Genomic DNA, 448,465 nt, shown 5'->3' on the forward strand with positions numbered 1-448,465 from the left:
TCCCCGGCACGCAACGCCACCTGACGTGACTCCGCCCAAGTCACCCCGCGCCACCCGCCCGCGGCCAGATCACTCGCCCGCGCCACCCGCCCGCGGCCGGACCACCCAGCGCGCCCACCGCGCCGCGGGGTTTCCGGGGGCTCGGCCCCCGGAGCAGAAATGCGAAGAGGGCTCTGTCCGCGCTTTCCGCGGACAGAGCCCTCTTCCCTCGTAGCGGGGACAGGATTTGAACCTGCGACCTCTGGGTTATGAGCCCAGCGAGCTACCGAGCTGCTCCACCCCGCGTCGGTAAGAACAGCCTAGCCTGCGGGCGGACTGACATGCAAAACGGCCCGCCGTAACCTGGCCCACACGCTTGCGGCCCGCCGGTAACCCGGCGGGCCGCGTCGCTTGCGTCAGGTCAGCCGCTTGCTGTCGGGGTGGGGGCCGACGAGCTCACGGACGGGTTTGTCGACGGCTGGGTTGAGGGGCCCGTCGTCGGGGTGGTCGCCGCGCCTGCTGCCTTCTGGGCGTTCTGGAAGTTGGTCATCGCCACGTCGAGGGCTTGCAGCGCCGCGCCGTACTTTGCGAAGTCGCCCGACTGCTGGGCCAGCTTCACGTCCGCGATGGCCTTGTCCAGGTCCGCCGCCGCCTGGGCCAGCTGGCCCGTCAGCACCGGCTGGCCGTTGCCCGGCGGTGGCTGGTTGGTGCCGGGTGGCGGGCTCGTCACGGGCTGGTTGGTCTTGCCCTGTGCGACGAGCTTGTCCAGGCCTTCCTTCAGGTTGTTCGCCAGCACGACGTAGGTGCCGCCGTCGCCGTACGACATCAGGACCTTCTGGAGCAGCGGTACGGCGTCCTGTTGCCCGCTCTTCACGTACACGGGCTCGACGTAGAGCATGCCGTCGCCGACCGGTAGCGAGATGAGGTTGCCGAACAGCACCTGCGACTGGTTGCTGTTGGACAGCAGGGTCAGCTCCGACCGTACGATGGCGTTGTTTGTCATCCGCTGATGGACCTGCACCGGGCCCTGGATGGCGGTCTGGTCCGGCAGTTCCAGGATCTCCAGGCGGGGCTTGTTGTCGACGTACGACCCGGAGATCAGCGCCGCCAGGTTGTCCCGGTTGTTCGGGGTGACCGCCGACGTGAGCTGGAACCGCGTGCTGTCCTGCCCGGGCAGCTGGACGTTCAGGTAGAACGGCGGCTGCTTGACCTCGCTGTCGGGGTCGTCGGGCACGTTCGGCACCTGCCAGAAGTCCTGGCCGCTGAAGTACTCGCTCGCCTCGGTGACGTGGAACCGGGCCAGCAGGTTGCGCTGCACCTTGAACATGTCGGCCGGGTACCGGAAGTGCGCGGCCAGGGCCGCCGGGGTCTGCGCCTTCGGCGTGATCAGCTTGCCGCCGAACGCCTGGTTCCAGGCCTTGAGCAGCGGGTCCTGGTCGTCGAACTCGTAGAGGGTCACCGTGCCGTCGTACGCGTCGACGGTCGCCTTCACCGAGTTGCGCATGTAGTTGATGTTGTCTCGGGCGAGCGCGACCGTGCCCCGGTTGGTGAGCTCGTCGGTCGTCTCCTCCTGCAGGTTGATCCGCTGCGCGTACGGGTACGTCGCCGCGGTCGTGTAGCCGTCGAGGATCCACTTGATCCGCCCGTCGACGACGGCCGGGTACGGGTCGCCGTCGATGGTGAGGAACGGCGCGACCTTCTCCACGCGGGAGCGGGGGTCACGCACGTACATCAGGCGGGAGTTGTCGTTGACCGCGTCGGAGAGCAGGAAGTTGCTCTCGGTGTTCTTGATCGCGAAGACCAGCCGGCGGAACGAGGAGCCGATCGGCACGCCGCCGGCGCCCTCGTAGGTGTAGCGCTCCTCGGCGTTGTTGTTGTTCGGCTGCGGCCGGTCGAACTCGGTCTTCTTGGTCTCGTCCTTCTGACCGACGATCGCGTACTCGGTCGACTGCTCGCCGAAGTAGATCCGGGGCTGGTCGACCTTGATCTCCTCGGTCGCCGAGGCGCAGCCGGGCTGCTGGTCGTCGCCGAGGAAGCCGGAGACGAAGTACGGCAGGCCGCCGCAGACGACCTGGTTGGCGGGGGCCGCCACCATGCCGAAGCCGTGCGTGAAGACCGTGTGCCGGTTCAGCCAGTTCTGCTGCTGGGTGGTGAGCGCGTTGTCGTTGATCTCACGGACGCCGACCACGTAGTCCTGCGGCTTGTTGTCCGCCAGCGTGTAGCGGTCCACGTCCAGCTTCGGGCCGAAGTCGTAGAAGCCGCGGACCTGCTGCTGCTGGGTGTAAGCCTCGGAGACCAGCTGCGGGTCGATCAGCCGGACGTTCTGCGCGCTGGTGTCGGAGGCGAGCGTCGCCGGCGGTCTCGTCGACGACGCGGCGTACGGCCGGACCTCGGTCTCGGCCAGCCCGAACGCGGCTCTCGTCGCGTCGATGGAGCGCTTGATGTACGGAGCTTCCTTGTCCGCGAGGCTCGGCTGCACCTGGAAGTTCTGCACCGCCAGCGGGTAGATGCCGCCGATCGCGACCGCGGAGATGGCCAGCAGGGCCAGGGCGACGCCGGGCCAGACCAGGTTCCGCATCACCGCGTTGGAGAACACGATGATCGCGATCGCCACCACGATCGAGATGTAGGCCAGGATCTCCTTGGCCGGCATCAGCGCGTTGACGTCGGTGTAGCCGGCGCCGTACAGGCCCGGCGAGACGTGCTGCTCGAGCAGCAGCGCGCGCCGGTCGAGGATGTAGGCGACGGCCTTGAGCAGCACGAACAGCGCCACCAACGTGGTCAGGTGCGCCCGGGCCGCAGAGGTCATCCGGTCGCCGACGCCCTGCAGGCGCACGCCGCCGAAGATGTAGTGCACGGCGAGCGCGCCGATCACCGAGAGCACGATCGCGGTGAAGCCGACGCCGAGGAGGTAGCGGTAGAGCGGGTACTCGAAGATGTAGAAGCCGATGTCGACCTTGAATTCGGGGTCCTGGACGCCGAACGACTGCGAGTTCTGGAAGAGCACCCAGTCCTTCCAGCGGCTCTGCGCGGACAGCCCGGCGAAGAAGCCGATGACCGCCGAGACGACCGTGATCCAGGTGCCGAGCCGCGGCTGGATGACCATCCGGTACCGCTCGAGCGTCGCCTGCTCGGCCGAGTGCGGCCGCAGCAGCGGGCGCAGCCGGTAGGCCAGGTAGAGGTTGGCTGCGATCACCAGCGCCATCGCGAGCCCGATGACGAGGAAGAGCAGCAGGCGGGTCACCAGTACGCCGGTGTAGACGCCTGTGAAGTTGACCTCGTCGAACCACAGGTAGTCGGTGTACGCGTCGATGCCCCAACCGAGCAACGTGAAAAGGAGGAAGACCCCCACCAGGACGCCGACGGTCACGCGACCGCGCCGGCTCATCCTCGGTAGAGGACTGTTACGCATGACCAACGTGAACCCCACAAAGTCGGACCGGGTATTTCAACACTACGGGTGTTGCACTGTTCCGTCTGGGGCGCCTGTGCTGATTGTTACGCAGCGGGGCAGGGTTTAGGGGTGCCGCCGCTGGTAAAGGTCTGCAGCGCGGTCAGGGCGTCATCCACGGTGGCCACCTCGGCCATGGGCAGGCCGGGTACGGCATTTCGCACAGCTTCGGCGCAATTATCGGCCGGTACCAGGAAGAGTTGAGCGCCCGCCTCCTTGGCGCCGACCAGCTTCTGCGGGATGCCGCCGATCGGGCCGACGGCGCCCTCGTCGTCGATGGTGCCCGTACCCGCGATGATCTTGCCGCCGGTGAGGTCCGCCGGCCGGAGCTTGTCGATGATGCCGAGGGTGAACATCAGGCCGGCGCTGGGCCCGCCGATCTCGTCCAGGTCGATGTTGACGTCGAACGGGTGCGGCTGCTTCTTGTCGATGCCGACGCCGATGCGCGGGGTGCCGCCGCTCTCGGCGGCCTTCGTGGTGACGGTCGCGGTGCCGGCCTTGCCGGCCCGGGTGTAACCGATCTTCAGCGGCGTCCCCGCCGGCTTGGCCTGCACCAGCTGGGTGAGCTTGTCGGGGCTGGTCACCTCGGTGCCGTCGACGGAGGTGATGACGTCGTCCTTCTGCAACACGCCGGCCGACGGGCCGTCCTTGGTCACCTCGGTCACGAACGTGTGCACCGGATGGCCCAGCTCGCGCAGCGCGACGGTCACGGCGCTGTGCTGCGAGGACTTGAACTCCTCGGCGTTCTGCTCCTCGACCTGCTGCTCACTCTGGTCGGGCGGGTAGATCAGCTCGCGCGGGACGACGGCCTGCTCGTCGCTGAACCAGCCCCGGATCGCCCAGACCAGCTCGACGCTCGGCTGCACCCCGACGGTGGTCAGCCGGAGCTGGCCCTTGGAGGTCGAGGTGTCCGTCTTCGTCACCTGGATGACCTCTTTGCCGTTGTCCGAGCCGAGCGTGTTGACGGTCGGACCGGGCTTCAGCACCACGTACGGCAAGGGGATGGCCATGACACCAACTGCCAGCAGTGCGGTGATCAGGGCGCCGAGAATGACCGTGACACCGCGACGTCTCATGCGCGAGACCGTACCAACCGAAACTGAGTTCTCTCTGAGCTGACACCGGCATCGGCCACGTTGGCCGTCAACGCGCGTACGGTTGGGTACGTGCCTGATATCCCGTTCGGCTTCAGCCTGCCGGGCGCCCAGCCGCCCGACCCCTCCGACCCGCAGCAGATGCAGCAGTTCATGAATCAGCTGCAGCAGATGTTCGCCGCGCCCGGCAGCGGCCCGGTCAACTGGGATCTGGCCCGCCAGGTGGCGGCCAGCCAGCTGAGCGCGTCCGGCGACCCCGCGGTCAACATGTACGAGCACAACGCGGTCTCCGAGGCCCTGCGCCTCGCCGATCTCTGGCTCGACCCGGCGTCCGCGCTGCCGTCCGGCATCCGCGACGCGACGGCCTGGAACCGGAACGAGTGGGTCTACAACACGCTCGACGTGTGGAAGAAGCTCTGCGACCCGATCGCGGGCCAGATGGTCGGCGCCATGGGCGACCTGGTGCCCGAGGAGGCCCGCGCCCAGCTCGGCCCGATGCAGTCGATGGTCGCGACGCTCGGCGGCGCGCTCTTCGGCGGCCAGCTCGGCCAGGCGCTGGGCCAGCTCGCGGCGGAGGTCCTCTCGGCCGGCGACATCGGCCTGCCGCTCGGCCCGGCCGGCACGGCCGCCCTGGTCCCGTCCAACATCAAGGCGTACGGCGACGGCCTGGAGCTTCCCGAGGATCAGGTACGCCTCTACGTGGCACTGCGCGAGGCGGCGCACCAGCGGCTGTTCCAGCACGTGCCGTGGCTGCGCGCGCACGTGCTGAGCGCGGTGGAGACCTACGCCAACGGCATCACGGTCAACCGCGAGGCGATCGAGGAGGCGATGAGCCGCGTCGACCCCTCCGATCCGGAGTCGATGCAGCAGATGGCGCTCGAGGGCATCTTCACGCCCGAGGACACGCCGCAGCAGAAGGCCTCGCTGGCCCGGCTCGAGACGGCACTCGCGCTGATCGAGGGCTGGGTCGGCCACGTGGTGGACACCGCCGCGGGCGAGCGGCTCCCGTCGGTGGCCGCGCTGGGCGAGGCGTTCCGGCGCCGGCGCGCGGCGGGCGGCCCGGCCGAGCAGACGTTCGCCGCCCTGGTCGGCCTCGAACTGCGGCCGCGCCGGCTGCGTGAGGCCGGCGCCCTGTGGGCGGCGGTGACCGAGCACCGCGGTGTCGCGGGCCGCGACGCGCTGTGGGACCACCCGGACCTGCTGCCGACCGACGAGGACTTCGCGGACCCGCAGAAGTTCGCCCAGTCGCGGCTGGACTGGGACATCTCAGAACTCGACAACCTCGGCAAAGACGACGAGTAGACCAAGATCAAGGTCAAGGTCAAGATCAGGACCATGTCGTGCCTGGTTGCATGGTTACCGTCGCTCCCGCCGAGACGAGGGCAAATGAAGGTCAACGGCAGGACCATGTCGTGCCTGGTTGCATGGTGCTGACCGTCGCTCCCGCCGAGACCGGGCGCGGGCGGCCAATCGCCTAGCGGCTCATGAGCGGCCACCCGCACCCTGCCAGGTCCGTGCTCCCCAAACCCGGCCGACCGCCGCGCGACGGTTCAGACTCAGCCGCCGAGGATGGTTCGGGTGTTTTCCCAGCCCTCCAGGGCTGGGTCGAGGGTTGCCAGGTCTGCCGGGCCGCGTAAGCGGCGCCAGTCGGCCGTCGATTGGATGTCGCCGGGGTTCGGGGCCGACCTTCTAAGGCTCATCGGGGTTGCCGTGTCCAGGTCGTGGTCGGGTAGCCAGTCCGGGGCGGGCAGGCGCGCCGCGATGCCGAGCAGGCCCTGGCCGCCGGCCGGTGCGACCGCCAGCGGCCTGGTGGTCAGCGGGCGCAGGAGCTTGCCGAGGATCATGCCGGGGACGTCGGCGGCGTCCGCTGCGATGACCGCCGCCTGGTCGAAGCCGTCGGCGGTGGCCGCCTTCAGCACGGGTAGCACGGTCGCCGTCGGCACGTCGTAGATGCGCATGCCGGGCCAGGCGATCTCCTCGGCCAGCGCCCGGTCCTCGGGCCGCGCGGCGATGGCGGGCTCGGCCTGCGCGAGCATGGCGAGCAGGTCGACCACGTCCTCGGCCAGCGCCGTTCGCCATTTCAGCAGGTCAACCCCGGGCGGGCTCCAGCCGACCGGGGTCAGCAGCGCCACTACGACACGTCTCGTCACCCCTGAAGGGTAGGTGTGTCGTCGGCCATGACCAGCCCGGTGGCCGCCGAGATGCCTTCCAGGAAGCCGCGGGCGCGTTCCGCGCGCGGGTAGCGGTTGACCAGCTCCCAGAACTCCGTGTTGTGGCTCGGCACGACCAGGTGCGCCAGCTCGTGCAGCAGCACGTAGTCGATCACCCACTCCGGCATCTCCTGGATGCGGTGCGAGATCCGGATCGTGCCGTCCTCCGGGGTGCAGGAGCCCCATCGGCCGTTCTGGTTGGTCACCCAGCGGACGCTGGCCGGCACTATGTCGCCGGTGTGGTCGGGTAAGTATCGGGAGATCAGGCGCCGGGCACGGATCAGCAGCTCGCTGTCCGTATGCCTGATGCGCTCCTCCCGGGCCGCGAGGCGGGCAAGCATCCGCTCCACCCACTCGGTCTCCTCGGCACGCGAGAACCGGTCGGGGATGAGGACGACGACCCGTTCGCCCTCTCGGTACGCGGACACCGTACGACGACGGCGCTGGCTGCGCCGCACTTCGACGACAGGCTTGCGCGTCCTGGCCATTACCGGCCCGCGCAGCCCACACTAGGGTTCACATTGCGACGTTAATCCGTCAGGGCCAGGTCACCGCAAGGGTACGAGAAACGACACGCACCCAAAGTGTGAGCTACGTCCCTAAAAATCCGAAAATATTTTGCGGCGTCGCAACATGCCTCGTGGCATAACCTGCGTAAGGTCGGGAACGAGGCGGCCCGAACGTCCCTTTTCTGGGGTTCTGCGGCACTTCGTCGGCGTGTCTATCCGTATCTGCCGAAAAAGGGGCATCTCGACCGGCACACTCAGGCCGTCGACGACACGCGCCGACGCCGCGCTGACATGGAATTGGCCGGACCTGGGTAGTGACCGCCCGAGCGGGGTGGCCACGTTCACTTGGTCGCGGAGCGGTCCAGCGCCGAACACAGATCGCGGCCTGTCGCCGCGAGCAAGGCACCGGGCCGACCCGGCCGACAACATGACGAGGAGGAATCGTGGCCGACAACACGTACAACGGCTACTGCGTTAAGTGCAAGGAGAAGCGCGACTTCCAGGGCACCGTCGAGGTCTCGAAGACCGGCATGAACATGGCCAAGGGCAAGTGCCCGGTCTGCGGCACGACGGTCAACCGCATTCTGGGCAAGGCCAAGGCCTGACCGCATCGAACGACCGCGACGGGGGCGGCCACCGGTCGCCCCCGTCGGCTCGAACCCGCGCGTTCACCCGGCCGAGCCATAACCCGTGTGCATCCAGGCACGTTGAGTGATTAGCCCGACCCTCAACCGCTGTGGATAACTCCGCCGTTCCTGTGGATAACCCTGTTGCCGGGCGAGCGGGCCTGTGGACAACAATCCCCAGCGCGTCCACGCCGTGACACCGTGTCACCCATGAGCGAGCTTGCGAGCGATTCGTCAACACAGTGCCGAGCTCTCGGCATCACCGGACTCCATGCACGACGTCGCGGACGGCGGCTACCTCTCGCTGCCAGCGGAGACGATGGCACGCGCGAACCTGCGCGCGAATCATCAGCTCAGCGCCGAACTCTCGGCATCGCCGGAGCGGAGGCGACGGGCACGAGCGAGCCCGCGAGCGAATCATCAGCTCAGCGCCGGGCCCTCGGCATCGCCGGAGCGCCAGCGGGGGCGATGGCATGAGCCGCACGCCGCTGCCCCGCCCTACCCTGCTGCCCGGCCTCCCGCGCATCTGGCACACCCCGCGCACGCTGCAACTCGGCCTCGACCCGCCCCGCGCGGTCCTGATCGACCTGCCCGAGCCGAGCGCCGCCGGCCTGCTCGACCTGCTGGACGGCTCCCGCTCGGAGCGGCTCGCCCTGGCCCGGGCCGGCTCCTTCGGCATGCGCCCCGACGAGGCGCGCACCCTGCTCGACACCCTGCACGCCGCCGGCCTGGTGGTCCCGGCGCAGCGCCTCTTCCCGCCGGCCATGCCGGAGCGCCTGACCGGCGAGGCGGGCGCCCTGGCACTCTCGGCCGGTTCCGCGTCCCCGGCCCGCACGCTGCGCCGCAGGGCGGCGGCCCGGGTCGTCGTGACCGGCCGGGCCCGCCTCGCGCCCGGCGTCGCCGTCGCGCTCGCCGCGGCGGGCGTCGGCCACGTCCATCCCGACCTGACCGGCCCGGTCGACCGCCACGAGACCGCCGGCGGCCCGCTGACCACCGCCGACATCGGCCGCCCCCGCTCCGAGGCCGCGGCGGAGGCCATCCAGCGCGCGGCGCCGGGCACCGAGACCCGGACGGTACGGCGGGGAGCCGCATCCCTGGTGATCCGGCTCGGCGGCGACCAGCCCGCGGCCCTGGCGACGATCGACCGCGACCAGCGCCGCCGGCCCTACCTCGCCGCCTCGATCCGCGAGGGCAAGGTGCTGGTCGGCCCGCTGGTGCCGCCCGCGACGTCGCCCTGCCTGGGCTGCGTCGCCCTGCATCGCAGCGAGCGGGGACCCACCTGGCCCGGCGGGGCGGTGCCGCCGGCGCACGTCGCGGGGCCGGCCGAGCCGTGCGCCGCGGCGACGCTGCTCGCCGCGACGGCCTACCTGGCCGCCGAGGCGCTGGCCTTCCTCGACGGCGACACCCCGGAGACCCTGGGCGCCGAGGTGGAGATCAGCAGACCGGGGCGCTTCCGCCGCCGCACCTGGGTGCCGCACCCGGCCTGCCCCTGCCGCCGCCGATCGGCGCGCGACCACGTTCCGTAATCGGACTTTCGGCGCATCAGGTGACGGACAGCCCCATCCAGGGCGGTCGAACTCCTTCACGTCGGTAACAATGATCTGGTGACCGACATCCCGCGGCGTGCGGCGTCCCGCACCGCTAAACTCGCCGCCCTGCCCCTCGGCTTCGCGGGACGTACGGCGCTCGGGCTCGGCAAGCGGGTGACCGGCATCGCCGCGGACGTCATCTCCGCGGAGATCCAGCAGCGCACCGCCGAGCAGCTCTTCAGCGTCCTGGGCCAGCTCAAGGGCGGCGCGATGAAGTTCGGGCAGGCCCTGTCGGTCTTCGAGGCCGCGATGCCCGAGACGATGGCGGCGCCGTACCGGCAGGCGCTGACGAAGCTCCAGGAGGCCGCGCCGCCGATGCCGGTGGCGAACGTGCACAAGGCGCTGGCCGAGCAGCTCGGTGCGGACTGGCGGGACCTGTTCGCCGAGTTCGACGACAGCCCGGCCGCCGCCGCGAGCATCGGCCAGGTGCACCGCGCGGTGTGGAAGCGGCCGCCGGGCCACGACGGCGACCTGCCGGCGACGGTCGACGTCGCCGTCAAGGTGCAGTACCCGGGCGCCGGCGAGGCCCTGCTCGCCGACCTCAAGCAGCTCGGCCGGCTGGCCGGCATGTTCAAGATCATTCAGCCCGGCATGGACATGAAGCCGCTCCTGGACGAGCTGCGCGCGCGGGTCACCGAGGAGCTCGACTACGCGATGGAGGCGGAGGCGCAGACCGTGTTCGCCGCCGCGTACGCGGATGATCCCGAGATCTACGTGCCCCGGGTGGTGGCCTCGGCGCCCCGGGTGCTGGTCACCGAGTGGGTCGAGGGCACCCCGCTCGCCAAGGTGATCAGCGACGGCACCCCGGCCGAACGCGACGAGGCCGGCCGGCTGATGGCCACCCTGCACTTCTCCGCGCCGGCCCGGGCCGGCCTGCTGCACGCCGACCCGCACCCCGGCAACTTCCGCATCCTCCCCGACGGCCGCCTCGGCGTGATCGACTTCGGCGCGGTGGCCCGGCTGCCCGGCGGCCACCCCGAGCCGATCGGCCGCCTGGTCCGCCTGGCGCTGGGCGGCGACGCGGAGGCGGTGGCGGACGGCCTGCGCGCGGAGGGCTTCATCAAGCAGACCGACGACCTCGACGCCGCGGCGGTGCTGAGCTTCCTGCGCCCGATGATCGAGCCGGTGGCAGTGGACGAGTTCCGCTTCACCCGGACCTGGATCCGCGGCGAGGCGACCCGCCTGTCGAGCCCGAAGTCCCCGGCCTTCCAGCTGAGCCGCAAGCTCAACCTCCCCCCGTCGTACCTGCTGATCCACCGGGTGACGCTGGGCTCGATCGGAGTGCTGTGCCAGCTGGAGGCCCAGGCCCCATACCGGTCCATCCTGCTGAAGTGGCTGCCAGGCTTCGCACCCGTCGCATGAGCGACCTTGCGAGCGCATCATCAGCTCAGTCTCAAACTCATGCCGTCGCCAGATCGCCGGCAGAGGCGATGGCATGAGCGAGCTGACGAGCGCACCGACTCCGCGCCCGACGGAGCTCACCGCCGGAAGGCCGGCGAAGGCCGGCGAAGGCCGGCGAAGGCCGGCGAAGGCCGGCGCAGGCCACAGCATGAGCAAGCCGACCAGCGCATCCCCGACTCTCCGCCCGACAGACGTCACCGCCGAAGAGCCGGCGCAGGCCACAGCATGAGCAAGCCGACCAGCGCATCCCCGACTCTCCGCCCGACAGACGTCACCGCCGGAAGGCCGGCGGAGGCGATGGCATGAGCCCGCCGGTGCTTGCCTATCGGCGCGTCGGCGGAGGTCGGCCGATCGTCTGGCTGCACGGCGGCAGCGGACCGGACTGGGACGAGATCGCCGCGTCACTCTCCGGCGAGTACCTCTCGTACATACCGGATCTGCGCGGCTACGGGGCATCGAGCCGCCTACCCCCGTTCGGGCCAGAGGCCGCGGTCGGCGACGTGATCGCCCTGCTGGATCACCTCGGTCTGGCCTCGGCGGTGCTGGCCGGACACTCGTCCGGCGGCATCGTGGCGTACCTGACCGCGCTGGCCCACCCGGACCGCGTGTCGGCGCTGGTCCTGGCGGAGGCGCCGCCGCCGAGGCCACACGACCTGCGGCCGGTCCGGCCGGACGGCGAATTGCCCTACGAGTGGGCGGCCCGCCGGACGACCCTCGACTGGCTGCGCGATCCCGACCCGGCAATCTGGGACCGGCTCGCCGAGATCGAGGCGCCGACCCTGGTGATCGCCGGAGGCCCGCGGAGCCCGCTGAGCCAGGATTCGATCGCCGAGATGGCGGCCCGCATCCCGTCCGCATGCCTGGTAACGATCGACGCCGGCCACCTGGTGCACAAGCACCGCCCCGCAGACTTCGCCTCGGCCGTGAGCGCCTTCCTCCGGCGGCTTCCTCACCCGCCGGAGTGAATCGGATCCGCCGATTCGCGGTCGATTCGCGGCCACGAGCCGTGACGCCTGCCCGGTAGCACCGCGTCCCGGTCGGCCAGGCCGGCCACCGCCGCGTCGAACGGCAGCGCACCGCAGCGTCGCGGTCGGCCTCGGCTAGCACCCGCAGTGCGGCGACCTCCGAACCGATCTGCGGCGACCTCCGAACCGATTTGCGGCAGCCTCCGAACCGATGTGCGGCAGCCTCCGAACCGATTTGCGGCAGCCTCCGAACCGATGTGCGGCGGGCTCCGGACCGATGTGACCGTGAGGCGAAAGGGAAAGGGCCCGCCCGCGATGACGCGGACGGGCCCTGCGGATTATCGGCTCAGAGGTATACCCGCTCTCGTGCAGCCCGCTGACGGGCCTCCATCGCGATCTGGCGGGCGGGTCGGTGTGCCTCAGGGTGGTGGTCGGCCTGAGGCCGACGCATTCGTGCTCGTGAGAGCGCTTCGTGGATTAGTTTCACCTTCGGAGTTCCGTTCGTGTTCACAGCGATGATTTCCGTCTCTTGATCAGGGGTTGTGTGTCTCAGGCCGCGAGGCGGACCGAGTTGCGGGACTCGAGGCCGTTCGCGGCGAGCCGCTCGTCGACCTCGATCTGGAGCTCGGCGTCGCGGGCGACGTCCACCTTGCGGGGACGGCCACGGGGCCGCTTGCGCGGCACGACGGCGCCACGCTCAAAGATCTCGCCGCCCCAGACACCCCAGGGCTCGTTCCGCTCGACCGCACCGGCGAGGCACTCGACGCGCAGCGGGCAGTCCCCGCAGAGCGACTTGGCCAGCTCCAGCTGGGCCGGGGAGTCCGAGAACCACAGGTCCGGGTCGAACTTCCGACAGGGCAGGTTTGCCTCAAGCTCGACGCTCAGGTCGAGTGGGGCCAGCGCCAGACTCATAAAGCCCGGTCACCTCTCTCTTCTTCTCGATCTTCTGGATCGCGATACAGGTCATGCACCGGCCGGTGAGCCGGCAAAAAATTAAGGCCGCGGATCCCGGTTACGGGTTCCGCGGCCTCGAGGTGAGCCGGTTGGTCTGTTAGACCGGCCTTCCTCGAGGCGGGACACCGCTGGCACCATCCGTCATGCGCTTGGAGATGCCGTTGCTGCCCACGAACCCAGTGGTCCCGTAGCTTCCATCGACGACTGCCAGAGTCCGGACCAGCTCGGCCTGGAACTGGATCTGGTGCGCCTGCGGAGCCGGGGCCCGCTCAACGGCCACGAGCGCCACGGGGGCGGACTCGGGCAGCCACGAAGCGGACGGAGCGCAGGCAGCAGCAAGCAGCGTCGACGGTCGCTCGATCGTGTAGTTGAGCTTCATCGGTGCCACCTCCTCCATCGCCTTGCGCTCGGATGTTTCTCGGCTCTGATGAACACGGTTTTAACCCGTGCTCATCAGGTGTGCACTGAGGCTAAGCCCGCCCGCCCGGGGAGGGCAAACGAATTAACGGACTAGTTTTCAAAGTTTTCTGAGTCGTTGCCTGGCGGGGTGTCGCCGCCCACCAGAGCGAAGACCGCGGCGCCGTACTGGCCGAGTTTGCGCGGGCCGATCCCGCCGATCGCCAGCAGCTCCGGCGGGGTCGCCGGCCGGCGCTCGGCGATCGCCACGATCGTGGCGTCGGTGAACACGACGTACGCAGGGACTTTCTGCTCTGCCGCGGTGGCGGCGCGCCACGTCAGCAGGCGCTCGTAGAGCTGCTCGTCGATATCGGACGGGCAGGTCGGGCAGCGACCCAGCTTGCGGTCCGCGCCCGCCAGCAGGGTCCCTCCGCAGATCCGGCAGGAGACCACCACGTTGCGTCGATTGACGGGTTTCCGACTCACGCCGCGCTCGCCCGCCTTCTCCAGCCCGTTGCCGCGCGAGCCGAGCTGTGGCAGGAACCGGCACGGCCGCCGGGCCCGGCCGCCGGGCGAGCGGGACTGGCCGTACGAGAGCCAGAGCCACTGCCGGGCCCGGGTCACCCCGACGTAGAGCAGGCGGCGCTCCTCCTCGATCTGCTCGGGGGTCTTCGCATAGGTCGTCGGCAGGGTGCCTTCGGCCAGCCCGACGAGGAAGACCGCGTCCCACTCGAGGCCCTTCGCGGAGTGCAGTGAGGCGAGCGTCACACCCTCGACGGTCGGGGCGTGCTGCTGTTCGGCGCGGCGGGAGAGCTCCTCGCAGAACCCCGACAGCGACAGGTCGACCTGGACCGCGCCGGCCTGGCCGAGCGGCAGCAGGTCGGGCGAGCGGGCGTAGTCCTCGGCGAGGGCGACCAGCGCGGCGAGGGCCTCCCACTGCTCGCGCTGCGCACCGCCCGGCGGCGGCCGGTCCCGGGCCCAGCCGGTCGCGGTGAGCGCCTCGACGACGGCCTGCACCAGCGGGGTCTCCCCCGGCGTCGAGCGCACGGCCGCGCGCAACGCGATCATCGCCTGCCGGACCTCGGCGCGTTCGAAGAAGCGCTCGGCGCCGCGGATCACATAGGGGACCTCGAGCTCGGCGAGCGCCTTCTCGTAGGCCTCGGACTGTGCGTTCGTCCGGAACAGCACCGCGATCTCGCTCGCCGGGGTGCCCGCGGAGATCAGGTCGCGGCAGCGGCGGGCGACGGCGACGGCCTCGGCGGGCTCGTCCGGGAAGATCTTGAGGTCGGGCTCGGCGCCGGGCGGTCGCTGCCCGATCAGCTCCAGCCGCAGCTTGGCCTCGGTGCCGCGGGCCTGCCTGATCACCGCGTTGGCCAGGCCGACGACCTGTGGGGTCGAGCGGTAGTCACGGACCAGCCGGACCACCACCGCCTCGCGGCGCTGCCGCGGGAAGTCGACCAGGTATGACGAGGTGGCGCCGGTGAAGGAGTAGATGGTCTGGCTGGCGTCGCCGACCACGGTGAGGTCGTCGCGGCCGCCGAGCCAGGCCTCCAGCAGCCGCTGCTGGAGCGGATTGACGTCCTGGTACTCGTCGACCACGAAGTGCCGGTACTGCGAGCGGACCTGTTCGGCCACGTCCGGGTGCTCCTCGATGCCCCAGACCGCGGCGCGGAGCATGTCCTCGAAGTCGATGACGCCCTGGCGGCGCTTCAGGGACTCGTATGCCCCGAATATCTCGGCGACCTTCGCGGCCTCATAGGGCGGCTCGCGCAGCGCCTTGGCCGCGGCGACGACGTACTCGCCGGGCTCGACCAGGGAGGATTTCGCCCACTCGATCTCGCTGGCCAGGTCGCGGGCGGCCGTGCGGTCGGCGCGGACGCCCACCCGGTTGGCCGCGAGGGTGACCAGGCGGGCCTTGCTCTCCATCAGCTCCGGCATCGCCCGGCCCTCGAGCAGCCGGGGCGCGAAGTAGCGGACCTGGCGCAGCGCCGCGGCGTGGAACGTGCGGGCCTGCACCCGGGCGGCGCCGAGCGCGGTGAGCCGGGCCCGCATCTCGGCGGCGGCGCGCGCGGTGAACGTGACGGCGAGCACGTGCCGGGTGCTGATCTCCCCCCGCAGGGTTCGATAGGCGATTCGGTGGGTGATAGCACGCGTCTTGCCCGTGCCGGCCCCGGCGAGGATGCAGACCGGCCCGGCGGGGGCGGTCACCGCCCTACGCTGATCGGGGTCGAGACCGGCGAGCACACGTTCGGCTGTCACAACCGGGAATCATGGCACCCCCGTCCGACGTTTCCAGGGATGGCGTACCGCCGTGTGATGTCTGCGAAGGGAATCCGACCGATGTTGACCATGTATTCGACGCCCTGGTGTGGTTACTGCCACCGGCTCAAGTCCCAGTTCGACCGGGAGGGGATCGGATACGAGGTCGTCGACATCGAGCAGGACCCGGCCGCGGCCGAGTTCGTGATGGGCGTCAACGGCGGCAACCAGACCGTGCCGACGATTCGCATCGTTCCCGCCGACGGCGGCGCCGAGATCGTCATGACGAACCCGTCGATCGTCCAGGTCAAGGAGGCGCTGGCCAGCTCGGGCGTGGCCGGCTGATCCAGCCGGCGACATTGCAGGCCCCGGCGATGCGCCGGGGCCTTCGTTCACCTGCCTGTCGGCATCCTCACTGCCGCGCGCCGAGGATGCAGAACTCGTTGCCTTCGGGGTCCGCCAGGACGACCCACGACTGATCGCCCTGGCCGATGTCGACCCGCTGGGCACCATGAGCCACCAGGCGGGCCACCTCGGCCTCCTGGTCCTCCGGCCGGAAGTCGAGGTGCAGGCGGCTCTTGGCCTTCTTCACCTCGTCGATCCGGACGAAGTCCAGCCCCGGCATGCGGTCCGGCGCCGGTCGGATCTCGAACTCGTCGTCGGAGGAGTAGACCACCACCCAGCCGAGCGCCGTCGCCCACCACTGCCCGAGGGCGACGGGGTCAGCCGAGTGGACGATTACCTGTTCCCATTCCAAGGTCATCCACAGAGGCTAGACACAGCGCCGTCAGGGAATGAGCGCGGGAATGCTCGAGTCGAGGAGCCCCTGGCGCTTGAGCTCGCCGTAGAGCGGGGTGGTCTCCGGGTAGTGGCCCCACGCGTGGTCGCCGCTGCCGTCGCCGGCCCCGCCGAGCAGCTGGCGCTGCACGGGGTTGAACGTCTCCCACTCGGGGGTGTTGGGCAGGTCGGCCACCTCGTCGCGGCCGGCCACCCAGCGGTAGGTGTAGCCGAAGAAGGCGCCCACCCGGGTGATCGACGAGTAGTTGTCCGACCGGGCGTGCCACAGGCGCCGGTCGAAGACGACCAGGTCGCCCGGGTTCGCCGTGATCTGGAGGGCGCCCTCGGGCTGCGGCCACGGCACGCCGCGCGACGGCGGGCCCGGCAGCCAGTTCGTCAGGTGGCTGCCCGGCAGCACGGTGAAGTTGCCCCGCCCGGTCTCGCTGACGTCCGACAGCCAGTACGCGAGCTTCACCGACGTCCGCGGGCGGGGATCGGTCTCCAGCTCGCGGTTCTGCCGGCCGCCGTCCTGGTGCCAGTGCCACCAGTCCTTCTGTCGCTCGTGGATCTGCGGGTGCACGTCGACATGCGAGTGGTAGACGTGCACATTCCAGCCGAGAATCGACCAGATGTATCTGAACGCCTTCGGGTGATCAAGGAGGAATGCCAGTTCCGGGTTGTTGGTAACCGCGGAAAGCTGGTGCAGGGCGCCGGTCGGCCCGAGGCCGCCCTCGCGCTCCGCCTTATCCCTCGACCGCAGGATGGCGGTGCGCGCCGTCGCCACCTCGTCCTGGTTAAGGACCGCAGGAATGACGAGGAAGCCGTCGCGGTCGAACTGCGCGCGCTCCTCGGCCGTCATCGGGGTCCACGTCTGCTCCGCAAGCAGGGACATCTAATACCTCATCTCCGTGTCTGCCCTTCCAGACGCTGGAGTGTCCTCCCATCGTTGCTAAGTAGGTGTGAAAAAATCTTTGATTAGAGAAACGTGAATCTCTTAACGGCGGAAATCGCCCAACCATCGCTCAACGAGATAAAACGCGATGGAGGATCGCATAGGGAGATTCATACGTACGCCGCTCACGGGCTCGACGTAGTCACCGGCGATCATTCGGGCGACATCGTCCCGGCTGAACCACCGGGCCTCGTCGATCTCCTCGGGGTCCACTGTGATCACCTGGTCCCGGTCCGCCACCGCGGTGAACCCGAGCATCAGCGACCCGGGGTAGGGCCAGGACTGACTGCCCTCGTACTGCAGGGAACTCAGCCGGACGCCGACCTCCTCGCGCACCTCGCGCACCACGGCGGCCTCGGCGGACTCGCCCGGCTCGACGTACCCGGCCAGGCAGGAGAACCGGCGCACCCCGCCGACCTCGGGCCAGGCGGCGTTGTGGCCCAGCAGGCAGGAGCCCTGCGCGCCCGGCCGGCCGTCGTGGACGAGCACGATCATCGCCGGATCCGTCCGGGGCCACATCTGCCCCCCGGCGGCATCCACCCGCGACCAGCCCGCCTCGATGACCGTGGTCGGCTCCCCGTTGCGCGGCGAGAACCGGTGGCTGGCGTGCCAGTTGCCCAGCGCCGCCGCGGTGGTGAGGATCCCGGCGTCGCGCGGGTCGAGCCGGTCGCCGATCTCCCGCAGGGTCAGCGCCTCGGCGCCGGCGGTGTCCGGCAGCGCGCCGTCGACCGCGAAGATCGGCACCCCGGCCGGGTCGACGCCGAGGAACAGCCGCTCGCCCTCGGGTGCCGCGTCGGCGCCGACCAGCACCAGCCGCGGCGAGCCCTGCGCCCGGCCGGCGACCAGCGCGCGGCCGCCCTTGGCGATGTCGATGATCACCACCAGGCCGGACTTCCACGCGCTCGCCAGCCAGTCCTCGTCGAGCCGGTGGTGAGCGGCCCGGTCCAGGCTCGTCCGGGCCAGGGGCGGCCCGTCCAGGCCGGGCTGCTCGCCGACGTCCGGCTGTTCCCCGGGTTGACTCACTCCGCCAGTTCCACCGCGGTCAGGGCCGACAGGGGTACCTCGATCTTCTCGGCGTCGCCGAGCACGACCGTGACCGCGGCCGACGGCGCCAGATAGCGGGCCGCCGCCTCGGCGACCTGCTCCCGGGTCGCCGACGCCAGCGCCGCCGAGTGCTCCACCAGGTGTTCCAGCCGCAGGCCGAAGCTCGCGAAGACGCTGGCCAGGCCGGCGAGACCGGCCTGGGTGGACATGCCGAGGCGCAGGGTGCCCAGCGAGTAGCGGCGGGCCTGCTCCAGCTCCTCCTCGCCGGGCGGGAGGCTGGCGATGCGGCCCAGCTCGTACAGGGTCTCCAGCATCGCGGGGCCGGTGACCTCGGTGGCCACCTCGGCGGCCACCACCAGGGCCGAGCCGGCGACGAAGTGCTCGATGGCCGAGTGCGGGCCGTAGGTGTAGCCCTTGTCCTCGCGGATGTTCTCCACCCAGCGCGAGGAGAAGTAGCCGCCGAAGACCATGTTGGCCAGCTGCAGCGCCGCGTAGTCCGGGTCGGTGCGGGTCACCGCCGGCAGCGCCATGCGCAGCGACGACTGCACCGCGCCGGGCCGGTCGACGAGCCGCAGCGGGCCGGGCTCCAGCCCGGGGGTCGGCGGAACGTTGCCGTCGCGGCTCGGGCCGATCCAGCCGCCGAGCGCCTTCTCGGCCGAGTCGATCGCCTTCTCCGGGTTGAGGTCGCCGACGAGCACCAGCACCGCGCCGTCGGGGCGGACCCGGTCGGCGTGCAGGGCGCGCAGCTGTCCCGGGCGTACGCCCCGGACCTGCTCCGCCTCGGGGGTCTGCACCGCGTACGGATGCCGGCCGTACATCCGGTGCAGCAGGGCCGTCCGGGCCAGGTGCGCGGGCTGGGTCTGCGCGACCTGGATGTGGTCGACGAGCCGGTCCCGCTCGGTGGCGACCTCCTCCGCCGGGTACGTCGGGTCGGAGAGCACGTCCGCGAGGATCTCCAGCATCCGGTCGAGACCGGCGGCGAGCGAGTTGCCGGTGACCAGCAGCCGGTCCGGGTCGAGCCCGGCCGAGAGCCCGCCGCCGACGGTCTGCAGCTCGGCGGCGATGTCGATGCTGGACATCCGCGCGGTGCCGGTGAACAGCGCCTGCGAGAGCAGGGTGGCGCGGGCCAGCGGCGCCCGGCCGAACGGCACCCGCAGCCGCAGCTCGACCAGGGGCACGGCGGGCCGCCGGATGGCGATGACGGTGAGCCCGCTGCTGAGCGTGCGCTCGGCCTGCTTGGGCAGCTTGAGCTTGCTGTCCGGAATCAGCTCCGGTAGGGGCCTCACGCTCACTGGTTCGCTCCCGGGACGACCTCGATGGTGGAACGGCGCTCCGGCCGCAGGGTGGCGGCGGCGGCCAGGATCTGCGCCTCGGTGACCTCTCCGACGAGCCGCGGCAGCTCGTTGAGCATCTCCGGACGGCCGCGCTGCGCCTCCAGGACGGCCATCGGCAGCGCCCGGCCCAGCACGGCGTCGGTGTCGCGGAGCAGGTGGGTGGCCATCCGGGCCTGGGTGCGGGCGAGCTCACCCGGCGTCAGCCCCTTGGTCGCGAGCCGGTCGAGCTCCTCGTCGACCGCGCGCAGCACCTTGTCCGCGTCGCCGCCGGGCGGCATGTGCGCCTGCAGCAGCATCGCGGTCGGGTTGCGGACCTGGTACTCGTCGCCCATGAATCCGATGTAGCCGCCGACGCTGGTGACCGTGCGGTCGCGCTGCACCAGCCGCTCGACGAGCCGGGACGCGTCGCCGTCGGTGAGCACCTCGGCCAGCACCACGTACGGGAGGTACTCCTCGAAGTCGCCGATCGGGTCCGGCACCCGCCATCCGCTGGCCACCGCCGGCAGCGGGGCGAGGCGGTCGACGTAGCTCTCCCGGCGCTCGCCCTTGATGTCGGGCTCCGCGAAATCGGGCAGCTTCGGCTTGGACCGGGCCTGCACGTCGCCGAAGTGGCGCTGGATGAGGGCCGTCGCCTCGGCGACGTCGAAGTCGCCGGCGACGGCGAGCACCGCGTTGCCGCTGGCGTAGTACTTGTCGAAGAACTCCTCGGCGTCCGCGACGGTCGCGTGGTCGAGGTCGCCGAACGAGCCGTACCCGTCGTGCGCGTTGGCGAACGTCTCGAACATCACCGGCGGCAGCCGGAGCCAGGGGAAGCCGCCGTACGGCCGGTTGAGGACGTTGACCCGGATCTCCTCCTTGACCACGTCCACCTGGTTGCGCAGGTTCTCCTCCGTCAGGCGCGGACCGCGCATGCGGTCGGCCTCGAGGAAGAGCGCCCGCTCGAGGGCGCCGGAGGGCAGCACCTCGAAGTAGTCGGTGTAGTCGAGGTGGGTCGAGCCGTTGAAGCTGCCGCCGGCGCCCTGCACGTGCCGGAAGTGCGCGAGCTTCTCCAGGTTCTCCGAGCCCTGGAACATCAGGTGCTCGAAGAGGTGTGCGAAGCCCGTGCGACCCTCTGGTTCGGAGCGGATGCCGACGTCGTACACGACCGCCACCCCGACGACCGGTGCGGTGCGGTCGGGCGTGAGAACCACCCGCAGACCGTTGTCGAGGGTGAATCGTTCGACCGGATACTTCGTCGCGGGAATCTTCATTTTGCGCGCCACACCGAAGAATCTAACCCGCCGAGGCGGCCGTTGACTTCTACGGCTGTACAACGTCCTCGAACGCGGATGACGGCTTGGCGTAGTGCGTCCGTGACGTCAGGTAAATGCTTCGATATCCTGTCGCGTCCGATCACATCGTCGTCGGCGGGGAGGCGAGACTGTGCCGGTACGGTTGCGCGTGGCATGCGAGTCGACCGAGGACGCCGAGTCGCTGTACCGCTGGCTGCGCCGGGAGCAGGCGGTACGCGTCGACGGCGAGCTGGCCCGCGCGCCGTCCGACGACCCAGAGGCGATGGGCACCGTGCTCGACGTCCTGACGCTGATCATCGGCAGCGGCCTCTCCGCCGGCCAGCTCGCGCTCGCCGTGGCCAGCTGGCGCGACTCCCGCCGGCCCGCGCCCACCGTGACGATCACGCACACCGCCGCGGACGGCGCCGTCACCCGGATCGAGGCGGCCGACCACGCCGCACTGGCCACCGCGCTGACCGAGCTTCAGCAGCGCGAACGGCAGTAGTCGCCGATGAGTGAAGTCGCGGACCCGACCGCCTCCCAGGTCGTCCTGATCGGTGTCTCGCAGTACCGCCGGCTGTTCACGCTGCCGGCCGCACGGCGCAATGTGACCGATCTGCGTGATCTGCTGCAACACGAAGATTTATGGGGTGTCCCGGCGGAGAACTGCCACGTGCTGCTCGACCCGGAGTCGCCGGCCGAGGTGAGCCGGGCGATCCGCCGGGCCGCCGCCGCGACCGGGAGCGCCGGGCTGCTGCTGGTCTACTTCGCCGGGCACGGCCTCGTCGACGCCGACGACGACAACCTGATCCTCGGCCTGCCCGGCTGCGATCCCGAGGTGCCCTACGAGCGCGGCGTGCCGTACGACTGGATCCGCCGCGCCGTCGCCGACACCCGGGCCCGCCGCCGGCTGGTGATCCTGGACTGCTGTTACTCGGGCCGGGCCGGCGCCGAGCTCGGCGGCGACGGAACGGGCACCGACTTCGTCGCCGACAAGGCCGAGGCCGACGGCACCTGCCTGCTGGTCTCCGCGCCCGCGAACCGGCCCGCGATGGCGCCCCGCGGCGAGGCCTACACCGCGTTCACCGGCGAGCTGATCCGGCTCCTGCGCGACGGCCTGCGCCCCGCTCCCCCGGAGGCGATCCCGGCGACGCTCACCGTGCACACGATCTGGCGCACGGCACGCCGGGCGATGCTACGCCGCGGCTTCGAGCGGCCGGAGCTGCGTGCCCGCGACGCCGGCGGCGAGATACCGCTGGTGCACAACCCGGCCGCGCCGCGGCACAACCTGGCCGGCAGCGTGCTCTACGCGGCGCCCTGGTTCGCCGACGAGGACCTGGGCCAGAGCGCCATCCTGGTGCTGCGGCACAACCAGACCGGCGCGGCCGGCGTCTGCGTCACCCGGCCGGACGGCGAGATCCCGGACGAGTTCCCCGGCGCCTGGCGGCCGCTGCTGCACCACCCGGCGGCGCTCTTCGACGGCGGGCCGGTGGCCCGCGACGGATACATCGTGGTGACGCTGCTGCGAGCCGGCGCGAGCCAGCCGCTGCGCTTCACCGCGGTACGCGACCGGCTCGGCACCATGGCGCTCTCGGCGGCGCCCGCGGACCTGACCGGCTCGGTCGACGCGATGCGGGTGTTCGTCGGCTACCTGGGCTGGCGGGCCGGCGAGCTGGAGGAGTTCCTGGACCACGGCGCCCTGATCGCCAGCCGCCACACACCGCGGCAGGTCTTCACCGAGCGGCCGGCCGAGCTGTGGCAGTCCCTGCAGGTGGTGCGGTGAGCGACTCGGGGTTCACCACGAGGGACGACCTGAGCGACCCGGCCGAAGGGCTGAGCGCCGGCGAGACGCTGCTGCTGGACCGGCTCACGGCGAGCCTGCGCGGCGTCGATCAGATCACCCTGCTGCTCGGCTCCGGCGTGACCGCGGGCGTCATCCCGCGGGTGCACGGCGTCCTGGAGATCGCGGACAGCTTCGCGGCGGGGCGCAACGACGACGGCGCCCTCGAACGAGCGCTGGAGCAGGCCCGCGCCGAGCTGGTCGGCGGGCAGCCGATCGACGTCTACCGCGCGTACCGGCGGGTCTTCACCGACTGGGTGTCGGCCGGGGCGTTCGACGTGATCGCGCAGCAGGCCGTGCTGAAGGCGTACGCGGCGCCGGACCCGATGGAGTCGCCGCTCGCGACGCACGGCCTCGGCCAGCGCGTGGAGCGCGGGGTCGGCGAGGGTGTCGAGAACGACCGCTTCTCCTGGCAGCTGCCGCGCGGGGTGCAGGCGCTGGGTCACCTGCTCGCCCAGGTTCCGGAGGCCTTCGACCACCGGGTGCTGACCACGAACTTCGACCCGCTGCTGGAGATCGCGATCCGGTCGGCCCGCGGCCGGGCGGTGAGCCTGCCGCTGGACTCGCGCGGCAACTTCGGCGGCACCGGCGGCGCCGACGGCGCGGTGCGGGTCTTCCACCTGCACGGCTTCTGGCGCCCGACGCTGCACGTGCGCGGCCCGCGGCTGCTGCACGACCCGGCGCACATCGCGGACAACGAGCCGCTGATCGCCGCGACCGCCGACCTGATCCGCGGCGACACGATCTGCGTCCTGGCCAGCAGCGACTGGTCGGGAATGGTGACGGCCGCCATCGCCGTGGTCGCCCGGTACCGTCCCGTGCGCGTGCTCTGGGCCCTGAACGAGCCCGACGCGGCCACCGCGCTGAGCACCGCCGAGCGGCTGCGCGAGGTGATCGGCGTACCCGTCGAATGCTTCCCGGGTGTCGACTCCGAGCGGCTCTTCCCCGCGCTGGCCGAGCGGGCCGAGGTGCCCGTGCCGCCGCGCGCGACCGGCCTGCGGCACCGGGTCCGGCACCACAGCTGGGAGCGGCAGCTGGTCTCGCAGGCCGGCACCCGGCCGCCGCGCGACGTGCCCGGCCTGCTGTTGCAGCTCGAGCGCCGGTTCGGCTGGATCAACCAGCAGCGGGTGCCGACCGGCCCGGTCCGGCTGCTCTGGCCGGTCCGGCTGCGCTCGCGGGCCTCGGTGATCCACATGGTGCAGGCGTTCGTGGCCGGCGCGCTGGCCCGGCTCGGCGTCGAGGTGCGGGTCTGCATCGACGACGTCGGCTCCCGCGACATCGACGCGGCGGCCGACTTCCGCGCCGACCTGGACCGCTGGATCACGCACACCGGCCACAACGCGGTCCGCGAGTTCGTCAGCCTCTCCGAGTTCCTCGACCAGGTGCAGCGCCAGCCGGCGGACACGTCGCCGGAGTCGCTGCTGCGCCCGACCGACCCGTGGTCGGTGGCGCGCACCTTCTACGGCGAGCACAACCCGTCGCTGTACAGCCTGCTGGCGGCGGTGAAGGCGGTGCCGAACCTGACGTCGTGGGACGAGCTGGAGAAGAACGCCTGGCAGATCGTCCAGTCGGTGCTGCGGACCGACGCGAACCGGCTGCTGACGCCGCTGACGCTGTGGCCGTACCTGAACAGCATGCTGCTGGAGAGCGCGACCGACGACGTCATGACGCTGGGCGGGCGCGACGAGGCGATCCTGTGGGCGCAGTGGCGGCAGACCTTCGGGTTCGGGCCGGGGCATCTCTACAACCCGTACATCAAGAGCCTGAAGCACGACGCGCACATGCTGCGCTGGTCGTCGGAGGAGGAGCTGCGCCGGCATCTGCACCGGACCCGCGACCTGCCGGGCTGGGACGTCGAGGGCAGCTACGTGCCCTGGCTGTTCCAGAACGCGCTGCTGTTGCCCGCGTACCTCAACGACGAGCCGGTGCCGGAGACCGCGGACTTCATGCTCGACTCCTGGGCGGCGTTCGTGGCGGCGATCGAGGACGGGCGCCCGGTGCTCGATCTGCTGGCCGCCCGCGTGTCGGCCCTGTTTTTGCGCCCCTAGCGCCGCCCGCCCGCGCGCGTCGCCGCGATCGCCAGGAGGCGGTAGCGTCTCTGGTATGACCGCCGCGATTCTGGATCGTCCCGTATTCACGAATCCCGTCAACGACGATGCCGATCTCTGCGTGACCACCCTGGGTCCGCAGCTCACGGCGTACATCGCGGGCGCCGGCTCGGTGCACGAGTTCGAGTCCTGGTTCGCGGCGGCGCAGCTGCCGGACCGGCTGGTCCAGCGCCGGCTCGCCGCCGCGGCGGCCCTGGTCAGCGTCTTCGAGGCGGCCAATCAGACGGCGATGGCGGCCGCCTGGCTCCGCGAGCTGGACCCCGCGGGTTACGTGCCGGCGCGGGTGCTGCGGATGTCCGAGGGTGACGAGACCCTCGCGAAGGCCCTCCTCGAGGCCGCGACGGCCTGGACGCGCCTCGCATAGATCCGCCTCTATCGCGACCACCCCCGGGGTTCCCCGGTGCGGGTGACGCGGCCTTCTCACCATGCGGTTGGGGGTTGACGCCGCCGACCCACCTCGTCCACTATTCCCATCTATCAGATAGAGATGGCAGGGAACACCGGACCGAGGGGACATACCCATGTACGTCTCGGCGCGCACGGACTACGCCGTCCGAGCCATGCTGGCGGTCGCTGCCGACCATCCCCGTCTGGTCAAGGCCGCAACCCTGGCTGCGGCACAGGACATCCCGCTCAGCTTTCTCCAGGGCATCCTGCTCGACCTGCGCCGCGCCGGCCTGCTGCACAGCCACCGGGGCGTCGACGGCGGGTACGCCCTGGCCCGCCCGGCCGAGGAGATCACCGTCGGCGACGTGGTCCGCGCCGTAGGCGGCGCACTCACCACGGTCCGGGGCCTGCCCACCACGACCACGACCTACCACGGTGTCGCCACCGGGCTCAAGGACGTCTGGCTCGCGGTGGAGGAGGCGATCAAGGGTGTCGTGAACCACCGCACGCTGGCCGAACTCACCGTTACCGCGATTCCCTCCACCACCTTGACGACGAAATAGGAGTGAGCATGAGCTCCCGCAGTCTTCGTGTGCTTGCCCTCGCCGCCACCCTGCTCTCCGCCACCGCCCTCGCCGCCTGCGGCAAGAGCGACGACGCCGCCTCCGCGTCGAGCGAGGCCTCGGCGATCCGGCTCGGCTACTTCCCGAACATCACCCACGCGCCGGCCCTGATCGGGGTCAAGAACGGCCTGTTCCAGCAGTCCCTGGGCAGCACCAAGCTGGAGCCGAAGACCTTCAACGCCGGCCCGGCCGCGATCGAGGCGCTCTTCTCCGGCGCGATCGACGCGACCTACATCGGCCCGAACCCGGCCATCAACGGCTGGGCCACCTCCAAGGGCACCGCGCTGAAGATCATCGCGGGCAGCACCTCCGGCGGCGCCGGGCTGGTCGTCAAGCAGGGCATCAACACCCCGGCCGACCTCAAGGGCAAGAAGATCGCCACCCCGCAGCTCGGCAACACCCAGGACGTCGCGCTGCGCGCCTGGCTGAAGTCGAACGGCCTGAACGCCGACCAGCAGGGCGGCGGCGACGTCTCCATCCTGCCGCAGGACAACGCGACGGCGCTGCAGGCGTTCGCGCAGGGCGCCATCGACGGCGCCTGGGTGCCCGAGCCCAACCTGAGCCGGATGATCATCGAGTCCAAGGGCAAGCTGCTGGTCGACGAGAAGACCCTCTGGCCGAACGGCCAGTTCGTCACCACGCACCTGATCGTCAAGCAGGAGTTCCTCAAGAAGTACCCGGAGACGGTGAAGAAGCTGCTGCGTGGCCACATCGCCGCCGTCAAGTACATCGAGACCGACAACGCCGGCGCCCAGAAGGCCGCCAACGAGCAGCTCGCCGCCCTGTCCGGCAAGCCGCTCAAGGACGAGATCCTGGCCGCCTCGTTCAAGAACCTGACGTTCACCATCGACCCGATCGCCTCGTCGCTGTACACCAGCGCACAGCACGCACAGGACGTCGGCCTGCTCAAGCCGGTCGACCTCAAGGGCATCTACGACCTCGGCCCGATCAACGACCTGCTCAAGGTCGACGGGCAGCCGGCGATCAGCGACGCCGCCGCCTCCTCCTGATCAACCCCGGCCGGGCCCGCCACGCGGGCCCGGCCGGCCCCACCTGGGAGTAGCCATGAGCATTCTCGAAGCCACTGGCACCCGGACCGACCGGGACGCGGTGGTCCGCATCGACGACGTCTCCAAGCGGTACGGCACCGGAAGCAACGCCCTGCTCGCCCTGGACCGGGTCTCCCTGACCGTGGCCAAGGGCGAGTTCGTGTGTCTGCTCGGCGCCTCCGGCTGCGGCAAGAGCACGCTGCTCTCGTTGGTCGCGGGGCTCGACAAGATCAGCGGCGGCACCCTCGACATCGGCGGCCGGCACGTCTCGCTGATGTTCCAGGAGGCGGCCCTCTTCCCCTGGCTGTCGGTCTCGGGCAACGTCGAGCTGCCGATGCGGCTGCGCGGCGTCGGCCGGGCCGAGCGGCGCAAGCGCGCCGAGGAGCTGCTCGAGGTCGTCCGCCTGAAGGGCTTCGGCCACAAGCGGCCGCACGAGCTCTCCGGCGGCATGCGCCAGCGGGTGGCGCTCGCCCGCGCGCTGGCCCAGAACGCCGACATCCTGCTGATGGACGAGCCGTTCGGCGCCCTGGACGCGATGACCCGCGACATCCTGCACGACGAGCTCGAGCGGATCTGGCGCGAGCAGCAGCTCACGGTCCTGTTCGTCACGCACAACGTGCGCGAGGCGGTCCGGCTCGGCGACCGGGTCATCCTGCTCAGCAGCCGGCCCGGCCGGGTCATCGAGGAGTTCCCCATCGAGCACGAGCGCCCCCGGCGCATCGACTCCCCCGAGGTCTCCGCCCAGGCCGGCGAGATCACCGACCGGCTCCGCGCGGAGGTCGCCCGCCATGCCAATTAAGTACCCGTCGGCCCGCGCCGGCCTCAAGGGCGTCACCCAGGACGCCCCGCCGCCGGCCGCGACCGTCAACGACGCCGCGGCGGACCGCATCACCGGCCTCGACGCCCTCGAGCTCGGCGGCCGTGAGGAGAAGGGCGCGCTCGGCCGCCGGATCTGGCGCAGCGCGTGGCCCAAGCTGCTGGCGATCGCGATCGTCGTGCTGGCCTGGCAGATCGTCGTCTGGGCGCAGTGGAAGCCCGAGTACGTGCTGCCCGGCCCGAGCGTGGTCTTCGACGAGTTGGGTTCGGTGATCACCACCGCCGAATTCTGGGAGGGCGTCCGCATCACCATGATCCGGGCCGTGACCGGCTTCGGGCTCGCCGTGCTGATCGGCACGGTCATCGGCGCCGCCGTCTCCCGCTTCGCGCCGCTGCGGGCCGCGATCGGCTCGCTGATCACCGGCCTGCAGACCATGCCGTCGATCATGTGGTTCCCGCTCGCGATCCTGCTCTTCCAGATCAGCGAGAGCGCCATCATGTTCGTGGTCGTCATCGGCGCCGCGCCCTCGGTGGCGAACGGCCTGATCAGCGGCATCGACTACGTGCCGCGGACCTGGCTGCGGGTCGGGCAGGTGCTGGGCATGAACGGCCTCTCGAGGTACCGCTACCTGATCCTGCCGGCGTCGCTGCCGTCGTTCATCTCCGGCCTCAAGCAGGGCTGGGCCTTCTCCTGGCGCAGCCTGATGGCGGGCGAGCTGCTGGTCATCGTGCCGGGCGCGCTCTCCATCGGCGTACGCATGCAGCAGGCCCGCGACCTCAACGAGGCCGCACTGGTCATCTCGTTCATCATCGTGGTGCTGGTGATCGGCATCTTCATCGACATGCTCTTCAACGCCGCCGACAACGCGCTGCGCAAGCGCTGGGGCCTGACCGGCAACTAAAGCGGCCGGACCGACTTCAGCACGTCGTCGATGACGTAGTCGAACTGCTTGTGGGTGCCGGGGATCGACACGTACAGCACCGCCGCGGTCGGCTTGCCGACGTCGATGACCGCCACCGCCGAACGCTCGTCGGTGGCGGTCAGGCCGGCGGCCTGGAAGTGCAGCCGGAACTCGCTCACCCAGGCGGGCCGCCCGCCGAGCCGGGTCATCTCGTCGCGCAGCGGCTCCATCGTGTTGGGCTGCGGGTAGTACTCCGCCCGCACGTCCGAAGCCACCTGCCGGCCGACGCACTCGAGGTCGAGCGTCACCGCGTCGTTGTCCGCGGCCGGCACCGCGGCCGACAGGATCGACGCGTGGTAGGAGCCGCCGCTGTACTGCTCGGTCACGAAGTGCTGGCCGACCCGGTACGGCACCTCGAGCGTGCCGGCCCGCCACGTCGTGTCCCAGTTGATCCAGGGGCTGGGATACCTCCGGTAGGAGATGCCCGACTCCTTGTCGGTCGTCCGCTCGCCGGTGGCCGGCGGCGCGGCGCTCGGCGGGACGACCGGCGCGGCGCTGGGCGGCACGGTCGGCGCCGGGCACAGCTGGGCCAGCGGCGGCCGCAGGTCGGCCACCGCGGAGGGCTTGCCGCCGAACGGGTCGCCGTCCGAGGTCAGCACGACGATGAGAATCACGGCCAGACCGATCGCGAGGATCCCGCCGGCGACGCCACCAAAGATCAACATCTGACGCCGACGCCGTCGCGGCCCATCTCCGCCGGGCGACTCCGGCGCGGCGGGCGGCGGCGGGAGCAGCGGGGGTACGCCCGGAGCGGTCACGGTGCCCGAACCCCAGGCGCCACCCGGCCGCGACCAGGCGACGGGTGTCTGGGTGCTCTCGGACATCACACCAGTGAACACTACCGATGCGCGTTACATCATCGCCCGAGCGCGGCCCCGGCCTGCGGCTCATAGGTCTGCACCACTGTCGCGCCGGCGTCACGGGCGCCGGCGGGCGAATACCAGGGTGCGAAGGCGACGATCAATACCAGGCCCAGCCCGAGCACGGCCAGCGCGACCACGATTGCCAGCTCCCGCCGGGCGGACACGGTCTGCATGCGTAGCCTCCCAGGGAGTGCCGATTTTCGGCGCAGTCATCTCTAAGACGCCGCGGACGGCAAATCGGTTGCACGCGCACAGCCACGGTTCACCCAACCCCGGTACCGTGACCCGATGGAAATCGTTTATCCCCCCGTCGTTGGGACTGCCAAGGCGATGTTCCGCGTACTCGATCTGAAGATTCAGGTCGAGGGAGCGGAGCACATCCCCGCCACCGGCGGGGCCGTGCTGGCGAGCAACCACGTCAGCTATCTCGATTTCATCTTCTGCGGCCTCGGCGCCCAGCCGGCCAAGCGACTGGTCCGCTTCATGGCGAAGAAGTCGGTTTTCACCCACAAGATCAGCGGGCCGCTGATGCGCGGCATGCACCACATCCCGGTGGACCGCAAGGCGGGCAACGCCGCGTTCCACGAGGCCGAGACCGCGCTGCGCAACGGTGAGGTGGTCGGCGTCTTCCCCGAGGCGACGATCAGCGAGTCGTTCACGGTCAAGGGCCTGAAGTCGGGCGCGGCGCGGCTGGCCGCGGCGGCCTCGGTGCCCCTGATCCCGATGGCGGTGTGGGGCCCGCACCGGCTCTGGACCAAGGGCCGCAAGAAGGAACTGACGAAGCGGCACGTACCGGTCATCATCTCGATCGGCGCGCCGATCGAGCCCGCGCCGGACGGCTCGGCCGAAACCACCACGGTCGTGCTGCGCAAACGGCTCAGCGAGCTGCTGGACTCGGCGCAGCGGGCCTACCCGGAGCAGCCGTCGGGGCCCGACGACACCTGGTGGCTGCCGGCCCACCTCGGCGGCACGGCCCCGCGCCCGGAAGAGGTCGGTGACGCCGCCCCTGCAGGCGCCTGAACTGGGCTTATGCCCTCAGAAACGTCATCGGCGCCGGTCCCCCTCGCGGGGGACCGGCGCCGATGGTCAGCGCTAGGCTGAGATCAGAGCGGCCGGATGTTGGCGGCCTGCGGGCCCTTCTGGCCCTGGGTCACCTCGAACTCGACACGCTGGTTCTCGTCCAGGCTGCGGTAGCCGGAAGTCTGGATGGCGGAGAAGTGGGCGAAGACGTCGGCACCGCCGTCGTCCGGGGTGATGAACCCGAAGCCCTTGTCCGCGTTAAACCACTTCACTACGCCGGTAACCATGCTCGTCTCCTCGACGGTCGATCGTTCCCGACCATTATGGACGGGAACGAGGTAGTAAGACCCGCACTTCGCGGGACTCGTGTCGCCGTACTGATCGCCCGTACCGGAGAAACCCGGGTTACGACAAAGAGCGCCTGGGGCAGAATCCCCACAGGCGCTCCTAGGTACTTGGGAACCAAACTGACAACGCGATGGAGCCTAGCACGACGCAGGGGGTCATCCGGTGATAGGCGTGCAAGTGGCACAGCAGCTCAGGGCCGCCGGGCTGATCTGGAAACCGGGTCCGGGCGACCGCTTCGCGATCCCGGACCGCGACCTGGACGACCAGGTCTTCGTGCTGAGCGACATGACGATCGAGGTCTACCACGGCCAGGAGGGCCACCTGATCGGCTTCAACGGCACCACGGAGTGGGCGCTCGACGACGTGGAGCTGGACGAGGCGCTCTGGCTGCCGCACGAGGGACAGCTGCGTGAGCTGCTGGGCGGCACGCTGCGGGCCCTGCGCCGCGAGGAGAAGGGCTGGGAAGTGGACATCACCCTGCTGGGTGAGGACCACACCTTCACGGCCCGAACCCCGGAGGAGGCCTACGCACGCGCCCTCCTACACCTCCTGACGGCCGCCGCAGCCTGACCGGCCACACTCGGATCGGCCCCGGGCCGCGGATCTATTCGGCCTCGGCCGGATCCGGCGCGGGGTCGGCGTTCGTGGCCTGCGGGACCTCCTCGATCAGCGAGGTCAGGCCTTCCGCGTCCGGTAGGTCGGACGGGCGGACGGTGACGCCGTCACGGACGTAGTGGAAGCCCGCACGGACCCGCGACACCGGGACGTCGGCGAGGGCCGCCCAGGCGATCCGGTAGGCCGCGAGCTGCACCGCCGCCGCCTCCGCGTCCGCGCCGGTCGGGCGGCGGCCCGTCTTCCAGTCGATGACGTCGAACCGGCCGCCCGGCTCGGCGAAGACCGCGTCGATACGCCCACGCACCACCACGCCCGCCACCGTGGTCGCGAACGGCACCTCGACCTCGATCGGGGTCCGGTCGGCCCACTCGCCGGCCAGGAACGCCTCCTGCAGCGCCGCCAGCTCCTCGTCCGCGGCCGCGTCGTCGTCGGCCGCGCCGGGCAGCTCATCGAGGTCCAGCAGCCGCACCGAGCCGTAGCGCTGCTCCAGCCAGGCGTGGAAGGCGGTGCCGCGGCGGGCGTGCGGCGCCGGGCGCTGCGGCAGCGGGCGGCGCAACGATCGCGCCAGGGCCTGCGGGTCGCGCCGCAGCACGACCAGCTGGGAGACCGAGAGGTGCGGCGGCAACGCCACCTCGAGCGGGCCGTCGCGCCGGGCCCGCTCGTCGCGCTCCGCGAGCAGGATCGTCGCCTCCCGGCGCCACCGCTCCAGGTCCGGGTCCTCGGAAACCGCCGTCCCGGGCTGCTCCGGTACCCGCGCCGGAGTGCCCGCGCCGGGGCGGTGCCGCCCGGGCACCGGCGGATCGCCCTCGGCCGGCAGCCCGACCAGGTCGGCGGCCAGCCCGGCGCGGCCGGCGACCTCGTCGTCCTGTGCCGCGAGCGCCACGAAGGCGGCGGCCGTCTCGGCCTCCGGACTGGCGATCATGCGCCGGATCAGGTCCGCCGCGGCCGCCATCGCCGGCCGCCGGGCGCCGAGCGGGTCCGACGGCCACTCCGCCGTCGCCACCAGCTCCGCACTCGGGTTGGCCGCGTCCCCGGCCGGCTCCGGCGCCCACTCCTCGACCACCCCGGCGCCCGCCAGGCAGGAGGCCCGGATCTCCTCGAGGAAGACCGACGGCCCTCGGGCCCGCTTCACCCCGTCGCCCCACCAGTAGCCCGAGCAGAGCAGCAGCCGCCGCGGCCGGGTCACCGCCACGTACGCCAGCCGGCGCTCCTCGCGCTCGTCGTGCTCGCGCCAGGCCCGACCGAAGGCGGTCAGCGCCGCCGCGACGTCCTTCTGGTCCACGGCCCGCGAGAGATCCAGCCCGGGAAGCCCGTCGGCGTCGCCCCGCAGCGGAAACGGCAGCACCCCGATGCCCATCAGGAAGTGGTCCGACCCCCGGGTCATGCCCGGCCAGACGCCCTTGGTCAGCCCCGCGACCGACACCACATCCCACTCCAGGCCCTTCGCGGCGTGCGCGGTCAGCACCTGCACCGCGCCCTCGACCACGTCGACCTGGCCCGGGGTCAGCCCGCGTTCCTCCTCCTCGGCCGCCGCCAGGAACGCGAGGAAGCCCGCGAGCGTGCCGCCGCCGGTGTCGCCCGCGTACCGGGCCGCGACGTCGCCCAGCATGTCCAGGTGGCCACGGGCCAGGCCCGCGTCGCCGGCGCCCCAGCCGCGCACCGCCACCTCGACGTCGAGGCCGACGGTGCGCTCGATGTCCGCGACCAGGTCCGGCAGCGGCTGGTCCAGGCGCCGCCGCAGCTCGGCCAGCTCCCGGCTGTACGCCCGCAGCCGGGCATAGCCCTCCTGCGAGTACTGCTGCGGCGCGCCCAGGTCGGCCATGGCCTCGACCAGGGTGGCGTCGTCGAGCCGGTCCGCGACGATGTCCTCGGGCTGATCGCCGGTGGTGCCGGCGACCCGGGCCGCGGCGATGGACCGGGCGCGCCGGTGCAGGGCGACCAGGTCGCGCGGCCCGATCCGCCAGCGGGCGCCGGTCAGCAGCCGCAGCAGCGCCGCACCGTCCGTCGGGTCGGCGAGGACCCGCAGCGTGCAGACGACGTCGCGTACCTCCGGGGTGTCCAGCAGGCCGCCGAGGCCGACCACCTCGACCGGCAGGCCGCGCGAGCGCAGCGCCTCCTCGATCGCCGGGATCTGGCTGCGGACGCGGACCAGGACCGCGCTGGTCGGCCGCTTCTCGAGCGGGATGTCGCCGGGCAGGGCGTCGGGCAGCCCGGCGGCCGCCCGCCAGGAGGCGAGCATGGCGTCGGCGATCCAGGCGGCCTCATCCGCGTACGTGTGCAGCAGCGCGCAGGCGACCGTCCGCCCGCCGACCCGGTCGGCCACCCGCCGCGCCGGGGTCAGCTCGGCCACCCGGGCGCCGGCGGCGCGCAGCGGCCGGGAGAGCGCGTTGGCGACCTGGAGGATCTCCGGCCGGTTGCGCCAGCTCCGGGTCAGGTTGAGCACCCAGGCCTCGCGGCCGCCGGGCCCGGTGAACTCCGCCGGGAACCGGTCGAGGGTGCCGGCCGACGCGCCCCGCCACCCGTAGATGGACTGGCACGGGTCGCCGACCGCGGTGACCGGGTGCCCGCCGCCGAAGAGCGCGTTGAGCAGCACCACCTGGGCGTGGCTGGTGTCCTGGTACTCGTCCAGCAGCACGATCTTGAAGCGGCCCCGCTCGATCGCGCCGACCTCCGGATGGTCGCGGGCGACCCGGGCCGCGCGGGCCATCTGGTCGCCGAAGTCCATCGCCTCGATCGCGAGCTTGCGCTCGTCGTAGAGGCGGACCAGGGGCAGCAGGGTCAGCCGGTGCCGCTGGCGCAGCAGCATGTCGCCGACGTCCTTGTAGACCCGGCCCGGCAGCGCCTGCACCTCGGCGTAGAAGCGGCCGGTCCAGGCGGCGAGGTCGTCGGGGGTGACCAGGTGCTCGGCGAGCTCGCCGGAGAGGGCGAGCACGTCGTCGGTCACCGTGCCGGGCGCGCGGTTCAACCCGGTCATCTCGCCCGTGTACGAGCGCACCAGCGAGTCGACGATCTGCCAGCGGGCGGCCTCGGTGAGCAGCCGGGCGGACGGCTCGTAGCCCGCGCGCAGCCCGTGCTCGGTGACCACCCGGGCCGCGTATGAGTGGTAGGTGGCGACCGTCGGCTCGCCCGCGAGGGCGTCCTGGCGGCCCAGGCGGCGCACGAGCTGGCCGAGCCGGGTGCGTACCCGGTGTGCCAGCTCTCCGGCGGCCTTGCGGGTGAAGGTGAGGCCGAGGATCTCGTCCGGGTGGGCGTACCCGTTGGCGACCAGCCAGACCACCCGCGACGCCATGGTCTCGGTCTTCCCGGAGCCGGCGCCGGCGACCACCAGGACCGGCTCGACCGGGGCCGCGATGATCGCGGCCTGCTCCGGGGTCGGCTGGTGCAGGCGCAGCAGCCGGGCCAGCTCGATCGGGGTGTAACGCGGGCCCGCGTCGGCGCGGCGGCGGGGCCGGGGTGCGCGGTCGGTGAAGAGGCTGGGCTGGGTCACGGCTCGACGACCTGCCGGCCCTGCCCGGAGATCGGGCAGCTGGTCCGGACCGGGCAGACCCGGCACTTGGCGTTGGCGACCGCCGAGAAGGTGGCCGCGGCCATCGTGTCGGCGGTGCGGCGGACCATCGCGTACGCCCAGTTCGGGTCGGTGGCCTCGGCGAGCGGGAGCTGCATCTGCTCGCGGGCCTCCTTGGTCGGGCCGAGCTGGACCAGGGCGGCGCCGCCGCTCTCGTCGCCGAACTCCCGGAACGCACCGGCGTCGACCGCGGCCTGGTAGCCGGCCAGCTGGGCGTGCTCCTCGACGTCGCCGGCGGAGACGGTGGTGGTCTTGCCGGTCTTGAGGTCGATGACGACGAGGCGCCCCTGCTCGTCGACCTCGAGCCGGTCCACACGGCCGGTGAGCTGGATCGGCCGGGCCGGATCGTCGAGCCGCACGGTGAACTCGTGCTCGATGGCGAGCAGCCGGCGCGGGTTTTTGGCGAGCCAGCGCAGCAGTTTGTCGACCATGCCCTGCGCCCGGTCCTGCTCGGGGCCGGCCAGCCAGCGGGCGGCGAGCTCGATGGCGTCGAAACGCGCGGCCACGTACTCGACCAGCCGCTCGCGGTCGGCGTTCGCGTCCTCGGCGAGCATCGCCGCGGCGTGCACCAGGTTGCCGACGCCCTGCGCGGGTCCGGCCGGAGCGGCTCCGCCGTGGCGTTCGAGCAGCCAGCGCAGGCTGCAGCGCAGGGCGCTCTCCATCGAGGAGGGGGTGACCTTGACGGGCTCGCCCTCCTCGGCCAGCGGCCGCTCGTCGGAGAGCCCCCGCAGGCCCCACCACTCATCGGGATGCGCGCCCGGTACGCCCGCGGCGGCGAGCCGGGCCAGCTCGGCCGCGGCGGCGTGCCGCCGCTCGGGCGTCGCATCCGGCGCCACAACGGCGGTACGAAGCTCGGCGACCAGCGCGGCGAGGGTGAGCGCCCGAGGCGGCCGCCCCACCGGCAGCTCAAGCTCGTCGACCACCGCCGCGTCCTCGTCAGGACCGGCGGCCGGGCCGATGTCGTCACCAGCGCCGGGTCCATCCGCAGCGGTGGGCTCGGCGCCGGAGCCGGGCCTATCCGCAAGGTCCGGCTCGTCGGCAGGGGTGGGGTGGTCCCACGGGTCGGGGTCGGGTTCGGTCGGGCCCGGGTCGTCCGGGTCGTCGGGGGCCGGGTCCGGCGGGTCTTCGCGGCCCGGGCCGCCGCGGCCGTCCGGCAGGCCGAGCTCGGCCAGGAAGCGGCTCGGCTGCTCCTCGCCGTCGGAGCCGCCGACGCTGGCCGACGCCACCGCCGTCACCACCAGGCGCCGCCGGGCCCGGGTCGCGGCGACGTAGAAGAGCCGCCGCTCCTCGTCCAGCAGCGCCGAGGTCTGGCCGACCACCGCCGCAGCGCCGGACGCGGCCCGACCGGCCAGGTAGTCGACCAGGCGCTCCGAGCCGAGCAGGCTTCCCCGCAGCCGCAGGTCGGGCCAGATGCCCTCCTGGACGCCAGCCAGCACGACCACGTCCCACTCGAGGCCCTTGGCGGCGTGCGCGGTCAGCAGGCGGACGGCCTCGCCGCGGTCGGCGCTCGGTGCGATCGAGTCGGCCGGCAGGTCCTGGCCGAGGACGTGGTCGAGGAAGACCTCGGTCCGGGCGCCGGGCAGCCGGTCGACGAAGCGGGCGGCCGCGTCGAAGAGCACCACGATCGCGTCCAGGTCGCGGTCGGCCGCCTCCGCACGCCACTGCCGGGCCCGGCCGCCCTCGCCGCCGGGCTCGACGGGTGCGCCGCGGGTACTCAGGCCGTACCAGCGCTCGGCGAGGCCGCTGGCCCGCCAGACCGACCAGAGCACCTGCTCGGCGGTCGCGCCGGGCGCGGCCGCCGCCTCCCGCGCGGTGGCGATGAGGCGGGCGATGGTCTGCGCGGGCACCGCCCAGCGGCGTTCCACGACGGCGAGCCCGGCCGGATCGCGCAGCGCGTCCAGGAGCAGCTCGCCGGACGGGCGGCGGTCGCCGGCGGCCAGGGCGAGCGCCCGCAGGCCCTGCCGCAGCCGCCGCTCGGCCAGCGGATCGGCCCCGCCCAGCGGCGAGTGCAGCAGCGCGACGGAGGCCTCCTCGTCGAGGACGCCGGGCTCGAGCGCGCAGCGCAGCAGGAGCAGCAGCGGCGCGACGGCGGGCTGCAGGTGCAGCGGAAGATCCTCCGAATGGGTGACGGTCGGCACGCCGGAGGCGGCGAGCGCCCGCTGTATGGAGGGCAGCTGCAGCGTCGTCGACCGCAGCACGACCGCCATCCGCGACCACGGCACGCCGTGCAGCAGATGCGCCTCCCGCAACGCGTGGGCGACGTAGGAGGTCTCGCTGGTCGGCGACCGGAATGTCCGCACGACGGCCCCGGCCACCACCTGCTCCGCACCCGCCCCGCCGGGTGCGGAGCGCTCAGCCTCCGCCCGGCCAGACGCCGCCTGCGGAGGGACCGGCGCGCCAGGCACCGCACGCTCAAAGTCCGCCGCGCCGGTCCCCACCTGCGAAGAGTCCGCCGCGGTGGACCCTGCCTGCGAAGGGCCCGGCGCGGTGGGCCCCGCCTCCGAAGAGACCGGCGCAGTAGGCCCCGCCTCCGAAGAGACCGGCGCGGCAGGCGCCGCCTGCGAAGAGACCGGCGCAGGGGGTCCCGCCTGCGGAGGGATCGGTGTGGCGGTGGGCTCGGTGGATGGTGGTGGGTGCAGGTGGCGGTGGCGGGTGGCGCCGCGCATCCGGCGGGAGAGCCGGCCGGTCGCGTCGAGCAGCGCCGGCTCGGCCCGGTAGCTCGTGTGCAGCGTGATGACCTCGGCCGTCGCTCCCGACGCGGTCCGGAAGCGGTGCGGGAAGCCGCTCACCGCCTGCGGGTCGGCGCCGCGGAAGCCGTAGACCGACGAGTCCGGGTCGGCGAACGCCACGAGCGGCGTGCCACCCCCCGCCACCAGCGACAACAGCTCGATCTGGGCCGGGTCGGTGTCGGCCAGCTCGTCGACGTAGACGTGCGCCAGGCGGCGGCGCTCGGCCGCGAGCAGCTCCGGGTCGTCGGCCAGCAGGCCGGACGCCGCCCGCACCAGCTCCGCCGGGTCGTACGCCGTCGAACCACGGGTGGTCGCGTCGCGCAGCGCGAGCACGGCGACGTACTGCCGCAGGAAGCGGGCCGCCGCGGGCCAGTCGTCGCGGCCCAGCCGCTCGCCGAGCCGGGCCAGCTCGACCGGCCCGATCCCGCGCTCCGCCGACCGCTGCATGAGATCGCGCAGCTGCTGGGCGAACGCCCGGGTGGGCAGCGCCGGCCGTAGCGCCTCGGGCCACCGCACCGCGTCCTCGACCTCGGGGTCGCCGACCGCTTCGAGCAGCTCGCGGATGATGAGGTCCTGCTCCGGGCCGGTCAGCAGGCGCGGCGAGGGCTCGCCGCGCTCGGCGGCGGCCCGCCGCAGCAGCCCGAAGGCGTACGCGTGGAACGTGCGTACCAGGGGCTCGTGAAAGCTCGACCCGGCGATCCGGGCCTCGATCCGGTCCCGCAGTGCCGTCGCGCCGCGGCGGCCGAACGTGAGCACCAGGATGCGTTCCGGGTCGACGCCGGAGGCGATCCGTTGCGCGACCGACTCGACCAGCACTGTCGTCTTGCCGGTGCCCGGCCCGCCCACGACGAGCAGCGGCCCGTCGGCGTGCTCGACCACGTAGCGCTGGAGCGGGTCGTCGCGCAGCGGCGCCGCGGGGGCGGCGGCGCGGCGGACGAGCCGGTACGCCGGCCGGCGAACCGCCCCGGGGGTCGAGGTCACGGCACCAATGAGACCACGCGGGTACGACGGATACCGATCAGGGCGTTCCGATGGACGCGCGGTCACGGACCGGCATCGGCACCCGCCAGATCTCCGGCCGCGCGTGGCCGGCCGGGTCGAGCAGCAGCTCGACCGCGCGCCAGCCGAGCTGGTAATGCGGCAGCGAGATGCTGGTCAGCTGCGGGCGCAGCCAGGCGGCCAGGTCCGAGTCGTCGAAGGACAGCACCGAGACGTCGCCCGGAATGTCCAGGCCGGCCTCGCGCAGCGCCTGGTAGGTGCCGAGGGCGACCCGGTCGTTGAGGCAGATCATCGCCTTCGGCGGCGGGCCGGCGGCCAGCGCCCCGGTGACCGCCTCGTACGCCGAGTCGGGCCACCAGTCGCATTCGATGGTCCCGGCAAGCCGGGTGCCGGCCGCCGCGAGGCCCTCGCGGATCCCGGCCAGGCGCTCACGGCCGGCGAAGACGTGCCGCGCCGGGGTGCCGACCAGGTGGATGCCGTCGCGGTGTCCGTGCCCGACGATCGTCTCGGCCGCGCTCCGGCCGGCCGCGGCCTCGTCGGGGATGACCGAGTGGTACGCCGGCCGCGCCGCCCGGGTCAGGCAGTTGAGCAGCACGACCGGATGGCCCTTGAGCAGCTTCGGCACGCGCACGTACCGGGTGAACATGCTGGCGTACACGAACGCGTCGACCTGCCGGTCCAGGAAATCCGAGATCAGCTTCTCCTCGACGACCGCGTCGCCCTCGGTCTCGCCGATGAAGAGCAGGTGGCCGTGCGCGACCGCCGCGGCGAGGCCACCGTGGATGGCGCGGCCGGCGTACGGGTCGGACGCGAGCGTGTCGGAGACCAGCGCGATGGTCCTGGTGACCTTCGTGCGCAGGCTCCGGGCCATGAGGTTAGGCCGGTAGTCCAGCTCCTGTGCCGCGCGGAGCACCCGTTGCCGGGCGTCCTCGGAGATCCGCATGTCCACGTGGCGTCCGGCGAGGACGAACGACGCCGTACTGCGGGACACGCCGGCGCGTTGTGCGACCTGGAGCAGGGTCGCCCGTTGCGGGGGCATGGAGGGAATTGTTCCATGCGGGGCGCGGACGCTCAGGTACCCGCGGGGATCGCGTCGAGGGCGGCCTCGACGGAGTCGACCACCACGAGCCGGTCCAGCGCCGGACGGCGGACGAATTCGGTGTCCGCGAGCCGGTCGAGCCAGCTCAGCATGCCGTCGTAGAAGCCGGCCGTGTTGACCAGGATGATCGGCTTGTGGTGCAGGTCGAGGGTGGCCGTGGTCCACACCTCGAAGAGTTCGTCCAGTGTGCCCAGGCCGCCGGGCAGCGTGATGAACGCGTCCGAGCGGTCGATCATGATGTTCTTACGCTCGCCCATGTCGGTGGTGACGATCAGCTCGTCCGCCGCCGTGTCCGCGACCTCGAGATCCACCAGGTACTGCGGTATCACGCCGAGCGTGTGCGCGCCGACGGCCCGCGCGGCGTCGGCGACCGCGCCCATCATGCCGACCCGGCCGCCACCGGACACCAGGGTGTGTCCGCGCGGCCCGAGCGCCTTGCCGAGCTGGGCGGCGAGCTCGAGCCAGCGCCGATCGAGATTGCTGGAGGACGCGCAGAAGACGCAGACGGCCGCCACGTCACCGGCTTCCGTCTTCGGCCTGCGGGCCGTCGGCGCCCACGATGATCTGCACGGCCTCCTCCACGTCGTCCGTCACCCGGATCAGGTCCATGTCGTTCGGGCCGACCTTGCCGTCGGCGAGCAGCCGGCCCTTGATCCAGTCGAGCAGCCCGCCCCAGTACTCGGTGCCCATCAGGATCACCGGGAAGCGGGTGACCTTGCGGGTCTGCACCAGGGTGACCGCCTCGAAGAGCTCGTCCAGGGTGCCGAAGCCGCCGGGCAGCACCACGAACGCCTGCGCGTACTTCACGAACATGGTCTTGCGGACGAAGAAGTAGCGGAAGTCGATGCCGATGTCGACCCAGCCGTTGAGGCCCTGCTCGAACGGCAGCTCGATGCCGAGCCCGACGGACATCCCGCCGGCCTCGGTCGCGCCGCGGTTCGCCGCCTCCATCACGCCGGGGCCGCCGCCGGTGATCACCGCATAGCCCGCCTCGGCGAGGGCGGCGCCCAGGTCGGCGGCGAGCCGGCACTCGGGGCTGTCCGGGTCGCTGCGCGCCGAGCCGAAGACGCTCACCGCGGGCGGCAGGTCCGCGAGGGTGTCGAAGCCCTCGACGAACTCCGACAGGATGCGCAGGGCACGCCAGGCGTCCTTGGTCTTCCACTCGCCGCGGTGGTGGGAGTCGAGCAGCTTCTCGTCGGCGGTGCTCAGCGGAATCGATTCGTGGCGGAGCGTGACGGCGCCGCGATGACGCTCCTGGGGTACGCGCCTGCGGCCGTTGGTGCTGTCCGTCATGGCACCCACCGTAGTGCGGACGGTCCGTAACCGGTGAATAACCGGTTGGGTTTTGGCAAGAGGATTGCGACGTCGCGACCTTTTTGCCAGATTGAAACAACGGACGGTAGCTCCGGAGCGTCTGTACAGTTACGAACCCGCACGGCGCAGACACGGCGCCCGGTCCCCGGCCGGGCATCTGGGCAGAGGAGCCACCGTGATGAACCGTTACGAGCGCATGAAGATGCAGCGTCGCATGCAGCGGCGCATCCGGCTGGTGGTCGAGGAACGGCGCATGGCGCTGGCCCTGCCGCCGCCCGTCGAGGCCGCCCTCGACCCGGAGACCACCGTGGAGATTCCGCGCCCGATGGCCGACCCGCTCTGATCTTCTGGCGCCGGCCCATCACTCGTACGCGGTCAGCCATCGGTACAGGGTTGCGGCCCCGTCCCGGATCTTGCCGATCTCCACGTGCTCGTCCTGAGTGTGCGCCAGCAGCGGATCGCCGGGCCCGTAGTTGAGCGCCGGTACGCCCATCGCCGCGAAGCGCGAGACATCCGTCCAGCCCAGCTTGGCCTCCGGCTCCGCGCCGACCGCCGCCAGGAACTCCCGGGCCGGCGCCGCGGCCAGCCCCGGCATCGCGCCGGGCGCCGAGTCGGTCACCTCGAGATCGAAGCCCGCGAAGACCTCGCGCACGTGCTCCTCCGCCTGCCGCAGGTCGCGGTCCGGTGCGAAGCGGAGATTGACCTCGATCGCGCACTCGTCCGGCACCACGTTGCCCGCCACGCCGCCGGTGATCCCGACCGCGTTGAGGCCCTCACGGTAGGTGCAGCCATCGAGGACGACCGTGCGCGGACGGTAGTCCGCGAGGAGTCGCAGCACCTCGCCGGCCGCGTGGATCGCGTTCACTCCCCGCCAGGCGCGGGCGGTGTGCGCCCGCCGGCCGGTGGTGCGCACCGTCGCCCGCAGGGTGCCCTGGCAGCCGGCCTCGACCACGCCGTAGGTGGGTTCGAGCAGCACCGCGAAGTCCGCCTCGAGCCACTGCGGGTGCGCCTGCGAGACCAGCCGCAGCCCGTTGAACTGCGACTCGATCTCCTCCGCCTCGTAGAAGAGGTAGGTGACGTCGTAGCCGGGCTCGGGCAGCGTCGCCGCGAGGTGCAGGGCCAGCGCGACGCCCGACTTCATGTCGGAGGTGCCGCAGCCGTAGATCAGATCGTCGACCACCGTCGACGGGAAGTTGTCGTTGAGCGGGACGGTGTCCAGGTGCCCGGCGAGCACCACCCGCCGCTCGCGGCCCAGGCCGGTCCGGGCCATCACGGTGTTGCCGTGGCGCTCGGTGCTCAGGTGTGGAAGCCGCCGCAGCACGTCCTCGACGTGGCCGGCGATGACCTTCTCGTCCCGGGAGACGGACTCGATGTCGACCAGCGCGCGGGTGAGCGCGACGGGGTCGGCGAGCACGTCCGGGGTCAGCGGGTTGGCCATGAGCGGCACATTACCGCGCGGACGAGAGCACCGGCCTCAATGCGCGGAGCGAGACGGAGCGGACACGGGCCGTGGTTTCCCATTAGGATCCTTCGGGCCGGTGATGGGAGGCGCACACCATGCAGGTCGATACGGCACCGCTCCGGACGGCCGCCAGCAGGCTCCGGGACGAGGTCGCCGAACAGCTCAGGAGGGCCGGCATCCAGGCCGGCGCCCCGGAACGCGACTACCGGGTCGCGGGCGCGTTCGACGCGTACACGACGCCGGGGCCGTACCGGGCCGCGGTCGCCGCGTGGGGCAGGGAGCTGGAGGTCCTCGCCGAGGCCGCGCGGCAGCTGGCCGACGCGCTCGAGGCGGCGGCCGCCGGCTACGACGCCGCCGACGCGCGCGGCGCCGGGCGACTGGCCGGCACCCGATGAGCGACGACCTGGACCGGCTGCAGGACGCCCAGGACGACATCCATGAGGCGTACGGCGCCTGGGGCGCGAACGACCTCGCCGACGCCTGCCGCGGCGCCGCCGCGGTGCCCGGCTTCGGCGGGGACGCCGGCGAGCTGCGCGCGATCGCGGCGCACTGCGACGCCGTCGCGCAGACCGTCGAGCGGGCGCTGCGCGCGGCCGATCCCCTGGTCCGGGAGGGCATCAGCCGGGTCTGGGCCGGCGAGACCCAGGTCAGCGCGGGCGAGGCGCTGCGGGCGCTGACCGACGACATGTTCCGGGCGTCGACGGCGTTCCACGCGATCGGCGACCAGCTCCGGCGGCACGCCGGGCCGGTGGCCGGCGAGGTCGCGGACCGCGCCGGCGCCGCCGCGCTGGCGGAGATCGCGACGACGGTCGGCGCGATGACCTGGGGTGCGCTGCCCGGGCCCGGGTACGAGGGCGAGGCGATGCGCGAACAGCACGCGCACGCGATCGGCGCGATCGACGAGCGGGTGGACCGGCACCTCGCCGTGCGCGCCGCGGCCGAGGACCTCGCCACCGCGCTGCACGAGATCGAGACGCAGGCCCGGGCCGGGCGGCTGAGCGGCTCTCCGCTGTCGGCGGTCGACGAGGTGGTGATCGCGGGCGCGGGCTGGGCGCGTACGGCCGGGTCGCACCCGCCGGTGCTGACCACGGCGATGGACGAGCGCGCGGCGGCGGCCCTGTCGGCGATGGGCGGCGCCGACCGGGACCGGATGACCGGCCTGCTGGCGGCGGCGCGCTCGCCGGAGCACCGGGCGTACCTGACGAAGACGCTGGCGGCGGGTTACCCGGTGGACCAGGTGGCGCGGTTCGACCAGTTGATCGCGGGCCACGGCGACGACCCGGCCTGGCTGGACGAGCACCTGAGCCCGCTGCCGATGGACGGCGAACCCGCGCCGGGCAAGGACTTCACGACGTTCGGTGCCGCCGAATGGGAGCAGGGCGACGCACCGACCTGCGTGGTGGCGTCGACGGTGACGGCGCGGGCCGAGATCGACCCGCCGTATGCGCTGCGGCTCACCACCGGCGGCCACCCCGGAGATCCGGCGTTCGACAACCCGGCGGCGTTCGCGGACCGGCTGCGCGACGAGCAGGCGCGGCTCTACGACGACGGCCGCACCTGGTTCCAGGAGCACTTCGGCGGCGACGGGATGACGTCCGGCCAGTCGGCGGCCGTCGCCGACGCCGAGATCGCCCCGCGCTCGGGCGCCGGCTACGACGATGTCGAGCTGGCCGACCGGGCGGCCCGGGCGGCGACGGTGCCCTCGATCGAGCGCGCGGTCGACGAGGGCTACCCGGTGCCGCTGTTCACCAGCGAGGACGGCGAGACGCACCAGCTGATGGTGATCGGACACTCGGGTGACCGGCTGCAGCTGTACAACCCGTGGGGCTACACGTACTGGATCACCGAGCACGAGTTCGTCGCCGGGCAGGTGAACGGCGTCGATCCCGACATACCCAGCACGCCCAGCTCGGTACGGCTGCCGGAGGGAGCGCGACGATGAACCGTGCAGGCCTGGTCAACGAGGAGCAGCTGGCCGGCGTGGACGTCGCCGCGCTGCTCGCGGACGGCCTGCGCGGCCCCGGCGCCGCCCGCCGGGTCGTCAGCGGGTGCGCGGCCGCGGCGGCGACGCAGGCCGGCCGGGCCGGGGTGCGGCCGCGGTCGCTCTCCTATCTCGCGGAGATCGTGCGCCGCGGCGGCGCCCGCTACGCCGCGCGGTTGCCGGAGCCGCTGCCGACCCCGGAGCAGTCGGCGCTGATCCGGCCCTGGCTCGAGGTCGCCGCCGGTGCGGACGGCGTCGACGAGCCGTTCGCGCGCTGGCTCGACGCCGTCGCGGCGATGGTCGACGCCCGGGGTGGCGGAAGATGAGAACCCAGGGTCTGTTTCGCACAGGGGGTCGAGGCGAGGCGAGGTCCAGGTGTCGTCTGGGTGTGCGCCGGGATTGCCCGGATACCGGTGTTGTATCCGGGTGATCTCGGCGTGCGGCCAGGCGGCAGCTGGGGCCGCCGCAGCCCGGCCCCCTGTGCGAAACAGACCCTAGTAGGGTTCGCGGTGTGAGTACCGCGATCTCGACCTCGCCCGCCTGGGGCATCGGCCTCGCCACCGTCACCGCCGATGGGCAGGTGCTCGACACCTGGTTCCCGGCCGGCTTCCTCGGCCTGGGCGCCGGGCCGGACCAAGCGCCGACGCTGCCCGCCGGCCTCGTCGGGCCGAAGTCGCTGACCGGCCTGTCGACCGTCGAGGTCCGGGTCGAGGTCGGCTCGCTCGCCGACCCGATCAAGGACGCCTCGGACGCGTACCTGCGGCTGCACCTGTTGTCGCACCGGCTGGTGCGGCCGAACGAGCAGAACCTCGACGGCATCTTCGGCATGCTGGCGAACGTCGCCTGGACCTCGGCCGGGCCGTGCCCGCCGGACCGGGTGGACGAGCTGCGCCTCATCGAGCGCGCCGCCGGCCGGCACCTCTCGGTCTTCGGCGTCGACAAGTTCCCGCGGATGACCGACTACGTCACCCCGTCGGGCGTGCGGATCGCCGACGCCGACCGGGTCCGCCTCGGCGCGCACCTGGCCGCCGGCACGACCGTCATGCACGAGGGCTTCTGCAACTTCAACGCCGGCACGCTGGGCACCTCGATGGTCGAGGGCCGCATCGTGCAGGGCGTCGTCGTCGGCGACAGCTCCGACGTCGGCGCGGGATCGTCGATCATGGGAACGCTCTCCGGCGGCGGCAAGGACAAGGTCTCGATCGGCGAGCGCAGCCTCCTCGGCGCGAACGCGGGCATCGGCATCTCGCTCGGCGACGACTGCGTGGTCGAGGCCGGCTGCTACATCACCGCGGGGTCCAAGCTGACGCTGCCGGACGGCCGGGTCGTCAAGGCCCGCGAGCTGTCCGGGGTCAACGGCCTGCTGTTCTGGCGCAACTCGGTGACCGGCGCGCTCGAGGCGCGGCCCCGCAAGGGCACCGGCGTCGAGCTCAACGCCGTCCTGCACCTTAACGACTGAGCCCTTCCGGGGCGGATCCTCCGATTTGGGCGGAGCCGGTAATCGGCGACTGCGATCCTTCGGTGGATGCGCATGGCGATCGTGGCGGCGGCGCTCGCCTCGGCGTTCGTGACCGGTGCGGGCGTACCGGTGTGTGCGCACCCGGCGGGCGGCTGGTCGCGTACCGGTGACGTATTGACCTGGCGGGCGGCCGCGCGCGTGCCGACCGGCGACGCCGCGGTGGAGTTCTTCGCGGGTGGCCGGTCGCTCGGCCGGGCGACCGCGGCGGGCGACCGCCGGACCTTCCGGCTGCGGATCGATGCCGCCCGGCGCCTGGACGACCTGCAGGTACGCGCCGGCGGCCGGCGCCTGGACGCGGCCGCCGCCGCGGCGGGCGGCCGGGCCGCCGCGATCGTCCTGCCCGCACCCCTCCCGCCGAACCCCGCCGACCCCGGTGTACGGGGGCCACACGCGACGGTCACCGGGGAGTACTCCCTGCCCGGCGTGCGGCTGCCGGGGCTGGCGCGGCCGGTCGAGATGCGGGCCGTCGTGGTCGCGCCGAGGGGCGCACCCGGCCGGCGGCCGCTCGCGCTGTTCCTGCACGGGCGGCACTCGACCTGCTACCGCGGCGGCGATCCCGACGCGGTCACGGACTCCTGGCCGTGCGAGCGCGGGCACCGGCCGATCCCGAGCTACCGCGGCTACCTGCAGGCGCAGCGGCTGCTCGCCTCGCAGGGCTACGTGACCGCCTCGGTCTCCGCGAACGGCGTCAACGCACAGGACGGCGACGTCGACGACGGCGGTGCGCAGGCCCGCTCGGCGCTCGTGCGGCTGCACCTGGCCCGCTGGGCCGACTGGGCCGGCGCCGGGCGCGCGGGCGCGCCGGCGATCGTCCGGGCCGCGCCCCGCGCCGCGATGTCCAAGGTCTTCCTGATGGGCCACTCCCGCGGCGGCGAGGGGGTGAGCCGCGCCGCGATGGACACGCTCAACCCGCCGCCCGCCGGGCGGGACGGCTACCACGGCCGGGTCCGCTGGAGGATCCGCGGCCTGCTGCTGATCGGCCCGACCGCGTTCGGGCACAACCCGGTGCCGGACGTGCCGTCCGCGACCATCCTCCCCGGCTGCGACCAGGACGTCGCCGACCTGCAGGGCCAGGCCTACGTCGACGGCACCCGCGGCGTCGGCGTCGGGCGGGCGCTGCACAGCTCGCTGTACGTGATCGGCGCGAACCACAACTTCTTCAACACCGAGTGGACGCCGGGGCAGTCGGCGGCGCCCGCCGAGGACGACGCCGGTGCCGGCGACGACCCGGTCTGCTCGGCCGGGCGGCCGGCCCGGCTCACGGCCCGGCAGGAGCAGAGCGCCGGCGCGACCTACATCGCCGCGGCGGCCCGGCTCGCCGTCGGCGGCGACGACCGGGTGCGGCCGCTGCTCGACGGCTCCGGCGTACGGGCGAGGTCGGCCGACCCGGCCCGGGTGCTCAGCCACGCCCTCGGCGCCGGGCGCACGCCCGCGGCCCTGCCGGCGCCCGGCGTGCACGTCACCGGCGGCCGGATCTGCGCGCAGGTCGGCCGGGACCCGGCCCGCTCCTGCCTGCACGGGTGGACGACCGGCTCGCCGCACTTCGCGACGTACCGCGACATCCGCCCGGAGGCCGGCCGGTACGCCCTCGAGCTGGCCTGGTCGGCGCCGGGCACCCCGGTCACGATGCGGCCGGTCTCCCCCGCCGCCCTGGCCGGCGCCCGGGCGCTCGCCCTGCGGCTGATCGTCCCGCCCAACACGACCGGTACCCGGCTCGGCGTCGCGCTGGTCGACCCGGGCGGCGCCCGCACCGGCCTCGGCGACGTCAGCCTCGACGGCCTGCCGGGCAGCGCGGCGACGGCGGCCGCCTGGGCGCAGGAGGTCCGGGTTCCGCTCGGCGGCTTCCGGGGCCGGGTCGCGGAGATCGAGCTCACCCCGCGTACGGCGGGTGGGCGGGCGGTGCTCCTCGACGCCTGGGGCTGGCGGCCCGGCACACCCGGGGCGAGGGCGGCGCCGCTGACCCGGGTCGACCTCGGCGAGGGCGTACGCGGATGGCGGATCCCGGCCCAGGTGACCGGCCGCGGCCACGGCCGGGTGCGGCTCTTCCTCACCGACGGTGCGGCCGCGGTGCGGTCGTGGATGGCGACCGTGCGCCCCGGCATGCGGGCCGTCGCGGTGCCCGTCGCCGTGCGGGCCGGCCTGCGCCTGAGCCGGGACCGGCGGTACGGCCTGAACGCGCGGGCGGTCCACGGCACGCTGGTCGGCGACGACCAGGGCGAGTTGCTCGTCAAGGGCGACGTCACCCACCATGGCTCCGGCGCTTGACCCTCGAGCAGGTCGAGGCGGCAGGGTTCGGGGTGTGGAGAGCAGGATGCACGGGATCGGGGAGATCGCACGGGCCAGCGGGCTGAGCGTCAGCGCGCTGCGCTTCTACGACGGCGCCGGGGTGCTGGTGCCGGCCGAGGTCGACCCGGTGAACGGCTACCGCCGCTACAGCGACGACCAGGTCCGGGCGGCCCGCCTGGTGGCGGGTCTGCGCCGGGTCGGCATGCCGGTGGCGGAGATCACCCGTGCGGTGTCGGAGCTGACCAACCCTCCCGCGGTGCGCAAGCTGCTCGACGAGCACCTGCACCGGCTGGAGGACGGCCTCGCCGACGCCCGCCGTGAGCTCTCCCGTGTCCATGCCCTGCTGGATTTTCAGGAGACCGCCTTGACCACTGTCACCCTGCCCGCCGCCGCGCTCGCCGCCGCCCTCGACGCGGTCCGCTTCGCCGCCTCCGTCGACCCGGACCTGCCGATCCTCGGCGGCGTGCTGCTCGAGACCGAACCCGCCGCGCTGTGCCTGGTGGCGACCGACCGCTACCGCCTGGCCGTCGCCGAGGCCGCCGCCGGGGTCTCCGGGCCGCCGGCCCGGGTGGTGGCCCCGCTGCCGTTCGTCGACGAGCTGCGCGCGCTGCTCGCCGAGGGCGGGCAGGTGGTGCTCGCGCTGAGCCCGGATCGGATCGGTGCCGACGTCGCCGGGCGCCGCCTGGAGGCACCGCCGCTGGAGGTCGGCTTCCCCGATCACCACCGTCTGGTGGAGCTCGGCGCGGACGGCGTCCGGCGGGTCACCGTCGACCTGCCGGCGCTGCGCGCGGCGGTGGACGCGGTCCCCGCGGTGGCCCGCGAGCACGAGGGCAAGCCTTTCGCCCTCACCATCCTGGCGGTGGATCCCGCCGGTGCGCTGCGGGTGGCGCGGGAGGACGAGTGGGCGGCCGACGAGCAGGCGCACGTCGCGGTCAACCGCGAGTTCCTGTTGCAGGCCTTGGAGGCGGGCGGGCCCGGGCAGCTGGTCCTCGAGCTGGACGGCCCGATCAAGCCGCTGGCGGTGCGCGGCGCCGGCTCCTTCTCGATCCTGATGCCGGTCAAGCGCTGATGGGCCTGACACCGGTGCCCGCAGCGGCGAGACTGGCACGGTGGATGACATCGCCGCCCGTCGGGCCGCCTGCACCGACTCGTTCCTCGGCAACGGGCTGATCCGGCCTCCGGAGCTGCTCGCGAGCATCGACCCGGGCGCCGCGGCGGACATCTACGGCGAGGGCGGCGTGGTCGCCGAGCTCGAACAGCATGTCGCCGCGGTGCTCGGGAAGCCGGCCGCCGTGTTCCTGCCGAGCGGCACGATGGCGCAGGGCGCCACCCTGCGGGTGCACGCGGACCGGCGGACCAGCCGGACGATCCTGTGGCATCCCTACTGCCACCTCGACCGGCACGAGGGGCAGGCGCACTCGCGGCTGCACCAGCTGATCGGACGGCCGCTCGGCGAGATCGAGCAGTTGATCACGCTCGACGATCTGTCCGAGGTTGCCGAGCCGGTCGCGGCGCTGCTGCTCGAGCTGCCGCAGCGCGACCTCGGCGGCGCGTTGCCGGCCTGGGAGGACCTCGTCGCGCAGACCTCCTGGGCCCGCGACCGGGGCGCGGCCGTACACCTCGACGGCGCCCGGCTGTGGGAGGCCAGCGCCGGATACGAGCGGTCGCCCGCCGAGGTCGCCGCGCTCTTCGACACCGTCTACGTCTCGTTCTACAAGGGCATCGGCGCGCTGCCCGGCTGCTGCGTCGCCGGCCCGGAGCAGGACGTCGCCCAGGTGCGGGAGTGGCGCGGCAGGCTCGGCGGCACGTTGTTCGCCATGTGGCCGGCGGCGTCGTCGGCGCTCGGGCTGCTCGACGGCGCGCTCGCCGAGATGCCGGCCCGGCTGCGGCACGCCCGGGCGATCGCGAGCGCCCTGGACGAGGTGGTGGAGGTCCGGGTCGTGCCCGATCCGCCGCAGACGCCGATGATGCACCTGCTGCTCTCGGTGCCGGCCGAGCGCTACCGGGCGAACGCGAGGCGGCTCTCCGAGGAGACCGGGCTGTGGGTGTGGCCGAGCGTTGCCGACACCGGCGACCCGGCGGTGGTGCGGTGCGAGCTGGCGGTCGGCCGCGCGACGCTGCGCCACAAGCCGGAGGCGATCGCCGAGATCCTGGCCGGTCTCTGCGCCTGAGCGGAGGTACTCACACAGAGGGTCGCTCGCGGGAGGGCAGGTATTTGCGGGCGGGGCTCGTAGAGTGAGGCTGTGACTGACGACACCTTTCCGCTCGGTGACCGCTCGGTTCGACGCATCGGCTTCGGCGCGATGCAGCTCGCCGGACCCGGCGCCTTCGGGCCGCCACGTGACCGCGACGCCGCCCTCGAAGTGCTCCGCAAGGCCGTGGAGCTGGGCGTCAACCACATCGACACGGCCCAGTACTACGGGCCGGACTACGTCAACGACCTGATCCGGGACGCGCTGTCGCCGTACCCGGAGGATCTGGTCCTGGTGAGCAAGGTCGGCGCCGCGCGGGACGACGCCGGGCGCTGGCTGCCGGCGATGCGGCCCGAGCAGCTGCGGGCCGGCGTGCACGACAACCTGCGCTCGCTGGGTGTCGACCGGCTCGACGCCGTCAACCTGCGGCTGATGGACGGCGGCGCGGACTTCGACGTCGAGCTGGAGACGATGATCTCCCTGCGCGACGAGGGCCTGATCGCCGGCATCGGTCTGAGCAACGTGACCCGCGAGCAGCTGGTGCACGCGGTGCAGCGCACGGAGATCGTCTGCGTGCAGAACGCGCTGAACCTGATCGAGCGCCAGTCCATGTCGCTGCTGCGCGAGTGCCAGGAGCTCGGCATCGCCTTCGTGCCGTTCTTCCCGCTCGGCTCGGCGTTCGGCGGCGTGAACCGGCTGCTCACCCACCCGGACCTGATGGACACCGCGGACCGCCTCGAGGCGCTGCCGTCACAGGTGGCGCTGGCCTGGCTGCTCGACCTGGCCCCGAACGTGCTGCTCATCCCCGGCACGTCGACGCTGGGCCACCTGGTCGACAACATGACCACCCGCCGGGTCCACCTGGACGACGACGCCCGCAAGGTCCTGGACGCGATCGCGCTCTGATCGGCTCAGGGCCCCGACGAGGCCGGCGTCACCGCCGGCACCGACGAGATCAGGTCCGCCATCACCTGTGCCGCCAGCGTGTGCGGGTCCGGCGGCGCCGGATAGCGGGCCGCGATCTCCTGGTTCAGCACGTCGAGCCGCTGCGGCAGCGCGACCAGGAAGTCGTCCAGGCCGCGCTGCACCGGCCGCTTCAGGAACGGCGCGACCAGCCCGACCAGCGGCCTGAGCCAGCCGACCCCGCGGGCGGCCGCGCTGGTGGTCACGCTCCAGCGGCCCGGCTCGGCGCGGGCCATCCCGAGCTCGGCGACGGCCCGGCCGCGCGGGTGGGTCACCGTCGCGACCAGCTGCGGATCCCCGTTCTCGTACGGCGGGAGCCGGCCGGCGTCGACCTGCACCCGCGCGCTGACCATGCCGCTGAGCAGGCCGTGCGAGCCGAGCCAGTCGGGCACCTGCAGCAGCACGTCGATCGGCCCGGAGGAGAACTCGACCCGGGCCCGGGTGCCGCTGCGGTCGTGGTGGACCGTGAAGCAGGTCCGTTCCCGGTCGTCGGCCTCGAGCGTGATCGCGTAGGTGTGCCAGGTCGTCGCCACCCGCCCGGTGGCGCGTGCCACGGCGACCCGGCCGCGTTCCCACTCGGCCGCGGCGAGGGTGTCGGCGTCCTCCAGCCGGGCGGCGACCAGCGCCTCCTCGGGCGTGGGCTCGGGCACGTCATCCTCGCGGAGCATCAGCCGGTAGGCGGCGCCCGGGTAGGGATGCAGGCCGCCGACCACCCGCAGACCGTCGTGCGGCTTCTCGGTGACGGGGTGCAGCACCACCCCGTCGGTGAATATGAGCGAGCGCCACTGTGCGATCAGCGGCGGTAGCGCGGCCACGAATGGTCTCGCATCGATCGCTGCGACATCCGTTCGACCGCCGAGACGCACCATGTCCGGATCGTAGACCGCGCAGTACCCGCTCGCGCCCAGCGGAACGGTCCGGTTACCGTCAGGCATGCGTTCTCCACCGCGGTACGACCAGCTCGTTGGCGAGGCCGTCGGCGTTCCGGTCATCGGCTGGGAATTCGCCTGGCTGGACGGCCGCGCGGTCGGATCGGACCCGTCCTGGTCCTATCCGGACCTGGCCCGGCCGCTACTGCGCCGCGCCGACGGCCTGCTGGACCTCGACACCGGCGGCGGTGAGCTGCTGGTGGAGCTCGCGCCCCTGCCCACGCACACCGTCGCGGTCGAGGGCTGGGCGCCGAACGTCGCGGTGGCACGCGACCGGCTCGCCCCGTACGGGGTGGCCGTGGTCACCGAGCTGCCCGGCGGCGAGGAGGAGTTCGACGTCGTGCTGAGCCGGCACGGGCGGCTGCCCGCCGACGACATCGCGCGCCTGCTCAAGCACGGTGGCACGCTGCTGAGCCAGCAGGTCGGCAGCGACGATCTCGCCGACCTGAACGCGGAGCTGGGCGCGCCGCCGCCGTACGCGACGCGCTGGACGGCGGACGAGGCGGTCGCGGCCCTGGAGGCCGCGGGGCTGCGGGTGACGGACGTGCGCGAGGAGCGGCCGCCGCTGACGTTCCACGACATCGGCGCCCTGGTTTATCAGCTGCGGGCGGTGCCGTGGCAGGTCCGGGATTTCACTCCGAAGCGGTACGACCGCGCGCTGCGCCGGATCGACGCGACCATCCGGACGCACGGCCACTACACGGTGACCGCGCACCGATTTCTCGTCCAGGCGACACGCGGCTGACCTGGAACGTCAACAAATGATCACAAGATGATTGCCTCGCATCGATGCGGAGGTGATGTTTTGTAGGTAATGTCCGGCGGGAACCGACTACTCGGGGGAGGGCCGTGGCTACCTTCAGTCGTGAAAGATCCCAGGACACCCTGCAACACGTCGCACAGGCCGCCGAACACATCTCCGGCATCTGCTTCAAGACCGGCCCGCCGAGCCGCATCGGCGTCGAACTGGAATGGACCGTCCATCGAGACGGGGCACCGGCGGCCTATGTCGAGGCCGCCGAGCTGCGAACAGCCCTCGGCATTCACGCACCACCCGCACTAGGCAGTACCCACCCCGGTGAACCGTTACCCGGCGGTGGCACGGTGACCGTCGAGCCCGGCGGCCAGGTCGAGATCTCCTCGGCACCGGCCGGCTCCCTCACCGAATTGCACGAAGCCCTCAGCACCGACCAGGCGCGGCTCGCCGCCCTGCTGGCCCGCTCCGGCCTGGTGCTCGGCGAGAGCGGGCTCGATCCGCACCGCCCGCCGCGGCGCATCCTGCACACCCCGCGGTACGCGGCGATGCAGCGGCGGTTCGACGCCACGGGCCGGCACGGCCACACCATGATGTGCAGCACCGCCGGCCTCCAGGTCTGCCTCGACGCCGGCACCGAGGACCGATTACGCGTGCGCTGGGACGCCCTGCACGAGGTGGGGCCGGCCCTGCTGGCCGCGTTCGCCACCTCCGGGCGCCACGCCGGGCGCGACACCGGCTGGGCGTCCGCCCGGATGGCCACCTGGTACGGCATCGACCCGCGCCGCACCCGGCCGGTCGACGATCCGGGCGACCCGGCCACCGGCTGGGTCCGTTACGCGCTCGACGCCCCGCTGCTCTGCGTGCGCCGCGACGCGGGCCGGTGGGACGTGCCGCCCGAGGTCACCTTCGCCGACTGGATCGGCGGGGCGCTGCCCGGCCCGCCGGTGGTCGGCGACCTCGACTACCACCTCAGCACGCTGTTCCCGCCGGTACGCCCGCGCGGCTACCTCGAGGTCCGCTACCTGGACGCGCAGCCGGGCGGTGAGTGGATCGCCCCGGTCGCCGTCCTGGCGGCCCTGGTCGCGGACGACGCGATCACCGACGCGGCCCGCGCGGCCGCCGCGCCGACGGCCGGGCGCTGGGTGCCCGCCGCCCGGCACGGCCTGGCCGACCCGGCCGTCCGGGCCTGCGCGACCGAGCTACTGGATCTCGCCTGCCGCCACCTGGACCGCACTGGCCTGCCGCCGGCCGTCCGTGACGTGGTGACCGGCATCGTCGAACGGCGCCTGCGCGGCGCCGGCACCAGGAAGGACCCGCACCGATGACCCAGGATCTGCGTCTCGCCGTCGCCGCCGAACTGGAGCGTGCCCGCGAGCGAACGGCCCTGCTGACCGATGCCGTCGACGACTCCGACCTCGTCCGGCAGCACTCGCCGCTGATGTCACCCCTGGTCTGGGACCTCGCGCACGTCGCCAACCAGGAGGAGCTCTGGCTGGTCCGGGACGTCGGCGGCCGGGAGCCGGTGCGCCGCGACATCGACGAGCTGTACGACGCCTTCAAGCACCCGCGCGGCGACCGCCCGGCGCTGCCGCTGCTGAGCCCGGCCGAGGCCCGCGCCTATGTGGACCAGGTCCGGGACAAGGCCCTCGACGTGCTCGACCGGGTCCGCCTCGACGGGCGGCCGCTGGTCGCGGACGGCTTCGCGTTCGGCATGATCGTCCAGCACGAGCAGCAGCACGACGAGACCATGCTCGCCACGCATCAGCTGCGCGGCGGCGCGCCCGTGCTCGACGCCGAACCGCCGCCGGCCGCCCGGGTTCCGGTCTCCGGCGAGGTGCTGATACCCGGCGGCCCGTTCACCATGGGCACCGACACCGAGGCGTGGGCGCTGGACAACGAGCGGCCGGCGCACGCCGTCGACGTGCCCGCGTTCCACCTCGACGCGGCGCCGGTGACCAACGCCCGCTACGCCGAGTTCATCGCCGCCGGCGGGTACGACGACGAACGCTGGTGGAGCGAGCGCGGCTGGGCGCACCGGCAGGCCGCCGGGCTGACCGCGCCGATGCACTGGCGGCGCGACGGCGACGGCTGGGCGTACACGAGGTTCGGGCGCACGGAGCGGATCGTCGCCGACGAGCCGGTGGTGCACGTCTGTTACTTCGAGGCGGAGGCGTTCGCGGCGTGGGCCGGTCGCCGGCTGCCCACCGAGGCCGAGTGGGAGAAGGCCGCCCGCTTCGACCCGGCGACCGGCCGGTCCCGGCGCTATCCGTGGGGCGACGACCCACCGGAGCCGCGGCACGCCAACCTCGGGCAGCGCCACCTGAACCCGGCGCCGGTCGGTGCCTACCCGGACGGCGCCTCGCCGCTGGGCGTGCACCAGCTCCTCGGCGACGTCTGGGAGTGGACCAGCTCGGGCTTCGGCGGCTACCCGGGCTTCGCCGTGTTCCCGTACGCGGAGTACTCGCAGGTGTTCTTCGGCGGCGACTACAAGGTGCTGCGCGGCGGGTCGTTCGGCACCGACCCGGCGGCCTGCCGCGGCACGTTCCGCAACTGGGACCACCCGGTCCGGCGGCAGATCTTCAGCGGGTTCCGTTGCGCCCGGGACGCCGGTCCCGACGCCGCCTGATGTGCCGCCACCTGGCCTATCTCGGGATACCCGTACCGCTGTCGGAGCCGCTGTTCGAGGCGCCGCACGCCCTCGTCCGGCAGTCCTGGGCGCCGCGTGACATGCGCGGCGGCGGCACCATCAACGCCGACGGCTTCGGCGTGGGCTGGTACCCGGCGGGCGGCGGCGCGCCGGTGCGCTACCGCAGCGCGGCGCCGATGTGGTCCGACGCCGCGCTGCCGGCGCTGGCCGCGCACACCAGCGCGGGCTGCCTGCTCGCCGCGGTGCGCTCGGCGACGGTCGGCATGCCGGTGGTGGAGACCGCGGCGGCGCCGTTCGCCGAGGGCGCCTGGCTGTTCAGCCACAACGGCGTCGTCGCCGGGTGGCCCGACTCGCTCGCCGCGCTGGCCGGGCGGCTGCCGGTGCGCGACCTGATCACCCTCGACGCGCCGACCGACGCCGCGCTGCTCTGGGCGCTGACCCGGCACCGGCTCCGGGCCGGGGCGACACCCGCCGAGGCCGTCGCCGCGACCGTGGCGGAGGTCTCGGCCGCCGCGCCCGGCTCGCGGCTCAACCTGCTGCTCACCGACGGCCGGCAGATCGCCGCCAGCGCCGCCGGGCACGCCCTGTCCGTACGGGCGGACGCCGCGTCCGTGCTGGTCAGCTCCGAACCCATCGATCCCGGACCGGCCTGGCGAGCCGTGCCGGACGGCCATCTGCTCGTTGCCACGCCATCCACGCTGGACATCACCGCACTAGGGAGATCATGACCGAGCTGGAGATCCATCTCGACGACCGATACCTCGACCGGATGCTGCGCACCGACGTGGCCACCGGCCTGACCGCGACGCCCAAGTGGCTGCCGCCGAAGTGGTTCTACGACGCCCGGGGCAGCGAACTGTTCGAGGACATCACCCGGCTGCCCGAGTACTACCCGACCCGGACCGAGCGGGCGATCCTCGCCGCCCGGGCCGCCGAGATCGCCCGAATAACCGACGCGAAGGCGCTGGTCGAGCTCGGCTCCGGCTCGTCGGAGAAGACCTGCCTGCTGCTCGACGCGCTGCTCGAGCACGGCACGCTCGGCGCCTTCACCCCGCTCGACGTCTCGTCCGCCGCGCTCGGCGACGCCGTCGACCGGCTCACCGCGCGCTACCCCGGCCTGTCCGTACGCGGGGTCGTCGGCGACCTGACCCGCCACCTGGCGCACATCCCGGACGGCGACAGCCGGATGGTCGCGTTCCTCGGCGGGACCATCGGCAACCTCGCGCCGGCCGAGCGCGCCGAGTTCCTGGGCGGGCTGCGTGCCGTCCTCGGCGCCGGCGAGTGGCTGCTGCTCGGCACCGACCTGGTCAAGGACCCGGCGGTCGTGGTGCCGGCGTACGACGACGCGGCCGGGGTCACCGCCGAGTTCAACAAGAACGTGCTGCGGGTGGTGAACCGCCGGCTGGGTGCGGACTTCGAACCGGACGCGTTCGCGCACGTCGCGCTCTGGGACGCCGAGCAGGAGTGGATCGAGATGCGACTGAGGGCCACCTCGGCGCAGCGGGTCCGGATCCGCGACCTGGACCTGACCGTGGACTTCGCCGCCGGGGAGGAGCTGCGCACCGAGATCTCGGCGAAGTTCCGCCGCGCCGGGCTGGAGGCGGAGCTGGCCGCGGCGGGCTTCGCGCTGCGGCACTTCTGGACCGATCCCGCCGGGCTGTTCGCGGTGTCCCTGGTCCAGGCGGACTGACCCGCCGGTCGCCGGGCCGGATTCGGGAGATCGGATCCGGCCCGGCCGCCGCGCGGCCGCGAACGAGCGGGCGGGCGGCAAGATGTGCCGAAAGAGGCTACAAGTTTTTGCTTCTTTCGCCGATGACGGCCGGCGCGGCGGTCACGAAACTGGACAGATGCGCCGTGAACGACCGGACCCATGGTACGACCCGCCGCGCCGGCACCGGATCCGCGGACGGGACAAGGCGGAGTTCATCATCGCCGCGCTGCTGCTCGTCGGCCTGCTCGGCCTCCTGGCGATCGGCGTGGCACGGGACACCCCGCGCGCTCCCGGCTCGACGCCCAGCCTCTCGCCGCCCTGACCAGCCCGGCGGGATCGACGTGGTGCCGCATGGCGGCAGCGTAGCTAGGGTGCAGAGATGACGCGAGTGTTCGGCGAGGTCGCCGCGGTCTACGACGAGGCGCGCCAGGGCTACCCGGACGAGGCGCTCGCCGCCGTCACGGCCTTCCACGGCGGCCGCCCCGCCTCGGTCGCCGACGTCGGCGCCGGCACGGGCAAGGCGACCGAGCTGCTGCTCAGGCTCGGCGTTCCGGTGACGGCCGTCGAGCCGGACGCGCGGATGGCCGCGGTGCTGACGAAGAAGTTCCCGCAGGTCGAGGTCGCGAACGCGGCCTTCGAGGAGTGGACGCCACCGCCGGGCGGCGTCGGCCTGCTCGCCTGCGCGACGGCCTGGCACTGGATGGACGAGCAGACCCGCGAGCGGCGCGCCCGGGCGGCCCTGCTGCCGCGCGGCACGCTGGCGATCTTCCACAACAGCCACGGGTACGCCGTAGCGCGCCAGCAGGGCACCGTCGACGCCATCCTGCAGGCGATCGACCCGACCCCCTCGATCGACGACCGTCCGGTGGACTGGGCCCGCGTGGGCATCGAGAACAGCGGCCTGTTCGGGGACGTCGAGGTGCACCAGTGGCATCGCTTCCCGGTGCTGTCGAAGGAGCGGTACCTGCGGCTGCTCTCGACGTTCTCGAACTTCCGCAACCACTCGGCGCGGGACCAGCGGACGGCGGTGACCAACCTGAGCGCGGCGATCGACGGCTGGGGCGGCGTCGTGGAGATGGACATCCTCACCGTCCTGGTGCTGGCCCGCGCGGCCTGAGCCGCGCGCCGGCCGTCGGTTATCGTTGACCGCGGCCCCGCCCGTCCGGTGCACACCCCCGGACCGCGCGCCTCCCAGGCTTGACAGAACCGTCGGCCGATTGCCTCTTTCAGGTGACGACATCGTCGTTCAGCCGACCCCGTTAGGGACATGGCAAAGAAAAACGCGTGTCGCGGGGAAATAAAATGGGTCCTAGAAACCCCACGAAAGCCTTATGAGAACTGCCGTCGGCCAGGTCTGATCCGTTTACCCGACTTGAGATCGTGGGGCGACGCCGCTAGGGCGGCATTTCGCCAGGCAGACGCCATCGGGCAGGCATACCTGCAGGCTGACGGGCCATATTGGACGCTCGATCCCGTAAGCCGAACGGATTAGCCCGGTCGGCGCGAACGCACTGTATTGCGGTATCGGAGAGGCAAACGGAAGCACTATCGCGGGGTCGCGGCGAATCAGCCATCTTTGTCCCAGCGCCGGATCCGCCGCACCGGCTCGGCGCCACATCGAAATCTACGTACGCCAGGCGTCGGCTTTCTCGCGATATTGCGGAGGTCGCACGCTGGGCCGTTTCAGGAGGACCACCATGGGCAAGACCACCAAGCGCACCGCCACCGTCGCGACCGCCGTCGTCCTCACGGTGGGTGCCGGAACCGCGGCCTTCGCATATGCCAGTGGATGGTTCCAGGGTGGCGGCACGGCGAGCGCCGCGTCGTCCACCATCCAGAACGTGACCACGACGGTCACGGTTCCGAACGACGCCGCACACCGCCTGTTCCCCGGCAAGACGGTCTCCGTGACCGGCAACATCACGAACCCCAACGACTACAAGGTTCGGATCAACAGCGTCGCCGTCACGGGCGTCACCTCGGTCAAGAACAACGTCAACAACCCGGACTGCGTCACCTCAACGGCGGACCTCTCCGCAGTCCTTACTCCCGCACCGCTGGACATCGCCGCCGCGACCACGCTGCCGAACAACACGTTCGGCACGCTCTCCATGGGCAACAACGCGGTGCCCCAGTGCGCGGGCAGCCAGATCACGGTGACCCTGACCTTCGACGGCGAACTCGTTCCCTGATGCAACGCGGCGGGGTGGGCCGGTCGGCTCCACCCCGCCGCCACCTCGCGGGCCGGATGGAATGAGGAGACCTTGAAGAGATGGCAGCAGGCGCTCGCCGCGGTGGCGGCCCTCGCGGGGCTGCTCGCCGCGACCTCGCCGCCCGGCGGCTCGGATGAGCAGCCGATGGTCATCGCCTCGGCCCACGCCGGCCACCGCCCCGAGCCGGTCTACCTCATCCTTCGTGGACAGCTGAGCGGGCTCTACCCGGGAGCGGTGAAGCAGATCAAGGTGACCCTGGTCAACGACAGCGGCCACACGATCCGGCTGCACCGGCTCGCCGGGCAACCCGTGACGTCGTCGCGCCGGGAGTGCCGGCCCTCGCCGGCCAACCTCCGGGTCCTCGACTACCGGGGCCGCCTCCCGGTGACCGTCCCGCCGCACACCCGCCGCACGCTCGCCGGTTCGATTCCCATCGCGATGCCGACCGGAGCAACGCCCAAGTGCTCGAACACCCGCTTCTCGATCTTCGTCTCCGGCGCCGGCACCAGGCGGCACCGATGAGGCGGCCGAAGCGGACCGTCCTGATCGCCGGGGTCGTCCTCACCCTGGCGGCCGGCGGCACCCTGGCCGCCAACGCGACCTGGTCGATCCCGGGCCGGTCCGCACCCATGAATCTCAAGACGGCGGAGATGCCGCGCGGCCCCAAGCCGAACGTCACCAAGCAGGGCGGGGCGGCGGTCGTCACCTGGTCGGCCCAGGAGATCGTGCCCGGCGTGGCGATGCGCGGCTACGTCATCACCCGCTACGACGCCGACGACGACTCACCGGCCGAGGCGTTCCCGGCCGTCACCGGCACGACCCTCACCGACGCCGACGTGCCGGCCGGGAAGTTCTACTGGACGGTCACGCCGAAGTTCGCGGCCTGGTCCGGCGAGGAGAGCAAGAAGAGCGAGAACGTGAAGTTCTCCGCTCCGGCCGCCGCCGCGCGGAACGCGGTGGTCCCCACCCCGTCCCCCACCGGACCGGCCGCGCCGACCACCGCCGCCACTCAGACGGCCGGTGGCGGGATTGAGACGGCAGACCCGCCACCGGCCCCGCCCACCACCACCGCCCCGGCGCCGGCTACGACCACCACCCCGCCGCCGGTCGAGACCTCCGCGGACACGGATCCCCCGCCGACGGAGCCCGAGAAGCAGTAGCCACCCCGAGTTCCCGTGGCCCTCGGCGTCAAACAAGGCGTCGGGGGCCACGTGCGTCCGCCTCACTCTCCGTGTGGGATCACACAAACGGATTAGGCCGTACTGACCCTCGGATTTCGCTGTATTCCTGAACACAGCGGACGGTCGCCCGATGCCGGCCGGACCCGCCGTGGGTCATGGTTTTCGAGCAGTCAACGAACCAACAGAAGGTCCGCCCGACGGCGGACCGGACATATGAGTGGCGCTCGGCGATGAGCGGACGGCGGAGACAGTGACCGTCGCGAGTTTGGTTCGCCGGGCCCGCGGTGCTAGCGGCGACGTCTTTCCCGATGAGTTCGGTTTAGCGCGTTGCCGCAGGTCGGGCGCGTGCCGGCGGTTCACATTCCGGCGTACCTCGTGCGGGTTAAGCCGGACAGACCCTCCTGTCCGATTTATGCGCGGGCAACGGCGGACGGATTCCCGATCACGGAGCCAGGCATTTTCCGGGAATGTAGTAGATGCTCCGGTTTTCGCCACCGCACCACCGCAGGAGGAAGCTCCGAATGCGCAAGCTCAGCAGACGGCCAGCCGTCGCGTCACGCACCACCGGCGCCGCCGAGGCGACGCCGTGATCCGCGACCTGCCGGCCGCGCGTGAGGTGCTCACCCGGCGTGACAGCGTGGCCCGGCGCGGCGGCGGCGAGGAGGCGTCCGAGGGCGTGCAGGCCACGCCGGAGAGGACGATCGAGGTGGATCTCGACGACGAGCCCACCGCCGACCTGCGCGGCTCCCGCCGCCGCGGCTGGCTGCGCCGGCTCGACGCGCGGACCCGATCGATCCTGACCGGCGCCGCGGCCGCGGCCGTCGTCGTCAACGCCGGCGCGGTGTGGGCCTACTGGCGCATCACGGACTCGGAGACGGGCCACAACGCCACCGGAACCGTCGTCGAGCTGAACCTGCGCGCCCGCTCGGACCTGAACAAGGCGCTCGAGCCCGGCGGCACCGGAAACCTGACCGTGACGGTCACGAACGACAACGACTTCCCGATCCGGATCACCTCGGTGTCTCCGGGCCAGGGCAACATCATCGCGGACGACGAGCATCGCGAGGCCGGCTGCGCGAACACCGGCGTGGTCGTCGCGCAGAACGCGGTCAAGGTGGCGTGGGAGGTCCCGCGCAACACCGTCGGCGCGTTCACCGTTCCGGACGGCCTCGCGATGAACCCCGACTCCGACAAGGCCTGCGCCGGGGCAGTCTTCGTGGTCCCGGTGCTGGTCTCCGGCACGGCCGCCCGCTGAGGCCGAGCCCGTGCCGGGTCGGGAACGCTGGGCGGGCGGTCATCACGGCGGCGGCGGCGTTTGCGCGCCGCCTCCGCCGCACCTGATGACCACCGGGCGCCCGTCGGTGCCCGGGTGGCGCCACCGCCGGTAACAGAGCGTGGGCCTGGCGGTGCGCAGGAGTGAAATCGTAACGCCGAAATGCAACTTGCACTACGCCCGCAGGCTATCCACATTGCGCAGTGTGCGCGTACCGGTCGGGTGGTGTTCGATCAGCGGGACGTCGGGCAGCGGCGGCAGCGGGCTGCCGGCCACCGAGTCGTAGAGGTGCGCGCGGGCGCGTTCGATCGCGACGTCCGCGATCTCCTCGTCCCGCGAGGCCTTGCCGATGCCCTCGGCCATCACCCGCGAGGTCGCCTCCGCGTACCGCCGGGAGTCCTTGAGGACCTGCTCGTAGCCGATCGCCGCCTCGTGCTCGCGGCCGCGGGCCGCCCGCGCCTCCGACCGCTCGTACGCGTTGCCGTGCGACACGAACTTCAGCCCGACCGCCGCGCAGTCCAGGGCGATCAACAGCAGCGCGATGCCGATGTAGAAGGCGCCGATCCCCCAGAAGTCGGTGCTGACCAGGTACCACATCGCCTGGGTGCGGGCGCCGAAGCCGGCGTCGGCCCGGATCACCGTCGCGTTGACCGTACGCTGATCGGCGATCTTCGCGGTGAGGTCCGCCTGCTCGGCGGCGCGCGCGGTCCGGGCGGCCTTCTGGGTGTCCTGCAGGCGGACGGCCTGCGCGTCCAGCTTCGCGGCCTGGTCGTCGAGGTTGCGGGAGCGCTGGATCAGGGTGTCGCAGAAGCCGCCGGGCGGGCAGCCGGTCCGGCGGGACGCGCCGTTGCCCTCCGAGTCGGCGACGGCCTGCGCGTAGAGCCTGCGGGCGTCCCTGCGCTTCTCCGCCGCCCGCGCGGTCAGCGCCCGCACCAGGCCGTCGTCGGCCGCCGCCTGCCTCTTCAGCTCGCCCATCCGGGCGCCGTACGCGGCGATCGCCCCGCTGCCCTCGCCCGCACTGATCTGCTCGTTGTGCACCTCGTTGAGCCGCGCGTCGATCTCCGCCTGGTAGCGGGCCAGCATCAGGGGCTCGGTGATGATCACCGCGAAGAGCAGGGCCATGGCGAGGCGGCCGGCGTACAGGCCGATGGTGGGGCGGCGCAGCAGGTCCTTGGGATCGGACGAGTCCAGGCGCTCGTAGTTGATCGCCACCCGCCCGACCACGGCCCGGTCGTACGCGACCACCCCGATCGCCACCAGCGGTCCGACCAGCCACCGCCACCACGGGTGCGAGTAGTTCGAGCTGGCGTCGACGAAGGCGGCGCCGCCGACGGTCGCGTACAGGAAGTAGAGCACGATGAAGACGCCGATCGAGTTGTAGAGCACTCGGTCGGAATGGGTCGTCACGCTGTCCGGGTTCACGTTGGCGATCCGGTGCAGCACGCGACGGGCCATGGTGCCGAGTCTCGCCCATCGCGGCGGCGTCTGCGGCCGAAACGGGTGGATCACGCGGGACCGCGAGGCATCCCCCGGGCTGGGCATACCCGATGGGCGCGAGGTGCGCCCGGTGTTCCGCGTTATCGGGCCCGGGAGCTACAGCGTCGGCTCGGTGATGGTCACCCGGACGATCACCGAGGCGTGCACCGTCTGCCGCTGCGGGTCGACGTCGAGCTCGAGATCGGCGTCCGGCGCCCCGCCGAACGCGGCCATCCGCATCATCGGCTGTGCCCCGCCGCCGGTGCCGTCGTCGAGGATCTCCACGAGCCGGTCCACCTCGGCGCCGACGGCCTCGGCGTACTCGCGGGCGCGGCTGAGCGCGTCGGCGATCGCCTCGCGCCGCACCTCGGCGCCCGCCCGGCTGCCGGGCCGCAGCTGCCACCAGGGCCCGGAGACCGAGACCTGGTCCTGGTCGGCCAGGCGCAGCAGCAGCTCGCCGAGGACGCCGAAGTCGGTGACGGTGACCGTGGTGGTGACGCTCCCCGAGTACGCGGCGACGCGCTCGCCGCCGCCGCGCTTGAGCTCGGGACGCACCTGCACGCCGCTGGTCTCGCGGCGCTCGATGGCGTCCGGGAATCCGTCGAGGAGGCCGCGCAGCGCGGCGGCCCGCTCGGTGAGCCGGGTCAGCGCGGTCTGCCGGTCCCGGTCGCGGGCGGACGCGGTCACGGAGAAGACCGCCAGCTCGGGCGGCACCTCGCGGGTCGCCTCGCCGCGGACGACGATCATCGGTTGCTCAGCCATGCGGGAACGCTACCCGCCGGCACGGCGCGACCGGCGGATCAGGTGAGGCGGGCGACGGCCTCGGCGACGCGTTCGTCGGTCGCGGTCAGCGCGATGCGGACGTGCCGGGCCGCGGCCGGGCCGTAGAACGCGCCGGGCGCGGCCAGGATGCCGCGCTGGGCGAGCCAGTCCACGGTGGCCCAACAGTCCTCGCCGCGGGTCGACCACAGGTAGAGGCCCGCGGTGGAGTGCTCGATGGAGAACCCGGCCTTGACGAGCGCGTCCCGGAGCACCTCGCGGCGGGCCGAGTAAAGCTCCCGCTGCGCGGTCACGTGCGTCTCGTCGCCCAGCGCGGCGACCATCGCGGCCTGCACGGGCGCGGGCACGATCATGCCGGCGTGCTTGCGGACCGCGAGCAGCTCCGCGATCAGCGCCGGGTCGCCGCCGAGGAAGCCGGCCCGGTAGCCGGCCAGGTTGGAGCGCTTGGAGAGCGAGTGCACGGAGACGACGCCGGTGTAGTCGCCGCCGCAGACCTCGTCGGCCAGCACCGAGACCGGGGTCTCGTCCCAGCCCAGCGCCAGGTAGCACTCGTCGCTGACCACGACCGCGCCGCGCTCGCGGGCCCAGTCGACCACCTTGCGCAGGTGCGCGGCGGGCAGCACCCGGCCGGTCGGGTTGGACGGCGAGTTGATCCAGACCAGCTTGACCCGCGGGTCCGGGCCGAGCGCGGTCAGCGAGTCGGAGCGCACCACCTCGGCGCCGGCGAGGCGGACGCCGACCTCGTAGGTGGGGTAGCAGACCTGCGGGATGACGACGACGTCACCGGGGCGGACGCCGAGCAGCGTCGGCAGCCACGCCACCAGTTCCTTGGAGCCGATGGTCGGCAGCACGCCGAGCCGGCCGGAGGCACCGCAGGCGCGGGCCAGCCAGCCGGCGATGGCCGCGCGCAGCTCCGGCGTGCCGGCCGTCAGCGGGTAGCCGGGCGCGTCGGACGCGCCGTCCAGCGCCGCCCGGATCAGCGTCGGGACCGGGTCGACCGGGGTGCCGATCGACAGGTCCACGATGCCGGCCGGGTGCGCCGCGGCGACCGCCTTGGCCGGCTCCAGCAGGTCCCAGGGGAAATCGGGCAGCTTGGCCGACAGCACGGTCAGTGTGCGTCGCCGCGCGGCGGCTGCGAAGTCACGAACGGGGTGTCCTTGTCGATCTTGCCGACCTTGGAGGCGCCACCGGGCGAACCGAGGTCCTCGAAGAACTCGTAGTTCGCGGTCGTGTAGTCCTTCCACTGCTCCGGCACGTCATCCTCGTAGAAGATGGCCTCCACCGGGCAGACCGGCTCGCAGGCACCGCAGTCGACACACTCATCGGGGTGGATGTAGAGCATCCGATTGCCCTCGTAGATGCAGTCGACGGGGCATTCCTCGATGCATGCCTTGTCGAGCACATCGACGCAGGGCTCAGCGATGATGTAGGTCACGGTCTTTCCCTTCCAGAGCCACGCCGCGGGACACCGCGGCGGTACGAGCAGAGCCTAGTATCTCGCCGGAAGGAGGTGGCACGTGCTCCGACGGCAGGATGTGGGACACCGGGTGGTGGTTCGCCGAATTGTAGGCGTTTCCCAAAATCGTCCACTTTTCGCCGACGCTCTCGGCGAGCTGGTCGAGCTGACCGAGACGGAACTCACGCTGGCCACCGCCAAGGGGACGCTGCGCGTACCGCTGGGGGAGGTGCACCGCGCCAAGCGGGTGCCGCCCGCCCGCCGGCCGCCCGCCGCGGAGGTGGTCGCCCTCGAACTCGCCGCGAACGAGGCCTGGCCGGCCCCGATCCAGGCCCGGCTGGGCGGCTGGATCCTGCGCGCGGCGGAGAACTGGACGGGACGGGCCAACGCCGCGCTCGCGGTCGGCGACCCGGACCGCACGCTCGAGGCCGCCATCGACGCCGTCGAGCAGTGGTACGCGGCCCGCGGCCAGCGCCCGATGATCAACACTCCGATGCCGCTGGCCGCCCCGGTCAACGCCGCGCTCGACGGCCGCGGCTGGACGGCCCGCCCGCTGACGCTCGTGCAGACCGCCCCGGTGCACGCCCTGGTCGGCGACGTCGCGCCGCGGCGGGACCTGCCGCCGGTCGAGCTCGCCGACAGCCCCGCCGACGCCTGGTACGAGATGGTCGCCGAGCACAAGGGCGCGCTGCCCGCGGTCGCGAGGCAGCTGCTCACCGGCGTACCGGAGGTGGTCTTCGCGTCCGTGCGGGACGAGGCCGGCGACCTGCTCGCGGTCGGCCGCGGCGCGGTCACCGGCCCGGATCGCTGGCTCGGGGTCTCCCTGGTGCAGACCGCGCCCGCCGCCCGCCGGATGGGCCTGGGCCGGCACCTGATGCGCGCGGTGGCCGGCTGGGCGACGCAGCGCGGCGCCGCGCGGGCCTACCTGCAGGTCGAGGAGCGGAACACCCCCGCGACCGCGCTCTACCAGGGGCTCGGTTTCCGCACCCACCACACCTACCTGACCCGCGAGGCGCCGGACTGACCGGCGCGGCGGCTCAGCGGCGGACGACCCGGCGCGGCTTGGTGGTCTTCGCCTTGGCGAAGGCCGCCAGCGAGCGGGAGCGGTAGTCGCGCCCGAGCATGGTGGCGATCCAGTAGCCGAGCAGCGTGCCGACGATCGCGAAGCCGCCGTAGAGCCAGACCTGCGAGAAGAAGTTGCCCGCGCCCGCGGCGAACGGGGTGTCGCCGCTGATGAACGGGCCGACCAGGATGGTCAGCAGCATGCCGCCGAGCGCCGCGGCACCGACCTCGGGCAGCCAGGTGCCCGCCGGGACGCGCTGCGCCCGGACGAAGGTCACGATCGCCAGCACGATGCCGATGGTGGCGAACATGATCAGCGAGACCCGGCTCTCGGCCGTCTCGTTGTCGGTGAAGCCGATGCGGATGACGAGCCGCGCTATCGCATTGATCGCGAACAGAACGACCGCCAGCACCGCGACCGGCACCCAACGCTGCTTCATGGCGTACTCCCCTGACGAGCTACGGCTTCTCGCCGCAAATGAATCGTGGCTCGGGATCGTAACGCCAGGTGAACTTCTCGCGCTCGATCTCTTTGCCGTCCTTGCGGATGACGCGCCACGCGTCCTGGGTGAAGCCCGGTAGCCCGCTGCTGGTGATGCACTTCGGCCCCGCCTCGCGGTGCACGGTCTGCGGCGAGGTGAGGTCGCGACGCGGGCCGAGCACGGTCTTGACGCTGTCGTAGACCTTGGTGCTCCACATCGTGACCGTCACGGACCTGTTGGTGTACGACGTGTCGATGAAGATCCCGTACGGCGTGGTGTTCCTGAACTTCAGATCGAGCGTCGGGTAGAAGATCGTCGACTCGATGACCGGCGGATAGCGGGAGAAGTAGAACGAGTGCGGCTTGTGCTCGACGTCCTCGAGCCCCGCGTAGTAGGCGGCGTTGAAGAGCGTCGTGGTGAACTGCGAGGCACCGCCGCCGACGCCCGGCTCGAGCTTGCCGCCGACGATGACCGGCGCGTCCTGGTAGCCGGCGTCGTAGTCGCGCTCGCCGGTGTGCCCGTTCAGCGAGAACGTCGCGCCGGGCAGCACGAGCGCGCCGTCGACCGCCCGGGCGATGGTCATGATGTTCTGGCTGCGCGGGGAACCGCCGCCGCCGGTGAAGTGCGTGGTGAAGGTGGAGACCTTCTCCTTGATGCCGAGCCGGGTCAGGTCGGCGTCGGTCAGGGCGGCGGCCTGCGAGGTGAGGCTCGCGGTGACGGCCCGGGGCGCCGGGTTGGGCAGCATGCCGAGCAGCGCCGGGCCGAGCAGGTTCAGGTCGACCAGGTCGCCTGGGCGGCCCGCCACGATCTTCGGCTTCCCGCCCTTCAGCACGATCTTCGCCGCCTCGGGCGGGGTCTCGACCTTGGCGAACTCCTTCGCCGCGGCGGCGTGCAGCCGCGCGCCGTCGATCGCCGGGGTCAGCAGGCCGTTGTCGTCGGCGCGGAAGACCAGGCCCTTGGCGATCGCCTTGCGCGTCAACGTGAACGAACGGTCACCAACGGTGACCTTGACCGGCGCCGCGACGGCCGGGACGGCCAGCTGGGCCACCAGCGCGTCGACCTGCTCCGCCGTGGTCGCCGGCGGCTTGGTGACCAGCTCGATCTCGGCCGCGCCGCCGGTCAGCCAGGACCGCCGGATCGCGGCGGCGGCGGCCGGCACGTCGAGGTTCCGGCCCGGCGCCGGGTGGGTGGCCTCCGGCGTCAGCCCCGCGTACGCGATGCCGGGCTTCTTCAGCGTGATCTGCTTCGGGTCGACCTCCGCGCGCAGCACCGCCTCGAGCTTCGCCTCGTCCAGCTCGATCACCGGCGGCACCGTCCGGCCACCGAACAGCGCCGGGCTGCCGCTGCGGATGGCCCGGCCGACGGACAGGTCGACGTTGAGCGTCATGGCGATGGCGGCGGGCTCGATCGAGAAGCTCCTGCCCGCCAGCCTCACCGTGACCGGGTGGCTGGTGCGCGGCCCGACGCCGTTGGTCAGCGTGCGCTCGGCGTCGGTGCGCGACATCCCGCCCAGGTCGACGCCGAGGACGCTGGTGCCGCGCGGCACGTCGCCGACGTACGCCCAGGCGGCCGCGGCCGCTCCCGCGATGAGCACGGCCGCGACGGTGCCGACCACGACGATCCGCCGGCGGCCGGCCGGGCCCTCGGCGGGGCTCGCATCCTGCGGTGGCACCGGCTGCGGCACGGTCGTTGGGGCCTGATCGACGGAGGGCTCAGAGGCGAACACGGCGCAAGTGTGCAGGTCGGGCGGCGATCGCGACAAACGCCACGAGGGGTCGTCACATCTTTGTGACAGGCGGCGGCTTCAGGATCTGGCGGTACGTGTACACCGCGAATGTGAGGCTTCCCACCAGGATCATCACCAGCGCGACCCAGTTGTCGCCGCTGATCAGATAGTCGCCCTCCGGGGTGCGGAACCCGGCCGCCGCGAACATGATCAATGTCCAGACCGCCCACGGCGGCCCGAGCGCCCAGCGCCGCCCCACGGTCGTCACGGCGAACCAGCAGATCGCCAGATTGCCGACCACGGCCGCCGGCACCGCGACCCCGATCGGTATCCCGTCGATCCGCAGCGGGGTCAGCACCAGCTCCAGGACGGCGGTGAAGACCGCGGCGAGCATCGCCACGACCAGCCCGGCGGTCCGGATCGTCGTCTCGAGCCTCCGGCTCGGCTCGGCCGGTGGCGCCGGATCGGCCGACGGGGAGGCGGGAGCCTCGAGGGTCATCGCCCGACCACGTTGCTGAACAGGTCGGCCTCCCACTTGTGCGGGCCGCTCACCTCGCCGCGCTCGCCCTTGACCAGGGTGAAGTACTCGACGCCCATGAACTCGCCGCCGAAGTCGCCGGCGATGCCGTACAGCCAGGAGTTGGCCGGGATCTGGGTCGCGTGCGCGCGCATCGCGGCGACCTTGCGCTCGTAGAAGTCCGTGCCGTCGATCCGGGCCGCGATCTCGTCGTCCGGGTGGCCGAACGGCAGGTCCTCGACGTTCTCCACGTCGGCGAACGGGTTGTCGTCCATGCCCCGGAACGCCTCCATGCCGCCCTCGAGCACGCTCAGCGGCATGGCGGTCCAGTAGATCTTCTCCGGCCCGAAGCCCTCGGCCTCGGCCAGCTCCGCCGCGCGCATCGCGACCCGGTGCGCCTGGATGTGGTCGGGGTGGCCGTAGAAGCCGTTCTCGTCGTAGGTGATGAGGACCTGCGGGCGTACCTCCCGCATGATCTCCAGGCACAGCCGGGCCGCCTCCTCGAGGTCGGCCCGCCAGAACGCCCGGGGGTGGTCGTTGGTCTGCTCGCCCATCATCCCCGAGTCGCGGTAGCGTCCCGCGCCGCCGAGGAAGCGGTAGTCGGTGACGCCGAGCGCCGCGCAGGCCCGCTCCAGCTCGCCGATCCGCCACCCGCCGAGCTGGTCCGCCTGCCGGGCCTCGAGCTGCGCCAGCTCGGGGACGTGGATCTCGCCCTCCTCGCCGAGCGTGCACGTCACCAGCGTCACGCCGGCGCCCTCGGAGACGTACCGGGCCATGGTGGCGCCGGTGCCGGTGACCTCGTCGTCGGGGTGGGCGTGCACGAGCATCAGGCGGCGTGCGGGCAGCGCATTCGTCACGCGCGCCACTCTACGCGCGAGCGTGGGCCGCCCCCACCTGCGCGGTTTGCCGGGCGGGAGGGGCCGGTGATCGGCGATGCTGGTCGGCGTGGAGTATCCCGAACTCGCGGACCGCACCGGCGGGTTCCGCTTCGGCACCCCGCACGCCCTGACGGTCGGCGACGACGGCGCGCGGGTCGCGTTCCTGCGCTCCGCCGGCCCGCGGGACCCGGAGCCCGGGCTGTGGTCCCTCGACGTCGCCACCGCGGCGCTCACCCTGGTCGCGGCGGGACCCGTCCACGCGTACGCGGGCTCGGCGAAGCTCGACGTGCTGACCTGGGCGTACGAGGGCGGGCTGTTCTCCTCCACCGCCGGGCGGATCGGCACCGCCGAGGCGGCCCTGGACCCGCGCCCCGACCCCACCGGGCGGCACATCGGCTACCTCACCCCGGACGGCTGCCTGCGGGTGGTCACCGGCTCCGACGATCAGTTGCTCGCGGGCGAGACCGGCGGCGGCGCGACCTGGGGTGCCGCGGAGCCGGTCGCGGCACAGTTCGGCCGCGACCGCGGCTGGTGGTGGTCGCCCGACGGGACTTTGATCCTGGCCGTACGTAGCACCCCTGCGCCGAGCCTGCACCTGCTGGACCTGTACGGCGGCTGGGTCGACGTGCACTGGGACCGCGAGACCTACCCGTACCTGGTCGACGTGCGCTGGGGCGGCGCCGGCAACGCCCTGATCACGGTGCTGCGGCGCACCCAGCAGCACGGCCTGGTGCTCTCGGTCGACCCGCGCACCGGCGAGACCCAGGTGCACGCCGAGCTCGCCGACGCGCGCTGGGTCGAGCCCGTGCCGGGCACGCCCCGGCTGCTGCCCGACGGCCGGGTCATGGTCGGCGGCGAGCTGGCACACGACGGCTTCGACGCCCGCTGCCTCTTCGCCGACGGCAGCCTGATCACCCCGCCCGGCCTCTACGTGCGCCGGGTCGCCGGCGTCCTGCCGCGGCCGGCCGGCGGCCCCGAGATCATCGTCGAGGGCACCGAGGGCGAGCCAGCCGAGCAGCACGTCTTCGCGGTCCGCACGGCACAGGCCGGCGGCGTCAGCGCCCGCCGGCTCACCGAGGAGCCCGGCTGGCACACCGCGGCGGTCGGCGGCGACGTGCTCATCACCGACCTGACGGTGGTCCGCGGCTCAGCCGTCATGACGCTGCCGTCGCTGGCCGAGCCGCTCCCGTACGCGCCGGCGCCGGTCCTCGAGCGGGTGACCGACCGGCGGCTGCCGAGCGGGGTCCTCTACCCCACCGGCCACGTGACCGGCACCCGGCTGCCGGTCCTGCTCGAGCTGGGCGCGGGGCCGGGACATCAGGAGGTCGTTTCCGACCCGGCCCGGTGGCAGGAGCGGCAGTGGTGGGCCGACGCCGGCTTCGTCGTGGTCAGCGTCGACTCCCGGGGTACGCCGGGAGTGGCGCCGAGCTTCGAGAAGGTGATCTACCGACGGCTGGCCGACGTGGCGCTGACCGACCAGATCGACGCGCTGCACTCCCTCACCGGCAAGCACCCCGACCTGGACCTGAACCGGGTCGCGGTGCGCGGCACCGGCCTCGGCGGCTGGCTGGCGGCGGTCGCCGTGCAGCGCCGGCGCGACGTCTTCCGCTGCGGCGTCGCCCGCGACCCGATCATCGACTGGGCCGGGCTGCCCGCCGCGTACGCGGAGCGCTACCTCGGCAGCCTCGCCGACAACGCCGACGTCTACGAGCACCACCGCGTGGAACCGGCGGCGGCCGGCCTACTGATCTCCCCCGCCGGGGGCCTGTCCGAAGAACTCGCATTCGTGACCCGGGAGTGTGCATGACGTCAACGCTGATCGGCCGCAGCCTGCCTCTCGAAGCCCTCGCCACGACGGAGGCCGACTATGTGCAGCTCGGCGAGACGTCGGCCCGCACGGAGCTGTGGGACGGCGGGGTACTGGCTTGCCCGAGGGACACGCCGAGACATCAGATGATCCTCAGCGCGCTGGGCAACGCGCTCCGGGCGAACCGCGCGGACCTGAACGTGATCGCGGGCGTGCCGGTGCACCTGGGACCCGGCCGGATCGCGGTGCCGGACCTGATCATCGCGGGCACCATCGACCCGGACCAGCCGCTGGTCGACGCCAGGTCGGTGCGCCTGGTCTGCGAGATCACGTCCCCGACCAGCGCGACGGTGGACTGGTCGCTGAAGATGCACGCGTACGCGCAGGCGGGCATCCCGTGCTACCTCGTCGCGGAGCCGGAACGGGGTCTGCTGCACAGCTACATGCTGTCGGCGCAGGGCTACGTCGAGCAGTCGGTGATGCAGCTCGTCCGAGTCACCGGCCTGAATCTGTGAACGGCACGATCATGCTCACCTGTGGGAAGCTCGGGTCATGACGTCCGCCATCTTCGGCCGGGGAGTGCCGATGACAGAGCAGGAGTTCCTCGCGCTGGGCGAGACCTCCGAGCGCGTCGAACTCTTCGACGGGAGCTTGTACGTGACCCCGGCACCGACTCCCCGGCATCAGCACATCTCCAGTGAGCTGAAGTTCGCACTCCGGACCGCCGCCCGTGCCGCCGGCCTCTACATCCACGAGGCCGTGAACGTGCGGTTGCGACCCAACCGGATCCCGATTCCGGACCTCGTCATCAGCTACAAGATCGACTTTGACGAGCTGGTCATCGACGCCGAGTCGATCGTGGTGGTGTGCGAGATCGTCTCGCCCTCGAATGCCGCCACCGACCGGGTGCTGAAGATGCACTACTACGCGGACGCCGGCATCCGGTGGTACCTGCTGATCGAGCAGGAGACCGGCACGCTGCAGCTCTACGAGCTCGCGGGTCGCCACTACACGGAGCGGTCGGTCACGAAGGCCGACGACGTGCTGCACCTGACCGAGCCGCTGGACGCGGAGATCTCCCCCGGTGACCTGCTCCCGCCCGACTGACACCAGGCCCGCCCGACCCCTACCGCAGCCCTCACCCCGGCACTAACCTGAGCCGCGTTCACCTTTGAGGGGATGTGGGTCATGGGCGCGCTGCCGAGCTTTCCGCCGGGCTTCCTGTGGGGCGTGTCGACCGCGTCCTACCAGATCGAGGGCGCCGTGCACGAGGACGGCCGGGGCACGTCGATCTGGGACACCTTCGCACACACGCCCGGCCGCGTCCGCGACGGCGACACCGGCGACGTCGCCTGCGACCACTACCACCGCTGGCCGCAGGACGTGGAGCTGCTCGCCAACCTGGGTGTGCGCGCCTACCGGTTCTCCATCGCCTGGCCCCGGATCCAGCCCGGCGGCTCCGGGCCCGCCAACCCCCGCGGCCTGGACTTCTACGACGGCCTGGTCGACGCCCTGCTGGCGCGCGGGATCGCGCCGGTCCCCACGCTGTACCACTGGGACCTGCCGCAGGAGCTGGAGGACGCCGGCGGCTGGCTGAACCGCGACACCGCGTACCGGTTCGCCGAGTACGCGGCCGTCGTCGCGGACCGGCTCGGCGACCGGGTCACCCGCTGGATCACCCTGAACGAGCCGATCGTGCACCTGGCCGAGGGCTACGCCTTCGGCACCGGCGCGCCCGGGCGGGCGCTGATGTTCGAGGCGCTCCCGGCCGCGCACCACCAGCTGCTCGGCCACGGCCTGGCGGTGCGGGCGCTGCGCGATCGCGGCGCCACCGAGGTGATGATCACCAACAACTGCACGCCGGTGCAGCCGGCCGGGCCCGGGGCCGAGGACGCCGTCGCGGCCGCGGTCTACGACGCGTTCCACAACGGACTCTTCCTCGACCCGATGCTGACCGGCCGGTATCCGGAGCTGCCGGGGCTCGGCGACGACTCGCCGTTCATCCGCGACGGCGACCTCGACATCATCAGCACGCCCGTAGACGCGCTCGGCGTCAACTACTACCAGCCGACCCGGGTCGGCGCGGCGGGCGCCGACAGCCCGCTGCCGTTCGAGATGCTGCCGATCGAGGGCGTGCCGCAGACCGCGTTCGGCTGGCCCGTCGTGCCCGGCGGGCTGCGCGACCTGATGGTCGGGCTGCGTGAGCGCTACGGCGCCGCGCTGCCGCCGATCTACATCACCGAGAACGGCTGCTCCACCGAGGATGTGCCCGACGCGGACGGCCTGGTGCACGACACCGCGCGGATCGAGTACCTCGACGGTCACCTGCGCGCGCTGCGCGAGGCCATCGACGCCGGCGTCGACGTCCGCGGGTACTTCGTCTGGTCGCTGATGGACAACTTCGAGTGGGCCGAGGGCTACCACCAGCGCTTCGGGCTGGTCCGCGTCGACTACGACACCCAGGTCCGCACCCCGAAGGACTCGTACGCCTGGCTCCGCTCGGCGCTGGCGAACCAGCCGTGACCGTCCCGGAGACCGCGACCGCGGAGCCGACCGCCCGGGTCGGCGCCCGCTGGATCGGCCTGCTGTCGCTGGCCAACCTCGGCCTGTGGATGGCCTACTTCGGCCCGCTCCAGGTGCTGCTGCCCAACCAGGTGCAGGCGGTGGCGGGCGACGACAAGACCACCGTGCTCGGCATCGTCACCGGCGCCGGCGCGCTGGTCGCCGTCCTGGTCGGCCCGATCGCGGGCGCCCTGTCGGACGCCACGACCGCGCGCACCGGGCGCCGGCACACCTGGATCGCCGTCGGCGCGCTGCTCGGCTGCGCCGGCCTGACCCTGCTGGCCGCGCAGCACACCGTGCTCGGGCTGACGCTCGGCTGGTGCGCGGCGCAGGTCGGGCTCAACACCCTGCAGGCCGGGCTCACCGCGATCGTCCCGGACCGCGCGCCGGTACGGCAGCGCGGGCTGGTCTCCGGCTGGGTCGGCCTGACCCAGTCGATCGGCGTGGTCATCGGCGTCCTGCTGGTCACCCTCGTGGTGACCGGCACCGGCGGCTACCTGCTGATCGGCGTGCTGGTCGTGCTGAGCGCGGCGCCGTTCGTGCTGGCCACGCCCGATCCCCCGGCGGCGCCCGGCACCGTGCCGCGGCTCAGCGGCCGGGCGCTGCTCGGCTCGTTCCGGTTCAACGTGCGCGACAACCCCGACTTCGGCTGGGCCTGGATCACCCGTTTCCTGGTGCAGCTCGGCAACGCCATGGCCACGCTCTACCTGCTGTACTTCCTGCGCGACCGGGTGGGCCACCCGGACCCCGACACCGGGCTGCTGCTGCTCATCGTCGTGTACACCGCCGCGACCCTGCTGACCGTGGTCGTCGGCGGGGTGCTGTCGGACCGCACCGGCCGGCGCAAGCCCTCGGTGATCGTGTCCGGGTACGTCATGGCCGCCGCGGCCCTGCTCCTCGCGTTCTGGCCGACCTGGGCCGGCGCCCTGACCGCCGCGGCCGTTCTCGGGCTGGGCTTCGGCGTCTACCTCTCCGTCGACCAGGCACTGATCACCCAGGTGCTCCCGGCCGCGCAGGACCGGGCCCGGGACCTCGGCATCATCAACATCGCCAACTCGGCGCCCCAGGTGCTCGGTCCCGCGCTGGCCTTCCCGATCGTGGCCTACCTCGGTGGCTATCCGACGCTCTACCTGACGGTGGCCGCGGTGACGGTGCTCGGCTCCGTCCTGGTCACCCGGATCCGCTCGGTCGCCTGACGCCGGGCCTCCGTCCCGCGGCCCCATCGACCGTGCCGACGACGGCACCGTCAAGGACCGAACGTGGCGACCAGGCCGGACAGCACCGCGGCCAGGCCGAGGACCGCGAACGGACCGGCGGCCCACGCCGCGGCACGCGCCACCCGGCGGTCGGCTCCGGCCTCGCCGAGGTCGCCGCGGACGTGTCGATAGCCGCCGGGTCCACCGGGCAGGGCGAGGACCAGCAGCGGCGTGTAGAGCAGGCATCCCGGCACGACGGCGTAGGCCGCGTACCGAGCCGCATCGAAGTGCCGTGCGAGTGCGATCCCCGCGATGCAGAACAGGCCGAACGCCAGCAGCCCGCCCAGCTGCAGCCCGGCCGCGACCGCCGCCGCTCGTGCCGGTCGGCCCCGGGCGGCGTCGACCACCACCGAGTACACCCGCCTGGAGAACAGGTGTGCGACCACGAGTGCCCAGCACAACAACCCGATGAACCCGAAGATCAAGAACACACCCCGCTTGTCCGCACCCGCCCGGCCGGCGGCGCGTCCCATGATCCTCAACGGCCGCGCCGACCCTATGGCCGGGTCGGGGCCGGGGGTTGAGCGTGGCCGTCCCGGTGAGGAACCGTCTTGCACGCGGGCGACGGCCACCTCACCGGAACGGTCCACCCTCTAACGCGAGTAGAGCTCCACCTCGTACGCCGAGAAGCCGTACGTGGTGGCCCGGGTCTGCCCGTACAGGCGGACGTAGCGGGCGGCGGTCGCGGTGAAGGCGACGTTGTCCAGGCCGCCGTTGCCGCCGGTCACGGCCGCCACCGGGGTCCAGGTGCCGCCGTCGGCGGACACCTCGATCCGGTACGCGGTCGCGTACGCCGCCTCCCACCTGATCACCATCCGGGCCACCGACCGGCTCGCGCCCAGGTCGATGCGCAGCCACTGGTTGTCGGCGGACGAGCTGGCCCACCGGGTGGTCGGGCTGCCGTCGACCGCGTTGGCCGCCGGATAGAACAGCTGGCTGCTCGACGCGGTGACCGGCCGCCCGGCCGCCAGGTTGGACAGGTCGTCGCCGCGCTTGGCCGGGAACGAGACCACCTGCTGGTACGTCGGGCGGTTCTGCCAGGCGATCGGGTCGTGCGTGATGCCGCCCAGCGGCGACTGCACGATCGCGTCGGCGCACCACTGGTCGCCGGCGGCGCAGTGCGTGTCGCCGGGATAGGTGGTGGCGGCCGGCTCGGCCAGCGCGGCCGAGAGGCTGGTCAGCAGCGCGCCGCGGCAGGCGCCGAGCGCGCCCGCGCCGCAGTACGTCCGCGGCCAGCCCGCGACCTGGTCGCCCAGCGCCGCGCGCAGATCCTTCTCGACATAGCCCCACCAGCCGTACTGGAAGGACGAGCCCTTGTGCGACTGCGCCTCGTTGGCCGCGGTCGGCAGGCTGGAGTGCCGCCCGGTCTGGCCGCCCGAGGGCGACTCGTTGATCTGCAGCGTGTCGACCAGCGCCTGGTACAGCCCGTCGCCCAGCCCGGACTCGAACTGCGCCGACACCAGCCGCGGCCACCACGCGTCGAAGATCCGGATGGCCTCGGCGTCCTGGTAGGCGTGGCTGCCCGCGGCGGTCTCGATCCGGTGCGAACCGCGCTGCTGCCAGGCGCGCAGCTTGGCCACCGCGGCCGCCTGCGCGGTGTCGGTGACCGTGCCGGTGTCGATCACCCGGAGCAGGTCGTCGAGGACCTCCGAGCCGCGCAGGTCGGTGGTGCCCGCCGACTCGACGACGCTGAGCAGCGAGGCCCGGTCGAACCTGGTCCCGGCCTGCAGCGCCGCCTTGATCGGCCGGTCCAGCAGGTCGCCGCGGTGCACCGCGCCGAAGCTGAAGTTGCCGTCGGCCGCGGAGTAGTTCGCCGCCTGCTTGTTGTTCCAGCTGATGAAGTAGTCCTGGTTGACCGCCTGCGGATGGCTCGCCTGCGGCTGGTAGGTGGCCGTGTTGGTGTCCGGGTTCCAGCCGGCCCACTCGTAGGCGGCCTGCGCCCGGGTGGGCAGGTTCGGGTCGGCGCCGGCCGCGCGCACCGGCGCGGCGCCCGACATGAAGTACGCCGCGTCGGCGGAGTTGACGTAGAACCAGTTGAACGCGAACGAGATCGTCGACGCCGAGGCGGCGAACGCCGCCGGCGTACCCATCTGGTCGGGCTCGTTGAACATCTGGAACCCGATGGCCGAGTCGGCCTCGTGCCGGTAGGTCGAGCGCAGGCTGGTGAACGCGACCGGCTTACCGCCGACCAGGCCGCGCCAGCTCACCAGGCCGTACCTGGTGCGCAGCATGGTCAGCCGGTAGGAGCCCGCGGGCGTCGAGTCGGCCGTCGTCGGCGCCCAGGAGTTGGTCCGCGACAGCGGCTCCATGGCCAGGCACTGACCGTGGTAGAGGTAGTGGGTCGAGGCGGCGGTCGGCGCGCTGCCGTCGGTCTCACAGAGCTCGGCGGCGAAGGTGTCGGTGATGTCCTGCACCGACGACGTGGCGCTCCACGCGTAGTCCGGTCCGCGGCCGATCAGGGTGTACAGGTTCAGCCCGGAGAAGGCGACGCCCCGGCTGCTGATCCCCGGGCCCTGCAGCTCCTGCAGCATCAGCAGCTGCGGCGCGAAGTAGCCGGTCTGCGGGCCGAAGACGGCGATCGGGTGCCCGGTCGCCGAGTGGGCCGCCGAGATCACCGCCGCGTTGGACATGCCGCGGTGCCGGCCGTCGACCCGCAGCCCGCCGAGCGACTCGGCGATGGCGCTGGTGCCGGTCGCCGCGGCTGAGACGGCCGAGCCGGTCTTGTCGTAGACCAGCGGCTCGGGCGTCGCGGTGCCGGCGTCCGGCATCGCCACGCCGGCCGCGTTCGGGTCGCCGGCGCCGTACGGGAAGGACTGCCCGTTGTGCAGGGTGAGCACGGCCTCGGGGTCGTTCTGCGACCGGAACGCGGTCCAGACCTGATCGCCGATCGCGTTGCCGTACTTCGCCCGGGCCGCGATCCGGACCAGGGCCGACTGCATCTCGGTTCCGCCACCGCCGCCGAACAGGCCACCGATCACGCCGGCGACCGCGATCAGGTCGGTCAGCTGGAAGTTCACCGGTCCGCCGGCGTTGGTGGCCGCGTCCAGGTGCCCGGTCAGCACGTACTCGCCGGGGCAGTCCCGGGCGGACATGCAGTCGGCGATGTACTTGTTGATCCCGGCGATGTACGACTGCACGTCGGCGTAGAGCTGGGCGCCGCGGGTCCCGGAGACGCGCAGCGCGTCGATCTGCGCCTGCAGGTCCGCCTCGGTGTACGGCGAGTTGCGCCAGACGCTCTGCTCCAGCTCCCGGTTGCCCGCCGCGCCGCCGGCGAACGAGGTCAGCTGGCCGCGGGCGACGTGGCGCATCAGGTCCATCAGGAACAGCCGGTCCTCGGCGCCGGCGTAGCCCGCGCCGAACATCGTGCCGGCCCGGGTGGTTCCGGTGATGTGCGGGATGCCGAGGGCCTTGTCGCGCACCACGGTCACGTCGGAACGCGGTGAGTAGCTGCGCTCCACCTGGTTGGCGGGCACGCCGTAGCTGCTGTCGTTGAAGAACGTGTTGATCTGCTGGCCGGTCAGGCCGGTGTAGTTGTAGGTCAGGTTCGCGTACCGGGCCAGTTGGTCGCCGGAGTGCGCGGGCATCGTGCCGAGGGCCTGGTGGCTCAGGATCTCGAGCAGGTCGGCGTTGCCGTTCTGCCCCGGCGGCAGGATGTCCGAGCATTCGCCGAGGCAGTAGTCGTTGGTGGAGTAGGCGGCCGCCGCCGGCGTGGCGAGCAGCGGATTGAGCACGGTGGCCGCGACGAGGGTGACGGTGAGCAGGGGGGCAAGGCGTCGGCGCATGGGGGTTCCCTTCCGGGACGCACGAACGCGAGAAGGATTCATAATGTTACGCACGTGTGAACGCTCCACACCAGAGCATCATGGCCATCGATTCAACCGGGGAGTGTCGGAGGCGCCCGCTAGGGTTCGGGCATGAGTGTTGATCACTTCGACGAGGCCGGCGCGGCCGTGCAGGCCGCGCTCGACGCCGGGGCGCGCTACGCGGACGCGCGGGTGATGCTGCGCCGCACCGAGACGATGAGCGCCCGCGACGGCGACATCGAGGACCTGAGCTCGGACGAGAGCGCGGGCATCGGCGTGCGCGCGCTGGTCGGCTCGAGCTGGGGCTTCTACGCCGTGCCCGACCTGTCCGGCGCCGCCGCCCGCGCGGCCGGCCGCCGGGCCGCGGAGATCGCCGCCGCGAGCGCGCTCGTGCCGGGCCCGGCCATCGACCTGACCCCGACCGCCGCCGTCACGGCGAGCTGGGCCAGCGGGTGCGAGGTCGATCCGCTGTCGGTGCCCCTGTCGGTAAAGGGCGACCTGCTCGTGGCGGCCACCGCCGCCGCACGCGACGCCGGCGCCGACCTGGCCGAGGGCATCTACCAGATCTGGGACACCCGCAAGTGGTTCGCCTCCAGCGACGGCCACCGCATCGATCAGCACATCCGCGAGTGCGGCGCGGGCGTCACCGCCAGCGCGTACGGCGACGGCGAGATCCAGCGCCGCTCCTGGCCCTCGCACCGCGGTCAGTACGGCACCCGCGGCTGGGAGCTCGTCGACGAGCTGGCCCTGACCGACCACGCCGCCCGGATGGCCGACGAGGCCCGCGCCCTGCTCACCGCGCCGCTCTGCCCGTCCGGCGAGACCACCCTCATCCTCGGCGGCGAGCAGCTTGCCCTGCAGATCCACGAGTCCGTCGGCCACGCGATCGAGCTCGACCGCATCCTCGGCTGGGAGGCCGCCTTCGCCGGGACCTCGTGGCTGGACCTCGACCAGCTCGGCACGCTGCGCTACGGCTCCGACCTGATGAACATCACCATCGACCCGACGATCCCGGGCGCGCTCGGCAGCTTCGGCTACGACGACGAGGGCTCCCCGGCGGTCAAGCGCGACGCGGTGCGGGGCGGCCGCTGGGTCGGCGTGCTGGCCGGCCGCGACTCGGCGGCGATGGCCGGGCTCGACTACGCGGGCAGCGTGCGCTCCGACGGCTGGGCGCGGCTGCCGATGGTCCGGATGACCAACGTCGGCCTGGAGCCCGGGCCGCACACGCTTGACGAGATCATCGCGGCGACCGACGACGGCGTCCTGATGGACATCAACCGCTCCTGGTCGATCGACGACCGGCGGCTCAACTTCCAGTTCGGCTGCGAGATCGGCTACGAGATCAAGAACGGCAGGCGGGGCCGGATGCTGCGCAATCCCACCTACACCGGGATCGGCCCGAAGTTCTGGCAGTCGATGGACATGCTCTCCTCGGAGTCGATCGCGTGGGGCACGCCCAACTGCGGCAAGGGCCAGCCCGGCCAGGTCGGGCACACCGGGCACCCGGCCGCACCGGCCCGCTTCACCAACGTCCGGGTGGGGGTGCGGGCATGAGCGCCGAGCTCGACATCGCCGGGCGGGTTGTCGAGCTGGTGCGGCGGCTGGCCGGGGCCGGCGCCGAGGCCGAGGTCCTCGCCGACCACTCCGCCGAGGCGCTGACCCGCTTCGCGAACTCCGCGATCCACCAGAACGTGGCCGACGCGACCACCACCGTGCGGCTGCGGCTGCACCTCGACGGGCGGACGGCGTCCGGCTCGACGACGGTCACCGGCGCCGACGGCCTGACCTCCCTGGTCGAGCGCACGATCGCCGCGGCACGCCACTCGCCGCCGGACGCCGCCTGGCCCGGACTCGCGCCGCCCGCGCCGCTGCGCCCGGCGGCCGGCTTCGACGAGGCGACCGCGGCGGCCGGCCCGCAGGATCGGGCCGAGCGCGTCCGTGACTTCGTCCGGGCGGCCGGCGGCCTCGAGACCGCGGGCTTCTGCCGCACCAGCTACTCCTCCGGCGGCTTCGCCAGCACGGCCGGGCACGCGGCGCAGGGGCGCGCGGCCGAGGCGGCGATGGACGGCATCGCCCGCCTCGACGGCGCGGACGGCGTGGCCCGCCGGGCCAGCGGAAACCTCACCGACCTCGACGGCGCCGCGCTGGGAGCCAGGGCATCCGCGAAGGCCCGAGCGGGTGGCCGCCCGATCGAGCTGCCGCCGGGCCGCTACGAGGTCGTCCTCGAGCCGACGGCGGTCGCCGACATCCTCGGCAACCTGGCCACCTTCGGCTTCAACGGCAAGGCGTTCGCCCAGCACCAGTCGTTCGCGGAGCTGGGCGCCCGGCAGTTCGACGACGCGATCACCATCGTCGACGAGCCGCTCGGTGCGACGCTGCCCTTCGACCTCGAGGGCACCCCGCGCGACGCGTTGGTGCTGGTCCGCGACGGCACGACGAGCGCGGTGAGCCACGACCGCACCTCGGCCGCCGAGGCGGGCGCGGCGTCGACCGGCCACGCCTCCGAGACCTCCCGCTCCTGGGGCCCGATCGCCGCCAATCCGCGCCTGGCGCCGGGTCCGGACGCCGGCACGGCCGCCGAGCCCGGCGACGGCCCGACGACGACGTCCGCCCGGGCGCTGGTCGCCCGGATGCGGCGCGGCCTGCTCATCACGGACTTCTGGTACACCCGGGTGCTCGACCAGAAGAGCCTGGTCATCACCGGCCTGACCCGCAACGGCGTCTGGCTGGTCGAGGACGGCGAGGTGACGTCGGCGGTGGGCAACATGCGCTTCACCCAGTCCTATCCGCAGGCGCTGGGGCCGGGGGCCGTGCTGGGCCTCGGCGCCGACGCGGTGTCCATGCCGGACCGCTGGTCCGGGGTCCGCTACACGGCACCGGCCCTGCACCTGAGGTCCTGGAACCTCACCGGCAACGCCTCCGGCTGAGCCACCGCCGTAGGCAGGCCGGACAAACGGCCTGCCTACGGCCGACCTGCCCGCCGCTGGCCTGCCTTTGGCCGATCGCCGTGACCGGTCGCGATGGTCGGTGGTGGGCGGAGCATTGACCGGCGTGTTTCACTGGGCCGGTGAGCGCTGGATCAATGAATGACGGGCCGGATGACCAGCGGCCCGACGAGTATCGGGCCGCGTTCCGCCCGGCCGACGAGCCGACCACCGGCCCGCCCGCCGGCGCGAGCAGCCTGCCTGACCCCAGCACGCCCACCTCAGGCGCGCCGGCGTCAACCGCCCCGACCTCGGGTGCGCCGGTGTCCGGTGCACCCGTCTCAGGTGCGCCCGTCTCCGGCGCGCCGACGTCTGGCGCTCCGGCGGCCGGTCAGGGGCCGGATGCCGCACCCGCTCGCCGCCGCCGCGGTTTCAGGCTCGCGGCCGCGGACGCCGGGCCCGAGGAGAACACCACGAAGCGCCGCCGGCGGCGGCTCTTCATCGCCGGAATCTCGATCGGCGCCGCGCTGATCGTCATCGCGACCTGCGTCGGCGGCCTCACCGTGATCGACACCGTCGCCGACCTGCGCGAGGACGCCGCCGGGGTCCGGGAGCGCCAGCGGCTCCGGGACGCCGCCTGCGTCGGGCTCGAGACCCGCCTCAACCGCCTCGTCCCGCCCGGCGCCACCACCACGCCGCAGGCCCGGGCGGTGGCCGTCCAGGACGAGAACGCCGCCACGCGGATCTACGTTGTACAGCTCCGGGACCAGCGGGCCGGCGACGGCTGGCGGCAGCTGCTCGACGCCCGGACAAGCTACGCCGAGGCGCTCGAGGCCCAGGCCAAATCGCGTACCCCGGCGTTCTACGTCGCGCCCGAGACTCGCGATCAGATTTCCGTGGCCGACGAGCTTATCCGCTGGTCACCGGCGCCCTGCGCGGGCGCGATCCGGCGACTCGCGACGCCTGACCTGTAGTAAGCCTTCCCTTACACGCCACGAAGCTGACCTTCGCTGTAACGTGTGCCACACATTGCGGATGCACCCCGTCTGACAGGTAGAAACAGGGCAGACAGGATCAGGGCGCGCCCGCCGGCAGACGCAGGTCACTGTCAGGGAGACGTCAATGACGACGACGGCAACGAGGCCGGATCCGGGGCGCGCACGCGCCGCGATCGCGGCGAAGACGTTGCGTACGGACCGGTGGTGGTTTCCGCCGCTGGTCACCTTTGTAGGACTTACCGCGTGGGTCACCTACGCCACCGTCCGGGTGTTCATGCACCGGGACTTCTTCGTTCCGGCTTACCACTATCTGACCCCGTTCTACTCACCGTGCATCACGGACCGGTGCGGTGAGGCGGCCGAGTTCGGCACCCCGCTACCGAGCGCCTGGTTCATTCCGGACGCGGCATTCACCCTGCCGTTCCTGCTGCTCTTCCGCCTCACCTGCTACTACTACCGCAAGGCGTACTACCGGTCCTTCTGGCTCTCGCCGCCGGCCTGTGCCGTGCCCGACGCGCACGAGAAGTACTCCGGCGAGACGCGCTTCCCGCTGATCTTCCAGAACATCCACCGGTACGCGTTCTACGCCGCCGGCGTCATCTCGGTCATCAACACCTGGGACGCCGTCATCGCGTTCCAGTCCGGTGACAAGTTCGGCTTCGGGCTGGGCAACATCATCCTGGTCGTCAACGTGGTGATGCTCTGGGCGTACACGTTGTCCTGTCACTCCTGCCGGCACATCGCCGGCGGGCGGCTGAAGCACTTCTCGAAGCACCCGGTGCGGTACCGCTTCTGGACGTTCGTGTCGAAGCTCAACACCCGGCACATGGCACTCGCCTGGATCACGCTCGGCACCCTCGCGCTGACCGACTTCTACATCATGGCGCTGGCGGCGGGCTGGTGGCCCGACCTGCGCTTCATCAACTAGAGGGCCCCCAATGACAACCCGAATCGAACGACACCACTACGACGTCGTCGTCATCGGCGCCGGTGGCGCCGGGCTGCGGGCGGCCATCGAGGCCCGACTCGCCGGCAAGCGCACCGCGATCATCTCGAAGTCGCTCTTCGGCAAGGCGCACACGGTCATGGCCGAGGGCGGCGCGGCCGCCGCCATGGGCAACGTGAACAGCAAGGACAACTGGATGGTGCACTTCGGTGACACCATGCGCGGCGGCAAGTTCCTGAACAACTTCCGGATGGCCGAGCTGCACGCCAAGGAGGCGCCGGACCGCATCTGGGAGCTGGAGACCTACGGTGCGCTCTTCGACCGCACCAAGGACGGCAAGATCTCCCAGCGCAACTTCGGCGGCCACGAGTACCCGCGGCTCGCGCACGTCGGCGACCGCACCGGCCTCGAGCTGATCCGCACCCTGCAGCAGAAGATCGTCTCGCTGCAGCAGGAGGACTTCGCGGAGACCGGCAACTACGACGCGCGGATCCGGGTCTTCTCCGAGACCACGATCACCGAGCTGCTGCTCGACGGCGACAAGGTGGCCGGCGCGTTCGGCTACTACCGCGAGTCGGGCGAGTTCATCCTGCTGGAGGCGCCGGCGATCGTGCTCGCCACCGGCGGCGTCGGCCGCTCCTACAAGGTCACCTCGAACTCGTGGGAGTACACCGGCGACGGCCACGCGCTCGCCCTGCGGGCCGGCGCGACGCTGATCAACATGGAGTTCCTGCAGTTCCACCCGACCGGCATGGTCTGGCCGCCCAGCGTCAAGGGCATCCTGGTCACCGAGTCGGTGCGCGGCGACGGCGGCATCCTGAAGAACTCCGACGGCAAGCGGTTCATGTTCGACTACGTCCCGGACGTCTTCCGCCGGCAGTACGCGGAGACCGCCGAGGAGGCGGACCGCTGGTACAAGGACCCGGACAACAATCGGCGCCCGCCCGAGCTGCTCCCCCGCGACGAGGTCGCCCGGGCGATCAACAGCGAGGTGAAGGCCGGTCGCGGCACGAAGGCGGGCGGCGTGCTGCTCGACATCGCCAGCCGGCTGCCGGCCGAGGAGGTGCAGCGGCGGCTGCCGTCGATGTACCACCAGTTCAAGGAGCTGGCGGACGTCGACATCACCAAGGAGCCGATGGAGGTCGGCCCGACCTGTCACTACGTGATGGGCGGCGTCGAGGTCGACCCGGACTCGGCGGCGGCGTTCGGCCACGTGCAGGGCCTGTTCGCGGCCGGCGAGGTGTCCGGCGGCATGCACGGCTCCAACCGGCTCGGCGGCAACTCGCTCTCCGACCTGCTGGTCTTCGGCAAACGGGCCGGCGAGCACGCGGCGGCGTACACGGAGACGCTGGCCAAGCGGCCCAAGGTGGCGACCGGCGACGTCGAGTCGGCGGTGGACGCCGCGCTCGCCCCGCTGAGCCGGGAGGGCGGCGAGAACCCGTACACGCTGCAGGCCGACCTGCAGGTGGTGATGGGCGACCTGGTCGGCATCATCCGCCGCGAGGGCGAGCTGTCCGACGCCCTCAAGCGGCTGCAGGAGCTCAAGGTGCGGGTGGCCAACGTCGGCGCGACCGGCGGCCGCCTGTACAACCCGGGCTGGCACCTGGCGCTGGACCTGCGCAACATGCTCGTCGTCTCGGAGTGCACCGCGAAGGCGGCGCTGGAGCGCGAGGAGTCGCGCGGCGGCCACACCCGCGAGGACCACCCCAAGATGAACCCGCAGTGGCGGCTGATCAACCTGGTCTGCTCGCTGGACGACAACGGCGACGTGCACCTCGAGCGCAAGCCGGTGCCGAAGATGCGCGACGAGCTGATCAAGCTCTTCGACCGCACCGAGCTCTCGAAGTATCTGACGGACGAGGAACTGGCCGAGTACGACGACGTAGTCGGGGAGGCGAAGTAATGGAGCGTCACTTTCGGGTATGGCGGGGCGACTCGTCGGGCGGTGAGATCCAGGACTTCGACGTCGAGGTGAACGAGGGCGAGGTCGTCCTCGACATCATCCACCGGCTGCAGGCGACGCAGACGCCGGATCTGGCCTGCCGCTGGAACTGCAAGGCCGGCAAGTGCGGCTCCTGCTCGATGGAGATCAACGGGAAGCCGCGGCTGGGCTGCATGACGCGGATGTCCACCTTCGAGGAGGACGAGACCGTCACGATCACCCCGCTGCGGGCCTTCCCGATCATCCGCGACCTGGTCACGGACGTCTCGTTCAACTACGAGAAGGCCCGCGAGACCCCCGCGTTCGCGCCGCCGCCGGACGTCAAGCCCGGCGACTACCGGATGCAGCAGGTCGACGTGGAGCGCTCGCAGGAGTTCCGCAAGTGCATCGAGTGCTTCCTCTGCCAGAACACCTGCCACGTGGTCCGCGACCACGAGGAGAACAAGGCGGCGTTCTCCGGCCCGCGCTACTTCATCCGCGCGGCCGAGCTGGACATGCACCCGCTGGACGACCGCGGCGACCGCAAGGAGTACGCGCAGGCCAGCCAGGGCCTCGGCTACTGCAACATCACCAAGTGCTGCACCGAGGTCTGCCCCGAGCACATCAAGATCACGGATAACGCGATCATCCCGATGAAGGAACGGGTCGTGGACCGCCGCTACGACCCGCTGGTCTGGCTCGGCCGCAAGATCTTCCGGCGGGACCAGCTGGAGAAGACGTCGACCGCGCAGAGCACCAGCACGGGCGTCACCGGCGTCGCGGCGGGCCTCGGCCCCTCGGGCGCCCGGCCCGCGGAGCCGCCGCCGCTCAACGTGGACGGCCGGCTGGACGTCGCCGAGATGGTCGCGATGCACGCCGGCGGCCCCTCGCCGTTCGGCGACGACCAGGAGTTCCCGCTGCCGGAGGGCGGCATCACCTACCGCCATCCGGAACCGGACAAGGACTGAGCACACCCGGAAAAGGCCCGCTTCGGCGGGCCTTTTTTGGCACACGCGTGCTAATCCGGCGTAGGGTGTCCGGGTGACCGCCTACCAGCCGTCGATGCTCGACCTCATGGCCGGCCCCGCGACCACGCTCGGGCCACTACCCGGCGGCGTGGCCCGCCACCGGCTGACGGCGGGAGCCTGGGTCGACGTGCTGCCGGGCTGGGTGAGCGGCTCGGACCCGGTCTTCGAGACCCTGCTCACCGCGGTCGACTGGCGCGCCGAGCGCCGCCAGATGTATGACGGCGTCGTCGACGTCCCCCGCCTGCTCCGGTGGTACGGCCCCGGCGAGGCGCTGCCGCACCCGGCACTCACCGACGCGCGCGACCGCCTGTCGGCACACTACGAGCCCGAGCTGGGCGAGGGATTCGTCACGGCCGGCATGTGCCTCTACCGCGACGGCCGCGACAGCGTCGCGTGGCACGGCGACACCCGCGGCCGCTCCGCCCGCGAGGACACCATGGTGGCGATCGTCTCCTTCGGCTCGCCGCGAAACCTCCTGCTGCGCCCCCGCGCGGGCGGCGCGGAGACGCTGCGCCTCCCGCTGGGCCACGGCGACCTGATCGTGATGGGCGGCTCCTGCCAGCGCACCTGGGAGCACGCCATCCCCAAGACGGCAAGGCCGGTCGGCCCCCGGGTCAGCGTCCAGTTCCGCCCGATCGACGTCGCCTAGCCAGCACAGACACCTCGCCAGCCCGATTCATCGATGACCGACGACGCCTCGCAGGCGTGGAGCGGTCGCGGCCCCGCGCCCGAAACCTTTATCGAGCTGGATGTTTCGGGGCTATTGACACCGGGTCTCAAGAACTTACACTCCAAGTGTAAATAGTTACCCGCGTCACATCCTCCACCTAGGACAATGTCCGCCCTCAATGCCGAGGTGACGATGCCCCCTCCAGAATCAGCCGAGACCGACAAAGGGCTCGTTCTACATCAGATCGGTGTTCGCTTCGGTGGCCTCGTCGCCCTCGACGGCGTCTCGCTGCGGGTCCCACCCGGCCGGACGGTGGGCGTCATCGGCCCCAACGGCGCCGGCAAGACCACCCTCTTCAACGTCGTCTGCGGCTTCGTGGCGCCGACCGCCGGCACGCTCACCCTCGACGGGTACCCGCTGCGGCCCCGCCCGCACCGGCTGGCCCGCCTCGGCATCGCCCGGACCCTGCAGGGCGTCGGCCTGTTCGCCGGCATGACGGTCCTCGAGAACGTCATGGTCGGCGCGGAGCACGCGGGCAAGCCGGCCGATTCCGCGCGGGAGACGCTGGAGCGCTGCGGGGTCGCCGAGCACGCGCACGCCCTGCCCGGCGGCCTGCCGTACGCGGTACGCAAGCGGGTCGCCCTGGCCCGCGCGCTCGTCGCCGAGCCACGCCTGCTGCTGCTGGACGAGCCGGCCGGCGGCCTGGGCGCCGACGAGATCGAGCAGCTCGGCGAGCTCATCACCGGGCTGTCCTGCGCCGTCCTGCTCGTCGAGCACCACATGGACCTGGTCATGGCCGTCTGCGACGAGATCCTCGTGCTCGACTTCGGCAAGCCCGTCGCGCACGGCACCCCGGCGGAGATACGAACCAACGAGGCGGTAGCCGACGCCTACCTCGGTGCCGCAGCATGAGCGCCTGCACCGCGGCGAAGCAAGGGCCAGAAGCGCATGCGAAAGGTGGCCCAGCATGAGCGCGTTGCTGGAGGCGGAGCAGGTCACCGTCGGGTACGGGGCCGCACCCGTACTGCACGACGTGGATCTCGCGGTGCCGGCCGGTGCCATCACGGCTGTGCTGGGTGCGAACGGCGCGGGGAAGACGACGCTGCTGCGTACCCTCTCGGGTCTGCTCCGGCCCGCCCGCGGCCGGATCCTGCTCGACGGCCAGGACCTGCGCGGGGTCCGGGTCGAGGAGATGGTGCGCCGCGGGGTGGCGCACGTGCCGGAGGGCCGCGGGGTCGTCACCGAGCTGACCGTCGACGAGAACCTGCGCCTCGGCGGCCTGTGGCGCAAGGACCGCGCGGACGCGAAGCGGGCGCTCGACGAGGTGTACGACCTCTTCGAGCCGCTCGCCCGCCGCCGCCGCTTCCCCGGCCACCAGCTCTCCGGCGGCGAGCGGCAGATGCTCGCCCTCGGCCGCGCGCTGGTCGGCCGGCCGCGGCTGCTGCTGCTGGACGAGCCGTCGCTCGGCCTGGCCCCGAAGGTGACCGGCCAGATCATGGGCCTGCTGCGCACCCTGCGGGACTCGACCGGCCTGACCGTGCTGCTGGTGGAGCAGAACGTGCGCAGCGCGCTGTCGGTCGCCGACACCGGCGTCGTGATGTCGCTGGGCCGGGTCGTCGCCGGCGCGGACGCCGCGACGCTGCGCGAGGACGAAGACATGCGACACGCATACCTCGGATTCTGAGAAGGGAGGGCCATGGACCGGTTCGTGTTCTTGACGTTCGACGGCCTGGGCCGCGGCGCGGTGTACGCCGCGTTCGCCCTGGCGCTGGTGCTCATCTGGCGGGCCACCCGGATCGTGAACTTCGCGCAGGGCGCGATGGCGGTGGCGACCGCGTACGTCGGCTACTCGGTCGCCGGCGCGACCGGCTCGTACTGGCTCGGCTTCGTGGTGGCGGTGGCCGGCGGGCTGCTGCTCGGCGCGGCCGTCGAGCGGGTGGTGATGCGGTTCGTCGACCACTCGTCCCCGCTCAACGGCGTGGTGGTCGCGCTCGGCCTGGTGCTGGTCATCCAGGGCGTGCTCGGCATGACCTACGGCAACGAGTTCCGCCCGGCCGGCGCGCCGTTCAGCCGGGACGCGTTCAACGTCGGCGGGATCGCGCTGCTGTCGCGCTTCGACCTGTTCGTGTTCGCCGCCGTGTTCGCCGTCGTCGGCCTGCTGGCGGCGCTGTTCACCCGGACGAACGTCGGCCTGCGGATGCGGGCCTCGGCGTTCGCGCCGGACGTGTCGCGGCTGCTCGGCGTCAACGTCGGCGGGATGCTCACGCTCGGCTGGGCGCTGGCGGCGGCGGTCGGTTCCCTGGCCGGCATGCTCGTCATCCCGACCGAGCTGGGCCTGCATCCGAACGCGATGGACATCGTCTTCGTCTCGTCGTTCACCGCGGCCGTGGTCGGCGGGCTGGACAGCCCGTTCGGCGCGGTGGTCGGCGGGCTGATCGTCGGGCTACTGCTCTCCTACGTCAGCGGCTACCTCGGCGCGACCGTCGCGCCGATCGCCGTCCTGCTGCTGCTCGTCGTCGTGCTCCTCGGCCGCCCCGGCGGCCTCTTCTCCCGGTCGGCGGCGAGGGTCGCATGAGCGACTGCACCGAGCGCAGCGAGGGCCGGAAGCGCATGCGAAAGGCAGGCACAGCATGAGCGCCACCCTGGCTCCAGCGGTTAGTACCGGGCGGCGGGCACCCGAGACAAGGCGGAGGACCCGGTACCTGCTGTGGACGCTGGCCGGCGCGGTGCTGATCGTCGCGCTGACCTATGTCCTACCGCCCTTTCGCAACTACCAGCTCGCGACGGTCGGCGCCTACCTCTGCGTCACGGCCGGGCTGACCGTGCTCACCGGGCTCAACGGGCAGCTGTCGCTCGGGCACGGCGCGCTGATGGCGACCGGGGCGTACACGGTCGCGCTGCTTCAGGAGCGGATGGCGGGGCAGGGGCAGTGGACGCTGCTGGTCTCGGTCGTCGCCGCGATCCTGGTGACCACCGTCGCCGGCGGGATCGTCGGGCTGGCGGCGGCGCGGCTGCGCGGCCCGTACCTGGCCGGGCTCACGCTGGCCGTGGCCGTGGTGGTGCCGGCCATCACCAGCACCTTCGACAAGACCTTCAACAGCGACCAGGGCCTGTCCGTCTACGTCGAACCGCCGCCGCTCGCGCTCGGCGCGACGTTCCCGTACGAGCGCTGGCAGGCGTGGCTGGCCTGGACGGGCGCGCTGCTCACCATGTTCGTGCTGGCGACGCTGGTCCGCGGCCGGTTCGGCCGGTCGCTGCGCGCCGTACGCGATGACGAGGCCGCCGCCCGCATCGCCGGCGTGAACGTCGCGCGCACCCAGGTCCTGGCGTTCGTGGTGAGCGCGGCCTGCGCCGGCCTCGGCGGCGCGCTCTTCGCGGTGCTCGCACAGAGCGTCTCGCCGGGCGCGTTCCCGCTGTCGCTCTCCCTGTTCCTCGTGATGGCGATCGTGATCGGCGGGCTCGGCAGCCTGGCCGGCGCGGTCTGGGGCGCGGTCCTGCTGGTCGCGCTCCCCGCACTGACCCATTCGGTCACCGACTCGATCGACGTGTCACCGGCGGTCGCGCAGCGGCTCGAGGGGAATCTGCCGCTGGCGCTCTTCGGCATCACGTTGATCGTCGTCATGCTCGCCGCCCCCGGCGGAATCGCATCCCTCAAACCCAGAAGGAGAAAGGCATGAGACGTACTTGGTCCGCGCTCGCCGCGATTACCCTGTTCGCCGCCGCAACAGCGGGTTGCAGCGACGACGGAACGGGCGGCAGCAGTGGCGGCGGCAGTGTTCCCGGCGTGACCGCGACGGACGTCCTCGTCGGCACGCACATGCCGCTGACCGGCCCGGCCGCGGCCGGTTACTCGAAGATCGCGCCGGCCACCAAGGCGTACTTCGACTTCGTGAACGCGAGCGGTGGCGTGCATGGCCGGAAGATCAGCTACAAGATCATGGACGACCAGTACAACCCGGCGAACACCCAGCAGGTGGTCCGCGAGCTCGTCCTGCAGGACAAGGTCTTCGCGATCCTGAACGGCCTCGGCACGCCGACCCACACCGGCGTGCTCGACTTCCTCAAGACCAACCGGGTGCCCGACCTCTTCGTCGCCTCGGGCAGCCGCAGCTGGAACCAGCCGGACAAGTATCCGGGCACGTTCGGCTTCAACCCCGACTACACCGTGGAAGGCAAGATCCTCGCCTCGCACGTCAAGGAGACCCAGCCCGGCAAGAAGGTCTGCTTCCTCGGCCAGGACGACGACTTCGGCCGCGACAGCCTGGCCGGCATCGAGAAGGTGCTCGGCCCGGTCGCCGCGAAGCAGTCGTACGTCACCAGCAACCCGAACGTCGGCCCGCAGATGGGCGCGCTCAAGCAGGCCGGCTGCCAGGTGGTCATGCTGGCGACGGTGCCCGGCTTCACCGCGCTGAGCCTGGGCACCGCCGCCAAGATCGGCTTCAAGCCGCAGTTCGTGGTCTCGCAGGTCGGCGCCGACCTGCGCACGCTCTCCAAGCAGCTGGGCGCGGCGACGCCGCTGACCGAGGGCCTGATCTCGGCCAACTACCTGCCCATGAGCACCGACGACGCCAACCCGTGGATCCAGCTCTTCAAGAAGGTGAACGCGCAGCACAACGGCAACGCCGAGTTCGACAACAACATCGTCTACGGCATGTCCGTCGGCTACCTCTTCGTGCAGAGCCTGCAGGCGGCCGGGAAGGACCTGACCCGGGAGGGGATCATCGCGGCGGTGGAGAAGGGCGGATTCCAGGGCCCGGCCAACGCTCCGCTGCGCTTCTCGGCCGACAACCATTCCGGGTACGGCGGGGAGCAGCTGAGCAAGGTCGAGGGCGGTAAGCAGGCGTACTTCGGCACGCCGTACGAGACCGACAACCTCGACGGGCCGGTCGCGGCGTACTCGGCGCAGGCCGCGACGCCGCCGCAGAACGGGATTCCGGCCGCTTCGTAGCACACCGGCAAGGCAAGAGAAACGGTTGCGACTCGCCGTCAACAGATGCAGGGTTGGCGGCGAGGGCGGCTACCCGTCAGTATTCGCGCCGCACGTACATGTTCATCTTCTTTGGGGGTCTTGACCGGATGTCGAAGCTTTCGGGTGCTGTGGCGATCGTGACCGGGGCAAGCCGAGGAATCGGGTTCGCCATCGCGCAACGCTTCGTCGCCGAGGGCGCCAGGGTGTGCATCACGGGACGGGACGCCGGCGCCCTGGAGACCGCGGTCAAGGACCTCGGCGGGCCCGCCGTTGCCATCGGCGTCGCCGGCAAGGGCGACGATCCCGCGCACCGGACCGCCGTGATCGACACGGTGCTCGGCACGTTCGGCCCGGTCACCACGCTGATCAACAACATCGGCATCAACCCGGCGTACGGGCCGCTCGGCACGCTCGAGCTGGGCGCCGCGCGCAAGATGTTCGACGTCAACGTGCTCGGCACGCTGGGCTGGGTGCAGGAGGCGCTGCGCGGCGGCCTGGACGAGACCGGCGGCTCGATCGTGAACATCTCGTCGATCTCCGGCCTGCGGCCCGCGCCGGGCATCGCCTTCTACGGCGTCACCAAGGCCGCGCTCATCCACCTGACCGAGGAGCTGGCCGTCGAGCTGGCGCCGAAGGTGCGGGTCAACGCCGTCGCGCCGGCGGTCGTCAAGACCCGCTTCGCCGCCGCGCTCTACGAGGGCCGGGAGGAGCAGGTCGCGGCGACCTATCCGCTGGGCCGGCTCGGCGCGCCCGAGGACGTGGCCGGCGCCGTCGCGTTCCTCTGCTCGCCGGACGCGGCCTGGATCACCGGCCAGACCGTCGTCATCGACGGCGGCATCACGTTGACGGGAGCGGGCGTGTGATCCCGCAGCGAGTGGTAGTCACCGGGGCTGGCGGCGGCATCGGCGCGGCGCTGGCCCGCCGGTTCGCCGCCGACGGCGCACGGGTGGTCGTCAACGACCTGGACCCGGCGGCGGCGCAGGCCGTCGCCGCCGAGATCGGCGGCCTAGCGGTGCCGGGCGACGCCGGCAACGAGGCGGACGTGCGCCGGCTCGCCGACGCCGCCTGGGAGGAGCTCGGCGGCTGCGACCTGTTCTGCGCCAACGCCGGCATGCTGTCGCCCGGCTCGGCCGACGCGGGCGACGCCGACTGGGAGCGGGCCTGGCGGGTCAACGTCATGTCCCATGTGTACGTGGCCCGCGCGATGCTGCCCCGCTGGCTGGAGAACGGCGGCGGGCGCCTGCTGCTCACCGTCTCCGCGGCCGGGCTGCTGACCCTGCTCGGCAGCGCGCCGTACTCGGTCACCAAGCACGCGGCGCTGGGCTTCGCGGAGTGGCTGCGCGCGACGTACGCACACCGCGGCATCACCGTGCAGGCGCTCTGCCCGCAGGGCGTGCGCACCGACATGCTGACCGGCGGCCGGGACAGCGCCAGCAAGGCGCAGCTCGCCGCGACCGCCATGGACCCCGCCGAGGTGGCGGCCGTGGTGGCCGAGGCGCTGGAGGGCGACAGCTTCCTGGTCCTGCCGCACCCCGAGGTGGCCGAGTACTACCGGCGCCGGGCGAGCGACCCGGACCGCTGGCTCGGCGGAATGAACAAGATCCAGCGAAGCTTCGACACGGCGGGAATCGCATGAGCGGGCCGCGCGGACTCGACCTGGAGAGGTTGCGGGCGTACCTCGGCTCCGGTGAGCTGGCCGCGACCATGTTCGCCGGCGGCCGGTCCAACCTCACCTACGCGGTCAGCGACGGCACCGAACGCTGGGTGCTGCGCCGCCCGCCGCTGGGCCACGTCCTGCCGACCGCGCACGACATGTCCCGCGAGCACCGGGTCCTCGCCGCGCTCTCCGCGGCCGGGTTCCCGGCGCCGCGGCCGGTGCTGATCTGCACCGACCCGGACGTCATCGGCGCGCCCTTCTACCTGATGGAGTACGTCGACGGCGCCATCTACCGCGACGTCGAGGCGCTCGAGGCGCTGGGCCCGGCCGCGATGCGCGAGCTGACGCTCTCCCTCGTGGACACCCTCGCCGACCTGCACGCCCTCGACCCGGCCGAGATCGGGCTCGCCGAATTCGGCCGCCCGGAGGGCTTCAACGAGCGCCAGGTCCGCCGCTGGAAGAAGCAGCTCGACGCGTCCCGCAGCCGCGACGTGCCGGGCATCGAGGAGCTGCACGCCCGGCTGGCCGTGCGGATCCCGGACGGCGCGGGCGCGGTGGTGCACGGCGACTACCGGCTCGACAACGTGCTGATCGGCCCGGGGCTGGAGATCAGGGCGGTGCTGGACTGGGAGATGTCGACGCTGGGCGACCCGCTCAGCGACATCGCGCTGATGCTCGTCTACGCCGGGCGCCCGCTGCTGACCAAGGACGGCGAGCCGCGTACGCCGATCTCCGTACCGGGGCATCCGAGCCTCGACGAGATGGCCGAGCGCTACGCGAAGCGCTCCGGCCGCGACGTCTCCGACCTGCACTGGTACGTGGCCTTCGCGGCGTTCAAGCTGGCGGTGATCCTCGAGGGCGTGCACTACCGGTACGTTCAGGGCCAGACCGTCGGAGCGGGGTTCGACACGGTCGGCGCGATGGTCGCGCCGCTGGTGGCACAGGGACACGAGTACCTGGACACGGCCCGGGAGGGAAACTGATGGACTTCGCGTTCGACGAGAAGACCGAGGACTACCGCAAGCGGCTCCTCGCCTTCATGGACGAGTACGTCTACCCCGCCGAGGCCACCTTCGACGAGGAGTACGCGAACGACTGGTCGCCGCCGCGGATCATCACCACGCTGCAGGCGCAGGCGAAGCTCGCCGGCCTGTGGAACCTCTTCCTGCCCGGTGAGCACGGCGCCGGCCTGACCAACCTGCAGTACGCGCCCCTGGCCGAGCTCACCGGCCGCAGCCCGGCGATCGCACCGCCCGCGCTGAACTGCGCCGCACCGGACACCGGCAACATGGAGGTGCTGGCCCAGTTCGGCAGCGCCGAGCAGCGGGAGCGCTGGCTGCGGCCGCTGCTGGACGGCACCATGCGGTCGGCGTTCGCGATGACCGAGCCGCAGGTGGCCTCCTCCGACGCGACGAACATCGGCACCCGGATCGCCCGCGACGGCGACGACTACGTGATCAACGGCCGCAAGTTCTACATCTCCGGCGCGATGAACCCGAACTGCGGGATCTTCATCGTGATGGGCAAGACCGATCCGGACGCCGCCCGGCACGTGCAGCAGAGCATGATCCTGGTACCCCGCGACACCCCGGGCCTGACCGTCAAGCGCGGCATGACGGTCTTCGGCTACGACGACGGCGACCACGGCGGCCACGCCGAGATGATCTTCGACAACGTCCGGGTGCCGGCCACCAACCTGATCGGCGAGGAGGGCTCCGGCTTCGCCATCTCCCAGGCCCGGCTCGGGCCGGGCCGGATCCACCACTGCATGCGCCTGATCGGCATGGCCGAGCGGGCCCTCGAGCTGATGTGCCGGCGATCGCTGGTCCGCACGACGTTCGGCAAGTCGCTGTCCGAGCAGGGCGTGGTCCAGGACTGGATCGCGGAGTCCCGGGTCCGCATCGAGCAGGCCCGCCTGCTGGTGCTCAAGGCCGCCTGGCTGATGGACACCGTCGGCAACAAGGGCGCGCACACCGAGATCCAGGCCATTAAGATCATCGTTCCGGCCACCACCGAGTGGATCGTCGACAAGGCGATCCAGGCGCACGGCGCCGCGGGCGTCGGCCAAGACACCCCGCTGGCCCGCCTCTGGTCGCAGGCCCGCACGCTGCGGCTGGCGGACGGCCCGGACGAGGTACACAAGCGCTCGCTGGCACACCGCGAGCTCAACCGCTATCGGAGAACCTGATGCCGGCCACCTCCCCACGCCCCGCGCAACGCATCGACGGCCGCACGGCCCGGTCGGAGCGCACCCGCAACGCCATCGTCGAGGCGCACGTCGCCCTGATCCTCGGCGGCGACCTGCGGCCGACGGCGGACCGCATCGCCAAGCAGGCCGGCGTCTCGCTGCGCGCGCTGTGGAGCCACTTCGCCGACATGGAGGCGCTCTTCACCGCCAGCGGCGAACGGATACTGCAGCAGCGCGACGAGGCGCACGAGCCGATACCGACGGACCTGCCGCTGAAGGCGCGGATCGATGCCTACTGCCATCAGCGGGCGCGCCTGGTGGAGCAGGTGGCGCCCGCGGCCAAGGCCTCGTCGCTGAAGGAGCCGTTCTCCCCCGCGCTGCAGAGCTACCGCCGCAGCCACGTCGAGCGGGTCCGCGCGGAGCTGAGCGAGCTCTTCGCCCGCGAGATCGGCGACGACGAGACCCTGCTCGCGGCGCTCACGGCGGTGAGCATGTGGCCGACCTGGGGCACCCTGCGCGACGCGATGGGCATGGAGCCGGAGGCCGCCCGGGCGGTGCTGACCTGCACGATCACCGCCCTGCTGACCGCGCCGCGGGACTGACCGCCTAGAAGATCACCACCGAGCGGGCGCCCTCGCCGCGGGACATGCGGTCGAAGGCCGCCGGGACGTCGGCCAGGGTGATGCGGTCGGTGATCAGGTGGTCCAGGTTGAGGGCACCGGACATCACGTCCTGCGCCAGCTCCGGCACTTCACGGTCCGGGTCGGACGAGCCGTACACCGACGCGCGCAGCGTACGGGCGCTGTTGAAGATGTCCAGCGCGCTCAGCTCCACCATGTCGTCCGCGCCGCCCATGCCGACGACCGTCACCTGGCCGCCCCGGCGGGTCGTGCGCCAGGCCGCCCGGATCGTCGCCGCGCGCCCCACGCACTCGAACGTGTGGTCCGCGCCGAGCCGCGAGGTGAGCGCCCGGACGTCCTTCGACAGGTTCTCCGAGGAGACCACGAAGTCCGTCGCGCCGGCCGCCTCCGCCAGTGCCTTCTTCGCCGCCGACACGTCGACCGCGATGACCGCCGCGGCCCCGGCCGCCCGGGCCGCCGAGACCACCGACAGGCCGACTCCGCCGAGGCCGATCACCACGACGGACGAGCCCGCCGCCACCCGCGCGGTGTTGCGCACCGCGCCGGTGCCGGTCAGGACCGCACATCCGAGCAGCGCCGCGCTCTCCCAGGCCAGCTCGTCCGGTACGGCGATGACGGCCTTCTCCGGCACCACGACCTGCTCGGCGAACGCGCCGAGCCCGAGCGTCACGTGCACCGGGCTGCCGTCGAGGGTGATGCCGTTCTCCAGCGCCGCCACGTTCGCCGCCGCGCACAGCCACGGCTCGTCGTGCGTGCAGAACCAGCAGGCCCGGCAGGGCGGCGCCCAGTTCAGCGCGACGTGCGTGCCGGCGCGCACCCGGGTCACCCCCGCGCCGGCCTCGACCACCTCGCCGGCCGCCTCGTGGCCCAGCACCAGCGGGTGCGGCGGGCTCAGCGTGCCGTTAACCATGGACAGGTCCGAGTGGCAGACCCCGGCCGCCTTGATCCGGACCCGGACCTGGCCGGGCCCGACCTCGGGCAGGCGCAGCTCCTCGACCGTCGGCGTCGCGCCCTTGTCCCGAACCACCAGGCCTTGCATGTATGGGGTCACCGCTGAATCGCCTTCGTCTGCTGGAATTCGGCGAGGCCGTACGGCCCCAGTTCCCGGCCGAGGCCGGACTGCTTGTAGCCGCCGAACGGCGCGGCCGGGTTGAACGAGCCGCCGTTGACGTCGACCCCGCCGGTGCGCATCCGCCGGGCCACCGCCATCGCCCGGTCCTCGCTGCCCCAGACGCCGCCGGCCAGGCCGTACCGCGAGTTGTTGGCGATCTCCACCGCGTGGTCGTCGGTGTCGAACGGCATGATCGACAGCACCGGGCCGAAGATCTCCTCCTGCGCCAGCTCGCTGGTCGGGTCGACGTCGGCGAAGACGGTCGGCGCGACGAAGTAGCCCCGGTCCGGCACCGCGGCGTCGCCGGCCACCTGCCGGGCGCCGGCCCGGGCGATGAAGCCGCGGACCCGCTCGCGCTGCGCCGCCGATACCAGCGGGCCGAGCCGGGTGGCCTCGTCGAACGGGTCGCCCGTCGAGTAGGCGGCGGTGGCAGCGGCGGCGATCTCGACGGCCTCCGGGTAGCGGCTGCGATGCACCAGCATGCGCGTCCACGCCGTGCAGGTCTGGCCGGAGTTCAGCAGGGCGTTGCCGACGCCGACCTTGACCGCCCTGGTCAGGTCGGCGTCCTCGAGGATCACGTTGGCGGACTTGCCGCCCAGCTCCAGCGACACCCGGGCGATCCGGTCGGCCGCGGCGTGGCTGATCGCCCGGCCGGTCGCCGTCGAGCCGGTGAACGACACCATGTCGACGTCCGGGTGCCCGGCGATCGCGGCGCCGACGACCGGCCCGGTCCCGGTCACCAGGTTGAGCACGCCGGGCGGGAGCCCGGCCTCGTCCGCGGCGTCGAGCAGCAGGTACGCCACCAGCGGCGTCAGCTCGCTCGGCTTGAGCACCACGGTGCAGCCGGCGGCGAGCGCGGCGGCCACCTTGGCGACGACCTGGTGCAGCGGGTAGTTCCACGGCGTGATCGCGCCGACGACGCCCACCGGCTCGTGCACGACCAGCGAGTTGCCGATCGTCTCCTCGCGTACCGGCTCGGCCGCCAGGTCGGCGTACCCCCGGAGCACCGTGAGCGGCAGTCCCGCCTGGACCGCCTTCGCGATCTTGAGCGGCGCGCCCAGCTCGAGCCCGACGGTGCGGGCGATGTCGCCCGCCCGGGCGGCGAGCGACTCGTGCAGCTTGCCGAGCACGGCGCCGCGCTCGGCCATCGAGGTCTCCGCCCAGCCGGGGAACGCCCGGCGCGCGGCCGCGACGGCCCGGTCGACGTCCGCGGCGCCGCCGGCGGGCACGTGGCCCAGGATCTCCTCGGTCGCCGGGTTCTCGACCGGGATGGTGTCCCCGGACGCCGGCGGCGTCCAGGCGCCGCCGACGTAGATCGTGTCGCGCGAGAGGCTCATGTCAGGCTCCCTTTCAGCGAGTCCAGGCCGGCCTTCTTCAGTTCCAGGCCGGCGAGCACGGTTTCCAGGCCGAGGGCGAACGCACCCTCGTCGACGCTCTGCCGCCGCTCGGCCAGCAGGTGTGCGTTGCGCAGATGCGGGTAGCGCTCCTGATACAGCTCGGGATCCTCGTCGAAGCCTAGGGCGAACGAGCCGAGCGCCGCGCCCGTCACGAGATAACGCATCAGGGCGCCGATGTGGGTGGCGCGGCCGGGCGGCCAGCCGGCCGCGATGAGTCCGCCGTAGACGGTATCGGCCATGGCCAGCGCCGCGGGCCGGCGGCCGGGGCCGTGCGCGAGGACCGGGACGATGTTCGGGTGCGCGGAGAGCACCGCGTGGTACGAGTGCGCCCAGAGCCGCAGCGCCTCGCTCCAGTGCTGGTCCTGGAAGTAGGAGACGTCGACCTGCGCGACGACCGCGTCGGCGACGGCGTCCAGGATCTCCGCCTTGGTCGCGAAGTGGTTGTAGAGCGAGGGCCCGGCGACGCCGAGCTCGGTGGCGAGCCGCCGGACCGAGACCGCGTCGAGCCCTTCGGTGTCGACCAGGGCGCCCGCCACCTGCACGATCCGCTCGCGGGTGAGCAGCGTTTGCCGGGGCCGGGCCATTTAACGCTCCTGAAACTCTGGACGGCACAAAACTTACACCGCTAGTTTTATCACGTGGACTTTTCACTCAGCGACGAGGAGAGGGCGGTTCGTGAGACCGCCCGGACATTCATCACCCGCGAGGTCATGCCGCTCGAGCAGGAGGCGCTGCGACGCGAGCGGGCACACCAGCCCGGGCTCGAGCACAGCGAGCTGCGCGAGCTGCAACTCAAGGCGAAGAAGTTCGGCTTCTGGGGCCTGTCGACCCCCGAGCAGTACGGCGGCATGGACCTCCCGGCGGTCCTCCAGTCGCTGATCTGGACCGAGCTCGGCCGCACGTTCGTGCAGTTCAAGTTCGGTGGCGAGGCCGACAACATCCTGTATCACGCCAACGACGAGCAAAAAGCCGAGTACCTGATCCCGACGATCGAGGGCGACCGGATCTCCTGCTTCGCCATCACCGAGCCGGGCGCCGGCTCCGACGCGGCGAACATCAAGCTCAGCGCCCGGCGCGACGGCGACGACTGGATCCTGAACGGGGAGAAGACGTTCATCACGAACGGCAACGACGCCGACTTCGTGATCGTCGTCGCGGTCACCGACCGGGAGAAGGGCGTCCGCGGCGGCGGCACGACCGCGTTCCTGGTCGACCGCGAGATGGGCTGGCGCTCCGAGTTCATCCAGACCATGGGCGAGGGCGGCCCGGCCTCGCTGATCTTCGACAACGTGCGAGTGCCCGCCCGCAACATCCTCGGCGAGATCGGCCAGGGCTTCGAGCTGGGCATGAAGTGGATCGGCAAGGGCCGCTACCTGATCCCGTCGGGCGCGCTCGGCATCGCCGAGCGGGCACTCGGCATGGCGATCGAGTACGCGAACACCCGCGAGACGTTCGGCACCACGATCAGCACCAACCAGGCGATCCAGTGGATGATCGCCGACTCCGAGGTGGAGCTCGAGGCGGCCCGGTGGCTCATCCTGCGGGCCGCGTGGACCGTCGACCAGGGCGAGGACCCGCGGCACGCGTCCTCGATGGCGAAGCTCTACGGCGCCAACATGGTCAACAACGTCGTCGACCGGGTGATGCAGATTCACGGCGGCATGGGCTACACCCGCGAGCTGCCGATCGAGCGCTGGTACCGGCAGGTCCGGCTGATGCGCATCTACGAGGGCACCGACGAGATGCAGCGACTGATCATCTCCCGCGACCTGCTGCGCGGCTACACCAAGATAGGCGGGCACCTGGCATGACCGACTGCATCGAGCGCAGCGAGGAGGGCACGGCATGACCATGTTGTCGCTGGCCGCGATCCTGGCCGAGGGCGCGCGGCGGTATCCGGACAAGATCGCGCTCGTCGATCGCGACGACCGGATCACCTACCGGGAGCTCTGGCAGCAGTCCCTGGCCTACGCCGCGGGCCTGCGGGAGTTCGGCGTCGGTCCGGGCGACACCGTCGCCATCCTGGTCCCCAACGTGGCCGACTTCCCGCGGGCCTACTTCGGCGCGCTCGCGGTCGGCGCGCGCCTCGTCCCGGTCCACCTGCTGCTGACCGCGGACGAGATGGCGTACGTGCTGCGCGACAGCGGCGCCGACGTGCTGGTGGCGCACGCCAGCCAGCTGCAGACGGCGGCCGCCGCCGCGGAGCTGGCCGGCGTCCGGCTGGTGAGCGTCGGCGTGCCGCCCGGCGTGGCCGGCGCGCCGCCGCGGCTGGAGGAGGCCGCGGCCGCCGTGGCCCCGCTGCCGACCTACGTGAGCCGCGAGGCCGAGGACGTCGCGGTGGTCTTCTACACCAGCGGCACCACGGGCGAGCCGAAGGGCGCCCTGCTGACTCACCTCAACCTGGTCATGAACGCGACGGTGAACATCTTCGACGCGAACGACGCGCGCGAGGACGACGTGGTCCTCGGCTGCCTGCCGCTGTTCCACACCTACGGCCAGACCGTCGGCATGAACGGCACCTTCCGGCTGGGCGGAACCCTCGTGCTGCTGGCCCGCTTCACCGGCGAGGCGGCGATCGACCTGATGGTCCGCGAGCGGGTGACCGTCTTCCACGGCGTGCCGACGATGTACATCGGCCTGCTCGAGGCGGCGGCGAAAGCGGACAAACTTCCCGAGCTGCGACTCTGTGTATCAGGCGGGGCGTCACTGCCGGTCGCCGTGCTCGAGCGGTTCAGCGGGCTCTTCCGCTCGACGGTCTTCGAGGGCTACGGCCTGTCCGAGACGTCGCCGACGGCGACCACCAATCAGCCCGCCTTCGGCACCCGCGCGGGCTCGATCGGGCACCCGATCTGGGGCGTCGAGGTGGAGATCGCCCGGGCCGAGGTCGACGAGCGCATCGAGCTGCTGCCGGTCGGTGAGCTCGGCGAGATCGTGATCCGCGGCCACAACGTCTTCGCGGGCTATCTGAACCGGCCCGAGGAGACCGCGGCGGCGGTGGTCGACGGCTGGTTCCGCAGCGGCGACCTGGGCGTCAAGGACGCCGAGGGCTTCATCACGATCGTCGACCGCAAGAAGGACCTGGTCATCCGGGGCGGCTTCAACGTCTACCCGCGCGAGGTGGAGGAGGCCCTGGCCCGGCACCCGGCCGTGGTGCAGGTCGCCGTGATCGGGGTGCCCGACGAGGTGCACGGCGAGGAGATCTGCGCCGTCGTGGTGGCGGGCCCCGACGGCGTCACCGAGCAGGAGCTCATCGACTGGTCGAAGGAGCGGCTGGGCCGGCACAAGTACCCGCGCCAGGTCCGGTTCGTCGACGCCCTGCCGATGGGGCCCAGCTTCAAGGTCCTCAAGCGCGAGCTACGCAAGACCTTCGGATCTTAGGGAGGCCAGCAGCCCGGGCAGCTCCGCCACGATCGGCTTGTCCGCCGGCAGCCACGGGACGCTGTCCAGCTCGCCGGCGGACAGCCAGCGCATCGCCGAGTGCTCGAGGGCGCGCGGCCGGTCGCCGTTCAGCAGCGTCACCGCGTAGACCCGCAGGACGGCGCGGCCGTGCGCCAGGGGGACGTCCGGGCCCACCCGGGCGTCCACCCGGACCCGCACGCCGAGCTCCTCGGCGCACTCCCGGGCCAGCGCCTGCGCGTCGGTCTCGCCGGGCTCGACCTTGCCGCCCGGGAACTCCCAGCGCCCGGCGGCCTCAGGCGGTGCGGAGCGCTCGCAGGCGAGCACCCGTCCATCGATCACGATCACTGCCGCGACAATCACTCTGGGTGACGTCCGGCCGCTGACGTGGTGTTCGTGACGCATGAGCCAAGAGCGTGCCACAAAACTTGCCCGATCAGGTTGCCCGAGCCGTCCCGATCGTCACGAGAACACGGATATGTGGGCGTGGACATAGTTGACGGGGAAGGCAAGACTGTGTGGCACCGACCATGACGACACGGCGACAGTTTGGCCACAAGCCGGCAACGACGCCAGGGAGGTGGGCCATGCGGGGCAGGAAAACACGCGGCATCCGCTCCGACTACTTGAGCGATGCCCTCGCGGTGCTCGGCGGCTGGACCCGTGACGGCGTCCAGCTCAAGCGCGTGCTCGCCTGCGACGACAGCCAGCACGCCGCCCTGACCGAACGGATCAAGGTCGCCGCCGACACGCTGCGCCTGCGCCCCAGCATCCGGCGCATGGACGGTCACACGCAGATCCTGCTCGGCGCGCCGGACGGCGTGGCCATCACCGACGGTGAGGTCACCCTCGCGGCCCGGATCGAGGATGCGTACCGCACGGTGGTCGGGCCCCAGTAGCCTTTCGAGCATGACGGCACCCATTTACGACAGCAAGGGCCAGCTCGATCAGATCGCGAGCGGTCTGCTCGAGGGTGAGCAGATCATCGCGGTGTACGACGCGGTCGGCGCCGGCACCGGCTTCCTCGGGCTCACCACCCGCCGCGTGATCATCCAGGACCGATCGTTCATCGGCAAGCGCGTCGCGATCACCAGCATCCCGTACTCCAAGGTGAGCAGCGTCAGCGTCGTCAGCAACAAGAGCTGGGCCGGTCAGTTCTTCTCGACCGGCACCATCGCGATCACGGTCGGCACGCACAGCTACGAGGTCGAGTTCCGTGGCACGGAGAAGACCCAGCACGCCCACAACGTGATCCTGCACTACATCTCGTAAACCGCCCCGCCGCGCCCTTCCGGCCCGCACGCCCGCTTTGTCCCGGGCTGCGGGCCGAGCTTCTTGCGCGATGAACAAAAGTCCAAGCAGGACGGACGAAAGTATGGACAGTCGCGGCGTAAGTTACTAACGTTTGCACACTGTTACATGCAAGTAACAGGTGGCGAGATCATCCCCGGGGTCTCGGCGCCTGGCCAGGGCTCGGCGTATCGGCGCAAGGTAGCCCACACCTGGCAACTCCCCTACGTCAGGAAAGGGACTGGACCCCTATGTCCGTCAGACATCGAACTATGCCCAGATTTCGATGTGCAGCGGGTGCCGCGCTGCTCATCGCCGCGAGCCTGGTCGCCACGGCCGCGCCCGCGCAGGCACACGACATAAACCCCGCCGACTTCCAGCAGGTGACGCTCGCCAAGGGGGTCGCCGAGGTCGGCGAGCCGATGGCCATCGCCGTGCTGCCCGACTCCTCGGTGCTGCACACCGCCCGCAACGGCACGCTGCGCCGCACCGACCGGAACGGCACCACGACCGTCGTCGGCACGCTGGCGGTGTACAGCCACGACGAGGAGGGCCTGCAGGGCGTCGGCGTCGACCCCGGCTTCGCCACCAACCGGCAGATCTACCTCTACTACGCGCCGCCGCTGAGCACCCCCGCCGGCGACGCGCCGAGCACCGGCTCGGACTGGTCCGCGTGGACCGGCGTCAACCGGCTCTCCCGCTACACCCTCAACGCCGACTTCACCCTCAACACGGCCAGCAAGGTCGACGTCCTGGACGTGCCCGCCGCCCGCGGCCTCTGCTGCCACGTCGGCGGGGACATCGACTTCGACGCGGCCGGCAACCTTTACCTCTCCACCGGCGACGACAGCAACCCGTTCGACTCGGCGGGCTACTCGCCGATCGACGAGCGCACCAACCGCAACCCCGGCTACGACGCGCAGCGCAGCGCCGCCAACACCAACGACCTGCGCGGCAAGGTGCTGCGGATCAAGGTGAACGCCAACGGGACCTACTCCGTACCCGCCGGCAACCTCTTCGCGCCCGGCACGGCGAACACCCGGCCCGAGATCTACGCGATGGGCTTCCGCAACCCGTTCCGGATGAGCGTCGACAAGGCGACCGGCGTCGTCTACCTCGGCGACTACGGCCCCGACGCGGGTGCCACCGACCCGAACCGCGGGCCGAGCGGCCAGGTCGAGTTCAACCGGATCACCAGCCCGGGCAACTACGGCTGGCCGTACTGCACCGGCACGAACACCAGCGCCGAGACCTACAACGAGTGGAACTTCGCCACCGGAACCACCGGTCCCAAGTTCGACTGCGCCGGCGGCCCGACGAACAACTCGTTCCGCAACACCGGGCTGACCAAGCTCCCGCCGGCCCGCCCGGCCTGGATCCGGTACGCGGGCGACGCGGGCAGCCCGCCCGAGTTCGGCGGCGGCTCGGAGTCCCCGATGGGCGGCCCGGTCTACCGCTACGACGCGGGCCTGGCCTCGCCGACCAAGTTCCCGCAGCTCCTCGACGGGCACTTCTTCGCCGGCGAGCTCGGCCGCGGCTGGATCAAGCCGATCCACGTCGGCGCGGACGGCTCGGTCGGCGCGATTTCGAGCTTCCCCTGGGTAGGTAAGCAGGTCATGGACATGGCCTTCGGGCCGGAGGGCTCGCTCTACGTCCTCGACTACGGCACCGGCTACTTCAACGGCGACGCCAACTCCGCGCTGTACCGCTTCGACTACCTGGCGGGCTCGAACCGGGCGCCGACCGCGGCGGCGAGCGCCAGTACGACGTCCGGTCAGGCGCCGCTGACGGTCGCCTTCTCCTCGGCCGGATCCTCCGATCCGGAGGGTGGGGCGCTGACCTACTCCTGGAACTTCGGCGACGGCACCAGCAGCAGCGCCGCGAACCCGTCGAAGACCTACACGGCCAACGGGACGTACTCGGTCACCCTGACCGCGCGGGACCCCGAGGGCCTGACGGGCACGGCGAACGTGGCCATCACGGTCGGCAACACCGCGCCGACCGTAAAGATCAACAGCCCCTTCAACGGCTCGCTCTTCTCGTACGGCGCGACGATCCCGTTCTCGATCACCGTCACCGACCCCGAGGACGCCTCGATCAACTGTGCCGCCGTGAAGATGACCTACGTGCTCGGCCACGACAGCCACGGCCACCAGATCACCTCGCAGAACGGCTGCACCGGCTCGATCACCATCCCGGTCGACGGCGAGCACGACTCGGCGGCGAACATCTTCGCGGTCTTCGACGCCGAGTACACCGACTCGGGCGGCCTGACCACGCACACCCAGCACACGCTGCAGCCGCGGCACCGGCAGGCCGAGCACTTCAAGACCGCGTCCGGGGTCGACCCGATCGGCAAGACCCAGGCCGAGGGCGGCGAGACCGTGGGCAACATCAACAACGGGGACTGGATCGCGTTCGAGCCGTACCGGCTGAGCAACGTCACGTCCTTCACCGCCCGGGTCTCCTCCGGCGGCGCCGGCGGCACGCTGCAGCTCCGGACCGGTTCGCCGACCGGCACGGTGCTCGGCTCGGCCACCGTGCCGGTGACCGGCGGCTGGGAGACCTTCACCGACGTCACGGGTACGGTCAGCGGCGCGCCGGCCAGCACCGGCACCCTGTACCTGACGTTCGCCGGCGGCGCCGGCGCGCTGTTCGACGTGGACGCGTTCACGCTGAACACCGGGGCGGGCCCGATCGTCGGGCTGGCGGGCAAATGCCTCGACGTGGCCGGCGGCGGCACCGCCAACGGCACCAAGATCCAGCTCTACACCTGCAACGGCACCGCCGCGCAGAACTGGACCGTCACCCCGAACGGCCCGGTCAAGGCGCTCGGCAAGTGCCTCGACGTGGCCGGCGGCGGCACCGCCAACGGCACCAAGGCACAGCTGTACACCTGCAACGGCAGCGGCGCGCAGACCTGGGCCGCCAACGCCGACGGCAGTCTGCGCAACCCGCAGTCGGCCAGATGCCTCGACGTCAGTGGAAACAACCCGGCCGACGGCCAGCAGATCCACATCTGGGACTGCCTGGGCGCCGCCAACCAGAAGTGGGTGCTGCCATGATCGGAAAGTTGCTAGCCGCCCTGATGCTGCTGCCCGCGCCCGTGGCGGTGGCCGACGACCCCTACGACGTGCTGGTCTTCTCCCGCACGGCCGGCTTCCGGCACGACTCCATCGCGGTCGGCACCCAGGCCATCCGCGACCTGGGCGCGGCCAACGGCTTCTCGGTGACCGCGACCGAGGACCCGGCGGTGTTCACCGCGGCCGGGCTGGCAAATTACGAGGCGGTCGTCTTCCTCAACACGACCGGCGACGTCCTCGACAACACCCGGCAGGCCGCGTTCGAGAGCTACATCCGCGGCGGCGGCGGATACGTCGGCGTGCACGCCGCCGCCGACACCGAGTACGACTGGCCGTTCTACGGCCAGCTCGTCGGCGCGTGGTTCGCGTCGCACCCGGCGATCCAGCCCGCGGCGGTGGTGGTCGGCGACCGCGCGCACGCCGCGACCGCGCACCTGCCGCAGCGCTGGACCCGCACCGACGAGTGGTACAACTACCGCACCAACCCCCGCTCCACCGCACGCGTGCTGGCCACCCTGGACGAGGGCTCGTACTCGGGCGGCGGCATGGGCGCGGACCACCCGCACGTCTGGTGCAAGACGATGGACGGCGGCCGGTCCTTCTACACCGGCGGCGGACACACCCAGGAGTCCTACGCGGACCCGGCCTTCCGGGCACACCTGCTCGGCGGCATCCGGTACGCGGCGGGGGCGACCAACGCCGACTGCCGCCCGGAGACCGGCTACACGACGCTGTACAACGGCTCGACCAGCGGCTGGTCGCAGGCCGGCCCGGGCAGCTTCGCCAACAGCGACGCGACGCTCACCTCGGTGGGCGGCATGGGCCTGTTCTGGTACAGCGCCAAGCAGTTCACCAGCTACTCCCTGAAGCTGGACTGGCGGCTGGCCGGCGACGACAACTCGGGCGTGTTCATCGGCTTCCCGCCGTCGACAGACCCGTGGTCGGCGGTGAACAACGGCTACGAGGTGCAGATCGACGCGACGGACGCCGCGGACCGCACCACCGGCGCGGTGTACACGTTCAAGTCCGCCGACCTCGCCGCACGCGACGCCGCGCTCAACCCGCCCGGCGAGTGGAACACCTACGAGCTGCTGGTCGAGGGCGAGCGCCTGCAGGTGTTCCTGAACGGCACGAAGATCAACGACTTCACCAACACCGACCCGGTCCGCTCGCTCGCCGGCCACATCGGCCTGCAGAACCACGGCACCGGCGACGACGCCTCGTTCCGCAACATCCGGATCAAGGAGCTGGGCGGGCCACCGGCCGACCGCACCGGCCCGATAGTCGGGCTGGCGAGCAAGTGCCTCGACGTGGCCGGCAGCGGCACCGCCAACGGCACCAAGATCCAGCTGTACACCTGCAACGGCACCGGCGCGCAGCGGTGGACCGTGACCCCGAACGGCCCGGTCAAGGCGCTCGGCAAGTGCCTAGACGTGGCCGGCGGCGGCACCGCCAACGGCACCAAGGCCCAGCTCTACACCTGCAACGGCAGCGGCGCACAGACCTGGGCCGCCAACGCCGACGGCAGTCTGCGCAACCCGCAGTCCGGCCGGTGCCTCGACGTCAGTGGAAACAACCCGGCCGACGGCCAGCAGATCCACATCTGGGACTGCCTGGGCGCCGCCAATCAGAAGTGGGTGCTGCCCTAGTAGTCGAGCACGCGAGTGGGCAGCGGTGTCTCGGTCACCGAGCCGTCCGCTGCCCGCTTGAGCTCGTAGCCCCGCGGGCCCTCCGCGTCGGCAACGACCTCGGCCAGCCGGGTGCCGCGGTAGACCAGCCCGGCGCCGTCGTCGGTCGCGTAGCCGTCACCGAGCGTCCCGTCGCCGATCAGCCTGTGCATCGTCGGCCGGCGCTGCTCCTCCGCGTCGTAGTGCACCCCGTTGCTGTACGGCAGCCAGCCCAGCCCGTCGGTGAACGCCCGCAGGTCGGGTCCGAAGCTGTCGGTGCTGCCGCCCTGGTGCCAGCAGATCGAACCGGCCGAGACGCCGCCCAGCACCACCCCGGCCTGCCACGCCTCGTGCAGGATCTCCTCGATGCCGTGCACCCGCCAGACCGCGACCAGGTTCGCGACGCTGCCGCCGTTGACCCAGATCACGTCCTGGTCGAGCAGGTGCGCGCGGATGTCGTCGTGGTTCGGCATCGGGAACAGCTGCAGGTGCGAGGCCCGGTATCGGGTCTTGGCGAACGCCGCGTAGGTCGCTCCGATGTAGTCGACGGGGTCACCCACCGCCTGGTGCAGGAAGCAGACCTTGGCCGTCTCGCCGGCGTTCGCCAGCTCCGCGGCGAAGTGGTGAATCGGCCCGACCTGCAGGTCGAACAGGCCGTACCGGCCGCGGCGGAATCCGGCGCTCGTGGCGAGGATCGTGGGTTCGTCGGCTGTCATCGCGTCATCATGGCGCACGCGTCGGCCGTGTCGAGAACGAGGTCGACGGCGCTGTCCAGCGCCGCCGCCAGGTGGGCCGGGTCGCCGTCGAGATGGGCGAAGACGGCCTCGACCCGCTCGGCGAAGCGCGGCGGCGCGCCGGGCAAAGCAGCCGCCGCGGCCACCGCGCCCTTCTCGTTGATCAGCCAGCGCCCGGCCGCGCCGTGCAGCGCGTGCGCGCACACCCCCACCAGCCGGAACAGGCAGCCGGCGAGGTAGGCCGAGTCGCCGCGCGGCACCGCCTTGCGTGCCACCCCGACTAGGAAGTCGGCCTCCCACAGGCCGGCGACGAGACTCTCGCTCAGCGCGGGCGGAAAGACCCGGGCCCGCTCCTGCAGCGCCGCCAGCTCGCCGGCCGGGTCGGCCAGGATCACCCCGAGGGCGACCTCACCCGCGTACGCGAAGTCCGGCACGCCGAGTGGGTGGCCCGCCTGCGTGTGGAACGCGTACCGGCCCTGCTCCGCCTGTTCGCACGCCTGCCGGACCCGGCCCACGTCGCGGTAGATCCAGTCGACGGCGGCGCCGTCGACGGTCAGCCAGCCGCCGCCGTCCACCCACGGTCCCCACTCGCCGGGCTCGGTGACCCGCGCCGCCGGGCCGCCGAAGACCCGGGCCAGCTCGGCGAGCGCCGGCACGTCGAGCGGCGTGCGGTAGTAGACGCCCAGGTCGGTGTCGGAGTCCTCGGTGTGCGTGCCCCGGGCCCGGCTCCCGCCGAGCAGGACGCCGGTCACCCCGGAAACCTCGGCCAGGCCCGCGGCGAGCTCGTGCAGCCGGGTATCACTCAACGCCACCCGGTCATCCTGCCGCACGCGCCGCCGGGCCGGGCCGGATCATCCCTGCTTGCCGTCCGATCGCCGGTCCGCCGGTACGGCGTCCGGCGTGGCGGCCGCCGCCGGTTCGTTCGCCGCGTCCTTCTTCGGCTCGTCCTTCGGGTCGTCCTTCGGCACCACCACGCAGGGCAGCGTGAGCTGGAGCTCGTCGATGTCGGCGGCGGTGAGCAGGCTCAGGTCGCCGTCGATGAGGTCCTTCTCGGACTTCTCGCCGCCGTCGACGCAGGCCGTGTTTCGGGCCAGGCCGATGCAGGGCCCGAGGCGGAGCTGGCACTCCCGGCGGCCGTCGCGCCCGCCGCCGAACGGCCCGGCGCCGCGCCGGTTGCCGAAGGCCACCACCCGGTGCTGCGGCTCGCGGGTGACGCTCGAGTCGATGAGCCTGCGGCTCGTCTCCATGCTGCCGGTGAACGTCACCTCGTAGTGCAGCACCCGTTCGCCGGGGATGCCCGGCGTCTGGATCCTCCTGCTGCCGGGCGGCATCGACGGATCCCGGATCAGCTTGGTCCGGAACGGGATCGCCTCGGACTCCGAGACCCGCTGGACGTGCACCATCGGGCCCGCGGGCCCGGCCGGCCGGGCCGGCTTGCCCGCCGAGGCGGCGGACGGGTTCCGGCCGCTCGGTGCCGTCCGGCGCGGCGTCCGGGTGGCGGTCCGGTCCGCCTCAGCGGGCGTCGAGCGGCCGTCGTCCGCCGGCTCCGCCGCGCGGCCGGGGTCCGGCAGGCCCGCGCTCCGGTCACCGGTGCTCCGGGCCGCGTTCGCCCGGGCCACGGCGTCCTTGTCGGCGGCCTTGCGGCCGGCCGCCTTCTGCGCGCCGAGCTCCGAGTCGCCGGCCGGAGGCAGCTCGACGACGGACGAATCGCTGCCGACGGCGGTCACCACTCGCGTGTCCGAGCTCGTCACGGCGGCGATACCCGCCGCCGAGCCGGCCACGACGGCGAGCGCGCCGAACCCGGCGGTGGCCATCCGTACCCCGAACGGCAGCCGCGCCCACAATGACTTTCGCGGCGTTTCGAGTAGATGCTGCCAGGAATCACTAGATGTCTGGTTTAGCACCAAAGCATTGTGCTTCGGGCGGCTCCCGACACCAGCGTCAAAGCCGCGCCCGAAAGGATGACCGTCGGCCCAGCGACGGCTATCCGACACCGCGGCAAGCCGCACTCCCCGTCCCTGACCCGGGCCGCGCACAGCAGAGAATTCCCGCACACCCACGAAACCTGGAGGTACGGTGCGCAGAACGATCAGCATCCTCGCGGCGGCGACCATGGCGATCGCCGGCTCGCTCGCGATCGGCGCCCCGGCACCGGCGGCCACCCCGAGCCTGCGCTTCCACGGCGCGCAGTACGACTCGCCGGGCAAGGACACCCGCAGCAACGCGAGCCTCAACGCCGAGTGGATCTCGCTGGTCAACAGCGGCAGCAAGCCGGTCGACCTCAGCCGCTACACGATCCGCGACGCGTCGAACCACGTGTACACGTTCGGCAACGTGACGATCGCCGCCAAGGGCGGCCGCGTCTGGCTGCACACCGGCAAGGGCACGAACAGCGGCCGCGCCGTGCGCTGGGGCAGCGGGAACTACATCTGGAACAACACCGGCGACAAGGCGACGCTGCGCAACGCCGCAGGAAAGGACGTCGACACCTGCACGTGGGGCTCGAAGATGGACCGGGTCTGGGTCGCCTGCTGACACGTACGATCGATGCCGTGTCCGCCGTCCCACCCCCGGTGCCGCTCAGCGGCGAGGAGCAGGCGGTCATGCGCGCCTTCGGCCGGCTGATCCAGGTCCTGCCGCGCCTGCTCGACGCCGACCTCGAGCGGGACCAGCGCATGTCCCTCAGCGAATACACCGCCCTGCGGCACCTGTCGGAGGCCGAGCACCGGCTGATGCGGATGAGCGAGCTGGCCGCGGCCTGCGACATGTCGCTGAGCGGCATGACCCGGCTGGCGGCCAAGCTCGAGTCGCTGGGCTACCTGCGGCGGATCCGCTGCGAGCGGGACGCCCGCGGCTCCAACGCGGTGCTCACCGACGCCGGCCTCGCCCGGCTGCGGGAGGCCTGGCCGGACCACCTGGCCAGCGTGCGGCGGCACATCTTCGATCACCTGGAAGGCCTGGATCTGCGCCGGTTCGCCGCGGCCCTCGAGGCGATGACCGATTCGGCCGGGCCGGCGTGCAAGGCTGATCCACATGACCACTGACGACCTGCCCGCCGGCATCGGCGCGCCCGCCACCCGGGCCCTGCACCTCGCCGGATATCGCCGCCTGGCGGACCTCGACGGCGTCAGCCGGGCCTCGCTGGCGGCGCTGCACGGCGTCGGCCCCAAGGCGCTGCGCATCCTGGCCGAGGCCCTCGGCGCGCACGGCCTGTCGCTGGCCGAGTGACGTTCGCACCCGGGCAACCGGTCGTCCGGCGCTTCCTGCACACCGACCGCCGGATCGCCGCCGCGCAGGCCGCGCTGGTCGTCGCGGACGACACGGACGGGCTGCTGCTGTGGAGCGACATCGGCACCGAGACCATGCGGCGTACCGATTTGGCCGGCGCCCCGACCCGGCATCTGAGCGTCGCCGCCGAGATCGCAATGCCCACGATGCTGAGCCCGAGCCACCACCGAGGCTTCCGCTCACTGCTGCTCATCCCGCCCGGCGCCGCACACTCGGTCTCCTGGAACTGGCTCGCCGACGGCACGTTCGCCGGCTGGTACGTCAACCTGGAGACACCGGCCCGGCGCTGGCCCGGCGGGGTGGACACCCGCGACCAGTCGCTCGACGTGCTGGTCGGCGCCGACCGGGGCTGGCTGCTCAAGGACGAGGAGGACCTGGCGGCGCTGGACCCGGCGGAGGCGGCGGCGATCCGGGCCGAGGGCGGGCGGGTGACCGCGCTCGTCGACGCGGCGGCGTTCCCGTTCGACGGCAGCCGGCTGGACTTCCGGCCGCCCGCCGACTGGACCCCGGCGACGCTCCCGGCCTGGTGGGACGCCGTACCGGCTTGACGTATTCCGTTATGGGTATACGATCGACCCATGGCACGAGCGGCGACAACCACGGACGCGTTCAACGCGGTGGCCGAGCCCCGGCGGCGGCAGATCCTCGACCTCCTCGCCGCCGGCGAGCGGCCGGTCAACGACCTGGTCGAGCTGCTCGGGCTGGCCCAGCCGCAGGTCTCCAAGCACCTGCGCGTGCTGCGCGAGGTCGACCTGGTGCGCGTCCGCGACGAGGGCCGGCACCGGATGTACCGGCTCAACGCGGAACCGCTGCGGACCATCCACGACTGGCTCAGCGGCTACGAGCGGTCGTGGAACACCCGGTTCGACCTCATGGACGACGTTCTCGACGAGCTCAAGAAGGCGGAGGAAGCAGATGGCGACCACCAGTAAGGGCACGGCCAAGGTAACGCTGCCGGCCGACAACCAGATCCTGATCACCCGCGAGTTCGGCGCGCCGGCGCGCCTGGTCTGGAAGGCATACACCACGCCCGAGCTCATCAGGCGCTGGTGGAGCGGCGACCACGGCACCGTCACGATCGCCGAGGTCGACCTGCGGGTCGGCGGCGCCTGGCGCTACGTGATGGAGGCCGAGGGCGGCTTCGAGGTGGCCTTCCACGGCGTCTACCACGAGATCCAGGAGCCCGAGCGCCTGGTCAACACCGAGGCGTACGAGGGCATCCCCGACCCGGACGAGCACGCGGCCCTGGTCACCACGACCCTGACCGAGAAGGACGGCCGCACGTTCATGGAGATGCTGGTCGAGCACCGCGACCAGGCGGACCGGGACGCGCACGTCAACTCCGGCATGGAGTCCGGCATGCAGGTCTCGCTCGACCACCTCGAACTGGTCGCCGCCGCACTGACCTGACCGCCCTGCGATCATGGGGCGTGACCATCGCCGGGACCCCCGTCAGTGATCGCCTGGCCCGGATCACGTCCGAGGTGCTCGCGCCCGCCGTCCTGGTCGCGGGCCTGATGCTGGCGGTCGGCTGGCACGCCGGCGACGAGCCCGGCGTGTCGCGCTGGTGGGGACTGCCCGGCGCGCTGTTCGCCGCCGGCATCCCCCTGGCGTACGTCCTACGCGGCGTCCGGACCGGACGGCTGACCAGCCACCACATCCCGGAACGGGAACACCGCCGGGGCCCGCTGCTGTTCGGGATCGCGTCGCTGGCGGTCGGCCTGCCGGCGCTGGTGCTGCTCGGCGCCCCCGGCGACATACTCGCGCTGATGGCCGCGGGCGGCGCGGGCCTGCTGGTCTTCGCGGTGGTGACGCACTGGTGGAAGATGTCGATCCACGCGGGCGTCGCCGCGGGCACGGTCGCGACGCTGGTCGCCGTGTTCGGCCCGATCGCCCTTGCCGGCGTGCCGCTGGCACTGCTGGCCTGCTGGTCCCGGGTCCGCCTGTCGGCACACACGACACCCCAGGTCGTCGCCGGCGCGCTGGTAGGCGCACTGATCGCCGCGACGGTCTTCCCGGCGCTGCGCTGACTCAGACGGTCTTTATCCGCAGGCCGACCAGGATCGCCACCACCCCGAGCAGGCTGGTGAACGCGAACGCGCCACCGAACGCCAGGACCGAGAACAGCAGCCCGCCGACCGCCAGCGCCGCGCTGCCGCCCACCGCGTCCGTGATGCTCTTCGCCGCGGTGTTGAAGCCCTGCTCCCCCGGAGCCGACAGGGCGAGCACCAGGGTGCTGATCCGCGGATACAACGTGCCCATGCCCGCGCCCGCCGCGAACCAGCCGACCGTCGCCGCCGACGGCGGCAGGTGCAGCACCGCCGTCGCCCACTCGGTGATCGCCCCGCCGGCGAGCAGCACCGCGCCGGCGCGTACCGCCGTACCCGGATCAAGCCGATCACCCAGCCGGCTCTGCACCGCCGAGGCCAGCGCCCACCCGATCGCGCCCGCCGTCAACGTGACGCCGGAGAGCCAGGCCGGCAGGCCGTAGCGGTCGTGCAACAGCAGCGGCAGGAACGCCTCGGTGCCGAAGAACACCCCGCCGGCCACCGCGCAGAGAGCGACCGCCGCCGGCAGCCCCCGCCTGATCCGGTACGTGCCGGCCGGCACCAGATTACGCAGCGCGACCCCGATGACCAGCAGCAACACCGGCACGAGCAGCCAGGCCGTCACCGGCTCGAACTCCCCGAGCGAACTCAACACCACGACACTGACCGACACCACGGCCGCCTCGACCACCCGGCGCGCGTCGGCGGCCGACGGCGGCAGCCGATCCTCGCGGGCCCGATCGCGGCCACGCAGCGACGGCAGCACGAGGCCGGTAGCCACGGCGACCAGGACAAGCACCCCGAGAAACACCCAGTGCCAGCTCAGCGCGTCGGCGACGACCCCGGCCGCGAACGGCCCGACCAGCGACGGCAACACCCAGGCAGACGCGAACGCACCGAAAATCTTGATGTGCAGCCCCGCCGGGTAGACCGCCGCGACCAGCACATACAACGCGACGGTCTCCCCACCCGCGCCGAGCCCTTGCAGGAAGCGGCCGGCCACGAACACCGGCATCGCCGTCGCGGTGCCGGCCAGGGCGAGGCCGAGCGCGAAGATGCACACGGAGGCGAGCAGCGGCACGGCCGGACCGCGCCGGTCGGCCCAGGACCCGAACGCCACCATGCCGACGACCCCAGCGGCGAGCGTCGAGGAGAAGGCCAGGGCGTATAGCCCACGCCCATCCAGGTCAGCGGTCACGATCGGCATAATCGTCGTCACCGCGAGCGACTCGAACGCGGCCAGAAAGACCAGACTCCAGGTCCCGACCGTGGTCAACACATACGGCGCCTGCAGAATGCCGGCCGTCCGGGTCCCACTCTCCGCACTCACCGCACGAACCTAGGACCTCAACCCACCTTCAGGTCAACCGCCAGGAGCAGCGAGCGATGGCGCGCCATAGCAGGGATTCACACCGCCACAAGCCGGACCCGATCGCCGCAGAGCTTGACCATGTCGTCGATGTCGGAAGTCAACATGACCACGGGGCGACGCTGGCGCAGCGCAGCCTCGGCGACCGCCGCATCGATCGCGTACTTGTGCCCGTGCAAACCGGCATCCATCAGCAGCTTCGACGCCGCCCTCGCTTCGTCCTCGCCCACCGGGACCACGCGTAACCCGGAGAGCACCCAATTCAGGCGGGCCTGGTGCGTGCGGGCGTGCACGGCCTCGATAATCGTGAGTGCGCTGATCACGACCTCCATGCCACGCGAGCGCGCCTCGACAATCAGAGCCACCGTCGGCTCCTCGTCGGCGAGCAGGTTCGAGAGCCCCTCGCTGTCGAGGACCAGCGTCCCTTCGTGGATCAGCTTGCGGCGGGCCACTCACCCTCCTCGGCGAACACCTCGTCGAAGACCTGTCGCGCTCGCTGACGAGCCTGCTCGGAGACCGGCCCCTTGCGGCTCTCGTAATCCGCCAGGTACTCGTCAAGCACCTGCCCGCGCAACTCCCGCTCGACCGCCTCGGCGATGAACGCGGAGAACTCCCGCTTGCCCACCCGCGCCCGGATCGCCTCGGCGGTCCCCTCCGGCAGCGACAGACTTACCCGCGTCGCGGGCCCCTCCCCGATGCTGTACCCCGTTTCACCCATCACCCGATTGTGTCAAACGAGTAGGAAAAGTGCCATGCTCGAACCGGAATCAGACTGCTACGGTCGCGGCATGACTGCGGTGCCCGAGTGGATGCGGCCGCCCCGGCCCGAGGGCTGGTACGCCGAGGACCTCGATCATCTTCCCGAAGCGCCACGCCACACCGAACTCATCGATGCAACGCTCGTCTTCACGATGCTCCCCCAGCGTTCATGGCACGCTCGGCTCATCACCGCACTGGTGGTCGCACACTACTGGCGGGTCGAGGACGAGGACGGCTCACCGGTGGTCCACGCCTACGAACTCGACGAACCCACTCGGTCGTATGTGGCGACCGAAATTCATCGACGTGCGCTACGCACCACGACACCGTTCGCGATCAGCCTCGACCTGGACGGACTGGTGCCCGGTCAGAAGAGCTGAGCAGCGCCTGCTCCAGCAGGGAGCGATCAGCGATCGGCGGTATCTCGTCGGGCGGGTCGCAGGATCACCGCAACGACATCGCCTTCGCCGATGCCCTCGGCCCGCCTGACGGAATCTTTGAGCGGAACCAGGTAGCGGCCTTCCCGGGGGAAGAGTGCCGTTCGGAACTCCGTGCCGCCGATGACAGCATGCACCGGTACCTGACCCCAATAGATCAGCGACCGCGCCTGCTCCTTGAGATCGGCGCTGTCAGCCTCGGACATGGCCACGAAGAAGAACGGGGCCGGCCCCCGCCACTCGATGATCTCGCCGTCGAACGCCCACTCCACGATGGCCCATTGAACCATCCGGCCCGTCGGCCCGGAATCCAACGCACACGTGCGCTCCTAGACGTTGAAGCGGAACTCGACTACGTCGCCGTCCTTCATGATGTAGTCCTTGCCTTCCATGCGGACCTTGCCGGCGGCCTTGGCCGAGGACATCGAGCCCGCCGCCATCAGGTCGTCGTAGCTGACGATCTCGGCCTTGATGAAGCCGCGCTGGAAGTCGGAGTGGATCACGCCGGCCGCCTCGGGGGCGGTCGCGCCGACCGGGATCACCCAGGCGCGGGCCTCCTTCGGGCCCGCCGTCAGGTAGGTCTGCAGGCCGAGGGTGTTGAAGCCGACCCGGATGAGCTGGTTCAGGCCCGGCTCGGTCTGGCCGGTCGACTCCAGCAGCTCCAGCGCCTCGTCCTCCGGCAGGTCGATGAGCTCGGACTCGATCTTCGCGTCCATGAAGACCGCCTCCGCCGGTGCGACCAGCGCGCGCATCTCGTCCAGGAACGCCTCGTTGCCCAGTTCGTCCTCGTCGACGTTGAAGACGTACAGGAAGGGCTTGGTGGTCAGCAGGTGCAGCTCGGCCAGCAGGTCCAGGTCGATGCCGGCCGCCTTCGCGCCGACGTACAGGGTGGTGCCCTCGTCGAGCAGCTTGAACGCGGCCTCCGCGGCCGCGACCACCGGCAGGCGGTCCTTCTTCAGCTTGGCTTCCTTCTGCAGGCGCGGCAGCGCCTTCTCGACCGTCTGCAGGTCGGCGAGGATGAGCTCGGTGTTGATCGTCTCGATGTCGTCGGCGGGTGCGACCTTGCCGTCGACGTGCAGCACGTTCGGGTCGGAGAAGGCGCGTACCACCTGGCAGATCGCCGAGGCGTCGCGGATGTTCGCGAGGAAGGCGTTGCCGCGGCCCTGGCCCTTCGACGCGCCGCGGACCAGGCCGGCGATGTCGACGAACGAGACCGGCGCGGGCAGGATCTTCTCCGAGCTGAAGACCTCGGCCAGCTTCGTCAGCCGCTCGTCGGGCAGCCCGACCACGCCGACGTTGGGCTCGATCGTCGCGAACGGGTAGTTCGCGGCGAGCACGTCGTTCTTGGTCAGGGCGTTGAAGAGGGTGCTCTTGCCGACGTTGGGCAGGCCGACGATCCCGATGGTAAGGCTCACGAGGGGCCAGTCTACGTGGCGGGCAGGTGCACGTACGCCTTGAGCCCGAGGGCCGCGAACGCCGCGACCGGGTCCGCGTGCCGGGGCAGGCCGGCCTGGAAGCGTTTCCAGACATCGAGGTCCGTCTGCCAGGCCGTCAGGTACCTCACGCAGAACGCCGGATCGATGATCTGGCAGCGGCCGCGGGCGACCTTCAGCGCCTGAATCATCCGGGTACGCCGCTCGTCCGGGCGCCTGGTGTCGAGCCGGGCCAGAATCTCATCGATCATGGCGACCCGGTCGTCCAGGAACGCGCGCCAGAACCGCTCGTCCGCCGCCTGCATGGGGCGTTCGTGGTCGGACAGCGAGAAGAGGCCCTCGGCGAGGCAGTCGCCGAACTCCTCGGAGCGCGCCCGCTCCGGCGACAGGTACGGGTCGTAGCGCTCCTGCTTCACCCGCCCGTGCACGGCGACCTGCTCGACGTTGCGCCGGCCGACGAGGAAGAGCCAGTCCTCGTTGTAGATGGTGGGGAAGAACGGGGTACGCGCGTTGACGCGTACGGCCATGGCGCCGCCGCCGACGAAGACGTCCTGCGGAAGGCCGGCCTCCCGGCGGGCGTGGCAGACGACCGAGTTGTCGGGGAAGCCGACGTTGCGCAGCGCCGAGACGTTGTAGTCGGCGAGCAGGCCGCCGGCGTTGCGGATGGCCTCGGGCCGGAGCTGGGTGAGGTCGTCGTCGAGGAAGGCGATGCGCTGCCAGCGCAGCATGCGGGCCACGGACAGGCCGAGGTTGCGCTTGATGCTGACGTCGTTGGCCCGGTTCAGCTTCTTCTGCGCGGCGAGCAGGGCGTCGCAGCTGAAGTTCGGCAGTTTCGCCTGGTCCGTGACGTCCACGGCGACGACCGGCGCGTCGAGGACCTTCGCCTGTTTGCACACCACCTCGGCGGACGACCAGCGGCTGCACAGCGCGATCATCGGCCGGCCGAGTTCCCGGGCCAGCAGCATCGAGTCGCGCATGGTGGCCGGGTTGCGGATCGTCGGCACCACGATGGCGGGCACGTCGCCGGGCGTGACCTGGGTCGGGTGGGCGAGCAGGTGACCGTGTGAGTAGCGATGTCCAACGGTCATCCGGCGTTCGACCACTCGTGCAGGACCGTGCCGGGCAGGGTCCAGTCCGGGGTGATGACCTCACCGGCGACGATGCTGGCCCGGGCCAGGATGCTGTACGTGTCCTCGGGCCGGTACCGCTGCTCGATGTAGGCGCGGTTGCGGTCGCGGAACCGGGGGTCGGTGAGGGTGCGCACCGCGGCGTAGGTGCCCCGACCGTAGTTGCCGTTGCAGATGGTGACGGACCTCTTCCGGTTGAACGGGTTCGGCGCGCGGCAGAACTGCGCCACGTCCTCGATCAGCCGCTGACCCGGCGGGTCACCCTCGAGCCGCGACCGGAAGACCGTCGGGTTGCCGTCGTTGTCCAGTACCCGGAAGGAGCCGACGTCCGGCTCGCTCTCGCTCCCCTCGCGCCGGTCCTGCGCGACCGGGAGGTCCAACGACTGCATCACCCGGCGCGTCATGGGGTTCCAGTCCACGCCACCCAGAAGGACGAGGTGGTTGGTGACGTCCTCCTGGGTCAGCTCGTCGGCGAGCTTGCGGCGCACGGAGACGCCGGGGTTCGCGGCGTACACGTGGCCGTAGAGCTCTATCAGGGCGTCGAGGTCCGAGTAGCCGTACAGCTCGACGTAGTCCGGGCTCTCCGGCGAGGTGTAGGTGTCGCTGGCGCGCAGGTTGGCGGGCAGCCGGGCGCAGACGAGCGTGATGGACGACTGGTCCGGGAAGTGCCACATGCCTTCCCACGGCGACCGGGTGGTCAGCTCGTCGGCCATCGACCGGCTCGGCGGCTGGCCCGGCACAACGGTGCGCAGCTGGAGCAGCTCCCGGAACAGCTCCTCGAAGCGGTCCAGCTCGTCGTTGCGCAGGTCCTGCCGGTTGAGCAGCCGCGGGTGCCCGTCCGCGAGCGAGCGCGGGCTGGCGAAGAACCGGGCGTACGCGTTCAGCCATTCCTCGGAGGGCTGCGCCTTGCCCTTCTCCCAGGAGGAGACGAGCGGGACGCTGCGGCCCAGCGCGGTGGCGACCACTCCCTGGGTCACGGGCTGGTTGGCGAACCCGGTCTCCCGCAGCGCGCGCAGGCGCGCACCGAGCCGCTTGCCGTCGTCAGCCATCGGCAGTCCTTCAGTCGAAACTTCAGTCTTCTCTGAACGCAGATACTCGCACTCGTGAGTGTCTTGCTTCAGTTCAGACTGAAGTTTAGCTTGAAGACAGAAGTTATCCGAACGTTATTTCGGAAGGGGGCACACCGGCAGACGGCGGCGCAGACGACAACACCCCCGGTGGCCGCCGAGGGTGCAGTCAGTGCATTTCTCTTCAGTGGCAGCTCACATCCACTTGCCTGCAGAAAGAAGCCACCATGACCACATTAACCCTGGACTCCCTGCTGTCAAACTCCGCGGCGGACCAGGACGGCACGCTCAGCGCGCTGATCGTCCTGATGATCCTGGTGCTGGCGGTGCTCGTCCGCTTGTTCGGCGGGATGATCGCGCCGTTCAAGGAGGTCGTGAAGGCCGCGTTCGCCGCGCTCGGCGCCCTGCTGCTGACCGGCGCGCTCGTCGTCATGCTGGTCGCGGCGCTGGTGATGTCCGCGTAGTGGCCGGCCTCGCCGACGGGCGCCGGCCCTGGGGTGACGGCCGGCGCATCGACCGGCACGATTGTCCCGTGGGGGACCTACAGGGATTGCGCATCGCACCGCAGGTTCCCGGCGACATCGACCGGCTGGGCCGCACGTTCGGGCCGTCCGCCCGCGACTACTACCTCGAACGGTCCCGCCGGCAGGGCGTGCTGCTCGTCGCCCGGGTCGGCGAGCGGGCCGTCGGCGCGGCGTTCGTGTCGACGGAGCCGGCGGCGGAGTCCGCGATCATCCGCCACCTGGGCCGGGTGCCGATGCTGCACCGGCTCATGGTCGACGCGTCCCTGCGCCGCAAGGGCGTCGGCACGAAGCTCGTCGCCGCGGCCGAGGCCGAGCTACGCCGCCGGCGGCTGTGGCGGGTGGCCGTCGGCGTCGACGTCGACAACGCCAGCGCGGCCCGGCTGTACCGTCGGCTCGGCTACCGGGAGTGGGCGCACGGGCTGCTCGAGACGATCCGCGAGGACGTCAAGGACGGCAAGGTGATCGTCCTGCCGGACGTGTGCCACGTCTTCATCAAGTACCTCTAGCGGACCAGGACGCCCAGCGGGTTGTCGGCCATCGTGCGCAGCTGGGCGGCGAGATTGCGGGCGTCGCGGTCCGGGTTCGCAGCGATCGCGTCGGCCAGCGCCCGCAGCTCGGGCGGCGGCAGCTGCGCCATCCCGATGCCGTGCAGCGGGATGGTGACCGTCGGCCCGCCGGCCGGGTCGCGGGCGATCAGCGTCGGGATCCGTTCGATCGTCTCGCGGGTGGTCTCCCGATTGCGCCGGAACGCGAGCGCGCCGACCGTGATCGTTGCCGTCGCCAGGTCGACGGTGCGGGCCCGGAACGCGCGCCGCACCGTCGCCCGCGTGCCCTCGAGCCAGGCCGCCGTGCGCAGCGCGCTCAACGCCAGGTAGAGCCCGACGAGGACGAACGGAATGCCGAGCAGGCCGATCAGCCGCATCGCGCCGACGCCGTCGTCGAAGCCGGTGTCGAAGCCGGTGAACCAGCTGCCGTTCGACAGGCAGTCCCGGACCGACTCGGGCAGCAGCTCCTCCGGGATGCCGGCGAGCTCGTCCGCCGACGGGCAGGACTCGTCCGCGCTGATCGCGGTGCCCAGCCAGTTGTCCGCGAGGAGCGGCAGCGCCACGAACGCCGCGCCGCCGGCCGCGAACAGCAGGCCGAAGACCGCGCCGACGATCTTCTGCGCGGGCGGGGCGCCGATCGACAGGCGCAGCTTCTCGTTGATCACGCACAGAAGGATACGTCGCCACGGCAATGTCCGAATCCCGCCAGCAGTTGCCCGCTCCGTTGGCGCAGACTCGGTGCCATGGAGTTGGACTTCGAGCGTTGTTACCGGGCCGTGGACAGCCGCGACCAGCGCTTCGACGGCTGGTTCTACACCGCCGTCCGCACGACCGGCATCTACTGCCGCCCGTCGTGCCCCGCCGTGACCCCCCGGCGCGAGAACGTCTCGTTCTATCCCAGCGCCGCCGCCGCGCAGCGCGGCGGCTACCGGGCCTGCCGCCGCTGCCGTCCCGACGCCGCGCCCGGCTCACCCGAGTGGGACGTGCGGGCGGACACCGTCGGGCGCGCCATGCGGCTCATCGCGGACGGCGTCGTCGACCGCGAGGGCGTGCCGGGCCTGGCGAGCCGCCTCGGCTACACCGAGCGGCACCTCAACCGCATGCTCGGCGCCGAGCTGGGCGCCGGGCCGCTCGCGCTGGCCCGGGCGCAGCGCGCACAGACCGCGCGCGTGCTCATCGAGACCACCGACCTGGGCCTGGCCGAGATCGCGTTCGCCGCCGGCTTCGGCAGCGTGCGCCAGTTCAACGACACGATCCGCGCGGTGTACGCCCGGTCGCCGGGCGAGCTGCGGCAGCGCCGGACCGTCCGGCGGCCCGAGGCCGGCACCATCACGCTGCGGCTCGCGTACCGGGCGCCGCTGCACGCCGGCGCGTTGCTCGGGTTCCTGGCCGCCCGGGCGCTGCCCGGCATCGAGGACGCCGGCGTCACGACGTACCGGCGGGGATTGAATCTGCCGCACGGCGGCGGGACCGTCGCGCTGGAGCCCGGCGACCGGTGGGTCGCAGCGACGCTGCGGCTGACCGACGTCCGCGACCTCGCGCCGGCCGTCGCCCGCTGCCGCCGGCTCTTCGACCTCGACGCGGACCCGGTCGCCGTCGACGGCACGCTGGGCGCGGATCCCGCGCTCGCCGCGGCGGTGCGCTCGGAGCCGGGGGTACGGGTACCGCGCGCGGCCGACGGCTTCGAGCTCGCGGTACGGGCGATCGTCGGCCAGCAGGTCTCGGTCGCCGGTGCCCGCACCACGCTGGGCCGCCTGCTGGGTCCCGCCACGCCCGGCGAGCTGCGCGGCTTTCCCAGCGCCGAGACCGTCGCCGAGCTGCCCGACCAGGCGTTCCGGATGCCGGCGAGCCGGCGCGAGACCATCCGGGCGCTCGCCGGAGCCGTCGCCGACGGCAAGCTCGACCTGGAGCCCGGCGCCGACCGCGAGGAGTCCGTCGCCCGGCTGCTGGAGCTGCCCGGCGTCGGCGCCTGGACCGCCGGCTACGTGGCGATGCGCGCCATCGGCGACCCCGACGTCTTCCTGCACACCGACGTGGCGGTCCAGCGCGGCGCGAAGGCGCTGGGCCTGCCGCACTCCCCCCGCGCCCTGGCCGCGCACGCCGAGAGCTGGCGGCCCTGGCGCTCGTACGCACTGATGCGACTCTGGAGGTCAGCATGATGTGGCACACGACCATCGACACCCCGGCCGGACCGTTCACGTACCTGGTCAGCGACGCCGGCGCCGTGCGGGCCTCGGGCTTCACCGCCGAGATCGGCGAGCTGGTCCCGCTCGTACACGCCGGGCTGCGGGAGGAGACCCGGCCCGCGGCGTCCCCGGGGCCGGTGGGCGACGCGGTCCGCTCCTATCTCGACGGCGACCTCACCGCGATCGACGACGTGGTCGTCGAGCAGCGCACCGGCGGGCCGTTCCTGGGCCACGCCTGGCGGGTGATGCGCGACATCAAGGCGGGCGAGCCGGTGACCTACACCGCGTTCGCGGAGCTGGCCGGGCGGCCGGCGGCGGTACGCGCGGCGGCGACGGCCTGCGCGCGCAACGCGGCGGCGCTGTTCGTGCCCTGCCACCGGGTCCTCGGCACCGACGGCACGCTGCGCGGATATCGCTGGGGACTCGACGTCAAAACCTGGCTGCTGCGGCACGAGCAGGGCCGTAGCATCGCTGCATGACCGATACGGGCAGGACCGCGCGCGCCGGTCTCCCCGAGCGGCCGTCGCTGGACGGCCTCGAGGAGAAGTGGGCGAGCCGCTGGCAGGAGGAGGGTACGTACACGTTCGACCGCGACAAGGCGCGGCCGGACGTGTACGCGATCGACACGCCTCCGCCGACCGTATCGGGCGAGCTGCACATGGGGCACGTCTTCTCCTACACGCACACCGACACCGTCGCGCGGTTCCAGCGGATGCGCGGCAAGACCGTCTTCTACCCGATGGGCTGGGACGACAACGGGCTGCCCACCGAGCGGCGGGTGCAGAACGTCTACGGCGTCTACTGCGACCCGTCGCTGCCGTACGACCCGGCGTGGCGGCCGCCGACGACGCCGCCGAAGCCGGCCGTCGCGGTGTCCCGGCGCAACTTCGTCGAGCTGTGCGGCCGGCTCACCGTCGAGGACGAGAAGGCGTTCGAGGCGCTGTGGCGCCGGCTCGGGTTGTCGGTCGACTGGGCGCTGACCTACACGACCATCGGTGCCCGGTCGCAGGCCGTTTCGCAGCGCGCGTTCCTCAACAACCTCGAGCGCGGCGAGGCGTACACGGCAGAGGCGCCGACGCTCTGGGACGTCGGCTTCCGGACCGCGGTCGCGCAGGCCGAGGTCGAGGACCGGGAGCGGCCCGGCGCGTACCACCGGCTGCGCTTCCACGGCCCGGACGGGCCGGTCGAGGTCGACACGACACGGCCCGAGCTGCTGCCGGCCTGCGTCGCGCTGGTCACCCACCCGGATCATCCGCTGGTCGGCCGGAGCGTGCGCACGCCGCTCTTCGACGTCGAGGTCCCGGTGCACGCCCACCCGCTCGCCGAGGCCGGCAAGGGCACCGGCATCGCGATGGTCTGCACGTTCGGCGACCTGACCGACGTCATCTGGTGGCGCGACCTGCACCTGGAGACCCGGGTCGTGCTGGGCCGCGACGGCCGCCTGCTGCCGGACCGGCCGCCGGGCGTTCCGGACGCCGCGTACAAGCAGTTCGCCGGGCTGACCGTCAACGCCGCCCGGCGCGAGGTCGTGCGGCTGCTGGCCGAGACCGGCGACCTGATCGGTGACCCGCGGCCGGTCACGCACCCGGTCAAGTTCTACGAGCGGGGCGACTCGCCGCTGGAGATCGTCACCAGCCGGCAGTGGTTCATCCGCAACGGCGGCCGCGACGACGCGCTGCGCGACGCGCTGCTGGCCGACGGGCGGGCGCTGACCTGGGTCCCGGACCACATGCGACACCGCTACGACCACTGGGCCAACGGGCTGACCGGGGACTGGCTGATCAGCCGGCAGCGCTTCTTCGGCGTGCCGATCCCGGTCTGGTACCGGCTCGACAACGCTGGCGAGCCGGACTACGGCCAGCTTCTCATACCGGATGTTTCGGCGCTGCCGGTTGACCCATCCTCGGAGTGTCCGCCGGGCTTCCAGGAGTCCCAGCGCGACGCCCCGGGCGGCTTCACCGCCGACCCGGACGTCATGGACACCTGGGCGACGTCGTCGCTGACCCCGCAGATCGCGGGCGGCTGGGGCGACGACGACGATTTGTTCGGCCGGGTCTTCCCGATGGACCTGCGTCCCCAGGGCCAGGAGATCATCCGGACCTGGCTGTTCTACTCCGTGGTCCGCTCGCGCTTCGAGCACGGGACGCTGCCGTGGAAGACCGCGGTGCTCTCCGGCTGGATCCTCGACCCGGACCGCAAGAAGATGTCGAAGTCCAAGGGCAACGTCGTCACGCCGATGGACCTGCTCGTCGAGAACGGCTCGGACGCGGTGCGGTACTGGGCGGCCAACGGGCGGCCCGGCGCCGACCTGGCGTTCGACCCGGCCCAGATCAAGATCGGGCGGCGGCTCGCGACCAAGCTGCTCAACGCGTCGAGGTTCGCGCTCGGCCTGGGCGCCGCGGACGCGCTGCGGCAACCGGTCACGGCCGCGCTGGACCGGGCGGTGCTGGCCCGGCTCGCCGAGGTCGTCGACGCGGCGACGACGGCGTTCGACGCGTACGACCACACCGCCGCGCTACAGGCGAGCGAGGCGTTCTTCTGGACGTTCTGCGACGACTACATCGAGATGGTCAAGGACCGGGCGTACGCCGAGGGTCCGTGCGGCGACTCGGCCCGGGCGGCGCTCGCGGCCGGGCTGTCGGTGCTGCTGCGGTTGTTCGCGCCGTTCCTGCCGTACGCATGCGAGGAGATCTGGTCCTGGTGGCGCTACGGCTCGGTGCACCGCGCGACCTGGCCGACCAGGTACGAGCTGACCCGGGTCGCCCCCGACGGCGACGCGAGTCTGCTGGACCTGGCCGGGGACGCCCTGCGTCAGGTCCGCCGGGCCAAGTCGGACCGGAAGCTGTCGATGAAGGCCGACGTCCCGCTCGCGGAGGCGCTCGGCCCGGCCGCGATGCTGGAGCGGCTGGCGCTGGTCGAGGGCGACCTGAAGGCGGCGGGCCGGATCGGACAGCTCGACATGCTCCCGGACCGCACGACGGAACTCGTGATCGCCTGCGCGTTCTGAGCGGCCTTGGCAGCATGGGAGCCATGTCGATTCCGCCCGACGAGGTCACGGCCCCGGCCGACGACGCGGTCCTCTTCCGGTCCTCGCCGTGGCGGACGTTCGCGCTGATGTTCGCCGTCGTGCTGGTCGCCTACCTGTTGGTCACGCCGCTGGTCGAGCTGCTGCTGAACGTGCCGGGCGACCCGTGGTGGTCCACCGTCGCGCAGGGCGCGGTCATCGGGGCCGTGCTGGCCGGCGGCTACGCGCTGTGCGCCCGCTCGGCGCTGCCGACCTGGGTCCGGGCCTCGTCGGGCGGCCTCGAGCTGGCCGCGCAGGGCAGCGACCCGGTGCTGCTGGCCTGGCCGGACATCGACCACGTGGTGGTGCGCCGGGACGGCCTGCGCACGGTCCTCGACGTGACCCCGGTCGACCTGGACCGGGTCCATCCGGTCTCGGAGGAGGACGAGGGCTGGCCGGCGATCCGCGACGACGACGCCGACCCCGAGGGCCGGCCGGCCTTCACCGCCGACCTGACCGAGGTGTGGCCGGGCCCGCGGGCGCTGCGCCGCGAGCTCGCCCGCAGGATGCACTAAGCGCCGAACCGGTCGCAGGCTCTGGCAAGCTCCGAGAGTGACTTTCTCGACTCTCGCCGTGGTGATCATCTGCCTGGGCGTCGGCGGCGCGCTCGGCTGGCTGGCCGGGCGCCTGCGCGCCGCAACCGACATCGCACGGCTGGAGGCGACCCTGGCGGCCGGCCGCGACGGCGAGGCCCGGCTGGAGCAGTCGCTGCGCGCGCTGTCCTATGAGGCGACCGCGCAGTCACAGGAGGCCGTGGCCCGCGCGGTCGCCCCGCTGCACGAGACCCTGCAGCGGTACGAGCTGCGGGTGGCCGAGCTCGAGCGCGACCGGGTCGATGCCTACGCCGAACTGCGCGAACAGGTCCGGGCCATGGGCGCGGTGTCGGGCGAGCTGCGGGTCGAGACGAAACAGCTGGTCGCGGCGCTTCGCGCGCCGCAGGTGCGCGGCCGCTGGGGCGAGCTGCAGCTGCGGCGCATCGTCGAGGCGGCCGGCCTGCTCGAGCACTGCGACTTCGCCGAGCAGGTCACCGGCTCGACCGACCACCAGGGCGTTCGGCCGGACATGCTGGTGCGGCTGCACGGCGGCCGCTGCGTGGTGGTGGACGCCAAGGCGCCGTTCGACTCCTACCTCTCGGCGATGGAGGCCCGCGACGAGCGCACCCGCGACGCACACCTGGACCAGCACGCCCGGGTGCTGCGCGGGCACGTGGACGCGCTGTCGGCCAAGGCCTACTGGACCGCGTTCGACCAGGCGCCGGACTTCGTGGTGCTGTTCGTTCCGGCCGACCCGTTCCTGGACGCGGCCCTGCAGCGCGACGCGTCGCTGATGGAGCACGCGTTCGCGCGCAACGTGGTGCTGGCGACCCCGGCGACGCTGGTCGCCCTGCTGCGCACGGTGGCCTACTCCTGGCGGCAGGAGGCGCTGGCCCGCAACGCGCTGGCGGTGCACAGCCTGGCCCGCGAGCTGTACGGCCGGCTGGCCACCCTCGGCGACCACGTCGGCAAGCTGGGCAGCTCGCTGAGCGGGGCGGTGACGGCGTACAACCGCGCCGTCGGCTCGCTGGAGTCGCGGGTGCTGGTCAGCGCCCGCAAGCTCGCGGAGATGGGTGTCTCGGACGACGAACTGATGGTGCCGGCCCAGGTGGAGCTGACCCCGCGCCAGCCGCAGGCGCCGGAGCTGCTCGACGAGCGTTAGCCCCGAGCGGCGGCCGCGGCGGCGGCCTTCATGTCGCGGCGCAGCTCCTGCGGCAGCGAGAAGGTCAGCCGCTCCTCGGCGGTGGTGAACTCGGTGACCTCGCCGAAGCCCCGCTCCGCGAGGTGGGCGAGCACCTCCATGACCAGGTCGTCGGGGACGCTGGCGCCGGAGCTGACGCCGACGGTCGCCGCGCCCTCCAGCCACTCGTCCTGGATCTCGGAGGCGTAGTCGACCAGGTGCCCGGCCCGCGCGCCCGCGCCGAGCGCCACCTCGACCAGGCGCACCGAGTTGGACGAGTTGGTGGAGCCCACGACGATCACCACGTCGCACTCCGGGGCGATCTCCTTGATCACGTGCTGGCGGTTCGACGTGGCGTAGCAGATGTCGTCGCTGGGCGGCGACTGCAGCAGCGGCAGCCGCGTCTTGAGCCGGGCGACGGTCTCCATCGTCTCGTCGACCGAGAGCGTGGTCTGCGAGAGCCAGACGACCTTGGCCGGGTCGCGGACGACGACGTTCTCCACGTCCTCGGGCCCGTCGACCAGCTGGATGTGCGCCGGCGCCTCGCCCGCCGTTCCGATGACCTCCTCGTGGCCCTCGTGGCCGATGAGCAGGATGTCGTAGTCCTCGGCGGCGAACCGCTTCGCCTCGTGGTGCACCTTGGTGACCAGGGGGCAGGTCGCGTCGATCGCCTTCAGATTGCGCTCGCGGGCCTGCTCGTGCACCTCCGGCGCGACGCCGTGCGCCGAGAAGACGACGGTCGAGCCCTCCGGGACCTCCTCGTTCTCCTCCACGAAGATCGCGCCGCGGGCCTCGAGCGTGGTGACCACGTGCTTGTTGTGCACGATCTGCTTGCGCACGTAGACCGGGGCGCCGTAGAGCTTGAGCGCCTCCTCGACGGTCTGCACGGCGCGGTCGACGCCGGCGCAGTAGCCCCGCGGCTTGGCGAGGAGCACACGCTTGCGAACTGGGCTGGTCGAGTCGGCGGTCACCCGGCCATGGTACGTGCCTCGCGCGGCAACATCTCGGCGTGCGACCGGCGCCACAGTCACGGCACGGCATACTCGTCCGGTGGATGAGACGAACATGACTGCCCGGCAGCGGGTCGGCGGCGCCGCGCGGGGCTCGCTCGGCGCGGTGAGCCTGGTCGGCGGCCTGACCTGGATCCTGCTCAACCTGGGCGCGCCACGGCCGGTGCAGGAGATGATCGTCGGCCTGGTCCTGGCCACCGGTGGGCTGGTGCTGCTCATGCCGCACCGGGTCGCGCTGCCGGGCCGGGCCACCGCGGCGGCGACGGCCGGTGCCGCGGTCGGCGGCACGCTGGCCGGCTGCCTGGTGACCGGCGTCAGCGTCGGCGGCGCGTACGCGTACCTGATCAGCCGCGGCTGGCCGTTCGCCTGGCTGTCCCGGGGCGGCGTCGGCGCCGACCCGGCCGCGGCCCAGGCGGCCGCGGACCGGACCAACTGGCGCATCGACGCCGTGAACCTCGTCGCGGACCTCTACTTCTGGGCGTTCGTCGGCCTGCTGGCCGTGGCGACCTCCGTGGTGATCCGCCGCGCCGGAGCGCGCCGCGAGGCCGCCACCCAGTCTTGATCAACAGAGCGCGTTTTCGCACCTGACGGCGGTGGCGGGCGCGATACTCAGGCGATGAGCGCCGTAGGTGACGCGGGGTACCCGGCCGGGCACGCGGCGGGCGGCCTGCTGGGCACGTTCGGCTCGGCGCTGCGGCTGTTCGTCGGCTGGTTCAGCATCGCCATCGGCATCCTCAACCTGCTCGTCGAGCTGGACCGCGGCGGCGCGAGCGACGGCGCCTACCTGGCGTTCCACATCATGCTGGTGATCGGCGGCGGGCTGCTCGTCACGTTCAGCACCGTCGGCGCCGGCGCGGGCGTCGCCGGCTACTGCGCCGGCGGCGCGGTCACGGCCGGCGGCATGATCCTCAGCGGCGTGCGGGCGTTCGACGCGGCGTGCTGCATGACCGCGTACGCGGTCCAGCACGGCTACCCGTTCACCTTCGCGGCCCGCGACGCCGGACGCTGGCACCTCGACGGGCCGCACCTGCTCGCCGACCTGCTCTTCTGGGCGTACGCGGGGCTGATCGTGCTGGTCGCGGTGGCATGCGTGCGGCGGGCCGCGCGGCGCACCGCGCCGCGGGATGACGGGACCGGCGAAACCAGGGCCTAGGCTGGCCGGGTGACCCAGCCCGAGACGCCGCCTGCGAAGTCGAGCGCCGACGAGCCGTGGCCCGTGCGGGTCGTGAGCCAGAAGGTCAGCGCGTGGATCGGCAAGCTCGGCTGGGTCTGGGTCGACGGCCAGGTCGCGCAGATCAGCCGTCGCCCCGGCGCCAGCGTGGTCTTCCTGACGCTGCGCGACCCGGCCGCCGACCTCAGCCTCACCGTGACCGCACACCGCGACGTGCTCGACGCCGGCGCGCCCGGGCTGGCCGAGGGCGCCCGGGTCACGCTGCACGCCAAGCCCGAGTTCTATCCGGCGCGCGGCTCGCTGAGCCTGCGTGCCGACGAGATCCGCCAGGTCGGCCTCGGCGAGTTGCTGGCCCGCCTCGAGCGGCTGAAGAAGCTGCTCGGCGCCGAGGGGCTCTTCGCCCGCGAGCGCAAGCGGCGGCTGCCGTTCCTGCCGGGGCGGGTCGGGCTGATCACCGGGCGGGCGTCCGCGGCCGAGCGGGACGTGCTGATGAACACCCGGCGCCGCTGGCCGTCCGTGGACTTCCGGGTGATCAACGTGCCCGTGCAGGGCCCGACCGCGGTGCCACAGATCATCGACGCGCTGAAGGTGCTCGACAACGACGACACCATCGACGTGATCGTGCTCGCCCGCGGCGGCGGCAGCGTCGAGGACCTGCTGCCGTTCTCCGACGAGGCGCTGTGCCGGGCGGTGTTCGGCTGCCGTACGCCGGTGGTCAGCGCGATCGGGCACGAGACGGACGCGCCGCTGATCGACTACGTGGCCGACGTGCGCGCGTCGACGCCGACCGACGCGGCCAAGCGGATCGTGCCGGACCTGGCCGAGGAGACGAACCTGATCCAGCAGGCCCGGCGGCGGCTGGACCGCGCGGTGATCACCCTGGTCGACCGAGAGTCGCACCGCCTGGAGTCCTGGCGGTCGCGCCCGGTGCTGGCCCGGCCGGAGGCGCTCGTCGAGCAGCGGGCGGCCGAGGTCGGCGCCCTGCGCGACCGGGGCGTCCGCAGCCTGGAGCAGCGGCTGCGCCGCGCCGACGACGACCTGCGGCACACCCTCGCCCGGCTGCGGGGGCTGTCGCCGATGGCGACCCTGCAGCGCGGGTACGCGATCGTGCAGCGCGCGGACGGCCACGTGGTCCGCGCGGCAGGCGAGGTGGAGACCGGCGACGTTCTCCGGGTACGGCTGGCCGACGGTGAGCTTCGAGCGGGAGTGCGGGAATGACGGACGAGGAACTCAGTTACGAGCAGGCCCGCACCGAGCTGGCCACGGTGGTGGAACGCCTCGAGCAGGGCGGCAGCTCGCTGGAGGAGTCGCTGGCCCTGTGGGAGCGCGGCGAGAAGCTGGCGGACGTCTGCCAGCGCCGGCTGGACGGCGCCCGCGAGCGCATCGAGGCGGCCCGCGCCGCCCGGGACGACGGTTAGCCGTCCAGGGACGCGGCGAAGCGCTCCAGGGTCTCGGTCTCGGTGGTGCCCACCACGATGACGGTGCGGCCCTTCTCCAGCAGCAGCAGCGCGGTCTCGCCCGGCCGGGCGTCGTAGCGCTGCCAGGTGCGAGCGCCGTCGCGGAAGGTGCCGACCGCCTCGGGGTCGCGGCCCAGCTCGGCCGGGATCAGCTCCTCCGTCGGGCCGCTGCTCTCGATCAGCTGGATGGGGTCGGAGTCCGGATCGACGTAGCCGATCCGCAGCGTCGCGCCGTCCTTGCCGCGAGCGAACGTCGCGCTCACCGTGTGCCAGTCGTCACCGAGCCCCTGCGGCACGACGACCTCGAAGGCCGCCGCGGCGCGGGCCTGCCGGACGGCCGGCTCGGCGTCGACGCTCACCGGCCGGTCGCCGTCGAGGACGAGCCGGTAGAAGAGCAGCAGCAGCGCGATCGGCACCAGCAGGATGCCGAGCGACATCGCCATGTCCCGCGGTGAGCGGCCGCCGCGCTTTCCGACGGTGATGGGCTCCGCGGCGGCGTCAGGGGTAGTCACCTCCCCATTGTTAACCATGTCGCGGTCGCGGGACTTCGCGCGGCTCCACGTGTGAGGATCGGGGCACCACACCCGCACCGTCGCGAGGAGGCACCCCCATGCCCGTTTCCAACAACCCGCAGGACCTCGACCGCAACATCGCGCTCGACCTGGTACGCGTGACCGAGGCCGCCGCCATGGCCGCCGGCCGCTGGGTCGGCCGGGGTGACAAGGAGGGCGGCGACGGCGCTGCCGTCGACGCCATGCGCAAGCTCATCAACTCGATCCAGATGCGCGGCGTCGTCGTCATCGGCGAGGGCGAGAAGGACAACGCCCCGATGCTGTTCAACGGCGAGGAGGTCGGCGACGGCACCGGGCCGGAGGTGGACGTCGCGGTCGACCCGGTCGACGGCACGACGCTGATGAGCAAGGGCATGCCGGGCGCGGTCGCGGTGCTGGCGGTCGCCGAGCGCGGCGCGATGTTCGACCCGAGCGCGGTCTTCTACATGGAGAAGATCGCCGTCGGGCCGGACTGCGCCGACGTCATCGACATCAACGCCGGCGCGACGGAGAACCTGCGGCGCATCGCCAAGGCCAAGCACTCGAGCGTCTCGGACGTGACCGTCTGCATCCTGGACCGGCCGCGGCACCAGGCGCTGGTCGAGGAGGTGCGCGCGGCGGGCGCGAACATCAAGTTCATCTCCGACGGCGACATCGCCGGCGCCATCTCGGCGGCCCGCGGCTCCTCCGACGTCGACGTGCTGATGGGCATCGGCGGCACGCCGGAGGGCATCACGGCCGCGTGCGCGCTCAAGTGCCTCGGCGGTGCGATCCAGGCGAAGCTCTGGCCGCTGGACGACTCGGAGCGCGAGAAGGCCATCGCGGGCGGGCACGACCTGGACCGTGTGCTGACCACCGACGACCTGGTCACCGGCGACAACTGCTTCTTCGTCGCCACCGGGGTGACCTCCGGCGACCTGCTCAAGGGCGTGCGGTACCGCGCCGGCGGCGCGCACACCCAGTCGATCGTCATGCGCTCCAAGAGCGGCACCATCCGGGTCATCGACTCCTACCACCGGCTGGAGAAGCTGGCGCAGTACTCGTCGGTCGACTTCGACGGGCACCTGCCGATGGTGCGCGAGTGACGCAGACCTCGACCGCACCCGCGCCACCCGGATCGGCCGTATCGGCCGGTCGCCGCGCCACCGGCGTCCTGTCGGCGCTGATCGCGGGGGTCGCGCTGGCCGTGCAGTCGAGGATCAACGGCGAACTCTCGATCCGCCTCGGCGACCCGATCGGCGCCGCGGTCGTCTCGTTCGGCTCCGGCCTCATGGTGCTCGCGGTGCTGGTGCCGCTGCTCCCGGCCGGCCGGTCCGGCCTGCGCCGCCTGCGCGACGGCCTGCGGGTGCAGCGGATCCGCCCGTGGCAGTGCGTCGGCGGGATGTGCGGCGGCTTCCTGGTCGCCACCCAGGGCCTCACCGTGCCGACGCTGGGCGTGGCCGTCTTCGTGGTGGCGCTGGTCGCGGGCCAGTCCTCGAGCAGCCTGCTGGTCGACCGGGCGGGCGCGGGCCCGTCCGGCCCGCAGCCGGTGACCACGCCGCGGCTGGCCGGCGCGGTCCTGACCGTCTGCGCGGTGCTGCTGGCGGTCGGCGACCGGATCGGGCATCCGAGCGCGCTGGCGCTCGCCGTGCTGCCCCTGCTGGCCGGCGTGGGCATCGCCTGGCAGCAGGCGGTCAACGGCCATGTGCGGGTCGTCTCGGGCAGCGCGATGGTGGCGGGCCTGGTCAACTTCGCGATGGGCACGTCGGTGCTGCTGGTCGCCCTCGCGGTCTCGGTGACCGTCCGCGGCTTCCCGGGCCGCCTGCCGTCCGGCCCCTGGTGGCTGTACGCCGGCGGCGTCCTCGGCATCGTCTTCATCGCCGTCGGCGCCGCCGTGGTCCGCTACATCGGCGTCCTGCTGCTCGGCCTCGGCATGATCGCGGGCCAGGTCACCGGCGCGCTGCTGCTGGACACGATCGTGCCGGGCGCGGCCGGCCGGCCGGGCTGGAACACGCTGCTCGGCGCCGCGCTCACTCTGGTGGCGGTGTGCGTGGCGATCATGCCGGCGCGCCGCCGGATCAGATGTCGGTGAGGGTGGTGTCGGGGTCGTACAGCGCCGGGACCGGGCGCGGGCGGCGCCGGCGGAAGAGGATCGCCGCGATCACGCCGCCGAGCAGGCCGAGCAGGTGCCCCTGCCAGGAGATCGGCTGATCGGTCGGCAGCACGTTGTAGAGCTGGTACCAGTAGAGCAGCCCGATGAACGCGGCCACGCCCAGGTTCCACCAGCTGCGCTCCACGAAGCCGCGGGCGAAGAGCAGGCCGAGGTAGCCGAAGACGACCCCGCTCGCGCCGACGACGACGCTGCTCGGGTCGCCGATCAGCCACACGCCGAAGCCGCTGACCAGCACGATCACCAGCGTCGACCAGAGGAAGCGGCGGACGCCGCCGGCCAGCGCGAACGTGCCGACCAGGATCAGCGGGATGCTGTTGCCGTACAGGTGGTCCCAGCCGGCGTGCAGGAACGGGCTGAAGATGACCCCGTCGAGGCCGCTGAGGCGGTGCGGGATGATGCCGCCGGCGACATCGAGGCGGCCGGCGCCGATGCCGACGTCGATCACCTCGATGAGGAACAGCACCGGGATGACGGCGCACATGGCCACGAACGCCCGGCCGATCGAGGCGAAGAACGCCTCGGTACCGAATTTCGCCGCCTGATCCTCGCGCTCCCCGGGGTAACCCATTCCCCGATGGTTACCGATGGGCGCCAGCCCCGCCAACCCCTCGGGTCGGTTCGGGCACCGTCAACTCAGCTTCCGGGCCGCTTCCCGGATGTCGGACCGGAAGTTCGACACCTGGGTGTACACGCCGGGGTAGCCCTTGCGGGCGCAGCCGAGGCCCCAGCTCACGATGCCCACCTGCACCCACCTGCCCCTGGCGAGCTGGCGCACCATCGGCCCGCCCGAGTCGCCCTGGCAGGTGTCGACGCCGGGTGCGGCGGCGCAGATCATCTCGTCCTCGACCAGGTCGACGATCTTCTTGTACGCCTTGGCGCAGGGCTCGTCGTCCACGATCTTCACGGAGCCGAACCGGAGCTTGGTCTCCTGCTGCGCGGAGCCCTCGCCGGTCTGCCCCCAGCCGAGGATGACCTGGGTGCCGGTCTCGTCGGCGCCGCCGGAGCTGATCTCCAGGGTCGGCAGGTCGAGCTTGCGGTCCAACTTGATCAGGGCCCAGTCGTCGCCGCCGGTCTCGGAGACGAACTCCGCCGGGCGCACGATCGTGACCGACTTCGCCTTGATCGCGCGGCCGGACTTGAGATTGGTCACACCGGCGGTCACCTCGATGCTGGTGTCCTCGCCCGGGCCGGAGACGCAGTGACCCGCGGTGAGCACCACCCGCGGCGCGGTCAGCGCGCCGCCGCAGCCCATGGAGAGCCGCACCATCCACGGAAATCGCCCATCGGGCGCCTTGTCGCCGCCGACGACATCAATCGCCGGTTCGGCGACGTCTCCCGCCTGCGCCGGTATCTGGCTCGCCGAAAGAACCGAGGCGAGAACGCCGAGTACGAGGACTGAGGCGACTTTCCGGACCATAGGGATATTTGAACACGAGACGACCACGCAAAAGGGGTACGCGCCGAAACACGTACCCCTTTGCCAAGCTGAAGCTTTCTAGTACCAGCCGACGTCCTGTGAGTGGCCCCACGCGCCGCACGGCGAGCCGTAACGGCCCTTGATGTAGCCGAGTCCCCACAGAATCTGGGTCTTCGGGCTGCTCTTCCAGTCCTCGCCCTCGCTGGCCATCTTGCTGCCGGGCAGGGCCTGCGGGATCCCGTACGCACCCGAACTGGAGTTGGAGGCGCGGTGGTTCCAGCCGCTCTCCTTCTTCCACAGCTTGTCGAGGCAGGGGAACTCCTTGATCGCGAAGCCTTCGGCGATCATGAGGGCGCAGCCGGTGGCCCGATTGCCGCTGAATTCCTCGCAGGAATCCGGGATCGGTCCGTCGTAGGGCACCGTCGCGCCGCCGTCGTCGTTCTCGTCCTCGGCCGCCTTCTTCTCGGCGGCCTTCTTCGCGATGACCTTCTTCTCCAGCGCCCGCGCCTTGCCGGCCGCGGCCTTCGCCTCGGCGGCGGCCTTCGTGGCGGCCTCGCCCTCGGCCTCACGCTGGTACGCGCGAGCGGCCGCGTGCTGACCGTGCCGCTCCTTGAGCAGCTGCAGGTCGTCGACGTCGGTCTGCGCGATCAGGCCCACCTGGGCGTTCTGCGCCTGGACCTGCTGGTCCTTACCGAGGTAGACCCCGCCGATCACGCCGACCACGAGCAGACCCACCGAGGCCACGCGGATTCCGACCCGGCTCCAGAGCCGATTCACGAAGTGTCCCTTCGTTGGGGGCAATGACGCGGTGCGAATTCGCCGGGACGAATCCCGGCGACCTTTCCCACCGCGAGCACCGACGACCCCTCGGGCCGCACGTGCCCGGCCCCACTGCGGCCGGCTACGGTGACCCCCCAGTCGATCTGAAACCTGCCGGGCCACGCGATAGATGCTCGCCAGACACCATGGCCCAGAGTGAGGTGGATGTGAAATGACGACGCGCACGTGTGAAATGAATCACAGGATGTTTGGCATTCAATCTGGGCAAACGGCCATCATTTCCATCACTTTCGAGGTAATGGAAATCTCACTGCAAGTAGCTAAACCTCTGCATAGCGTGAGGCGGGGACCCTTTGGATCCCCGCCTCCACTAGTGACAGAGCGTTACAGAGGGATGTCTTCCAGTAGATCGGTGACGACCTCCGCGATCGGCGAGCGCTCCGACCTCGTTAGGGTGACATGGGCGAAGATCGGATGGCCCTTGAGCGCCTCGATCACCGCCGTGACCCCGTCGTGCCGGCCCACCCTGAGGTTGTCGCGCTGCGCGACGTCGTGGGTGAGCACCACCCGCGAGCCCTGCCCGATCCGGGACAGCACCGTGAGGAGCACGTTGCGCTCCAGCGACTGGGCCTCGTCCACGATCACGAACGCGTCGTGCAGGCTCCGGCCGCGGATGTGCGTCAGCGGCAGGACCTCGAGCATCCCGCGCGCCAGGACCTCCTCCATGACGTTCGCGTGCACCACCGCGCCGAGGGTGTCGAAAACGGCCTGCGCCCAGGGCGACATCTTCTCCGACTCGCTGCCCGGCAGGTAGCCGAGATCCTGCCCGCCGACCGCGTAGAGCGGGCGGAAGACCACGACCTTCTTGTGGCGGTTGCGCTCCATCGTGGCCTCGAGGCCGGCGCAGAGCGCCAGCGCGGACTTGCCGGTACCGGCCCGGCCGCCCAGCGACACGATGCCGATCGACTCGTCGAGCAGCAGGTCCAGCGCGATGCGCTGCTCCGCCGAGCGGCCGCGCAGGCCGAACGCCTCCCGGTCGCCGCGGACCAGGCGCACCGACTTGTCCGGGGTGACCCGGCCCAGCGCCGAGCCGCGCGGCGAGTGGATCACCAGACCGGTGTGGCAGGGCAGCGAGTCCGCCTCCTCCAGGTCGAGCTCCTCGCCCGCGTACAGGCTGCTGACCTGGTCCTCCGAGAGCTTGAGGTCCGACATGCCCACCCAGGTCGGGTCGCTGGCCTGGCCATGTCGGTACTCGTCGGCGGTCAGGCCGACCGAGGCGGCCTTGACCCGCAGCGGCATGTCCTTGCTCACCAGCGTGACGTCGCGGCCCTCCGCGGCCAGGCCAAGCGCCACCGAGAGGATCCGGGTGTCGTTGGAGTCGTTGCGGAAGCCGTGCGGCAGCGCGCTCTGGTCGGCGTGGTTGAGCTCCACCCGCACCGTGCCGCCCTCGTCGTTGCAGAGCACCGGCTGATCGAGGCGGCCGAACTTGATGCGCAGCTCGTCGAGCATGCGCAGCGACTGCCGGGCGAACCAGCCGAGCTCGGGATGGTGGCGCTTGCCCTCCAGTTCGGAGATCACCACGAGCGGAATGATCACCTCGTGGTCGGTGAACCGGCGGAACGCCGCCGGGTCGGACAGCAGGACCGAGGTATCCAGGACGAAGACCCGGCCGGCTGGGGCGGGCTCCGCGTCGGCGTGCCGATCCCGGGACGACCTGCGTCCCGTGGAGGCGCGGCTGCTGGAGACTTTGGCGGCCGGGTCAAGGGGGGCCCCGGCGTCAGTACGGCGAGATGTCACAGGCCTGCTCGCTCCAGCGGGCGTGCAACCCGGGCCGCCCGCGGTCCGCCACGTCCGGCCCCCGTCCCTGACACGGAGCCGGGATGCGGGCCCCGTGGCGCACTTGTCGCAGGTCCGGGCCGACCGGTTGGCCCGGGACGACCCCGCGCCATGACAAGAACGCTACTGGTCAACTGGCACCTGCGGTAGTACCCGCGTGATACGCCAATTCCCGGTCGTAACGGTTGCGTGCAACCAGCCGAACGGCGGGTACGCTGGGATTCGTGCCTGAGTCTTCCCCCAGCAATGCGCGTCCTACGCACCCGCTGAGCGCCGCCGAGGCATGGCAGTTCACCGCCTCGCGGGCCCGGGACACGACTCTCTTCTTCGACTTCGACGGGGTGTTGTCGCCCGTCACCGACGATCCCGACGCGTCCCAGCCGGTGCCCTCGGTGCTCGGCGTGCTCGAGGAGCTGGCCGGCGCGGTGGCCCGCGTGGCGATCGTCTCGGCACGGCCGGTGAGCTTTCTGCGCTCGCGTTTCGAGTCGCTGGCCCACGTGGACCTTTTCGGACTCTACGGCCTCGAGGTGTGGCACGACGGCGAGGTCGTCACGGAGCCCGCGGCCCTGCCGTGGGTGCCCGCGATGGCGGAGCTGGCCGAGCGCGCCCGGACCGAGCTGCCCGACGCGATCCTGGTGGAATACAAGCGCCTCTCGGTCGCCCTGCACTACCGGACCGCGCCGCAGCTCGCCGCGGTCGTCGAGCGCTGGGGCCACGAGCAGGCCGAGCGCCTGGGCCTGCGGTTGCAGGGTGGGCGCATGGTCGTCGAGCTCAAGCCCCCGGTCGACCAGGACAAGGGCATGGTGATCAGCCAAGGCGTGCTGAACGCCGGCTGCGCCTGGTACTTCGGCGACGACATGTCGGACATCAAGGCGTTCGACGCGCTGCGCGCCCGCGAGGCCGTCGACCCGGACTTCTTCGGCATGTGCGTGGCGGTGGCCAATCCGGAGACCGGCGCCGAGGTCTCCAGCGCCGCCGACCTGACGCTGGAGTCACCCGAGGCGGTGGCGGGCTTCCTCGCCGAGGCCCTGCACGCCTTCCGCCGAGCCTGACGCGCCGTGCCTGACGCGATCCGTGCCTGACGCGATCCGCGTCAGGCGCCGTAGCGCCGCTGCCGTCCCGCGTAGGACCGCAGCGCCCGCAGGAAGTCGGTCCGGCGGAAGTCCGGCCAGTTCGCGTCGTGGAAGTAGAACTCCGAGTGCGCCGACTGCCAGAGCAGGAAGCCGGAGAGCCGCTGCTCCCCGCTCGTGCGGATGACCAGGTCGGGATCGGGCTGACCACGGGTGTACAGGTGCTCGGCGATGTGCTCGACGTCGAGGATCTCGGCGAGCTCCTCGAGCGTGCGGCCGGCCGCCGACTGCTCGTAGAGCAGCGAGCGGACCGCGTCGGTGATCTCGCGGCGGCCGCCGTAGCCGACCGCCAAGTTGACCTCGACGCCCTCGGTGCGGTGGCGGGTCTTCTCCTGTGCGGCCTTGAGCGCCGTCGCCGTGTTCGCCGGCAGGATGTCGAGCGCGCCGACGATCCGCAGCCGCCACGGGTTGCCGTCCTCGGCCAGCTCGGTCGCCAGGTCTTCAATGATCTTGACCAGGGGATCCAGCTCGGCCGCCGGGCGCTGCAGGTTGTCGGTCGCCAGCAGGTAGAGCGTGACGTGGCCGATGCCGGCCTGGTCGCACCAGCCGAGCAGCTCCTTGATCCGCTCGGCGCCGACCCGGTGGCCGTCGTTGGGGTCGACGTAGCCCATCTCGCGGGCCCAGCGCCGGTTCCCGTCGCACATGACCCCGACATGCTGCGGCACCGGCCGGCCGGCGAGCTTGCCGGCGAGCCGTCGTTCGTACAGCGAATAGACCAGGGACCGCACACTCATCCCCGCTAGCCTAGCGAGCGCCGGCGCGCGCTCAAGAGGGCGGCGGGGCGAGGTGGAGCAACTCGGCCCCGATGCGCCCGATCGTGCGAAGATCGAAAACCCCGTCACCCAGCCCCAGGTCCACCATTCGGTCGAAAACCTCACCATCTCGGCGAGCCGCGCGAACCGCGGCGTCGACCACCTCCGGCCGGCGGGTCAGCAGCGCCGCCAGCCGGGAGTGCCGCAAGTGGCGGCCGAGCCGATCGCGCAGGGCGGCGGCGTACCGCTCGGCGGCCCGGTGCGGCGGCCCGGCCGCCGCGGCGGCGCCGGCCAGGGCCCCGGAGAGCACGGCGTAGAAGATGCCCTCGCCGGTGAACGGATTGATCAGCGACAGCGCGTCGCCCGCGAGCAGCACCCGCCCGCGGGCCGGCGGCGGGCGGCGGGTGGACAACGGCAGGTGGTGCGCCCGCAGGCCGGTCGGCTCGGTGCCGGGCAGCAGCTCGCACAACCGCTCCATCAGGTACGCCTTCGTCAGCGGCGCCCCGCGCAGCGTCTCGCCGTAGCCGACGTTGGCGGTGCCGTCACCGATCGGGAACGACCACGCGTACGCGGGCCAGCGCGCGCTGGTGGTCCTGATGAGCTGCTCCGCTCCGGCCGCGGGCGCGTAGCCGCGGATCGCGATGGCGAGGTGCCCGTCCGGGTTGACCGGATGGCCGAGCGCGCGGCGGACCACCGATCCGGCGCCGTCCGCCCCGATCACGACCCGGGCCCGGATCCGGTCGTCGAGGGTGACGCCCGCGCCGTCCTCGCGTACCCGGCGTACCGCGTGCCGGCGCAGCTCGGCGCCGTTTGCGACCGCCGCCCGCACGATCCGGGCGTCGAAGATTCTGCGTGGGATGGTGTGCGCGGGCCGGGGCAGTCGCCGGGCCACTTCGGTGCCGCCCGGCCCGATCAGGCGCAGGTCCGCCACCGGCGGATAGCCGTCGGTCACCCCGGTGACGCCGAGGCTGTCGAGCACGTCGACGGCGTCGGCCGCGATGCCGTCGCCGCACGCCTTGTCCCGCGGGAATTCGGCCCGGTCCAGCAGCAGTACCGAGGCGCCCGCGCGCCGCGCGGCGAGGGCCGCGGCGGCTCCGGCCGGCCCGGCACCGACGATCGCGACGTCGAACACGGCGGCGTTCAGCACGCGAGCGGGACCGCGTGCGGCCGAGTGTCGACTGAGGTCACCCGGTGGACGGTACTCAGGCCGCGCCCGCCTCGGTGAAGAGGCGGGCGCGGGGTGTCACGCGGCGTTGAGGCGGGCCTTGAGGGCGTCGAGCTCGGACCAGAGCACGGCCGGCAGCTTGTCGCCGAACTTGTTGAACCACTCCTCGACCTGCGGGATCTCCGCAAGCCACTCGTCGGTGTCGACCCGCAGCACGGCCTCGAGGTCCGCCCGGCTGACGTCCAGGCCGGTCAGGTCGAGTGCGTCGGCGGTCGGCACGTGACCGATCGGGGTCTCGACCGCCTCGGCCTTGCCGTCGAGGCGCTCGACGATCCACTTGAGCACGCGCGAGTTCTCGCCGAAGCCCGGCCACAGGAAGCCGCCGTCGGAGTCGCGCCGGAACCAGTTCACGTAGAAGACCTTCGGCAGCTTGTCGGCGTCGCCGGAAGCGGCCTTGCCCATCTCGATCCAGTGGTTGAAGTAGTCACCGGCGTGGTAGCCGATGAACGGCAGCATCGCCATCGGGTCGCGGCGCACCACGCCGACCTGGCCGACCGCCGCGGCGGTGGTCTCCGACGAGAGCGTCGCTCCGAAGTAGACGCCGTGCACCCAGTCGCGGGCCTCGGTGACCAGCGGGACCGTCGTCTTGCGCCGGCCGCCGAACAGGATCGCGTCGATCGGTACGCCGCGCGGGTCGTCGTACTCCGGCGCCAGGATCGGGCACTGGTTGATCGGGGTGCAGAAGCGGCTGTTCGGGTGGCTCGACGGGGCGTCGGAGTCCGGCGTCCAGTCGTTGCCCTTCCAGTCGATGAGGTGCGCGGGCGGCTCGCCCATGCCCTCCCACCACACGTCGCCGTCGTCGGTGCGCGCCACGTTGGTGAAGACCGAGTTGCCCCGGGCCAGGGTGCGCATCGCGTTCGGGTTGGTGTGGTGGTCGGTGCCCGGCGCGACGCCGAACAGGCCGTACTCCGGGTTGGTCGCCCACAGCCGGCCGTCCTCGCCGAAGCGCATCCAGGCGATGTCGTCGCCGACGGTCTCGACCTTCCAGCCCGGCAGCGTCGGCTCCAGCATGGCGAGGTTGGTCTTGCCGCAGGCCGACGGGAACGCGCCGGCGATGTAGCGGACCTGGCCCTCGGGCGAGGTCAGCTTCATGATCAGCATGTGCTCCGCGAGCCAGCCCTCGTCGCGGGCGGCGACGCTGGCGATCCGCAGGGCGAAGCACTTCTTGCCGAGCAGCGAGTTGCCGCCGTAGCCGGAGCCGTACGACCAGATCTCGCGGGACTCCGGGAAGTGCGAGATGTACTTGGTCTCGTTGCACGGCCAGGCCACGTCGGCCTCACCCTCGGCCAGCGGCTTGCCGACCGAGTGCAGCGCGGGCACGAAGTCCGCGTCGGCACCCATGGCGGTCAGCACCGCGGTGCCCATCCTGGTCATGATCTTCATCGAGGCCACCACGTACGCGCTGTCGGTGATCTCGATGCCGAACATCGGGTTGGGCGCGTCGAGCGGGCCCATGCAGAACGGCACGACGTACATCGTGCGTCCGCGCATGCAGCCGCGGTACAGCTCCGTCATCGTCGCCTTCATCTCCGCCGGCGACGCCCAGTTGTTGGTCGGTCCGGCGTCGGCGGGATCCACGGAGCAGATGAACGTACGTTCCTCGACCCGGGCGACATCCCCGGGATCGGTGCGGGCCCAGAACGAATTGGGCCGCTTGACGGGGTCGAGGCGGACCAGCGAACCGGCGTCGACGAGCGAGTCGGTGAGCCGGGTCCACTCCTCATCGGAGCCGTCGCACCAGACCACCCGATCCGGCGTGGTGAGGGCGACGACCTCATCCACCCAGTTCAGGAGCTTGGTGTGGGCGGTGGGGGGCACAGACATGTGATTCCCTTCGGTCGGCACTGACCTGTGACGAACCAGGCCGGTCGGTCGGCCATTGTCACGGGAGTCACCTGAGCCTAAGCCGAGTGAACGTTCAGTTCATCGGCGAATCTTGTGGACAACCGCACAATCCTCGGTGTTTATGCGCAATCACGATCGATCCTTCGCCGCTTGATGCACAAGCGCGCACGGCCGCCGACTGAATGCATTTTCCGGCCCGCTTCCACCCGCGTTCACAAAGTGGACGAAACGGCCTAAGCTAGTCGTAAATCGGGCTTTCCTCCCACTCCCGGCTACAGGAGGCAGGAATGACGATCCCGGCCAGCGACACCGACATGGACACGGATCTGCTTGTCGCCGTGCGCGCGGGCGACACCGCCGCGTACGGCGTTCTCTACCAGCGCCACCGGGCCGCCGCCCGGGCGCTGGCATATGGGCTCGTCAGCGACCCCGCCGACGCCGACGACCTGGTCGCCGAGACGTTCGCCAAGGTCCTCGCGGCACTGCGGGCCGGCGGGGGACCCCTGGTGGCGTTCCGCGCCTACCTGCACACGACCCTGCGGCACGTGCGCTACCACCGGGCCCGCCGCGACCGGCGGCTCGAGTTCACCGACGACCTGACCCGGTACGACGAGGGCGAGCCGTTCCGCGACCCGGCGCTGGACCGCCTGGAGCGCACGTACGCCGCGCAGGCCTTCCGGGCACTGCCCGACCGCTGGCGCGACGTGCTCTGGCGCACCGAGGTCGAGGGGGCCAGCCCGGCCGAGGTCGCCCCGGACCTCGGCCTCACGCCGAACGCCGTCGCCGTGCTCGCGCACCGGGCCCGCGAGGGCCTGCGCCGGAACTACCTGCAGCAGCACGTGGCCGCCGCCGACCCGCCCGAGTGCCGGTGGACCGGCGACCGGCTGGGCGGGCACGTCCGGGGCCGGGTGGCGCCGCGCGACGCCGTCCGGCTGGAGACCCATCTCGCCTGGTGCTCGGGTTGCCGGGATCGGCACGCGGAGATCACTGAGATCAACCAGAGCGGCTACCGTCCGTACAAACAGCGTGGCCATCCCGAGGCAGACGGATTAAGAGTCGCTCACGAAAACGGCGCACCGTGACCGGCGCCGGTACTCTCGGGTCCGTGCCTGCCGCAATCCTGCCCGCGTTGCGGGCACGCTTCGGGGCACTCGTGCGCGAAGTGAGCAAATTCGGCGTCGTCGGCGGCACCGCCTTCGCCGTCGACCTGACCATCTTCAACATCCTGCTGCAGAGCGGCTTCGAGTCGCTCACCGCCAAGGCGATCTCCACGGTCATCGCGACCACGGTGGCGTTCCTGGGCAACCGGTTCTGGACCTGGCGGCACCGCGGCCACGCCAACATGGCCCGGCAGTACGTGCTGTTCTTCCTGCTCAACGGCGTCGGCCTGGTCATCGGCCTGACCTGCCTGGCGATCAGCCACTACGGCCTCGGCGCGATCTGGCCGGAGTTCCAGAGCCCGATCGCGGACAACATCTCGGGCCAGTTCGTCGGCACCGCCGTCGGCACCCTGTTCCGCTTCTGGTCGTACCGGCGTTTCGTGTTCGGCGAGGCCGTGGTCCCCGACCCGGCCGAGGCCGTCGTGCCGGCGCCGTCCCGCCGCGACGCGCCCACGCCGTCGCCGCAGGTCGTCGAGCCGGCGACCCCGCCCGCAGTCCGGCGAATGTGACATCGGGTCACCTTTCCGACCCGATGTCCTAGCCCATTTACCCCCGTAAGGTTGACCAATGCCATCAGCCCGCTCGCTGGCGGAACGCCTGCGCCATCTCGCACCGGAAGCGCTGGCCTTCGGCGTGATCGGCGCGGGCAACACGCTGCTCTACATGGCGATCACGTGGGTGCTGCTGCCCATCGGAGCCGTCAAGGCGAGCGTCGTCGCGACCATCGTCACGACGACCCTGGCATACGTCGCGAACAGGTACTGGACCTACCGCCACCACACCCGTAGCGCCCTGCGCCGGGAGTACGCGCTGTTCTTCGGCTTCAACCTGATCGGCATGATCATCCAGTCCGGCGCGGTCACCATCGGCAAGTACGGCTTCGGCCTCACCGAGGAGCACGACGAGATCCTGCTCATGGGGTGCACGATGCTGGGCATCGGGGTGGCGACGGTGTTCCGCTTCTGGGCGTACCGGACCTTCGTCTTCCTCAAGCCGCCGGTCGACGGGCACGAGGCCGCGGTATCCGAGCTGGACGTGGTCGCGGGCCTGGCCGAGCTCAGCGCCGAGGCCGACGGGACCCTGGACGCGGAGTTGGCGAAAGAGATCGACGCTCAGCGCCGCGCTGTCTAGCGGTCAGCTGCGGAGCCTCGTCCTCGTCGGCGTCGTCGTCCTCGCCGTCCCCGCGTAGCTCGCGGTCCGTCTCGATCAGCTGGTAGAGCAGGGTCTGCACCCGCTGGGCGCCGGGCACCCGTTCCAGCACCGCGACCTGCTCGCCGATCGAGTCGATCTTCAGCGTGCCGCTGCCCAGCAGCCGGTCGAGCAGCGTCTGCCGCAGCGCGTGGTCGTTGACCCGGTTGAGCGGGAGGTCCCGGCGGGCCCGGGCGATCACGCCGTCCTGCAGCAGGATCCGCTCGTCGGTGAGGACGTAGTGCGTGGTCCGCCAGACCAGCAGCGGCCACACGCCCCGGGTCAGGCCGGTGAACAGCGCGATCGCGGCGACGATCAGCACGCCGATCAGGCCGCCGGTGGTCGGCGGCAGCATGACCCAGACGACGATCACCGCGGCCAGGTCGGCGAGCAGCACCAGGACCGGGCCTATCGCCGCCCGGGCGTGCGGGTGCAGGTGGAGGACGACCTCCTCCTCGTCGGTCAGGACCTCGTCCGGGAACGCCACCGGATCAGCGTACGTGCAGGACGTCTCCCGCGGAGACGCGCCGCTCGCCGTCAGCCGTACGGACGCCCAGCTGGCCGTAACCGTCCACCGTGGTCGCCGTGCCGGTGAGCTCGCCGCCCTGCGGCAGCAGCACGCGCACGTCACGACCGATCGTCGAACACCCCCGCTGGTACGCCGCCAGCAGTCCGCACATCTCCGCGTCGCCGCCGGCCTCGCGCCAGCCGCCGTACCACTGCGCGACGCCGCGCAGCAGGGATCGCAACAGCGGATCGCGGTCGGTGTTGGTGGCGCCGGCGGCCCGCAGGGACGTGGCCGGCAGGCCCGTCGTCTCGGGCAGCTCCTCCGGGCGGGTGGTGACGTTGAGCCCGATGCCGATCACCACGGCGCCCCCGGTCGCCTCGGCGAGGATGCCGGCGGCCTTGGCCTCGCCGGTGCCGGTGCGGATCAGCAGGTCGTTCGGCCACTTCAGCGCCGCGTCCAGCTCGGCGATGCGCCGCACGGTCTCGAGCAGCGCGACCCCGGCGAGCAGCGGCAGCCAGCCCCAGGTGTGCTGCGGCGCGGGCGCCCAGCCCCGCTCCGCGTCGGCGGCTCCGGGCCGCAGCAGCACGCTGAGCGTCAGCCCGGCCCGCGGCGGCGACACCCACTGCCGGTCCCGGCGCCCCCGCCCGGCGACCTGCTGCTCGGCGACGATGACCAGGCCCTCGGCGGCGCCGTCCCGCGCGGCCGCCGCGGCGTCGGCGTTCGTCGAACCGGTCTCGGCCCGCACCTCGAGCCGCCGCCACAGCCCGCCGGGCACGATCAGCGCGCGCTGCAGGGCCCGCTCGGTCAGCGGGGGACGATCAAGGTCTGCATACGGCGAGGTGCCCACCCGCAACACCCTAGGCGCCGCCCGGACCGGCTGTTTCGCGCGGCCTCAGTTGGGCTCCGCCGCGTGCCGGCTCACATAGACGGTGCTGGTCTGGCCGTTGCCCGGGCGGGGGCGGGGCCGCGGGCGTGACCGGTTCCCCTCGGAGTACCCGTCCACCGCCGGCAGCATCTGGGTCAGGGTCTCGCTGGCGGGGATCCCGCCGGGGCGCCGGCGCCGCATCGTGGCGGAGGCGACCGGGCGGCGGAACCGGCGCGGCGCGGACTCGTCCGGACCGGGCGCCCACGACAGGTCGGGCATGTGCGACCGGTGCACGTCGGACACGCTCCAGATCGGCTCGTCCAGGCTCTGGTTCACCGGGGCCGAGGCCGGCGCCCGCCACTCGGACTCGTCGCGGCGCCCGTTGTCGTCGAGGAGTTCGACCCCGTGCCGCTCGGTGTTGAGCAGGAAGCGCCCGGTGGATTCGAGATCGCCGGGCGCGGCCGGCGCGCTGTCGAGGAGCTCGATCGCGCCGCGCTCCCCGGCGGTCCGGGGCGCCTCGACCCGGTCGTCCGGGCGCTCCGGCGGCCACGGCGGCAGCTCCGGTCCATCGGCCGCCGGCGGCTCCTGTCCCTCGGCGGGTGCCGGCCAGCCGTACTCCGCGTCGTAGGTGCCCACCGGCACCGGCATCCAGTACTCGCCCGAGATCGGTTCGGGCTGGTCGTCGTACTCGGGCCTGCTCCAGCCCTCGACCCGGCCGCCCCACGGCAGGGGCTCGGCCACCGGTGGCGCCGCGAAGGCGAACGCGTCCGGCGCGCCGGTGGCGTCGACGGCGTCGAAGTCGGCGGAGTGTTCGGGCTCATCCGGGCTCGCGGCCCAGCCGCCGTCCCGCTCGTCCGGCAGGCCGGCGGCGAGGTCCGCGGGTACCGGGAAGTGGCCGGTCAGGAAGCCGCCAGCCAGGTCGTACTGCCCCAGCTCCAGGCTGTGCGAGACGGGCTCGTCGTCGACCACCCGGTCCAGCTCGGGTTCGATGTCAAGCTCGGGATCCCCGCCGCGCTCGGTGGCCGCGCGCAGGTCGTCCACCGGCAGCAGGTCCGCGCCGGCGGACCCGGCAGTGACCAGGTCGAACCGCCGGGAGGACGGCGCGTCGATGTCCTCGAGGGCGGCGAACCGCTGGAGCATGGACCGCCCGCGGCCCAGGCCGGCGAGGCCCTCGGCCTCGGCGCCGTCCCCGCCGAGCGAATCCACGATCGGGGTGCCCACCTCGGGCCACTGCGTGCCGAACGGCATCTCGGTCCCTTCCTGTCGCAGTTCGTAGGGCGCGGCGGCCCCGTCCAGCGGTAGGTACGCCTCGTCCGACACGATCGGCAGCGGGCCGGAGAGCGGGTCCGCGTCCGCCTCCGTGAACTCCGGTGCGAACGGCCGGTCGGGCTCCCCGGCGGTGCGATGCGCGGCGTCCGAGGCGGGCGCGAGCGCGGCGGAGGTCGGCCAGAAGCGCCGGGAGCCCGGCGCGCTCCCCGGGGCCGGGTCCGCCTCGCCGGCATCGCCGGAGGCGGGCGATGGCGATGAGCCGGCCTCTGCGTCGGAGCCGGGCGCCGGATCACGGCGCGCGGCCGGCGCGTCCATGTCGCGGTCGGCCCGTAGCCGCCGGCGCACGCGAACGGGCGCCGCCTCGGCCGGGTCGGCGGCCGGGTCTGCGGTCGCCTCCGGGCCCGCGGCGGCGCGGGCTCCCGCGGCGGCATCGTCGGCGTGCGCGGCGCCGGCGCCGGCGCTGGCGGCACGCCGCCCCGTCCGGCCCGTGGACCGGGCGGCCGCAACCGCGCCCACCGCCTGCCCACCGCGGCGCCGGGCCTCGCCGGTGCCTTTTCCTGTCCTGCCGAAGAGTGCCCCGCGGAAAACGATGAGGGTGGTGATGCCACCGACGATCATCGCCACGCCGACGGGGGTCATCCATGTCGTCACGGGGGATGTAACGAATGGGGCATTGAGTGCGAAACGTGCGAACCGCCCTACCGCTTGAGCCGGGCACCGCACCCGCCGCCGCGGGCGCTGGATACGATCTCTGCGGCATGCGGGGCGGGCTACCGGAGGACAGGGCATCGTGACGGCGCAGCGAGACGTGACGCAGCAGGATGACATCCACACCACGGCCGGCAAGCTCGCCGACCTCGACCGGCGCACCGACGAGGCGGTACACGCCGGCTCGGCCCGGGCGATCGAGAAGCAGCACGCCCGCGGCAAGCGCACCGCCCGCGAGCGCATCGCGATGCTGCTCGACGAGGGCTCTTTCGTGGAGCTCGACGAGCTCGCCCGGCACCGCTCCACCGCGTTCGGCCTGGAGCGCAGCCGGCCGTACGGCGACGGCGTGGTGACCGGCCACGGCACCGTCGAGGGCCGCCAGGTGTGCGTGTTCTCCCAGGACTTCACCGTGTTCGGCGGCTCGCTCGGCGAGGTCTTCGGCGAGAAGATCGTCAAGGTCCTGGACCTGGCCATGAAGATCGGCTGCCCGATCATCGGCATCAACGACTCCGGCGGCGCGCGCATCCAGGAGGGCGTCGTCGCGCTCGGCCTCTACGCCGACATCTTCTTCCGCAACGTCCGGGCCAGCGGCGTCATCCCGCAGATCTCGCTGATCATGGGCCCGTGCGCCGGCGGCGCGGTCTACTCCCCCGCGATCACCGACTTCACGGTGATGGTCGACCAGACGTCGCACATGTTCATCACCGGACCCGACGTGATCCGCACGGTCACCGGCGAGGACGTCGGCATGGAGGAGCTCGGCGGCGCCCGCACGCACAACTCCCGCAGCGGCAACGCGCACTACCTCGCCAGCGACGAGGACGACGCGATCGACTACGTGCGCGCGCTGCTCTCCTACCTGCCCAGCAACAACCTGGACGAGCCGACCACCTTCGACCTGCCGGCCGACCTCGCACCGGGCGAGGCCGACCTCGCGCTGGACGCGCTGATCCCGAACTCGGCGAACCAGCCCTACGACATCAAGCGGGTCGTAGAGGCCGTCGTGGAGGACTTCCTCGAGGTCCAGCCGCTCTACGCGCAGAACATCGTCATCGGCTTCGGCCGGGTCGAGGGCCGCCCGGTCGGCATCGTCGCGAACCAGCCGATGCACTTCGCCGGCACGCTCGACATCGCCGCGTCCGAGAAGGCGGCGCGCTTCGTGCGCACCTGCGACGCCTTCAACATCCCGGTGGTCACGTTCGTGGACGTGCCCGGCTTCCTGCCCGGCACCGGCCAGGAATGGGACGGCATCATCCGGCGCGGGGCCAAGCTCATCTACGCGTACGCGGAGGCGACCGTCCCCAAGGTCACCGTCATCACCCGCAAGGCGTACGGTGGCGCGTACGACGTCATGGGCTCCAAGCACCTCGGTGCCGACATGAACTTCGCCTGGCCCACCGCGCAGATCGCCGTGATGGGCGCGCAGGGCGCGGTCAACATCCTCTACCGCGGCGAACTCGCGGCGGCCGAGGACCCGGCCGGCCGGCGGGCCGAGCTGATCCAGGAGTACGAGGACACGCTCGCGAACCCGTACATCGCCGCCGAGCGGGGTTACGTCGACGCCGTCATCAAGCCGTCGGAGACCCGGGAACAGGTCACCCGGGCGCTACGGATGCTGCGCACCAAGCGGGAGACGCTGCCGCCGAAGAAGCACGGCAACATCCCGCTCTAAGGCGTGGCGGCGACCGCCGGGAGCCACTGTCCGGCCAGCATGAAGCCGCCGATCACCAGGGCGGCGAGGTCGACCGCGAGGAAGACGCCGACCCAGAAGATCGCGGGCACGTGGGTGATCCCGGCCAGCTGGTCCGCATCGGACTCCGGCATCCGGCCGCGGCCGCGCAGCTTCTGCAGCTCGAAGACCGGGCGCACGCCGCCGATCAGCAGGAACCACACGCCGACGTACGCGAAGGCCGCCTGGGCCTGCGGCGAGCCGTACCAGGAGACCGCGAAGACGATCGCGCCCGTGACCAGCACGGAGACCACGCCGAACACGTTCCGGATGTTGATCAGCATCAGCAGCAGCAGGACCACCGCCACCCAGAGCAGCAGCATGATCCGGTTGCCGCCGAGCAGCCAGGCGCCGCCCAGGCCGACCAGGGACGGCGTGATGTAGCCGGCCAGCAGCGTGAACATCATGCCCGGCCCGGTCGGCCGGCCCGCCGACAGCGTCAGCCCGGACGTGTCGAACTCCAGCCGGATTCCCCGCAGCTTGCGCCCGGTGAGCAGCGCGACGAGCGCGTGGCCACCCTCGTGGGCGATGGTTATCGCGTTGCGCGCGATCCGCCACAGCGGCCGGACCGAGACCACGACCAGCGCGACCACCGCCGTCAGCAGTACCAGCAGGCCGGGCGGGTCCGGCTGAGCCCCGAACAGGGAATCCCAGAGTTCACTTACCGAGTCGATCGACACAGCCCGGGAGCGTAGCCGACCAGCGCCGGTTCACGGCAAGTCGCTACGCCCGGCGACGCAGGTCCGCGGCCCGCCGGGGTGCCGTGCGGCGCTGCAGCATCCAGGCGCCGACGACGCCCGCGCCGAGGAGCACCGCCGCCACGACGGCCAGCAGCACGACGAGGCTGCCTACGGCCGCAACGAGCAGAGCGATATCGGCGATCGCGACGAGCATCCACAACGCGATCGTTGGCCTGGTGCCGTGCCGGCGAATCATCATGACCTCCATCCGTGGTGCCCGATGAGTACCCACTCACCCGGCACTCACACCCGGCCGGTCACGACTTCGGCTTGAACCCCTGGTAGATGAGCTGAAGATCCTTCAGCCCGGCCTGCCAGTCGCCGGGCGAGGTGTACCAGGAGATGCCGTACGCCCGCTTGCCCGCCTTGGTGATGACACCGCGCTTGACGGCGCGCTGCGGGTTGCCGCTGGAGGTGGTGTACGTGAACTCCCAGTCGGCGGCCTTCACGAAGTAGTCGACCGGCTCGATCCGGATCCGCTCGTAGTTCTTGTAGGACCGTCCGCGCCGGTCCTGCTCCTGGCCCTTCCAGTCGGCGACCGGGTCCGGCTGCGGCTGATCGGTCTGGTCGATGATCAGCAGCCGGTTGTTCTTCTTGAAGTAGACCTCGCTGCCCCGGCGGTCGATCTCGACGCCGTTCGGCACCGGGACGGAGAAGCCGGTGCTGTCGCTGTAGCGGTACCAGCCCTTCGGGATCGTGACGTCGCCGGGCGCCGCGGCCGCGGGCGAGCTCGGCGGCGCGGACGACGGCTGCCCGGTCGTGGCGGCCGGGGCCGCCGGCGCCGCGGAGGTGGCGGCTGAGGTGGCGGCGGTGGTCGGCTTGGTCGCGCTGGCGGCCGGCGCGGCACCGCCCTTGCGGCCCGGGTCCTTGGTCCCGTCGCCCTCGTCGCCGCCGAAGGCGCGCGGGACCAGGATGACCAGGGTCAGCAGTACGGCGGCGAGGATGCCGATCGCGATCGCGGTCTGCCGGCGGGTGAGCGTGGTACCGAAGACCGTGATGCCGCGGGGTCCCGCGGACGGGGCGCGCAGGCTCATCGGCTGCCAGGCGGGACGGCTCGGCCGGCCGAAGCCGTGAATGCCGGGTACCGGGTTCGCGGCGCCTGACGGGGTGCCGGCTGCGGCGGGAGCCGGCGCGACCGCGGGCACCGCGCCGACCCGGGTGGCGGCGAGGGCGGACTTGCGCTCGGCCGCGGTCTTCTGCGGGCGCTTGGCGGTGCCGGAGCGGGGCTTCGGGGCGTCCGGGTCGGTGACCGGCTTGATGACGCGGGTGCGGTCCTGACCGGCGGCCGCGCCGCCTCTGGTGTCACCGGGCTTCGCCTGATCCGGCTTCGCCGACTCGGCACCGTCCTCCGGCGCGCCGCCGTCGGCGTCCTGATCCGGCGTGGCGTCGCCGGGCTCGGCGGACTCCTCCGCTCGCGGCGCGGGTACCGCCGTGGCGGCTTCGTCCGCCGCCTCGGCGGACGCAGGCTCGGCAGGCGCAGGCTCGGCCTGCGTCAGCTCGGCCTCGGTCAGCTCAGCCTCGGTCGGTTCGGCCGCTGTCGGTTCGGCCGCTGTCGGCTCGGCCGCTGTCGGCTCGGCCGCTGTCGGCTCGGCCGCTGTCGGCTCGGCCGCTGTCGGCTCGGCCGCTGTCGGCTCGGCCGCTGTCGACTCGGCCTGTGCCGGATTGTCCGCGACGGGACCGGAGCCGGCTGCCGATGCCTTCGCGGCGCGGCCGCGGGTGCCCTTGCGCGAGGACTTGGCGGTCGAGGCCGTCTTCGCGGGTGCCTTCGCGGCTGCCTCTTCCTTCGCCTGCCCGGGCTCGGCCGTGGCCTGATCGAGCTTCGCCGCAGCCTGGTCCGGCTCCGCCGTGGCCTGGTCGGATTCCGCCGTGGCCTGGTCGGATTCCGCCGTGGCCTGGTCCGGCTCCGCAGCGGTCTCGTCGGGCGATGGGGCGTTCTCGGCCGACGTCGTCCCGGTGGCCTCGACGCTCGCTGCCTCGGCCGCCTGCGTCTCGACCGCCTGCTTCTCGGCCGGGGATTCCGCGTCCGTCGTCGTGGCCTCGGCCGCCGGCGCGGCGTCGGCCGGCTCGGTCGCCTGCACGCCCGACGGCCGCGGGCCGAACGGCTGGTGGCCCTTCTTCGGCCGGCCCTTCTCCGGCGCGCCGGACGACCCGGAGTCGCCCGAATCGCCGTCCGCCGGGTCGGTGGCCGCGGTCTCCGGCGCGTCCGTGCCGGCGGTCTCCGACATGGTCGCGTCCGGCGTCGCCACCGAGGTCGCGGCACCCGCGGCGGCGCCCGCCTCCGCGGCGATGCCGGCGGCCGGTGCGGAACCTGCGGCGTCGGACGCGGGCGAGTCGACGGGAGCGGCAGAGGTCGTCGCCGGTTCAGGGGTCGTCGTCGCCGTGGGGCGGTCGGCCACCGTCGGCGTCGTCGAGGCGGCCCGGGGTGCCGGCGCGGCGGGCTGCTGTTGCTCCGGCGGCGTGGCGGCGGCCGGTGCGCCCGCCCGGCCCGTTGCCTTGCGGGCGGCGGCGACCTCGTCGGCCGTGAACGACCCCGGGGCGGAGCCCGACCCGCGCATCGTCGCGTCCGGGGCAGTGCCATGCGCAGCCGACTTCGATGCCGGTGTCGGCGGGGACTTTGCTGCGCCCGTACGGGATCGGTCGAGGTTTTCGATCCGGGTGGCATCCAGGGCGGGCGGCTTCGGGGTGCCCCCGACCGATGCCTTGCCGGGCGTGAAGACCGGCGGGCGGCCCGGGCTGATCGGCGGGCGCGGGCCCGGCACGACGGGCGCGGAGCCCGAGACGCCGGGCACGACCGGCGGGACGAGGCCGCCGGGCGCCGGGCGCTCGCGGCCCGCGCCGGGTCGGCGCATCGTCGGGCTCATCGGGAAGCTCAGCCGCGACCGGCGGCCGGTGGCCCGCAGCAGCAGCCGCTCGGCCTCCTCGGCGTTGATGCGGTGCGCGGGGTCCTTGCGCAGCAGGCCGTTGAGCACCGGCTTGAGCGGACCGGCGTTGCGGGCCGGCGGCGGGTTCTCGGTGGCGAGCGCGGCCAGCGTGGCGATCGCGGACGGCCGCGCGAACGGCGACGCGCCCTCGACGGCCGCGTAGAGCGTCGCGCCGAGCGACCACAGGTCGGCGCCGGGCCCGGCCGAGCCGTCCCGGGCGCGCTCGGGGGCGATGTAGGCCGGCGAACCCAGCACGAGGCCGGTGCGCGTCACGTTGGGGTCGCCCGGCACGGTGGCGAGCCCGAAGTCGGTGAGCACGACCCGGCCGTCCTCGCCGATGAGCACATTGCCCGGTTTCACGTCCCGGTGCACGACGCCGGCGCGGTGCGCGGCCCGCAGGGCGTTGAGCACACCCAGCCCGATCTCGGCGGCCCGGACCGGGTTGAAGGGTCCGTCGGCGGCCAGGGTGTCCTGCAGCGAGCGGGACGGCACGTACTCCATGACGATCCACGGATCGGCGTCGGTGCGCAGCACATCGAAGACCCGGACCACGTTGATGTTGTTGAGCCGGGCGATGGCGCGCGCCTCACGCAGCGAGCGCTCGCGCATCTCCCGCCGCTCGTCGGGCGTCAGCCCGGGCGGCGGCACCAGCTCCTTGATGGCGACCTCGCGGTGCAGGACGACGTCGGTCGCCCGCCAGACACGACCCATCCCGCCCTGACCGAGCGGCGCAACGAGCCGGTAGCGGTCAGCGACAACAAGCGGGGGGGAAGTAGACATCACGCAGAAAATACCCGGTCATGTCGAGCCGCAGCGAATCGATCAGCCGAGTGTGGGACGCGTGTCACCGGGAACCACCCGAACCGCCGTATCCTTGATCAATGGATGAGGAACCGCTGGTCAAAGTCGTCCGGGGCACGCCGACCCCGGAGGAGCTCGCGGCGCTGGTCTGCGTCGTGGCCGGCGGGCACACCGGGCCGGATTCACATTCGGCCCGCCCATCGATCTCCGCCTGGACCAGAAGCGCCCGCCCAGCCGCAGGCCGGACGTCGTGGCGGGAGTCGGCGCTACCCCGGTAGGCATCGACCGGTCTCGTTCGTCCACAGCCCCGGACGGGGACTGCGGAGGCGGGCGGTGACGGATTATTCTCGCGGGAGATTTCGCATTCTCGGGGGAGGCACCGGCGATGCCTGTGGACAGGGAGCCGCCGTCGTGGATCGATGACTTCGGCTCGATCGAGACCGACATCCGGGCGATGGAGGAGTTCGCCGCGACCCTGGCCAACGAGGTCGCCACCGGTTACGAGCCGCACCTGCAGCAGGTCGTCACGGCCATGCTGACCGAGCTCCCGGCGGGCAGCGCCGACTTCCCCGAGCTGGGCGGATTCCTCGCGCGCCACCACGAGGTGCAGCAGCAGACGTTCTCCAACACGTTCAACTTCCGCGACGGCACACACCACTTCGCCACGGTCGCCAGGTCGATCAGCGACGAATACCGCACCACCGACGCGTACTCGCACGCGAAGGTCGCGGACGTGACCGACGCGTTCGCCGCCGCCAGCGATCCCCTCGACGAGGGGACGAGGGTGGACGGCTGATGCTGATCGCGGACGGCGGTGGCGGCTACGGCGGCACGGACTGGATGTCGAAGGACGTCCGTTTCATGTGGTCGGCCATCGCGAACCAGGACACCGGCCCGCACTACGACGTCGTCGAGGGCTGGCGCAAGACCGCCGAGCTGACCCTGGCGCACCGCGCACAGGTCCAGATGTACCGCGACAATCTGGCCGGCGTCTGGCCGCCCTCGAAGAGCCCGGCCGCGGCGGCTTACCTCGAGCGGCTGGACCGGCTGCTCGCGGACCTACAGGCCACACACGACGCGGCGTCCGCGAATTACACGACGTTCGCGACCGTGACGCTCACCCTGAGCCTGGCCCGAACGAAGCTGAAGCCCATCCTCGACGAATACGAGGCGAACCGGCAGCTGAACCTCGACTGGCAGGCGAAACAGGCCGAGGCAGCCACGGTCACGGAACCGAGACCGACGCCGTCACCGGGACCACCTCCGGTGCCGTCAGCCCGCCAGGAGCAACTGAACAACCAGGCCCGCGCCATCATGTACGACCTCAGCAGCACGCTGATCAGCGGAAACGCGGCCCTCCAAAACCCCAAGCATTACGACCCGGCACGAATCGGGCGGGACGGTTCCTCCGATGGCGAGTCGACAACCAACCTAGGACCTGGATTCGCGGTAGCGCCTGCGATTCCCCCTCCCGGTGCAGGGAGCGCCAGCGGCTCTGGAGCGTCCGTCAGCCAGGTGTCGCCCTCGCCGGCTCAGCCTTCGACACCTGCCCTGGCCAGCCCGAACAGCCCTGGCATGGACGGCGGGCTGGTTCTTGGCGGTGTCAGTTCCACTCCCGTGGTTCCTCCCCCGACTTCAGGCTTTCAACCCGGTTCGGGTCCCAGCCCCGCGCCCCCCGGCCCGACGCCCGGCCTCATCACGCCACCCGGCGGACCCGGACTGGTTCCCCCTAACGGCATCCCACCCGGGACAACAGTCAAGAACGGCTTGGGCGTTGGTCCCGCCAACCGCATGACCATGCCTTCCGGCGGGGTAATCGGCGCGACTCCGGGCAGCGGATTAATCGGTCAGATGCCGGCGGGAAGCTCAGGTAGCCGACCTGGACCCGGGCCTCGGGTCAACCCGGTCGGCGGCGTCATCGGGCAACACGGCGGCCCGGCCGTCCGCGGCATGGCGCCGAACGGCCCGCTGGTCAACCACGCTGGCAAGGGCCGCAGCCGGCGTGACGCCGCCGAGTCGAAGCAATGGGATCCGGACAACCCGTGGGCAACCGAAGAGGGTGTCGATCCGGTGGTGCTTCCGCCGGCCGCTCCGGGTCCCATCGATCCGGGACCCGTCATCGGCTATCAGAGATGACTCGACGCTTCCTGGCAGTGATTGCGGCGGCGCTGGTTGGAGCCAGCGCCGCTCTTTGTGGCACGCCGGCCCTTGCCGCAGACGCCGTCCGAGACAAGCAGTGGCACCTTGACTTCCTGGACGTCGCGGAGGCTCAGCGCACAAGCACAGGCAAGGGCGTTACCGTCGCAGTTATCGACTCGGGCGTGGCCGACCATCCGGACCTTTCCGGAACTGTTCTGAACGGCACCGACTTCCTCACACGCGGCGGCAATGGGCGAACAGACGGCACTGGGCACGGCACCGCGATGGCCGGACTGATCGCAGCTCATGGCGGCGAGAACACCGGCGCCTTGGGTATCGCACCAGACGTCAAAATTCTCCCTATTCGGGTGTTCAACAAGAAGCCGCAAAAGAACGCCAAAATTGGCGAGGCGATCGCCTACGCGATAAAGCGCCGCGCAAAGGTCATCAACTTGTCCCTTGGCGGCGGCATCGACCCCGCAACCCTGTCAGCGGTGAAAGCAGCCAAGGATGCGGACGTCGTCATCGTTGCGGCCGCCGGCAACAAGCCCGAAGACTTCACCATTACGGCGCCGGCCTTTCTGGAGAGCATCGTCGCTGTCGGCGCGACCGACCGCTCCGGGAAGAAGGCGGCCATCTCGGTTTCCGGAGCTGCGCTGGACCTGATGGCGCCAGGCGAGGACATCGAAAGTACCGGCCGTAACGGCGGTTATCGCGCCGGCACCGGCACTTCCGACTCTGCGGCTATCGTTTCCGGCGCGGCGGCACTTCTGCGCAGCAAGTATCCCGATATGACCGCCGCAGAGGTTGTGGAGCGGCTTGAATCCACGGCTATCGACAAGGGCAAGCCTGGCGTCGACAGCGATTACGGGCATGGGGTTCTCGACCTTGTTGCCGCGCTGAAAGACGGCGCTGGTTCCGGTTCGTCCGCGAGTGCGAGCGCCACCCCGTCGACCGCGCCCCCACCGACCCGGTCGGACACCGCCGCCGCACCCCCGACAACCGAGCCCGCCGGCAGTAAGACCCCGTTCATAGTCGGCGGAGTCGCCGTCGTGGTTCTACTCGGCGGGCTGGTCGCCTTTCTGGTCGCGCGCCGTCGGCCGGGCGCCTCCCCCTGACCCGTCGCGAAAAGCCGGACTTGTAGCGTTGTTCTCCGTGCAGACCGATTCTTCCCCGCGCCTGGTGCTCGCCTCCGCGAGCCCCGCACGCCGGGCCCTCCTCAGCGCCGCCGGCATCGACGTTGAGGTCCTCGTCAGCGGCGTGGACGAGTCCACCGTCGAGGCCACCGACGCCGCCGACCTCTGTCTCTCCCTGGCCAGGATGAAGGCGCGCGCCGTCGCCGCCACCCTCCCCGCCGATCCGGGCGTCCTCGTCCTCGGCTGCGACTCGGTCCTGGCCTTCGACGGTGCGATCCTCGGCAAGCCGCACACGCCCGCCGAGGCCGTCAAGCGCTGGTGCGCCATGCGCGGCCGCTCCGGCGTGCTGCACACCGGCCATCACCTGACCGATCTCACCAGCGGCAAGCAGGCCGAGGACGTCGGCTCCACCGTCGTGCACTTCGCCGATCTCAGCGACGGCGAGATCGAGGCCTACGTCGCCTCGGGCGAGCCGCTGCACGTCGCCGGCGCGTTCACCATCGACGGCAAGGGCGGCGCCTTCGTGGACCGGATCGAGGGGGACGCCGGCAACGTCATCGGCCTGTCCCTTCCGCTGCTCCGCCGCCTGCTCAGGACGTTCGGCGTGACGGTTCCCCAGCTCTGGCGCACCAGCGGGAAAGAGGACGCATGACCTACAAGGGGCTCTCGCTCACCGAGGACCTGCACCGGTACCTGCTGAGCCACGGCACCCCGCCCGATGAGATCACCGCCGATCTCATCGCCGAGACCCGGGCCGTCCTGCCCGGTGACGCGGTCATGCAGGTGGCGCCGGAGCAGGCCGCCTTCCTGCGCCTGCTGACGGGCCTGATCGGCGTACGGAATGCGGTCGAGGTCGGCACGTTCACCGGGCTGTCCTCGCTCTCCATCGCCCGGGGTCTCGCCGACGGCGGGCGCCTGACCTGCTTCGACATCTCCGAGGAGTTCACCGGGATCGCCCGCAAGTACTGGCGGCGGGCCGGCGTCGACGACCGGATCGAGCTGCGGATCGGGCCGGCGGCCGAGCGGCTCCGGGAGCTGCCCGCCGAGCCGCACCTCGATCTGGTCTTCGTCGACGCCGACAAGGGCGGCTATCCGGCGTACTGGAACGAGCTCGTTCCGCGGGTGCGGCCCGGCGGGGTCCTGCTGATCGACAACGTCCTGTGGTCCGGGGAGGTCGTCGATCCGCGGGACGAGAACGGCCGGGCCATCGCCGCCTTCAACGAGCTGGCCCGCGACGACGACCGCGTCGAGCTGGTCATCCTGCCCATCGCGGACGGGCTGACGATGGCCCGGCGCCGTTAGCGGTCAGCGCACGCTGCGGGCGAACAGCCGCGCCGCCCAGGCCAGCGAGAGGGCCGCGAGCACCGCCATGATGGCCAGGCCCTGCCACACCTCGGGCGCGGCCAGGTCGCCGATGAACAGCGCCCGCACGCCGCTGACCGCCCAGGAGAACGGGTTCCAGTCCGCGATGCCCTGCAGCCAGCCGGGCGCGAAGGTCAGCGGCAGCAGGATCCCGGACAGCAGGAGTACCGGCTGGGCGACGGTGTTCATCAGCGGCGCGAGCGCGTCCTCGCTCTTCACCGCGAGCGCGACGCCGTAGGAGAGCGCCGAGGTCATCAGCGAGATCAGGGCCAGCATCAGGAACGCCAGCAGCAGGTAGCCGATGAACACGCGCAGGTCGAACAGGAGCGCGAGCAGCGTGATGATGACCGCCTGCGCCAGCAGCGACACGGTGTCGCGCAGCGAGCGGCCGAGCAGCAGCGCGAACCGGCTGACCGGGGTGACCCGGGAGCGCTCGATCACGCCGGCCCGCAGCTCGGCGATCAGGCCGAAGCCCTGGAACAGCCCGCCGAAGATGGCCAGCAGGACCAGCAGGCCGGGCACGAAGATCTCGTACGCCTCGGCGTTGGAGCGCACGCCGAGCGCCGGCTTGAGCAGCGGGGCGAACAGCAGCAGGTACATCACCGGCTGGAAGATGCCGACCAGGATCCAGACCGGGTTTCTCAGCAGGAGCTGCATCTGCCGCTGGAAGATCAGTGAGGTGTCGCGCAGCAGCTTCATGGCTCAGCTCTCCCGCAGGGATCGGCCGGTCTTGGTCAGGAACACGTCGTCGAGGCTGGGCCGGTGCAGCTCGATCGACTCGAGCTGCACGGACGCGCCGTCCAGCGCCCGCAGGATCAGCGGGATCGCGGTCGCGCCCTCGTCGACGTAGAGCCGCACGTTGTCGTCGTGCGTCTCGAGCTTGTTGACGAAGTCGGCCGAGCCGAGTGCCTCGGCGGCCCGGGCCGGCGAGGGCACGCCGACGGTGACGACGTCGCCGGAGATCTCGCGCTTGAGCGCCGCCGGCGTGCCGGAGGCGACGATCTCGCCGTTGTCCATGATGGAGATCCGGTCGCAGAGCGCGTCCGCCTCGTCCAGGTAGTGCGTGGTGATGAAGACGGTCATGCCCTCGTCGCGCAGCCGGCGCACCTCGTCCCACATGTGTGCCCGGCTCTGCGGGTCGAGGCCGGTGGTCGGCTCGTCGAGGAAGACCACCTTGGGCTCGTGGATGATGCCGAGGGCGATGTCGACCCGGCGGCGCTGGCCGCCGGAGTAGGTCTTGCACTTGCGGTCGGCGTACTCGCTGAGCTGGAAGCCCTCCAGCACGCGCGCGGAGCGGGCCAGCGCGTCGGACTTGGAGACGCCGTAGAGGCGGGCCTGCAGCACCAGCTCCTCGCGGGCGGTCGAGTCGTCCCAGGTGCTGCCGCCCTGCGCGACGTAGCCGATCCGGCGCCGGACCTCGCCGGGGTTCTTGCGCAGGTCGGCGCCGGCGATGACGGCGTCACCGCCGTCCGGCTCGACGAGCGTGGCGAGCATGCGCAGCGTGGTGGTCTTGCCGGCGCCGTTCGGGCCGAGGAAGCCGAAGATCTCGCCCTCGTCCACCGACAGGTCGACGCCGCGGACGGCCTCGACGATCTTCTTCTCCCGCCCCTGGCGGGAGGTGAAGGACTTCCGTAGTCCCCGTGTTTCGATCATGGTGCTCCCCAGTCCCGGGCGGACGGATGCCCGCCAGCGGTCGTGAGGCAGCGTAAGACCGATCGATGCGACTAGTCAAACTTGATTAATCAGGCGTCGTGCCATCCCGTCGGCGCGGGGTCCTTCGCCCCGGAGTCGGCCGGCAGATACGACTCGCCCGACTCGATGAGCCCCGCGACCCGGCCGCACCAGCGGATCTCCGCCTCCGAGCGCTCCATGGACAGCTCCCACATCCACGTCACGAAGGTCGGCTTGGCGCGCGCCCAGTCGGCGCCGATCGCGGCCCGCAGCTGCTCGTTCCCGGCGCCCAGCTGCGCCGCCCGGTTGCGCAGCGCCGCGGCGGCCTCCGCGCGCGGCATGGCCGGCAGGAACGAGAACGCGGCCATGAACGGATCCGGCGGCGTCGCGATCGACCACCAGTTGCCGCGCAGCAGCGAGGTGAACTCCTCGGCGCCCTTCTCGGTGATCTCGTACGTGGTCCGGGCCGGGCGCGAGCCGACCTGCTCGGTGGCCACCTCGCGCAGCAGCTCCTCGTCGGCGAGCTTGCGCAGGGCGTGATAGATCGAGCCGGGCTGCACGTTGGCCCACTTGTCGGCGCTCCAGCTGAGCAACTCGCGGCGCACGTCGTAGCCGTGCACGGGCTGCATCCACTGGACCAGGCCGAGGATCATCATGCGGGTCGCCGACATATCTCACAGCCTAATAGGCAAACTTGACTGAGAATTTTGCCGGTACCTGACGATAAGCTCACCCCGTGCGCAAGGTATTGATCGCCAATCGCGGCGAGATCGCCGTCCGTGTCATCCGGGCCTGCAAGGACGCGGGCCTGGCCAGCGTGGCCGTCTACGCGGACGCCGATCGCGACGGCATGCCCGCGCGGCTCGCCGACGAGGCGTTCGCCCTGGGTGGCGAGACCGCGGCGGAGACCTACCTGCGCTTCGACAAGCTCCTCGACGTCGCCGCCCGCAGTGGCGCCGACGCCGTGCACCCCGGCTACGGCTTCCTGTCGGAGAACGCCGACTTCGCTCAGGCCGTACTGGATGCGGGTCTGACCTGGATCGGCCCGACGCCGGCCGCGATCCGCGACCTGGGCGACAAGGTCACCGCCCGGCACATCGCGCAGCGCGCCGGCGCCCCGCTGGTGCCGGGCACGGCCGAGCCGGTCCGCAACGCCGAGGAGATCGTCGCGTTCGCGGTCGAGCACGGCCTGCCCGTCGCGATCAAGGCGGCGTTCGGCGGCGGCGGCCGCGGCCTCAAGGTCGCCCGCACGCTCGGCGAGATCCCCGCGCTCTTCGAGTCCGCGACGCGCGAGGCGGTCGCGGCCTTCGGCCGCGGCGAGTGCTTCGTCGAGCGCTACCTGGACCGGCCCCGGCACGTGGAGGCCCAGGTCCTGGCGGACACGCACGGCAACGTGATCGTCGTCGGCACCCGCGACTGCTCCCTGCAGCGCCGCCACCAGAAGCTCGTCGAGGAGGCGCCGGCGCCGTTCCTCAGCGACGACCAGCGCGCCCGCATCCACACCAGCGCCAAGGCCATCTGCCGCGAGGCGGGCTACCACGGCGCCGGCACGGTGGAATACCTGGTCGGCCAGGACGGCACCATCTCGTTCCTCGAGGTCAACACCCGGCTGCAGGTCGAGCACCCGGTCAGCGAGGAGACCGCGGGCGTCGACCTGGTCCGCGAGCAGTTCCGCATCGCCGACGGCGGCGTGCTCGCGCTGACCGAGGACCCGGCGCCGCGCGGCCACTCGATCGAGTTCCGGATCAACGGCGAGGACGCGGGCCGCGGCTTCCTGCCGGCCCCGGGCCAGGTCACGGACCTGACCTGGCCGAGCGGACCCGGCGTGCGGGTGGACACCGGCGTCGAGGCGGGCAGCGTGATCGGCGGCAACTTCGACTCCCTGCTCGCGAAGATCATCGTTACCGGCAGCGACCGCACCGAGGCGCTCGAACGCGCCCGCCGCGTCCTGGACGAGACGGTCATCGAGGGCATGGCGACGGTCCTGCCGTTCCACCGCCTCGTCGTGCGCGACCCGGCGTTCATCGACTTCACCGTCCACACCCGCTGGATCGAGACCGAATGGCAGGGGGGCGTCGAGCCGTTCGCCCCGGCCGCGGCCTCCGGCGCCGAGGCACCGGAACGCGAGACCGTCGTGGTCGAGGTCGCCGGCAAGCGCCTGGAGGTGCGCCTCCCGGCAAACCTATTTTCCGGTACGCGCACAGTCGACCCAGCCCGCCCTCGGACCCGCCGTTCGGGGCCCGCGAAGCAGGCGGCGGGTGCGGGCGCTGCCGCGCTGACCGCACCCATGCAGGGCACCATCGTCAAGGTCGCGGTCCAGGACGGCGACCTGGTCGCCGAGGGCGACGTGATCGTGGTCGTCGAGGCGATGAAGATGGAGCAGCCCCTGCAGGCGCACCGCTCCGGCACGGTCTCGGGCCTCTCGGTCGAGGCGGGTGCGACGGTCACCGCCGGCGCCGTGATCTGCGAGATCTCCTGAGCCCCGCCTAGCCGCCATGATTCAGCCGGCGCAGGACGGCCCGGGCCGCCTCGTCCGGCGGCTCCTCGGAGCTCTGCGGTAGCGAGCCGCTGAGCCACAACGTCGCGAAGCCGTGCGCCAGCGACCACGCGGCCAGCCCGGCCTCGCGCACGTCGGCCCCAGCGGCACCCTGGCCGTCCGGCAGGTCCGCGACTCCGGCGTAGAGCGCTTCGCCGGCCCGTTCCCGCGCGGCGGTCAGGGCGGGGTCGTCGGCGTGGTAGAGGTCCGGCCGCCACATCACCTCGAAGTGCGCCCGGTGCGTCGTGGCGTACCGGACGTAGGCGACGCCCAGCTCCAGGAAGCTTCCCGTCGTCGCGCGGGTCTCGGTCAGCGCCGCCGCGAGCTGCGTGAAGCCCTCCGTCGCCAGCGCGGTGAGCAGGCCGGGCTTGTCGCCGAAGTGGTGGGTCGGCGCCGCGTGCGAGACGCCGGCCCGCCGGGCCAGGTCGCGCAGGCTCAGCGCCGCCGGCCCGCTCTCGGCGATCGCCTCCGCCGCCGCGTCGAGCAGGGCCCGGCGCAGATCGCCGTGGTGGTACCGCTCCTTCGCCATGTGGCCACCATATCTTTCCATTGACAAGATATCGAGGCCGAGTGCATCTTGGCAGTGACAAGTTTGGAGGATCGAGATGGCACCCCTGATCACCCTCGTCGGCGGCACCGGCCTCGCCCGCCTGCTCGGCCTGCTCGGCGTCGACGCCCTGGACGGCTGGCTGCCCGCCCTGCGGGCCGGACTCGCCCTGATGTTCGTGCTGACCGGGCTCGCGCACTTCGGGCTCGGCCGCCGCGCGGACCTGATCGCCATGGTTCCGCCCCGGCTGCCCCGCCCGGACCTGCTGGTCACGGCGACGGGCGTGCTGGAGCTCGCCGGCGCGGCCGGCCTGCTGCTGCCCGCCACCTACCGGCTCGCGGCGGCGTGCCTCGCGCTGCTGATGGTGGCCATGTTCCCGGCCAACATCCACGCGGCCCGCCGCCGGGTCACGCTCGGCGGGAAGCAGGTCACCCCGCTGCTCCCGCGCACCGCGTTACAGCTGCTCTACATCGGAGCGGCGCTGACGATCGCACTCAGCGGAGCCGGGTGATCGTCACCTCGACGCCCTGACCCGTGCTCTGCGGGCCCGCGTAGACGCCCTTGAGCGGCGGCACGTCGCCGTACTCGCGGCCCCGGCCGACCACGACGTGCCGCTCGCCGACCGGCACGCCGTTGGTCGGGTCGAACGCCGTCCAGCGGCCGACCCACCACTCCACCCAGGCGTGGCTCTGCCCCACCACGCTGTCGCCGATCGCCGCCGCCGGCGACGGGTGCAGGTAGCCCGACACGTACCGGGCCGGCAGCCCCATCTCCCGCAGCAGGCCGACCGTCAGGTGGCTGATGTCCTGGCAGACGCCCTTGCGCTGCGACCACGCGTGCAGCGCGTCGCTCTGCACGCCGGTCGCGCCCGGCTGGTAGGCGACCTCGCCGCGGACGAACTCGCACACGGCCAGCGCCGCGGCGTGCGGCGTGCCGTGCGCTCCCCGGATGTCCGCCGCGATGCCGGCGAGCTCGCCGTCCAGGGCCGTGCGCTGCGACGCGAGCAGCAGTTCGTACCAGCGGTCCACGTTCTCCGGCATCTCGAGCTCGTCCCAGGCGGCGCCCTCGCCCGGCTCGATCAGGTCGCCCGGCGGCAGGGTCTCCACCGTGGACGTCGCCGTCACGGTGAGCGCCTCGTGCTTCGCGTGCACGTCGAAGGCCGTGACGACCGTGCCCCAGTAGTCCTCGTAGCGGTACGTGCGCGCCGGCGGCCACACCTCCACGCGCGCGTCCAGCACCGCCTGATGACTCTCGTTGCGCGGCCACATCCGGGCCTCGTTGTAGGACGACGACACCGGCCCGGCGTAGTCGAAACCACTCTTGTGCTGAATCTTCAACCGCCAACTGTCCACCACCGGAACGCTCACGCCGCCCCCCGCACCCAGTTGACCGCCGTCGTCTGGCGGAAGTAGCGCCGCGACACCGCCTCGTTCACCTGTGAGCAGGTCTTCTCCAGGCTGGCCAGCACCGGCGACAGGTCGTCGATCAGCTCGTCGGCGCCGCGGAACTCCAGGTTGGTGCGCGCCCGGCCGACGATCCGCTGCGCGTCGGTCGCCACGCCCGCGCGGCCCGGGTCCGGCTCCAGGTCGGTGAGGCAGGACTCGGCCGTGGAGAGCGCCGCGAAGACCGAGCGGGGAAAGAGCCGGTCCAGCAGCAGGAACTCCGCCGCGTGACGATCGTCCAGGGAGCCACGGTACGTGCGCAGGAACGTCTCCCAGGCCCCGCTGGAGCGCAGCAGCGTCAGCCAGGAGGGAATGCTTCCGCCGGCCCGCTCGTGCGTACGCAGCAGCCGGGCCGTCATGTCCACCCGCTCGACGCTGCGGCCCAGCACCAGAAACAGCCAGCCCTCGTCGCGGCTCATCGTGGCGTCGGTCAGCCCCGCCATCACCGCGCACCGCTCGCGCACCCAGCGGAAGAACGAGTGCACGCCCTGCTGCTCCACCCGGCGCCGGGCGTTGGGCAGGCCGTGCCAGGTCGAGTTGAGGCACTCCCACATCTCCGAGGAGACCGTCTCGCGGGCGCCGCGGGCGTTCTCCCGCGCCGCCGCCAGCGCGCCGACCACCGAGCTCGGGCTGCGCTCGTCGAGGCCGAGCAGGCCGACCACCCGGGCGGAGGTGAACGGCTGGTCCTCGATCGGCATGCCCATGACCGCGAGCAGCGAGCGACAGGCCTGGTCCTCGCTCGTCCACGGGTCGGCCAGGATGCGCTGCAGGTGCACGTCGAGGATGCGCGCGGTGTCCTCGGCCCGCTCGACGTACCGGCCGATCCAGTAGAGCGACTCGGCGATCCGGCTCAGCATCGCGGCCCTCCCTGTTGCTGTTGTTGCTGCTGTTGCTGCTGCGACTCGCCCGTGCCGGCGCCGGGACCGGGGTCCGGGCTGCCGGCCGCGGGCGGCGCGGCCGGCTCGGCGGGCGGTTCCGGCACGTGGAACGGCGACGGGTCGTCGGCGTCGGCGAGCACCCAGGTGTCCTTGGAGCCGCCGCCCTGGCTGGAGTTCACGACCAGGGCGCCCTCCGGCAGCGCGACCCGGGTCAGGCCGCCGGGCAGCACCCAGATCCGGTCGCCGTCGTTGACCGCGAACGGCCGCAGGTCGACGTGGCGCCCGCGCAGCCGGTTGCCGATCAGCGTCGGCACCATGGAGAGCTTCACCTCGCGCTGGGCGATCCAGCCGCGCGGATCGGCCACGATCTTCGCGCGCACCGCGGCCAGCTCGGCCTCGGTCGCCTGCGAACCGATCACGATGCCCGCGCCGCCGGCGCCGTCGACGGGCTTGAGCACCAGCTCGCCCAGCCGGGGCAGCACCTCGTCCAGCACGCCGGGCTCGTCCAGCCGGTAGGTGTCCACGTTGGGCAGCAACGGCTCCTCGTCCAGGTAGTACCGGATGAGATCCGGCACGTACGTGTAGAGGAGCTTGTCGTCGGCGACGCCGTTGCCGACCGCGTTGGCGATGGTGACCCGGCCCGCGCGGGCCGCGTTGAGCAGCCCGGCCACGCCGATCACCGAGTCGGCCCGGAAGTGCACCGGGTCCAGGAAGTCGTCGTCGATGCGCCGGTAGATGACGTCGACGCGCTGCTCGCCGGCGGTCGTGCGCATCGCCACCTGGTTGCCGACGCAGACCAGGTCGCGGCCCTCGACCAGTTCGACGCCCATCTCGCGGGCGATCAGCGCATGCTCGAAGTACGCCGAGTTGTAGACGCCGGGGCTGAGCACCACGACGGTCGGGTTGCCGACGCCGACGGGCGCGGCGGCCCGCAGCGCCCGCAGCAGCATCGCCGGATAGGCCTCGACCGGACGGATCTTGGTGGCGGCGAAGACCTCCGGCAGCACCTGTGCCATCGCCCGGCGGTTCTCCATGACGTAGCTGACGCCGGACGGGATGCGCACGTTGTCCTCGAGCACCCGGAACCTGCCCTGCTCGTCCCGGATCAGGTCGACGCCGGCGACGTGGATGCGGACGCCGTTGGGCGGGTTGATGCCCGCCGCGGCGCGCAGGAAGTGCGCGCTGGTGGCGATGATGCGCCGGGGCACGACGCCGTCCGCGAGGACCTGGCCGGCGCCGTACACGTCGGCGAGGAAGGCCTCCAGGGCGCGGATCCGCTGCGCGACACCCAGCTCGACCTTGCGCCACTCGGCGGCGGCGATGATCCGCGGCACGATGTCCAGCGGGAAGGGCCGCTCGACGCCCTTGAGCGCGAACGTGATGCCCTGGTCAAGGAACGCCCGGGCCAGCACCTCGGCGCGAACGCCCAGCTCGGCGCTCGACAGCGGCTGCAGCGTCGCGTGCAGGGCCTCGTAGGTCTCCCGAGGCATGCCGAGCTCGCCGAACATCTCGTCCCAGCCGGGGCCGAGGCGGTACTCCTCGAAAAGATCCGCCATGGCCTGACACTACGGGCGACTCGTTGCGCGTGGGTAACACCGGTCACGGCGCCGGCATGAGGCGGGCCGCCGGTACGGGACCTACCGACGGCCCGGGCGCGACACACCCGGCACGAGGCCGGGCGGGCGCCGCTCGCCCGAGACACCGGGAACGGGGGACCCGGCGTATCGGGGACTGCCCCCACGGTACGCGTGCGCGGCCCCCATCAGAAGCGCCCGATCCGGGTCTACACCCACGGGGATCGCCGCGGCCCGCGATAATTGGCAACGGCGGACCAACGCAGCACGTACCGTGTCGGGCATCACCGTTACCTGGGCCTGATCAGAGCGCATTCTGTACTCAGCTCATTCTCAGGGGCGTGCACGGACAATGCCGTGTGACCAGGAGCCGCGAGGTGGCCGACCGATGACCGATTTGTTGACCGTAGTGGCGACACCGGCGTGGGCCTACCTTGCTCTTTTCGGTTTCCTGGCGGTCGACGCGATGGTCCCGGTGGTGCCGATCCAGGCCATCATGATCACGTCCGGCGCCCTCACCGTGTACGGCAACCTGAGCCTGCCGCTGGTCATCGCGGTCGGCGCGCTGGGCATGTTCACCGGCGACTCCATCGCGTTCGTGCTGGGCCGCACGGCGGGCCAGTCCGGCGGCCACTGGTTCAGCGGGCGCCTGACCGCCCTGCGGCAGCGCTTCGGGCCCAGAAACGACCAGGTCGACAAGCCGGACTCGAAGACCAAGCGCGCGGCCGTGCGGTTCACCCGCGGCCTGCGCCGGCCCGGCCCGCTGGTGATCCTGCTCTGCCGCTTCGTGCCGGGCGGGCGGATGGCGGCCGGCTACAACGCCGGGCGCAGCGGCTACCCGATCAAGCTCTTCGTGATCTACGACGGCGCCGCCGCGCTGGGCTGGGCCACGTACGGCGGCCTGGTCGGGCACGTCGGCGGCACCGCGATCACCCAGTCGGCCTGGCGCCTGTTCGCCATCGCCGCGACGGCGGCGGTCATCTTCGGCACCGCGGGCTGGATCCTGGCGCTGTTCGGCGGGCGCAAGGACGTCGCGGCCCTGGGCGACGCCGGCGGCGAGGCGACCGACGACCACCCGGCCGGCGCCCGCAGCTGAGTCCCGGACCCGCGGTACGGATCCGGGACCACGGGCCGCCTACTGAATGTCGTGCAGCATGAGCTGCCGGGCCGCCTCGGCGATGGAACCGGACAGCGACGGGTAAATGGTGATGGTGTGGGCCAGCTGGTCCACCGTGAGGTTGTTCTCGATCGCCATCGTGATCGGCAGGATCAGCTCGCTCGCCTTGGGCGCGACGACCACCCCGCCGACGATCTGGCCGGTCGCCGGGCGGCAGAAGAGCTTGACGAAGCCGTCGTGCAGGCCGGCCATCTTCGCCCGGGCGTTGCCGGTAAGCGGCAGCATCACCTGACGGGCGGGCACCTTGCCGGCGTCGACGTCGTTCTGCGAGACGCCGACGGTGGCCAGCTCCGGGTCGGTGAAGACGTTCGCGGAGACCGTGCGCAGCCGCAGCGGCGCCACGGCCTCGCCCATCGCGTGCCAGATCGCGATCCGGCCCTGCATGGCGGCGACGCTGGCCAGCGGCAGCACGCCGGTGCAGTCGCCGGCCGCGTAGATGCCCGGCACGTTGGTGCGTGACACCCGGTCGACGGTCACGTAGCCGCCGCTCGCCACCTCGACGCCGTACTCGCGCAGGCCCAGGTCGGCCGTGTTGGGCACCGCGCCGACGGCCATCAGGGCGTGCGAGCCCTCGACCGTGCGGCCGTCCGCCAGCGTCACCAACACCCCGTCGCCCGTGTTGACCACCGAGTCGGCCCGGGACTGGTTGAGGATCGTCATGCCGCGCTCGCGGAAGACCCGCTCGATGGCCATCGCGGCGTCGGCGTCCTCGTGCGGCATCACCCGCTCGCGGCTCGACACCAGGGTGACCTTTATCCCCATGGCCAGGTAGGCGCTGGCGAACTCGGCGCCGGTGACGCCCGAGCCGATCACCACCAGGTGCGAGGGCAGCTCGTCCAGGTCGTAGACCTGGCGCCAGTCGAGGATGCGCTCGCCGTCGGGCACCGCGGTGGGCAGGACCCGGGGGGTCGCGCCGGTCGCGATCAGCACGGTCGAGGCGTCGACGGCGTACGCCGCACGGCCCGCGGGGGTGATCAGGACCTGGTGGGTGTGACCGAGCGTGTCCTCCCCGAGCCGCGCGCGGCCCGTGACGACGTCGACGCCCGCCTTGATCAGCTTGGCCTGGATGTCGCCGGACTGGGCCAGCGCGAGCTGCTTGACCCGGTCGTTGACGGCCTTCGCGTCGACCGTCACGCCGGACAGGCCCGCCGACCGGATGCCGAAGCGCTCGTTGTGCCGGTAGCCGGTCACCACCTCCGAGCTGGCGATGAAGGTCTTCGAGGGGACACAGTCGGAGAGCACGCACGCGCCACCGGCCCCGTCGGCCTCGACGAGGGTGACGTCCGCGTCGAGTTGTGCGGCGACCAGCGCCGCCTCGTACCCGCCCGGCCCACCGCCGATGATCACGATCCGGCTCACGATACTCCGACCTCCATTGCTAAGTTTTGTCGCTTTCGTACCTCTGATGTGCCGACACGCACACCTCGTATTCTCCACTACCGCCCGTCCGGGCTATCGTCATCGCCGTGGGTCACTACGCCGCGTACGGCTCAAACCTCGATCCGGCCCGTATGCGGGCCTACTGCCCGCACTCGCCCATGGTCGGTGTCGGGTGGGTGGAGGGCTGGCGCCTGACCTTCGCCGGCGAGGGCGACATGGGCTGGGAGGGCGCGGTCACCACGATCGTGGAGTCCGCCGGCGACCGGGTCTTCGTCTCGCTCTACGACGTGCACCCGTGGGACGCCGCCCAGCTCGACGAGGTCGAGGGCGTGACCGCCGGCGCGTACCAGAAGCTCACCGTGCGTGTCTCCACGCTCGAGGGCGAGTTCAGCGCCTGGGTCTACGTCTTCGACGGCTACGAGGGCGGCATGCCGACCGCCTGGTACCTCTCCGAGATCGCGAACGCGGCCGAGAAGGCCGGCGCGCCCGACGACTACGTCGCCGAGCTGCGGGGCCGCCCGACCCGGACTTCGTCGCCGGAGGTCTGAACGGTCCGCTGGTAGATGTTCGCCTCGTACAAGGGGCGCATGCCGACCGCGCGGTAGAGCCGCGCGGCCCGCGTCGGATTCGCCAGATCGACACCGAGCCCGGCGCTTGAGCGGCCCTTGGCCGCGTAGGCCGCGAAGGCCCGGCGCAGCAGCGCCTCCCCGACACCCCGCCGCCGGTACGGCCGCAGCACCGCCAGCGACCGCACCCAGCCCGCGTTCTCCTCGGCGCCGGAGTCGGACGACTGGAGCACCCCGGCCCACTCGCCGTCCGCCTCGCCGACGAACCACTCGTCCCAGGCGATGCTCGACTCGGCCGCGCACCGGCTCCACCAGGTCTCGTAGTCCGGCTCCCGGTGGTCGCTGTCGCGGAACGCCTCCTCGATGGTGGCGTGGAACCGGCGCAGCTCGGCCTCGTCGTCGTGGCGCAGCGGCCGGACCGTGACGCCCCGCGCCGGCTCCGGCGCCGTGACCGGCGCGTCCGTCAGCGACATCGTCATCCGCGCGTGCTGCTTGAGGAAGCCGAACCCGGCCTCGGTCAGCGCCGCGATCCACTCCCGCTCGGTGGGTATCGCACCCGCCCGGACCGTGTACGGGTCGTGGCCGAACTCCCGGCCGCGCTCCACCACCCGCCCCAGCATCAGGCCGAGCAGCCACCGCAGGGCCGGCTCGCCGCGCCCCGGCCAGGCGTACACCTCGATGAACTCGCGGTCGTGGCCCGTCGCGTTGCCGGGGTACGCCCAGCCGACGATCTCGCCGGCGGCGTCCAGTGCCACCCAGCAGTCCCGGGCCGGATCGGTGTTCGCCATGGTGAGCGCCGCACGCACCTCGTCGGTGGTGAAGTCGGGCTCGCCGACGGCCGCGACGTCGCTCGCGTGCGCGAGCCGCAGGATCTCGGGCACGTCCTCCAGCGTGGGGCGGCGGGTGCGCCAGCCCTCGGGCAGTCCGGTCACCCGGAAATCCGAACACAGAACGACCGCCCGGCCAACCGTTATTCAGCTCCCGAGCCGGTGCGACAGCGACTCCAGCAGCCCGCACAGCTCGATCCGCTCGGCCCGGTCGAGCTGTCCGTACGCCTGGCCGGCCAGCGAGTCCGCGACCGACTCCGCCCACATCAGGCGGCGCACTATCGGCCCCGGCGACGGGTAGGGCGGCTGCCAGCCGAACGCCACCGCGTCCGTCTCGCCGTCCGGGCCCGCGATGATCGCCTGCAACGGGGTGAGCCCGCTGGCCCGGACCGCGACCACGTGCACGCCGAGCCGGTGCTCGTGCAGCAGGTGCAGCATCACCGCCGCCTGCGCGCCGGGCGCCGTCTCGGGCACCGGCATCGCGCGCCACGCGGCGAAGAGCGGCAGCCCGGCGGCGTCCACCGCGGCCACGACCCGATTCGACAGCTCCAGCAGCCGGCTCAGCCGGGGGAAGCCGCCCAGCTCGGCGACGCCCCACCGGCACAGCTCGTGCAGGTGCCAGGCGGCCACCTCGACCGGCGGGGTGGTCTTGGCCGCCGCCTCCCAGCCGTCGGTCACGGCGTCGGGCGCGATGAAGCCGATCGCCGCGGCGACCGTCTCCGGGCGCACGTCGCCGAGCGCACCCGCGCGCGCCGACACGTGGTAGGCCCACCCGGACAGCCCCATCAGCCGCGCGCGGCGCAGCGTCTGCGGCGACTCGGCGAACGCACCGACGAGCTTGGCGAGTCCCGGCTTGGCGTTGGCGGATGCCTGTTCGGGGGTCACGCGCCCGATTCTGCTCTCCCTGACCGGTTCAGGAAACCGGCTAATGATCCGGTTCGTCGGCGGAAAGATCCTCGATCGCCGCCTCGACGTCGCCGACCTGACGCCGGGCCGCCGACGCGTCGCGCTCCGACGAGCGTCGGGCCAGCTTGCGCCGGGACAGCTCGGCCTGCGCGACGATCCGCTGCCGTTCGAGCTCGGCGAGCTGCTCCTCGATCTCGTCCACCGCGTGTGCTGCGTCACGCTCGGCCGCCTCGGCCCGTTCGAGGCGGGTACGCGCCCGGGTGTCCGCCGCCCGCGCCGCGGTCAGCTCCCGCTCGAGCTCGCGCCGCCGCTCGGCCCGCTGCTGCCGTGCCTTGCCCTCGGCCCGCCGCTTCCGCTCGTCCGACAGCGACGCGACCGGCGCGGATTCGGGCTCCCCGGCCGCCGGCTCGGGCGGGTCCTCCGCCGTGACCAGACGCAGCCGGGGCCGGGGCACCTCGCCGAAGCCGGCGTAGGTCGCCGCCCGCACCAGCCGCCCGCCGCGCACCTGTTCGGCGATCTCCGGCTCGGCCAGCGCCGCCGTCAGCGTCGCCTCGACCTCGGCCATCGGCAGCTTCACCGTGCGCAGCCCGGGCTCCTCCTCGACGGCCAGCCGCTGCGCGGCGTTGACCAGCGCGGACACCAACTGGCGGCGCCGGGTGGACAGCTCGCGGAGCTGGTCGCCGTGCAGGCCGCGCTGCGCCGAGCGCAGCGCGGTGGCGAGCTCGACCAGCTCGTCGATCAGCTCCGGCCGGCGCATCGCCAGCAGGTTGACCAGCCAGGCCGCGACGGTCGGCTTGCGCAGCGCGGCCAGCCGCTTCGCCGTCTCCTTGTCGCCGGCCCGGCGCGCCTCGGCCACCGCGGCGGCCCGGCCCGCGACGAAGGAGTCCGGCGGCGCCTCGTAGAGCGCCCGGATCAGCTCCTCGGTGCTGGTCGGCACGTCAGTCGAGGGTCGTGCCGGGCGCGACGTGCGCGTACCTGGTGCCGCCGAGGCGCTCCAGGTGGCCGTCGGAGACCTGCGCGCCGGTGCCGGTGAGCAGGTGGTCGTGCAGGGCGAAGGCCCGGTCCGGCCGGACCGCGCGGACGAAGTCGATCGCCTCGCTCAGCTTCATCCACGGCGCGTTCAGCGGCACGAACAGCGTGTCGACGTGCTCGTCGGGCACCGTGAACGAGTCGCCGGGCGTGTACACCGAGCCGGCGCCGTCGGAGATCAGGTAGCCCAGGTTGGCGATCCGCGGGATGTCCGCGTGGATGACCGCGTGCTGACCGCCGTACGCCCGGACGGTGAAGCCCGCCGCCGTGAACTCCGTTCCGGCCTCGACGGCCGTGACCGCGAACGCCTCCAGCTTGGGCAGCACCTGGGGATGCGCGTACACCCGCAGGCCGGGGTGCTTGTCGAGCGCGGCCGCCAGGGCGTCGGTGTCCAGATGGTCGAAGTGCTCGTGCGTGATCAGCACGGCGTCGGCCCCGTCCAGGGCGGACCGTTCGCTGAACGCGCCCGGATCTACGACGAGGACGGCGTCGCCGTCCTCGACGCGCAGGCAGGAATGCGTGAACTTCGTGACGCGCACGGGACCCCTCCGGTGCCGAATCGTGACCGCTCACCTCGCAGTCTGCCGGAACCGGCGCATCCGCGTCGCGCGTCCCAGGGTGCAGATCTCAACGGTCAACGGAGGATCCATGCGTGCAGGACGAAAGATAGCGGCGGCAGTCGGTGCCGTCGGACTGGCCTTGACACTGGCACTGGCGGGTTGCGGCGGCGGTTCGGACGACACACAGTCCGCCAAGGGCAGCGCGGGGGACATGGGTGCGGCCGAGGCTCCCGCGGCCGGGGCTCCCGAGGTCGCGCCCGAGGAACAGCGGCAGGACGCCGACCAGCAGGGCAAGGACCAGACGGCACAGGCGCCCAACCTGGCCGTCGACCAGCGGTCGATCATTTACACCGGCTCGATCACCGTACGCGTCGACGACGTGAACATCTCCGCGGCTCGCGCCTCCGGCTTCGCGACCGCCGCGGGCGGCTTCGTCAGCGGCGACAAGCGCAACAGCGGCTCCGGCTCGTCGGACGCCACCCTCGAGCTGCGCGTGCCGGCGGACAAGTTCTCCGCCGTGGTCAACCAGCTGGCGGAGCTGGGCGACGAGGAGCAGCGCGGCATCAACACCGAGGACGTCACCGAGGCGGTCATCGACCTGGACGCCCGGATCGCCACCCAGAAGGCCCGGGTGGACAGCGGCCGCAAGCTGCTCGCCCAGGCGAAGTCCCTGAACGACCTGGTGATGCTGGAGCGCGAGGTGGCGACGCGCGAGGCGGACCTGGCGTCGCTGGAGGCGAAGAAGCGCCGCCTGGCCGACCTGACGTCCCTGTCGACGATCACCGTGATCCTGCTCGACCCGGAGGCGGTGGCCAATCAGGCGCAGGAGGACGGCCCGCCCGGCTTCCTGGCGGGCCTGAAGAACGGCTGGAAGGGCCTGCTGGCCTCGCTGGGTGTCCTGGTGACGATCCTCGGCTGGCTGCTGCCCTGGATCATCGCCATCGGCCTCCCGGCCTGGGCGATCGTCCTGGCCTACCGCCGCTACCGCAGCTCACACCCGGCCCGCCCGAACCCGGCGATCCCCGCCTACGCCACCCACGGCCCACTCCCGGGCTACCCAGCCCACCGCCCCGCACCCCCGGCCCCACCGCAGGCCCCGCAGTCCGCGCCACCGGCCGCCCCGGACTCGCCCGACGAAAAGAACACTAAGGACACCGAATAGCACTCGGCCCTGTCGCCTCATTCCGAGGCGACAGGGCCGACTATTGTTGGCCGTCAATCAAGATCAAGAGCTTTAAGTCGATCAAGATCCCTTTTGCCACGGCTGTGCATGGCACTGACCGTCGCTCCCGCGGGCCCCGGTCGCTTCGCTCCCTTCCGGGTGCGTGAGTGGTTGCGCTCGTCGCCGCTGCGCGGCGACAAACCAGGATCTTGATTGGTGCTTAATAGGCCGCAGTCGACAAAGCTGCGAGCGCGGTATGCACCATCACCCGCACTCCGTAGCCGATGCAGCGCTCGTCGACGTCGAAGTTCGACTGGTGTAGATCCGCGTGCACATCCTGGCCCGGCGACCCGGTGCCGAGCCGGATCATCGCCCCCGGCACGTCCTCCAGGTAGAACGCGAAGTCCTCGCCGCCCATGCTGATCTCGGCCTCGACGACCCGGTCCGGGCCGAGCGCCGCGCCGGCCGCGCCCGCGATGACCGCCGCCGCCATCCGGTCGTTGATCACCGGCGGAACGCCGCGGGTGTACTTGACCTCGACCTCGGCGCCGGTCGCGGCGACCACGTCGCGGATCAGCTGGGTGATCAGCTCCGGCGCCTCGCGCCAGGCCTCGCGGTTCAGTATGCGGACCGTGCCGAGCACCGAGCCCTCGCCGGGGATCGCGTTGAACGCCTGCCCGGCCCGCACCGCGCCCCAGACCATCGAGACGCCGGCGCGCGGGTCGACCCGCCGGTCGAGCAGGGCGGGCACGTCGACGATGACCCGGCCCAGCGCGTGCACCAGGTCGGCGGTCAGGTGCGGGCGCGCGGTGTGCCCGCCCGGGCCGCTGAGGCGGACCTCGACGGTGTCGGCGGCGGCCGTGAACGGGCCGGAGCGGACGCCGACCAGGCCGGCCGGCAGCTGCGGGTAGCAGTGCAGCGCGTAGATCGCCACGACGTCCTTGAGCGCGCCGGTGGCGATGACCTCGGGCGCGCCGGACGGGACGCACTCCTCGGCGGGCTGGAAGATCAGCCGGACCCGGCCGGGCAGCTCGCCCTGCTCGTTCAGCTGGGCCAGGGCGAGGCCGAGGCCGAGCAGCACGGTCGTGTGCACGTCGTGTCCGCAGGCGTGCGCGACCCGGTCGACCGTCGAGCGGTACGGCACGTCCTTGGTGTCCTGCAGCGGCAGCGCGTCGAGGTCGGCGCGGAACGCGATCACCCGGTCGCCCTCGCCGATGTCACAGATCAGGCCGTTGCCCTTGGGCAGCAGCCGCGGGCTCAGGCCGGCGACGGCGAGCTCGCGGGCGACCAGGGCGGCGGTCTCGAACTCCGCGTGCGACGGCTCCGGGTGCGCGTGGATGTGCCGCCGGATCGCTACCAGCTCGGCGCCCCGGGAGGCGAGCCAGCGGTCGAGCTGGCCGGGCAGCGGGTCGGCGCCCGGCGGCGGCCCAGGGAAGGGCGCCAGCTGGGAGTCCTCGGGCACGGTCAAGGCACTTGTCACGTCGGATTCTCTATCGCTCTCGTCAACTGAACCGGTTTCCGCAACGCGCGACAGCTTAGACCTGATGAGGTGACGCTGTGCAACGCCATTCCCGCAATGATCAACCCTAACCGTGTCACTAAAGCCCTGATTAGAGCCTTTCGCGGGCGGCATCAGTTCACCATCTCCTACAACGGGTAACGAAACGCGAAGGTAACGCGGTTCCGGCCCGACCCGAGACCTCGATCAGAAGTGCTCAACCGGGTGGTACACGCCCCACACGTCGCGAAGTGTGTGGCATACCTCGCCAACGGTGGCACGCAGTCGCAAGGCCGCGCGCATCGGGGGCAGGACGTTCTCCGTACCCCGCGCCGCCTTGCGCAGATCCTCGAGCGCCGCCTCGACCGCCGGGGTGTCGCGCTCGGCGCGCAGCTTCGCCAGCCGGGCGGCCTGGTCGGCCTCGATCGCGGGGTCGACCCGGAGCGGCTCGTACTTCTCCTCCTCGTCGATGCCGAACCGGTTCACGCCGACGACGACCCGCTCGCCGCTGTCGATCTGCTGGGAGATCCGGTACGCCGAGGTCTCGATCTCCTGCTTCTGGAAGCCCTGCTCGATCGCCTCGACGGACGAGCCGAAGCTGAAGACCCGCTCGATCAGCGCGGCCGCGGCGGCCTCGACCTCGTCGGTCATCGCCTCGATCACGTACGAGCCGGCGAACGGGTCGACGGTGTCCACCAGGCCGCTCTCGTACGCGAGCACCTGCTGGGTGCGCAGGGCGAGCCGGGCCGACTTCTGCGTCGGCAGCGCGATCGCCTCGTCGTACGCGTTGGTGTGCAGCGACTGGGTGCCGCCGGCGACCGCGCCCAGCGCCTGCACCGCGACCCGGACCAGGTTGACCTCCGGCTGCTGCGCGGTGAGCTGCACGCCGGCGGTCTGTGTGTGGAACCGCAGCATCAGCGACTTCGGATTCTTCGCGCCGAACTCGTCGCGCATGATCCGGGCCCACATCCGCCGGGCCGCGCGGAACTTGGCGATCTCCTCGAGCAGCGTGGTGCGCGCGACGAAGAAGAACGAGAGCCGGGGCGCGAAGTCGTCGACGGCGAGCCCGGCGGCGATCGCCGCGCGCACGTACTCGATGCCGTTGGCCAGCGTGAACGCGATCTCCTGCGCGGGCGTCGCACCGGCCTCCGCCATGTGGTAGCCGGAGATCGAGATGGTGTTCCACTTCGGGATCTCGGCGCGGCAGTAGGCGAACGTGTCGGCGACCAGGCGCAGCGACGGCTTCGGCGGGAAGATGTAGGTGCCGCGGGCGATGTACTCCTTGAGGATGTCGTTCTGGATCGTGCCGGTCAGCGCGGCGCCGGGCACGCCCTGCTCCTCGGCGACGAGCTGGTAGAGCAGCAGCAGCACCGAGCCGGGCGCGTTGATCGTCATCGACGTGGAGACCTTGTCCAGCGGGATGCCGTCGAAGAGCTGCCGCATGTCGTCGATCGAGTCGATGGCCACGCCGACCTTGCCGACCTCGCCGTGCGCGATGGGGTCGTCGGAGTCGTAGCCCATCTGGGTGGGCAGGTCGAACGCGACGGACAGGCCCATCGTCCCGGCCGCCAGCAGCTGGTGGTAGCGGGCGTTGGACTCGGCCGCGGTGCCGAAGCCCGCGTACTGCCGCATCGTCCACGGGCGCTCGGTGTACATCGTCGGGTAGACGCCCCGGGTGTACGGAAACGCTCCGGGCTCGCCGAGCCTGGTGTCGATGTCGGGCGCCACGTCACCGCTGCCGTAGACCGGCTTGATCTCGAACCCGGATTCTGCGTTCACAACGGCGATCCTAAAGCAGCGTTCAGCACGCGCGGGTGAGGTATTTTGCACTCTCCGTCCGAAAAGTTCCACCCTATGCGACAGCTCGGCTACCCACGGTCGAGGTTTGGATAACACCCCCTCGGCGGCTTTCCGAAAAGGGGTGGGAACCGGCAAGATAGCCTGGTTGGCCGACAGCCCCCTACCCCCTTCGGTGGCATCTCTCGTGACTCAGATTCCGACCTGGAGCGGTGGCAACTCTGCTCCGACCAGCGGACGCGCGGCCCCGGGCACGCTCATCGGCGGGCGTTACACGCTGCGCGCCGCGGTGGGCCATGGCGGCATGGGCACGGTCTGGCGGGCCGCGGACACCCTGCTGCGCCGCGACGTAGCCATCAAGGAGGTCATCCTCCCGCCCGGCCTGGCGCCGAGCGACCGCGACTCGATGTACGAGCGGACGATGCGCGAGGCGCGGGCCGCCGCCGCCCTGCAGCACCCGGCCGTCGTGCAGGTCTACGACGTGGTGCACGAGAACGGCCGCCCGTGGATCGTCATGGAGCTGCTGGAGGCGCGCAGCCTCGCCGACATGGTCATCGAGGACGGCCCGGTCGCGCCCCGCGTGGTGGCGAAGATCGGCATCGCGCTGCTCGGCGCGCTCGAGGTCGCGCACGCGCACGGCGTGCTGCACCGCGACGTGAAGCCCGCCAACGTGCTGATCTGCACCGACGGCCGCTGCGTGCTCACCGACTTCGGCGTCGCCCGGATGCCGACCGACGTCCAGCTGACCACGCCCGGCATGGTGCTGGGCTCGCCGCACTTCATCTCGCCCGAGCGCGCGATGGGCAGCGACTTCGGGCCGCCCAGCGACCTGTTCTCGCTCGGCGTCACGCTCTACACCGCGATCGAGGGCCGCCCGCCGTTCGACAAGGGCGACCCGATCGAGACGATGCACGCCGTCGTCGAGGACCCGCCGACCCCGGCGGTGCGCGCGGGCTCGCTGACCCCGGTGCTGATGGGGCTGCTGGAGAAGGACCCGGCCCGGCGCTTCGATGTGCAGAGCGCGCGCACCATGCTGCGCCAGCAGCTGGCCGGCCCGCTGGCCAGCAAGGCTCCGCCGCACATGATGACGGACCCCTACTCGGTGGTGCCGGCGCAGCGCCCGCCGGCGGCCGAGACCCAGCCCATCCCGCCGCCGCAGCCGTCCGGCCAGATCGGCGGCCGGGCCATGCTCGCGCCCGGCGAGTCGCTGACCGGCCGCCTGTCCAAGCTCAAGCAGGGCAGCACCGGCGGCCGGCGCCGCGCGCCAGAGCCCCCGGACGCGCCGACCGGCGCCTACCCGCCGCCGCCCGCCCTCGACGACAACAACCGGACCAGCGTGATCCCGCCGGGCGCGCCGGAGAGCGACGCGACCAGCGTGCTGCCGCCGCGGCGGCAGTGGGACGGCGCCCGGGCGGCGCGTGATCCGATGCCCGGCACGGTCGTGACCAGCCCGGCCGCCAAGCGGCGCGCCGTGATCGAGAACGCGGTCGCCGCGGTGCGTGACAACGCCACGAAGGCCGTCGACACGGTGAAGGGCTGGCCGCGCAACACCCAGCTGATCGCCGGCGGCGGCGCGCTGGCCGTGGTCGTCGTGCTGGTGCTGGTGTTCTCGCTGACCGGCGGCGGCGAGCAGCCGCTGCCGCCCGACCAGCCCTCGACCGGCAATCAGGTCGTGCCGGCGTCGCTGGAGACCCAGGACTACGAGGGCGACGAAGCCGTCACGGTGAAGGTGCCCAAGGGCTGGACCCGCGCCGCGAGCGGCAACTGGGTGGACTACGTCGACCCGGACGACAAGTCGACCAAGGTCCGCGTCCTGATCGAGCCCGGGTCCATCCCGCCGAGGAAGTTCGCCGAGACCACGGCGCCGGGCACGCTGAAGAAGTCGAAGGCCTGCCCCAAGCCGTTCAACCACCTCGGCGCGACCGACGTCGAGGTCTCCGGGCTGGCCGGCGCCCAGTTCGAGTACACGTGCGGCGAGGGCGACAGCATGCGGCACGGCATCTGGTGGCAGACCACCACCGGCGGCAAGATGTACTCCTTCTACCTCACCACCACCGAGGCACAGTTCGGCGACCGCAAGCAGTACTTCGACGAGATGGCCAAGACCTTCACCCTCCAGGCAGGCTGACCCGGCCCGCCGTGCTATCCACTGAGCATGGCAACTGACGACCTTCGCAGGCTGGCCGAGACCTGGCTCGCCGACGATCCCGACCCGGCCGCGCGCGACGAGCTCCGGGAGCTGCTCTCCCGGCTGCCCGGCAGCGCGGATGAGCTCGCCGACCGGTTCGCCGGCCCGCTGACCTTCGGGACGGCCGGCCTGCGCGGCCGGCTGCGCGCCGGGCCGAACGGCATGAACCTCGCGGTCGTCACCCGGGCGGCCGCCGGCCTGGTCGGCTGGCTGGCCGCGCAGGGCGGCCAGGGCCCGCTCGTCATCGGGTACGACGCCCGGCACGGCTCGCGGGAGTTCGCCCAGCAGACCGCGCGGGTGGCCACCGGCGCCGGGCGGGCGGCGCTGCTGCTGCCCCGGCCCCTGCCGACGCCGGTGCTGGCGTACGCCGTGCGGGCGCTCGACGCGGTCGCGGGTGTCATGGTCACCGCCAGCCACAACCCGCCGCAGGACAACGGCTACAAGGTCTACCTGGGCGCACAGCTCGGCGGCCCGGGCGGCGCCGGCGCGCAGATCGTCCCGCCGGCCGACAGCGGCATCGAGGCCGCCATCCAGACGGCCGGCCCGGTCACCGCGGTTCCGCTCGGCGAGCCCGGCACGGTCCTGGAGGAGCAGATCGTCCAGGGGTACGTGGACAGCGCGGCCGCCGTCGTCGCGCCCGGCCCTCGCGATCTGAGGGTGGCCTACACGCCCCTGCACGGCGTCGGCGGCGAGGTGTTCGCGGCGGCGTTCGCCCGGGCCGGGTTCCCGGCGCCGGGCGTCGTCGCCGAGCAGGCCGAGCCGGACCCGGAGTTCCCGACCGTCGCGTTCCCCAACCCGGAGGAGCCGGGCGCGATGGACCTGCTGCTCGCCCTCGCCTCGGAGCTCGGCGCCGACCTGGCCATCGCCAGCGACCCGGACGCCGACCGCTGCGCCGTGGCCCTGCCGGGCGCGGAGCCGGGCAGCTGGCGCCCGCTCAGCGGCGACGAGCTCGGCATCCTGCTCGCCGACCACCTGATCCGGCGCGGCGCTGCCGGCGCGTACGCCACCACGATCGTGTCGTCCACGCTGCTGCGCGCGCTCTGCGCCGCCCGCGGCGTGCCGTACGCGGAGACCCTGACCGGCTTCAAGTGGATCGTGCGCGGCGCGGAGAAGCTCGCGTACGGCTACGAGGAGGCGCTCGGCTACTGCGTGGCGCCCGGCCTGGTGCGCGACAAGGACGGCATCACCGCCGCACTGACCGTCGCCGAGCTGGCGGCCGCGCTCAAGGCCGAGGGAAAGTCCCTCGCCGACCGGCTCGCCGACCTGGACACCGAGTTCGGCGTCCACCGCACCGGCCAGCTGTCGATGCGGGTGGAGGACCTCGGCGAGATCACCCGCACGATGGCCCGGGTCCGCGCGAACCCGCCCCGGACCCTGCTCGGCGACCAGGTCACCGACGTCGAGGACCGGCTGCCGGACGCCGACGTGCTGACCCTGCGGACCGCGCGCTGCCGCGTGGTGATCCGCCCGTCGGGCACCGAGCCGAAGCTCAAGGCGTACCTCGAGGTGGTGGAGCCGGTCGCCGACGGCGACCTGGCCGCGGCCCGGCTCCGCGCCGAGGCCGCGCTGAACGGCGAGCTGCGCCCGGAGATCGCCACCGCGCTCGGCCTGGACTGACGAGGTGCGGATCCGGGGCCGCACGGCCCCGGACCGCGGGTCAGACCTTCGGGGCGCCCAGGGCCGCGGAGATCGCGCGGCCCAGGGTGGCCACGACGAGCGCGACGCTCGGGCGCACGATGGAATCCTCAAGGTTCATGGTGCCGTAGAAGCCGGCGCCGCTGGCGATCTCCTCCAGCCGCTCGTGCGCCCGCGCCGCCTCCTCCGGCGGCAGGCGCAGGGCCGGCTCCATCCGGGCCGCGATCAGCAGGGTGGCCAGCGCCGCCGTCCGCTCGTCCGGCGGCGCGTCGGTGATCAGGGCCTCGGCCAGCCGCTTGCGGATCTCGGCCTCGAACGCGGGATCGGCCGTCGGGTAGCGGTGCACGTGGATGTGGCCCAGCTGGGTCTCGTCCACGTCGCGCACGACGCCGCGCGCGATCAGGTCCTGCAGGACCCGGTTGCGCAGGTTGTGCCGCAGCCGCTGGACCCACTGCGCCGGCGTGTGCGGCTCGTCCGCGGCGGCCTTGGCGAGCACCAGGTCCGCGATCGGTTCGCCGGTCGGCGTGGGGTCCTTGACCACCAGGTTCCCGTTCACGTAGGCGATCCGGCCAGCCAGCGCAAGGTCCACCAGCACGGCCGCGGACATGCCGAGGTCGAGCCCGATGCGGGAACCGGTCGCCTTGCCGGTCTGGTCGTCGTACGCGAGGAGGAGGAGTTCCTCAGCGAGCGCGATGGAGGTCATGGGCGAAACGATAGTGGCCGCGGTCACCCCGCGGAAACCGCAACTCCTCCGCGGGGTTAATCAGCGGGCGGCCAGCAGCCAGTCGACCAGCTTCCTGGCCGCCTGGCCGGCGCCGGAGGTGGCGTGGCTCTCCGCGAACGACTTGGCCGCCTGCCCGTACTCGGCGGTGAGCGGCCCGAGGTTGCCGACGGCCGCGACGACCTCGGCCGAGGTGCGCAACAGCGGGCCGGGCGCGGCCGTCGCGAGATCGACGTTCAGGCCCGGCGAGGCCTCGAAGTGGTCGAGGTCGGGCACGTACAGGATGGCGGGCCGGCCGGTGAGCGCGAAGTCGGCCAGCAGCGCCGAATAGTCGGTGATCAGCACGTCGGCGGCGAGCAGCAGGTCGGCCACCCGCGGGTAGGCGGAGACGTCGAGCACGCCGGGCACCAGGCCCAGCACGTCGTCGCCGAGCGCGGGATGGCGGCGGACCAGCAGCTCGTGGCCCGGCGGCAGGGCGGCCACGACGCCCGGCAGGTCCAGCAGCTTGCCCGGGTCGCTCCAGCCGCGCTTGCGCAGGTCCATCGGCCGCCGGGTGGGCGCGTAGAGAACCAGGCGGGTGTCGGCGGGCAGCTCCAGGCGCTCGAGCACCGCGGCCCGGGCCGCCTCCGCGTCCGTCGTCGTCAGCGGGTCGTTCGCCGGCCGGCCGTACTCGAGCACGGTGCCGCCGAAGCGCAGCTCCCGGCGCAGCACCGGGGTGGCCGACGGGCCCGGCGAGGCCAGCGCCGTCCAGCTCGCCGCGTCCGATTCGACCTGGTCGATCAGCTCCTGGCCGAGCGGGTGGGCGATCGCCTGCGCGCCGAAGCGGGCCACCGGCCAGCCACCGGCCAGCCGCAGCACCACCTGGCCCTCCCGCGGCTTGAACCAGCGCGGCAGGCTGTCGTTGGCGACGATCCAGCGGCTGGTGGTCAGCGCCTCGTACCAGGCCTCGCTGCCCAGGGTGACCGGGTCGGCGCCGGCCGGGACGGGCTGCCCGCGCTCGACGGTCCAGCGGGCCGCCGGCGCGCCCGGGCGGCCGGTCAGCTCGGCCAGCAGCGCGGCCGGGTCGTCGGCGAAGCGGCGGCCCGGCGCGGCGTCGAAGAGCACGACCTCCCGCAGGGCGGTGGTGGCCGCCGCCCGCCCGTACGCGGCCGCCAGGCGTTCCTGCTCGGCCGGGTCGAGGGCGGGAGCCTCCACGACGATCACGGCCCGCTGGTTGCTGGCCGTCCGCAGCACGCTGCGCACGCCGTCGGGGGCCGTCGCGGAGGTCGGCAGGGCGGCGCCGACGGCGTCGGCGAAGCCCAGCGCGGCGATGGTCCGGTGGTAGGCGCCGTCGCAGCTGAACGAGAGATCCCAGGTGCCGGCGACCAGCGGCAGCGGGCCGCCCAGCCCCGGAACGGCCGAGGGGTCGACCGTCACCTGCCAGCGGCCGTCCAGCACCCGCAGCGGCAGCCGGACGTCCCGGCGCCGGCCGCGCAGGCGCAGCATCAGCTCGCCCTCGACGGGGCGCGGGCTGTCGCCGCTGAGCACGAGGGCGCCGTCGGAACGCCACTCGGCCCCGGTCACCACCGGGCCGGCCGGCCGGGTGCAGAGGGAGACCTGCCCGCCGGCCGAGACGGTGGTGTAGACCTCGTCCGTGCCCACGACGGTCCGGGTCTGCGCGTAGTCCTCGTCGGCGACCAGCTGGACCGGCTTGTCCTTGACCACGATGTCGATCTTGAAGTTCTGCGCGTACAGGCCGGCGGCGTGGTTGTCGTCGTCGACGTCGAGCCCGATGCCCGCCAGCGGGATCCGGGCCGAGAACGCGAAGCCGTCCGCCACCGGGCTGACCTCGGCCGGCACCTGGCGGCTGACGATGCCCCGCACCCGGCTCAGCTCGATCCGGACCGCGTCCCGCGGCCGGCTCCGGAGCCGGCCCTCGAGTACCAGGTCGTCGCCGTCGCGGCGGCTCGCCGTCAGCCAGCCGTCGGACTTGCTCACCCGCAGCCGCAGCCAGCCCTTCGTGACGATCGGGGTGACCCAGACGCCGGGCGCCATCTGCTGCCGGGGCAGGGGGTCGGTCCAGTCGTCGGGCATCCGGAGGGCGGCGCGGCGCAGCGTCATGCCGCGCGTCGCGGCGACCGCGACCGTCCAGGTCCCGCTGCGCCAGATCTTGCCGACCCGCAGCGACATCGGGTTCACCGAGACGGCGAAGCCCGCCGCCTGCTCGGCCGCCGGGGCCTGCGGGTCCTTGTGCGCCCGGGCCCGCAGCGGGATCTTGCGACGGCCGCCGTCGCTGGAGAGCCAGAGCAGCCGCATCGAGCCGAACCGGCGCGGCGCCCCGCCCGGCACGTACGCATAGCCGGTGAGCTCCAGGCGGCTGTCCCGCCAGGCGAGCGTGCGGACGCCGGAGGCCACCCTCGGCGGCGGCGCCGCCTTCGGCTTGCGGAAGCCCTTGTCGATCAGCTCGATCAGCTCGTCGACGCGGCGGGCCCGGATCAGCTTCCAGTGCTTGCGGACCTTCGCCGGGAGCCGGTCGACGGCGCCCGGGTCGACGTCGTCGAGGTAGGCCGTGGCCAGGTCCAGGAACGTCGCCCGGAACTCCGGCGAGGCGGCCGGCAGGTACTTCAGGTAGCTGCTCAGCTTGTCCCAGATCGCCTGCTCCTCGTACACCCGCAGGAGCTCGGTCTTGCCGGCGTCCCGGAGCAGCCGCCGCGTCAGGTTCACGGAGTAGAACCGGTCGATCAGGTTGCGCTGGTCGTTGTCGGACTGGGTGATCGAGCGGACCGCGCCCTCGCGCACCCGCCAGAAGTAGATCGGCTCGTTGACGATCGCCACGCTCTTGGCCAGCGCGTGCGCCGGCACGGTGACCGGCACGTCCTCGAAGAGCCGGCCGACCGGGAACTCGAAGCCGTGCGCGTCGTAGAAGCTGCGCCGGTAGACCTTGTTCCAGATGGTGCGGTCGCGCAGCAGCTTCGCGTTGCCCGAGACGTGGGTGTTCAGGTCGGTCGGGCCGATCGCGTCGTTGTGCGGCCCGCCCCGGTAGGTGCCGCGCGTCGAGTAGCGGCGCACCGCCCCGCTGGCGAAGTCGGCACCGCCGGCCATGGCCTGGACCAGCAGCTCGTAGGCGTGCGCGGCCAGCACGTCGTCGCTGTCGACGAACGCGATGTACTCGCCCTTCGCGACCGGGACGGCCACGTTGCGTGCCGCGCTGAGGCCGGCGTTGGCCTGGCTGATCAGCTGGAACCGGGAGTCCGCGGCGACGAACTCCTCGGCGATGCCCGCGCAGCCGTCGGTGCTCCCGTCGTCCACGAGCAGGACCTGCAGGTCGGTGTAGGTCTGTGCGCGCAGCGAGTCGAGGCAGTCGCGCAGGAACGGCTCAACGTTGTAGATCGGCACGATGACGCTTACCAGCCCAGGGACGAGCTCAGTCATCGAGGGAAACCTTTCGATCAGCGACGGGCGACTTCTCGTTCAGCAGGATCCGGCGTACCACCCGCTCCGCGGCGTGGCCGTCCTCCAGGGAGCAGAACCGCTCCCGGAATCGGGCGCGGAACTCCGCGGCCTGGTCGCCGTCGATCTGACCGCTGCGGAAGGCCGCGACCAGTTGTTCGAAGGTACGCGCGAAAGTGCCCGGGTGCTCGGTGGGCAGGTCGAACGTTACGCCGCGCACCGCCCGGTAGATCTCCCAGTCCGGCGCGAAGATCACCAACGGCCGGTCCAGCACCGCGTAGTCGAACATCGCCGAGGAGAAGTCGGTGATCAGCACGTCGGCGGCCAGGTAGAGCGTCTCGACCGAGGGGAACGACGAGACGTCGACGACGCGCGGATGCCGCACCGGGAAGCCGGCCAGGCCGTAGAAGTAGTGCCCGCGCAGGAGCACCCGGGTGTCCGGGCCCAGCTCCTCGGCGAGCGCGTCGACGTCCAGGGGCGGCGTGAAGGCGGCGTGCCACTCCCGATGGGTCGGCGCGTAGAGCACCACCCGCTCGCCGGGGGCGATGCCGAGCTCCGCGCGGGCGGCCGCGACGTCCTCGGCCGTGGCGAGGGCGAGCCGGTCGTTGCGCGGGTATCCGGTCTCGAGCGTCTCGCCCTTGACCGGGAACTGCCGGTCCCACAGCAGCGTGGTGTGCCGGTTCGCGGTGATGCTGAAGTCCCACTTGGCGATGTTGCGGCGCATCCGCGCGGCGTTGTAACCGACCGTGGAGGCCGGGAACTTCGGCTGGTCGAGCCCCATGGTCTTGAGCGGGGTGCCGTGGTGCGTCTGCACGTGAACCGCGCCGGGCCGCTTCACCACCTCCGGCGGGAAGGTGGCGTTGTTGATCAGATACTTCGCCCGCGCGATGGCCCGGTAGTAGGCCCTGCTGCCGGGGACGACGACCGGAACACCCTTCGGCATCGACTTGCCCGGCTTGGCGACCCAGACACCCCGGACGGCGGGGGCGAGCTCCCGGGCCTTCTCGTAGATGGCGGCGGGATTGCAGGCATAGCCGCGGTACCAGTACGCCGCGTAGACGGCCAGGTTCTCGTCGATCGGCAGCCGCAGCTGCCACCGGTAATAGCCGCGCAGCGCCAGCTTGCGCAGCCGGCCCTTGGCCGTGCCGAGCGAGTTGCGAACCTTGCCGGCCGCCTTGCGGGTGCCGCGCAGCGCCCGGAACGCCGTGAACGAGTCGGCGGCGATCAGCCTGCGACTCAGTCCGCCGGCGCCGCCCGCCGCCCCGTGCTTGCGCAGCAGCCCGGAGATCTCGGCGAACATGGCCCGGCGTGCCCGGGCCGGCATCCGCCGGCCGTCCTCCATGATCTTCGTCAGCTCGGTGACGGCCCGGTCCAGCGCGCGCCGGCGCAGCTCGGGCGCGGCCGCGGCGATCGCCGGACGGCTCAGCAGCTGGTCGAACTGCCCGACGGCGGCGGCGTGCTTCGCCGACCGGGTGGTCCGGATCGAGCGGTCCCGGTCCAGCCGCCGGATGTAGCAGGCGGCTGGCAGGGTGTCGACGACGGACGCCTCGGCGAGCACCGCGTAACCGAATGCGACGTCCTCATACCAACCCGGCGTGAAGCGGATGCCGGACTCGGTCAGGAACTGGCGGCGCACCACCAGGGCGCCCAGCGGCGGTACCGGGCCGCTCAGCGCCGCCGGGCCGGTCTTCACCGACGCCGGCGTGTAGTCGCCCGACACGGACCGGTTCCACCGCTCACGCGCGGTGCCGACGACGAGTACGTCGGGCTTCTCCTCGAGCAGCTTCGCATTGATCGCGGCGAGCGCGCCCGGCACGATCCGGTCGTCGCCGTCCACGAACCAGACGTACTCGCCGGTGGCTCGCTCGAGACCCGCGTTACGCGCCGCGCCGGGGCCGCCGTTGACGTCGAGGTGCAGCACGGTGACCCGGGGGTCGCGGGCCGCGTACCCGTCGAGGACCTCGCCGCCGTGGTCGGGGGAGGCGTCGTCGACGCCGATCACCTCGACCTCTACCGCCTGTTGGTCGAGCAGCGAGCCGAGGCATTCGGCGAGGTAACCCTGGATGTTCCACGCGGGGACGACGATGCTGACGAGGTTCGGCATGTAGGTGCGCAGACCGTCCATTAGATGACTTCAAGGGGGCACCTAGAGTAACACCCGGCATATTCCGGAATTGTTTCCCCGGTTTCCGTCACCGGCCGGTCAAGGTTCACACTGCAACGATGGACCACACGAATATCGACTCCGAGGCCGGCAGCCGGCCGCCCTTCTTCCACCCGTCCGCGGACGTGGAGGAAGGCGCCCAGATCGGCGCCGGAACGAAGGTATGGCACCTCGCGCACGTCAGGTCTTCGGCGATCGTCGGCGACGACTGCGTGATCGGTCGCAACGTCTATCTCGACGCCAACGCGGTCGTGGGCAGCCGAGTCAAGATCCAAAATAATGTCTCGGTGTACCAGGGCGTGACGATCGAGGACGAGGTGTTCGTCGGGCCCTGCGCCGTCTTCACCAATGACCTGCGACCGCGGGCACAGAACGCCGATTGGAAGATCACCCCGACGCTGGTGCGCCGCGGTGCCTCGATCGGGGCGAACGCGACGCTGATCTGCGGCATCGAGGTCGGCGAGTTCGCGATGATCGCCGCCGGTTCCGTAGTCACCAAGGACGTCGCGCCGTACCAGCTGGTCGCCGGCAACCCGGCCCGGCCGAGGGGCTGGGTCGACGAGAGCGGCGAGATCGTCAGCCGCGACCCCGAGCGCAGGTAGCCGGCCGTTGCGCCCGGGGCGGGCGGACCCGCCCCGGGACGAGGCTTCAGCCGCCGATGACGATCCGGCGGATCCCTTCCAGGCGCGCCGGGTCGGTCGTCCGGCGCCCGTCGACGATGACCTTGACACCCGGCAGGTCGGCGCTGGTCAGCGCGCGGTACTCGGCGTGGTCCGCCTGGACGACCGCCGCGCCCAGCTCCTCGCCGTTCCACGGCGGCAGGCCCAGCGCGGTCAGCTCGGCCGCGCTGTACATCGGGTCCGAGACGTAGGGCTTCGCGCCCCGGCGGCGCAGCTCCTCGACCGCCGGGAAGACGCCCGAGAACGCCGTCTCCTTGACCCCGCCGCGGTACGCCGCGCCGAGCACCAGCACACCGAGCCCGTCGAGGTCGCCGACCGCGGCCGCGAGCAGGTCCACCGCGTACGCCGGCATCGCAGTGTTCGCCTCGCGGGCCGCCCGCACGACCGTGGCCGACGGGTCGTTCCACAGGTACAGCCGCGGGTAGACCGGGATGCAGTGGCCGCCGACCGCGATGCCCGGCCGGTGGATGTGGCTGTAGGGCTGGGTGTTGCAGGCGTCGATGACCAGGTTCACGTCGACGTCGATGGTGTCCGCGAACCGGGCGAACTGGTTCGCCAGGCCGATGTTGACGTCCCGGTAGGTCGTCTCGGCGAGCTTCGCCAGCTCCGCGGCCTCCGCCGAGCCGAGGTCCCAGACGCCGTTGGGCCGGCTGAGGTCCGGGCGGTCGTCGAAGTCCAGCACGGCCTCGTAGAACTCGACACCACGCTGCGCCGAGCCGGCGTCCACGCCACCGACCAGCTTCGGGTACTTGCGCAGGTCGGCGAAGACCCGGCCGGTGAGCACCCGCTCCGGGCTGAAGACCAGGTGGAAGTCGCGACCGGCGACCAGGCCGGAGCCCTCCTCGAGCAGCGGCGCCCAGCGGTCCCGGGTGGTGCCGACCGGCAGCGTGGTCTCGTAGCTGACCAGCGTGCCCGGCCGCAGGCCGCGGGCGATGTCGCGGGTCGCGGACTCCATCCAGCCGAAGTCCGGCACGCCCTCGCCGTCGACGAAGAGCGGCACGACGACCACGACGGCGTCGGACTCGGCGACCGCGGCGGCGGTGTCGGTGGTGGCCGACAGCAGGCCGGCGCCGACCGCTTGCTTGAGCTTGACGTCCAGGTCGGCCTCGCCCGGGAACGGCACCAGACCGTCGTTGACGGTGCGGACCGTCGGCTCGGAGACGTCCGCGCCGATCACGGTGTGCCCCTTTGAGGCGAACTGGACGGCGAGCGGCAGCCCGATCTTGCCCAGGGCTACGACGCAGATCTTCATGCTGGCGTTAATCCTCCTTGGCGCGTCTCGCGCCGACGACCCCATGGACGGTGATGAAGCTTAGACCGGCGTTCCCGGCTCAGGACGGCTCGAGCACCTGGCGGTAGACCGAGGTCAGGACCTTGGCCTGAGCCGCCCAGGTCCATTCGTCGAGCAGGCCCGGCTTGTCGTACGCCCCGCGGTAACGCTTCGGGTCGTCGAGGACGGCCTGCACGGCGCGGACGTAGTCGTCGAGGTCCTCCGCCGTGAACACCTCGCCCTGTCCGGTCTCCCGAACGGTCGCCGCCATCGTCCGCACATCGCTGACCACCAGCGGCAGCCGCGCGTGCGCGTACTCGAAGAACTTGGTGATCAGGGCGATCTCGTGGTTCGGCCAGTGGTGGATCGGGATCACGCCGACGTCTGCGCCGGAGAGCATCGGCACGACCTGCCAGTGCGGCACATAGCTGAGCACGTGCACCCGGTCGAGGACGCCGAGCTCCTTGGCGCGCTCGACCAGCCCGGTCATGAAGACGCCGTGGTGGTTGTTGGTCACGAGGGCGACGTGCACGCCGGGCTGCCGCGGCAGCGCCTCGACCATGATGTCGAGGCCACGCTGCGGCGCGGCGGCGCCGCTGTAGACCAGCAGCGGCACGTCGGGGCCGATGTCGCACATCTCGCGCAGGTCGGCCTGCGGCAGCTCGGGGAGGTCGTCGCCGTCCTCCAGCTCGGGGGCGTGCTCGACCGCCGGGGTGTTGAGCACCACCCGCGGCCGGGCGGCGAGGCCGTGCGCCTCCTGCAGCATCCCGGCGAGGTCGTCGGAGACGGTCATGGCCGCGTCGACGTACTTGACGTACTCGCGCTCGTGGGCCATGTGGCCGATCCGCCAGCGCTCGTGATCGGTCCACGGGCGCACGCCGGGCAGGAACTCGTGCGCGTCCCAGACCAGCTTCACGTCCCGGCCGGCACCCTTGGCGCGGATCTTCGCCCGGGCACCGACGCCGAGCATCCGGAAGTCGTTGGCGTGGATCAGGTCCGGCTCGAGCTCGTCGATGACGCGACCGTAGGCGATCTCCCAGTCCCACAGGCCCGGCTCGATCCGGCGCCAGGAGCGGTCGCCCATCGCCTTCTGCCAGAACCAGGTGTAGAGCCGGTCGGAGGGGGTGTCGAGCCGATTGCGGGCCTTGCGCCACTTGTCGGACTGCTTACGGCGTACCGACACCCAGCGTGACATCGCCCGGGCCGCCAGCCACTCGGCCCGCAGGGTCGTGGCCTGCAGCCCGCCGGCGCCGGCCGCGCGCCGCACCTGCAGGTCGGCCTTCCGGGCCCGGACCGCCTGCGCCCGCTGCGCGCCGACCCCGGTCGGCGGGTACGCCAGGGGCGCGACCAGCCAGTGCCGGCGGAACTCGTGCGGGCGCTTGGCCAGCGGCGTGGCCATCGGCAGCAGCCGCACCCGCGCGGGGCCCAGGCTCCAGGTGTGCTCCTGCTTGTCGGGCGAGCGGCCCAGCAGCGTCACGTCGAAGCCTGCCTCGGCCGCGGACCGGGCCTCTTTCTGCACCCGCGAGTCGCCGTTCACGCCGTTGTCGACCAGCATGACGACCCGGCGTCGATCCTGCGGTGGCCCGGCCACGTCGAATCCCATGACGCTCTCTTCCGCTTTTATCGATGTTCCCTGTCGAGATCGCCGCGCCGCCGGGCGCCGCATCGCGCCCCGGGCATCGGGACCCGCGGACCGTAGCGTCACGACGTCGACGAATCAATTCGCGATGACGACCATATAGGGCTTCTGCACCCGAGGGTCCGGCACGCCCGGGGTGCACAGACCCATCGCATCGAATCAATTACACAGAGTGACCAGGTGGCCAACATCAACGAATGAATGACTTTCCGCGCTGAATGTTTTACTTTATCTCGCACCGTTGACCCCTGTCCGACTCCTGACGGACGGTCACCTGTTACCGCGCCGGAAGTAGGAACCCCAAGCATGATTCGTCGCCCCCGGTCGATCGGCCGGCGCTGGGCCCGTGTGACCGGACCGCGGCGCCGGCCCGACACCGGCCGCCCGCACGCCTACTACCTGGCGATCGGCTTCCCGCCGGCGGCGAAGAGCTGTGCATACCGGATGCGCGAAACGGCCAACCAGCTGTACGCCGCCGGGTGGGATGTCACGGTGATCACCATTTGTCAGGAGGCCTGGGAGCGCGAGTTCGGGCTCGATCACAGCCTCTCCGCGGACGTCGACCCGGGTGTCCGCATCGTCGAGCTGCCGCTGATGCGCGAGGACCTGGACACCGACGTCCGGAACTTCTCCGAGCGCCGTTCGCTGCTGCCGTCCGAGTGGGGAGTCGAGGAGGTGCACCGGCACCTCGAGCAGTTCCCGGAGCCCCGGTTCGGCGGTTGGCGCCCGGCCCTCGAGGCCGCCCTGCTCGACCTGCACCGGCGCGACCCCGCCGACCTGCTCGTCACCACCTGCGCGCCGTACGTGAACCTGTCGGCGACCTGGCGGCTGTGGCAGGAGCACCGGGTGCCGTACGTCGTCGACTTCCGCGACGGCTGGTCGGTCGACGTGATCGGCGGCGGCGAGGCGTTCACCAAGCACTCCATCTCCGGGCGCTGGGAGGCCAAGCTGCTCGACGCGGCGGTCGCCGTCTGGTGCGTCAACGACCCCATCGCCCAGCACTACCGCGAGCGCTACCCCGAGCTCGCGGAGAAGATCTCGGTAGTCCGCAACGGCTACGACGAGGCGAGCGTCCCCGCCGTCACCCGGCTGCCCGACCCCGCCGAGGGCCTACGCTTCGGTTACCTGGGCACGCTGACCTTCCAGCCGAAGCTGTTCGCCGCGGTGCTCGACGCGTGGCGCGCCGCCCGGGCCGACGACCCGCTGCTGGCCGGCGCGACCCTGGACTTCCGCGGGCACATCGGCGCGGGCTCGGCCCGCGAGGACAACGCCTACATGGAGATGCTGAGCGCCGCGCACGCCGACGGCGTCCGCTTCGGCGGCCCGGTGCCCAAGGCCGAGGTCGCCGACGTGTACGCGAGCTGGGACGTCATCCTGCTCCTGGTGATCGGCGGCCGCTTCATGACCTCCGGCAAGGTGTACGAGGCGCTCGCCAGCGGCCTGCCGGTGATCTCGGCACACGAGGCGGAGCACGACGCGTCCACCGTGATGTCGGCCAGTCCGCTGTGGACCGGGGCGGTCGGCTTCGACCCCGACCTGCTCGCCGCCTCGTTCCGGGCGGCCGCCCGGCTCGCCCGCGAGGCCACCGCCGAGGACCGGGCCGCGGTCCGGGCCGGCGCACTCCGGTACGCGCGCGCCGCCCAGATCGAGCCCGCCGTGCGCCACGTCACCGCCACCGTCTTGAAGACGCCTGTGCTCGCCGGGGAGCTGTCCGCATGACCGAGGTCCTGATCGTCACCAACTGGATCCCGGGACGGCCGACCGTGCTCGCCGACACCGTCCAGCAGCTGCACGACAGCGGGGTACGGGTCACCATCGTCTCCGGCTGCGACCCGGAGAAGATCAGCGTGCCGGAGGGCACGGCCACGCTGCACGGCCTGCCCGCCGTGAAGAGCCTGCCGCGCGACGACCGGGCCGAGTACAAGCGCGCCGTCAAGGGCCGCAAGCTCTGGCTGCGGGCCCGCGCCGACCGGAAGCTGCGCCGGCTGGCCGGTGCCGCGGACGTCCTGGTGGCGCTCGACGCGAACGCGCTGCACACCGTCTGGCAGCTGTCCCGGCGATACCGCGCGTCCGATGCCGTCGTCGGGCTCGCGCCCGCCCTCGCGGCCGTCGCCAGGCGCGCCGAGAACCCGTCCCGTTACGCGAGGCGCCGGGTCGTGCGCCGCGGGCCGTCGCCGGTCGTCGCCGTCGCCGCCGTCCGCGAACGCGCCGACCGGCTCGTCGACAAGGTGGCCCGGCGCGGCTCCGGCCGGCGGGTCCTGGGCCGGCCCGGTGGCCGCCGGGCGTGGGAGCTGCTGCTCGACGCGCCCGGGCTCGGCGACACCAGGCGGATCAGGTGGGGCGAGCAGATCACCGAGCGGCTGCTCGCGATGGGCCTGCCCGACGCGGCCGGCGCGGCGAGGATCGCCGCGACCCGCCGGCTGCACGCTCGGGCGACGAAGGCGGAGTGGCTGCGCGAGGCGGCGACCGCCGAACTCGAGGCCGGCCGCATTCCGGTCTTCCTGCGCGAGGCCGCGGCGGCCGAGCTTGACCTCGCCGACAAGGCGCTGGCCCGCGACGACCTCACCGAGGCGACCCGGTCCGTCTCCCGGATCATCCCGCTGCTGTTCAACCGGGCCGTGCACTTCGACTCGCTGGAGTCGCCGTCGGCCAAGGACCCCGCCGGCTTTCTGGCGCCGCTGCACCGGAGCAAGGCCGGCCAGGCCCTGGTCGCGCCGCGCGGGCGGCGGACGCCGGCCGTCGCGCCGCCGGGCGACCGCCCGCACCGGCTGCTCTTCCTGACCCGGGCCAACGAGTACTTCCTCGGCGACATCCGGGAACGCTACGACGCGGACCCGCGGTTCGAGGTGCGCAGGTTCAGCCTGCTCGACGACGAGGAGCGGGAGCCGCTCAGCCGGCAGACGGGCAAGCTCGTCCGGCACCTGCTGGCCGGCAACTCCGAGTACGGCGACCAGGTACGCGAATGGTTCGCGCCGCACATCGAGTGGGCGGACACCATCTTCGTCGACTGGTGCCTCGGACACGCGGCGATGCTGACCACAGTGGACCCGGGTAGCACCCGGATCATCGTCCGGCTGCACAGCTACGAGGCGTTCACGGTCTTCCCGCACCTGATCGACATGTCCCGGGTCGACGACCTGGTCTTCGTCTCCGAGCCGCTGCGCGAGTTCACCCTCGACGTCGCGCCGCGCCTGCGGGAGCCCGGCGCGCCGCGCACACCGGTGATCACCAATGCGGTCAAGCTCGACCGCTATCGCCGCCCGAAGGCCGACGAGGCGCGCTTCAACCTGGGCCTGGTCGGGCTGAGCGCCATCGCAAAGGACCCGCTGTGGGCCTTCGAGGTGCTGCGCGAGCTGCGCCGCCGCGACGACCGGTACAAGCTCGTGCTGATCGGCAAGGAGATCGACGGCTCGCCGAACGCCACCGCCGCCGCCTACCACCGGCGCTTCGCGGCCGAACTGGAGAAGCTCGAGGGCCAGGGCGCCGTACGCCGGGTCGGTCAGACCGACGACGTGCCGGCGGCGCTCACCGACGTCGGGGTCATCCTCAGCACCTCGGTCCGGGAGAGCTTCCACCTCGGACTGATCGAGGGCGCGGCGAGCGGCGCGGTGCCGGTGGTCCGGGACTGGCCGTTCTTCGCCGGCGGCAAGGCGAGCGCCCGCAGCATCTTCCCCTCGGACTGGATCGTGACGACGCCGCAGGCGGCGGCCGACCGGATCATGGCGCAGACCGCCACGGACGAATCCTGGCGCAAGGCCGGCGAGGCCGCGGCCGCACACGCCATGATCACCTGGGACTGGTCGGTCACCCAGGCCGAGTACGACCGGCTACTGCTCTCCTGATCCGGTCGCCGTGCCACACGAATCAACGGGGTGAACATGTACGTCGTGCTGGCCTGGTTCGGTCACCGCAGCCTGCCCGAGGAGAGGATCCGCGCCGCCCGGGACCGCTTCGAATCGGCCGTGTCCGCGCTGGTACCCGAGACGTACCTCCGCCAGGAGTTCGGCGGCGCGGACTGGGGTGTCACGTTCCTGCACCGCAGCGATCAGGGTGCGTACCGCTGGCCGATGGTCGCGACGGACGGCCCGGTCAGCGCGTTGTCGTTGGGCCTGCCGGTCGGTGCGGACACCGCCGGCGGCCCGGTCGCGCTGGCGCGGCGGTTGCTGGCCGGCGCGGACATCCACCGCGACGTGGTGCCGCCGTTCGGCCTGATCGCCCTCGACGGCGACCAGCGCTTCGCGATCCAGCAGGACTGGATCGGCATGTGCCGCCTGTTCACCGGCGCGGCCGACGGGATCACCGCGCTGTGCAGCCGACCGAGCCTGCTGACCACCTTCCTGCACGGCACCGCGGAGCCCGACCTCGACGGCTGGGCCTCCTACGCGGTGACCGGGCACTTCGGCGGTGACCTGTCCCCCGTGCGCGGCGCACGCCTGCTGCAGCCGGGCGAGCGGGTCACCGGGCGGCGGCGGCCCGGCGGCGGTTGGGACGTCGCCACGGAGACCAGGTACGGCGTCGACGACCTGGTGATGTCCGGTTTCGCCGGGCAGGGACGGCCGACCGAGGAGTCGCTGGACCTGGCCGCGCAGGCGATCACCACCACCGCCGGCAGCATCAGCGACCTGTACGCCGACCCGATCACCCTCGGCCTGTCCGGTGGCAAGGATTCGCGGCTCATCGCGGCCTCGCTGATCGCCGGCGGCCGCCTGCCGCGATTCGCCACCAATGAGGACACCGCGGCCGAGGGTGAGGTCGCGCGCGAGCTGGTCAGGATCCTGCGCGACAAGCGCGGGCTGACGCCGGAGCACCGGCTGACCCGGTCCGGCGCGCCCGACGACGTGCTGCGGGTCGGGCTGCGTGAGCGCACCGCGCGGCTGCAACGCCTGCACGACTTCCAGTTCCCGTCGACCTACATCGGCCGGCCGGCCGGGCGGGAGCAGCTTCGCGACGACGCGATACCGGCCAGCTTCACCGGCGCCGCGGGCGAGCTCAGCACCGGTTACTGGTATCCCGCGGCCGGCGGCCGGACACCCGAGGAGGAGGCGCTGGCCCGCCTGATGGCGGCGGTGCCGAAGGACGTGGTCGCCGAGTCCGCGACCGCCGCCGAACGGGTACGGATCACCGGCCTGCTCGATCACGCGAAGGACATCGGCCTGCGCGACGTGCACCTGATCGACTACATCTACCTGACCGAGCGGGTACGCCGCTGGTACACCTCGGCGTACTCGATCGGCATGGTCACCCCGTTCCTGTCGCCGGGCTTCGTGGCCGCCACGTTCGGGCTGACCGCGGAGCAGAAGCGGGAACGGCTCCTGCACACCAGCCTGATCGGGCGCCTGGTGCCGGAGTGGGCCGACGTGCCGTTCGTCAGCGTGTCCACCGGCAAGTCGACCGCGGCCCGGATCTGGGACGGCGACGGCGTCCGCACGATCGCCGACCTCGTCGACACGGCGCAGGGCCCGATCGCCCAGCTGATCCGCCGTGACGCGGTCGAGAAGGCGCTCACCACCGCCGTGCACAAGGACCGGGCGGACCAGCGCACGCTGCGCCAGTTCGCCTGGTTGGCGATGGCCTCCGAGCAGCTCGAGCCCGGCACCGTCGGTACCGCGACCCTCGCCACCTACGACCGCGTCACGACGCCACCCAAGCCGCCCAAGCCCAAGCCGCCGGTCGTCAAGCGGCGGCGGTCACGGCTGCGGTGGCTGAAGAACACCCTGCTCTGGAGGGCCGCCCGCAAGGTGCTGCGGTGAAGGACCCCCGCGTCAGCGGCGCCCGCGCAGCTTGCGCAGCAACCGGCCGGCGACCCGGCGCGGCGTGAGTGGCTGCACGCGGACACCGATTCGGGCGTTCTTGTCCAGCGTCGCGCTGATCAGATAGAACCGGGACCCGTGCCGGTGCACGCGGCGCTGGGCGGCGGCGACGCCGGCAGCGGTGACGGCGGCGCCGAAACGGTGGTCCCCGTTCACCCCGGCGAAGCGGACGCGCTTGCCGCGGATGCCGGCCTGGCCGGCCACCAGGTCGCCGATCGCGAACGCGGCATGCACGCTCACCCGGCCGTCGTCGTCCTTCAGCTCGGCGGTGCCGGTGCGGTCGCCAAGGGTGACCCGCAGCTCGAGCCCGTCGTCCTGGCTACCGGCGGCGAGCGCGCAGTCCCACCGCAGCACCAGGGCGGGCCGGCCGCCGGCCTGGCCCCAGCGCACGTCGGCGGGGCCGAGCTGGGCGGCGTTCCTGCGCAGCCGCTCGGTGTCGTCGAACCACTCGTCGGGGAAACCGCGCTCCGCGTCCCGGAAGCCGGGGTAGCCGATGTAGCAGCGGCCGTCGTCGAAGACGACCGGCGTGAGCTTGTGTTCGGCGTAGTGCCGGGCGCTCGCGATCAGGTCGTCGAGCGTGCCGAACTGCGCGATGCTGAGCGACACCCGATGCCGCACGTCGAGGCTCGCCCGGACCTCGCCGGTCAGGTACGCCTCGGCCAGCTTGCGGACGCCCTCCTGCACCCGGCCCTGTTCCGCGCGGTCGGCGGCGAGGAAACGCTCGCCGAGCAGCTTGCCCAGCTCCCAGGTGAAGTGCCGGCGCCGCACCTTCATCCGGGCGGCCGGATCGGTGATCACATCGGCGGCGGTGTCCATGATGATCGCGGTGTCGCGAACGAAGGCGTCGAGCGAGGTGCGGTAGGTGATGTTGCTCGCGTCCGCGCGGCGGTGCGCGTAGTAGAACTCGTAGTCGGAGCGCACGGCGATCCGCCGGGCCGCGACCACCGCGCGGATGGTGAACGGCTGGTCGCTGCCGGAGCGAAGCTCCACGGGGTAGCGGATCCCGTGTTCCTCGATCATCGACCGCCGGAACAGCTTGGTGTTGGACAGCGCCCAGGGCAGGGCCGAGTTGACCAGGTCGATGTCGTCGCGGTTGCCCGCCTGGTAGACGGCCTGGTTGACCACCCGGCCGCCGGTGCCGACGAGGCGGCCCAGGACGATGTCGGCGTCGAGCTCGTCGGCGACGGCGACCATGCGCTCGAGGGCCTCGCTGCCGAGGGTGTCGTCCGCGCCGAGGAAGTAGACGTAGCGGCCGGTGGCGATGTCGAGGCCGCGGTTGCTCGGGCCGGCCGGACCGCCGGAGTTCTCCTGGTGCAGGACCTTCATGGTGCCGGGGTGAAGTGCCGCCAAGCGGTCGAGCTCGGCGCCGCCCGTGTCGGTGGAGCCGTCGTCGACGGCCACCAGCTCCAGCCGATCCACCCCGATGGTCTGGGTGAGCACCGACTCCAGGCATGCCGTGAGATATGGCATTGTGTTGTAGACCGCGACGATCACCGTCACGTCCGGCACCGGTCGGTCCGTGTGGACCTCCTGGTTCGCCGGGCCGGCCCCCGCCGGATCGCCGATGTCCAATGTATTTCCACCTTGTCTCGCGAACGCTTCCGAGTGGCGGCAGCCTACGACAAACCGACCGCACCGGAAGCGATGATCAGCAATATTTCAGGTGAACCATGCCGCACCGACGGCGATGAAACCGCGGTGGCAATGGATTGCCCGGAAATATGGTGATCATGGGCTGACGCGACTGCCGTGCCACGGAGTCGACCGGAGACCGCGTCCCGGTCCGGCCGGAGTGGTGTCACTCCGGCCCGACCGGCATTCGCCGCCTAGACCCGGACCGTGGTGCCGTCCTTCGCCGACCGCAGGACCGCGGCGGCCACCTCGACCGTACGCATGCCCTGGCGCAGCGTCACGATGTCGCTTTCCTTGCCCTCCACGGCGTCACGGAAGCGCTCGTGCTCGACCAGCAGCGGCTCGCGCTTCGGGATCGCGTAGCGGATCATGTCGCCCTCGGAGACACCGCGGAACGCGCGCAGCGCCTCCCACTCGGTGCCGATCGCGCCGTTGGCGTAGAAGGTCAGGTCGGCGGTCAGGGTGTCGGCGACGAAGCAGCCCTTCGCCCCGGTGATCACCGTCGACCGCTCCTTCAGCGGGCTCAGCCAGTTCACCAGGTGGTTGGCCATCAGGCCGTCCTCCATCGCGGCGACGGCGGAGACCATGTCCTCGTGCGGACGACCGCTGCGGAACACCGTGCGGGCGGCGACGTCTAGGTAGGCCCGGCCGGTCACCCAGGCGGTGAGGTCGATGTCGTGGGTGGCGAGGTCCATCACCACGCCCACGTCGGCGATCCGGCCCGGGAACGGGCCCTGACGACGCGTCACGACCTGGTACATGTCGCCGAGCTCACCCGCCTCGAGCCGGGTACGCATGCTCTGCAGCGCCGGGTTGTACCGCTCGATGTGCCCGACCGCGCCGACCAGGCCGCGGCTCTCGAAGGCGTCGACCAGCTTGCGCGACGCGTCGAGCGACGGCGCCAGCGGCTTCTCGATGAGTGCGTTGACGCCGGCCTCGGCCAGCCGCAGGCCGACCTCCTCGTGCAGGGCGGTCGGGCAGGCCACCACGGCGTAGTCCAGCCGCAGGGCGAGCAGCTGCTCGATGTCGGCGACCACCGGCACGCCGCCGGGCGCGACCGCGCCCGGCGCCGGGTCCAGCACCCCGACCAGCTCGACGCCGTCCAGCAGATTCAGTACCCGGGCGTGGTTACGCCCCATCGCGCCGAGGCCGATGAGGCCGGCGCGCAGAACGCCCGGGCTCATGCCCGCACCGCCGCGGTGTTGACCGCCTCGACGATGCGGTCGAGCTCATCGGTCGTCAGCCCGGGGAAGATCGGCAGCGAGACGACCTCCTCGGCGGCGCGGTCGGTCTCCGGCAGCTTCCAGGGTCCCGGCTGTCCGTCCTCACCCAGGTACGGCCGCAGCCGGTGAATCGGCGTCGGGTAGTAGACGGCGTTGCCCACGCCGCGCTCCTTCAGCGCCGCCTGGAACGCGTCACGGTCGCCGCTGAAGCGGATCGTGTACTGGTGATAAACGTGGGTCGCGCCCTCGGCGACGGGCGGGGTGACCACGCCGGCCAGCCGGGCGTCGAGGTAGGCGGCGTTGGCCCGGCGCTTGTCGGTCCACCCGGCGAGCTGGGCCAGCTGCACCCGGCCGATCGCGGCGGCGACGTCGGTCATCCGCATGTTCGCGCCGACGATCTCGTTCTGGTACCGCGCCTCCATGCCCTGGTTGCGCAGCAGCCGCAGCTTGCGCGCCAGCTCGGCGTCGGCGGTGGTGACCATGCCGCCCTCGAGCGAGTGCATGTTCTTGGTCGGGTAGAAGCTGAAGCAGCCGACCGCGCCGAACGCTCCGACCGGCGTGCCGTTCAGCGCCGCGGCGTGCGCCTGCGCGGCGTCCTCCACCACGGCCAGGCCGTGCGCGTCGGCGATCGGCATGATCCGGTCCATCGCGGCCGGGTGCCCGTACAGGTGCACCGGCATGATCGCCACGGTGCGCGGCGTGATCGCGGCGGCGACCGCGTCCGGGTCCAGGCAGAACGAGCCGGGCTCGATGTCCACGAAGATCGGGGTGGCGCCGACCAGGCGGACCGCGTTGGCGCTCGCGGCGAACGAGAACGACGGGACGATGATCTCGTCGCCCGGCCCGTAGCCCAGCGCCATCAGGGAGAGCTGGAGCGCCGACGTGCCGGAGTTCACGGCCACGCAGTGCCGGCCCGCGACGAGCTCGCCGAACTCGCGCTCGAACGCCGCGACCTCCGGGCCCTGCACGACCATGCCGCTGCGCAGGACGCGTACGGCGGCATCGATCTCGGCCTCGCCGATGACCGGGCGGGCGGGTGGAATGGCGGCCTGACTTGCCGTCATGGAAAGTCCTCCTGAGTACGCACAGCTACAAGATGCGATCGCCTCGTGCCACTCACGGAGCGCTAGTGGTGACCGGGCTGTCATGCCGCCGTAACCCCGCGGCCACGCCACAGTACAGCATTCGACAGACCCCACTGATTACTCTGCGCAGACAACGATTTGCCCGAACGGCTGCTTGTCTACACCGTTAGGGGCCCGTTGGTTACTTTCTGTAAAAGTACGTTCCCTCAGAAACGGGGCATTCCGCCGAATTGGCGGTCGCCTGCATCACCCAGCCCGGGAACGATGTACATCTTCTCGTTCAGCCCCTCGTCGATGCTCGCCGTGATCAGGCGAAGCGGCAGCCCCGAGTCGCGCAGCCGCTCGATGCCCTCGGGCGCGGCCAGGACGCAGCAGACGATGACGTCGGTGCAGCCCCGGTCGACCAGCAGCTGGCAGCAGTGCACCAGCGAACCGCCGGTCGCCAGCATCGGGTCGAGCACCAGCACGGGCAGGCCGGCCAGGTCGCCGGGCAGCGACTCCATGTACGCGCGCGGCTCGTAGGTGTCCTCGTCGCGAGCCAGGCCGACGAAGCCCATCGACGACTCCGGCAGCAGGCCGAGCGCGGCGTCGGCCATGCCGAGTCCGGCCCGGAGCACCGGCACGATCAGCGGCGGGTTGGCCAGCCGGGTGCCCTGCGTCGGCGCGACCGGCGTCGTGATCGGGAACTGCTCGACCGCGAAGGTGCGGGCGGCCTCGTAGACGACCATCGTGGTCAGCTCGTGCAGCGCGGCACGGAAGGCGCCGGAGTCGCTCTGCGCGTCACGCATGACGGTGAGTCGGGACTGGGCCAGCGGGTGATCAACGACGAGTACGTCCACGCCGCTCAACCTACCGGGGTTCCCCAAGATCAATTGCCGGAGGGCCGCGTAGAATCCTTCTCATGACTGCGACAGCGACGTCGAGACTGCCCGACGTGTCCGGTTCCGCCTTCAACCTCCGTTCTTTCCTGCACGGATTGCCCGGGGTCGACAAGGTCGGCATCGAGGCCCGGGCTGCCGCCCTCGGCACCCGGTCGGTGAAGACGACCGCGAAGGCGGCGGCGATCGACCTCGCCATCCGGATGGTCGACCTGACCACGCTCGAGGGCGCGGACACCCCCGGCAAGGTCCGCGCGCTGTCGGCCAAGGCGATGCGCCCCGACCCCGCCGACCCGTCCTGCCCGAGCGTCGCGGCGGTCTGCGTCTACCCGGCGATGGTCCCGGTCGCGGCCGCGACGCTGGCCGGCTCCGGCGTGCACCTGGCGAGCGTGGCGACGGCCTTCCCGTCCGGACAGGCCCCGCTCGAGATCAAGCTCGCCGACACCCGGGACGCCGTCGCCGGCGGCGCCGACGAGATCGACATGGTGATCAGCCGGGGCGCGTTCCTCTCCGGCCGCTACGACCACGTGTACGACGAGATCGTCGCGGTCAAGGAGGCGTGCGGCTCCGCGCACCTCAAGGTGATCCTGGAGACCGGCGAGCTGGGCACGTACGACAACGTCCGCCGCGCGTCCTGGCTGGCCATGCTGGCGGGCGCCGACTTCATCAAGACCTCCACCGGCAAGGTGCCCGTCGCCGCGACGCCGCCGGTCACGCTGGTGATGCTCGAGGCCGTCCGGGACTTCCGGGCGCAGACCGGCCGCCAGGTCGGCGTGAAGCCCGCCGGCGGCATCCGCACGACCAAGGACGCCATCAAGTACCTCGTGATGATCAACGAGACGGTCGGCTCCGACTGGCTCGACCCGGACTGGTTCCGGTTCGGCGCCTCCTCGCTGCTCAACGACCTGCTGATGCAGCGCACCAAGCTCACCACCGGCCACTACGCCGGTCCGGACTACTTCACGCTGGACTGAGGCCATGCCCTCCAAGGACGGCAAGGCCACATTGCAAGGAGTGACCAGCAGGATGTTCGAATACGCCCCGGCCCCCGAGTCACGCTCGATCGTCGACATCGCACCCTCGTACGGCCTGTTCATCGACGGGTCCTTCGTGCCGGCCTCGCAATCGGGCGGCGTCTTCAAGACCGTCAACCCCGCCTCCGAGGAGGTGCTCGCCGAGGTCGCCTCCGCCGGGGTCGAGGACGTCGACCTGGCCGTCGCCGCCGCCCGGCGCGCCTTCGGCAGCTGGTCCGCGCTGCCCGGCGCCGAGCGCGCCAAGTACCTCTTCCGGATCGCCCGGATCATCCAGGAGCGCTCCCGCGAGCTGGCCGTGCTCGAGTCCCTCGACAACGGCAAGCCGATCAAGGAGTCCCGCGACGTCGACCTGCCGCTGGTCGCCGCGCACTTCTTCTACTACGCGGGCTGGGCCGACAAGCTCGCGTACGCGGGCTTCGGCCCCGATCCGCGGCCGCTCGGCGTCGCGGCGCAGGTGATCCCGTGGAACTTCCCGATGCTGATGCTGGCGTGGAAGATCGCGCCGGCGCTGGCGGCCGGCAACACGGTCGTGCTCAAGCCCGCCGAGACCACACCGCTGTCGGCGCTCTTCTTCGCCGACATCTGCCGGCAGGCCGACCTGCCGCCCGGGGTCGTCAACATCATCACCGGCGCCGGCGAGACCGGCCGCGCGCTGGTCGAGCACCCCGACGTCAACAAGGTGGCGTTCACCGGTTCGACCGACGTCGGCCGGCAGATCGCCCGGTCGATCGCGGGCACCCGCAAGCGGCTGACCCTCGAGCTGGGCGGCAAGGCGGCGAACATCGTCTTCGACGACGCGCCGATCGACCAGGCCGTCGAGGGCATCGTGAACGGCATCTTCTTCAACCAGGGGCACGTCTGCTGCGCCGGGTCGCGGCTGCTGGTGCAGGAGTCCGCGTACGACGAGGTGCTCACCGCCCTCAAGCGCCGGATGGCGACGCTGCGGGTCGGCGACCCGCTGGACAAGAACACCGACATCGGCGCGATCAACTCGGCGGAGCAGCTGTCCCGGATCCGCGCGCTGTCGGAGATCGGCGCCGCCGAGGGCGCGGAGCGCTGGTCGCCCCAGTGCGACCTGCCGGCGCAGGGCTACTGGTTCGCGCCGACCATCTTCACCGGCGTGACCCAGGCGCACCGGATCGCCCGCGAGGAGATCTTCGGGCCGGTGCTGTCGGTGCTCACCTTCCGCACGCCCGACGAGGCGATCGAGAAGGCGAACAACACGCCGTACGGGCTCTCGGCCGGCGTCTGGACCGAGAAGGGCTCGCTGATCCTCGCCATGGCCGACAAGCTGCGCGCGGGCGTGGTGTGGGCCAACACGTTCAACAAGTTCGACCCGACGTCGCCGTTCGGCGGCTACAAGGAGTCCGGTTACGGCCGCGAGGGCGGCCGGCACGGCCTGGAGGCGTACCTTGCCTGAGTCCACTTCCCCGACGAAGGCCACCCGCGCCGCCAAGGCCGCGAAGGCCGGCCGGAAGGCCAAGACCGCGGCCGTGCCCGCGGCCGCCGCGACGGCGCCGCGCGTGCCGGCCGAGGCGCCAGCCGCCCGGGCCGGCCGGCTGGCCGTGCGCAAGACCTACAAGCTGTACATCGGCGGGGCGTTCCCGCGCAGCGAATCAGGACGGACCTATCTCGTGGACGGCGACAACGTGGCCCTCGCCTCCCGCAAGGACGCCCGCGACGCCGTCGTGGCGGCCCGCAAGGCGCAGGCCAAGTGGGGCGGCGCGACCGCATACAACCGTGGTCAGGTGCTGTACCGGATCGCCGAGATGGTCGAGGCCCGCCGCGACGAGTTCATCGCGCGGGGCGTGCCGGCCGCCGAGGTGGACGCGGCCGTCGACCGCTGGATCTGGTACGCGGGCTGGTCCGACAAGATCGCCCAGGTGCACGGCGGCGCTAACCCGGTCGCCGGCCCGTTCTTCAACATCTCGGCGCCCGAGCCGACCGGCGTGGTCGCCGTGGTCGCGCCGGCCTCGTTCCTCGGGCTGGTCAGCGTCATCGCGCCCGCCATCGTCACCGGCAACACGGTGGTGGTGCTGGTCAGCGCCCCGCAGGCGGCGGTGACCCTGGCCGAGGTCCTGGCGACCTCGGACGTGCCGGGCGGCGTGGTCAACATCCTGACCGGCCGCCCCGCCGAGACCGCGCCCTGGCTGGCCTCGCACGACGACGTCAACGCGCTCGACCTCACCGGCGTCGCCGACCCGGAGCTCGCCGCCGACCTGGAGCGGGCCGCGGCGGGCAGCCTCAAGCGGGTACTCCGGCCGTCGGCCGACACGCCCGACTTCACCGCCGACCCCGGCCTGCACCCGATGACGGCGCTGCTGGAGACCAAGACGGTGTGGCACCCCAAGGGTTTCTGACCTCGGTCTGCCGCGCCTCAGGGACGCACACTAAGGTGTGAGCCCAGACTCACCGTCCGAACAGCTCACTTGAACCAACCCGGAGGTCACCGTGACCAGCCAGTCGCCCGAAGAGGGCTCGACGGTCAAGGACGAGAAGGCCGTCCTCAAGGACGACCTCTCCGGCCGTGAGCTGTGGGACGAGGTGCGGATCTCGCCCGTCGAGATCGCGATGCCGGGCGGCGTCGGCCTGACCCTGCGCGCCTACCGGCTCGCCTCCGAGCTGACGCCGACCGAGATCGAGGCGGACGAGGACGACCCCTTCGAGGCCCGGGACCGCGCGGCCGCGGCCCGCGCCGCCGAGGAGGAGGGCGCCGATCAGGAGGGCGCCGACGAGTTCGCGGCGCTGCTCACCGAGGGCGACTCGGGCACCAAGTCCGAGCGCAAGTCGGACGGGACCGTGACGACCGAGGACGGCAAGGTCGTCGCCGAGCCGGACCCGGCCGACTTCGCCGACGAGGCCGAGGAGGCCGAGGAGGAGGAGCCGGAAGACGAGGAAGTGCCCATCTTCCTCAGCCACCGTGGCAAGCTGCTCACCTTCAAGACCCCCGAATCGCTGACCTCCTTCATCCGTTCGGGTGCTCCGCACGACCTCGCACAGCTCGACACCTGGGCGACCGTCGCCGAGCGGGTACAGTCGTCCGACGTCGACCCCGCGCCGGACGACCGCTACGAGTTGGACCTCGTGGTGGAGAACCTGCGCGGCGGGCACGACACGTGGGACCTGCCGTTGCTCATCGCCGCTGGCGAGCTGGCCCGAGACCTGGGCCACGCGCTGCGCTTGAAGCCGGTGATCCTGGCACTGGCGCCGGGTTCACCGCTCGATGACCTGGACGAGTCCCTGCGGTCAGCCGAGAGTGGCGGAATGGGCGGTTTCTTTGGTCGCCGGAAGCTCCGTAAAATCGGGGCACAACAGGCGAGTCTGGGCTGGCGATCGATTATCGGCAAGATCTCTGCCGCTGTGGACTGGCGCGACTGACCCCTCAGCAGGGACCATCAGTCCTTGGCCGAAAACAGAGGCCCCGGGAGGAGGACGACGCCGTGGCGCTCGTGCGCGTGTACTGCGGTCTGGCGTCGGCTGATGAGACGGTGCGGACGGCTTCGGCCGGATCGCATCTGACCATAGCCGTGGTGGATGACGCGGGAAGGCTGCTCGGAGTCCACGAGATCAGCGACGACCCTGCGGGCTATGCCCAGCTGGGGACGCTGCTCGTGGAGCGGACGAGTGGATTCGCGGACGCCGCGGTCGCTGCCGACAGCGACGACCACATGGTCACGTCGCTGCTGACCGCAGCCGGCCGTCCCCTGATCGTCGCCGACGACGACTCGACCGACGACTTCGCCGAGCGGTTCGCCGACGACGACTCCGCCGAGGAGATCTCGGCGCCGCCGGCCGCCCGTCGCGCGGTCGGCCTGGCCCGGGCGCTGCAGGCGGGCGCGATCGCGGCCGTCACCATCCCGGCGCCCCGCGAGCTGATCAGCTACAAGCCCATCCTCGCGGCGCACGTGACGATGCTCAACGGCCGGCACGCCGCGGCCAGCGCACTGCGCGAGGTGCTGCGCGAGCTCTACCCCGCCGCCCTGCGTGCATATCCGGACCCGGCGCACCCGCTGGCCCTGGCCGTGCTGGACGCGCTGCCGGAGCCCGGCCGCCTCACCGGCCGCAGCCAGGACGCGGAGCAGGTCGCCGAGGAGGTCGCCGCGGAGCTGACCCGCGCCGGCGCCGGCACCGACGACCAGGTCGTCGCCGCCGTCACCGCGCTGGTCGTGGCGATCGGCGAGTCCCCGCGCCGCGGCGGCGTCAACAAGGCGCTGTCGCCGGCCGCCGCGGACACCGTCCGGCACGCCATCGGCGCGGTCCGCTCCTGCGACGCCGCGTGCGAGGCGCTCGTCGACACCCTCGTCGCCCGGGTCGGCACCCAGTCCGGCACCGGCGCGGCCGGCCGTCGTCAGGCCGGTTCCCGCCGCGCCGAGGCGGCCGCGGGCCTTCCGGTGCGCACCTCCGACGTCAGCGCCCGGACGGGTCGCCGCAGCCGGCCCGAGCCGCCCGCCGCGAACGGTTCGCCCGTCACGCCGCGCCCCCTGACCAGCCCTCCGGTCGCACCCGAGCCGGTCATGCCGCCGCCGCTGGCGCCCCGCCCGGTCACTCCCCCGCCGGTCGCCCCGGCCGCGGCCGCGGGCCTGCCGACCCGCACCTCGAACCCGGGCCCGTCCAGCCGGCCCGTCTCGGTTCCGCCGCCCCCGCCGGGGATGACGCCGATCGTGCCGGGCTCGCGCCCGTCCTCGGTGCCGCCGGCCGACGCCGGGCAGCCGTTCCGGCCGACGCTGACGAACGCGGCGATGAGCAGCGCCCGCGCCGAGCGGCAGCGCACGGTCATCCCGTCCCGGCCCAACACGCGCACCTCGGCCCCGCCGCCCGCCGCGAACGGCGCGACGGACTACTCCCTGCCGATGCCGACCCAGCGCGCGCAGGACCTGCCCGAGCCGGGCTCCCGGGCCAACTGGCCCCTCATGAACAGCAACGACGACGCCGCGGCACCGCCGCCGCCCGCCGCGGTGAGCAGCCCGCCGACCGACGGCCGGGTACGCCCGCCCTGGCAGGACATGCCGAAGGAACCGCCGGCGCTGCGCCTCGTCGAGCCGCAGCTCAGCGGGCTGGCGAACACCCCGCCCGACGTCACCGCCGTCGCCGAGCCGCCGCCGCTGCGCCTGGTCGACGACCGCGGCGGCCGCAACAACGGCCGGACCCCGGCCCGCCGCACCTCGACGCTGACCGCGCTCGACCGCAGCACCACGCCCCCGGTCCCGGCCGAGGGCGACGGCGACCTGCTGATCTTCGCCGCGGCCCGGTCCGCCTGGTTCACCGGCCACGACGAGGAAGCCGCGAGCAACCTCGACTGGACGAACGCGAACGACACCGGCTGGCGCGCGGCCGAGAAGGCCTCCAGGCCGTCCGTGGCGGCGGAGACGACCGCCGGGCTGCCCAAGCGCGTGCCCCAGGCCAACCTGGTGCCCGGCTCGCCGCTGCGCGAGGACCGCCCGCTACGCATCGTCCGCGACGCGGCGAGCATCGCGGCGCACACCACCGGCTACTTCCGGGGCTGGCGCCGCGGTCAGGAGATCGGCGGCTACGCGATCGGCGGGCGCCCGGGCCGGGAGGCGGCGGGCGGCTGGGACTTCAGCCGCGAGGGCGGCACCCAGGCCGAGGAATACCACAACGCGGGGTACCGCAGCAGCTGAGCCACGGTCCCGGACCGCATCGAGCAAACGGATCGGCCACGCTCCCGTCGGAGCGTGGCCGATTGCTCTTTGCCGCCAGCCGCCCGGTTCCGCCTCCGCCGCGGCCTAACCACGCATCGCGTCGCGACCCCTTCGCGGAAGGCGAGACGTTTTCGCCGACCGAGATGGGCGCCTACCCGTGGGAACGCAGCCTGAGCGCCGATGAGTGGGTGGGACTGGCCGCAACTGTCAGCGACCGCCAACGCCTTGGACCCGAGCTGCTGCAGGCGCTGCGCACGGCCTCCGACGGGCTCGGCGGTGCCGTCCACTCGCGAAACGAGACCTACGCCCTCCCTGAACCACCGCATCTGACGCCATCCGCGGCCGGCCCAGACGAGCCGCGGCCAGGGCCTCCACAAGTTCGGCCGCGGCGGCCAGGGAGACGCTGAGCCGTTCGCGGGCGTCCGGGGTCAGGGGAACCCGTCCGGCGCGATTCAGAACCTCCTGAGCCGTCTCAGGGTCGCGCAGGGCCATACGGGGCGCCGAGTACCGCCGCGTTCGGCGGCGTCGTCGCCAGTCGGCCGAAAAAGTCTCCGGGCATGCAAAAGTCCCGCTCTGTCGGCAGAGCGGGACTTTCAGCAGCCTGTCAGGCCGGCGCTACCGCGCGCGAGCGACGCATCGTCAGGACGTACTCGACCAGCGAGATGAGTACGTTCTTCGTCGACTCACGGTTACGGGCGTCGCAGCTCACCACGGGCACGTCGCTGGAGATCGCGAGCGCGTCGCGAACGTCCTGCGCGTTGTGGTACTGCATACCGTCGAAGCAGTTTATGGCGACCAGGTACGGCAGCCGTCGGTGCTCGAAGAAGTCTATGGCGGCGAAGCAGTCGGCGAGCCGACGCGTGTCCACCATGACCACCGCACCGATGGCACCCCGGACCAGCTCGTCCCACATGAACCAGAACCGTGTCTGGCCAGGTGTGCCGAACAGGTAGAGGATCAGATCTCGGTCGATGCTGATACGGCCGAAGTCCATTGCCACCGTGGTGGTCGTCTTACCCGGCACCTGCCGGTTGTCGTCGACACCCACGCCGGCGGAGGTCATGATCGCCTCAGTGGTCAGCGGGGTGATCTCAGAGACCGACCCCACCAGCGTCGTCTTACCGACACCGAAGCCACCGGCGATGACAATCTTCGCCGATGTCACACGCCCGGCGGCCGGCCGGCGCGACATGTCAGAGCCTGCGAAGTCCACTCAGCACCCTTTCCAGCAGTTCCGTACCCACCGCATCGGACTCATCATCAAGCGATGTCGGCTCGTACACCGCGACAAGACCATCTGTGGCCATGTCCGCGACGATCACTCGAGCCACCCCGAGCGGTAGTTGCATGCGTGCGGCGATTTCGGCCAGCGACTGAACTCTGCCGCCGTCACACATCGCCGCGATGTACTGGTGTTCGCTCCCGCCCCTGCCCGCTCCCGTGGAACGGCCACGAACGGTGGTCTCGACGAGCGCTTCCAGCGCTATTTCCAGCTTCGGCCGGGTTCGGCCACGGGTCACGGCGTACGGTCTTACCAGCGCGCCGGTCGGCTCATCGCGTTCGGGCAACGTCACCGCTCACCCCATCCCTTGGCCCATAGAAGTGTCTCTTGTAATAAAGCTTTTGGACAGATGCCGGACGGAGCCGACAAACCATCCGTTCAGCCGAGCACCCCGGCCGCGGAGCGCGGCGCGGGAGTGAGCGCTTCGCCGACCCGGTCGACCAGGAGCGCCATCTCGTAGCCCACCTGACCGACGTCACAGCTGCGAGCCGCGAGCACCGCGAACGACGAACCGTCGGAGATCGACATCAGGAAGAGGAACCCGTTGTCCATCTCGACGACCGTCTGCAGTACCGCACCGCCCTCGAAGCACCGCGCGGCGCCCTGGGTCAGGCTGACCAGGCCGGAGGCGATGGCCGCCAGCTGATCAGCACGGTCGCGCGGCAGGTCCCGCGACGCCGCTAGAAGCAGACCGTCGGCGGAGACCGCGATTGCGTGCGCCACCCCGGGAACGCGGTCGGCAAAGTTGGCCAGCAGCCAACCAAGATCCTGCGTACTTGTCATGCTTCATGCTCCTTGCCAGCCTGCGAGGACTGCTGCCCTCCCGGAGTCTCCTCCGAGTTGGTCGAATTTTCCTTCGTACGACCCCGCTGTACACCGCGATGGTAAGCGGACAGGAGCCCGCGAACCGCTTCGGGAGTGCGGCGCTGAACGGAGGTCTCGGCCCGGTCGACACCACCCGGGACGAGCTGTGCCATCGGCGTACGGCGCGGAAGTCCGGCCGTCGTCGTCGTGTCGACCGGCATCTCGGCGGCCTTGCGGGCCGCCTGCCAGCCGTCGTCGGCCGCGGTCTGCCAGGGGCTCGACGCCCCGTTGGCCCCGCCGCCGGGCGAAGCCGCTCCGACGGTGGCCGGGTCCCGATCGCGGGCCGGCTCACGCTCGAACGCGGGATCGCCGTTCAACTTCTCCGGGGAGACCGCCTGCTGCGGCACGCCGGCCGAGCGGGCCGGCTCTCCGGTGGAGAAGCGCTGCGTGGTGACCACCGAGTCGGCATCGGCGGGCGGCGCCGACTTCGGTGCCGCGGGCGGCGCCGACTTCGGTGCGGCCGGCGCCTGCTGCTTGGCGGCCTGCTTGGCGGGCTCGTTCGGCCGGGCGGTGGTGAACCAGGCCGACTCGAGCTCCCGGAAGATCGGCAGCTCCATCGTCTCGTCGGCGAACTGCGCCTTCGAGTCGCCGGCCGCACGCTGACGCGCTGCCGCCTGTGCGGCGGCGATCTGCGCGGCGGCGGTCGCCTGTGCCTCGGCCGCCTGCAGCTCCGCGATCTCATGAGCCGCCGCCGCGGCAGCGGCGGACCGCTCCGCATCGGACTGCGGCGTCGCGTTCTGCGGGTTCATCGGGCGGGCCACCTGCGGCTGCCCGCTGGTGGGACGGTACCGCGGCAGCTCCGCCGTCATGTCCAGGGCGGCCGAAAGGTTCTCCGGGACGTGCGGCGCGTGTGCCTGGTCACGGTCGGAGGTGACCGGCGGCCAGGCCGGCGGCGCAGGCGGCGCCGACTGCGGACGGTTCTGGGTCGGCGGCGCCGAGGTCGGCGCGCCCTGCACGGGCGGCGACGACACCGGGTGACCGCCGTACGGCACCGGCGGCGCGGAGACCGGCGGGACCGGAGGCGCCGACACCGGCGGCACGAACGGGCTGCGGCCCTGCGTCTCCGGGTGGGACGGCAGCTGACGCGGGATCGTGTGGCCGTACTGGCCGTTGTCCTGCGGCTGGAAGCCGTCGCCGTTGCGGCGCTGCGGCAGGTCGTCGGAGCCGGCGAAGCCCTGCGGGCCCGACGGCGACGGCGGCGCCGAGTGCGGCAGCGGCGGGATCGGCTCGTTGCTGCGCGGGCCGTGGTACCCGTTGGCGCCGTTGCCGAAGCCGTTGGGGCCGCCGTAGCCGTTGCCGCCGGAGTCGAAGCCGTTGGAGGGCGCGCCGGTCAGGTCGGACCAGGCGGGCACCGAGCGGCCACCGCCGCCGAGCATGCCACCGCCGTGCACCGGCGGGTTCGGGTCGAACGGCCGGCCGGTCGGGTAACCCCCGCGGCCGTTGCCGCCGGACTCGAGCGCCAGCGGCGGCTCACCGAACGCCGGGCGCTGCTGCTCCTGGCCGTACGGCGGGTGGTTGGGGCCGGAGGCCAGGCGCGCGGTCATCGAGGACGAGACCATCACGCTGACCGGCAGGCCGACGTCGGCGACCGTGCCGCGCTCGGTGTCGGCCGGGCGGAGCTCGACCTTGACGCCGTGCCTGTTCGCCAGGCGGGCGACTACGACCAGGCCCATCATGCGGGAGACGGCGACGTCAACCATGGGCGGCTGGGCCAGGCGCTCGTTGAGGTCGCGCAGCTGCTCGCGGCTGATGCCGATGCCGCGGTCCTCGACCGAGAGCACCGCGCCGTCGCCCAGGCGCCGGGCCTCGACGATGACGTGCGAGTTCGGCGGCGAGAACGCGGTCGCGTTGTCGAAGAGCTCGGCGACCAGGTGGACCATGTCGTTGACCGCGTGCGCGGACACCTCGATGTCCCGGTCGATCATGCCGAACTCGATGCGCGTGTAGTGCTCGACCTCGGACTGAGCGGCGCGGAGCACGTCGATCAGGGCGGCGGGCTCGCGCTGCACGCGGGTCGAGTCGGCGCCGGCGAGAACCAGAAGGTTTTCGTCGTTACGGCGCATTCGGGTGGCCAGGTGGTCGAGCTGGAAGAGCTCGGCCAGCCGGTCCGGGTCCTCCTCGCCGCGCTCGAGCCGGTCGAGGTGGCCGATGAGCCGGTCGACCAGGATCTGCGAACGACGGGCGAGGTTGACGAACATCGTCGCGACCGAGGACCGCAGGGCGGCCTGCTCGGCGGCGGTGCGGACGGCCTCGAGGTGAACCGCGTTGAACGCCTCGGTCACCTGCCCGAACTCGTCCCGGCTGCGCACCGGCAGCGGCTCGGCGACCTGGTCGGCCACCTGGGCCGGGGTCAGCGAGCCGGTCAGCGCCGGGTCCCGCAGCCGCTCGACCGCCTGGGGCAGGCCGAACTGGGCGACGTTGAGCGCGCCCTGGCGCAGTTCGCGCAGCGAGCGGGCCATCGAGCGGGCGACCAACCAGGCGAACGCGATGGCCAGCAGGAGCATGCCGAGCAGGATGCTGGTCTCGATGAAGACCCGGGTCTGCACGTCGTCGCGGATCTCGGTGGCCTGCTCGACGATCTGCTTGTCGAGCCTGTTCTCCACGCTGCGGAACAGGTCGTTGTAGCCGATCATCGCGGTTTCCCACTGCTCGCGGTTGAACGCGATGTCCCGGGAACGGTCGGGGCTGAGGCCCTGGAGCGGACCGGTCAGGTTGGTGGCGGCACGCAGCGCCGGGCCGTTGACGACGCGGTCGAAGAGCGCCTCTTCGTCGTCGGTCGCGACCTCACGCATCGAGCTCTTGGCGATCTGGAATCCGGTGTCGGTGACCAGCATGTCGCGCCGCAGGGCGGGAGTGAAGTTGCCCTGACCGTTGTCCTCACCGAGGACCTCGAGGCCGACGTCGCGCTGCCGGGCGATGTAGTCCTTGGCCCGGGCCACCGCGGCGACCACCCGGAGGCGGTTACTCAGCGTGGTGTCCTGGGCGAGCTGGGCCGAGGCGTCGCGGACGTTGAGCAGGTCCTCGATCAGCGGGTCGTAGCTGGCCTTGATGTCCTTGAGCCGGAAGCTCGCGCCCGAGTTGGGGTCCTTGTCCGAGTTCGCCGTCTGGCTCCGGATGGAGGGCAGTTCCTCGAGGTTGCGGTCCAGGCGAAGCAGCAGGATCGCCACCTGCGGCGGCAGGTCGTCGAGGGCGGCCTTCTGCTGCGAGTAGGGCAGCTTGGCCGCGTCCACCTTGGGATGTTCCCGCGTGTAGGCCAGATTTGCGGCATCCCGCTCCGGCGTCTTGGGAAGCGTCGTCGCGATCATCACGCCGAAGGCACGTTCGTTCTGCAGGTGATCGACGAGACCACCGGCGGCCTGCGACAGCACCGAAAGGGTGCGTGCACGCTCGGCGTCGCTGGCCTCATTGATGTGGTCGATCAGGCCGCTGGTGCCGACGATGACCGTCGCCAGAGTAGGCACGAGCATGATGAGCCCGAGCTTCGACCAGATCGGCAGATCCCGCAGCCGGCCGGCCGGCCGGCGGAGACGCGACATGACAGCGTTCGCCGTCTTGGGGCGCTTGCTCACGTCACCGTCCTCCTGATTCGGACCCGGCATTCGGATCGCCGGGCACCGCACACGGCCGACTCACCGGTCGGGCCCCCGAGATTCCATCACGACGAGTCTCAAAGAGAAAGAGCAGCCTGACCCGGACCGTTTGTGTGATGCGATGTTGCGTCCGAAGAGTTGGACATCGCCGGTCGGTCATCACTGCTCGTATATGGCGCATCTCTTAAAGTCACTCGCCCCGGGCGACGCTGCAGAGATCCCGCCCACGCCGCTCCGGCCCGATCCAGCATCAATCGCGGCAGGACAGACGATGGCTCGCCGCCGGGCCAACGGCAAGGCAAGATGCCGGATTGTGCAGTGTTTGAGACAGCAATCTGACCGAAAGGATGAGGCGGCTGACCGAATCGGTAGTTTCGCGGGCCGAAGGTACGGACGTGTCGCCAATGCCGCGTTAAAACGGACTTCAGGCCATCAACTTCGCGTACGCCGGCTTGATCACGTCGGTGATGATCGCCAATCGCTCGTCGTACGGGATGAAGGCGGACTTCATCGCGTTGATCGTGAGCCACTGCAGTTCACTCCAGCCCCAGCCGAACGCCTCGACGAGCAGCGCCATCTCCCGCGACATCGACGTGCCGCTCATCAGCCGGTTGTCGGTGTTGACGGTGACCCGGAACCGGAGGTCGTGCAGCAGCCCGATCGGGTGCTCGGCGATCGAGGGCGCCGCGCCGGTCTGCACGTTGGACGACGGGCACAGCTCGAGCGGGATGCGCTTGTCGCGCACATAGGACGAGAGCCGGCCGAGGCTCGTGCCGACGATGTCGTCCACGATCCGCACGCCGTGCCCCAGCCGGTCGGCGCCGCACCACTGGATGGCCTGCCAGATCGACGGCAGCCCGAAGGCCTCGCCGGCGTGGATGGTGAAGTGGAAGTTCTCCCGCTGCAGGTACTCGAACGCGTCGAGGTGCCGGGTGGGCGGGAAGCCCGCCTCCGCGCCCGCGATGTCGAAGCCGACCACCCCGGTGTCGCGGCACCGCACGGCCAGCTCGGCGATCTCCTGCGACCGGGCGGCGTGCCGCATCGCGGTCAGCAGCGTGCCGATCCGGATCTGGTTGCCCCGCTCGGCCGCCTCGGCGCAGCCGTCCCGGAAGCCGGCGTGCACCGCCTCGACGACCGCGTCCAGGCTCAGGCCGCGCTCCAGGTGCTGCTCGGGCGCGTACCGGACCTCGGCGTAGACGACGCCGTCGGCGGCGAGGTCGAGGGCGCACTCCCGGGCGACGCGGTGCAGGCCCTCCTCGGTCTGCATGACCGCGACGGTGTGCGCGAACGTCTCCAGGTAGCGTTCCAGCGAACCGGAGTCGGCCGCGGCGGCGAACCACTCACCCAGCCGCTCCGGATCCTCCTCGGGGAGCCGGTGCCCGGCCTTGGCGGCGAGCTCGACGATCGTCGCGGGCCGCAGCCCACCGTCGAGGTGGTCGTGCAGCAGTGCCTTCGGGGCCTGGACGATGTCGGCGTGGGAGATGGCGACCATCACCAGATGCTAGTAGGAAGCACCGAATGATCGACGGAGCATTGCCGTACCTGCGGTGTCCGGTGTGCGGCGGGACGCTGGACCGGGCCGATCGGAGCCTGCGCTGCCCACGGGGGCACGGCTTCGACATCGCGCGGCAGGGCTACGTGAACCTTACGGCGGGCCGGTCGCCCCATTCGGGCGACACGGTCGAGATGATCGCGGACCGGGAGAGCTTCCTGGCGGCGGGCCACTACGACTTCATCGCCACCGCGCTCGCGGAGGCGGTGCGCCCCGGCGACGGCCTGGTCCTGGACGCCGGTACGGGCACCGGCCACTACCTCGCCCGCGTGCTGGACGCCCTGCCGGGCGCGCCCGGCCTCGGCATCGACGTCTCCAAGCCCGCCCTGCGCCGCGCCGCCCGCGCACACCCCCGGTCCGCCGCCGCCCTCGCCGACCTCTGGCGCCCGCTACCGCTGCGCGACGCCGCCGCCTCAGTACTGATCAACGTCTTCGCTCCCCGCAACGGCCCGGAATTCCGCCGCGTCCTGCACCCGGACGGCCAGCTCCTGGTCATCACCCCGGCACCGGACCACCTGACAGAACTCGTCGACGCCTACCACCTGATCAGCGTCGACCCGTCCAAGTCCGCCCGAGTCACCGAATCCCTCGGCACCGACTTCCACGAGCAGGGCACCACCACCCTGCGCCACCGCATGCATCTGACCGCGGCGGAAACCCGAACCCTGATCGGCATGACCCCGAGCGCCCGTCACCTCGAGCCGCACTCCATCGACGCCTCGGAAATCACGGCAACGGCCGCGGTGAACCTGACCCTCTACGCCCCGGCGTAGCCGGGCGGGTCTCTAACCCACTCACGCAGCTGGCAGGGGTGGGCGCCCCAGCGCCCGCCCCGGTCTCGGCGGGAGCGACGGTCAGCACCATGCACCAGGCACGACATGGTCCCGACCTTGATCTGGATCTTCACACCGAGAGATCGACTTCTTCCCATCCCGGCGGCGCCTCGTGGTAGGGGCCCGAGAAGACAACCGCCCACTCCAGCCCCCACCTGCGCTGGCCGATGCCGTTGGCGTCGACCTCGCCCGGCAGCCACCCCCCGACCTTGCCGACCTCCTGGAAGGCCCAGTCCAGGCAGTAGTAGAGATCCAGCAGCACCGCCGCCTCGATCGCGTCCCGGGGCGCGACCAGCGACCGCGACCGCCACTGCGCGAACGACTCCCCGCCCGGCAGGTCCGGCATCTGCTGCATCAGGCGTTCCTCCGGCGGCACCGTCGGATCGAGATGCCGGCTCAGCCCGAGCAGCCACGCCAGCGCGAAGACCGCGTCGTGGTGCAGCACGAACGAGCGATGATCCCCCTTGCCGCCCGCCACGAACTGCCACTCCGGCGGCGTCACGAAGTCGACCAGGTGCGAGCCGAGCAGCCAGCTCATGGCCGTCTCCGTCGGCATGCCGAAGCAGCGCGCCACCACCACGTGCAGCACCGCCGCCCGGGCCTCTATCTCCCCGGTCGCGCGCAGTGCCACGCCGTCACCCGGCTCCCAGACCAGCGGGAATGCCGGCGGCGGCAGCGGAAGTCCCAGCCTGTCGAGCTCGTCCAGGCTGGCGTCGCGCACCGCTCGGGGATCGGGGGCGGCCTTCATGACCGCTCAGGCTATGCGGTCGATGAGCAGAGGCGTAGGGGCGGGCGGTTCCTGTCCGATCCGGATCGCGCCGTCGGCCACCGCGAGCGCGGCGGCGATCCTGGACCCGTCATCGGTACGGAGTTCGAGCAGCGGGTCGCCGGCGCGGACGGTGTCGCCGGGCCGGACCTTGAGCATGATGCCCGCGCCGAAGCTGACCGGGTCCTCCTTGCGGGCCCGGCCGGCGCCGAGCCGCCAGGCGGCCAGGCCGATGTCCAGCGCGTCGATGCTCTCGACCACGCCGTCGGCGCCCGCGCGCAGCACCTCGGTCTCCCGGGCGGTGGGCAGCGGCGCGTCCGGGTCGCCGCCCTGCGCGCGGATCATCGCCTTCCACGAGTCCATCGCGGCGCCGGATTCGAGGGCCTTCGCCGGGTCGGCGTCCAGGCCGGCCGCCGCGAGCATCTCCCGGGCCAGGGCCAGCGTCAGCTCGACCACGTCCGCGGGGCCGCCGCCGGCCAGCACCTCGAGGGACTCCTCGACCTCGATGGCGTTGCCGACGGCCAGCCCGAGCGGCGTGTTCATGTCGGTGAGCAGCGCGACCGTGCGCACGCCGTGCGCGCCGCCCAGTTCGACCATCGTGCGCGCCAGCTCGCGGGCCATGCCGACGTCCTTCATAAACGCGCCCGTGCCGACCTTGACGTCCAGCACCAGCGCGCCGGTGCCCTCGGCGATCTTCTTGCTCATGATCGAGCTGGCGATCAGCGGGATGGCCTCGACGGTGCCGGTGACGTCGCGCAGCGCGTACAGCTTGCGGTCGGCCGGCGCGAGGCCGTCGCCGGCGGCGCAGATGACCGCGCCGACGTCCCGCAGCTGCCGGACGAACTCGTCGTTGCTCAGCGTCGCCCGCCAGCCGGGCACCGACTCGAGCTTGTCCAGGGTGCCGCCGGTGTGCCCGAGGCCACGGCCGGAGAGCTGCGGCACCGCCGCGCCGCACGCGGCGACCAGCGGCGTGAGCGGCAGCGTGATCTTGTCGCCGACGCCGCCGGTGGAGTGCTTGTCGACGGTCGGGCGGGACACCGCGGACAGGTCGAGCCGCTCGCCGCTGGCGATCATCGCGGCGGTCCAGCGGGCGATCTCCGCGGCCGTCATCCCGCGCAGCAGGATGGCCATGGCGAGCGCGGACATCTGCTCGTCGGCGACGACGCCCTTGGTGTACGCGTCGACGACCCAGTCGATCTGCGCGTCGGACAGCGTCTGCCCGTCCCGCTTCGCCCGAATGACGTCAACCGCGGCAAACTCGCTCATGCCATCGCCTCCGCTGGCGCTCCGGCGATGCCAAGAGCTCGGGACTGAGTTGATGATTCGCTCGCAAGCTCGCTCATTACTGCTCCCACCTCGTGCCGATGCCCTCCGGCGGTTCACCCTCGCCGGCCCAGGAGAGGCCCCCGTCGGCGTCCACCACCACGATTCTCGGTGTGCGGGTCAGTGCCCACGCCACCGCGCCCGCGGCGGTCGGGAAGATGGGGCCCTCCTCGAGGATGCCCTTCTCCGCGTCGATCTCGTTCGGGCTTCCGGCGGAACGTTCCCAGTAGCCCGTCCAGACCTGCTCGCCCCCGGAGAGGTCGGGGTGCACGAAGACGGTGCCGCGGCCCCGCCACTTGGCCAGCTGCGGCGGCACGGCCGGCACCGCGGACGGCCCGGTGACCTTCTCGATGTCGTCCGGCCCGAACGCGTTCGGCAGCAGCTGGGCCAGCGTCAGCGGCCGGGGCAGCGCCTCGACCAGGCAGTCGGCGCCGCCGTGCTCGTAGAGCAGTTGCCGGCAGCGGCCGCACGGCATCAGCGGCAGGCCGTTGGCGTCGACGCAGGAGACCGCGACCAGCCGGCCCCCGCCGGTGGCGTGCAGCGAGCTGACCAGCCCGCACTCGGCGCAGAGGCCGATGCCGTACGAGGCGTTCTCGACGTTGCAGCCGACGACCACCCGGCCGTCGTCGACCAGCGCGGCCACCCCGACCGGAAAGTCGGAGTATGGCGCGTAGGCGTGCCGCATGGCCTCGATGGCGGCGGCCCGCAGCGCGGGCCAGTCGATCTCCATGCCGCCGATTCTGCACCACCACCGATCCGGCCGGACGCGGCTCCCCTGAACGGCCTAGCTCTTCACGTAGGGCTGGCCGTCCGCGGCGGGCGCGCGTACGCGGCCGACCAGGCCCGCCACCGCCACGATCGTCGCGAGGTACGGCAGCATGTTCAGGAACTGGCTCGGCACCGAGCTGCCCGCCACGCTCAGGTACGTCGCGAGCTTCTGCGTGAAGCCGAAGAACAGCGCCGCGCCCAGCGCGCCGAACGGGGTCCAGCGGCCGAAGATCAGCGCCGCCAGCGCGATGAAGCCCGCGCCCGCTGTCATGTTCTTGTTGAAGCTGCCCGTCGCCACCAGCGTGAAGTACGCGCCGCCCGCGCCGGCGATCAGGCCGCCGAGCAGCACGTTGACGTACCGCAGGCCGCGTACCCGGATGCCGACCGTGTCGGCCGCGGTCGGGTGCTCGCCGACCGCCCGGGTGCGCAGACCCCAGCGGGTCCGGGAGAGCCCGAAGTGGATCGCGAAGACCAGGATCAGCGCGAGCCAGACCAGCAGGTTCGCCTCGAACAGCACCGGGCCGATGACCGGGATGTCGGACAGGACCGGGATGCTCCACTCGGGCATCCGCGGCGGCTCGTTGTACGACTGCGCCTCGGGCTGCATGAGCCGCTCGTAGAGGAAGCCGGTGATGCCCACCGCCAGCAGGTTGAGCACGATGCCGACCACGACCTGGTCCACCAGGTAGCGGATCGCCAGCAGCGCCAGGATCGCCGCGATGATCAGGCCGCCGATGGCCGCGCTGAACAGGCCGAGCCAGACGCTGGTCGCCATCGTGCCGACCAGGGCCGCGCCGAACGCGCCCATCAGGAACTGGCCCTCGATGGCCACGTTGACCACGCCGGAGCGCTCGCCGAGCACGCCCGCCAGGGCGCCGAGCAGCAGCGGCACCGCCAGCTCGAGCGTGCCGCTCGCCGTGTCGACCAGCGGCAGGAACTTGCCCGCCACCTGCCAGCACAGGAACGACAGCACGAAGCCGAGGATGCCGAGGCTGAGCACCAGCGTCTGCTGCCGGCGGGCGATGCCGGCCAGCAGCACCGCACCGGCGCCGAGCGCGACCAGGCCGAACAGGATCGCGCCGAACTGCCCGTTGATCGAGAGCGCGGCGCCCTCGGCGTCCTCGCTGAGGGTGAAGCGGGCCGTCTCGGACGGCGCGAGCGGGCCGAAGACCCCGATCGCCACCAGGCCGAGCAGCACCAGCGCGGCGCCGAGCCGCCGCGAGCGGTCCCAGAACCGCTTCGGGGCGGTCGCCTCCGTCAGCTCCTCCACTGTCGCCGTCGACACCGGGGTCACCAGCCCTTCGCCATCGATGCGCCGAGCCGCGCGGAGCGCGCCGCTCGCAGGTGGAAGATCGCCTTCACCAGGGCCGGTGCGGCGATGAAGATGACGATCAGCGCCTGCAGGACCGTCACCAGCTCCAGGGAGATGCCCGAGAACGACTGCATCCGGTTGCCGCCGGCGCGCAGCGCGCCGAAGAGGATCGCGGCGAGCAGCGTGCCCCACGGCCGGTTGCGGCCGAGCAGGGCGACGAGCAGGCCGTCGAAGCCGATGTTGCCGGCCACCTGCGTGGTCAGGGCGTGCGCCGTGCCGAGCACCTGGGTGGCGCCGCCGAGGCCGGCGAGGGCGCCGGCCGCGACCATGAGCAGCGTGTAGGTCCGGCCGACGCTGATGCCGGCGGTCTTCGCGGCGGCCGGGTTGGCGCCGACGGCCCGCAGCTCGAAGCCGAACGACGAGCGGTTGAGCAGCCAGGCGACCCCGGCCGTGGTGAGCACCGCGAGCACGATGCCCAGGTTGATCCGGAGTTCGCCGCCGACGCTCAGCAGCTGCGCGGAGGAGTCGACCGGCTCGCTGATGGCGTCGCTGCGGCCGGTGGCCTGGATGCCCTTCTGCAGGATCAGCCAGCTCAGGAACAGGTTGGCCGTGTAGTTCAGCATGATCGTGACGATGACCTCGTGCGCGCCGGTGCGCGCCTTGAGGACGCCCGGCACGAAGCCCCACAGCGCGCCGCCGAGCAGGCCGGCGGCGAGCGCGGCGAACAGGTGGATCACCGGCGGCAGCGGCAGCAGGAAGCCGGCCAGCGCGGCGAAGATCGTGCCGATGATCGCCTGGCCCTGGCCGCCGATGTTGAAGAGGCCGCCGCGGAACGCCAGCGCCACCGAGAGGCCGGTGAAGACCAGCGGGGCCGCGTAGGTCAGCGTCTCCGAGATCGGGAAGAACACCTGCTTGAGGGTCCCGGTGCCGTTCGCCCAGGCCTCGATGGCCGCCGGGTCGACGATCGCGCCCTTGAACAGGTCCGCGTAGGCGTTGCTGACGACCTCCCAGCTGGCGTTGATCGCGTCGGCCGGGCGGGCGGTCAGGTACGAGAACGTCTCCAGCACCGCGGGGTCGGAAACGATGATCAGGATCGCGCCGATGAACAAGGCCAGCACGATGGAGAGCACCGTCACCGTGACCGTGTTCGCGGACCACAGGTTGTGCAGGAAGTGACTCATGAACGAGTCGTCGCCGCCCGGCTTCTCCTTGCCGGAAGCGGCGGGCGCGGCCTTTGCGTCCGTTGCCGGCTCCGCGGCCGGTCCGTCCGTGGTCACTTGGTCCCCTTCTCTGCAACCCCGTCGCCGTCGCCGTCGGTCTCGTCCGCGGCCGGTTCCGCGTCCGGCGCGGGCACGGCCGCGTCCGGATCGGTGATGCCGGCCATCAGCAGGCCGATCTCCTCGCGCGGCGTGTCCGGGGAGACGATCGCCAGGATCCGGCCCCGGTACATGACCGCGATCCGGTCGGCGAGGCCCACCACCTCGTCCAGCTCGCTGGAGACCACCAGCACGGCCGTGCCGACGTCCCGCTCGTGCACGATCCGGCCGTGGATGAACTCGATCGAGCCGACGTCCACACCACGGGTCGGCTGCGACGCGATGAACAGCCGCAGCGGCCGGGACAGCTCCCGGGCCACGACCACCTTCTGCTGGTTACCGCCGGAGAGCGTGCTCACCGCCGCCTCGGGCGACGAGGTACGGATGTCGAACTGCTCGACCCGCTCCCGCGCCGCCGCCGCGACGGCGGCCGGGTTGAGCCGGAAGGCGTTGCCGTACGGCGCCCGGTCGTACTGGTCGAGCACCAGGTTCTCCGCGACGGAGAACTCCTTGACCACGCCGTCGAGGCTGCGGTCCTCCGGCACGTAGCCGATGCCGGAGCGCAGGATCCGCTTGGTCGACATCTTGGTGAGGTCCTCGTTGTCGACCGTGATCTCGCCGCCGCGCGGCTGGCGCAGGCCCATGACGGCCTCGACGAGCTCGGTCTGCCCGTTGCCCTGCACGCCCGCGATGCCCAGCACCTCGCCGGCGCGCACGACCAGGTCGACGCCGTCGACGGCGCGCACGCCGCGGTCGTCGTCCACGATCAGGCTGGAGATCTTGAGAACCTCCCGGCCCGGCTCGGACGGCGCCTTGCTGACCTCGAGGCTGACCGCGCGGCCGACCATCAGGGCGGCGAGCTCGTCCTCGGGAGTCTGCGGCGAGGCGGTGCCGACGGTGCGCCCGCGCCGGATCACGGTGATCCGGTCGGCGATCGCCTTGACCTCTTTGAGCTTGTGGGTGATGAAGACGATGGACTTGCCGGCGGACGCGAGCCCGCGCATGACCGCGAGCAGCTCCTCGGTCTCCTGCGGAGTCAGCACCGCGGTCGGCTCGTCGAGGATGAGCAGGTCGACGTCGCGGGTCAGCGCCTTGACGATCTCGACGCGCTGCTGCGCGCCGACCGGCAGGTTCTCGACCAGGGCGTCGGGGTCGACCGGCAGGCCGTACCGCTCGGAGACCTCGATGACCTCGCGCCGGGCCCGGCGCCGGTCCAGGAAGCCGGCCCGGGTCTTCTCCGCGCCCAGCGCGATGTTCTCCGCGACGGTGAAGACGGGCACGAGCATGAAGTGCTGGTGGACCATGCCGATGCCGGCGGCGATGGCGTCGCGGGGGCTGCGGAAGGTCCGCGCCTCGCCGTCGACGACGATCTCGCCCTCATCGGGCTGCAGCAGCCCGTAGAGCTGGTTCATGAGGGTGGACTTGCCCGCGCCGTTCTCGCCGAGCAGGGCATGCACCTCGCCGGGCTCGACGGTCAGGTCGATGTGGTCGTTGGCCACCAGGTCGCCGAAGCGCTTGGTGATGCCGCGCAGTTCGAGTCTCAGCGGAATCTCCTGCAGACGAGAGGCTGGTGATCAACGGAGGGACGTTAGCAGCCTGAGCAGAGCCGCCGCGCAGGCCGCGGGGAAAAGAACCCCCGCGACCGCGCGGCGGCCGAAATGCTGGATCTAACCGCGGATCACTTGGGCGCGTTGGCCGATTCGACCTTGACGGTGCCCGCGATGATGTCCGCCTTCAGCTTGTCGACCTCGGCCTTGAGGCCCGCGTCGACCTTGCTCTCGAACTGGTTGAACGGCGCGATCGACACGCCGTTGTTCTCCAGCGTGCCCAGGTAGCCCGGGGTCGCGGCGAGGGGCTTGCCGCTCGCACCGTCCACGACGGCACCCTTGACGGCGTCGGTGATGTTCTTGACGACCGTGGTCAGGAAGACCTCGCAGTACTGCTCGGCGCTCTTGCAGCCGTCCTGGTCGACCCAGATGACCGAGACCTTGCCGTTGGACGCCTTGGCGACGTCCGCGGTGCCCAGGCCCGTGCCGCCGGCCACTGGCATGATCACGTCGGCGCCCTGGGCGACGAACGTGTTGGTGATCGACTTGCCCTTGTTCTGGTCGCCGAAGTTCTCGGCGAAGGTGCCGTTCTGCTTGGCCTTGTCCCAGCCGAGCACGGCGACCTTCTTGCCCTTGACCTTGTTGTAGTGCGCGACGCCGTCGGCGAAGCCGTCCATGAAGACGGTGACCGGCGGGATCTTCAGGCCGCCGTAGGTGGCGACCTTGCCGGTCTTGGAGTAGCCCGCGGCGAGGTAGCCGGCCAGGAACGCGGCCTGCTCGGTGGCGAACTGCATCGGGAACACGTTGGTCGCGTCCGGGATGGCGGCGTCCACGATGCCGAACTGCTGGCTGGGGTTCTCCGTCGCGACCTTCTTGGTGGAGTCGCCCATCAGGCCGCCGACCGAGAGGATGAAGTTGCACTTCTGCGTGACGAACTGCCGCAGGTTCGGCTCGTAGTCGGCCTCGGAGGTCGACGCCACGTACTTCGGCTCGACGCTGCTCTGGGCTTCCTTCGCGGCCTGCAGGCCGGCCCACGCCGAGGCGTTGAACGACTTGTCGTCGATGCCACCGGTGTCGGTGACCATGCAGGCCTTATATGCCGCCGCGGTGCTCGCGCCGGAGCCACTGGGGGTCTCTTCAGGGGCGTCGCCACAGGCAGCGGCGGCGAGCGAGAGCCCACCCGCCGCGAGAATCGCAACGATTCGCTTCCCACGTACTGGGCGCAAGACGCCCTCCTTCCACAGCGCACCGACACCTCGCGGTGCGTCTCAGGCGGGAGCGTAGCCGCAGGCCAGGGCGGCGTCAGGAAATCGGCCCGGACTGTTGGCGCACCGTTATCTGGCTGCAATCGCGTCGGCTGCTGAACGCTGCTTTAGCGTCCACGGGGAGGCAATTGCCCGGTTGGCCGGGTAATCGGCAGTCAATCTTTCGGCGCGCGTCCGCCCGCGACGGCGCTTTCTTCGGCGGCGCGCGGGCCCGCCTTGCGCCAGGCCCGGACGCCGAGCACGCCGACCGTCGTGCCGATGACGAGCGACGCGCCGATCAGCAGGGCGTGCACCCAGAGGAACGACGTCGGCGCGCCGCCCGAGAAGGACCGGTCGTCCTTCCAGATCGCCAGCCCGAACCGGGGCCAGATCAACCAGGTCCAGACACCGACCGCCACCAGGAACGCCGACCACCGCCGCGAGAGCACCACGCCGAGCAGTATGCGCGGGCCGGGGGCGGCCGTCCGGCGCTGCCCCCGGCGATCCGTCGCTCAGCCCGCCAGCGCGGGCTCACGCTCCGCGGTGACCGGCGCGACCTCGGCGGTGGGCCCGGCCAGCCCGCGCCGTCCGACCGAGACCAGGACCAGACCACCGATCGCGTACGCGCAGAGCACCCAGATCGCGGTGCCCGCGCCGTTGCCGTCGAAGTACGCGACCGAGCGGAGCAGCGTCGAGCCCGCCCCGATCGGCAGGTACTGCCCGACGGTCCCCCACGGCTGCGGCAGCAGTTCCGCGGCCGAGCTGACCCCGGAGAGCGCGTTGCCGACGAGGAAGACCGTGAGGGCGCCCAGCGCCAGCCCGGCCCGGTCCAGCACGGCGGCCAGCCCGGCGACGGTGCCGGCGACCGCGAGCCCGAACAGGCCCATCACGGCCGCGTTGCTCAGGTAGTCGCCCGGCAGCACGCCGAGCCAGTACTGCTGGACGGCCGCGCCGACCAGGCCGGCGAGCACCGCGAACGTGCCGAGCGCGAGCAGCCGGTCGCCCCGGCGCCTGACGAGCAGGAAGGTCAGGATCCCGGCGACCAGGCTGGTCATGGCGAGCGGCAGGAAGCCCGAGCCGAACCCGGCTCCGCGCGGGTCGTCCGCGTCGTTCGGCACGACGTCGACGACCGGAACCGGCCGGCCTTCGCCGAGCGTCGCGGTGGCCTGGGTCAACAGGCTCGCCACGGCCGGGCCGGCGGCGGAGGCGACGTGCAGCGACGGCCCCTGCGGACCGAGGACGATCGCGCCGTAGACGTCGCGGTTCCGGATCGCGGCGTCTGCGTCGGCGACCACCCGGACGTCGAAGGCGCCGGGGTGCGCGGCGGCGAGGCGCGCGGCGAGCTGATCGGCGGCGGGCGCCGGACCGGCGACGGCGACGGGCAGGTCGCGCGGCTCGAGGTTGGCGGCCGGCCCGGCGAACAGCGGCACCAGCAGGGCCTGCACGGCCACCGCGGCCACGGCGACGAGGACGGCCAGGGAGGTTGCTCTCGGCAGCCTGGACATGTCGGTCTCCTAAAACGAATGCTCGTTCTCTTTGGTACCCACAGCTTGCTCCCGGTCGGTCGAGGGTGTCAAGAACGAGCGTTCGTTTTAGAATGTGCGACGTGCCACGTGTATCCGAGGACCACCTGACCGCCCGCCGCGAGCAGATTCTCGCCGCGGCCCGCCTCTGCTTCCTGCGTAACGGCCTGCACAACACGTCGATGCAGGACCTGATCCAGGAGGCCGGGCTGTCGGTGGGCGCGGTCTACCGCTACTTCAAGTCGAAAGACGAGATCATCAACGCCATCTCCCTGAGCGTCGCGGGCCGGCTGGTCGTTCAGCTCGAGGAGCTCGCGGATCTGGACCTGCCCCTGATGGAGGCGATGGACCGGGTGCTGGAGCTGGCCGACGCGCAGACCGGACCCGACGGGTTCTTCCCGCTGGCCCTCCAGGTCTGGAGCGAGGCGGTCCTCGATCCCGCGATCGGCGCCATCGTCCGGGAGCGCTACCGCGAGCTGCGGCAGCCCTTCCTGACGATCGCCCGGCGCGCGGTCGAGCGGGGCGAACTGGGCCCGGACACGGACGTGGCGGCGATGTCGGCCGTGCTGTTCGGGCTGTTCCCGGGCTACGCGCTGCAACGCCAGCTGGTCGGCTACCCGGACAAGGAGACCTACCTGCGGGGCGTGCGTACGCTGCTCGGCTGAGCGCTGGTCAGCCGCCGGCGGCCAGCCGCGCCGCGATGCGGCCGAAGCCGGCCCGCACCTCGGACCCGGTCGGCGGGCGGCCCGGGGTGGTGCGGCGCGGCTCGTCCGCGGTCACCTCCTCGGCGTCGACGCCGGGATCGTTTCCGGCCCGGGCCAGCGCGATCTCGTCGCGGATCGCCGCCAGCTCGGCCAGCGGCAGCAGCGGCTCGACCACCGCCATCAGGTCCTCGTCGGCGACGACGGCCTGGGCCAGCGCGAGGGCGTGCGGCCGCTCGTACGGCCCGCAGACCAGCGGCGCCCACTCCTCGTCGTCGTCCAGCGCGCCGATGGTGATGATCCACGGCAGGTCCGCCACCGGCGAGTCGGGCGGCAGGTGCAGCGTCACAAGGGTGCCCACGCGCCCATCATTGCGCCCGGTCGTGCCGGATCCAGGTGTTTTGCCCCACCGGAGCGGTTTTATCGTCCGCCGACAGGTCCACCACCCGGCCGTGCGGACTGGTCGCCGCCCACGACGCGCCGAAGAGCAGCAGCTGGTTGAAGACGTACAGGTAGACCAGCACGCCGACGGCGCTGGCGACCAGGGCGTACGCCGGATTACGCTCGACCAGGTTGACGAAGAACCGGCCGACGGTGTTCAGCAGGGTGATGCCGATGCCGACCTGCAGCACCGGCGGAAGCATCCGGCGCGCGGTCATCCGCAGGCGCGGCACCGCGGCCAGCAGGGCCGCCGCGAGCACCATGTTGATCGCCACGGTGAGGATCAGGTTGACGGCGGAGCGCAGGAGCGAGGCCTCGCCGCCGGCGATCCACTCCAGTAACTCCTCGAGGCCGTAGACGGCGAACACCGAGACGGCGAGCAGCAGCAGTATTCCGATCAGGACCAGCAGATCGACGGCCTGCCGGACGCCGATGTAGCCGGGCTGCTGGTTGAGCTGCCAGATCAGCCGCTGCGAGGAGCGGATCGCCTCGACCCAGCCGATGCCGGTGAAGACCAGGCCGACGATGCCGACGATGCCGACCGTGCGTCCGCTGTCGACGATGGCCTGCACGTCCAGGAACGGCAGGTTCTGCTCCAGGAACTCCTGCACGACCTCGAACAGGTCCACGTTCGAGTTGATCAGGAAGCCGAAGACCGAGTAGCCGATCAGAGTCAGCGCGAACACCGCGAAGAAGCCGTAGTACGCGATCGCCGCCGCGAGCCGCCCGCCCAGCACCGCCTCGTAGCGCAGCCAGGCCCGGCAGAAGTGGTCGAACTGCGGGGAGCGGTGCCGCAGCGCCATGATCCGGGCCTCGACCGCCGCGTACGCCCGGTCGATGGCGTTCACGCCGCCGACCGTACCGAAAGAAGTGACCGGTGTCTCCGCAGGCCCGCCCGCATTTTCCGGGGCTTCGTCCGGCGGGTCCGGCTGGCTAACGCAGACCGCCGAGCGGATAGTCCCGGCGACGCTGCCACGGACCCTCGCCGCCGTGCGTGAAGAGGGTGAACGAGCCGACGTCGAAGCGGGCGGAGAAGCCGGCGAGCTCCTCGAACACCGCGTCGAGGGCGTCGCCCGACACGTCCTGCGCGACCGTGACGTGCGGGTGGTACGGGAACCGCTGGTCGCGGTGCACCCCGTCGGCGGCGGCGATGGCGCCCGCGAGCAGCTCGCACTCGCTGATGCCGACCGCGAGGGTCACGAAGACGACCTCGGTGATCGGCCGGAACGTGCCGGTGCCGCGCAGGTGGATGGTGAAGGGCCGCTGCGCCGAGGCCACCGCCTCGAGGTGCTTCTCGACGGCGGGCAGCGACTCGGTGACGATCTCGGTCGGGCCGAGGAGCGTGACGTGCGCCGGCGTGTACGCGGCCTGCGGATCACCCGCCTCGGCCCGGCGCCGGGTCAGCTGCGAGCCCCACGGCTCGGGGATGTCGATCGCGACGCCGATGCGCGTCGTGCCCTCGGCCACCTGGGTCAGGCCCCGCGCGCGGGGCTGAGGAAGCCGATGTGCTGGTACGCGCTCGCCAGCGTGACCGCCGAGACGGCGCGCGCCTTGTCGGAACCGACCGCGAGGATCTTGTCCAGGTAGCCCGGGTCCTCGAGGTAGGCGCGGGTGCGCTCCTGGATCGGCTTGACGAACTCGACAACGATCTCGGCGAGGTCCTTCTTGAGGTCGCCGTAGCCGCGGCCGTCGTACTGCTCGAGCAGTTCGTCTATGGTCCGGCTGGTCAGCGCGGCGTAGATGGTCAGCAGGTTGCTGATGCCGGGCTTGTTCTCCTCGTCGTAGAGGATCTCGCGGCCGGTGTCGGTGACCGCCGACTTGATCTTCTTGGCCGAGCGGGCGGGATCCTCGAGCAGCTCGATGATGCCGTTCGGCGACGACGCGGACTTCGACATCTTCGACGTCGGGTCCTGCAGGTCGGTGATCTTCGCGGTGTCGCGCACGATGTAGGGCGACGGCACCGTGAACGTCTGTCCGAAGCGGGTGTTGAAGCGCTGCGCCAGGTCGCGGGTGAGCTCCAGGTGCTGCCGCTGGTCCTCGCCGACCGGCACGGCGTCGGCCTGGTAGAGCAGGATGTCCGCCGCCTGCAGGATCGGGTAGGTGAACAGCCCGACGCTGGTGGTGTCGGAGCCCTGCTTCGCCGACTTGTCCTTGAACTGGACCATCCGGCCGGCCTCGCCGAAGCCGGTGATGCAGCTCAGCACCCAGCCGAGCTGGGCGTGCTCGGGCACGTGCGACTGCACGAACAGGGTGCAACGCTCGGGGTCGAGCCCGAGGGCGAGCAGCTGCGCCACCGAGAGCCGGGTGCGGGCGCGCAGGGCGACCGGATCGTGCCCCATGGTGATGGCGTGCAGGTCGACGACGCAGTAGAAGGCGTCTGCGGTCTCCTGCATCGCGACCCAGTTCCGGACCGCGCCGAGATAGTTGCCGAGATGGAAGGAGTCGGCGGTCGGCTGGATGCCGGAGAGCACCCGAGGACGGTGGTCGGCGTCGGACATGAGCGCCATTGTGTCAGTCTCGGCTGGCTTTCCGTCAAACGCCCGGCTACCGATAGTCTGATGTTTGAATCTGTTGACTTTTGAGCGTTCTTGGTGGAAAGTTAAGCTAGAGTCCCGCGTCCGTCAACGCACCCCGCCACGAAAGGTCACGACGTGAAACTGCTCGTCACGGGAGGCGCCGGCTACGTCGGCAGCGTCACCAGCCGGCTGCTGCTCGACGCCGGACACGAGGTCACCGTCTTGGACAATCTCAGCACCGGCTTCCGCGAGGCGGTCGCACCCGACGCCACGTTCGTGCAGGCGGACATCGCCGAGGCCGGCGGCGTGCTGACCCCGGACGCGGGCTTCGACGCCGTGCTGCACTTCGCGGGCCTGATCGCCGCCGGCGAGTCCATGACCAAGCCGGAGCTCTACTGGGATCACAACGTGGTCCGCTCCCTGGCCCTGCTCGACGCCGTCCGGGCCGCCCGCGTGCCCCGCTTCGTCTTCTCCTCCACCGCCGCCGTCTACGGCAACCCTACCGAGCTGCCGATCACCGAGGGCGCGGTGAAGGCGCCGACCAACACGTACGGCGCCACCAAGCTCACCTTCGACCACGCGCTGACCTCGGAGGCCTTCGCGCACCGCCTCGCCGCGGTCTCGCTGCGGTACTTCAACGTGGCCGGCGCGTTGATCCGCCCCGACGGCACCGCCATCGGCGAGCGCCACGACCCGGAGACCCACCTCATCCCGATCGCCCTGCAGGCCGCCGCGGGCAAGCGCGACAAGCTGCAGCTCTTCGGCGACGACTACCCCACCGTCGACGGCACCTGCGTGCGCGACTACATCCACGTGCAGGACCTGGCCCGGGCGCACCTGCTGGCGCTCGACGCGGCCACCGCCTCCGAGCACCGGATCTACAACCTCGGCAACGGCAACGGCTTCTCCAACCGCCAGGTCGTCGAGGCCGTCCGCGAAGTCACCGGCGCGGACCTGCCGGTCGAGATCGCGCCGCGCCGCGACGGCGACCCGGCCACCCTGGTCGCGTCGTCGCAGCGGGCCCGCGAGGAGCTCGGCTGGGTGCCGGAGAAGAACACCCTGAACGACATGATCGGCGATGCCTGGGCCTTCTACCGCAGCCACGTCGCGTGATCTGATCGTCGCCATGACTGACGCCTCCGCAGCCTTCGTCGCCGCGTTCGCCGGCGAGCCAACCGGCCGCTGGGCGGCGCCCGGGCGGGTCAACCTGATCGGGGAGCACACCGACTACAACGACGGCTTCGTGCTGCCGTTCGCCCTGCAACAGCGGGTCGTCGCCGCCGCGGCCCGGTCGAGCGAGCCGGGCTGGACGGTGTGCTCGGACTTCGCGCCCGAGCCCGTCACCTTCACGTCCACCGAGCTCGGCGCCGTCCAGGGCTGGGCGGCGTACGTGGCCGGGGTGGTCTGGGCCCTGCACGACGCGGGCTTCGAGGTGCCGCCGGCCCGGATCGCGATCTCCTCGGACGTGCCGGTCGGCGCGGGCGTCTCCTCGTCGGCGGCCCTCGAGTCGGCGGTGCTCACCGCGCTGGTCGACCTCGGCGGCCTCGACCTGCCGGTTGCGGAGCGCCCGGCGCTGGCGCAGCGGGCGGAGAACGTCTACGTCGGCGCGCCGACCGGGATCATGGACCAGTCGGCGTCGATCCGCTGCGAGCAGGGCCGGGCGCTGTTCCTGGACTGCCGGTCGCTCGAGGTCGAGCAGATCCCGTTCGACCTGGCCGCCGCCGGCCTGGCCATCCTCATCATCAACAGCAACGCGCCGCACCAGCACGTCGACGGCGAGTACGGCGCCCGCCGCCGCTCGTGCGAGGAGGCGGCGCGGATCCTCGGCGTACCGGCCCTGCGCGACGTGCACCCGGACGAGCTGGACGAGGCGCTCACCAAGCTGGACGACGAGGTGATGCGGCGCCGGGTCCGGCACGTCGTCACCGAGGACCAGCGGGTGCTGGACACGGTCGGACTGCTGCGCGCGGGGCGGATCCGGGAGATCGGGCCGCTGATGACCGCGTCGCACGCCTCGATGCGCGACGACTTCGAGATCACCGTCCCGGAGGTGGACGTTGCCGTGCGGGCGGCGCTGGCGGCGGGCGCGTACGGCGCCCGGATGACCGGCGGCGGCTTCGGCGGCTGCGTCCTGGCCCTGATCGACGCGGACCGGGCGGAGGCGACGACGGCGGCGGTGGAGCACGCATACGCCGAACACGGCTTCACGGCACCGACCACCTGGTCGGCCACCCCCGGCCCGGGCGCCGCCCGCCTGCCCTGACCGGCACAGCGCGAACTAGAACGTATGTATGAATTGCCTGATCAACCGCTTGCTGCGTCGTTGCGATTTTCGCAAGGACCACATACTGTTTTCGCATGGCGGTAAGTTCCGAAACGCTCATCTCGCGAATTCGCTCGGCCATGAACAGCGCAGGCCTGAGTCAGCAGAGCCTGGCTCAGGCCATCGGCATCGATCCGTCCGCCTTGTCGAAGGCATTGGGCGGAGTCCGCAACTTCAAGTCGCTCGAGGTGGCGCTGATCGCGGAGCGGCTCGGCGTTTCCGTGCAGTCGTTGCTCTCGGATTCGGCCGAGCCGACCGTGGCGGTCGCCGCAAGGGCCCAGCCCGACACCAGCCCGGCGCTGATGTCGGCGCTGGACCGAAGTCGCTTCCTCCTGGAGCTTGAAAGACTGCTGGCCGACCTTGGCTTCGGTTGGTCAGCGAGTCTTTGCGACTCCTCGGGTCTGGACGGCCAGGCCTACGCACAGGGCGCCGAGCTGAGCAGGCGGACCCGGGCCTGGATGGGCATCGGCGACGACGACCTGCCCTACGAGCTGACCGAGCTTTCCGACCTGCTGGAGCAGAAGCTCGGGATCGACATCGGCTTCGAACCTCTGCCGACGGGCCTCGACGGCTTGTGCGCAACCTGCGGCGGGTTCCGGCTCGCGCTGGTGAGCAGCAATATCGCCGCGACCCGGCAGCGCTTCACGCTCGCGCACGAGCTCGGTCACCTCGTCGCAGGCGACTCGCAGGATCTCCTGGTGGACGAGGACGTGTTCGGCCGCAGGACGCCGGAGGAGACGCGAGCCAACGCCTTCGCCGCCGCCTTCCTGATGCCGGAGGCAGCGATCCGCGCCGCGGTACCGCACGGCGGTGCCTCCGAGGAGATCGTGGCGCAGTTGCTCGGCCGGTTCGGCGTCAGCCTGGACGCCCTGGCATTCCGCCTGCACAACGTGGGTGTGGTGAATGCGGCCGGCCGCGATCGCGTCCGGTCCATGTCGTCCAACCGCATTGCGCTCCGCAGCGGGAGAGCAAGCGATCTGCAGGCTCGGGGCGACCGGCGCGCACCCGGAAACCTCCTCGATCGCGCGATGGAGGCCTACTTCCAGGGACGGATCAGCGTTCGCCCGCTGGCGGAGCTACTGGCCATCGACCCGGAACTCCTGCTGGCGGAGCTCAGACCCCCGACGGAGGTCACGGCCGACGAGACCGCCGACTCCATGGAGTACAACCTTTGAACTCCCGCATCGGCGACGTCTACTTCGACGCGTGCACGCTGTGGAACTTCGCGGCGGTCGACCGCCTGGACCTTCTCGAGGGTCGATACGGCCACCGAGCCCGCTGGACGGAGACGGTTCAATGGGAACTGCGGCGGAGCCTGCCCTTCACGCCCTACCTGCAATCGGTGCTCGGCGCCGGGTGGCTCGGTGAGCCGGTCGAGATCGGCGGAACCACGGCCGCCCTCATCGAGATCGACAACATTCGGCGCGCACTCGGGGCGCTGCCCGGAAATCCGACGAAACACCTGGGCGAGGCCGAGATCATTTACCACCTCCAGTACGTCGACCGGGGCGCCTTCTTCCTGACCGACGACCAGCCGGCGCTGGACTTCGCGAGGCGCCGCGGCTTGGCCGGTTTCGACACGTGGCGGATTCTGGAGGAGTGCTTCGCCGTTCACGAGGTCGGCTGCCCCGAGGCGTTCGACCTGCTCCGCCAGATGTCGTCCGCCGAGCGCGGCGTGCGGGTGCCGGCGAGCCACATGCAGGTGTGCCCAAGCTGAAACGCGTCACCCCGCCGGGCCGTGGCCGGGCGGGGTGACGTTGCGATCCGGGTATCTACTGGGCTTCGATGATCATTCCGGCGCCGACGGTGCGGTTGGTCGCCTCGTCGATCAGGATGAAGCCGCCGGTGGTGCGGTTGCGGCGGTACTCGTCGGCGAGCAGCGGGACCGTGGTGCGCAGCTTGACCCGGCCGATCTCGTTCAGACCGAGCTGCGGCGCGCTCTCGTCGCGGTGCAGCGTGTTCACGTCGAGCCGGTACTGCAGGCCGCGGACCACCGTGCGGGCCGTGCGGGTGGTGTGCTTGATGGTGTACTTCGCGCCGACGCGCAGCGGGGCGGTCTCGTCCATCCAGCAGACCATCGCCTCGATGTCCTGGGCGACCGTCGGCGCGTTGTGCGGCCGGCAGATCATGTCGCCGCGCGAGATGTCGATCTCGTCGGTGAGCCGGACCGTCACCGACATCGGCGGGAACGCCTCGTCGACCGGGCCGTCCGCGGTGTCGATCGCGGCGATCCTGCTGGTCATGCCGGACGGCAGCACCATCACCTCGTCGCCGGGCTTGAGCACGCCCGAGGCGACCTGGCCCGCGTAGCCGCGGTAGTCGGTGACCACCGTGGACTGCGGACGGATCACGTACTGCACCGGGAAGCGCACGTCGACCAGGTTGCGGTCCGAGGCGATGTGCACGTGCTCCAGGTGGTGCAGCAGCGACGGGCCCTCGTACCACGGGCTCTTCTCGGAGCGGGAGGCGATGTTGTCGCCCTCCAGCGCCGAGACGGGGATGACGGTCAGGTCGCCGATCTCCAGCTTGGCGGCGAACGAGGTGAACTCGTCGGCGATCTTCTCGTAGACCTCGCGGTCCCAGTCGACCAGGTCCATCTTGTTGACGCAGAGCACCAGGTGCGGCACCCGCAGCAGCGAGGTGAGGAACGCGTGCCGGCGGGACTGCTCCACCAGGCCCTTGCGGGCGTCGACCAGGATCAGCGCCAGGTCCGCGGTCGAGGCGCCGGTGACCATGTTCCGGGTGTACTGGATGTGCCCCGGGGTGTCGGCGATGATGAACTTGCGCCGCGGCGTCGCGAAGTACCGGTACGCGACGTCGATGGTGATGCCCTGTTCCCGCTCCGCGCGCAGCCCGTCGGTCAGCAGCGCCAGGTTGGTGTACTCGTCGCCACGCGCGGCGCTGACCGCCTCGACCGCCTCGAGCTGGTCGGAGAAGAGCGACTTGGTGTCGTACAGCAACCGGCCGATCAGGGTCGACTTGCCGTCGTCGACGCTGCCGGCGGTCGCGAACCGCAACAGGTCCATGCTGCGGGCGGCAGCCTCGTCGGACTCCAGAACTGCCTGACTCATCAGAAGTAGCCTTCCCGCTTACGGTCTTCCATCGCCGCCTCGCTGACCTTGTCGTCGCCCCGGGTCGCGCCGCGCTCGGTGATCCGGGTCGCCGCCACCTCGTCGATGACCTTCTCGACCGTGTCGGCCTCCGACAGCACCGCCGCGGTCTGCGACGCGTCGCCGACGGTGCGGTAGCGCACCCGGCGGGTCTGCACACTCTCGCCGGACCGGGGGACGATGAACTCGTTGACCGCGTAGAACATCCCGTCGCGCTCGACGACCTCGCGGTCGTGCGCGTAGTAGATGCTCGGCAGCGACAGCCGCTCCTTGGCGATGTAGTGCCACACGTCCAGCTCGGTCCAGTTGGAGAGCGGGAACACCCGGATCGACTCGCCGGGGTGGTGCCGGCCGTTATACAGCGACCACAGCTCGGGGCGCTGGTTCTTCGGGTCCCACTGGCCGAACTCGTCGCGGAAGCTGAACATCCGCTCCTTCGCCCGGGCCTTCTCCTCGTCGCGGCGGGCACCGCCGAACAACGCGTCGAAACGGTACTTTTCCACCGCCGCGAGCAGCACCGGCGTCTGGATCCGGTTACGGGTGCCGTCCGGCAGCTCGCGCACCACACCGGAGTCGATCGCCTCCTGCACGCTGGCCACGACCAGGTTCAGGCCCAGCTCGGCGACCCGGGCGTCGCGGTAGTCCAGGACCTCCGGGAAGTTGTGCCCGGTATCGACGTGCATCACCGGGAACGGTATCCGCGCCGGCGCGAACGCCTTCTCGGCGAGGCGGAGCATGACGATCGAGTCCTTGCCGCCGGAGAAGAGCAGCACGGGCCGCTCGAACTCCGCCATGACCTCACGCATGACGAAGACGCTCTCCGCTTCGAGAGCGTCGAGATGCGAGACGCGGTAGGGCTTTGTCTGGCTCATCGGTTCCAGACCTTTCGGGTGTCGGCCGAGCTTTTGCGCGGGGGTCAGGTTACGGGAGGTGACGCTGCAGCGCTGCAAGCAATCGGGGAGCGAGGTCCTTGCGACAGACCACCAGATCCGGCAACTTAGGATCGGCCTGGTTGTATTTCAACGCAGTCCCGTCGATTCGGGAAGCATGTAGCCCAGTGGCCGACGCCACAGCCACCGGGGCGGCGCTGTCCCACTCGTACTGCCCGCCCGCGTGCACGTACGCGTCGGCCTCGCCGTTGATCACCGCGGCGATCTTCACCCCGGCCGAGCCCATCGGCACCAGCTCGGCGCCGATGTCCTCGGCGAGGGCGGTGACGAAGGCCGGCGGCCGGGTGCGGCTGGCGGCGATCCGGATCGGTCCGCCGGTCGCGGCCTCCAGCGGCAGCGGCGGGTACGCGGGCGGCAGGTCGGTGGCGAGCGTGCGGTGCCGGGCCGGCATCGCGACGGCGCCCGCGGCGAGGCAGCTCGGCCGCGAGCAGTCGGCGGTCCAAAGCGCCACGTGTACGGCCCAGTCGGTGCGGCCCTCCTCGGAGAACTCCCGGGTGCCGTCCAGCGGGTCGACGATCCAGACCCGGGAGGCGTCGAGCCGGTCGGGGCGGGCGGCGGGCTCGCCGTTCTGCCACGCGACGCGGGAGTGGTCGTCCTCCTCCGACAGCACCGCGTCGGCGGGGCGCCAGCGGGCCAGCTCGGTGCGCAACAGCTCGTGCGCGGCCTTGTCGCCGGCCGCCTTGAGCGCCGCGCCGTCGGCGTACCCCATCTCGTCGCGGACCCGGAGCAGCACCTGGCCGGCGCGGTCCGCCAGCCAGCGCGCGAACGCCGCGTCGATGACCGGCGGCGTGCCGCCGTCGGCGACCGCGTCGCGCTGACCGGTGACGCGCGCCGACGTCCTTGTCTGCTCGCCCATCGTCTCGCCTCTCATAGATGTCAGTACGCTCCGGATGAGCGAACAACCGCCGTCATGGTCCGCAAAAGGATCACCAGGTCCAAGCTGAGCGACCAGTTCTCCACATAGCGAAGGTCCAGCCTGACCGCCTCCTCCCAGGGCAGGTCCGATCGTCCGGAAACCTGCCATAGACCCGTCATGCCCGGCTTTACCGCGAGCCTGCGGCGCACGTCGTCGGCGTAGGCGGCCACCTCCTCCGGCAGCGGCGGCCGCGGTCCGACCAGCGACATCCGCCCGGACGCCACGTTGAGCAGCTGGGGGAGTTCGTCCAGCGAGAACCTGCGCAGCCACCGGCCGATCGGGGTGACGCGCGGATCGTCACGGATTTTGAAGAGCACACCGTCGTGCTCGTTGAGATGCCGGAGCTCGGCCAGCCGGGCCTCGGCATCGACGTACATGCTGCGGAACTTGAAAATGCGGAACTCGGACCCGTCACGCCCGACCCGCACCTGCCGAAAGAGTACCGGCCCGCGTGATGTCAACCGGACGCAGAGTGCGACGGCTAACAGCAGCGGCCCGAATACGATGAGCAGGGCGAGGGCGCCGAAGCGATCGAAGAGGTCCTTTACGATGCGGGCGCCGCCGTGCAGCCGCGGGTGCTCGACGTGCAGCATCGGCAGGCCGTCGAACGGCCGGATCGTGGTACGCGCGCCGGCCACGTCGACCAGCGCGCTGGCGACGACCAGATCGACCTCGTCGCGCTCGAGGCGCCAGGCCAGCCGGCGCAGCACGGTGCCGTCCAGCTCCGGGCAGCTCAGCACGACCACGGTGTCCGCGTCCGCCAGGTCGACCGCGCTCGCGACGTCGTCGAAGGTGCCGAAGACCGGCAGGTCGATCACGCCGTCGTGGCCCGGCGGCAGGCACGCGCCCACCACCTCAAGGCCGTGGTACTTCTCCCGGCGCAGCTGGCGGGCGGTGCCGATGACCGACAGCTCGTGCCCGACGACCAGTACCCGGCGCAGGCTCTCCCCCCGGGCCCGGGACATGTGCAGCCGCTTGCGCAGGGCGAACCGGAGCACGACGGCCGCGCCGATCGCTGTGGGCAGCGCCACCAGGACGTAGGAGCGCGCGAGGTCGAGATCCAGCGCGTACGAGAAGACGGCCACCCCCGCGATCAGGCCGACGCCGCCGCGGAGCACCCGCTGGTACTCGTCGGTGCCGACGAACAGGAACCGGCGCTCGTACGCCCGGCTCACCACCAGCACGGCGAGCAGCACCACCGGCAGCAGCGCCGACAGCAGCAGGTACCAGCGGTTGTAGGTGGTCACCTCGTCACCGAAGCGCAGCCCGAACGTCATCACGCCCGCGGCGATCCCGGCCAGCAGGTCGCACGCGACGAGGGTGCGCACGTACCGCCGCTCCCAGCACTGGCGCCGGGACATCGCCGCGTGCCGGCCGCGTACCCGGATGAAGGGCCTGGTGGCCGGCCGCGCGGCGGACGAGCGGTTGGGCTCGGTCGACCAGAGCCGGTCGATGGCCTGGTTGCGGGCCTGCTCGGTGAGGATCAGCCCGCCGGCGCCGGCCAGCGGCGCGGCGTTGTCGCCGGCCTCGCCGCCCTGCCGGACCGGCGAAACGACCTTGGCGTTGCGGGACCGGTTCGGCAGCGGCCGGTGCGCGCGCGGGCCCTGGTTGGTCGGCGGGTGGTTGGCCGGGCCGTGGTTGTCCGGGTACTGCTCCGCCTGCGGGGCGTCGCGCACCCGCACCGTCGGCAGCAGCACCGTCGGCTCGTCAAGCGCCGCCTCGTGGCCCTCGGACAGGTCCTGCTGCATCCGACCTCCCCCGTACCGGTACGTGTCAGCACCGTTTCGGTGCGCTACGTGACCAACGCGCCAAGCCGGGCCGCGTCACGGGATCAAAAGGCGGACAAGACGGATGAAACGATCTATTTGATTCGCCTGCTTTTCATCAACTTCCGTGGTATTTGTTCTGCGCCCACTCCACGCCCTCGAGCACGACCGCCTCCACCACGTCGGCGGCCCGGTCGACGAGGAAATCCAGCTCCTTGCGCTCGGTACCGGAGAAGTCCGAGAGCACGTAGTCCGCCGGATCCTGCCGGCCCGGCGGGCGGCCGATGCCGACGCGGACCCGCGCGTACTCCTTGCTCGCCAGCGACCTCGACATCGAGCGCAGCCCGTTGTGGCCGCCCTCGCCGCCGCCGCGCTTCGCGCGCACCTGCCCGTACGGCACGTCCAGCTCGTCGTGCACGGCGATCACGTGCTCCACCGGCACCTTGAAGAACTGGCTCAGCGCCGTCACCGGCGCGCCCGCCAGGTTCATGTACGTCAGCGGCTTGGCCAGGATCAGCTTCGGTCCGCCGAAGCCGAGCCGGCCCTCGGCGACCTCGGCCACCGCGCGCTTGTGCCGGCCGAACTTGCCGCCCAGCCGCGATCCGAGCAGGTCGGCGACCATGAACCCGACGTTGTGCCGGTTGCCGGCGTACTCCCGCCCGGGATTGCCGAGGCCGACCACCAGCCACGGTGCGTCGTCGGTCATTACTGAGCCCCCTCTGTCGGCCCTTTACGAAAAGAGGGAAAGTGCCGGCCGGCACTTTCCCTGCAGATCGCGGTTCTTCGGGTCAGGAAGCGGATTCCTCGGCAGCCTCGGTCTCGGCGGGCTCGGTCTCGGCGGCCTCGCCGGTGTCGCCCTCGAGCTGCTCGGCGGTCTGCGCCGCGGTGACGATCGCCAGCACGAAGTCGGTGTCGACGGCGAGCTCGGTGCCCTTCGGCAGGGTCACGTCGCCGGCGGTGATCTGCGAGCCGGCCTCCAGGCCCTCGATCGAGACCTCGAAGCCGCTCGGCAGGTGCATCGCCTCGGCGACGACGGCCAGGGTGTTCGACTCGTTGACGACGAGGGTGTTGCGGGCGGCGTCGCCGACCAGCGTCACCGGGACGTCGACCTGGACCTTCTCGCCACGCTTGACGATGATCAGGTCGACGTGCTCGTAGGTGTCCTTGATCGGGTCACGCTGGATCGCCTTCGGCAGGGCCAGCGTCGCGCCGGTGCCGCCGACGACGTCGATCGTGAAGACCTGGTTGAGGCCGCCGTGGCGGATCGCCGCGGCGAACTCACGGGCGGGGAGCGCGATGTGGACGGGGGCTTCGCCGTGGCCGTACAGCACGGCGGGCACGAGGCCGGCCCGGCGCGTGCGGCGGGCACCACCCTTGCCGAACTCGGTACGGGGCTCGGCGCTGATCTTTACCTCGGACACGGGGAAACTCCTGAAAACGTTGGGCGGCGTGAAAGTCGGCGTGCTGCGGGCAATCGGCGCTCGGCGAAGGGGCGCGCGGGCACAGGCCCGGAGCACCGCGTCGATCACGGTGCCTCAAGCGAAATCCGCAAACTGCAGCAGACCGCGTGGCACCCTCGCCGTGGCAACCGGACTAGCTTACCTTCCGCGTTGACAGGTAAACCGGCGGGTCCGGTCGGATGACCCTCCCTGTGAAAATTTCACTCTGATGATGCAACTTGCATGCCCAGCTCAGCGCCCTTGCGGGCGCACCGGAGCCGGGCCCGGGTCAGCTCAGGCCACCGAAGAGCGTGGTCACCGAGCCGTCGTCGAAGACCTCGCGGATCGCCCGGGCGAGCAGCGGAGCGATCGACAACACAGTGATCTTGTCCAGCTGCTTCTCGGGCGGCAGCGGCAGCGTGTTCGTCACCACGAGCTCGCTGATCCGGCTGTTCTTGAGTCGTTCCGTGGCCGGGTCCGACAGCAGCGCGTGCGTCGAGGCGACGATCACGTCGGCGGCACCCGAGTCGAACAGGATGTCCGCCGCCTTCGTAATGGTGCCACCAGTGTCGATCATGTCGTCGACGATCAGGCAGACCCGGCCCTCGACCTCGCCGACGACCCGGTTCGCCACCACCTGGTTGGGCTTGAGCGGGTCGCGCGTCTTGTGAATGAAGGCCAGCGGGCAGCCGCCCAGCCGGTCCGTCCACCGCTCCGCCACCCGCACCCGGCCCGAGTCCGGCGCCACGACCGTCATCGGCCGGCCCTCGAACTTGCGCATCACGTGCTCGGCCAGGATGTCCATCGCGAACAGGTGGTCCACCGGGCCGTCGAAGAAGCCCTGAATCTGCGCGGTGTGCAGGTCGACCGTCAGGATCCGGTCGGCGCCCGCGGTCTTCAGCAGGTCGGCGACCAGGCGGGCCGAGATCGGCTCCCGGCCGCGGTGCTTCTTGTCCTGCCGGGAGTACGGATAGAACGGCAGGACCACCGTGATCCGCTTCGCCGACCCGCGCTTCAGCGCGTCGATCATGATCAGGGTCTCCATGACCCACCGGTTCACGCCCTCGGTGACCGACTGGACGACGAACGCGTCCGAGCCCCGCACCGAGTCCTTGAACCGGACGAAGATCTCGCCATTGGCGAACTCATACGAATCCGACGGGGTCGGCGCGACGCCGAGCACCCGCCCGATCTCCTCCGCCAGCTCCGGGAAGCCCTGGCCGGAGAAAAGCATCAAACTCTTACGGTTCTCCGCGACGATGCTGCCCATCGGCTCGTCCGCTCCCGTGCAATCGAGGGGGTTGTCACCTGAAGTATTACCCGGCGCCTTCCCGGCGCCACGTGCCGGAGCCAGGGCGTGGGATGCCTCACCCCAGCTTGCGCCGACCGGGATGAGTCCTGCTGGGTTTGTCGCCAGGTTTCGGTCTACTCCCCGCCCTGCTGCTCCTCGAACCGCTGCGCGGCCTCCGCCGAGACCGTGCCGGGGCGCTGACGCGCCGTCCATCCCTCGACGTTGCGCTGCGGCGCCCGGGTGACGCCCAGGTTGCCCGCGGGCACGTCCTTGCCGATGGCGCTGCCCGCGGCGACGTACGCGCCCGGGCCGATGTCGACCGGCGCGATCAGCACGGTGTCGCTGCCCACGAACGCGGCCTCGCCGACGACGGTGTGGTGCTTGTTCACCCCGTCGTAGTTGGCGAAGATCGTGCCCGCGCCGATGTTCGCCTTCGGCCCGATCGTGGCGTCGCCGACGTACGTCAGGTGCGGCACCTTCGCGCCCGCGCCCAGCTCGGCGTTCTTCGCCTCGACGAAACCGCCGATCTTCGCCTTGCGGCCCAGCCGGGTGCCCGGCCGCAGGAACGAGTACGGGCCGACCGTCGCGTCCGGGCCGACCTGCGCGCCGATCGAGTGCGTCCGCAGCACCGTCGCGCCGGCCGCCACCACGGTGTCGATCAGCGTGGTGTCCGGCCCGATCACCGCGCCGGTCGCGACCGACGTCGAGCCCTGCAGCTGCGAGTTCTGGTCCACGACCGCGTCCGGCTCGAGCTCGACGGTCACGTCGATCCAGGTGGTCGCGGGGTCCAGGATCGAGACGCCGGACCGCATCCAGGCGGTGTTGACCCGGTCCCGCAGCAGCGCGCGCAGCCGCGCCAGCTCGGCCCGGTCGTTGCACCCGAGGGTCTCCAGCGCGTCGGCGGCCACGTAGACACCCACCGGGTGCCCGACGGCGGCGAGCAGGCCGAAGACGTCGGTCAGGTACTCCTCGCCCTGATCGTTGTCCGTCGAGAGCTTGCCGAGCGCCTCGCGCAGCAGCGCGGCGTCGAACGCGTAGATGCCGGCGTTGATCTCGCGGACCGCCCGCTCCTCGGCGGAGGCGTCCCGCTCCTCGACGATGCGCTCCAGGTTGCCGGCGCCGTCGCGCACGATCCGGCCGAGCCCGGTCGGGTCCGGCACCTCGGCGGCGAGCACCGTCGCGCCCCGGCTGGTGGACTCGTGCGCGGCGACCAGCGCCTCGACCGTCTCGGGGCGCAGCAGCGGCACGTCGGCGTTGAGCACGACGACGGTGCCGGTGGCCTCCGGAATGGCGTCGAGGGCGATCCTGACCGCGTGCCCGGTGCCGTTCTGCTCGGCCTGCAGGACCGGGGTGGCGCCGGGGGCGATCTCGGTGAGGTGCGCGCGGACCTGGTCGGCCTTGTGGCCGACCACGACGACGGTGCGGGAGGCCCGCGCCGCCGCGGCGGCGTGCAGGACGTGGCCGAGCAGCGTGCGGCCGAGCAGCGGGTGCAACATCTTGGGCGTGGCGGACTTCATCCGCTTGCCCTCACCGGCGGCGAGAACGACAACGGTACGGCTCTGGGCCTGGCTCACGCGGGACTCCATTGGTCGCAGTGACTATGCATTGATCGCGGTGGCGGTGCGGAAACGGCGGCGTCGGCTCAGCCGAGGACAGAGAAGCTCCCGAGAGAGGATTCGAACCCCTATAATCACCACCAAAGGGTGACGTCCTGCCCTTAGACGACTCGGGAGGGCAATGCGGACATAACCGCAGGGTCATGTTCGCGGGCTACATCGTAACCTCTTCGATCGAATCGGTCTCGGCGGCAATCCCACCCATCAGAACTCCCCCGGACAAGGGTCTCCGACATTGCGCCGAACCGTGGACGGATTGTGCGTCTTCGCGGGCCGCGCCGGAAATCTCGAACGAACGCGCGGCGATGCCTCAGCTCGCCGGCGCCGCCGACAGCCGACCGGCCGAACTTCCGACACTCTCCGTAGCCAACTTACGGTTGCGTAAGTTACGGTGACGTAGGCGTAAGTAGTGCACGTTCCCCCCGTGTCCCACCTTTGTGAGGTGCCATGACTTCCGTACTCACCGGGCAGACGACCGCCACCGCCGCCGGCCCCAAGCCGCTGACCGAGGGCCCGCAGAGCCGGGGCATCCTGATCGCCCTCTACGGCTTCGTGATCGTCCCGTTCCTCGCGGTCTTCGCGGCCGTGCCCGTCGCCTGGGGCGGCTGGCTGTCCTGGACCGACGTCGCCATCGGCGCGGTCTTCTACCTCGTCTCCGGCCTGGGGATCACGGTCGGTTTCCACCGCTACTTCACCCACGGCAGCTTCAAGGCCAAGCGCTGGCTGCGGGTCACCCTGGCGATCGCCGGCTCGCTCGCGATCGAGGGCGGGATCGTCCAGTGGGTCGCCGACCACCGCCGCCACCACGCCTTCTCCGACCTGGAGGGCGACCCGCACTCGCCCTGGCGCTTCGGCACCGGCTTCTGGGCACTGACCAAGGGCCTCTGGTACGCGCACCTGGGCTGGCTGTTCAAGCGCGAGCTCTCCAACCGCGGGCGCTTCGCACCCGACCTGCTCGCCGACAAGGACATCCGCCGCGTCGACGCGCTCTTCCCGGTCTGGGTGATCGTGTCCACGCTGGGCCCGGCGCTGCTCGGCGGCCTGATCACCCTGTCCTGGCAGGGCGCGCTCACCGCGTTCTTCTGGGCCGGCATCGTGCGCATCGGCCTGCTGCACCACATCACCTGGTCGATCAACTCGGTCTGCCACGTGTACGGCGAGCGCCCCTTCGAGGTGCGCGACGGCGACAAGGCCGCCAACTTCTGGCCGCTGGCGATCGTGTCCTTCGGCGAGTCCTGGCACAACCTGCACCACGCCGACCCGACCTGCGCCCGGCACGGCGTGCTGCGCGGCCAGCTCGACATCTCGGCCCGGGTGATCTGGCTCTTCGAAAAGACCGGCGCGGCGTACGCGGTGCGCTGGCCGAAGCCGGAGCGCGTCGCCGCCAAGCTGGCTAAGGCGGATTCCCCGGCGTGACAGGCGGACGGTGGGAACGGACTCCGGCTGGCAGGATGGCGGGGTGACAGACCAGAGCGAAACAGGCGATCAACCCCGCGGCCGGCGTGCGCGGCCGGCCGCGCGGTCGAGCCGGGCCGCTGCCACCCCCGCCACCTCCCGGGTACGCATGTCGGCCGCGCAGCGGCGCGAGCAGCTCATCACGATCGGCCGGCAGCTCTTCGCCGAGCGGGGCTTCGACGCCACCTCCGTCGAGGAGGTCGCGGCCCGCGCCAAGGTCTCCAAGCCGGTGGTCTACGAGCACTTCGGCGGCAAGGAGGGTCTGCACGCCGTCGTGGTGGACCGCGAGGTCCGCTCGCTGCTGGACCGCGTCGCCGCGGCGCTGACCGGCGGACACCCGCGCGAGCTGCTGGAGCAGGCGGCGCTGGCCCTGCTGGACTACATCGAGAACGAGCCGCACGGCTTCCAGGTCCTGGTACGCGAGTCCCCGGTCCTCTCCCCGGCGGGCAACTTCTCCAGCGTGATGAACGACGTGGCGCACCAGGTCGAGCACATCCTCGGCGCGGAGTTCAAGTCCCGGGGCCTGGACCCGAAGTTCGCGGAGCTCTACTCGCAGGCGCTGGTCGGCATGGTGGCGCTCGTCGGGCAGTGGTGGCGCGAGGCGCGCAAGCCGAAGAAGGAGATGGTCGCGGCCCACCTGGTCAATCTGGCCTGGAACGGGCTGTCCCACCTCGACCCGAAGCCGACGCTGCTGACCCGCCCCCGGTGACGGGGGCGGGCACGCCTCAGTCCCGGAACAGGGCGGCGTCGTGCTCGCGGCGGCTGTCCTCCGCCGAGCCGACCTTGCCGTAGAGGCCGCCGACGAGGATGAAGAGGCCGAGCACGGTCAGCACGACGATGTTGACCATCGAGACGTTCAGGACGTTCGCGTCGGTCTGGATCATCGTCATCAGCACCATCGCGACGGCGAGGATGACCCAGCCCATCACCAGATTGACCCGGTGATGCACGTTGCCGCCGATCAGCGCCGCGACCAGGACGATCAGGCCGACCACCGTGGACAGCCAGGCGGCGGCCGGGTTGGTGCGCAGCCCGAGCACCCAGTCGGAGCCGCGGTGGAAGAACGGGTCGCCCCAGGTGACCACGATGCCGATGACGCCGAAGAGCGTCAGGTACAACCCCGAGGCCGCGGTGAGCCAGCGGTAGGGCTGCCGGAGATGATGGTTGAGCGGGTAGTGCGCCATCAGGCAGATTGTGCCTGGCGTTCGCGCTCCTGTCGCGGTGCTCCGGTCGCGGCGGACGGGGCGACCTTGGTGTAGAGCCCGGCCATGATGAGCACCAGACCGACCAGATAGGTGACCACGACGGTCGCGACGCTGAAGTTCAGGAAGTTGGCGTCCGTGCGGATCACGGCCAGCTCGTAGCTGCCGACCACCAGCAGGCCCCAGCCGATGAACGTGTCGACCTGGGTGTCCACGTTGCGGCCGACGGCGGTGGCGAGCAGCACGATCGCGCCGAGCGCCAGCGAGACGAACGACCAGAAGAGGTTGGTGTGCTGACCCAGCACCCGGTCGTCACCGTTGCCGAACAGGCCCTCGCCGGCCGTCTGGATCACACCGAGAAGCCCGAACAGCACGAGGTAGGCGCCGGCCAGTGCGCTCAGGGCGCGGTAGATCGGCCGCAGCGGGTGGTTGACCGGATTGTGCGCCATGGTGTCCCGTCTCCAACGTCGGTTCTTGTCATCAAGATTCTCGCGCATCGTCGGAGGCCACGCAGGAGCACCCCCGGATCAGGCCTCGGTCACCCGCTCGGCGAGCTCCAGCCAGGCCTCCTCGACCTGGCCGCGCTCCTCCTGCACGACCTTGAGCTGCGCGTCCAGCTCCATGATCTTCTCGTAGTCGCTGCCGTGCGCCGCGAGGCTCTCATTGATCTTGAGAATCCGCTCGTCCAGCTTGGCGACCTGCCGCTCCAGCCGGGCGAGATCCTTGCGGGCGGTGCGCACCTCCGCCGCCGACATGCCGTCCGCGGTCGCCGCCGGACCCCGGCCGGGCGCCGTCGACGCGTCCGGCGGGGCCGCCGGATTCCCGGCCTTGGCCAGGTACTCGTTGATGCCGCCGGGCAGGTGCACCAGCCGGCCGTCGCCGAACATGCCGTACGCCGTGTCGGTAACCCGCTCGACCAGGTAACGGTCGTGGCTGGCCACCACCATCGTGCCCGGCCAGGAGTCGAGCAGGTCCTCGAGCGACGCGAGCGTGTCGGTGTCCAGGTCGTTGGTCGGCTCGTCGAGCAGCAGCACGTTCGGCTCGGTGGCGAGCAGGCGCAGCAGCTGCAGCCGCCGGCGCTCACCGCCGGACAGGTCGCTGACCGGCGTCCAGATGCGCTTGTCGGTGAAGCCGAACACCTCGGCCAGCTGGCCGGCCGTCAGCTCGCGGTCGCCGAGCTTGACGCGCTTGGCGACCTCCTCGACCGCCTCGAGCAGCCGCAGGTGCCCCGGCAGCTCCTTGAGCTCCTGCGACAGGAACGCGGGACGCACCGTCGAGCCGGTCACCAGCCGCCCGCCGTCCGGCCGGGTGATCCCGGCGAGCAGCCGCAGCAGCGTGGTCTTGCCGGCACCGTTGGCGCCCAGGATCGCGATCCGGTCGCCGGGACCGACCTGCCAGGTCAGGTCGGCGAAGATCGGCTTCGGCCCGGCCAGCAGCGTGACTTCCTCGAGGTCGTAGACCTGCTTGCCCAGCCGGGTGGTGGCCAGCCGCTGCAGGCTGACCTTGTCGCGCACCGGCGGGACGTCGGCGATCAGCGCGTTCGCGGCGTCGATGCGGAACTGCGGCTTGGAGGTTCGGGCCGGCGGGCCCCGGCGCAGCCAGGCGATCTCCTTGCGGAGCAGGTTCTGCCGGCGCGACTCCACCGCCGCGGCCACCCGCAGCCGCTCGGCCCGGGCGAGGGTCCAGGCCGCATATCCACCCTCGTACGCGTGCACCTGCTCGTCCACGACCTCCCAGGTCGCGGTGCAGACGGCGTCGAGGAACCAGCGGTCGTGCGTGACGACGACGAGCGCGCCGCGGCGGCCCAGCAGGTGGCGGGCCAGCCAGTCGACGCCGGCCACGTCGAGGTGGTTGGTCGGCTCGTCGAGGATCAGCAGGTCGGACTCGCGGACCAGCAGCGCGGCCAGGGCGACCCGGCGGCGCTCACCGCCGGACATCGGACCGACCGGCGTCTCCAGCCCGAGGTAGCCCATGCCGAGGCCGTCGAGGATGGTCCGCACGCCGGCGTCGCCGGCCCACTCGTGCTCGGCGCCCATCCCCTCGCTCAGCCAGGCCGTGCCGAGCACGACATCGCGCACGGTCGCGTCGGGTGCGAGCGTCAGGTTCTGCGGAAGGGCGGCGACGCGCAGGTCACGGCGGTGCGTGACGCGGCCCGAGTCGGGTTCCTCCAGCTTGGCGAGCAGGCGCAGCAGGGTCGACTTGCCCGCGCCGTTGAGGCCGACGATGCCGAGACGCGCGTCGTCGTCCAGGCCGAGTGACACGTCGGTGAGCAGCTGACCGGCGGCTCCGTAGCCCTTGTTCACCCGGTCCAGGTTGATGATGTTGGCCACGATGTCCCTAGGTTACCCGGGCGCCCGGCATCGGCCCGCGGGCGGTGACCACCGAGCGGCACACCCCGGCGGCGGTCAGCCCGGCCGCGACCCGCTCGGCGTGCGCGCCGTCGGCGGCGAGGAAGACACAGGTCGGGCCGGAACCGGAGACGATGCCGGCGACGGCGCCCGCCGCGGCGCCCGCCTTCAGCACGTCGGCCAGCGCCGGGCGCAGCGACAACGCGGCCGGCTGCAGGTCGTTGGCGAGCGCCGCGCCGAGCACCGCGGGATCACGCTGGCGCAGCGCGGTCATCAGCGCGTCCGCACTCTCCAGCGCGGGCGGCGGCCAGGGGCTGTCCCGCAGCCGGTCCAGCTCCCGGTAGACCTCGGGAGTGGACAGGCCGCCGTCGGCGATGGCGACCACCCAGTGCCAGGTCGTCGGCCGGGCCAGGATCGGGCTGACGGTCTCGCCGTGCCCGGTGCCGAGCGCGGTGCCGCCGTGCAGCATGAACGGCACGTCCGAACCGAGCTCGGCGCCGATCTCGGCCAGCTCGTCGCGGGAGAAGCCGGTGCCCCAGAGCAGGTCGCAGGCGAGCAGCGTGGCGGCCGCGTCGGCACTGCCGCCGGCCAGGCCGCCCGCGAGCGGGATCGACTTGCGCAGGTGCAGGCGGGCGTGCGCGGGCACCCGGCCCCTGGCGGCCAGCGCCCGGGCGGCCCGCATGATCAGGTTGCTGTCGTCGAGGGCGAGCTCGCCGGCGCCCTCGCCCTCCATGGTCAGCGCGAGGGTGTCGCCGGGCCGCGCGGTCAGCTCGTCGAAGAGGCCGATCGCGTGATAGACCGTGCTCAGCTCGTGGAAGCCGTCCTCCCGCAGCGGTCCGACCGCGAGATGCAGATTGATCTTCGAGGGCACCCGGACCTTGACGGGACCGGCGAACCGCCGGGGCTTGTCGTCGTCCGGCCCCCACGCCTCCGTCACGGAGCGATGTCCGAGTTCGGGGTCCGCATGACGTGGCACTTCGGTCGCGCCGTCATGAGTCCACCTCCTCGTGCCGTCTGCCGGACGCGCTGAGCTTACCGCCGTGCCCGCCGGCGATGGCGGCGGCCGCGATCGCGGCGAACTGCTCCACCGTCAGTGACTCCCCCCGGGCCTGCGGGCTCACCCCCGCCGCCACCAGCACCTTCTCGGCCTCCGCCGCGCCGCCGGCCCAGCCGGCCAGCGCGGCCCGCAGGGTCTTGCGCCGCTGCGCGAAGGCGGCGTCCACCACCTGGAACACCACCCGGCGGTCGACCTCGGCGGGCGCCGCGCGCCCGGCGAAGGCCACCAGGCCGGAATCCACGTTCGGTACCGGCCAGAACACCGCCGGCGGCACCCGTCCGGCGGCGCGGGCGGCCGCGTACCAGGCGAGCTTGACCGACGGGATGCCGTAGACCTTCGAGCCGGGGCCGGCCACCAGCCGGTCGGCGACCTCCTTCTGCACCATCACCAGGCCGCCGCGCAGGGTCGGCAGCTCGGCCAGCAGGTGCAGAACCACCGGCACCGCGACGTTGTACGGCAGGTTCGCCACCAGCATCGTCGGCGCCGGGCTCAGCGCGGCGCGCCCGATCCGCAGGGCGTCCGCGTGGTGCACGGTCAGCTTCGCGGCGTCGGCGCGCTCCCCGACCGTCCCCGGCAGCGCGGCGGCCAGCACCGGGTCCAGCTCGACCGCGTGCACGTGTGCCGCCACCCCGAGCAGGCCGAGGGTGAGCGAGCCGAGCCCGGGCCCGACCTCCAGCACCACGTCGTCGCCAGTCAGCTCGGCCGCCGCGACGATCCGGCGCACCGTGTTCGGGTCATGCACGAAGTTCTGGCCGAGCTTCTTCGTCGGCGCGACGCCGAGGCGCGCGGCAAGCTCCCGGATCTCCGCCGGGCCGAGAAGTGCATCAGCCATGAGGTCAGAGCCTACGGCTGCCCGGGTATGACCGTGGGCCACGGGGCAGCGGGGAGCGGGTCCGACACGGTAGAACGAGGTAATGACGGAGCTGCTCGAGCTGCGGGGCGTGGTCGAGGCGACACCGGACAAGGTGGCCGAGGTGCTGCTCGACGCTCGGCCCGGCGGGCGGTCACCGCTGGCCGCCACCGGCGCGGCGACGCCCGCCCGGGGCGACGAGTTCACCGTCGTGCTCGAGGGCAGCACGCTGACGGTGACCCTGGACCGGGCCGCGCGCTCGATCGCCCACCAGGGCGAGTGGTGGTATCGCGGCGTCACCAGCGTAGAGGCCGACGACCGCGGCGCGCTGGTGATCCACCGCATCTTCAACGTCGCGCCGGGGCACCGCTGGGCGGTCCGGTTCGTCTCCCGGGGACCGCTCGCGGCGGCGCCGACGACGTTCGCGAAGCTGCTCAGCGGCCTGGGCGAGCAGCTCGACTGCGCGGCCTATCCGCTGCCCGGCTGAGCCGCACCTACCGCCAGGGTCCGAAGGCCCGCTCACCGTTCGCCGAGACCGCCGCGCAGAGCGTGTCCAGGTCCGTGCCGGTGGTCTCGGCGAGCGCCCGCATGGTCAGCGGGATCAGGTACGACGCGTTGGGACGGCCCCGGTACGGCACCGGCGTGAGGTACGGGGCGTCCGTCTCCACCAGCAGCTGCTCCGGCGGCGTGAGCGCGGCCGCCTCCCGCAGTCCGGCGGCGCTGGCGAACGTCACCGTCCCGGCGAAGCTGAGCAGGTAGCCCCGGCGCACGCACTCGGCGGCGAACTCCGCGTCGCCGGAGAAGCAGTGCAGCACCACCACGTCGGGCGCGCCCTCGGAGTCGAGCACCCGCAGCACGTCGGCGTGCGCGTCGCGGTCGTGGATGATCAGCGGTTTCGCGTACCGCTTGGCGATCGCGATGTGTGCCCGGAAGCTGAGCTCCTGCGCCGCCCGGCCCTCGTCGCCGGTGCGGAACGTGTCCAGGCCGGTCTCGCCGACGCCGCGGACGCGGGGCTCGGCGGCGAGCGCCTCGATCTCGCGCAGCGCGGCGTCCAGGTCGGACAGTCGCGGCGCCTCGTTCGGGTGCAGGGCCACCGCGGCGAGCACCGCGGGGTGGCGGGCGGCCAACTCGGCGCCCCAGCGCGAGGACGCCACGTCGACGCCGACCTGCAGCAGCCGGTCCACGCCGGACTTCGCCGCCGCGGCGATCAGCGCCTCGACCGGGTCACCGGCCGGGTCGCCGCCGGGCACCCCGGCCTCGTGCACGGTGATGTCGATATGGGTGTGGCTGTCGAAGACGGGTACGGCCAGCGGCTCCGGTGCGGGCGGGAACTCCCCCGCGCGCCGAGCCGCCCGCGCCTTGCGCGATTCGGAAGGTGTAGTGCTGTTCATCGTCGTTCAGGATCACATATCCGGCCGTGAGAGTTTTTTTCACTCACTGCGGGTCACCCGGCGTTCACCAGGAATCCACCCTCGGGGCCTAGTTTCACCCCGTGACCGTGACCGGTGAGGACGCCACTGTCGACACCGACCCCCTCGAGCCGCCCCTGATGGCGCCGCTGCGCCGCGACCTGACCTGGGACCGGGTGCAGTCCATGACCCAGTCCGCCGGGTACCAGGACGACGCGGTGCTGCAGGCCATCCGGCACACGGCCGCCGTCCGCCGCGGCACCCGGATGACGAAGGTCCTCTCCGCCACCCAGCTCGCCGGCCACCTGGCCGGCTGGCTGCCGTACGGCTTCTGCTACCGCGCCTGCGACATCGCGCACCTGCGCACCCCGGCCGAGCTCGGGCTGCTGCGCACGGACGGCACCGCCGAGTCGGACGTGGCGTACGCGCTGCGCTGGCGCGCGGTCGACCCGCTCGACTACGAGATCCCGATGGGCGAGGTGCAGAGCGGGCTGCCGGCATTGCCGGCGCACTCCCGGATCGGCCCGATGGTGCTCGGCACCGGCTTCACGCCGAGCGCCGACGACCTGATCCCCGAGTTCGTCACGGCGGGCTTCGCCGACCTGCCGCTGCCCGCGAACGCGCAGCTACTCGCGTACCCGGGCACCGGCGACGAGGTGGTGCTCTACTCGTACCAGCCCGAGCAGCACGGCTGGCTGCGGCTGGCCGGGCCGCGCTGGCGGCACCTGCTGGACGGCGTGCCCGGCGTGAGCCCGGACCGCGAGTACGTGCCGTGCTCGGACGCCGGTCCCGCGCGCCTGGTCGGCCGGATCAACGACCACGAGTACCAGGCCGTCGCCGACCCGCCGGAGGAGTTCCGGGTGCGGGCGCTGACCCGCGCCGCCCGCTACCCGGTGACGACGCTGAGCCGCCGGGCCGAGCAGGCGCAGTGGCGCAACGTCGAGTGCTGGGTGCTGCAGCGCGACGACAACTGGGCGCGCCTGCGCCTGGTGCGGCCGGACGCCGACGCGGTCTCCGCCGTCGGCGCCCGCTGCTACGAACGCGGCGTGTACGAGGTCTGGGCGCCGGTCCGCGAGCTGACCGAGCACCACATCGCCGAGTTCCCGTACGTGCTCTAGGCGCCGAGGCGCTCCAGCTCCTCCTCGACCACCGACGGGTCGAGCTTGCGGAACACCGGCTTCGGGGGCGCCAGCGGCGTGCCGGCGACCAGCGGCACCGACTCCCAGCGCGCGCCGACGGTGTAGTCGCCGGTCAGCACCGGGTAGCCCGGGCCGCCGTCGAGGTCCTCGACCTCCACGATGGACGGCATCGGCGCGTGCACGCCCGCGCCGCCGAGCAGCTCGTGCACCTTCTGTGCCGAGTGCGGCAGGAACGGGGTCAGCAGCGTGTTCGCGTCGCTGACGACCTGGAGCGCCACGTGCAGGACGGTGCCCATCCGCGGCTTCTCCTCGGCGGCCTTGAGCTTCCACGGCGCCTGGTCGGAGAGGTACTTGTTCGCCTCGGCGACCACGCGCATGGCCTCGCCGATCGCCGCCTTCTGCCGGTGCTTGCCGATCAGGTCGCCGACCGTGGCGAAGCCGGTCTTCGCCGTCTCCAGCAGGGCGAGGTCGTCGGGGGTCAGGTCCAGCGCCGGCGGGATCTCGCCGAAGTTCTTGGCCGCCATCGAGATCGACCGGTTCACCAGGTTGCCCCAGCCGGCGACGAGCTCGTCGTTGTTGCGCCGGACGAACTCCGCCCAGGTGAAGTCGGTGTCGTTGGACTCCGGGCCGGCCGCGGCGATGAAGTACCGCAGCGCGTCGGCGTCGTAGCGCTCCAGGAAGTCGCGGACGTAGATGACCACCTTGCGCGACGAGGAGAACTTGCGGCCCTCCATCGTCAGGTACTCGCTCGAGACGACCTCGGTGGGCAGGTTCAGCGCGCCCAGCGAGCCGGGCGTCCCGGCCTTGTCGCCCGTACCGGAGTAGCCGAGCAGCAGCGACGGCCAGATCACCGAGTGGAAGACGATGTTGTCCTTGCCCATGAAGTAGTAGCCGAGCGCGTCCTTGCCCTGCGCGTCGGCCGACCACCACCGCCGCCAGGCCTCGGGGTCGCCGGAGCGGCGGGCCCACTCGATCGACGCCGACAGGTAGCCGATGACCGCGTCGAACCACACGTAGATGCGCTTGTCGCCGCGGTCGCGCCAGCCGTCGAGCGGGATCGGGATGCCCCACTCGAGGTCGCGGGTGATGGCCCGGGGCTGCAGGTCGTCGAGCAGGTTGCGGGAGAACTTCAGCACGTTGGGGCGCCAGCCCTCGCGGGCGTCCAGCCACTTGCCCAGCGACTGCGCGAAGGCGGGCAGGTCGAGGAAGAAGTGCTCGGTCTCCACGAACTGCGGCGTCTCGCCGTTGATCCGCGAGCGCGGGTTGACCAGCTGCTCCGGGTCGAGCTGGTTGCCGCAGTTGTCGCACTGGTCGCCGCGGGCGCTCTCGTAGCCGCAGATGGGGCAGGTGCCCTCGATGTAGCGGTCCGGCAGCGTGCGGCCGGTAGACGGGGAGATCGCACCCAGCGTGGTCTTGGGGACGATGTAACCGTTCTCGTAGAGGCCGGTGAACAGCTCCTGCACGACCGCGTAGTGGTTGCGGGTGGTGGTCCGGGTGAACAGGTCGTAGGAGAGCCCGAGGCCGTGCAGGTCCTCGACGATCACCCGGTTGTAGCGGTCGGCGAGCTCTCGGGGCGTGACGCCGTCCGCGTCGGCCTGCACCTGGATCGGCGTGCCGTGCTCGTCGGTGCCCGAGACCATGAGCACCTCGTGGCCGGACATCCGCATGTACCGGCTGAAAACGTCGGAGGGCACCCCGAAGCCGGAGACATGACCGATGTGGCGCGGGCCGTTGGCGTAGGGCCAGGCGACCGCGGCGAGAACGTGACTCATGGTGCCCAAGCGTAGTGACCGCCGTCCCGGCCGTGCGAACGCCCGGCAACCTGACCATTTTGTGCCGACACGCCCGGGTATCTACCTGATCGCCGCCGGTACCCGTAGTCCAATGGGAGACATGACGGGTGACGCGCCGCAACCTGGGGAAACGCCTCACAACGAGGGCGGCCCGTGGTCGTACGCCGACCCACCGGCCGGGCACTCGCCATACCTGCGCCCCCGCCCGGCGCCGGCCGATGACCCGGAGCTCGAAACGCCCGGCGAGGCCGTGGCCGAGTTCGTCGAGGCACACCTGGCCGGCGCGCAGGACACGGCCGAGGCCCTGAACGCCGATGCCAAGGGTGTCGAGGGGCATCACGAGCACGTCGACGCCGAGCGCTTCAACACCGGGGGCGACGGCACCGCCTACGCCGCCCTGGAGCCCGAGCCTGCGACGGTCGACCCGCCGGACGTGATGATCCTGCCCGAGCCGGACCATGACCGGCTGACGGTGGCCCTGGACCGCGGCGCCGTGCCGGGCCAGCCGCCCTCCGGGGTGCCCCGCCTCGGACGGGACCCCCAGGACCCGGCCCGGGCCGACCGCGCGCTGCAGGACCGGGTACGCCAGGAACGCACCTCCGCCCTGCTCGAAACCTCGCCGTTCTGGCGTACCGGCGAACAGGGCCCGGATCCGGAGCTGCCGGCGCTGGGCGAACCCGGGCTGCCCGCGTACGCCGTCCGGCGGGCCCGCGGCCCCCGCGGCCCGCGCCGGCCGGCGACCGGCCTGCTCGGCCTGCTCGCCCTCGGCCTGGTCGCCGCCTTCTTCGCCTGGGTGAGCGCCGAGCCGCTCTGGCTCGCGGCCGGGCACGGCGACCGCGGGTCCGCCACCGTCCTGCGGTGCACGGGCTCGGGCGTCACCCAGCGCTGCATCGGGCAGTTCACCGCCGCGGGCGGCGCCTACCGGGTGGACGACCTGACCCTGCTCGGCGTCGAGCCCGAACGGCGCGCCACCGGCTCGATCACGCCGGCCCGGATGGTCAGCGCCGACAGCCGCCAGGCGTACGTCGGGGACACCGGCATGCTGGTGCACCTGCGCTGGGCCCTCGGCCTCGTGCTGCTGCTGGTCTGCGGGCTGGGCATCGCGGGGCTGACCGGCGCGCGCCGGCTGGACACCGCCCAGGCCCGGCACGGCGCGCTGCTGATCAGCATCGCGGGCCCCTTGGTGCTGCTCGCCGGGTTCCTCGCCGCCGCCTATTGAGCGTGCACCAGCGCGTACACCTCGCGCTTGCGCAGGCCGTACGCGTCGGCGACGGCCTGGATGGCGTCCCGCCGGGAGGCGCCGCCGGCCTCGCGCTCGGCGACCGCGGCCCGCAGGTCCTCGTCGGCCGGCCGCTCGGCCGGCCCGGCCGGCGCGCCGGCCACCACCACGGTGATCTCTCCGCGCGGCCCGGCCTCGGCCGCCCACTCGGCGAGCTCGCCGAGCGGGCCCCGGCGGATCTCCTCGTAGGTCTTGGTCAGCTCGCGGCAGACCGCGCCGTCGCGTCCGGCGCCGAAGGTCGCGGCGAGGTCGGTCAGCGTCGCGGCGATCCGGTGCGGCGCCTCGAAGAAGACCAGCGTGCGCGGCTCGGCGGCCAGCTCGCGCAGCCGGGTGCGGCGGCCCGAGCCGGTGCGCGGCAGGAAGCCCTCGAAGCAGAACCGGTCGCTGGGCAGGCCGGACAGCGCCAGCGCGGTGGTCACCGCGCTGGGCCCGGGCGCCGCGGTGACCGCGAAGCCGGCGTCCAGCGCGGCCCGGACCAGGCGGTATCCCGGATCCGACACGCTCGGCATGCCGCCGTCGGTGACGACCGCGACCACCGCACCGCTCCGCAGCGCCTCGACCAGGTCGGGGGTCCGGCGCTCCTCGTTGCCCTCGAAGTACGACACGATGCGGCCGGCGACGGTGACGTCGAGGTCCCGGGCGAGGCGGAGCAGGCGCCGGGTGTCCTCGGCCGCGACCACGTCCGCCGTCGCCAGAACCTCCCGCAGCCGGGCGGAGGCGTCGCCGACGTTGCCCAGCGGCGCGCCGACCAGTACCACCCGGCCCGTACCCGTCTCCACCACCGGAGAAGTCCATCACATGAAGTCGCGCGGGCTCCGGGCGCCGTGCTCTTCCGCCGCAGCCTACGATCGCGGGGTGACTTCGGCGACAGCTGATACTGACACCCCCGGACCCGCCGCCGCGGACGAGCGGCCGCCCGACGCGGCGACCGGCGGCCTGGCCGGCGTGCCCGACGCCGTGCGCCGCCGGCTCGCGACGCTGGACCGCTGGTGGAACCCGTACTCGTGGCTGATCACCGCGCTGGTCGTCGCGGTCGCGGCGATCCTGCGGCTGACCGACCTCAGCCGCCCCAAGGGCTACATCTTCGACGAGGTGTACTACCCGACCGACGCCTGGGACATGCTCCAGCACGGCGTCGAGTGGGACGAGAAGACCAACGGGCCCGCGTACGTGGTGCATCCGCCGCTCGGCAAGTGGCTGATAGCCCTCGGCGAGAAGGCGTTCGGCAACAACGAGTTCGGCTGGCGCATCTCGGGCGCGATCGCCGGCACGCTGATGATCCTGATTCTGATCCGGGTCGCGTACCGGCTGTTCCACTCGATCGTGCTGGCCGGGATCGCCGGCCTGCTGATGGCGCTCGACGGCTTCCAGCTGGTGCTGTCCCGCACGTCGCTGCTCGACATCTTCCTCGGCCTGTTCATCCTGGCCACGTTCGCGGCGCTGGTGCTGGACCGCGACCACTACCGCCGGCGGTGGCTGCGGGCGCTGGAGCGCGGCTACGACCCGGCGGACAACGTGCGCGGACTCCCCTGGATCTTCCCGTGGTGGCTGCTCACGGCGGGCATGCTGTTCGGGCTGGCCTGCGGGGTGAAGTGGAGCGCGCTGTTCTTCGCGCCGTTCTTCGCCATGCTGGTCGTGGTCTGGCGGGTGCAGGCCCGCCGCTCGGCCGGCGTGCGCCGGGCGTTCCTGAGCGGCATCCTCGGCGACCTGGGCTACCTGATCCTCAGCTTCGTTCTGACGATCATCTTCTACGTCGCCACCTGGACCGGCTGGTTCGTCACGGACACCGGCTACTTCCGGCACTTCCGCGAGGCGAACGGCCTGAGCGAGCCACCGATCCTCGGCGCGCTGCTCAACCTCGTGCACTACCACTCCGAGGCGTACAACTTCCACAGCGGCCTGACCGACCGGCACGTGTACCAGTCGTGGCCGTGGCAGTGGCTGCTGCTGGGCCGCCCGGTCGCCTTCTACTGGAACGGCAACGGCAGCTGCGGCGCGCCCAGCTGCGCCGCCGAGATCCTGCTGCTCGGCACGCCGATCCTGTGGTGGTCGTTCCTGCCCGCGCTGGCCGCGCTGGTCTGGTTCGGCATCGCCCGGCGGGACTGGCGCGCGTTCGCCATCGGCACCGGGGTGGTCGCCGGCCTGCTGCCGTGGTTCTACTTCGCGCTGGCCGACGGCCGGACGATGTTCGCGTTCTACGTGCTGCCGGCGCTGCCGTTCCTGATCCTGGCCGTCACCTACGCGCTCGGGGCGATCATGACGCCGTCGACCGGGACGGTCGCGGGCTCCGGGCGCTCCGACCGGCAGCTGATCGGCACGATCGCGGTCGGCGTCTACGTGCTGCTGGTGGCGCTCTGCTTCGCGTGGTTCCACCCGATCTTCATCGGGCAGCTCATCCCCTATGAGGACTGGTCGTCGCGCATGTGGCTGGGCAGCCGCTGGATCTGAACGGGCCCGCCGGCGGGAACATCTCGCCGGCGGGGCATTGAAACGATAGAAACGCCCGCCGCTTCGCGCGACGGGCGTTTCTTTTAGAAATAGGTGCGCGCCCCGATCGCCTGCCACGGGGGAAGCGGGCGATAGGAGCGCGCAAGATGAAGCTTAACGACCGCCGATGGCGGACACAACGGGTGGCGATACTCAGTTATCGGGAATCTTGTTGCCAACTGACGACCGGACCGTGAACAGGGAGGTCTCGGTGGGCCACGTGCGACAAAGTGGACAATCTGCTATATTAGGTTTAATGCCACTTATCACATCGTGAGCGCTATTCGGATAAGGCCTTTCGAATGAGTCGGCAATTAGACAACAAATCACGGGCCAAAGCGGCGTAACCTTTAAGATCCGTGATGTTGTCCGCAGGTCAGCGGGTTGTCCGCGGAATCCTTGCACACAACTTCCCCATCAGGTCAAACGCGAATGGCCACCGTTTCGGCCAATTCCGACCCCACCCTTCGTACGTCATCAGATCCGGTGACTCCAATCAAGATCTCAGTAGATGTTCTTAAGCTCGCCGCGTGACATTGCAGGAGCCCAATAACCCGCCATTCGCTGACGTCGACATCCCTGACACACAGGTGATCGATGTCGCGCCCCCCTCGCCGGTGTTCGTGGACTCGACCGGACGCCGTCGGCGCCTGCTGCGGCGGGTCGCGTACGGCTTCGGTGCCCTCTGCATGGTTTATGGGGGACTCATCAGCGTCAGCCTGGCCGGCGGACCGGTCAGTTCCAGCACCGTCCTGCCCCTGCCCGGCCTGGCAGACGACGCCGACGAGAAGGACGAGGTCCTGGCCCGGCCCAGCCCGACCCCGGCGCCGGTCACCACCACGCCCGCCGTGCAGCCCGTCATCGAGGTCTTCCCTCGCCGCGGGGCGCCGGGCGGCCGGACGGTCGAGGCCGGTTCCGTCACGCCGCGGTCGTCGTCCGCGTCCCCATCGCCGTCCGGCAGCGCGTCGCCCAAGCCGACGACGAAGCCGACGACCAAGCCGACCACCCCCAAGCCGGCCGAGTCGGGGACGACCCCGCCGGTGACACCCAGCCCCACCGAGACCACCACCGAGCCGGCGCCGCCCGCCCCGCCCAGGCCCCCGGCCCCGCCCTCGCCGCCGCCCGCGCCCGCGCCCCCGGCCCCGGCCCCGCCGGCGCAGCCCCCGGCCGATGACGATGGCGGATCGGGCGGCGGCGGGAGCTTGGGCGGCGGTTCCGTGACCCCGCCCCCGCTACCGGCCGACGACCCCGACCCCGACCCGGCGCCGGTGAGCACCTCGAAGCCGGAGCCGAAGCCCGATCCCGAGCCGGAACCCACCGGGGAGGCAAACCCATGACCCGCCCGCCGGCCCGTCGCAACCGCAACCGCAGCCGGTCCCGGCGCCGCCTGCTGCCGCCGCCACGTGTCCTGCTCGGCGTCCTGCTGATCAGCGTCTTCGTCGGCGTGCTGGTGGTGCAGGCGTACATCAACGCCGAGTTCACCGGCGACCACCTCGAGTCCGAGGTCGGCGACCAGGCCGGGGTGCCCGCGGCGATCCGCGGCGGCGGCCCGATCATCAACACCACCGGCGGCCAGGAGAGCTCGAGCCGGCTGCCCGAGCGCACCATCGCGCTCACCTTCGACGACGGCCCCGATCCGACGTGGACGCCGAAGGTGCTCGACGTCCTGCGCGAGAACGACGCGCACGGCACGTTCTTCGTCGTCGGCTCCGAGGTCGCCCGGCACCCGGAGCTGACCAAGCGGATCACCACCGACGGCAACGAACTCGGGCTGCACACTTTCACCCACCCCAACATGCAGCGCCTCGCGCCGTGGCGGCGCAACCTCGAGCTGTCGCAGACCCAGGTCGCCATCGCCCGGGCCGCGAACGTGCGCACGAATCTGGTCCGCTTCCCGTACTCGTCGAAGCCGCAGGCGATCGACGACGTCAACTGGAAGATCATCAAGGACGCCGGCAAGCACGGCTACCTGGTCGTGGTCAACGACATCGACAGCGAGGACTGGCAGCGCCCCGGCGTCGCGAAGATCGTCGAGCAGTCCACCCCGCCCGGCGACTCCTCCGCGGTCATCCTGTTCCACGACGCCGGCGGCGACCGGGCACAGACCCTGGCGGCGCTCAAGGTCTTCATCCCGGCGATGAAGGCGCGCGGCTACCGCTTCACCACCGTCACCGAGGGCCTGAACCTCTCCATCGCCGAGCAGGAGAAGGACCAGACCGTCGCCCTGCCGCTGCTGCCGGTCAACCCGGTGGCCAACTCGACCGACCGGCTGCGCGGCTCCGGCCTGTTCTGGACGGTACGGCTGGCGGACGGCCTGGTCTGGGCGCTGGCCGGCATCTTCCTCGTGGTCGGGCTGCTGACCATCGGGCGTACGGCGTTGTTGCTGTTGCTCGCCACCCGGCACGCCCGGCAGCGCCGCAGGCCCGACTGGTCCTGGGGCCCGGAGGTCACCGAGCCCGTCTCCGTCATCGTGCCCGCCTACAACGAGAAGGAGGGCATCGAGGCCGCCGTCCGGTCCCTGGCCGGCGGCGACTACCCGGAGATCGAGGTCGTGGTCGTCGACGACGGCAGCACCGACGACACCGCGGCGATCGTCGAGCGGCTCGGCCTGCCCAACGTGCGGGTCGTCCGGGTGCCGAACGGCGGCAAGTCGAACGCCCTCAACACCGGGATCGCGCTGGCCCGCCACGACCTCATCGTCACCGTCGACGGCGACACCATCTTCGAGCCCGACTCGATCCGGATGCTGGTGCAGCCGTTCGCCAGCCCGGCGGTCGGCGCGGTCGCCGGCAACGTCAAGGTCGGCAACCGGCAGACGCTGGTCGCGGCCTGGCAGCACATCGAGTACGTGATCGGCTTCAACCTCGACCGCCGCCTCTACGAGGTGCTCAACTGCATGCCGACTGTGCCCGGCGCGATCGGCGCGTTCCGCCGCGCGGCGCTGGCCGAGGTCGGCGGGATCAGCGACGAGACCCTCGCCGAGGACACCGACGTCACCATGGCGCTGTGCCGGGCCGGATGGCGGGTCGTCTACGAGGAGCGGGCCAAGGCGTGGACCGAGGCGCCGACGACCCTCGAGCAGCTGTACCGCCAGCGGTACCGGTGGAGCTACGGGACCATGCAGGCGATGTGGAAGCACCGCAAGGCGCTCACGGACTCCGGCGACTCGGGCCGCTTCGGCCGCGTCGGCCTGCCGTTCCTGGCCCTGTTCGGGGTGGCGCTGCCGCTGCTGGCACCGGTCGTCGACATCATGCTCGTCTACGGGCTGGTCTTCTGGGAGCTCAGCGCGACCATGGTCGCCTGGGGCCTGATGCTCGCGCTGCAGCTCTTCACCGCGGCCGTGGCGTTCCGCTTCGACAAGGAGTCGATGCGCCCGCTGTCGCGGCTGCCGCTGCAACAGTTCGCGTACCGGCAGCTGATGTACCTGGTGCTGATCCAGTCCGCGCTGACGGCCATGACCGGCGGCCGGCTGCGCTGGCACAAGCTGCACCGCGCCGGGCTCGGCGGCGCGCGGAGCGCCGAGGCGGCGCCCAGCGCGGCGCCGGGCGTGGCGCCACGGCAGGACATCGCGCCCGCGGTCGACACCTGGCCGCCGGTGCTGGACCAGGCCGCCGATCCGGACCACCCGGCGGCCGGCCGGGCGACGGCCCGCCCGCCGGTGCCGGCGCAGAGCGTCCCGCACTACGACAGCGATCACCCGTACCGCGGTGATCACCAGTACGACGACGACCGGTACGACGCCGACGAACTACCGTCGGCCGGCTCGCCCCCGGCCGGCGGCTCCGGTCCCGTGTTCACCCGCGGGGCGTAACGGGGGTCCCGCACCCGCCCGAACTGCAGCCGGGCGGGTGCGGGGCCCTCAAGCGTCGACCAGCTCGCGTTCGGCGAACGGGAAGACCACGTGCAGTGAGGTGCCGTCGCCCGGGCGGTCCGAGAGCGCCACCGTCGCGTGGTGCGCGTCGAGGATCCGCTTGGCGACGGCCAGGCCGCGGTCCGGACCGGGTGCGATGCCCGAGTCGGTCAGCGCGCCGTAGTACAGGTGCGGGAACAGCTCGGGGCGCATTCCGCCGGGGATGTCCATGTCGTCCAGCCGTACCGCCGGGCCGGACTCCATCTCCGTGCCGACCCGCACCCTTCCGCCCGCCGGCGTGTACTTGACCGCGGCGAAGAGCAGGTGCATGAGGACCTGCTCCAGGCGTACGGGATCCGCGATGATCGGCAGCGACGGGCCGCCGGCCTGGTTGAGGATCCAGATCTGTTTCGTCGTCGCGATCGGCCGGACCGCCTCGACCGCCCGCTGGGTCAGCCGGGTCAGATCGATCTCCCGCATGTGCAGGCTGTCCACGCCGTGCCCGGCGTCGGCCATCGAGGCCAGGTGATCCAGCAGGTCGGTGAGCCCGCGCACGTGCGCCGCGGTGGCCCGGCCGACGAGCTCGGCCTGCTCCGCATCTTGCAGGCCGGTGTTGCCGAGATCGGCCAGGTACGAGCGCATCAGCCGCAGCGGCGCCCGCAGCTCGCCGCCGACCAGCCCGGCCAGCTCGTCCTTGCGCCGCTCCAGCTCCTGGAGCCGCGCGGTGGTGTTGACCAGCGCGGTGGCGTAGCGGCGCATCTCCAGCTGCGAGGTGACCTGCCGGGCCAGGGCCCGCAGCACCTGGAGCTGCTCGACGTCGAGCCGGCGCGGCACCGAGTCGAACACGCAGAGCGTGCCGACGGCGAAACCGTCACTGGTGATCAGCGGCGCCCCGGCGTAGAAGCGGACGCCGTCGCTGCGATCGACCGTCGGGTTGCCGGCGAACCGGGCGTCCTCGCGGGTGTCCGGCACGACGAGCAGGTCGTCGCCGAGGATGGCGTGCGCGCCGAACGACAGGTCGCGCGGGGTCTGGGCCAGTTCGGTGCCGAACTTGGCCTTGAACCACTGGCGATCGACGTCGATCAGCGTGATCAGCGACATGGGCACGCCGCAGACGGACGCGGCGAGCTTGACGATGTCGTCGAAGTCCTTCTCGGCGGGTGTGTCGAGCACGTGCAGTTCGTAGAGCGCGGCGAGCCGGTCGGCTTCGTTGCTGGGCAGGGGCGCGGGCATGACGGTCACCTCCTGGAGACACTCCAGGAATACCACCCAAAAGTAGCGAGACTCGCATTTCGCCAGTTTCCGCCTCGGCCGGCGACCTGATGTCCGGCTGGCGGCCTCGTCTCGGGCCGGCGGCCCCGTGGGCCGGCGGCCTTGTCTCGGGCCGGCGGCCTCGTCTCAGGCCGTGCGGTGGCAGACCGCCTCGACGTTGTTGCCGTCGGCGTCGAAGGCGAACGCGCCGTAGTAGTCCGCGTGATAGGCCGGGCGCAGGCCGGGCGCCCCGTTGTCGACGCCGCCGGAGCGCAGCGCGGCGGCGTGGAACGCGTCGACCGAGGCGCGGTCGGGAGCGGTGAAGGCGACGTGCACGCGGCGCGTCGGCTCCCGCAGCGCCAGCCAGAAGAAGGGGTGGCCGCTGTCGGCGGCGAACCCGATCAGCTTCGGCTCGTCGACCACGATCTTGACACCGAGCGGGCGCAGGGCGTTCTCATAGAAATGCTTGCTCTCGTCGAGGTGATGCACCCCGAGGACGACATGGTCGATCATGGACAGCCCCTCTCGCAGCCATGTCGACCGTATCTCCAGGGTGCGACATCCAATGATCTCGTGCGCCGAGCGGTGGTCAGTATGCGCCGAGCAGGGCGGCGGTGTGACTGACCTGAACGCTGTGCGTCACGCAGTCATCACCCTCGATCATATGCAGCAGGAAGCCGGTGGGTTCGGCGATGTAGCCGGGCGGCTCGTCCGAGCCGAAGAGCAGCCCGGCCTGCCGCCACAGGCTGGGCGCGACGGTGAGCACGCTGCCGGCGAAGCCCGCGGTGATGGACCGGTGCACGTGCCCGGCCATGACCCGCGCAACGTTGGGATGGCCGGCGACGACCTTGCGCAGGTCGTCCCCGTCGAGCAGCCGCATGCCGTCGAGGAAGCGGATGCCGACCGGCATCGGCGGATGGTGCATGCCGACCAGCGCCGGCACGTCCGGCCGCCGCCGCAGCACCTCGTCGAGCCAGCAGAGCTGTTCATCGCCGAGCCGCCCCGCCGGCGAGCCGGGGATCAACGAGTCCAGCGCCACGAGCGTGAACTCCGGATAGTCGACCGCGTAGTACGCCTCCCCGCCGACGGCGTCGAGCATCGCGCCCCGGTCGTCATGGTTGCCGGTGGTCAGGTGCAACGGCAGCGGAAAGCTCCCGATGATCTCGAGCAGCGCCGCGTACTCGTCGGGCCGGCCGTGATCGGTGAGATCGCCGGTGATGACGACGCAGTCGGGCAACGGATCGAGGGCCATGACCCGGGAGAGGGCGAGCTGTAGCCCGGCGGCGGGGCCCCCGCCCAGCGGCCCGGTGGTGATGTGCGAGTCGCTGAGCTGCGCGATGAACGACGTCATGCCGCCATGATCCAGCGCTGGGCGTGCGGCACAACCGAATGGTCGTAACCCCTACAGCGTCAATAACAGGACGTAGGCCTCCGACCAACGTGGACGTACAGGCTTCACTTCTTGATCTTTACGGTCGCCGACACGGCTCGGCCGTCGTAGTGACCGGCCCGCTTGGCCACGACGGTCAGCGTCAGCTTCTTACCGGACCAGGACTTCTTCAGCTTCAGCCGTCCGGTCGTCGCGACGAGCTTGCCGTTGACGCGCCACTCGTACCGGTAAGAGGTCGGCTTCGGCGACCAGGCGCCCGACGAGATCTTCACCGTCTTGCCGACCTTGACCGTCCCCACGATCTTCGGCTTGGCGGTCGCCTTCGGCGCCACGCCGTAGCCGACGGTGAGCGCGGCGGAGGTCGCCACGTTCTCCCGGTGGTTGGCGTGGCGGCCGGTCACGGTCACCGTGAGGCGCTTGCCGCGCAGCTCGGCGGGGATCGTGTACGACGAAGCGGTCGCCCGGGCGATCGGCACGCCGTTCGCGGCCCACTGGTACTGGTAGTACTCCACCGCCGGACTCCACACGCCGGGGTTCACGGTCACCTTGACCCCGACCGCGGCCTTGCCGGAGATCGACGGCTTGGCCGCCACCGTCAGCTGCGTCGGCTGCACCACCACCGCTTCGTCATTGGTGAAGGGCCGTTGTGGCGTCGAGTAGGACGTCGCCTCGAGGTCGTACCGGCCGGGCTCGACGCGGGTCAGGTCGATGTCGACCGTGTAGAAGTCCCGGTTCGCGGAGACCGAGCGCACCGCGATCGGGGTCACCTTCTCGCCACCCCGGGTGAGCCACAGGGTGTCCTGCCGGTGCAGGGCGGCGCCGAAGATCGTGAAGGTCGCCGTCGCCCCCGCCGTCAGGACGTATGGCGGACCACTCCCGATCACGAAGTTGGCGTTATTGCAGAGCCGGACGACGGTGACGCAGTCCGCCTCGGCCCGAAAGGGCCCGGCCCGCTCCGCGATGAACGCGACCAGGGCGCGGTGGCCGCCCTGGGACGGCTTAGGCAGACAGGTCCAGGCCGTGCCGTCCTGGTCGCACCGGACGATCCCGCCGTCACCGTTGATCACGTACGGCTCGGCGTTCTCCGTCGTCAACCGGAACTCGTCGTAGAGCCCGGTCGGCACGGAGACACAGTGTGCCCGGTCGTCCGCGCTCAGCGTCCCGGCGACCGGCCCGAAGCCGTACGCGGTGGTCTCCGTGATCACGCCGCAGTCCGCCGGCGCGGCGTAGTCGTAGCCGACCGCCCAGGTGTCCAGCCGGAAGTCGACCGGCTTCGCGGCGGCCACGATCACCTCGGTGGACCGCACCATGCAGGGCAGCGCCGAGCAGGTGTACAGCCCGCCGTCCTCGCCGAATTGCCGGATCGTGGGTGTGTCTCCGCCGCTCTGCGCGCCGATCCAGGAGTTGGCCGGAACCCGGTAGCACCGCACGTCGCCGGAGACGCCGATCGAGCCCGCGGTGGCCGGGCCGCCGAACGCCGTGGAGATCGGCGCCGAGCAGTTCTCGCTGATCGCGGTGACCTGGCTGATCCGGTACCGCCCGGAGCCGGTCGCCGAACGCACCACCACCATGTGCCGGGCACTGCCCAATCCGCAGCCGAGCTGCTGGTACGCCGCGGCGACCGTGTCCTGGCACACCAGCCTGCCGTCGAAGTCGTACACGGAGAGCCACGCCGTACCGTCGCCCTCGACCCGGTCCAGGGTGAGGACCTCGTCGCTGCCCGAGCCGCCGTCCGGAAGGTCGAAGCAGGTGACGAAGTCGGTGCCGGAGAGCGCGACGGTCGCGTGCCCGGGAGCGCCGGGCACCCCCGGCGACATGTCGGCACACTCGTTCGCCCCGGTCGTCCGCTGCACCGCGACCCGGTACTCACCGGTCGTCCGCGGGTCCTGGCTCACCACGATCAGCGAGGCCGACCCGGGGATGTCCAGCTCGCACCCGCGCGGGTCGGTGACGGGGCCGGAGGCGCACGGCCGCGCGTCCCCGTCCTGGATGAGCTGCACCATCGGCCTGTTCGGGTCCTCGGGTGCGAGCGTGACCTGGTAGCGGCCCGGGGCGTCGGGCAGGTTCAGGCAGCGGACCTCGCCCTGGCTGGCGAAGGTGCCTCGGTACGCGGTGCTGAAACCCTGTGCGGCCACAGCCTCACAGCCGGCGCCTTTCAGATCGACCACGGTCGCGCGGAAGGGCTCGGTGTGCGGCTCGGCCGCGCCGGGCTCCGCAACCAGGTAGTAGGTGCCGGCCCCCAGATTGCACCAGGCGACGGCACAGGCGAGGCTGTCGCCGCCGTAGACCGCGCTCGCGAGCGTCTTGTTGTCCGCGTCGGCCACCCGGGCCAGGTACGTCCCGTTCGCCGCGACGGTGAACCGCCGGCAGCTACCACCCTGAAGCTGGTCGGCCGGAGCCTCGCCGAAACCGGTCATCGCGGTCGCGACGCAGCTCGCCGGGTCCACCGGCATCCGCGCCGGCGCCGGCCCCGAGGCAGCGGCATCGGCCGTCCGCGCCAGGACGAAGCTCGGAACCGCGACCGCAAGCGCCATCCCGGCCGCGACCACAACCTTGGCTGTCCGGCCTCTGCTCCAACGCCTCACGGACGCTCTCCCCCGCTCATGATCCACATCGCGTGGCATCCTCGCAGCGGCGCCAACCAACACCAATCAACGTTCCACCCTATGGGAAACACCAGGTGGGAGGCGGCACCGGCAGCGTTCGGACGTCTGCTCTCCGTTGGTGGACAGGACGGGCTGACTGGAGTGCGTGGTTAGTGTCGCGGGCATGGACCTCGCTGCCGCAATCGAGAGCGTCGACTGGTCGTCGTTCGCGTCGCCGCCGTGGTACAGCCCGTTGGCGGTGCGTTCTGCGTTGACTGGAATCACCTTGGGTCGGGCGGAGTCCGATGTTGCCTGGGCTGCGGCGGCGTTGGAGGACGCCGTGGCGCATGGTCACTCCGGTTCGTTGTCGCCGGCGGCCGGGCCGGCCGTCGATGTTCTGCTCGCCGTTGCTCTCCGATGGCGGGCCGAGGCGCGTGCGCAGGCGTTATGCAGCTTGTCGACGTTCCTGAGCTATGAGGCGGCGCCGCCGTGGGCCACCTACGTGCACGACGGAGTCACGGTCGACGTCGAGACAGACATCCGTACCCGCATTCAGGCGGGACTGCCGTTGCTGCAGTCGTTGGCGGCAGAGCAGCAGCCGTGGCGATCGAACCGCAAGCTCGCTCGGCAGCTGATCGCCGAAGCAAGCTGACCACCCGGCGTGTATCGCATCAAGCGGAGTACGACACGTGACCAGTCGTGCCGGATCTGCGCCAAACGAAGACTGGCCAGCGTTTCCGCTGGCCAGAACCTTATTGGTGGAGCTGTGGGGATTTGAACCCCAGACCCCCTCGATGCGAACGAGGTGCGCTACCAGACTGCGCCACAGCCCCCCGGCCCCGTAGGACCGCAGCAAGGCTAACAGGTCTCCCCGCCGGCCCGCGAATCACCCTCCCAAAGATCATCAAGCCGGGTAGGAAGACCCACGTCCACCGGCCTCGTAAGCCCGCCCGCGCAGCCCCCCACCCCGCCGATAGGACACCGACCCGCCGTTGACCGCCGCCGGCAGATCCGACGGGTCCCGGTCCAGGCCCATGGCCGCCCGCCGCACCGCCTCCTTCTGCGCCGCCAGCCTGCGCTGCGCCTCCCGGCGTGCCGCCGCGCGCCGCGCCTGCTCCCGGCGCACCTCCGCCTGCCGCGCCGCGAGCCAGGCCGCCTCCCGCGCCTCGATCCGCCGGCGGTGCCGGTCGGCGATCGCCCGGTTGCGCAGGTGCACCAGGTAGACCCCGAGCAGCGTGCCGGTGACCGCGAAGCTGATCCAGAAGCCGGGGCCGACCGCCAGCACGCCGATCAGCTCGATCACGTTGAGCAGCAGCAGCGCGGCGAACACCCGCCGCCGCCGGACGACCGCGGGCGTCTGCCGGCGCCGTACGGGTGGACGGCGCGCCGCCCGCCGCGCCGGGACCAGCCGCAACCGCCGGGAGGGCGGCGGTGGGGCGGGGGCGGCGGAGACCGGTTCAGGATCACCCGTTAGGGTCCGCGACGTAACCGCGTACCGGCGTCCGGGGTTTACCGGTCGGCGTCCGGGCACGGTGCGGAGCCGACGGCGGCGCTGCAGCACCCGAGCCGTCGACGACGCCCGCTCCGCCGCCAGGCGCTCCGTAGCGTCGTACCGGCGCACGAGCGCGGGCGCGAGGGCGAGCAGCCCGGCCGCGGCGAGGACGGCGAGGAGCACCGAGGTCGGCACCCTCACCCCTCCCGTCAGCCTTGAAGGCGTCCGGGCGGCGACCCGGGCGCACAAAAGTCCCAATCTCCCCGAGGTTACGGGCGGGAGCTGCGGAAATCGCCGCGCCGCGCCGGGGCGGTACCGTCCTGATGATCATTTCGGCACATCGACGGCGGGCGTGTCGCGGGTGGGTGTTCGGCTAACCGGCCTTGGCGCGCAGCCTTCGCCAACGGGCCACCAGGCCGCCCTCGGCCGCGACTTCCTCGCTGGTCATGGCGAATCCCAGGTGGTCGCGCCAGGCGCCGTCGATGTGCATGTAGCGCGGGTGGTACGCCTCCTCGCGGAAGCCCAGCTTCTCCACGACCCGCCGGCTGGGGCCGTTCTCCGGCCGGATGTTGATCTCCACCCGGTGCAGCCCGCCGGCGCCGAAGGCGTGATCTACGGCCAGCGCCAGCGCCGTCGGGATCACCCCGCGCCCGGCCACCCTCGAGTCGACCCAGTAGCCCACGTACGCGGAGCTGAACGCCCGCCGCACGATGCTGCCGAGGTTGATGTGGCCGACCAGCCGCTCGCTGCCGTCGTCCTCGCGCAGGCAGACCACGAAGGGCATGCTCTCGCCGCGCCGGGCGGCGCGCTTCATGTCCCGGTAGACGTAGTTGTAGGCGCGGACCGAGTTCATTTCGGACCAGGGACCGGGCGGCGAGGACTCCCACGGGCTCAGCCAGGCCTCGTTGGCGATCCGCACCTCGGACCACGCCTGTGCGTCGCCGCGACGGTACGGCCTGAGCAGCACGGATCCGTCCGCCAGGACGGCGGGCCATCCGGGCATGGACCCCAGCATCATCGCCTCCGGTCGAGCAGCAACACGTCGACGGTCGACCCGGCAGCCGCCGAGGTGACCCGCTCGCCGAGCACCAGCAGACCGTTGGCTTCGGCAAGGCCGGACAGAGTGTACGGCCCACCAGCGAGCGGCTGCACCGTGTAGCCGCCGCCGCGCCGCTCCGCGACATGCGCGGGGCGGAACTCGCGCAGCCCGCCGGGCGAGGAGACGGTCTCCAGCAGGTGCGCCTTCACGCTGGGCCGGAAGACGGGCTCGGACCCGGCCAGCAGCTGGAGGACCGGCCGGGCCAGCACCTCGAAGCCGATCAGGGCGGCGCCGGGCTCGCCGGGCAGGCACACGACCGGAACCTCCTCGCCGCCCACCGTCCCGAAGCCGAGGGTCGCGCCCGGGCAGAGCGCGACGTCGGTGAACCCGACGGCGCCCCGGCCGTGGTCGCGGCGGGACAGGACGCGGCGCAGCATGTCGCCGGGGCCCGTACCCGTTCCGCCGGTGGTGATGATCAGGTCGGCCCGCAGCGTCTGGTCCTCGAGCAGCCCGCGCAGGCCTTCGGGGTCGTCGTCGCAGATCCCGATCCGGTACGCGAGCGCGCCGGCCTCGACGGCCGCGGCGGTGAGCGCGTGCGAGTTGGCGTCGACGACCTGACCGGGCTGGCTGGGCCGGCCGACGTCGACGAGCTCGTCGCCGGTCGCCACCACCACGACCCGCGGGCTGGGCCGCACGACGACGTGCCCGATGCCCGAGGCCGCGAAGACCGCGACCATCGCCGGGGTCACGTAGGAGCCGGCGGGCGCCAGCACCCGGCCGACGGGCAGCTCGTCGCCCGCGCGCCGCACGCCGGAGCCGCGCTTCGGCGCGTGCATGATCTCCACCGCGGCCATGCCCTGATCGGTCCAGTGCACCGGCACCACCACGTCGGCGCCGATCGGCAGCGGCGCGCCGGCCGCGACGGAGAAGCACGTGCCGGGCGTCAGCCGTACCGGCCGCCAGCTCGCCGCGCCGAGGTCGCCGACGACGTTGAGGCGGACCGGTCGCGGACCGCCCTCGAACGTCCCGAACGACGGGTGCGAGCCGATCCGCCCGGCGGCGGCGAGGTCCTCCCAGCGCGCCGCGTACCCGTCGATGGCCGACTGGTCGAAGGCCGGGTACGGGTGCGGCGCGAGCACGTCGTTGGCGAGCACGTTGCCGTGCGCCTGGGTGAGGTCGAGGTCGAGCGGAGGCAGCGCCCGCAACCTGCGCAACACACTGCCCAGGTATTCGGCGAGAGGCATCAGCTCGTTGGCGGCCGCCTCGGCATCGGCCGTAGCGGTCATCCCCGGGCACCGCCGGCGACGAATTCGCCGAGCCAGGCCCGGAACTCCTCGCCCAGGTCCTCCCGCTTCGCCGCCAGCTGAACGACGGCCTGCAGGTAGCCCAGCGGCATCCCGGTGTCGTAGCGGTGGCCGCGGTAGATGATCCCGTGCACCGGCGTGCCGTCCGCCAGCAGCGCGGCCATCGCGTCGGTCAGCTGGATCTCGCCGCCGCTGCCCGGCTTGGTGTCCTGGATCGCGTCGAAGATCTTCGCGGGCAGGATGTAGCGGCCGAGGACGGCCAGGTTGCTGGGCGCCTCCGCGGGTGACGGCTTCTCCACCAGCCCGGTCACCTCGACGATGTCGTCGCCGCCGATGTCGCTGGGCGCGACCGAGGCGATGCCGTACCGGGAGGTCTCCTCGGGCTTGACCTCCATGAAGGCCAGCACGATCCCGCCCGTCTGCGCCTGCAGGTCGAGCATCGCCGGCAGCAGCGGCTTGTCCTCCTCGACGAACTCGTCGCCGAGCAGCACGGCGAACGCGTTGTCGCCGACGTGCGAGGCGGCGACGCCGACGGCGTGGCCGAGCCCGAGCGGCTCGCCCTGGCGGCAGGTGTAGATGTCCGCGAGCTCACTGGTACGCCGGACGGCGGCCAGCCGCTCGAGGTCGCCCTTCTCCTCGAGCCGGGCCTCGACGTCGGGCCGCCGGTCGAAGTGGTCGACCATCGAGGTCTTGCCGCGGCCGGTCACGAGCAGGACGTCGGTGATGCCCGCCGCGGCGGCCTCCTCCACGATGTACTGCAGGACCGGGCGGTCCACAACGGGCAGCAACTCCTTGGGGACGGCCTTGGTCGCCGGCAGGAAGCGGGTGGCAAGCCCCGCCGCCGGAATGACGGCCTTCACCGCTCGACGGCCGCTCTCTTGGGCCTTCGTAGTCATCTGAGGGGTCACCGCACCTTCGCTGTATTCGTCCCCGGACATGCCGCGAGACTATCGGCCGCGACCCTGCCGCGGCGGTTGTGGCCCGCCGGACGCGCCTGGCGCCGCGACGTCTGTACCGGTGACATGGTCGAATTGCCCTTCCGGCACGGCGGTCGGGACCGCCGCGTCCGGCACGCTCGCCGCGGGCAGCGGCACGGTCTCGGCAAGGCGGTACGTGTCCCGTCCGGCGTTCTTCGCCGCGTAGAGGGCGTCGTCGGCCGCGTCGAGGACCTGCTGCGCGGTGGTCCCGTGCTCGGGATAGACGGCGATGCCGATCGAGACGCTGATCGCGACCCGGTCGACGGGCTGCCCCGAGATGTCCTGCCGGCGCGGGTCGATGGGCACCGGGATCTCGCGCACGGCGGCACCGAGCCGCTCGGCGACTATCACGCCACCGTACGCGTCGGTCTCCGGCAGCAGCACCACGAACTCCTCCCCGCCCTGCCGGAACGCGACGTCGACCTCGCGCAGCCCGATCCTGATCCGCCGGGCGAACTCGCCGAGCACGGTATCGCCGGCGGCATGCCCGTACGTGTCGTTGACGTCCTTGAAATGGTCCAGGTCCAGCACGAGCACGGTCAGCATCCGACCGAACCGGCTGGCCCGTTCCACCTCCCGGCGCAGCGATTCGCGCAGGTAGCGGTAGTTCCAGAGTCCGGTGAGCGGATCGGTCAGGGAGAGCCGCTGCGCCTCCTCGTGTACCCGCACGTTGTGCACGGCAACCCCCGCCTGCCCGGCGAAGGTCCGCAACGTGAGCAGGTCGGGGTCGTCGAACTCGTCGCCGCCCAGCCGGTCGTAGAGCGCCAGCACCCCGAGCGTGGCCGGCTTGCCGCCGACCAGCGCGTCGCCCGGCACGAGCGGGTCGCCGACGGTCGCGGGCGCGCAGATCGGTACGGCGACGTAGCTCCGGCAGGCCGGCTCGTCGAGCAGGCCCGCGCCGGGACCGCGGACGCCGCGCCGCGGCTCCCCGCTGGCCGCGACCGCGCCGAGGACGCCGGCGCCGGGCGTCAGGCGCAGCGTCGGCAGGTCGGCCTCGGGCACGTCCCAGCGCCCGGTCAGCCCCTCGGCGCAGCGCGCCACGAGCCGGCCGTCGACCGGGTCGAGCAGCAGCACGATCCCGGCCCGGGCCCCGGTCGCCGACAGCGCGGTCTGGAGGATGACCTGCAGTATCCGGTGCAGGTCGTGCGTGCTGGACAGGGTGTCGCCGAGGATGGCGAGATGCCCGCGCAGCTGGTCGCGGCTCGCGGTGAGCGCCTGCACGTACGACTGCAGCTCGCGGGTCATCCGGTTGAACGTGCCCGCGAGCCGGCCGAGCTCGTCGCCGCGGCCGACCGGCACCCGGGTGCCCAGCTCCCCGTCGGCCACCTTGCCGACCGCCCAGGCCAGCTCCTCCAGCGGCCGGGTGGTGGAGCGGGCCAGCCGCCGGGCGACCACGACCGCGACAACCGCGACGATCACCACCCCGAAGAGCAGGAACGCGTAGAACGAGTTCGGGTCGGAGTTCGCCACCGAGACCGCGAGCGGCAGCGGCTGGCCGGGCTCGGCCGGGAGCCCGCGCACGGACTGGTGCCCGCGGCCGGTCCCGGTCCCGTTCCCGGGCAGCGCCGCGGCGACCCGCCGGCTCTCCAGGTCCGGCTCGGAGCTCAGCGCCGGCCCGGCACCCGGCCCGTCCCCGGCGAGCAGCGTGACGGCGGCGCCGCTGGTCGCGGCCAGCCGGTTGACGAACTCCACGTCGAGCCGCTGGGCGGCGGAAACGGTGACGACGCCCTGGCGGGCCCGGGCGACGATCGCGGTGGCGACCCCGCCGGCCGCCGGCATGGCGCAGTCCCGCTGCCCGGCGGAGACGCCCGCGCCGATCCGGATCTCGGAGGCGAGCCCGCGGGCGACCAGTTGGTCGGCGGCCTGCCGCCGGCCGGTCTCGGGCAGCACGGCGACCGCATCGGCCGCGGCCTGCAACTGCCGACACACGGCACCGATGGCGGTGCGCACCGTCGTCGCGGCATGATCGAGTCGCTCGACCGTCCGATCCCGGCTCACGGTGGCGACGGTCATTCCGACAAAGAAGGACCCGAGCAGAACCGGACCGAGCACGACCGCCAGAAAAGCGGTAGTGAGTCGGCCACGCAGAGTCACACGTCCTCCTGGAAGTGGCCTTCTTTGGAGCGATGCTGACATAGTGTGCACCGTTTGCCGGTTTTCAAAAGGGGGTGTTGCATGCCGGATTTCGCCGGTGAAGCGGAAAAATCTCGAACCGCGAAGATTGCGCTGCGCGATCGACTCCTCGCAGCACGTAGATCACTCCCCCCGAAAACCCGCGCATCGGCCGCGGCGGCGATCCAAGCCGCCCTCCAAAATCTCGTACGCGCACAGCGGCACACGATCATCGCCGGATACGTCCCGGTGGGTCCCGAACCGGGCGGCCCCGACCTGCCGGAGGCCCTGGCGGGTCGGCTGATCCTGCCGGTACTGCTACCGGACAACGACCTCGACTGGGTCCGCTACGAGGGCCCCGACTCCCTGCGACCCGGCCCCCGCGGCCTGCGCGAGCCGATCGGCCCCCGCCTCGGCCCGGAGGCGGTCGCCCGGGCGACGCTGCTGGTCGTGCCGGCTTTGGCCGTCGACCGCACCGGCCTGCGCCTGGGACGCGGCGGCGGCTCCTACGACCGGGCACTGGCCCGCGCCGCCGACGCGTACTCCGTCGCCCTGCTGCACGACGGCGAATTCCTGCCGACGGTGCCGGCCGAACCGCACGACCGCCGGGTGCGCGCCGTCATCACACCGGCCGAGGGCCTCAACGAGACGCTCGACTGGACGAAATAAACTCCGATGACGGAGCATTGGCACTCCTAGACCACGAGTGCCAAGCGAGCGAGTATCACGGAGGACCAGTGCCCACGTACCAATACGCCTGCACCGAGTGCGGCAGCCCGCACGAGGCGGTGCAGTCCTTCTCCGAGCCGGCGCTGACCGACTGCCCGAGCTGCAGCGGCAAGCTCCGCAAGGTCTTCAACTCCGTTGGCATCGTCTTCAAGGGCTCGGGCTTCTACCGCAACGACTCCCGCAACGGAAACGCGAGCGCCGAGAAGGCGGGATCGTCCGCCTCGGGCGCCTCGTCCTCTTCGTCCTCGGAGAGCAAGTCGGACTCGTCGTCGACGCCGGCGTCCACGTCCAGCTCCTCGTCCTCCTCGACGCCGGCCTCCACGGCCGCGTCCTCCTCCGGCTCGTCCTCGTCGAGCTCCGGCTCGTCGAGCAGCGCGAAGGCCTCCTCATAGCAGGCACCGCGCCCGCTGTGTAGTTGTCCACATCCCGGGGCTGTCCACAGGACGGCCGCCGGGATGTGCCGTATCCGCCTACGGTTCTGCCCCGTGACGCACTCAGGGCCGATCAGGAGGCGACGATGCGCGGAGAACCACGGCTGGACCCGGTTCGCTGGCGCCGCCCGGGCCGGGCGGCGCTGCTGAAACCGGCGCTGGTCGCGGCCCTCCTGGCAACGGCGGCCGCGGTGATGTGGTCAGGACCACAAGGCTGCGCCCAGCTCCCAGCCGCCGCCTCGCCCCCGGCCGCCGCCACGCCCGCCCTCGCCGCCCGGACCGGCTGCCACGCGGACCCCCGGCCCGCGCCCCGGGAACCGGCGGACACCGAGGATTCCGACCCGCCCGCTCCGGGTGATCCGGCTCACCACGCGGTCAACCAGAGCGACGAACGCCAGCACGACCCCTGGCCTGACGACGACCAGCACGCAGCCGGCGCACCGACATCCCGGACCCGATCGACCGTGCCGACGGGAACGGTCGGCGTGCCGATCCGCCTCGCGGAACCCTCCGCCCTCCGACTACTCCGCCCGGGCGATCACGTCGACCTGTTCCGGCTGACCGCCGCCGGCCAGGCCTCACCGGCCGTGGCCACGGCCGCCCTGGTCCTCGACGTGACGGGAGCCGACGACCCGACGACGGGCGGTCTGCTGCTGGCCCTGACCCCGACCGAGGCGCAACGCACCATGACACCCACGGAACACGGCTACGCGGTCCTGATCCGCCCAGACGGCTGACCCACCACGCCAACCAAATACCGGGCGGGGACCAGACTCAGCGCATCCCAGCCGCGACCAGGCCAGACCGTGCACGAGTCGAATCCGCGCAGCCCTGACCGGCCGCGGACCGGACACAGCGCTGTCCAGGCCCGGCCTGGCCAGACCGTCCGCGAGTCGGACCCCGCGCAGCCCTGACCGCCCGCGGGCCGGAATCTCAGCGTGAGCCAGGCTCCGCGCGAATCGGATCTGAGCGGCGTCCGGGGCCGAGCGGGTCAGCCCCAGTGCGGGGGCCGGTCCTCCAGGAGGCGCTCGTCGTTCGAGTTGTCGCCGCTGGCGCCCCAGCCCCGCTCGGTGTCGTCGCGGGTCTGCTCGGGCAGGAGCGGCATCTCCTCGGACTCGAGATCCACGGTGCGCTCGGCGTCGGCATCACGTTCGGGCTCGTCCAGCATGTCCACGCAACAAGGGTAGGCCGCGTCGCGATGCGCTGTCGGCATCGGATGGCTGTAGCGTCGATGAACGTGAGCGCACCGAGCGGTTCCGACGACGACGCGTATTGGCAGCGCCCCGATGCCGAGCCGGAGCCCTTCGGGGCCGGCCGCCCCACTCCGGCGCCCGAGCACACGCCCACCTACCAGGGACCGCCGCGCACGCCGCCGCCGTCGCCGCACTGGCGTCCGCCGATGCTCCAGAAGCCCCCGCCGCCCCGGTCCATGCCGGGCCAGGACATTGACGCCCTCGACGAGGCCGAGGGCTCGGCGCGCACCGTCACCTACGGCATCGGCCTGGTGGCGGGCGCGATCGCCCTGATCCTGATGTGCCTGCTCTGCGCCCGCGTGATCTTCTGACCGGCACTGGCACACGGGGCTTCGTCACCCGGACCCGCGGCAAGCACAGAGCGGAACCCACCAACCGAACGACGACGCCCGCGACAGCAGGCGCAACCCATGAACCAGAGCCGCCTGGGCGCGACCAGAAAGTCCGCACCCACACGCGAACCGCCAGGCCACCGACGCGGAGCTAGTCACCCGCGAACCGAAGCCGGACCCACGCAAACCGAAGCCGCACGCACGCAAGCCACCACGCCGCGGACGCGGAGCCACTCGCCCGCGAACCGAAGCCGGACCCGCACAAGCCGAAAGCCGCACGCGAACCGCCAGGTCGCAGGCGCGGAACCCGGGATGCATTCGCTCGCGAATCGAAAGCCGGACCCCCGCAGATCGAAAGCCGCACGCGCGCGAACCGAAATTCACACGCGCTGGGCCCGCGGCCACCGCCACAGGAGCCGGCCGCGGACGCGGAGACAGGATCCGGCTCGCCCGAGGTCGCGGCCCGGTCCTGTCCGGTACTACCGTCCCGGCCGCCACCCCACATGGCGGCCGGGACGGCGGACCGTCAGGACGTCGTTCCCCAGACCGCCTGAGCGCCGGAGTCGCCGGTCCTGAACACGTAATAGCTGGAAATCGCCGCGAGCGCCACCACGATCACCGCGAGTCCGAGGTCGGCCGCGCGGGGTAGCGGACGGCCCTCCTTGCGGCTGGTCAGCACGACCATGACGAGAGTCACAATGCCAAGGCCGAGCGAGAAGTAGAACGTCAGCGTGCCGAAGCCCATGTGCTCGTCGATCGCCTCCAGCGGCGGGCCGCTCATGCCGTTCGCCACGAGGCGGTCGTACAGCTCCGAGCCGGACAGCTTGGCGACGAAGGCCGACACCGGCGCGGCGATCGCGAGCAGGACGGCGGCCCAGCCGAGCTTCGATCGCCAGCGCGGCAGAACCGCGTAGGCGATCGCGATGAGGGCCAGGAGCGGCACGAACACCACCGCCGCGTGGACCACGAGCGCATGTACCGGCATGCCGTTGATCTGGTCGAACACGGCTACCTCCTTGGTTCGTTCGGGAACGGGGGCCGTCATCCTAGAGATATCTGACGCCGCAAACATCCCCCTGTCTCCGCCTACGCGCAGTGGACCATCGCGGTTCACCGGCCGGGCCGATGTTGCCGAAACTCGTCCCCTCGCAGGCCACGGCCGTGCGTCCGGAGGTTGAGCGGGCCCGGTCGGCATGCTGTCATGGTGAGATGTCGACGGGTGAGCAGCTGCTGCGCGCTAACGGCCTGCGCGTGACGCGGCCGCGGGTGGCCGTGCTCGACGTGCTGACCCAGGGCGGCCATCTCGAGGTCGAGGAGATCACCCGCCAGGTCCGGGACCGGCTCGACTCGGTCTCCACCCAGGCCGTCTACGACGTGCTCGGCGCGCTCTCCCGGGCCGGCCTGGCGCGACGGATCGAGCCCGCCGGGAGCCCGGCACGCTTCGAGGCCCGGGTCGGCGACAACCACCATCACATCGTCTGCCGCAGCTGCGGCACGATCGAGGACGTCGACTGCGCCGTCGGCGAACGCCCCTGCCTGGACCCGGGCGTCGCACACGGCTTCGAGGTAGACGAGGCGGAAGTGACGTTCTGGGGCCTGTGCCCCTCCTGCCAGCGCGAACGCCGCGCCGACCGCGCAGCCTGAGACTCGCCCGAACCAACCCCATCCCGCAGCCGAACCTTCCCACGCTGGCACCAACGCGCAGCCCCTTCCCGCGCGAGCAGACGCCGACGCGCAGCCGAAACTGCCCACGCCCACGCGAAGCCCGCTCCCGCCGAGCCCCCAACCTGCGCAGGCTCTTCGCCCAAACGCGCAGCCCGAAACCTGCGCAAGCAGACGCCGACGCGCAGCCGAAACTGCCCACGCCAACCCAAGGCGAAGTCTGCTCACTTTGAGCCCACGCTCAGCCCCCGGAACTGCGCCTGCCGACCCCCAAACGCGCAGCCAGAAACCTGCGCCAGCAGATGCCGCGCGCAGCTCCGAAACCTACGCAAGCTGGCACCTATCGCGCAGCCTGAACCTGTTCAACTTTGCCGCTGGGCGTGGCACGCTGGACCGCATGGACAGCGCCCCGGACTTGGGACTCTTCGGCCCGGACTCGGTCACCTGGAAGGTGCACAAGGACCCCATCGTGCTGATGGGCGGCCTCCGCTCCCTCTACCTGCAGGCGCTACACCCACGCGCGGTGGCGGCCGTCGCCCAGAACTCGGACTACCGCGCCGATCCCTGGGGCCGTCTGAACAGGACCTCGGAGTACGTCAGCACCGTCCTTTACGGCAGCACGGCCGAGGTCGAGGCCGCCGCGAGCCGAGTCCGCCGGCTGCACTCCCGGATGTCGGCCACCGACCCGCGCACGGGCGAGAGATTCCGCGTCGACGAGCCCGACCTGCTGCGCTGGGTGCACGTGGCCGAGGTGGAGTCGTTCCTGACGACGGCACGCCGGGCGGGCCTGCGGCTGACCGACGAGGAGGTCGACGGCTACTACACCGAGCAGCTGCGAGCGGCGGAACTAGTCGGCCTCGACCCGTCGACCGTTCCCGGCACTGCGGCCGAGGTCGCGGCCTACTACGAACAGGTCCGGCCGGCGCTGGGCATCACCCGGGAGGCCGCGGAGACGGCGCTGTTCCTGACCGTGCCACCGGTGCCGAAGGTCTGGCGAAGCCGAGCCATCCGGCTGGGCCTCACACTCGGCCCGGCCCGCTGGGCCTACTTCGGCATCGCGGGCACGGCCATCGCCCTGCTGCCCGCCTGGGCCCGCAAGATGTACGGCGGCCTGGGCTGGCCGACAACGGACCTGTCGGCGGACCTCTCAGTCCGCGGCCTGCGCCTGCTCATGACCACGATCCTGGCCACCCTGCCAAAGCAGTACCGCACCACCCCGATGCGCCGCACCGCCCTGGAACGGGCCGGCGCCACAGCTGGATAACCCGCCACCGCTGGCCCAAGACCACAGCCAATCGATCCGCCACGCCGTCACCCACCTGGCCCAAGACCAAGGCCAAACGATCCGCCACGCCGTCACACACCCGGCCCAAGACCACAGCCGAGCGCTCCGCCACGCCGCCACCCATCGGGTCAGCGCCACGCCGACCGATCCGCCAGGCCGCGACCGATCGACCACGCGGATCAGCAGCTGTCAGGACCATGGCCCCGACAAGCGATTCGGCACACCGACCGGAACCGGTACAACCGGTCCCGGCCTACACCCCGGTCCATCAGGTCGGCCGTCCGGTTCGTGAGCGGTCGCTAGTCCGACGGGCGTTCGAGATGCTCGACCGCCGCCCATGGGTCCTTCGCCTGCGCCTGTTGCCCGGCCGGGCACGTCCGGCGGAAGTCGCACCAGCCGCAGAGCGTGCCGGGATTGGTCGGGAACTCCTCGTCGGGGTCTCCGCCGGCCGCCACCGCCTTCTCCGCGGCGATGATGTCCCGGGCGGTGTCCTCCGCCCGGGCCACCTGGCGTGCCAGCGACTCCTCGGTGTGCTCGTGCGCCGCGACCGTGCCTGTCGGCAGGTGGTGCAGCTCGACCCGGTGGCACGGGCGGCGGAACACGCGCTGGGCCGCGTAGGCGTAGAGCGCCAGCGCCTGTGACCCGCGGGCGTCGTCGGCGCCGAGGCCGGAGCGGCCGGTCTTGTAGTCGACGATGACCGCCTCGGGGCCCTGCTCGCCGGGTCGCGAGTCGATGCGGTCCGCCCGGCCGTTGAAGGCGAGCAGGGCGGTCTTGGTCGCCACCGTCCGCTCGACGCCCAGCGGCTCGTCCTGCGGGTCCAGGCCGGTCACGTAGGTCTCGAGCCAGCCGAGGGCCTTGCGGTAGGTCACCCGCTCCTGATCGACGTCGCGGTAGCCCTCGCGCACCCACGTCGCCTTCAGCAGGGTGGGCAGGGACTCCGGGACGCGGCGCTCGGTGGGCACCGAATACCAGTTCTTCAGGGCCGTGTGCACGCTCGCGCCGAGCGAGTTGTGCGCCCAGGGCGGACCCTTCTGCGGGGACGGCCGGTCCACGTAGGTGTAGCGGTAGCGGCGCGGGCAGTCCGTGTACGCGCCGAGCTTGCTCGGCGTGCAGACGAAGAGCCGCTCGGGCATGCCGGCGAAGCCCAACTGCTCGGGCACCGCGGCCGATCGGGGGGATGTCCTGGGCACGCGGTAATCCTGCCAGCACCCTCCGACAAGAATCAGGGCGCCTTGGTGTAAAGCTCCACGAACGCGGCCACGGAGTCGGCGATCAGCTGCACCGCGATGGCCGCCAGCAGCAGGCCCGCGATGCGGGTCAGCACCTCGATCCCGCCCGGGCGCAGCAGCCTGACGATGCCGCCGGAGAAGCGCAGCACGAGCCAGACCGTCAGCATGACCGCGAAGATGGCCAGGCCGATGACCGTGTAATCGCGCGCACCGTCGGCGCGCTGCACGAAGAGCATCGTCGCCACGATCGCGCCCGGCCCGGCCAGCAGCGGCGTGCCGAGCGGCACCAGGGCGACGTTGGTCGTGCCGCCCTGCTCCGAGGGCTCGTCGGTCTTGCCGGTGAGCAGCTGCAACGCCACCAGGACCAGCAGCAGGCCGCCCGCGCCCTGCAGCGCGGGCAGCTGGACGTGCAGGTAGTCGAGCAGCGTCTGGCCCGCCACCGCGAAGACCACGATGACGCCGAGGGCCAGCAGTACGGCCTGGGTGCCCGCGCGGATCCGCTGCTTGGCGGGCAGCGTTCCGGTCAGGGCCAGGAAGACCGGCACCATGCCGGGCGGGTCGACGATCACCAGCAGGGTCACGAAGGCCTCGCCGAACAGCTTCAGGTTCACGAGATCAACCTAGGTGGCCGCCCGCGGCCGGCGCGTCGACTGCGTCGATCGTCACCCCAGGACCGGGACGCCGGTCGCGGCGGCGGCGATCCTCGCGTACGCCTCGGGCCCCGTGCCGAATGCTCCCAGCTGGACCGTCTTGTGGCTGCCGTGGAAGTCGGAGGAGCCGGTGACGACCAGGCCCAGCTCGTCGGCGAGGGCGCGCACGTGTGCCCGCTGCTCGACGGTGTGGTCCTCGTGGTCGGCCTCGAGTCCGAACAGGCCCGCCGCCGCCAGCTCCACGATCAACTTGTCGGGGACGATGCGGCCCCGGACGGTCGCGTTCGGATGGGCGAAGACCGCGACCCCGCCGGCGGCCCGGATGGCCGCCACGGCCTCGAAAACATCAAGATCCGCTTTCGGTACGAAGTAACGTGCGCCCAGCCAGCGCGAGGCGAACGCCTCGTCGGTGGTGCGCACGAGCCCGGCCCGGATCAGCGCCTGCGCGATGTGTGGTCGCCCGACCGAGCCGCCGGCCGCGTAGCCGTACACCTCCGGCCAGGTGATGTCCACGCCGTCCGCGCGCAGCAGCTCGACGATCCGCTCCGCGCGCTGCTCCCGGTCGGTGCGCAGCCGGGCCAGGTCGGCGGCGAGGGCCGGCTCCTCCGGATCGAACAGGTACGCGAGCATGTGCAGCGGGATCGCCGGCTCCACCCCGTACCAGCGGCAGGAGAGCTCGGCGCCGCGCACCAGGGCCAGGCCGGGCGGCCGGGCCGCCGCGGCCGCCGCCCACCCGCCGGTGGTGTCGTGGTCGGTGATGGCCATCACGTCAAGGCCGGCCTCGACGCCCGCACGGACCAGTTCGGCCGGGGTCAGTGTGCCGTCACTGGCGGTCGAATGGCAGTGCAGGTCGATTCTGGTCACTCGAAGACGTTACCGGGTACGGGCGGCGACCGGAGTCGTGGACGTCAGGCGTCGTCGCCCGCGTCACCGTCCTTGCCCAGCCGGGCCTCGACGGCCTGCGGTTCGTACATCTCCTCGACGACCCGAAGGTAAAGCTCGTTCGGGTTCGGCAGGTACTTGACCTCGCGCAGCGCCTGGTCCTGGCCGGCCGACTCCAGCACGAACGTGCCGTAGCTCAGCATGCGTCCCAGCGCGGACTGTTCGTACTTCATGTCGGTGACCCGCAGCAGGGGCATCATGGCCACCTTGCGGGTGACAATGCCGTTGACGACCATCACCCGCTTGTTGGTCAGGATGAAGCGGTCGAAGTACCAGTCGCCGATCCGCCAGGCGACCCAGCCCATGACGCCCAGCCAGACCAGCACGGCGACGGTGACCATGCCGTCGACGTTCTGGCGGGTGAGGAAGCCCGCGAGGTAGCCGAGCAGCAGGGTGGCGCCGACGCCGATCAGCAGCGGGGTCGACAGGCTGACCCAGTGGCGCTTCCACTCGCCGCGGTAGCGCTCGGTCGGGAAGAGGTAGCGCGAGACCAGGGTGGTCGGCTCGTCCTCGAGCGGCAACACCCGGCGCGGTCCACCCGGGACACCCGCTCCTTCGCCGCCGAGGCCCTGAAGCTCCTCTTCGGTGAAGACGGGAGCCTCGTACTCACCCGGGTCGCGGTAGTCGTCGTCGCGCGGGTCGGTCCCGTAGCCGGCGTAGCCCGCGCTGGGCGAGTAACCGGCGTCAGGCGAATATCCGGCGTCCGGGGCGTAGCCGGCGTCGGGTGAGTAGCCAGGGCCGGGCGTGGCCGTGCCCTGGACATACTCGGGACCGTCGTCGCGAAACGCCGGATCGTCGTAGCCGAAATTCTCGTCGTCGTCCCGAGGGCGGCGCGCACCCTCATCATCAGGTTGCCGCGGCTCGCCAGGACCCATCAGGTGATGTTAAGCGACGAGGTTGGTGAAGAACGTTCCGAAACCGCGGGCAATGTCGCCGATCGTGCTGCCCAGCGACTCGAACACGGCAGCGGCCGAGTTGGGGTTGAACGCAATGAAGAAGATCAAGAATGCGATGCCAAGCCAGGTGAGGACCTTCTTGATCATGGCGGGCCTTCTCCTCCGTTGCGGGTGACGGTCATCGCCGCGGGAATACTCACGGTATCAGTTTCGTGGCTCAGTGTGAACAATGTGGCCGTAAAGCCGATACCGGTCCCCGCAGGTCAGGCCCCCCGATCAGACCCGGCCGTGCAGGTAGGGCGACGGCGCTCCGTACACGAGCTCGGACGGCACCCCATCGGACAGGTCGTGCAGAACGACATGCTCGGCGAGGAAGTAGCCCGCGCTTGCGGGCCACGCTACCGCATAGAGCCACATTCCTTTGGCTTCACTCACATAGGCACTTCGATCTTCCGGGGACTTGACACACCACAGTGGAGTGGGGTGCCCGCCGACCTTGATCTTGGCGTGTGGGCCGGAGTGTCCGCCCGGGCCGCCGATCGCCTCGGCGATGAGGTAGCCGGGGTCGATGCCGGCGATGCCGGCGAAGCGGGTGCCGAGCCCGACGCCCGGACGCTCCGCGATCAGCACCAGGTCCGCCGGGCCGCCACCGAACGGCTCCGGGCCACTGCACGACAGCGCGGTCGCCTTCACACCGTCGCGGTCGTCGCCGGCCCAGCCGACCCCGGTGACCATCCAGCTCGGCGGCAGCGGCCACGGGCACCAGAGCGGCATGTGGTCGACCGTGGGCGCCGACTGCCGCAGCACGCTCTCGATTATGTCGGGGCCGATGTGCTCGGCGACGTGAAACGGGGAGACCTCGCCACAGTTGTCGCAACGCCAATCGCTGTGCATCAGATCCGGCGGCCGGACCTGCGCAGCACAACGGGGGCAACTCACCGTGACACCCACCCTCTAACGGTGAGGGTCAGCACGGCGCCCGTCAAGCGAATCGACAGAACCCGGGCGCCGCGCGCGGCACACGGGTGACTTCTGCCCAGCCCAGGGCCGCCAGCGCCCGAGCCACCGACCTCGACCGCACCGAAGGAGCATCGATCAGCATCTCTTGACCGCGGCCCGGACGACAGCCGCCCGCGACGGTCAACGGCTCGGACATCACCTGCCCCGAGGCCGGGATCTCAACGAGCCTTTCAGCGTGCCCAGGGCGGCAGCTCCCGGCGGCGTCCAACGGCTCGGACATCACCCGACCCAAGGCCGGCCAATCAGTTCGAAGACCGGCCGCCCGTCGCCCTCCGGCACCTTGATCCAGTTCTCAACGAGCGTTCGACGCGGCCAGGGTGGCCGCTTCCGGCGGCCAACGGCTCGGACATCGCCCGCCCCGAGGCCGGGATCTCAACGAGCCTTTCAGCGTGCCCAGGGCGGCAACGCCCGGCGGCATCCAACGGCTCGGACATCGCCCGCCCCGAGGCCGGGATCTCAACGAGCCTTTCAGCGTGCCCAGGGCGGCAACGCCCGGCGGCATCCAACGGCTCGGACATCGCCCGCCCCGAGGCCGGGATCTCAACGAGCCTTTCAGCGTGCCCAGGGCGGCAACGCCCGGTGACGGTCAACGGCTCGGACATCACCTGTCCCGAGGCCGGTTCTCAACGAGCCTTTCCACGGCCAGGGCGGCAGCCCCCGGCGGAGATCAACGGCTCGGGTACCTCTGGCCCGAGATCAGGTTGAAGCTGCTCAATGATCATCGCTCGGCGGCGGGCCCGCGTGTGCGCGTATCCAGGCGTGCATGGCGATGCCGCTGGCCACGCCGGCGTTGATCGATCGCGTGGATCCGTACTGGGCGATCGAGAAGACCGCGCCGCACGCGGCGCGGGCGGCCGCAGAGAGGCCGGGACCCTCCTGGCCGAAGATCAGCACGCAGTCACGCGGCAGGGTGACCGTCTCCATCGGCCGCGACCCGGGTAGGTTGTCGATGCCGACGATCGGCAGGCCGGCGTCCGCCGCCCAGGCGGTGAATTCCTCGATCGTCGAGTGATACCGCACGTGCTGATACCGGTCGGTGACCATGGCGCCGCGCCGGTTCCAGCGCCGGAGCCCGATGATGTGCACCTCGGCGGCCAGGAACGCGTTGGCGTTGCGGACCACGGCACCGATGTTGAAGTCGTGCTGCCAGTTCTCGATGGCGACGTGAAAGCCGTGCCGGCGCCGATCGAGATCGGCGACCACGGCCTCGTGCCGCCAGTAGCGGTAACGATCGACGACGTTGCGCCGATCGCCCTGGGCCAGCAACTCCGGGTCGTAGTGCTCGTCCTCGGGCCAATCGCCGGGCCAGGGACCGACTCCGACCTCGGACTCGTCCATCGCGGCTGGATTTTCGACGACCATGGTCCAGGAGGCTAACCAGGGGCCTTGCGGCCGCACCTGGGGGGAGACGCAATGAGCGGCGGGGCCCTCCCCGGCGCCCGCCGCCCACGCTCTGTTGCAGGAGAGTCTGCCTTACCCTGCGTATCTATGTGAAGGGTTTTCAGGAGTGACTCAAGTCACATTTAACTTTGTTACCTATTACCTTCGGTGGTGACCTGTTCGTTATCTGGCGGAACATCGTGCCAACGAGACCGCCCACCGAGGCCACACCCGTCGCAAATTGGACACCACTCGCCGTGCCGCATCTGAGAGCGCTCTCCCTACTTTGAGTTACGATGGGTCGCCCAAGGTCAGCGCACCGGGCCGAAATGGTGCTGCAGGCCACGTGTCACCCGAACCGGGCCCGGGAATCATCAGGGTGGACGATGGGTTTGGACCGCATGTAGGCCTTTCCCGTGGCCTTCTTCCCGTGGACGGAGAGATCATGGCGACTGTCGCGCTGACCGCAGAGAACTTCGACGAGGTGACCGGCAAGGACGGCATCGTCCTTGTCGACTTCTGGGCCAGCTGGTGCGGGCCCTGCGTCCGCTTCGCGCCGACCTACGAACGGTCCTCGGAGAAGCACACCGAGATCACGTTCGGCAAGGTCGACACCGAGGCCCAGCAGGAGCTCGCGGCGAAGTTCCAGATCAGCTCGATCCCGACGATCATGGCGGTGCGCGATGGCGTCATCGTCTTCTCGCAGCCGGGCGCGCTGCCCGAGTCCGCGCTCGAGTCCCTGATCGACCAGGTCGAGAAGCTGGACATGGACGACGTGCGCAAGCAGCTCGCCGCGAAGTAGCCACCGGCACCTGTGCCGCCGGCGCCGCGGACCGATCGGTCCGCGGCGCTCCTCTTTGGTGTGACTCTGGTGTACCGGGTGGACAGTCGATCGAACATGTGTTCGAATCTTCGCCATGCGATGGTCACACCTGTCGGCCTCGACCGACGACGACTCGCTCCTGAACGCAGCGCCGGCGGCCCCACCCCTGCCGCTGGCGCTGCCCGGGGCGACCGTCCGCACGTTCGACACGCCGGGCTTCGCGGGCATGACCTTCTACGAGATCCGCGCCAAGTCCCTGATCAACCGGGTGCCCGGCGCGTCCCGGGTGCCGTTCGAATGGACGATCAATCCCTACCGGGGCTGCTCGCACGCCTGTTCCTACTGCCTGAGCGGGGACACCCCGGTCCTGCTGGCCGACGGCTCGACCCGCCCGCTCTCGCAGCTGCGGATCGGCGACGCGGTGCTCGGCACGATGGGCGCCGGACCGCACCGGCGCTACGTCCCGACCACGGTGCTCGACCACTGGACCACGTCGAAGCCCGCATACCGGGTCACCCTGGCCGACGGCACCCGCCTGGTGGGCAGCGGCGCACACCGCTTCCTCACCGACCGCGGCTGGCGGCACATCAGCCCGGCGGAGCCCGGCCTGCCGGCCCTCGCCGTCGGCGACCGGATGGCCGGCGTCGGCCGCTTCGCCGACGCGCCGAAGGAGTCCCCCGACTACCGCACCGGATACCTGTGCGGCCTGGTCCGCGGCGACGCGGGCTCGCCCACCGGATCCCGCGAGGGCGACGCCTGGATCCGCGCGGACAGCTACCTCGAGGACGTCCCGATGCACGTCGCGCTGCGCTGGCCGCAGGAGCCGACGGGCGGCTGGTACCGCGGCTTCCTGGCCGGCGCGTTCGGCTCGACGGGGCACGCGGACCGGCTGGCCATCGTCTTCACCAGCCGCGACCCGGGCTTCCTCGACCGCATCACGGACGCGCTCACCCACCTGGGCCTGCCCAGCCGCCGCCCGCCGCACGCCCAGCTGGGCGGGGTCCACTCCGTCGAGATCGCCCGCGACCTGTGGGCGGCGCTCCGATTCCGGCACCTGACCGGGGTCAGCGACGCACCCCTGGACGCCTCGGGCGTCGGCGTCCGCGGCGAGGCCCAGCTGACCGTCGCCGACATCGAGGACCTGGGCCTGACCCTCCCGCTCTACGACATCGCGACCGGCACCGGCGATTTCGTCGCCGACGGCGTGGTGAGCCACAACTGCTTCGCCCGGAACACGCACACCTACCTCGACCTCGACGCCGGCCACGACTTCGACTCCAAGGTGATCGTCAAGGTGAACGCGGGCGACCTGATCCGCCGGGAGCTCGCGGCACCGAGATGGCGCGGCGACCCGATCGCGATCGGCACCAACGTCGACGTCTACCAGCGCGCCGAGGGCCGCTATCGGCTGATGCCGCGGATCCTGGCGGCGCTGCGCGACTTCGCCAATCCCTTCTCGATCCTGACCAAGGGCACCCTGCTCCTTCGGGATCTCGACCTACTGAAGCAGGCCGCGACGGTGACGGACGTGAGCCTGTCGATGTCGATCGGCTTCATCGACGAGCAAATGTGGCGCGCCGTCGAGCCGGGCGCACCGAGCCCGCGGCGCCGGCTGGACGTGGTCCGGCGGCTGACGGACGCGGGCTTCCCGGTCGGCGTCCTGATGGCGCCGATCCTCCCGGGCCTGACCGACTCCGACGAGTCCATCGAGGAGACCGTTGCCGCCGTCGCGGCGGCGGGCGCGACACGCGTGACGCCCCTGCCGTTGCACCTGCGCACCGGGGCACGAGAGTGGTACGCGGCCTGGCTGACCCGGGACCATCCCGAGCTGGCCGCCCGCTACCGGGAGCTGTATCGGAACGGCTCCTACCTGCCGCAGAAGGTCCAACACGAGATCGGCGCGCGGGTCCGGATGGCGGCCCGCCGTCACCGGCTCCACCCGGCAGAGGACGCCGAGGCACGCACCGCTCGCGCCAACGGACCCACGGCGGCGGGCCACCCGGACACCGCCGCGACGGACGGCACGCCGCGGCACACCACCGGCCGCAGCAACGAACCCAAGCAACTGACCCTGCTGTAGCGCCCGTCGACCGTGTCCACCTCCACGCCCGCACGGCGCGGCAGGTCTGGGTCTGCGCGGCGCGACCCGTCCGGGCCGGGCTTGCGCAGCGCAGCGCGGCGCGGCGCGGCGCGGCGCGGCGCGGCGGTGCCAGCCTGGTCGGCGCAGCGCGACACCTCCCGGCCCGGCGCGGTGCCGCGCGAAAACATCCGGGCCTGCGCAGCACGGCACATCCCGGCCTGTGCCACGCGGCGCGCAGGGCAGGCCTGCGCGCCACGTCAAGGTCTGCGCGACGCGACGCATCCGGTCTCTGCGCGGCACCCATGCGCGGGCATACGCGACACGACAAGGCCCGGCGCGACGCATCCAGATCTGCGCGATGCGCCACGTCCGGGCCCAGCTAGGGCACGGCGCCCCATGCGCAGCCGTGCGCGACACGACAAGGCCCGACGCGACAAGTCCAGATCTGCGCGGGGCGCCAGGTCCGAGCTCTGGGCGGCGCCCATGGGTGGGCCTGCGCGGCACGTTGGGGTTATCGGGTCAGGTCGGTTGAGACTTGGTGGCGGATGTGTTCGATCAGGACACGCATGTCGGCGCAGTAGACGGTGGGGTTGCGGAAGCCCTCGCCCGGGCGGTAGCGGTGTGCGTAGTGACCGCCGCCGCAGATTCGGTGGATCGGGCAGGCGCCGCATTCGTCGCTCAGCGCGGCGAGGCCGATCTGGCGTGCGACGAAGCCCGGATGCCGCAGGGCCGCGTCGAACGGGTCCGTCAGCACATTGAGGCCGGTGTCGCACGCTCCGGAGTAGGCGCTCTTGAGCGAGTCGACCTGCTCGATCGCGCCGTCCGTTTCGATCACCGCCACGGCAACCGGGCTCAGGCCGACCTGATCGGACCGGCTGGACCCGCCGAGCAGCAGGCTCATGATCTCCTCGAAGAGCCGGACCCGGGTCTCCTGTCGCGGTGCGCCGTACCAGCGGTCGAAGACCTGGGAGAGCCAGTCGCCGTGTGGGGTGGCCTGGCCCGGCGGCCGCGATGGTGGCGCCGCCCAGTTGGCGTGCGGCAGCAGGAAGTCGATCGCGGGCGGGGCGTGCTCGAGCAGCCCGGTGTAGGTCGCGACCGGATCGGCCGCCGGGTTCACGGTGCACAGCAGGCCCGCGAAGGACGGGCGGAACCGCGCGCTGCCCAGCAGCGCCAGCGCCCGGTCGACGGCCGCGTGACTGCCCAGGCCGCTGCGGAACCTGCGGTGCAGGTCGTGGTCCTCGGGCCGCCCGTCGACGCTCACCCCGATCCTGACCCGCTCGCGCGACAGCCGGGCCAGCGTCGGCTCGTCCAGGGTGACGGCGTTCGTCTGCATCCCGACGGAGAGCTCACAACCGTCCGGCATGGCGCCGCGCAGGTCCCCGATCAGCCGCGCCAGCCGGTCGGCGCCGGCCAGCAGGGGCTCGCCGCCGTGCAGGATCACGCTCACCCGGTCCAGGCCGTGCTCGCGCGCGTGTTCGCCGATGCGCCCGGCGGCGGCGCGACCGATCTCGGCGGACATCATCGTCGGCCGGTCGCGCCAGCTCTGGTCGGCGAGTTCGTAGACGTAGCAGTAGTCACAGGCGAGGTTGCAGCGCTGATGCACCTTGAGAACGAACTCCCGGATGGCGGTGGGCCGCCACCCCTTCCGCCGCAGCGCGGGCACGTCGAGCAGGTCGTAGGGCCACGGCGGGTGGTCGGGCCGCGCTGAGTGCGGCGAACGCGGGGCAGAGGTTCTCATCGGTTTGCTTCTCCCATGCCGATCGCCGAGGTAACGCCGTCAGGCACCGATCCCTTGTCGAGGAACGCGCCGAGCGACGACTCCGAGACCGGTCATCCGGAATTACGTGACCGGCCCGTCGATCGGTTGCACTGTCGCCATGGTGGCCTCCCCGCACAACGAGCCGGCGAAACCACGACGGCCCGCGAACCCACCACGGCCCGCGAAGACACATCGGCCGGCCGAGCATGGGCGTTCCGCGGCGCGGCGCCGAGCACGTCGTGAACCTACGCCGGTGTCGGTAAGGCCCGGCGCCGTGACGGCGCGGCGCGGATAGAGTCGACGGTATGAGGAGCGCACAGCAGATCCTGGCCGAGGCGAGCGTCATTGCCGTGGTCGGCGCCTCCCGGGACCCGGCGAAGCCGGCGCACGGCGTGCCGCTGCAGATGCTCCGGCACGGCTGGAAGATCATCCCGGTCAACCCGTACGTGGACGAGGTCTTCGGGATCAAGACCGTGCCCACCCTGGCCGAGCTGCCGGAGCCCGTGGATCTCGTCGACATCTTCCGGCCCGCCGCCGACGCGGTCGAGATCGTCCGGCAGGCGATCGCCATCAAGGCGCCCGCCGTCTGGCTGCAGAGCGGCATCGTGTCCGCCGAGGCCCGCCGCATCGCCACCGAGGCCGGCATCGACTACGTCGAGGACCGCTGCCTCGCCGTCGAGCGGGCGGTGGGGAACCTCACCAGGATCGCCTGATCGGCGCCACAAGGCCCGGGACATGGGGCCGGACGTCCAGACACGCGGTATCGGGGTCCCTCAACTACCCACCTGCTAGTACCGTGCCGGGGTGAACGAGGAGGACCTTAGATGACTTACCCGCCCGCCGGTGGCAATCCGGACCCATATCAGCCCCAGCAGCCCTACGGGCAGCAGCCGGGCTACGACCCCACGGCGCCGTACTCGCAGGACCCGTACGCGGCCCCGGCCAGCGGCGCTCCCTCCAGCGGGCAGCCCTACGGCCAGCCGCCGCCCTATGGCGCCCCGTCCAGCGGGCAGCCGTACGGCCAGCCTCCGCCTTACGGCCAGCCCGGCTACGGCCAGCCGTACGCGCAGCAGCCCTACATGGGCGCGGCGCCGACCAACACGATGGCGATCCTGAGCCTGGTGTTCGCCTTCGTGTTCTCGCCGGCCGCGATCGTCATGGGCCACGTCGCCAAGAAGCAGATGCGCCAGAGCGGCGAGTCCGGCGAGGGCCTGGCCACCGCGGGCCTCTGGCTGGGCTACATCTTCACCAGCATCTACGTGCTGCTCTGCGCGTTCTACATCATCGTGGCGATCGTCGCGATCAGCTCGAGCGGTTCCACGACCTACTGACCGGGCGGCGAGCCCGGTGGACTGAGCCGTCCACCGGGCGAGCCGGCTCAGCGGAACTCGGCCTCGCGGACGCTGTTGCCGCCGTCGACCACCAGCATCTGGCCGGTGATGTACGACGCCGCGGGCGAGCACAGGAAGGCGATCGCCGCCGCCACCTCGTCGGGGGTGCCGGGCCGGCCGATCGGCGTGCCCAGGCCCTGCTTGATCTCCGTCACAGTCGAGGCCGCCGTGTAGATCGTGCCGGGCGCGACGCAGTTGACGTTGATGCCGTCGGCGACGAGCTCCATCGCCAGCGCCCGGGTGAGGCCGACGACGCCCGACTTCGCCGCGGCGTACGCGGCCTCGGTCGGCAGGGCGTTGATCGGGCCCGCCGTGGCCGCCAGGTTGACGATGCGGCCCCAGCCCTGCTCGGACATGCCGCCGACGAAGGCCCGGCTGCAGAGGAACGCCGTGCTCAGGTTGCGGTCGATCTCCGCACGCCACTCGTCGTAGGTGAGCTGCGCGACCGGGCGGAGCACCTCGGGGCTGGTGCGGCTGGCCAGGCCCGCGTTGTTGACCAGGACCTGGACGTCGCCGAGCTGATCGGTGATCGCGTCGGCGAGCGCGCCGACCTCGGCCTCGTCCGTGAGATCCGCCACGAAGCCGGTTACGCCCAGCTCGGACGCCCGCTCGTGGATGCGCCGCGTGGTGGACACGATCGCCACGCGGGCGCCCAGGTCACGCAGCCGGCGCGCGGTCGCGTACCCGATGCCGTCCGGGCTGCCCGCGCCCGTCACCAGGGCGACCTTGCCGTCGAGCCGCAGGGTCACGGGGCCCTCCTCGGCCTCGGCCGCGGGGTCGTCCGGTGCGAGTCCGGGTTCGGCGACCGGATCCGGACCCGGGCCCTGCTCGGACTCGGAACTGGGCGCGGAAGACCGGGGGCGGCGGCCGGCCGCGGGGCGGGTTGCGTCCCTCCTGGACCGGCTTCCGGTGGCGGGACGGGCGTCGAAGACCATGCGGCGATCCTGCCCGCTACCGCGTGCCGGGGCAAACATCCCCGGCCGTGGCGCACGCCGATGGCGCCCGGCGACCGCACCCCGCGCACATCCGGGCACTCCGGGTGCCCGCGAGACGGCGGGCCGGTGACAGCGGCATCTATTCTTGCGGGCGGAACGACGCGCCGGAGGAGGACGCCATGACCTACCCACCGACGCCCGGTCCGGACGGCACCTATCCGCCGCCGCCGGATCCGCCCGTGCAGGCCTACCAGCCGCCCGCGCCCTACGCGGAGCCGTACGCCTACGGCGCGCCCGGATACGCCGCGCCGGCGCAGCAGCAGGCCCAGGGCATGCGGCCGGGCTACGACTACGGCTACCCCGGCAGCCCCTATTCCTACCCGGGCGGGCCCTATCCGGCGGGAGCGCCGACCGAGGGCCTGGCCATCGCGTCTCTGGTCGTGTCCTGCGTCAGCGTGCTCGGCCTCTGCCTGTGGGGCATCGGCGCGTTGCTCGGCATCGTCGGCGCGATCCTCGGCCACGTGGCCCGCCGCCGTATCCGCGCGACCGGCGCGGGGGGCGGCGGTCTCGCCCTCGCCGGGATCATCGTCGGGTGGACGATCACCGGCCTCGCGGTGATCAGCGCGGCCGTCCTTGTCGCCCTCATCGTGGCGGACGGCAACTCGAGCTATTAGGGCCCGGGCGGCACTGCCATCGGGACCACGGGCCCCTGCTCGACGAAGATCAGCGGTGCGGCGCGCCCGTAGCCGCGCGGCAGTTCGATGCGGGCCAGGTCGACCTCGCCGGTGCCGACCTCGACCCCGGTGCCGTCGTGGCGGGCCACGACGCTGGAGATGGGCACGCCCGCGGCCGCCCAGGCGGCCAGGTCCGCCACGATCCGGTCGTGCCACGCGGTCAGCTCGGTCAGGCTGTGCACGGCGTCGCGGACCACGATGCAGGTGTTCTCCGCGCTGAACCGGATGAAGTCGTCGAACTCCGCCGACGGCACCCGGTAGACGATCGCCCGCACGCGTTGCTGGTCGACCTCCAGGCCGGCGTAGCTCGCGGCGTGGTCGGCCCGGCCGCCGGCGTCGATCCGCGCGATGGCCGCCGCCAGCGGCGCGGGCGTCGCCGGCAGGATCCGGCCGCCGATGCTCACGGTCTCGGCCGCGCGCGAGAACTCGCATCCCGCCGTGGTCCAGCCGCCGGTCAGGCCGGGCAGCGGCGGTTCGGGCTCGTCGCAGGCGCTCGTCACCAGCACCGCACCGAGCAGTAGCAGGCGGAGCCGGTATCGATCGCGGCGCATCTCATCCACCATCTCTACCGCGTGGGGCGGCGGCACGCCAAGGCGCGGCGACGCCCGCAGGGTTCAACGACGTCAGCGATCCTCGGGATCCGCGCCGTCGGCCAGCGACGCGGTCGCCGCCCGCCGCCGGTCCCGGGCGCCGCCGAGCACCACGACGGCCACCCCGGCGACCAGCAGGCAGAGCCCCGGCAGCGCCGCGGCCCGGGGCGTCTGGCCCAGCCAGGCCCAGGCCAGCAGGGCCGCGCCGGGCACCTCGAGCAGGATGAGCACGCTCACCGTCGTGGCCGAGGTGCGGTGCAGCGCGTAGTTGAACATCGAGTGCCCGAGCAGCTGCGCGCCGACCACCAGCGCCAGGATCGCCGCCCAGGTCTGTTCGTCGTACCCGTGCAGCTGCACCCGGCCGAGCAGGCAGACGACCAGCAGCAGCGCGGCGCAGGTCCCGTAGCAGACCCAGGTGTAGGTCGTCGTGCTCAGCCGCGTCCGGGCCCGTTCGCCGAGCGCCGTGTACACCGCCGCCGCCATCGCTCCGACCAGCGCCAGCAGGTCGGCGAGCCCGGCCCGCGCGGAGACCCCGACGTCGATGCCGGTCGCCCAGGCCGCGCCGGCCACCGCCAGGCCGATGCCCAGCCAGCCGGCGGTCGAGGGCCGGCGGCCCTGCGCGGCCGCGATCAGCCCCTGCCAGACCGGCTGGGTCGCGACCAGCGCCGTCGCGGTCGCCACCGAGCCCAGCTGCACGCTCGGCATCCAGGTGGCGAAGTGCAGCGCCAGCGCCAGCCCCGCCAGGACCGCGAACACGCCGCTGCGGCTGCGCAGCGTCACGAGCTCGTACCGGCGTGGGCCGGCCGTGATCGGGGTGAGCGCCACGAAGGCCAGCCCGTTGCGCCAGAACGCCACTGCCAGGGCGGGCGCGGCCGCGAAGGCGATCAGCGGCGCCGACGACGACACCGCCAGCACGGCCACCGTCAGCGCCGCCGCGGTGAGCGGGGCGGGCGTTGAACGCATATTCATCCCCCGCAGTCACTTCTTGCTAATCCGCATAAGAGCTCGTCACGTTTTGTTGAACGCAAAGTAAGGCAGTCGTTACGCTCGCCGCCGACGCATCCGTCAATCCCTCTGGAGTGTGGCAATCGATGCCCGCGTACCAAGCGGTCGTTTTTGATTTTTTCGGCACGCTGACCCGCTCCATCCGGAGGGGGCCGCAGCACGCCGACATCGCCAGAGCGCTCGGCTGCGACCCCGCCGCGGTGCTGAACGTGCTGGACCGCACGTTCCAGGTCCGGGCGCGTGGCCACCTCGGCTCGGCCGAGGCCACCTTACGGTGGGTCACCGAGCAGGCCGGCGGCAGCCCGCAGACCGCCCAGCTGCAGGCAGCGGTGCCCGCGCGCGTCGACGCGCTGAAGGCCGACACCCGGATCCGCGCCGACGCGGAGAGCGTGCTGCGGGCCGTGAAGCGCCGCGGCCTGCGTACCGCGCTGATCAGCGACTGCACCCACGAGCTGCCCGCGTTCCTGCCGAGCCTGCCGATCGCGCCGCTGCTCGACGTGAGCGTCTTCTCGGTCGAGGTGGGCCGCTGCAAGCCCGACCCGCTGATCTACCTGGAGGCCTGCTGGCGGCTGCGGGTCGCGCCCGAGGACTGCCTCTACGTCGGCGACGGCGGCAGCCGCGAGCTCACCGGCGCGGCGGCGGTCGGCATGACCCCGGTGCGCCTCGCCGCGCCGGACCTCGCCGACCATCTGGTCTTCGACGCGGACGAGTGCTTCACCGGGCTCAGCGTGCCGTCGCTGACGGCGATCCTGGACCTGCTGGATCGCGTACCGGCGCTGACCTGAGCGCATGCGAGGATGGCCCGGTGACGACCGAGCTGGTGGCTGAGGCGATCAAGAAGGCCGGCATCGCCTGGATCAACGCGGCCGGCGGGGAGTCCCGCGGCCTCTGGGTCATGCCGCTCGACGGCGCGCTCGTCGTGGTCTGCGGCCCCGGCGAGCAGGACGCGCCGGGCCTGGCCGACGCGGCGCGCGCCACCGTGCGCCTGCGCGGCGACAACGGCGGCCTCATCGTGATCGTCGAGACGCTGGTCGAGCGGCTGACGCCGGGCAGCGAGGCCTGGACGGAGATCGCGCCGCAGCTGGCCGGCAAGCGCCTGAACGCCTCCGGCACCGCGGACGAGGTGACCGCGCGCTGGGCGGAGAGCGGCTGCGCGGTGCTGCGGCTGACGCCGGCGGAGGAGCCGGCGATCGCCGCGCCCGACCTGCCGGCCGACTCGGCCGCGGCCCCGCCCCGCGAGACCCCGGCGCGGGTCGTGGTCCGCAGCCCCTTCCGCCTACACCGCGCCGGCAAGCGCCGGCTCTGAGCGCCGCCCGGCTCAGCCGATGAAGGGCGGGACGGCGATCTCGCCGCGCGCCACCGGCACGACGTGGCCGCTGACCGTTGCCACGGTCGCCGCGCCGCCGGCGGCGGTCACCGTGCACCGCAGCAGCGACGGCCGGTGCATCTCGACGCCCTGGTGAACGGTGTACGACGAGGTCTGATCGCCGGGCAGCAGGCCGTTCCCGACCAGCCACACGCCGAGCCCCAGAGCGGCCGAGCCGGTGGCCGGGTCCTCGGGCACGGAGACGCCCGGGCAGAAGACCCGCACATAAGCGGTCCGGGCCTCGGCGTCCCAGGCGAACACGCTGATCCCGGTGACTTTCAGGGCGCGGGCCTGCTCGGCGTCGGCCCAGGCCCGGGCGAGGGCGTCCCGGCGTACCGGGAGAAAGACGAACTCCAGCCCGCAGCCGGCAAGGGCGGGCTGCGCCGAGCCGCCTGCGAAGTCGTCGGCGCCGAGCCCGACCAGGTCGAGCAGCCCGCCGACTGGCAGCCCGGCGCCGAGGGTCGGCGTGCCGCCGGTCAGGGTGGCCGAGGCGGGCGTCACGGAGATCGGCAGCAGGCCCGCGCCGCACTCCTGCACCAGGTCCCCGGCAGCGGCCAGGCCGCGCCGCACCGAGGTCACGGCGGCGCCGATGCTCGGGTGCCCGGCGAAGGGCAGCTCGGTCTCCGGGGTGAAGATCCGCGCCCGGTAGCTGCCGCCGGCCTCCGGCGGCAGCACGAAGACGGTCTCCGAAAGGTTGAATTCGCGGGCCATCAGCTGCATCTGATCCCCGGCGAGCGCCTCGGCCCCGAACACCACGGCCAGCGGGTTGCCCGCGTACGGGCGGTCGGTGAAGACGTCCACGATCTCGTACGCCACGGTCGACATCGTTCGACGCTAACCTAGGCTGGGTCAGTGACCATGGGGAGCAGGGTTTACCTAGCGCGGCTCGCGGCGCTGCCCGTGTTCGACCCCAACGGCGACCGCGTGGGCCGGGTCCGCGACGCCGTGATCCGGCTCCGCACCACGAACCGGCCTCCGCAGGTCGTCGGCCTGGTCGCCGAGATGGCGCTGCGCCGCCGGATCTTCCTGCCGATCGGGCGGGTCACCTCCATGGACGCGGAGGCCGTCGTCCTGAGCACCGGCATGCTCAACCTGCGCCGCTTCGAGAAGCGGCAGAACGAGCTGCTGGTCCTCGAGGAGGTGCTCGACCGCCGGGTCACCGTCGAGCCCGAGGACCGGCAGGGCGAGGGCCAGCTCGGCACGGTCGTCGACCTCGCCATGGAGCTCAACCGCAACAACGAGTGGTTGATCACCCGGGTGGCCGTGCGGGAGAGCACCGGGCGGCTGACCCGGCGCGGGCACACGTACCAGGTCGACTACGACCGGATCCGCGGCCTGGTCGGGCCGACGGACACCCAGGGCACGTCGAACCTGGTCGCGCTCCTGGAGCAGATGCGCCCCGCGGACATGGCGAACGCGCTGCAGGACCTGCCGGACGCCCGCCGCAACGAGGTCGCCGCCGCGTTCAGCGACCGGACGCTCGCCGACGTGCTCGAGGAGCTGCCCGAGCACGACCAGGTGGACATCCTGGTGCACCTGAACCGGGAGCGGGCCGCCGACGTGCTCGAGCGGATGGACCCGGACGACGCCGCCGACCTGCTCGCCGAGCTGCCGAAGACCGAACAGAGCGTGCTGCTCGACCTGATGGAGCCCGAGGAGGCGGCACCGGTCCGGCAGCTGATGAAGTACAACCCCGGCACGGCCGGCAGCGTGATGACCTCCGAGCCGGTCATCCTGACCCCGGACGCCACGGTGGCGGAGGCGCTGGCCCGGATCCGCGAGCCGGAGCTGTCGCCGGTGGTCGCGGCGCAGGTGTTCGTGGCCCGGGCGCCCTCGGCGACCCCGAGCGGCAAGTACCTGGGCATGGTCCACTTCCAGCGGCTGCTGCGCGAGCCGCCCTCGTCGATGCTGGGCGGCATCGTCGACAACGACATCGATCCGCTGCGGCCCGAGACGAATCTCACCGAGATCACCCGGCGGATGGCGACCTACGACCTGGTGGCGATGCCGGTGGTCGACGGGACGTTCCGGCTGGTCGGCGCGGTCACCGTCGACGACGTGCTGGACCACTCGCTGCCCCGGGACTGGCGCGACCGCGACGCCCATGACGACGAACCCGCGGGCAACCTGTGGGGTACCCGACAGAACCCGGGAGCGGTGACATGACCGAGCCTCGCCGGGATCGCCTCGACCAGCCCATCGAGCCGGGCCGGGTGCGCCTGCCCCGCTTCGACCCCGAGGCCTTCGGCCGCTGGTCGGAGAGCATCGCGCGGTACATGGGCACGGCCAAGTTCATCGTGTACATGACGCTGGTCATCGGCGCCTGGTTCGCCTGGAACACGCTCGCGCCCAAGGACCTGCGCTTCGACCCGTACACGTTCACGTTCCTGACCCTGGTCCTGTCCCTGCAGGCCTCCTACGCCGCGCCGCTGATCCTGCTCGCGCAGAACCGGCAGGCCGACCGGGACCGCCTCACGATGGAGGAGGACCGCCGGCGGGCGGCCATGCAGAAGGCCGACACGGAGTACCTGGCCCGCGAGATCGCCTCGCTGCGGATCGCCCTCGGCGAGGTCGCCACCCGCGACTTCCTGCGCTCTGAGCTGGCCCGGCTCGCCGACGAACTGGACGAGGCCGCCCATCGGCGGCAGAAGCTGGAACGCAAGGAGTGGGAGGAGGAGCGGACCTGACACCGACGTAGCATGGTCGGCATGTCCGCACCCGCCCCCACCATCGAGGACGCCGTTCAGGCGGCCCTGGCCACCGTCGACGACCCCGAGATCCGCAAGCCCATCACCGAGCTCGGGATGGTCAAGGGCTTCACCGTCGCCGGCGCCGGCGTGAAGGTCGAGCTGCTGCTCACGGTCGCCGGCTGTCCGCTGAAGGACAAGCTGACCAACGACATCACCGCGGCGGTCACCGCCGTACCCGGCATCACCGCCGTCGACATCGAGTTCGGTGTCATGACCGAGGAGCAGCGCAAGGCCCTGCAGGTCACGCTGCGCGGCGGCGGCGCGCAGGCCGCCGAGCCGGTCATCCCGTTCGCCCAGCCGGGTTCCAAGACCCGGGTGTACGCGGTCGCCAGCGGCAAGGGCGGCGTCGGCAAGTCCAGCGTCACCGTCAACCTGGCCGCGGCCCTGGCCCGGCGCGGCCTGTCCGTCGGCGTGGTCGACGCGGACATCTACGGCCACTCGGTGCCCCGGATGCTCGGCGTCGACGGCCGGCCCACCCGGGTCGAGGACATGATCATGCCGCCGCAGTCGCACGGTGTGAAGGTCATCTCAATCGGCATGTTCACCGCGGGCAACGCCGCCGTCGTCTGGCGCGGGCCGATGCTGCACCGCGCGCTGCAGCAGTTCCTCGCCGACGTCTTCTGGGGCGACCTGGACGTGCTGCTGCTCGACCTGCCGCCGGGCACCGGCGACGTGGCGATCTCGCTGGCCCAGCTGCTGCCGAATGCCGAGATCCTGGTCGTGACCACGCCGCAGATGGCCGCCGCCGAGGTGGCCGAGCGCGCCGGCGCGATCGCCCTGCAGACACACCAGCGCCTCGTCGGCGTGGTGGAGAACATGTCCTGGCTCGAGCTGCCCGACGGCTCCCGGATGGAGGTCTTCGGCGCCGGCGGCGGCCAGACCGTCGCCGACTCGCTGACCAAGACCGTCGGCGCCTCGGTGCCGCTGCTCGGTCAGATCCCGCTGGACACCCGGGTGCGCGAGGCCGGCGACGCCGGCACGCCGGTCGTGCTGGCCGACCCGGAGGCCCCGGCGGCGAAGGCGCTGGACGCGGTGGCGGACCGGCTGGCCGTACGGCGCGAGTCGCTGGTCGGCAAGCCGCTCGGTTTGATGGTCAACGCCCGGAGGTAGGGCTCAGGTCGCGTCTACGTCGAACCTGTTCGGCGCCGGGGTGGACTTGTCCACCGCGGCGCCGTCGTGGTTCTTGAGGTCGGCGGCGGCGGCGACCTCGCCCAGGTCCGACTTCACGCCGTTCAGGTCGCTCTTGACGTCGTCGAAGAGGCCCTGCAACGGCTGGCGGATCGCCATCTCGTCCTCCTCGCTGAGCAGATGCTTGCGAATGAAGGCCTTTGGGTGCAGGTCCTGCAGCTGGATGTCGGTGCCGAGCTCGCGGCTCAGGTCCGAGGTCGCGTTCTGCGCCATCGACCGCAGGCCGCGCAGCATCCGCAGGCCGTCGCCGATCACCTTGGGCAGCCGCTCACCGAAGATCAGCAGGGCGAGCATGAGCAGCCCGCCGATCTCCCACCAGTTCAGGTTCTCGAACACGGCCGTCCTCCCTCGTCCTGTACGCGGGCAAGACTACGCACGTTGCCTGTGCGACGCCGCCCGCCCATGAGGGCGCCTCACTTCGCGTCGGCCGCCAGGGTCACCGACGTCGTCTGAATCTTCGTACCGCGGCGGTATTCGACCGCGACCACCGAGGCGGGCGCGTACTTGCGGACGAGGGCGATCAGGTCCGTGCCGTCCTCCAGCGGGTGCCCGTCGAGCTTGGTGATGACGTCGCCGGACTTCAGCCCCGCGGCCGCCGCCGGGCCGCCCTGCCCGACCGAGCGCAGCCGGGCGCCGGACGCGCCCGTCGACCCGCCGGCGCCGCTGGTGGAGACCTCGGCGCCGATCACCGTGCGCCGGGCCTTGCCGAAGTCGATGATGTCCTTGGCGACCCGCTTGGCCTGGTTGATCGGGATGGCGAAGGCGAGGCCGATGTTGCCCGCCTCGGTGTCGCTGCCGCCGACGGACCGGATCACCGAGTTCACCCCGACCACCCGGCCGGCGGCGTCGACCAGCGGGCCGCCGGAGTTGCCCTGGTTGACGGCCGCGTCGGTCTGAATCGCCGCGTAGTAGCGGACGGTGCCGCCCGGGTCGCCGGCCTGGATGGTGCGGTCCAGGGCGCTGACGATGCCCTGGGTCACCGTGTTGACGAGGGCGAGGGGCGAGCCGAACGCCAGCACCGGGTCGCCGACCGCGATCGAGTCGGAGTCGCCGAGCTGCACGACGGTCAGGTCCTTCTTTGCGACTTTGATCACCGCGATGTCGGACTCGGGGTCGCGGCCGACCACCGTCGCGGACGTCGACGAGCCGTCGCTGAACGACACGGACAGGGTGCCGTCCGCGCCCTCGACGACGTGGTCGTTGGTGATCACGTAGCCGTCCGGGGAGACCACGAAGCCGGAACCGATCGCGCCGGTGACCCGGACCGTGACCACGCTGGGCATCACCTGCTCGGCGACGCCGGCCAGCGAGTCGGGCGCCCGCTGCGCCGCGGACGGCGCCGCCAGGGGCCCGCCGCCGAGCTGGGTGCCGCCGCCGACCCCGCTGTGGGTGGCGAAGACATAGCCGAGGGTGCCGCCGAGGCCACCGGCCAGTAGGGCCGTGACCAGGCAGATCAGCATGATCGGCGCCAGCGACCGGCGCGGCGCGTCCGGGTCGGCGATCGGCTCCGGCTGCGGGCCGGTGCTCACCGGCGCGGTCGGCACGACCACGGCCGTCGGCGCGTACGGGTCCCGCCAGGGATCGGCCATCGCGTCGGACCACCACGGCGAACCCGCCGGCGCTCCGGACGTGGCGGGCGGCGGCGGTTGAGGCTGGCGCCAGTTCCAGCCGTCGGTCACGTCGATGCCTCCACTCGTCGCACTGGAACCTCGGGCTCCGCGTCCAGGATGACACGGATCGGCGGCGATCATCCGGTGAGTCGGGCCTCGACTGCGGGTCGCCGCTTTTCGCGCCGAAGTCCCCGATGCGCGAACGGTGGGCGCCGCTCTACGCTCATACCCGATGTGCACCGGTTCCGGACTGCTCATCCGCTTGGTTAGAAGGAGGTCGCCATCGTCACCGAAGCCCGATCGCTGGGTGCACCGACCGCGCAGTCGATGCGGTTCGCCGAGACCTACGTCGCCGAGGACATCGTCCTGCAGACCGCGCGCAGCCTCGCCCAGGAGGTCGGCCTCGCGGCCGTGACCCCCGGCGCGGGCTCCGTGCTCAGCCTGCTCGCCGCGGCGGGCAGCGCCAAGGCGGTCGTCGAGATCGGCACCGGTACGGGGGTCAGCGGCGTCTGGCTGCTGCGGGGCATGCGGGCCGACGGGGTGCTGACGACGATCGACGTGGAGAACGAGCACCAGCGCATCGCCCGCCGGATCTTCCAGGAGGCGGGTTTCGCGGCGTCCCGCACCCGGATCATCACCGGCCGCGCGCTGGACGTCCTGCCCCGCCTCGCCGACGGCGCCTATGACCTGATCTTCGTGGACGCGGACGCCACCGAGTTCGGCGCGTGCGCCGAGGCCGCGCTGCGCCTGCTGCGCCCGGGCGGAATACTGATCGTCAACGGCGCCCTGGCCGGCGGCCGCATCAGCGACCCGGCCGCACGCGACGTGGACACCATCACGATCCGCGAGACGGTAAAGGCCCTCCGCGACTCCGAGGACTGGACCCCCGCCCTCATCCCCACCGCCGCCGGCCTCCTAGCCGCGGTGAAGCGCCAGCCAGCGTAGGAGGGTTCGGACGCCCCAACCCGTGGCGCCTTTTGTCAGGTCGGCGTCGTCCTGGTCCGCCCAGCTGGGTGCCGACATGTCGAGGTGTGCCCAGCGGTCCGTCCGGTCGCCGAGGAACTCGCGCAGGAACAGCGCCGCGACCACCGAGCCCGCGCCCTGCGTCGGCGAGCTGTGCCGGTCGGCGATCTCGCTGTCCAGGTACTCGACGTAGTCGTCGGGCAGCGGCAGCCGCCAGATCAGCTCGCCCGCGGCCTCGCCCGCCGCCGCCAGCTCGCGGGCCAGGTCGTCGTTCTGGCTGTACAGGGCGGCGGTGCGCTTGCCGAGGGCGACCGAGTTGGCGCCGGTGAGCGTGGCCAGGTCGATCACGACGTCGGGGTTCAGCTCGGCGACCGCATAGCCGAGCGCGTCGGCGAGCACCAGGCGGCCCTCGGCGTCCGAGTTCGTCGACTCGGTGGTCGCGCCGTCCCACTGGGTGATGACGTCGCCCGGGCGGAACGCCGAGCCGTCGACCGCGTTCTCCGCCAGCGGCGCGAGCGCGGTGATGCGTACACCGAGGTTCAGGTCCGCGGCGGCCAGGGTCGCCGCGATGATCGCCGCCGCGCCGGCCATGTCCTTCTTCATCAGCCGCATGCCGTCGACGGTCTTGATGGAGATGCCGCCGGTGTCGAACGTGATGCCCTTGCCGACGAGGACGACGTGGCGTGCGGCGTGCGGCGGGTTCCAGGACAGCTCGACGAGCCGCGGCGGCGTGGCCGAGGCGCCGCCGACCGCGAGGATGCCCCCGAAGCCCTCGGCGGCGAGCCGCTCCGGCCCGCGCACGGTGACCTGCAGGCCCGGGCGTGTCGCGGCCTCGGCCTCGACCTGCGCGGCAAACCAGGCCGGGTTCTTCACGGCCGACGGCGTGTTGGTCAGGTCGCGGGCGAGCCAGGTCGCCGCGGCGGTCACCCGGGCGGTCTCGAGGCTCTCCGCGTACGCGGTGGCGTCCTTGGTGGTGAGGGTGACCGCCGCCGAGCGTGGCGGTTTCGGTGCCTCGCGGAAGCGGTAGCCGCCCAGCCAGAGTCCCTCGGCGAGGCCGCGGACGGCGGCGGGCGCGATCGCGTCGGGCAGCAGCACGTCGAGCGGCTCGTCGCCGCTCGCGGCGCGGGCGACGGCGGCGCCGGCGGCGCGCCAGCCGGCCTCGTCGCCGGCGCCGACGCCGGCCAGCAGGAGCCTCGCCGGGGTACGCAGCGGGCGCGGCAGCACCTGCACGGCACCGGCCCTACCTGCGTCTTCGGCGGTGCGCACGAGCTCGGCGGTCTCCTCGTCGCCGCCGGCGAGCACGCCGGAACCGTCGACCGCCAGCACCCGGGTGCCGGGGCTCTGGTCGCCAGAGAGGCTGATCGCGAACACTGGAGGATGACCTTTCCTCAGGACGTGGAAAGCCCGCCGGTGCGGCAGGTACCGTACCGGCGGGCCACGTGAAACGTCAGCCGGCGATCGCCTTCAACGCGTCACCAAGCGCGTTGGCCTCGTCCGGAGTCATCTCAACGACGAGACGGCCACCACCCTCCAGCGGGACGCGCATGACGATGCCGCGCCCTTCCTTGGTGACCTCCAGCGGACCATCGCCCGTCCGCGGCTTCATCGCCGCCATCTTGTCTCCCCTCAGACCTACATCAGGGTCGGTGGGTTGCCCCACAGCCACTTCGTCAACGTCCCGTGCTCAGCCCCACGGGGCGCCGTACCTCGTTTCCGACCGGCGGAGTCGCCCCCGCTGGACCGACCCGAGACCGTAGCGCTGCGGGCCTCGTCCAACGTCACGCGACGTGGCCCACCGTGCCGATCAAACATTTTCCCTGATGAACACCGGCGATCCCAAACCCAGCCCGGGCGGATGTGACAGCGTCTAGCATATCGTCTTTCCTGCTGTCACAATGTGCGGTCATGCAGGCGCGGTCGGCACTCTTCGACCTCTACGGCGACTATCTACGCCCGAGAGGCGGCCGAGCGCCGGTCGCGGCCCTCGTCAAACTGCTCGCGCCGGTGGGCATCGCGCCGCCGGCGGTGCGTACCGCGGTGTCCCGGATGGTGCGTCAGGGCTGGCTGCACCCTATGCGACTGGTCTCCGGCCCGGGCTACCTGCTCACGCCCAAGGCCGCGCGCCGCCTCGACGAGGCGGCGTCGCGGATCTACCGGACCGGGCGCAACGGCTGGGACGGGCGCTTCGATCTGGTGCTCACGCACGCGCCGGTGCCGCGCCGGGAGGCGAAACGCCTGACTTTTCTGGGCTACGGCATGTTGAGCGAACTTGTCTGGGTCGCGCCGCGCGCCGCGGACGAGATCGACGCGGTCCTCGCCGACGCCGGGGTCGGCTACGAGCGGTTCAGCGCCGGCCACGCGGCGGGCTCGCCGGGCGCGGCCGAGGTGGTCGGGCGGGCCTGGGACCTGGCCGAGATCGGCAAGGCATACGAGGACTTCGTCGAGACGCAGCGCCCGATCGTCACGGCGATCGGTGCCCGCAGCACCGACGAGGAGGCCTACGCGGCCCGCTTCCAGCTCGTGCACGCCTGGCGCGCGTTCCTCTTCCGCGACCCGCAGCTGCCCGCCTCCCTGCTACCCAGCCGCTGGCCCGGCCCGAGCGCCGCCACATTCTTCGACCGGCACGCCAACCGCCTGCGCCCCGCGGCCGACCGATTCGTCGAGCGCTGCCTGGCCTCGGTGTCGCGCGGCGGCCGTGTGGGATTCTCTGACCCATGACAGATTCGCTCCTCGTAGACCGCACCGACGCCGTGGTGACCCTGACCCTGAACCGCCCTGACGCGATGAACGCGCTGGACAACGACCTCAAGGAGGCGCTGCGCGACACGCTGGCCTCGATCGAGGTGGACAAGTCCGTGCGTGCCGTCGTGCTCGCGGGCGCGGGCAACGCCTTCTGCGTCGGCCAGGATCTGCGGGAGCACGCGCGCGAGCTGGACCGGGGCGCGACCGAGCTGGACACCGTGCGGCAGCACTACAACCCGATCGCGCAGCGGCTGGCCAGCCTGCCCAAGCCGGTCGTCGCCGCGGTACGCGGCACCGCCGCCGGCGCCGGCGCCTCGCTCGCACTGCTCGCCGACTTCCGGATCGGCGGCCCGCGCACCACGTTCCTGATGGCGTTCGCGAACGTCGGCCTGGCCGGCGACACCGGCATCTCCTGGTCGCTGCCGCACCTCGTCGGCCGCGCCCGGGCCCTGGAGCTCCTGCTGCTCGCCCAGCCGGTACGCGCACAGCAGAGCCTCGACTACGGCCTGCTCACCCAGCTGCTCGAGGACGACGACCAGGTGCTGCCGGCCGCGCAGGAGTTCGCCGCCCGCCTCGCCGCCGGCCCGACCGTGGCGTACGCCGCGATCAAGCGCGAGCTCTCCATCGGCACCGCGGGCTCGCTCTCGGACGCGCTGGCCGCCGAGGCGCAGGCCCAGGCGATCTGCGGATCGACCGCCGACCACAAGGCCGCGGTGACCGCGTTCGTGGCGAAGCAGAAGCCGACCTTCGACGGGCGGTGATTCTTGCGGCCGGATATAGCCCGCGGTATGAGTCTTTCGGGATAGCCCATATATGCCGGTGAATGTTTGACTCTCACCCAACAAGAAGCAGTGCGCCCACCCCCCGGGCGCACCTTCGGCTGGGGAGGTCTGGATGGCAAGGTGGCGCAGATTCCTGGGTGCGGCGGCCGCGGCACTCACGGTGGCCTCGATGGGCACCCTGATGCAGGCCTCGCCCGCGTCAGCGGCGGACGACGGCCCGCAGATGGTCGTCGGCGGTACCACGGCGACGCAGGGCGAGTTCCCGTTCATGGTCCGCCTGTCGATGGGCTGCGGCGGCGCGCTCTACAGCCCGACCCTGGTGCTGACGGCCGCGCACTGCGTGAACGGCACCGGCACCAACACGTCGATCACCGCGACGATCGGGGTCGTGGACCTCAACTCGTCGAGCCGGGTCACCCGTAAGTCGAACTACGTCTACCGGGCGCCCGGCTACAACGGCAACGGCAAGGACTGGGCCCTGATCCGCCTGGCCAGCCCGCTCACCGGCTACGCGACGCTGCCGATCGCCACGACCACGGCGTACGACTCGGGCACGTTCACGATCGCCGGCTGGGGTGCGGCGAGCGAGGGCGGCTCGCAGCAGCGCTACCTGCGCAAGGCGACGGTGCCGTTCGTCAGCGACGCCACCTGCAACTCGAGCTCGATGTACAACGGCCAGATCATCGCCAGCAACGAGATCTGCGCCGGCTACACGGCCGGTGGCGTGGACACCTGCCAGGGCGACTCCGGCGGCCCGATGTTCCGCCGCAACGCGTCCAACGCCTGGGTACAGGTCGGCATCGTCAGCTGGGGCGACGGCTGCGCCCGGCCGAACAAGCCCGGCGTGTACACGCAGGTGAGCTACTTCGCCTCGACGATCGCCTCGGCGGCGGCCAGCCTGGGCGGCTGACCACCTCGGATCGACACGCGGCGGGCCCGGAGCTGTTCAGCTCCGGGCCCGCTGTGCAGTCGACCGGATCAGTCTTCCTCGTCCTCCTCCGGGTCGAGGTTGGCCTCCTCGCCCAGCACGAACGCCTGCATGGCCAGCTCGTCGCCGTACGGCGAGACGAACGTCGGCAGCTCCGCGGGCCCGAGCTCCACCACGTACGACCAGAACTGGCGCACCGCCTCGGCCGGCGTCGCCGCCTCGATCGGCAGGTCCAGGCTGACCAGCCAGGTGCGCCGGTCGCTCTGGCCGCCGAGCCGGGCGGCGAGCCGCCGGTACACCTCCTCGTCGACCTGGGCGACCGGCTCGGCGAGCTTGAGCTCGTCGGCCGGCACCGGCTCGTCGAACGAGCGGCGGGTGTAGTTGACCACCAGCTCGGGTACGCCGTGGGCGCCCCGCCGCGCCGGCGCCGCCTCGACCGCGCCGAGCGCCACCACCTGCGGCGCCTCCTCGCCGGCCACGAGGAGCACCTCGTCGCCGGCCGCCGGCTGCACGCCCGGAAGGCCCGCCACGGTCAGGGTGTCGTGATGGAACAACCGCTCGGTTGCCCATCGATCCGCCGGAATGATCACCGCCCATTGCGCCATGGGCACCATCTCATCACGGGCCGCCCGGCGGCCCGCCGGTGACTCGCGCGGGCGGCCCGGCGGCCTACAACGGCCCGCGGGTGGCCCGGGTGCCCACAGGTGCCCACCGGGACCCGCGGGCCCCTCAGCGGCGCGCTGGGGCCGCCGCAGCGGTGGGTCAGCGCGGCTCCGGCGCGACGAAGCAGCCGGCGAGGTGGTCGTCGACCATGCCGGTCGCCTGCATCAGGGCGTAGGCGGTGGTCGGGCCGACGAACTTGAAGCCGAGCTTCTTCAGGGCCTTGGCAAGGGCGGTCGACTCGGGGGTGATCGCCGGGACCTCGGCCCGGGACGCGGGCCGGGGCCGGGGTGCGGGCGCGTAGGACCAGAGCAGGGCGGTGAGGCCGTCCGGCAGGCCGGCCGCCACCCGGGCATTGTGCAGCGTCGCGTCGACCTTCATCCGGTTGCGCACGATGCCGGTGTCGGCCATCAGGCGGGCCGCGTCCCGCTCGGTGAAGGCCGCCACCGCCGGGATCGAGAAGTCCGCGAACGCGGCCCGGAAGGCCGGCCGCTTGCGCAGAATGGTGATCCAGGAGAGGCCCGACTGGAACGCCTCGAGCGACATCCGCTCGAAGAGCGCGTCGTCGCCGCGGACCTGCCGGCCCCACTCGTGGTCGTGGTAGGGCTGGTAGTCGGGCGTGCTGCCGCCCCAGGCGCACCGGGCACGCCCGTCCGTCCCGATCACCAGCCCGGCGGCGCCGGGCCCGTCGATCACATCCGTCATGCGACGACGGTACGAGGCGGGTCCGACAGAACGGTCAGCGGAGGCGGCCCTCTTCGACGAGCCGGGCGAACTTCTTCAGCGCGCCCTTGAGGCTGAGCTTGGATCCCGGCCAGAGCACCGGCCAGGCCAGCCGCCCGGCCGCGCCCGGCGGCAGGTGGAACCACTCGTGCATGACCACCTGGGTCCGGTCGCCGCCCATCGCGGTGCACCGCATCGAGCCCGGCCCGCGCAGCACCTTGCCGCAGTGCACGACCCGCAGCTCGTACGGCGCGTCGACCCGGACCACCCGCATCTCGTCGCGCAGCCCGGCGGGGCCGACCCCGGTGATCGCCTCGATCAGGCTGCCCTCGCCGCCGTCGCCCTCGACGACCCGCACCTTGGTGAACGGGATCCACTCGGACTGCCGCTCCCAGTTCATGAACGCCGCGAAGACCCGCGGCGCGGGCGCGTTGACGATGACGGTCGCGGTGACCTCGCCGGTGCCCGGTTTCGCCGCGTCGTCGAGGCCGCCGGCCGGCCCGGTCTCGCTCATCGGCGCTCCGCCGGCTCCCCGTCGCCGGCTTTGCGCTCGGGCGCGTCCTCGGCGTCAATGACGGGCTCGCCGACGACGACCGGCACGGTCGCCTCGCCCGGCAGCTTGTCGGCCGCGGGCGCGATCTCCGGCAGCGTGCCCGCGGGCGGCACGGCCGGCGGCGGCGCGATCGCGGCCTCGCGGGCCCGGCGCAGCACGTCGGCGTCGGAAGTCCGGCCCTCGCGCAGCGCCGCGACCTCGGCCTCCAGAACGCCGATCAGCTCGCCCTTGTAGCCGATGTCGTAGGCGGCCCGCTGCAGCGCCTGGTCGACCTGGGCCATCCGGTAGCCGCGGAACGCCGTGTCGAACTTGGTGTGCAGGACGTCCTCCTCGCCGAGCGGGCGGTCACCGGGCAGCGGCAGGGACCGGCCGTCGGGCTCGACCGGCGTCAGTCCGGAGTCGCCACCGCTCACCATGACGGTCACACCGAAGACGATCGCCGCGACCACGAGCGCCACGACGATGAAGAGGAGAAGCTGACCCATGGGCACGATCGTGGCACGACCGCTGCGGCGTGGCGAGCCCGCCACCCCGCAGGCGGGCGATCGCCCCGCTCGATCGAGGGGTGTCAGGTCCAGGTAAGGATCTTCTTGCGCCAGGCGTAGGCGATGCCCAGTGCCAGGACCGCCACGAAGACGGCCATCTCGACGGCGGTCACCAGGCCGAAACCGGGCCGGTCGAAGACGACCGCCCACGGGAAAAGGAACACGGCCTCGACGGCAAAAAGCACATAAAGGTACGCATAGACGTAATAGCGAATCTTCGCCTGCGCCCAGTCGCCGCCGACCGGGTCGACGCCGCTCTCGTAGGTCGCGCGCTTGCCCGCCGGCTCGGCCGGGTTCGCGGGCCTGAGCAGCCTGTTCGCGCCGAAAGCGCCGACGAACACGAGCACGCCGGCGGCCATCAACAGCCCGAGTGTCGCGTACGAACCCAGATATCCGTCCACGGGCGCAGCCTAACGACCGAAGGGTGGACTCGGTTGGCCCAGGCAAGCCTTGCCTGGCTACTGTGGTCAACGGTCTGAAGTCGGACAAGCACCTGTACCCACAGCGGTAAGGAGCGCCGACGTAGGCTGGAAGTGACTATTGCGGGCCGGCTCATCGACGTGCGTACCCGCCGGCCGGCTCCCTCAGGAGGTTGGAACGTGGCCGTTCCCGCGAAGCGTGTCGAGCAACTCGATCGCGTGGTCATCCGGTTCGCCGGCGACTCTGGTGACGGTATGCAGCTCACCGGCGACCGGTTTACGTCCGAGACCGCCCAGCTGGGCAACGACATCTCGACGTTGCCCAACTTCCCGGCCGAGATCCGGGCACCTGCGGGCACCCTGCCGGGCGTCTCGAGCTTTCAGGTGCACTTCGCCGACTACGACATCCTCACGCCGGGCGACTCGCCGAACGTGCTGGTGGCGATGAACCCGGCGGCCCTGAAGGCGAACCTGGCCGACCTGCCGACCGGCGCCGACATCATCGTGAACACCGACGAGTTCACCAAGCGCAACCTGACCAAGGTCGGCTACTCGGTCAGCCCGCTCGAGGACGGCTCGCTGGACGACTACGCCCTGCGGCCGGTGGCGCTGACCTCGATGACCATCGGAGCCCTCGCCGAGCTGGGCGTCGCGAAGAAGGACGCCGAGCGCGCCAAGAACATGTTCGCCCTCGGCCTGCTGAGCTGGATGTACTCGCGCCCCTTCGAGTCGACGATCCGGTTCCTGGAGCGCAAGTTCGCCAAGCGCCCGGACCTGGTCGCGGCGAACAAGGCGGCCTTCAACGCGGGCTGGAACTTCGGCGAGACGACCGAGGACTTCTCGGTGCGCTACGAGGTCAAGCCGGCCAAGATGCTTCCGGGCACCTACCGCAACATCACCGGTAACGCCGCGCTGGCGCTGGGCCTGGTCGCCGCTGGCGTGCGCGCGAAGCTGCCGGTCTTCCTCGGCGCCTACCCGATCACCCCGGCGTCGGACATCCTGCACGAGCTGTCCAAGCACAAGCGGTTCGGCATCACCACGATGCAGGCCGAGGACGAGATCGCCGCGGTCGGCGCGGCCGTCGGCGCCGCGTACGGCGGCGCGCTCGGCGTCACCACGACCTCGGGCCCCGGCGTCGCGCTCAAGGGCGAGACGATCTCGCTGGCGATCGCGCTCGAGCTGCCGCTGGTCATCATCGACGTGCAGCGGGCCGGCCCGTCGACGGGCATGCCGACCAAGACCGAGCAGGCCGACCTCAACATGGCCCTCTACGGCCGGCACGGCGAGGCGCCGCTCGCGGTGATCGCCCCGCGGTCGCCGTCGGACTGCTTCCACGCCGCGATCGAGGCGGCCCGGATCGCCCTGAAGTACCGCACCCCGGTGATCCTGCTGTCGGACAACTACGTGGCCAACGGCTCCGAGCCGTGGCTGCTGCCCGACGTCTACGACCTCCCGGACATCTCGGTCGCCTTCACCACCGAGCCGAACGGCGAGGACGGGCGCTTCCTGCCGTACCTGCGCGACCCGGAGACCCTGGCGCGGCCGTGGGCGATCCCGGGCACGCCGGGCCTGGAGCACCGGATCGGCGGCCTGGAGAAGGCCGACAAGACCGGCGACATCTCCTACGACCCGGCCAACCACGAGCTCATGGTCCGGATCCGGGCGGAGCGCATCGAGTCGATCCCGGTACCGGACGTCGAGGTCGAGGACCCGGACGAGAACGCCCGCGTGCTGGTGCTGGGCTGGGGCTCCACCTACGGCCCGATCGGCGCCGCCTGCCGGTCGCTGCGCCAGCGCGGCCTGCCGATCGCGCAGGCGCATCTGCGGCACCTGTCGCCGCTGCCGGCGAACCTGGGCGAGGTGCTCAAGGCATACGACAAGGTGATCATCCCGGAGATGAACCTGGGCCAGCTCGCCCACGTCATCCGGGCCCGGTACCTGGTCGACGCGGTTCCCTTCAACCAGGTAAGCGGCCTGCCGTTCACGGCCGCGACGCTGGAGAACATGCTCGAGGACGTGGTCAAGAATGGCTAGCCCGACCCTGAACCACCGCGACCTGGGTATCACCCCGGTGAAGCTGACCGCCAAGGACTTCAAGTCCGACCAGGAGGTCCGCTGGTGCCCCGGCTGCGGTGACTACGCGATCCTCGCCGCGGTGCAGCAGTTCATGCCGGAGCTGGGCATCCCCCGGGAGAACACGGTCTTCGTGTCCGGCATCGGCTGCTCGTCGCGCTTCCCGTACTACATGAACACCTACGGGATGCACTCGATCCACGGCCGCGCGCCGGCGATCGCGACCGGGCTGTCCGCGTCCCGCCCCGACCTGTCGGTCTGGGTCGTCACCGGCGACGGCGACGCGCTCTCGATCGGCGGCAACCACCTGATCCACGCGCTGCGCCGCAACGTCAACCTCAAGATCCTGCTGTTCAACAACCGGATCTACGGCCTGACCAAGGGGCAGTACTCGCCGACCTCCGAGCTCGGCAAGATCACCAAGTCGACGCCGGCGGGCTCGGCGGACTCGCCGTTCAACCCGCTGTCGCTGGCGCTGGGCGCCGAGGCGACGTTCGTGGGCCGCACGATCGACTCGGACCGCAAGCACCTGCAGTCGGTGCTGCGGGCCGCGGCGGAGCACCAGGGCTCGGCCTTCGTGGAGATCTACCAGAACTGCAACATCTTCAACGACGGCGCGTTCGAGCTGCTCAAGGACTCCGACACCCGCGACGACCACCTGATCCGCCTGGAGCACGGCCAGCCGATCACCTTCGGCGCGCAGGGCCAGTACTCGGTCGTGCACCCGGCCGGCGGCTTCGGCCTGTCGGTGCGCGACAGTTCCGACCTGCGCGGCGAGACGCCGGTGGTGCACGACGCGACGGTCGACGACCCGGCCTACGCGTTCGCGCTGAGCCGGCTGTCCGGATCGGACCTGGGCACGACCCCGATCGGCGTGTTCCGCAACGTCCAGCGCCCGTCCTACGACGAGCTGATCCAGAAGCAGCTGGAGGACGCCCGGAGCCAGGTCACCGGGACGCCCGACCAGATGCTCGGCGAGCTGCTGAACGCCGGCGACACCTGGACGATCCTGTAGGTGTTTTAGACGTGCAGGTCCGCGCCGCGGTGCTCCTCGTCGCGGATGAAGACCAGCATGTCGCCGGTCTCGATCGTCGCGATCTGCTCGCCACCCAGCGGCACCACCTTGCCGCGGCGGATCAGGGCCACGACGAGGGTCTGCAGCTCGCGGGGGTTGCGGCCGACCTCGGCCCGCTCGGCGGAGCGCATCGCCAGCGCCATGCCCTGACCCGGCGTGAGCAGGTCCTCGACGACGTCGATCAGCGGCGGCGTGGTGGTGGTCAGGCCGAGTAGCCGGCCGGCCGTCGAGGACGACACGATCACGTGGTGTGCGCCGCTCTGCTTGAGCAGGGCGGCGTTCTCCTGTTCCCGGACCGCCGCGATGATCCGGACCTGGCCCGCGGTCAGCTGCCGCACGGTCAGGCTGATGAGCACGGACGCCTCGTCGGTGTCGGTGGCGATGATGACCGCCTTGGCCCTCCGGACGTCGGCCTCCTCGAGCACCGCCGAGCGGGTGGCGTTGCCCTCGATCGCGACCAGGCCGTTGGAGGCGGCCTGGCGCAGCGCGACGTCACGGCTCTCGACGATGATGATGCGGGACTTGTCGTAGCCGGTCTCCAGCAGCGCGCTGACCGCGGCGCGGCCCTTGGTGCCGTAGCCGCAGACGATGACGTGGTCCTTCAATTTCCGCCTCCACCGGCTGACCCTGAGGCTGTTCCGGTACTGGTCCGTCAGCACTTCGAGGGTCGTGCCGACGAGGATGATCAGGAAGAGCACGCGGGCCGGGGTGATGAACACGATGTTCATGAACCGAGCCTCCGGCGTCACCGGCGTGATGTCGCCGTAGCCGGTCGTGGAGAGCGACACGACCGCGTAGTAGAAGCAGTCGAGCAGCGTCAGCCCGTCCTCGTTGACGTCCCGGTAGCCGTCGCGGTCCAGGTAGATGACGGCGACGGTGAGCAGAACGAGGGTGATGGCGGCCGCGAGCCGGACGCCGAGCGCACGCAGCGGTCCCTGTCGGACCAGCGGTAGTCGAATCACTTGGCGGCCGTCTGCACGTTCACACCTTAGCGGCACCGCACCAGACCGCTCTTTAGAACATCACATGACAGACCTGTTACGGAATACTGGTTAGTAACTTGAATCACCGTTAAGGAAAAGTCCATCGACCTGCTTGTATGGCGCAACCTTCGGCTCGAAGACTGGCGGCCTACCGCTGGAGGTATTGATGAACCGGTTCGTACACCGCTTCCTCGTCATCCTTGTCTCAGCCGTCGCCCTCCTCACACCCTCTGTCGCGGCAACCGCCGCGGAGAGCAAGGCCTCCGTCCTGTCCCGATGGACGCAACCCACCGCCGCCAGCACCAACTCCTGGAACAGCGCCCGGCTCGACCGCGCACCGTGGGCCAGCTACGGCTTCGACTGGTCGACCGACCTCTGCTCGTCCAGCCCGGACAACCCGCTGGGCTTCGCCTTCGAGAACTCGTGCTGGCACCACGACTTCGGGTACCGCAACTACAAGGCCATCGGCGCCTTCCCCGCCAACAAGGCCCGGGTGGACGACACGTTCTACGCGGACCTGAAGCGCGTGTGCGCCACCTACAACGCCGTGGTGCGGCCCGCGTGCCTGAGCCTCGCGTGGACGTACTACCAGGCGGTGAGCATCTTCGGATCGCTCGACTCCGTCAGCCAGTCCGATATCGACCGCGCCCGGGCGCTGATCGAGAAGTAACAACGACCAACGGCAGGTAGCCGGCGGGCCCCGGATCCACCACCGGGGCCCGCTTTCGTCAGCCCGGTGCGTGCGCGAAGCGGGCCGAGCCGTACTCCAGGTCGGGGTGTTCGACGGCGAGGGCCATCGCGACCGCCCGGCCGAACCCGTTCGCCGCGCCGTCGGCGTAGGCGACGTCGAAGGCGGCGTCGCCGAGCGCCCGCCGCAGGACGGCCTGCTGCGCCGACCAGAACGCACCGAACTGGGCGGCCCGCCGCACGCCGCGCACCGACTCCGCGCCACCGAAGAGGACGGTCGCGGTGGTGGGATCGCCGCCGACCGCGCAGCGGACCGCGATGGCCGCGACGGCGTCCGCGGCCGCGCCCCGGAATCCGTGCCGCAACCGCGACCTCAGCGCGACGACCAGGTGGTCGTGCGCGGCGACCAGGTCACCGCGGCGCAGGGCCACCATGCCGAGAAGCCAGTCGACGGTACGGCTGCCCCGGTCCTGCGGCCGCCCGGCCTCCAGCTGACGGGCACCGCCGAGCAACTCGGCCGCCTCGTCGAGCGCGTCGCGCCGCCAGAGCAGCTCGGCGAGCGCCACGACCGAGGGCAGCGCGACGCCCGGCACGCCGGTCCGCTCCGCCGCGGCGATGACCTCGCGGCACACCCGCTCGGCCTCGGCCAGCCGTCCGGCGCCGGCCAGCGAGATCCGGTGGCCGGCCAGCGCGCGCAGGAGCAGGGCGGGCTGATCGGCCTCGCGGGCGACGGTCTCGGCCCGGTCCAGGAAGCGGACCCGCTCCTCCGGGTCGTCGGCGAGCCCGGCGTGGACCAGATATGCGGAGGCCAGCTCCGCGGGGGTGATCTGCTCACCCTCGGCCCGCCCGTACAGCCGGAAGAGCAGGTCCCGGCCGACCCGGGCCCCGCCGTGCTCGCGCCACCAGGGGTCGAGGGCGCCGGCGAGCCGCAGCCCGGCCCGGACGCTGCCGCCGCTCGCGGACCAGCGCAGCGCGGCCTGCCACTCGCCGACATGCGGCGCGAGCTCGGTGAGCGACACCGTGCGCGGCTGCCCGTCGGTGTCCACGGCGACGCTCTCCAGCGTGTGCAACGACCAGGCGGCGTGCCGGTCCCGCGCGGCGGGCTCCTCCCCCGCCGCGACGAGCCGGCGCGTCGCGTACGCCCGGACCTGCTCGGAGATCCGGTAGCGCGGCCCGGCGACGACCTCGACCAGCGAGCGGTCGGCGAGCTCGGAGAGCGCGCCGAACGCGTCCTCTCCGGACCACTCGACGGCGCCCAGCTCCACCGGCCCGGCGAAGACGGCCAGCCGCCGCAGCAGCTCGGCCGCGGTGTCGCTGAGACCGCGATAGGACCAGTCCAGGTTGCCGGTCAGGCTGGCGTGCCGCCCGGTACCGAGCCGCCCGGCGTCCAGCGCCGCGATGGGATCGTCGAGGCGGGTGGCGAGCTGTGCCGGGGAGAGCAGCCGGAGCCGGTCCGCGGCGAGCTCGATGGCGAGCGGCGCGCCGTCCAGCTTCGACGCGACCCGGGCCAGGTCGGCGGCCTCGTCCTGCGGCCCGGGCCGGCCGCCGCGCGCGGCGTCGGCCCGGTCGGTGAGCAGGGCGAAGGCGTCGGCCGGCGCGAGCGGCGGTATCCGCCAGACCAGCTCACCGGGTACGCCGAGCGGAACGCGCGAGGTGGCCAGCACGTCCAGCCGCGAGCAGCCCGCGAGCAGGCGCCGAACCAGCTCCATGGCGGCGCGGTGCCGGGCCTCGCAGGTCTCGAGGACGACGAGCGAGCGGCCGGCGCCGCACCGCTCGATGATCGTGTCGAGCACCGGCCGACCGGGCTCGGGCCGGACGCCCATCGCGGCGGCCAGCGCCGCCTCGTGCCCCTCGCCGGCCAGATCCACGACCCAGACCCCGTCCGGGTACGCGGTGAGCAGCTCCTCGGCGACGGCGTGCGCCAGCCGGGTCTTGCCGGCCCCACCCGCACCGGCGACGGTGACGAGGCGGTGCCGGCCGACGAGCCCACGCAGCTCGGCCAGCTCCGGCCGGCGCCCGACGAACGGGGTGACCGGGGCCGGCAGGTTGTGCGCGGGCGCGCAGGGCGTGCGTGGACGGGGGAAGCTGCGCTCCAGGCCGGCGGCGGCGAGCTGGAACAGCCGCTCGGCGTCGTCGAACCCGCGCAGCCGGAACGGGCCGAGGTCCAGCAGGTCGACGGTCTCGGTGCGCCGGGCGGTCACGATCCGCGCGACCCGCGCGACCGCCGCGCCGTTACCGGCCCAGTCGAGGGCGGCGCCCTCGCCGGAGCCGTGACCGCGGGCCGGGGCACGCGGGTCGAGGGTCGTGCTCGCGCGGCCGATCGCGGCGCGGCCGACCGCCGCGGCGCGGTATTCGCGGGTGGCGATCGCGCAGCCGGACGCGGCGGCGCGGGTGGCCGCCGTGCGGACGGTCACGCGGCCGGCCGCGGGCGCGGCACCGGCCAGGACGTGCTCGCCCGGGCCGGGCGAGCCGGCGGAGACGGCCGAGGCGGTCGCCTCCGAGCAGAGGACCTGGCCGCCGTGTGCCGCGGAGGCGACCCGGGCCGCGCGGTGGACCTCCGCGCTCGCGTACTCGTCGCCGATCGGCGTCGCCCAGCCGGTGTGCAGGCCCATGCGGACCCGGGGTTCCGCGTCCGCGCTCGGCCACGGGTATGCGGCCAGTGCACGCTGCGCAGCGACGCACGCTGCTACGGCGGCCCCCGCGTCGCGAAAGGCAACGAAGAAGGAATCACCCTCAGTGAATAGCTCGACGCCGGCGTAATTGCTCAGCGCTGCGCGCACCACGTCTCGATGCGCGTTGAGCACGCTGCCATAGCCGTCGCCCAGCATCCGGGCGAGCCGCGTGGAGCCCTCGATGTCCGTAAACATGAAGGTCACCAGCCCACTCGGCAGCTCGGTCCGTCCCGACACGGTAGGAACCTCCGCCCCCTTGGGAAGTCGCGCTTCGTGCTGCGCACCGCACTCACACGGCACATCGTAGGAACGGTCGGTAACCATCCGCCCGCCACGGCCGGTCGCTCAGGGGCGACCACTGGTCTGGTCATCGACGTTCACGCACGGCACTACGCGTGACGTAACGACGCGGTTCACGTTCGAGTTGCGCTGCGGCCGGTCAGTTACGACGATCCGTTCGGATGTCCCCGCAAGAGTCACGTTGTGCGACTCCACCAGGTCACCCGCGGATCACCACAGCGTTACGTCAATGAACCACCCATACTCGACGGAACAAGAGATCCTCAAGACCTCGACTCTGATACCGACCCAACCTGATACCGGCCGAACGGACGGATCTCTCCGACGATCGCGCACCAAGGTCGTCGGTGGCGTCATCGGTGTCCGATTTCAATCCTGCGGGGTCTCGCGGATGCCGCCGGGCGCCGATCGCGATGGGGTGTGCGATCGGTCCGGTGCGGGCGGACCGGCATCGGGCCCGTCGAGCAGGGGCGGCGAGGTGACGCCGCCCGGTCGGCGATCAGCAGCCGCAGCCGCCGCCGCAACAGCCCCCGCCGCCGCCCGCGGCCGGGGCCGACGGCACGGCGCCGCCGCGGCCGGTGACCGCGACCGTCGTCAATAGTTTGACCGTTTCGGCATGTCCCTGCGGGCAGCTGGCCGGTGCGCCGGACTCGGCCATCGGACGGTTCAGCTCGAAGGTGTCGCCGCAGGCGCGGCAGCGGTAGTCATAACGCGGCATCCACACAGCGTATGGCCCGGGTGCGACACTTCACCGAGGTGGCTCCCCCGTTGTGACCCGCAGGTATCGGACCCGGTCCATGGAATCGGCGCTGGCCGCGGCCCGGTATCCTCGTCCGGGTGACGGACGGTCAGGAGACACCCTCGGCGCGGCGCGGGCAGCGGCCCTCGGCGCCGCATCTCGACGGGCCCCTGGGCAGCTCGGGCGCGGCGCCCGCGGACGAGCCCGCCGTGACCGACGACACCGACGACCGCGCGACGAAGATCACCGACGCCAAGGCCTCCACCGACGCGACCGCACCGGCCGCGGACACCCCCGACAAGCCCGCGGAGCCGGTCACCACCGCGAACAGCGACGGCGCCCCAAAGAGCGGCCCTGAGAGCAGCGCGGAGAAGAGCAGCCCGGACAAGGCCAGCGCGGAGAAGCCCAGCGCGGACAAGGCCAGCGCGGACAAGGCCAGCGCGGACAAGGCCAGCGCGGACAAGGCCAGCGCAGAGAAGCCCAGCGCAGAGAAGCCCAGCGCAGAGAAGCCCAGCGCAGAGAAGAGCAGCGCAGAGAAGAGCAGCGCAGAGAAGAGCAGCGCGGACAAGGCCAGCGCTGAGAAGGACGGGCCGGAGAAGACCGGTAAGGACGGGATCGACGGGAAGCCGGCGGTTCCCGCCGCCGCCTCGAAGAGCCGGACCACCAGGGTCCTGCGCGCCGCCAATCCCGTCCGGGTCGCCCGGAACACCGCCCGCAGCACCTCGGCGTGGGCCAAGCGCCCCAGCGGGCGGCTCATCGTCCCGACGGTCATCGCCGCCCTGCTGCTCGGCGCCGCCGGATCGGCCGGCGCCTACCTCGTACCCCAGGCGCTGCAGTCCGTGCCGTCGCCCAGCGTGACCCCGGGCTTCGGCCAGGACGCCGGCGCCTCCGCCGGCCCCGTCGCCGCGCCGAGCATCAGCGGCGTTCCCGGCCTGCCCGGGTCCGTCTCGACGCCCGGCGGCACCCTGCCGCCCACCGCGCCGCCCCTCGGCGGCGTCGGCACCGCGCGGCCCGCCGACGTGCTGGCGGCGTGGGCGCAGGAGGCCGGCACCCGGGCCGGCATCCCGGTCGTCGCGGTGCAGGCATACGGATACGCCGAGCTGGTCGTCGCGCGCGCCACCCCGTCCTGCCACCTGAGCTGGACCACCGTCGCCGCGATCGCCAAGGTCGAGTCCTCGCACGGCAGCGCGAACGGCGCCGTGCTCAGCGCCGACGGTGCCGTCGCACCCGCGATCTTCGGCCTACCGCTGGACGGCAAGGGCGGCCGCCAGCTCATCCGCGACTCCGATCAGGGCGCCCTCGACGGCGACCCGCAGTTCGACCGGGCGATGGGCCCGCTGCAGTTCATCCCGCAGACCTGGACCGCGATCTCCGTCGGCAATGGTGTCGATGCCGACAACAACGGGTTCTCCGATCCCAACGACATCGACGACGCGGCGCTGGCCGCGGCCCGCTATCTGTGCCAGGGCGGCCGCGACCTGTCCAAGCCGGACGCCTGGTGGGACGCCATTTTGTCGTACAACGCCGTGCGGCCGTACGCGCAGAAGGTGTTCGACGCGGCCAACGAGTACGGGCAACGTACCCGGGTATGAATATCAACCCACAGTGACGAGTCCCGTACATTTGACCCCCCAGCACTTCCCTGAAGGTCCAGATACCGGCAAGCTGTACGGGTGAGGGTGCGTGAGTGGGATCCCCGAGCCGCGTCGGCGGGGGAGATCCGGTCGCTCGTGGAGACGCTGAACGCGGTGCTGGCCGCCGATCTCCCCGACGATCCACCGTGGCAGGACGTGCAGGTGGTCGACTACCTGGCGGAGACCATGCCGGGTGAACGCCGGATCAGCTGGGTCGCCGAGGACGACCGGCTCGCCGAGGGCGAGAGCGCCATCTTCGGCCACGTCAGCATTCTTCTGCTCGGCGACATCGGCGTGCTCGAGGTGCTGGTGCACCCCGATCTGCGCCGCCGCGGCCTCGGTCAGCAGTTACTCGCCGTCGCCGCGCGCCGGGCCTATCTCGAGGGCTTCTCGTCCATCGGGGTCGAGGCGATCGGCGACACCCCGGCCATCGAGTTCTACACCTCGATGGGCTTTGAGCGGGAGTATGTGGAGACCCGCAGCGTCCTGACCCTGTCCAGGGTGGACTGGAACGCCCTTGGCGCCATGGCCGGCGGCATCAGCTCCGGATACCGGATCGAGTACCACCCCGGCGGACCGCCGCCCGAGCTGGTGGAGGCCTACGCGCAGGCCAAGCTGGTCGGCCAGGACGACGACGACAACGACCTCGACCTGCGGCCGAGCTCGTCGGACCCGCAGCGCCTGCGGGACAGCCTCGACACGCTGCACCGGCGCGGCTTGAAGCCGTACATCGTGCTGGCGGTGCACGAGGCGAGCGGGACGGTCGCCGGGCTCACCGAGGTGGTCGTGCCCGCACAGCACCCGGAGCGCGCCGACCAGTACGACACCATCGTCGTCCGGGAGCATCGCGGCTACGGCATCGACCGGGCGATCAAGGCCCGGATGCTCTTCGAGCTGCGCGCGGCGGAGCCCGGACTGCGCGAGGTGCAGACCTGGAACGCCCAGCACAACGAGTCGATGTTGAAGGTCAACGCCGAGCTGGGATTCCAGTCCGACCGAGATTGGTATGAATACGGCGCCGACGTTGCGCAACTGGTACAGAGACTCGAACCCACGGACTGACCTGGGCCTTTATCGTCGGCGTATCCCTTAAAAGATCCGCTGTGGAGGCTCCGTGCGTTACCACCGCATATTGCCGCTTATCGCTGTCCCGATCGTGACGGCGCTTGTCATGCCCGGCGTCGCCCGCGCCGCCGCCGACCCGCTGACGATCGGCGCCGTGCAGGGCACCACGACCGACGCGGAGAACCCGCGTACCGATCGGTCGCCGCTGGCGAACGCGTCCGGCAACGGCACCAGCAGCACCCTCTACGACGTGCGCGGCGTCGTCACCCAGCGCACCCTGGCCCGGACCGCGGCCGGTGCCGACCAGAACGGCTTCTTCCTGCAGAGCCGCAAGGGCACCGAGGACGGCGACCCGACCAGCTCCGACGGCATCTTCGTCTTCCTGGGCACCTTCACGTCCCTGATCGGCGGCTACGTTCCGACGGTCGGCGACGAGATCGTGGTGCGGGCCCGGGTCTCCGAGTTCTTCTCCATGACGCAGCTTTCCGGCGCCTCGCTGGTCACCAAGCTCGCGTCGGACGTGCCGGCGAGCGAGCTGCAGACCGACGACGCGGCGCCGCCGTCCGAGCTGGCCGCCGCCGAGCGCTTCTGGGAGCGCCACGAGGGCATGCAGCTGCGGGTCCGCGCGGGCTCCGGCGCGGTCTCGGGCCGCAACGTCTTCGCCGGCACCGCCGACGCCGAGACCTGGGTGATCGACAAGGACGACCCGCTGCTGGCCCGCGCCGACCCGTACGCACGCCGCGTGTTCCGCGACGCGCACCCGCTGGACAACCTGCCGGGGACCGTCGACGACGGCAACGGCGACCGCATCCTGCTCGGCTCGATCGGCGTCAAGGCGACCGCCGGCGACAACCGCGCGATGCTGCCGCCGGCCAAGACCTTCGACGTGCTCTCCGCCGACGCCGTCGGCGGCGTCACCTACTCCTTCAACAAGTACGGTGTCCAGCCGGCGAGCGCCGCGTTCACGCCCGGCGCCGACCCGTCCCGGAACAACCCGCCGAAGGCCGCCGCCCGGGGCACCGAGTTCGCCGTCTCCACCTACAACGTGGAGAACCTGTACGACTACCGCGACGACCCGTTCGACGGCTGCGACTTCACCGGCAACACGGGGTGTCCCGGCGTCAACCCGCCGTTCGACTACGTGCCGGCGAGCGAGGCGGAGTACCGGGAGAAGCTCGGCAACCTGGCCGACCAGATCGTCGACAGCATGCACTCGCCCGACGTGATCCTCGCGCAGGAGGCCGAGGACCAGGACATCTGCGCGGTCACCGGCGGCGCGCTCGCCTGCGGCGACACCGACAACGCGGACGGCCGGCCGGACACCCTGCAGGAGCTCGCCCTGACGATCGCGGGCAGCGGCGGCCCGGCGTACGCGGCCGCCTACGACCGCAGCGGCGCCGACGCCCGCGGCATCACCGCCGGATTCCTCTACCGCACCGACCGCCTGTCGCTGGCGGCGGCGGACGCGGGCGACCCGGTGCTGGGCTCCGCACCGCAGGTCGAGTACCGGGGCACCCCGCTGGCGGGCAACGCCGAGGTGTCCAACCCCAAGACGCTCAACGCGGTGCTGCCGGCGGACGTCGACACCTCGACCGGCGTCGACGGCTCGAACGTGTACACCCGGGCGCCGCAGGTGGCGCTCTTCGACGTGCGGGCCGCGCCGGGCTCGTCCGAGCATTTCCAGCTCTGGGCGATCAGCAACCACTACTCGTCGGGTCCGGACAGCCGGGTCGGGCAGCGCACCGAGCAGGCCGCGTACGGCGCCGCGATCGCCACGGCGATCGGGAACGGCCACCCGCACGCGCGGATCGCGTACGGCGGCGACCTCAACGTCTTCCCCCGGCCGGACGACCCGGTCCCGGCCAACCCGGGTGACCAGCTCGGCCCGCTGTACGAGGCCGGCCTGCACAACCTCTGGGACGACCTGGCGGCGGACGCGCCGTCGTCGGCGTACTCGTATGTCTTCGACGGCTCGGCGCAGACGCTGGACAACCTCTTCGTCAACGACGCCCTCTACGGCGACCTGATCGAGATGCGCGCCGCGCACATCAACGCCGACTGGGCCGCCGCCGACGAGGCGAACGGCTCGAAGGGCTCCAGCGACCACGACCCGCAGATCGCCCGCTTCCGGTCCCGGGCGGCGCTGTCCGTGGCGGGCGCGAGCGTCGCCGAGGGCGATCGCGGCGGCACGCCGCTGGCCTTCCCGGTGTCGCTGTCCCGGCCGCTGAGCCGGCCGATGACGGTCTGCGCGACGACGCTGCCCGGCTCGGCCCTGCCGGCGATCGACTTCGAGCCGTACGCGGGCTGCAAGGTCATCCCGGCCGGCTCGACCGGCGTGGTCTTCGAGGTGCGGGTCCGCGGCGACAAGGTGCGGGAGCGGGACGAGACGTTCAGGCTCGCGATCGCCGGCCTGGAGGGTCTGCGCCTGACCGACGCCACGGCGACGGGGACGATCAAGAACGACGACTGATCGGGAACGCGGAAAAGGGGCCCCTCGGGGCCCCTTTTTCAGTAGCGGTCGCGCAGAAGCTGGGCGGCCTCGGTCGCCCAGTAGGTGAGGATGATCTGGGCACCGGCCCGCTTGATCGAGGTCAGCGTCTCCAGCATCACGCCCTCGCGGTCCAGCCAGCCGTTGGCCGCGGCGGCCTCGACCATCGCGTACTCGCCGGAGACCTGGTAGGCGGCGACCGGGATGTCGACGCGGTCGCGGACGGCGGCGATCACGTCGAGATACGGCAGGGCCGGCTTCACCATGACGATGTCGGCGCCCTCGGCCACGTCCAGCTCGACCTCGCGCAGCGCCTCGCGGACGTTGCCCGGGCTCTGCTGGTAGGTGCGGCGGTCGCCCTGCAGGGTCGACTCGACGGCCTCGCGGAACGGACCGTAGAAGGCGCCCGCGTACTTGGCCGCGTACGCGAGCACGGCGACGTCCTGGTGGCCGGCGTTGTCGAGGGCCCGGCGGACCACGCCGATCTGGCCGTCCATCATCCCGGACGGGCCGACCACGTGCGCGCCGGCCTCGGCCTGCGCGACGGCCATCTGGCCGTAGAGCTCGAGGGTGGCGTCGTTGTCGACGGTGCCGTCGGCGGCCAGGACCCCGCAGTGGCCGTGCGAGGTGAACTCGTCGAGGCACAGGTCGCCCATGACCACCGTCGAGTCGCCGACCTCGGAGATCAGGTCACGCAGCCCGACGTTCAGGATGCCCTCCGGGTCGATGCCGCCGGAGCCGGTCTCGTCCTTGCCGGCGTGCTCGGGCACGCCGAAGAGCATCAGGCCGCCGACGCCCGCGCTGACCGCCTGGTGTGCGGCCTTGCGCAGCGACTCGCGGGAGTGCTGCACGACGCCCGGCAGTGAGCTGATCGCGCGGGGCTCGGTCAGGCCCTCCTTGAGGAAGAGCGGCAGCACCAGCTCGGCCGGCGCGACCCTGGTCTCCTCGACCAGCCGCCGCATGGCGGCCGTGCGGCGCAGGCGCCGCGGACGCACGTCGGGGAACGACATGCCAACTCCTTCAGCCGTTCGGGCCGGCCACCTGGCCGGCCCGATCATCTCAGCGGAAGCGCAGGGCGGTCGGGCCCTGGACCTTGGAGCCGCGGCGCTGCTTGGCAGGCATCGCGGCGAGCTTCTCGCGCAGTTCGACCGCGTACGCCGCCAGCGCCTCGACCAGGTCGCCGACCGACGCGTGCTGCGGCTGGACGTCGACCCGCAGGCCGAACTCCGTCGCCGTCTCCGCGGTCTTCGGGCCGATCACCGCGACGACCGTGCGGGCGTGCGGCTTGCCGGCGATGCCGACCAGGTTGCGGACCGTCGACGACGAGGTGAAGAGCACCGCGTCGAAGCCGCCGGACTTGATCGCGTCGCGGATGTCGGCCGGCGGCGGCGCCGCGCGGACCGTCCGGTACGCGGTGACGTCGTCCACCTCCCAGCCGCGCTCGATGAGGCCCGCGGCCAGCGTTTCGGTGGCGATGTCGGCGCGCGGCAGCAGCACCCGGCCGACCGGGTCGAGGATCTCGTCGTGCGGCGAGAACTCCGCCAGCAGGCCCTCGCTGGACTGGTCGCCGGCGGGGATCAGCTCGGGCTGGATGCCGAACGCGCGGACGGCGTCGGCCGTGGCCTCGCCGATGCAGGCGATCTTGACGCCGCCGAAGTGCCGGGCGTCGAGGCCGTGCTCGCCGAACTTCTCCCAGACCGCGCGGACCGCGTTCACCGAGGTGAAGACGACCCAGGCGTACCGGCCGTCGACCAGGCCCTTGACGGCCCGCTCCATCTGCGCCGGGGTGCGCGGCGGCTCGACGGCGATCGTCGGCACCTCGCACGGGATGGCCCCGTACGCCCGCAGCCGGGCGCTCATCGCACCCGCCTGCTCCTTGGTGCGCGGGACGAGCACCTTCCAGCCGTACAGCGGGCGGTTCTCCCACCAGCTCAGCTTGTCGCGGTGGGCGACCTCCGTGCCGACGGTGAGCACCACCCGGCCGGTGAAGCCGAGCGCCGCGGCGACGAAACTGTCCACCGAAGAGGTGGTCGTGTACTGGGTCTCGCCGGTGCCGTCGCCGGTCACGCCGACCGGCGTGCCGGGCTCGATGCCCGCGGCGAGCAGGCCGTCGCGGACGGCGGCGAGATCGCCGGCGTCGACGGCGACGGCGAACGAGCCCTTGACCGCGGCCGCGGCGAGCGCGTCGAAGTCCAGGCCGGCCACGTCGTCGATGTCGGCGACGGTGCGCACGCCGGGCAGCGGCACGCCCGCGTAGGTGGCGACGCCCTCGGCCTGGCCCAGGCCGGGCACGACCTCGAAGTGCACGGCGGTGCGGGCGACGGCCTGCACCTCCTTGACCACGGCCTCGTGACCGAACGGGTCGCCGGCGACCAGGTGCACGGCGGCCAGGCCGGACTTGGCCGCGGAGAGCAGCACCTTGGCGACGTCGCCGGGTGCGCCCTCGGCCGGGCTGAACTGGGTGTCGTCCTTGGCCTCCGCCCGGATGGCCGCAAGCAGCGATTCGGGCACGCCGCGGTCGTAGATGACCTGGTCGGCCTCGGCGAGGGTGTCGTGCGCCCGGCGGGTCAGCAGACCCGGGTCGCCGGGGCCGGCCCCGACGAACGCGATGCGCCCTGCGGACTTACGGGCGGTGCGGGTGGTCATTCTGTGCTCCCCATCAGGGTGTCGGCGCCGGCGTCGAGGAGGTCGGCGGCAAGCGCTTTGCCGATCTCCGCCGCGTCGGCGGGCGTTCCGGTGCGCGACAGCCGGACAGCTCGAGCCCCGTCCGGGCTGATCACCGCACCGCGCAGGTAGATCTCGTCGCCTTCCTCGCCTTCGGCGAGTTCGGCGTGTGCCGCGACCGGCGCGGAGCAACCGGCCTCGAGCGTGGCGAGCATCGCCCGTTCCGCCGTGACGGCGGCGCGGGACGGTGCGTGATCGAGTGCGGCCAGCAGCTCGACCAGATCTGCGTCGCCGGACCGGCACTCGATCGCCAGCGCGCCCTGTGCGGGCGCGGGCAGCATGAGCATCGGATCCAACGTCTCCGTGATCTCGGCGGCGCGGCCGAGACGTGCCACGCCGGCCCGCGCCAGGACGACCGCGTCGAGGTCGGCCTCGGGGCCGAGCACCCTCGCGATTCGGCTGTCGACGTTGCCGCGAATAGGCGTGACCTGCAACTGTAGGCCCAAGGCGTGCAGTTGCGCGATTCGGCGCACCGCGCCCGTGCCGATGGCCGAGCCCGCCGGAAGCTCGGCGAGGGTCAGCCCGTCGCGGGCCACGAGCGCGTCGCGCGGGTCCTCGCGCGGCGGCACGGCCGCGATGTGCAGACCCGGGTGCGCGAGCGTCGGCAGGTCCTTGTACGAGTGGACCGCGAAGTCGATTTCGTTCGCGATCAGGGCGTCACGCAGCGCGGAGACGAAGACCCCGACGCCGAGCTGGGCGACGGGCGCGGCGGAGCGGTCACCGGCGGTGACGATCCGGACCAGCTCGACCGGGCGACCGGTCGCGGCGGTCAACGCGTCGGCGACCTGCTGGGACTGAGCGAGCGCGAGCGCGCTGCCACGGGTGCCGAGACGCAGTGGGGCGTTCACTCTTGTCCTCCGATCTCGGGAACGGCGTCAGCCTGGGTGGCGTGGGGTACGTCGAGGTCGAACAGCTCACGCAGCAGCGCCGCGTACTGGTCGCCGCCGGGCTCGGCCGCGAGCTGCCGGACCCGCACGGTCGGCGAGTGCAGCAGCTGCTGTACGACCCGGTGCAGGGTACGGGAAACATCGGCCCGCTGCTCCTCGGTGAATTCCGGGCGACGCGCGGAGAGCTTGCGCAGCTCGCCGCTGACCACCTCGTCGGCCCGGGTGCGCAGGGCGGCGACGGTCGGAGCGATCTCGGCGCCGCGCAGCCAGGCCATGAAGTGGTCGACCTCGGCCGCGACGATCTGCTCGACGGCGGCGGTCTCGGCGGCGGCCGGCATGGTGCGCCGGGCCGTCGCCAGGCCGTCGATGTCGACCACCGTGACGTTCGGCAGGTCGGCGACCTCGGGCGCGACGTCCCGCGGCACCGCCAGGTCGAGCACGACCAGCGGCCGTTCCCGCCCGGCGAGGGCGGCCGCGGTGAGCAGCGGCTCGGTGGACGCGGTGGCGCAGACCACGATGTCGGCCCCGGCGATGGCCGCGTCGAGGGATTCGAACGGCACGGCCTTGGCGCCGTACGCCTCGGCGAGGCGCTCGGCCCGGTCGGCACCGCGGTTGGTGATCTGCAGGGGCCCGACGCCGGAGCGGGTCAGGGTGGCCACCGACAGCGCGCCCATCGCCCCGGCGCCGACCACCAGGCCGGTACGCCCGGTGAGGTCGCCGTCGAACGTGGCGGATGCCACCTCGAGCGCGGCGGTGACGACGCTCTGCCCGGCCCGGTCGATGCCGGTCTCGGCGTGCGCCCGCTTGCCGACCCGCAGCGCCTGCTGCATGAGCTCGTGCAGCAGCCGGCCGGCGGAGTCGGACTCGGTCGCGGCGTGATACGCGTCGCGCAGCTGCCCGAGGATCTGCGCCTCGCCGACGACCATCGAGTCGAGCCCGGCGGTGACCCGGAACGAGTGGCGCACGGCCGCCTCGTCGTAGTGCACGTACAGGTGGGCGGCGAGGTCGCTGGCGCCGATGCCGGAGTGCTCGGCGAGCACGTTGCAGACGTCGCCGAGGCCGCCGTGGAAGCCGGTGACGGCCGCGTAGATCTCGACCCGGTTGCAGGTGGAGACGACGACGGCCTCGCCGATGTACGGCTGGGCGAGGAGCTTGCGCAGGACGGCCGGGATGTCTTCGCCGGCGATGGTGAGGCGCTCCAGGGTGTCGACCCCGGCGGTCCGGTAGGACGCGCCGACGCTGAGCAGGTTCACGAGCCGACCGCCTCCTGGTTACCGGGCTGCGCCGAACGGCCGCCGGGTATCGCCGTCAGGGACGCCTTGCGGTGCTCGTGGAAGGAGAGGATCTGCAGCTCGATGGCCAGATCAACTTTACGCACGTCGACACCCGCGGGCACCGACAGCACGCAGGGCGCGAAGTTCAGAATGCTGGTGACGCCGGCGGCCACCAGGTCGTCCGCGACCGCCTGGGCCGCGCCCGCGGGGGTGGCGATCACGCCGATGGTGATGCCCTCCTCGATGACCGCCGTGCCCAGCTCGTCGATGTGCCGCACGGTCAGCTCGCCCAGCGGCTTGCCGACCTGTTCGGCGTCGGAGTCGAACAGGGCCACTATGCGGAATCCGCGGCTGGCGAACCCGTCGTAGCCGGCCAGCGCGTGGCCGAGGTTACCGACGCCGACCAGCGCGACGGCGCGGCGCTGGTCCAGCCCGAGGATGTACTCGATCTGGTCGACGAGCAGCGCGACGTCGTAGCCGACGCCGCGGGTGCCGTAGGAACCCAGGTGGGAGAGGTCCTTGCGGAGCTTGGCCGAGTTGACTCCCGCCGCGGCGGCGAGGCCCTCGCTGGACACCGTCTCGGAACCTGTCTCCGCGAGGTTGTGCAGAGCGCGCAGGTATTCCGGTAGCCGCGCGATCGTCGCCTCGGGAAGATCCGGGAAGGCGGGCACTGCACCGGCATTACCCGGCGTGCTTCCGTGACGCTGCTGACTCATCTGACTCCGTGCCGACGAGGCGGACCTACGGTGAGCCCAGCTGCGGGTCCGGTACCGGTGGCGCCTGCGTGGACCGGCTGTGATAGCGGGGCTCGTCGGAGTCACAGAATAGGCGCTTGTGAAGGCGTGCACAAATCGCGATCTTGATGGGAGAACTGGACAAAGATCGAGTCGGCATGCTATTGCCGTCGACTCTCCGCCGAGTATTACCGGTTACCGCCCCGATGTGCCACCGAGTCCACGTCACGAAGGACGGGCATCACAGCGTCCGGGCGATGCGCACCGCCTCGAGCAGGGTGTCCGCCACCGGCCGGCCGCTGGCGCGCAGCCGCGACGGATCGGTGAAGCCGCCGCTGTAGAGCACGCACGCCCCGCCGACCGACTCTGCGGCCTCCGCGTCGTCGAGCGAGTCGCCGATCAGCACCACCTGGTCGCCGGGCACCTGCTGCTCGGCGAGGTGCCGGGCCAGGTGGCCGGCCTTGAGCCCGCCGTCGACCTCGGTCGGCCGCCCGTCGATGCGGGTGAACATGCCGGCCAGGCCGTAGGTCTGCACGGCCGGGACCAGCTCGTCGTGGAACCACATGGAGAGCAGCGACTGCCCGCCCGGCCAGGCCCGGATCGCGGCCTCGGCGTCCGCCGCCAGCGAGATCGTGGTGAGCCCGACCCGGTAGGCCTCGTGGAAGATCCGGTCGAGCTCCTCGAACTCCTCGGCGTCGACGGCCCGCTCGAGGATCTCCGCGTAGAAGTCGGCGACCGGCCGGCGGAACCGCCGGCGGTGCTCGTCGGAGTCGACGCTGCGGCCGCCGACGGCCGCGAAGGTGTGGTTGGTCGACGAGACGACGAGTGAGAGATCGTCGAGCAGCGTGCCGTTCCAGTCCCAGACAAGATGAGTGCGAGCCACTGCGCGAGGTTACAGGCGGGGTGCCCCCGCCGGTCTACTCATATCCCGCAGCAGCCGCTCCTCCTCGACCCGCCAGTAGCCGTGCTCCTTGCCGTCGAGCAGCACCACCGGCACCCGGTCGCCGTAGTCGCGCTCCAGCTCGATCGACTCGCCGACCTCGACCCGGGTCCACTGACCCGGCGCGATCCGGTCCAGGGTCTGCTCGGCGACCTCGCACAGATGGCAGCCATCCCGGCTGATCAGCGTGATCCGGGTCATCGGAGCGCTCCCTTGCGTACCTTGCCGATCGCCGAGTGCGGCAGCTCCGGCACCAGCTCGATCCCGGTCGGCAGCTTGAACCGGGCGAGCTGGCCGGCGCAGTAGACCTGCAGCTCGGCGGCGGTCGGCGGCGGGTCGAGGGCGGGCACGACGTATGCGTACGGCGCCTGGCCGGTGGAGCCGTCGGGTATCGCGATCACGGCCGCCTCGGCGACGCCCGGGTGCGAGCCGAGCACCCGCTCGATCTCGGCGGGGTAGACGTTGAAGCCGTTGACCAGGATCAGCTCGCCGATCCGGTCGACCAGCACCAGGTCGCCGTCCGCGTCCGCGTACGCGATGTCGCCGGTGCCCCACCAGCCGTCGGCGTCCGGGCCGTCCTGGCCGTCCGGCCAGTACCCGGAGAAGAGGTTGTCGCCGCGCACCACGATCTCGCCGGGGTCCGTGCCGTCGCTCACCTCCAGGTCCAGGTCGAGGTCGTCGGAGGACTCGGCCGTCACGTCGCCGTCGCTCCACAGCACCGCGCCGTCCGCGGTGCGCAGCAGCAGCGAGACGCCGGGCAGCGGGCGGCCGATCGAGCCGACCTTCTCCCGGTCGCTGACCGCCGTCGTGGTGAGCACCGGCGCCGCCTCGGTGAGGCCGTACCCGATCAGGACGGTCTTGCCGGTCGCGGCCGTGAAGCGCGCCGCGTCGGCCGGGTCGAACGGCGCCGCGCCGCAGACCGCCGTCCGCACGGTCGCGAACACCTCGCGCACGGTCGGCGCCAGCGACCACGCCGCGTACATGGACGGCACCCCGACCACGGTCGTGACCTGGTGTTTCGCGATCAGTCCGAGCGTGGTCTCCGGGTCGAAGCGATCCACCAGCACCCCGCAGGCGCCGTGGTGCGCGATCGCGCCGAGGCCGGTGTTGAGCCCGTACGCGTGGAAGAACGGGATCGCCAGCAGCACCACGTCGTCGCCGTCGAGCACGGGCGGCTCGATCCGCGCCAGCTGGTCGTGATTGGCGGCGAGCGCCCGGTGGGTGAGCATCGCGCCCTTCGGCCGCCCGCTCGTCCCCGAGGTGTACAGCAGGACCGCCAGGTCGTCCGCGGCGGCCGGGTGCGGCGCGGCCCGCTCGCCGGACCGCAGCGACGTCACCGGTACGGCCTGGGCGCCGGACAACCCCAGCCGGCCCAGGACCGGGTCCTCGGCGATCACCCGCACGGCACCGCAGTCCGTCAGCGCGAAGGTCAACTCGTCGGGCGTGTAGCCCGGATTGAGCGGAACCGCGACGAGCCCGGCCCGCAGGATCGCGAAATAGGCGACCGCGAAATCGACGGTGTTGCCGAGCACCAGCGCGACGCGATCGCCGGGCGCGGTGCCCACCGCGAGGCGCCCCGCGGCCTCCTCGACGCGTTCGTCCAGCTCAGCCCAGGTGACTGAGGACTCGCCGGCTATCAACGCCGGAGCGTCGGGGCGATGTTGCGCGGATGTGCGGACCGGGTCCCGAGCGCTGTTCTCCACGACGCCTGAGTCTGGCACAGAAGGCACTCGATCGGGTCGCCGGACACCATGTCCGAGCCGTTGCCGACCTGTCCTAGATCGTGACAGATGTTCTCGATGCCATTTCTGTGGCGCTTCGGGATATTTTCGCGCAGCGCACACTTTGTGCGACTCCGCGTGTTCGATCTCCGCAATACTTCCGGTCTGTGTAACGGAGTCCACATCCGTGGGTGAGGTTGCCCTGCCATGCGCGGGCCGCCCCACCCCCTTTTGTTGTGGAGCGGTCTTCAGACCCCCTCATCGACGGCCCGCCGGGTCAAGGAGGCGCAGTGAGTCATGTGTACGCCGGCGATCCGTACAGCCGCGACGTGTTCGCGGCGCGTCTCGCGCTCACGGAGGGCCTGAGCGCCCTCCGCAGGGGCATCGACAACACGATCGCGTACGCGATCCGCAGCGACGGACCCAAGCGGACCCGGAACCGGCCGCACATCAACGAGTCTCCCAGCCGGCACCTGCCGGCGACCGGTAACGCGAAGCCGGGCGCCGGGCGGGTCGCCGTGCCCGGGCGCCCGCAGGCGCCGCAGCAGGCCGGGCCGGACCGGCGAGCGGGCACGTCCGAGGGCGACGCCACCGTCGTCGTACCGACGCAGAGCACGACCGGCCCGCCCAGCGAGTCCGAACCGCCCAAGTATCCGGCCCGCCCGGACCCGGGCGACGCGGCCGCCGAGGTGTGGGCGCTGGTCGAGCGGGCGCAGGCCGGCGAGTCCGCCGCCTTCGGCCTGATCTACGACCGGTACGTGGACACGGTCTTCCGTTTCGTCTACTTCCGGGTCGGCAACCGGCAACTCGCCGAGGACCTCACCTCCGACACCTTCCTGCGCGCGCTCAAGCGCATCGGCAGCTTCACCTGGCAGGGCCGTGACCTCGGCGCCTGGCTGGTCACCATCGCCCGCAACCTGGTCGCCGACCACTTCAAGTCGGGCCGCTACCGGCTCGAGGTGACCACCGGCGACGTGCTCGACGCCGACCGCGAGGACCGCGGGCCCGAGGGCAGCCCCGAGGCCGCCGTCGTCGACCACATCACCAACGTGGCGCTGCTCACCGCGGTCAAGCAGCTCAACCCGGAGCAGCAGGAGTGCATCGTGCTCCGCTTCCTGCAGGGCTTCTCGGTGGCCGAGACCGCACAGACCATGGGCAAGAACGAGGGCGCGATCAAGGCACTCCAGTACCGGGCCGTCCGGGCGCTCGCCCGGCTGCTCCCCGACGGGTTCCAGTGGTGACCGCAATTCATCCGATGTCGATCTTTACGGGCCCCGGCGCCCAACCGATACCCGTAACCGCTCCCGCCGGTCGTGCGTTTGTCCGGGTGCGACCAGTGGTGGGCCTCCGGCTCACCGGTTCCGTCGCGACCGCCGGCGAGATCGCCGGCGATTCAGTCACGAGCGAGGGGAGGTGCACACGGTGAACTTGAACATCTTTGATCGCCGGAGCGCCGAGCGCTTCGCGGAGCTTCTCGACGAGACCAACGGCGGCATCCGCCATCACACGCGGGGCCAGGCCGACGAGCAACTCGCCGAACTGGTCGCCATCGGGCACAGCCTCTCCGCGGCACGGTCCGGGGTCCAGGTGGATCTCGAATTCCGTACCGGCCTGCGAGCGATGCTCGTGGCCACCGCGGAACGGGACGGCATCGGGGTGACCGCCACCGCCACCGCGCAGGAACGGGCCGAGTGGCAGAAGGCCGCCGAGCCGGCCCGCAAGCTGTTCGGCCGCCGGATCCGCGCCCGCGGCGCGATCGTCATCGGCGTCGCCGCCGGTGCCATGGCCGTCTCCGGAATCTCCGCCGCGAGCGAGAACGCCGCACCGGGCGATGCCCTGTACGGCGTCAAGCGTTCGACCGAGCGCGCCCAGCTGGCCATGGCCGGATCGGACGTCACCCGGGGGCAGCTGTCGCTGTCGTTCGCCCGCAACCGGCTCTCCGAGGCGGCCTCGATGGAGGGCGACGACCCGAGCTTCGGCGACGTCCTCGACGACATGGACAACGACACCCGGCAGGGCGTCAAGCTGCTCAACTCGGCGGCGGTCGCCCGCCGGGACAAGGCGCCGCTGGACTCCGTCGACACCTTCGTCGGCAGCCAGCGCCGGGTACTCACGGCGCGGTTGGACCGGCTCGGCTCGAGCAACCACGCGCGGGCGCTGCAGTCGTTGAGCCTGCTCGACGCCGTGCACGAGCGCGCCGGCGACCTGCGTGCCGGCCTGAAGTGCGACACCGTCACGCAGTCCGGCAGCGACGCCATCGGGCCGAAGCTGCGCGAGTGCGCGACCGGCGCCGCGACGACCACGATCCCCGGCTCCCAGCAGGGTCATGGTCAGAAAGAGGCGACGACCGGCGGCGACAAGGACAAGAAGGCCAAGCCGAGGACCAGCGGCAGCCCGACGTCCGAACCGGCCGTCGGCGGCAAGCCCGGCTCCCGGACGCCGGCCGACTCGGCGGATCCGTCCGACTCGCCGGACCCGCTGAACTCGGACGCGCCGTCCGACGGACCGGCCGAAGAGGACAAGGGTCTGCTGGGCGGCCTGCTGGGCGGGATCTTCGGAAGCTAGCCTGCGCAACACGTGGCGAGGGGCGGTGTCGGACTTCGAGAGTCCGGGCCGCCCCTCGCTTTCAGGTTAGCGGCCGAACGGGTCCGGGCGCTTCTCCAAAAGGGAATGAATCGTTGCCTGAATGGTCTCGCGCACCTCGTCGGCGAGGTTGTAGACGACCATCGGATCGTCCGCGTGCTCGGTGAGGTGCGCCGTCGGGATCGGCGGGCAGAACTCGATGAGCCACTTGCTGGGTAGCGGGACCAGGCCGAGCGGCCCGAGCCACGGGAACGTCGGCGTCACCGGGAAGTACGGCATGCCGAGCAGCCGGGCCAGCGGCTTGAGATCGGCGATGATCGGATAGATCTCCTCGGCGCCGACGATGGCGACCGGGACGATCGGGGTGCCGGTGCGCAGCGCCGCGGAGACGAAACCGCCCCGGCCGAAGCGCTGCAGCTTGTAGCGCTCCGAATAGTGCTTGCCGATGCCCTTGAAGCCCTCGGGGAAGACGCCGACCAGCTCGCCCTCGCGCATCAACCGCTCGGCGTCCGGGTTGCAGGCCACCGTCGCGCCGGCCTTACGGGCCAGTTCGGACAGCACCGGCATGCGGAACACCAGGTCGGCGCCGAGCAGCCGCAGGTGCCGTTCCCGCGGGTGCTTGTCGCGCAGGGCGACCGTGAGCATGAGCGCGTCGAGCGCCACCGTGCCGGAGTGGTTGCCGACGACGAGCCCGCCGTCGTACTCCGGGACGTTCTCGATGCCGAAGACCTCGGTGCGGAACCAGTCCCGGTAGAGCACCTTGAGCATCGGGTGGAAGACGGTGTCGGTGAGCTCGGGATCGAAGCCGAAGTCGTCGATCTCGTAGGTGCCGGCCAGCCGCCGCCGCAGGAAGGCGAGCCCGCTCGCCACCCGCTGGTCCCAGATGTCGACGACGCCGGCGGGCTCGGCCGGTTCCGGCTCGGCGGCCGTCTCCACCGGGGTGTCCGAGCCGGCCAGGTCCGGGGCCGACAGGCTCTCGGCCGCCTCGGCGGCGCGCTTGCGGCCGGGCCGGCGGCCGTTCAGCTGCTTTCCCGGCGCCGCGAGGGGCAGCTCGAAGTCGGAGTGCCCGGGCAGCGCCGCGTGAAACTCGTCCTGGGTCATAGCTGCACGCGCTCCTGGTCCTGCGTCGCCGCGGCCCGGACCCGGCGGATGCCGTCGAGGATGGCCCGCTCGGCGGCGGCCAGCCGGTCGGCGCTCAGCGACGCGCCGTTGCGGTGCCCGTTGATGAAGTCGTCGAAGGCGGCGGCGGTGGAGCGCGGCGCGAACCCGAACTCCCGGACCAGGCGGCTCGTGTCGACCACCCGGCCGTGCACGAACAGGTCGATCTGGTCCAGTCCGATCTGGCCGATGCCGACGTTGCGGGCGACCGCGGCGAACGACGAGAGGGTGCCCTCGGGCAGTGGCAGCGAGATCCGGCCGGCCCGGCGCACGGCCTGGGAGAGCGCGAGAACGCCCTCGCCGGCCACGTTGAAGGTGCCCGGGTGGTCCTCGACCACGGACCGGTGCAGGATCTCCAGCGCGTCGTCGACGTGCACGAACTGCAGCCGGGCGTCGCGGCCCAGCACGGTAGGCACCAGCGGCTGGGCGAAGTAGCGGGTCAGCGAGGTCTCGGCGGTCGAGCTGATGAACGGCGCGAACCGCAGCACGGTGGCCCCGACCTCGGGACGCCGCCGGCGGAAGCCGCGCACGTAGCCCTCGATGTCGAGGATGTCCCGGGCGAACGACCCGCGCGGCACGGCCCGGGGCTCGGTGTCCTCGGTGAACACGGCCGGGTCACGGAACGAGGCGCCGTATGCGGCCGTCGAGGAGCGCACCACCAGCTTGCGCAGCCGTCCGGCGCTCTGCGCGCCGGCGAGCAGCTGCATCGTGCCGATGACGTTCTGTTCCTTCATCGCCGTGCGGCCGCCGCCGTCGGGGTCGGGCGCGCTGGTGACCGCCAGGTGCACGATCACCTCGGCGCCCAGCTCGGCGAGGACTCCGGCCGAGGCGCGCGCGTCGGCCTGGATCAGCTCGACGTCCGCCAGCAGGCCCGAGAGGGCCGGCGACGGTTCGTGCGGATCCAGGCCGATGACACGTTCGACGCGGGGGTCCGCGGCAAGCCGGGACGCAACGCGGGCACCGAGGAATCGACTTACCCCGGTGACCACGACGACCCTCGGCGGGGCCGCGGGCATGGACGTCACCACGGGCGCGCCTTTCGCATGCGGCGGTGCTGGGTGCAAGTGAGCTGGCCGGGCGTCACGCCCGGCCGGTCATCACTTGCCGAGACGGCGACGCTGGACGCGGGTCTTGCGCAGCAGCTTACGGTGCTTCTTCTTCGCCATACGCTTGCGACGCTTCTTGACCACGGAGCCCATACGAAATGCCTCTCGAAACCATGTGGGGCCGGTCCCTGCACACCCGCAGGCGCACCCGACCGAGCTTGACGGCGGCTCGCCCCGCACCCGGCGCCGTTTGGACGCACGCAGATATCAGGGGGCGAACCGCTCCAGCGTAGCGGCCCGGCGGACCCAGGACCAACACGGCCCCGGGGTCACGCGGTTTGACTGAACGCTCCGCGCAGATACGTGTGTACGGCGTGCTCGGGCACGCGGAACGAGCGGCCGACCCGCACGGCACTGAGTTCGCCGCCGTGTACGAGCCGGTAGACGGTCATCTTGGAAACCCGCATGAGCGCGGCGACCTCGGCCACGGTCAGGAAGCGCACCTCTGCGAGGCGCTCCTCGGCTTGGGCTGGACCCGTCATCTCCTCGCACCGATCCTTTCGCAGGCGCCTCCGCCGCGGCCGGTCAGGCCTTGCGCCGCGGCGGTCGGGCGCGCGTGTCATCAGTACGGTATCGAGACTGTTGTGACCAAGGCGATGCGTTCCGTGAAATAACCACAAAAAGTCAAGCCGACACGCCACATGAGGCGCGTTTTACCCCGAAAGGTGACTTACTTCCGACTAACGAGCGCTCTGCCGAAGAACGCCACATTTGCCGGGCGTTCCGCCAGGCGGCGCATCAGGTAGCCGTACCACTGGTCGCCGAACGGGACGTAGATGCGCACGGTGTGGCCGACCGCGGCGAGCCGGGTCTGCTCCTCCGGGCGGGTGCCGTAGAGCATCTGGATCTCGAACTCGTCGGCCGAGCGGTCGAACCAGCGCGCCCGGTCCTCGGCGATGGCGATCAGCCGCGGGTCGTGCGTCGCGATCATCGGGTAGCCGTCGCCGGACATCAGGATGTTGAGGCAGCGCACGTACGCCTTGTCGACGTCGAGCGCCGACTGGAACGCGACCGACTCGGGCTCCGCGTACGCGCCCTTGCAGAGCCGGACCCGCGAACCCGAGGTGGCCAGCTCCCGGCAGTCGCCCTCGGTCCGGCGCAGGTACGCCTGCAGCACCGCACCCGTCGACGGGTGGTCCTTGCGCAGCTCGGCGAGGATCTCCAGCGTCGAGTCCGTGGTGGTGTGGTCCTCGGCGTCGAGCGTGACGGTGGTGCCGGCGTCGGCGGCCGCGGCGCAGATCTCCCGCGCGTACTCGTAAGCCATCCGGTCGTCGACCTTCTGCCCCAGCGCGGACAGCTTCACGCTGACCTCGGCCGCCGGGGTGAGCCCCGCCGCCTTGAGCCGGCCGAGCAGGGTCAGGTACTGATCGCGGGTAGCGGTGGCCTGCTCCGCCGTGAGGGTGTCCTCGCCCAGGTAGTCGAGGCTGATCGCGAGGCCGTCGTCGGCGAGCTCCCGGCTCGTGCGCAGGGCGTCGTCGACGCCCTCACCGGCCACGAAGCGGCGGACGATGCCCTTGGTGACCGGGGCGGTGGAGACCAGCCGCTCCATCCGGGACGAGTTGGCGGCGGCGAGAAAGACGGAACGGAGCATGGTCCGAGCGTATCCTTCGTAGCCGCGCCAGTCGCCGCGGAGCTGTGTTGTCGCCCGAGGTGAGGCTACGGTTAGCGGGTGAACTTCGATGCGTACGCGCGTACGGCGGTCGAGCTGGTCAACGTCGGGCTGGGCGACCTCGACGGGCTCCGATCCCTGTTCAGCGATGATCTTGCCTGGATGCGCGACGAGGTCGGCGAGAAGGACCTCGGTACGTTCCGCCGCGCACAGCGCCGGCTGCGCGACATCTTCGAGTACGGCACCACGGGCCGCGACGGCGAGGCGGTCGCCGAGCTGAACGCCCTCCTCGAGGCGTACCCGGTGCAGCCACGCATCTCCGGGCACGACGCCTCCGACTGGCACATGCACGTCACCAGCCGCGGCGCGTCCGTGAGCTCGGAATACCTGGCCGGCGCGGTCTGGGGCCTGTCGGTGTGGCTGTGCGAGTACGGCAGCGCCCGCTTCGGCATCTGCGCCGACGAGCGGTGCGGCAACGTCTACCTCGACACGTCGTCCAACAACTGCCGGCGCTTCTGTTCCGAGCGCTGCGCGACCCGTTCGCACGTGGCGGCGCACCGCGCCCGCAAGCGCGCCGCGACACTCACCCCCGCGTAGCCGCCGGGGTCGCGGACGCGGCCGGTGCCAGGTGGTGCCGGGCGAAGGCGAGCGACTCCCGCAGGTCCGCCTCGCGGACCGCGCGGCTGGTCACCTTGCGGGTGGAGACCTCCAGCGCCACCGAGCCCCGGAAGCCCCGGCCCGCCAGCGACCTCAGCAGCTCGGCGCAGGGCTGGTTGCCGCGCCCCGGCACCAGGTGCTCGTCGCGGCCCTCGCCGGTGCCGTCGCCCAGGTGCACGTGCTTGAGGCCCGGGCCCATCCGGTCGGCCATGACCAGCGAGTCCGTCCGCGAGGCGGCGGCGTGCGACAGGTCGAGCGTGTACGCGTCGTAGCCGGCCTCGGTCGGATCCCACCCCGGCACGTACGGCACGAAGTTCCGGCCCGCCATCCGCACGGGGTACATGTTCTCGATCGCGAAGCTCGTGTCCGGGTGCCGGGTCTGCACCTTGGCCAGGCCGGCGGCGAAGTTCCGGGCGTAGTCGCGCTGCCAGGTGAAGGGCGGGTGCACGACGACGGTCGGCGCGCCCAGCGTCTCGGCGAGCACCGCGGCGCGGTTGAGCCGCTCCCACGGGTCCGGGCTCCACACCCGCTGGGTCACCAGCAGGCAGGGCGCGTGCACCGAGAGGACCGGAACGCCGTAGTGCTCGGCGAGGCCCTGAAGGGCGCCGGCGTCCTGGCTGACGGCGTCGGTCCAGACCATGACCTCGACACCGTCATAGCCCAGCGTCGCCGCCATCTCGAATGCCGCGGCGGTCGGCTCGGGGAAGACGGAGGAGCTGGACAGGAGAACGGGGACACGGAAGGCCACCGGTCAAGGGTAGACCCGTCCGGCACGCCCGCCGGATCCTCCGTCGGTGTAAACAGTGGCAAACCAGACGCCTTGACGGGCGGCGGTCACCCACGCGCGTACGCTGTCGCAGGTGAGCCGCCGCACCCAGATTCGCATCGTGATGGACGAGGCGGCCGCCGCCCGCGGTCGCGAGGTCCCGCTTGACTTCCCCCGTGAATGGATCGAGTTCACCGACCCGGCCGACGACCAGCACGTCGTCCGCGCCGACCTGACCTGGCTGCTGTCGCGGTGGACCTGCGTGTTCGGGTCCGCCTGCCACGGCATCATCGCCGGCCGCCCCGAGGACGGCTGCTGCTCGCACGGCGCGTTCTTCACCGACGCCGACGACGAGAACCGGACCAAGAACGCGGCGGCCCGGCTGACGCCGGAGACCTGGCAGCACTACCGGCGCGGGTTCAAGAACTACACCGAGATGGACACCGTCGACGGCGCCAAGCCGGCTCGGCGGACGGCGACGCAGTCCGCCGACGGTCCGTGCGTGTTCCTCAACGACGCCGACTTCGCCGGGGGCGGCGGCTGCGCACTGCACGCCCAGGCGCTACGCGACGGGGTGCACCCGCTGACCTACAAGCCGGACGTGTGCTGGCAGTTGCCGGTGCGCCGCGAGCAGGACTGGACGAAGCGGCCGGACGGCAGCAAGTACCTGCTGTCCACCCTGACCGAGTTCGACCGGCGCGGCTGGGGACCCGGCGGGCACGACCTCGACTGGTGGTGCACCTCCTCGCCGGACGCGCACGTCGGCACCGAGCCGATGTACCGCACGTACGGGCCGGAGCTGATCGCACTGATCGGCCAGGACGCCTACGACGAACTGGCCCGGCTCTGCGACGTCAGGCTGAAGTCGAAGCTGGTCGCGCCGCACCCGGCGACGGTCGCCGCGGAGGCGGCCCGGGCGCCGCGCAAGCGCGGCACCGCGGGACCGGCTCACGGCTCGAACTTGTAGCCCAGACCACGCACGGTGACGATGTAACGCGGGGCCGACGGCTCCGGCTCCACCTTGGAGCGCAGCCGCTTGACGTGCACGTCCAGGGTCTTGGTGTCGCCGACGTAGTCGGCGCCCCAGACGCGGTCGATCAGCTGACCGCGGGTCAGCACCCGGCCCGCGTTGCGCAGCAGGAGCTCGAGCAGCTCGAACTCCTTGAGCGGCAGCTGCACTCCCGCGCCGTCCACGGTCACCACGTGCCGTTCCACGTCCATCCGGACCGGGCCCGCCGCCAACGTCGGCGTCGTCACCTCGGCCGGCTCCGAGCCCTGCCGGCGCAGGACCGCGCGGATCCGGGCGACCAGTTCGCGCGGCGAGTACGGCTTGGTGACGTAGTCGTCCGCGCCGATCTCCAGGCCGACGACCTTGTCGATCTCGCTGTCCCGTGCGGTGACCATGATGATCGGCACGCTTGAGCGCTGCCGCAGCTGCCGGCACACCTCGGTGCCGGACATCTCGGGCAACATCAGGTCCAACAGGACGATGTCGGCGCCGGTCCGGTCGAACTGCGTCAGCGCCGAGGTTCCGGTCGGCGCGACCGATACCTCGAAGCCCTCCTTGCGCAGCATGTACGACAGGGCGTCGGAGAACGACTCCTCATCCTCGACCACGAGCACGCGAGCCAATGGGGGTTCCTTCCTTCGGGGGCGGCCTGTCTCAGGCCGAAGGGAGCCCGGCCGCGCCGGACTCGATCTCAATCGCCGGGGGTAACGGCATAGGTACCTCCGGGGGGCGCGCCGGTAGGCGCAGGGTGAATGTCGATCCACCGCCGAGCGTGCTGGTCACGTCGACGCGACCGCCGTGGTTGGTGGCGATGTGCTTGACGATGGCCAGGCCCAGCCCGGTGCCCCCGGTCGAGCGGGAGCGGGCCTGGTCGGCGCGGTAGAAGCGTTCGAAGATCCGGTCGACGTCGTGCGGTGCGATGCCGATGCCCTCGTCGGTGACGTCGATCTCGATCCAGTCGTCGTCCTCGCGCATGGCCAGCGCCACCTTGGTGTTCTCGCCCGAGTAGGCGATCGCGTTCTCGACGAGGTTGCTCACGGCGGTGGCCACCTGGCTGTCGCTGCCGTACACGGTCGCGCCGCGCGGGCCGGCGTACACGACCTCGATGCCCTTGGCCGACGCTGTGGTGCGGGTCCGGTCGACCACCTCGGCGATGACCCAGTCCAGCGCGACCGGCACCGGGGTGGGCAGCGGCTCCGCGCCCTGCAGCCGGGTCAGCTCGAGCAGCTCGTTGACGAGCCGGCCCATCCGGGCGGACTCGTGGTGGATGCGCTCGGCGAACCGGCGCGCGGCGATCAGGTCCTCGGACTGCTCGAGCGCCTCGGCGGCCGGCAGCTCGGTGGCGTCCAGCAGCGCCTCGGCGAGTAGCTGGAGCGCGCCGATCGGGGTCTTGAGCTCGTGGCTGACGTTGGCGACGAAGTCACGCCGGACCCGGGCCAGGCGGTGCGACTCGGTGACGTCCGCGGCCTCGACGGCGACGTGGGTCGCGTTCAGGGCGACCGCGCGCAGGTGCAGTCCGAGCGGCGCCTGCGCGCCGCCCGCGCGGCCCCGGGGCAGGTCCAGCTCGACCTCGCGGCGCACGCCCGTGCGCCGCACCTGGCCGGCCAGCGTACGCAGGATCGGGTGCGCCGCGATCGTGCCGGGCGCGCCGCCGGAGCGCAGCAGGCCCATCGCCCGTGCCGCCGGGTTGACCAGTACGGGCTCGTCCTCGGCGTCGAGCACGACGACGCCGACGCGCAGCGAGTCGAGGCTCCTGCGGCCGAGGCCCTTGAGTCCGTGTCCGCCCGCGCGCTCGTCGTCGGTGTCGATCTCTCGTCCCCCCTCGGCCGGCCGGGCGGCCGGAGCGTCTTCGGGCTCCCGGCCGGCCGAGCCGGCCCGGTGGGCCCTGGACAGCAGGAACCCGGCCACCACGCCGATGGCGAGGGCGGCGAGAACGAGGAAGGTGCCGTACACCGGATTCACGCTGCGATCGTAGGGGCATTGTTTACCTGAACCGTACGTCCAGCCGGACAAACCAGGCGTGCTTCGAGCAATGTTCACCACCCGGCCCGGCGTCGTTCACCGCAGTTCATGTCCAGGCCTCCGTGCACCCCTAGCGTTGCCTATGCAAGCCCTGCTCACAAAGGCTGCCGACCGCTAGGGCAGCCCCGAACCCCCGGGACGAGAAATCATGCGCGAGGAGTTTCAGGCCGACCTGACGGAGGTCAGCCGCCTGCTGGTGACGATGGCCGAGTCGGTGCGCGCAGCGATGCGCAAGGCGACCACGGCCCTGCTGACCGCCGACCGGGAGGCAGCCAACGCGGTCATGGAGCGCGACGCCGAGGTCGACGAGGTCTACCGCCAGGTCGAGGCGAAGGTGGCCGACAGCATCGCCCGGCAGGCGCCGGTCGCCTCCGACCTGCGGATCCTGATCACCGCCCTGCACATCTCCGCCGACCTGGAGCGGATGGGCGACCTGGCCGAGCACGTCGCGAAGACCGCGCTGCGCCGGCACCCGTCGCCGGCGGTGCCCGCCGAGCTGCGGCCGGTCTTCCGGCAGATGGCCGAGGCCGCCGACCGCATGGCCGAGAAGATCACCACCGTCCTGGCCAGCCCCAACGCCGACCTGGCCGCGGAGCTGGAGAAGGACGACGACGCCATGGACGACCTCGAGCGCGACCTGTTCAAGGTGCTGCTGCACGACGACTGGCCATACGGGGCGGAGACCGCGATCGACGGCGCGCTGCTGGGCCGCTTCTACGAGCGGTACGCCGACCATGCCGTGAACGCCGGCCAGCAGATGATCTACATGATCACCGGCGAGCCGGTCGTCAGCTGATCCGGGGACGCGAAAGGCCGGGACACCGCGGGGGTGTTCCGGCCTTTCGGCTGTGCGGTCCGGGTCAGCGGCCCTGGCTGGCGACCGCGGCGGCGGCCTCCTTGGCCAGTTCCGGGTCGAGGTACGCGCCGCCGGCGGTGACCGGGCGCAGGTCGTCGTCCAGGTCGTAGCGCAGCGGGATGCCGGTCGGGATGTTCAGCTTCGCGATCGCCTCGTCCGAGATCTGGTCGAGGTGCTTGACGATCGCGCGCAGCGAGTTGCCGTGCGCGGCGACCAGCACGGTCCGCCCCGAGAGCAGGTCCGGCACGACCGCGTCGTACCAGTACGGCAGGGCGCGGGCGAGCACGTCCTTGAGGCACTCGGTGCGCGGCTTGAGCTCCGGCGGCAGCTCCGCGTAGCGCGGGTCGGCGAACTGCGAGAACTCGTCGTTGTCACCGATCGGCGGCGGCGGGGTGTCGTAGGAGCGGCGCCAGAGCATGAACTGCTCTTCGCCGTACTCCTCGAGGGTCTGCTTCTTGTCCTTGCCCTGCAGCGCGCCGTAGTGGCGCTCGTTGAGCCGCCACGAGCGCCGCACCGGGATCCAGTGCCGGTCGGCGCCGTGCAGCGCGATCTCGCTGGTCCGGATCGCGCGCCGCAGGAGGCTGGTGTGCACGACGTCGGGCAGCAGGCCGTGCTCCTTCAGCAGCTCGCCGCCGCGCCGCGCCTCGGCCTCACCCTTGGCGTTGAGGTCGACGTCGACCCAGCCGGTGAAGAGGTTCTTGGCGTTCCACTCGCTCTCGCCGTGCCGCAGCAGCACAAGGGTCCCCACAGTCATGCCCTCCATCCTGCCGCAGGCCGGGTGCGGTCGTGCGCGGACCCCGGGTGGCGACCAACACGTGGAAATCATGCTGCACCGGCAACCGAAGATCAGTAACTTGTAAGGCTGCGGTGGTTGATCGGTGCTTACGGGGGTTTACGCGTGCGGGAATGGTTACGACAGGCTGCCGGCGGCCTGCCGCGGCAGTTCTGGTTCCTCTGGACCGGCACTCTGATCAACCGACTCGGCTCATTCGTCGTCGTCTACCTGGCCATATACCTCACCGGGCAGCAGCACTTCAGCCAGAGCCAGGCCGGCATCGTGCTGGGCGCGTACGGGGTCGGCGGCGCGGTCGGCACCATGACCGGCGGCGTGCTCACCGACCGCTGGGGGCGCCGGCCGACGATGCTGACCGCGCAGTTCGGCGCGGCCGCCCTGATGGTCGGCCTCGGCCTCGCGCAGGGCTTCTGGCAGATTCTCGTGGGAGCGCTCCTGCTCGGCGCGTTCGCCGAGGGGGTGCGCCCGGCGTTCCAGGCCATGATGGTCGACGTGGTGCCGGACGCCGACCGGGTCCGGGCCTATTCGCTGAACTACTGGGCGGTCAACCTGGGCTTCGCGAGCGCGGCCGTCCTGGCCGGCCTCGCCGCCCAGTTCAACTACCTGCTGCTCTTCCTGGTGGATGCGGGAACGACGCTGGTCACGGCCGTGATCAGTCTGATCTTCCTGGCCGAGACCCGCCCGCATCGCGCGCCGGCGGCGACGGGGCCGCGGGCCCGCGGCGGCCCGGGGCTCGGGGCGATCTTCCGCGACCGGGTCTTCATGACCTTCGTCGCGCTGAACTTCTTCATCGTCCTGGTGATCATGCAGCACCTCTCGACGATGCCGATCGCGATGAGCGCGGACGGCCTGAGCCCGGCGACGTTCGGCTGGGTGATCGCGATCAACGGCCTGATGATCGTCGCCGGGCAGCTCTTCGTCCCGAAGCTGATCGACGGCCATGACCGGTCGCGGGTCCTGGCCCTGTCCACCCTGATCGTCGGCGTCGGCTTCGGGCTGAACGCCTTCGCCGGCACGGCGGCGCTGTACGCCCTCTCCGTGGTGATCTGGACCGTCGGCGAGATGCTCCAGTCCCCGTCGAACTCGGCGCTGATCGCGGAGCTGTCCCCGGCCCAGCTGCGCGGGCGGTATCAGGGCGTGAACTCGCTGTCCTGGTCGGGCGGCGCGGCGCTGGCCCCGATCGTCGGCGGCTTCGTGCAGGAACACCGGGGCGGCGGGGTGCTCTGGCTGGGCTGCGCGGCGATCGGCGTACTCGTGGCGGCCGGGCAGCTCGTCTCGGGCCCCGCCAGAGAGCGCCGCGCCAAGGCCCTGCGCGAGGGCGCGCCCGCGTACCCGGTCGCGGCCGTCACCGTCGCCGCCGAGACCGTCGCCCCGCCCGTCGCGGTCGCGCTGCCGGCCACCGGGAGCGCCGTACCGCGGCAAGGGCGACGCCGGCCGCCGTCGGGTCCGGGTCCCGGCCCTCGACTGAGCGTCCGGCGGTTCAAGAACCGGGTCATATCCGATCGGGCCGATCGGGCCGCCCGGAAGGGTGACAACGGGCCGGACGTCTGATTCGCGCATCATCCGTGAGGCTTGAGTTGCCTCATGTGACGGTTCAGACAGATGGCAGACAGCCAACTGGCTTGTGGGCCTCGACCGGCCCAACTAGCGTGGTCGATGGACGCCGAGCCGTCAGTTCGGGGAACGGGTCGACCCTCTGGGTCACCGCGGATCGGTGTTCGGGGACGGGTGGCGTAAGCCGTTGGGGGACGGCGCAACCCGAGACCGGCGGTTAGTGCGGGCGACGCCTATGGGGATGGGCGTCGCCCGCCGCCGCCGGTGCTTTGTTTTTCCTACCCCTCGGACTTCGAGTCCGCCTTCGAATCCGCCTTCGGATCGGCGAAGTGCGCGAAGGCCTGCAGGTTGGCCAGGGACTCGCCGCGCTTGACCCGCCACTCCCACTCGCGCCGGATCGACGAGCCGAAGCCGATCTCCAGCATCGAGTCGAAGGACTCGTCCGCATACGTCAGGACCGCGCCGAGCAGCCGGTCGAGCTCATCGGCGTCCAGGCCCTTCAAGGTGACCCGGCCGGTCAGGTACACGTCGCCGGAACCGTCGATCGAGAAGCCGACGCCGTACATCCGGGCGTTGCGGCGCAGCAGCCAGGCCCAGAGCTCCTCGTGCTTCTCATCCGGGTGGCGCATCACGAACGCCTCGATGCGCAGCGCGTGCTCGCCGACGATGAGGTTGCAGGCCGTCTTGAGCTTGTGCGTCCCGGGCAGCGTCACCACCCAGGACGAGTCCCCGGTCGGCTCGCAGGGCAGCTCCCGCTCCGCGCAGACCCGCTCGATCAGCTCAGCTACGTCACTCACCATCGTCACTCACCATGAGAACGAGCCTGCCAGACGCGCCGCGATCAGCGCACGATGCTCGGTCACCGCCTCGCGGTAGACCCGCAACAGCCCGTCCGCCGTCCGATCCCAGGAGAAGTTCCTGGCGTGCCGCACGGCGCCGGCCGAGAGCCGCGCCCGGCGCCCCGGCGCCACCAGCAGGCCCGTCAGCACCCGGGCCCAGTCGTCCGGGTCGTGGCCGTCGACCAGTACCCCGCTCACGCCGTCGGTGACGGCCGTGACCAGGCCGCCGACCGCCGCGGCGACCACCGGGGTACCGCAGGCCTGCGCCTCGAGCGCGACCAGGCCGAACGACTCGTTGTGCGACGGGACCGCGACCAGGTCGGCGGCCCGGTAGAGCCCGGCGAGCGCGTCGCCGGTCCGCGGCGCGACGAAGCGCACCTTGTCGGAGACCCCGAGCGAGGCGGCCAGCTCGATCAGCGCGGTCGGCCGGTCCAGGCCGCTGCCGCTGGGCCCGCCGCAGATCACCACCGTCACGTCCTCGTCCCGCAGCGGCGCCGAGGCCAGCGCCCGGATCAGCACGTCCGGGCCCTTGAGCGGCTGGATCCGGCCGACGAACGCGACCACGTACCCCCGCTCCGGCAGGCCCAGCCGGCGCCGGTCGGCGTCCCGGGACGGCCCGGGACGGAAGCGGTCGAGGTCGACGCCCGGCTGCACCACCGTGAGCCGGGTCGGGTCGGCGGCGTACGAGCCGACCAGGTCCCGCGCCTCGAAACGGGTGTTCGCCACCAGGCGGTCCGCCTCCGCGATGACCTGCTCCTCGCCGATGACCCGCGAGTTCGGTTCGGGCCGGTCCCCCTCGGCGATGAGGCGGTTCTTGACCTTGGCGAGGGTGTGCGCGGTGTGCACGTGCGGGACGCCCCAGCGCTCCCGGGCCAGCCAGCCGACCTGCCCGGACATCCAGTAGTGCGAGTGGATCAGGTCGTACGAGCCGGGCGGCCGGGCGGCCTCGGCCCGCAGCACGCCGTTGGTGAAGGCGCACAGCTGCGACGGCAGCTCCTCCTTCGACAGGCCCTCGAACGGGCCCGCGGTGACGTGCCGGACGGTCACGCCGGGCGCCATCTCCACCACCGGCGGCAGCTCGCTCGACGTGGCCCGGGTGAAGATCTCGACCTCGACGTCGCGCTCGGCCAACCGCTTGGAGACCTCGACGATGTACACGTTCATGCCGCCGGCGTCGCCGGTGCCGGGCTGCTCCAACGGCGAGGTGTGCACCGAGAGTGTGGCGATGCGCCGGGGTGTCGGCCATTGGCCTGCGGCCCGCAGCTCAGCCACGTCGTGGTCCCTTCGAAAGGCGGTCAAACGTAACGGTGAACTGTTACGCCGTCGTTCATCTTCCCCATCCGCGGGGCCCGAACCCAACGCCAGGAGGCCGGGGGTGACCCAGCTCTCCCACACGCGTGAGGCAGGATCAAAGGATGGTGCAGAAGAACATCGCAGTCGTCACCGGGGCATCCAGCGGCATCGGTGCGGCGACCGCCCGCCGGCTGTCCGTCGAGGGATTCCACGTGGTGGCCGCGGCCCGGAGGCTGGACCGCCTCGAGAAGCTGGTCGCCGAGATCGGCCCGGACGCCACCGCGGTCGCCTGCGACGTTACGTCCGACGCTTCGGCCGCGGCGCTGGCCGACGCGGTGACCGGCCTCGGTGCCCCGGTGACCCTGCTGGTCAACAACGCGGGCGGCGCGCGGGGGATGGACCCGGTGGCCGGCGGATCCGTCGCCGACTGGCAGTGGATGTACGACGTGAACGTGCTGGGCACCCTGCGCGTCACCCAGGCCCTGCTGCCCGCGCTCGAGGCGAGCGGCGCGGGCACCGTGGTGACCGTCGGCTCCACCGCCGCCTTCACCGTCTACGAGGGCGGCGGCGGCTACACGGCCGCGAAGCACGCGCAGACCGCGCTGGTCGGCACGCTGCGCCTGGAGCTCGCCGGCCGGCCGGTCCGGGTCGTCGAGATCGACCCCGGCATGGTGCGCACCGAGGAGTTCTCGCTCAACCGGCTCGGCGACCCCGAGAAGGCCGACGCGATCTACGCCGGGGTGCGGGAGCCACTGGTCGCGGACGACATCGCCGACTGCATCGCGTGGGTCTCGACCCGCCCGCAGCACGTCAACATCGACCGCCTGGTGGTGCGCCCGATCGCGCAGGCCGCGCAGCACAAGGTGGTTCGCGAGCCGAAGTGAACCCCGCCAGGAAGCCGCTCGGCGCCGTCACCCGGGGCACCACCAACCCCAACCGGCTGCGCCGGGTGGACAACTTCATCGCGTACCGGTGCGGTGAACTGCTCGCGGCCGCGGCGGTGCCGCTGGTCGTCGATCTCGGGTACGGCGCGACGCCGGTCACGGCCGTCGAGCTGCGCCGCCGCCTCGCGGCCGCGGTCCGGCCGGACGTCGCGGTCGTCGGCCTCGAGATCGATCCGGTCCGGGTCGCCGACGCCCAGCCGTACGCGGACCCGCCGCTGCTCGACTTCCGCCGGGGCGGCTTCGAGCTGGCCGGCCTGCGCCCGGTGGTGGTGCGCGCGTTCAACGTGCTGCGCCAGTACGCCGAGGACGAGGTGGCGGCGGCCTGGGCCACGATGACCGGCACCGGCGCGCTGCTGGTCGAGGGCACCTGCGACGAGCTGGGCCGGATCGCGACGTGGGCGGTCGCGGACGCTGGCGGGCCGCGGACGCTCACCCTGTCGGCGCGACTGTCCGACCTGGACCATCCGGCCACGTTCGCCGAGCGCCTGCCGAAGGCTCTGATCCACCACAACGTGCCCGGATCGGGCGTGCACGACCTGCTCCTCGCGCTCGGCGCGGCGTGGGACGCGTCGGCGACTCCGTTCGGGCCTCGGCAGCGCTGGCTCGCCACCGTCGCGAAGCTCCGGGAGCACCGGCCGGTACTGGACGGCCCGGCCCGCTGGCGCCGCGGCGAGCTGACCGTGCCCTGGCCCTAGGGGCTGTATCAGGGTGGGAGACGGGCTGCGGCGGGTCCAGCCCCCGCCTGGCCGCACGCCGCAAACACCCGAATACAACACCGGTATTCGGGCGCCCGCGGCGCACACCCAGGCGACGCCTGGACCTCGCCTCGCTCCGCCTCCCACCCTGATACAGCCCCTAGCCGACCGGGCCGGCCCGCGACGCGGACCGGCCCGGTTTTCGGGGGGAGGGTGAGGCTTACTTGCCGATGGTCACCTTGAACATCGGATCCGCCGCGACCTTCTTGAACGCCGCCAGGCTGCTGGCGGTCGAGTTAACCGAGATGTCCCGGTCGCCCTCGTCGTCCTTGGCCGTGTCGAAGTAGACGATCGCCTTGACCGCCGGGTGCGCCTTGAGCTCGGGGACGACGGTGTTGTACGCCGCCGACTTGTCGGTGACCGACTTGGTGCGGTGGTACATGCCCCACTCGGCGACCATGATCGGCTTCGTCGGGTGGTTCTTGACGGCCCAGTCGTACCAGCCGAGGCCACCGCCGGTGGGCTGCCGGTCGAGGATGTCGCCCATGTCGCCGTAGTGGTAGTAACCCTTCTCGACGCTGACGTAGGAGTCCAGGCCGACCCAGTCGACGTAGGCGTCGCCCGGGTAGAGGTCCTTCCACCAGGACTGCGCCATCCACTTCTCGTTGCCCATGTACGCGATCACGTTGACGGCGTTGGTGACCCCGTTGGCGCGCAGGCGGGTGATGACGTGGCGGTACATCGCGGCGTAGTCCTTGGCCGTCATGCCGGACGAGGCCGAGGTGGACACGTCGTTCTCCGGCTCGTGGTGCAGCGCGAGGAAGAACTTCTGCTGGTAGTTCTTCTTGACGTACTCCGACCACTTGTCGATCCGGGCGTCCTGCGCGCCGGCCGCGACCTTGGCCCAGGTGGAGTTGTAGGCGACCTTCCAGTTGAGCAGGAGCACCCGCGGGTTCTTCGGGTCCTGCGTCATGGCGATCTCGTCCTTGGTGGGGAACTGCTCGTCGCCCTTGTGGTACGTGTGGTAGATCGACGCGGTGCGGCCGGTCAGCGCCTCCCAGTCCTTGAGGGCCTGGTCGCGGGGCGTGTCGGTGAAGCCGCCCGCGGCGGCGCCCCAGAGCACGCCGCAGGACGGCACGAGCTTCGCATCGGTCACGCACCCGGCCGGCGGGGTGGTGGTCGCCGTCGCGTTCTTCTTGGTGGTGATCACCAGCTCCGGGCCGCCGGAGGTGGCGGTGCCGTACTCCATCGAGCGCAGCCGGGTGACGGCGCTGGTCGAGGCGGACTTGAGCGCGAACGCGTACGTGCCGGACTTGTTGACCACCTTGGACACGTTGAAGGTCAGCGTCTTGTCGGTGGTCTTCGGCTTGAGCGAGGCGACCAGCGAGCCGGTCTTCGGCGCGTTGGCCGCGGTGAGGGTCTTCTCCGACCACGAGGTCGGCAGCGAGAAGACGTTGAGCGTCGCGGCGACCGGGCTGCCGACCACCGGCAGCCGTAGTTCCGCGCCGGTGACGGTCTCGCCGGCCGCGACCTTCGGCGCGAACTTCAGGTAGGACAGCCGGGTCTCCCCCGACTCCTTGCCCACCACCAGCTTGTCGGCGGCGCCGAAGTTGACGGACTTACGGGTGCTCGAGGTGTACGCGTCGTCGCTGGTGTAGGTGGTCGTCGTGCCGGTCGTGGTCGCGGCGTTCGCCGGGGGAGTCAGCGCGAATCCCCCGCCGGCGACAACGACGCCCGTCAGTGCGATTCCGATGGTCCCTCGCCTGGCCCCCACGTGATCCCCCCTGAATGTCAAACATCTGCTGTCTGACATTCAGGTTCGAGGCGGACGGGTGCCGGCCCGGGAAGCGGACGGGTGCGTGCCGGTTGCCATCCACCGGGGAAGCGGGTGGGCGGCACCGGGCCGGGATGGTGAAGGGAATTTCGGTCGGTTCGACTCGGCCGATCAGGCGGTCGTCACACGCTGGGTGCGCGGTCGGCGAGTACCGCCCGCAGCGCCTCCAGCAGCACCTCGGAGGTGAACGGCTTCATGACCAGCCGGGCGTCCTCGGCGATCTGGCCCTTGGCGACGGCGATGTCCTTGGGCAGGCCGGAGATGTAGACGACGCCCATCTCGGGGCGCATGCCGGTCGCGGCGCGGGCCAGCTCGCCGCCGCCGACGCCCGGCAGGCCGAGGTCGGTGACGAGCACGTCGATGGTGCCGGCGTGGTCGCGGCACAGCTCGAGGGCCTGCTCGGAGTCGGCCGCCATCAGGGTGGCGTAGCCGCGGCGCTCGAGCATCCGGCGCACGATGTCGCGCAGGTCCTCCTCGTCGTCGACGACCAGGACCGTTGGACGCTCCTGCGGAACCTCCGACATTGGGCCTCCTCGGTACTTGTCACAACACGCTATCGGCGGGCGGGCACACCGGTGCCGCTTTCCGGGCTTTCGCGACCCCGGCCCGCGCCCCGGCGCCCACCCAACGGGCCGATCCGGTGGTTTTGCGCCGGATAGGGGCCCGTGTCCGGACCGTCCGGCCCCGAGTTGCCGCCGGGTTGCAGGACCCCGGCCGCGAGCCCTCGCGCTAAGCCGACCCGGTACCGGACCGATTAATCCCGTGTCAGCTACCGCCGCAGTGCCACCCAGCCAGGAGAGAGCGATGATGACCGCCATGCTGTCGCCCGAGATCGTCACCGTCCCGTCCCTGGTCGACCGCTGCGACAGCTGCAGCGCCGCCGGAAAGGCGGAGATCGCACTGACCAGCGGCGGCTCGCTGGTCTTCTGCGGGCACCACGCCAACAAGAACGCCGGCAAGCTGCATCCGGTCGCCACCCGGATCACCGTCGGCGACGGCTTCGAGTGGCTGGCGCAGTCTCCACCGGCGTGACCACTTGATCACATCCGCCGCGATATGATCGCTCCCTCGCACTTGGGCCGAAACGCCCATATTTAGAGGGGTTCCACCGGTGCAGATCGCGGCGCGCGACGTGGGCAGGCTGTCCCGGATCTTCGCCGGGTGCGCCGGGATCACGGTGGTCGTCGCCGGCACATTCAGCCTGGTGACCTCGCCGGTTCCGGCGGGAGAGAACGCACTGACGTGGAGCCCGGCGGCCGCACTCGTGGCCGCCGGGCTCGCTCTCGTCCTGCTCGCTCCGGCCCGCGGCGGCCCGGCCGTCCGTGGCGCCGGCTACCTGCTCGCGCTCCTCGCCGCCGCGCTCGGCGGGTCCGCCGTGCAGCGCCACCCGGCCGCCGGGGTCGCCACCCTGCTCGCTGGCCTGGCCCTGGCCTGCCTCGACATCAGGCTCCGGCGGCCCGGCGTACAGACCCGGTTCCGGGTCGCCGACCCGCTGCTGGCCGGCACCGCGATCATCGCCCTGGTCGCCATGGTTCCGCGGATGTTCGCGCCGACGTTCCCGGTCGGCGGCGGGCCGGACAGCGTCATGGCGCCCTACTACGGCGGGACGCTGCTCGCCCTTGCCGTCGGCGCCATCCTGGCCCGCCCGGAGGCGGGTCCGCTGCGCACCGGCGCGGCCGCCGGCGCCGGCAGCAAGATCCGGCACACGCTGCCCGCGCTCGTCGCCCTGCCGGTGGTGGCCGCACTGATCAGCGCGCTCGCGGTCCGGACCGGGATCAGCGGCCCGGCGGGCGCGATCAGCATCGGCGTGACCCTGGCCGCCCTCGCCGTGCTGGCCCTGATCGCCCTGCTGGTGCGCTCGCTCGAGAGCGCCGACCGCCAGCAGCGCGAACTCGTCGCGGAGCTGCGGGAACGCCGGGAGTTCGCGGACACGCTGCTGCAGTCGATGAACGAGGCGGTGATGGTCCTCGACGCCAACCACCGGGTGATCGACGTGAACCGGCGCTGGCGGGAGCTGACCGGCAACACGCGGCCGCCCGGCCCGGGCCCGGCCGAGGTCCCGCCCCCCGGCACCGGGGACTGGGTGGTGCGGCACGCCGACGGCACCGACATCCCGGTGCTGGCCACGATGGCGGCGATCCCGGACGCCGACGGGCGGGCCCGGGCGTACGTGGCGACCTACGTCGACATCGCCGACCGCAAGCGCGCCGAGGACAAGCTGAGCGAGCGCGCCGCCGAGCTGGAGCGCAGCAACGAGCGGCTGCGGGAGTCGAACAGCCGGCTGGAGGCGGCGCTGGCCTTCAAGAACGACCTGACGTCGATGCTGACCCACGACGTGGCGCAGCCGATCAGCTCGATCGCCAGCCTCTCCGAGCTGCTCTCCGCGGACTGGTCCGAGCTGGGTGAGGACATCCGCCTCGAGCTGGCGACGAAGATCGACAAGAACACCCATCGGCTCATCAAGATGATGAACGACCTGCAACTGCTCTTCCGGCTGGACACCGGCTCGGTCACCGCGCGGCGCACCCCGGTGCCGGTGCTCGACCTCGTCACCTCGGTCGTCGCGGAGCTGGGCCACGCGGACGACGTGGAGATCGTCATCGACGACGACGTCTCCGCGCTGGCCGACCGGCAGCACCTCTGGCACGTGGTGCACAACCTGCTCAGCAACGCGATCCAGTACGGCGAGCCACCGCTGGAGGTCCGCGCCGAGCGGCGCGCCGAGTCCGTCGTGCTGACGGTGCGCGACAGCGGCGACGGCATCCCGGAGGAGCTCATTCCGCACCTGTTCGACCGGTTCATGCGCGGCGCCGGGCTCGGGCTCTTCATCGTGCGCCACCTCGTGGAAGCGAACGGGGGCTCGGTCCGCTACGAGCGGGCCGAGCCCCACGGCGCGAAGCTGATCGTGGTTCTCGAGTCGGCGTCCCTCTGACCGCTACCAGTCCTGGGAGCTGCCGCGCTCCTCCTCGTTGACGGCCCCGTCGGTGCGGCCGTCGCGGGCGCTCATGGCCTTGCCGCCCATCGGCGCCGCGCCACCCGCAGCGCCGCCGCTCATCGAGAGGTTTCCGCCGATGCGGCGGCCGGGCGCGAGCACCTCGTCGAGGTCCGCGGCGCTGGAGATGCCGGGCGCCGAGGAGATGTCGACGTCGGTGCCACGGTCCGCGTTGCTGAACCCGCCGGCGCTGGTGCCCCAGCCGGCGCCGGGCTGCGGGCGGCCCTCCCGGGCCCGGGATGCGACCGAGGCCGGCGAGGCCGGGTCGAGCATCTTTCCGCCGCCCATACCGGAGAGGTTCTTCATGCTGGCGCCGAGATCGGTGCCGCCGAGCCGGCCGGCCTCGATCAGGCCCTTGAAGGTGTTCAGGTCGGACTTGAGCTGACGGCTCAGCGACGCCTGGCCGTGCCGGTCACTGGGCATCAGGTACGCGACGTCGGCCTCGAGCTGCGCGATGATCTGGGTGCGCATCTCCCCCATCGGCCGCAGGGTGATCGTCTCCGCGAGCATCGGCCCCTCGGTGGTCGTCCAGGAGACCCGTTCGTCCAGGGTGCACTCGGTTATCTGCGCGTCGAACTCGCGGCGGTGCCCCTCGACCTCCATGACCCAGTGTGTCTGATCGTTGCCGATCCGGGTCACCTGCCGCACGCCGGTCATGAACTGTGGATAGTTCTCGAACGCCTCGAGTTGTTGGTACACCGTGTGCAGCGGAGCACCGATCTCGACGGCCTGCTGGACCATACTCATCGCATCTCTCCCATGCTGAAGTGCTGGCATGACTGAGAGTACGTACGTGATTACGTTACGCGTTTGGTTTCCGATCAGACCCGGAGCAGGTACTGCCAGCGGCCGACCTCGCCCGCGTACCGGGCGTCACTCGCGGCCGCCAGGGCCACATTCGCATCACGCAGAGTGGCCACCAGCCGGGGCGACGGGCTGCGCCACGCCTCGCTGATCTCGACCGTCGTGCCGGTGAGCCGGCAGGCGGCGGCGAGCGCGTACATGAGCTCCGGGGTCAGCGCGGCGTCGTCGATGCCGACCTGGGCCAGCAGGCTCAGCGGGCGGGCCAGCTGCGTCGGCGCGTATCGGGAGGCGCGCTCGATGCCCTTGATCGTCGCGGCGACGGTGGCCTCGGCGACCTGGTCCGGGGTGAGCCGCCCGGCGGCGATCATGGACCGCACGTCGCGGGGTGCCGTCAGGCCCTCGGCCAGCGGCAGCCGGGACACCGCGACCGAGATCACCTCGAGGTGCCCGAGATCGGCCGGCCAGGCCAGCCAGCCGTTGGGGCGGACGACCTCGACCTCGGCGCCGACCCGCAGATTCAGCTCGGTGCGACTGCGGGCGCGGCGGATCGTGTCCGCGTACGCGGGCAGCCAGGTCGTCTCCGGGCCCACCTGGTCGGCGAACGTGACGGTGATCAGCCCGACCTGGTCGGCGGCCGACACGACGACTCCGACGGCGTCCCGGCCCGCGGCGAAGCCCGTGTGCACGTGCGCGTCGGTACGCAGGTCGAGGGCGGCTAGGGGCACGGCGAGGGCCGTGCCGTTCATTACCGATTCGTGTTCTGCACCCACGAAGACTCCCGAGACACGTCCGTATGACGAGCCCATCTCGTCCTGGAATACGGTGCTTCCCCGGCGTTGTCGACGGGGGCCGCGCCAGGTGCAGTCCGGGTGCGCCGTGCTCAGAGCCGGAACGCCCCGACCAGGGTGCGCAGCTCTTCCGCGGTGCGCGCGACCTCCTCGCTGGCCTGCCGGCTCTGGGTGACGCCGTGCACCGCGGTCGCGCTGGCGGCGGACACGTCGGTGATGTTCTCCGCGATCCGGCTGCTGCCCGAGGCCACCTCGGCGATGCTGCGGCTCATCTCGCCCGTCGTCGCGGTCTGCTCCTCGACCGCGCTCGCGATCGCGGTCTGGAACTCGTTGATCTTCGCGATGACCTCGCTGATCCGGCCGATCACCTCCACCGCGCCGCCGGTGTCGTGCTGGATCGCGCTGACCCGCGAGGCGATGTCCTCGGTGGCCCGGGCGGTCTCCTGCGCCAGGTCCTTGACCTCGGAGGCGACCACGGCGAAGCCCTTGCCCGCCGCGCCGGCCCGGGCGGCCTCGATGGTCGCGTTCAGGGCGAGCAGGTTCGTCTGCTCGGCGATGGAGGTGATCAGCTTGATCACATTGCCGATCTCCGCCGACGACTCGCCCAGCAGGCGGACGGTCTCGGTCGCCCGCGCGGCCTCAGCGACCGCGGCCGCGGCGATCTCGGCGGCGTCGCTGGTGCTCCGGGAGATCTCCCGGATGCTCAGGCCCATCTCCTCCGACCCGGCCGCCACGGTCTGCACGTTGCGGGAGATCTCCTCGGCCTCGCTGGACGCCGAGGTCATCCGCGCATCGGTGTGCTGCGCCGCATCGGCGATCTGGGCGGCGACCGCCGAGAGCTCGGTGGCGGAGCTGGCCAGCGTCTCGGCGTTCTCCTCGATCCTGCTGAGCGAGCTGTGGATCGCGGACAGGGCGCTGTCCAGCCCGACCGCCATGCGGCCGATCTCGTCGCGGCTGGTGATACCGCTGCGCCGGGTGAGGTCGCCGGCGGCCAGGGCCTCGATGACCTCGCCGAGCCGTTGCACCGGGCGCAGGATCGATCGCGCCAGCGGCACGGCCAGCCCGATGAGCAACGCCACCGCGAGGAGCCCGACGATCCGGGCGGCCCAGGTCGTGGCCCGCACGGTGCTGTCCATGTCGGCGCGCTCCTGCTCGACGGCCGCGACGACCTGCTCGTTGAGGGCGCCGAGCTGATCGTCGACCGCGCTGTTCCGCTCGGCGATCTGGCCCATGTTCGCGTGCGCGGCGGCGCCACCGGCGCCGGCCTGCGCGACGAAGTCCGCGATGAAGGCGCCGAAGCTGTCCACTTCCGGGCGGATCTTCGCGAACTCGGCGGCCAGGCCACCGGGCATGCCGACCGCCTGTACCGCGTCCGCGGCCTCCGTGGCCGAGGCCACATCGTCGGCGACATCCTGGGTGACGTCCTGGCCGAGGGCGGCGCGATAGGCATCGACCTTCAGCTCGCTCTGCCGGGTGTCCAGGTGGTTCAGCGCGCCGAGGCCGGCCTCCAGCCGGCGCACGGTGTCGGCCTGGTCGACGACCTTGTCTTGGCCGGTCACCGCGATGTACCACATTCCGACGATTCCCAGCACGCCGACGGCCACGATAACGCCCAGCCGCTTGGCGATCCCCAGTTCCATCAATCGCGACACGTGTGTCCCCCCGAAAGCCAGCATTGCCCCTGCGGGATCTCCGTTCCGTCGGTCCACCATCGCGCCGCAGCGGCTCAGGACCATCTTCCAGCCGAATCCGTGCACCCGGGGCCGAACCGATTGTTTTGACGCAACCCGTTCGAAGGGACCACGCGTGAAACGCCGACATATGTGCACCGCCGCAGCCCTGCTCACCGCCGCCGGCACCCTCGGCGCCGTCCCCGCCGCGGCCGACGTCACCAGGATCGCCGGCACCGGCCGGGTGGTCACCACGGGCACCCCGCTCAACGCCCGCAGCGGCCCGTCCGCGAGCAGCTCCCGGACCGGCACCATCAGGAACGGCGCGATCGTCTCGATCGTCTGCCGCGTCGCCGGCCAGTTCATCCGCGGCACGGTCCGGAACACCGGCTACTGGGACCGGCTCGCCGACGGCAGCTACATCTCCGACTCGTACGTCCGGCGCCGCGCCTTCCCGATACCCAGGTGCAGGACGACCGCGCCGATGCCGGCCGTCACCGGTAGCTGGATGCTTCCCGTCACCGCCGGCCTGGTCAGCGGCTTCCGCACCGCGGCCCGCCCGGCGCACGACGGCGTCGACCTCGGCGCGACCCGCAACACCGCGATCCGCGCGGCCAGCGCCGGCAGGGTGATCAAGGTCGCCTGCAACGTCTCCGCGGGCAGCTGCGACGTCGACGGCAAACTCACGCTGACCGGCTGCGGCTGGTACGTGGAGGTCCGGCACCCGGGCCCCATCGTGACCCGGTACTGCCACATGGTGCGCCGGCCGGCCGTGTCCAGCGGCCAGGGCGTCAGGCGCGGCACGATCCTCGGGTACGTGGGCAGCTCGGGCTCGTCCTCCGGCCCGCACCTGCACTTCGAGGTCCACAACGGCAGCCCGGCGACGAGGGCGAACGCGGTCGACCCGATCGCGTTCATGCGCGCCCGCGGCCTGCACATCGGCTGAGTCCGCTGAGGAGCGTCACACCGCTTTGATGGCGGACGCCACGCCGGGTGCGAGCGCCCGCAGCTCCCTCAGTACCGCCCTGCTCTGGTCGTCGGGCACCAGGGCCAGCGCCTCGGAGAGCGGGGCGAGCGCCGCCTGGTCGCCGAAGAGCTCCAGCGCGGCGGCCGCGGCGAGCGCCCGTTCCCGGGCGGAGCGGTCGGCGGCGGCCGAAAGCGCCAGCAGCGGGCAGTACCGCGCCAGCCCCTGTTCCCGCATCCGTCCCGACCATCGGATGGCGCTGTTCACCGGCAGCCGGCCGGCCATCCAGACCACCACGCCGAAGAGCTGTGGATCGCCGGGAAAGCGTTCCCAGAGCGCCTCGACGACGGCGTCGGCGAGCGTCGGCGCCACCGGCCGGGTGGCGTACAGCAGCTCGCGGACGGAATGCTCCGGGATCAGCCTGGCCAGCTCGGTCACGTCGGAACCCGCGCCGTCCAGCACCTTGGCGATGTCACCGAGCGGCAGCACCAGGCGGCCGGCGCGCAGCTCCGCCCGCAGCAGTTCGGCCGCTTCCACCATCCGGCCGGTGGCGCTGAGGCTGATGATCTCGAACGGCCTCAGCCGGCGGCGGCCCGCCTCGACGCCCAGGTCGTTGTAGGCGTTCTCGGGCATGCCCCGGAGCAGCTCCAGCACCCGCTCGTGGTTGCCCTCGGCGGTACGCACGACGATCTCCGACTGATCGGTCGTGACCTGTTCACGGGCGGCCGCGCGCAACTCCGCGAGGGCCGCGTTCGCCGCCGGGAGGCGACCCGTCTCCGCGCAGCAACGGATCAGGATGCCGAGCAGGCCGACCCGGATGACGGTCTCGGGGTTGGCGGCGAGACCCGATCTGCAGGCCTCGATGGCGCCCGCCGGGTCGCCGGCGTCGCGCTCCGCCCGGGCGAGGTTGTAGAGCGCCTCCGGCCCGTCGGACCTGGCCAGCGCGGCGAGGCGGTGGTTGCGCCGGACCTTGTCCTTCGTCGCGGCGGCACCGAGGTGACCGGAGTGTGCGAGCGCGAGCGTCTCGGTGCGTTCGTTCTGCGGAATCTCGCCGGTGATCCGGTGGGTGACCTGTTCGTGCAGCCGGCCGCTGTAGCGGTATTCGGCGGCCCGGAACAGCCGCATGGACCACACCGAGTCACCGCCGGCCACGGTCGGGCTGTCCACATGCACCAGAAACGCGTCGACCGCACGGCCGGCCGCGTCGAGCTGCTGCCGCAGCGCGGTGGGGTCGCCCCCGACGACCTTGTCGGCGTCGACGGTGAGCGCCCAGCTGCCGCGACAGTGTGCGAGGGCTCGGTTGCGGGCGTCTCCGAAGTGGTCGTCCCAGTACCCGTCGATGACGTGAGCACCCATCTCCCGGGCGATTGCCCTGGTCCGGTCGGTTGAACCGGTGTCGTAGACCACGATCTCGTCGGCCACCGCGCGCAGCGCGTTCAGGCAGGTGGCGATGACCGCCTCCTCGTCCTTGACGATGAGGCACCCCGACAGCAGCGGCGCGTCGGCGGGCGGCTCCGGCCGCAGCGCACACTGCCGACCGCCGAGGTGGGCGATCAGCGCACCCTCGACCAGCACCAGCCGGCCCTGCTTGCGCAGCTCGGCGTACGGCATGTCCAGCGTGGGTCCGCCGGCGCGCGCCAGGGCCTCGCGGCGGACGGCGACGCAGACCGGGCCGAGCCGGTCGACGTCGGTCAGGCCTCGGTGGTCCTGGCGCCACTGCCGGGCATACGCCTTGAAGGCGGGGATACCGGCCGCGGCCTCGGGCGGCAGCCTGACCCGCTGCGGGCCGATGCTGCGGTGGCAGCGGGGTCCGGCGGCGACGACGGCGGGGTCGTCGAAGGCCGCGGCGACCGCCTCGAGCCAGTGTGGTGTCACGACGGTGTCGCCGTCGAGCAGCACCACAACCGGGTTGGTGGTGGCGGCCAGCCCGGCCGACCAGCGGGCGGCCTGTTCCGGCGGGGTCTGGTCGACGACCGTCAGCCAGGGTTGGGCGCGGGCCTTGACGGCCAGGTCGTGGCGTTGCGGTGGGAGCACGCAGACGACCTCGTCGCGCAACCCGAGGGTGGGCCGCAGCCCGGACAGGAGGTTCTGGAAGTCGGCGGTGGTGCCGCCCGCGGTGACGATCACTGAGACGGGCACGCGAGTCACCCCTGACCGATCGGCATGCCGAGAGCCGGCTTCCTGTCGGGAACCGGCTCCGGGCCTGTCGAATCATCGAATCGTGTCGTCAGTCCAGCTTCGCCGCCGGGCGGAGACTCTCGGCGAGGGCCTGCACCGTCTTCTCGTCCGGTGACGCCGCCTCCCGATTCGCCGCCTGCAGTTCCCGGTAAACCTCCTCGCGGTGCACCTGCACGTCGCGGGGAGCCTGGATCCCGATCCGGATGAGGTCGCCCCGTGCCTCGAGCACGGTAATGACGATGTCATCACCGATGATCACGCTCTCGCCGGCTTTCCTGGTCAGCACCAGCATCGTGGCCGCCCTTCGCCATCCGTGGACAGGACTTCACGCACCGTAGCCGCCGAAAGCGATCTCCGCCGGGTGACCGCGCCGAACGGGTATCAGGAGGTGCGGCGCATGACCGCGCGGACCGGCATGCCGCTGTCCTGCAGGATGACCTGCATGGCACGGCGACTGTCGCGGTCCACGATGATCGGGGCGAGCAGGTTGGCCGTGGTCTCCTCAAGTCCCGCGGTGATGACGACCATGACCAGTAGCCGGTCCGGGTCCTTCGTGTTGAGGGCGGCGAGAACGTCGTTCTCGATCTCCGGCGCGTAGTCCGGGAAGAACGGCTCGGGCGGCGCCACCAGGAACCGGATGTTCGGGTCCTGGGTGGAAGTGAACGCGTAGAGCAGACCCTGCTCGTTCAGCCGGACCAACACGAACTGCCGGTGCGCCGGGAATCCGGCCATCGGCGAGGCCATGTCGATCGTCGGCATGTCCAGCCAGGCGTCGGTCATGGTGGCCCCAATCAGTCGGGACGCGGTGGTAGTACTCATGGTCACCTCAGGAAGTCGATGAGCGAAGGCCGGTTCGCCTCGGCCCCGGCGGCCAAGGCGGCCTGATACGACGTCTATCCCTAGAGATAACGTCTATATCGGACAGTCGCGATGCCACAGACAACCTGTGACCCTTGGCGAAGTCCCTCGTCTGCGTAATCTCACTGTACCGGGATCGAATCTCCGAATAGCCGGATTCAGTGTTTTGATCAGCGGATCCGAATCAACGCAAGAAGGGACTGAAAGGCGACAGCCGCCCTTCAATCCCTTCTTTAACAAAAGCACCAGACGACGCTCGCGTCACTCAGCGCAGATAGTCGATTAGCGACGGCTGGATGACCTTGGCGGTCGCGGACAGGGCGGCCTGGTAGGCGGTCTCCTGAAGCTGCATTTCCATGATCGTCTGCGGAAGGTCGATGTCCTCGACGTCCGAGATCTGAGACTTGAGCGTCACCTGCCGGTCCAGCGCGGTCTCGCGCATCTGCGACACCCGGTTGTATCGGGCACCGACATCCGCCAACGTCTGCTTGATGACGGCGCTCGCGCCGTTCAACTTGACCTGACCGTCGCGCAGCGCCGTCACATCGTTGGCGCGCAGGCTCGCGGAGAGCCCTTCGAGCACCGAGAAGAGCTGGTCGGGGCCGGTGCCGAAGACGTTCGGACCGACCTCGGCGACCCGCACCTGCGCGTTGCTGCCCACGGTACGGAGCACGTCGCCGTTGTCACCCAGATAGTTCCCGCTGCTGTCGTACGCGATGCCACCCGTCGTGGTGCCGCCGAACACCGGCCGGCCCAGGTACGTGGTGTTCGCCGAGCCGATCAGCGACGCCCGGATGTTGTCGATCTCCACGGCCAGCGCCTCGCGCGACTGCGCCGTCGAGGTACCGCTCTGGCTCTGGATGGTCAGGTCGTATGCCCGGTTCAGCTGGGTCAGCGACTGGGTGAGCGTGTTGTCGACGGTGTCGAGCCAGCCCAGGCCGTCGTCGGCGTTGCGGGCGTACTGCTCGTTGACCCGCGACTCTCCGCGCAGCTGCATCGACGACACAGTGCCGGTCGGCGAGTCGGACGGCCGGTTGATCTGCTTGCCGCTGGACAGATGCTCCTGGATCTTGGCGCTGCGGGCGACGTTGCGCTGCAGGTTGGCCAGCACTCGGGTGGTGATGCTGCCTTCGGTGACCCTCAACTGCATGTCGTCCTACCTACCTTCCGACCAGGCCGGTGCGATTGATCAGCTGGTCGAGCATCGAGTCGATCGTGGTCAGCACCCGGGAGGCCGCCTCGTACCCACGCTGGAACGTCAGCAGGTTCGTCATCTCCTCGTCGAGGTTGACGCCTGCCTCCGCCTCACGGGCCGAGTCGATCTGCAGGGCGATGTTGCTCTGAATATCGGCACGGCGGCCGGATGTCTGAGAGGCCACGCCCAGATCGGCGATCATGTTCTGGTAGGCCTTGTCCGGACCGTCGGTGCGCTCACCGGTACGCGACAGCAGGTCGGCGACCGACCCGTCGAAGGTGCCGGCGGTCGCTGCCGCCCCGACCTGTTCCGGCTTGTCCATGTCGAGAGCGATGGCGATGGAGCTCGCGCTGTCACCGGAGAAGAACGGCCGGCCGCTGACCCCGTCCAGGCCGTACGCCGCGGTGTGCACCGCGTTGACCGTGTCGGCGAGCTTCTTGGCGACGTCGTCGAGCTTCGCGGCCATGTCCGGGATGACGGTGCTGACGGCGTCGATCATGGCGCCCATCCGCCCGCCCGCGTTCGCCGTCGTGCCGTCCTGCGTCCACGTCAGTCGCACGGGGTCGCCGGCCTGGTCCTCGAGCCGCGCGGCACCCTTCACCTCGACGGTGCGCGTGGTGAACTCGCTGACCAGGTTGGTGCCGCCGACGAAGACGTCAATCGAGCCGTTGGGCCGCTTCGAGGCGGTGGCGCCGACCATCTCGGCCAGGTGCATGACGTGCAGGTCGCGCTGGTCCTCCAGCTCGTTGACCGTCGCGCCCGACGCCTTGGCCAGCACGATGCTCTTGTTCAGGTCGGCGATCGCCGTCGCGGTCTGGTTGATCTCGGCGGAGAAGGCGACGGCCTCGCCGCGCAGGTCCTTCCAGTGCGAGGCGAGCGAGCCGTACGCGTTGTGCAGGCCGTCCACCACGGTCGCGCTCTGCTGCAGCAGCGCGGAGCGGGCCGCCGGGTCGTTCGGCGCGTTCGCGACGTCGGCCCAGCCGCCCCACATGTCGTGGAACTGCGCCTGCATCGCGGTGTCGTTCGGCTCGCCGAAGACGTCCTCGATCGAGTTGTAGATCGCCGCCTGGTTGGTCAGGTACGAGCTGGTGGCGTGCTCGGTGCGGCCCCGCTCCTCCAGGAACTCGTTGCGCATCCGCTGCACGCCGGTCACCTCGACGCCGTCGCCGAGGCCGTCGGAGCGGGCGTACATGGCGGCCGAGCTCCCGCCGACCACCGACTGCATGTTCACGCGCTGCCGGGAGTATCCCTGTGTATTGGCGTTCGCGATGTTCTGGCCCGAGACGTCCAGTCCGCGCCGGTTGGCGTAAAGGCCGGTCAGGGCGGTGTTCAGGGAACCAAAGGAACTCGACATCAGATCGCCTCATCTACCAGGCTCGGACGGCGTGCGCCGCCGACGACGGTTTTGCCTTGGGGGTCGTAGGTCTCGACGTTGCCCGCGAAGGCGAGCATCGTGTCGCGGGTCGCCCGCTGGCCCGCGGTGAGCAGCTCACGGTTGGCGCCCGCCATGCCGCTGATCTCGGAGGTCAGCGTCAGGAACGCCTTGCGGTGCTGCTGCAACAGCTCCGACCAGGGTGCCGGCGCCGCGTCGGCCAGTTCGCCCAGCGAGGCTTCCGCCGACAGACCCAGCTCCAGCGCGGCGTCCTGCGAGTAGGCGGCGCGAGCGATCTCGGTCTGGCGCATCTGCTCGAGCACCACCTCGACCTCCCGGGTGGCGTGCGGCAACCAGCGGTTCCGGCCGGCGGCGAGGATGAGCTGCTCCTCCTCGAGCTTGAACAGCAACAGTTCCAACAGTTCACGCGAACGCCACAGCACGCTGGAAAGGTCGGTCAGGCTCACCCGCGGCTCCTCCCTATCGGCTCGGGCGGGATCGGCCTCACCCGGCCGTTCCCCTGCACTCGGACAGGTCGGCACGTTCCCTGGGCAACTGAGGGGTTCCGGCCGATTGGGGAGTTCGGCGGGTGCCGGCGCCCGGTTGCATATATAAGGCATCCCGCGAGCCGCCGGCGACCTCAAAAAATCTTCAAGAAATCCGGGGCGCTCTCCTCATCACCGGCGGCGCCCGGCCGAATAGTCATGGCGTAACACCCCGGCTCACGGATGAGTCGAATCGGGCCCCACTCAAGGAGGAAATTCAAATGGGTCTTCGCATCAACCAGAACATTGCCGCCCAGAACGCCTACCGGAACCTGTCTGTCACCGACAACCAGATGTCCAAGTCGCTGGAGAAGCTGTCGTCGGGTTTCCGGATCAACCGGGCGGCGGACGACGCCGCGGGTCTCGCCATCAGCGAGGGTCTGCGCAGCCAGATCGGCGGCCTCAAGGTCGGCGCTCGTAACGCCCAGGACGGCATCAGCGTCGTGCAGACCGCTGAGGGTGCGCTCACCGAGGTGCACAGCATGCTGCAGCGCATGAACGACCTGTCCGTGCAGTACAAGAGCGGCGTCCAGGGCACCGACTCGCAGGCCGCGCTGTCGAGCGAGTTCACCGCCCTGCAGTCCGAGGTCACCCGTATCCGGGACAACACCAAGTTCAACGGTGTCGCCCTGTTCAACGACGCCGCCCTGGACTTCCAGGTCGGCTACGACAGCACCGACACGATCACGGTCGACGCGACCTCGCTCGCGAAGTTCGACACCAGCGCTGCCGTCATCACCGACAGCAGCACGGTGCAGGCCGAGGTCACCAAGATCTCGACCCAGCGGGCCTCGCTCGGTGCGCTGCAGAACCGGTTCGAGCACACCGTGAACTCGGTCAACGTCGCGGTCGAGAACCTGTCCGCGTCGGAGAGCCGGATCCGTGACACCGACATGGCGCAGGAGATGATGTCCTTCACCCGGTCGCAGATCCTGTCCCAGGCCGGCACCGCCATGCTGTCGCAGGCGAACCAGTCGCAGCAGGGCGTGCTTTCCCTGCTCCGCTGATCGACGTTCATCACAACCGCATAGTGAATTCGCCGAGCTGAAAAGCTCAGTCAACTGAATAGACAACCGAAGAGACGGGCGGTCGGCATAATCGCCGGCCGCCCGTCCCTGTCCCGCACCACGGGCAACCCAGCGAAGGGGGGAACGCTGCGATGGGCATGACCGTTGACGGTCTCGTTTCCGGGATGAGCACCACGGACACCATCAATCAGCTGATGCAGGCCGAGGCGCTCCCGCAGACCGCGCTCAAGAACAAGGTCACCACCCAGAACAAGGTGGTCTCGGCCTACCAGTACGTGAACACCAAGATGGCCGCCCTGGCCGCCGCCGCGAAGGCGCTCGGCGACCCGGCGTCCTGGGGCGCGATGAAGGCGACCAGCAGCTCCGATGCCGCCGTCGTCACGGCGCGGGCCGGCGCGTCCGCCGGGTCGGTCAGCTTCCGGGTCGAGTCCGTCGCGACGACACACACCATGACCTTCACCGGTCAGACGGTCGCCTCCCCCACCGACGCCACCGGATCGCCGGTGGCGACCGGCAGCACGTTCGACATCACGCTCAAGGACGGCAGCACCAAGACCCTCACCCCGGCGGACCAGTCGCTGCAGGCGGTGGTCGCCGCCATCAACGGCGTGGCCGACTCGATGTACAAGGCGTCCGCCGTGCAGATCGGCGCGGGCCAGTACACCCTGCAGCTGACCGCCAAGACGAGTGGCACCGCCGCCGCGTTCGACGCCACCAAGCTGCCCACCGGCCTGAACCTGGGCGCCGCGACGACCACCGTGCAGGGCGCCGACGCCCGGCTCCGGATCGGCGAGGACGCGGTCGACGCCAACGGTGACCCGCTCCTGGACGGCAACGGCGACCCGGTCTCGCAGTCGTACACGATCAGCTCGGCGACCAACACCTTCGCCGACGTGCTGCCCGGCCTGACCATCACGGCCACCCGGAAGCAGGCGGCCACCGACCCGCCGGTCACCGTCACCACCGCCGCCGACGCGGACGCCGTCGCGGCCAAGGTGCAGTCGCTGGTCGAGAGCCTGAACGCCGCGCTGACCGAGATCAACATGCAAACCAAGATCAAAACCGGCACCACGGCGGCCGGCGCGCTGGCGGGCGACTCCACCATGCGCACGCTCCGGCAGGACCTGCTGAGCAGCGTCTCCCGCGGCGTGGCCGGCGTGGACCCGCTCAACCCCGGCGTCACCAGCAGCTTCGCCGACATCGGCGTCTCGCTGAGCCGGGACGGCGTGATCTCGTTCAACAAGGAGACGTTCCTCGCCAAGTTGGCGGCGGACCCCGAGAAGACGCAGCGGTACTTCGACTCCTACAGCGAGACCGACTCCAAGGATGCCGTCAACAACCCGACCGGCCTCGGCACGGAGGGCAAGTTCCAGCCCGACTTCGACGTCGCCCGGGGACTCGGCCGCAAGCTGGAGACGGTTTCGCTGCTGGCCACCGAGGGTGTCATCCGCCCCGGTGACCCGGCGGACAGGGCAAAGCAGGGCACGCTGCAGGCGCTGATCCAGCGCAGGAACGACAACATCCGCGACCTCAACGATCAGGTCAGCAACTGGGACGACCGGCTGGCACTGCGCCGGACCGGCCTCGAGCGCCAGTTCGCCAGCCTCGAGACCGCTCTCAGCAAGATGAAGCAACAGTCCAGCTGGCTCGCCGGTCAGCTGGCCAGCCTCGGTTGATGAAATGAGCCGTCGATGACCTCTCCAACACCTGCCATGCGCGAGCGCTACCTCGCCGACTCCATCGCCACGGCGTCACCGGCGAAGCTGCTGACGATGCTCCTCGACCGCCTCGTGCTGGACCTGACCCGCGGCGAGCAGGCCCTGCTCGCGGGCGACCGGCCGCAGGCCCGGGAAAACCTGCTGCACGCGCAGGACATCGTGATGGAGCTGCACACGACGCTGGACGTCAACGTCTGGGACGGCGCGGCCGACCTGGCCCGGCTGTACGCCTTCGTGACCACCGAGCTGATCAACGCCAACGTGCAGGGTGACGCGGTCAAGGTGCGCCAGTGCCGCGACCTGATGGAGCCGCTGCGCGACACCTGGCGTGAGGCGGCACTGGCCAACAGCGCGGCGGGCTGATCACGATGGCCGCCTGGCGTGAGGAATGGGTCGCAGCGCTCGACGCGCTGGAGGCCGATGTCGTGACGATCGAGCGACTGATCGAGGACGAGCACCGCGTACAGGCGCTGCCCGCCGCGAAGCCCTGGTCTCCGCCGACCGAACTGGGCAAGCTGCCGCTTGATCTCAAGCCGCGCGCGGACCGGATCCTGGCCCGGCAGATCGCCGCGGCCCGCGCGGTCAGCACCGCGATCATCGGAAATCGGCGGCAGACGGCCTACGCGGCCAAGATCGAGGTCGGCACCGCCGGCAAGGCAATACCGGCATACGTCGACTGCAACGCCTGACCCACCAGTGTCAGCGACACGAGAAGCCCGGGACCCACAAGGTCCCGGGCTTTTCCGTGTGCAACCGACAGGCAACCGTTTGGGCCTAAGCGGATCGGCGGGCGGGCCGAACCGATATGTACGAGCAAAGGACTGCTCTTTGACAACTGCCACGGACCGGCGCGCTTTCTACCCCTGGAAGGAATACTGCCGTGTTCGACGATGTCGCATCGTCCTCGCTACGCGTCGCGGTTGCCGGCCTGTCCGCTCGGCAGAACGCCATCGCCAACAACATCGCCAATATCGAGACCCCGGGCTATCAGGCTCGTAAGGTCAAGTTCGAAGAGGCACTGAGCGGCGCCGTCGCTGCCGGCCGGTCGCCCTCGACCGTCACGCCGAGCGTGCAGAACTCGCTTGAACCGACCCGCCTGAACGGCAGCAACGTCAACCTCGACGAGGAGACGCTGTCGCACATCGACACGACCATGCGCTACCAGCTGGCCATCCGCGCCCTCGACGGCAAGTACAGCCTGATCCGCGACGCGATCAAGGGGGCGTGAGGTAGATGAGCACCTTCAACGCGATCGGCACCGCCGCCACCGGCGTGACCGTCTACCGCAAGTGGCTCGACGCGGTCTCCGACAACATCGCCAACATGGACAACGTCAGCAAGACGTCCGAGAACGCGTTCCAGGCGCGATACGTCATCGCCCAGGAGGCGCAGGACGGCAACGGCGCGCAGGTGGGCGGCATCGCCCTCGGCAGCGCGGAGGGAATCCTCTCCTACGACCCGGACAACCCGCTGGCCGACACCGAGGGCTACGTCCGCCGGCCGGACATCGACCTCGGCAGCCAGATGGCCCAGCTCATGATGGCGCAGCGCGCCTACCAGGCGAATCTCTCCGTCGTCGACCGTGCCCGTGAGTCATACAGCGCAGCGATCCAGCTCGGGAGGGCCTGATAATGACTTCTCCGATCAGCGCGATCAGCGCGCTAAGCGGTCTTTCCGGCGTCGGCGGCGTCGGCGGTGTCTCCGGTGTCTCCGGCATCGACGGCCTGCCCGGCGCGGGCGCCACCAGCGCCGTCACGGGACCGAACACCGACTTCGCCGGCATGCTCTCCAAGGGTCTCGAGAGCGTTCAGGCCTCGCAGAACAACGCCGCGGACCTGGCGGTACAGGTCGCCAACGGCACGCTGCAGGACCCCGCGCAGTACACGATGGCCTCCACCGAGGCCGCGCTCGGGCTGCAGCTCACCATGGCAATCCGCAACAAAGCAGTGGAAGCCTTCCAGGAGATCATGAGGATGCAGGCCTGATATGACGGATCGTCTTCCCGCGCCCGTACGCAAGGTAGGCGAAACCTTCAAGTCCTTCACCACGGGGCAGAAGGTGGTCACCATCGCCGCCGTGCTCGCCCTACTCATCGGCGGCTACTTCTTCGCGACCTGGGCGGCAAAGCCCTCCTACTCGGCCCTGTTCAGCAACCTGTCGAGCAAGGACGCCAGCGCGATCGTCGAGTCGCTGCAGAAGACCGGCACGCCCTACGAGCTGGCCAACGGCGGCAGCACCATCATGGTGCCCCAGGACCAGGTCTACGACCTGCGCCTGCAGCTCAGCGGCGAGGGCCTGCCGGGCGAGTCGGACACCGGCTACGCACTGCTGGACGAGCAGGGCATCACCACGAGCGACTTCATGCAGCACGCGAACTACCAGCGTGCGCTGGAAGGCGAGATCTCCAACACCATCAAGTCGATCGACGGCGTCGAGGCGGCCACCGTGCACCTGGTGATGCCGCAGAAGGACGTCTTCTCCGACGACCAGAAGAAGACCACCGCCTCCGTGCTGGTGCAGTCGAGCCCGAACGAGCCGCTCACCACGCAGCAGGTTCAGGCGATCGTGCACCTCGTCGCGTCGAGCGTCGAGGGCCTCGAGCCCGAGCAGGTCACCGTGGCCGGCGCCGACGGCAAGATCCTGTCGACCGGCGGCGGTGCCGCGGTGGCCACCGGCACCGAGAGCGGCTCGGAGTCGCAGACCGTTGCGTTCCAGAACCGTATGAACGCCTCGTTGCAGCACATGCTGGACAGCGTCGTCGGACCCGGCCACGCCGTGGTGACGACCACAGCCGAGCTGGACTACGACCAGACCGAGACCACCACCGAGTCGTACACCTCGGACCCGTCCGTCGCCGCGCTCTCCGAGAGCATCAGCCGCGAGGCCTACAACGGCAACGGCAACGGCACCGGCGGCGTGCTCGGCCCGGACAACATCCAGGTGCCGAACGGCACCACCAGCACCTCCGGCACCGGCCAGTACGAGCAGAGCGACATCGTCCGCAACAACGCGGTCAACAAGACCACCGAGGCCCGCCGGAGCGCGCCCGGCAGCATCGAGCGGCTGAACGTCGCCGTGCTGCTGGACAGCACCACCGCCGGCAACGTGAACCAGGCCGACGTGCAGGCGCTGGTCAGCGCCGCGGCCGGCATCGACGCGACCCGCGGCGACACCGTCGCGATCAGCGCGATGCCGTTCGACACCAGCGCCGCAACCGCAGCGCAGGACGCACTGGCGCAGTCCGCGGCCGCCGAGAAGTCGGCGAAGCAGACCTCGCTGATCAAGACCGCCGCGATGGCGCTGGTGGTGCTGTTCCTGATCTTCCTGGCCTGGCGGGCCAGCCGGCGCGCCAAGAAGCGCAAGGCGCTGTCCCCGGCCGAGCTCCAGCACCTCGAGGACATGCAGGCCGCGCTCGAGCAGCAGCGCCTGGCCGAGCTGAACGCGGCGATCCCGTCGCCGGCGATCGAGGCCGCCAACGCCGACTTCGAGGCCATCGAGGAGCGGCAGCGCGAGATCGAGAAGATGGTTCAGGAACAGCCCGAGGAGATGGCCGCCCTGCTACGTGGCTGGCTCAGCGCCCGCTGATCCGGTTCACCACCCCTGGTTCAAGGAGGACACGCGTTGACCACACCGGCGCTGACCACGACGTCGATGACCGGCCTGCGCAAAGCCGCCATCCTGCTGGTACGGATGGGCAAGGAGCACTCCAGCCGGGTGCTCGGTGCGATGAACGAGAACGAGGTCGAGGAGCTCTCCGCGGAGATCGCCCGGCTCGGCAAGCTCGAATCCGACGTGGTCGTCGACGTCATCGACGAGTTCTACGCGATGGCCACGACCAAGCACGCGGGCTCGGGCGGCATGGCGTACGCCCGCGAGCTGCTCGAGGCGTCTCTGGGCCCCGAACGGGCCCAGCTGATCCTGGACCGGCTGCAGGCGTCGATGACGGACATGCCGTTCAACTTCCTCAGCCACGCCGACCCGCGCCAGCTGCTCTCCTACGTGCAGCACGAGCACCCGCAGACGATCGCGCTGGTGCTCGCGCACATCCCGTCGGCGCTGGCCAGCTCGATCCTGTCCGGGCTCGCGCCCGAGGTGCAGTCGGACGTCGCGCACCGCATCGCCGTCATGGACCGCACCTCGCCGGACGTGATCCGCCAGGTCGAGACGGCCCTGCAGCGCAAGCTCTCCACGGTGCTCCAGCCCGACGAGCTCTCCACGGTCGGCGGCCTCGACCCCCTGGTCGACATCATCAACCGGGCCGACCGCACCACCGAGCGGCTCATTCTGGAGGCCCTCGAGGCCCGCAACCCGGAGATCGCCGAGGAGATCCGCCGGCGGATGTTCATGTTCGAGGACATCGTCAGCCTCGACGACCGCTCGGTGCAGCTGGTGCTGCGCCAGGTCGAGCCGGCCGACCTCGCCACGGCGCTCAAGGGCGTCGCCGACGCGGTCCGCGACAAGGTCACCGGCAACCTGTCCGAGCGCGGCCGGGAGAACCTGCTCGAGGAGATGGACCTGATGGGCCCGGTCAAGGTCAAGATGGTCGAGGAGTCCCAGCAGAAGATCGTCTCGGTGATCCGCCAGCTCGAGGACTCCGGCCAGATCGAGATCCAGCGCGGCGGCGAGGCCGATGAGCTTATCGCCTGACGAACCGATCCTGCGTGGAAGCGTCGCCGAGGCCGCTCTCGCCGCCCGGTTCGCCGTGGACCTGCGGCGCGGCGTGCCGCCCGACACCCCGCCGGTCGAGCGGGCGAAGCAGGAGGCCCGCACCACCGGGTACGCCGAGGGCTGGGCGCGGGGCCAGCGGGCCGCCGCGGTCGAGGCCGAGGCGACCGCGGAGCGGGCCAAGGCCCGCGAACAGGCGCACGACCAGCGCCGCGCGACCGCCCTCGCCCAGGCCGTCAACGCCCTGGGCCGGGCCGTCACCGGCCTTGAGGACCAGATGCAGCCGACGCTGCACGACCTGGAGGACGCCGTGCTGGCGCACGCCTTCGAGCTGGCGGAGGCGATCGTCGGGCGCGCCATGGACGACCCGGAGGGGCGGGCCGTCGCGGCGCTGCGCCGGGTCATGAACACCGCGCCTCAGCAGGGCCGGATCGTCGTGAGCCTGCATCCGGACGATTTTGCCAATCTGACCGGCACCGCAACCGACGCCGACTACAACTACGAGGGTCGGCCGGTACGGCTGCGGCCCGACCCGACCCTGAGCCCCGGCGACGCGGTGGCCGAGACCGGCACCACGACCGTCGACGCCACCATCGCCACCGCCGTCGAGCGCGCTCGGGAGGCATTGAGACTGTGACCGACGTCTTCCGAAACCGCATCGACGCCGCCGTGAGCGCGGCGCGGCCGCTCAGCCGGGGCAAGGTCACCGGCGCGGTCGGCCTCCGGGTCACCATCAGCGGCCTGGACGCGCGGGTCGGAGAGCTGTTGCAGATCGGCGAGGGCGACGACGCCGTGCTCGCGGAGGTCGCCGCGATCGACGGCGAGCGCCTGTCCTGCCTGCCGCTCGGCCCCATCGCGGGCATGAGCACCGGCAGCCCCGTCGTCTCGACCGGCGGGCCGCTGCGCGTCGCGGTCGGCCCGGACCTGCGCGGCCGCATCCTGGACGGGCTGGGCCGCCCGATGGACGGCGGCCCGCCGCTGAAGGGCGAGCTGGTCGGCATCGACGCCGCCCCGCCCTCGGCGATGGAGCGCCAGCTGGTCGACGCGCCGATGCCGCTGGGCGTACGGGTGCTGGACACGCTCGTGCCGTGCGGGCGCGGGCAGCGCATCGGCATCTTCGCCGGCTCCGGCGTCGGCAAGTCGACCCTGATGTCGATGATCACCAGGGGCACCACCGCGGAGCTGAACGTCGTCGCGCTGGTCGGCGAGCGCGGCCGCGAGGTGCGCGAGTTCATCGAGCACGACCTCGGCCCCGAGGGCCTGGCCCGTTCGGTGGTGGTCATCGCGACCTCGGACACCCCGCCGCTGGTCCGCCTCCGAGCCGGCTCGGTCGCCACCCGGATCGCGGAGTACTACCGCGACCAGGGCGCCGACGTGCTGATGATGATGGACAGCGTCACCCGCGCGGCGATGGCGCAGCGCGAGGTCGGCCTCTCGGTCGGCGAGCCGCCGGCCACCCGCGGCTATCCCCCGTCGGTCTTCGCGATGCTCGCGTCGCTGCTCGAGCGGGCCGGCCCCGGCGCGCGGGGCAGCATCACCGGCCTCTACACCGTGCTGGTCGAGGGCGACGACCACAACGAGCCGATCGCCGACGCGGCCCGCTCGATCCTCGACGGCCACATCGTGCTCGACCGCAAGCTGGCCACCGCCGGCCACTTCCCCAGCATCCAGGCCCTCGACTCGATCTCCCGGGTCGCCAACAGGATCACCACCCCCGAGCAGCGCAACGACGCCACCGAGCTGCGCCGGATGATGGCCGCGCACCGCGACGTGCGCGAGCTGGTCGAGATCGGCGCGTACGTGTCCGGCACCAACCCGGACGCCGACCGCGCCACCGCGCTCTGGCCGCAGATCACCGCGTTCCTGCGCCAGGGCCTGGACGAGAAGGTCAGCGCCGCCGACGCCTGGCAGGACCTGCGGCACCTCGTCGCCGCCGCGACCTGACGAAGCGTACGGGTGCAGGTCGGGTGCAGGCGCTAAGCCGTTCCCGGCCCGGGCCGACCGGACCTGGTGAGGAAGCCATGTCTACGTCCTCGGGAGGTCCTGTGAATCGCCTGTTCCGGCTCGGGCCAGTGCTGCGCGCCCGTAAGGCTCAGGAGGACGCCGCACGCGGCGCGGTCCTCCAGTCCCGCCAGGAGATCCTCCACGCGCAGGCGCTGGTCAAGCGCCGCCAGCTGGACCTGGCCGGCGCGGACGCGCCCAACGAGGGCACCGCGCGGGCCATGGTCGCCTCCCTGGTCGCCCGGCAGTCGATGGCGGCGACCCTCTCCGGCGCGCACCGGATGGTGGCCGAGGCCGAGGAGGTGGCGCTGGAGCGGCAGATCGAGCTCGCCGACGCGGCGAAGCGGCGCCGGGCGGTGGAGTCGATGGCCGAGCGGCACGCCGCGGCGGTCCGCGCGCACGACCTGCGCACCGAGCAGAACACCCTCGACGAGATGGCGGTGACGGCGAAGGCCCGCAACGCCGCCCGCGGCATCGACGGTTCCAGCGAGCAGCGCGCCAACGCGTTCCGGCACGGCTACGGCACCGCCTCGGACCGCGAGGACGCCGCCCGCCGGGCCGCCGGCGCCGTCGCGGCGCAGCGCGCTGTCGTCAACCTGGGCGACGCGCGGGAGTCGATCGACGCCTCCCGGTCCACGCTCGCGCTCGCCACCAAGCGGGCCGACGAGGCCGCCGAGGCCCCCGAGGACCGCGCATGATGGGTGTTCAGGGCGTCATGGCCCGCATCACCGAACTCAGGACCCAGCTCGGGATCGTGCCCGCCTCCGACGGCACCGCGTTCGCCGGCGCGCTCAAGGAGGCCGGCGGCAAGATCGGCAACACCGACAAGGCCGGGGTGACGGGTCAGGCGGTGGTCGACGCCGCCAAGAAGTACCTCGGCACCCCGTACGTCTTCGGCGGCACCGATCCGGCCAAGGGGCTCGACTGCTCGGCGCTGGTGCAGCGGGCGTACAAGGACCTGGGCATCGACCTGCCGCGGACCGCCGCGGAGCAGGCGAAGGCCGGCACCAAGGTCGACGGCCTGAAGAACGCCCGGCCCGGCGACATCCTCGCCTTCGACTCGCCGGTCGACCACGTCGCCATCTACCTGGGCGACAACAAGATGATCGCGGCGCCGAAGCCCGGCGACCACGTCAAGATCCAGTCTGTCTACGAGACGCCGACGCACATCCGCCGCGTCGTCGGCACCGAGGCCGCGGCCGGCGTCGACGCCGCCGGGGCCGTGCGCCCCGCCAGCCTGCAGAACTCCGCCTCGCTGGCCGGCGTCCCGTACGCGGACATGTTCCTCGCGGCCGGCGCGAAGTACAACGTGTCGCCGAAGCTGCTGGCCGCCGTCGCGAAGGTCGAATCGGGCTACAACCCGAAGGCCGTGAGCCCGGCCGGCGCGCAGGGGCTGATGCAGCTGATGCCGGGCACCGCCCGGGGTCTCGGCGTCGACAACTCGTTCGATCCGCGGCAGGCCATCAACGGCGCGGCGAAGCTGCTCTCCAGCCACCTCAAGGAGTTCAAGTCGCTCCCGCTGGCGCTGGCGGCGTACAACGCGGGCGGCGGCAGCGTGCACAAGTACGGCGGCATCCCGCCGTTCTCCGAGACACAGGCATACGTGCCCAAGGTCCAGAAGGCCCTGGCCGCGCTCGGCTGAGCACCAAACACGAGGGGAACCATCGTATGACGAGCTCCGTGACCGGGCCCAGCAGGCCGACCACCGACGCCGGGCGCTGCCAGCAAGCCCGGGCGACCGACAGCGGGGACGCCTTCGGCTCGGTACTCTCCGCCGAGCTGGACCGCCCGGCCGAGCAGGCCAGGGACCGTGCCGCGCAGGACCGCAGGACGGAGGACCGGGCCGGGCAGGACCGGGCGGCGCTCGACCGTTCGGTCGCCGAGCGGGCCGCCGCAAACCGGGCCGCGCAGGGTCGCCTCGACCGGAGCCAGGCCGAGGACCGTGCCACCGACGCCCGGCTGCGGCGCACCGCCGAGAACCGGGCGGCCCGCGACGAGGCCGCGCAGGACCGATCGGCGCAGGTACGCACCGCGGACCAGCCCGCCGACGCGCCGCGCGCGGACAGCCGGCCGAGCGACGACGGACGACCGACAACCGGTGTGTCCGAGGAGACGGGCCCGGCGAAGGACGCCCACCCCGTAGCCGACGACGCCACGACGGTGCCGGCCACGGAGGAGACCGTCGCCGCCGCGAACGCGCCGATCGCCGGGCTGGCGTTCCAGGCCGTCCTCGCCGCGACCGCCGTGATCGCGCAGGGCGGGGAGACCTCGCCGGCCGGCGAGATCCCGACGACGGCGATCACACCGACCACATCGGCCACATCCGTTCCGGCAACCGCACCTGCCACGCCGGTGACGACGACCGCACCCGCCACCCCCGTGACGACGACCGCACCCGCGACGCCGGTGACGACGGCCGCACCTGCCACGCCCACCACGCCTGCCACGCCGACCGCCGCGGCCCAGGCGGACACGGCGATCACCACGGCGACCACCGGCGCGGCCGCCGCATCACCGGCCACATCCGCGACGGCAACCGCACCCGTCACGCCCACCGACGGCACCGCGCCGGCCGGGCCGGACCCGCGGGCGGCCGCCGTGACCGGCGAGGCGACCCCACCCGCACCGGCCCCCGCGGGACCGAACACACCGGCGCAGGCCACCACAGCAACCCTCGCCTCGGCCCAGACCGGCCCGGCGGGCGCACCCACACCGGCCGACACCGGGCAGAACACGCCCACTCAGGTCGCAGCCCCGCAGGCCGCGACCGTGCCGACGGTGCAGAGCCCGGCCGCGCCGGCGCAGGCCGACGTCACCGGCCCCGGTGCCGACGGGGCCGGGACCGACCCGGCCGCTCCCGCCCCGGTTGCCGCATCCGTCGACCCCGCCGCCAAGCCGACGACGGCCACGGCCACCCCGACGGACGCCGCGACCAGCGCCGCGACCGCGGATGCCGACGCACCGGCGGCCACCCGGGCCGAGGGCGCTCAGCCCACCGGCGACCGGCCGGCCACCGCCGCGGCCGCCGACAACCAGGCCGCGACCACCGGTGGGGGCACGGGCGGCGACGGGCAACCGACCGGGCAGAACTCCGGCGGGCAGGGGTCCGGCGCGTTCACACCGTTCACCGCACCTGCGGCTCCCGGCACCGAGGCGCCGATCGGCGTGCCGGCCGCCGGCGGTGTCGCCGCGACCGCTCCGACCGCCCCGGCCGCCCCCGTCGCGGACGCCCCGAGGCCCGCGCCGCCGACGCCCGGACCGCTCGCCACCCAGCTCGCCGCGCGGATCACGCCGCTGCGGCTGGACGCCGACGGCGTGCACCGGCTCACCGTCAACCTGCACCCGGCGGACCTCGGACCGGTGCAGGTCATCGCCGAGATCCGCAACGGCGAGATCAGCATGCAGCTCTCCAGCTCGACCGACGCCGGCCACGACTCGCTGCGCAACGCGATGGACGATCTCCGGCGCGAGCTCCAGCAGGCGGGCTTCTCCAACACCTCGCTCGACCTGCGTCAGGGCGCTCAGCAGGACCAGGCGCGCCAGCAGTTCGCCTTCATGGGCGAGCGGGGCGGGGCCAACGCCGGAAACCGGGCGCCGGGCAGCGGGTCCGAGCCGCCCGTTCCCGCGGCGCCGAGCCACCCGGTGACCGCCGAGAACGGCCGCCTCGACATTCACGCATAGCACCCGAACGGCAACTAAGTGAAGGGGCGCAGCGGCCGAACCTGAGTGCGTAGGGCACCGACCGAACCCAGGAGGGCTTGTCAGATGACGTCACCCATCGGCGGATACGTCAGCCGGGACTACGACGTCGCGGGTAAGACCCCGACGTCGCTGTACACGAACAAGACCACCACGGACTCCGGTAGCAAGTCGGTCGCCGACCAGGACACGTTCCTGAAGTTGCTGGTGGCTCAGCTCAAGTACCAGGACCCCAGCAACCCGGCCGACTCGACGCAGTTCCTCGCGCAGACCGCGCAGTTCACCCAGGTCGAGAAGCTCGGGCAGATCGCGGACATGCTGCAGGCGCAGCAGCTGATCGGCGCGAGTTCGCTGGTCGGTTCCACGGTCACCTACCAGGACGAGTACGGCATGACACAGACGGGCGTCGTCACCAAGACGAAGCTCAACGGAGACAGCGAACCGATCCTCGTGGTCGGGAACATGGATGTGCAGCTGTCCAGGGTCACGGAAGTTCAGCAGACAACGGCGACGCCGAACGGCAAGACCACCTGAACCGACCCGCCTCACCACATCCGATGATCCCGCTAACCACGAAGGACACCTGACTCTATGCTGCGTTCACTTTTCTCCGGCATCAGCGGCCTGCGGGCTCACCAGCAGATGATGGACGTCACCGGCAACAACATCTCGAACGTGAACACCACCGGTTACAAGTCGAGCCAGACGGTGTTCCAGGACACGCTCTCGCAGATGCTCAACGCTGCCGGCGCTCCCCAGAACGGCTCCGGCGGCACGAACCCCGCCCAGATCGGCCTGGGTGTGCGGATGGCGAGCGTCAACGCGAACTTCAGCCAGGGCGCCGCGCAGACCACCGGCAAGGCCGGCGACATGATGATCCAGGGTGACGGCTTCTTCGTGGTGAAGAGCGGCAACGAGTCCGTGTACACCCGCGCCGGATCGTTCACCTTCGACGCCAACGGCTCGTTGACCACCCCGAACGGCCAGATCGTCCAGGGCTGGTCCGCCGACACCAACGGCATGGTCAACACCGCCGGCGCGCCCGGCGACATCAAGCTGCCGATCGGCATCAGCCTCGCACCCACCGAGACCAAGAACTTCACGCTGACCGGCAACCTCTCCTACGAGGCCGCGGCCGACGCTACCTCTGCCAAGGTCATCCCGATTCCGGTGATCGACGCGAGCGGTGCCTCCAAGACCGTGAACGTCACCATTCAGATGAGCGTCAAGGGTGACCCCTCCGTGCCGACCGACCCCGAGTGGACGATGACCGACGAGCTCGGTAACACCGTGACGTTCGTCTTCCCCGGCGGCAAGCCTCAGGACACGGCCAACCCGGGCGTCCCGGCCACCACGGTCACCTTGGGCGGCTACACCGTCGACGTGCACGACCTCACCTGCTACAGCGGTGGCACCGAGGCCCGGGTGAGCGCGTCGGACGGCTCCGCGGCCGGCATCCTGAGCTCGTACACGGTGTCGAACACCGGGCAGATCGTCGGTATCTTCTCCAACGGTCTCAAGCAGACCCTCGGCCAGCTGGCCCTGGCGAACTTCAACAACGTCAACGGTCTCGAGAAGATCGGTGACTCGATGTTCCGCAGCACCGTGAACTCGGGCCTGGCCCAGGTCGGCGCGGCCGGCACGGCGGGTCTCGGCCTGATCACCAACGGCGCGCTGGAGATGTCGAACGTCGACCTCGCCCAGGAGTTCACCAACCTGGTCATCGCCCAGCGTGGCTTCCAGGCCAACAGCCGGATCATCACCACCTCTGACGAGATCCTGCAGGAACTCGTCAACCTCAAGCGCTAGTAGGCGAGAACGCCGGTGTGAAGCCGGGACGGGCCTGACCGCCCGCCCCGGCTTCGCTATGCCCGGGCCCTGTCGCACCCGTATTGCGACCGAGGTGCGCTCATCGGCAACCGGCACAGGACCGAAATGAAATAGGACAGGCCACGGACGGCTACACCAGCCAGTTGATGCCCCAAGGACGGACGTCTTGATCCTCGTAACCCGCCTCAACGGCGCCGTGTTCGCGCTCAACCCGGACCTGGTCGAGCGAGCGGACTGCACGCCCGACACGGTCATCACGCTGGTGGACGGCACCAAGTACGTCATCGCCGAGTCCGTGCCCGAGTTCATCGACTCGGTGCGCCACTACCGCGCCTCGCTGATCGCACAGGCGAGCCGCATCGAGTCCGAGCCCGCTCTGCTGGCCGGCAACGGTACCGCCGACGACGACGGTACCGACAACGACGACCAGGCCGCTGCGAACGTGCTGCAGCTGCACCGGAAGGACCGCTGATGGACCTCGCAAGCATCATTGGTGTAGTCGTCGCACTGGTAATCGTCTTCACCGTCCAGATCCTGGAGGGTGGCAGCCCGGCCTCCATCATCCTGATCCCGTCGATGCTGCTGGTCTTCGGTGGCGCGTTCGCCGCCGGCATGGCCGGCGGGGTACTCAAGGACGCGCTGGGCATCGGCAAGCTGCTACAGAAGGCGTTCCTGGCCAAGGTGACGCCGCCGAACAAGCTGGTCGAGGACGTCGTCAAGCTCGCCGAGCGGGCCCGCCGCGAGGGCCTGCTGGCCCTCGAGGACGCGGTCAAGACCGTCGAGCACCCGTTCCTGAAGCGCGGCCTCCAGCTGGCCATCGACGGCACCGACCCGGAGGAGCTGCACGACATCCTCCACGCGGAGGTCGCCGCCAAGAAGAAGGCCGACAAGGCCGGCAAGAAGCTCTTCGAGAACATGGGCGGCTACGCGCCGACCATCGGCATCATCGGCACGGTCATGGGCCTGGTGCACGTGCTCGAGAACCTCAACAAGCCGGAGACGCTCGGCCACTCCATCGCCGCGGCGTTCGTCGCGACGCTCTGGGGCGTGCTCTCCGCCAACCTGATCTGGCTGCCCCTGGCGGCTCGCCTGGACCGCCTCTCCGGCCTCGAGGCCGAGGAGATGGAGCTGGTCATCGACGGTGTGCTCGCCATTCAGGCCGGCTCGAACCCGCGCCTGGTCGCGCAGAAGCTTCGTAGCCTGCTGCCGCCGGACGCCGCCCGGGCCGCCGAGGCCGCCGCCTCGAACAAGAAGGCCGCGTAGTCGTGAGTTCGGGAGGCGGAGCACGCCGGAAGAAGGTCCGGCACGAGGAGCACGAGGAGCACGTCAATCACGAGCGCTGGCTCGTGTCGTACGCCGACATGCTCACGCTGCTGTTCGTCCTGTTCGTGGTGCTGTACTCGATGAGCAGCGTCGACCAGAAGAAGTTCTCCGAGCTGGCCACCAGCCTCTCGCAGGGCTTCGGCTCGCAGAACGTGGCGATCACCGGCAACGTCTCGAACCTCGACGGCGCCAGCCAGACCACCGACATCGTGCCCATCGACCCGGGCAGCACCAATCCGGGCAACGGCGAGAGCGGCACGGCCGGCATGACCAAGGAGCAGCGCTCGGCCGTCGACCGTGCGCTGCGGGCGGTCGACCGCAAGAAGGCCTCTGAGCGGGCCCGGGCGGCCACCAAGGAGGCGGAGGACATGAAGGCGATCGAGCACAAGATCGCCGACGCGCTCGACCGGGCCAAGCTGCTCAACCAGGTCAAGTTCACCATCGACCAGCGCGGCCTGGTGGTCACGGTCGTCACCAACGAGGTGGTCTTCGCGGGCAACCGCGCCGACCTGCAGCCCGGCGGCGAGCGGATCCTCGACGCCATCGCGCCGTCGCTCGCCAAGCTGCCGAACAACATCGAGGTCGACGGCCACACCAACCAGCTCAAGGCGGCGACCACGTTCTACCCGAGCGGCTGGGAGCTCTCCGCGGCCCGGGCGTCCACGACGGTCCGGCACCTGATCGGGCACGGCCTGGCGAAGAGCCGGATGAGCGCGGCCGCGTTCTCGGACACCAAGCCGCTGATCGACCCGAAGGACCCGCGTGCGGTGACCATGAACCGCCGGGTGGACGTGGTCGTACTGACCATGCTCAAACCCGAGGAGGCCGCGCTGCTGCCGGCCGCCGCGGGCCCGGACGCCAAGCTGCACACCGGGGTGACCACCGCGCAGGCGGCGGCCGCCAAGGCCGCGGCGGCTAAGGCGGCGGCCACTCGCGCCGATTCAACCGGCAAGCCCGGCACCACGCACAACTGACCACGACAGGAGGAGTTCCGATGAGCAAGGACGACAAGGACACTGCGGCGGATGCGCCGAAGTCCAAGAAGAAGCTGATGATCGTTGTGCTCGCCGTCGTGCTGCTCGGCTTGGGCGCCGGCGCGGGCGGGTTCTTCTTCCTGCAGAGCCGCGCCAACGCCGCGGCCGAGGAGCCGAAGCCGGAGCGGGGCGTGGTGGTGGCCATCGAGAACCAGATGACCATCAACCTGGCCGACGCGCACTACCTCAAGCTCGCCTTCGCGCTGCAGATGACCAAGGAGGCCGGCGAGGAGGAGATCGACACCGCCGAGGCGCTCGACCTGGCCATCGACCAGTACACCGGCATGAAGATCGCCGAGCTGGAGACCGAGAAGGGCCGCACGGCGGCCAAGGAAGAGCTGCTCGCGAAGATCGAGAAGGCCTACACGGTGGAAGACAAGCAGCTGGTGATGGGCATCTACTTCACCACCTTCGTCACCCAGTGACCACGGGGATAGGCAGATCCGTCCGGCACGGATCTGCCTATTTCTCGTAGAACGGGAGAAAGCACGCTCTCCGGCTCAGCGGTCGTGCAACCGAGCCGATGAGGACGACGTGACCACGTCTCCGACCCGTTCCCCCGGGAAGATGTCCCGGCGCGGCAACACCGGCCCCACCTCGTACGACTTCCGCCGGCCGATCAAACTGTCCCGCGAGCACATCCGCACGCTGCAGATCGCCTTCGAGACGTACGCCCGCAGCTGCGGCACCCTGTTCACCACCCGACTGCGGGTGGTCAGCAGCGTCTCCCTGGTCTCGATCGAGCAGCTCAACTACGACGAGTACGTCGCCACGCTCGCGAACCCGACGGTCATCGCCGTGGTCTCCATCGAGCCGCTGCCCGGCACCGTGCTGATGGAGATCTCCTCCCCGGCGGTCATGACCGCGATCGACCATATGCTCGGCGGCCCCGGCGGCCCACAGCCGGAGCGGCCGCTCACCGACGTCGAGATGCCGCTGCTGCGCGGCCTGGTGGAGCGGATGCTCGGCGAGCTGCGGTACGGCTTCGAGACGCTGGTCGACATCTCCCCGAAGCTCAGGGAGATCGAGTACAACGCCCAGTTCCTGCGCACCCACCAGCCCGGCGACGCGGTCGTGATCGCCTCGCTCGAGGTGAAGATCGGCACCGAGGAGTGCGTGGCGAGCATCTGCCTGCCGTTCAGCACGATCCTTCCGGTGCTCGAGCAGCAGGACACCGTCGAGCTGACGGCGGCCGAGCGGATGGTACGCGAAACCTCGTTCCGCAACCTCACGGCCGGACTTTCCGCCGCGCCGATTGACGTAGCAGTCCGATTCCAGCCCATTCACATGCGCACCGATGACATCGTGGATCTACGGCCCGGCGACGTGCTGCCCCTGGGGCACCCGATCAGCGTGCCGCTCGAGGTGACAGTCAACGAGACCGTTTTTGCACACGCAGTTCCCGGTAACCAGGGTGCCCGGCTCGCCTGCCTCGTCGTGCCGTCGCCCAAGGAGGAAGAGCGCCGATGACCGCGCCCACGATCACTGCGCCGCAGCTGGCGCTGGTCCGGACCGCCGCGACGGCGGCCCTGGCAGTCCTGCCGACGAGCCGGGAGCTCCTGGTCGGCGAGCCCGTGACGGCGACCGCCGACATGCTGGCCACCGGGCAGGCCGTCACCGCGAAGTTCAGCGGCGCGGCCACCGGCGAGGCAGTCGTCGTGGTCGGGCAGGACCTGGCGGACGCGCTCAAGGAGAGCCCGCTCGGCGAGCTCGACCTGACCGCGGCCGTACGCCCGGCGCTGGAGGCCGCGGCCCGCGCGTTCGGCCCGGTGGTCCTCGACCCGGGACAGCTCATGGAGCCGGTGGTCGCGTTGAGCGCGATCGCGGCGAAGGACGGCGCGATCGCCGTACCCCTGCTCGACGGCGGCGAGATCCGCGCGGTGCTCGCGATGGCGCTCGCGCCGTGGCCGGCCGACGCGGCGCCGGGCGGAGCCGGCCGGCGCGAAGGCGCGGCCGTGACCATCCGCGGCCTGGACATGCTGCACGACGTCGAGATGGAGGTCTCCGCCGAGCTGGGCCGGACCCGGATGAGCGTGCGGGAACTGCTCTCCCTCATTCCGGGCGCCATCGTCGAGCTGGACCGGGCCGCCGGCAGCCCGGCGGACCTGCTGGTCAACGGCCGCCTGATCGCCCGCGGCGAGGTCGTCGTCATCGACGAGAACTTCGGCATCCGGATCACCGAGATCGTCTCTCCCGGCAGCGAACGGGAGTAGGCCTTGTTCGAGCTCGTCCTGCGGATCGGCTTCTCGCTGCTGGTCGTCTTCGGCCTGCTGTGGGCGCTGGCCAAGGTCGTGGGACGTGGAGGCATGCGGCGGCGCGGGTCGGGCAGCCTGTCGGTGCTCAACCGGCAGCATCTGACCCGCAGCTCCTCCGTCGCGGTCGTCCAGGTGGCGGACCGCGCGCTGATCCTCGGCGTCACCGACAACCAGGTGAGCCTGCTGGGCGAGACCGACCTGGACGCGTTCGGCGCCGAGCCGCAGCCGGAGCGGCAGAAACACGAGGTGCTGCCGGTGCTGCCCGAACCCGGCGGCAAGCTCGACGGGTCGGTCCTGTCGCCGCGGACCTGGAGCTCGACGCTTGACTTCCTGCGAGACCGGACGACGAGGCGCTGACATGTTGCGGCGTACCCTGCTGATCCTGCTCTTCGCGGCGGCCGCGCTGGTGCCGGCCGCGGCGGCGCAGGCCGCGCCGCAGCCGATGCCGATGCCGCAACCGGCGCAGGTCGCCGTGCGGTACGAGCTGCCGAGGGCGCCGGGGCCGACCGCGCCGGTCGCGCCGACCGTGTCACCCACCGGCGGCAGTATCAGCGTCAACATCGACGGCACGAACCCCGACGGCAGCAAGCCGTCCACCGCGCTGGTGATCGTGCTGGGCCTGACCGTGCTCTCGGTGGCGCCCGCGGTGCTGCTGCTCTGCACGTGCTTCACCAAGATCTTCATGGTTCTCGGCATCACCCGCAACGCGATGGGCCTGATGAGCATGCCGCCGAACCAGGTGCTGGCCGGTTTGGCGCTCTTCATCAGCCTGTTCATCATGACCCCGACGCTCACCCAGATGAACGAGGAGGGCCTGCAGCCCTACCTGGACGGCACCAAGACCCAGTCGCAGGCGTTCGAGGACGGCATGGTGCCGCTGCGCGAGTTCATGTTCAAGAGCACCCGCCCCGAGGAGCTCGCGCTGCTGATCAAGGTGTCCGGCGAGGAGAAGCCGGCCAACCCCGACGACGTGCCGACGACCACCCTGATCCCCGCGTTCGTCCTGTCCGAGCTGCGCGCGGCCTTCATCATCGGCTTCGTCATCTTCATCCCGTTCCTCATCATCGACATGGTCGTCTCCGCGTCGCTGATGTCACTCGGCATGATGATGTTACCGCCGGTAACAGTCGCGCTGCCGTTCAAGCTCCTGCTCTTCGTACTCGTCAACGGCTGGGGGCTGATCATCACGGCGCTGGTGGGGTCGTACGAATGAGGCCCGGGTGAATTGGGACATCCCAATCTCGGAGGTCCTGGCGGTCATGCTCGGCGCCACTCGCTGCGGCGCATGGCTGATGCTCTGCCCGCCGTTCAACTCCCGGCTCATCCCGCCGCAGGTCAAGGTCCTGCTCTCGATCGGGCTGGCGCTGCCGATGGCGCCCTACCTGACCGCCAGCACGCCGTCGCTGGAGACCTCGGCGATCATCGGGAGCGCGGCGCTGCAGGTCTTCGTCGGCGCGGCGCTCGGCTTCATCACCTACCTGTACTTCGCCGCCATTCAGGCGGCCGGCGACCTGCTCGACCTCTTCGGCGGCTTCTCCCTGGCCTCCGCCTACGACCCGATGTCGCAGAACCAGAGCTCGATCTTCGGCCGCTTCTACAACCTGCTCGCGGTGACCCTGCTCTTCGCCAGCGACGGCCACCAGATGATCCTGCGCGGGTTCCTGCACTCGTACGAGACGCTGCCGCTGGACGCGACGTTCTCCCTCGAGACCTTCGGCAAGGTGCTCACCCAGGGCATCGGCGAGATGTTCCTGGCCGCGCTGCAGATCGCCGGCCCGCTGATCGCCGTCCTGTTCCTCACCGATGTCGCGTTCGGCCTGCTGAACCGGGTGGCGCCCGCGCTCAACGCGTTCCAGCTCGGCTTCCCGGCGAAGATCCTGCTGACCCTGACCCTGTCCGGCACGGCGATCGCGATCCTGCCCCGCGCCCTCGACGAGCTGGTCGACCAGGCGGTCGTCGCGGTCGTCAAGCTGAGCGGGGGGTGATCCGTGGCCGGTGAGAAGACCGAACAGCCGACACCGCAGAAGCTGAAGAAGGCCCGCAAGGAAGGCCAGATCGGGCGCAGCCAGGACATCGGCGCCTGGGTCGGCATGCTGGCGGCCAGCATCATGCTGCCGCGCACCCTGGGTTCGGCGATGGACCACTCCCGCGAGCTGATGGCCAAGGTGCCGGACGTCATCGCCGACCCGGACCCGCAGATCGCGCTCGGCATCCTCAAGGACGGCCTGATGAGCGCCGGCTGGGCGGTGCTGCCTCTCGCGCTCACGATGATGGCGGTCGGCATCGCCGCGGCCGCCGCACAGGGCGGCATCCGGGTCGCCACCAAGCTGTTCATCCCGAAGTTCAGCCGGCTGAACCCGTTTCCCGGCATCAAGCGGATGTTCGGGCCGCAGGCTCTCTGGGAGGGCACCAAGGCGCTGGTCAAGACCGCCGTGCTGGCCGCCGTCCTGTACATGACGATGAAGGACATCGTGCCGGTGCTGATGACCGCGGGACGGCTGCAGATCGGCTCGCTGCTCGGCGTGATCAACGACGCCGTGCTGTCGCTGATCCGGGCCGCGGCCGTCGCCGGCATCGTGATGGCCGCGGCCGACTACTTCGTGGTCCGCCGGCGTACCAACAAGCAGCTGCGGATGAGCAAGGAGGAGGTCAAGCAGGAGCACAAGAACACCGAGGGCGACCCGCACGTCAAGGGGCAGATCCGGGCCAGGCAGATGGCCATGGCCCGCAACCGCCAGATGGCCGACGTACCGACCGCCGACGTGGTGCTGGTCAACCCGACCCACGTCGCCGTCGCCCTGCGTTACGACGCGGAGAAGGGCGCGCCGCGGGTGATCGCCAAGGGGCAGGGCGCCATCGCCCAGAAGATCCGCGAGCTGGCCAGCGAGAACCGGATACCGATGGTCCAGGACGTGGCGCTGGCCCGGGCGCTGGAGAAGAGCGTCGAGGTCGGCATGGAGATCCCGGCGGAGTTCTTCGGCGCGGTGGCCAAGGTGCTGGCGTTCGTGATGAGCCTGAAGGCGAGGGGCTCGGCGGCCGGTCTGCACCGCAACCCGAACCCGACACCAGCGGCCGCCTGAACCGCCAATTCGGTTGCCACTACGGATTAGGGCGGCATACCCCCAATCTGGGAGAATTCCTCACATCATACCCATCGCTGCGGGAGTATCAGCAGGTGGAGGGGGTGCTGTGAAGAACCGCAACCTCAGCAAGCTCGCCGTGCCCATCGGGGTCATCGGCATCATCGTCATGATGGTCGTACCCCTGCCGACCTTCCTGCTCGACATGTTGATCGCGCTCAACATCACCGGCGCCCTGCTCATCCTGCTGATCGCCATGTTCGTTCAGCGGCCCCTCGACTTCTCCGTCTTCCCGGCCCTGCTGCTGGTCGCCACGCTGTTCCGGCTCGCGCTCAACATCAGCGCCACCCGGCTGGTGCTGCGCGACGGCGACGCCGGCAAGGTCATCCACGCGTTCGGCAGCTTCGTGGTCGGCGGCTCGCTCGTCATCGGCCTGGTCATCTTCATGATCCTGATCATCGTGCAGATCGTCGTGGTGACGAAGGGCGCCGAGCGCGTCGCCGAGGTCGGCGCCCGCTTCACCCTCGACGCCATGCCGGGCAAGCAGATGGCGATCGACGCCGACCTGAACGCCGGCCTGATCGACGAGGTCGAGGCGAAGCAGCGCCGCGCCGACGTCGCCGCCGAGGCCGACTTCTACGGCGCGATGGACGGTGGCTCCAAGTTCGTCAAGGGCGACGCGATCGCCGCGATCATCATCACCGTCATCAACCTGGTCGGCGGCTTCACGATCGGCATACTCCAGGAGGGCATGTCGCCCGCCGAGGCGATGAACCACTACAGCCTGCTGACCGTCGGCGACGGCCTGGTCTCCCAGATCCCGGCGCTGCTGCTCTCGGTCGCCACCGGCCTGATCACCACCCGCTCGGCGACCTCGGGCGACATGGGCAGCAGCGTCACCACCCAGCTGAGCCAGAACAAGCTGGCGCTGCGCATCGCCGGCGGCGCGGCGCTCGCCATGTGCATCATCCCCGGCCTGCCCCCGGTGCCGTTCCTGGTGATCGGCGCGGTCGTGCTGCTGGTGGCCCAGCGGATACCGGACCCGGTCCCCGAGGGCGAGGGCACACCGGTCGCCGACGTCGAACGCCCGTCGCCGGACTCGCCCGAGCAGCTGATCGGCGAGATGCGCGTCGACCCGCTCGAGCTGGCGCTCTCCCCCGACCTGGTCGACCTGGTCGACAGCAACGGCGGCGACCTGCTGGACCGGGTCCGCGCGCTGCGCCGCAAGATGGCGCTCGAGCTGGGCCTGGTCATGCCGCCCGTGCGCACCCGCGACGACCTCGACCTGCCGCTCTCCTCGTACGCGATCCGGATCAGCGGCATCGACGCCGGCACCGGCCAGGCCCCGCCCGGCACGGTGCTGGCGATCGGCGACGGGCTGCAGGCGCTGCCCGGCCGGGCCGGCGTCGAGCCGGTCTTCGGCCTGGCCGGCAAGTGGGTGCCGGCGGAGCTGCACTACCAGGCGGAACTCTCGGGCGCGACCGTCGTCGACCGGGCCTCCGTGATCATCACGCACCTGGCCGAGATCGTCCGGCAGAACGCCAGCCGGCTGCTCGGCCGCGAGGACGTGCGGTCCCTGACCGAGATGGTCAAGCGCACCCACCCGGTAGTGGTCGAGGAGCTGACCCCGACGCTGCTGAGCCTCGGCCAGATCCAGCGGGTGCTGCAGGCGCTGCTGGACGAGGGCGTACCGATCCGCGACCTGGTCCGGATCTTCGAGTCGCTGTCGCTGCGCGCCAAGGTCTCCGTCGACCACGACGGCCTCGTCGAGGCGGCCCGCGCGGCGCTGGGCCCGGCCATCGCCGCCCAGTACGCGACCGGCGGCCGGCTGTCCGTCATCACCCTCGACCCGATGCTCGAGCAGGGGCTGCTCGAATCGCTGCGGCCGAGCGAGACCGGTGCGTTCATGGCGATCGACGGCATGCGCGCCGAGGCGATTGTCACCGAGGCCGGCCAGCTCGTCGAGGCCGCCGAACAGCAGGGCATCACGCCGGTGCTGGCCTGCTCCCCGCAGCTGCGGCTGCCGATGTTGCGTCTCCTGCGCGCAGGTTCCCGCCGCGTGCAGGTGCTGTCCTATTCCGAGATCTCTGGTTCTTCCGCACAGATCGAGACCATGGGGGTGGTGAACGGTGCCTACGCGGGTACTGCTTGAGGGGCCGGCGATCGAGCCGTTGCTGGCCCAGGTGCGCGATGAGTACGGCTCATCGGTCCGGATCATCTCGGCCGACAAGGTCCGTACCGGTGGCTTCGGCGGCTTCTTCGCCAAACAGCGCTACGAGCTGTCGGTCGAGGTACCCGACGCCGACGAACGCGCTGAACCGCCGAAGAGCCGGCCGGCGGGGGCCGCGGAGCCGGCGCAGTCGCTGGAGCAGCTGCTGGCCCGGGCCGAGTCCGGTGACCGGATAGCGCCGGACGACGACGACCGCCGGACGGGCCGCGACGCCGGCATGGGCGACGCCGCCTCCGCCGTCGGCCGGCCCGGCCGCGAGGGCGGACGGGAGGTCACCGACCCGGGTGCCGCCTTCGCCGAGCTGATGGCCGGCCTCGACAAGGCGGAGGACCCCGCGTGGTCCCGGCCCCGGCCGCACCCCGCCGTCGAGCCGGAACAACCCGAGGACGGGCCGACGGTGCGGCCGTTCCGCCCGGCGCGGGCCACCGGCTTCCCGGTCAACGGCGGCGCGACCGGCGGGGTTCGGCCGCTGCCGCCCGTACCGTCGCTCGCCGAGCTGATGGGCGGCCTGAACGTGACCGGGGAGCCCGCCGCCCCGGGCCGGGCGGCCGCGGCATACGGCCGCGCGCCGGCGACGACCGCGACGACCGCGGCCGACCTGGCCGAGACGCTGGCCGGCCTCGGTCTCGGCGCGCCGGGAACCACGCCGCAGGGGATGCCGCAACCGCCGGCCACGCTGCGGCCCTTGCACCCGGATCCGGTGCAGCGCAACCTCATGATGGTCGGCATGCCGGAGGAGATGGTCGCGCAGATCGTCGGCGGCGACACCTACTCGGGCGTGCTCGGCGTGCTGGCCTCCCGCCCCGCCGCGCCGGGCGTCCCGGACGCGCCGGGCGAGATCCTGGTCCTCCTCGGCGACCTGGACCACGCGCTGCCGCTCGGCCGCAAGCTCTGCGAACAGGCTGGCATCGCCGAGTCGCACCTGCTGCTCGGCGGGCCGTCCGCGGCCGGCACCGGCATGCACTCGTCGCGGGTGCTCGGCGATCCGCCGGCCGCCGCGACCAGGGCGGAGCGGCTGCAGAACGCCGACCACGCCTGGATCGTGGTGGTCGACGCGAAGGTCGGCGGGACCGACCCGATCTGGATCAGCGACATGTGCGAGGCGCTCGGCGCCACCGCCGTCTGGGCGGTGGTCGACGCGACGCGCAAGACCGCGGACACGGCCCGGCACCTGCGGATGCTCGGCGACATCGAGGCGCTCGTGGCGCACGGCCTCGACCTCACCGCGGACCCGGGCACGGTGCTCGGCCTGGAGAAGCCGGTCGTCTCGCTGGACGGCAAGCCCGCCACCCCGCACGCCTGGGCCGCGATGCTGTGCGCGCGGATCGCCTCGGACGTGGTCCCGATGCCCGCCCTTCCGCGGCGGCCCGCCCGGGGCCGGTAGCCCGTGATCCGGCCCTCCGTCCTGCTCTTCGCGCTGCTCATGAGCGCACCGGCGCTGTACCGCTACGTCACCGACGAGATCGACATCAGCCAGGTGCTGATCCGCTTCCTCATCGCCGTGCCGATCGCCGCGGTCCTGCTCGCCGGGCTGCGCTTCATCACGGCCGGATACGGCAGGACGGAGGAGTCGGGCACCCCGACCACGCCGACGTCGGTGGAGCCGGAGGCCGGACCGCCGGCCTGATTCATCCTGTTAACGACACTCGTTGGCTATTCGTTAATAGTTTCCGCTTAGTACGATATGTTGCCTCTGGTGACTGATCGTCCGATCATCGTCGTCGGTTGCCCGCGGTCGGGCACCACGATGCTCCAGCTCATGCTGCACGCCCACCCACGGATCGCGATTCCGCCCGAGACGCGGTTCACGCTCAACGCGTACTGGGAGCGGCGGCTCTTCGGCGACCTCTCGGAGGCCGCCAACCGGCGCGCGCTGGCCCACTGGATCATCCACCGGCGCGAGACCCGCTTCTGCGACCTCGGGCTCGACGCGGACGACATCACCGAACGGATCACGGCCGGCCCGGGCACGCTCGGCTCCGCGCTGGGCACCGTCTTCCAGCGGTACGCGGCCCGCTTCGGCAAGCCGCGGTGGGGCGACAAGCGCCCGGCGTACCTGAACAACGTCGACGTCCTGCTGCGACTCTTCCCGGACGCGCAGTTCATCAACATCGTTCGGGACGGCCGGGACTGTGTCGCCTCGCTGAAGGAGATGTCCTGGCACCGTCAGGACATCTACGCGACCGTCGCGGCGTGGTCCCGGGCCGTTGACGACGCGCGCCGGGCCGCCCGGCGCCTCGGCCCCGCGCAGTGGCACGAGGTGCGCTACGAGGACCTGGTCGCGGACCCGCACGCCGGCCTCGCCAAGCTCTGCGCCTACCTCGGCGAACGGTACGACCCGGCGATGGCGGAGCCCTCGGCCGTCGCGGACGTCGCGGTGCCGTCGTTCAAGACCTGGCATGCGCGTACGCACGCGCCGGTGACGACGCAGCGGGTGCAGAGCTGGCAGACGCGGCTGACCGCCGAGGAGATCGCGCTCTGTGAGGCCGCGCTCGGATCCCGGCTGGTGGCCTGCGGCTACGACCTGTCGGGCGCGGGCCGCCCGAACCCGGCGGCGCTGCTGCGATACGGCGTGAGCTCGGCGCCGCAGCGGTTCGTCCCGGCCCGCCGCGGCCTGAGCCGGGCGGCGAACCGCCTGCGGCGCGACGAAGACCTCGCCTACCACCCGGCGGTGGTCCTGCCCCAGCGCACCGGCCCCGGGTCACAGGAAAGGGCCCCGCGCAGTTTCAGCGGGGCGCCAGAGTCGGCCGTGTTTCAGACCAGCGAGAGCGAGAGCTTTCCCTTGCCGTAGCGGGTGACCTCGACGGTGAGGTCGAGCCGCTTGCCGAGGGCGAGCAGCTGCGCGCGCGCGTCGTTCGGCAGCGGCATGCCCGGGTAGATCACCTGGTAGAGCTTGACGTGCGGTGCGCCCTCCCGGTTGAGCAGGCTGGTCAGCACGTTGCACAGCTCGAAGACGTTCTCGGCCAGGTTCGGATAGAGCTTCCCCTCCTCGATGCTGTCCTCGGCGGCGCCGGCGGGGAGCAGGCCGAGGGCCGCTCCGGCGTTCGCCGCCAGGGGTAGCTGCAGGCCGAGCACCGCATACAGCTGTTGCGAGGCGTCGGTGTACAGGGCGATCACGCCGGTGGGCAGGTCCTCCGCGGTCATCGGGTCGCCCGAGGCGACGTTGACGTCCCGGCCGAGCAGGTCCTCGAAGAGGTTGCGGACGCTGAGGGCGGCAGGGATAACCGAGGTGTCAGACATAGCTATATCATCCCAAGATAGGTGAGAAGACCTCGTCGAAACGTTCGGCGGTGAAGGGCTTGACGATGAAGAAGGCCGAGCCTGCGGCCTCCGCCGCCTGCTGCATCTCGGGCGTGGACTCAGACGTGACGAAGCCGAACTTCACGTTGTTGCCGGCCGCCCGCAGCTTGCGCAGTACCTCGATCCCGGTCAGCTCCGGCATGTTCCAGTCGGAGATGACCAGGTCCGGCTTCTCGGCGATCGCCTTGTCGACGGCCTCCTGACCGTCGGCGGCCTCCACCAGGTCATGATCCCCGAATCCCGCCTGCCGCAGGGTCCGGCTCACGATCTGCCGCATCACCCGGCTGTCGTCGGCGATCAGGATCTTCATGCGCTCGCCTCCTGCTTCACGCTCTGCCACATCGAGATCGACACCGGTTCGCCGTCCCAGACGCCGTAGAGGCCGGTGATCCGCTCGGCCGCCGGGTAGTACGACGCCGTGTCCGGCGCCAGCACCACGGTCGGCAGGGACAGGTAGCAGCCGGCCGGCAGCATCGCCTTGACGTTGCCGCCGACGATGTTCGCCAGCTCGCCGAGCACGTCCGAGAGGTCGTCCTGGCCGACCTCCTCCGGCTCCATGGCCAGGAACGCGGCGGCGGCCTTCTCGGCGGCCTTACGTGACGACGCGTAGACCAGGTGCCCGTGCCAGGTGCCGGTGATGGACACCGTCGAGTGCACCTCCGACAGCTGCGACGCGTCACCGTTGAGGACGAGCGGGCTGACGCCTTCTGGATCGAGATAGGAGACCCAGACCTGCTCCACCATCTCGGCGAGGTCGTCCTCGCCTACCAGGTTTTCTCGACTCATGAGTTCGCTCCGGTCGGGACTAGGCCCAGCAGGGCCAGCTTTTCGATCATTGCGCCCTCCGTGAAGGGCTTGATCACATACTCGTGTGCTCCTGCGGCCAGTGCGCGGACGATCTGGCTCTGTTCACTCTCTGTCGTGACCATTACCAGCGTCATTTCGCGCAGCCGCGGTTCGGCGCGGACCTTGGTCACGAACTCGAGCCCGTTCATGTTGGGCATGTTCCAGTCGATGAGGGCCAGCTCCGGCACCTCGGTCATCGTGGCGAGCAGGTCGAGGGCCTCTTGGCCGTCACCGGCCTCGATCGCCTCGAAGTTCAGCTTGGCGACGATGCGCTTGAGAATCATGCGCATCGCGCGGGAGTCGTCGATCACCATGGCTCGCACCGCGGCTCACCCCTTCCTGGCGGCACCGGCCGGTACCGCGCTCCGCACTCGGTAGGCAGAGGTCCGGCCGGCCGCTACCCGTTCATAGTTTTCGTCGATGCCGATGGTCGTCTCGGCCGCTCCGAGGAACAGCCAGCCGTCCGGTCGCAACAGCCGGGCGACGTTGCGCAACACAGACTTCTTCGTCGCGACGTCGAAATAGATGAGCACATTCCTAAGGAAGATCACGTCGAACGGCGGCATCGACGGCAGCGGTGCGGTCAGGTTCATCAGCCGGAACGAGACATTGCGCCGTAGGCCGGGCGTTACCCGCCAGTGCGCGCCCGCGCGCTCGAAGTACTGGACCAGCTGGGTGGCGGGCAGGCCGCGGTTGACCTCGACCTGGCTGTACTCGGCCGCCTCGGCCCGCTTGATCATCTCGGTGGAGATGTCGCTGCCCATGATCTCGTAGGACCAGCCGGTCGGCAGGTTCTCCTGCAGCGTGATCGCCAGGCTGTACGCCTCCTGGCCGCTGGAGCTGGCCGCCGACCAGATCCGCACCTTGCGGGTCGACGCCCGGGTGCGCACCAGTTCCGGCAGCACCACGTCGGTCATCGCCGTGAACGGCTCGCGGTCGCGGAACCACGAGGTCTCGTTGGTGGTCAGCGCGTCGATGATCCGCCGCTGGTCCGCGGGGTTGGGGCGGCGCTGCAGGTTCGCCAGGAAGGCGGCGACGCTTTCCGCGCCGACCTGCCGGGCCACCGGGATGAGCCGCGCCTCGACCAGGTACTCCTTGCCGGGGGCGAGCACGATCGCCGCCTCCCGCCGGACCATGGCCGAGACGAACGCGAAGTCCGCTGCCGAGAGAGTCACCGGCTCACCGCCGCCGGCCGGGAGACACGGCCGGTCTGGACCCGCTGGATCATCGCGGCGGCGATCCGGTCCAGGGGCAGAATCTCGTCGGCGAGGCCGGCGCCGACCACGGCGCCGGGCATGCCCCACACCACGGAACTGGCCTCGTCCTGCGCCATGATCTCGGCACCTGCCTCGCGCAGCACCTTGGAACCACCTCGTCCGTCATATCCCATGCCGGTGAGCACCGTGGCGAACGCCGACGCCCCGAAGATCGACGCCACCGAGCGGAACATCACGTCGACCGCCGGACGGCACGAGTTCTCCGGCGGCGCGCCGCTCAGCTGGATCAGGGTCGCGGTGCTGCGGCGCTGCAGCACCAGGTGCTTGTCTCCCGGTGCGATGTAGACCGTGCCGGGAGCGAGTTCCATGCCGTCGGCGGCCTCGAACACCCGCAGCGGCGTGCTGCGGTCGAGTCGCTCGGCGAACATCTTGGTGAACACCGGCGGCATGTGCTGGGTGACCACGATCGGCACCGGCAGGTCCGTCGGCATCGCCTGCAGCACCTTGGTCAGCGCGTCGGGGCCGCCGGTCGAGGACCCGATCGCGAGGATGTCGACGCGCACCGGCGGGCCGCGCCGCACCGGGCGGGGCGGTCCGGCGATCCCGGGCCGGGCGGGCGCCAGGCCGGGACGGCCGGGCACGGGCGCGCCAGGCCGGCCTCCGGGCGGCGGCGCCAGCCCTGGGCGGCCGGCGGGCGGGCCGGGCCGGGTCGGCGGGCCGGTGACGGACCTGCGCCGGGCCAGTGCATGGATCTTGGGAACGAGCTGCTCGCGTACGGCCGCGATCGACTCCTGGATCGAGCCGACGTTGCTCGGCTTGGTCACGTAGTCGGTGGCGCCGGCTGACAGCGCCTCCAGCGTCGCGCTGGCTCCGGCCGCCGAGAGCGTGCTGAACATGATCACGGGTAGGTGCTTGTGCCGCTTGCGCAGCTCGCGGACCGCCTCGATGCCGTTCATCTGCGGCATCTCGATGTCCATCGTGACCGCGTCCGGCTTGAGCTGATCGATCTTGGCCTGGGCGAGCAGGCCGTTCGCGGCGGTGCCGACCACCTCGATCTCCGGCGCGCCGGTCAGCGAGTCGACGATGAGCCGCCGCACGACGACGGAGTCGTCTACGACCAGAACTCTGATCATGGATTCACCCGGCCCTTCACCCGAGCCACGCTGGGCCGAGCGCCGCGACGACCGGCGCGAGCAGCCGGTGTGCCGTGGCGGTGTCCAACAGGTCGCGGACCACCAGCGCCTGCACCGCGCCGCTGAGCATGTTCCAGACGCCGCCCGCGCGGTCGGCCACCGGGATCGCGGCCGTGTCCATCGCCTGCACCAGCAGCATCTGGGCCGCGGCGGCGGTGCGTACCCGGTCCGAGAGGTAGGCGGCCCAGGACGCCGAGTGCACGGCCGGTGACCACCCGCCGGCGTTGCGCCGGGCGTCCTCGGCGGACTGCAGCAGCCGGGTCAGGTCGTTGGCGCGCAGCGACCGGAGCCGATCCAGCAGCGCGGACACCGCGTAGTGGTGCGGGCCCAGGTCGATCGGCTTGCCGGCGGGCAGCTTGCGCACCGCAGCGACCCAGCCCGCGCCGAGCATCCGCCGGGTGGTGTCGTCCAGCACCTCGCGCAGGTAGCTGGCCACGGCCGCGTCGCAGAGCAGCGCCGTCGCCGCGGCGGCGTCCTCGCTCTGTGTCGCGTCGCGGCCGGTGCCGTGCCAGGTCCAGGCCATCACGTCGTAGCGCAGGCAGGTCAGCAGCGCGTCCACCGAGCCGATCGGCGCGCGCTCCACCAGCGCCAGCGAGCTCGCCGGGTCGTCCGACTTCATGCCTTTCAGGCTGGGCATCCGGCGCGCGGCGCTCTCCACCTCGACCCAGAGCGGGCCGCGCACCCCCTCGTCGGGCAGCCGCTGTGCCAGCACCGGCAGGTCCCCGACGCCCAGACGCAGGGCGCGCAGCAGCACCTCGGCGGTCGCCGACCCGCCACCCAAGCGGGTGAGGTCGAAGCCGAGGACGGGGGCACTGACGAGGCTGTACATCAGGTGGTGGCTCGATAGGTGTCGACGGCCTGGTTGACGTCGAGGGCGAGCATCAGCCGCCCGTCGAGCTTGAAGGTGCCGACCACCAGCTCCCGGGTGGGGCCGCTGAGCGTGTCCGGCGGCGGCTCGAAGGCCTCGTCGTCGAGGTCGACGACCTCGCCGATCCGGTCGACCAGCAGGCTGACCGGCTCGCCGTCACCCCGCAGGATCACGTTCATCACCGGCCCCTCCATGGCCTGCCGGGCCAGGCCCAGCTGCACCCGCAGGTCCACCGCGGCGATCACCTGGCCACGCAGGTTGAACAGCCCGCCTACGGCCGGCGGCGCGAGCGGCACGGGGGTGTACTCGTTGTACGAGAGCACCTCCTGGACGGTGTCGACCTCGACACCGAAGAGCTGGTCTGCCACCTCGAAGGTTGCGAATTGACGGCTCGCCATCTCAGGCCTCCACCAGCATCTCGTCGGCCGACTCGGTGTAGAAGTTCGGATCCGCGGCGAGGATGGCCCGGCGCACGTCGAGCAGCTCGGTCACCCGCTGCTGGATCACCGCGGTGCCGACCAGGCCGTCCTCCTCCGCCTCGCGGCGCGCCGTCGTCGAGTTCTCGGCGATGTCCACGATCCGGTCGACGACCAGGGCGACGCTGCGCTGACCCTCGCTGTACACGACCACGGACACCGTCTCGCCCTCCTCCATCTCGCTGTACGCCCCGAGCAGGTGCGACAGGCGAACCAGCGGCAGGATCTGCCCCCGGTACTGAACGACCTCGCGGGAACCGGCGTGCTCGATGCGGCTCCGCGGGAACTCCTCGAGCCGGGTGACCGCGTCCAGCGGGATCGCGACCCGGCGCTCGCCGACCGCGGTGACCAGCAGACGCTCGCCCGTACCGGCGCCGTTGCCGGCGCGCGACGTGCCGACCAGGTTCTCGCGGTCGGACTCGGCGGTCAGGTGCGAGCGGCGGGCCAGCGAGGAGATGTCGAGGATGAGGCCGACCTTGCCGTCGCCCAGGATCGTGGCGCCGGCGTACAGGCCGATGTCCTTGAAGCGGCTGTTGAGGGCCTTGACCACGACCTCCTCGGTGTTGAGGACGCGGTCGACGACCAGCCCGAAGCGGCGCCCGTCGGCGTGCAGAACCATGATGTAGACGCCCTGGTCGCCGCCGACGTCCAGGCCGAGGGCCCGGTCCAGGCGGACCAGCGGCAGCAGCTTGCCGCGCAGCCGGTACACCGGCGCGCCGGAGGCGTACTCGATCTTCGTGGACTGGCCGTCGATGAAGACCAGCTCAAGGACCGCGACCTGCGGCACCACGTAGCGCTGGTCGCCGCAGTCGACGGTCAGCGCCTGGATGATCGCCAGGGTCAGCGGGATGGTGAGGCGCCAGACCGTGCCCTCGCCCAGCGTCGAGTCGACGCTGACCGCGCCGCCGATCCGCTCGATGTTGGTCTTGACCACGTCCATGCCGACGCCGCGGCCGGACACGTTGGTCACCTTCGCCGCGGTGGAGAAGCCCGGCTGGAAGACCATGGCCATGATCTCGCGCTTGTCCATGGTGGCGACCTGCTCCGGGCGGAGCAGGCCCTTCTCGATCGCCTTCTCGGCGATCCGGTTGACGTCCATGCCCGCGCCGTCGTCGGCAACGTCGACCGCGACGTGCCCGCCCTCGTGGTAGGCCCGCAGGGTCAGCGTGCCCTCCGCCGGCTTGCCGGCGGCGACCCGCTTGTCCGACTCCTCGATGCCGTGGTCGACGGCGTTGCGCACCAGGTGGGTCAGCGGGTCCTTGACCGCCTCCAGCAGGCTGCGGTCGAGCTCGGTCTCCTTGCCCTCCATGACCAGCTCGACCTTCTTGCCGAGCGACTGGCTCAGGTCGCGGATGACCCGGGGCAGCTTCGACCAGATGTGCTCGATCGGCTGCATCCGGGTCTTCATGATGCCCTCTTGCAGCTCACTGGTGATCATGCCGAGCCGCTGCGCGCTGCGGACCAGGCCGGAGTCGCCGGTCTCCATCACGCCGCGGACCAGCTGGTTGCGCGCCAGTACCAGCTCGCCGACCAGGTTCATCAGGCCGTCCAGCAGGTCTACGTCGACCCGGATCGCGCTGTCGGCGACGCTGCGCTTGGGCGTCTGCGCCTGCAGGGCCTCGTTGACCGCGGCCGGCGCGGCCTTGCCCTCCTCCAGCAGGATCGCGCCGAGCTTGCGCTCGTCGCCCTCCAGCTGCTGCTGCAGCGCGGAGCCGACGTCGCCGGGCGCGGCGGCGCCGGACTCGACGAGCATCTCGCCGAGCGGCCTGCGCTGCCCCTCGACCGGCTCCACCGCGCGTGCGGGCAGCTCCTCGAGCGGCTCCGGCGCCTCGGCGCGCTCGACGGCAGGCCTGACGACGGGGCCGGCCTCCGCGCCGGTCGCGTTCATCTGCGCGTGCACCGCCGCGATGATGGCGTCGACGTCGACTTCGCCCTCGTTGCCGTCCTGCTCGATCGCCTCGAGCAGCGCGCGGACGCCGTCGATCGTGGCGAGCAGGGTCGTGATCGTGGTGGGCGTCACCGGCTGCACGCCGTCGCGCAACCGCGACAGCAGCGACTCGCCGGCGTGTGCGAGCGTCTCCAGCCGGGTGAAGGCCAGGAACCCGCTCGTGCCCTTGATCGTGTGGATTGCCCGGAAGATGCGCGAGATCAGGTCACGCGATCCCGGCTCCTGTTCGAGTGCGACGAGATCCCGGTCGATCTGGTCCAGGTTCTCGTGGCTCTCCATCAGGAATTCGCCGACGATCTCACCAAGGTCTTCCACGACTACCTCCTGCTCGTATCCCACTGCCCTCATCGACCCACCGGCTCCTCATCTGAGGACACCCGGACTGCTACCTCGACCGGCTCAGGTGTCGCCTCCAGCACGCCGGTAGCGGTAGCCGAATCCGCGCACGGATTCGATGGGCGATTCGTCGGGATCCGACCAGCCGAGCTTGCGGCGTAGCCGGAGGACGGCGAACTTGACCCGCTCCTGGCCGATGCCGGTCGGGTCGTCCCAGGCCTGGGTGAGCAGCTGGTTCGGGCTCAGCACCGCGCCCGCGTGCCGAACCAGGGCGTTGAGCAGCCGAAACTCGGTGGGCGTCAGGCGCTTCTCGTCGCCCTTGACGTAGACCCGGCGCTTGGTCGGGTCGAGGTGCACCAGCCCGTCGTCGTAGATCTGGCTGGCCCAGCTGTTCTGCCCGCTGGACGAGCGGCGCAGCAGCGCCTCGACCCGGGCGAGCAACTCGTTGTTGGCGAACGGCTTGGTGAGGTAGTCGTCGGCGCCGCCGCGCAGGCCGCGTACCTTCTCGGCCTCCTGGCCGTGCGCGGTGAGCACCAGCACCGGTACGTCGGACACGTCCCGGAGCCGCTCGAGGACCTGCCAGCCGTCCATCTCCGGCAGGCCGACATCGAGCACCACCAGGTCGGGGTGTTCGGCGTAGGCCTCCTTGAGGCCGGCGCGGCCGTCGCCGGCGTGCGCCACCTCATAGCCGGCCCGGCTGAACAGAAGCCGCAGCGCCAACGCGATGTCCGGGTCGTCCTCGACCACGAGCAACCTGCTCATGCTCTAACCACCGTGACCCCCAACCTTGCGTCGCCTGACGCGGCTGCCCGGCCAGCGCGGCACGGTGGCTGCATCGGTCAGCGTCTTACCTGCGTCCCCCGCGAAGACGGAGGGCGAAAAGATGAATGCCCAAAACCACGATAGCGTGACGTGTCCGTTCATATACGGAAAGTTATAGTTCAGCGTGCGCCTACGCCGCCGGGCCCGTCGATGAGGGTTCGATGACCCCCGAACCCGGTACGCCGTCGCGGGCACCCGCGGGCGGGGCCCAGCAGGCCCGGTTCCTCGCGGTCGTCTCGCACGAGCTACGGACGCCGCTGACCACCATCGCGTCGTTCACCGAGAGCCTGGACACCGACAGCCTCGCGCCGGCCGAGCGCTCGGTCGCGCTGGCGGCCGTGCGCCGCAACACCGAGCGGATGCTCGCGCTGGTCGAGGACCTCATGCTGGTCGGCCGGCTGCAGACCGGCGACCTCGAGCCACGGCGCACCGTCGTCGAACTCCCCGCGCTGATCGCGGAGGCCGCCGAGCTGCTGGCCAGCCGGGAGCCCTACACGGACGCGACCGTACAAGCCGATTCCGGGCCACCGCTGTCCGCCGACGCCCCGCTGCTGCGGGATCTCCTCTACGCGGTGATCGGCACGGTGGCCAGCGGCGCGGCCGACCGGTCCGCAACGGTACGGGCATCGGCCGGGCGACAGGGCTGGACGGTGCGGGTCACCGCCCGGCAGTCCGAGCAGCTCACCGACGAGCAGCTGATGGCCGGGATGCTGGCCCTCCCCGAGCCGCCGTACCGCCGCCGCAGCACCGCGGTGTGGATGCTGCTGGCCGAGGCGATCGCCGCCGGGCACGGAGGTTCCGTTCGGCTGACATATGCCCCAGACGCGGGGGCAGGCGCCGAGATCAGGCTTCCGCCCACCATCCCCACAGGCTAACAGCCTTGCGGGTCGATACGTTGTAAACGGGCAAAGAAAGGACATACTGCCAAAAAGCCGATCCGATAGCCATGCCGGGCGAACACGCGCCCAGCGCGGATCGGGAGGCAGCAAGTGTTCGGTTCCGTACGATGTCTCGCCCTGATCGCGGCCGCGCCGGTCGCGCTGATAGGGATCGTGGCGACACCCACGCACGCCGAGACCACGATCCCGGCGGCCGTGGCAGCCAGGGGCGGAGCCGGGCCGACCACCTACCCGGTGCTCGGCGAAGAGGTGTTCGAGTCGACCAACCGGGCTCGGCTGCGCCACGGCTGCCCCGCCGTCGCCCTGGACGAGGAACTGACCGTCGCGGCCGTCCGGCAGAGCCACTACATGGCCGCCACCGGCGACTTCGGGCACTTCGGCTGGAACGGCTCGACCTTCCGGAGCCGCTCCCGCGCCGCCGGCTACCACGCCGTGGCGGGCGAGAACGTCGCACACGGCTACTCCGGCACCGCCGAGGTCATGGCGGCCTGGATGGCCAGCCCGCCGCACCGGGCCAACATCCTCAACTGCGGCGTGAAGGCGCTCGGCACGGGCGTGCAGCGCGCCGCGAACGGCACCTACTACTGGACCCAGGTCTTCGGCTGGCGTTAGCGGTGCGCCTAGAGGACGCAGTTCACCAGGACCGGTTCGGGATGCAGGACGACGCCGAACCGGTCCCGCACGCCGTCGCGGATCTCCCGGGCCAGGTCGAGCAGCGCCGTCGTCGTGCCGCCGCCGCGGTGGGTCAGCGCGAGCGTGTGCTTCGAGGAGATCGCCACCCCGCCGGCGCCGGCGTAGCCCTTGCCGAAGCCCGCCTTCTCGATCAGCCACGCGGCCGGGACCTTGACCGTCCCGTTCGGCGCCGGCCAGCTCGGCGCCGCGCCCGCGTCGGCGAGCCGGTCCTGCACCGCGACCCACTCCTGCGCCGACAGCACCGGGTTGGTGAAGAACGAGCCGACCGACCGGGTGTCCGGGTCCTCGGGGTCGAGCACCATGCCTTTGCCCGCGCGCAGCTTCAGCACCGTCTCGCGGACCTGCGACACGCCCGCCCGGTCGCCGACCTCGACGCCCAGTTGACGTGCCAGTTCGGCGTACCGGACCGGGGCCGACTGCCGGGCGGCCTCGAGGCGGAAGTCGACCTCGAGCACGACCCAGCGGTCGCTGTGCTTGAAAATGCTCGACCGGTAGGCAAAACCGCATTCCGGCAGCGAGAGCGCCCGCACCTCGTCCGCGTGCCGGTCGTAGACGTGCACCGCCTCGATCGTGTGCGCGACCTCCTGGCCGTAGGCGCCCACGTTCTGGATCGGGGTCGCGCCGGCCGAGCCGGGGATGCCGGACAGCGCCTCGAGGCCCGAGAGGCCCCGCTCGATCGTGTCCGCGACGAACTCGTCCCACGGCTCCCCGGCGGCGACCCGCACGAGCACGCCGCGCGAGCTCCGGTCGACCACGCGCACCCCGCGGGTACGCAGCAGCAGCACGGTTCCGGGGAATCCCGCGTCCCCGATCACGACGTTGCTCCCGCCGGCGAGGACGAGCACGGATTGCCCCGAGCCAGCGGCTGCCCGTACGGTTGCCACCACTTCATCCGTTTCGGACAGCACGGCCAGGGCGCCCGCGGGCCCGCCGAGGCGTAGCGTCGTGTACGCCCCCAGCGAACTGGCATGCGCTGTGGGTGCGGCGGTTGGGTGGTCAGCACTAACGTCAGGCACGACGTTCACCCTAGGCCGCGGGGCCACGGGTGGAATCCGGTGGTCCTCCTCGAGTGGGAGAAGGCTGATGAACAGGCTGCACGCGACGAAGGACTTCTGGCTCGCCGCCCTGCGCGCGGACGGGCCCGCGTTCCAGGACGCGGTCGCCGAGACCGGGCCCGAGGCCGCGGTGCCCTCGTGTCCGGGTTGGACGGTGGCCGACCTGGTCGAGCATGTCACCACCACCCTGCACTGGGTGCGCGAGCTGACGCCGCGCGGCGTGATCGACCGGCCCGCCGATCCGGTCATCCCCGATCCCCGGCCCGATTGGCCCGCGGCCCTCGACCAGCTGCGCCGGGAGATGACCGGAACGATCGAGACGCTCGACGCGCTCGACCCCGACCACCCGTCCTGGACCTGGCCGGCGCAGGCGCGCAAGGCCGGCTTCTGGCAGCGCCGGATGGCGCACGAGATCTCGGTGCACCGCTGGGACGCCGAGGCCGCGGCCGGTCGCGCCGTCCCGATCGAGACGAAGCTCGCCGCGGACGGCGTCAACGAGGTGATCGACACCTGGCTGCCGGCCGGCCGCCGCAAGGGCCCCACCGATCTGTACGGCGTAGTGCACCTTATCGCCACTGACGCGAGCTACGAGTGGTTCGTCCGGTTGCGCGGCGCGGGCATCGCGCTGCTGGACACCGGAACGATCCTGGATTCCGACGATCACCACCCCCGCGCGGAGGCCTCCGGCACCGCGAGCGACGTGCTGCTGGCGCTTATGGGACGGATCGATCCGGACAATCTGCACCTGACCGGCGACCCACGCCTGTTCAGCCCGCTCAGGGCCGGTTGAGGCGTCCCATAATCCGGACCGCGTTCCGCAACTTTCGGATGGCTCCCGAGAAGAGGATTGGCTCTACGCTGTACCGGTTAAGGGCGGTCGTTTCCGGCCGCCCGCCACAGTCCCGCCGCTGATCAAGCCGGTCGGCGCGGCCCGGCACGGCGGCGGCGGATCACGCAGGGAGCGGTGAAGGATGACGGCAACCGTCTCGGTGGAGTCGAGCGACAGACCACTGGCATCGGGGGCGCGGTTCCCGGACGGCTTCATCTGGGGCGCCGCGACGGCGTCTTACCAGATCGAGGGCGCGGTAAACGAGGACGGCCGCGGGCCGTCCATCTGGGACACGTTCAGCCGCACGCCGGACCGGGTGTACGCCGGGCACACCGGCGACGTGGCGTGCGACCACTACCACCGCTACGTCGAGGACGTCGCGATGATGGCCGGCCTCGGGCTGGCCTCGTACCGGTACTCGATCGCCTGGCCGCGCATTCAGCCCGACGGCACCGGTCCGGTCAACACCCGCGGACTGGACTTCTACGACCGGCTCACGGACGAGCTGATCGGCAAGGGCATCGACCCGGTCGTCACGCTGTACCACTGGGACCTGCCGCAGAGCCTCGAGGACCGCGGCGGCTGGACGGCCCGCGCCACCGCCGAGGCCTTCGCCGAGTACGCCCAGATCGTGCACGCCCGCCTCGGCGACCGGGTGCGCACCTGGACCACGCTGAACGAGCCGTGGTGCTCGGCGTACCTGGGCTACGGCAGCGGCCGCCACGCGCCGGGCGTCCGGAACCCGGCCGCGGTCTTCAAGGCCGTGCACCATCTGCTGCTCGGCCACGGCCTGGCCGCCCGCGCCCTGCGCTCGGCCGGTGCGCAGAGCGTCAGCATCACGCTGAACCCGGCCTCGGTCCTGCCGCTCGACCCGGAGAACTCCGCCGACCTCGAGGCCGCCCGCATCGTCGACGGCCTCAACAACCGGATCTTCCTCGACCCGCTGCTGCGCGGGCGGTACCCGGACGACATGCGCGAGCACATGGCCCGGTTCGTCGACCTGTCGTTCATCCAGGACGGCGACGAGGAGATCATCAACGCGCCCATCGACGTGCTGGGCGTCAACTTCTACACGCCGACGTACGTCTCGGCGAAGCCCGGCACGCCGGCCGCGCTGGACGCGCCGGGCACCGAGGGCGTCGCGTTCCGCGAGCCGGTCGGCCCGGTCACCGACATCGGCTGGCAGATCGAGCCGGCCGCGCTGACCCGGCTGCTGGACCGGATCCACCGCGACTACCCCGGCACGCCGATGATGATCACCGAGAACGGCGCGTCGTACTCCGACGGGCCGTCCGAGGACGGCGAGGTGCACGACACCGACCGCATCGAGTACCTCGACGGGCATCTGCGCGCGTGCTTGGATGCCATTTCCCACGGCGTTGACCTTCGGGGATACTTCGCGTGGTCGTTGATGGACAATTTCGAATGGGCCGAGGGGTACGCCAAGCGATTCGGTCTCGTGCACGTGGACTACACCACGCAGCAGCGGGTGCCGAAGGACAGCGCGCGGTGGTACCAGGAGGTGATCCGGCGAAACGGTCTCACCGACCGGGGCCGGATCGGGGAGTGAGCTGATGGTGACGCGGGAGCGACCGACTCTGGAGGCCGTGGCCAGGCGGGCCGGTGTCTCGAGGGCGACCGTCTCCCGCGTCGTCAACGGGTCGACCACGGTCGCCGTGGCGATCCGTGACGCGGTGAACCAGGCCGTCGAGGAGCTGGGCTACGTGCCCAACCAGGCCGCGCGCAGCCTGGTCACGCAGCGCACCGAGTCGATCGCGCTGATCCTGCCGGAGACGGCGAACCGGGTCTTCTCCGACGACCTGTTCTTCCCCGCGGTGATCCGCGGCGTGAGCATGGAGCTCGACGCGGCGGACAAGCAGCTGGTGCTGATGATGGCGGGCTCCGCGGCCAGCCACGACCGGGTCGAGCGGTACGCGATGGCGGGCCACGTCGACGGCGTCATGTTCGCCTCGATGCACGGCGCCGACCCGCTGCCCGGCGCGCTCGCCCGGCTCGGCATCCCGGTGGTCTGCAGCGGCCGCCCGATGACCCCGGCCGAGCTGCCGGTCCCGTACGTCGACGTGGACCACGTCGGCGGCGTCGGCAAGGCGGTCCGGCATCTGCTGGGTACCGGGCGGCGCAGGATCGCCACCATCGCCGGCCCGCAGGACATGATCGCCGGGATAGACCGGCTGACCGGCTACCAGGACACGCTGCGCGAGGCGGGGCTGCCCGAGCACGTCGCCGTCGGCGACTTCACCCGCGAGTCCGGCCTGCGCGCGATGCGCCAGCTGCTCGCCGACGACCCGGGCCTGGACGCGGTCTTCGTGGCCTCCGACATGATGGCCCACGGCGCACTGCAGGCGCTCAAGGACGCGGGCCGCCGGGTGCCGGAGGACGTCGCGGTGGTCGGCTTCGACGACTTCGAGATCAGCAGGCTCAGCGACCCGCCGCTGACCACGGTCCGCCAGCCGATAGTCGACATGGGCCGGACCATGGCGCGGCAGATGCTGGGCCTGGTCAACGAGCGACCGTCGGAGCCGGACGCCGTCGTCCTCCCCACCGAACTGGTGGTCCGGGCCTCCGCCTAGGCCGTGTCTCGTGGATCTCCTCGAGCAAGCGCGCCGCTGCACGGGTGGCCGGCGGTGCTCGTCGGCCGGCCGGCGGCGTGGACCGTGCCGCTCGCGAACGGGTGCCGGCCGACGTCGGCCGCACGATGCCGCGTCTTCACGCTCCGGAGTCACTACAACCATAAATATATTTAAGGTAAGTTTCCTGAACCCTCCGCCCGTCGCTTCTCGTAACTATCGGTGCTGCAACGAACAGCTGGACCTAGGGCGAAGGAGCGGTGCATGTACCGGAGGAGCAAGATCAGCGGACGGACCCGGAAGCTGGTGATCGCAGGTGCCGCCGCAGCGCTGCTCGGCTCGGCGCTCGCAGTCGGCACGGGGATGAGCCAGGCCGCCGAGTCCGGAGCCGGCTCCGGTGACATCAACGCTTTGGTGCCGGCGCTGGGTTTCAGCCCGGGCAATCCGAACGCGACGGCCGACCGCGTGGGCCCTACCGGGGTAAACGTTCCCGGTCGCTGCCCGCCCACTCAAGCCCAAGTGAACGCGCAGGTAGCGCTCAAGAATGCGAACCTTCCGAGTGGAACGGACCTCGAAAGCCGCATCCAACGTTTTGAAAAGACCTTGTCGGCGATTCAAGACTTGAAATGCCCCGCATCTTCCACGACTTTGCTGGGCCGCTTGAATTCCTTGACCGCGCTGCGCGGAAACGCGAACCGCGATAACGTCCTGCGTGGTTTGGGTTTGAACGAAACGCCAGCGGATAAAGCCGCCGCCGCAGGATCCGGTGACGCGGCCTCGAGTGGAGCGACGGGGAACGCCGGAGCCAGCTCCGGTGACATCAACGCTTTGGTGCCGGCGCTGGGTTTCAGCCCGGGCAATCCGAACGCGACGGCCGACCGCGTGGGCCCTACCGGGGTAAACGTTCCCGGTCGCTGCCCGCCCACTCAAGCCCAAGTGAACGCGCAGGTAGCGCTCAAGAATGCGAACCTTCCGAGTGGAACGGACCTCGAAAGCCGCATCCAACGTTTTGAAAAGACCTTGTCGGCGATTCAAGACTTGAAATGCCCCGCATCTTCCACGACTTTGCTGGGCCGCTTGAATTCCTTGACCGCGCTGCGCGGAAACGCGAACCGCGATAACGTCCTGCGTGGTTTGGGTTTGAACGAAACGCCAGCGGGCTAAAGCCGCGGACAGCGGCAACCTGATCCTTCGCGGATCCTGATCCACCGCACGGAACCGCCTCGCCGGAGGCCCTCGCACCACGGGGGGTCTCCGGCGCGTCCGTGTGTGGGCCATGTGCGCGGTGATCTTCAGCTACTTCGGCACGCTGACCGACCCCGGCGCTGAGGAGTATCGCGAGCCCCTCGCGCACCGCACCGGCGAGCTGCTCGGCGTCTGCCGGCCACGGTTCTGGGAGGCGTGGCCGGGAGCTTCGGCGAGCGCACCATCGAGGTCCACGGCGGGACGGAGAGCACGCTGAGGGCGGTGGCGCTTTCCTGCGGAGCGAACGGTCGGCATGGAGATCCGCGTGCCTGAACTGCCGTTCCCGCTGCGCTGGTCACCCGCACCGCAGAGCTGGGCCTACAAGGAGGGTGTGCTGACCGTCGCCGCCGGCCCGCGCACGGACCTCTTCACCAGCCCTGAGGAAGGATCGGTGCGCGCCGAGGCGCCGCTGCCGCTCGGCTCGTACCGGGGTGACTTCCAGTTCTCGGCGCTCGTCGCCCCGGCCTTCGGGGCCGCTTTCGACGCGGGTGCGCTGATCGTCCGGGAGGGCCCGGATCGCTGGCTCAAGCCGGCATTCGAGGCGCCGCCGGAAGGGGTCCCGATGGTGGTCTCGGTGGTGACCCGGGGATCCTCGGACGACGCGATCCACGAGACGCGGCCTAGAGGGACCGCACCGTCGTGATCTCGATGGGTAGTCCGAGGGAGCGGCGGGCGAGCAGGGTGCCGCCCACCACGGCGGCCGGCATCACCAGCACCGCGCCCAGCGGGATCAGGAAGCAGGCGAAGACGGCCACCCCGAAGCCGAGGGCGAGCGGGCGGTTGCCGCGCAGCGCGGCCCGGCGGTGGCGCAGGCGCTGACCGCGCCGCTGGAACGGCACGCCGGTCAGCTCGACCGCGAGCAGCCAGCCGCCGATCGTTGCGCCGATCACCGGGACCACGGTCTGTCCGACCACCGGGATGAAGCCGGCCACGAACAGCGGGATGCCGAAGAGGATGGACAGCCCGATCAGGCGCAGCGAGTCCACCAGGCTGCGGGCCAGCGAGCGGCCGAGGGACACCTCGACCTCGTCCGGCACGCCGCCGTAACGGGCCTCGACCAGACCGGAGATCTTCTCGTAGAACGGGTCGCCGATCAGCAGCGTGACGGCGGTGAAGGTGAGCACGCCGAACAGACCGCCGAGCCCGATCAGGGCCACGCCGGCCAGCACCCGGGTCAGGTTGCGGCTGACCTCCGACCAGTCGTCGGCGAACCAGGTGACCGTCGCGGACAGGTCGTCGACGTACGCGATCAGGGCGGCCAGCGCGGCCGCGTACAGCAGGCCGGCGATCAGCGCCGGGAGCAGGCCCAGGCCGAGGATCTTCGGGCTGCGCAGGACCAGGAGCAGGCCGCGGCCGAGCAGGCCCGCGCCGGCGGCGAACTCCCGCACGGCGCCGCCGGTCGCGGCGGCTCCCTGTTCGGCAACGGACCGCAGTTGGTTCGAATTACTCCCCACGGTCCGGGAGCTTAGGACCCCTGGGCCAGGTTCGGCTCGGCAGGGCCGGAGGCCTCCGGGTCGGTGCTCGCGCTCGGCGCCGTCGCGGACGGGCTCGGCGGGGGGATGACCATGGTCGGGGTCGGCACCGGGGGATTCAACAGCGTAAAGGTCGGCGAGGGCGATCCGGCGACCACGGTGGACGGTGCGGCGGCGCTCGGCACCGCGACCGCGGCCCGGTCCGCGACGGCCAGGGACGATTCCACGGCGACCGGCGTGGTGGCGGGCGGCGACGGCAACGCGGCGTTCGACTCGGACGCCGGCCTCGCGGCCCGCTCGGGCGCGTGGCCGATTCCGCCGGCGCCGCCGGGCGCGCTCAGCACCGGCGCTGCGGGTGCCGGCGAGCCGAGCGTCCAGCCGACCGTGACGGCGAACGGAAGCCCGAGGGTCACCAGGCCGAAAAAGATGGATTTGGGGGAAAGCGGCACGTCATGAACACCGTTTCAGTGCCCGAAAAGTTACGGCTCGGGCGATCTACCCACTTGATCGGGGATGTCCCGGTCCCGCGCGGCGTCGCGATCAGGCCGCGTTCAGGAAGGCGGAGACGCGTTCGCGCAGCTCCTTGCGCTTGGTCCAGAGCACCGCCGGCCGGTCGTAGACGTGCAGCTCGGCGTCGGGCAACAGCCCGGCGAGCCGCTCGGCGACGGGCGCGGGATGCACGTCGTCCCCCACGCACCCGATCACCAGCGCCCGGCCCCGGAACGCCGTCAGCGCCGAGGTGTCCGGCACCGCGGGCGCCCGCCACAGGGTGTCCAGCTCGGGCGCGAGCCCGTCGGTCAGCAACTGCTCGACCCGCTGCCGCAGATAGCTCCACCCCGTCGGCGTGTTACGCACCGACGGCGGCAGCTCGGGCTCGACGGCCTCCGCGACCAGCGCGGCCTCGCCCGACTCGATCGCGGCGAGCAGACGGGTCAGCCGCGCCTCGGCCTGCGGCGGCCGCACGCCGTCCAGCGGCGCGGGCAGATAGAGCACGATCCGTTCGAAGCGCCCGGGCGTGTCCGCGAGCAGCCGGCACAGCGCGCCGGCGCCCATGCTGACGCCGAGCGCCCGGGTGGCGCCGGACCGGTCGGCGACGGCCCGCAGGTCGTCGGCGAGATCGGCGAAGCTCCACGGTCCGGGCGGCGCGTCCGAGCGGCCGTGCCCGGCGAAGTGGAAGAAGACCCGCCGGCCGGTGACGCCGCTGCCGAGCGGGCGGGTGCCGGAGATGTCGCCGGCCAGCCCGTGCGCGAAGACCGTGACCGGCTCACCGACGCCCGTGACCAGCTGCTCCAGGCGTACGCCGGGCCGGGCCTCGATCAGCTCGGTCGGCGGCGACGGCAGGGTCGGCCGGCCGCCCCGCGGCGCGCTCGGGCCGGGGCCGGGATTCCGCGGGCCGCCGTCGGGAGGCGGCGGCCAGCGGAGACCCTTCACCAGAAGCCCTTGCCGTCCGAGAGGTCACGCAGGCCGGGCCGGACGTCGAGCAGGTAGATCAGCGCGGCGGCCACGCCGATGAGGCCGAACAGGCCGGTGGCACCACCGCCGACGCCGAGCAGCGTCAGGATGATGCAGACGGCGAGGATGGCCAGCCAGGCACCCTTGGGCAGGGTGCCGATCGCCTGGAAACCGTCGCCGCGCTGGGTCACGCAGTGGATGAGCGCGACAGCCTGCACGACCAACGACAGGATCGAGACGGCGAGGGCGATGAGACCCGCGACGTCGTCGTAGAAGATGGGTGTCGCGCTGTAGGCCATGACCGCCAGTCTATGCCGCGGGCCCCGGCTGACGCCGAGGCCCGCTGATCAAAGAGTTTCCGTGGTTACTTGCCGGCCGGGCGGGTCGCGCGCTTGCGCGGCTTCGGCGCGGACTCGGCGGCGGCGGCCTCGACGGCCTTCGGCTCCACCGTGGTCACCATGTCGGCGTTGACCACCTCGGCGGCCTCGACGACGCCGGTGCCGACCACGCGCTCGCCGTGCGCGACAAGCGAGGTGTAGACGGCGACGGCACGCTCCTGCGCGGCCGCGGCGAACGCGACGGCGCTCGCGGTGGCGGTCTCGCGCAGCTTGTCGAAGTCGGTGCTGGTGGCCGTCGTCTTGAGCGAGGCGGCCTTGGTGCTCGCCGTGTCGTTCGCGACCTTCAGCGAGGCGGCGGCGCGGTCGCTGAGGTCGGTGATGACCGCCGGCAGCTTGCGGAGCTGCTGGTAGGCCAGGTCACCGGCGCCGGCGGCGGCGTAGAGCGGCGAGGGGATACGGGTCTTGGTCTGCTCGGTGGTCACTTAATTACTCTCCTCGGGCTGGGTGGTGCTAGGTGGGGGAGCTGCACCGTCCTCGGCGACGGCCACGTCTGGAGTCGTGGGCGCCTGCCGGGCGGTCTCGTTTCGGAACGTCTCGTAGATCTGCGACAACGACTGCTTCTGGGCGATCGTCAGGTCGGGATCGACCGCGATGGCGGCCAGCACGCCCTGCTGGCCCTCCCCGTCGAGCAGGCCGGCACGCAGGTACATCGCGGGTGTCGACACCCGCAGCGCGCTGGCCAGTTGCTGCAGCACCTCGGCGCTGGGCTTGCGCAGGCCACGCTCGATCTGGCTGAGGTACGGGTTGCTCACGCCCGCCCGTTCGGCGAGCTGCCGCAGCGAGATCTTCGCGGTCTGCCGCAGGTCACGGATGAATCCACCGATGTCCTGAGGCAGGTCCTTTGGCGTGGCCATGCATTCGAAGGTAGCCCGCGGTGCTAGCTCCTGCAAGCACTTGCTTGCAGGAGCTAGCGTGAGTCGTGTCACCAGGCCGCGCGGACCTCGCCGATCCGTACGCCGCCGCCGAGCACCGGCACCGTGGCCAGGTCGTCCAGGATCGGCGCCGCGACGCCGAGCCGGCGCAGCGCGGACACCAGGATCGGCATCCGGGCCCGCATGGCGCCGTCCTCGATCTTGATGGCGACCGCGCCGGTGCCCTCGACCGCCACCGCGACCACGCCCTCGGCGCCGCCCTTGGCCAGCAGGCCGGGCACCCCCCGCATCAGCCGGGTGTCGTCCTCGCCGGTGCCCGCGACCAGCTCCGGGTCCGCGCGCATCGCGTCCGCGACCAGCCGCTCGAACGACGAGGGCGGTGCCTGCACCAGCCGCTGGAACCCGCGGGCCAGGGCGGTCAGCGAGAACCCGAACACCGGCGCGCCGCAGCCGTCGACCCCGGTCGCGGCGATCGGCTCGCCGACCAGGTCGGTCACCGCGGCGGCGATCGCCACCTGCAGCGGATGCTTCGGGCTCCGGTAGTCGTCCAGCGGCCACCCGTTCGCCACGCAGGTGGCCAGCATCCCGGCGTGCTTGCCGGAGCAGTTCATCAGGATCCGCTCGGGGCCGCGGCCGTCGCGCAGCACGATGTCCCGCTCGTTCTCCGACAGCGGCAGCGAGTCCGGGCAGCGCAGCGCGCCCTCGTCCAGGCCGGCGGCGCTCAGGATCTCGCGAACCCGGGCGACGTGGAACGGCTCGCCGAAGTGGCTGCCGCTGATCAGCGCGAGATCGGCCGAGTCGGCGGTACGCAGCCCGGCCCGCAGCATCCCCACCGTCTGGAACGGCTTGTTGGAGGAGCGGGGGAACATCGGGCCGGCCACCTCGCCGGCCGACGCGACCACCTGCCCGGCCGCGTCGAGCACCACCACCGAGCCGTGGTGCACCGACTCGACGAAGCCCGAGCGCACCACCTCCGCCAGGATCATCGGGCCGGCACCCCGAGCAGCTCGCGGGCCTCGGTGGTGATCAGCGGCGGCCGCTGCGCGAGCTGCGCGAAGCCGAACGCCCGGGCCACCAGCTGCATGTTCGACTCGACCGGCTGGCCCTTGCCGTACGTGATGGTGTCCTCCATGCCGACCCGCAGGTGCCCGCCCGCGGACAGCGAGGCGAGCATGACCGGGATCGTGCTGCGCCCGATGCCGGTGGCCGAGAACGTGGTGCCCGCGGGCAGGTCGCGGATCGCCTGCTCGCACGCGACCAGCGCCGCGGCGGTGCCGGGCATGCCGCCGGGCACGCCCATCACCAGGTCGACGTGCACATGGCCGCCGAACGGAAGCCCGTGCTTGCCGAGCAGGCGCTGCAGGGTGGTCAGCTGACCCAGGTCGAAGATCTCGTACTCCGGCACGATGCCCCGCTCCTGCATCCGGGTGTGCAGGTCGACGATGAAGTCCCAGCGGTTCATGAACACGCCGTCGCCGAAGTTGACGGTGCCCATCGTGCAGGACGCCATCTCCGGGCCGGCGTCGAGCACGGCCAGCCGGTCGGCCTCCGGGTCGGTCACGGCGCCGCCCGAGGAGAGCTGAATGATCAGGTCCGTCGCCTGCCTCAGCGCGGCCACCGTCGCGCGCAGCCGGCCCTGGTCCAGGCTGGGCTCGCCCGCGTCGTCGCGGATGTGGACGTGCACGATCGAGGCGCCGAGCGCCTCGCACTCCTTGGCGGTGGCCACGAGCTCGTCGATCGTCACCGGCAGCGCGGGTACGGCTGCCTTAGTGCTCTCCGCGCCGGTGGGCGCGACTGTGATGAGTGTCCCGGTCATGTCCGCGATCCTGCCATGCGGGACGGGCCTACGAGACGTCGATGGCGGCGGCCGACTCCCCGACCAGCAGTGACGCGTCGTCCGCGACGTTGCGCTTGAGCACGGCCAGGGCGATCATGCCCAGCTCGTAATGGCGGACCGCGGTGCCGACGAAGCCGACGGCGCGCCCGTCCAGGGTCACCGGGGTGCCCTGCGCGGGCGGCTGGTCGGTGGCGATCCCGTCGAGGTGCAGCAGCACCACGCGCCGCGGCGGCCGGCCCAGGTGGTGCACCCGGGCGATCGTCTCCTGGCCCCGGTAGCAGCCCTTGTCGAGGTGCACGGCGGGCGCGGTGAGGCCGGCCTCGGCCGGAATGGTCCGGTGATCGGTCTCCCAGCCCAGCCGCGGCTGCCGGTTGGCGACCCGGACGGCCTCGTAGGCCCACAGCCCGGCCCTCGGCACGTCGGCCAGCATCTCCAGCACCTCGTCGAGGGCGGAGCGGGGCACCAGCAGGTCGACGCCGAGCGGCACCCGGCGGGCGAGCGCACCGGCGCCGAACGGTCGTACGTCGTAAAGGGCGGTCGGCTCGGCCGGCACCTCGCCGGCGGCGAACTTCGGACCCGGCACCTCGAAGATCCGCGGCTCGGCCAAGTCGACGCCGAGGTGTGCCCGGGCCGCGGCGGCCGCCTGCGGCCCGACCAGCGACAGCACGGCCGTCTCGCCGGTCGCGTCGCGCGGCTCGACCCGGGTGAAGAAGCGCATCATCTCGAGGTACTTCAGCAGGCCGGCGCCCGCGCCGGGCTCGGTGTCCAGCCAGGCGGTCGTGCCGTCCTCGGCGACCAGGGCGTGCTGCTCGACGTGGCCGTGCGGGGAGAGCACCAGGAACTCGGTGCCCTGCCCGGGGCGCAAGCCGCTCAGGTGCTGGGTGGTCAGGGTGTGCAGCCAGCTCGCGCGCTCGTCGCCGGGCACCGCGATGACGTCCCGGTTGGACCGGTCGACCAGCCCGGCGGCGGTGTCGAGGACGCGCTGCTCGCGCATCGGGTCGCCGTAGTGCGCCGGCACGCCCGCGTCGGCGGAGCCGGGCTCGAGCTCCTCGATCAGAACCTTGGTCACGCCTGCGCCTCCCGGCAGTCGCCGCACTCGCCGAATAGCGAGACGTGGCCGACGTCGACCCGGAAGGCGCGGTCGGCGTGCAGCCGTTCGGTCACGGGCAGCATCACCGCGGGGTCGACCTCGTCGACCGAGCCGCAGTTGCGGCAGACGAGGTGCACGTGCTGGTCCTCGCCCGCCGGGTGGTAGGTCGGCGAGCCGTGCGACAGGTGGGTGTGGCTGACCAGGCTCAGGTCCTCGAGCAGCTCGAGGGTGCGGTAGACGGTGGTGATGTTGACGCCGGCGGCGCGTTCACGCACGGTGTGGTGAATCTGCTCCGGGGTCGCGTGGCCAAGCTCGTGCACGGCCTCCAGGATCAGCTGGCGCTGCGGAGTCAGGCGCAGGCCACGCTCCCGGAGCATCTCGGCAAGCGATGTGGCGGACACGTAACGAGCATAGTTCGCCCGGCTATACCCTCCGCGGCGTGAGCGAAAGCATTCTGGTGATTCCGGGCTCAGGCGCGGTGACCCCGACGGACCGCGGCCTGCTGTACGGCGAGGGCGTCTTCGAGACCCTGCACCTGCGCCCGTCGGGCCCCTGGCTGCTGGACCGCCACCTCGACCGGCTGCACCGCTCGGCGGCGCTGCTGGAACTGGCGCCGCCGCCCCGGGCCGAGCTGGCCGACCTGGCCGGCCGCGCGGCCGGGTCCTGGCACGGCGACGAGGGCGCCCTGCGGCTGATCGTCACCGCCGGACGGGCGTCCGGCAAGCCGGCGACCTACGCCACCGTCGGCCCGGTACCCGCGGCCGCACTCCGCGAGCGCCGCGAGGGCATCCGCGTGATCACGGCGGATCTGGGCGTCCGCTCGCGCCCGCCGTGGTCGCTTTCCGCGGCGAAGACGCTCTCCTACGCGGAGAACCTGGCGGCGCGGCGCTGGGCCGTGCGCCAGGGCGCCGACGATCTCCTCTGGCTGGACCCGGACGGGAGTGCGCTGGAGGCACCGACCGCCAGCCTGGTCTGGCTCGCCGGCGACACCCTGTGCACCGTTCCGCACGCGCAAACCGGCATCCTTGCGGGCACCACGGCGGCCGAGCTGCTCGAGCAGGCGCCGGCGCTCGGCCTGCGCGCGGAGGAGCGCATGATCACCGCCGACGGGCTGGCGGCGGCCGACGCCGTCTGGCTCGCGTCGTCGCTGCGTGGCCTGGCCGAGGTCCGGGCGCTCGATGGAGCGCGGCGGGCCGGGTCGCCCTGGACCCGGCGCCTGCTGACGCTGCTGGGCTTCGCCTAACCGCCGATGCGGATCAGCCGCGCGGACAGGTGCGGCCGCAGGGAGTGCCCCATCGCCGACATCTCCTGCGCGTAGAGCAGCGCGCCGTCGACGATGCCGAAGAGGCGGTGCCCGGCGGTCACCTCCTTGGCCGACGGCGTGCGGACGACCGCGTCCGTCGCCATCTCCAGCCGCGTGCCGTTCACCCGCCCGAGGTAAAGCTCCATCACCCCGGTCGGCGTCATCATCGTGGCTTCCATCTCGTCGCCGGGCCGGTCGTCGACCAGCACCGGCCGCCACCAGCCGATCTCGCGCCCGGCCATCCGGACCGGCTTGGAGTCCGCGTCGAGCAGCCAGGCCCGCGACTCGTACGCCAGGAAGGGGCGGCCGTCGTGGCTGATCCGGACCTCCTGCGCGAAATCGAAGTCCTCGATCTCGGGGAATCCGCCCTGGCCGCGGCCGCGCCAGAGTCCGATGAACGGCAGCAGGCCGAGCAGCGCGGGGTGCAGGTCGGGACCCTGCCGCAGGTCGTGCGTGTCCTCGTACGGGTACGCGTCGACCGGCGGCGCGTTCATCCAGGGCGGCGGACCCAGCGGGTTTTCCGTCTCACTCACCAGCGTCCCCTTGTAATGCGCATCGCCAGATAGCCCAAACCGCCCGCCAGCCCGCCGAACCCGGCGACCAGCAGACTCACGAACCCGACCTCGGTAACCATGACCCCGCCATCTTATGCTGACCGACATGGCCCGTTTGCTCGTCGTCAAGGCAACCGCCGGAGCGGACGCCCCGGAACGCTGCTCGCAGGCGTTCACGGTGGCCTCGACCGCGGCGGCGTCCGGCGTGGACGTGTCCCTCTGGCTCACCGGCGAGTCGACGTGGTTCGCGCTGCCCGGCCGCGCGGCCGAGTTCGACCTGCCGCACGCCGCACCCCTGCCGGGCCTGCTCGAGCTGCTGCTCACCTCGGGCCGGGTGACCGCCTGCACGCAGTGCGCCGCGCGCCGGGAGATCGGCCCGGACGACGTGCTGCCGGGCATCCGGATCGCGGGCGCCGCCGTCTTCGTCGAGGAGATCATGTCCGACGGCGCCCAAGCGGTCGTCTACTAGCTCGGCACGATCCGCCAGCGCTGGTTCGCGACGTTCAGGTCCGCCCACTGCGCGACCGGCGCGCCGTCCGCGGTCGAGGCGCCCGACACCTCCAGCAGCTTGCCGCTGTGCCGCGCGACGATCTCGAAGACGCCGGCCGAGACCCAGGCCAGCCGCCACTGCTGATTGGCCCCGCCGACGTAGTCCCACTGGGTCACCCGCGCGCCGTCCGCGGTGGAGACGCCGCTGACGTCCACGCACTTGCCGGTGAGGTTGCTGACGATCCGGAAGTGGCCGGCGCCCGCGTCCTCGAACCGCCACACGTGGTCGGCGGTCCCGGTCGGCGGCCACTGGGTGAGCTGCGCGCCGTTGGCCGACGACATGTTCTGGATGGCGAGCACCTTGTCGGTGTGCGTGACCTGCAGCTTGACGGTGCCGTCGGGGATCAGCCGCCAGTTGTGGTCGGCCGTGCCGTTGTCGGCGAACTGCTGCACGTTCGCGGAGTCGGCCGTGGACATGCCGGCCACGGCGAGGACCTTGCCGGAGTTGCGGTTCCGGATCCGCAGGTAGCCGGTGCCGTTGTCGACGAGCTGCCACAGGTGGTCGCCGGTGCCGTTGTCGTCGAACTGCACGACCTGCGCCGAGTCCGCCGTGGACATCTGGTCGACGCCGAGCACCTTGCCGGAGTTCACGCAGCGGATCCGCACGTAGCCGTCGCCGTTGTCGACGAGCTGCCACAGGTGGTCGGCCGTGCCGGTGTCCGCGAACTGCACGACCCGGGCGCTGTTCGCCTGCGACATCTGGTCGACGCCGAGGACCTTGCCGCTGTGCTGGTTCTGGATCCGGAACGCCACGCCGGGCGGCACCCACGGCCGGCCGGCGCCGATCGTGGGGAACGACGTGATCCGCAGCCGGGCCGCGCCCATCGGGATCAGGGTGACGGTCTCGGCCGGCTCGGCCGACGGGGTCGGGCTGTCCTGCAGCGGCGTCACGATCTGGTCGGAGTCGGCGGTCCAGGCCGGAATCCTGCGGGCCGGCGTGGTGATCCGGATCGGCGCGCCGGCGGGCGTGAACGGGTCGTTCGGGTTGCCCAGCCCGGTCGTCACCGCGAACGACGTGGCGCCGTCGAGGCCGTAGTTCCAGGCCGAGCCCGGGCGCACCTCGCTGGTCGGCCAGGCGTCCGTGCCGCCCTTGCGTGACCAGTTCTCGGTGATCGCCAGCGAGAACGTCAGGGCGCCGAAGCCGACCGACACCGCGTTGTGGTTGCCGCTCCAGGTCTTCACCGTCGTGCGCATCGGCAGCCGCAGCACGACCCGGTCACCGTTCGCCCAGGTCCGGCTGATCTTCGAGTACGCCGGCCCGGGCGCGACGGCCGCGGCGGCGCCGTTGACGGTGACCGCGGGCGCCGAACACCACCCCGGTATCCGCAGGTACAGCGGGAAGGCCAGGGCCTTCGGCGTGCTCACCGTGTACGTGATGGTGTCGGAGAACGGGTAGGTCGTGTCGGCGACGATCGTGACCGCCGTACCGTCGGCGACCCGGGCGGTGACCCGCGACGGGCCGTGCAGGTTCGCGACCAGGCCGGCGTCCGGGGTGGCCGCCCACATCTCCTCGACGTAGTAGGGCCAGCCCATGCCGTAGTTGTGCGGGCAGCACCGGTAGTTGTCGATGCCCAGCATGTACGCCTGCATCGGGAACCCGTTCTGGAACTGTGCCTGCCGGCCGGTGCGGTCCAGCTGCGCGATGCTGTTCGCGCTGGTGATGTAGTGGATGCCCTTCTGCTTCTGGTCCAGCGAGGCGGGCAGCGAGTTGAACGCCAGGTCCTCGACGCGGTCGGCCCAGACCGGGTCACCGGTGATCCGGCTCAGCATCTCGTGGCTGGCCATGAACTCGACGATGCCGCAGGTCTCGAAGCCCTGCCGCGGGTCGCCGAAGCCGGGCCGGGCGTTCTCGTCGCCGGCGAACCCGCCGCCGGGGAACTGCCCGTACGCGTTCATGATCGCGTTGTAGTCCTGGTAGCTGGCCTGCCGGTGCGCGGCGTCGCCGGACAGCACGGAGTAGACGGCCGGCTCGCGGAAGCCCTGCGCGAGGTTGACGTTGTGCGGCGACGGCAGGTTGTTCAGGTAGTTCGCCGAGTTCGCGTGGATCTTGTGGGCCAGGTCGATCAGGAACGCGTCGCCGGTGCGGTTGTAGGTCCAGAACACCACCTCGAGCGTGTCCGCCCAGCGGAAGCTGCCCCAGCTCTGCGAGAAGACGCTGGTCGGACGGCTGTTGACGTACTGGAAGAAGCGGGTCAGGAACGGCACGATCCGGGTGTCGCCGGTGAACTCCTGGTAGGTGCGGATCGCGTGCAGCATCGGCATGTGCGGCCAGAAGTCCGGGCCGTTGTTCAGGCTGGTGCGCAGGCCGGTCGGCCCGAAGAAGCCGTCGGACGCCTGGGTCGCCAGGACGCCGTCGATCCAGCGCCGGGTCTCGTTGATGACCCGGGTGTCGCCGGTGACGTAGCCCAGGCTGCTGAAGCCCTTGAGCCAGTACGGCAGCTCCTCCCAGCCGCCCAGGCTCGGGCGGATCCAGCCGGTGTTGTCGTACTGCAGGAAGTGCGAGATCTCGGTCATCCGCCCGTTGATGCCGTCCAGCTGGTAGCCGAGCTGGGTGGCGAGCCAGCCGGCGGCCCGGGTCTGCCCGGGCGCGAGCCGGATGAAGGCGTCGGGCCGCAGCGGCGAGCGGTTGACGACGTAGCCGGGCGCGGCGGCCCGCGCCGCCGAGCCGGTGATCAGTTCTGTTACCGCCGCGACGGCGGGCACGGCAACGGTTCCGGCCAGGAAGGTACGACGGTCCACAGCAGCCTCCGGGGGCGCGCCAGGGCGTGCACTCATGGTGGATTATGTTCGAATCCTTGCGTTAAAGGATCGTAAAACATCGATTCACGCATGTAAATGGATCGGGCGCCCGAATCTGGCAGGCTTGTTAACGACAGCCGGTGGTCGCGGTGACCCGCGCCGTGCCGTCGCCGTCGACGACCACCACGGACACCGCGCCGTCGCGGTACGCCAGCGCGTGCGGTTCGGCCTGCACGACGTCCGCGCCGCCGATCACCGACCGCAGCGCCCGGCCGAGATCCGCCGGTGCCGCCGGCCCGTCCGCCGTCACGGTCCTGGCCGTCCCGCCGCCGGGGCAGGCCACCTCGGCGGCCGTGGCACCGGCCCCGCTCACGCCGATCGCCTTCAGCGCCGCGCCGAACGCCGGCGGCGTCTCCACGGCGGCCGGGGGCGACGGCTCGAGGTCGACGCCCTTGGCCGTCGGCCGGCATCCGGTGGAGACCCGCAGCGTCAGGATGGTGGCGTCGGAGTCGGCCGCGGCGTCGACGCCGACGAACTCGCCGGCGTCGGCACGCAGGGCGTACCGGGTGCGGGCGGTGTTGCGCCGCACGGCGGCGTCGTAATCGGCCGGCATCGCCCGCGCGATCGCCTCCAGCGCCGCCGGCGCCTCGCCGGCGCGCACCCGGACCGTGACGTCCCGGCCGGCCTCGACCCCGTCCCACACCGGGGTGAGCGCGCAGGTGCGGTCGAACTCCAACGGGCCGAGCGTGACCACCCGGCCGGGCGCGTCGGCGGCGGCGAACACGTCGCCGGTGGCCCGCTCCAGCACGGGCAGCGCCTCGGCGATGTCCCGCTGCTCCGCCACGGTCGGCGGGTCGTGCCGCACGGACCAGGCCGCGAATCCGGCCAGCGCCAGCGCCCAGGCGACCACGATCGCGATGAGCCACCACCGCCGCTTGGGCCGCTCGGCGGCGACGGGCGGCGGCGGATATTGATACCCGGGCGGCTGACTCACGGCGCCAATGCTCGCATGCGCAGGGAAAACGAGGGCGGGGCCCCGGGTGGGGTCCCGCCCTTCGTCAACAGAGCGTGGGTCAGGCGGCGACGCCGAGGCCGACCTCGTTCAGACCGCGGGAGGCGTCGACGACCAGGTCGCCGTTGCCGTGCCGGGACAGCGCCCGCAGGGTCCAGCTGCCCGGCGCCGCGAAGAAGCGGAAGACGCCCTCGGGGGAGGTGACCACCTCGGCCGTGAACTCGCCGGTCGAGTCGAGCAGGCGGACGTATGCGCCGCCGACCGCGTCGCCGTCGGCGTTGGTCACGATGCCCGTGATCACCGTTTCCTTCTCGAGGTCGACGCTTGCCGGGATGGGAGCCGACTGGTCGGGCGCGGCGCAGCCGTCCGCGATGTTCGAGGGAGAGGTCATGGTCACGCCTTTCCGGGCTCGTCGCCGAGGGCGATCGGCACACCGATGAGGGAGCCGTACTCGGTCCACGAACCGTCGTAGTTCTTCACGTTCTCGTGGCCGAGCAGCTCCTTGAGCACGAACCAGGTGTGCGAGGAGCGCTCGCCGATGCGGCAGTAGGCGATCGTGTCCTTGCCGCCGTCCAGGCCGGCCTCACCGTAGATCTTGGCCAGCTCGTCGTCGGACTTGAACGTGCCGTCCTCGTTGGCCGCCTTGCTCCACGGCACGCTGATCGCGGTCGGGATGTGGCCGGCCCGCTGCGACTGCTCCTGCGGCAGGTGCGCCGGCGCGAGCAGCCGGCCCGCGAACTCGTCGGGGCTGCGCACGTCGACCAGGTTCTTCACGCCGATGGCCTTCACGACCTCGTCGCGGAAGGCGCGGATCTCCAGGTTCGGCGCCGACGCCTGGTACTGCGTCGCCGGGCGCGACGGCACGTCCTTGGAGTACGGGCGGGCGTCGAGCTCCCACTTCTTGCGGCCGCCGTCGATCAGCTTCACGTCGCCGTGGCCGTAGAGCTTGAAGTACCAGTACGCGTACGCCGCGAACCAGTTGTTGTTGCCGCCGTACAGGATCACGGTGTCGTCGTTGGAGATGCCGCGCGCGGACAGGAGCTGGGAGAACTGCTCCTGGTTGACGAAGTCACGGCGGACCGGGTCCTGCAGGTCGGCCTTCCAGTCGATCTTCACAGCGCCGGGGATGTGGCCGCCGTCGTAGGCGGTGGTGTCCTCGTCGACCTCGACGAAGACCACACCGGGCGTCTCGAGATTCTTCTCGGCCCAGTCGGCAGACACGAGTGCGTTGTCGCGACTCATCGGTTTACTCCCTTGGTCAGGTGAGATGGGGGTGAGTCGACGCGCGGAGGAATTTCGGTCGCACCCCGCGCGGGACCCTTGTTGGAACGGATCACGTTGGGTTGGGTGCGACGGCGCCACTGCCGGGCGGAAGGTCAGATCCTGCGCAGCTTGAATGGCCCCGTCAGATGACAGGGCGACACAGGCAGGCGGCCACGCGGCACAGGTCGACCGCGCGCCTCTTGGTGAGCAACAGGCTCATGCCGGTGACCCTACCAGCGGTTCCAGAGCCCGGAACACCGTCGACCACCATCCGGGAACGAGTCAGCGGTCACAGTCAGCCGGTGCTCAACGGCACGTCGCTCGCACCGGCGGTCACCACGAGGCCATCCGGGGTCGGCTCGACCTTCTGCACCTTCATGCCGAGCGGGAGGGCCGGCACCTTCAGGTCCACGGAGATCTGCCGCACCAGGCTGTCCACCACCCCGCGCACCAGCGGGAGGTTCGGCAGGCCCTCCGCGGTCACGTCGGCGAAGGTCACGCTGACCACGCCGTCGTTGACCGCGAGGTTCACCGTGCCGCTGGCGTTGAAGGTCTGGCCGAGCACCTTGATCGGCGCGGTGCCGATCAGCTTGCCGTCACGCTCGCTGAGCGTCAGGCCCTCCCGGCCGATCAGGTCGGCCAGGTTGGCGTACGTGATAGTGCCGGCGCCGGTGACCGTGCCCGCGACGATGTCGCCGGTGCCGCTGCGGAGCGTGTCCAGGGAGGCCTTCACGTCCTCGGCGCGGATGTCGAGCAGCTTCATGTCGATCTTCTTGCCGTTGCCGGCCGGCCCGGAGAAGTCGTTCAGCAGGATCCTGATCTCCTGGTAGTTGCCGGACAGCACCTGGGTCAGGAACGGCACGCCCTCGACGGTCACGTCCGGCGGCTGCGCCGTGGCCTCCTGCGTGTCCAGCTGCGAGACGACCCGGTCGGCGATGAGCTGCTCCGCGACGGACTTGCCGACCCGGTCCGCGACGAACAGCAGGCCGAGGAGCAGCACGAGCAGCACGCCAAGGACGATCATCAGCGTCCTGCCCCGGCGTTTACGCGGCTTCTCGGACTCGTACACCTGCGCCACTGCGGCCTCCCGGTCACCTCAAGTGGCACGGTATATGCCCAGCGCCCGGATTCCGACACCATGCCGCACTCCGACACCGCATCAGGTGAGGACGAAGACCGTCATCACGTACGCGGCCGGCAGGGCCAGGGCGAACGCGCCGAGCGGGCCCTGCATGTGCCGGGCCACCCAGAACGTGGGCGCCGACCCGGCCATCCGCCGGCCGGCCTCGGAGTAGTTGACCGCCAGGTCGACCAGCTCGGCGATGCCGGCCACGACGAAGCCGAGCACCGCGCCCTTGGCCGGGGTGAACGGCAGCACCAGCACGCTGCCGAGCACTGCCGCCGCGAGCGTGCCGAGCATCGCGCCGACGATGATGCCGGTCGCGCCGCGCGGCACCTGCGGCGCGATCCGCGGCTTCGGGAAGACCGCGTCGATCAGGTGCGAGGCCAGCACCGCGACGGCGCAGGCGGTCAGGCAGACCAGCACCGCCTGCGTGCCGACCGGCTTGCGGGTGAGGACGATCAACTGCGCGAACGACACCACGCCGACCACGATGAGCAGCGTGCCGCTGAGCGAGTCGCGGAAGCGCAGCCGGTCCTGCGACCGCAGCTGCTGGCCGACGACCGCGAGCACATAGCCGATCGCCGCGACGGCCAGCAGCGGCATGACGCCGGCCGACTCGCGGGAGACGGCCAGATAGTCGGCGACGGCCGCGGCGACCACGCAGACCCCGGCGACGGTGCCGGCGGCCGGCGGCCGGATCGCCATCGTGAACGCCAGGATGTAGAGCAGCTGCACCCCGAAGACCACGATCGCGTACGACAGGCGCGCGTCCGGCCCGGACGTCTGCGCGCCGAGGATCAGCCCGATGCCCAGCAGAGCCGCGAAGCCGGCGACCGCCACCGAGAGCTGGCGGCGCACCGGTACGACCGGGATCTCCTCGTCGAACTCCTCGTCCTCGTCGTCCTCACCCTGCTCGCCGCCGCGTTTGCCGATCAGCGAGGCGGGCTCGGGTGCGCCGGCGTAGAAGCCGGAGGAGGAACGGCCCGGCGCCGAACGGGCGATCTCCCGGGAGACGTCGTCGTCCCAGGAGTCGTTGTCGCGGTGCGCGGATGGTTGCACGCCTGCGATCGTGCCAGACCCGGGGCGAGGAGTACTCATCGCGGCCGGGTCATCCTGCCCGTCATCCGGTCATATCGCGGTAATCGACTCGGGTGAAAGGCTGGTTACGATCCGGCCGTTCGGTCACCTCAGGGGCGTAGTTCACATCACTCGGTGATCTGGCCGGGGTCCATGAGCTGGCGAATCGGATAAGGTACTCCCAGCCCACCCGTCGGTGACGCCGGGGATAAGTCCTTTCCGGTGGCTCAACCCTGAGTTGCGCAGACCGGGTCACCCGTGCGGCCTTCGTGCCGCGAGGATCGAGGTGAGTGTGGAAATCCTCCTGTTGGTGACGACGCGTGCCGGTGAGTCTTCCGCCGTGTTGCCCGCGCTGGACCTCCTGCCCCACTCGGTGCGCACCGCCCCCCGGGACGTGCGCACTCTGGTTTCCGGGCCGAGCCCGGACGCCGTGCTCGTCGATGCCCGCTCGGAGCTCTCCGAGGCCCGCGCGACCTGCCGGATGCTGCACGCCACCGGCATCGGCGTCCCGCTCATGGCCGTGGTCACCGAGGCCGGCCTGATCGCACTCAACGCCGACTGGGGTGTCGACGACGTCATCCTGGCCACGGCTGGTCCGGCCGAGGTCGAGGCCCGGCTTCGCCTCGCGGTCGGGCGCCTGACGAACGCGACCGCCGGCGCCGGCGGCTCGATCCGCGCCGGCGAGCTCAACATCGACCCTGACACCTACGCCGCCAAGCTCAAGGGCCGGCCGCTCGACCTCACCTACAAGGAGTTCGAGCTGCTGAAGTTCCTGGCGCAGCACCCCGGCCGGGTCTTCACCCGCGACCAGCTGCTGCGCGAGGTCTGGGGCTACGACTACTTCGGCGGCACCCGCACGGTCGACGTGCACGTGCGGCGGCTGCGGGCCAAGCTCGGCTCGGAGTACGAGTCGATGATCGGCACCGTTCGCCAGGTCGGCTACAAGTTCGTGGTTCCGCCGAGCGGCCGCAAGCTGCCCGACAACGAGCCCGTCTCGCTGCCGGTCTGAGCGCTCCCGCATGACTGAAGTCCGGCCTCTGGACCGGCTCTCCCCCGCCGAGGCGGCCGACGTGCTCACGTTGGCCGCTGCGGCGGCCGAGGCCGACGGCGTCCACCCGCTCTCCGAGGACGGCGTCCTCGGCCTGCGCGGCACCGGCCGGACCCACCTGCTCGCCTACCAGGACGGATCCCTCGCGGGCTACGCCTATGTCGACGATCTGTCGGGCGAGCTCGTGGTGCACCCCAAGCACCGGCGGCGCGGCGTCGGCACCGCGCTGCTCGCGGCCGCCGGCCCCCGGGCGCGGCAGTTCTGGGCGCACGGCGACGACGAGGGCGCCCGCGCCTTCGCCGAGGGGTCGGGCTTCGCCCGCTCGCGCGTCCTCTGGCAGATGCGGCGCGGCCTCGCCGACCTGCCCGCGGTCCCATTGCCCGACGACGTGACCGTGCGGGCCTTCGTGCCCGGCGCCGACGACGAGGCCTGGCTGGCGGTCAACTCCCGCGCCTTCGCGCACCACCCCGAGCAGGGCCGCTGGACCGCGGACGATCTGCGGCTGCGCCTCGCCGAGCCCTGGTTCGACCCGGCCGGCTTCCTGCTGGCGGTCGACCCGGCCGGCGAGTTGCTCGGTTTCCACTGGACCAAGGTTCACCCCGCCGAGGGCGGTGAGCCGGCGATCGGCGAGATCTACGTGCTCGGCGTCGACCCGGGCGGCCACCGCCGGGGCCTCGGCGCCGCCCTGAGCGTCGCCGGGCTGCACCACCTCGCGGGCCGCGGCCTGTCGCACGCGCTGCTCTACGTCGACGAATCGAACTCGGCCGCTGTCGCGCTCTACCGCCGGCTCGGCTTCGAGGTCCACTCGACCGATGTCATGTACAGCCGCCCGTAACCAACTCCCGTAGCGGGTTGTATCCGCGGCATCACCTTGCGTCCAAAGAGAACGCAGGATAACGCCCAAATCGGACGCAGAGCGCTGAGTTCACTTTACGGACAACCCCTCCTTGGCCAAAGGCCACCGCCCGGCGTCTACGTGTTCACCCTCCGTTCACTCTTGGCCGGGGAGCCGGTCACCTGGCGCTCCTAGCTTTCCGGGTGTGCCGATGAAAGTTCGGCCGGCCGGGACCTCGGAGCCCGGAGATGCGTTCAATTGAAGGGACACCCGTGAAGCTCCAGCGGTACTACGTTGCCGGCATTGCCTTGACCGCCGCGCTCGCACTCACCGCGTGCGGCTCTGACAACACCGACTCGCCCGCCGGGGCCGCGTCTGTCGCGCCCGGCAGCTGCACGGCGGGTCAGCTCACCGCGCAGGGCTCGTCGGCGCAGAAGAACGCCATGGACGAGTGGATCAAGACCTACCAGGGTCAGTGCGCGGACACGAAGATCGGATACGAGGGCACCGGCTCCGGCGCCGGCATCCAGGCGTTCATAGCCGGGACCGCCGACTTCGCCGGTTCCGACTCCGCCCTGAAGGAGGAGGAGCAGCCGCAGGCCGACGCCAAGTGCCCGGGCGGCCAGGCGCTCAACCTCCCGATGGTCATCGGCCCGATCGCGGTCGTCTACAACCTCGACGGCGTCGACGGCCTGCAGCTGTCGTCCCCGGTCCTTGCCAAGATCTTCGCCGGCAAGATCACGAAGTGGAACGACCCGGCCATCGCCGCCGAGAACTCCGGCGCGAAGCTGCCCGACGCCACGATCGCGTCGGTGCACCGCTCGGACGAGTCGGGCACGACCGACAACTTCACCAAGTACCTGAGCAAGACCGCCGAGGCGGACTGGACCTTCGGCAACGCCAAGGCGTGGAAGGCACCGGGCGGCACCGGCGCGGCCAAGTCCGACGGCGTGACCACCGCGGTCAAGAGCACGCCCGCCTCGATCTCCTACGTCGAGCTCTCCTACGCGGAGAACAGCGACCTGCAGAAGGCCAAGATCAAGAACGGTGCGGGCGAGTACACCGAGCTGACCGGCGAGAGCGCCGGCAAGACCATCGCGGGCGCCAAGGTCGCGGGCACCGGTGACGACCTGAAGCTCGACATCGACTACGCCACCACCGAGCCGGGCGCGTACCCGATCGTCCTGGTCACCTACGAGATCGCCTGCAGCAAGGGCAGCGCCAAGGCGGCCGCGATCAAGGGCTTCCTGACCTACACCGCGAGCACCGCCGGGCAGTCCGCGCTGGGCGAGCTGGGCTACGCCCCGCTGCCGGAGGCCGTTCGCGCCAAGGTCGAGGCCTCGGTCGCCAAGATCTCCTGACCGTTCGCACCGTATCCCATCCCCCTCTACACGACTGCGAGCGAGCGCATGGGTGACTATCCCTCCCGCTCGGCGAACGCCAGCGCCGGCGGATCGAGTGTGACTGCACGTCATGCCCGGTCCGCCGGCACCGGCGTACCGCCGATCCCTCCCGACGACTTCGACGGCCGCCGTTCGCCGCTCGGCGGCGGGGGCGCCCTGCCCAGGAAGTCGCGGTTCTCGATCGAGACCGGCTTCCGGGGAGTCAGCAAGGCCTCCGGCGCGATGGTGCTGGTCATCATCGTCGCCATCGCGATCTTCCTGATCTCGGAGGCGGTGCCCGCCCTGCAGGCGAACACCGAGAACTTCTTCACCTACAAGGCCTGGTTCCCCAACGACGCCGAGCCGAAGTTCGGCATCGCCGCGCTGGCCTTCGGCACCGTGCTGACGTCGACCATCGCGCTGATCCTGTCGGTGCCCATCGCCCTGGGCATCGCGCTCTTCCTCTCGCACTACGCGCCGAAGCGCCTCGCCACGCCGCTGGGCTTCACCGTCGACCTGCTCGCCGCGGTGCCCAGCGTCGTCTTCGGCCTCTGGGGCCGCGACGTCCTCATGGAGCCGGTACAGGAGCTCTCGGTCTGGCTGAACAAGTACTTCGGCTGGCTGCCGATCTTCGGCGGCGACGGGCCGTTCGGCCGCTCGGTCCTGCTCGGCAGCCTGGTGCTGGCGATCATGGTGCTGCCGATCATGACCTCGCTGTCCCGGGAGGTCTTTCAGCAGACCCCCGCCATGAACGAGGAGGCCGCCCTCGCCCTCGGCGCCACAAAGTGGGAGATGATCCGCACGGCCGTCCTGCCGTACGGCAAGCCCGGCGTCATCGCCGCGGTCATGCTCGGCCTGGGCCGCGCGCTCGGCGAGACCATCGCGCTGGCCATGACCCTCGGCATCGTCTTCAACATCTCGTTCAACCTGATCGAGAACGGCGGCAACAGCATCGCGGCCAACATCGCCAACACCTTCGGCGAGGCCAACGAGACCGGCCGCGGCGCGCTCATCGCCTCCGGCCTGGTGCTCTTCGCCATCACGCTGGTGGTCAACATGGCGGCGCGGGCGATCATCTACCGCCGCCGCGAGTTCCGGGACAGTGCGGCATGACCGAGCGCAGTGAGGGCCGCGAGGGCATGCCCAAGGGGAGCCGAGCATGAGTCTGCTGGAGAGTGAAGCCGCCGGCGTGGCGATGACGCCGGAACACATCCGGAGCAGGCGGCTGCCGCCGGCCACCAACCTCGGCGTCGCCGCCGCGGGGCTCGTCGTCGCCGCCGCGCTCGTGTTCGGCCTCGGCATCGGCGGCTGGGTCCTCGTCGTCGTGCTCGGCACGGTGTTCTACCTGGCCGGGCTCTACGCCGCGGCCACCCGCGTGGAGGGACGCCGCTCGGCCCGCGACCGCTTCTGGAAGACGCTGATCTACACGGCCTGCCTCCTGGCGGTACTCCCGCTCGCCGCGGTCGTCTGGACGCTGGTGACCAAGGGCATCGCCCGCCTGGACGGGAACTTCTTCGGCACCTCGATGAACAACATCGGCGCCCGGGACCCCGACGGCGGCGCGTACCACGCGATCGTCGGCACCCTCATGCAGGTCGGGCTCGCCACCCTGATGGCGGTGCCGCTCGGCGTGCTCGGCGCGATCTACCTGGTCGAGTACGGCCGCGGCCGGTTCGCCCTGACGGTCCGCTTCTTCGTCGACGTGATGACCGGCATCCCGTCGATCGTCGCCGGCCTCTTCATCCTGTCGTTCTGGGTGCTCAAGGTCAGCCCGATCTTCAACAACGGCACCCCGCGCTTCTCCGGGTTCGCCGCCTCGCTGGCGCTGACCGTGCTGATGCTGCCGACGATCGTGCGGTCGACCGAGGAGATGCTGCGGCTGGTGCCCGGGCCGCTGCGCGAGGGCGCGTACGCCCTGGGCGTTCCACAGTGGAAGACGATCCTCAAGGTCGTACTCCCCACCGCGCTGCCCGGCATCGTCACCGGCGTCATGCTCGCCGTCGCCCGCGCGGCCGGCGAGACGGCACCGGTGCTGCTCGTCGCCGGCGGCGCCGCGGCGATCAACTTCGACCCGTTCGCCGGCAACCAGTCCTCGCTGGCCCTCTTCGTCTACCAACAGGCCGGCGACGCGTCCAAGTACGCGCCGCAGCGGGCCTGGACGGCGGCCCTGACGCTGGTCGCCCTCGTGCTGGCGCTGACCGTAGCCGCCAAGCTCCTCGCCCGCCGCAACCGGCTGTCCTGAAAGGTGTCCCCCATGGCCAAGCGCATCGAGGCGAGGAACGTCTCGTCCTACTACGGCTCGTTCAAGGCGATCGACAACGTCTCCATGACCGTGGAGCCGAAGACGATCACCGCCCTGATCGGCCCGTCCGGCTGCGGCAAGTCGACGTTCCTGCGGTCCGTCAACCGCATGCACGAGGTGCTGCCCAACGCCCGCATCGAGGGCAGCCTGACGATCGACGACCAGAACATCTACGACGCCGACGTCGACGTCACCGCCGTGCGCCGCATGATCGGCATGGTCTTCCAGCGCCCCAACCCGTTCCCGACGATGTCGATCTACGAGAACGTGGTCGCCGGCCTCAAGCTCAACGGCGTGCGCAAGAAGTCGGTGCTCGACGAGGCCGCCGAGAAGTCGCTGAAGGCGGCGAACCTCTGGGACGAGGTCAAGGACCGCCTCGCCCGCCCCGGCGCCGGCCTCTCCGGCGGCCAGCAGCAGCGCCTCTGCATCGCCCGCACCATCGCGGTCGAGCCGCAGGTCGTGCTCATGGACGAGCCCTGCTCGGCGCTCGACCCGATCTCGACGCTGGCGATCGAGGACCTGATGTTCAAGCTGAAGGACCGCTTCACGATCATCATCGTCACGCACAACATGCAGCAGGCCGCCCGGGTCAGCGACAAGACCGGCTTCTTCTCGATCGAGAAGACCGGCGACCCCGGCCGCCTCATCGAGTACGACGACACGCAGAAGATCTTCAGCAACCCGTCCGAGCGCAAGACCGAGGACTACATCACCGGCCGCTTCGGCTGAACCGACGCCGCAGCCACCCGAAGGCCTCCCGGTAACCCCAGGAGGCCTTCGCGCCTTCGGGCTCAGGCCGGCGGCGCGGCTAGGGGATGTGCAGGATGGCGCCGTCGGGGGTCAGTTCGACGGTGGGCATGACCGGAGCGGCGGCGTCGCGGCCGGACGAGGCCGCGACGACCTCTTCGAGGCTTCCGTACGCGGACAGTTCGTTCAGCATCACCCGCGTAGGCGGGAGCATGGCCAGGCCGTTGGCGGCCGCCGGGCTGATCCAGGTGGTCCGGTCGGCCTCGCCGGACACGTCGCGCGCCGACTGCCCCACCGGGAGCAGGGCGACGAAGAACCAGGTGTCGAAGCGCTTGGGCTCGAACTCCGGCGTGATCCACCGGGCCCAGGGCAGCAGCAGGTCGTCGCGCAGCCGCAGGCCCCGCTTGTCCAGCAGGTCGGTCATCGTCAGCTCGCGGCGCTGCACGGCCGCGCGTTCGGCCTCCCACTCCGTACCGCTGACGTCGCCGACCGTGCGGTCCGGCTGCTCGCGCGGGCCGGCCAGCAGCACCCCGGCCTCCTCGAAGAGCTCGCGGGCCGCCGCGCCGACCACCGCCCGGGCCTCGGCCTCCGGCTCGCCCAGCCGGCGCGACCAGTCCTGCTTGAAGGTCTCGGGGCGGTCGTCGGGGTCGACGCCGCCGCCGGGGAACGCGTAGACGCCGCCGAAGACCATCGTGGTCGCGCGCCGTAGGACGTACACCTCGAAGGCCTCGGCCGCCGGCCGCAGGAGGACCACGGTGGCCGCGGGGCGCGCTGGTGCCGGGGTGCCGCGGAAATCTCGGGCCCGCTGCAGCATGGCCGCCGGCAGCGGCATGGATTCGCTCACCGTTCGATCCTGCCACCCGGGCCCGGAGGGCGATACGGTGCGATCATGACCGAGAAAGTTGTCCGCTGGGGCATCCTTGGTACCGGCGGTATCGCCTCGACATTCGCGACCGACCTGCTCCTCGTGCCCGGCGCCGAGCTCGCGGCCGTCGGCTCCCGTACCCCTGAAGCCGCGGCGGCGTTCGCCGGGCGGCACGGCTTCGCGCGTTCGCACGGCTCCTGGGCCGCACTCGCCGCCGACCCCGACGTCGACGTGATCTACGTGGCGACCCCGCACGCGGCGCACTTCGACGCGGCGATGACCTGTCTCGCGGGCGGCAAGGCCGTGCTCTGCGAGAAGCCGTTGACCCTCGATCTGCCCTCCTCGCAGCGGCTGGTGCAGGAGGCGCGCACCCGCGGCCTGTTCCTGATGGAGGCCATGTGGATGCGCCTCAACCCGGCGATCCGCCGCATCGTCGAGCTGATCGGCGAGGGCGCGATCGGCGAGGTGACCAACATCCACGCGGACTTCGGGCTGCAGGGTCCGTTCGAGGCGACGCACCGGCTGCGCGACCCCGCGATGGGCGGCGGCGCGCTGCTGGACCTGGGGGTGTACCCGCTCAACCTGGCGCACCTGATCCTCGGCCTGCCGTCCGCGGTGCGCAGCTGGGCGCGGCTGACGCCGGAGGGGGTCGACGACAACACCGGGATCCTGCTGGGCTGGGACTCCGGCGCGCTCGCGGCGCTGTCCTGCAGCCTGGTGAGCGAGACCCGCACCGCGGCGTCGATCACCGGCACGCTGGGCCGGATCGACCTGCCGCAGGGCTTCTTCGCGCCGCGCGGCTTCGTGCTGCACCGCGTCGGCGAGCCGACGGAGGACGTCTCGTTCCCGTTCCCGGGCAACGGCTACCAGTACGAGGCCGAGGAGGTGCAGCGCTGCCTGGCCGAGGGCCTGCTGGAGTGCCCGCTGATGCCGCACGCGACGACCCTGGAGATCATGGGCCTGATGGACTCCATCCGCGCCGAGCTCGGCGTCGTCTACTGAAACGGCGGGGCCCGGCCGGGCCCCGCCGTTCAGCTCAGCCGCCGAAGATCGGCCGCACCAGGAAGTAGACGAGGCAGGCGATCGCGGCCGCCGCCGGGAACGTGGTGATCCAGGCCATGATGATGTTGCCGGCCATGTTCCAGCGGACCGCGCTCAGCCGCTTCGTGGCGCCGACACCCATGATCGCCGAGGTGATCGTGTGCGTCGTCGAGATCGGCGCGTGCAGGACCAGCGCGTTGAAGAACAGCACGGAGCTCGCCACCGTCTCGGCCGCGAAGCCCTCCGCCGGGCCCAGGTCGATGATCTTGCGGCCCAGGGTGCGGATGATGCGCCAGCCGCCCGCGTAGGTACCGGCCGCCAGCACCGCGGCCGACGTCCAGAACACCCACCACGGGATCTCCGTCGCACTGTCCTGGAAGCCGCCCGTGTAGAGCGCCAGGACGATGATGCCCATGGTCTTCGCCGCGTCCTGCATGCCATGGCCGACCGACATGCCGGCCGCCGACACAGTCTGCGCGATCCGGAAGCCCCGGTTGAGCTTGCCCGGGTGGCCGCGGCGGAAGATCCACATGATCGCGACCATGACGATGAAACCGAGGATGAAGCCGACGAACGGCGACGCCACCATCGGGATCAGCACCTTCTCGACGATGGTGCCCCACTCGACCGTGCCGTGGCTGGCGAACAGCGTCGCGCCGACCAGGCCGCCGAAGAGCGCGTGCGACGAGGAGGACGGCAGGCCGAAGTACCAGGTGATCAGGTTCCAGACGATCGCGCCGACCACGCCGGCGAAGACCACGCCGAGGCTGGCGATGCCGGGCGGGAGCTTGACCAGGCCGTCGCCGACCGTCTTGGCTACCTCGGCGCCGAAGTGCGCGCCGACGAAGTTGCCGACCGCGGCCATCGCCAGGGCGACGCGCGGGGTCAGGGCCCGGGTGCTGACGCTGGTGGCGATGGCGTTCGCCGCGTCGTGAAAACCGTTGGTGTAGTCGAAGGCCATCGCGGCGATGATCACCGCGAGCACGGCTATGAGCTCGGGGGACAAGGCCTAGGACTCCTTGACCGTGATGGTCTCGACCGTGTTCGCCACGTGCTCGAAGGCGTCGCACGCGGCCTCGAGCTCGTCGGCGACCTCCTTCATCTTCAGGACCGTCAGCGCGTCGTACTCGCCGGAGAAGAGGCGGACCAGCAGCATCCGGTACGCCCGGTCGCCGTCGTTCTCCAGGCGGTTGATCTCGATCCAGTACTCCTCGAGATTCTTCATGCTCTTGAGCCGCGGCATCGCGTCCGCGGTGATCTTGGCCTGCTGGTCGAGCACGGTCACCAGCTCGTGCATCTCGCGCGGCAGCGACGGCAGCTCGGTGAGGCCGTACAGGTAGAGCAGGTTGCCGACCGCCTCGAGGTGGTCCATCACGTCATCGAGGTGCGAGCCCAGCTGGTAGATGTCCTCGCGGTCGAACGGCGTGATGAACGTCGAGTTGATCTTCTTGTACAGGGTGTGGGTGATCTCGTCGCTGTCGTGCTCGACGTCCGACAGGCGGTCGCTGACCGACTGCACGTCCGCGCCGGGCAGCGCGAGCTCGTTCAGCAGCCCGGTGCCCTTGACCAGGTTCTGGGCGGCCTTGCTGAACAGCTCGTAAAAGGCGCCCTCGGTGGGGCGGAAGGAGAACTTCACGGCGCGAACCTCGATCGAGGAGTGGACGAGACGGAGGAATGCTAGGTAACCCCTCCCCCGTTGCCGATCTCGCCTACCCCTGCTTAGCGGCAGTTCAAGGCTCGTTCACTCGCCGTTAACCTAAAATGCCGCCTATCTGGCTCTTTCAGACAGTCTGGGCGATGTCCGGTCGGGGAGCGGTCGGACGCGGGGTCGGCGTGAGCCGGCGCCCCACCGGGGCGGACGGCAGCCGTGGCGGGGCGGGACGGGTCACCGGATGCCGGCGCAGGTGCCGGGCCAGACCGGCCTGGTCGGCGTCGGCGATGACGTCGACACCGGCGGCGCCGAGCTCCGCCCAGACCGCCCGCCGGGCCCGCCGGGCGCCCTCGGGCAGCCCCGAGAACCGGACCGTGCGCCCGTCCTCGTGTGCGGCGCGCACCATCGCGTGCAGCAGGTGCCGCTCCTCGGCGGAGATCGGCTCGCGGCCGTCCCAGCCGAACCGCCGGTTCCACGCCTCGCTGACCATCGGCACCAGCGTCGGCGGCGCGGACGCGGTGCCGAGGTCGTCGAAGGTGCCGTCCGCGAACGCGTACCGGCGGCGCTGGCCGCCGAGCAGCTCCCGGACGTCGACGATGCCCGTGATGACCACCGTGACCGCGCCCGGGTCGAGGCGGCCGTCGACGCAGCGGCTCAGCAGCGGGGCGTGGTCGCGCAGCTGCTGATCGAGCATCCGGTACGCCCGCAGCAGCGTGTCGGCGTCCCGGTTCGGCCCGGTGAACTCGACGACGAGCCGGAACGGCACCCGCTGGTCACGGCAGAGCCGGCCGCCGCGCGCCTGCGCCCGGGCGAAGAGCGGCGAGAGCACCAGCCGGCGCAGCGTACGGCCGGGCTGCGGGGTTCCGGGGCCCATGAACAGCTCGCCGTGCGGCCCCGGCCGGACCGGCACGGTGAGGCCGGCGAGCCCGCGCCGCAGCACGTCGGGCAGCGGGTCAATGACCTGGTTGCCGACGAGCGCATGCCCGGCCGGCAGGTACGCCCGCGGACGCCGGGCCACCGCGACGCCCACGGTCGCCGCGCCGGCGGCACCCGTGACCCCGGCCAGACCGCCGAGGAGCGCCGCCACGTCGTTCGTCATCGCCTGCCCCCGCTTTCCGAGAACGCGAAATAGGACTAAATGGTCTTATAGCGCTACCACTGTGTCACATGAGACAGGTGTTACAGGGCAATCTGGCGCAGAATTCCTTCATGCCGTCTGAGGACTTCGAGGCCGAGCGGCCCCGGCTGCTCGCCGTCGCGTACCGGATGCTGGGCAGTCGGGCCGAGGCCGAGGACGTCGTCCAGGAGGCCTGGCTGCGCTACCACGCCGCCCGGGCGGACGAGATCCGCGACCCGCGCGCTTGGCTGACCACGGTCACCGGGCGCCTCTGCCTGGACGTGCTCAGGTCGGCCCGGGTACGCCGCGAGGCGTACCCCGGCCAGTGGCTGCCGGAGCCGGTCGTCTCGCCGCTGGACGACCCGGCCGAGAAGGTCGCGCAGCGGATGGACGTGAGCCTGGCGCTGCTCGTCGTGCTCGAGCGGCTGACGCCGGAGCAGCGGGTCGCGGTGGTGCTGCACGACGCGTTCGCGGCGCCGTTCGACGAGATCGCCGCCGTGCTCAACACCAGCCCCGGCGCGGCGCGCCAGCACGCCTCCCGGGGCCGGCGCGCGGTGGCCGAGGGGCAGTCCCGGCACACCGCGGACCTCGCCGAGCAGCGGGCGGTCCTCGAGGCGTTCCTCAAGGCGGCAGCCTCCGGCGACCTGTCCGCCCTCGCGGCCGTGCTCGCGCCCGAGGTCGTGGCGATCGGCGACGGGGGCGGCGTGGTCAACGCGGGCCGCAGGCCGGTACTCGGCGCGGACCGGGTGGCCCGCTTCTTCGTGGGCACCCTCGACCGGTTCGCCAGGGCAGGCGTCGACGTCATGATCGAGCCGGTTCTGGTGAACGGCGACGCCGGCGTGCTGCTCCGCGGCGACTACCCCGACGGGCGCCGGCTGTTCGCCGTGCTGGGCGTCGCCGTCGCGGACGGCCGCATCACGGCGATCTACAACCAGCTCAACCCCGACAAGCTCGGCTCAGTCGACGACCGCTGACAGCCATTTCCGGTACGCGGACGCGAACGGCTCGGAGCCGTCACCCAGAGCGGTGAAGAGGCGCCGGGCGGCGGCGTTCGCCTCCGTGACGACCTCGTCGGTGTAGCCGAAAGCGACCCGGTGCTCCTCGAACTCGTCCTCGTCCCGCAGCTCGATGAGCCCGGAGTCCCGCCGGCGCGAGACGTCGAGGTCCAGGTCGACGATGTGCACGGTGTCGCCCTCCCAGCGCGCGGGAGTCGCGACGTCGCAGTAGACCTCGCTGGTCCGCGGCGGCGGGTTGAACATGCCGGTCCACCAGGCGTTATGCGGGATGAGCAGGACGAACGGAATCTGCTCCACCGAGGGCTGGCCGTGGTATACGGAGACCGTGCCGCGTGTCACACCGACCCAGACTCCCAGGTCGTCCTCGTTGAGCCGGCGCGCGGGATAGTCCCGGTGAGCGGTGCCGTCGTACTTGGTGTAGACGACCCGGACAATCTCGCTCGGCATGACAAGACCCTAACGGTGACATGGTTTCGTCGGTGGTGGCGGGTACGGTCTCCGACGTGACCGCCGCGACCCGCAAGAAGGCAACCGCGTCCCAGCTTCTCGCCGCCGCCGTCGGTGCGGTGCCGGGTGGGTCATCCCGGCCGGGACAGGAGCAGATGGCCGCGGCCATCGAACGGGCGGTCAAGGAGCGCGAGCACCTGTTGGTGCAGGCCGGGACCGGCACCGGCAAGTCGCTCGCCTATCTGACCCCGGCCCTGCTGGTCGACGGCCCGGTGGTGGTCTCGACCGCGACGCTGGCCCTGCAGAACCAGCTGGTGGAGCACGACCTGCCCCGCCTGGCGGACGCGGTGGAGCCGGTGCTCGGCCGCCGGCCGACGTTCGCGGTCCTCAAGGGCCGGCACCACTACCTCTGCGCGGCCAAGCTCGAGCACGCCGACGAGGAGGCGCCGACCGACACCCTCTTCGACGACGCGCCGCCGAAGGCGACCCAGTGGCTGGGCGAGGCGGGCCGGCTGGGAAAGCAGATCCTCCGCGTGCAGCAGTGGGCGGAGAAGACCAAGACCGGTGACCGCGACGAGCTGGATCCCGGCGTGGACGAGACGGCCTGGCGCCAGGTCTCGATGCCGGCCCGCGACTGCGTCGGCGCGGCCCGCTGCCCATACGGCGCCGAGTGCTTCGCCGAGGCGTCCCGGGTCCGGGCCCGCGAGGCGGACATCGTGGTGACCAACCACAGCCTGCTCGCGGTCGACATGCTGGCCGAGCGCAACATCGTGCCACCGCACAAGCTGCTGATCGTGGACGAGGCACACGAGCTGGCCGACCGGGTCTCCTCGGCCGCGCAGGCGGAGCTGACCCCCGAGGCGATCGAGCGTGCCTCGAAACGGGCCCGGCCCCTGGTCTCGCCGGCCGCCGCGGAGTCGCTCGCCGAGGCGGCCGACTCGCTGACGGTCGGCCTCGGCGAGCTACCGGCGGGGCGCCTGACCACCGGCCTGCCCCCGCTGCTGCACCGGGCGATCCTGCTGGTCGACTCCGCGACCCGGGCGGCGCTCGACGCGATCGGCGACGTCAAGAACGACGACCCCGATCCGGTACGCAAGCAGCAGGCCAAGGCCGCCCTGGACGACCTCTCGACGACCGCGCAGCGCCTGCTGGAGGAGTCGGAGTTCGACGTGGCCTGGGTGGAGAAGTCCGACCTGGGCAACGGCCGTCGGGCGCTGGTCGTCGCGCCGCTCTCGGTGGCGGGCACCCTGTCCACCAGCCTCTACGCCGAGCGCACGGTGGTCGCCACCTCGGCGACGTTGACGCTGGGCGGCCGCTTCGACACCGTCGCCAGATCCCTCGGCCTGCCCCTGGCGGCCCCGGTACCGGCGGCCCGGGCGGCCGCCGCGCCCCCGGTCTCGGGCGACGGCTGGAGCTCCCTGGACGTCGGCTCGCCCTTCGACTACCCCCGCCAGGGCATCCTCTACGTGGCCGCGCACCTGCCGCGGCCGGCGGCGTCCGGCCTGCCGGACGCGGCCGGCGAGGAGCTCATCAAGCTGGTTTCGGCGCTCGGCGGCCGCACCCTCGGCCTGTTCTCGTCCCGGCGCGCCGCGACCCAGGCGGCGGAGCTGCTCCGGGCCCGCACCGACCTCCCGGTGCTGCTGCAGGGCGAGGAATCCCTGCCGATCCTGGTCCGCAAGTTCCGGGAGCAGCGGGAGAGCTGCCTGTTCGGCGTGATGTCCCTCTGGCAGGGCGTGGACGTGCCGGGCGACGCCTGCCAGCTGGTCGTGATCGACCGGCTGCCGTTCCCCCGCCCGGACGAGCCCCTGGCCGCCGCGCGCGCGGCCGCGGTGGACGCCGGCGGCGGCTCGGGCTTCGCCGCGGTGAGCGTCCCCATCGCGGCGGTCCGGCTGGCGCAGGGCGTCGGCCGCCTGATCCGCTCCACCGGCGACAAGGGCGTGGTGGCCGTCCTGGACTCGCGCCTGGAGACGGCGCGCGGCTACGGCGCCTTCCTCCGCCAGTCCCTCCCCCCGTTCTGGTACACGACCAGGCCGGAGGTGGCGCTCGGCGCCCTGAAGCGCCTCAGGTCGCCGGCTCCTCCGCGGTGACGATGACGGCATCCGGCGGCACCTCGGGTCTGCTCCGGGCCAGCCGCCGGACGCCCGTGTTCAGGACGGCGATCAGCGGCACGGCGACCAGCGCCCCGATGATCCCGGCCAGGACCACCCCGGAGGCGATTCCGATGATCACGACGAGCGGATGGATGGCGACCGCCCGTCCCATGATCAATGGCTGCAGGATGTGGCCCTCGACCTGCTGCACCAGGATCACCGCGCCCAGCACGATCAGGGCGATGACCCAACCCTCGTCCACGAGCGCGACCAGCACCGCGACCGCCCCGGAAACGCTCGCACCCACGATCGGGATGAACGCGCCCAGGAACACCAGCGCCGCCAGCGCGAACGCGAACTCGACGTCCAGGATCACCAGCGCCAGCCCGATACCGGTCGCGTCGATGAACGCCACCAGCACGGTCGCCCGCACGTAGGACCCGAGCGTCGACCAGGACGCGTCGCCGGCGTCCGACAGGCTCCATCGCACGTTGACCGGGAACAACCGCACCAGGAAACGCCAGATCTTGCGGCCGTCACGCAGGAAGAAGAACGTCGCGAACAGCACCAGCAACGCCCCGGTCATCACCTCGAACAGCGTCGTCGCGGTCGCCACGCCGGTCGCCGTGAGCGACGACGTGTTCGCGTTGACCCACTCCTCCGCCGAGTCGACCGCCTGCTTGACCTGGTCGTCCGACAGGTGCAGCGGCCCGTTGCGGGCCCAGCCCTGAATCTTCTCGACGCCCGAGATCGCCTTCGTGGTCAACGAACCCACGCCGTTGACGAACTGGTTGACCACCACCGTCAGCGTGCCGGCCACCGCCGCGATGCCGCAGATCAGGACCAGGAACGTCGCGAGCGACGGCGGCAGCCGGAACCGCCGCAGCCAGCCGACCGCCGGCGACAGCAGCGCGGACAGCAGCAGCGCGATGGCCAGCGGGATCACGACGATGCTGATGATGCCGATGAAGCGGAGCAGCACCCAGCCGAGGACCCCGACGACGATCAGCCGCCACGACCACGCCGCCGCGATCCGCAGCGAGTGCGGCACCTCGGCGTCGTCGCGGCTCGCGGTCGACTGGTCGTCGATCAACAGGTCAGGCGGAGGTATCTCGAACTCGGCCTCCTGGTCGTCGGGGGCGCGATCGCTCTCGACGCGCGCCGTGCGCACCGACTCGCGGCCCGCCTCGTACGCCCGGCGAAGGTTCTCCCGGACCCGTTCCAAGCGGCTCAACCCGCTTACCCCCTCGTCCGTCGTCACGCGGTTCCACCGTAGTCGAGACCGGCTCATCCGCACGTCAGGCTCCGGCGTACCGTCCTCTCGTGAGCACCGACACCCGCACCGAGGCCGGGCTGCCGATCCGGATGTTGCACGACCGCGTCCTCGTCCGGCTCGACGGGGGCGACGGCGAACGCCGCTCCAGCGCCGGCATCGTCATCCCCGCCACCGCAACGCTGGGCCGCCGCCTGTCCTGGGCCAAGGCAGTCGGCGTCGGGCCGAACGTGCGCTCGATCGTCCTCGGCGACCGGGTGCTCTTCGACCCGGAGGACCGCGCCGAGGTCGAGCTGCACGGCAAGGAGTACGTGCTGCTGCGCGAGCGCGACGTGCACGCCGTCGCGGCAACCCGCGTCGAGGCGGACGGAACCGGCCTGTACCTGTAGCGGCCATTTTCCGGTACGTCCACAGCGGACGTTCGCGTCAGTCGCCGCGCGGCGTCCCGTCGGCGGGACCGGGGTCGGGCGCCCGCTCGCCGGAGGGCCGGCGGTAGTCCGGTTCGGGCTGGTTCGCGGCGTCGTGTCCCTGGCGGGTGTAGTCGATCCAGGTCTCACCGGGAGCGGCGGGCCGGATCGGCGTGTCACCGGCACCGGCCGGGGCCTCCCCACGGGCGGGGCCGGCGGCCGGGTGGGCGCCCCCGGAGGCCTGGCCGGGTACGGGTGCTCCGGAGCCGGGCGCCGGGCCGCCGCCGGGCGGGCCGTAGGCGGGCCGGATGTGGCCGGCGGCCGGCGCGCCGTAGCCGGGCCCGGGGCTCTCCCCGTGGCCGTAGCCGGAGGTGTCCTGCCCCGGTCCGGGAGCACCGTAACCAGGCTGAACGCCATAACCCGGCGGGACGCCATAGCCAGGCTGAACGCCGTAACCAGGCTGGACGCCGTAGCCCGGCTGAGCGCTGTAGCCCGGCGGGACGCCATAGCCAGGCTGAGTGCCGGAGCCCGGCTGAGCGCTGTAGCCCGGCGGGACGCCATAGCCAGGCTGAGTGCCGGAGCCCGGCTGAGTGCCGTAGCCCGGCGGGACGCCATAGCCAGGCTGAGTGCCATAGCCGGGCTGAGTGCCATAGCCCGGCTGAGTGCCATAGCCCGGCTGAGCGCCATGCCCCGGCGGGACGCTGTAGCCCGGCGGGACGCCGTAGCCAGGCTGAGTGCCATAGCCCGGGGGTCCGTAGGCCGGGGCGCCGTAAGCCGGGGGTCCGTAGGCCGGAGGGCCGTAGGCCGGCGTGCCGGAAGCCGGGGCACCGTAGGACGGGGTGCCATAGGGCGAGGTGCCATAGGACGGGGAGCCGTAGCCCGGGGCGCCGGCCATCGCCGGGTAGGGGTTCGGTGGGAGGCGGACCGGGACCGGGACCACCGGTTCCTCCGGCGCGTTCACGGTGCGCGTCACCCCGTCCGGGAAGGCGATCTGATAGGCCATCCCGTCCCAGAACGCCTGCGGCATCTGCGGGTCCCGGCCGACGAAGATCGACCGGTAGTCCGTGATCGCCGTCAAAAGCCGGCGCTCCTCCTCCATCGACTTCCACTGCTCCGCCGGCGTGCGGTCCAGGCCGCGCTGCATCCGGTCCCGCAGCAGGGCGAGCTGGGTGCCCGCGAGCTGGAAGCCACGCATCGCCTTGACGCCCGCGTCCCCGGCCACCCGCTTGGCCCAGCGGCGCGCCGAGTGGCGGCGGCCGAGGCTGCCCAGCGTCGCCACCTCGGGCGGGGACAGCCAGCCCGCGCGAACGTAGCCCGGCAGGATCCGCTCGGTGAGCCGCCCCTCGTAGCTGCGCAGGGCGATCGCGAAGCCGACCACCAGGAAGAAGAACGGGACCATGAAGCCCAGGTAGCCGTACAGCATGATCAGGGTCTCGCCGGTGGCCACCGAGAGCGTCGGCAGCAGGTTGAACATGCCGTGCAGGATCATCGCGGCCAGCAGGCCCGCGATCGGGGCCAGCCACTTCACCCGGCGGTCCGCGGAGCGGGCGGCCAGGCCCATGCCGATGCCGGTCATCGAGGTGAAGAGCGGGTGCGCGAAGCCGGTGAACAGGATGCGCACGATGAAGATCAGGAAGAGGTTCTGGATGCCGGTCGCCGGGCCGTACTGGTCGACGCCCGAGGCGTAGCCGTGGCCACCCAGGTAGAGCACGTTCTCCACCATCGCGAAGCCCAGCGCGGAGAGTCCGCAGTAGACGATGCCATCCGTGATGCCGGACCACTCCCGGCGTCGGCGCCAGAGCAGCAGGAACGGCCCGAGCGCCTTCATCGACTCCTCGATGAACGGCGCGACGAGCACCGCCACCAGCGCGTCCGGCAGCCCGAGCCGGTCGAAGCCCCACGACGCCGCCGAGTTGACGCCGATCGCCACCAGGGTCGCCACCGCGGAGCCCCACGCGAAGCAGAAGATCAGATAGCGGGTCGGCTCCGGCTCGTACCGGTCCAGCCAGAGGAAGCACCCGACCAGGACCGGTACCGGCAGGATCGCCGCGACCAGGCCGACCGCCAGGCCGACGGGGCCGTTGCTGAAGCCCAGGATGACCAGCATCACGATCGCGCAGGCCGCGATGACGGTGATCACGGTGGCCAGCGGCAGCCAGCGACGCCATCCGGTCTGGCGCCCGGA

The 448,465-nt window shown here is 71.8% G+C and carries 429 protein-coding genes, 3 tRNA genes and 6 pseudogenes (1 of these 438 running past the window's edge); 214 read left to right on the forward strand and 224 right to left on the reverse strand.

Annotated features, from left to right (window positions below):
• Positions 1 to 211: 211 nt before the first annotated feature.
• The 3 genes from ACIBSW_RS03285 to ACIBSW_RS03295 form a co-directional block, all read right to left on the reverse strand.
• Positions 212 to 285, reverse strand: a tRNA-Met gene (locus ACIBSW_RS03285).
• A 115-nt stretch (positions 286 to 400) separates the two neighbouring features.
• Positions 401 to 3,367: a UPF0182 family protein gene (locus ACIBSW_RS03290; RefSeq protein ID WP_354727736.1), complete on the reverse strand. Its 2,967-nt coding sequence runs from the start codon at positions 3,365 to 3,367 to the stop codon at positions 401 to 403.
• Positions 3,368 to 3,477: 110 nt separating this feature from the next.
• Positions 3,478 to 4,506 carry a PDZ domain-containing protein gene (locus ACIBSW_RS03295; protein ID WP_354727734.1) on the reverse strand — a complete coding sequence of 343 codons (1,029 nt, stop codon included), beginning with the start codon at positions 4,504 to 4,506 and terminating at the stop codon, positions 3,478 to 3,480.
• A 90-nt stretch (positions 4,507 to 4,596) separates the two neighbouring features.
• Here ACIBSW_RS03295 and ACIBSW_RS03300 point away from each other — a divergent pair, with 90 nt between their 5' ends.
• Complete coding sequence (locus tag ACIBSW_RS03300) at positions 4,597 to 5,826, forward strand: zinc-dependent metalloprotease (RefSeq protein WP_354727732.1); 1,230 nt, start codon at positions 4,597 to 4,599, stop codon at positions 5,824 to 5,826.
• 254 nt (positions 5,827 to 6,080) lie between these two features.
• On the opposite strand, the gene ACIBSW_RS03305 is transcribed toward ACIBSW_RS03300, so the two are convergent.
• A complete protein-coding gene (locus ACIBSW_RS03305) occupies positions 6,081 to 6,674 on the reverse strand; it encodes a hypothetical protein (RefSeq protein WP_354727730.1) in 594 nt (197 codons plus the stop codon).
• Positions 6,671 to 7,222, reverse strand: a complete 552-nt coding sequence (locus ACIBSW_RS03310; RefSeq protein ID WP_354727728.1) for a M48 family metallopeptidase — start codon at positions 7,220 to 7,222, stop codon at positions 6,671 to 6,673. Before ACIBSW_RS03310 ends, ACIBSW_RS03305 begins: the two co-directional genes overlap by 4 nt.
• A 464-nt stretch (positions 7,223 to 7,686) precedes the next feature.
• On the opposite strand from ACIBSW_RS03310, the gene ACIBSW_RS03315 reads away from it, so the two are divergent.
• From ACIBSW_RS03315 to ACIBSW_RS03330, 4 genes are all read left to right on the forward strand, one after another.
• The gene (locus ACIBSW_RS03315) at positions 7,687 to 7,848 is read left to right on the forward strand and encodes a DUF5679 domain-containing protein (RefSeq protein ID WP_015625326.1); all 162 of its coding nucleotides are present in this window, start codon (positions 7,687 to 7,689) and stop codon (positions 7,846 to 7,848) included.
• A 494-nt stretch (positions 7,849 to 8,342) separates the two neighbouring features.
• The gene (locus ACIBSW_RS03320; RefSeq protein ID WP_354727726.1) at positions 8,343 to 9,395 is read left to right on the forward strand and encodes a hypothetical protein; all 1,053 of its coding nucleotides are present in this window, start codon (positions 8,343 to 8,345) and stop codon (positions 9,393 to 9,395) included.
• Between the two features lie 78 nt (positions 9,396 to 9,473).
• On the forward strand, positions 9,474 to 10,820 hold the full coding sequence (locus tag ACIBSW_RS03325; RefSeq protein WP_354727724.1) for an AarF/ABC1/UbiB kinase family protein: 1,347 nt from the start codon (positions 9,474 to 9,476) through the stop codon (positions 10,818 to 10,820).
• Positions 10,821 to 11,161: 341 nt separating this feature from the next.
• Complete coding sequence (locus ACIBSW_RS03330) at positions 11,162 to 11,824, forward strand: alpha/beta hydrolase (RefSeq protein ID WP_354727722.1); 663 nt, start codon at positions 11,162 to 11,164, stop codon at positions 11,822 to 11,824.
• A 549-nt stretch (positions 11,825 to 12,373) separates the two neighbouring features.
• Here the strand turns inward: ACIBSW_RS03330 and ACIBSW_RS03335 are convergent.
• The 3 genes from ACIBSW_RS03335 to ACIBSW_RS03345 form a co-directional block, all read right to left on the reverse strand.
• Positions 12,374 to 12,736 carry a WhiB family transcriptional regulator gene (locus ACIBSW_RS03335; RefSeq protein WP_354727720.1) on the reverse strand — a complete coding sequence of 121 codons (363 nt, stop codon included), beginning with the start codon at positions 12,734 to 12,736 and terminating at the stop codon, positions 12,374 to 12,376.
• Between the two features lie 139 nt (positions 12,737 to 12,875).
• Positions 12,876 to 13,157 carry a hypothetical protein gene (locus ACIBSW_RS03340; RefSeq protein ID WP_354727718.1) on the reverse strand — a complete coding sequence of 94 codons (282 nt, stop codon included), beginning with the start codon at positions 13,155 to 13,157 and terminating at the stop codon, positions 12,876 to 12,878.
• A 131-nt stretch (positions 13,158 to 13,288) separates the two neighbouring features.
• Entirely contained in the window at positions 13,289 to 15,433 is a 2,145-nt protein-coding gene (locus tag ACIBSW_RS03345; RefSeq protein WP_354727716.1) for an ATP-dependent DNA helicase UvrD2, read from the reverse strand.
• Positions 15,434 to 15,514: 81 nt separating this feature from the next.
• Here ACIBSW_RS03345 and ACIBSW_RS03350 point away from each other — a divergent pair, with 81 nt between their 5' ends.
• Entirely contained in the window at positions 15,515 to 15,778 is a 264-nt protein-coding gene (locus ACIBSW_RS03350) for a mycoredoxin (protein WP_354727714.1), read from the forward strand.
• Between the two features lie 67 nt (positions 15,779 to 15,845).
• Here the strand turns inward: ACIBSW_RS03350 and ACIBSW_RS03355 are convergent, their stop codons facing one another.
• The 5 genes from ACIBSW_RS03355 to ACIBSW_RS03375 all read right to left on the reverse strand — a co-directional run bounded on the left by ACIBSW_RS03355 (position 15,846) and on the right by ACIBSW_RS03375 (position 20,790).
• Positions 15,846 to 16,196 (reverse strand): VOC family protein, encoded by a 351-nt coding sequence (locus tag ACIBSW_RS03355; protein WP_354727712.1) that lies wholly within the window; start codon positions 16,194 to 16,196, stop codon positions 15,846 to 15,848.
• A gap of 24 nt (positions 16,197 to 16,220) precedes the next feature.
• Positions 16,221 to 17,102 carry a phytanoyl-CoA dioxygenase family protein gene (locus tag ACIBSW_RS03360; protein WP_354727710.1) on the reverse strand — a complete coding sequence of 294 codons (882 nt, stop codon included), beginning with the start codon at positions 17,100 to 17,102 and terminating at the stop codon, positions 16,221 to 16,223.
• Between the two features lie 102 nt (positions 17,103 to 17,204).
• Complete coding sequence (nudC, locus tag ACIBSW_RS03365; protein WP_354727708.1) at positions 17,205 to 18,185, reverse strand: NAD(+) diphosphatase; 981 nt, start codon at positions 18,183 to 18,185, stop codon at positions 17,205 to 17,207.
• Positions 18,182 to 19,498 carry a pitrilysin family protein gene (locus ACIBSW_RS03370; RefSeq protein WP_354727706.1) on the reverse strand — a complete coding sequence of 439 codons (1,317 nt, stop codon included), beginning with the start codon at positions 19,496 to 19,498 and terminating at the stop codon, positions 18,182 to 18,184. The genes nudC and ACIBSW_RS03370 overlap by 4 nt, the downstream gene beginning before the upstream one ends.
• On the reverse strand, positions 19,495 to 20,790 hold the full coding sequence (locus tag ACIBSW_RS03375) for a pitrilysin family protein (RefSeq protein ID WP_354727738.1): 1,296 nt from the start codon (positions 20,788 to 20,790) through the stop codon (positions 19,495 to 19,497). Before ACIBSW_RS03375 ends, ACIBSW_RS03370 begins: the two co-directional genes overlap by 4 nt.
• A 190-nt stretch (positions 20,791 to 20,980) precedes the next feature.
• Between ACIBSW_RS03375 and ACIBSW_RS03380 the strand changes: the two genes are divergently transcribed.
• The 8 genes from ACIBSW_RS03380 (at position 20,981) to ACIBSW_RS03415 (ending at position 28,536) form a co-directional block, all read left to right on the forward strand.
• The gene (locus tag ACIBSW_RS03380) at positions 20,981 to 21,316 is read left to right on the forward strand and encodes a hypothetical protein (protein ID WP_354727704.1); all 336 of its coding nucleotides are present in this window, start codon (positions 20,981 to 20,983) and stop codon (positions 21,314 to 21,316) included.
• A 6-nt stretch (positions 21,317 to 21,322) separates the two neighbouring features.
• Positions 21,323 to 22,594 carry a YqgE/AlgH family protein gene (locus ACIBSW_RS03385; protein ID WP_354727702.1) on the forward strand — a complete coding sequence of 424 codons (1,272 nt, stop codon included), beginning with the start codon at positions 21,323 to 21,325 and terminating at the stop codon, positions 22,592 to 22,594.
• Positions 22,591 to 24,699, forward strand: a complete 2,109-nt coding sequence (locus tag ACIBSW_RS03390) for a hypothetical protein (RefSeq protein WP_354727701.1) — start codon at positions 22,591 to 22,593, stop codon at positions 24,697 to 24,699. The genes ACIBSW_RS03385 and ACIBSW_RS03390 overlap by 4 nt, the downstream gene beginning before the upstream one ends.
• Before the next feature lie 55 nt (positions 24,700 to 24,754).
• Positions 24,755 to 25,123 carry a hypothetical protein gene (locus tag ACIBSW_RS03395; protein WP_354727699.1) on the forward strand — a complete coding sequence of 123 codons (369 nt, stop codon included), beginning with the start codon at positions 24,755 to 24,757 and terminating at the stop codon, positions 25,121 to 25,123.
• A 157-nt stretch (positions 25,124 to 25,280) separates the two neighbouring features.
• Positions 25,281 to 25,709, forward strand: coding sequence for an Rrf2 family transcriptional regulator (locus ACIBSW_RS03400; RefSeq protein WP_354727697.1), 429 nt, complete (start codon positions 25,281 to 25,283; stop codon positions 25,707 to 25,709).
• A gap of 8 nt (positions 25,710 to 25,717) precedes the next feature.
• Positions 25,718 to 26,779 carry an ABC transporter substrate-binding protein gene (locus tag ACIBSW_RS03405; RefSeq protein ID WP_354727695.1) on the forward strand — a complete coding sequence of 354 codons (1,062 nt, stop codon included), beginning with the start codon at positions 25,718 to 25,720 and terminating at the stop codon, positions 26,777 to 26,779.
• 55 nt (positions 26,780 to 26,834) lie between these two features.
• The gene (locus tag ACIBSW_RS03410; RefSeq protein WP_354727693.1) at positions 26,835 to 27,617 is read left to right on the forward strand and encodes an ABC transporter ATP-binding protein; all 783 of its coding nucleotides are present in this window, start codon (positions 26,835 to 26,837) and stop codon (positions 27,615 to 27,617) included.
• Positions 27,607 to 28,536: an ABC transporter permease gene (locus ACIBSW_RS03415; protein ID WP_354727691.1), complete on the forward strand. Its 930-nt coding sequence runs from the start codon at positions 27,607 to 27,609 to the stop codon at positions 28,534 to 28,536. Before ACIBSW_RS03410 ends, ACIBSW_RS03415 begins: the two co-directional genes overlap by 11 nt.
• Here the strand turns inward: ACIBSW_RS03415 and ACIBSW_RS03420 are convergent.
• Together ACIBSW_RS03420 and ACIBSW_RS03425 are read right to left on the reverse strand one after the other, a co-directional pair.
• Positions 28,533 to 29,420 (reverse strand): hypothetical protein, encoded by an 888-nt coding sequence (locus ACIBSW_RS03420; protein ID WP_354727689.1) that lies wholly within the window; start codon positions 29,418 to 29,420, stop codon positions 28,533 to 28,535. The genes ACIBSW_RS03415 and ACIBSW_RS03420 overlap by 4 nt on opposite strands.
• Before the next feature lie 32 nt (positions 29,421 to 29,452).
• Positions 29,453 to 29,632 (reverse strand): hypothetical protein, encoded by a 180-nt coding sequence (locus ACIBSW_RS03425; RefSeq protein WP_354727687.1) that lies wholly within the window; start codon positions 29,630 to 29,632, stop codon positions 29,453 to 29,455.
• 115 nt (positions 29,633 to 29,747) lie between these two features.
• On the opposite strand from ACIBSW_RS03425, the gene ACIBSW_RS03430 reads away from it, so the two are divergent.
• Positions 29,748 to 30,479, forward strand: a complete 732-nt coding sequence (locus tag ACIBSW_RS03430) for a lysophospholipid acyltransferase family protein (protein WP_404799204.1) — start codon at positions 29,748 to 29,750, stop codon at positions 30,477 to 30,479.
• Between the two features lie 83 nt (positions 30,480 to 30,562).
• Here the strand turns inward: ACIBSW_RS03430 and ACIBSW_RS03435 are convergent, their stop codons facing one another.
• The gene (locus ACIBSW_RS03435; protein ID WP_015625344.1) at positions 30,563 to 30,766 is read right to left on the reverse strand and encodes a cold-shock protein; all 204 of its coding nucleotides are present in this window, start codon (positions 30,764 to 30,766) and stop codon (positions 30,563 to 30,565) included.
• Between the two features lie 238 nt (positions 30,767 to 31,004).
• Between ACIBSW_RS03435 and ACIBSW_RS03440 the strand changes: the two genes are divergently transcribed.
• The gene (locus tag ACIBSW_RS03440; RefSeq protein ID WP_354722843.1) at positions 31,005 to 31,397 is read left to right on the forward strand and encodes a pilus assembly protein CpaE; all 393 of its coding nucleotides are present in this window, start codon (positions 31,005 to 31,007) and stop codon (positions 31,395 to 31,397) included.
• 34 nt (positions 31,398 to 31,431) lie between these two features.
• On the opposite strand, the gene ACIBSW_RS03445 is transcribed toward ACIBSW_RS03440, so the two are convergent.
• From ACIBSW_RS03445 to ACIBSW_RS03465, 5 genes are read right to left on the reverse strand one after another with little or no spacing between them, the layout of a single operon-like run.
• The gene (locus ACIBSW_RS03445; RefSeq protein WP_354722845.1) at positions 31,432 to 34,929 is read right to left on the reverse strand and encodes a UvrD-helicase domain-containing protein; all 3,498 of its coding nucleotides are present in this window, start codon (positions 34,927 to 34,929) and stop codon (positions 31,432 to 31,434) included.
• On the reverse strand, positions 34,926 to 38,717 hold the full coding sequence (locus ACIBSW_RS03450) for a UvrD-helicase domain-containing protein (protein ID WP_354722847.1): 3,792 nt from the start codon (positions 38,715 to 38,717) through the stop codon (positions 34,926 to 34,928). The genes ACIBSW_RS03445 and ACIBSW_RS03450 overlap by 4 nt, the downstream gene beginning before the upstream one ends.
• Positions 38,718 to 38,754: 37 nt before the next feature.
• A complete protein-coding gene (locus ACIBSW_RS03455) occupies positions 38,755 to 39,774 on the reverse strand; it encodes a LacI family DNA-binding transcriptional regulator (RefSeq protein WP_354722849.1) in 1,020 nt (339 codons plus the stop codon).
• 32 nt (positions 39,775 to 39,806) lie between these two features.
• On the reverse strand, positions 39,807 to 40,349 hold the full coding sequence (locus ACIBSW_RS03460; protein ID WP_354722851.1) for a TIGR00730 family Rossman fold protein: 543 nt from the start codon (positions 40,347 to 40,349) through the stop codon (positions 39,807 to 39,809).
• 1 nt (position 40,350) lies between these two features.
• Positions 40,351 to 41,127 (reverse strand): TIGR00730 family Rossman fold protein, encoded by a 777-nt coding sequence (locus tag ACIBSW_RS03465; protein ID WP_354722853.1) that lies wholly within the window; start codon positions 41,125 to 41,127, stop codon positions 40,351 to 40,353.
• Positions 41,128 to 41,326: 199 nt separating this feature from the next.
• On the opposite strand from ACIBSW_RS03465, the gene ACIBSW_RS03470 reads away from it, so the two are divergent.
• On the forward strand, positions 41,327 to 41,491 hold the full coding sequence (locus ACIBSW_RS03470; RefSeq protein WP_354722856.1) for a hypothetical protein: 165 nt from the start codon (positions 41,327 to 41,329) through the stop codon (positions 41,489 to 41,491).
• 18 nt (positions 41,492 to 41,509) lie between these two features.
• Here ACIBSW_RS03470 and dapE read toward each other — a convergent pair whose 3' ends face one another.
• Positions 41,510 to 42,586, reverse strand: a complete 1,077-nt coding sequence (gene dapE / locus ACIBSW_RS03475; RefSeq protein WP_354722858.1) for a succinyl-diaminopimelate desuccinylase — start codon at positions 42,584 to 42,586, stop codon at positions 41,510 to 41,512.
• 119 nt (positions 42,587 to 42,705) lie between these two features.
• Here dapE and ACIBSW_RS03480 point away from each other — a divergent pair, with 119 nt between their 5' ends.
• From ACIBSW_RS03480 to ACIBSW_RS03515, 8 genes are all read left to right on the forward strand, one after another.
• The gene (locus ACIBSW_RS03480) at positions 42,706 to 43,005 is read left to right on the forward strand and encodes a type VII secretion target (protein ID WP_354722860.1); all 300 of its coding nucleotides are present in this window, start codon (positions 42,706 to 42,708) and stop codon (positions 43,003 to 43,005) included.
• Positions 43,002 to 44,552, forward strand: coding sequence for a hypothetical protein (locus tag ACIBSW_RS03485; RefSeq protein ID WP_354722862.1), 1,551 nt, complete (start codon positions 43,002 to 43,004; stop codon positions 44,550 to 44,552). Before ACIBSW_RS03480 ends, ACIBSW_RS03485 begins: the two co-directional genes overlap by 4 nt.
• Positions 44,549 to 44,917 (forward strand): hypothetical protein, encoded by a 369-nt coding sequence (locus ACIBSW_RS03490; protein ID WP_354722864.1) that lies wholly within the window; start codon positions 44,549 to 44,551, stop codon positions 44,915 to 44,917. The genes ACIBSW_RS03485 and ACIBSW_RS03490 overlap by 4 nt, the downstream gene beginning before the upstream one ends.
• Positions 44,918 to 45,102: 185 nt before the next feature.
• A complete protein-coding gene (gene dapD / locus ACIBSW_RS03495) occupies positions 45,103 to 46,050 on the forward strand; it encodes a 2,3,4,5-tetrahydropyridine-2,6-dicarboxylate N-succinyltransferase (protein ID WP_354722866.1) in 948 nt (315 codons plus the stop codon).
• 66 nt (positions 46,051 to 46,116) lie between these two features.
• Complete coding sequence (locus tag ACIBSW_RS03500; RefSeq protein WP_354722868.1) at positions 46,117 to 48,375, forward strand: hypothetical protein; 2,259 nt, start codon at positions 46,117 to 46,119, stop codon at positions 48,373 to 48,375.
• Positions 48,376 to 48,421: 46 nt separating this feature from the next.
• A complete protein-coding gene (locus ACIBSW_RS03505) occupies positions 48,422 to 49,465 on the forward strand; it encodes a MerR family transcriptional regulator (protein WP_354722956.1) in 1,044 nt (347 codons plus the stop codon).
• A gap of 40 nt (positions 49,466 to 49,505) precedes the next feature.
• Entirely contained in the window at positions 49,506 to 50,567 is a 1,062-nt protein-coding gene (locus ACIBSW_RS03510; protein WP_354722870.1) for a beta-eliminating lyase-related protein, read from the forward strand.
• Positions 50,568 to 50,639: 72 nt separating this feature from the next.
• Positions 50,640 to 51,494 (forward strand): oxidoreductase, encoded by an 855-nt coding sequence (locus ACIBSW_RS03515; RefSeq protein ID WP_354722872.1) that lies wholly within the window; start codon positions 50,640 to 50,642, stop codon positions 51,492 to 51,494.
• Positions 51,495 to 51,499: 5 nt separating this feature from the next.
• Here ACIBSW_RS03515 and ACIBSW_RS03520 read toward each other — a convergent pair whose 3' ends face one another.
• A complete protein-coding gene (locus tag ACIBSW_RS03520; RefSeq protein ID WP_354722874.1) occupies positions 51,500 to 52,366 on the reverse strand; it encodes a hypothetical protein in 867 nt (288 codons plus the stop codon).
• A gap of 118 nt (positions 52,367 to 52,484) precedes the next feature.
• Here ACIBSW_RS03520 and ACIBSW_RS03525 point away from each other — a divergent pair, with 118 nt between their 5' ends.
• The 11 genes from ACIBSW_RS03525 (at position 52,485) to ACIBSW_RS03575 (ending at position 62,244) form a co-directional block, all read left to right on the forward strand.
• On the forward strand, positions 52,485 to 53,225 hold the full coding sequence (locus ACIBSW_RS03525; protein WP_354722876.1) for a methyltransferase domain-containing protein: 741 nt from the start codon (positions 52,485 to 52,487) through the stop codon (positions 53,223 to 53,225).
• A 104-nt stretch (positions 53,226 to 53,329) separates the two neighbouring features.
• Positions 53,330 to 54,562, forward strand: coding sequence for an ergothioneine biosynthesis glutamate--cysteine ligase EgtA (gene egtA / locus ACIBSW_RS03530; RefSeq protein ID WP_354722878.1), 1,233 nt, complete (start codon positions 53,330 to 53,332; stop codon positions 54,560 to 54,562).
• A complete protein-coding gene (egtB, locus tag ACIBSW_RS03535; protein WP_354722880.1) occupies positions 54,559 to 55,863 on the forward strand; it encodes an ergothioneine biosynthesis protein EgtB in 1,305 nt (434 codons plus the stop codon). Before egtA ends, egtB begins: the two co-directional genes overlap by 4 nt.
• The gene (gene egtC, locus ACIBSW_RS03540; RefSeq protein ID WP_354722882.1) at positions 55,863 to 56,612 is read left to right on the forward strand and encodes an ergothioneine biosynthesis protein EgtC; all 750 of its coding nucleotides are present in this window, start codon (positions 55,863 to 55,865) and stop codon (positions 56,610 to 56,612) included. Before egtB ends, egtC begins: the two co-directional genes overlap by 1 nt.
• Positions 56,609 to 57,574, forward strand: coding sequence for an L-histidine N(alpha)-methyltransferase (egtD, locus tag ACIBSW_RS03545; RefSeq protein ID WP_404799205.1), 966 nt, complete (start codon positions 56,609 to 56,611; stop codon positions 57,572 to 57,574). The genes egtC and egtD overlap by 4 nt, the downstream gene beginning before the upstream one ends.
• 157 nt (positions 57,575 to 57,731) lie before the next feature.
• Complete coding sequence (locus ACIBSW_RS03550; protein ID WP_354722884.1) at positions 57,732 to 57,917, forward strand: hypothetical protein; 186 nt, start codon at positions 57,732 to 57,734, stop codon at positions 57,915 to 57,917.
• 57 nt (positions 57,918 to 57,974) lie between these two features.
• Positions 57,975 to 58,712 (forward strand): class I SAM-dependent methyltransferase, encoded by a 738-nt coding sequence (locus ACIBSW_RS03555; RefSeq protein ID WP_354722886.1) that lies wholly within the window; start codon positions 57,975 to 57,977, stop codon positions 58,710 to 58,712.
• A 580-nt stretch (positions 58,713 to 59,292) separates the two neighbouring features.
• Positions 59,293 to 59,787: a hypothetical protein gene (locus ACIBSW_RS03560; protein WP_354722888.1), complete on the forward strand. Its 495-nt coding sequence runs from the start codon at positions 59,293 to 59,295 to the stop codon at positions 59,785 to 59,787.
• Between the two features lie 72 nt (positions 59,788 to 59,859).
• Positions 59,860 to 60,330, forward strand: a complete 471-nt coding sequence (locus ACIBSW_RS03565; RefSeq protein WP_354722890.1) for a hypothetical protein — start codon at positions 59,860 to 59,862, stop codon at positions 60,328 to 60,330.
• A complete protein-coding gene (locus ACIBSW_RS03570) occupies positions 60,327 to 60,968 on the forward strand; it encodes a hypothetical protein (RefSeq protein WP_354722892.1) in 642 nt (213 codons plus the stop codon). The genes ACIBSW_RS03565 and ACIBSW_RS03570 overlap by 4 nt, the downstream gene beginning before the upstream one ends.
• Positions 60,969 to 61,575: 607 nt before the next feature.
• Positions 61,576 to 62,244 (forward strand): hypothetical protein, encoded by a 669-nt coding sequence (locus ACIBSW_RS03575; RefSeq protein ID WP_354722894.1) that lies wholly within the window; start codon positions 61,576 to 61,578, stop codon positions 62,242 to 62,244.
• A 192-nt stretch (positions 62,245 to 62,436) separates the two neighbouring features.
• On the opposite strand, the gene ACIBSW_RS03580 is transcribed toward ACIBSW_RS03575, so the two are convergent.
• The 4 genes from ACIBSW_RS03580 to fdxA all read right to left on the reverse strand — a co-directional run bounded on the left by ACIBSW_RS03580 (position 62,437) and on the right by fdxA (position 65,953).
• Positions 62,437 to 63,717 (reverse strand): DUF4407 domain-containing protein, encoded by a 1,281-nt coding sequence (locus tag ACIBSW_RS03580; RefSeq protein WP_354722896.1) that lies wholly within the window; start codon positions 63,715 to 63,717, stop codon positions 62,437 to 62,439.
• Between the two features lie 138 nt (positions 63,718 to 63,855).
• A complete protein-coding gene (locus ACIBSW_RS03585) occupies positions 63,856 to 64,500 on the reverse strand; it encodes an SIMPL domain-containing protein (protein WP_354722898.1) in 645 nt (214 codons plus the stop codon).
• A gap of 38 nt (positions 64,501 to 64,538) precedes the next feature.
• Complete coding sequence (dapC, locus tag ACIBSW_RS03590) at positions 64,539 to 65,624, reverse strand: succinyldiaminopimelate transaminase (protein WP_354722900.1); 1,086 nt, start codon at positions 65,622 to 65,624, stop codon at positions 64,539 to 64,541.
• A gap of 2 nt (positions 65,625 to 65,626) precedes the next feature.
• Complete coding sequence (fdxA, locus tag ACIBSW_RS03595; RefSeq protein WP_239087677.1) at positions 65,627 to 65,953, reverse strand: ferredoxin; 327 nt, start codon at positions 65,951 to 65,953, stop codon at positions 65,627 to 65,629.
• Positions 65,954 to 66,035: 82 nt separating this feature from the next.
• On the opposite strand from fdxA, the gene ACIBSW_RS03600 reads away from it, so the two are divergent.
• Positions 66,036 to 66,998, forward strand: a complete 963-nt coding sequence (locus ACIBSW_RS03600) for a GNAT family N-acetyltransferase (RefSeq protein WP_354722903.1) — start codon at positions 66,036 to 66,038, stop codon at positions 66,996 to 66,998.
• Positions 66,999 to 67,011: 13 nt separating this feature from the next.
• On the opposite strand, the gene ACIBSW_RS03605 is transcribed toward ACIBSW_RS03600, so the two are convergent.
• The 4 genes from ACIBSW_RS03605 to mshB are packed head-to-tail and all read right to left on the reverse strand — an operon-like array spanning position 67,012 to position 70,588.
• On the reverse strand, positions 67,012 to 67,476 hold the full coding sequence (locus ACIBSW_RS03605; protein ID WP_354722905.1) for a hypothetical protein: 465 nt from the start codon (positions 67,474 to 67,476) through the stop codon (positions 67,012 to 67,014).
• Positions 67,477 to 67,495: 19 nt separating this feature from the next.
• A complete protein-coding gene (locus ACIBSW_RS03610; RefSeq protein ID WP_354722907.1) occupies positions 67,496 to 69,244 on the reverse strand; it encodes a VanW family protein in 1,749 nt (582 codons plus the stop codon).
• A gap of 52 nt (positions 69,245 to 69,296) precedes the next feature.
• Positions 69,297 to 69,743 carry a hypothetical protein gene (locus tag ACIBSW_RS03615; RefSeq protein WP_354722909.1) on the reverse strand — a complete coding sequence of 149 codons (447 nt, stop codon included), beginning with the start codon at positions 69,741 to 69,743 and terminating at the stop codon, positions 69,297 to 69,299.
• On the reverse strand, positions 69,740 to 70,588 hold the full coding sequence (gene mshB / locus ACIBSW_RS03620; RefSeq protein WP_404799249.1) for an N-acetyl-1-D-myo-inositol-2-amino-2-deoxy-alpha-D-glucopyranoside deacetylase: 849 nt from the start codon (positions 70,586 to 70,588) through the stop codon (positions 69,740 to 69,742). Before mshB ends, ACIBSW_RS03615 begins: the two co-directional genes overlap by 4 nt.
• A gap of 106 nt (positions 70,589 to 70,694) precedes the next feature.
• On the opposite strand from mshB, the gene ACIBSW_RS03625 reads away from it, so the two are divergent.
• The 5 genes from ACIBSW_RS03625 to ACIBSW_RS03645 all read left to right on the forward strand — a co-directional run bounded on the left by ACIBSW_RS03625 (position 70,695) and on the right by ACIBSW_RS03645 (position 76,204).
• Complete coding sequence (locus ACIBSW_RS03625) at positions 70,695 to 72,446, forward strand: prolyl oligopeptidase family serine peptidase (protein ID WP_404799206.1); 1,752 nt, start codon at positions 70,695 to 70,697, stop codon at positions 72,444 to 72,446.
• Positions 72,443 to 72,961 (forward strand): Uma2 family endonuclease, encoded by a 519-nt coding sequence (locus ACIBSW_RS03630; RefSeq protein WP_354722915.1) that lies wholly within the window; start codon positions 72,443 to 72,445, stop codon positions 72,959 to 72,961. The genes ACIBSW_RS03625 and ACIBSW_RS03630 overlap by 4 nt, the downstream gene beginning before the upstream one ends.
• A gap of 70 nt (positions 72,962 to 73,031) precedes the next feature.
• The gene (locus ACIBSW_RS03635) at positions 73,032 to 73,553 is read left to right on the forward strand and encodes a Uma2 family endonuclease (protein WP_354722917.1); all 522 of its coding nucleotides are present in this window, start codon (positions 73,032 to 73,034) and stop codon (positions 73,551 to 73,553) included.
• A gap of 81 nt (positions 73,554 to 73,634) precedes the next feature.
• A complete protein-coding gene (locus ACIBSW_RS03640; RefSeq protein ID WP_354722919.1) occupies positions 73,635 to 74,969 on the forward strand; it encodes a GH1 family beta-glucosidase in 1,335 nt (444 codons plus the stop codon).
• On the forward strand, positions 74,966 to 76,204 hold the full coding sequence (locus ACIBSW_RS03645; RefSeq protein ID WP_354722921.1) for an MFS transporter: 1,239 nt from the start codon (positions 74,966 to 74,968) through the stop codon (positions 76,202 to 76,204). Before ACIBSW_RS03640 ends, ACIBSW_RS03645 begins: the two co-directional genes overlap by 4 nt.
• A 50-nt stretch (positions 76,205 to 76,254) precedes the next feature.
• Here ACIBSW_RS03645 and ACIBSW_RS03650 read toward each other — a convergent pair whose 3' ends face one another.
• Together ACIBSW_RS03650 and ACIBSW_RS03655 are read right to left on the reverse strand one after the other, a co-directional pair.
• Positions 76,255 to 76,689 carry a hypothetical protein gene (locus ACIBSW_RS03650; RefSeq protein ID WP_354722923.1) on the reverse strand — a complete coding sequence of 145 codons (435 nt, stop codon included), beginning with the start codon at positions 76,687 to 76,689 and terminating at the stop codon, positions 76,255 to 76,257.
• 168 nt (positions 76,690 to 76,857) lie between these two features.
• Complete coding sequence (locus tag ACIBSW_RS03655) at positions 76,858 to 80,046, reverse strand: penicillin acylase family protein (protein WP_354722925.1); 3,189 nt, start codon at positions 80,044 to 80,046, stop codon at positions 76,858 to 76,860.
• 132 nt (positions 80,047 to 80,178) lie between these two features.
• On the opposite strand from ACIBSW_RS03655, the gene ACIBSW_RS03660 reads away from it, so the two are divergent.
• The 17 genes from ACIBSW_RS03660 to ACIBSW_RS03740 all read left to right on the forward strand — a co-directional run bounded on the left by ACIBSW_RS03660 (position 80,179) and on the right by ACIBSW_RS03740 (position 97,970).
• Positions 80,179 to 81,621, forward strand: coding sequence for a TldD/PmbA family protein (locus tag ACIBSW_RS03660; protein ID WP_354722927.1), 1,443 nt, complete (start codon positions 80,179 to 80,181; stop codon positions 81,619 to 81,621).
• A complete protein-coding gene (locus tag ACIBSW_RS03665) occupies positions 81,618 to 82,994 on the forward strand; it encodes a metallopeptidase TldD-related protein (protein WP_354722929.1) in 1,377 nt (458 codons plus the stop codon). Before ACIBSW_RS03660 ends, ACIBSW_RS03665 begins: the two co-directional genes overlap by 4 nt.
• Before the next feature lie 320 nt (positions 82,995 to 83,314).
• Entirely contained in the window at positions 83,315 to 83,965 is a 651-nt protein-coding gene (locus tag ACIBSW_RS03670; RefSeq protein ID WP_354722931.1) for a hypothetical protein, read from the forward strand.
• Positions 83,966 to 84,113: 148 nt separating this feature from the next.
• Positions 84,114 to 84,917 (forward strand): hypothetical protein, encoded by an 804-nt coding sequence (locus ACIBSW_RS03675; RefSeq protein WP_354722933.1) that lies wholly within the window; start codon positions 84,114 to 84,116, stop codon positions 84,915 to 84,917.
• Between the two features lie 10 nt (positions 84,918 to 84,927).
• Positions 84,928 to 86,838, forward strand: coding sequence for a fumarate reductase/succinate dehydrogenase flavoprotein subunit (locus tag ACIBSW_RS03680; protein ID WP_354722935.1), 1,911 nt, complete (start codon positions 84,928 to 84,930; stop codon positions 86,836 to 86,838).
• Positions 86,838 to 87,824: a succinate dehydrogenase/fumarate reductase iron-sulfur subunit gene (locus ACIBSW_RS03685; RefSeq protein WP_354722937.1), complete on the forward strand. Its 987-nt coding sequence runs from the start codon at positions 86,838 to 86,840 to the stop codon at positions 87,822 to 87,824. Before ACIBSW_RS03680 ends, ACIBSW_RS03685 begins: the two co-directional genes overlap by 1 nt.
• A gap of 94 nt (positions 87,825 to 87,918) precedes the next feature.
• On the forward strand, positions 87,919 to 88,533 hold the full coding sequence (locus ACIBSW_RS03690; RefSeq protein WP_354722960.1) for an alpha-ketoglutarate-dependent dioxygenase AlkB: 615 nt from the start codon (positions 87,919 to 87,921) through the stop codon (positions 88,531 to 88,533).
• Between the two features lie 213 nt (positions 88,534 to 88,746).
• Entirely contained in the window at positions 88,747 to 89,466 is a 720-nt protein-coding gene (locus ACIBSW_RS03695; RefSeq protein WP_354722962.1) for an ABC transporter ATP-binding protein, read from the forward strand.
• Between the two features lie 55 nt (positions 89,467 to 89,521).
• Complete coding sequence (locus ACIBSW_RS03700; protein ID WP_184989335.1) at positions 89,522 to 90,238, forward strand: ABC transporter ATP-binding protein; 717 nt, start codon at positions 89,522 to 89,524, stop codon at positions 90,236 to 90,238.
• Between the two features lie 12 nt (positions 90,239 to 90,250).
• Entirely contained in the window at positions 90,251 to 91,129 is an 879-nt protein-coding gene (locus ACIBSW_RS03705; protein ID WP_354722940.1) for a branched-chain amino acid ABC transporter permease, read from the forward strand.
• A 55-nt stretch (positions 91,130 to 91,184) separates the two neighbouring features.
• Positions 91,185 to 92,231, forward strand: coding sequence for a branched-chain amino acid ABC transporter permease (locus ACIBSW_RS03710; protein WP_354722942.1), 1,047 nt, complete (start codon positions 91,185 to 91,187; stop codon positions 92,229 to 92,231).
• The gene (locus ACIBSW_RS03715) at positions 92,228 to 93,502 is read left to right on the forward strand and encodes an ABC transporter substrate-binding protein (RefSeq protein WP_354722944.1); all 1,275 of its coding nucleotides are present in this window, start codon (positions 92,228 to 92,230) and stop codon (positions 93,500 to 93,502) included. Before ACIBSW_RS03710 ends, ACIBSW_RS03715 begins: the two co-directional genes overlap by 4 nt.
• Positions 93,503 to 93,630: 128 nt before the next feature.
• A complete protein-coding gene (locus ACIBSW_RS03720) occupies positions 93,631 to 94,386 on the forward strand; it encodes an SDR family oxidoreductase (RefSeq protein WP_354722946.1) in 756 nt (251 codons plus the stop codon).
• A complete protein-coding gene (locus ACIBSW_RS03725) occupies positions 94,386 to 95,159 on the forward strand; it encodes an SDR family oxidoreductase (protein WP_354722964.1) in 774 nt (257 codons plus the stop codon). Before ACIBSW_RS03720 ends, ACIBSW_RS03725 begins: the two co-directional genes overlap by 1 nt.
• Positions 95,156 to 96,163: a phosphotransferase family protein gene (locus tag ACIBSW_RS03730; protein WP_354722948.1), complete on the forward strand. Its 1,008-nt coding sequence runs from the start codon at positions 95,156 to 95,158 to the stop codon at positions 96,161 to 96,163. Before ACIBSW_RS03725 ends, ACIBSW_RS03730 begins: the two co-directional genes overlap by 4 nt.
• Positions 96,163 to 97,368, forward strand: coding sequence for an acyl-CoA dehydrogenase family protein (locus ACIBSW_RS03735; protein WP_354722950.1), 1,206 nt, complete (start codon positions 96,163 to 96,165; stop codon positions 97,366 to 97,368). The genes ACIBSW_RS03730 and ACIBSW_RS03735 overlap by 1 nt, the downstream gene beginning before the upstream one ends.
• Positions 97,368 to 97,970: a TetR/AcrR family transcriptional regulator gene (locus ACIBSW_RS03740; RefSeq protein WP_354722952.1), complete on the forward strand. Its 603-nt coding sequence runs from the start codon at positions 97,368 to 97,370 to the stop codon at positions 97,968 to 97,970. Before ACIBSW_RS03735 ends, ACIBSW_RS03740 begins: the two co-directional genes overlap by 1 nt.
• A gap of 4 nt (positions 97,971 to 97,974) precedes the next feature.
• On the opposite strand, the gene ACIBSW_RS03745 is transcribed toward ACIBSW_RS03740, so the two are convergent.
• The 3 genes from ACIBSW_RS03745 to ACIBSW_RS03755 are packed head-to-tail and all read right to left on the reverse strand — an operon-like array spanning position 97,975 to position 101,101.
• Positions 97,975 to 99,048 (reverse strand): alcohol dehydrogenase catalytic domain-containing protein, encoded by a 1,074-nt coding sequence (locus tag ACIBSW_RS03745; protein WP_404799250.1) that lies wholly within the window; start codon positions 99,046 to 99,048, stop codon positions 97,975 to 97,977.
• 8 nt (positions 99,049 to 99,056) lie between these two features.
• Positions 99,057 to 100,457, reverse strand: coding sequence for an aldehyde dehydrogenase family protein (locus tag ACIBSW_RS03750; protein ID WP_404799207.1), 1,401 nt, complete (start codon positions 100,455 to 100,457; stop codon positions 99,057 to 99,059).
• Positions 100,454 to 101,101, reverse strand: a complete 648-nt coding sequence (locus tag ACIBSW_RS03755; protein ID WP_354717302.1) for a TetR/AcrR family transcriptional regulator — start codon at positions 101,099 to 101,101, stop codon at positions 100,454 to 100,456. Before ACIBSW_RS03755 ends, ACIBSW_RS03750 begins: the two co-directional genes overlap by 4 nt.
• Before the next feature lie 54 nt (positions 101,102 to 101,155).
• On the opposite strand from ACIBSW_RS03755, the gene ACIBSW_RS03760 reads away from it, so the two are divergent.
• Positions 101,156 to 102,328 carry an acyl-CoA dehydrogenase family protein gene (locus ACIBSW_RS03760; protein ID WP_354717304.1) on the forward strand — a complete coding sequence of 391 codons (1,173 nt, stop codon included), beginning with the start codon at positions 101,156 to 101,158 and terminating at the stop codon, positions 102,326 to 102,328.
• Between the two features lie 34 nt (positions 102,329 to 102,362).
• Positions 102,363 to 103,895, forward strand: coding sequence for a long-chain fatty acid--CoA ligase (locus tag ACIBSW_RS03765; RefSeq protein ID WP_354717306.1), 1,533 nt, complete (start codon positions 102,363 to 102,365; stop codon positions 103,893 to 103,895).
• Here ACIBSW_RS03765 and ACIBSW_RS03770 read toward each other — a convergent pair.
• On the reverse strand, positions 103,872 to 104,318 hold the full coding sequence (locus tag ACIBSW_RS03770) for a (deoxy)nucleoside triphosphate pyrophosphohydrolase (protein ID WP_354717308.1): 447 nt from the start codon (positions 104,316 to 104,318) through the stop codon (positions 103,872 to 103,874). The two genes, ACIBSW_RS03765 and ACIBSW_RS03770, sit on opposite strands and share 24 nt — an antisense overlap.
• A 182-nt stretch (positions 104,319 to 104,500) precedes the next feature.
• On the opposite strand from ACIBSW_RS03770, the gene ACIBSW_RS03775 reads away from it, so the two are divergent.
• The 4 genes from ACIBSW_RS03775 (at position 104,501) to ACIBSW_RS03790 (ending at position 109,935) form a co-directional block, all read left to right on the forward strand.
• Positions 104,501 to 104,812, forward strand: a complete 312-nt coding sequence (locus ACIBSW_RS03775) for a pterin dehydratase (protein ID WP_184989288.1) — start codon at positions 104,501 to 104,503, stop codon at positions 104,810 to 104,812.
• A 10-nt stretch (positions 104,813 to 104,822) separates the two neighbouring features.
• The gene (locus ACIBSW_RS03780; RefSeq protein ID WP_354717311.1) at positions 104,823 to 105,185 is read left to right on the forward strand and encodes a PH domain-containing protein; all 363 of its coding nucleotides are present in this window, start codon (positions 104,823 to 104,825) and stop codon (positions 105,183 to 105,185) included.
• 290 nt (positions 105,186 to 105,475) lie between these two features.
• Positions 105,476 to 108,268 (forward strand): PQQ-dependent sugar dehydrogenase, encoded by a 2,793-nt coding sequence (locus ACIBSW_RS03785; RefSeq protein WP_354717313.1) that lies wholly within the window; start codon positions 105,476 to 105,478, stop codon positions 108,266 to 108,268.
• Positions 108,265 to 109,935 carry a ThuA domain-containing protein gene (locus ACIBSW_RS03790; protein WP_354717315.1) on the forward strand — a complete coding sequence of 557 codons (1,671 nt, stop codon included), beginning with the start codon at positions 108,265 to 108,267 and terminating at the stop codon, positions 109,933 to 109,935. The genes ACIBSW_RS03785 and ACIBSW_RS03790 overlap by 4 nt, the downstream gene beginning before the upstream one ends.
• Here ACIBSW_RS03790 and ACIBSW_RS03795 read toward each other — a convergent pair.
• The 3 genes from ACIBSW_RS03795 to ACIBSW_RS03805 are packed head-to-tail and all read right to left on the reverse strand — an operon-like array spanning position 109,932 to position 112,501.
• Positions 109,932 to 110,669 (reverse strand): peptidase E, encoded by a 738-nt coding sequence (locus ACIBSW_RS03795; protein WP_354717316.1) that lies wholly within the window; start codon positions 110,667 to 110,669, stop codon positions 109,932 to 109,934. The two genes, ACIBSW_RS03790 and ACIBSW_RS03795, sit on opposite strands and share 4 nt — an antisense overlap.
• Positions 110,666 to 111,499 carry a nucleotidyltransferase domain-containing protein gene (locus ACIBSW_RS03800; RefSeq protein ID WP_354717318.1) on the reverse strand — a complete coding sequence of 278 codons (834 nt, stop codon included), beginning with the start codon at positions 111,497 to 111,499 and terminating at the stop codon, positions 110,666 to 110,668. The genes ACIBSW_RS03795 and ACIBSW_RS03800 overlap by 4 nt, the downstream gene beginning before the upstream one ends.
• A 39-nt stretch (positions 111,500 to 111,538) precedes the next feature.
• Positions 111,539 to 112,501, reverse strand: coding sequence for a G5 domain-containing protein (locus ACIBSW_RS03805; protein ID WP_354717320.1), 963 nt, complete (start codon positions 112,499 to 112,501; stop codon positions 111,539 to 111,541).
• A 262-nt stretch (positions 112,502 to 112,763) separates the two neighbouring features.
• Between ACIBSW_RS03805 and ACIBSW_RS03810 the strand changes: the two genes are divergently transcribed.
• Genes ACIBSW_RS03810 through ACIBSW_RS03840 form a run of 7 tightly spaced genes read left to right on the forward strand, consistent with a single transcriptional unit; the run spans position 112,764 to position 116,005 of the window.
• A complete protein-coding gene (locus ACIBSW_RS03810) occupies positions 112,764 to 113,222 on the forward strand; it encodes a lamin tail domain-containing protein (RefSeq protein ID WP_354717322.1) in 459 nt (152 codons plus the stop codon).
• A 17-nt stretch (positions 113,223 to 113,239) separates the two neighbouring features.
• Complete coding sequence (locus ACIBSW_RS03815; RefSeq protein ID WP_354717324.1) at positions 113,240 to 113,731, forward strand: MarR family winged helix-turn-helix transcriptional regulator; 492 nt, start codon at positions 113,240 to 113,242, stop codon at positions 113,729 to 113,731.
• Positions 113,721 to 113,915: a DNA-binding protein gene (locus ACIBSW_RS03820; protein WP_354717326.1), complete on the forward strand. Its 195-nt coding sequence runs from the start codon at positions 113,721 to 113,723 to the stop codon at positions 113,913 to 113,915. Before ACIBSW_RS03815 ends, ACIBSW_RS03820 begins: the two co-directional genes overlap by 11 nt.
• Positions 113,912 to 114,523, forward strand: coding sequence for a DUF402 domain-containing protein (locus ACIBSW_RS03825; protein ID WP_354717328.1), 612 nt, complete (start codon positions 113,912 to 113,914; stop codon positions 114,521 to 114,523). Before ACIBSW_RS03820 ends, ACIBSW_RS03825 begins: the two co-directional genes overlap by 4 nt.
• Before the next feature lie 30 nt (positions 114,524 to 114,553).
• Positions 114,554 to 114,907: a metalloregulator ArsR/SmtB family transcription factor gene (locus ACIBSW_RS03830; protein WP_354717329.1), complete on the forward strand. Its 354-nt coding sequence runs from the start codon at positions 114,554 to 114,556 to the stop codon at positions 114,905 to 114,907.
• Entirely contained in the window at positions 114,891 to 115,385 is a 495-nt protein-coding gene (locus tag ACIBSW_RS03835; protein ID WP_354717331.1) for an SRPBCC family protein, read from the forward strand. Before ACIBSW_RS03830 ends, ACIBSW_RS03835 begins: the two co-directional genes overlap by 17 nt.
• 20 nt (positions 115,386 to 115,405) lie before the next feature.
• Positions 115,406 to 116,005: a phosphoesterase PA-phosphatase gene (locus tag ACIBSW_RS03840; RefSeq protein ID WP_354717333.1), complete on the forward strand. Its 600-nt coding sequence runs from the start codon at positions 115,406 to 115,408 to the stop codon at positions 116,003 to 116,005.
• Between the two features lies 1 nt (position 116,006).
• On the opposite strand, the gene ACIBSW_RS03845 is transcribed toward ACIBSW_RS03840, so the two are convergent.
• The 3 genes from ACIBSW_RS03845 to ACIBSW_RS03855 form a co-directional block, all read right to left on the reverse strand.
• On the reverse strand, positions 116,007 to 117,353 hold the full coding sequence (locus tag ACIBSW_RS03845; RefSeq protein WP_354717335.1) for an MFS transporter: 1,347 nt from the start codon (positions 117,351 to 117,353) through the stop codon (positions 116,007 to 116,009).
• A 77-nt stretch (positions 117,354 to 117,430) separates the two neighbouring features.
• Entirely contained in the window at positions 117,431 to 117,844 is a 414-nt protein-coding gene (locus ACIBSW_RS03850) for a PIN domain-containing protein (RefSeq protein ID WP_354717336.1), read from the reverse strand.
• Positions 117,826 to 118,110: a hypothetical protein gene (locus ACIBSW_RS03855; RefSeq protein WP_354717338.1), complete on the reverse strand. Its 285-nt coding sequence runs from the start codon at positions 118,108 to 118,110 to the stop codon at positions 117,826 to 117,828. The genes ACIBSW_RS03850 and ACIBSW_RS03855 overlap by 19 nt, the downstream gene beginning before the upstream one ends.
• A gap of 70 nt (positions 118,111 to 118,180) precedes the next feature.
• On the opposite strand from ACIBSW_RS03855, the gene ACIBSW_RS03860 reads away from it, so the two are divergent.
• The gene (locus ACIBSW_RS03860; protein WP_354717340.1) at positions 118,181 to 118,531 is read left to right on the forward strand and encodes a hypothetical protein; all 351 of its coding nucleotides are present in this window, start codon (positions 118,181 to 118,183) and stop codon (positions 118,529 to 118,531) included.
• A 26-nt stretch (positions 118,532 to 118,557) separates the two neighbouring features.
• On the opposite strand, the gene ACIBSW_RS03865 is transcribed toward ACIBSW_RS03860, so the two are convergent.
• The 4 genes from ACIBSW_RS03865 to ACIBSW_RS03880 are packed head-to-tail and all read right to left on the reverse strand — an operon-like array spanning position 118,558 to position 122,197.
• Positions 118,558 to 118,860 (reverse strand): DUF1905 domain-containing protein, encoded by a 303-nt coding sequence (locus ACIBSW_RS03865; RefSeq protein WP_354717342.1) that lies wholly within the window; start codon positions 118,858 to 118,860, stop codon positions 118,558 to 118,560.
• A 57-nt stretch (positions 118,861 to 118,917) separates the two neighbouring features.
• Positions 118,918 to 120,003 (reverse strand): redox-regulated ATPase YchF, encoded by a 1,086-nt coding sequence (ychF, locus tag ACIBSW_RS03870; protein ID WP_354717344.1) that lies wholly within the window; start codon positions 120,001 to 120,003, stop codon positions 118,918 to 118,920.
• An 11-nt stretch (positions 120,004 to 120,014) separates the two neighbouring features.
• Complete coding sequence (locus ACIBSW_RS03875) at positions 120,015 to 121,109, reverse strand: hypothetical protein (RefSeq protein ID WP_354717346.1); 1,095 nt, start codon at positions 121,107 to 121,109, stop codon at positions 120,015 to 120,017.
• The gene (locus ACIBSW_RS03880; RefSeq protein WP_354717348.1) at positions 121,106 to 122,197 is read right to left on the reverse strand and encodes a helix-turn-helix transcriptional regulator; all 1,092 of its coding nucleotides are present in this window, start codon (positions 122,195 to 122,197) and stop codon (positions 121,106 to 121,108) included. Before ACIBSW_RS03880 ends, ACIBSW_RS03875 begins: the two co-directional genes overlap by 4 nt.
• Positions 122,198 to 122,442: 245 nt before the next feature.
• On the opposite strand from ACIBSW_RS03880, the gene ACIBSW_RS03885 reads away from it, so the two are divergent.
• Together ACIBSW_RS03885 and ACIBSW_RS03890 are read left to right on the forward strand one after the other, a co-directional pair.
• On the forward strand, positions 122,443 to 122,679 hold the full coding sequence (locus tag ACIBSW_RS03885; protein ID WP_354717349.1) for a hypothetical protein: 237 nt from the start codon (positions 122,443 to 122,445) through the stop codon (positions 122,677 to 122,679).
• Positions 122,680 to 122,747: 68 nt separating this feature from the next.
• Positions 122,748 to 123,245, forward strand: a complete 498-nt coding sequence (locus ACIBSW_RS03890) for a GNAT family N-acetyltransferase (RefSeq protein ID WP_354717351.1) — start codon at positions 122,748 to 122,750, stop codon at positions 123,243 to 123,245.
• Here the strand turns inward: ACIBSW_RS03890 and ACIBSW_RS03895 are convergent.
• Positions 123,242 to 123,949, reverse strand: coding sequence for a hypothetical protein (locus ACIBSW_RS03895; protein WP_354717353.1), 708 nt, complete (start codon positions 123,947 to 123,949; stop codon positions 123,242 to 123,244). The two genes, ACIBSW_RS03890 and ACIBSW_RS03895, sit on opposite strands and share 4 nt — an antisense overlap.
• 78 nt (positions 123,950 to 124,027) lie before the next feature.
• On the opposite strand from ACIBSW_RS03895, the gene ACIBSW_RS03900 reads away from it, so the two are divergent.
• The 5 genes from ACIBSW_RS03900 to ACIBSW_RS03920 are packed head-to-tail and all read left to right on the forward strand — an operon-like array spanning position 124,028 to position 130,229.
• A complete protein-coding gene (locus ACIBSW_RS03900; RefSeq protein WP_354717355.1) occupies positions 124,028 to 125,443 on the forward strand; it encodes an AlkA N-terminal domain-containing protein in 1,416 nt (471 codons plus the stop codon).
• Entirely contained in the window at positions 125,440 to 125,949 is a 510-nt protein-coding gene (locus ACIBSW_RS03905; protein ID WP_354717357.1) for a methylated-DNA--[protein]-cysteine S-methyltransferase, read from the forward strand. Before ACIBSW_RS03900 ends, ACIBSW_RS03905 begins: the two co-directional genes overlap by 4 nt.
• Positions 125,946 to 128,477: a valine--tRNA ligase gene (valS, locus tag ACIBSW_RS03910; protein WP_354717359.1), complete on the forward strand. Its 2,532-nt coding sequence runs from the start codon at positions 125,946 to 125,948 to the stop codon at positions 128,475 to 128,477. The genes ACIBSW_RS03905 and valS overlap by 4 nt, the downstream gene beginning before the upstream one ends.
• A gap of 23 nt (positions 128,478 to 128,500) precedes the next feature.
• On the forward strand, positions 128,501 to 129,049 hold the full coding sequence (locus ACIBSW_RS03915; protein ID WP_354717361.1) for a hypothetical protein: 549 nt from the start codon (positions 128,501 to 128,503) through the stop codon (positions 129,047 to 129,049).
• A gap of 37 nt (positions 129,050 to 129,086) precedes the next feature.
• Positions 129,087 to 130,229: a DNA recombination protein RmuC gene (locus ACIBSW_RS03920; RefSeq protein WP_354717363.1), complete on the forward strand. Its 1,143-nt coding sequence runs from the start codon at positions 129,087 to 129,089 to the stop codon at positions 130,227 to 130,229.
• On the opposite strand, the gene ACIBSW_RS03925 is transcribed toward ACIBSW_RS03920, so the two are convergent.
• The gene (locus tag ACIBSW_RS03925; protein WP_354717365.1) at positions 130,226 to 131,218 is read right to left on the reverse strand and encodes a 4-hydroxy-3-methylbut-2-enyl diphosphate reductase; all 993 of its coding nucleotides are present in this window, start codon (positions 131,216 to 131,218) and stop codon (positions 130,226 to 130,228) included. The two genes, ACIBSW_RS03920 and ACIBSW_RS03925, sit on opposite strands and share 4 nt — an antisense overlap.
• 79 nt (positions 131,219 to 131,297) lie before the next feature.
• On the opposite strand from ACIBSW_RS03925, the gene ACIBSW_RS03930 reads away from it, so the two are divergent.
• The 4 genes from ACIBSW_RS03930 to ACIBSW_RS03945 are packed head-to-tail and all read left to right on the forward strand — an operon-like array spanning position 131,298 to position 133,846.
• Positions 131,298 to 131,819, forward strand: a complete 522-nt coding sequence (locus ACIBSW_RS03930; protein WP_354717367.1) for a hypothetical protein — start codon at positions 131,298 to 131,300, stop codon at positions 131,817 to 131,819.
• Between the two features lie 54 nt (positions 131,820 to 131,873).
• Positions 131,874 to 132,410 (forward strand): hypothetical protein, encoded by a 537-nt coding sequence (locus ACIBSW_RS03935; protein WP_354717369.1) that lies wholly within the window; start codon positions 131,874 to 131,876, stop codon positions 132,408 to 132,410.
• Positions 132,411 to 132,419: 9 nt separating this feature from the next.
• The gene (gene xseA / locus ACIBSW_RS03940) at positions 132,420 to 133,646 is read left to right on the forward strand and encodes an exodeoxyribonuclease VII large subunit (RefSeq protein ID WP_354717371.1); all 1,227 of its coding nucleotides are present in this window, start codon (positions 132,420 to 132,422) and stop codon (positions 133,644 to 133,646) included.
• A complete protein-coding gene (locus tag ACIBSW_RS03945) occupies positions 133,643 to 133,846 on the forward strand; it encodes an exodeoxyribonuclease VII small subunit (RefSeq protein ID WP_354717373.1) in 204 nt (67 codons plus the stop codon). Before xseA ends, ACIBSW_RS03945 begins: the two co-directional genes overlap by 4 nt.
• Here ACIBSW_RS03945 and ACIBSW_RS03950 read toward each other — a convergent pair.
• Positions 133,843 to 134,397 (reverse strand): DUF4245 domain-containing protein, encoded by a 555-nt coding sequence (locus ACIBSW_RS03950; protein WP_354717375.1) that lies wholly within the window; start codon positions 134,395 to 134,397, stop codon positions 133,843 to 133,845. The two genes, ACIBSW_RS03945 and ACIBSW_RS03950, sit on opposite strands and share 4 nt — an antisense overlap.
• 98 nt (positions 134,398 to 134,495) lie before the next feature.
• Here ACIBSW_RS03950 and glpX point away from each other — a divergent pair, with 98 nt between their 5' ends.
• Both glpX and ACIBSW_RS03960 read left to right on the forward strand, forming a co-directional pair.
• A complete protein-coding gene (gene glpX / locus ACIBSW_RS03955) occupies positions 134,496 to 135,521 on the forward strand; it encodes a class II fructose-bisphosphatase (protein WP_354717377.1) in 1,026 nt (341 codons plus the stop codon).
• Positions 135,518 to 136,507 carry a DMT family transporter gene (locus ACIBSW_RS03960; protein ID WP_404799208.1) on the forward strand — a complete coding sequence of 330 codons (990 nt, stop codon included), beginning with the start codon at positions 135,518 to 135,520 and terminating at the stop codon, positions 136,505 to 136,507. The genes glpX and ACIBSW_RS03960 overlap by 4 nt, the downstream gene beginning before the upstream one ends.
• Here the strand turns inward: ACIBSW_RS03960 and ACIBSW_RS03965 are convergent.
• The 4 genes from ACIBSW_RS03965 to ACIBSW_RS03980 form a co-directional block, all read right to left on the reverse strand.
• Entirely contained in the window at positions 136,494 to 137,156 is a 663-nt protein-coding gene (locus ACIBSW_RS03965) for a rhomboid family intramembrane serine protease (protein ID WP_354717379.1), read from the reverse strand. The genes ACIBSW_RS03960 and ACIBSW_RS03965 overlap by 14 nt on opposite strands.
• Before the next feature lie 60 nt (positions 137,157 to 137,216).
• Entirely contained in the window at positions 137,217 to 138,005 is a 789-nt protein-coding gene (locus tag ACIBSW_RS03970; RefSeq protein WP_354717381.1) for a serine protease, read from the reverse strand.
• A 78-nt stretch (positions 138,006 to 138,083) separates the two neighbouring features.
• A complete protein-coding gene (locus tag ACIBSW_RS03975; RefSeq protein WP_354717383.1) occupies positions 138,084 to 138,782 on the reverse strand; it encodes a lytic transglycosylase domain-containing protein in 699 nt (232 codons plus the stop codon).
• A gap of 387 nt (positions 138,783 to 139,169) precedes the next feature.
• Positions 139,170 to 140,582, reverse strand: coding sequence for a PhoH family protein (locus ACIBSW_RS03980; protein WP_354717385.1), 1,413 nt, complete (start codon positions 140,580 to 140,582; stop codon positions 139,170 to 139,172).
• A 263-nt stretch (positions 140,583 to 140,845) separates the two neighbouring features.
• Here ACIBSW_RS03980 and otsB point away from each other — a divergent pair, with 263 nt between their 5' ends.
• Positions 140,846 to 141,673, forward strand: a complete 828-nt coding sequence (otsB, locus tag ACIBSW_RS03985) for a trehalose-phosphatase (RefSeq protein ID WP_354717387.1) — start codon at positions 140,846 to 140,848, stop codon at positions 141,671 to 141,673.
• Between the two features lie 41 nt (positions 141,674 to 141,714).
• Here the strand turns inward: otsB and ACIBSW_RS03990 are convergent, their stop codons facing one another.
• The 3 genes from ACIBSW_RS03990 to ACIBSW_RS04000 form a co-directional block, all read right to left on the reverse strand.
• Positions 141,715 to 142,485, reverse strand: coding sequence for an isoprenyl transferase (locus ACIBSW_RS03990; RefSeq protein ID WP_354717389.1), 771 nt, complete (start codon positions 142,483 to 142,485; stop codon positions 141,715 to 141,717).
• 31 nt (positions 142,486 to 142,516) lie between these two features.
• Positions 142,517 to 143,635: a geranylgeranyl reductase family protein gene (locus ACIBSW_RS03995; RefSeq protein WP_354717590.1), complete on the reverse strand. Its 1,119-nt coding sequence runs from the start codon at positions 143,633 to 143,635 to the stop codon at positions 142,517 to 142,519.
• A gap of 111 nt (positions 143,636 to 143,746) precedes the next feature.
• Positions 143,747 to 145,552, reverse strand: a complete 1,806-nt coding sequence (locus ACIBSW_RS04000; RefSeq protein WP_354717391.1) for a phosphoenolpyruvate carboxykinase (GTP) — start codon at positions 145,550 to 145,552, stop codon at positions 143,747 to 143,749.
• A gap of 308 nt (positions 145,553 to 145,860) precedes the next feature.
• On the opposite strand from ACIBSW_RS04000, the gene ACIBSW_RS04005 reads away from it, so the two are divergent.
• From ACIBSW_RS04005 to ACIBSW_RS04015, 3 genes are read left to right on the forward strand one after another with little or no spacing between them, the layout of a single operon-like run.
• Positions 145,861 to 146,655 carry a sigma-70 family RNA polymerase sigma factor gene (locus ACIBSW_RS04005; protein ID WP_354717393.1) on the forward strand — a complete coding sequence of 265 codons (795 nt, stop codon included), beginning with the start codon at positions 145,861 to 145,863 and terminating at the stop codon, positions 146,653 to 146,655.
• 23 nt (positions 146,656 to 146,678) lie between these two features.
• A complete protein-coding gene (locus ACIBSW_RS04010; protein WP_354717394.1) occupies positions 146,679 to 147,242 on the forward strand; it encodes a GtrA family protein in 564 nt (187 codons plus the stop codon).
• A gap of 58 nt (positions 147,243 to 147,300) precedes the next feature.
• Complete coding sequence (locus ACIBSW_RS04015) at positions 147,301 to 147,864, forward strand: GtrA family protein (RefSeq protein ID WP_354717396.1); 564 nt, start codon at positions 147,301 to 147,303, stop codon at positions 147,862 to 147,864.
• Here ACIBSW_RS04015 and ACIBSW_RS04020 read toward each other — a convergent pair.
• The 3 genes from ACIBSW_RS04020 to ACIBSW_RS04030 are packed head-to-tail and all read right to left on the reverse strand — an operon-like array spanning position 147,791 to position 151,202.
• Entirely contained in the window at positions 147,791 to 148,408 is a 618-nt protein-coding gene (locus ACIBSW_RS04020) for a PH domain-containing protein (protein ID WP_354717397.1), read from the reverse strand. The genes ACIBSW_RS04015 and ACIBSW_RS04020 overlap by 74 nt on opposite strands.
• Positions 148,409 to 148,412: 4 nt before the next feature.
• Positions 148,413 to 149,276: a biotin--[acetyl-CoA-carboxylase] ligase gene (locus ACIBSW_RS04025; RefSeq protein ID WP_354717398.1), complete on the reverse strand. Its 864-nt coding sequence runs from the start codon at positions 149,274 to 149,276 to the stop codon at positions 148,413 to 148,415.
• Between the two features lie 45 nt (positions 149,277 to 149,321).
• Positions 149,322 to 151,202, reverse strand: coding sequence for a hypothetical protein (locus tag ACIBSW_RS04030; protein WP_354717400.1), 1,881 nt, complete (start codon positions 151,200 to 151,202; stop codon positions 149,322 to 149,324).
• 169 nt (positions 151,203 to 151,371) lie between these two features.
• Between ACIBSW_RS04030 and ACIBSW_RS04035 the strand changes: the two genes are divergently transcribed.
• On the forward strand, positions 151,372 to 152,943 hold the full coding sequence (locus ACIBSW_RS04035) for an acyl-CoA carboxylase subunit beta (RefSeq protein WP_354717592.1): 1,572 nt from the start codon (positions 151,372 to 151,374) through the stop codon (positions 152,941 to 152,943).
• Here ACIBSW_RS04035 and ACIBSW_RS04040 read toward each other — a convergent pair.
• The 3 genes and pseudogenes from ACIBSW_RS04040 to ACIBSW_RS04050 form a co-directional block, all read right to left on the reverse strand.
• Complete coding sequence (locus ACIBSW_RS04040; RefSeq protein ID WP_354717401.1) at positions 152,940 to 153,680, reverse strand: M50 family metallopeptidase; 741 nt, start codon at positions 153,678 to 153,680, stop codon at positions 152,940 to 152,942. The genes ACIBSW_RS04035 and ACIBSW_RS04040 overlap by 4 nt on opposite strands.
• Before the next feature lie 43 nt (positions 153,681 to 153,723).
• Positions 153,724 to 153,939: a hypothetical protein gene (locus tag ACIBSW_RS04045; RefSeq protein WP_354717403.1), complete on the reverse strand. Its 216-nt coding sequence runs from the start codon at positions 153,937 to 153,939 to the stop codon at positions 153,724 to 153,726.
• 2,203 nt (positions 153,940 to 156,142) lie between these two features.
• A pseudogene (locus ACIBSW_RS04050) lies at positions 156,143 to 157,441 on the reverse strand (protein kinase); the annotation flags it as partial.
• A 101-nt stretch (positions 157,442 to 157,542) separates the two neighbouring features.
• Between ACIBSW_RS04050 and ACIBSW_RS04055 the strand changes: the two are divergent.
• The 6 genes from ACIBSW_RS04055 to ACIBSW_RS04080 all read left to right on the forward strand — a co-directional run bounded on the left by ACIBSW_RS04055 (position 157,543) and on the right by ACIBSW_RS04080 (position 162,039).
• Positions 157,543 to 157,740: an acyl-CoA carboxylase subunit epsilon gene (locus tag ACIBSW_RS04055; protein WP_354717407.1), complete on the forward strand. Its 198-nt coding sequence runs from the start codon at positions 157,543 to 157,545 to the stop codon at positions 157,738 to 157,740.
• 107 nt (positions 157,741 to 157,847) lie between these two features.
• The gene (locus tag ACIBSW_RS04060; RefSeq protein WP_354717408.1) at positions 157,848 to 158,258 is read left to right on the forward strand and encodes a hypothetical protein; all 411 of its coding nucleotides are present in this window, start codon (positions 157,848 to 157,850) and stop codon (positions 158,256 to 158,258) included.
• Positions 158,258 to 159,598, forward strand: a complete 1,341-nt coding sequence (locus tag ACIBSW_RS04065) for a hypothetical protein (protein WP_354717410.1) — start codon at positions 158,258 to 158,260, stop codon at positions 159,596 to 159,598. The genes ACIBSW_RS04060 and ACIBSW_RS04065 overlap by 1 nt, the downstream gene beginning before the upstream one ends.
• A complete protein-coding gene (locus ACIBSW_RS04070; protein WP_354717412.1) occupies positions 159,595 to 160,719 on the forward strand; it encodes a S8 family serine peptidase in 1,125 nt (374 codons plus the stop codon). The genes ACIBSW_RS04065 and ACIBSW_RS04070 overlap by 4 nt, the downstream gene beginning before the upstream one ends.
• 37 nt (positions 160,720 to 160,756) lie before the next feature.
• Positions 160,757 to 161,389, forward strand: a complete 633-nt coding sequence (locus tag ACIBSW_RS04075) for a nucleoside triphosphate pyrophosphatase (protein ID WP_354717413.1) — start codon at positions 160,757 to 160,759, stop codon at positions 161,387 to 161,389.
• Positions 161,386 to 162,039, forward strand: a complete 654-nt coding sequence (locus tag ACIBSW_RS04080) for an O-methyltransferase (protein WP_354717414.1) — start codon at positions 161,386 to 161,388, stop codon at positions 162,037 to 162,039. Before ACIBSW_RS04075 ends, ACIBSW_RS04080 begins: the two co-directional genes overlap by 4 nt.
• Before the next feature lie 3 nt (positions 162,040 to 162,042).
• Here ACIBSW_RS04080 and ACIBSW_RS04085 read toward each other — a convergent pair whose 3' ends face one another.
• The 3 genes from ACIBSW_RS04085 to ACIBSW_RS04095 all read right to left on the reverse strand — a co-directional run bounded on the left by ACIBSW_RS04085 (position 162,043) and on the right by ACIBSW_RS04095 (position 164,441).
• On the reverse strand, positions 162,043 to 162,798 hold the full coding sequence (locus ACIBSW_RS04085; RefSeq protein WP_354717416.1) for an ABC transporter permease: 756 nt from the start codon (positions 162,796 to 162,798) through the stop codon (positions 162,043 to 162,045).
• Between the two features lie 3 nt (positions 162,799 to 162,801).
• Entirely contained in the window at positions 162,802 to 163,752 is a 951-nt protein-coding gene (locus ACIBSW_RS04090; protein ID WP_354717418.1) for an ATP-binding cassette domain-containing protein, read from the reverse strand.
• 89 nt (positions 163,753 to 163,841) lie between these two features.
• Entirely contained in the window at positions 163,842 to 164,441 is a 600-nt protein-coding gene (locus ACIBSW_RS04095) for a PadR family transcriptional regulator (RefSeq protein ID WP_354717420.1), read from the reverse strand.
• Between the two features lie 65 nt (positions 164,442 to 164,506).
• Here ACIBSW_RS04095 and ACIBSW_RS04100 point away from each other — a divergent pair, with 65 nt between their 5' ends.
• A complete protein-coding gene (locus tag ACIBSW_RS04100; protein WP_354717422.1) occupies positions 164,507 to 166,249 on the forward strand; it encodes a biotin carboxylase N-terminal domain-containing protein in 1,743 nt (580 codons plus the stop codon).
• Positions 166,250 to 166,256: 7 nt separating this feature from the next.
• Here ACIBSW_RS04100 and ACIBSW_RS04105 read toward each other — a convergent pair whose 3' ends face one another.
• Positions 166,257 to 166,835 carry a TetR/AcrR family transcriptional regulator gene (locus tag ACIBSW_RS04105; RefSeq protein ID WP_354717424.1) on the reverse strand — a complete coding sequence of 193 codons (579 nt, stop codon included), beginning with the start codon at positions 166,833 to 166,835 and terminating at the stop codon, positions 166,257 to 166,259.
• 76 nt (positions 166,836 to 166,911) lie between these two features.
• Here ACIBSW_RS04105 and ACIBSW_RS04110 point away from each other — a divergent pair, with 76 nt between their 5' ends.
• Complete coding sequence (locus ACIBSW_RS04110) at positions 166,912 to 167,364, forward strand: DoxX family membrane protein (protein ID WP_354717426.1); 453 nt, start codon at positions 166,912 to 166,914, stop codon at positions 167,362 to 167,364.
• Here the strand turns inward: ACIBSW_RS04110 and ACIBSW_RS04115 are convergent.
• The 3 genes from ACIBSW_RS04115 to ACIBSW_RS04125 are packed head-to-tail and all read right to left on the reverse strand — an operon-like array spanning position 167,348 to position 170,729.
• On the reverse strand, positions 167,348 to 168,190 hold the full coding sequence (locus ACIBSW_RS04115) for a transglutaminase family protein (RefSeq protein WP_354717428.1): 843 nt from the start codon (positions 168,188 to 168,190) through the stop codon (positions 167,348 to 167,350). The genes ACIBSW_RS04110 and ACIBSW_RS04115 overlap by 17 nt on opposite strands.
• Positions 168,191 to 168,216: 26 nt before the next feature.
• On the reverse strand, positions 168,217 to 169,152 hold the full coding sequence (locus ACIBSW_RS04120) for an alpha-E domain-containing protein (protein ID WP_354717430.1): 936 nt from the start codon (positions 169,150 to 169,152) through the stop codon (positions 168,217 to 168,219).
• Positions 169,146 to 170,729 (reverse strand): circularly permuted type 2 ATP-grasp protein, encoded by a 1,584-nt coding sequence (locus ACIBSW_RS04125; RefSeq protein ID WP_354717432.1) that lies wholly within the window; start codon positions 170,727 to 170,729, stop codon positions 169,146 to 169,148. The genes ACIBSW_RS04120 and ACIBSW_RS04125 overlap by 7 nt, the downstream gene beginning before the upstream one ends.
• A gap of 406 nt (positions 170,730 to 171,135) precedes the next feature.
• Here ACIBSW_RS04125 and ACIBSW_RS04130 point away from each other — a divergent pair, with 406 nt between their 5' ends.
• Entirely contained in the window at positions 171,136 to 171,843 is a 708-nt protein-coding gene (locus ACIBSW_RS04130) for a DedA family protein (protein WP_354717434.1), read from the forward strand.
• 39 nt (positions 171,844 to 171,882) lie between these two features.
• Here ACIBSW_RS04130 and ACIBSW_RS04135 read toward each other — a convergent pair whose 3' ends face one another.
• Positions 171,883 to 173,283, reverse strand: coding sequence for an NAD(P)H-quinone dehydrogenase (locus ACIBSW_RS04135; RefSeq protein ID WP_354717435.1), 1,401 nt, complete (start codon positions 173,281 to 173,283; stop codon positions 171,883 to 171,885).
• A 107-nt stretch (positions 173,284 to 173,390) separates the two neighbouring features.
• Between ACIBSW_RS04135 and ACIBSW_RS04140 the strand changes: the two genes are divergently transcribed.
• Positions 173,391 to 173,852: a gamma-glutamylcyclotransferase gene (locus ACIBSW_RS04140; RefSeq protein WP_354717437.1), complete on the forward strand. Its 462-nt coding sequence runs from the start codon at positions 173,391 to 173,393 to the stop codon at positions 173,850 to 173,852.
• Here the strand turns inward: ACIBSW_RS04140 and ACIBSW_RS04145 are convergent.
• From ACIBSW_RS04145 to ACIBSW_RS04160, 4 genes are read right to left on the reverse strand one after another with little or no spacing between them, the layout of a single operon-like run.
• A complete protein-coding gene (locus tag ACIBSW_RS04145; RefSeq protein ID WP_354717439.1) occupies positions 173,798 to 174,802 on the reverse strand; it encodes a GNAT family N-acetyltransferase in 1,005 nt (334 codons plus the stop codon). The genes ACIBSW_RS04140 and ACIBSW_RS04145 overlap by 55 nt on opposite strands.
• 42 nt (positions 174,803 to 174,844) lie before the next feature.
• The gene (locus ACIBSW_RS04150) at positions 174,845 to 175,582 is read right to left on the reverse strand and encodes an SCO6745 family protein (protein ID WP_354717441.1); all 738 of its coding nucleotides are present in this window, start codon (positions 175,580 to 175,582) and stop codon (positions 174,845 to 174,847) included.
• A 40-nt stretch (positions 175,583 to 175,622) separates the two neighbouring features.
• Complete coding sequence (locus ACIBSW_RS04155) at positions 175,623 to 176,540, reverse strand: hypothetical protein (protein ID WP_354717442.1); 918 nt, start codon at positions 176,538 to 176,540, stop codon at positions 175,623 to 175,625.
• Position 176,541: 1 nt separating this feature from the next.
• Entirely contained in the window at positions 176,542 to 177,171 is a 630-nt protein-coding gene (locus ACIBSW_RS04160; protein ID WP_354717444.1) for an MBL fold metallo-hydrolase, read from the reverse strand.
• 109 nt (positions 177,172 to 177,280) lie between these two features.
• Here ACIBSW_RS04160 and ACIBSW_RS04165 point away from each other — a divergent pair, with 109 nt between their 5' ends.
• The gene (locus ACIBSW_RS04165) at positions 177,281 to 178,354 is read left to right on the forward strand and encodes a DUF4349 domain-containing protein (protein WP_404799209.1); all 1,074 of its coding nucleotides are present in this window, start codon (positions 177,281 to 177,283) and stop codon (positions 178,352 to 178,354) included.
• A 220-nt stretch (positions 178,355 to 178,574) separates the two neighbouring features.
• On the opposite strand, the gene ACIBSW_RS04170 is transcribed toward ACIBSW_RS04165, so the two are convergent.
• Together ACIBSW_RS04170 and ACIBSW_RS04175 are read right to left on the reverse strand one after the other, a co-directional pair.
• A complete protein-coding gene (locus ACIBSW_RS04170) occupies positions 178,575 to 179,834 on the reverse strand; it encodes an amidohydrolase (protein WP_354717448.1) in 1,260 nt (419 codons plus the stop codon).
• A gap of 225 nt (positions 179,835 to 180,059) precedes the next feature.
• Entirely contained in the window at positions 180,060 to 181,631 is a 1,572-nt protein-coding gene (locus ACIBSW_RS04175; protein ID WP_354717449.1) for a methylmalonyl-CoA mutase family protein, read from the reverse strand.
• A gap of 205 nt (positions 181,632 to 181,836) precedes the next feature.
• Between ACIBSW_RS04175 and ACIBSW_RS04180 the strand changes: the two genes are divergently transcribed.
• Entirely contained in the window at positions 181,837 to 183,777 is a 1,941-nt protein-coding gene (locus ACIBSW_RS04180) for a protein kinase domain-containing protein (RefSeq protein WP_354717451.1), read from the forward strand.
• Positions 183,778 to 183,804: 27 nt separating this feature from the next.
• Entirely contained in the window at positions 183,805 to 185,454 is a 1,650-nt protein-coding gene (locus tag ACIBSW_RS04185) for a phospho-sugar mutase (RefSeq protein ID WP_354717453.1), read from the forward strand.
• A 40-nt stretch (positions 185,455 to 185,494) separates the two neighbouring features.
• Here the strand turns inward: ACIBSW_RS04185 and ACIBSW_RS04190 are convergent, their stop codons facing one another.
• The 3 genes from ACIBSW_RS04190 to ACIBSW_RS04200 are packed head-to-tail and all read right to left on the reverse strand — an operon-like array spanning position 185,495 to position 191,747.
• Complete coding sequence (locus tag ACIBSW_RS04190) at positions 185,495 to 186,175, reverse strand: GPP34 family phosphoprotein (RefSeq protein ID WP_354717455.1); 681 nt, start codon at positions 186,173 to 186,175, stop codon at positions 185,495 to 185,497.
• Positions 186,176 to 186,235: 60 nt separating this feature from the next.
• Positions 186,236 to 189,604, reverse strand: coding sequence for a CDP-glycerol glycerophosphotransferase family protein (locus ACIBSW_RS04195; protein ID WP_354717457.1), 3,369 nt, complete (start codon positions 189,602 to 189,604; stop codon positions 186,236 to 186,238).
• On the reverse strand, positions 189,597 to 191,747 hold the full coding sequence (locus tag ACIBSW_RS04200; RefSeq protein WP_354717459.1) for a bifunctional glycosyltransferase family 2 protein/CDP-glycerol:glycerophosphate glycerophosphotransferase: 2,151 nt from the start codon (positions 191,745 to 191,747) through the stop codon (positions 189,597 to 189,599). The genes ACIBSW_RS04195 and ACIBSW_RS04200 overlap by 8 nt, the downstream gene beginning before the upstream one ends.
• Positions 191,748 to 191,845: 98 nt before the next feature.
• Here ACIBSW_RS04200 and ACIBSW_RS04205 point away from each other — a divergent pair, with 98 nt between their 5' ends.
• On the forward strand, positions 191,846 to 192,388 hold the full coding sequence (locus ACIBSW_RS04205; protein ID WP_354717461.1) for an acyltransferase: 543 nt from the start codon (positions 191,846 to 191,848) through the stop codon (positions 192,386 to 192,388).
• 46 nt (positions 192,389 to 192,434) lie between these two features.
• On the opposite strand, the gene ACIBSW_RS04210 is transcribed toward ACIBSW_RS04205, so the two are convergent.
• The gene (locus ACIBSW_RS04210; protein WP_354717463.1) at positions 192,435 to 193,718 is read right to left on the reverse strand and encodes a nucleotide sugar dehydrogenase; all 1,284 of its coding nucleotides are present in this window, start codon (positions 193,716 to 193,718) and stop codon (positions 192,435 to 192,437) included.
• Positions 193,719 to 193,797: 79 nt separating this feature from the next.
• Entirely contained in the window at positions 193,798 to 195,339 is a 1,542-nt protein-coding gene (locus ACIBSW_RS04215; protein ID WP_354717465.1) for a glycosyltransferase family 4 protein, read from the reverse strand.
• 342 nt (positions 195,340 to 195,681) lie between these two features.
• On the opposite strand from ACIBSW_RS04215, the gene ACIBSW_RS04220 reads away from it, so the two are divergent.
• From ACIBSW_RS04220 to ACIBSW_RS04230, 3 genes are read left to right on the forward strand one after another with little or no spacing between them, the layout of a single operon-like run.
• The gene (locus tag ACIBSW_RS04220; RefSeq protein ID WP_354717466.1) at positions 195,682 to 197,094 is read left to right on the forward strand and encodes a glycosyltransferase; all 1,413 of its coding nucleotides are present in this window, start codon (positions 195,682 to 195,684) and stop codon (positions 197,092 to 197,094) included.
• The gene (locus ACIBSW_RS04225) at positions 197,091 to 199,217 is read left to right on the forward strand and encodes a glycosyltransferase family 1 protein (protein WP_354717467.1); all 2,127 of its coding nucleotides are present in this window, start codon (positions 197,091 to 197,093) and stop codon (positions 199,215 to 199,217) included. Before ACIBSW_RS04220 ends, ACIBSW_RS04225 begins: the two co-directional genes overlap by 4 nt.
• A gap of 36 nt (positions 199,218 to 199,253) precedes the next feature.
• The gene (locus tag ACIBSW_RS04230; protein WP_354717594.1) at positions 199,254 to 201,125 is read left to right on the forward strand and encodes a hypothetical protein; all 1,872 of its coding nucleotides are present in this window, start codon (positions 199,254 to 199,256) and stop codon (positions 201,123 to 201,125) included.
• A gap of 12 nt (positions 201,126 to 201,137) precedes the next feature.
• On the opposite strand, the gene ACIBSW_RS04235 is transcribed toward ACIBSW_RS04230, so the two are convergent.
• The 4 genes from ACIBSW_RS04235 to upp all read right to left on the reverse strand — a co-directional run bounded on the left by ACIBSW_RS04235 (position 201,138) and on the right by upp (position 205,964).
• Positions 201,138 to 202,694 carry a glycosyltransferase gene (locus tag ACIBSW_RS04235; RefSeq protein ID WP_354717469.1) on the reverse strand — a complete coding sequence of 519 codons (1,557 nt, stop codon included), beginning with the start codon at positions 202,692 to 202,694 and terminating at the stop codon, positions 201,138 to 201,140.
• Positions 202,695 to 203,011: 317 nt separating this feature from the next.
• A complete protein-coding gene (locus tag ACIBSW_RS04240; protein ID WP_354717470.1) occupies positions 203,012 to 204,001 on the reverse strand; it encodes a Gfo/Idh/MocA family oxidoreductase in 990 nt (329 codons plus the stop codon).
• Entirely contained in the window at positions 203,998 to 205,104 is a 1,107-nt protein-coding gene (locus ACIBSW_RS04245) for a DegT/DnrJ/EryC1/StrS family aminotransferase (RefSeq protein ID WP_354717471.1), read from the reverse strand. Before ACIBSW_RS04245 ends, ACIBSW_RS04240 begins: the two co-directional genes overlap by 4 nt.
• Positions 205,105 to 205,331: 227 nt before the next feature.
• Complete coding sequence (upp, locus tag ACIBSW_RS04250) at positions 205,332 to 205,964, reverse strand: uracil phosphoribosyltransferase (RefSeq protein ID WP_354717472.1); 633 nt, start codon at positions 205,962 to 205,964, stop codon at positions 205,332 to 205,334.
• Positions 205,965 to 206,026: 62 nt separating this feature from the next.
• Here upp and deoC point away from each other — a divergent pair, with 62 nt between their 5' ends.
• The 5 genes from deoC to ACIBSW_RS04275 all read left to right on the forward strand — a co-directional run bounded on the left by deoC (position 206,027) and on the right by ACIBSW_RS04275 (position 212,676).
• Positions 206,027 to 206,977: a deoxyribose-phosphate aldolase gene (gene deoC / locus ACIBSW_RS04255; RefSeq protein ID WP_354717474.1), complete on the forward strand. Its 951-nt coding sequence runs from the start codon at positions 206,027 to 206,029 to the stop codon at positions 206,975 to 206,977.
• A 52-nt stretch (positions 206,978 to 207,029) separates the two neighbouring features.
• The gene (locus ACIBSW_RS04260; RefSeq protein WP_354717476.1) at positions 207,030 to 208,457 is read left to right on the forward strand and encodes an aldehyde dehydrogenase family protein; all 1,428 of its coding nucleotides are present in this window, start codon (positions 207,030 to 207,032) and stop codon (positions 208,455 to 208,457) included.
• Positions 208,458 to 208,560: 103 nt separating this feature from the next.
• Entirely contained in the window at positions 208,561 to 209,397 is an 837-nt protein-coding gene (locus ACIBSW_RS04265) for an aldehyde dehydrogenase family protein (protein WP_354717596.1), read from the forward strand.
• Positions 209,398 to 209,488: 91 nt separating this feature from the next.
• Positions 209,489 to 210,415, forward strand: coding sequence for a DNA primase (locus ACIBSW_RS04270; RefSeq protein WP_404799210.1), 927 nt, complete (start codon positions 209,489 to 209,491; stop codon positions 210,413 to 210,415).
• Between the two features lie 62 nt (positions 210,416 to 210,477).
• Positions 210,478 to 212,676 carry a transposase gene (locus ACIBSW_RS04275; RefSeq protein ID WP_354717478.1) on the forward strand — a complete coding sequence of 733 codons (2,199 nt, stop codon included), beginning with the start codon at positions 210,478 to 210,480 and terminating at the stop codon, positions 212,674 to 212,676.
• 625 nt (positions 212,677 to 213,301) lie between these two features.
• Here the strand turns inward: ACIBSW_RS04275 and ACIBSW_RS04280 are convergent.
• From ACIBSW_RS04280 to ACIBSW_RS04300, 5 genes are all read right to left on the reverse strand, one after another.
• Complete coding sequence (locus ACIBSW_RS04280; RefSeq protein ID WP_184998575.1) at positions 213,302 to 213,889, reverse strand: ATP/GTP-binding protein; 588 nt, start codon at positions 213,887 to 213,889, stop codon at positions 213,302 to 213,304.
• A gap of 1 nt (position 213,890) precedes the next feature.
• Complete coding sequence (locus tag ACIBSW_RS04285; protein WP_184998576.1) at positions 213,891 to 214,265, reverse strand: DUF742 domain-containing protein; 375 nt, start codon at positions 214,263 to 214,265, stop codon at positions 213,891 to 213,893.
• A 92-nt stretch (positions 214,266 to 214,357) separates the two neighbouring features.
• Positions 214,358 to 214,762 carry a roadblock/LC7 domain-containing protein gene (locus tag ACIBSW_RS04290; RefSeq protein ID WP_014447580.1) on the reverse strand — a complete coding sequence of 135 codons (405 nt, stop codon included), beginning with the start codon at positions 214,760 to 214,762 and terminating at the stop codon, positions 214,358 to 214,360.
• Positions 214,759 to 218,412: a sensor histidine kinase gene (locus ACIBSW_RS04295; protein ID WP_354717481.1), complete on the reverse strand. Its 3,654-nt coding sequence runs from the start codon at positions 218,410 to 218,412 to the stop codon at positions 214,759 to 214,761. Before ACIBSW_RS04295 ends, ACIBSW_RS04290 begins: the two co-directional genes overlap by 4 nt.
• A 445-nt stretch (positions 218,413 to 218,857) precedes the next feature.
• Complete coding sequence (locus tag ACIBSW_RS04300) at positions 218,858 to 219,925, reverse strand: adenosine deaminase (protein ID WP_354717483.1); 1,068 nt, start codon at positions 219,923 to 219,925, stop codon at positions 218,858 to 218,860.
• A gap of 26 nt (positions 219,926 to 219,951) precedes the next feature.
• Here ACIBSW_RS04300 and ACIBSW_RS04305 point away from each other — a divergent pair, with 26 nt between their 5' ends.
• Entirely contained in the window at positions 219,952 to 220,758 is an 807-nt protein-coding gene (locus ACIBSW_RS04305; protein ID WP_354717484.1) for a putative RNA methyltransferase, read from the forward strand.
• Positions 220,759 to 220,888: 130 nt separating this feature from the next.
• On the opposite strand, the gene ACIBSW_RS04310 is transcribed toward ACIBSW_RS04305, so the two are convergent.
• From ACIBSW_RS04310 to ACIBSW_RS04350, 9 genes are all read right to left on the reverse strand, one after another.
• Positions 220,889 to 221,566 (reverse strand): DUF4272 domain-containing protein, encoded by a 678-nt coding sequence (locus tag ACIBSW_RS04310; RefSeq protein WP_354717486.1) that lies wholly within the window; start codon positions 221,564 to 221,566, stop codon positions 220,889 to 220,891.
• 6 nt (positions 221,567 to 221,572) lie between these two features.
• Complete coding sequence (locus ACIBSW_RS04315; protein ID WP_354717488.1) at positions 221,573 to 222,850, reverse strand: thymidine phosphorylase; 1,278 nt, start codon at positions 222,848 to 222,850, stop codon at positions 221,573 to 221,575.
• Between the two features lie 76 nt (positions 222,851 to 222,926).
• Positions 222,927 to 223,637: a cytidine deaminase gene (locus ACIBSW_RS04320; protein WP_354717490.1), complete on the reverse strand. Its 711-nt coding sequence runs from the start codon at positions 223,635 to 223,637 to the stop codon at positions 222,927 to 222,929.
• Positions 223,638 to 223,691: 54 nt separating this feature from the next.
• Complete coding sequence (locus ACIBSW_RS04325) at positions 223,692 to 224,960, reverse strand: ABC transporter permease (protein ID WP_354717492.1); 1,269 nt, start codon at positions 224,958 to 224,960, stop codon at positions 223,692 to 223,694.
• Positions 224,961 to 224,965: 5 nt separating this feature from the next.
• Positions 224,966 to 226,168, reverse strand: a complete 1,203-nt coding sequence (locus tag ACIBSW_RS04330) for an ABC transporter permease (RefSeq protein ID WP_354717600.1) — start codon at positions 226,166 to 226,168, stop codon at positions 224,966 to 224,968.
• A 92-nt stretch (positions 226,169 to 226,260) separates the two neighbouring features.
• Positions 226,261 to 227,802: an ABC transporter ATP-binding protein gene (locus ACIBSW_RS04335; protein WP_354717494.1), complete on the reverse strand. Its 1,542-nt coding sequence runs from the start codon at positions 227,800 to 227,802 to the stop codon at positions 226,261 to 226,263.
• Positions 227,803 to 227,981: 179 nt separating this feature from the next.
• Complete coding sequence (locus ACIBSW_RS04340) at positions 227,982 to 229,076, reverse strand: BMP family ABC transporter substrate-binding protein (RefSeq protein ID WP_354717496.1); 1,095 nt, start codon at positions 229,074 to 229,076, stop codon at positions 227,982 to 227,984.
• A gap of 194 nt (positions 229,077 to 229,270) precedes the next feature.
• Complete coding sequence (locus ACIBSW_RS04345; protein WP_354717498.1) at positions 229,271 to 229,546, reverse strand: SCO4848 family membrane protein; 276 nt, start codon at positions 229,544 to 229,546, stop codon at positions 229,271 to 229,273.
• Between the two features lie 60 nt (positions 229,547 to 229,606).
• Positions 229,607 to 230,599, reverse strand: a complete 993-nt coding sequence (locus ACIBSW_RS04350) for an ABC transporter permease (protein WP_354717500.1) — start codon at positions 230,597 to 230,599, stop codon at positions 229,607 to 229,609.
• A gap of 101 nt (positions 230,600 to 230,700) precedes the next feature.
• On the opposite strand from ACIBSW_RS04350, the gene ACIBSW_RS04355 reads away from it, so the two are divergent.
• Positions 230,701 to 231,282: a TetR/AcrR family transcriptional regulator gene (locus tag ACIBSW_RS04355; protein ID WP_404799211.1), complete on the forward strand. Its 582-nt coding sequence runs from the start codon at positions 230,701 to 230,703 to the stop codon at positions 231,280 to 231,282.
• Positions 231,283 to 231,289: 7 nt separating this feature from the next.
• On the opposite strand, the gene ACIBSW_RS04360 is transcribed toward ACIBSW_RS04355, so the two are convergent.
• From ACIBSW_RS04360 to trpS, 4 genes are all read right to left on the reverse strand, one after another.
• Positions 231,290 to 231,679, reverse strand: coding sequence for a hypothetical protein (locus ACIBSW_RS04360; protein WP_354717504.1), 390 nt, complete (start codon positions 231,677 to 231,679; stop codon positions 231,290 to 231,292).
• Between the two features lie 7 nt (positions 231,680 to 231,686).
• On the reverse strand, positions 231,687 to 232,607 hold the full coding sequence (locus ACIBSW_RS04365) for a YihY/virulence factor BrkB family protein (protein WP_354717505.1): 921 nt from the start codon (positions 232,605 to 232,607) through the stop codon (positions 231,687 to 231,689).
• Positions 232,608 to 232,692: 85 nt separating this feature from the next.
• The gene (locus ACIBSW_RS04370; RefSeq protein ID WP_404799251.1) at positions 232,693 to 233,235 is read right to left on the reverse strand and encodes a 2'-5' RNA ligase family protein; all 543 of its coding nucleotides are present in this window, start codon (positions 233,233 to 233,235) and stop codon (positions 232,693 to 232,695) included.
• On the reverse strand, positions 233,232 to 234,257 hold the full coding sequence (trpS, locus tag ACIBSW_RS04375; protein ID WP_354717508.1) for a tryptophan--tRNA ligase: 1,026 nt from the start codon (positions 234,255 to 234,257) through the stop codon (positions 233,232 to 233,234). The genes ACIBSW_RS04370 and trpS overlap by 4 nt, the downstream gene beginning before the upstream one ends.
• 153 nt (positions 234,258 to 234,410) lie before the next feature.
• Between trpS and galE the strand changes: the two genes are divergently transcribed.
• The 4 genes from galE to ACIBSW_RS04395 all read left to right on the forward strand — a co-directional run bounded on the left by galE (position 234,411) and on the right by ACIBSW_RS04395 (position 238,315).
• Entirely contained in the window at positions 234,411 to 235,388 is a 978-nt protein-coding gene (galE, locus tag ACIBSW_RS04380; RefSeq protein WP_354717510.1) for a UDP-glucose 4-epimerase GalE, read from the forward strand.
• A 13-nt stretch (positions 235,389 to 235,401) separates the two neighbouring features.
• Entirely contained in the window at positions 235,402 to 236,538 is a 1,137-nt protein-coding gene (gene galK / locus ACIBSW_RS04385; RefSeq protein ID WP_354717512.1) for a galactokinase, read from the forward strand.
• 95 nt (positions 236,539 to 236,633) lie between these two features.
• Entirely contained in the window at positions 236,634 to 237,773 is a 1,140-nt protein-coding gene (locus ACIBSW_RS04390; protein WP_354717514.1) for an XRE family transcriptional regulator, read from the forward strand.
• Positions 237,770 to 238,315, forward strand: a complete 546-nt coding sequence (locus ACIBSW_RS04395; protein WP_354717516.1) for a hypothetical protein — start codon at positions 237,770 to 237,772, stop codon at positions 238,313 to 238,315. The genes ACIBSW_RS04390 and ACIBSW_RS04395 overlap by 4 nt, the downstream gene beginning before the upstream one ends.
• Before the next feature lie 55 nt (positions 238,316 to 238,370).
• Here the strand turns inward: ACIBSW_RS04395 and cysN are convergent, their stop codons facing one another.
• From cysN to ACIBSW_RS04440, 9 genes and pseudogenes are all read right to left on the reverse strand, one after another.
• Positions 238,371 to 239,669 (reverse strand): sulfate adenylyltransferase subunit CysN, encoded by a 1,299-nt coding sequence (cysN, locus tag ACIBSW_RS04400; protein WP_354717517.1) that lies wholly within the window; start codon positions 239,667 to 239,669, stop codon positions 238,371 to 238,373.
• Positions 239,669 to 240,580 (reverse strand): sulfate adenylyltransferase subunit CysD, encoded by a 912-nt coding sequence (gene cysD, locus ACIBSW_RS04405; protein ID WP_354717519.1) that lies wholly within the window; start codon positions 240,578 to 240,580, stop codon positions 239,669 to 239,671. The genes cysN and cysD overlap by 1 nt, the downstream gene beginning before the upstream one ends.
• A 49-nt stretch (positions 240,581 to 240,629) precedes the next feature.
• Positions 240,630 to 241,514: an inositol monophosphatase family protein gene (locus ACIBSW_RS04410; protein WP_354717520.1), complete on the reverse strand. Its 885-nt coding sequence runs from the start codon at positions 241,512 to 241,514 to the stop codon at positions 240,630 to 240,632.
• 20 nt (positions 241,515 to 241,534) lie between these two features.
• Positions 241,535 to 243,322 carry a sugar transferase gene (locus ACIBSW_RS04415; RefSeq protein ID WP_354717522.1) on the reverse strand — a complete coding sequence of 596 codons (1,788 nt, stop codon included), beginning with the start codon at positions 243,320 to 243,322 and terminating at the stop codon, positions 241,535 to 241,537.
• 136 nt (positions 243,323 to 243,458) lie between these two features.
• Complete coding sequence (gene pth / locus ACIBSW_RS04420; protein WP_354717524.1) at positions 243,459 to 244,046, reverse strand: aminoacyl-tRNA hydrolase; 588 nt, start codon at positions 244,044 to 244,046, stop codon at positions 243,459 to 243,461.
• An 82-nt stretch (positions 244,047 to 244,128) separates the two neighbouring features.
• Positions 244,129 to 244,761, reverse strand: a complete 633-nt coding sequence (locus tag ACIBSW_RS04425) for a 50S ribosomal protein L25/general stress protein Ctc (protein WP_354717526.1) — start codon at positions 244,759 to 244,761, stop codon at positions 244,129 to 244,131.
• Positions 244,762 to 245,068: 307 nt separating this feature from the next.
• On the reverse strand, positions 245,069 to 246,049 hold the full coding sequence (locus ACIBSW_RS04430) for a ribose-phosphate diphosphokinase (protein WP_354717602.1): 981 nt from the start codon (positions 246,047 to 246,049) through the stop codon (positions 245,069 to 245,071).
• Between the two features lie 33 nt (positions 246,050 to 246,082).
• Positions 246,083 to 247,656, reverse strand: a pseudogene (gene glmU, locus ACIBSW_RS04435) (bifunctional UDP-N-acetylglucosamine diphosphorylase/glucosamine-1-phosphate N-acetyltransferase GlmU); the annotation flags it as partial.
• 75 nt (positions 247,657 to 247,731) lie between these two features.
• Positions 247,732 to 247,802: transfer RNA gene (locus ACIBSW_RS04440), tRNA-Gln, on the reverse strand.
• 331 nt (positions 247,803 to 248,133) lie between these two features.
• On the opposite strand from ACIBSW_RS04440, the gene ACIBSW_RS04445 reads away from it, so the two are divergent.
• On the forward strand, positions 248,134 to 249,102 hold the full coding sequence (locus ACIBSW_RS04445) for an acyl-CoA desaturase (RefSeq protein WP_354717527.1): 969 nt from the start codon (positions 248,134 to 248,136) through the stop codon (positions 249,100 to 249,102).
• Between the two features lie 148 nt (positions 249,103 to 249,250).
• Positions 249,251 to 249,850 (forward strand): TetR/AcrR family transcriptional regulator, encoded by a 600-nt coding sequence (locus ACIBSW_RS04450; RefSeq protein ID WP_354717604.1) that lies wholly within the window; start codon positions 249,251 to 249,253, stop codon positions 249,848 to 249,850.
• Between the two features lie 16 nt (positions 249,851 to 249,866).
• Here ACIBSW_RS04450 and ACIBSW_RS04455 read toward each other — a convergent pair whose 3' ends face one another.
• The 5 genes from ACIBSW_RS04455 to rsmA all read right to left on the reverse strand — a co-directional run bounded on the left by ACIBSW_RS04455 (position 249,867) and on the right by rsmA (position 254,580).
• Entirely contained in the window at positions 249,867 to 250,325 is a 459-nt protein-coding gene (locus tag ACIBSW_RS04455) for a DUF4383 domain-containing protein (RefSeq protein ID WP_354717529.1), read from the reverse strand.
• Complete coding sequence (locus tag ACIBSW_RS04460) at positions 250,325 to 250,792, reverse strand: DUF4383 domain-containing protein (RefSeq protein WP_354717530.1); 468 nt, start codon at positions 250,790 to 250,792, stop codon at positions 250,325 to 250,327. The genes ACIBSW_RS04455 and ACIBSW_RS04460 overlap by 1 nt, the downstream gene beginning before the upstream one ends.
• 78 nt (positions 250,793 to 250,870) lie before the next feature.
• Positions 250,871 to 252,673 (reverse strand): ABC-F family ATP-binding cassette domain-containing protein, encoded by a 1,803-nt coding sequence (locus tag ACIBSW_RS04465; protein WP_354717531.1) that lies wholly within the window; start codon positions 252,671 to 252,673, stop codon positions 250,871 to 250,873.
• Positions 252,674 to 252,680: 7 nt separating this feature from the next.
• Positions 252,681 to 253,628, reverse strand: a complete 948-nt coding sequence (locus tag ACIBSW_RS04470) for a 4-(cytidine 5'-diphospho)-2-C-methyl-D-erythritol kinase (protein ID WP_354717532.1) — start codon at positions 253,626 to 253,628, stop codon at positions 252,681 to 252,683.
• 52 nt (positions 253,629 to 253,680) lie between these two features.
• Positions 253,681 to 254,580, reverse strand: coding sequence for a 16S rRNA (adenine(1518)-N(6)/adenine(1519)-N(6))-dimethyltransferase RsmA (gene rsmA, locus ACIBSW_RS04475; RefSeq protein WP_354717534.1), 900 nt, complete (start codon positions 254,578 to 254,580; stop codon positions 253,681 to 253,683).
• A gap of 82 nt (positions 254,581 to 254,662) precedes the next feature.
• Between rsmA and ACIBSW_RS04480 the strand changes: the two genes are divergently transcribed.
• Positions 254,663 to 255,085, forward strand: a complete 423-nt coding sequence (locus tag ACIBSW_RS04480) for a hypothetical protein (RefSeq protein ID WP_354717535.1) — start codon at positions 254,663 to 254,665, stop codon at positions 255,083 to 255,085.
• 7 nt (positions 255,086 to 255,092) lie between these two features.
• Here the strand turns inward: ACIBSW_RS04480 and ACIBSW_RS04485 are convergent, their stop codons facing one another.
• On the reverse strand, positions 255,093 to 255,989 hold the full coding sequence (locus tag ACIBSW_RS04485; protein WP_354717537.1) for a TatD family hydrolase: 897 nt from the start codon (positions 255,987 to 255,989) through the stop codon (positions 255,093 to 255,095).
• Between the two features lie 101 nt (positions 255,990 to 256,090).
• On the opposite strand from ACIBSW_RS04485, the gene ACIBSW_RS04490 reads away from it, so the two are divergent.
• Entirely contained in the window at positions 256,091 to 257,125 is a 1,035-nt protein-coding gene (locus ACIBSW_RS04490; RefSeq protein ID WP_354717539.1) for a hypothetical protein, read from the forward strand.
• Here the strand turns inward: ACIBSW_RS04490 and metG are convergent.
• Positions 257,122 to 258,918, reverse strand: a complete 1,797-nt coding sequence (metG, locus tag ACIBSW_RS04495; protein WP_354717541.1) for a methionine--tRNA ligase — start codon at positions 258,916 to 258,918, stop codon at positions 257,122 to 257,124. The two genes, ACIBSW_RS04490 and metG, sit on opposite strands and share 4 nt — an antisense overlap.
• 121 nt (positions 258,919 to 259,039) lie before the next feature.
• On the opposite strand from metG, the gene ACIBSW_RS04500 reads away from it, so the two are divergent.
• A complete protein-coding gene (locus ACIBSW_RS04500; protein WP_354717543.1) occupies positions 259,040 to 260,158 on the forward strand; it encodes a hypothetical protein in 1,119 nt (372 codons plus the stop codon).
• Here the strand turns inward: ACIBSW_RS04500 and rsmI are convergent.
• Positions 260,152 to 261,000: a 16S rRNA (cytidine(1402)-2'-O)-methyltransferase gene (rsmI, locus tag ACIBSW_RS04505; RefSeq protein ID WP_354717545.1), complete on the reverse strand. Its 849-nt coding sequence runs from the start codon at positions 260,998 to 261,000 to the stop codon at positions 260,152 to 260,154. The two genes, ACIBSW_RS04500 and rsmI, sit on opposite strands and share 7 nt — an antisense overlap.
• Before the next feature lie 73 nt (positions 261,001 to 261,073).
• On the opposite strand from rsmI, the gene ACIBSW_RS04510 reads away from it, so the two are divergent.
• The 3 genes from ACIBSW_RS04510 (at position 261,074) to ACIBSW_RS04520 (ending at position 266,516) form a co-directional block, all read left to right on the forward strand.
• Positions 261,074 to 262,666, forward strand: coding sequence for a dolichyl-phosphate-mannose--protein mannosyltransferase (locus ACIBSW_RS04510; RefSeq protein ID WP_404799212.1), 1,593 nt, complete (start codon positions 261,074 to 261,076; stop codon positions 262,664 to 262,666).
• Between the two features lie 662 nt (positions 262,667 to 263,328).
• Positions 263,329 to 264,042: a hypothetical protein gene (locus ACIBSW_RS04515; RefSeq protein ID WP_404799213.1), complete on the forward strand. Its 714-nt coding sequence runs from the start codon at positions 263,329 to 263,331 to the stop codon at positions 264,040 to 264,042.
• A complete protein-coding gene (locus ACIBSW_RS04520; protein WP_354717551.1) occupies positions 264,039 to 266,516 on the forward strand; it encodes a bifunctional polysaccharide deacetylase/glycosyltransferase family 2 protein in 2,478 nt (825 codons plus the stop codon). Before ACIBSW_RS04515 ends, ACIBSW_RS04520 begins: the two co-directional genes overlap by 4 nt.
• Before the next feature lie 48 nt (positions 266,517 to 266,564).
• Here the strand turns inward: ACIBSW_RS04520 and ACIBSW_RS04525 are convergent, their stop codons facing one another.
• The 4 genes from ACIBSW_RS04525 to ACIBSW_RS04540 all read right to left on the reverse strand — a co-directional run bounded on the left by ACIBSW_RS04525 (position 266,565) and on the right by ACIBSW_RS04540 (position 271,730).
• Positions 266,565 to 267,788, reverse strand: coding sequence for a GAF domain-containing sensor histidine kinase (locus tag ACIBSW_RS04525; protein WP_354717552.1), 1,224 nt, complete (start codon positions 267,786 to 267,788; stop codon positions 266,565 to 266,567).
• Positions 267,789 to 267,953: 165 nt separating this feature from the next.
• Entirely contained in the window at positions 267,954 to 268,319 is a 366-nt protein-coding gene (locus ACIBSW_RS04530) for a VOC family protein (RefSeq protein WP_354717554.1), read from the reverse strand.
• A 76-nt stretch (positions 268,320 to 268,395) separates the two neighbouring features.
• Positions 268,396 to 269,157, reverse strand: coding sequence for a phosphodiesterase (locus ACIBSW_RS04535; protein ID WP_354717555.1), 762 nt, complete (start codon positions 269,155 to 269,157; stop codon positions 268,396 to 268,398).
• Positions 269,158 to 269,261: 104 nt separating this feature from the next.
• On the reverse strand, positions 269,262 to 271,730 hold the full coding sequence (locus ACIBSW_RS04540; protein WP_354717557.1) for a hypothetical protein: 2,469 nt from the start codon (positions 271,728 to 271,730) through the stop codon (positions 269,262 to 269,264).
• 235 nt (positions 271,731 to 271,965) lie between these two features.
• Between ACIBSW_RS04540 and ACIBSW_RS04545 the strand changes: the two genes are divergently transcribed.
• Positions 271,966 to 272,433, forward strand: coding sequence for a hypothetical protein (locus tag ACIBSW_RS04545; RefSeq protein WP_354717559.1), 468 nt, complete (start codon positions 271,966 to 271,968; stop codon positions 272,431 to 272,433).
• A 104-nt stretch (positions 272,434 to 272,537) separates the two neighbouring features.
• Here the strand turns inward: ACIBSW_RS04545 and ACIBSW_RS04550 are convergent.
• From ACIBSW_RS04550 to ACIBSW_RS04575, 6 genes are all read right to left on the reverse strand, one after another.
• Positions 272,538 to 272,614: transfer RNA gene (locus ACIBSW_RS04550), tRNA-Ala, on the reverse strand.
• A gap of 71 nt (positions 272,615 to 272,685) precedes the next feature.
• Entirely contained in the window at positions 272,686 to 273,468 is a 783-nt protein-coding gene (locus tag ACIBSW_RS04555) for a hypothetical protein (protein ID WP_354717606.1), read from the reverse strand.
• 178 nt (positions 273,469 to 273,646) lie between these two features.
• On the reverse strand, positions 273,647 to 274,291 hold the full coding sequence (locus tag ACIBSW_RS04560; protein WP_404799214.1) for a GNAT family N-acetyltransferase: 645 nt from the start codon (positions 274,289 to 274,291) through the stop codon (positions 273,647 to 273,649).
• Positions 274,288 to 275,598, reverse strand: a complete 1,311-nt coding sequence (gene glp / locus ACIBSW_RS04565) for a gephyrin-like molybdotransferase Glp (RefSeq protein WP_354717563.1) — start codon at positions 275,596 to 275,598, stop codon at positions 274,288 to 274,290. The genes ACIBSW_RS04560 and glp overlap by 4 nt, the downstream gene beginning before the upstream one ends.
• Positions 275,595 to 276,512 carry a UTP--glucose-1-phosphate uridylyltransferase gene (locus ACIBSW_RS04570; protein ID WP_354717565.1) on the reverse strand — a complete coding sequence of 306 codons (918 nt, stop codon included), beginning with the start codon at positions 276,510 to 276,512 and terminating at the stop codon, positions 275,595 to 275,597. The genes glp and ACIBSW_RS04570 overlap by 4 nt, the downstream gene beginning before the upstream one ends.
• A 51-nt stretch (positions 276,513 to 276,563) precedes the next feature.
• Entirely contained in the window at positions 276,564 to 278,687 is a 2,124-nt protein-coding gene (locus ACIBSW_RS04575) for a diguanylate cyclase (protein WP_354717567.1), read from the reverse strand.
• A gap of 81 nt (positions 278,688 to 278,768) precedes the next feature.
• Here ACIBSW_RS04575 and ACIBSW_RS04580 point away from each other — a divergent pair, with 81 nt between their 5' ends.
• The 3 genes from ACIBSW_RS04580 to ACIBSW_RS04590 all read left to right on the forward strand — a co-directional run bounded on the left by ACIBSW_RS04580 (position 278,769) and on the right by ACIBSW_RS04590 (position 280,602).
• Positions 278,769 to 279,374 (forward strand): 5-formyltetrahydrofolate cyclo-ligase, encoded by a 606-nt coding sequence (locus tag ACIBSW_RS04580; RefSeq protein WP_354717568.1) that lies wholly within the window; start codon positions 278,769 to 278,771, stop codon positions 279,372 to 279,374.
• 68 nt (positions 279,375 to 279,442) lie between these two features.
• Complete coding sequence (locus ACIBSW_RS04585) at positions 279,443 to 279,826, forward strand: FmdB family zinc ribbon protein (RefSeq protein ID WP_354717570.1); 384 nt, start codon at positions 279,443 to 279,445, stop codon at positions 279,824 to 279,826.
• 125 nt (positions 279,827 to 279,951) lie between these two features.
• Positions 279,952 to 280,602: a hypothetical protein gene (locus ACIBSW_RS04590; protein WP_354717572.1), complete on the forward strand. Its 651-nt coding sequence runs from the start codon at positions 279,952 to 279,954 to the stop codon at positions 280,600 to 280,602.
• A gap of 254 nt (positions 280,603 to 280,856) precedes the next feature.
• Here the strand turns inward: ACIBSW_RS04590 and ACIBSW_RS04595 are convergent, their stop codons facing one another.
• Entirely contained in the window at positions 280,857 to 281,039 is a 183-nt protein-coding gene (locus tag ACIBSW_RS04595; RefSeq protein WP_354717612.1) for a hypothetical protein, read from the reverse strand.
• A gap of 57 nt (positions 281,040 to 281,096) precedes the next feature.
• On the opposite strand from ACIBSW_RS04595, the gene ACIBSW_RS04600 reads away from it, so the two are divergent.
• Positions 281,097 to 281,429, forward strand: coding sequence for a translation initiation factor 2 (locus ACIBSW_RS04600; protein WP_354717574.1), 333 nt, complete (start codon positions 281,097 to 281,099; stop codon positions 281,427 to 281,429).
• A gap of 547 nt (positions 281,430 to 281,976) precedes the next feature.
• On the opposite strand, the gene ACIBSW_RS04605 is transcribed toward ACIBSW_RS04600, so the two are convergent.
• A complete protein-coding gene (locus tag ACIBSW_RS04605) occupies positions 281,977 to 282,456 on the reverse strand; it encodes a DUF2231 domain-containing protein (RefSeq protein ID WP_354717576.1) in 480 nt (159 codons plus the stop codon).
• Positions 282,457 to 282,659: 203 nt separating this feature from the next.
• Here ACIBSW_RS04605 and ACIBSW_RS04610 point away from each other — a divergent pair, with 203 nt between their 5' ends.
• Positions 282,660 to 283,094 carry a Fur family transcriptional regulator gene (locus tag ACIBSW_RS04610; protein ID WP_184988871.1) on the forward strand — a complete coding sequence of 145 codons (435 nt, stop codon included), beginning with the start codon at positions 282,660 to 282,662 and terminating at the stop codon, positions 283,092 to 283,094.
• A gap of 415 nt (positions 283,095 to 283,509) precedes the next feature.
• A complete protein-coding gene (locus ACIBSW_RS04615) occupies positions 283,510 to 284,376 on the forward strand; it encodes an oxygenase MpaB family protein (protein WP_354717578.1) in 867 nt (288 codons plus the stop codon).
• A 320-nt stretch (positions 284,377 to 284,696) separates the two neighbouring features.
• Here ACIBSW_RS04615 and ACIBSW_RS04620 read toward each other — a convergent pair whose 3' ends face one another.
• The 7 genes from ACIBSW_RS04620 to ACIBSW_RS04650 form a co-directional block, all read right to left on the reverse strand.
• Complete coding sequence (locus tag ACIBSW_RS04620; RefSeq protein WP_354717608.1) at positions 284,697 to 285,530, reverse strand: PD-(D/E)XK nuclease family protein; 834 nt, start codon at positions 285,528 to 285,530, stop codon at positions 284,697 to 284,699.
• A gap of 89 nt (positions 285,531 to 285,619) precedes the next feature.
• On the reverse strand, positions 285,620 to 286,237 hold the full coding sequence (locus ACIBSW_RS04625; protein WP_354717580.1) for a MarC family protein: 618 nt from the start codon (positions 286,235 to 286,237) through the stop codon (positions 285,620 to 285,622).
• Between the two features lie 51 nt (positions 286,238 to 286,288).
• The gene (locus ACIBSW_RS04630) at positions 286,289 to 287,140 is read right to left on the reverse strand and encodes a PHP domain-containing protein (RefSeq protein WP_354717582.1); all 852 of its coding nucleotides are present in this window, start codon (positions 287,138 to 287,140) and stop codon (positions 286,289 to 286,291) included.
• A gap of 44 nt (positions 287,141 to 287,184) precedes the next feature.
• The gene (locus tag ACIBSW_RS04635; RefSeq protein WP_354717584.1) at positions 287,185 to 288,093 is read right to left on the reverse strand and encodes a PH domain-containing protein; all 909 of its coding nucleotides are present in this window, start codon (positions 288,091 to 288,093) and stop codon (positions 287,185 to 287,187) included.
• A 9-nt stretch (positions 288,094 to 288,102) separates the two neighbouring features.
• A complete protein-coding gene (locus tag ACIBSW_RS04640) occupies positions 288,103 to 288,261 on the reverse strand; it encodes a hypothetical protein (RefSeq protein ID WP_023562582.1) in 159 nt (52 codons plus the stop codon).
• 129 nt (positions 288,262 to 288,390) lie between these two features.
• Positions 288,391 to 289,065 carry a DUF6758 family protein gene (locus ACIBSW_RS04645; protein WP_354717586.1) on the reverse strand — a complete coding sequence of 225 codons (675 nt, stop codon included), beginning with the start codon at positions 289,063 to 289,065 and terminating at the stop codon, positions 288,391 to 288,393.
• A gap of 780 nt (positions 289,066 to 289,845) precedes the next feature.
• Positions 289,846 to 290,496: a TrmH family RNA methyltransferase gene (locus tag ACIBSW_RS04650; protein WP_404799215.1), complete on the reverse strand. Its 651-nt coding sequence runs from the start codon at positions 290,494 to 290,496 to the stop codon at positions 289,846 to 289,848.
• Positions 290,497 to 290,959: 463 nt separating this feature from the next.
• On the opposite strand from ACIBSW_RS04650, the gene trxA reads away from it, so the two are divergent.
• Positions 290,960 to 291,316 (forward strand): thioredoxin, encoded by a 357-nt coding sequence (gene trxA, locus ACIBSW_RS04655; protein WP_184988854.1) that lies wholly within the window; start codon positions 290,960 to 290,962, stop codon positions 291,314 to 291,316.
• Between the two features lie 115 nt (positions 291,317 to 291,431).
• Positions 291,432 to 293,417 (forward strand): intein-containing Rv2578c family radical SAM protein, encoded by a 1,986-nt coding sequence (locus ACIBSW_RS04660; protein ID WP_404799216.1) that lies wholly within the window; start codon positions 291,432 to 291,434, stop codon positions 293,415 to 293,417.
• 511 nt (positions 293,418 to 293,928) lie between these two features.
• Here ACIBSW_RS04660 and ACIBSW_RS04665 read toward each other — a convergent pair.
• Positions 293,929 to 295,155: an FxsB family cyclophane-forming radical SAM/SPASM peptide maturase gene (locus ACIBSW_RS04665; protein WP_354721637.1), complete on the reverse strand. Its 1,227-nt coding sequence runs from the start codon at positions 295,153 to 295,155 to the stop codon at positions 293,929 to 293,931.
• A 326-nt stretch (positions 295,156 to 295,481) separates the two neighbouring features.
• Between ACIBSW_RS04665 and ACIBSW_RS04670 the strand changes: the two genes are divergently transcribed.
• Positions 295,482 to 295,889 (forward strand): CoA-binding protein, encoded by a 408-nt coding sequence (locus ACIBSW_RS04670; RefSeq protein ID WP_354721636.1) that lies wholly within the window; start codon positions 295,482 to 295,484, stop codon positions 295,887 to 295,889.
• A gap of 111 nt (positions 295,890 to 296,000) precedes the next feature.
• Positions 296,001 to 296,507, forward strand: a complete 507-nt coding sequence (locus ACIBSW_RS04675; protein WP_354721635.1) for a DUF4190 domain-containing protein — start codon at positions 296,001 to 296,003, stop codon at positions 296,505 to 296,507.
• Between the two features lie 47 nt (positions 296,508 to 296,554).
• On the opposite strand, the gene ACIBSW_RS04680 is transcribed toward ACIBSW_RS04675, so the two are convergent.
• On the reverse strand, positions 296,555 to 297,502 hold the full coding sequence (locus ACIBSW_RS04680) for an SDR family NAD(P)-dependent oxidoreductase (protein ID WP_354721634.1): 948 nt from the start codon (positions 297,500 to 297,502) through the stop codon (positions 296,555 to 296,557).
• Between the two features lie 179 nt (positions 297,503 to 297,681).
• On the opposite strand from ACIBSW_RS04680, the gene ACIBSW_RS04685 reads away from it, so the two are divergent.
• A complete protein-coding gene (locus ACIBSW_RS04685; RefSeq protein ID WP_354721633.1) occupies positions 297,682 to 298,176 on the forward strand; it encodes a DUF4190 domain-containing protein in 495 nt (164 codons plus the stop codon).
• On the opposite strand, the gene ACIBSW_RS04690 is transcribed toward ACIBSW_RS04685, so the two are convergent.
• Both ACIBSW_RS04690 and ACIBSW_RS04695 read right to left on the reverse strand, forming a co-directional pair.
• The gene (locus ACIBSW_RS04690) at positions 298,173 to 298,787 is read right to left on the reverse strand and encodes a hypothetical protein (protein WP_354721632.1); all 615 of its coding nucleotides are present in this window, start codon (positions 298,785 to 298,787) and stop codon (positions 298,173 to 298,175) included. The genes ACIBSW_RS04685 and ACIBSW_RS04690 overlap by 4 nt on opposite strands.
• Positions 298,788 to 298,859: 72 nt before the next feature.
• Positions 298,860 to 299,789 (reverse strand): DMT family transporter, encoded by a 930-nt coding sequence (locus ACIBSW_RS04695; protein WP_354721631.1) that lies wholly within the window; start codon positions 299,787 to 299,789, stop codon positions 298,860 to 298,862.
• A 128-nt stretch (positions 299,790 to 299,917) separates the two neighbouring features.
• Between ACIBSW_RS04695 and ACIBSW_RS04700 the strand changes: the two genes are divergently transcribed.
• Positions 299,918 to 300,616, forward strand: coding sequence for an HAD family hydrolase (locus ACIBSW_RS04700; RefSeq protein ID WP_354721630.1), 699 nt, complete (start codon positions 299,918 to 299,920; stop codon positions 300,614 to 300,616).
• Positions 300,617 to 300,636: 20 nt separating this feature from the next.
• A complete protein-coding gene (locus ACIBSW_RS04705) occupies positions 300,637 to 301,137 on the forward strand; it encodes a hypothetical protein (RefSeq protein WP_354721629.1) in 501 nt (166 codons plus the stop codon).
• 12 nt (positions 301,138 to 301,149) lie between these two features.
• Here the strand turns inward: ACIBSW_RS04705 and ACIBSW_RS04710 are convergent, their stop codons facing one another.
• Positions 301,150 to 302,022: a PhzF family phenazine biosynthesis protein gene (locus ACIBSW_RS04710; RefSeq protein ID WP_354721628.1), complete on the reverse strand. Its 873-nt coding sequence runs from the start codon at positions 302,020 to 302,022 to the stop codon at positions 301,150 to 301,152.
• A 33-nt stretch (positions 302,023 to 302,055) separates the two neighbouring features.
• Between ACIBSW_RS04710 and ACIBSW_RS04715 the strand changes: the two genes are divergently transcribed.
• From ACIBSW_RS04715 to ACIBSW_RS04725, 3 genes are read left to right on the forward strand one after another with little or no spacing between them, the layout of a single operon-like run.
• Positions 302,056 to 303,363, forward strand: coding sequence for a magnesium transporter MgtE N-terminal domain-containing protein (locus tag ACIBSW_RS04715; protein WP_404799217.1), 1,308 nt, complete (start codon positions 302,056 to 302,058; stop codon positions 303,361 to 303,363).
• Positions 303,360 to 303,884, forward strand: coding sequence for a DUF1003 domain-containing protein (locus ACIBSW_RS04720; protein WP_354721626.1), 525 nt, complete (start codon positions 303,360 to 303,362; stop codon positions 303,882 to 303,884). The genes ACIBSW_RS04715 and ACIBSW_RS04720 overlap by 4 nt, the downstream gene beginning before the upstream one ends.
• A gap of 21 nt (positions 303,885 to 303,905) precedes the next feature.
• Positions 303,906 to 305,057 carry a P-loop NTPase gene (locus ACIBSW_RS04725; protein WP_354721625.1) on the forward strand — a complete coding sequence of 384 codons (1,152 nt, stop codon included), beginning with the start codon at positions 303,906 to 303,908 and terminating at the stop codon, positions 305,055 to 305,057.
• 3 nt (positions 305,058 to 305,060) lie between these two features.
• On the opposite strand, the gene ACIBSW_RS04730 is transcribed toward ACIBSW_RS04725, so the two are convergent.
• Entirely contained in the window at positions 305,061 to 305,471 is a 411-nt protein-coding gene (locus ACIBSW_RS04730) for a preprotein translocase subunit TatB (protein ID WP_354721624.1), read from the reverse strand.
• A 77-nt stretch (positions 305,472 to 305,548) separates the two neighbouring features.
• Entirely contained in the window at positions 305,549 to 306,814 is a 1,266-nt protein-coding gene (locus ACIBSW_RS04735; RefSeq protein WP_354721623.1) for a trypsin-like peptidase domain-containing protein, read from the reverse strand.
• Between the two features lie 258 nt (positions 306,815 to 307,072).
• Between ACIBSW_RS04735 and ACIBSW_RS04740 the strand changes: the two genes are divergently transcribed.
• Positions 307,073 to 307,690, forward strand: a complete 618-nt coding sequence (locus ACIBSW_RS04740) for an O-methyltransferase (RefSeq protein WP_354721622.1) — start codon at positions 307,073 to 307,075, stop codon at positions 307,688 to 307,690.
• Here ACIBSW_RS04740 and ACIBSW_RS04745 read toward each other — a convergent pair.
• Complete coding sequence (locus ACIBSW_RS04745) at positions 307,661 to 309,034, reverse strand: leucyl aminopeptidase family protein (RefSeq protein WP_404799253.1); 1,374 nt, start codon at positions 309,032 to 309,034, stop codon at positions 307,661 to 307,663. The two genes, ACIBSW_RS04740 and ACIBSW_RS04745, sit on opposite strands and share 30 nt — an antisense overlap.
• A 121-nt stretch (positions 309,035 to 309,155) precedes the next feature.
• Positions 309,156 to 309,323: a DUF3117 domain-containing protein gene (locus ACIBSW_RS04750; RefSeq protein ID WP_015625691.1), complete on the reverse strand. Its 168-nt coding sequence runs from the start codon at positions 309,321 to 309,323 to the stop codon at positions 309,156 to 309,158.
• A gap of 290 nt (positions 309,324 to 309,613) precedes the next feature.
• Between ACIBSW_RS04750 and ACIBSW_RS04755 the strand changes: the two genes are divergently transcribed.
• From ACIBSW_RS04755 to ACIBSW_RS04765, 3 genes are all read left to right on the forward strand, one after another.
• Positions 309,614 to 310,426, forward strand: a complete 813-nt coding sequence (locus tag ACIBSW_RS04755) for a PaaX family transcriptional regulator C-terminal domain-containing protein (RefSeq protein WP_354721620.1) — start codon at positions 309,614 to 309,616, stop codon at positions 310,424 to 310,426.
• Positions 310,423 to 311,211 carry an enoyl-CoA hydratase-related protein gene (locus tag ACIBSW_RS04760; protein ID WP_354721619.1) on the forward strand — a complete coding sequence of 263 codons (789 nt, stop codon included), beginning with the start codon at positions 310,423 to 310,425 and terminating at the stop codon, positions 311,209 to 311,211. The genes ACIBSW_RS04755 and ACIBSW_RS04760 overlap by 4 nt, the downstream gene beginning before the upstream one ends.
• Before the next feature lie 133 nt (positions 311,212 to 311,344).
• A complete protein-coding gene (locus ACIBSW_RS04765) occupies positions 311,345 to 312,142 on the forward strand; it encodes a serine protease (RefSeq protein WP_354721618.1) in 798 nt (265 codons plus the stop codon).
• A gap of 68 nt (positions 312,143 to 312,210) precedes the next feature.
• On the opposite strand, the gene ACIBSW_RS04770 is transcribed toward ACIBSW_RS04765, so the two are convergent.
• The 5 genes from ACIBSW_RS04770 to ndhC all read right to left on the reverse strand — a co-directional run bounded on the left by ACIBSW_RS04770 (position 312,211) and on the right by ndhC (position 315,042).
• A complete protein-coding gene (locus ACIBSW_RS04770) occupies positions 312,211 to 312,765 on the reverse strand; it encodes a hypothetical protein (RefSeq protein ID WP_354721617.1) in 555 nt (184 codons plus the stop codon).
• Between the two features lie 157 nt (positions 312,766 to 312,922).
• Positions 312,923 to 313,525, reverse strand: a complete 603-nt coding sequence (locus ACIBSW_RS04775) for a DNA-3-methyladenine glycosylase I (protein ID WP_354721616.1) — start codon at positions 313,523 to 313,525, stop codon at positions 312,923 to 312,925.
• A 34-nt stretch (positions 313,526 to 313,559) separates the two neighbouring features.
• The gene (locus ACIBSW_RS04780) at positions 313,560 to 314,057 is read right to left on the reverse strand and encodes an SRPBCC family protein (RefSeq protein ID WP_354721615.1); all 498 of its coding nucleotides are present in this window, start codon (positions 314,055 to 314,057) and stop codon (positions 313,560 to 313,562) included.
• Complete coding sequence (locus ACIBSW_RS04785) at positions 314,054 to 314,581, reverse strand: DivIVA domain-containing protein (protein WP_354721614.1); 528 nt, start codon at positions 314,579 to 314,581, stop codon at positions 314,054 to 314,056. Before ACIBSW_RS04785 ends, ACIBSW_RS04780 begins: the two co-directional genes overlap by 4 nt.
• 83 nt (positions 314,582 to 314,664) lie before the next feature.
• A complete protein-coding gene (gene ndhC, locus ACIBSW_RS04790) occupies positions 314,665 to 315,042 on the reverse strand; it encodes an NADH-quinone oxidoreductase subunit A (RefSeq protein WP_354721613.1) in 378 nt (125 codons plus the stop codon).
• A 198-nt stretch (positions 315,043 to 315,240) separates the two neighbouring features.
• Here ndhC and ACIBSW_RS04795 point away from each other — a divergent pair, with 198 nt between their 5' ends.
• Positions 315,241 to 317,094, forward strand: coding sequence for a 2-oxoacid:acceptor oxidoreductase subunit alpha (locus tag ACIBSW_RS04795; RefSeq protein WP_354721612.1), 1,854 nt, complete (start codon positions 315,241 to 315,243; stop codon positions 317,092 to 317,094).
• Positions 317,087 to 318,148, forward strand: a complete 1,062-nt coding sequence (locus ACIBSW_RS04800) for a 2-oxoacid:ferredoxin oxidoreductase subunit beta (protein ID WP_354721611.1) — start codon at positions 317,087 to 317,089, stop codon at positions 318,146 to 318,148. Before ACIBSW_RS04795 ends, ACIBSW_RS04800 begins: the two co-directional genes overlap by 8 nt.
• Positions 318,149 to 318,153: 5 nt before the next feature.
• Here the strand turns inward: ACIBSW_RS04800 and ACIBSW_RS04805 are convergent, their stop codons facing one another.
• Complete coding sequence (locus ACIBSW_RS04805; RefSeq protein WP_354721610.1) at positions 318,154 to 319,170, reverse strand: NAD-binding protein; 1,017 nt, start codon at positions 319,168 to 319,170, stop codon at positions 318,154 to 318,156.
• A gap of 187 nt (positions 319,171 to 319,357) precedes the next feature.
• Between ACIBSW_RS04805 and ACIBSW_RS04810 the strand changes: the two genes are divergently transcribed.
• Positions 319,358 to 319,861 carry a phospholipase gene (locus ACIBSW_RS04810; protein WP_354721609.1) on the forward strand — a complete coding sequence of 168 codons (504 nt, stop codon included), beginning with the start codon at positions 319,358 to 319,360 and terminating at the stop codon, positions 319,859 to 319,861.
• A 58-nt stretch (positions 319,862 to 319,919) separates the two neighbouring features.
• Here ACIBSW_RS04810 and ACIBSW_RS04815 read toward each other — a convergent pair whose 3' ends face one another.
• Positions 319,920 to 322,787, reverse strand: coding sequence for an adenylate/guanylate cyclase domain-containing protein (locus tag ACIBSW_RS04815; RefSeq protein ID WP_354721608.1), 2,868 nt, complete (start codon positions 322,785 to 322,787; stop codon positions 319,920 to 319,922).
• A 562-nt stretch (positions 322,788 to 323,349) separates the two neighbouring features.
• Positions 323,350 to 323,568, reverse strand: coding sequence for a zinc ribbon domain-containing protein (locus ACIBSW_RS04820; RefSeq protein WP_354721607.1), 219 nt, complete (start codon positions 323,566 to 323,568; stop codon positions 323,350 to 323,352).
• A gap of 119 nt (positions 323,569 to 323,687) precedes the next feature.
• Between ACIBSW_RS04820 and ACIBSW_RS04825 the strand changes: the two genes are divergently transcribed.
• From ACIBSW_RS04825 to ACIBSW_RS04835, 3 genes and pseudogenes are all read left to right on the forward strand, one after another.
• Complete coding sequence (locus ACIBSW_RS04825) at positions 323,688 to 325,181, forward strand: murein transglycosylase (protein WP_354721606.1); 1,494 nt, start codon at positions 323,688 to 323,690, stop codon at positions 325,179 to 325,181.
• Positions 325,182 to 325,262: 81 nt separating this feature from the next.
• The gene (locus ACIBSW_RS04830) at positions 325,263 to 326,285 is read left to right on the forward strand and encodes a GNAT family N-acetyltransferase (RefSeq protein ID WP_354721605.1); all 1,023 of its coding nucleotides are present in this window, start codon (positions 325,263 to 325,265) and stop codon (positions 326,283 to 326,285) included.
• A 130-nt stretch (positions 326,286 to 326,415) separates the two neighbouring features.
• Positions 326,416 to 328,758, forward strand: a pseudogene (locus ACIBSW_RS04835) (endonuclease); the annotation flags it as partial.
• 38 nt (positions 328,759 to 328,796) lie between these two features.
• Here the strand turns inward: ACIBSW_RS04835 and hemB are convergent.
• The 8 genes from hemB to ACIBSW_RS04875 form a co-directional block, all read right to left on the reverse strand.
• Positions 328,797 to 329,786 (reverse strand): porphobilinogen synthase, encoded by a 990-nt coding sequence (hemB, locus tag ACIBSW_RS04840; protein WP_354721604.1) that lies wholly within the window; start codon positions 329,784 to 329,786, stop codon positions 328,797 to 328,799.
• Positions 329,787 to 329,835: 49 nt separating this feature from the next.
• Complete coding sequence (locus ACIBSW_RS04845) at positions 329,836 to 331,422, reverse strand: uroporphyrinogen-III synthase (protein WP_354721603.1); 1,587 nt, start codon at positions 331,420 to 331,422, stop codon at positions 329,836 to 329,838.
• Positions 331,419 to 332,348 (reverse strand): hydroxymethylbilane synthase, encoded by a 930-nt coding sequence (gene hemC / locus ACIBSW_RS04850; RefSeq protein ID WP_354721602.1) that lies wholly within the window; start codon positions 332,346 to 332,348, stop codon positions 331,419 to 331,421. Before hemC ends, ACIBSW_RS04845 begins: the two co-directional genes overlap by 4 nt.
• A complete protein-coding gene (locus ACIBSW_RS04855) occupies positions 332,345 to 333,640 on the reverse strand; it encodes a glutamyl-tRNA reductase (RefSeq protein ID WP_354721601.1) in 1,296 nt (431 codons plus the stop codon). The genes hemC and ACIBSW_RS04855 overlap by 4 nt, the downstream gene beginning before the upstream one ends.
• Positions 333,637 to 334,377 (reverse strand): redox-sensing transcriptional repressor Rex, encoded by a 741-nt coding sequence (locus ACIBSW_RS04860; protein ID WP_354721600.1) that lies wholly within the window; start codon positions 334,375 to 334,377, stop codon positions 333,637 to 333,639. Before ACIBSW_RS04860 ends, ACIBSW_RS04855 begins: the two co-directional genes overlap by 4 nt.
• Before the next feature lie 259 nt (positions 334,378 to 334,636).
• On the reverse strand, positions 334,637 to 335,278 hold the full coding sequence (locus ACIBSW_RS04865; RefSeq protein WP_354721599.1) for an HAD hydrolase-like protein: 642 nt from the start codon (positions 335,276 to 335,278) through the stop codon (positions 334,637 to 334,639).
• A 9-nt stretch (positions 335,279 to 335,287) separates the two neighbouring features.
• Positions 335,288 to 335,536 (reverse strand): glutaredoxin family protein, encoded by a 249-nt coding sequence (locus ACIBSW_RS04870; protein WP_354721598.1) that lies wholly within the window; start codon positions 335,534 to 335,536, stop codon positions 335,288 to 335,290.
• Positions 335,533 to 337,038 carry an AMP-binding protein gene (locus ACIBSW_RS04875; RefSeq protein WP_354721597.1) on the reverse strand — a complete coding sequence of 502 codons (1,506 nt, stop codon included), beginning with the start codon at positions 337,036 to 337,038 and terminating at the stop codon, positions 335,533 to 335,535. Before ACIBSW_RS04875 ends, ACIBSW_RS04870 begins: the two co-directional genes overlap by 4 nt.
• 308 nt (positions 337,039 to 337,346) lie before the next feature.
• Here ACIBSW_RS04875 and ACIBSW_RS04880 point away from each other — a divergent pair, with 308 nt between their 5' ends.
• Positions 337,347 to 338,297, forward strand: a complete 951-nt coding sequence (locus tag ACIBSW_RS04880; RefSeq protein ID WP_404799218.1) for an ECF subfamily RNA polymerase sigma factor, BldN family — start codon at positions 337,347 to 337,349, stop codon at positions 338,295 to 338,297.
• Between the two features lie 172 nt (positions 338,298 to 338,469).
• Positions 338,470 to 339,345, forward strand: a pseudogene (locus ACIBSW_RS04885) (DUF5667 domain-containing protein); the annotation flags it as partial.
• A gap of 342 nt (positions 339,346 to 339,687) precedes the next feature.
• On the opposite strand, the gene ACIBSW_RS04890 reads toward ACIBSW_RS04885, so the two are convergent.
• The 5 genes from ACIBSW_RS04890 to ACIBSW_RS04910 all read right to left on the reverse strand — a co-directional run bounded on the left by ACIBSW_RS04890 (position 339,688) and on the right by ACIBSW_RS04910 (position 343,494).
• The gene (locus ACIBSW_RS04890) at positions 339,688 to 340,740 is read right to left on the reverse strand and encodes a lysophospholipid acyltransferase family protein (protein ID WP_354721596.1); all 1,053 of its coding nucleotides are present in this window, start codon (positions 340,738 to 340,740) and stop codon (positions 339,688 to 339,690) included.
• Positions 340,737 to 341,825, reverse strand: a complete 1,089-nt coding sequence (locus tag ACIBSW_RS04895) for an NAD-dependent epimerase/dehydratase family protein (protein WP_404799219.1) — start codon at positions 341,823 to 341,825, stop codon at positions 340,737 to 340,739. The genes ACIBSW_RS04890 and ACIBSW_RS04895 overlap by 4 nt, the downstream gene beginning before the upstream one ends.
• 69 nt (positions 341,826 to 341,894) lie before the next feature.
• Positions 341,895 to 341,996 (reverse strand): 30S ribosomal protein bS22, encoded by a 102-nt coding sequence (locus ACIBSW_RS04900; protein ID WP_007465623.1) that lies wholly within the window; start codon positions 341,994 to 341,996, stop codon positions 341,895 to 341,897.
• A 176-nt stretch (positions 341,997 to 342,172) separates the two neighbouring features.
• On the reverse strand, positions 342,173 to 342,385 hold the full coding sequence (locus tag ACIBSW_RS04905) for a helix-turn-helix domain-containing protein (protein ID WP_125803603.1): 213 nt from the start codon (positions 342,383 to 342,385) through the stop codon (positions 342,173 to 342,175).
• A gap of 188 nt (positions 342,386 to 342,573) precedes the next feature.
• Entirely contained in the window at positions 342,574 to 343,494 is a 921-nt protein-coding gene (locus tag ACIBSW_RS04910) for a proline dehydrogenase family protein (RefSeq protein ID WP_354721594.1), read from the reverse strand.
• A gap of 78 nt (positions 343,495 to 343,572) precedes the next feature.
• Between ACIBSW_RS04910 and ACIBSW_RS04915 the strand changes: the two genes are divergently transcribed.
• The gene (locus ACIBSW_RS04915) at positions 343,573 to 344,109 is read left to right on the forward strand and encodes a CGNR zinc finger domain-containing protein (RefSeq protein WP_354721593.1); all 537 of its coding nucleotides are present in this window, start codon (positions 343,573 to 343,575) and stop codon (positions 344,107 to 344,109) included.
• On the opposite strand, the gene ACIBSW_RS04920 is transcribed toward ACIBSW_RS04915, so the two are convergent.
• Entirely contained in the window at positions 344,096 to 344,917 is an 822-nt protein-coding gene (locus ACIBSW_RS04920) for a sugar phosphate isomerase/epimerase (protein ID WP_354721592.1), read from the reverse strand. The genes ACIBSW_RS04915 and ACIBSW_RS04920 overlap by 14 nt on opposite strands.
• A 142-nt stretch (positions 344,918 to 345,059) precedes the next feature.
• On the opposite strand from ACIBSW_RS04920, the gene ACIBSW_RS04925 reads away from it, so the two are divergent.
• The gene (locus ACIBSW_RS04925) at positions 345,060 to 345,902 is read left to right on the forward strand and encodes a hypothetical protein (protein WP_404799254.1); all 843 of its coding nucleotides are present in this window, start codon (positions 345,060 to 345,062) and stop codon (positions 345,900 to 345,902) included.
• Here the strand turns inward: ACIBSW_RS04925 and ACIBSW_RS04930 are convergent.
• Both ACIBSW_RS04930 and ACIBSW_RS04935 read right to left on the reverse strand, forming a co-directional pair.
• Complete coding sequence (locus ACIBSW_RS04930; RefSeq protein WP_354721590.1) at positions 345,884 to 346,567, reverse strand: response regulator transcription factor; 684 nt, start codon at positions 346,565 to 346,567, stop codon at positions 345,884 to 345,886. The two genes, ACIBSW_RS04925 and ACIBSW_RS04930, sit on opposite strands and share 19 nt — an antisense overlap.
• Before the next feature lie 31 nt (positions 346,568 to 346,598).
• Positions 346,599 to 347,897 carry an ATP-binding protein gene (locus tag ACIBSW_RS04935; protein ID WP_354721639.1) on the reverse strand — a complete coding sequence of 433 codons (1,299 nt, stop codon included), beginning with the start codon at positions 347,895 to 347,897 and terminating at the stop codon, positions 346,599 to 346,601.
• A 217-nt stretch (positions 347,898 to 348,114) separates the two neighbouring features.
• Between ACIBSW_RS04935 and phoU the strand changes: the two genes are divergently transcribed.
• Positions 348,115 to 348,762: a phosphate signaling complex protein PhoU gene (gene phoU, locus ACIBSW_RS04940; RefSeq protein ID WP_354721589.1), complete on the forward strand. Its 648-nt coding sequence runs from the start codon at positions 348,115 to 348,117 to the stop codon at positions 348,760 to 348,762.
• 64 nt (positions 348,763 to 348,826) lie between these two features.
• On the opposite strand, the gene ACIBSW_RS04945 is transcribed toward phoU, so the two are convergent.
• Positions 348,827 to 349,585, reverse strand: coding sequence for a phosphoglyceromutase (locus ACIBSW_RS04945; RefSeq protein WP_354721588.1), 759 nt, complete (start codon positions 349,583 to 349,585; stop codon positions 348,827 to 348,829).
• A 135-nt stretch (positions 349,586 to 349,720) separates the two neighbouring features.
• Here ACIBSW_RS04945 and ACIBSW_RS04950 point away from each other — a divergent pair, with 135 nt between their 5' ends.
• Complete coding sequence (locus ACIBSW_RS04950; protein ID WP_354721587.1) at positions 349,721 to 351,166, forward strand: MFS transporter; 1,446 nt, start codon at positions 349,721 to 349,723, stop codon at positions 351,164 to 351,166.
• A gap of 281 nt (positions 351,167 to 351,447) precedes the next feature.
• Here ACIBSW_RS04950 and ACIBSW_RS04955 read toward each other — a convergent pair whose 3' ends face one another.
• Both ACIBSW_RS04955 and mshA read right to left on the reverse strand, forming a co-directional pair.
• Positions 351,448 to 351,969, reverse strand: a complete 522-nt coding sequence (locus ACIBSW_RS04955) for a YbjN domain-containing protein (protein ID WP_354721586.1) — start codon at positions 351,967 to 351,969, stop codon at positions 351,448 to 351,450.
• A gap of 6 nt (positions 351,970 to 351,975) precedes the next feature.
• Complete coding sequence (gene mshA, locus ACIBSW_RS04960) at positions 351,976 to 353,280, reverse strand: D-inositol-3-phosphate glycosyltransferase (RefSeq protein WP_404799220.1); 1,305 nt, start codon at positions 353,278 to 353,280, stop codon at positions 351,976 to 351,978.
• Positions 353,281 to 353,423: 143 nt separating this feature from the next.
• On the opposite strand from mshA, the gene ACIBSW_RS04965 reads away from it, so the two are divergent.
• Together ACIBSW_RS04965 and ACIBSW_RS04970 are read left to right on the forward strand one after the other, a co-directional pair.
• A complete protein-coding gene (locus tag ACIBSW_RS04965; protein ID WP_354721585.1) occupies positions 353,424 to 354,185 on the forward strand; it encodes an SDR family oxidoreductase in 762 nt (253 codons plus the stop codon).
• Complete coding sequence (locus tag ACIBSW_RS04970; RefSeq protein WP_354721584.1) at positions 354,182 to 354,940, forward strand: class I SAM-dependent methyltransferase; 759 nt, start codon at positions 354,182 to 354,184, stop codon at positions 354,938 to 354,940. Before ACIBSW_RS04965 ends, ACIBSW_RS04970 begins: the two co-directional genes overlap by 4 nt.
• Before the next feature lie 220 nt (positions 354,941 to 355,160).
• Here ACIBSW_RS04970 and ACIBSW_RS04975 read toward each other — a convergent pair whose 3' ends face one another.
• Positions 355,161 to 356,714, reverse strand: a complete 1,554-nt coding sequence (locus ACIBSW_RS04975; protein WP_354721583.1) for a DNRLRE domain-containing protein — start codon at positions 356,712 to 356,714, stop codon at positions 355,161 to 355,163.
• Between the two features lie 182 nt (positions 356,715 to 356,896).
• Positions 356,897 to 357,298 carry a response regulator gene (locus ACIBSW_RS04980; protein WP_354721582.1) on the reverse strand — a complete coding sequence of 134 codons (402 nt, stop codon included), beginning with the start codon at positions 357,296 to 357,298 and terminating at the stop codon, positions 356,897 to 356,899.
• A 280-nt stretch (positions 357,299 to 357,578) separates the two neighbouring features.
• On the opposite strand from ACIBSW_RS04980, the gene ACIBSW_RS04985 reads away from it, so the two are divergent.
• On the forward strand, positions 357,579 to 357,806 hold the full coding sequence (locus tag ACIBSW_RS04985; protein ID WP_404799221.1) for a hypothetical protein: 228 nt from the start codon (positions 357,579 to 357,581) through the stop codon (positions 357,804 to 357,806).
• 79 nt (positions 357,807 to 357,885) lie between these two features.
• Entirely contained in the window at positions 357,886 to 359,706 is a 1,821-nt protein-coding gene (locus tag ACIBSW_RS04990; RefSeq protein WP_354721581.1) for a HAMP domain-containing sensor histidine kinase, read from the forward strand.
• Between the two features lie 3 nt (positions 359,707 to 359,709).
• Here the strand turns inward: ACIBSW_RS04990 and ACIBSW_RS04995 are convergent, their stop codons facing one another.
• The 3 genes from ACIBSW_RS04995 to ACIBSW_RS05005 all read right to left on the reverse strand — a co-directional run bounded on the left by ACIBSW_RS04995 (position 359,710) and on the right by ACIBSW_RS05005 (position 362,998).
• On the reverse strand, positions 359,710 to 360,513 hold the full coding sequence (locus tag ACIBSW_RS04995) for an SRPBCC family protein (protein ID WP_354721580.1): 804 nt from the start codon (positions 360,511 to 360,513) through the stop codon (positions 359,710 to 359,712).
• Between the two features lie 74 nt (positions 360,514 to 360,587).
• Positions 360,588 to 361,316 (reverse strand): hydrolase, encoded by a 729-nt coding sequence (locus ACIBSW_RS05000; protein WP_354721579.1) that lies wholly within the window; start codon positions 361,314 to 361,316, stop codon positions 360,588 to 360,590.
• A 134-nt stretch (positions 361,317 to 361,450) separates the two neighbouring features.
• The gene (locus ACIBSW_RS05005; RefSeq protein WP_354721578.1) at positions 361,451 to 362,998 is read right to left on the reverse strand and encodes a methyl-accepting chemotaxis protein; all 1,548 of its coding nucleotides are present in this window, start codon (positions 362,996 to 362,998) and stop codon (positions 361,451 to 361,453) included.
• Positions 362,999 to 363,164: 166 nt separating this feature from the next.
• Between ACIBSW_RS05005 and ACIBSW_RS05010 the strand changes: the two genes are divergently transcribed.
• Positions 363,165 to 363,974, forward strand: coding sequence for a peptidoglycan DD-metalloendopeptidase family protein (locus ACIBSW_RS05010; protein WP_354721577.1), 810 nt, complete (start codon positions 363,165 to 363,167; stop codon positions 363,972 to 363,974).
• A gap of 15 nt (positions 363,975 to 363,989) precedes the next feature.
• Here the strand turns inward: ACIBSW_RS05010 and ACIBSW_RS05015 are convergent, their stop codons facing one another.
• The 6 genes from ACIBSW_RS05015 to flgN all read right to left on the reverse strand — a co-directional run bounded on the left by ACIBSW_RS05015 (position 363,990) and on the right by flgN (position 370,062).
• Entirely contained in the window at positions 363,990 to 366,131 is a 2,142-nt protein-coding gene (locus ACIBSW_RS05015) for a glycosyltransferase (protein WP_354721576.1), read from the reverse strand.
• An 88-nt stretch (positions 366,132 to 366,219) separates the two neighbouring features.
• Positions 366,220 to 366,462 carry a carbon storage regulator CsrA gene (gene csrA / locus ACIBSW_RS05020; RefSeq protein WP_354721575.1) on the reverse strand — a complete coding sequence of 81 codons (243 nt, stop codon included), beginning with the start codon at positions 366,460 to 366,462 and terminating at the stop codon, positions 366,220 to 366,222.
• An 89-nt stretch (positions 366,463 to 366,551) separates the two neighbouring features.
• Positions 366,552 to 366,950: a flagellar assembly protein FliW gene (fliW, locus tag ACIBSW_RS05025; RefSeq protein WP_354721574.1), complete on the reverse strand. Its 399-nt coding sequence runs from the start codon at positions 366,948 to 366,950 to the stop codon at positions 366,552 to 366,554.
• 343 nt (positions 366,951 to 367,293) lie between these two features.
• Entirely contained in the window at positions 367,294 to 368,178 is an 885-nt protein-coding gene (flgL, locus tag ACIBSW_RS05030) for a flagellar hook-associated protein FlgL (protein ID WP_354721573.1), read from the reverse strand.
• A 10-nt stretch (positions 368,179 to 368,188) separates the two neighbouring features.
• Complete coding sequence (gene flgK, locus ACIBSW_RS05035) at positions 368,189 to 369,577, reverse strand: flagellar hook-associated protein FlgK (protein ID WP_354721572.1); 1,389 nt, start codon at positions 369,575 to 369,577, stop codon at positions 368,189 to 368,191.
• Complete coding sequence (flgN, locus tag ACIBSW_RS05040) at positions 369,577 to 370,062, reverse strand: flagellar export chaperone FlgN (protein ID WP_354721571.1); 486 nt, start codon at positions 370,060 to 370,062, stop codon at positions 369,577 to 369,579. Before flgN ends, flgK begins: the two co-directional genes overlap by 1 nt.
• A 299-nt stretch (positions 370,063 to 370,361) precedes the next feature.
• Here flgN and ACIBSW_RS05045 point away from each other — a divergent pair, with 299 nt between their 5' ends.
• The 30 genes from ACIBSW_RS05045 to ACIBSW_RS05190 all read left to right on the forward strand — a co-directional run bounded on the left by ACIBSW_RS05045 (position 370,362) and on the right by ACIBSW_RS05190 (position 397,794).
• Complete coding sequence (locus ACIBSW_RS05045) at positions 370,362 to 371,147, forward strand: flagellin (protein ID WP_354721570.1); 786 nt, start codon at positions 370,362 to 370,364, stop codon at positions 371,145 to 371,147.
• Between the two features lie 185 nt (positions 371,148 to 371,332).
• Positions 371,333 to 372,844, forward strand: coding sequence for a flagellar filament capping protein FliD (gene fliD, locus ACIBSW_RS05050; protein ID WP_354721569.1), 1,512 nt, complete (start codon positions 371,333 to 371,335; stop codon positions 372,842 to 372,844).
• Between the two features lie 15 nt (positions 372,845 to 372,859).
• Complete coding sequence (gene fliS, locus ACIBSW_RS05055) at positions 372,860 to 373,249, forward strand: flagellar export chaperone FliS (RefSeq protein ID WP_354721568.1); 390 nt, start codon at positions 372,860 to 372,862, stop codon at positions 373,247 to 373,249.
• 5 nt (positions 373,250 to 373,254) lie between these two features.
• Complete coding sequence (locus ACIBSW_RS05060; protein WP_354721567.1) at positions 373,255 to 373,575, forward strand: hypothetical protein; 321 nt, start codon at positions 373,255 to 373,257, stop codon at positions 373,573 to 373,575.
• 191 nt (positions 373,576 to 373,766) lie between these two features.
• Entirely contained in the window at positions 373,767 to 374,114 is a 348-nt protein-coding gene (flgB, locus tag ACIBSW_RS05065) for a flagellar basal body rod protein FlgB (protein WP_354721566.1), read from the forward strand.
• Between the two features lie 5 nt (positions 374,115 to 374,119).
• Positions 374,120 to 374,515 (forward strand): flagellar basal body rod C-terminal domain-containing protein, encoded by a 396-nt coding sequence (locus ACIBSW_RS05070; protein WP_354721565.1) that lies wholly within the window; start codon positions 374,120 to 374,122, stop codon positions 374,513 to 374,515.
• Between the two features lie 2 nt (positions 374,516 to 374,517).
• Positions 374,518 to 374,871 carry a flagellar hook-basal body complex protein FliE gene (locus ACIBSW_RS05075; RefSeq protein ID WP_354721564.1) on the forward strand — a complete coding sequence of 118 codons (354 nt, stop codon included), beginning with the start codon at positions 374,518 to 374,520 and terminating at the stop codon, positions 374,869 to 374,871.
• Position 374,872: 1 nt separating this feature from the next.
• Positions 374,873 to 376,471, forward strand: coding sequence for a flagellar basal-body MS-ring/collar protein FliF (gene fliF, locus ACIBSW_RS05080; RefSeq protein WP_354721563.1), 1,599 nt, complete (start codon positions 374,873 to 374,875; stop codon positions 376,469 to 376,471).
• Between the two features lie 36 nt (positions 376,472 to 376,507).
• The gene (fliG, locus tag ACIBSW_RS05085; protein ID WP_354721562.1) at positions 376,508 to 377,533 is read left to right on the forward strand and encodes a flagellar motor switch protein FliG; all 1,026 of its coding nucleotides are present in this window, start codon (positions 376,508 to 376,510) and stop codon (positions 377,531 to 377,533) included.
• Positions 377,517 to 378,188 (forward strand): FliH/SctL family protein, encoded by a 672-nt coding sequence (locus ACIBSW_RS05090; protein ID WP_354721561.1) that lies wholly within the window; start codon positions 377,517 to 377,519, stop codon positions 378,186 to 378,188. Before fliG ends, ACIBSW_RS05090 begins: the two co-directional genes overlap by 17 nt.
• The gene (locus tag ACIBSW_RS05095) at positions 378,185 to 379,495 is read left to right on the forward strand and encodes a FliI/YscN family ATPase (RefSeq protein ID WP_354721560.1); all 1,311 of its coding nucleotides are present in this window, start codon (positions 378,185 to 378,187) and stop codon (positions 379,493 to 379,495) included. The genes ACIBSW_RS05090 and ACIBSW_RS05095 overlap by 4 nt, the downstream gene beginning before the upstream one ends.
• Before the next feature lie 101 nt (positions 379,496 to 379,596).
• Positions 379,597 to 380,250 (forward strand): hypothetical protein, encoded by a 654-nt coding sequence (locus ACIBSW_RS05100; RefSeq protein WP_354721559.1) that lies wholly within the window; start codon positions 379,597 to 379,599, stop codon positions 380,248 to 380,250.
• The gene (locus ACIBSW_RS05105; RefSeq protein ID WP_404799222.1) at positions 380,247 to 381,194 is read left to right on the forward strand and encodes a transglycosylase SLT domain-containing protein; all 948 of its coding nucleotides are present in this window, start codon (positions 380,247 to 380,249) and stop codon (positions 381,192 to 381,194) included. The genes ACIBSW_RS05100 and ACIBSW_RS05105 overlap by 4 nt, the downstream gene beginning before the upstream one ends.
• Before the next feature lie 26 nt (positions 381,195 to 381,220).
• Entirely contained in the window at positions 381,221 to 383,233 is a 2,013-nt protein-coding gene (locus tag ACIBSW_RS05110) for a flagellar hook-length control protein FliK (protein ID WP_354724189.1), read from the forward strand.
• 84 nt (positions 383,234 to 383,317) lie between these two features.
• A complete protein-coding gene (locus ACIBSW_RS05115; protein WP_354724187.1) occupies positions 383,318 to 383,785 on the forward strand; it encodes a flagellar hook capping FlgD N-terminal domain-containing protein in 468 nt (155 codons plus the stop codon).
• Positions 383,786 to 383,842: 57 nt separating this feature from the next.
• On the forward strand, positions 383,843 to 385,060 hold the full coding sequence (locus ACIBSW_RS05120) for a flagellar hook protein FlgE (RefSeq protein ID WP_354724185.1): 1,218 nt from the start codon (positions 383,843 to 383,845) through the stop codon (positions 385,058 to 385,060).
• A 187-nt stretch (positions 385,061 to 385,247) separates the two neighbouring features.
• Positions 385,248 to 385,553, forward strand: a complete 306-nt coding sequence (locus ACIBSW_RS05125) for a flagellar FlbD family protein (protein WP_354724183.1) — start codon at positions 385,248 to 385,250, stop codon at positions 385,551 to 385,553.
• A complete protein-coding gene (locus ACIBSW_RS05130; protein WP_354724181.1) occupies positions 385,553 to 386,344 on the forward strand; it encodes a flagellar motor protein in 792 nt (263 codons plus the stop codon). Before ACIBSW_RS05125 ends, ACIBSW_RS05130 begins: the two co-directional genes overlap by 1 nt.
• A 2-nt stretch (positions 386,345 to 386,346) precedes the next feature.
• Entirely contained in the window at positions 386,347 to 387,378 is a 1,032-nt protein-coding gene (locus ACIBSW_RS05135) for a flagellar motor protein MotB (RefSeq protein WP_354724179.1), read from the forward strand.
• Between the two features lie 20 nt (positions 387,379 to 387,398).
• Positions 387,399 to 387,863 (forward strand): flagellar basal body-associated FliL family protein, encoded by a 465-nt coding sequence (locus ACIBSW_RS05140; protein WP_354724177.1) that lies wholly within the window; start codon positions 387,399 to 387,401, stop codon positions 387,861 to 387,863.
• A 109-nt stretch (positions 387,864 to 387,972) separates the two neighbouring features.
• On the forward strand, positions 387,973 to 388,908 hold the full coding sequence (locus tag ACIBSW_RS05145) for a flagellar motor switch protein FliM (RefSeq protein ID WP_354724175.1): 936 nt from the start codon (positions 387,973 to 387,975) through the stop codon (positions 388,906 to 388,908).
• Positions 388,905 to 389,651, forward strand: coding sequence for a flagellar motor switch protein FliN (gene fliN, locus ACIBSW_RS05150; RefSeq protein ID WP_354724173.1), 747 nt, complete (start codon positions 388,905 to 388,907; stop codon positions 389,649 to 389,651). The genes ACIBSW_RS05145 and fliN overlap by 4 nt, the downstream gene beginning before the upstream one ends.
• A 3-nt stretch (positions 389,652 to 389,654) precedes the next feature.
• Positions 389,655 to 390,050, forward strand: a complete 396-nt coding sequence (gene fliO / locus ACIBSW_RS05155) for a flagellar biosynthetic protein FliO (protein ID WP_354724171.1) — start codon at positions 389,655 to 389,657, stop codon at positions 390,048 to 390,050.
• A gap of 1 nt (position 390,051) precedes the next feature.
• The gene (gene fliP, locus ACIBSW_RS05160) at positions 390,052 to 390,906 is read left to right on the forward strand and encodes a flagellar type III secretion system pore protein FliP (RefSeq protein WP_354724169.1); all 855 of its coding nucleotides are present in this window, start codon (positions 390,052 to 390,054) and stop codon (positions 390,904 to 390,906) included.
• 7 nt (positions 390,907 to 390,913) lie between these two features.
• Positions 390,914 to 391,678, forward strand: coding sequence for a flagellar biosynthetic protein FliR (fliR, locus tag ACIBSW_RS05165; RefSeq protein ID WP_354724167.1), 765 nt, complete (start codon positions 390,914 to 390,916; stop codon positions 391,676 to 391,678).
• Between the two features lie 3 nt (positions 391,679 to 391,681).
• Complete coding sequence (locus tag ACIBSW_RS05170) at positions 391,682 to 392,773, forward strand: EscU/YscU/HrcU family type III secretion system export apparatus switch protein (protein ID WP_354724165.1); 1,092 nt, start codon at positions 391,682 to 391,684, stop codon at positions 392,771 to 392,773.
• Positions 392,774 to 392,882: 109 nt separating this feature from the next.
• Positions 392,883 to 394,925, forward strand: a complete 2,043-nt coding sequence (gene flhA / locus ACIBSW_RS05175; protein WP_354724163.1) for a flagellar biosynthesis protein FlhA — start codon at positions 392,883 to 392,885, stop codon at positions 394,923 to 394,925.
• The gene (locus ACIBSW_RS05180) at positions 394,903 to 396,387 is read left to right on the forward strand and encodes a hypothetical protein (RefSeq protein WP_354724161.1); all 1,485 of its coding nucleotides are present in this window, start codon (positions 394,903 to 394,905) and stop codon (positions 396,385 to 396,387) included. The genes flhA and ACIBSW_RS05180 overlap by 23 nt, the downstream gene beginning before the upstream one ends.
• A gap of 3 nt (positions 396,388 to 396,390) precedes the next feature.
• A complete protein-coding gene (locus ACIBSW_RS05185) occupies positions 396,391 to 396,630 on the forward strand; it encodes a hypothetical protein (protein ID WP_354724159.1) in 240 nt (79 codons plus the stop codon).
• A 69-nt stretch (positions 396,631 to 396,699) separates the two neighbouring features.
• A complete protein-coding gene (locus tag ACIBSW_RS05190) occupies positions 396,700 to 397,794 on the forward strand; it encodes a sulfotransferase (protein ID WP_354724157.1) in 1,095 nt (364 codons plus the stop codon).
• On the opposite strand, the gene ACIBSW_RS05195 is transcribed toward ACIBSW_RS05190, so the two are convergent.
• The 10 genes from ACIBSW_RS05195 to ACIBSW_RS05240 all read right to left on the reverse strand — a co-directional run bounded on the left by ACIBSW_RS05195 (position 397,758) and on the right by ACIBSW_RS05240 (position 405,949).
• Positions 397,758 to 398,243: a hypothetical protein gene (locus ACIBSW_RS05195; RefSeq protein WP_354724155.1), complete on the reverse strand. Its 486-nt coding sequence runs from the start codon at positions 398,241 to 398,243 to the stop codon at positions 397,758 to 397,760. The genes ACIBSW_RS05190 and ACIBSW_RS05195 overlap by 37 nt on opposite strands.
• Positions 398,244 to 398,250: 7 nt before the next feature.
• Positions 398,251 to 398,613, reverse strand: a complete 363-nt coding sequence (locus ACIBSW_RS05200) for a response regulator (protein ID WP_354724153.1) — start codon at positions 398,611 to 398,613, stop codon at positions 398,251 to 398,253.
• Positions 398,610 to 399,089: a chemotaxis protein CheX gene (locus ACIBSW_RS05205; protein ID WP_354724151.1), complete on the reverse strand. Its 480-nt coding sequence runs from the start codon at positions 399,087 to 399,089 to the stop codon at positions 398,610 to 398,612. Before ACIBSW_RS05205 ends, ACIBSW_RS05200 begins: the two co-directional genes overlap by 4 nt.
• Positions 399,086 to 399,463 carry a response regulator gene (locus ACIBSW_RS05210; protein ID WP_221478700.1) on the reverse strand — a complete coding sequence of 126 codons (378 nt, stop codon included), beginning with the start codon at positions 399,461 to 399,463 and terminating at the stop codon, positions 399,086 to 399,088. Before ACIBSW_RS05210 ends, ACIBSW_RS05205 begins: the two co-directional genes overlap by 4 nt.
• A gap of 15 nt (positions 399,464 to 399,478) precedes the next feature.
• Positions 399,479 to 400,324: a protein-glutamate O-methyltransferase CheR gene (locus ACIBSW_RS05215; RefSeq protein WP_354724149.1), complete on the reverse strand. Its 846-nt coding sequence runs from the start codon at positions 400,322 to 400,324 to the stop codon at positions 399,479 to 399,481.
• Positions 400,321 to 401,499 (reverse strand): chemotaxis response regulator protein-glutamate methylesterase, encoded by a 1,179-nt coding sequence (locus tag ACIBSW_RS05220; protein ID WP_354724147.1) that lies wholly within the window; start codon positions 401,497 to 401,499, stop codon positions 400,321 to 400,323. The genes ACIBSW_RS05215 and ACIBSW_RS05220 overlap by 4 nt, the downstream gene beginning before the upstream one ends.
• 16 nt (positions 401,500 to 401,515) lie before the next feature.
• A complete protein-coding gene (locus ACIBSW_RS05225; RefSeq protein ID WP_354724146.1) occupies positions 401,516 to 402,388 on the reverse strand; it encodes a hypothetical protein in 873 nt (290 codons plus the stop codon).
• The gene (locus tag ACIBSW_RS05230) at positions 402,388 to 402,825 is read right to left on the reverse strand and encodes a chemotaxis protein CheW (protein WP_184988549.1); all 438 of its coding nucleotides are present in this window, start codon (positions 402,823 to 402,825) and stop codon (positions 402,388 to 402,390) included. Before ACIBSW_RS05230 ends, ACIBSW_RS05225 begins: the two co-directional genes overlap by 1 nt.
• Position 402,826: 1 nt before the next feature.
• The gene (locus tag ACIBSW_RS05235; protein WP_354724143.1) at positions 402,827 to 405,166 is read right to left on the reverse strand and encodes a chemotaxis protein CheW; all 2,340 of its coding nucleotides are present in this window, start codon (positions 405,164 to 405,166) and stop codon (positions 402,827 to 402,829) included.
• 84 nt (positions 405,167 to 405,250) lie between these two features.
• Positions 405,251 to 405,949: a response regulator transcription factor gene (locus ACIBSW_RS05240; RefSeq protein WP_184988542.1), complete on the reverse strand. Its 699-nt coding sequence runs from the start codon at positions 405,947 to 405,949 to the stop codon at positions 405,251 to 405,253.
• A 221-nt stretch (positions 405,950 to 406,170) separates the two neighbouring features.
• Here ACIBSW_RS05240 and ACIBSW_RS05245 point away from each other — a divergent pair, with 221 nt between their 5' ends.
• Together ACIBSW_RS05245 and ACIBSW_RS05250 are read left to right on the forward strand one after the other, a co-directional pair.
• Positions 406,171 to 406,884, forward strand: coding sequence for a histidine kinase dimerization/phospho-acceptor domain-containing protein (locus ACIBSW_RS05245; protein ID WP_354724141.1), 714 nt, complete (start codon positions 406,171 to 406,173; stop codon positions 406,882 to 406,884).
• Between the two features lie 114 nt (positions 406,885 to 406,998).
• On the forward strand, positions 406,999 to 407,520 hold the full coding sequence (locus ACIBSW_RS05250) for a CAP domain-containing protein (RefSeq protein ID WP_354724139.1): 522 nt from the start codon (positions 406,999 to 407,001) through the stop codon (positions 407,518 to 407,520).
• 8 nt (positions 407,521 to 407,528) lie between these two features.
• On the opposite strand, the gene ACIBSW_RS05255 is transcribed toward ACIBSW_RS05250, so the two are convergent.
• On the reverse strand, positions 407,529 to 408,626 hold the full coding sequence (locus tag ACIBSW_RS05255) for a UDP-N-acetylmuramate dehydrogenase (RefSeq protein WP_354724137.1): 1,098 nt from the start codon (positions 408,624 to 408,626) through the stop codon (positions 407,529 to 407,531).
• A gap of 58 nt (positions 408,627 to 408,684) precedes the next feature.
• Between ACIBSW_RS05255 and ACIBSW_RS05260 the strand changes: the two genes are divergently transcribed.
• From ACIBSW_RS05260 to ACIBSW_RS05280, 5 genes are all read left to right on the forward strand, one after another.
• A complete protein-coding gene (locus tag ACIBSW_RS05260) occupies positions 408,685 to 409,446 on the forward strand; it encodes a maleylpyruvate isomerase family mycothiol-dependent enzyme (protein ID WP_354724135.1) in 762 nt (253 codons plus the stop codon).
• Between the two features lie 181 nt (positions 409,447 to 409,627).
• Positions 409,628 to 411,055 (forward strand): GH1 family beta-glucosidase, encoded by a 1,428-nt coding sequence (locus ACIBSW_RS05265; protein WP_354724133.1) that lies wholly within the window; start codon positions 409,628 to 409,630, stop codon positions 411,053 to 411,055.
• A gap of 4 nt (positions 411,056 to 411,059) precedes the next feature.
• The gene (locus ACIBSW_RS05270; protein WP_354724131.1) at positions 411,060 to 412,076 is read left to right on the forward strand and encodes a LacI family DNA-binding transcriptional regulator; all 1,017 of its coding nucleotides are present in this window, start codon (positions 411,060 to 411,062) and stop codon (positions 412,074 to 412,076) included.
• A gap of 261 nt (positions 412,077 to 412,337) precedes the next feature.
• The gene (locus ACIBSW_RS05275; RefSeq protein WP_354724129.1) at positions 412,338 to 413,237 is read left to right on the forward strand and encodes a hypothetical protein; all 900 of its coding nucleotides are present in this window, start codon (positions 412,338 to 412,340) and stop codon (positions 413,235 to 413,237) included.
• 346 nt (positions 413,238 to 413,583) lie between these two features.
• On the forward strand, positions 413,584 to 413,961 hold the full coding sequence (locus ACIBSW_RS05280; RefSeq protein WP_354724127.1) for a DUF1349 domain-containing protein: 378 nt from the start codon (positions 413,584 to 413,586) through the stop codon (positions 413,959 to 413,961).
• Here the strand turns inward: ACIBSW_RS05280 and ACIBSW_RS05285 are convergent.
• The 10 genes and pseudogenes from ACIBSW_RS05285 to ACIBSW_RS05330 form a co-directional block, all read right to left on the reverse strand.
• Entirely contained in the window at positions 413,939 to 414,772 is an 834-nt protein-coding gene (locus ACIBSW_RS05285; protein WP_404799223.1) for an EI24 domain-containing protein, read from the reverse strand. The two genes, ACIBSW_RS05280 and ACIBSW_RS05285, sit on opposite strands and share 23 nt — an antisense overlap.
• An 11-nt stretch (positions 414,773 to 414,783) precedes the next feature.
• Positions 414,784 to 415,203: a hypothetical protein gene (locus ACIBSW_RS05290; protein WP_354724125.1), complete on the reverse strand. Its 420-nt coding sequence runs from the start codon at positions 415,201 to 415,203 to the stop codon at positions 414,784 to 414,786.
• Between the two features lie 127 nt (positions 415,204 to 415,330).
• A complete protein-coding gene (locus ACIBSW_RS05295; protein WP_354724123.1) occupies positions 415,331 to 416,221 on the reverse strand; it encodes an alpha/beta fold hydrolase in 891 nt (296 codons plus the stop codon).
• Positions 416,218 to 416,541 (reverse strand): DUF2516 family protein, encoded by a 324-nt coding sequence (locus tag ACIBSW_RS05300; protein ID WP_184988518.1) that lies wholly within the window; start codon positions 416,539 to 416,541, stop codon positions 416,218 to 416,220. The genes ACIBSW_RS05295 and ACIBSW_RS05300 overlap by 4 nt, the downstream gene beginning before the upstream one ends.
• 65 nt (positions 416,542 to 416,606) lie before the next feature.
• Positions 416,607 to 417,062 (reverse strand): hypothetical protein, encoded by a 456-nt coding sequence (locus tag ACIBSW_RS05305; RefSeq protein ID WP_354724121.1) that lies wholly within the window; start codon positions 417,060 to 417,062, stop codon positions 416,607 to 416,609.
• An 18-nt stretch (positions 417,063 to 417,080) separates the two neighbouring features.
• Positions 417,081 to 417,494, reverse strand: a pseudogene (locus ACIBSW_RS05310) (helix-turn-helix domain-containing protein); the annotation flags it as partial.
• A gap of 68 nt (positions 417,495 to 417,562) precedes the next feature.
• Positions 417,563 to 418,498: an asparaginase gene (locus ACIBSW_RS05315; protein ID WP_354724119.1), complete on the reverse strand. Its 936-nt coding sequence runs from the start codon at positions 418,496 to 418,498 to the stop codon at positions 417,563 to 417,565.
• Positions 418,495 to 419,328 carry a 3-keto-5-aminohexanoate cleavage protein gene (locus ACIBSW_RS05320; protein WP_354724117.1) on the reverse strand — a complete coding sequence of 278 codons (834 nt, stop codon included), beginning with the start codon at positions 419,326 to 419,328 and terminating at the stop codon, positions 418,495 to 418,497. Before ACIBSW_RS05320 ends, ACIBSW_RS05315 begins: the two co-directional genes overlap by 4 nt.
• A gap of 28 nt (positions 419,329 to 419,356) precedes the next feature.
• Positions 419,357 to 420,418 carry a folate-binding protein gene (locus ACIBSW_RS05325; RefSeq protein ID WP_354724115.1) on the reverse strand — a complete coding sequence of 354 codons (1,062 nt, stop codon included), beginning with the start codon at positions 420,416 to 420,418 and terminating at the stop codon, positions 419,357 to 419,359.
• Entirely contained in the window at positions 420,415 to 420,816 is a 402-nt protein-coding gene (locus ACIBSW_RS05330) for a Fur family transcriptional regulator (protein ID WP_404799255.1), read from the reverse strand. Before ACIBSW_RS05330 ends, ACIBSW_RS05325 begins: the two co-directional genes overlap by 4 nt.
• 62 nt (positions 420,817 to 420,878) lie before the next feature.
• Here ACIBSW_RS05330 and ACIBSW_RS05335 point away from each other — a divergent pair, with 62 nt between their 5' ends.
• Positions 420,879 to 421,682 (forward strand): aminotransferase class IV, encoded by an 804-nt coding sequence (locus tag ACIBSW_RS05335; protein ID WP_354724111.1) that lies wholly within the window; start codon positions 420,879 to 420,881, stop codon positions 421,680 to 421,682.
• Here ACIBSW_RS05335 and ACIBSW_RS05340 read toward each other — a convergent pair.
• Both ACIBSW_RS05340 and mtfM read right to left on the reverse strand, forming a co-directional pair.
• Complete coding sequence (locus ACIBSW_RS05340) at positions 421,679 to 422,236, reverse strand: FABP family protein (protein ID WP_354724195.1); 558 nt, start codon at positions 422,234 to 422,236, stop codon at positions 421,679 to 421,681. The two genes, ACIBSW_RS05335 and ACIBSW_RS05340, sit on opposite strands and share 4 nt — an antisense overlap.
• Positions 422,237 to 422,271: 35 nt before the next feature.
• Positions 422,272 to 422,376, reverse strand: coding sequence for a small membrane protein MtfM (gene mtfM, locus ACIBSW_RS05345; RefSeq protein ID WP_354724109.1), 105 nt, complete (start codon positions 422,374 to 422,376; stop codon positions 422,272 to 422,274).
• A 14-nt stretch (positions 422,377 to 422,390) separates the two neighbouring features.
• On the opposite strand from mtfM, the gene ACIBSW_RS05350 reads away from it, so the two are divergent.
• Positions 422,391 to 422,765: a DsrE family protein gene (locus ACIBSW_RS05350; RefSeq protein WP_354724107.1), complete on the forward strand. Its 375-nt coding sequence runs from the start codon at positions 422,391 to 422,393 to the stop codon at positions 422,763 to 422,765.
• Here ACIBSW_RS05350 and ACIBSW_RS05355 read toward each other — a convergent pair.
• The 7 genes from ACIBSW_RS05355 to ACIBSW_RS05385 form a co-directional block, all read right to left on the reverse strand.
• A complete protein-coding gene (locus ACIBSW_RS05355; RefSeq protein ID WP_354724105.1) occupies positions 422,762 to 425,584 on the reverse strand; it encodes an RICIN domain-containing protein in 2,823 nt (940 codons plus the stop codon). The two genes, ACIBSW_RS05350 and ACIBSW_RS05355, sit on opposite strands and share 4 nt — an antisense overlap.
• 127 nt (positions 425,585 to 425,711) lie before the next feature.
• On the reverse strand, positions 425,712 to 426,578 hold the full coding sequence (locus tag ACIBSW_RS05360) for a hypothetical protein (RefSeq protein WP_354724103.1): 867 nt from the start codon (positions 426,576 to 426,578) through the stop codon (positions 425,712 to 425,714).
• A gap of 79 nt (positions 426,579 to 426,657) precedes the next feature.
• Positions 426,658 to 426,987, reverse strand: coding sequence for a DUF1416 domain-containing protein (locus ACIBSW_RS05365; protein ID WP_354724101.1), 330 nt, complete (start codon positions 426,985 to 426,987; stop codon positions 426,658 to 426,660).
• Positions 426,988 to 426,989: 2 nt separating this feature from the next.
• Positions 426,990 to 427,838, reverse strand: coding sequence for a sulfurtransferase (locus tag ACIBSW_RS05370; RefSeq protein WP_354724099.1), 849 nt, complete (start codon positions 427,836 to 427,838; stop codon positions 426,990 to 426,992).
• A gap of 163 nt (positions 427,839 to 428,001) precedes the next feature.
• Complete coding sequence (locus ACIBSW_RS05375; RefSeq protein WP_404799224.1) at positions 428,002 to 428,130, reverse strand: Ms5788A family Cys-rich leader peptide; 129 nt, start codon at positions 428,128 to 428,130, stop codon at positions 428,002 to 428,004.
• A 24-nt stretch (positions 428,131 to 428,154) separates the two neighbouring features.
• A complete protein-coding gene (locus ACIBSW_RS05380; protein WP_354724097.1) occupies positions 428,155 to 428,883 on the reverse strand; it encodes a DUF2993 domain-containing protein in 729 nt (242 codons plus the stop codon).
• A gap of 135 nt (positions 428,884 to 429,018) precedes the next feature.
• Positions 429,019 to 430,041 (reverse strand): hypothetical protein, encoded by a 1,023-nt coding sequence (locus ACIBSW_RS05385; protein ID WP_354724095.1) that lies wholly within the window; start codon positions 430,039 to 430,041, stop codon positions 429,019 to 429,021.
• A gap of 304 nt (positions 430,042 to 430,345) precedes the next feature.
• Here ACIBSW_RS05385 and ACIBSW_RS05390 point away from each other — a divergent pair, with 304 nt between their 5' ends.
• From ACIBSW_RS05390 to pstB, 6 genes are all read left to right on the forward strand, one after another.
• Complete coding sequence (locus ACIBSW_RS05390) at positions 430,346 to 431,068, forward strand: response regulator transcription factor (protein WP_354724093.1); 723 nt, start codon at positions 430,346 to 430,348, stop codon at positions 431,066 to 431,068.
• Positions 431,069 to 431,078: 10 nt separating this feature from the next.
• The gene (gene mshD / locus ACIBSW_RS05395; protein WP_354724091.1) at positions 431,079 to 431,942 is read left to right on the forward strand and encodes a mycothiol synthase; all 864 of its coding nucleotides are present in this window, start codon (positions 431,079 to 431,081) and stop codon (positions 431,940 to 431,942) included.
• A 272-nt stretch (positions 431,943 to 432,214) separates the two neighbouring features.
• On the forward strand, positions 432,215 to 433,303 hold the full coding sequence (gene pstS, locus ACIBSW_RS05400; RefSeq protein ID WP_354724089.1) for a phosphate ABC transporter substrate-binding protein PstS: 1,089 nt from the start codon (positions 432,215 to 432,217) through the stop codon (positions 433,301 to 433,303).
• 48 nt (positions 433,304 to 433,351) lie between these two features.
• Positions 433,352 to 434,437, forward strand: a complete 1,086-nt coding sequence (pstC, locus tag ACIBSW_RS05405) for a phosphate ABC transporter permease subunit PstC (RefSeq protein WP_354724087.1) — start codon at positions 433,352 to 433,354, stop codon at positions 434,435 to 434,437.
• A gap of 46 nt (positions 434,438 to 434,483) precedes the next feature.
• Positions 434,484 to 435,566 (forward strand): phosphate ABC transporter permease PstA, encoded by a 1,083-nt coding sequence (pstA, locus tag ACIBSW_RS05410; protein ID WP_354724085.1) that lies wholly within the window; start codon positions 434,484 to 434,486, stop codon positions 435,564 to 435,566.
• 12 nt (positions 435,567 to 435,578) lie between these two features.
• A complete protein-coding gene (pstB, locus tag ACIBSW_RS05415; RefSeq protein WP_354724083.1) occupies positions 435,579 to 436,355 on the forward strand; it encodes a phosphate ABC transporter ATP-binding protein PstB in 777 nt (258 codons plus the stop codon).
• A gap of 79 nt (positions 436,356 to 436,434) precedes the next feature.
• Here the strand turns inward: pstB and ACIBSW_RS05420 are convergent, their stop codons facing one another.
• On the reverse strand, positions 436,435 to 437,205 hold the full coding sequence (locus ACIBSW_RS05420) for an NUDIX hydrolase (RefSeq protein WP_354724193.1): 771 nt from the start codon (positions 437,203 to 437,205) through the stop codon (positions 436,435 to 436,437).
• A gap of 57 nt (positions 437,206 to 437,262) precedes the next feature.
• On the opposite strand from ACIBSW_RS05420, the gene ACIBSW_RS05425 reads away from it, so the two are divergent.
• The gene (locus ACIBSW_RS05425; RefSeq protein ID WP_354724081.1) at positions 437,263 to 438,240 is read left to right on the forward strand and encodes a Gfo/Idh/MocA family oxidoreductase; all 978 of its coding nucleotides are present in this window, start codon (positions 437,263 to 437,265) and stop codon (positions 438,238 to 438,240) included.
• 34 nt (positions 438,241 to 438,274) lie between these two features.
• Here ACIBSW_RS05425 and ACIBSW_RS05430 read toward each other — a convergent pair whose 3' ends face one another.
• The 3 genes from ACIBSW_RS05430 to ACIBSW_RS05440 all read right to left on the reverse strand — a co-directional run bounded on the left by ACIBSW_RS05430 (position 438,275) and on the right by ACIBSW_RS05440 (position 441,029).
• The gene (locus tag ACIBSW_RS05430; RefSeq protein ID WP_354724079.1) at positions 438,275 to 439,285 is read right to left on the reverse strand and encodes an inorganic phosphate transporter; all 1,011 of its coding nucleotides are present in this window, start codon (positions 439,283 to 439,285) and stop codon (positions 438,275 to 438,277) included.
• Positions 439,286 to 439,288: 3 nt separating this feature from the next.
• Positions 439,289 to 439,915, reverse strand: coding sequence for a DUF47 domain-containing protein (locus tag ACIBSW_RS05435; protein ID WP_184988454.1), 627 nt, complete (start codon positions 439,913 to 439,915; stop codon positions 439,289 to 439,291).
• A gap of 145 nt (positions 439,916 to 440,060) precedes the next feature.
• The gene (locus tag ACIBSW_RS05440; RefSeq protein WP_404799225.1) at positions 440,061 to 441,029 is read right to left on the reverse strand and encodes a hypothetical protein; all 969 of its coding nucleotides are present in this window, start codon (positions 441,027 to 441,029) and stop codon (positions 440,061 to 440,063) included.
• 110 nt (positions 441,030 to 441,139) lie between these two features.
• Between ACIBSW_RS05440 and sigJ the strand changes: the two genes are divergently transcribed.
• The gene (gene sigJ, locus ACIBSW_RS05445) at positions 441,140 to 442,021 is read left to right on the forward strand and encodes an RNA polymerase sigma factor SigJ (protein WP_354729399.1); all 882 of its coding nucleotides are present in this window, start codon (positions 441,140 to 441,142) and stop codon (positions 442,019 to 442,021) included.
• Here sigJ and ACIBSW_RS05450 read toward each other — a convergent pair.
• The gene (locus tag ACIBSW_RS05450) at positions 442,004 to 442,510 is read right to left on the reverse strand and encodes a DUF402 domain-containing protein (RefSeq protein ID WP_354729397.1); all 507 of its coding nucleotides are present in this window, start codon (positions 442,508 to 442,510) and stop codon (positions 442,004 to 442,006) included. The genes sigJ and ACIBSW_RS05450 overlap by 18 nt on opposite strands.
• Positions 442,511 to 442,530: 20 nt before the next feature.
• On the opposite strand from ACIBSW_RS05450, the gene ACIBSW_RS05455 reads away from it, so the two are divergent.
• Positions 442,531 to 444,597, forward strand: coding sequence for an ATP-dependent DNA helicase (locus ACIBSW_RS05455; protein WP_354729395.1), 2,067 nt, complete (start codon positions 442,531 to 442,533; stop codon positions 444,595 to 444,597).
• Here ACIBSW_RS05455 and ACIBSW_RS05460 read toward each other — a convergent pair.
• Positions 444,572 to 445,861 (reverse strand): AI-2E family transporter, encoded by a 1,290-nt coding sequence (locus ACIBSW_RS05460; protein WP_354729393.1) that lies wholly within the window; start codon positions 445,859 to 445,861, stop codon positions 444,572 to 444,574. The two genes, ACIBSW_RS05455 and ACIBSW_RS05460, sit on opposite strands and share 26 nt — an antisense overlap.
• Before the next feature lie 104 nt (positions 445,862 to 445,965).
• Here ACIBSW_RS05460 and ACIBSW_RS05465 point away from each other — a divergent pair, with 104 nt between their 5' ends.
• A complete protein-coding gene (locus ACIBSW_RS05465) occupies positions 445,966 to 446,262 on the forward strand; it encodes a co-chaperone GroES (RefSeq protein ID WP_354729403.1) in 297 nt (98 codons plus the stop codon).
• A 934-nt stretch (positions 446,263 to 447,196) separates the two neighbouring features.
• Here ACIBSW_RS05465 and ACIBSW_RS05470 read toward each other — a convergent pair.
• A pseudogene (locus ACIBSW_RS05470) lies at positions 447,197 to 448,465 on the reverse strand (PrsW family intramembrane metalloprotease); its annotated part runs 375 nt beyond the window's last position; the annotation flags it as partial.

It is taken from the genome of Actinoplanes sp. NPDC049668 (assembly GCF_044465445.1).
Taxonomy (GTDB): Bacteria; Actinomycetota; Actinomycetes; order Mycobacteriales; family Micromonosporaceae; genus Actinoplanes.

What these genes read in the sequence shown, in the direction of transcription:
- ACIBSW_RS03290 (WP_354727736.1), bottom strand. Translation starts at nt 3,367, where the DNA reads ATGAGCCGGCGCGGTCGCGTGACCGTCGGCGTCCTGGTGGGGGTCTTC.
- ACIBSW_RS03295 (WP_354727734.1), bottom strand. Translation starts at nt 4,506, where the DNA reads ATGAGACGTCGCGGTGTCACGGTCATTCTCGGCGCCCTGATCACCGCA.
- ACIBSW_RS03310 (WP_354727728.1), bottom strand. Translation starts at nt 7,222, where the DNA reads ATGGCCAGGACGCGCAAGCCTGTCGTCGAAGTGCGGCGCAGCCAGCGC.
- ACIBSW_RS03320 (WP_354727726.1), top strand. Translation starts at nt 8,343, where the DNA reads ATGAGCCGCACGCCGCTGCCCCGCCCTACCCTGCTGCCCGGCCTCCCG.
- ACIBSW_RS03330 (WP_354727722.1), top strand. Translation starts at nt 11,162, where the DNA reads ATGAGCCCGCCGGTGCTTGCCTATCGGCGCGTCGGCGGAGGTCGGCCG.
- ACIBSW_RS03335 (WP_354727720.1), bottom strand. Translation starts at nt 12,736, where the DNA reads ATGAGTCTGGCGCTGGCCCCACTCGACCTGAGCGTCGAGCTTGAGGCA.
- ACIBSW_RS03340 (WP_354727718.1), bottom strand. Translation starts at nt 13,157, where the DNA reads ATGAAGCTCAACTACACGATCGAGCGACCGTCGACGCTGCTTGCTGCT.
- ACIBSW_RS03350 (WP_354727714.1), top strand. Translation starts at nt 15,515, where the DNA reads ATGTTGACCATGTATTCGACGCCCTGGTGTGGTTACTGCCACCGGCTC.
- ACIBSW_RS03355 (WP_354727712.1), bottom strand. Translation starts at nt 16,196, where the DNA reads ATGACCTTGGAATGGGAACAGGTAATCGTCCACTCGGCTGACCCCGTC.
- ACIBSW_RS03360 (WP_354727710.1), bottom strand. Translation starts at nt 17,102, where the DNA reads ATGTCCCTGCTTGCGGAGCAGACGTGGACCCCGATGACGGCCGAGGAG.
- ACIBSW_RS03375 (WP_354727738.1), bottom strand. Translation starts at nt 20,790, where the DNA reads ATGAAGATTCCCGCGACGAAGTATCCGGTCGAACGATTCACCCTCGAC.
- ACIBSW_RS03385 (WP_354727702.1), top strand. Translation starts at nt 21,323, where the DNA reads ATGAGTGAAGTCGCGGACCCGACCGCCTCCCAGGTCGTCCTGATCGGT.
- ACIBSW_RS03395 (WP_354727699.1), top strand. Translation starts at nt 24,755, where the DNA reads ATGACCGCCGCGATTCTGGATCGTCCCGTATTCACGAATCCCGTCAAC.
- ACIBSW_RS03400 (WP_354727697.1), top strand. Translation starts at nt 25,281, where the DNA reads ATGTACGTCTCGGCGCGCACGGACTACGCCGTCCGAGCCATGCTGGCG.
- ACIBSW_RS03405 (WP_354727695.1), top strand. Translation starts at nt 25,718, where the DNA reads ATGAGCTCCCGCAGTCTTCGTGTGCTTGCCCTCGCCGCCACCCTGCTC.
- ACIBSW_RS03410 (WP_354727693.1), top strand. Translation starts at nt 26,835, where the DNA reads ATGAGCATTCTCGAAGCCACTGGCACCCGGACCGACCGGGACGCGGTG.
- ACIBSW_RS03415 (WP_354727691.1), top strand. Translation starts at nt 27,607, where the DNA reads ATGCCAATTAAGTACCCGTCGGCCCGCGCCGGCCTCAAGGGCGTCACC.
- ACIBSW_RS03420 (WP_354727689.1), bottom strand. Translation starts at nt 29,420, where the DNA reads ATGTCCGAGAGCACCCAGACACCCGTCGCCTGGTCGCGGCCGGGTGGC.
- ACIBSW_RS03425 (WP_354727687.1), bottom strand. Translation starts at nt 29,632, where the DNA reads ATGCAGACCGTGTCCGCCCGGCGGGAGCTGGCAATCGTGGTCGCGCTG.
- ACIBSW_RS03430 (WP_404799204.1), top strand. Translation starts at nt 29,748, where the DNA reads ATGGAAATCGTTTATCCCCCCGTCGTTGGGACTGCCAAGGCGATGTTC.
- ACIBSW_RS03435 (WP_015625344.1), bottom strand. Translation starts at nt 30,766, where the DNA reads ATGGTTACCGGCGTAGTGAAGTGGTTTAACGCGGACAAGGGCTTCGGG.
- ACIBSW_RS03455 (WP_354722849.1), bottom strand. Translation starts at nt 39,774, where the DNA reads ATGCCCCCGCAACGGGCGACCCTGCTCCAGGTCGCACAACGCGCCGGC.
- ACIBSW_RS03465 (WP_354722853.1), bottom strand. Translation starts at nt 41,127, where the DNA reads ATGACGGACAGCACCAACGGCCGCAGGCGCGTACCCCAGGAGCGTCAT.
- ACIBSW_RS03470 (WP_354722856.1), top strand. Translation starts at nt 41,327, where the DNA reads ATGAACCGTTACGAGCGCATGAAGATGCAGCGTCGCATGCAGCGGCGC.
- dapE (WP_354722858.1), bottom strand. Translation starts at nt 42,586, where the DNA reads ATGGCCAACCCGCTGACCCCGGACGTGCTCGCCGACCCCGTCGCGCTC.
- ACIBSW_RS03480 (WP_354722860.1), top strand. Translation starts at nt 42,706, where the DNA reads ATGCAGGTCGATACGGCACCGCTCCGGACGGCCGCCAGCAGGCTCCGG.
- ACIBSW_RS03485 (WP_354722862.1), top strand. Translation starts at nt 43,002, where the DNA reads ATGAGCGACGACCTGGACCGGCTGCAGGACGCCCAGGACGACATCCAT.
- ACIBSW_RS03490 (WP_354722864.1), top strand. Translation starts at nt 44,549, where the DNA reads ATGAACCGTGCAGGCCTGGTCAACGAGGAGCAGCTGGCCGGCGTGGAC.
- ACIBSW_RS03500 (WP_354722868.1), top strand. Translation starts at nt 46,117, where the DNA reads ATGCGCATGGCGATCGTGGCGGCGGCGCTCGCCTCGGCGTTCGTGACC.
- ACIBSW_RS03505 (WP_354722956.1), top strand. Translation starts at nt 48,422, where the DNA reads ATGCACGGGATCGGGGAGATCGCACGGGCCAGCGGGCTGAGCGTCAGC.
- ACIBSW_RS03525 (WP_354722876.1), top strand. Translation starts at nt 52,485, where the DNA reads ATGCGTTCTCCACCGCGGTACGACCAGCTCGTTGGCGAGGCCGTCGGC.
- egtB (WP_354722880.1), top strand. Translation starts at nt 54,559, where the DNA reads ATGACCCAGGATCTGCGTCTCGCCGTCGCCGCCGAACTGGAGCGTGCC.
- egtC (WP_354722882.1), top strand. Translation starts at nt 55,863, where the DNA reads ATGTGCCGCCACCTGGCCTATCTCGGGATACCCGTACCGCTGTCGGAG.
- egtD (WP_404799205.1), top strand. Translation starts at nt 56,609, where the DNA reads ATGACCGAGCTGGAGATCCATCTCGACGACCGATACCTCGACCGGATG.
- ACIBSW_RS03550 (WP_354722884.1), top strand. Translation starts at nt 57,732, where the DNA reads ATGCGCCGTGAACGACCGGACCCATGGTACGACCCGCCGCGCCGGCAC.
- ACIBSW_RS03555 (WP_354722886.1), top strand. Translation starts at nt 57,975, where the DNA reads ATGACGCGAGTGTTCGGCGAGGTCGCCGCGGTCTACGACGAGGCGCGC.
- ACIBSW_RS03560 (WP_354722888.1), top strand. Translation starts at nt 59,293, where the DNA reads ATGGGCAAGACCACCAAGCGCACCGCCACCGTCGCGACCGCCGTCGTC.
- ACIBSW_RS03570 (WP_354722892.1), top strand. Translation starts at nt 60,327, where the DNA reads ATGAGGCGGCCGAAGCGGACCGTCCTGATCGCCGGGGTCGTCCTCACC.
- ACIBSW_RS03580 (WP_354722896.1), bottom strand. Translation starts at nt 63,717, where the DNA reads ATGGCCCGTCGCGTGCTGCACCGGATCGCCAACGTGAACCCGGACAGC.
- ACIBSW_RS03585 (WP_354722898.1), bottom strand. Translation starts at nt 64,500, where the DNA reads ATGGCTGAGCAACCGATGATCGTCGTCCGCGGCGAGGCGACCCGCGAG.
- ACIBSW_RS03605 (WP_354722905.1), bottom strand. Translation starts at nt 67,476, where the DNA reads ATGAAGCAGCGTTGGGTGCCGGTCGCGGTGCTGGCGGTCGTTCTGTTC.
- ACIBSW_RS03615 (WP_354722909.1), bottom strand. Translation starts at nt 69,743, where the DNA reads ATGACCCTCGAGGCTCCCGCCTCCCCGTCGGCCGATCCGGCGCCACCG.
- mshB (WP_404799249.1), bottom strand. Translation starts at nt 70,588, where the DNA reads ATGCTCGTGCACGCCCACCCCGACGACGAGGTCACCGGCACCGGCGCC.
- ACIBSW_RS03625 (WP_404799206.1), top strand. Translation starts at nt 70,695, where the DNA reads ATGCTGGTCGGCGTGGAGTATCCCGAACTCGCGGACCGCACCGGCGGG.
- ACIBSW_RS03630 (WP_354722915.1), top strand. Translation starts at nt 72,443, where the DNA reads ATGACGTCAACGCTGATCGGCCGCAGCCTGCCTCTCGAAGCCCTCGCC.
- ACIBSW_RS03635 (WP_354722917.1), top strand. Translation starts at nt 73,032, where the DNA reads ATGACAGAGCAGGAGTTCCTCGCGCTGGGCGAGACCTCCGAGCGCGTC.
- ACIBSW_RS03640 (WP_354722919.1), top strand. Translation starts at nt 73,635, where the DNA reads ATGGGCGCGCTGCCGAGCTTTCCGCCGGGCTTCCTGTGGGGCGTGTCG.
- ACIBSW_RS03655 (WP_354722925.1), bottom strand. Translation starts at nt 80,046, where the DNA reads ATGCGCCGACGCCTTGCCCCCCTGCTCACCGTCACCCTCGTCGCGGCC.
- ACIBSW_RS03660 (WP_354722927.1), top strand. Translation starts at nt 80,179, where the DNA reads ATGAGTGTTGATCACTTCGACGAGGCCGGCGCGGCCGTGCAGGCCGCG.
- ACIBSW_RS03665 (WP_354722929.1), top strand. Translation starts at nt 81,618, where the DNA reads ATGAGCGCCGAGCTCGACATCGCCGGGCGGGTTGTCGAGCTGGTGCGG.
- ACIBSW_RS03675 (WP_354722933.1), top strand. Translation starts at nt 84,114, where the DNA reads ATGACGACGACGGCAACGAGGCCGGATCCGGGGCGCGCACGCGCCGCG.
- ACIBSW_RS03680 (WP_354722935.1), top strand. Translation starts at nt 84,928, where the DNA reads ATGACAACCCGAATCGAACGACACCACTACGACGTCGTCGTCATCGGC.
- ACIBSW_RS03685 (WP_354722937.1), top strand. Translation starts at nt 86,838, where the DNA reads ATGGAGCGTCACTTTCGGGTATGGCGGGGCGACTCGTCGGGCGGTGAG.
- ACIBSW_RS03690 (WP_354722960.1), top strand. Translation starts at nt 87,919, where the DNA reads ATGCTCGACCTCATGGCCGGCCCCGCGACCACGCTCGGGCCACTACCC.
- ACIBSW_RS03695 (WP_354722962.1), top strand. Translation starts at nt 88,747, where the DNA reads ATGCCCCCTCCAGAATCAGCCGAGACCGACAAAGGGCTCGTTCTACAT.
- ACIBSW_RS03700 (WP_184989335.1), top strand. Translation starts at nt 89,522, where the DNA reads ATGAGCGCGTTGCTGGAGGCGGAGCAGGTCACCGTCGGGTACGGGGCC.
- ACIBSW_RS03705 (WP_354722940.1), top strand. Translation starts at nt 90,251, where the DNA reads ATGGACCGGTTCGTGTTCTTGACGTTCGACGGCCTGGGCCGCGGCGCG.
- ACIBSW_RS03710 (WP_354722942.1), top strand. Translation starts at nt 91,185, where the DNA reads ATGAGCGCCACCCTGGCTCCAGCGGTTAGTACCGGGCGGCGGGCACCC.
- ACIBSW_RS03715 (WP_354722944.1), top strand. Translation starts at nt 92,228, where the DNA reads ATGAGACGTACTTGGTCCGCGCTCGCCGCGATTACCCTGTTCGCCGCC.
- ACIBSW_RS03720 (WP_354722946.1), top strand. Translation starts at nt 93,631, where the DNA reads ATGTCGAAGCTTTCGGGTGCTGTGGCGATCGTGACCGGGGCAAGCCGA.
- ACIBSW_RS03730 (WP_354722948.1), top strand. Translation starts at nt 95,156, where the DNA reads ATGAGCGGGCCGCGCGGACTCGACCTGGAGAGGTTGCGGGCGTACCTC.
- ACIBSW_RS03735 (WP_354722950.1), top strand. Translation starts at nt 96,163, where the DNA reads ATGGACTTCGCGTTCGACGAGAAGACCGAGGACTACCGCAAGCGGCTC.
- ACIBSW_RS03740 (WP_354722952.1), top strand. Translation starts at nt 97,368, where the DNA reads ATGCCGGCCACCTCCCCACGCCCCGCGCAACGCATCGACGGCCGCACG.
- ACIBSW_RS03745 (WP_404799250.1), bottom strand. Translation starts at nt 99,048, where the DNA reads ATGCAAGGCCTGGTGGTTCGGGACAAGGGCGCGACGCCGACGGTCGAG.
- ACIBSW_RS03750 (WP_404799207.1), bottom strand. Translation starts at nt 100,457, where the DNA reads ATGAGCCTCTCGCGCGACACGATCTACGTCGGCGGCGCCTGGACGCCG.
- ACIBSW_RS03755 (WP_354717302.1), bottom strand. Translation starts at nt 101,101, where the DNA reads ATGGCCCGGCCCCGGCAAACGCTGCTCACCCGCGAGCGGATCGTGCAG.
- ACIBSW_RS03765 (WP_354717306.1), top strand. Translation starts at nt 102,363, where the DNA reads ATGACCATGTTGTCGCTGGCCGCGATCCTGGCCGAGGGCGCGCGGCGG.
- ACIBSW_RS03770 (WP_354717308.1), bottom strand. Translation starts at nt 104,318, where the DNA reads ATGCGTCACGAACACCACGTCAGCGGCCGGACGTCACCCAGAGTGATT.
- ACIBSW_RS03775 (WP_184989288.1), top strand. Translation starts at nt 104,501, where the DNA reads ATGCGGGGCAGGAAAACACGCGGCATCCGCTCCGACTACTTGAGCGAT.
- ACIBSW_RS03780 (WP_354717311.1), top strand. Translation starts at nt 104,823, where the DNA reads ATGACGGCACCCATTTACGACAGCAAGGGCCAGCTCGATCAGATCGCG.
- ACIBSW_RS03785 (WP_354717313.1), top strand. Translation starts at nt 105,476, where the DNA reads ATGCCCAGATTTCGATGTGCAGCGGGTGCCGCGCTGCTCATCGCCGCG.
- ACIBSW_RS03790 (WP_354717315.1), top strand. Translation starts at nt 108,265, where the DNA reads ATGATCGGAAAGTTGCTAGCCGCCCTGATGCTGCTGCCCGCGCCCGTG.
- ACIBSW_RS03795 (WP_354717316.1), bottom strand. Translation starts at nt 110,669, where the DNA reads ATGACAGCCGACGAACCCACGATCCTCGCCACGAGCGCCGGATTCCGC.
- ACIBSW_RS03805 (WP_354717320.1), bottom strand. Translation starts at nt 112,501, where the DNA reads ATGGCCACCGCCGGGTTCGGCGCGCTCGCCGTCGTGGCCGGCTCGGCG.
- ACIBSW_RS03820 (WP_354717326.1), top strand. Translation starts at nt 113,721, where the DNA reads ATGACCACTGACGACCTGCCCGCCGGCATCGGCGCGCCCGCCACCCGG.
- ACIBSW_RS03830 (WP_354717329.1), top strand. Translation starts at nt 114,554, where the DNA reads ATGGCACGAGCGGCGACAACCACGGACGCGTTCAACGCGGTGGCCGAG.
- ACIBSW_RS03835 (WP_354717331.1), top strand. Translation starts at nt 114,891, where the DNA reads ATGGCGACCACCAGTAAGGGCACGGCCAAGGTAACGCTGCCGGCCGAC.
- ACIBSW_RS03855 (WP_354717338.1), bottom strand. Translation starts at nt 118,110, where the DNA reads ATGGGTGAAACGGGGTACAGCATCGGGGAGGGGCCCGCGACGCGGGTA.
- ACIBSW_RS03860 (WP_354717340.1), top strand. Translation starts at nt 118,181, where the DNA reads ATGACTGCGGTGCCCGAGTGGATGCGGCCGCCCCGGCCCGAGGGCTGG.
- ACIBSW_RS03875 (WP_354717346.1), bottom strand. Translation starts at nt 121,109, where the DNA reads ATGACCGTTGGACATCGCTACTCACACGGTCACCTGCTCGCCCACCCG.
- ACIBSW_RS03880 (WP_354717348.1), bottom strand. Translation starts at nt 122,197, where the DNA reads ATGGCTGACGACGGCAAGCGGCTCGGTGCGCGCCTGCGCGCGCTGCGG.
- ACIBSW_RS03885 (WP_354717349.1), top strand. Translation starts at nt 122,443, where the DNA reads ATGACCACATTAACCCTGGACTCCCTGCTGTCAAACTCCGCGGCGGAC.
- ACIBSW_RS03900 (WP_354717355.1), top strand. Translation starts at nt 124,028, where the DNA reads ATGGAGTTGGACTTCGAGCGTTGTTACCGGGCCGTGGACAGCCGCGAC.
- ACIBSW_RS03905 (WP_354717357.1), top strand. Translation starts at nt 125,440, where the DNA reads ATGATGTGGCACACGACCATCGACACCCCGGCCGGACCGTTCACGTAC.
- valS (WP_354717359.1), top strand. Translation starts at nt 125,946, where the DNA reads ATGACCGATACGGGCAGGACCGCGCGCGCCGGTCTCCCCGAGCGGCCG.
- ACIBSW_RS03915 (WP_354717361.1), top strand. Translation starts at nt 128,501, where the DNA reads ATGTCGATTCCGCCCGACGAGGTCACGGCCCCGGCCGACGACGCGGTC.
- ACIBSW_RS03935 (WP_354717369.1), top strand. Translation starts at nt 131,874, where the DNA reads ATGAGCGCCGTAGGTGACGCGGGGTACCCGGCCGGGCACGCGGCGGGC.
- ACIBSW_RS03945 (WP_354717373.1), top strand. Translation starts at nt 133,643, where the DNA reads ATGACGGACGAGGAACTCAGTTACGAGCAGGCCCGCACCGAGCTGGCC.
- glpX (WP_354717377.1), top strand. Translation starts at nt 134,496, where the DNA reads ATGCCCGTTTCCAACAACCCGCAGGACCTCGACCGCAACATCGCGCTC.
- ACIBSW_RS03965 (WP_354717379.1), bottom strand. Translation starts at nt 137,156, where the DNA reads ATGGGTTACCCCGGGGAGCGCGAGGATCAGGCGGCGAAATTCGGTACC.
- ACIBSW_RS03970 (WP_354717381.1), bottom strand. Translation starts at nt 138,005, where the DNA reads ATGGTCCGGAAAGTCGCCTCAGTCCTCGTACTCGGCGTTCTCGCCTCG.
- ACIBSW_RS03990 (WP_354717389.1), bottom strand. Translation starts at nt 142,485, where the DNA reads ATGAGTGTGCGGTCCCTGGTCTATTCGCTGTACGAACGACGGCTCGCC.
- ACIBSW_RS04000 (WP_354717391.1), bottom strand. Translation starts at nt 145,552, where the DNA reads ATGTCTGTGCCCCCCACCGCCCACACCAAGCTCCTGAACTGGGTGGAT.
- ACIBSW_RS04005 (WP_354717393.1), top strand. Translation starts at nt 145,861, where the DNA reads ATGACGATCCCGGCCAGCGACACCGACATGGACACGGATCTGCTTGTC.
- ACIBSW_RS04015 (WP_354717396.1), top strand. Translation starts at nt 147,301, where the DNA reads ATGCCATCAGCCCGCTCGCTGGCGGAACGCCTGCGCCATCTCGCACCG.
- ACIBSW_RS04030 (WP_354717400.1), bottom strand. Translation starts at nt 151,202, where the DNA reads ATGACCCCCGTCGGCGTGGCGATGATCGTCGGTGGCATCACCACCCTC.
- ACIBSW_RS04045 (WP_354717403.1), bottom strand. Translation starts at nt 153,939, where the DNA reads ATGATGATTCGCCGGCACGGCACCAGGCCAACGATCGCGTTGTGGATG.
- ACIBSW_RS04055 (WP_354717407.1), top strand. Translation starts at nt 157,543, where the DNA reads ATGGATGAGGAACCGCTGGTCAAAGTCGTCCGGGGCACGCCGACCCCG.
- ACIBSW_RS04060 (WP_354717408.1), top strand. Translation starts at nt 157,848, where the DNA reads ATGCCTGTGGACAGGGAGCCGCCGTCGTGGATCGATGACTTCGGCTCG.
- ACIBSW_RS04065 (WP_354717410.1), top strand. Translation starts at nt 158,258, where the DNA reads ATGCTGATCGCGGACGGCGGTGGCGGCTACGGCGGCACGGACTGGATG.
- ACIBSW_RS04070 (WP_354717412.1), top strand. Translation starts at nt 159,595, where the DNA reads ATGACTCGACGCTTCCTGGCAGTGATTGCGGCGGCGCTGGTTGGAGCC.
- ACIBSW_RS04080 (WP_354717414.1), top strand. Translation starts at nt 161,386, where the DNA reads ATGACCTACAAGGGGCTCTCGCTCACCGAGGACCTGCACCGGTACCTG.
- ACIBSW_RS04085 (WP_354717416.1), bottom strand. Translation starts at nt 162,798, where the DNA reads ATGAAGCTGCTGCGCGACACCTCACTGATCTTCCAGCGGCAGATGCAG.
- ACIBSW_RS04090 (WP_354717418.1), bottom strand. Translation starts at nt 163,752, where the DNA reads ATGATCGAAACACGGGGACTACGGAAGTCCTTCACCTCCCGCCAGGGG.
- ACIBSW_RS04095 (WP_354717420.1), bottom strand. Translation starts at nt 164,441, where the DNA reads ATGTCGGCGACCCGCATGATGATCCTCGGCCTGGTCCAGTGGATGCAG.
- ACIBSW_RS04105 (WP_354717424.1), bottom strand. Translation starts at nt 166,835, where the DNA reads ATGGCGAAGGAGCGGTACCACCACGGCGATCTGCGCCGGGCCCTGCTC.
- ACIBSW_RS04110 (WP_354717426.1), top strand. Translation starts at nt 166,912, where the DNA reads ATGGCACCCCTGATCACCCTCGTCGGCGGCACCGGCCTCGCCCGCCTG.
- ACIBSW_RS04120 (WP_354717430.1), bottom strand. Translation starts at nt 169,152, where the DNA reads ATGCTGAGCCGGATCGCCGAGTCGCTCTACTGGATCGGCCGGTACGTC.
- ACIBSW_RS04125 (WP_354717432.1), bottom strand. Translation starts at nt 170,729, where the DNA reads ATGGCGGATCTTTTCGAGGAGTACCGCCTCGGCCCCGGCTGGGACGAG.
- ACIBSW_RS04130 (WP_354717434.1), top strand. Translation starts at nt 171,136, where the DNA reads ATGACCGATTTGTTGACCGTAGTGGCGACACCGGCGTGGGCCTACCTT.
- ACIBSW_RS04165 (WP_404799209.1), top strand. Translation starts at nt 177,281, where the DNA reads ATGCGTGCAGGACGAAAGATAGCGGCGGCAGTCGGTGCCGTCGGACTG.
- ACIBSW_RS04185 (WP_354717453.1), top strand. Translation starts at nt 183,805, where the DNA reads ATGGCAACTGACGACCTTCGCAGGCTGGCCGAGACCTGGCTCGCCGAC.
- ACIBSW_RS04190 (WP_354717455.1), bottom strand. Translation starts at nt 186,175, where the DNA reads ATGACCTCCATCGCGCTCGCTGAGGAACTCCTCCTCCTCGCGTACGAC.
- ACIBSW_RS04195 (WP_354717457.1), bottom strand. Translation starts at nt 189,604, where the DNA reads ATGACTGAGCTCGTCCCTGGGCTGGTAAGCGTCATCGTGCCGATCTAC.
- ACIBSW_RS04200 (WP_354717459.1), bottom strand. Translation starts at nt 191,747, where the DNA reads ATGGACGGTCTGCGCACCTACATGCCGAACCTCGTCAGCATCGTCGTC.
- ACIBSW_RS04205 (WP_354717461.1), top strand. Translation starts at nt 191,846, where the DNA reads ATGGACCACACGAATATCGACTCCGAGGCCGGCAGCCGGCCGCCCTTC.
- ACIBSW_RS04210 (WP_354717463.1), bottom strand. Translation starts at nt 193,718, where the DNA reads ATGAAGATCTGCGTCGTAGCCCTGGGCAAGATCGGGCTGCCGCTCGCC.
- ACIBSW_RS04215 (WP_354717465.1), bottom strand. Translation starts at nt 195,339, where the DNA reads ATGGGATTCGACGTGGCCGGGCCACCGCAGGATCGACGCCGGGTCGTC.
- ACIBSW_RS04220 (WP_354717466.1), top strand. Translation starts at nt 195,682, where the DNA reads ATGATTCGTCGCCCCCGGTCGATCGGCCGGCGCTGGGCCCGTGTGACC.
- ACIBSW_RS04225 (WP_354717467.1), top strand. Translation starts at nt 197,091, where the DNA reads ATGACCGAGGTCCTGATCGTCACCAACTGGATCCCGGGACGGCCGACC.
- ACIBSW_RS04230 (WP_354717594.1), top strand. Translation starts at nt 199,254, where the DNA reads ATGTACGTCGTGCTGGCCTGGTTCGGTCACCGCAGCCTGCCCGAGGAG.
- ACIBSW_RS04240 (WP_354717470.1), bottom strand. Translation starts at nt 204,001, where the DNA reads ATGAGCCCGGGCGTTCTGCGCGCCGGCCTCATCGGCCTCGGCGCGATG.
- ACIBSW_RS04245 (WP_354717471.1), bottom strand. Translation starts at nt 205,104, where the DNA reads ATGACGGCAAGTCAGGCCGCCATTCCACCCGCCCGCCCGGTCATCGGC.
- deoC (WP_354717474.1), top strand. Translation starts at nt 206,027, where the DNA reads ATGACTGCGACAGCGACGTCGAGACTGCCCGACGTGTCCGGTTCCGCC.
- ACIBSW_RS04260 (WP_354717476.1), top strand. Translation starts at nt 207,030, where the DNA reads ATGTTCGAATACGCCCCGGCCCCCGAGTCACGCTCGATCGTCGACATC.
- ACIBSW_RS04280 (WP_184998575.1), bottom strand. Translation starts at nt 213,889, where the DNA reads ATGTCGCGCCGGCCGGCCGCCGGGCGTGTGACATCGGCGAAGATTGTC.
- ACIBSW_RS04290 (WP_014447580.1), bottom strand. Translation starts at nt 214,762, where the DNA reads ATGACAAGTACGCAGGATCTTGGTTGGCTGCTGGCCAACTTTGCCGAC.
- ACIBSW_RS04300 (WP_354717483.1), bottom strand. Translation starts at nt 219,925, where the DNA reads ATGGTCGCCATCTCCCACGCCGACATCGTCCAGGCCCCGAAGGCACTG.
- ACIBSW_RS04305 (WP_354717484.1), top strand. Translation starts at nt 219,952, where the DNA reads ATGATCGACGGAGCATTGCCGTACCTGCGGTGTCCGGTGTGCGGCGGG.
- ACIBSW_RS04310 (WP_354717486.1), bottom strand. Translation starts at nt 221,566, where the DNA reads ATGAAGGCCGCCCCCGATCCCCGAGCGGTGCGCGACGCCAGCCTGGAC.
- ACIBSW_RS04315 (WP_354717488.1), bottom strand. Translation starts at nt 222,850, where the DNA reads ATGAGCGAGTTTGCCGCGGTTGACGTCATTCGGGCGAAGCGGGACGGG.
- ACIBSW_RS04320 (WP_354717490.1), bottom strand. Translation starts at nt 223,637, where the DNA reads ATGGAGATCGACTGGCCCGCGCTGCGGGCCGCCGCCATCGAGGCCATG.
- ACIBSW_RS04330 (WP_354717600.1), bottom strand. Translation starts at nt 226,168, where the DNA reads ATGAGTCACTTCCTGCACAACCTGTGGTCCGCGAACACGGTCACGGTG.
- ACIBSW_RS04350 (WP_354717500.1), bottom strand. Translation starts at nt 230,599, where the DNA reads ATGTCCAGGCTGCCGAGAGCAACCTCCCTGGCCGTCCTCGTCGCCGTG.
- trpS (WP_354717508.1), bottom strand. Translation starts at nt 234,257, where the DNA reads ATGTCCGACGCCGACCACCGTCCTCGGGTGCTCTCCGGCATCCAGCCG.
- galK (WP_354717512.1), top strand. Translation starts at nt 235,402, where the DNA reads ATGACTGACGCCTCCGCAGCCTTCGTCGCCGCGTTCGCCGGCGAGCCA.
- ACIBSW_RS04390 (WP_354717514.1), top strand. Translation starts at nt 236,634, where the DNA reads ATGGCGGTAAGTTCCGAAACGCTCATCTCGCGAATTCGCTCGGCCATG.
- cysN (WP_354717517.1), bottom strand. Translation starts at nt 239,669, where the DNA reads ATGAGTCAGGCAGTTCTGGAGTCCGACGAGGCTGCCGCCCGCAGCATG.
- cysD (WP_354717519.1), bottom strand. Translation starts at nt 240,580, where the DNA reads ATGAGCCAGACAAAGCCCTACCGCGTCTCGCATCTCGACGCTCTCGAA.
- ACIBSW_RS04410 (WP_354717520.1), bottom strand. Translation starts at nt 241,514, where the DNA reads ATGGGCGAGCAGACAAGGACGTCGGCGCGCGTCACCGGTCAGCGCGAC.
- ACIBSW_RS04415 (WP_354717522.1), bottom strand. Translation starts at nt 243,322, where the DNA reads ATGCAGCAGGACCTGTCCGAGGGCCACGAGGCGGCGCTTGACGAGCCG.
- pth (WP_354717524.1), bottom strand. Translation starts at nt 244,046, where the DNA reads ATGACCGACGACGCACCGTGGCTGGTGGTCGGCCTCGGCAATCCCGGG.
- ACIBSW_RS04430 (WP_354717602.1), bottom strand. Translation starts at nt 246,049, where the DNA reads ATGGGCAGCATCGTCGCGGAGAACCGTAAGAGTTTGATGCTTTTCTCC.
- ACIBSW_RS04445 (WP_354717527.1), top strand. Translation starts at nt 248,134, where the DNA reads ATGACTTCCGTACTCACCGGGCAGACGACCGCCACCGCCGCCGGCCCC.
- ACIBSW_RS04450 (WP_354717604.1), top strand. Translation starts at nt 249,251, where the DNA reads ATGTCGGCCGCGCAGCGGCGCGAGCAGCTCATCACGATCGGCCGGCAG.
- ACIBSW_RS04455 (WP_354717529.1), bottom strand. Translation starts at nt 250,325, where the DNA reads ATGGCGCACTACCCGCTCAACCATCATCTCCGGCAGCCCTACCGCTGG.
- ACIBSW_RS04460 (WP_354717530.1), bottom strand. Translation starts at nt 250,792, where the DNA reads ATGGCGCACAATCCGGTCAACCACCCGCTGCGGCCGATCTACCGCGCC.
- rsmA (WP_354717534.1), bottom strand. Translation starts at nt 254,580, where the DNA reads ATGGCTGATGCACTTCTCGGCCCGGCGGAGATCCGGGAGCTTGCCGCG.
- ACIBSW_RS04480 (WP_354717535.1), top strand. Translation starts at nt 254,663, where the DNA reads ATGACGGAGCTGCTCGAGCTGCGGGGCGTGGTCGAGGCGACACCGGAC.
- ACIBSW_RS04485 (WP_354717537.1), bottom strand. Translation starts at nt 255,989, where the DNA reads ATGAACAGCACTACACCTTCCGAATCGCGCAAGGCGCGGGCGGCTCGG.
- metG (WP_354717541.1), bottom strand. Translation starts at nt 258,918, where the DNA reads ATGAGTCACGTTCTCGCCGCGGTCGCCTGGCCCTACGCCAACGGCCCG.
- ACIBSW_RS04500 (WP_354717543.1), top strand. Translation starts at nt 259,040, where the DNA reads ATGACGGGTGACGCGCCGCAACCTGGGGAAACGCCTCACAACGAGGGC.
- ACIBSW_RS04520 (WP_354717551.1), top strand. Translation starts at nt 264,039, where the DNA reads ATGACCCGCCCGCCGGCCCGTCGCAACCGCAACCGCAGCCGGTCCCGG.
- ACIBSW_RS04525 (WP_354717552.1), bottom strand. Translation starts at nt 267,788, where the DNA reads ATGCCCGCGCCCCTGCCCAGCAACGAAGCCGACCGGCTCGCCGCGCTC.
- ACIBSW_RS04530 (WP_354717554.1), bottom strand. Translation starts at nt 268,319, where the DNA reads ATGATCGACCATGTCGTCCTCGGGGTGCATCACCTCGACGAGAGCAAG.
- ACIBSW_RS04535 (WP_354717555.1), bottom strand. Translation starts at nt 269,157, where the DNA reads ATGACGTCGTTCATCGCGCAGCTCAGCGACTCGCACATCACCACCGGG.
- ACIBSW_RS04540 (WP_354717557.1), bottom strand. Translation starts at nt 271,730, where the DNA reads ATGGCGCTTGCGGTCGCGGTTCCGAGCTTCGTCCTGGCGCGGACGGCC.
- ACIBSW_RS04545 (WP_354717559.1), top strand. Translation starts at nt 271,966, where the DNA reads ATGGACCTCGCTGCCGCAATCGAGAGCGTCGACTGGTCGTCGTTCGCG.
- ACIBSW_RS04560 (WP_404799214.1), bottom strand. Translation starts at nt 274,291, where the DNA reads ATGATGCTGGGGTCCATGCCCGGATGGCCCGCCGTCCTGGCGGACGGA.
- glp (WP_354717563.1), bottom strand. Translation starts at nt 275,598, where the DNA reads ATGACCGCTACGGCCGATGCCGAGGCGGCCGCCAACGAGCTGATGCCT.
- ACIBSW_RS04570 (WP_354717565.1), bottom strand. Translation starts at nt 276,512, where the DNA reads ATGACTACGAAGGCCCAAGAGAGCGGCCGTCGAGCGGTGAAGGCCGTC.
- ACIBSW_RS04580 (WP_354717568.1), top strand. Translation starts at nt 278,769, where the DNA reads ATGCCGGATTTCGCCGGTGAAGCGGAAAAATCTCGAACCGCGAAGATT.
- ACIBSW_RS04590 (WP_354717572.1), top strand. Translation starts at nt 279,952, where the DNA reads ATGCGCGGAGAACCACGGCTGGACCCGGTTCGCTGGCGCCGCCCGGGC.
- ACIBSW_RS04600 (WP_354717574.1), top strand. Translation starts at nt 281,097, where the DNA reads ATGAACGTGAGCGCACCGAGCGGTTCCGACGACGACGCGTATTGGCAG.
- ACIBSW_RS04610 (WP_184988871.1), top strand. Translation starts at nt 282,660, where the DNA reads ATGTCGACGGGTGAGCAGCTGCTGCGCGCTAACGGCCTGCGCGTGACG.
- ACIBSW_RS04615 (WP_354717578.1), top strand. Translation starts at nt 283,510, where the DNA reads ATGGACAGCGCCCCGGACTTGGGACTCTTCGGCCCGGACTCGGTCACC.
- ACIBSW_RS04620 (WP_354717608.1), bottom strand. Translation starts at nt 285,530, where the DNA reads ATGCCCGAGCGGCTCTTCGTCTGCACGCCGAGCAAGCTCGGCGCGTAC.
- ACIBSW_RS04635 (WP_354717584.1), bottom strand. Translation starts at nt 288,093, where the DNA reads ATGGGTCCTGGCGAGCCGCGGCAACCTGATGATGAGGGTGCGCGCCGC.
- ACIBSW_RS04640 (WP_023562582.1), bottom strand. Translation starts at nt 288,261, where the DNA reads ATGATCAAGAAGGTCCTCACCTGGCTTGGCATCGCATTCTTGATCTTC.
- ACIBSW_RS04650 (WP_404799215.1), bottom strand. Translation starts at nt 290,496, where the DNA reads ATGGTCGTCGAAAATCCAGCCGCGATGGACGAGTCCGAGGTCGGAGTC.
- trxA (WP_184988854.1), top strand. Translation starts at nt 290,960, where the DNA reads ATGGCGACTGTCGCGCTGACCGCAGAGAACTTCGACGAGGTGACCGGC.
- ACIBSW_RS04660 (WP_404799216.1), top strand. Translation starts at nt 291,432, where the DNA reads ATGCGATGGTCACACCTGTCGGCCTCGACCGACGACGACTCGCTCCTG.
- ACIBSW_RS04665 (WP_354721637.1), bottom strand. Translation starts at nt 295,155, where the DNA reads ATGAGAACCTCTGCCCCGCGTTCGCCGCACTCAGCGCGGCCCGACCAC.
- ACIBSW_RS04670 (WP_354721636.1), top strand. Translation starts at nt 295,482, where the DNA reads ATGAGGAGCGCACAGCAGATCCTGGCCGAGGCGAGCGTCATTGCCGTG.
- ACIBSW_RS04675 (WP_354721635.1), top strand. Translation starts at nt 296,001, where the DNA reads ATGACTTACCCGCCCGCCGGTGGCAATCCGGACCCATATCAGCCCCAG.
- ACIBSW_RS04680 (WP_354721634.1), bottom strand. Translation starts at nt 297,502, where the DNA reads ATGGTCTTCGACGCCCGTCCCGCCACCGGAAGCCGGTCCAGGAGGGAC.
- ACIBSW_RS04685 (WP_354721633.1), top strand. Translation starts at nt 297,682, where the DNA reads ATGACCTACCCACCGACGCCCGGTCCGGACGGCACCTATCCGCCGCCG.
- ACIBSW_RS04690 (WP_354721632.1), bottom strand. Translation starts at nt 298,787, where the DNA reads ATGCGCCGCGATCGATACCGGCTCCGCCTGCTACTGCTCGGTGCGGTG.
- ACIBSW_RS04695 (WP_354721631.1), bottom strand. Translation starts at nt 299,789, where the DNA reads ATGCGTTCAACGCCCGCCCCGCTCACCGCGGCGGCGCTGACGGTGGCC.
- ACIBSW_RS04700 (WP_354721630.1), top strand. Translation starts at nt 299,918, where the DNA reads ATGCCCGCGTACCAAGCGGTCGTTTTTGATTTTTTCGGCACGCTGACC.
- ACIBSW_RS04710 (WP_354721628.1), bottom strand. Translation starts at nt 302,022, where the DNA reads ATGTCGACCGTGGCGTACGAGATCGTGGACGTCTTCACCGACCGCCCG.
- ACIBSW_RS04715 (WP_404799217.1), top strand. Translation starts at nt 302,056, where the DNA reads ATGGGGAGCAGGGTTTACCTAGCGCGGCTCGCGGCGCTGCCCGTGTTC.
- ACIBSW_RS04720 (WP_354721626.1), top strand. Translation starts at nt 303,360, where the DNA reads ATGACCGAGCCTCGCCGGGATCGCCTCGACCAGCCCATCGAGCCGGGC.
- ACIBSW_RS04725 (WP_354721625.1), top strand. Translation starts at nt 303,906, where the DNA reads ATGTCCGCACCCGCCCCCACCATCGAGGACGCCGTTCAGGCGGCCCTG.
- ACIBSW_RS04740 (WP_354721622.1), top strand. Translation starts at nt 307,073, where the DNA reads ATGCGGTTCGCCGAGACCTACGTCGCCGAGGACATCGTCCTGCAGACC.
- ACIBSW_RS04750 (WP_015625691.1), bottom strand. Translation starts at nt 309,323, where the DNA reads ATGGCGGCGATGAAGCCGCGGACGGGCGATGGTCCGCTGGAGGTCACC.
- ACIBSW_RS04755 (WP_354721620.1), top strand. Translation starts at nt 309,614, where the DNA reads ATGCAGGCGCGGTCGGCACTCTTCGACCTCTACGGCGACTATCTACGC.
- ACIBSW_RS04760 (WP_354721619.1), top strand. Translation starts at nt 310,423, where the DNA reads ATGACAGATTCGCTCCTCGTAGACCGCACCGACGCCGTGGTGACCCTG.
- ACIBSW_RS04765 (WP_354721618.1), top strand. Translation starts at nt 311,345, where the DNA reads ATGGCAAGGTGGCGCAGATTCCTGGGTGCGGCGGCCGCGGCACTCACG.
- ACIBSW_RS04770 (WP_354721617.1), bottom strand. Translation starts at nt 312,765, where the DNA reads ATGGCGCAATGGGCGGTGATCATTCCGGCGGATCGATGGGCAACCGAG.
- ACIBSW_RS04775 (WP_354721616.1), bottom strand. Translation starts at nt 313,525, where the DNA reads ATGACGGATGTGATCGACGGGCCCGGCGCCGCCGGGCTGGTGATCGGG.
- ACIBSW_RS04780 (WP_354721615.1), bottom strand. Translation starts at nt 314,057, where the DNA reads ATGAGCGAGACCGGGCCGGCCGGCGGCCTCGACGACGCGGCGAAACCG.
- ACIBSW_RS04785 (WP_354721614.1), bottom strand. Translation starts at nt 314,581, where the DNA reads ATGGGTCAGCTTCTCCTCTTCATCGTCGTGGCGCTCGTGGTCGCGGCG.
- ACIBSW_RS04800 (WP_354721611.1), top strand. Translation starts at nt 317,087, where the DNA reads ATGGCTAGCCCGACCCTGAACCACCGCGACCTGGGTATCACCCCGGTG.
- ACIBSW_RS04810 (WP_354721609.1), top strand. Translation starts at nt 319,358, where the DNA reads ATGAACCGGTTCGTACACCGCTTCCTCGTCATCCTTGTCTCAGCCGTC.
- ACIBSW_RS04820 (WP_354721607.1), bottom strand. Translation starts at nt 323,568, where the DNA reads ATGCCGCGTTATGACTACCGCTGCCGCGCCTGCGGCGACACCTTCGAG.
- hemB (WP_354721604.1), bottom strand. Translation starts at nt 329,786, where the DNA reads ATGTCGTTCCCCGACGTGCGTCCGCGGCGCCTGCGCCGCACGGCCGCC.
- ACIBSW_RS04845 (WP_354721603.1), bottom strand. Translation starts at nt 331,422, where the DNA reads ATGACCACCCGCACCGCCCGTAAGTCCGCAGGGCGCATCGCGTTCGTC.
- ACIBSW_RS04860 (WP_354721600.1), bottom strand. Translation starts at nt 334,377, where the DNA reads ATGAGTCAGCAGCGTCACGGAAGCACGCCGGGTAATGCCGGTGCAGTG.
- ACIBSW_RS04870 (WP_354721598.1), bottom strand. Translation starts at nt 335,536, where the DNA reads ATGACCCGGATCACGCTGATCAGCCGGGATGGCTGCCATCTGTGCGAG.
- ACIBSW_RS04890 (WP_354721596.1), bottom strand. Translation starts at nt 340,740, where the DNA reads ATGACCCAGGACGAGTTTCACGCGGCGCTGCCCGGGCACTCCGACTTC.
- ACIBSW_RS04900 (WP_007465623.1), bottom strand. Translation starts at nt 341,996, where the DNA reads ATGGGCTCCGTGGTCAAGAAGCGTCGCAAGCGTATGGCGAAGAAGAAG.
- ACIBSW_RS04905 (WP_125803603.1), bottom strand. Translation starts at nt 342,385, where the DNA reads ATGACGGGTCCAGCCCAAGCCGAGGAGCGCCTCGCAGAGGTGCGCTTC.
- ACIBSW_RS04910 (WP_354721594.1), bottom strand. Translation starts at nt 343,494, where the DNA reads ATGCTCCGTTCCGTCTTTCTCGCCGCCGCCAACTCGTCCCGGATGGAG.
- ACIBSW_RS04925 (WP_404799254.1), top strand. Translation starts at nt 345,060, where the DNA reads ATGGACGAGGCGGCCGCCGCCCGCGGTCGCGAGGTCCCGCTTGACTTC.
- phoU (WP_354721589.1), top strand. Translation starts at nt 348,115, where the DNA reads ATGCGCGAGGAGTTTCAGGCCGACCTGACGGAGGTCAGCCGCCTGCTG.
- ACIBSW_RS04945 (WP_354721588.1), bottom strand. Translation starts at nt 349,585, where the DNA reads ATGGAGGGCATGACTGTGGGGACCCTTGTGCTGCTGCGGCACGGCGAG.
- ACIBSW_RS04955 (WP_354721586.1), bottom strand. Translation starts at nt 351,969, where the DNA reads ATGGTGAGTGACGTAGCTGAGCTGATCGAGCGGGTCTGCGCGGAGCGG.
- ACIBSW_RS04965 (WP_354721585.1), top strand. Translation starts at nt 353,424, where the DNA reads ATGGTGCAGAAGAACATCGCAGTCGTCACCGGGGCATCCAGCGGCATC.
- ACIBSW_RS04980 (WP_354721582.1), bottom strand. Translation starts at nt 357,298, where the DNA reads ATGTCGGAGGTTCCGCAGGAGCGTCCAACGGTCCTGGTCGTCGACGAC.
- ACIBSW_RS04985 (WP_404799221.1), top strand. Translation starts at nt 357,579, where the DNA reads ATGATGACCGCCATGCTGTCGCCCGAGATCGTCACCGTCCCGTCCCTG.
- ACIBSW_RS04995 (WP_354721580.1), bottom strand. Translation starts at nt 360,513, where the DNA reads ATGAGTATGGTCCAGCAGGCCGTCGAGATCGGTGCTCCGCTGCACACG.
- ACIBSW_RS05000 (WP_354721579.1), bottom strand. Translation starts at nt 361,316, where the DNA reads ATGAACGGCACGGCCCTCGCCGTGCCCCTAGCCGCCCTCGACCTGCGT.
- ACIBSW_RS05005 (WP_354721578.1), bottom strand. Translation starts at nt 362,998, where the DNA reads ATGGAACTGGGGATCGCCAAGCGGCTGGGCGTTATCGTGGCCGTCGGC.
- csrA (WP_354721575.1), bottom strand. Translation starts at nt 366,462, where the DNA reads ATGCTGGTGCTGACCAGGAAAGCCGGCGAGAGCGTGATCATCGGTGAT.
- fliW (WP_354721574.1), bottom strand. Translation starts at nt 366,950, where the DNA reads ATGACCGACGCCTGGCTGGACATGCCGACGATCGACATGGCCTCGCCG.
- flgL (WP_354721573.1), bottom strand. Translation starts at nt 368,178, where the DNA reads ATGCAGTTGAGGGTCACCGAAGGCAGCATCACCACCCGAGTGCTGGCC.
- flgK (WP_354721572.1), bottom strand. Translation starts at nt 369,577, where the DNA reads ATGTCGAGTTCCTTTGGTTCCCTGAACACCGCCCTGACCGGCCTTTAC.
- ACIBSW_RS05045 (WP_354721570.1), top strand. Translation starts at nt 370,362, where the DNA reads ATGGGTCTTCGCATCAACCAGAACATTGCCGCCCAGAACGCCTACCGG.
- fliD (WP_354721569.1), top strand. Translation starts at nt 371,333, where the DNA reads ATGAGCACCACGGACACCATCAATCAGCTGATGCAGGCCGAGGCGCTC.
- fliS (WP_354721568.1), top strand. Translation starts at nt 372,860, where the DNA reads ATGACCTCTCCAACACCTGCCATGCGCGAGCGCTACCTCGCCGACTCC.
- ACIBSW_RS05060 (WP_354721567.1), top strand. Translation starts at nt 373,255, where the DNA reads ATGGCCGCCTGGCGTGAGGAATGGGTCGCAGCGCTCGACGCGCTGGAG.
- ACIBSW_RS05070 (WP_354721565.1), top strand. Translation starts at nt 374,120, where the DNA reads ATGAGCACCTTCAACGCGATCGGCACCGCCGCCACCGGCGTGACCGTC.
- ACIBSW_RS05075 (WP_354721564.1), top strand. Translation starts at nt 374,518, where the DNA reads ATGACTTCTCCGATCAGCGCGATCAGCGCGCTAAGCGGTCTTTCCGGC.
- fliF (WP_354721563.1), top strand. Translation starts at nt 374,873, where the DNA reads ATGACGGATCGTCTTCCCGCGCCCGTACGCAAGGTAGGCGAAACCTTC.
- ACIBSW_RS05090 (WP_354721561.1), top strand. Translation starts at nt 377,517, where the DNA reads ATGAGCTTATCGCCTGACGAACCGATCCTGCGTGGAAGCGTCGCCGAG.
- ACIBSW_RS05105 (WP_404799222.1), top strand. Translation starts at nt 380,247, where the DNA reads ATGATGGGTGTTCAGGGCGTCATGGCCCGCATCACCGAACTCAGGACC.
- ACIBSW_RS05110 (WP_354724189.1), top strand. Translation starts at nt 381,221, where the DNA reads ATGACGAGCTCCGTGACCGGGCCCAGCAGGCCGACCACCGACGCCGGG.
- ACIBSW_RS05115 (WP_354724187.1), top strand. Translation starts at nt 383,318, where the DNA reads ATGACGTCACCCATCGGCGGATACGTCAGCCGGGACTACGACGTCGCG.
- ACIBSW_RS05120 (WP_354724185.1), top strand. Translation starts at nt 383,843, where the DNA reads ATGCTGCGTTCACTTTTCTCCGGCATCAGCGGCCTGCGGGCTCACCAG.
- ACIBSW_RS05130 (WP_354724181.1), top strand. Translation starts at nt 385,553, where the DNA reads ATGGACCTCGCAAGCATCATTGGTGTAGTCGTCGCACTGGTAATCGTC.
- ACIBSW_RS05140 (WP_354724177.1), top strand. Translation starts at nt 387,399, where the DNA reads ATGAGCAAGGACGACAAGGACACTGCGGCGGATGCGCCGAAGTCCAAG.
- fliN (WP_354724173.1), top strand. Translation starts at nt 388,905, where the DNA reads ATGACCGCGCCCACGATCACTGCGCCGCAGCTGGCGCTGGTCCGGACC.
- fliP (WP_354724169.1), top strand. Translation starts at nt 390,052, where the DNA reads ATGTTGCGGCGTACCCTGCTGATCCTGCTCTTCGCGGCGGCCGCGCTG.
- ACIBSW_RS05195 (WP_354724155.1), bottom strand. Translation starts at nt 398,243, where the DNA reads ATGTCTGACACCTCGGTTATCCCTGCCGCCCTCAGCGTCCGCAACCTC.
- ACIBSW_RS05200 (WP_354724153.1), bottom strand. Translation starts at nt 398,613, where the DNA reads ATGAAGATCCTGATCGCCGACGACAGCCGGGTGATGCGGCAGATCGTG.
- ACIBSW_RS05205 (WP_354724151.1), bottom strand. Translation starts at nt 399,089, where the DNA reads ATGAGTCGAGAAAACCTGGTAGGCGAGGACGACCTCGCCGAGATGGTG.
- ACIBSW_RS05210 (WP_221478700.1), bottom strand. Translation starts at nt 399,463, where the DNA reads ATGGTGATCGACGACTCCCGCGCGATGCGCATGATTCTCAAGCGCATC.
- ACIBSW_RS05220 (WP_354724147.1), bottom strand. Translation starts at nt 401,499, where the DNA reads ATGATCAGAGTTCTGGTCGTAGACGACTCCGTCGTCGTGCGGCGGCTC.
- ACIBSW_RS05225 (WP_354724146.1), bottom strand. Translation starts at nt 402,388, where the DNA reads ATGTACAGCCTCGTCAGTGCCCCCGTCCTCGGCTTCGACCTCACCCGC.
- ACIBSW_RS05230 (WP_184988549.1), bottom strand. Translation starts at nt 402,825, where the DNA reads ATGGCGAGCCGTCAATTCGCAACCTTCGAGGTGGCAGACCAGCTCTTC.
- ACIBSW_RS05240 (WP_184988542.1), bottom strand. Translation starts at nt 405,949, where the DNA reads ATGAGCAGGTTGCTCGTGGTCGAGGACGACCCGGACATCGCGTTGGCG.
- ACIBSW_RS05245 (WP_354724141.1), top strand. Translation starts at nt 406,171, where the DNA reads ATGACCCCCGAACCCGGTACGCCGTCGCGGGCACCCGCGGGCGGGGCC.
- ACIBSW_RS05260 (WP_354724135.1), top strand. Translation starts at nt 408,685, where the DNA reads ATGAACAGGCTGCACGCGACGAAGGACTTCTGGCTCGCCGCCCTGCGC.
- ACIBSW_RS05265 (WP_354724133.1), top strand. Translation starts at nt 409,628, where the DNA reads ATGACGGCAACCGTCTCGGTGGAGTCGAGCGACAGACCACTGGCATCG.
- ACIBSW_RS05270 (WP_354724131.1), top strand. Translation starts at nt 411,060, where the DNA reads ATGGTGACGCGGGAGCGACCGACTCTGGAGGCCGTGGCCAGGCGGGCC.
- ACIBSW_RS05275 (WP_354724129.1), top strand. Translation starts at nt 412,338, where the DNA reads ATGTACCGGAGGAGCAAGATCAGCGGACGGACCCGGAAGCTGGTGATC.
- ACIBSW_RS05300 (WP_184988518.1), bottom strand. Translation starts at nt 416,541, where the DNA reads ATGGCCTACAGCGCGACACCCATCTTCTACGACGACGTCGCGGGTCTC.
- ACIBSW_RS05315 (WP_354724119.1), bottom strand. Translation starts at nt 418,498, where the DNA reads ATGATCCTGGCGGAGGTGGTGCGCTCGGGCTTCGTCGAGTCGGTGCAC.
- ACIBSW_RS05320 (WP_354724117.1), bottom strand. Translation starts at nt 419,328, where the DNA reads ATGACCGGGACACTCATCACAGTCGCGCCCACCGGCGCGGAGAGCACT.
- ACIBSW_RS05330 (WP_404799255.1), bottom strand. Translation starts at nt 420,816, where the DNA reads ATGCTCCGGGAGCGTGGCCTGCGCCTGACTCCGCAGCGCCAGCTGATC.
- ACIBSW_RS05340 (WP_354724195.1), bottom strand. Translation starts at nt 422,236, where the DNA reads ATGAACGCGCCGCCGGTCGACGCGTACCCGTACGAGGACACGCACGAC.
- mtfM (WP_354724109.1), bottom strand. Translation starts at nt 422,376, where the DNA reads ATGGTTACCGAGGTCGGGTTCGTGAGTCTGCTGGTCGCCGGGTTCGGC.
- ACIBSW_RS05350 (WP_354724107.1), top strand. Translation starts at nt 422,391, where the DNA reads ATGCTGACCGACATGGCCCGTTTGCTCGTCGTCAAGGCAACCGCCGGA.
- ACIBSW_RS05365 (WP_354724101.1), bottom strand. Translation starts at nt 426,987, where the DNA reads ATGACCTCTCCCTCGAACATCGCGGACGGCTGCGCCGCGCCCGACCAG.
- ACIBSW_RS05370 (WP_354724099.1), bottom strand. Translation starts at nt 427,838, where the DNA reads ATGAGTCGCGACAACGCACTCGTGTCTGCCGACTGGGCCGAGAAGAAT.
- ACIBSW_RS05375 (WP_404799224.1), bottom strand. Translation starts at nt 428,130, where the DNA reads ATGGTGGTCGACGGTGTTCCGGGCTCTGGAACCGCTGGTAGGGTCACC.
- ACIBSW_RS05380 (WP_354724097.1), bottom strand. Translation starts at nt 428,883, where the DNA reads ATGATCGTCCTTGGCGTGCTGCTCGTGCTGCTCCTCGGCCTGCTGTTC.
- mshD (WP_354724091.1), top strand. Translation starts at nt 431,079, where the DNA reads ATGACTGAAGTCCGGCCTCTGGACCGGCTCTCCCCCGCCGAGGCGGCC.
- pstC (WP_354724087.1), top strand. Translation starts at nt 433,352, where the DNA reads ATGGGTGACTATCCCTCCCGCTCGGCGAACGCCAGCGCCGGCGGATCG.
- pstA (WP_354724085.1), top strand. Translation starts at nt 434,484, where the DNA reads ATGAGTCTGCTGGAGAGTGAAGCCGCCGGCGTGGCGATGACGCCGGAA.
- pstB (WP_354724083.1), top strand. Translation starts at nt 435,579, where the DNA reads ATGGCCAAGCGCATCGAGGCGAGGAACGTCTCGTCCTACTACGGCTCG.
- ACIBSW_RS05420 (WP_354724193.1), bottom strand. Translation starts at nt 437,205, where the DNA reads ATGCCGCTGCCGGCGGCCATGCTGCAGCGGGCCCGAGATTTCCGCGGC.
- ACIBSW_RS05425 (WP_354724081.1), top strand. Translation starts at nt 437,263, where the DNA reads ATGACCGAGAAAGTTGTCCGCTGGGGCATCCTTGGTACCGGCGGTATC.
- ACIBSW_RS05440 (WP_404799225.1), bottom strand. Translation starts at nt 441,029, where the DNA reads ATGACGAACGACGTGGCGGCGCTCCTCGGCGGTCTGGCCGGGGTCACG.
- sigJ (WP_354729399.1), top strand. Translation starts at nt 441,140, where the DNA reads ATGCCGTCTGAGGACTTCGAGGCCGAGCGGCCCCGGCTGCTCGCCGTC.
- ACIBSW_RS05450 (WP_354729397.1), bottom strand. Translation starts at nt 442,510, where the DNA reads ATGCCGAGCGAGATTGTCCGGGTCGTCTACACCAAGTACGACGGCACC.
- ACIBSW_RS05455 (WP_354729395.1), top strand. Translation starts at nt 442,531, where the DNA reads ATGGTTTCGTCGGTGGTGGCGGGTACGGTCTCCGACGTGACCGCCGCG.
- ACIBSW_RS05465 (WP_354729403.1), top strand. Translation starts at nt 445,966, where the DNA reads ATGTTGCACGACCGCGTCCTCGTCCGGCTCGACGGGGGCGACGGCGAA.